Raw genomic sequence first — 461,373 nt, forward strand, 5'->3', positions numbered from 1 at the left:
AGGATTATTGTTGTTTACTTCAGAATTTAAACCCGTAGTAACGGTATAAAGCTGTAAATTTAGAATCCCTTTAATTCCCAGCTTATTATCGGCAGCAGAAAACAGTAAGCGATCGCCCTGGGGATAAGGTTCAAAATCAAATACAGTTAGATCGTTAGGAGTCAGAATTGTTTTTTTTTGCTGCGTCCAGTTAAATAGAACCAATTTACCTTTCTCTATCCCTTGCGTACCAATATAGGCAGAAGCGCGATCGCGACTGCGAAATTTGGCAGCAAAAGGTCTGATCTTGTTACCCACTTTTTCTTGGTTAGAAAATCTTTCTGTTGCCTCTGCCAGAGATACCTGATAATTTTCTCCATAGGGTGCGGGGGATTTTAAGGTATAAGCCAGTCTTAATCCCGACCAGCTAATTTTACCTGGTAGAGCAGGACTAATGGTTAAATTTTGCTCGACGCTGGTGCGATCTAGGGGACGATTGAAGTTTAAGATAAAAGCCCGATCTTCGCTGCCGATAGTTTTATTTTCCCAGTTAAAACCGTTGACTCTTGCCCCTGCATAAAATATACAGGTATCATCACAAACATTACCAACCCAAACTAACAAGCCGATAATTAATGCCAGCAAGATAACTAAGGCGATCGCTAGTCTGTCAATTGGTTGTAATAGCTTATTTGCGTTCATGCTTTTATTTGTAACTATAGGGATCTGCTGGAGTAGGAATTGATTTAATTGATTTGGCAGCCAAAACCAAGGAACGTTTTTCGGTAACGGCTTTGGAGTCTAGCTTATCTTTGCTGGGTAAAGTTGCGGTGATCATTGCCCCCTGAATGTCTAACCAGGTATCGGCAGGATAATTGCTGCTGCTAGTTTTTAGTTTGACTGGAATACCGATGGGATAAGCATCCACTGCACAACAGGTAATTACAAACCGAGACAGCATGAGGTAATTATCGGGAAGTTCTGGTAAGTGCAGCACAAAACCACTGACGTTGGCTGGTTGTCCACTATAAGCATCAGGTTCAGGATAGGCATTAATTGTCCTAATCCAGTCAATGAGCGATCGCTCTTCTGGCTTAGTTGCGGTACGGAAAGCTTGAGGCTGGTAACTAGTAAAAGAAATATCTCCAACTCCCCTGGCAATGGCAGTTTGGCTGGTTAAAACCGTGGGCGGAATCAGTAATCCAGCGATCGCAACTATTAATAATAGGCTACTGCCAACCCCAGGAGGGAAAAGACTAATATGTTCCCTAGAATTGTTAGATCTACGCGTAAAAATTAATTTAACTTTGACTATGCCTAAACCCAGCAAAAGTATGCCGCTGCCTAATACCAATCCATAATAGTTGGGGTGAATTAACAGTTTATACTGTCCTGTTAAGGCATATTTTAGTAGTAAATTGCCCCAAGCCAATAAAGCTAATGCCTCGATCCAGGTTAATAAGTAACTATTTGGTTGAGGAGAACTTGAACGTAAGGGTTGATTAGGAATCATTATCTCGATTAGAAAAAATAACTGTAAGCTAAGGTAAAAATAAAAGTCAACTGAGCAATTAATGTAAAAATATAAATAATTATTTTTGGTTTAAAAATTGATGCCATCAAGCCAATACTTTTAATATCTATCGTCGGTCCAAAGACTAAAAAAGCTAATAAAGAACCCCCTGTAAAAGTAGAAGCAAAAGACAGAGCAAAAAAAGAATCAACCGTGGAACAAATTGAGACAATTGCTGCCAATAGCATCATCGCCAAAATTGAAGTTACAGTATCTTGACCAAGACTCAAAATTAGTTCGCGGGGGACAAAAACTTGAATAGCTGCTGCGATCGCACTACCAAAAACTAGCATTGCTCCTAATTCACTAAATTCTTGTAGTACGTTGTCAATAAAAAGCTGCAATGATGATGCTTGCTTCTTAACTACGGCTGAGGAGAACGAACTATCCAAAGCCAAAGATTGACCTTGTTCAATTAAAAAGCTCCCTGACTGTAGCAATGGCGATATTGATTCAGCTTCTTCTAGCTGATAATAATTAACAGGTTTTAATCTTTTGGAAAATGATTCTTGTAACAAAAAGCGAACATCTTTTTGCACGCTAAAAATACAGCCAATTATGGTAGCAATTGCCAAAGAAAACAAGACTCGAAAGAATACGATACTTGGGCGATCGCCAAAAGCAACCCAGGTAGACCAAATCACAATTGGATTAATTGTTGGTGCTGCTAAAAGGAAAGATATGGCAACTGAAGGAGATACTCCTGTTAATAATAACCTTCTAGCTACGGGAACATTACCACATTCACATACAGGAAATAAAAAGCCAATACAACTACCAACAACTGCCCCTAAAAAGGGATTTTTGGGTAATCTAGCAATTAATTGTTTTTCATTAATTAAAAATAATAAAAAACTAGAAAGTAATACCCCTAATAATAGAAAAGGCATCGCTTCAACTAATAAACTCAAAAACAAAGTGAAGGCGTTGTGTAATTGATTCATTGAGAATGTTTTTGCTTTACTTAACTTTCGATCGATTTTTTATCTGGGAAAATTCAAAATTTCTCCTTGTTCTCCCAACTCAGGATAAGATTTGCCCTGACGCTGACACATAGCAGCCAGATCGGGATAAGCCCATTCAAAGATAACTTGCCTATAAGTTTTTGGATTTAAGCGAATCTGATTATATAAGCCAGCCTCTAAACGTTGACGTTGCGCCTCAAATAAAATTACGCCATTGGCGACAGATACATTGAGAGACTGCACCATCCCCTGCATAGGAATAACAATATGTCCGTCTACCAAATCCGCAGCTTCATCAGTAACGCCCCATTTTTCTGTACCCAGAAGAATAGCTGTTGGCTGAGTATAATCCACTTGACGATAATCGATGGCTGTATCGCTTAAATGAGCAGCATACACTTTATGATTCTTTTCTTGTAGAAGTTTAATAGCGGTTTTAATATCAGGATGGGAATGTAGTTTAACCCATTTTTCACTTCCTTGAGCAACTTGTGAATACGTTGGGGTATTGTTGTCAAAGTTTACTGTGTGTACAGCAAAAACTCCGACCGCATCGCAGGTACGAATAATAGCCGAAAGATTATGGGGCTTATGGACATCTTCAGTTAAAACCGTTAGATCTGGCTGTCTTTTGTCAAGAACTTGCCTTAATTTTTTATATCGTCTGAGAATCATCTTTAAGGAAATGCTGAATTAGTGGGGACTTACGCAAAAATCATCTATATATCTTCAATAAAATATTAATTCTGAAACATCCCATACAGTATACAAAATCATTTCCCAGCAAGATAAACAAATACGTACAAAACGCGAGTCGCTCATTTTATGGATTTGTATAGCGTCGAAACCTATCTGCGACCGAAATCAGTAACTGAAGTATCAGATTGGCAACCAGACTGGAATTGGTTGGCTGGCGGAACCTGGATTTTTAACGAAGTCCAACCCCAGGTAAAAACCCTGGTAGATATGCAGCAGTTTGACTGGTCAGAAATAGAAGTTACCCCCCAAGGCTTATCTATTGGGACAACCTGTATTCAAAACGATTTGCTAGACTTTTCTTTTCCCAAACCTTGGTCAGCAACAGAAGCACTTAAAGATGCAGTCAGAGAACTAGCCTCGTTCAAGTTATCTCATGCTGCTACAGTGGGAGGTAATATTTGTTTGGCCTTAAGTGCCAGTACCTTCGCCCCTGCTATGGTGGCATTGAACGCTAGCTATGAGATTTGGCGACCGCATAACGAACCTTATTTTGTTGATGCAGTTGATTTCCAAACCGCACCTCAACAAACGATCTTGCAGCCTGGGGAAGTATTACGCTCAATTAAAATTCCCATTTGGAATTTGGCGCAGTGGCAAACTAGCTTTAAACGGATGGCGGTGTGTACGGCGGGATATGCGATCGCCATTGTCGTAACGGCATATCATCCTCAAACTCAGCAAGTAAGATTTGGCATTGGCGGTAGTGTTAAAGCACCGCGTTTAATTGAATTTGATACTGTACCAACCCTCGAACAAATCGTCGGGGCAATTCGCGAATCACCTTTACAGTTATACATTGACGACGAACGAGGTAGTGCGGCATATCGCCAACACATTACCCAGGTATTAATGCAGCGGGGAATTGACGAATTAACCGCAGGAATAAACGGAAAACGCCGTTATTAATCGTCGGGGCGGGTCGTTCGCCCTTACAATAATCGATTTAAAATTATGCCAGATTCATTAAATTTCCAGGTTAACAACCAATCCCATAACAGCAAATGTAACCCAGGAACGAGTTTATTAAGCTTACTGCGTTCTCTAGGATATGCGGGAGTGCATCGCGTTTGCGAGTCGGGAGACTGCGGTAGCTGTACGGTATGGCTGGATGATAAGCCCATTCATAGCTGCATTTGCCCTGCAATGCGGGCGGATAGTCATCAGATAACTACTATTGAGGGATTAGAAAACGGTAGACTGTCGCCGATGCAGCAAGCTTTTTTAGATAAGCAGGGTTTCCAGTGTGGTTACTGTACTCCTGGCATGATTATGACGGCTAGCAAGCTAGAGTATGAATCAGAAGCCGAATTAAAAGCAGAACTGGAAGGTAATCTCTGTCGCTGTACTGGTTATGAGGCAATTATTGACAGCGTTCTTGAATGTGGTAACGAGAGTTCAGCTAAAACCATAGCTGCATCAGAAGGACAGGTGGGTAAAGACGTTCCCAAACAAGATGGTCCCGATCTAGTTACAGGAAAACCAGTATACACCGCCGACTGGTCGCCCCCTGGGTTATTACATCTTAAAGTATTGCGATCGCCCTATCCCCATGCCCGTATTCGCGATATTGATACTACAAAAGCCCAAGCCCTATCAGGAGTTGAGGCAGTTTTTACCTATAAAGATATTACTCGTAAAGCCTACAGTACCGCAGGACATGGCGCACCAGTACCCGATCCTTTAGATCATTACCTATTGGATAATAAAGTACGCTTTATTGGCGATCGCGTGGCAGCAGTAGTGGCGGAATCAGAAGCGACCGCAGCGATCGCCTGTGAATTAATTGAAGTTGATTATGAAATATTACCTCACGTAATTAATCCCCTAGAAGCAATGCAGGGAGAAACAATAATTCATGACGAACCAGAATCGAGTCAAATACACGATGCGGCACATAATATTGCGGGAGAAGTCAATCTAGACAAAGGCGATTTAGATGCGGGATTTGCCCAAGCGGATTTAATTGTCGAAAATACTTATATTTTACCTGCCGTTCAACACGTCCATTTAGAACCCCACGTTAGTATTACTTGGTTTGATGGAGATGGTACTCTAGTGGTTCGTACCAGTACCCAAGTACCATTTCACTGCCAAAGATTGCTATCCGAACTGTTTGATATACCTAAAGAAAAGCTGAGAGTATATAAACCCCAGTTAGGGGGTGGTTTTGGTAACAAGCAAGATATATTAACCGAAGACTTGTGTGTCTTTGCCACAATAAAAACAGGCAAACCTATACAATGGCGATTTACCAGAGAAGAAGAATTTACCGCTACCAATAGTCGCCATGCCATGAACATCCGCCTTAAAACGGGCGTTAAAAAAGATGGTACTCTGGTAGCACAGGAAATGAAGGCTATTTCTAACACGGGTGCTTATGGCAATCACGGAGAGGCAGTAACTTTCTTGACAGGTTGTTTTCCTCTAGGCTTATATCGCTGTGAAAATCAATCCTATAAAGGAACGGTAGTTTATACCAACACAATGCCCGCAGGCGCTTTCCGAGGTTATGGGGCAACTCAAGGCACGTTTGCAATGGAATCCCAACTCGATGAAATTGCTAAGAAATTAAACATCGATCCAATCGCGCTGCGCCAGCATAATCTAATTACTGCCAAAGATGAAATATTAATCGGCACAGAAGAACACTTTCATATTATTGGTAGCTATGCCCTCGATGAGTGTATTGAAAAAGTTACCCAGGCGTTAGATTACCAGCCAGATAAACAAACAGAAGAAGGACACATTAAGCGCGGTATTGGTTTCGCTGCGACGATGCAAGCCAGTGGTTTAGCTAAAATTCACTTAGCCAGGGTCAAATTATCTCTACTGCCAGATGGATACGAACTGCGGACAGGTTCGGTTGATGTGGGTACGGGTTCGGATACGTCTTTGCGTCAGATAGCGGCACAGGTATTAGGCACGGTGGTAGAGAAAATTAAGATAGTTACCGCCGATACTCATCACACTCCCTTTGATGCTGGTTCTTATGCTTCTGCTACGGCATTTATCACTGGACAGGCGGTAAATTTGGCGGCACAAAAACTGCGATCGCACCTGCTTAAAACCGCAGCCGAAATTAGAGAAGTTGACATAGAAACATTAGAACTAGACGAAGCTAAAATATATAGTCCTGCTACAAAAATAACTCTCCAGCAATTAGCAAAAACAGCCGAAACAGGATCTTTATCAGTAGAGTTGGAACATACAAGCGATCGCGCTTCTCTTACCTTTGCCTTTTTAGGGGCAGAAGTAGAAGTAGACACCGAAACAGGAAGGATTACGGTGTTGCGCTGCGCCGAGGCGATCGATGTTGGTCAGGCAATCAATCCTCGCATTTGTCACGGACAGGCTACAGGCGGACTGGTAATGGGCTTAGGCTATGCCTTGAATGAAGAACTGCGCTTTAACGAACAGGGTAAAATACTCAACCCTAGCCTGCGTACCTATCGTATTCCTGCTGCTACTGACGTTCCACCAATAGAAGTATTTTTAATCGAAAAACCCGATCCCTATGGTCCTTTTGGAGCAAAAGGTATTGGCGAAATTGGTACTAATTGCGCTGCCCCAGCGATCGCTAATGCCGTAGCCAATGCAACAGGAGTTAGGCTGCGACAGTTACCGATGATTCCCGAACGAGTATGGGAAGCAATGAACAATGAACAATTATCAATGAACAATTATCAATGAGTTGTAGGGTGGGCAAGGAACTAACTATGCTACTCATCAACAATATTGTTTTTGCCCACCGAAATTACCAAAGTCGCAGTGTATACATCAATTAACAATTATCAATGAGCGATCGCAATTTTCATCAACAACTGAGAAGTATCTTAGAAACTGAGCCAGTAGTTATTGCAACTATAGTCAAGGTAATTGGTTCTGCGCCTAGAGAAGTTGGGGCAAAGATGGCTATATGCGCTGATGGTAGCATTATCGGTACTATCGGCGGTGGTGCGGGGGAAGGGAAGGTAATTAAACAAGCGTTGAAGGTATTGACAACAGGAGAAAAGCAGCTTGTTGAGATAAATCTTACTGGTACGCCAGGAAAAGATATTCAGGGTGTTTGTGGCGGAAAAGTACAGGTCTGGTTAGAAACCTGGGCAGGAGTAGAAACAATCGCCTTAATTGACCGAATTATGGAATTATTTCAGACAGGACAATCAGGAAAACTAGTCACGCCTTTTACTCAAGATACTCAACCTTATTTGATTTGCGAGTACGGACGGTTCGCGAACCGTCCCTACATATTTATCGAAACAATCCAACCACCCCCCTGCTTACTTATCATTGGCGGTGGTCATGTAGCCGTATCTTTAGCTGAAGTTGCCAGCTTCGCAGGGTTTGAAATTGCCGTACAGGATGATCGCCCTGAATTTGTTACCCCCCAGAGATTTCCCCAAGCAGGGTTTCTTTTTGAATCTATGGGCGAGACTTTAAATAAATTTGCTACTTATCAGCAGCTTTATATTGCTTTAGTTACCAGAGGTTTGACCCAAGACATTGCAGCATTGCAGGCTATTTTACAGAGTTCTTTAGCCTTTCAATATATTGGCGCGATCGGTAGTCACAAACGTATCCGTATGATTCATCAAACAATACAGCAGCAAGGTATATCCTTGGAAGAATTACCCAATTTTTACGCGCCTATTGGTTTAGATATTGGGGCATTAACTCCCCAAGAAATTGCCGTTAGTATCTGCGCTGAACTAATTAAAGTGCGTCGTGGCGGTACAGGCTTATCCCTTCGCGAGCCAGCGCGTTGCGGGTCCATGACCCGTTGAAGCGACTGGCGAGGGTGCGATCGCCTAGAGCATTCAAAAGCAGCGAAAGTTCACATAGGAGAACTACTTTATGCAAAACTGCTCTGATCGAGATTTCGCCATAATTTTAGCAGCAGGTTACTCTACCCGTATGGGAACTTGTAAAACTGCTTTACCCTGGCGTAACAATCAAACTCTGCTACGCTATCAAGCCGAACAATTTTTACAGGCTGGCATTACACCAATTATTGTACTTGGTTCTCATAATGCCCACAGGAGATCGGATTGTCCGAAAGGTAGCCAAGTTGTAATTAATTTAGATTGCGATCGCGGTAAAACAAGTTCTATCTTAGCTGGCTTAGACTGTCTCCCTCTAGAATTTTCAACCATTACCATTTCTGCCGTCGATCAACCTCGTTCTCTTTATATTTATCAAACTTTATTACAGACTTTTTATCAAGAAAAGGCTTTGATTACTGCACCTTTTTATCAGGGTAAATTAGGGCATCCACTATTATTTTCTGAGCAATTATTCCCCGAACTCAAAAAGATAAGTGAGTCGAGTTTAGGATTACGAAAAATTGTTAAAGAGTTTTATGATCACATCAAAAAAATAGCATTCGATCATCCTGAAGTTTTAAGCGATCTTAATCATAAGGTTACCTATAACAATGGTTTGGACAAAATTAAGAGGCAATAGTTCCATATTGTCCGAACTATTGTTATACCAAATTACAACGATAAATAATTTTTTTTACTACCTGTTAAAAGTGACAGGTGTTTATAGTTTTTATACTTTAACTATCTTTTACTCCTGTACCTATCGCTAGTATCAACTATTCTGTAGCAAAATACACAGGCTGATTAAGGACATAACTTCTAATCTATTGGTAACTCAGTCGCGAGATATACATCAGCAATGTTGGTGCGATCGCGATCAATATTTGAGATAGCTAATGATAAAAAAGCACTATTCCGTAATAGTTGTGGGTGGTGGTCAAGCTGGGCTTTCAATCAGTTATTGTTTGAAGGGAAAAGGCATCGACCACATTGTCTTAGAAAAAAATCACCTTGGTTATTCTTGGCAACATAAACGCTGGGATACTTTTTGTCTAGTTACTCCTAACTGGCAATGTACTCTGCCTGGTTATCATTATCCAGGGGATAATCCTGACGGTTTTATGGAAAGAGATGCGATCGTTGAATATATCAAAGATTATGCCAAATCTTTCAACCCACCAATTAAGCAAGGAGTAGAAGTATTTTCAGTTAAGAAAAATAATTCACAAGGGTTATTTGAACTAGCGTCTTCTATTGGCAACTATACGGCGGATCAGGTTGTTGTAGCCACAGGAAGCTATCATCAGGCAAAAGTGCCAAGAATGGCTGAAAAATTTGCGGTCGAGGTAATACAACTGCATTCTTCTGAGTACAAAAACCCCAAATCATTGCCAGAAGGAGAAGTGTTAGTAGTCGGTAGTGGACAATCTGGTTGTCAGATAGCAGAAGACTTACACTTGGCAGGAAGAAAAACTCATCTCTGCGTTGGTGGCGCACCGCGATCGCCTCGCAAATATCGGGGCAAAGATGTTGTAGACTGGTTGGATAAACTAGGGTATTACAATCTGAGTATAGATAAGCACGCCGATCCTGAAAGTGTAAGAAACAAAACTAACCATTATCTTACAGGTCGCGATGGTGGTCATGAAATAGATTTAAGACAGTTTGCCTTGGAGGGAATGCAGCTATATGGTTCACTCAAAGATATTCAGGGCGATCGCTTAAAATTTAAACCTAACCTAAAGCATAATCTCGATCACGCTGATGATGTAGCCGAAAGCATCAAAAGAACTATTGATGATTACATTGTCAGAAAAGAAATAGACGCGCCTACCGAAGCAGCCTATCAACCAGTTTGGCAACCAGAAGAAGTTGCACAACTTGACTATAAAAAAAGCAACATCACTTCTGTAATTTGGTGTATTGGCTATCAAACTAACTTTAGCTGGGTTAAAATTCCCGTATTTGATGGCAAAGGTTATCCCAGTCATGATCGCGGTGTCACAAGTGCCAGAGGCTTATATTTCGTAGGTCTTCCTTGGCTATATACCTGGGGTTCGGGAAGATTTTCGGGCATAGCCAGAGATGCAGAATATCTGTCTGACTATATTGCTAATAGGATGAAATATGCCTATCCAGGTACATTGCTGGCTGTTAATGAAGCTGCGATCGGCTCTTAATCAATGAATGTAAGGGCGAATGGTAAGGCAGTTGCGGTGGGCGGGTTTCCCGACATAAGCAAACTGAGGAAAGACCCCGCGTCGCCGAAGGGCGCAAGGGAATGCTTTCCGATGCCGAACCCGAAGGGCCATTCGCCCCTACCAAGAAATCGTTAATTAAAAAAATTAAAGGAATATAAATTATGCCTGAAGTTACTACCCCCGCACACAAAGCTGGTGATTTCTTTGTCGATTACGAAGAAAAAGTATTTCCCGATGTTAAAGCTGAACCAGGAGAGAAAGCACTAGTTACCTTTCATACCGTGGCTTTTGAAGGATCGATTGGTTTAGTAAATTTATTACAGGCTACTCGTCTAATTCGTAAAGGCTTTGATACCTCGGTGTTGCTTTATGGTCCTGGAGTAACGTTAGGAATACAGCGAGGCTTTCCAAAGATTGGCGATGAATCTTTTCCTGGACATCAGGCGATGAACAACCAGCTAATCAAAATTATGGAAGAGGGTGCAAAAGTCTATGCCTGTCGCTTTGCCTTGCAAGCACTATATGGACATGGTGAACCTTCCCTAATTCCTGGAATCACCCCCATTAATCCTCTAGATGTGCTGGATATAGTCTTAATGCACCGTAGAGATGGCTCATTTATCCTTGATACTTGGACGATGTAAATCATTGAACATTAAGCATTAAACATTTATCAAAGATTTTGAGATAAAAAACTGTGTTCTTAATAAGAAATTATCGAAAAAATATTCCATGATAAATGTCTAGTGTTTGACCATGAATGTTAAACGGTAAATGCTAAATGATAAATGTTAAAGCTGCTGCTGTACAGATATCTCCTGTGCTGTATAGCCGAGAAGGAACTACCGAGAAAGTATTAAAGGCGATCGCCAGTGCAGCTAAACAAGGGGTGCAGTTAATTGTTTTCCCTGAAACCTTTATTCCCTATTATCCTTATTTTTCTTTTATACAGCCACCAGTGTTGATGGGAAAGGAACACATGAGGCTATATGAGGAAGCGGTAGAAGTTCCTAGTCCTGTCACCGAGGCGGTGAGTAAGGCAGCTAAAGCTAACTCGATGGTAGTAGTTTTGGGAGTTAACGAACGGGACGGGGGTTCTTTATATAACACTCAATTAATCTTTGATGCAGATGGTAGTTTATTACTCAAACGCCGTAAAATCACTCCTACCTACCATGAACGAATGGTTTGGGGACAAGGAGACGGATCGGGATTGCAGGTATTAGATACGGCTGTGGGGAAAGTGGGTGCTTTAGCCTGTTGGGAACACTATAACCCCCTAGCTAGATATAGCCTGATGGCACAGCAGGAACAAATACATTGCGCGCAATTTCCTGGTTCGATGGTGGGGCAAATCTTTGCCGATCAAACCGAGGTGACGATTAAACATCATGCTTTAGAAGCTGGTTGTTTTGTGGTTAATTCTACTGGCTGGCTAAGTCCCGAACAAGTTGCTAAGATCTGTCCCGATGAGAATCTGCAACGGGTTTTAACTGGTGGCTGCTACACCACTATTATTTCTCCCGAAGGTGTTTCCCTGTGTGAACCCATAACAGAAGGAGAAGGAATGGCGATCGCCGATCTGGATTTTTCTTTAATTACCAAACGTAAGCGGATGATGGATTCTGTCGGACATTATTCCCGTCCCGATCTATTGCAACTCCAGGTGAATCGAGACTCTCGTAGTGTATGGCAACAAACACCCGCAGATTATGCGATCGCCTCAGAAAACGAACCAAATATTAATGGCAAATTACCTACCCCAGAATTACCAAAAATCAACGAACAAAAACCTATAACTAATAATTAACAATTTTACGCGCCTTAATCAGCAGCGATCGCAATGAAAAATGAGCAAAAACGCAAATTAATTACAGATCTACAGTCCCAAGGATTAAAACTAGTTGAAGACAGTACAGGTGCAGCAGGAAGAAAAGGTGGCGCGGGTCCATCAGATCACAAAGCTGTAACAATAGACGGCACAACAGTAATGATACCCATTCACACTAGTGTTGCTGCTAAATCTAACTATACACTTGCAGATTTTCACAAACGGTCGGTCTATAAGAAATCTTATATTTTAGAAAAGAATGGAGGGGGTATTGCATCGATCCAATTTCCCAACCAGCCAAAATTTTATAGCCTCAAAACTGCCGAGGGGATACCCTACAGTCACATTGCTTTATTGCATAGTCACAACGTCTTAGCCACAACGGTTTTACAAACCTGCATTCGCTATAGTAACCGCAATACGGCCTGTCAATTTTGTGCCATCGAACAATCTTTAGCAGCAGGAAAGACGATCGCCCAAAAAACTCCCGAACAATTAGCAGAAGTGGCAGCAGCAGCAGTTGGGCTTGACGGTATAGAACAGTTAGTAATGACTACAGGTACACCCAATACGACAGATCGAGGGGCAGCTTATTTAATAGAATGCGCCAAAGCAGTTAAAGCGAGAGTTAATTTACCTATTCAGGCACAGTGCGAACCTCCCGATGATTTTATTTGGTTTAAACGAATGAAAGCCTGGGAAATAGATAGCCTGGGAATGCACATTGAGGTAATTGAACCAGAAGTGCGCGATCACATTATGCCAGGAAAAGCTAAGGTATCTCTAGATTATTACTTTCAAGCATTTGAGGCAGCAGTAAAAGTCTTTGGTTGGGGACAGGTAAGCACCTATATTCTGGCAGGTTTAGGAGACAGCCTGGAAACCATTACTGATACTTGCGATCGCTTAATAAAACTAGGAGTCTATCCCTTTGTTGTTCCTTTTGTTCCCATAACAGGTACGCCATTAGCCAACCATCAACCCCCCAGCAGCAAATTTATGTATGGGATCTACGAACACGTAGGTGCAATGTTGAATCATGCTGGTATGTCCTCCCAAAATATTAAAGCAGGCTGTGCCAAGTGTGGTGCTTGTTCTGCACTTTCTACCTTTGAAAATATCAGTTCGTGAGGGCGATTCGTTTCCAAAAGTTTATTTATATTATTTTTATTTTTTATCAATGAAACAAGACTATCAATTTAAACTAGCTTTATCTCCAAGTCATATAGAAGCTTACTTTCTACTGAGACAACAAATATTCTGTCAAGAACAAAATATCTTTCAAATGAGCGATCGCGATGACTATGACTCAATCGCTTATCCTATCGTGGCAATTAACCACGACAATAAAGTTGTCGGAGTTGTCAGGATCTATGAAACCAAACCTGGACTTTGGTACGGTGGCAGACTTGGGGTACATCCAAATTATCGACGAGGTTGGAAGATTGGTAAAGGACTAATTAATAAGGCTGTGACTACGGCTAATGGTTGGGGATGCGATCGCTTTTTAGCTACAGTTCAATTATCTAACGTGCGTTTTTTTCAACGTTTGCACTGGAACTCAGTTGATGAAATTAATATCTGCGATCGACCCCATCATCTGATGGAGGCTGAACTAGATTTTTATCCGCCTACAAATCAAACTCGTCCTAGTTTACCAATGCAGCTACAACAATTATCCGTTAGCTGACATCAACTCCTTATCAAATTCAGCTAACTAATAAAAATTTCAATTAAACTCAAAAGTTTTGGAAGCTTATTTTGAACTACATCCCAAACGACATCAAGATCGATTTGATCGTATTTATGCACAATTACATCTCGCATCCCTGCGATTTCTCGCCACATGATTTCTGGATGACTTTGACGAAACGACTCAGATAATCTTTTAGTTGCCTCGCCAATAATTGTAATTTGATAGAGGATTGCCGAGATTTTTTCATCGTTAGCTTCTAGCTCTAAAAAGCTGATGCCATCTGAGTAATGTAAAATACGTTTAATAGCATTAACTATATCAATCAGAGATTCTCTGTCACGCAGCATAAATAACTTGTGCAGAGTCTAGAATATTGTTTTTTCTAAGCCAATTATCGCTGCGCTCGATCGCTGCTTTAACAATCAAGTCCACCTTTCTATCAAAAATAGCTTCAAGTTCATCTTGCATTTGCAAAGTTTCAGTTAGCCCTCTTTTTGTATTAGGATCGAAGCTTACCAATACGTCAATATCGCTGGAAACATTGAAATCGTCACGCAAAACAGAGCCAAATAAAGCAAATTCAATAATCTGCCATTGATTGCAAAATCTTTTAATTTTATCTGAATGTATGTCTATATTTTGAAACTCCATAAACAACCAAATTCTTAAACATCAGTTCAGTATCATTAGTATTATAGGCGATTAAAAGACCGCTTTTTAGCTACAGTTCAATTACCCAACGTGCGCTTTTTTCAAAGATTGCACTGGAACTCAATTGAAGAAATTTCTATTTGCGATCAACCCCATCATTTAATGGAGGCTGAACTAGATTTTTATCCGCCTACAAATCAAACTCGTCCTAGTTTACCAATGCAGCTACAAAAATTATCAGTTAGTTAACAGCTTCAAGCAACAAGAATTAGTTTAATGCGATCGCTTTTTTTTAGATCGACCCAAATTAAATGCTATCTCTTAAGACTTCGCGGATATACTCATAAGCTTTTCTACTCCAATCATTACGAAGATCTCCAAAAGCTTTTTCTGGATCGTGATGTCTATTTTCAGCCGAAGCATAAGCCATAAATAAAACTTCTAAACCTAATTGTGCTTTCAGTGCCAAATTGATAGCTTCTTGCGGTTCAATATCTTCAGGGTCTACTTTAGTAAGCTCTTTTAACGGATCGTATATTTCTCTAATAAAAAGATGGCGATGATTAATTTTGATAATAGCTTTACCGTTAAGATGCTCGATATCAAAAAGGTCTTTACCTGGATAACCACTATCAACAAAAGTAACTGGTAAATTATCTAGTTTTTGTCTTACTTCTTGAGCAGCTTTTTTATCTTTTTTGGGATCGATACCCAAATCTTCTAGCAAGTCTAAAACTATTTGTTCTTGCTCTTGAGGAAGAAGATTCATTCCTCCTTTGCCTGGAGGTGAATTTATCTCTGCTCTTTGAACGGCATTTTCTGATTCTTCATGAGACTGTAATCCTTTTTGTTTCTCTTCATCTTGTTTTATTTGTGTCCAGAAAGCTCGAATATCTTTACGTAAATTTTGAAGAATTGATAGAAACCCTTTCAATTGTTCACGAAGTTTAGATACAGGTTCAGCACCACGCTTGACATGACGAACTTGAAAATATTCGTCTAAGGCAGCAGGAAAACTAACTTCGACTCCAATAAAACGATCGAGAGACTGTACGCCCTCTGGAAAAAGCTTAGGTATTAGGTTGTAGTAAATCTCTCTACCATTACGGAGAATGCTAACACGTCCTTCGTTTTCATCAATATATAAGCCTTGAAATTCTTTACCTACATTTTTCTGAGGTTTTCCTCCAGCACCAGATTTAGAACGAAATTCTTGAGGATACAGAGTTACAGTAATATGAACGTCTTGACCTTCAATATTAATGTTCCCTTCGTCTCTAATAGTTGCTTTTAAATCTTGACCAAAGTTTTCAACAACGCGAGGATTGTAAAGTAAAAACAGGGGATCGTGTAGTGTAATTTCTTTTTTGTTTAACTCTATGAAAAAGCCATTGTCTATATACTGACGATATGCGCGACTTAAAAACTTATATAAGTTTTGCATTCGTTGTTGAATCGCCGAACCATACTTACCACCATCAACAAGACGATCTACTTTAGACCATACAACTAGTGTTCCTGATTCAAAAGTTTTATCGGTCTTTGGATGCTTCATCAAGTCGATGTATTCAGATGGATAACCTTGAATTTTTTCTGCTTCAATCTGAGTCTGTTTACCTTCACTAATCAAATCTAAATCTAGATACGAGTGATAAAATTCTTCGCTTCCCAAAGGTTGAGTATATACATCAATTCTTTTCGCTTGACTTATTGCAGCAAGCTTCATTCCTACTCCAAAACGTCCTAAGCCTTCTCGCTGATTGTAACGAGTAGAAAATCCAAGTTTTAAAACCTTGGGTAGTGTTTCGTATTCAATTCCAATACCATTATCTGCAAAAGCGATTCGGTCTATTATTTTGGTTGCTTTAGCTTTTTTGCTTCTACTAGTAGTGGTTAATGTTTCATCTTCAAAAGTACAAATGCGAACCATAGTAGATCTAGCTTCATAAGAATTATCGACTACTTCGCCTACAGCAGTTGCCAGATCGAATCCCGAATCGCGCATACTTTGAATTGCTTTATCAACTTCAATTAGTTCAGAGGTTGGATTGGTAACAGTTTTTTGTCGATTCATTATCTTTTTTGATTGATAAGTAATAGGAAATAAAAGTTCGGTGCAAATATAAGCATTAGTATGGAGATTACACCGAACTAATTTTTTAAGTTTCTAACAGTAGTAACTCATATTTTTATGAGTTGGAATCGGTTTGCCAACGTCGAAAAATTCGCTTTCTAGTACGACAAATGCGAACGCGAGCTTGTTGTAGTGAAATATTCCAATGTTCGGCAAGATTACGCTCTGTTTTGCCACGCATCAGAAAATCAATTACCAATTTATCTTTGTTGGTTAACTCTACTCGCTCAAACCAGTCTTTGAATGCCCAAAATTCTTCTACAGCTAGATTCCTACTGTGTCGATTGGGAATATTTTCCGTAGAGAAAGATTGTAAAATTCCTGGAAGACAAATACGCTGTCGCTTATAAATAGTTTTCTTGGCATTAGCGATCGCATTTCTGACTAGATATTCAGGACGCTTATTAAGATGAAGGTTCCGCAGTAAATAATCTATCGCTCTATCTATAACTTCAGTATAGTAAAGACCACTATAAAAAGTCTTTTCACTTCAGCGAAGAAGTATCAATATTGCATCTGCAACATTTCTACTCATTATTTGACTTGTGTTCATTATATTTTTAGCTATGATAACTTTTGGTCATGGCATAATGTTTAACTTTTATGGTCAGGCTTTAAAGTCTAGCATCCTGTTGGTATAGTCGCCATTTGGTCGATTATGCCTGTGCTGCCTGTAAATAAATACAGCTTTTAATTACCTGCTTACTATTATAAGGGGTCTAAGTGAGATAGATATTTCACCTAATTAATGTTTAATTGACCTAAGATGAGTTTTTATACCGATCAAAATCTTAAAATTTCAAGATTCTAACTTTTTATTCAGTGTCGAAGAACTATAATTTGACTATTCTAAGATTAGTCAAAGCAATATTAATATGACTTCGGCATTATTAAGTGATTATTTCCAACTTCAACTTGAAAATAGCGATCGCAAAAAAAATTTATAACTTCTGGCGTTAGCTGGCAAGCTTATGAATCGCTTATTGCATCATTGGGAAATAGTTCTAGACATCGTGTATCTTACTTGTCAGAAACTTTAGAAATCATGTCCCCTAGTCGCAGTCATAAGCTGGCTTAAAAAGATCTGCTGCTGCTTGAATGTCTTCGATAACGATCTTCTCGTATAAAGCCATTGCCTCAAAATCTTGTCCTTTTTCTAGAGCTTCTAGAGTGCTGTCATAATCACTCGATCCGGCGATCTCTTCTTGAAAAATCGACGGGTTAGAAGTTAGTCCCTTAACGCCGTCTTCAGAAATTAAACGCTCTAGTTCTCCATTAGAGATTAGGCTACGTCTAATATAGTCTAGCCAAACTGATTATCCGTAATTTTCGAGTTCTTTTAATGGATTCATTTTTTTCTCGACGATATACAAAAATTCATGAGTAACAAGATTAAGAAACTGCTTTTGGACAAGTATTTGGTTGTTTTTAACTAAGAGAAAATCTTTATTTTTGGATCATTAATTGCTTGGATAACAAGCTACAATCTCTTAATTGCCAACTTTTTTAATCTTGCTCGTTAGGAGCGATCGCCATGCTTGAGACTGCTCAATATTCACAATATACAAGATACGGCTAAGCAATTACTTCTCTTTTGTTGCTTTAATTTGTCTAATCTTGTCTTTTTAAAATTTAATTTGCTCACAATCTGGCGCTCAAATATTCTCAGCTTGATAATTCGATAAAAGCGCAAATAGCCTAATTGATGACACACCCTAGTACCTATAGAAAAATACAGCTAACTAAGTTAGCAGTAAAAGAAATGTCAGGTTCGGGTGCGCCAGAAGAGATGCTTCGTGCTGCCAAAATTGATGCAGATGCGATCGCCGAAGCTGCTCGCTCGTTGGTCAAGCAAACAGTAGAAGTGTAGATTAGATGAAATACTTTAAATTTATTTATGCCATAGCTGCTTTTCTTTTAACTAGCGGTATCTTATTCAAAACCCCTGTCCTATCCGCTACTAATTCCTTGGCTTTAATCTATCCCAGCGATAGTTTTCCAGGAGAATTTAAAAGTTTAGTTTTATTAATTTTTCGAGCTGATCATGATGATAATTGCAGTATTTAGACCAGGACTATATTCTCTTGATGCGGTGATTTTACCAAATTTAGCTTTTTGAGCGCAAATCAACAACTTTTATTAAATTAAACGAGGTTAATTATGAAACTAGAAGAAAAAGTCGCAATTGTCACTGGTGGTAGCGGTGGTATTGGGCAAAGTATCTGTCAGCGTTTGGCACAAGAGGGAGCAAAGATCGTAATTGACTATCACACTCATTCTGAAGCAGCCGAAAAAGTTAAACAAAAGATTGAACAAGCTGGCTCTGAAGGTCTAATCGTCCAGGCAGATCTGAGTAAAGTTGACCAGATTGATAATTTAGTTGAGCAAAGTATCGATCGCTTTGGCAAAGTAGATATTTTAGTTAATAATGCAGGTTTAGAAAAACGTGCCGACTTTTGGGATGTAACTGAAGCAGATTATGACTTGGTATTAAACCTCAACCTCAAAGCAGTCTTTTTTGCCACCCAGGCCGTAGTTAAGCATTTTCGAGCTACAAATAATCAAGGAAAGATTATTAATATTAGTTCTGTACACGAAGAACTACCTTTTCCTCACTTTACTTCTTACTGTGCCAGCAAAGGTGGGGTTAAGATGATAACTCGCAATCTCTCAGTAGAACTAGGCCCGCTGGGCATTACCATTAATAATGTTGCTCCTGGTGCGATCGCAACTCCCATCAATCACGACTTGCTTAACAATGCCGAACTGCTCAAAAAAGTTACCAATAATATACCTTTAGGACGTATGGGAGAACCTGAAGATGTTTCTGGACTCGTAGCATTTTTGGCTTCTGATGAAGCTAGATACATTACAGGTTCGACTTTTTATGTTGATGGAGGCTTGCTGTGGAACTATCAAGAACAGTAATTGACTTTTATAGGTCAAGATAATTTATTTGTTGAGGTAGCTTTTAGCTTTTAGCTTTTAGCTCTTAGCCTTCACGCTTTTAGTGAACTCCACAAAGTCAGTATAAAAAATAGAATATTAGGTTTCTTATTACCTATTCCCCATTACATACTGCGATAAAATGTTATGCCCGAACTCCAACATGATGCTTACTTTTTTAATCCTCAAGCAAACAGACCTAATCTCCCCCTGCTAATTTTCTTACCTGGATTAGATGAAACGGGGAAATACTTGATGTCTTTGCAGACAGATAGTTTGGAAGCTGGTTTTGACGTGCGTTGTTTTGTTATTCCTCCTGAAGATATCGATGACTTCGATCTTTTGGCGGAGTCGGCATTGGCTTTGATCGAGGCTGAATTAGCACAAACTGGCGATCGCACTATATATCTTTGTGGGGAATCTTTTGGCGGGTGCATAGCACTTAAAATGCTGTTGCAAGCTCCTAAATTATTTGAGAAAATTATTTTAGTTAATCCCGCTTCTTCATTTCATCGAGTTCCCTGGCTTAACTTAGGTTCGCTGTTATTTCCTTTGACACCCGACTTTTTTTATAATCATTCTGCCTATCTTACTTTACCTTTTTTAGCTCCAATTAATCGGCTTACATCTCAAGCACGTGAAGGCTTATCAGAAACAATTAAATCTGCTCCCAAACAGACCGCTCAACAGCGTTTGGCAATGATGCGAGAGTTTACCATTGATGAAGCTAAACTACGGCAGATAACTCAACCTGTTTTATTGATTGGTAGCGAAAAAGACTTGATTTTGCCTTCGGTTGAGGAAGTAAAACACTTAGCGAAAATCTTTCCTCAAGCAACAGTAGTCACTCTATCCCATAGTGGTCATGCTTGCTTAGTTGAATCAGATATTAATCTCTATCAAATCATGGAAGCTAATAATTTTGTTACCCATACACGATAACTGTAGATAGCTGAAAAAAATCGGCGATCGCTCGGCTACGGGTCGCGTAATCGCTCTTTGTCTAACTCGGATGCTAAAACAACGGTTTGACCAAAACTCGCGTATTACCTAGCAAAATAGAGTAGAAACGTTCGAGTAAATCCATTCTTTCGTCACTATGGGAATTTCCTTTCTTCTCAAGCATTTCCCAAACTAGATAAGCAATATCATTATGTATCACTTCCATAAGCTACAGGTCTTTAAGCCAATTGCGCAAATCAGTATAATAGAGATAAAAGACATTTTTATGTTTGCCTTGCAGTGTGGATTTTAGCTTCAATATGAACTTACGTTAATTTAGAAATCTTCATACTTATAACCAATTTTGAGACTACCATCCATAGGATAATAGAAAGTTATTGAGCAAATGGTTACAGTAAAGATCTTGCCTATTCCATCAGAAGGAACAAAAACAATCAGGTTTTTGTTTGAGGGCGGAGTAATCTCTGACTAAAAAATCAGATCTTTAAAATAAAGATACTCACTTACACACTTATTTTAATTAAAGGAGAAAATATTGGTTTCTACAACTTCCTTTAAAACGGCTAAATCAGAAGAAATTTTTAGTGCTGCTCAAAAGTTAATGCCTGGTGGAGTTAGCTCCCCAGTACGAGCCTTTAAATCTGTTGGTGGTCAACCAATTGTATTTGACCATGTTAAAGGTGCTTATATTTGGGATGTGGATGGTAATCAATATATTGATTATGTTGGTACTTGGGGTCCGGCAATTTGTGGTCATGCTCATCCTGTAGTTATTAAAGCTCTCCACGAAGCTTTAGAAAAAGGTACGAGCTTTGGCGCACCCTGCGCTTTGGAAAATGTCTTGGCAGAAATGGTAATTGATGCTGTTCCTAGTATAGATGTAGTGCGTTTTGTCAACTCAGGAACAGAAGCCTGTATGTCTGTTTTGCGTTTGATGCGTGCCTTTACTGGTAAAGACAAGATTATTAAATTTGAAGGCTGCTATCATGGTCACGCGGATATGTTTTTAGTTAAGGCTGGTTCTGGGGTAGCGACCCTTGGCTTACCAGATTCTCCTGGAGTACCAAAATCCGCCACCAATAACACTTTAAATGCTCCTTATAACGACTTAGAAGCAGTCAAGAAATTATTTGCCGAAAATCCTGATGAAATTGCAGGGGTGATTTTAGAGCCTGTAGTTGGTAACTCTGGCTTTGTCACGCCTGATGCTGGTTTTCTAGAAGGCTTGAGAGAGATAACCCAAGAGCATGGCGCACTATTAATTTTTGACGAGGTAATGACTGGCTTCCGTATAGCTTATGGTGGCGCACAGGAAAAATTTGGCGTAACACCTGACCTTACTACCTTGGGCAAAGTTATTGGCGGCGGTTTACCTGTAGGTGCTTATGGTGGACGCGCGGACATTATGTCTATGGTTGCACCAGCAGGGCCAATGTATCAAGCAGGAACTTTATCTGGTAATCCTTTGGCAATGACTGCGGGCATTAAAACTTTAGAGTTACTTAGAAAACCTGGTACTTACGAACAGTTAGAGCGCATTACTAAGAAATTAGCCGATGGTTTGTTAGCTGTAGCTAGAGAAGCTGGTCATGAAGTTACTGGAGGTAGCATTAGTGCTATGTTTGGGATGTTCTTTACCGGTAAAGAAGTTCACAATTACGATGATGCCCAAACCTCAGACATGAAGAAATTTGGTCGTTTTCATCGTGGTATGTTGGAAAGAGGCATTTATCTTGCTCCTTCTCAGTTTGAAGCTGGTTTTACTTCCCTGGCTCATACTGATGAGGATATTGACAAGACTTTGGCAGTAGCAAAAGAAGTTTTAGCTGAAATTTAGTTGATTAGTTTTTAGCCTTTAGCTTTTAGCTTCTGAATATTTAACCCAAATTGCTAAATATTAATAATCTGTCTTAACTGAAAAGTAAAACAATATAAAAGATTATTGCTAATAACTTATACCAAAAAGAAAAAAGAATGCGTTACATCTCGTAAGGGCGAATCGCAATTCGCCCCTACCCAAAAACTATCTGTTGCCAACATTATTTGATTTAGCATCAACTTAAACTGAATAAAGAAAAGACGGGATAATACACCGTCTTTTTTATTTACATGATTTCAGATTTTATCCAGCAGCTTCAGTTAAATTAACTTTAACTACTCTATTTTTTTCTGCTTCGGTTTTAGGTAAAGTTAAGTGCAAAATACCGTTGTTGTATTGGGCAGTAACTTTAGTATTTTGAATAGTTTTTGGTAAAGCGATCGCTCTTTGGAACTTGCCATAGCGAAACTCAGAGCGGGCGTTTTGCTCTGGTACTTGGCGATCGCCACTAACAATCACTTTATTTGCCATTGCTTGAACATCTATATCTGATTTGTTCATTCCAGGCAATTCTAATTTTAATTCAAAAGTTTCTTTGGTTTCAGTTAGTTCTGCTGCGGGAAAATATCTGCCGTTTTCAGAAGCTACGTTGTTAAAAATGCTTTCTAACTGACTTTGCAAAGTTGTCATTTCTTGCCAGGGATTATAACGAATAATAGTCATACTTTTATTTTCTTCTTGTTTAATAATCAGCTAATTTGTTTCGCTGTTATTTGTTTACTTGATTCTTATTGTAGAGAGAATAAAAACATCTTGTAAGTGTGGTTCACTTCATTTATAAGTGGTATTTTCTGCCCGAACAATTATGTATAGTTAACCGTATTAATAGGGGACGGGGCTTACAAGCATTTGATGAAACCTCAAATGACAGCCCCTCCGCTTCGCGAATCGCCCCTACTGATCATTTTGGTAGAATTGAATAGCCACAGCGATGTTCACCGTCATTAATCCAGTGAGTTCTTTGGACAATACAGTCTGGCAAAACCGCAGCAAACATCTCTAACTCATGTCCACAAATGCTGGGATAAGATTCAGCAACTTCAGAAATAGCGCAGTTGTGTTCTACTAAAATAAACTGTTTCTTTTTGGGCGCGCTTTGATGTAATTCCGCCATATAGCCTTCATCCTTACGTAGCTGGACTAATTTGCTAATGCGCTGTTTTAAAGTTCCTTTGCCTAAGCGATCGCGATACTCTGCTGCTTTACGTTGCCACTGCTTTTCTAAAACTAGGCTGACCTGTTCTTTGCCTGCGGTTTCTGCTAGGGTATCTAAAAAAGAAACGGCGAAATCATTATATTTTTGAGGACTAAGGCGATCGCGTCCTTGGCTACTAAGCTGGTACAAATGTTGTGGTCTGCCCATACCCTGCTGCACTGATTGATAAGCAATTAATTCATCTGCCTCCAATTCATTTAAATGGCGACGAATTGCCTGCGCACTAAGATTAAGGTCATGCGCTAGCTGTTGTGCGGTTGCTTGACCTTGCTTGAGCAAATATTGCAGAATATTTTGTTTAGTAGACGGTAAACCAGTGGTTGTCATCGTCTTAAAGACTATAAATTGGGCTTATATAGAAAAATAATAGCAAAAAGAATTTTTTTGACTTAAAACAATATCATTTGTTGGTAATGTAACTTACAATATACTTAAACAACAAATTTGTTGTTAAACTCAAAGTGAACTTTCTTCAACTTTGTCTATACAAATTAATTTTAGCGAAGTAGTAACAAATCATCCCGTCACTGCTCCATAAAATTTAAAACAACTATTGAAGATATATTTTATTTAAGCCCCTACCATGAGTGCCAACGTTAAAACTTTAGTTAATCAACCCTACAAGTATGGTTTTGTTACTGATATTGAAACCGAATCAATTCCTCGCGGATTAAGCGAAGATGTTGTTCGTTTAATTTCGAATAAGAAAAACGAGCCAGAATTTATGCTAGAGTTTCGTCTCAAAGCCTATCGTCAATGGCTGAAGATGAGCGAACCAGATTGGCCTCATGTAGAATATCCAGAGATCGACTATCAGAACATTGTTTATTATTCTGCACCCAAGAAAAAACGTGAAAAGCTAGGTAGCTTAGATGATGTCGATCCTGCCTTGTTAGAAACTTTTGACAAGCTAGGTATTCCTCTTTCAGAACAAAAAAGATTAGGTAATGTGGCGGTTGATGCCATTTTTGACAGCGTTTCTATTGGTACTACCTTTAAGGAAAAACTAGCAGAGGATGGCGTAATATTTTGCTCTATCTCTGAAGCTTTAGAAGAACATCCCGAACTCGTAAAGAAATATTTGGGTAGCGTTGTTCCTGTAGGCGATAATTACTTTGCTGCTTTAAATTCTGCCGTGTTTAGTGATGGCTCGTTTGTCTTTATCCCCAAAGGCGTAACCTGTCCGATGGAACTATCAACCTATTTCCGTATTAATGACGGAGATACAGGGCAATTTGAACGTACTTTGATTGTGGCAGAAGAAGGAGCATCTGTAAGCTACCTAGAAGGATGTACTGCGCCGATGTTTGACACCAATCAGCTTCATGCTGCGGTGGTAGAGTTAGTAGTCTTAGATAACGCTAGTATTAAGTATTCAACCGTTCAAAACTGGTTTGCAGGAGATGAAAACGGCAAAGGCGGAATTTATAATTTTGTGACCAAACGTGGTTTATGTAAAGGAGTTAATTCCAAAATTTCCTGGACACAGGTAGAAACTGGTTCAGCAATTACCTGGAAATATCCTAGCTGTGTCTTAATAGGGGACAACTCTATAGGCGAATTTTATTCCATTGCCTTAACTAACAACAAACAGCAAGCAGATACGGGTACAAAAATGATTCACGTGGGCAAGAATACCCGCAGTACGATTATTTCCAAAGGTATCTCCGCTGGTGACTCTAAAGGTAGCTATCGTGGTTTAGTTAAAATTGGCAATAAAGCCGATGGTGCGCGCAACTATTCCCAGTGTGATTCGATGCTAATTGGCGACAACGCTGAGGCTAATACCTTCCCTTATATCCAGGTAAATAACAGCACTGCCAAACTAGAACACGAAGCATCTACTGCCAAAATTGGCGAAGAACAGCTATTTTACTTTGCTCAACGGGGCATCTCCGAAGAAGATGCAGTAACCATGTTGGTCAGTGGTTTTTGCAAAGACGTATTGAATGAATTACCAATGGAATTTGCAGCCGAAGCAGACAAACTATTGAGCCTAAAATTAGAAGGAACAGTCGGTTAAATATTTTCTAGCTAATTATAAAGTGAGGTCGTGCTGACAGTGCGTCCTCATATTTTTTAGGAATAATTATACGCCGAGCATTTTAACGGCAAATATTAACTTTATTAATGGCGATCGCAATTCTGAGTTCGGTTACTAACTTAATTCAACGCGATCGTAAAGTTCATCTAGACTAATTTCTAATTCAAATGAATCAAAGGTAATTATACTTTCCTTAGTCGCATATTCAGAAAGTACCCATTGATCGGAGTCATTTTTAGTAAACTTCTCTACCTGCATTGCTGTCTGGCTGATTAACAAATATTCTCTAAAGTCAGGAATAGTGCGATACATCCGAAACTTATTCCCCCTATCATATTTTTCGGTGGAGTCAGATAAAATTTCAGCAATCATAATTGGATTGACGATTGTATCACTGCGATTTTCAGCAAACACCAGGGGAGTATTAACGACCATCACATCAGGATAGGTATACAAACGGTAATTAGGTATCCAAAGGCGTAAATCGCTCATGAAAATGTCATAAGCAGTACCTCTCAAAGCAAAATTCAATGTACTACTTAGATTTAGTGCAATTTTATTGTGATTTGGTTTGCCTCCAGCCATAGGTATTATTTGACCATCCAAATATTCGCTTCTTTGTTCAGCCTGGGTTTCTAATTCTAAATATTCTGCGGGAGAGTAATAAGTTTTAGTAGGGACTTGCATAGCTATAGTTTTCATTCATGAATTTATTATAAACAGGCTGAAATTTTTAATTAAAAATTTCAGCCTGATCGGCAGTGCGAAGTTTTCTAATAGCGATCGCACCAGCAATTATACACATCACAAGATTAAGAGTGAAAAGTGAGCCACTTTACACTTCGTATAGCTCCATTACCTTGGAAATAGCCATACGTGACTGAACATTTAAATTTAATCTAGATCTGTGTCCCAGATTAAAATGCTCTGCTGCTGCACAACCAATCATTGCTGCATTATCTGTACAAAATTTTAAGGGAGGAAAATATACTTTTAACTGATGCTTGGCTGCTGCTTCTGTTAAATACTTTCTCAAACCACTATTTGCAGCCACACCACCGCCAATGGTAATAGTATCTAGATTGTGATCTAGGGCGCATTGTACGCTGCGTTTGGTCAAAACTTGAGCGACAGTATGCTGAAAACTAGCTGCAATATCTGCTACAGGAACTTCCCCTTCGGCTTTTAATTTTTCTACTAGCCTCAAAACTGCTGTCTTTAATCCGCTAAAGCTAAAGTCATAGGGATGATAACCCCCTTCTGGTAAAGAAATTCTGCCTTCTGGTAATTTGAATGCTTTCGGGTTGCCTTTTTTTGCCAAGCGATCGATTATTGGTCCACCTGGATATCCTAGGTCTAATAACCTCGCTACCTTATCAAATGCTTCTCCTGCTGCATCATCTCTGCTTGAACCAAGGAGCTTATATTCTCCATAATCTTTGACGTGAATACTGCTGGTATGTCCCCCAGAAACTAACAGGCACAAAAAAGGTGGCTCTAATTCTGGTTGAGCTAGGTAAGAGGCATAAATATGCCCTTCCAAGTGATGTACCCCTAAAAAAGGCTTATTGTGAATCATTGACAAGGTTTTTGCTGCTGCTACTCCTACCAGCAACGCTCCCACTAGACCAGGGGTACAGGTAGATGCGATCGCATCTATATCTTGCCAATCTAATCTCGCTTCTGACATTGCCTGAGCAATACAGGGGTTAATAATCTCAAGGTGTTGCCGAGAAGCTAATTCAGGTACAACACCACCATAAGTTCGGTGTAATTCGATCTGAGAAGAAACAATACTACTTAAAACTTGACGATTCTTGACGATAGCCACCGCAGTTTCGTCACAACTTGTTTCGATCGCTAAAATTGTTGCCATCCTTTGATAAGTTGATTTACAAGAACAAATTTGTTCGCCTAATCTTTAACGTTCGTAATCAGGAAAAACCTATCTAAGCGTTAATCAACGTTTAGGTAAATTACAGTCTGTTACCGAAAGTAAGATTAGTTAGCGTATAAGAGATATCTTTACGCTCATACACATACACAATTATTATCTGTCACAAAAGGAAACATATTCATGAGAAGGTTGTTTGCTTTAATATTAGTATTTACGCTTTGGTTTGGTTTTGCACCTACGGCGAATGCTGATGAAGTAGCAAATTTGACTCCCTGTGGAGAAAATGCTGCTTACATAAAAAAAGCTAAAAATTTCCGCAACACTACCGCTGATCCTAATTCTGGTCAAATTAGAGCCGAGCGTTATGCTGAAGCTCTTTGTGGACCCGAAGGCTATCCCCATTTAATCGTAGATGGTCGCTGGTCACACATGGGAGATTTCTTTATCCCTAGTGTTTTATTTTTGTATATCGCTGGTTGGATTGGTTGGGCTGGTCGCTCTTACGTAATCGCTGTTAGAGAAGAAAAGAACTCAGAAATGCAAGAAATTGTAATTAACGTTCCCTTAGCTATCAGCAAAATGTTAGCAGCAGCCACCTGGCCTTTACTGGCATTTGGTGAAATTACCAGTGGCAAAATGTTTGCCGACAAATCGGAAATTACCGTTTCGCCCCGCTAGATCACACTTTATTTACTGTTTGAATGGAGGATATTATGGGAAACTTACAAAAGTTTCTTTCCACTGCCCCAGTTTTAATTATGGCTTTGCTAACTGTTACAGCAGGGCTTTTAATCGAATTTAATCGTTTTTTTCCAGACTTATTGTTCCATCCCTTAAGCTGATTTGAAATCGAATCAAAATTCAGCTTAAACATTGCTACTTTCAGCTATTTGCTGAAAATTTGAACTTTATTAACTGCGATTGATTTATTTTTCAGTCGCGGTTTTTCTTTTGATTAAATCAAGCTCCAAAAGCGAATCTATCAAGCCAGCAAAGACGGCACGCTCTTTTTTTCTGGAGTAAGGCTCATGTTTAAAAAGCGTGAAATTACGCAACTATTGATGCTCTGTCTAAATTTTTAGTTTAATAATTGCTAAAACAGGAACTTATCTCCCAGAAATTAACTCCAGTTAAATAGCAATCTTTTTGGTACTAGTATTTGTTCTTGATTATGCTAAATATTGACTTTAGTTTATCTAAATTAAATAAAATATATATTCGTATTGTTAGCAGTAGTTTACTAGCCACTATTAGCCTAATAAGTGGCGTTGCTCCTGAAATATCTGGGAGTTATAAAAACGATAACGGATGGCGATCGCCTTCTATCTCTTTTTCTAATCAGGCTTATGCTCAAGAGTTTACCCCTGAAGAAACAACAAACTATGCCAAAGCAGGATATCAGGTGGAGTTACTTAGAAGACAAGTCTACAAAGAAATTAAAACTAAAATTAACCAGCCACCGCCAAACATAGCTTGTGACCAAGAAGAAACCTTGACAAATTTGAATTCGACTATACGCCAAATTGCCGATCGCTATTGCAGTCAATCTCAGCAAATTGTGCAACAGAACAATCTCAGCATTAATCGTTTTAATGAGTTAAAAACTTATTACGATAGTCAAGGAGATTTTTATCAACAGGTGCAAAACATTTTGCTGAAGCTGCAAAACTAAGTTTACCCTCCCAATTCATAATGCTAATTACTAGTTTTAAAAGGTAGTTTAAAGGCTTAGAGCATATAGCTTAAAGCCTAGAGCTACCCCAACTTTTAATCAACTCAGCCAAAACCGATTTTAGAGTAGAGCGGTTGCTCTCTCTGCCAAACTCGATCGCTCTCCTTTGGTTAAAGTAATGTGACCAGCTAGAGGTTCATATTTAAATCTTTCGACAACATAGGTTAGCCCATTACTAGCAGCATCAACATAGGGATTATCTATCTGATCGGGGTCGCCAGTCAGGACTACCTTAGTTCCTTCTCCTGCACGAGTAATAATAGTTTTCACCTCATGAGGAGTCAGGTTTTGAGCTTCGTCAATGATTAAAAACTGCTGGGGAATAGTGCGTCCACGAATATAGGTTAAAGGTTCAATCTGCAATATGCCCATTTCAATTAATTCTTCGTGTCCTCTGCGCCAGTGTCCAGCCTTGACAGCAGTTTCTTGTGTACCAAATATGAGGTCAAAATTATCGTAAAGAGGCTGCATCCAGGGAGTAAGCTTTTCGTTGATGTCTCCAGGCAGAAAGCCAATATCTTTTCCCATGGGTACGACTGGACGCGAGATCAGCAAACGGGTATAGAGTTTTTCGTCGGCGACCTTTTGTAGACCTGCTGCGATCGCCAATAAAGTTTTTCCCGTTCCTGCCCTGCCTACTAGAGTAACTAGTTTAATCGAATCCTGTAAGAGTAAATTTAGGGCAAATCTTTGTTCTCGGTTGCGGGGTTGAATCCGCGATACCCCTAACTTAGGTAAAGCAGCTAGATGAATAATCTTATTACTTTTGCCTTCTACCATTCCTAATGCTGTGTGGGAAGGATTGGTATTATCTACTAGCGTAATGTCTTGATTGGGCAAAAATTCTCCTTTCAAAGTAATTGAGCCAGCTTGAAAAAATTCACCAATTTGTTCTGAATTTACTAGTACTTCAGTACTACCAGTATAAAGCTCATCTACATCTACTTTGTCGGTTTCATAGTCTTCCGCATTTAGCCCTAGAGCATCGGCTTTAATCCGCAGATTTGTATCTTTGCTAACTACTATCACAGGACACTGACAACGCTGTTTACACTGCATCCCCACTGCCAGAATCGAATTATCTGCAACACCACCATCCAATTCAGGGGGTAATTCTTTAAGGGTATGGCGATCGCTTAAAGCCACTCGTAAAGTCCCCCCGTTGCTTAATTTTACCCCTGTAGTTAGATGACCCTGCTGGCGCAAATCATCTAAAGTACGAGACACCTCTCTAGCATTACGACCAGTCATTTCTGGCTGTTTTTTAAAGCGATCTAGTTCTTCGATAACGGCGATCGGTAATACTACTTCGTTATCTTCAAAACGTAAAATAGCCGTGGGATCGTGAAGTATGACATTAGTATCTACAACAAAAATTTTTTTCATTCATTACATGAACTTATTTAATAATCCTCAAATGTTCATCATTAGTACATTAATAGAGGAAGCAGATTTATTAGTGCAAAAGTCAATCTACTAGTTTATTTTTCCACTTATTTATCATCCTATCAAGTTACAGTCTGGATTATTTTTTGGCTATTTTATTTATTAATCAGTTTGAATAACTGAATTTTTTCCAAATAGTTATTAGCTTGATTGACATAGTTTGTTACTTAAGGTGATAATTTGGCTAAACTATTAGATAGGTTTTTTCTTTGCTTTTAAAGATAGTTTTTGCTCAGATTGAGATTACTGTAATCTCTTCAGATAGCTACCTGAATACTAGTCTATTTTTAATAAAAAACTTATTTACCTGTTGATGTAATTCTTGTTCTATGTAGGCTTCAGTTTTTTTTTAAATTTCAGACAAAAAAGTATCGTTTGACAAATTAATTTGATCGATTATTTCTTAAACCGATACTGTATGATAGTCTTTTTTTATTAGAGTCATCATGTTTTGGTATTCTTCCCTTAGTTTAGTAACCAGTCTAATGAACCGTTTTCTGAATATTGTCTTTGTGCCACTGTAAACCAATTAGCATGGCAGTAAACAGCATATAGAACCCATTTGAGATCTCTGTCCGTAACCATAAGCCTCTTGGAAAAACTGTCACATGAAATATTTCTAAATAGCTGGTTTAAACCTCATTTTATCGTTCAACAAATCAAAATAAGGAACTCTGAAACAACTGATTTTTCCTAAAAAAAGATACCAAATGGGTTCTGTATAAAGGGTGTGACCCCCCAAATTGTAAATAAATTTATTTATCAAGTATTTCAAAGAGCCTATTACAATGCTTTGATACGAACACCTAGACTTGAACTTCTTTATCAGGGTTATAGAGGCAGAGGTATTAGTGGACTGGTTCAATGCAAAGGAGAATCACAATCTCAAGTTTGATCGATTCCTTCAAATACTGAAGTAGTAATTCTAAGATTAGATTATCATTAAGAAAAAGAAAGATGAACAATATCTGGTTGAATATCGTTAGCTAGTTGCAGTAAACTCCAGAAAAACCATTTATTTCAGGCATTAGAAGTATTTTTAATGTTGACGCTAATTAATTTAATTTTCTCAGAGGTTAAAGAAAAAGCAGTTTTAAAATAATGTTGTTGCCAAGATCCAATAACTAAGCTAATTTGGCTAATGTTCTGGCTATTCTGCTAAACAAAGACCTAGATTTACCGCATGTCGGCAGACTCAAGTTGGATGAATTGGTTGACGTAAAGCTGCAATTAAAACGTGCATATTTCTTATCGATACCTGCCTTCACCTTCAATGGTATACTCTATATCCGAACCTGATTTCCAGACTGGTTTACCTCTTTCATAAGCACCTATATCAGGAGCATCACCAGCAAAATCATCTGTAATGCCAGGAATGACAATTCCTGCATCAACTGCTGGAGAATCTGGCTTTAAGCTGAAGTCTGGAATCGATTTTGACTCTTCTGTAGGCGGTCGAGCGAACAAGGGGTCGGTATTCATAAACAGGTTATTGGATTGCTTACCAGCAGACACATTTTCAGAATCTGCAAAAATATTGTTAATAGCTTCAATAGAACTGTCCATCTGTACTGAACCTAAAAATGTATTATTAAAAACGCGATTATAACCCCTGGGGCTACCAGCTACATAATTAAAGTTATCTTTACCCCAGATTAAATTCCAGACTACATTATGGTGAATTATACTATTAAAACTTTCTAAATCTAAATAAATACCACGAGTACCCCAAGCGTTACTAAAGGCTTTAGTATCTCGAATCCAATTATGGTGAATCGATCCTCCTTCAAGGTTGACACGGCAACAAACTCCAATCGCTCCTAAATCGGTGCTGCGCAAACCAAAGTGAGAAATATCATTGTAAGCTATTTCGACATTATTGACTTCAAAACCAGAGGTATGCCAATCTACTTGAATCCCAGCAGCACTAGTCCTTTTAATTGTGTTATGGGTAATTTTATGATCATTTCCATTTATTCGTACAGGGGCAGCTTGACTAACCATATAATTACTGTTGGCAATAACATTGTTAGTCACAGTATGGTTGGTTCCCTCTAGTAGTACACCATTGCCAGAACTCCATTCCACAATTGAGTTTTTCAATGTATGTCCGCGTCCTCGCAACTGGATACCAGTATCATGGGCATGAGAAGCAACGATCAATGCACTATCTGAACCAGGTGCTTGTTCTGACTCGGGTAGTGGTGGCAGGGTTATATGATGAGATACATATTTAGCTTTTATTCCGTCAATAACTATACCCTGACTTTTATCGCTGGTAGTAATAGTATTGGCGAATAATTCCAAATTCTTTAAGGTTATATAAGATTGATCGCTTAAATCGAAGGCAAAGTTGCGTTGTTTAACTTCCACTTCTTTAGGGCTAAGTCCTCCTGGTGCCCAAAGATAAAGAGTTTGATCTGCACCATGATAAAACCATTCGTTTTCAGTATCGAGTAATCCCAAACGTCCAATTAAATAAAAATAATAACCCCCTCGTTCCCAGGGAGCAGTCATTTTTGCAGTTAGTTTTCCTGGAGTACCACCAGTAACAGTTCCTGTTCGAGTAACATACCACTCATTAGTCCAGACGGTTGCACCCTTCCATTCTTCACCCAAATTGGGAATTTCACTGTTTTCGATGATGGCATCAGTGCCAACTTCACTTTGAAGACAACATTCAGCAAGTGTAGGCAACATTGGATCCAAATACTTGTTGTTGGGCCACCGAGCTTCGGGCATCATTTTGCCATTAACAAAAACTTGATTGGCTAAAAAACCCGTATCGCTATAACCATCAACTGGTAAAGTTACATTGGTGCGAAAAATTGAGTCATGGTGGCGATTCCAATTTTCGACGGGATTTGTTCCTGAAATTGTTGCAGACTCATTTTTGTATGCTTGGAAGGTTATGGGTTCTGTGGATGTTCCTGAAATTTTAGGTTTTACAGTTTCGCGATAAATCCCCTCTCTTAGCAAGCAGGTTGTGCCTGGTTGAGCTGCATCGGCACATTTTTGAACTGTTTTAAAAGGACTTTTTAAAGTTCCAGGATTATCGTCTGAGCCATCTGGAGCGACAACGTAAACACTTCCACAAGCGGAAGTAGTTAAACCAATAAAAATACAGAAGACAGAAAAAAGGCTGGTTTTAAGATTCATTGCTGTATAAATAATATTGATCAATCTTGGGCATTAATCCGCTTTGCCATATAACTTCCCACAGTTGCTTCGGAACACTTTTCTTGCCACCATTGTAATGATGCTTCATGCTTTGATTTTATTAGCTCCAAGTCTTGAATTAGTTGTTTAATTTTTGATTCCAATTCACTCCAACTTAATAAGCTGATTGCAGGAGAATTCTTATAATAAGAACAATCAGGTAAGGCTTCAACAACTATAATACAACCATATCGTAAACCTTCAAAAAAACGAAAAGTTTCAAATGAGCTGCCACGAGGTGCAAGGCATATTTTGGAATCCATTAACTTCTCAGAATAGCTTCTATTATCTTTGCTAGTTTTTGCTTCCAATCCAAAATGATGAGATGTTCCTACGGCAATCTTAAGTTGAGGGTATCTTTTTTGCAGGTTTTCAATAGAAGATAACATTTCTTTTCGTGCAATATCTTTTGAATTTCTGAACCATTTTCGTCGCGACCAAAAAGAATAAGAATCTAAAACCAAACTTCCTGCAAAAAAAAGATCGTAACGACGCTTTTCGATAGGTTTGATCGGTAAATTCTCTTGGTTGTAATACCCCATAGGGATTTCGTAAATTGGTGCTACCTTTACACCTTTGAGTTTGTAAAAGTAATATTTTAAAAAGCCTGGAGTACGAATAATCAACATCCTCAGGAACTGCGTAAACGTCATGATGTTGAGATAAGAAGGTTTGAAGAGAAGATTACAGCCTATTATTGGAGACATACTATAGGTTTTGAATACGGCTCGTACTCGATGGCTATAAGATGGAAAGCGACAAAACTCATCTCCCAAAACGATTGCAATCACATTATCTCCATAAGACGGTAATTGTTCGGTGTTCCAGGTCAGGTAAAAAGTCATTCTTTTAACAGTTAGCTGCCGTTCCATTGTCTCAAAGACTTTACCAAAATAGATCTGATCGACTGCAAAATGGGCTTCACCAAAATCATCCCAAGAAATTGGATCTAGTGGAGCATGCGATAAACAAACGAAATATCGATTAGCAAAAGTCTGCATCGTATTTATAGTCATTGCAACTTAATTTCCTTTCCAGTGTAAAAGTCTACCAATACTAATAAACTTGATTGGCAAATCGCTGGGAAGTTGATATTTTATTAACTCAATTGTTTCTACTTCTGATAGACCTAATTGCGATAAAATTTTTACTTTGTCAGGACTAGCTCCAAGTTTGTAAAGACGCTCTGCTGTATCTTTAGTAGTAGCTCGAATTGCCGAACTTTTTTTAGTCGCATAACGAACAAATGGATCTTGTTCTCCTATCCAACGAACTATATTTCTAACTACTTCGTAAATTTTGGCTTTGGAACTAAACTTTTGCCAAAAAGCTCTAGGAGCAAATTCTCCACCCCCTAATGGTTTCCAAATAAAAGGTATCGGTAGCAGTGCCAAAAAGCTAGGACTTGAATATTTAACAAAAGTAACATGATGAATTAAATCGAATCCAATTTGATGATGAAGCCTGCGTGCTACAAAATACGCTTGAATTTGCCATAGGTAGTAATGAAGTTGCATTCCCCCAGATTGTCCCCATTTACGGCTATCTTGCCAAAAGGGTAAGGTGAAATAAACAAATTTGAGATTAGCAATAGGGTTACGCGCTAGTTCTGCGGCGATCGCTTCTTGGCTTTCATCTGGTCTAGTCAGAACCCAAACTTCCTGATATCTAGCCACCTCGCGAACAATATTCCAGCCGACACCAGGTTCGCAAGAGTAAGCGGATAAAAGAACTTTCATAAATTAAAGCATAGGAAAAAAACGAATAAAAGACGATGTTAATAATGTTAAATTTTTGGCAAAATTATTTTAATTTTATAAAAATGGTCTGCAAAAACTTATGGTTTATTTAAAAGCAGCAAATCATTGCTCGGACTTTCTTTTAATATAAAAAGAATATCCCATCAAACTAAAATCTTTATAAGTACAAATTGTACTACATTTTTGCTTAATAGTTTTCGATTTTTTTAGGAGATAGTAAACGGGAATCAAAATCTCAAATTCTTGATTAAAACGTAAAAGGTTTTCTAAATAGTACTGCTCGTTCCAAAATCTTTTTTCTTCAGTCAACCAATTCAATGGGTAATGATAGGGCGAACAAATGTCATGTATTTGTATAGATACTCCTTTGCCGATATTAGGATATATTTGCTCAAACAAATACTCAACATCACTGCCAAACTTGTAGATATGACTAGAATCAATAAAAAGTAGATCTGACTTATTAAGATCAGAAAAAAGGCTCAAAGGAACTTTTTGTAAGGGAATTCGCATCAATTCTACTTCAACACCAACTACTTCTTTATCTTCTAATATAAAACGACTATAAGGATCGATTGAAACAAATTTAGGCTTTATCTGGGTTTCTTGATAATTGTCCTCTAAAGCAGCTAAGATTATCTTAGTAGAAATTCCTTGTCCAACTTCTATGATAGAGTGCGGCTTTGTTTCGCGAATATAACAATATAGTAAGATAGCATCTAAGCCTCTGTAATAATAATTAGCTTCATCATAGCCATATCTACTAACCGCATTGTAAAAGTGATTTCCCCATTGCTCTAAAAGCTCGATCGCTTCTTGTTCTGCTTGCTCGAATTTGAAATCAATATGATGGCAAAGGCGAGGTCGATCGCTATACTGGGCTTGAATTAATTTGGTATTAGGAATTGGTTCATAAAAATGATCCCCTACAACATGAAATCCGAGCTTTTCTAAAAATACAAATAGTTTGCGACTAAAGTAACGTTGAACAGCATTTTTTTCATTAAATGCTTTGTATAGTTTTTCTCTTGTGGATTGTTCAAGCATGATTTTATCTATTTATAGCAAAACCCAGGAGTTGTATTAATAAGTTTTATTTTAGATGATTAAATCATTTATTACCTTATTTTTTTAGGATTATATTTGTTGTTTAAAGTTTAAATTTAAACTGGAATTAATATTAGATTATTTTAATATTTTTTTTAAGTAGCATTTACCTGCTCGTATACTGCGACTATTTTTTCTACAGCTTTTTACCAGGTAAATCTTTTTGCTGTTCTTAATCCTTAGTTGACTAACTCTTGACGATACTTATAATCTTTTTGAATACGCAATATTGCTCGAACAATGGCTTCAACATCGGTTGGATTGACTAAAATCGCGCTATCATCAGCTATTTCAGGTAAAGATGGGACATTGGAAGCAATTACGGGTAAACCGCAAGCCATACCTTCTAATATGGTTAGACCAAAACCTTCGTAAAGTGAAGGTGCTAACAACACATTAGCAGCATTATAAAAGCAAATCAACGCCTCGCGATTGGGCTTGGCGAGAAAAGTTACATGTTTATCTAAGGAGCGATCGCGGATAAACTGTTTTTGCTCAATGGTAAAGTCATCACCAATTTTCCATAGGCGAACAGGTATTTCGCGTTCGGCGATCGCTTTTACTACTTTTAATACAGTGATAATATTTTTACGCTGATGGGTTGAACCAACATTTAAGATACAAATTTCTTCTGGAGAACTAACATATTGCTGTCGCCAACTTTTTACTGTTTCAGGAGATAATAGATAATTGACGAAATTGCGATTCAACTCCATTGGGAACAACAGTTACTTTTATGGGGTTTATATTTAAATAATTAGTAATATCTCGAGCAGTATTAGTTGAAACGGCAATAGTGCGATCGGCGACAATAATTCCCTCAACTGAATATTCCTATGCAGCTATACTAAAGGCTGGAAAACGGGACTGATTTTTTAATATTTCTGGATACACATATTGAAATAGATCGTGAGTAATAATAATTGGTTTACCTAATCTTTTTAACCAATATGCAACCTGACCATTAGTATGATCGATGATATGAAATATATCTGCTTCTAGGTTACTCACTGTACGGGGATGATTTAAAAACCGTTTGTAATATTTGCGTAAAGGATTACCAGAATGCCAGAGGTTTTCTAAATCTTTACTCCAAGGTTGTGGTGCTATTTGAATAATTTACCATTCAGGATGAAGTGCTTTTAATTCTGATACTAAATTATCTGCATAAACATCCATACTAAAAGCAACTTTTGCTTCCCTGCGTACAATTGCTACGTGCATTTATTTACTCCATAAACTATGATTAAAAGTTGCCTAATAAAATTGCCAAAAATTGTTACATATATTGAGAAAATACTTTGTTTTTTAGCAAAACTGCAACCAAGACCCAACTAATTAAAAAACTAGATACAGAGTAAACCAATATTGAAGTTAGAGAAACACTTTGGGTAAGCGGAGGTATTAGCTTAATAATTATGATTTCTACTACGCTTTTAACCAGGGGATGAATTAAATAAATACCAAAGGAGCATAAGCCTAAATTAGTTATTACAGCATTATTTTTATTATCTTTAAAATAGTGAGAAATTGAAATTCCCCATAATAGTAATAAAAAAGCGATCGCTATTTCATTTACTGCACTAGGGATAAAGTTTTCTCCCATAATATTAATAGACAAAAAGCCAAAAAATAGTAATACAGCAGTTTGTTGTTTATAAAGCCATTTATAATTGTTTTGCAATAAAAATCGATTAAGGAGTATAGAAATCAAGAAATATGGTAAACATCTTAAAATCCAGGATAAATTTACTAAAAGAATTCTTAAAATAGAATAATTCCAGCTAGTTGCAGATGTTGAATCCAATACTTTGTCAAAGGCTGTATAAGTATCTAGATCAAAAGAATTATTAGATGTTAATAACAATTGATAGACCACAATACTTAATACAGAAAATAAAGATAATAGTGCTAGAGAATTTTGCTTTTGACTAAAATAGTTAGCCAGGCATAATAATAAAGTTCTATTAGCTAGCAGAGGTAAGAAATATAAATGATAAGAAGCAGCACCAAATAAAATAATTGCCAAGGGAGCGAAAAATAACTTCTGAATTTTACTGGTGTGATCGTTCATCAAAAAAATAATTGATTTGGATATTAAATAAAAACCACTCCAAAACAAATATGGGACAATAATCCGCTGCATTTTTTTTGCCAAAAAGAAATTGAAAGATTTAGAGGTAGTTTTTTAGTCGAAAAATAAAAAGATGCTGCTAAAAAAAACGGAACAGCGAAATAAAATAAATATCTAAATTGTCTTGCTTGTTCTGTTATGGGAATCCCCCAAGTCTCATCTCCTGAATGTAGCAAAATTACGGCAAATGCTGCTAAACCTCGGCAAAGATCGATACCAACAAATCTACTTGCTTTATTCATAAGTTAATTTGAATTTGAGATTATCTTTTGCCACAAATCAATTAATCTTTGAGCAATTCGTTCGTGAGAATAGTATTTTTGCACTCGTTCGATGCCATATTTACCCATTTCCTGTCGCCAATCTAGATCGGCGATCGCTCGCTTCAAAATTACGGCTAAGGCTGTAGCATCTTCTTCAGGAAATATCAGATTGCGATTGGCGATCACATTAGGAATTTCACCACAGTCAGAACCGACTACAGGAATACCCATTGCCATTGCCTCAATAATGACGTGACCAAACTGTTCTTTCCAAGTATCAACAGTACGGGAAGGAAGCACCAAAACATCAAATTGACCAATTTCTTGAGGGGCTTCTTCATGACGAACTGCCCCCTTCCAGGTAACAACATCCGCTATCTTTCGCTGGGCTGCCATTTGTCGCAAGTCAGTTTCACTAGAACCAGAACCACAAATAGTTATTCGGCAATTCAAACCTTGTTGACGTAATTGGCTGACAGCAGTGAATAAAATATCAATTCCTTTTTCTGGAACTAATCTGCCCAGAAAACCAATATTTAGTTGATTTTGGTTATTGTTGACGATTTTAGGAGCAAATAAATCGGTATCTACTCCCATTTGAGGCATGACTTCAATTTTTCCTTTGTAACCCCAGTTACTAATTACTGTCGCACCGTCTTGATTTCCTGCAAGATAAAGATTGGTTGCGCCCATGACATAATTACGTATCCATTGTCTGGGCAAAAGAAGAGAGCGCTGTTGATTTTCCCAACCAAAAATTACCATAGGCTTTTGATAAAGTTTTGCCAAAACGGCTACCTCTAAAGCACACAGAGAAAAAATTTCTTCTTCGACTTGAATTAAGTCTGGCTGAAAATCATTGATGACTTGCCAGATTTTCCAGGGTGCATATAAATGTGCGCCAACTCTACCTGTAAACAAAACTGGTGCTGAGTAAATACGAATTTGAGGACAAGGTGTTTCTAAATTTAGAAAGCGATTCCATTCCAAAGCTTTCCAGTTATTAGGAGCCAGCAAAGCTAATTCTACCTCTTTTGTATTGGCGATCGCCTCAAGTTTCCCCTGATTTACTCCCACCACGTAGGTATGACTGACAAACAAAACTCGCAATTTAGGCTTTAATAAACTTGAATTACTCATATCAGTAATTATTGGCGATTTTATTAAATTAACTCACTTATCTGTTGTGACCTTGCAGATATACTCTTTGCTTGTTCAATCTTTGATCGTGCCATGCTAGTCCGAGTATTAAAGAGACGGAAAGCATATAGCCAGGCTCTTCCATTTGAGTAAAAATAAACCCTAAAACTAACGTAGAAAGTAAAGTAATTTTTAAAGAATTATCCAAGCCAAAATTCTGCCAAACTAGATAAGCTAAAAACAAATATGTCCCTAAACCGAATAAACCCAAGTCTCCCCAAATTCCTGCCCAACCGAAAATAGGACTAAACAAACTAGAACTATACGTGAGCCAATAACTACCTACAAACCTAAGTGCATCTTTCCCAATTGAGCTGTCCGTTGCACCTAAAGGACCTAATATAGACCAGTAATCATTTATAAACCACGCACCTAAGCGACTTACTGTAGTACCCGGACCGAGACCAAAAAGCCAATTTAAGGGCGACTTAAAGTTGTCTAATATCGAACGTACACCATAAAATTTGGCATACCAAGCCTCGCCATCTGTTTTATATAGTTCAGGTCTCGCCCAAGCTGTAAAGGAGCTAAATTCTTCTAAATTTTGGGTGCACCAAAAAAATATTAATCCGAAAATTAATAAGCCGATAATTAATCTAATAGTCTTACTCAGATCTTGAGAATTGAGCAAAATCAAAAGTATCCAGGCAACTACGTAAGCTAAGATGAGCTGCTTAGAATCAGAAAACAATAGCTGCCAAAAAGCTGCTATCAATGCTGCTAAACGAATCAAAAGAGGATTTTTTTTGTCGTTAAAGAAGTATAAAGCAAATGCAAAAGATACTGAAGCTGATACATAGTTACCTGCCCCAGAGACAAAAAAAACGCCACCACAGCCATCAGTGCCGTTAAATCCTTCTGCATAAAGTTTGTCTGCATCGATTAGGGGTTTTTGCACCGCAGCAAGAACAAAATTTATTAGAGCCGACCACATTAACCACTTTTTGAGTCTCAAACACGAGCTAGCTGACATAGGAATACTAACAATGGCAATTAAAAATATTATTGGCTCTCCCAACATCATGAAACTAACGACTGCATTGATAAAACCAGTTTCATTCCAGAATGCGCTTGTCACAATCGCCAATAAAAATAAAAATAGTCCTGACAAAAGAGAATAAACTAGTTTAATTTGCTGGACATCTCTAGTGGGTGCGGTTGTCAGGATAATCCAAAAAACCACAGGAATAAACAAAAAGTGAGCCTGAGTGACAATTGAAGGAACACCAAAAGTCGAGCAGACAATTCTCGCATAAAAAACTGTAGAAAAAGCAAAAATGATTAAATTAGTATTATTAGTCCAGGTAATTTTACTTTTTGCCTTTTTTATAATTAATTGTGAATTATTTGAATTCATTAATTTATCTGTTTGGCTAAATAAATAATTATATTTTCTGTTTTTTCTTGCCTTCAATTTTAACTCGCTAGCTGACGAAACTTATTCACAGTCCAATCAATTAGCTTCGGACGTTGGTGAGGTGCGTATAACCAGGCGATCGCTAGTTTTGCTAAAGGTAAAGGCATTAAGCCAACCCAAATAAACCAAATACTATAAACTAGACGTTTTGGAACATTAAAATCAGAATACTTCCAGAGACTGCGAATTCCTTGATAGATTAACTTGGTAGGGCGATCGCTTTTTACAGGGTGGGTTTGACCATTGAGTCTTAATGAGATAATTCGCGACCAAAGACGACCAACACCACGTTGCTCTAAATCTGTTGGGATCTCATATCCCAATTCTCGCGCCTTTTTGACGAGCAAAGCGAAATTTTGCAGGTCATGAAGAACGAAACGCTTAAAGCGATCGCCTGTAACCGTTGCTAATGCCCATTGATTACTATCGTGGATTCGATACACTCCTAAAGGCTCTTCAATAGCTGCAATTTCTCCATAGAAAGGTACTTGAAAGGATAAATAATCATCTGCTGTCAGCTTATATTCATCAGGAATGGGCAATAATTTACTTAGAACTTGACGATTAAGAGCATTACCACTGGTTGGAGTGCTGACATATCCTGCTTTTTCTAGCAGAGTTTGACAGACCTTTCCCTGAGATAACGGTGAACTTCCTTGAGGACAAGAATACCCTAAAGATTTTCCTACACCATCAACAACATTCAAACGGTAATGTACCTTTGCTAAATTCGGTTTCCAGATAGCAACGATTTTTGCTACTGCTTCAGTAAGTAAATAATCATCAGAATCGAGAAAGATGATAATATCCCCTTTACTATTGGCAAATCCATTATTAAATGCGGATGCTTGTTTGCCATTAGGTTGCAGAATAGGAATAATGCGATCGCCATACTGAGCTATAATCTGACGAGAATTATCGGTTGAGCCATCATCAACCACAATTATTTCTGTTTGGGTATAAGTTTGATTCAAAGCACTATCAATTGCTTCAGCCAAAAAGCGAGCATAATTATAATTGTTGATAACTATACTTACTAAATGTTCTTTGGTCATGTAATTTTCTTTCTATAGTATTTTTGTAACAGCACAGTATTTTGGATAAAAAATACTGTATTTTTCATTTACTTATTAAATGTGTTTAACTGTGAATTGTACTGCTCCAAATGTCTATACAAATTACTGAAGAAACCTTCAGGAGATATCAATTGTTCCCACAATTCTCGACATCTATGTTGTAAATTAACAAACTCTTCTGCTGAAAGGTTGTTGTGAAAATCAACTATTTTTTCTGCGATTGAGGAAAGCTCACTTTGATCCACCCAAACACAATACTTTTTCCAGTCAATAGCAAAATCATAGGGCAGAACACAATCTGTATTGATAAAAACTGGAATCCGCCCACAACTTAAGGTTTCATATAGCCGAATGGAATAATTCTCATACCCACTACAACAAACAACATAATCGCTATCAATCATATTCTGAAAGTATTCCATTCGTAGTTTCTGTGCCATTTTTATTTTTTCAGCTTCCAAAGAAGATCCTTGCAATGCCTTGCTAGCAAACGCAAAATGTTGCCTGGTGATAAACTTAGTTTCTATTAAAGAACTTTTAGCTAAATTGGATAAAGCTATCACCCGATTAGTATGACCAGTTTTGGCATAGAATTTTTCTGATAGCCCGACCATATCTCCAGTTAGACGCACAAAAGCCTTGATTTTTTTAAATCCAAACGGAAGTCCCAGAGGTGGTGCATAACCACAAAAACCTACTTTAGGCTTGGTTTGTTTATCACGAATAGAAATTCGACCCTCGAATTTTTGGTCAATAAAATCTGTGGTCCACTCTGGCATCGCAAATTCATTTTGCTTTCTTCTACTTTGAAAAGATGACGTGTAAAAAACAATAGTATTTTCTATGTTTTCATCGTACTTCCAATCTCCATGGAAAAATATAGCTACTGGCTTCCCTAATTGTTGTGCCTTTTTTATAAACTGTCTAGCCAGGTTATACACTTCTTCATTTGATCCGAGCAAATGCCAGTGGTAAGGAAAAATAGCTAGATCGCATTCTTCTAAAGAAGTCATTTCTAGGAAAGAATGACCTTTTTCTGTCAGCTTTTGAAAGCGCCCCTTTTTAAAGTGTTTCGGGTCTTCTGAAAGTTCTCCCCAGAAAGGTGCAAAAATTGGTACATATTTAAGAGTGGCAGGAAGAGTTTTTTCTAGAAGATAATTTCGGTTCGAGAATATTTTTAGTTTCATTAGATTTTTTGGTGCAACAACAGTTGAGCCATCATTAACTATACTTCTGTATGAGGATAGGTTTGATTTAAAGCACTATCAATTGCTTTAGCTAGAAAGTGATCGTAGTTATAATTATTGATAATAATAATGACGAAAGGTTGAAAATTAATTTTTTTTGATTAAACAACAAATAAGCTTTTAACTTTTTTTCCCTAAATCACTCCTAACTTATTCAAAATTGAATTTGGTGTTTCCGAGGGGGCAAGTATGATATGTTCAAGATCAGGCTTAAATTGTTTTATCTCAATAAAATGACCAGATTTTTTTTGCTGAAAAAAGCGGTAATTCCAAGATGAAACAATATCAACTACATCCATAAATGAAGCCCCAAACTTCGGCAAAAAATAATTATTAAATTCACCATAGATAATGGGACGAGTTTGACTAAGAAAAGAAGCTCCACCACGCAAAAACATAACTTCTGCCCCTTCAACATCAATCTTAATTAGATGACAGTTTTTAATATTTGCTTTTTTGACGAAGGTATCGAGTCTCGTCAAATGGGCTTTTGAAGTTATACCAAAATAGCTTGTTGGTATTTCTCCTTTGCTTATTACAGCATTACCTGTACTGGAATTGTTTTCATTTTCCATGGATATTTCGATAATGCCTTCATCATCTCCTAGAGCAATATCATGTGCTATGACAGTCTTTTCAAGATTATTCAATAAGATATTAGTCTCAAGACAGTCGAAATTAGATTTAACTGGCTCAAAAGCATACAATTTACCATTTAATGTTTGTAATTTGCGACCCAATGGGACTGAATAAAACCCAATATTCGCACCAACATCAAATACAACACATTTTTCTTTCAGACAACTAGACAATCTTGAAATTATGTCATTATCATAAAGCCCTGTCCAATAAGACCACTGCTCTGTTCTACTTCGCACATCCAATTGCATTGAAGTTCCATCTTGCATTCTAACTTTTGTAATACATTGCTGGTCGTTATTCAAGTTAGTTAAGAAACGGCTGAGCGTATTTCCGAGACGACGCTTTCCACGAAAATATGGTGTTGAGCGGGATAAATAAGCAATTGAATTACGTAATTTATGCATCATTTTAACTTATTATTATATTTTGTAATGTTAAATGTTTTCTAAGAAATTTTTGACCATTTTGCCAGCTACTTTCCAATTAAGTCGCGATTGATATTCGTTGAAAGAAGATAATGCTAACCTCTGATAATCTGAATAATTATCAAACAAGTGAGTAATATAATCACAATATTCGGTAATCTTGGTATTTTCATCGAATAACTGACCGTTAAGTCCGTTACGGACTATTGTTGGTATTCCACCAACGGTAGTGGATAAACAAGGAACTCCCAAAGCATTAGCTTCGCATAAAACAATTGGACTACAATCTGCTAATGTCGGCAGAATTAAAAAATGAGAATCCATAATTAATTCTTGAATTTTTTGTTTTCCCTCCTTAGTAGACTTACTAATAAAGCCCAAAGCTTTTACAAAATCTGGTAAAGGTTCTTTGATTGATGGTTGACAACCAACAACAGTCAGCTCTGTTTGTAATCCAGATTGGTTTAATTTTTTTGCTACCTGAAAAGCAACATCTCCGCCTTTTCTCTCCCAATCAATTGTTAAAAATAACAGTTTACAGCGATCGCTAGTTCGGGATGCAATTACGTCCTTAATTGTTTCAGAAGAAAATGGACTGTCTGTATTAGAACCAAAGGGAACAACTTTAACTCGCTCAGGATCTGCTCCATAATCATTGACAGCCGAGCGCGCAGCCCAATCAGACGAATAGATTGCCAGCTTACTTTTTTGTAAAGCCAGTCTTTCCATTTGATGCCAATCCCGAATTACTTCTTCGGGTAAATTACTATACTGGGGATAAAAATTTTGAATATTTGCAAAAGTTCCATCTGCCCAAAAGGCGATTGGGCAATCGCATTCTAAATAGGCAATGGGATTTACCGTGGCACTAAAAACGAGATCGGCTTGAGTGCTGTTTAGTTTTTGAGCGACCTGACTGGCATAATGTTTTAAAGTCAAAGGATCGGCATTTTTTTGATAATTCTTGTGTCGAACAAATTCATAGTAATGACGTTTGAGTTTGCCAATTGCTCTTAAAGTGACAGAATCTTCTAAAGGACCAATATATTCCAAAGAAATTAATTGCTTCTTCAAACATTGGGCAATATGGTAACCTGTTCCAGACCATTCGTTTTTACCCTTTAAAGTTCTTGAATCAAAAGTACTTACGTAAGCTAATTTCATGTTTGTTTATTTAAAACAACTTCTTGATAACTGCCTGATTTAACAATTCGGCCTCGATCGAGTTGATAAATGCGATCGCAATGTTCAATTGTGGAAAGGCGATGAGCAATAATAATAATAGTTTTCTCACCACTCAAAGCTTTGGTTGCGTCTGTAACCAGCTTTTCTGTTTCGCTATCTAAAGCAGCAGTAGCTTCATCAAACACTAAAATTTCTCGTTCATGATACAGTACCCGCGCAATGCCAATTCGTTGTCTTTGTCCTCCAGACAACAGCACTCCGCGTTCGCCAACCATAGTTTTAATACCATTGGGTAATTGTTCGATTACTTCGGTCAGTTGTGCCATTTCAATCGCTTTTTTTAATCGCTCAAGATCGATTAGGTTATCGGGGACTCCAAAGGCAATATTGCGCTCAACAGTATCGTCAATTAAAAAGATTGTTTGAGGAACATATCCCAATTTATCTTGCCAACTACGTAAATTGTTGTATACAGAAATGCCATCAACTTTAATATCCCCAGACTGCGGGATAAAAAGACCTAGTAGAACATCTACCAAAGTAGTTTTTCCCGAGCCAGATTTACCAATTAAACCAATGGATTGACCTTTATTAATAGTCAAATAAATTTCTTTTAAGGCTTGGTTATTAGCTTTGGGATATTGATAAATAAGATTATCTAAAGTAATTTGTTGTTCAAAAATTACAGATGGTAAATCTTGACTTGATAGAATATCCACAGAGCGATGTTGAAGTTTGACATTAGATATAGACTGTTTTTTTTCTAGCTCTTTTAAGTCAAAAAATAGACTGTCGAGAGCATGAGTATTAGTGCGGATGACGTTAATACCAGAAATTAAATTGCCAGTTGCTGGCAATAAACGAATCGATGCTAAAGCAAAAATACCTAAAACAGCAGTTAGATTTTCTTCATTGCCACGATTTAAATTGACAAATAACAGCGTAAACCCAATTAAAAAGCTAATCATAAACGCTTCGATAACAAAGCGAGGTAGATTGCCATAACCTGAAGCCTGGCTTAAATTTCTGGCGTATTTTTGGGTTTGAACTGCCATTTGTTGTTGAAAATATGACTCGCAACCCAGTACGCGAGTTTCTTTAAAACCTCCCATGCCATGATTCATAATGCGAATCATCTCACCATTCGCTTTCCAACCTTCCCTACCCCAACGAGCTAAGCGATCTTTCATGGGATACAATAATCCCAAGCTGACTAACATAATTATGGCAATTAGAATTAAAGCCATTGAATTAGTATTTACCAACAGTATTACTAATGCCAGGATGATCACCCCATTAGAAATAGATGTTAATAGTGACATGACTAAACCGATACAAACCATGTCAGTTGAAGTGACAATGTTTTGAATTAAGGTTGCCGAATTAGTTCTAAGATGAAAGCTATAAGGTGCTTCTATATATGCCTTCATCAATTTGTAGGCTAGTTTTCCCTTCAAACCATAGCCAAATTCAAATACTGATTTTTGAGCATTGAAACTAAAAAAAGCTTTGACATAAAAAGCCGCAATTACTAATAAGCCTAATGCAATTAAAAATTGCTGTTGAGAATTAAAATTTAATTGTTGATAAATAGAGTGTAGCCAGTAATTACTGGTAATTGTATCTGGATTTGTCGCGATCGCAATAAAAGGTCCAATCGCTCCAGTGCCAAAAACTTCTAAGCTAGAAATAAAAATAAATAATAAAATCATCTTTACAATTTGTTTATGATTTCCTTTACTTACATATAGAAGCTTTGATATAAACTGAGTCATAAAATAGTATTGCTGATTAGTAACGATCTAAAGGAACGCACGAAGAGTTTTAAATTTGAGATATGGATATGGCTTCTCACAATTTAGCAATTAACCAGAACCAGAATCGCCTTCTGAAAGTAAATCTCCAACCTGACCAGGCTGTCATATCTACATATTCAAAGAAGTACTGTTTGAGTAGAGTATGACGAGATGTCCAGGGTTTTGCAGCTGATACGTAGTGGATAATATAAGGATCGCGAATTAAACTGTTGTAGATTTCTTCTGAGAAAGGGCTTTCTTGCCAAGATAAATAGCCATAAACGCTAATAGGTGACATATTCCATCTGGGATCTAGTTCCTGCCATTTACCTATAAAGAGTGCATTTAAAACATCTTGGTCATACCAACCAAGATGTTTTATATTTTGAGCGAAGTACTTTATAGCTTTATCGCTAAGTCTATCTTCTCGCCACTTTTTGAGATTGATAACGAGTACTCCTGCATTGAAATATTTAGCATTTGACTCAATTCCAAGCTCCTGATAGTTTAACTTTCCAGTAGAACTTGATACATAAGGTATCCATGTATCCTGCGCTGCTAATAAATAATTATTGCCTATGTTAGTTTGCCATAGCTCTCCTAAGTTCCCTTTTACAACTAAATCACAATCTAGATAGATAGCTTTTTCAAATTTACTAGACAAGAGTTCGGGAATGATTAACCTATAAAATGAAGCAATTGAAACATAACTAGCTTTTATTTTTTTTTCGTCTAATTGTGTCGATTTGTGTGCTTCTTCAATATCTCTCAGCAAAGAATTAGATATCGATACAAACTCAACTTCACACTTTTCTAAATTCAAAGATTTAAGCAGCTTCTGTTTGTTGGGGTTTGTAATGCCTCCATCAATAACAAAGAAGCTTATTTTGAAGTTACCTTTAAGGTTTTCAGTTGCAGAACGCATCGTTACGGCTAGGGGCATAGCATAATTGTTATCGGCAGCACAAACAACGATAATAGGATCGTTTTCGCTTTTTATAAAGGGTTCTAGTTTTTTTCCAGAGCTTAAATTTCTAATATGCATAACATTTTGTATATTGCAGTAATTTATAAGTGTTCAAAACTTTAATTGCTTTCCAGTAATAATTAAAGATTTGCTCAAGTTAATTATTCATACCAGGGTAAGCGCAAGAAAAAAATGGTCAAAATATGCTGGTAGAGAAAAACTACAATTCACAAAGCACAATTGTCGTCAGTGCAAGGTAATTCTCAATATTATTTAAAGTAATATGGTCTTGTTGATTCTTGCGCTTACCCTGTTATTCATACGAGCTTTAATTATAGATACAGCCTTTCGGAATTTATAAACCAATTTCTGCCAAAGTTCCTGCCAAAAGGTAAATCGCCAGCCTGACCATGAAGTCATATCTACATAGTGAAAGAAATGTTCTTTTAATGGAACATCGCGAGAATTCCAAGGCTTTTCACCTGAAATGAAATGAATGATATAAAAATCGTTGTGAATGAGATTGTTGTAGACATGCTCTTGATATGGACTCTCTTTCCAAGAAGAGTATTCATAAATCCGAGAAGTAGCATTCCAGCGAGGATCAAGCTCGCCCCATTGACCCGTAAATAATGCATTCAAAATATCCTGATCGCCATAAATCATATGTTCTTTATTATGGTTAAGATAATCAATAGCCCTAGCAGAAACTTTTTCAGCTCGCCATTTTTCAACATTGATTACAAGAACACCCGAATTAAAGTATTTAGCATCAGAAGCAATGCCTAGCTCTTGATAGTTTAAAAGCCCATTATGAGCAGATACAGAGTGTACCCATGTATCTTGTGCTGCAAATACGTAATTTTCCCCTAAATCGATTTGCCAAAGCTGACTTAAATCTTCTTTCACTATTAAATCGCAATCCAGGTAAATTGCCTTTTTAGCCTGGTCAGGCAAGAGTTCGGCAATAAACAGTCTATAATACTGTGCAATAGAAATATAATTTTTGGCTTGACCTTCTGTTACAGTGTATCTGTATGCTTCCTCAAGACTTTTGGCAAAATTATCAGGTTTAGGGATAAATTGGACTTCACAGTTGTCTATACTCAGCGTTTTTAATATCCTCCGCTTATTTCTCTTCTTAATTCCTCCATCAATAATAAATAGAAGAATTTTCCAATTTTTTTTAAGATTTGCAAGTGCAGAACGAACTGTTACTGCTAATGGCATAGCATATTTGTCATCAGCCGCACAAACTACGACTATGGGTTCACTCTCAATTTTTAGAAAAGGTTCTTCTTTTCCTTTGTAGCTCAAATTTTCAATGTGCATATTTTTTATATTCTAGTGATTTATAGATTTTTACAACCTTTATTGCTTTTTAACGTATTAAGGTTAATCTTGGCGATAAATTTTTAATTGTTAATAGTTTTTCTTGAAAACAAATCTTTAGGAGAAAACTCTTTAAATGTTTGCAGATAGTAGTTTAATAGTGCAATTAAATAAAATTTGATATTTCCCAGTTTGGGATTTAACTTTAAAGCCCAGACAGCATGAACCAAACTACCATAGGGATATTTATTACGCAATTTTTCTGAGTAAAGTCTTGCTAAGTCTGAAAGGTCAAAGTATTTACCATAGTTTAATTCACGCTGTACTTCAACTGGTAGGCGATCAAAGCAAAAGTTTAGAGTCAGCAATGCTTGTTTTATAGCATTTCCAGTGATTATAGACGTATTCATATCGCTATCTTCATGAATCCGATAGTAACTGTATGGTGTAATTGTCGATACGGCTTGACCATAAGCAGTAGCACGAAAATACATTTCCCAATCGTCGCAAGGATAATACTTTTCACTGTAACCACCAATATTCTCGTAAACAGTTCTGGGAATGACAACGGAAGGGGCTTGAATTAGGCATTTTGAAGCCATTTTCTTCAGAAAATCCCGAACGACACCTTCTTCGGTGGTTATTGGATCGCTCCATCCAAACTTACAACCGTTCTCATCAATATAATCAACTGGACCAGTCAGTAAGGTAGAGTCGGGGAAACGCTCGATCAAATCCTCATATTTTGAGTAAAAACCAGGCAAAACAAGATCGTCGTCATGCAAGATGTGTATCCACCTCCCGACTGAACGAGCAATACAAGTATTTGAGTTTTTAACAGGACCAACGTTCTTATCTTGTCGATAGAAGGCTACTCGTCCTTTTCCGATTGCTGCAACCAAAGATTCTAGATCGCTTTGAGTGGAGCAATTATCAATAACTTCAATCTGCATATGTTCCAACCCAGGATCTTGAGCCAAAACACTTTCGAGAGTTTGAGTAAGACAATCTTGCTTAGAATTGTATGTGGGAATCATTACTGACCAAAAAGGTCGAGCTACGCCTTCTGGAATAGGAGAAAACTGGGGATAGTCATTTTGTTTGTAGTTTGCTGTTTTCATGACGCATATGAATGTTTGACTTGTTTAAAACAATTATTTATTTTTTAAGATTTGGAGTTAGTATATAATCAAAAATTTTCTTCGACTATATAAAATAAATTGCGTTATTTCTCGATTGATGTTTTCAAGTTATGACATTTTTAAATAGATATTCATATTGCTGATTTAGGTCGATTTTGTATTCCTGAGTCCGTTTGTAAAGCTGTTGTTTGACACTTTCATAATTTGCCTGTAAATCGACAAATTTTCTCTTTAAAACCTCAACTTCAAAGTCATCGATACCAAGACAATATTCTGACTGTCCTGTATCTTTCATAAGCATATCTATTTTAGGATGATAAGAAATAGCGATAGTTGGCTTACAACTCAGCAATGGCAATAAAACTCCATGAAATCGTGATGCTACTACCATATTTATGGTAGATAGATGTAAGATCAGCTCGTCAACTGAATTGATTGGCTCTTCAATAATTTGCTCTTTAGAATAGGAGACACCATTACTTTCCAGCATATTTTTTAACTGTTTTATTGCTGGGATGTCTTGTCCAATACAACCTGGGTAAAAACTAACTCTATATTTTTTTTCTAAAAGCCAAGATGTAAAAATAAATAGTTTATTCAAGTAGTTCATATGGGATAGCTCATCATACCCTTTGCTAGGGTCAAAAGGAGGCATAGGATTTATTCCGACTATAGGCTGACCGGTGCTTTGGTGGGAGGACTTAAAATATTTTCCAAGCTGAAGACTATGGGCAAGATCGGGATAAACAGGATCGTCTTTCTTAAATCCAACTACTCTTTCTATGTACTTTTTTGAATCTTCATCTCTATATGAGCGATAAAATGCTTTTGACAGCGCATTCTTGATAAAGTATTTGCTTAAATTGGATTTAATCGGACCTGCTCCTACGCTTACAAATGCAAGCTTTACTCGGCGAAGTCGTGCCAAACTAGCCCAAAGAAACAGTGTGTAAGGATGTGCTCTTGCTCCCCCCCAATAGTCATCAAGCTGTCCGCCACCTGAAATAATTAAGATGTCTAATAACCCTACATTTTTATAAGCCTTAATAACAGCAAAAAACTCGAATACTAATGCCCAAAGAAACAATATAGGGCGCAAGAATACTCTAAGTAGTGGATTATCAACATTCATCAACTTGCAGTAAAACTTGTATAACTTAAGGCTAAGGTAGTTTGGGTTTCTTCCCAATTTCCACTCGTCAGTTTCAGCAATTCTACTAATTGGAAAACTTGGAATATTAAATCTCTTTTCTGTATCTTCTGGATGGAGTGAAAATCCGTATATTTTTGCTTCGGGATGAAACTTACGTAAATTTTGAATCATGGCTTGCTGAGTTGCAAGATCTCCCAGGTTGGTAGCACCAAAACTATCAAATATGCCAATACTTAATGTTTTGCTTAATTTCTCAGACTCTTTCATGTTTTTAAATTCCTTCATGTAAAATTTTGAGTTTTGGAAATTTTTTTGGTAAACATCATATATTTAGTTTGACCAAGCTTTATTTTCTTTGCAGTTTTGTAGATTTCAAAGTAATAATTATTCCAATTAGTTTGCGTATGATGGTAGAGCGATTTAAAACACATATTACTCGTAAAGGAGATTCGCTAATCTCCTTTACATAATCGTATATTTTTTACATAACTATATCAGGTTGCGTATTTGAAAACTTCTTCTCAAACTTCTTCTTATTGTTACTTTATCTAACTACTTTTAAGGTATAGAATTGCATCACCTTCAAAAGGAGCAATAAATGAACGATTATCACCACCCTTCGTTGTAATTCCTGTTGTTATCAAACCGTTGTCAGGATTTAACCATTCTCCTGTTATCTCTCCTTGAACAGCGGAAAAGTCTACCGTGACTTTTCCGCCTGATGGTACATATACTAGATATTCTGCATGGCTATTGACTAGGTTTGCCAAACAGTAGCCACTAGAAGCTAAATCAGGATAAGGCTTCATTGCTGATAGATTCATTCGATTGGCATAAGTTAAGGTATAACCAAGATTTTTACGAAGGCTAACCCAAGTTGAATCTTTAGGATTAGAATCAACAGCACCTTGACCGTAAGCAGCCCCATTGTAGACATCCATAAAAATTGGATTTTCTCCTCTGAGAAAACTTTGCCAGACCCAAGAGCGATCGCCACAAATGCCACAGAGATGATCGGTATCTGCCAAAATTACTTTACTACCATCGGCTACAGGTCGATTATTAACATCTCCTAATGGAGATATCCAATCTGCCGGACTATCAAATAGCATGGAGTTATCCCCACCAGGAAATTCGGCTGTCATTCCCACAGGATGTTGCTTGGGTTTGCTATGCTCATAGTTTTTAATGTAGTCAATCAGGTGATACTGCCAGTCATGTGAACCTGCTTGACTTTCATTGCTGATTTCATATAGTACGTTGTCAAAATCGTTAACTGTGTCGATAACCCTGCGAATATAAGCCTCCTGTATAGTTGTAATTTTTGAAATTGCTAAGGTATGAGTTTCTTCACCGCTGTTATCATGATTTAAATCCCCATTAATTGCGTTGATGTTATTTGCTGCATTGAAAGGGTGACTTCTCCAAGGATTATTTTTATTTAAACCGCCTTTTTCTTTACTAACGCTCCACCCATCAAATAACATTACCGAGACATAAAATCCCTGGGATGCTGCTTCAGCAACTCTATCTCGCAATCGGTCGAAATAGGCTTGGTTATATTTAGTTAAGTCATACTTTGGCTTTCCATCATTAGCGAAACCAAAATCTGTTCGTAGGTAGGGGGATGGCTCGATCCAGTAATTATTATCAGTAGTTTCTAAAGTCCATCGTGATTGTTCCCACGTCCACAACCGAAAGAAGTTGTGGTTGTTAGCCTCTAGAAAATTGAGATGGGCTGGGTAATCAAATTTAGGCGGTGGGTCAGAATTTCCTGCATCTTGTAGATTCGTCCAAGTATGAGAACCTGTCAAGTAAACTATCTTACCAGTACTACTATCTACAAAGTAACGTGGATTATCAATACTAACTTGTAAAGGTCCTGTAGCTAAATTAGAGCGAAGTTTTGGTAACTGTGATGTCTTGGTTTCCCGATCGACGGCAACAGTTTCTCCAGGGTTGAGATCCCATCTAATAAATTTTTCCACTCTTTGTGCGACTTGCGATAATTTATGGGGAATGCGAGGGGCTTTTTGGATGAAAATTGGCAGACACACTACCGCGATCGCTAAAATAAAAATAAGAATATATTTTCGATATTTTGTACTGATACTCTCAGCCACGATTACCTTCCAATAACATTTAAACGGTCGGTTTTCTTTAAATTCAAATACATTTAAAATAATATTTTATGGCAATAAAAACCTTCAGCATATTGTTCGGTAGCATTCGATTCAATACCTCTTATTCTTAAAATTGAAGTAAAGGTTTCTTCGGTAAACCACTGTTTATTACTTTGAGTTTGAAAGTGAGCCATAAGATGTTGAATTTTTTTTTGACAGATAGATTTGCTCAAGTGAACGAATAAATTAGGCGAACTAAAATCGCCATCGTATTTAGGAATTTCATATTCCCAAATTAAATGATCTCGAAAAGTATTTCTGGTTAATTCCGAAATCAAACGATGGTCTTGATGCAAATCTTGTCGGTAATGAGTCAAAATTAAATTAGGATTTACTTCGTGTTTGAGTTGTTCAAAATAAAGTTTTATTTCCGCTCCAATATACGGAAAAAAACCATCCTTAAATCCTTTAACAACAATTTTTGACCGATTAGCGGCAGAACCAAGAAAATTTTTAGCACTTTCAAATGCTTCTTTTTCCCTTTCTCCTGTTGCACCAAAGATAACCCAAAAAATACTCAAATCGGGATACATTTCTATTAGTTTTAAGATAGTACCACCACAGCCAATTTCGATGTCATCACTATGAGCGCCAAGACATAAAACTTGTTGGAATGAATTGTCAAAATTGAGTTTAAGCATTTTAGAGTAATTTATAAAATTGTTGAGTAACAAGCAAGCCAAAAAACTCTTTTATCTAATCTCGCGATTAAAATTACTTTTTACGAAACGCCATACACTAAGTTTTCCAGGCTTCATCGGAACAAAAAAACTACCGACAAAAGCACAATCTCGCCTACTTAGCAAGTCGAGCGCCAACTGTTTTGACATCAAGCAAGGGTAATGTTGGTAACCAGCACCTGCGATAAACCAATTTTTAAGCATAACATCGTTAAGACAGCCTTCTGTTACCATGTCAAAGACAATTTTTCCATCCGTTCGCACCATCCGTGCCATCTCTTCAAAGTAGCGGCACATGACCAGTGAAGGCTGTCCTGGCATGACTTTGTGAGCGTGAACGAGGTCAATTGAGTTTGAAGGAGTAGAGGCAAGCGACTTGCCATCTGTCGAATGAGCGATGACTTAATAGGTTTGCTCTAGATATTTTTCCCATTTACTTGCCGTTTCGTAGATTTCATAGTATGTAAGAGTACAAATATTGACGATCTTTTCCAGATAGCGTCCCGATTTAGGGCCAATTTCGCAGATGCGATCGACTTTCCCTTCAAATACTCCTAGTGCGCTCATCTGGTCAATAGTATCTTGAGTTGCACCAGGCTTATTGTGTTTGGCATCAATGTAATCCCCAACCGATAAATCTGCTTCTTTCGCGCCTGCAATCGTTTCCTCAAAAGGAATATAATCTCTATATTCTGTGTAAGGTTGACTTAATCGTGTTATTTTAAAATCTAGCGATTTGAGAAAAACATTAATACTCTTGCCGATAGTGGTTTTAAGGCTTTTATTCATAACTTATTCAGCTCCGCTTGCCCTAATTTATAATTGCTGCGATTTTCTAAAGATAGATTGAGATTAAATCGCGCGATTAATTTCTCAACCCTACAGAAGAAGAACCATTAGGAGTAGTGTAAAAACTTGGAGGCGATAATAACCTATTATCTTTTTGAGCTTTAGAACGATCCCAAACAGCCCAAGGCATTTGTCCTTTGGTGTACATTTGGTCGAAGATCATTTTTTCTTTGAGAGTATCCATACACGCCCAGAAACCTGGATTTCTATAGCCAATGAGTTCTTTTTTAGCGATCAAGCGTTGAAAAGGTTCTACAACCAACTCCTCTCCAGGTTCGATATAGTCAAAAATTTCTTTTTTAAAGACAAAAAAGCCGCCATTGATCCATAAATCGGATTTGCTCACAGGTTCAATCTTTTCTACTATAGCCTCATCTTCTAAGGACACAACGTGAAAAGATTGGGAAGGCTGTACGCACAAGAAACTGGCTGTTTTATTAGCTCTGTAAAAGCGATCGAGGTATAGATTGAGATCTAGATCGCTAAGTCCATCGCCATAGTTAGCCATGAATACTTCTTCACCTTCTAAGTAGGGCTTCACCGCCAACAATCTCTGCCCGATATTATTTTGCAATCCCGTATCGATAAAGGAAATTCGCCAATCTTCCATGTCGTTATCGTAAAGATGTACGGTTCTGCCACCATTTGAGAGAACAAAGTTATTTGATAGACATTCGTTGTAATTGAGAAAATAGTTTTTGATATAGTCACCCCGATAACCGAGACACAAAATAAAGTCTTTGTGTCCAAAATGAGCGTAATAACGCATCAAATGCCAAATCATCGGTCTGTAGCCTATCTCTACCATAGGTTTGGGAACAGTTTGAGAATGCTCTCTCAAACGCGTTCCAAAACCACCACAAAATAGAACGACTTTCATATAATTCTCCTAATTATTAGTTATTAATTGAATTTCCGAAACACTGGTTGCACTGTTCGTCCGACCAAATATTTTTCTACACCTTCTTCTAGTGCCTGATGATAAACATCTAAGGCTTCGGCAATTGCTTCTATGGTTCTTTGAATATCTTCGTCTCGATGAGAAAAACTTACGACCAAAGAAGGCGCAATGATGCCTCGTTTGATAATCTCCTGTAGGAACAAAGTCCGAAACGCTTGCGATCGCTCTTTATCGCCATCTTTAGTTACATAAATTAGATTACAGGGTTTACCAGCAACGCTAAAATATTCTTCTAGTTGCCGAGTGGCGATCACCTGATTGATTCCCTCAATTAATTTTTTTCCTTGGCGATCAAGATATTCGACTACATTTTCTTCTTGATATATTCTCATTACTTCCATAGCTGCTGCTAGTGAATGAGTTTCTGCCCCAAAAGTGGTAGAAAGAAGAAAAACTCGTTCGCGATCATGCTGTATTCCTCCTAATTCCATAATTTCCCTTTTACCTGCTAAAGCGGCAATGGAAAAACCGTTGCCCATTCCTTTACCAAAGGTAGAAAGATCGGGAACGATCTGATGTACCTTCTGTGCGCCTCCAAGATCCCAACGAAATCCAGTAATGATTTCATCGAGGATAAATAAAGCACCGTTTTCATGGCAAATTCTTTTGGCTTCGTGAAGAAAATTATGGGTGGGAGTTATGAGTGTTTCCGCTTCCATAATCAGACAGGCAAAACGATTGGGATATTTGGTAAAGAGTGCTTTAATACTCTCTAAATCGTTATATTTAAACTTGACAGTCAAATTTTGAATTGCTTCTGGGATACCTGCATTCATGTCTCTAGAGCCAATAAACCAATCATCGGTAGAAAAGAAAGGATGATCGGCGCAAACGGCTACCATATCTTTGCCTGTATAGGCACGAGCTAGTTTTATGGCTGCTGTGGTCGCATCAGAACCATTTTTGGCAAATTTGACCATTTCTGCTCCCTCAATTAGACTGAGGAACTGCTCTGCACACTCTATTTCTATGGGTGCGGGGCGAGTAAAGTTGATCCCCAAAAGCATTTGTCTGTAGGCAGCTTTTACTACAGATTCGTAACCATGCCCCAAGGTAACCGCCCGCAAACCCATGCCATACTCAATATATTCGTTATCGTCAACATCCCATACATGGCAGCCTTTTCCTTTGACTAGAAATCCTGGTGCTAATTCGGGATACTGATCGTCACCTTTGGCATAGGTATGTGCGCCACCAGGAATAAGCTGATGACTTTTCTGTTTTAGCTCTTCGGAACGGCTAAAATTACTGATGTATTTTTCTTTTTGATTTATCATTATCATTTTTAGTTGATGGTTAATTCCAATAAACCGCCTTTGAATAAAGCATTGGCAGCATCTCGAATCACTGAAAATTCCAATCTGGAGCGATCGCTTATATCTAAAAGACTATGATTGCCATCCGCTAAATTCAGCACCCACAAAGTTGCCATTTCTTTAGTTTTTTTATTTTGTGTGCCGCCAAAAGTGCCATACAGTCCTCGTTTCCCTAATTGAGGTTCGCATTTAGGATTGGTATTGAGATATTTTCGATTGTTTTCTAAAATATCGACTACTGCTAAATACTTTTCCAAGGAGTCTGCTAATTTATCGGCTCGAACAAAGTCTAAATTATCTGCTGAGGTATGATACTCAGGATATTGACCAAAGGGAGTTCTAGTTAAACTACCTACTGCCAAATTAAATCCAGGTGAGCAAAATTGACGCTCATCATAGCCGTAAGGAGAAAAATCATTTATTTGATAATCTTGTCCAGAATGTTGCAAAACATGAATAACTGCCTTATCTATTTCGGCATTGCCACGACGACTTTTTTTGTAATTTAATTTTCCCAAATCTCCTAATCCAGCCGCGATCAAACCATGTTTGATTTGAGAGGTTTTGCTTTCGTTTAAGCTCAGCCAGGTAATCGAACCAATTGTGCCAGGAATAAATAGAAAGCGATAGGAATATCTCAAAGATAGAGAACTGAGATGTTTGGCTAAGAAAGTTACTATAGAAATTCCCGATAAATTGTCATTACATAGAGAAGGATGGCAGATATGACAGGAAAATAATACTTCTTCCTTGCTTTCTCCTGGTAGATAATACTCTCCGTAGGTTAAGTGTCCTGGTTCTAGTGAAGAATCTATGTAGACTTCGTATTCACCATCTTCTAGTGCCTCCAGTTGACGATGAGTTAAGCAAAATCCCCAATTTTCACTGTAATATGAAGTCCGATAGGGTATCCAGTCGGGATGTTCTGGCAGCGAAAAAAGATGTTTTTTTAACTCTGATAGAGGCATCTTTTTCTGAATGGGAATGCTGTAGTTGAGCAGGTGTAAATTCGATTTTTGAAAATCAATAACCTTTTCCCCTTTGGCATTTTTCACATAAGCATCCTTAATGTTCCACTCTTTAGGAACTGTCCAGTCGAACACTTTTGTACCCGTCGGTACTTGGTTAATTTTTAAGGGAATATTTTGCTGTAGAATTGCTAGGGTTTTTCTCACTCCATCGCCAGTAATACTTCGGCAAATGAGGTACAAATCTGAGATTAACTGGTACATTGTCGTACCTGATTGAGAAGCAACGATTTTGGAATCGACGCTCAGATTGTTTTTCTCAGTCGGCTCTGTGGTTCTAGGTAAATCGTTCTGCTGTATAGTCTTCATATTCTCGATCTCTTAAAGAAATTATGCTAACTTGCTCAGGCCAATTAATCTTGAAAGTGGAATCGTTCCAACGAAATCCTCTAGCGCATTCTGGAGCATAGAATTCTGACATCTGATAAAAGACTTCAGTATCATCTTTTAGAGTTTGAAAGCCGTGAGCGAATCCTTCAGGAACGTACAAAGCCTTGTGATTCTCTGCCGTCAGTTCGACTCCAATCCATTGCTGAAATGTTTCCGAATTAGAACGTAAATCGACGATGGCATCATAAATAGCTCCTTTGGTACAGCGCACTAATTTCGCTTCGGCATGAGGAGAAATCTGGAGATGCATTCCCCTAATAGTCCCCTTTTTTTTGTTGAAAGAAATATTGCACTGTACGAGGTTGGGATTGAGTCCGCGATCGCTAAATTCTTTTTCGCACCAAGTACGGGCAAAAAAGCCTCTTTCATCTTCAAATCTTTCTGGTTCGACGATATAAACATTTTTTAGCTTAGTTGGCATAAAACGCATTTTTAGGAATATACCCTCACTTCAGGAATAGGTACGACAAACTGTCCGTTCCAGTCGCGAATAAAGCTCATTTGTTCGATAATTTCATCTTTGAAGTTCCATGGCAAAATTAGGACATAATCGGGCTTGGTTTCCTGAATTTTGTCGGGATGGTAAATCGGAATATGAGTGCCTGGTAAAAATTTTCCTTGTTTGTAAGGATTGCGATCTACTGTATAGTCTAAAAAATCTGTACGGATGCCACAATAGTTGAGCAATGTATTACCTTTACCTGGTGCGCCATAACCGACAACGGTTTTTCCTTCTCGTTTGAGCTTAATTAAGAAATCTAAGAGTTTACGTTTCGTTTCTTTAACTTGTTCTGTAAAGTTTTGGTAACGTTCAAGAGAGGTAAACCCATCTTTTTCTTCGCGGTTTCTTAGCTCGATGCAGCGATCGCTTACTACTTTACTTGAGTCTTCTTGGTGACAAGCATAAATCCGCAGCGATCCTCCATGAGTTGGCAATTCTTCGACATCAAACAGGGTCATGCCATGAGCTGCAAATACTTTTTCAATGGTGATAAAGCTATGGTAACAGAAGTGTTCGTGATAAATCGTATCGAACTGATTTTCTGCCATTAAACGCATCAAATGCTGAAATTCACCCGTAGCTACTCCTTGCGGCTTAAGCAAAATTTTAATCCCCGCTACAAAGTCGTTTAAATCTGGAACGTGGGCTAAAACATTATTGGCAACAACTAAGTCGGCTTGCTTTCCTTGCCCAACTAGCTTGTTAGCACATTCTCGTCCAAAAAATTCAACAACGGTAGAAACATTTTTTTCCATTGCCACTTTAGCGATATTGGCAGCAGGTTCGACCCCAAGTACGGGAATATTTTTTTCAACAAAATATTGCAGTAAATAACCATCATTACTAGCAAGTTCTACAATCTGACTTTGCTCGTTAAAACCAAATCGCTTTACCATCAAATCCGTATAGGCTTTAGCGTGCTTTAACCAGGTATCTGCATAAGAAGAAAAGTAGGCATATTCCGTGAAAATATTCCCTGGACTGACGTAAGACTCTAATTGCACTAAGAAACAGTTATGACAAATGTGAACGTGGAGTGGATAAAAAGGTTCCATCTCGTTAATCTGTTCTGAACTTAAGTAGCTCTCGCACAGTGGAGACATACCTAGATCGACAAAAGTATGTCTTAATGAGGTTTTACAAAATCGGCAGGTAGCATTTGTAGTCGTGCCGCCAATCTCTATTGTTTTTGTTGTTTGAACCATATTATTCTAAAATACGTATATAAATTGAATAAATGAGTGAGTCATAGCTTATTTACTATGTTTTTTTACGATTAAATAAAAATAAATAAAAAGACAAAAATTAAAAGTAAAAATACATACAAATGTAATTGTACAACATAAATGTAATAATACAACTTTAATGTCTATTTGTAATTATCAAGCTGAATCATAGCCTGATAATACATTTGTTTTCATAAATAAAATTATTAAATTAATTGGGCATAAAAATCAACATACTGTTCGGCTATTTTTGATTTACTAAAACGATAATTATGCAAATCACAATCGGCACGAGATTGATTTAAAGTACTAGCGATCGCATTTGATAAATTTGATACAGAATCTCCTTCTAACTGAAAATATGTGCAATTATTAGCACCAATTTCACGAAAAACAGAAATGTCAGTACAAACCACTTTGGAAGCAAAATAAATAGCTTCGGCTAAGGGCAAACAAAATCCTTCAGTAGATGATGCAATAATAAACAGTTCGCAGTTTTGATATAGCCAAGTCAAGTTACTGTCGTTAATTGATGATTCTAATAATACTAATTCTTGTAAGGCAAAATAATCTATCAAACTATGGAGTTTTTCAGTTTCTGGCCCTGTAGCACCAATAATAATTAGTTTAGTTTGGGCTGTTATCTGATTACTGTTTCTGAGCTTGACATAGGCTTTAATCAGCAGATCTAAATTTTTGTTTTGTCGATGCTGTCCTACGCACAGTAAAAAAGACTCAGTATATTTTGAATCAATATTTGTAGGTATGGCTGGCGTAATTTGAGAAAAATCTACGCAATTGTAAATTACAGTCGTAAGTTTTTGCGAACTAATTTTCGGCAGGTATCGATTTAGATTTTTCAAAGTAATTTGCGAAACACAACTTAGACCACTGCTATTCTCAACACATTGCTTAAGAAACCAACGATTAAACCAGACATTGGGATAGCCAAAGTTTTCTGGACATTCGTAGGGATAAAAATCATGAATAGTAGTCACTACAGGACAGGAAAATAAAGATCGCCAAAAGGGAATCGGAAATGACAAATGAACCAAATCGGGACATAGTTGATTTGTTAGTTTGGCTAATCCCCAAACAAACCAAATATTTCGGGATAAAGAACTATTTTTAAGCTCGATGCTGACTAGATCGATCTTTGGTGAATCCAATACAAAAGATGTTTTAAAATAATTTAGTTGCCATGCTCCAATTACAAGCGTTACCTTATCTACTTCGTTGGTACTGGCAAGACACTGTGCCAAATTAACGGCGTGTCTGCAAACTCCTGTCGGCTTAATTGGTCTATGTAAGGCAGCAATCAAAACGTGCATGATAATTATCGGCTGCTAATTTTTTTCTGGATGCTACGCATTAGTTTTAAGAGAATGGGAGAATCATAAACTGAGGTTTTTAGTTTAAATTTAAAGTTGTTAAGTAAAGAGTAATCTGGTTGATTACGATAAAAATTTACGCCTTGATAGTTTTTGTAGGTAATATAATTTTTGGTCGTAAAAAGATTACCAAATTCATAAACAGAAGGAATATAATGGGCGGTAAGCGATTTCCTCGAAAAACTAGGATTTATAGTCGGTAAAGCACCATGAATAGTTTTCGAGTTCCAAAATAAAACATCTCCTTGATTTAGAGCAGGAGCAGTAATTTCATCTTTATGCTTTTCTGTATATTGGCTAATTCGTTGTAACCATTGACTGTGAGATAAATTAGCATCGTCGCTATGAAAATCGGGATTGTGATTAGACTTTGGTAAGACATAAAATCTACCTGCTCTTTCGTCAATATTCTCCAAAGCAATCCAAGCAGCAGTTAAGTTTCCGTTGGGAATAGAATCTAAATACCACCAGTCTTGATGGGATTGTGTCTCTGTATTTTTATCAAAAAGCATGGTTTGCATCAAATTAAAAGCATCAAACCCAGTTATTTGCTTGAGTGCATTTTGAATCGATTCATGACAATAAATTTCTTTAGCAAGGTTGCTAAACTTTGGATATTTTTGGTAATCATGAATATCTAAAAAAGACTGTTTGACGTGACCATATTCATTAAGCTGATTTGGTTCATATTTGTTAGTACTTTGTCGAAAAAAAGGTTGTTTAGAGGGGACTATTTGTTGAGCATAAAATTCTAATAATTGATTGATAAGTTGAGCAGGAATTAAATTGCGCAGGACAACATATCCGTGTTCTTGATAATAAATATTTGGTTGCATTTACTTAATGTCCTAAAAAGTTATATGTATTATATTCTCACAAGTCTTAGTTGCAGAAAATAAAATCTGATTATTGAATTACTATTTGTTCGTAAAGCTTTGCTAAAGAGCGTCCTTTTACTTCCCAAGAAAAGCATTCAAGAACTCTTTTACGTCCCGCTTCGCCTAGAGCGATCGCCAATTGTGGATTTTGCGATAGTTTAATCATAGCCTCCGCCAGATCTTCTACTGCTTGTTGGGGATTATCAGCAAGAATTTTAAAACCAGTTTGTTCGGTCACCTGAACTGCGGGTCCTCCTATATTTAAGCAGAGAACGGGTAAACCTGCTGCCATAGCTTCTAGACAAACTCCTGCTCCTGAATCGTGTAAGCTGGGGTGAACTAATGCCGTACATTTGCTTAATTGCAACAATGTCTCTTCTCGTGGTAATTCTTTCCAGAATTTTACTTGTCGAGCAATTCCTAAATTTTCAGCTAGTTGCTCTAGTTTGTTTATTTCTGGACCATCGCCAATGATCCAGTATTCACCATCAGTCAAATTTGCTCTAGCAAATGCTCGTAACCCCAAATAAAAACCTTTCCAATGCAGCAGTCTGCCAACAGAGAGAAATCTAATCTCAGAACTAGGTGCTGGAAGGTTTTTAGCCAATAAGGCAATTTCTTGACTAGACAAACCGATCGCTAGTTCGATATCCACTTTGGAAGCTTGCAAGTTACGAACTTTTGTAGCCGTATCCTCAGTAGTTGCTTTAGCCAGCACGCTACGTCTAGCAGTCATCCGTACAAAGGGATCGAGTTCAAAAAACCAACAGGCAAACAGGCGTGCGAGTTCGTGAATTTTATTGCTTAAACTAAAATCTTGCCAAAAAGCTTTTGGTGCAAATTCACCACCACCAACGGGTCCCCAGACAAAGGGAATGGGCAGCAAAGATAAAAAACTAGGTCTTGAATATTTAACAAAAGTGACATGATGTGCTAGGTCGAAGCCAATCTGACGGTGAAGATTACGCGCTACAAAATAAGCTTGAATTTGCCAGAGATAATAGTGAAGCTGCATCGAACCAAATTTCCATTTCCAACCCCCGCCCCAAATTGGCAGAGTAAAATAGACAAAATGCAATTTGAGATCTGGGTTACCAGCAAGCTCTGCTTCGATCGCTTCTTTTCCTTCATCAGGTCTAGTCAACACCCAAACATCGTGGTATTTAGCCACTGCCTGTGCCACATTCCAACCTACTCCTTGTTCTGAACCTTGTCCAGGTTGGCAAGAATATGCCGATATAAGAATTTTCATGAGTAATAGTTAATCTATATATAGATATAGTCAGAATAAAAGCTGCTCGTAGACAGAAGCTGTATTCTCAGCAGTTTGTTTCCAAGTAAATTGTTTTGCTCTTGCCAAACCTTTTTGTACTAGGTCTTGGCGATAATTATTATTTTGAAGCTGCAAGATTGACTCAGTTATGGCTTTTATATCCATAGGATCGAGGGAGATAGCTGCATCGCCAACTACTTCTGGCACAGAAGAAACATTGGAAGTAACTACGGGCGTTCCACAAGCCATCGCTTCTAAAATAGTTAGCCCAAATCCCTCGTATAGTGAAGGAGCTAACAATAAATCGGCAGCATTATATAATTCGACCAGAGTTTCTCGATCGGGATATCCGAAGCAAGTTATCTGTGATTCGAGTTGACGATCGCAGATATAAGCCTGTTGCTCGGCGGTAAAATTACTGCCAACTTTCCATAAACGAACGGGTAGTCCCTTTTGGATTAAAGTTTCTAAGACCTTTAAAATAGTAAAAATATTTTTACGTTGATGAGTTGAACCGACATTAAGCAAACAGATTTCCTCTGAGGATGTTGTGTGTTGATGTTTTTGCTTCCAGATGCGATCGCTTTTTATGACTCGAAATTGAGCATCAACTCCGTTAGGTATTGTCGTTATTTTGTCGCTACTGATATCTAACATAGATATAACATCTTTTTTTGTATTACTTGATACAGCAATAATACAGTCTGCTAATTTCATTCCCCCTACTGAATAACGCCAAGATGCCATACTCAAGGCTGGCAAACGAGATTGATCTTTCAAAATTTCAGGATAGACGTATTGAACTAAGTCATGACAAGTGATCGCAATGGGTTTACCTAGTTTGGTCAACCAACGAGCAATATGTCCATCTGTATGGTCGATGATGTGGAATAAGTCTACTTTTGTGCGGCTAACAGCCAGAGGATGTCGCCAAAAACGTTCGTAGTATTTCTGTACAGGATTGCCAGAATGCCATGAATCTTCAGGATCGCTACTCCAGGGTTGAGGCGCGACTTCTATAATCTCCCAATGGGGACGAATGGTTCTCAACCCAGCGATCAAATTATCAGCATAAACATCCATGCTCAAAGCGTTGCCTCTTTCTCTACGAGCGATCGCAATTCGCTTGACTAACTTTTTTTCTTGATGCAAAGATTTTTTCCTTAATTTTTTTTAAATGATGTTTTATACTGCTCACTAAAACTATCTATAATACTATTAGACATATTTATTATATAGAAATAGGTCAAGTGATACGATTGTCTTAAGTTTACTTCAAAATAAACCTCTATCCTAAAATACTTAATATGCAATGTTTAATTAATGTTTAATTTATGTTCATTTTTAGTAACAAAATGGAATGACAAGCCGCTCGGCAATTAACATATCATTATCAGCCCAAACACTCTATAAACAGAGTAATTGTTAATATATTTTCTGATAACTATTGTTTGGTTCTCAAACTTTTAGGGGCAGAATCTACTGCCAAAAAACTTTTAATAGCTAATGTTATACACTCATTAATCTGTTAGGATAAAGTAAAGACTTGTATTCAAATTCTATCTACGTGGCTTGCCCTGTATGCAGCTAAATCATTGGTTGCCATGCTCTGAGGCTTGCGCTTGTTATCTCACCCGACGCAACAAATGGGAAAACAATGTAAGATTAACATCCGTAACTAAGAATTAAAAAGCAAAAAATATCAAAAAAATGATTACTTCTGCATATATTTCTGACGAGCAAACGTAATACTATTTGGCAACGTCAAAATTATAGATTACCTCTAATTTATAAATACTTCATATATTTTTATTTTATATTTTCTAAATTTGTCTTATAATAACTAGGTTACATAAATATTACTTTTCAACTATTAAATTTAAGTATAAGCAAAATCTTTGTTTATAAAAAACAATTTAAAATATTAGGATCCTTCGTATGAATACAAATTATTCTTCTAAAATCGCTAATATTGCTCCAAATGCTCAATTACATGAGCTATATGAAGCAGAAGAGGGAGGGCTGAACTTAAGTGCTCTTAAAGAAATCCTGTGGCGGAGATTACCCTTAATTACGTGTGTTACAGCAGTTGTATCGTCTTTGGCTTTTGTGCAAGCCATGAATCGGACTCCTATTTACCAATCTAGTTTTGAAATTCTCTCCGAACCAGTAACCATTGAAACTACAGTAACTTCTTCTTCAAGAGAAACAACTGAAGCAGTGACGTCAGTAAAATTAGATGACGTACAAATAAAAACTCTCAAAAGTCCTGGGATAATTGATTCTGTCATCAAGCAATTACAACCAGCCTATCCCGAAATTAATTATGCTTCGATTATTAGTACTTTAGATCTTGAATCTGCCAACGAAGAAGAAACTGTTTTAGAAGTTACTTACAAGCATCCTGACAGTAAACTTGTTAAAGATGTCTTAGATACCTTGGCAACAGTTTATCTGGATTATAGTTTGCAAAAAAGACAATCTGGATTGAGTCGAGGTCTAGAATTTTTGGATCAGCAAATTCCCATATTACAAGCAAAAGTCGATCGGCTCAATTTGCAAATACAACAAATAAGACAAAAACATAACTTTATCAAACCAGAAATTCAAGGAGAGAACTTATCAGTTAGACTTGAAGATCTCACGAAAGAACAACTACTCAATAAATCACAATTAAATCAAGCAAAATGGAATGACAGTGTTGTTCAAAAAGAAGTAGCACAAGAACCAACTAAAGCAACTACAGCAATGCAGTTTGGTACCGATCGTTACAACAAACTATTAGAGGATTTGCGAGGAGTAGATCGTCAAATAGCTAACAAATCGGCAATTTTTACCAATGGTAGCGCAGAATTACAGGTGTTATTTGCGGAAAAAAAAGAAATTCTCTCTTTAATCGATCAAGAAGGAAAAGTTGTCGAACAAAAACTAGCTAATCAAATTTCTTCTTTAGAAGAGCAAAATAAAGATATTGATCAAGACATCATAGATCTTAAACAAGAAATTAAGGACTGGTCGGGAGTTACTCAAGACTACGAAGAAATTCAGCGACAAATAACTATTACCGTCAGACAGCTTAATGAACTCCTAGTTCAAAGAGAATCCTTAAAAATCGAGTCCGCTCAAAAAGAAGCTCCCTGGAGATTGTTGACCGCCGTAGGAGATCCGCAAACTGATTCTGCAAGTACAGTTAATTTCGTTGTTTTAGGTACACTTTTCGGTTTATTAGTAGGTGTAGGTCTGGCGCTCGCTTTGGATAAATATCAAAATATTGTTCATACCTCATCTCAACTTAAACGAGTTACCGATCTGCCAATACTAGGAATGATTCCCTTTGATCGATCCTCGACAAAATCATCTCTTGAACAAGAGATGAGCTTATTAATGAAACCAGATAGCATAGCAGATAAATCGGCAATGCAAGTATACAAGCGAAATTCGGCTTTATCTGATATTTTAACTCTATCAATCGAACCTTTTCGGTTTTTTGGTGCTAATTTAGGTTTATTTGCAGCAAATAGTACTCTTCGTTCTTTCATAATTACCTCTGCTATGCCTGGAGAAGGAAAATCCACCGTAGCGCTCAATCTAGCTAAAACTGCCGCCATTATGGGTAAGCGAGTCTTGCTTGTAGATACGGATATGCGGAGTATTAGCAGAATTAGTAAGAGTATCCCTTTAGCTAACAACTTTGGTTTAACAGATCTCGTCTTGAAACCAAACTTAGATTTGCGTGATGTCGTTCAAAAATCTTTTTTAGAAGAAAATTTATTTATTCTTTCTAGTGGTAGTCAAGCTATGACTACCGATCCAGGAAAATTATTTGTATCAAAAAAAATTACAGAGGTGATGAAAACAGCCGAACAAAATTTCGATTTAGTTATTTACGATGTATCTTCAATTGTTAACTATGCAGATGTCAGTTTGTTAGCTACAAAAACTGACGGTGTTGTTTTAGTGACGGGATTAGGTAAGTTGCAAAACGTAAATTTAAAAGAAGCTATGAACCGATTAAATGTATCTAACATTCCTGTTCTTGGCATAGTCGTCAATGAATTAATGAAACGCAACTAGCAAAAGTGTAGTTTAAATACGTAACAGCTTAGTAATTTTCTTAATAGTGCGATCACAAAAAGAATTAACTTTGATTGAGAAAAGCAGAATTAATAATTCTCAAATGGACATAGATTTAGCAATAAAAATGGTAACAATAGAATACATTTTTTTCAAATGCGCGCATTTTGGCTATTTAAATTTGCTGAATTTATTGACAGTAGTAACTCATTTATGTAATATGATTATATTAATGGGATTTTTTTTGTTTTTACACAAAAAAATACGACTAATAAAAATCCATAGATTTAAGAAATATTTAAAAAAGAATACTGGCTTAACTATTACTGGCGATTGCCCTAGTTTTTTACCAAGTTGATATTACTATCAAAAGAATTAAAAAGCAGAATGCGATCGATAAACACTCTTTATCTAAATAAAAAAAACATAATCTCAAACTATCTTTAAAACGATTTATTTTTGTAAACCGTCTCGAGATTATTTTCAGACAGCTTTTTATTTGGAGAATACATTTAACTTAAGTTGATTTGAATTATATCTACGTAAAATGCAATTTTCCATACCAACTAAATACTTATTGAATACCCCAATAACTTGTCTTACTTTTGAAGAACAAATTATATTAATGCTTCGATGGGCAAGAACAAAAGAAAGTAAGACTATTTGTTTGGCTAATGTTCATATGCTAATGGAAGCGTACTGGGATAAAAGTTTTGCTGAGGTTCTAGAAGAAGCGGACATGGTAACTCCCGATGGAATGCCTTTAGTTTGGATGTTGCAAAAACTAGGAATATACAACCAGAATCGTGTAGCAGGATTAGATGTCTTTGTTAACCTCTGTGAACTAGCTCAACAATGTCAAATTCGAGTTTATTGTGTTGGTTCACAACCTGAAGTTTTAGGCAAAATGAAGCACAGGCTGGAAGAGGAATATCCAGTATTACAAATCGCTGGGATGGAAACTTTACCGCAGATCACCATTGAAGAAATTGTCAAAAATGTAGACGATTTTTTAATTGATCGCATTAATGAAAGCGGGGCGGGAATAGTTTTTGTTTGTCTTGGATGTCCCAAACAAGAAATTTGGATGAGGCAACACCAAGGAAAAATTAAGGCGGTCATGGTTGGTGTTGGTGCGGTTTTTTCCATGTATGCAGGTTTAAATCCACGAGCCCCCTATTTGCTTCAAAAAGCAGGGCTAGAATGGCTGTATCGCTTGCTTCAAGAACCTCAAAGGCTTTGGTATCGCTACGGTAAAACCATTCCTCCTTTTTTATACTTGGCAATCAAACAATTGCTAATTCCTTGTCAAGATAATCTTGAACAAGTTTGTCGAAGTTTTGTCGATGGCAATATGGTAGTAGATGTAGTAGATATTAGTGATTTGAATAGTTCGCCAATTTTACTTGGTGAAATTTTGGTAAGACAGAGTTTGTTGACTCAAGAAATATTAGAAAAAGCTTTATTAGAGCAAACTCAAACCCCCTCTTTAAAACTTGGCGAAATTTTGGTTAAAAAAGACTTAATTTCTGTCACTCAACTTCGGTACTATCTCAAAAATCAAAGAATCAAGCTGGGAGAAATTTTGGTCGAACAAAAAGTAATTACTTTAGCAAAAATCAATGCAATTGTTAGGCTTCAAAAACAAAAAAACAAAAAACTTGGCGAAATTCTAGTCGAGCTAAACATAGTGTCTAAAAAGCAAATAAAAATGGCTCTTATGGAACAATACTGGCGACGCAAAGGTTTATGGCTTATGTAAAGCAAATAAAAAGTTTTGATGAAAACGTTTAGATTTTTATACTAATAACTTACGATTTAATTTAAGTTTTAAGAATAAAAAAATAGCTACCTCTAATAATCAGCAAAATTTACTAAATTTACTACCAGAGACAGAGCAAGATCGTCTGTTATTAGAGTGGTCAAAAAATGAAGTTGATTATCCTCAATAAGAATCTATTCATCAGTTAATGAAAAAAGCTTGTCCTGTCTGTTCATTGCCACACCTTAAAGTGTTTTTTGAGTTGCCAAAGATGCCAGTTTTCTGCAATCTTCTTTGGCAAGAGCAACAAGCAGCTCAAAACTGTCCCAAGGGAGATATAAAATTGGCTTTTTGCCAAAATTGTGGATTTGTTGAAAATGTTGTTTTTGACCTAACTAAACTCGAATACACCGAAGCCTACCAATGCTCTTTAGAATTTTCTCCGCACTTTCAAAATTATGCCCGATCTTTAGCAATGCAATTAATTGAGCGACACGAGCTTCAACACAAGAAAATTATTGAAATTGGCTGCGGAAAAGGAGACTTTTTATTATTATTGTGCGAACTAGGTAATAACTATGGCATAGGCTTCGATCAGACTTATGTTTATCGAGAGTATGAAAAATTCAACCTGATGCTTGAATTTATTCAAGACTACTACTCAGAAAATTATGCAAACTATCAAGGAGATTTTATTGTTTGCCGACACACATTAGAGCATATACAGAATCCTGCAAGTTTTCTAACAACTCTAAGACAAACTATAGGAGAAAACCTTGATACCAAGATTTTTTTTGAAGTGCCAAATGCTGTAGATACCTTTCAAAATTTAGCTTTACGTGCGGGAAGCCCCGCGCTGTAGTGCGAAGGTTATAATCTAGAGTTTTCTTACGCTTCTCCTAGTGTTATCGGGCATCTAATTAAATTTAAACCAGACGTTATTTTTGCAAATGCTTTTACTGTCTGGGCGGCAATGGCGATCGCACTGAAGTTTTTATTTGGCTGGAAAGTAATTATTATTTATGAAGGAGGATCTCCAGGTATAGACTACCGCAATTCCTCTTTACGTTTGCGATCGCGTCGTTGGCTGGTGAAATTGGCAGATGCTTTAGTAGTTAATGGTCGCTCGGCAAAAGAATATATAGTAGACATATTAAACGCTCAAGAAAACCGAGTATTCGATCGACCCTTTCTAGTACCAAGTGTTAAAGCTTTACTGCAATATAGCGAAAATGAAGAGCCTTAAATCGATTTTGTAACTAATAAGCCGATCTTTCTTTATGTCGGACAAATCGTTTCCAGAAAAGGATTGAAAGTCCTTTTAGAAGCTTGCCTAATTTTACAAGAATGGGGATATTGCGATTATACTTTGCTGATGGTAGGTGATGAAGAACAGCGTCAGGAATTAGAAGCTTTTGCCTCTAGCAAAAACCTGGACAAACATATTAAGTGGGTAGGACAAATTCCCTATAAATATTTAGGTGCTTATTTTCAGGCAGCAGATATTTTTGTTTTTCCGACTTATGAAGATATTTGGGGAATGGTATAGCCGTACCAAGTTAAATTAGCGGTGCGACCCCCTAAAGGGTTCGACAGTTTGACGGGCGGCATAAACGCCTGGGAAACCACAAAGCTTCGATTGGGTATGGCGAGGAAACCTCGCCACCCCTCTCGCTCAGGCGACGCGCCCTCCTTATGCCAGGAAACCTTTTCGACACTTTGCTCAACGGGTCACAGACCCGCAACGCAAGTGTCTCACCACCGCAACTGTCTCACCGCGTCGACGTAAGAGGGCAGACCCCGCGTCGTCCGAAGGCGCAAGGGAATGCTGCCCTAGCAAGGGAACGCGCACCAAGACAGAACATATTTAAAGTTATTTGCTCGCAAGTAACAAGTAGATTCGAGAAAGGGGTACCCCCCGCATCTGCCCGCGTCGCCGACAGAGCGGGTGGAAACGGCTCCGTCCATGAGCCTGTCTTGAGACAGTTGTTCATGGGGGAAACCCCCAAGACCACACTGTCTCGCTGTTCCACACCCGAAGTTCAAGGGAACGCTCGAATCAGAGTAACGAGTAACGAGTTTTAAGAAATGTCTATCACGTTTACACGTAATGCTGTATTAACTGAAGCAATGGCTTTTGGCAAGCCAGTTATCTGTTCTCAAGGTGCTAAAGCGGTAGAAATGATTGTTAATGGTGAAAATGGCTTTGTCTTCGATCCAGGGCGATCGTCAAAACTAGCTGAGTATATGGGTCAGTTTTTAGAAAATCCTCACTTAATTGAGGCTATGGGGAAAAAATCTGAAGAGATAATGATCGCTCACACACCAGCAAAAGCAACTCAATCTTTTATTCAAGCATTAAAATTTGTTATTAATTAAAGAGTAATCCGCTTCCAACTCTTTGACCCAGTAACCAAAACTATGAGGCTTTTGATTGATTGTCAATTGTCAAGGGTATACGGACTTGAAAGTTAGTTTTCCCTGGTTGTGACTCGAAACGCAAATTACCTTGATGTTTTTGGATAATAATACGGCGAGAAATATCTAAACCCAAACCGCTTCCCTTGCCTACTTCTTTACTGGTAAAAAAAGGTTCAAAGATGCGGGACTGGATTTCGGAGGGAATTCCTGCACCATTATCAATAATTTCGATCAGCACACAGTTGTTTTCTAAGCCAGTGCGAATAGTTAGTTCACCTTTACCATCCATGCCATCGATCGCATTATCAATTAGGTTTGTCCATACTTGATTGAGTTCACTACCGTAAGCTGAAATCTTGGGAATCTTGGTACTGTATTCTTTATTAACCTTAACGCCATACTTAATCTTGTGATGCAGAATCTTGAGGGTATTGTCCAACCCTTCATGGAGATCTATCTCTTGTACGGCAGCGCGATCCATATAGGAATAGTTTTTAATTGCCCCTACCAAGTCAGAGATGCGACTGGTGCTTTGTTCTACTTCATTTACTAAGCCATTCATTGTCAAAGTCGCTTCTAGCCAGACTAACGCCTCACTAAAAGCCTCAGACTCCATGTCTTTAGCCAGGGTTTCTAATTGAGATGGCTGTATCCCAGCACTTACCAAGCTAGGTGACAACTCCCAGGCATTCTTTACTCCTTTATTTGCTAGCCAGTCTGTTAATTCATCTTCGAGATCGCTTTGTTCTAGAGGAGATAAAGTTGATTTGCTGTTTGCTTGAGCGATCGCCTGCTGCTGTAATTCCCCCATTAGCTGACGATGATGGGCGGAAAAATGTTTACCCCGAAGCGAGAGCATATTCTGCTGTAGAGATGCGATCGCGATGTTAAGTTGTTTTGCTGCCCTTCTGCCTGCTGCTGCGGGATTATTTAACTCATGAGCCAATCCTGCCGATAATTTGCCCAAAGCTGCTAATTTCTCTTGCTGACGCAGCCTTACTTCTAAATCCTTAGAACGTTCTGCCAAAGCTGGGACAAATAGATCGATACTGCGAGGACAGCCTTTAAGTAGTTCTTTAAAATCTTGAAACTGAATTACTCGACTAACATCAACACTACTAGCAGTTGCTTGGGCAACTCCTCCAGTCAACATACTTAAATCACCCGTAAACTCACCTCTATGGTGTAGAGTAACCACAATTTCTGATGCGCCTAACTGTTTGGTTACTTTTACTTGTCCTTTTAAAACTACATAGAAACAATAGGCGGCATCACCTTCACGATATAAAATTTCCCCTGGCTTGAGATCTAAAGCTGTGCCACAAACTTCTAAATCTTGTAAATATTTTTCTTCTAAAATTGGGAAGAGAACTGAATCAGACAGCATGGTATTCATAGTAATAATTACAATCTCTAAAAAATATTAGCTAAATCTAAAATAAAGCCAGGCAAGATATGATCACCAGATAATGTCTTTGGTGATTTTAATAACTGTACATCTTGTCCCAAAAGATAAATTTCTACTTGTTTAGCTTCAGGATTAATTAACCAACCCAGCTTGACTCCATTATCAAGATATTCTCTCATCTTGGCGCGTATATGCGGACAAAGGATCTATATGCGTGCAAGCCCTTTGTTCGCATTTCCTCGCTTCAAAGTAGATGCGGTTTAAATTAGTAGTTCAGGTCAGGCGTATAATATACTTACTCAAACAGTTTGTAACATTCCTTGGAAAGTGTTAACCTCTGGCAAAGCTATACCTTCCTCAATAGAAGAAGCAATCATTAACTGCAAGACCTCTTTACCATTACTAAGTGCTTCTTCGTAACTATCTCCATAGGTTTGACATTGTTCTCCCCACTCTGGAAAAGTAACCACGAAACAACTATCTTTTTTAGACCACTGAATAACTATGCTGTAATTTAACATTTTGATTTTGCCCCTCGATATTTTAGAAAGTCATAGATTATCTCAATTGGGTATAGCGAGAAAAAAATGCGGGCAAGCTTTTTGTCGCCACTCTTCTCGCTCAGGCAACGCGAACTTCTAAAATGTTTACTCAATCATAAATAAAGATTCTGAGAACGTCATCTTTTAAAAATTCTGAGACTACTTTGAGATCCTGATATTAATTGTTTTGCGATCGCTTATCACAAGAAAAGCTATCAGATTCATCCAGACGTACGTATATTAGTGCCTTGACTTACTATCTTAAACATCGAATAATACCTATTTTCTGAACTATCATTTATTCATTGTGCAACGCCTGCAGATTAATATCCTCTATCTCTTTCTAAATCTCTAATTACTTTCTCATAATACCAAAGATAAGTTTGACCAGGATTTTTTTGACGAGCGTGTCTTAACAATCTTAAAGCAGCTTTTTTGTCGCCATTCAACATGATTAATAATTGCTTATCTAAACTCTTATCTAATTTGTGTTTAGGTTTTGCTTTTTTCTGCTTTTTAATTTCTCTTAATAAGATGAAAATCAGCAAAGACAAGGTTATGAATATGACAACGATAAAAATATTGTCCACAGCTTAATCTAATTTTGGAAACTAACTATCGATCTAATAATTCCCTCGTTTTAAGTAATAATTTCATTTTTTCTTTTATTTGACTTATTTGTTATTTGCCTAAAATAAATTTTCCCGTTTACTCAAAGAACTTCATATAATGGGACTTAATGTAATTTAACCTGTTGATCAGCAGTCGCTAGCAATGAACAGTATTTTTTTAGAACGTCTCCACAGTCCCAACCGTCCTGTTTTAGTTTTAGATGGCGCGATGGGAACCAACCTGCAAGTACAAAATCTCACTGCCGAAGATTTCGGTGGCGAAGCTTATGAAGGGTGCAATGAATATTTAGTCCATACCAAACCAGAAGCAGTAGCAAAAGTGCATCGAGGTTTCCTAGAAGCTGGTGCAGATGTTATTGAAACCGATACCTTTGGCGGAACTAAGTTAGTTTTGGCTGAATATGATTTAGCAGATCAAGCTTACTATCTGAATAAAACCGCAGCGGAGTTAGCTAAAAAAGTTGCAGCCGAATTTTCCACTCCTGAAAAGCCACGTTTTGTTGCGGGTTCAATCGGTCCTGGTACTAAGTTACCTACTTTAGGACATATTGATTTTGATAGTTTAAAAGATGCTTACGTCGAACAAGCAGAAGCATTGTATGACGGTGGGGTAGATTTACTATTGGTAGAAACTTGCCAAGATGTATTGCAGATCAAGGCAGCTTTAAACGCCATTGAAGAAGTATTTAAGAAAAAAGGCGCAAGACTTCCCCTAATGGTTTCAGTGACTATGGAACAGATGGGGACAATGCTAGTCGGCACAGAAATTGATGCAGCCTTAGCCATTTTAGAAAGATATCCTATAGACATTCTTGGTCTGAACTGCGCTACAGGGCCCGATTTGATGAAGGAACACATCAAATATCTTTCAGAACACTCTCCTTTTGTAGTCTCTTGTGTTCCTAATGCTGGTTTGCCTGAAAACGTCGGCGGACAGGCACATTATAAGCTGACTCCAATGGAACTGCGCATGGCGTTGATGCACTTTGTTGAAGACTTGGGCGTACAGATAATTGGTGGTTGTTGTGGCACCAGGTTCGATCATATTCAAGCTTTAGCTGAGATGACAAGCGACTTAACCCCAAAAGAACGTCATCCTCATTACGAACCTTCCGCTGCTTCTATATATAGTACTCAACCCTATATTCAAGATAATTCTTTCCTAATTGTAGGCGAGAGACTCAACGCCAGTGGTTCTAAGCAATGTCGTACTTTACTCAATGACGAAGACTGGGATAGTTTAGTCTCTTTGGCTAAGTCTCAGGTAAAGGAAGGGGCGCATATTCTCGATGTCAATGTAGACTACGTGGGACGAGACGGGGAGAAAGATATGCACGAACTAGCATCTCGTCTGGTTAACAACGTGACATTACCTCTGATGCTTGACTCCACTGAGTACACGAAGATGGAGGCAGGGTTAAAGGTTGCAGGTGGTAAATGTATTCTTAACTCCACCAACTACGAAGATGGAGAAGAAAGATTTTATCAGGTATTAGATTTAGCTAAAAGATATGGCGCAGGAATAGTAATTGGTACTATCGATGAAGATGGTATGGGTCGTACCGCAGACAAAAAGTTTGAGATTGCCAAACGTGCTTATGATGCAGCAATAGCCTATGGTATCCCTGCCCAAGAAATCTTTTTTGACCCTTTAGCTTTGCCTGTTTCTACAGGTATTGAAGAAGATCGAGAAAATGGTAAAGCTACCGTCCTAGCAACCAAAAGAATTCGAGAAGAGTTACCTGGTTGTCATGTTCTTCTAGGGGTATCTAATGTTTCCTTTGGTTTAAACCTTGCTTCTAGACAAGTATTAAATTCAGTTTTCTTGCATGAATGTATGCAGGTAGGATTAGACTCAGCGATTGTTAATCCCAGTAAAATTTTACCTCTAGCTAAAATCGATCCCAAACATCAAAAAATCTGTTACGACTTAATTTATGACAAGCGAGAGTTTGATGGCGATATCTGTACCTACGATCCTTTAGGTGAATTAACTACTCTATTTGCAGGCAAGAAAATTAAAAAGTCCGAAGCAGTAGATAAGAACCTTCCTATAGAAGAACGTCTCAAACAACACATTATCGATGGAGAACGTATTGGTTTAGACGAGGCTTTAGATGAGGCTTTGCAACAGTATCCACCGTTAGATATTGTCAACATCTTTCTGCTAGATGGCATGAAAGTTGTTGGTGAGTTATTTGGTTCAGGACAGATGCAGCTACCGTTTGTACTTCAGTCGGCGCAAACCATGAAAGCAGCAGTGGCGCATCTCGAACCTCATATGGACAAAGAGGCCGACGACAGCGGTAAGGGTAAATTCGTCATTGCCACGGTAAAAGGTGATGTTCACGATATTGGTAAAAATCTAGTTGATATTATTCTCTCTAATAATGGTTATAAAGTAATCAACCTGGGTATTAAACAGCCTATAGAGAATATTATCCAAGCTTACAAAGAACACCAGCCCGACTGCATCGCCATGAGTGGCTTACTGGTGAAATCAACGGCATTTATGAAAGATAATCTAGAAACTTTTAATCAAAAAGGTATTAGTGTTCCCGTTATCTTGGGTGGTGCAGCTTTAACTCCTAAGTTTGTTTATCAGGATTGTCAAAATGTCTATAAAGGTAAGGTTATCTATGGCAAGGATGCTTTTGCGGATTTACACTTTATGGATAAGTTGATGCCCGCTAAAGTAGAGCATAACTGGGATGATCTCAAAGGGTTCTTAAATGAAGAGGATTTGTCAGCCATAGAAGAAGGTGAGGCAAAACCATTTGAGGGAGAAAACCAAGATAAAATCTTTGTCGATGAGGTTAGTAGAAAAGAAGAACCAAAAGTAATAGATACAAAGCGTTCTGAAGACGTGGCTTTAGATATCGATCGCCCTACTCCTCCTTTTTGGGGTACAAAGATCTTAAGATCTGAAGATATTCCCTTAAATGAAATCTTTCCTTATTTAGATTTACAGGCTTTATATGTAGGACAGTGGCAGTTCCGTAAGCCCAAAGAACAGTCACGAGAAGATTATAATGAGTTTTTAGCTAGAAAAGTTGAGCCAGTTTTAGAAGAGTGGAAACAAAGAATTATTGCCGATAATTTATTACAACCCACCATAATTTACGGTTATTTTCCTTGTAACGCTGAAGGAAATACACTGCATATTTATAAACCTACCGATAAGGGATTCGTCAAACCTGCAACCTCGTTTGAATTTCCGCGTCAACGTTCTGGCAAACGTCTTTGTATCGCGGATTTCTTTGCTACTAAAGAATCTGGACACATAGATGTCTTTCCTATGCAGGCGGTAACTGTAGGAGAAGTCGCCACCGAATATGCCCAAAAGCTATTTAAAGCTGATAATTATACCGACTATCTCTATTATCACGGCATGGCAGTACAGATGGCAGAAGCCTTGGCAGAATGGACACACGCTAGAATCCGCAACGAACTAGGTTTTGCAGCCGAAGAATCAGACAATATTCGCGACATCCTGCAACAGCGTTATCGAGGTTCACGCTATAGTTTTGGCTATCCTGCTTGTCCTAATATTGAGGATCAATACAAGCAACTGGATTTACTGGATACGAAGCGAATTAATATGTTCATGGATGAAAGCGAACAGCTATATCCTGAACAATCTACCACGGCAATTATTACTTATCATCCCTCTGCTAGATACTTTAGTACTTAATTGATTTTATTAATTGTTTATTTGGGTGGGTTTTATGCCCATCTTTTTTTTGTCTCGCGCAAAGGGTAGTGTAGTCAAAGTGTTGATAAACTATAGATAGATATGTAAAAGTAGTTGCTCCCTAAAACATTAATAAAGGATGTTGATTGAATGACGGTTTTGATTAATTCAACATCTTTGCTACACCACCAATCGATCTTGATGTCAGCTTATGATTGCTAGAGATTTAGGCTATATTGAGTTTAATCAGTATCATACTAAATCCTGTTCATAATATATAGATGAGTTATCTATTTCCCAAAGGCGCATAGTTGAGATAACGAATGGGCGAAGTCTCCTCAATCATGGTGTGATGACCGTCGCCGCATCTAGTCGCAAATTCACATTGAGCGTATAAAAAATGTTTGCTTTAACCAAAAACACCTCCCGTCAAAGAGAAATTGCTGAAGTAGTCTTGCGTAATGGTTGGGATTATGCCAGGGGTTTATTAACTGGTAATAAGTCAGATGAACCTCGTCTGCCTTCTCCAGAGGTTCTACGCAACATTCTGATTGAATTAGGACCGGTATATGTCAAGCTTGGTCAACTGCTTTCGACTCGCCCAGATCTTTTGCCTGGACGCTACGTAGACACTTTAACCGATCTTCAAACTAACGTCCCTCCTGTACCTTGGTCACAGGTAGAAGCTTTAATTAGAAGAGAATTATCTCAACCATTAGAAACTATATTTAATGATATTGACCACAATGCGATCGCAGCAGGTTCAATTGGTCAAGTGTATCGCGCCGTATTAGTCGATGGTCAGCAGGTAGCTCTCAAGGTACAGCGTCCTGGCATTGAGGCAGTAGTTGCTAGAGATATTTCTCTAATCAAAAGCCTGGCGGAATTGGCTTCGCTGACGGAATTTGGCAAGAACTTTGATATTGTCGGTTTAGCAGAAGAATTTAGCAATGCTATAACGGCTGAATTGGACTTCACCACCGAGGCTAAATATACGAATCAGCTACGGCAAAATCTGACTGACAGCAAATGGTTTGATTCGAGCCAGCTAGTTATTCCCCAGGTATATGAAGATTTGACCAGCACGAGGTTATTGACTATCGAATGGTTGGATGGCGTGCCAATTCTAGAAGCTCGTTTACCTCAAGTAAAAGATGGCAAAGACGAAGATAGCCAGCGCAGCGAAATAACCACTCTTTTGTTTCGAGCTTTTTTTAAACAGGTATATGTAGACGGATTTTTCCATGCCGATCCTCACCCAGGCAATATATTTTATCTTCAGGATGGTCGCTTGGCGATTCTTGACTGTGGCATGGTTGGTCGCTTAGATCCGCGAACTCAGCAGATTTTGACAGAAATGTTGTTGGCAATTGTCGATCTCGATGGTCGTCGCTGTAGTCAATTAACCTTAGAACTAGCCGAGGGTGGTCAGCAGGTAAATTTAAAGAATTTAACTAATGACTACGACAAGATGCTGCGCAAGTACTACAATCGCAGCATTTCCGAGATCAATTTTAGCGAGGTAATTTATGAGGTTTTACAGGTATCGCGTAACAACAAAATTCGTCTTCCTAGCAACATGGGGTTGTATGCCAAAAGTCTAGCTAACTTAGAGGGAGTAGCCAGAGGTTTTTATCCCCAAATAAACCTGCTCGATCAAATTAGACCTTTAGTAGCAGATGTGTTTCGTCGTCAGCTATTAGGACAAAGACCCGTTGAAACATTGTTGCGTATTGGCTTAGATTTTAAGAGTCTTTCATTGCGATCGCCACGAATGGTAGAGTTATTGTTGGATCGAATCACCTCAGAAACTCTGCAATGGAATATTAATCTTCGTCAGCTAGACACTTTATCTCTAAGCATTAAAGATTCGGCTAATCGTCTTTCCTTTAGTATTTTGGTTGGCTCTCTAATTATGGGCGCAGCCATTATCTCTACAGGCTCATCTACAACTCAAGTCTCTATTTTGAGTAATGTTCTGTTTGCAGTAGCTAGTTTTCTGGGACTATGGTTAATTGCGAGTATCATCCGTTCAGGAAGACTTAAATAATGAACTATTTTCGTCCTGCGATCGCCTCAATGCAAGGTTATACCCCTGGAGAACAGCCCAAACCAGGCACGCCAATCATCAAGCTGAATACTAATGAAAATCCCTATCCTCCTTCACCAAAAGCTATAGAAGTATTACGCAATCTAAATAGTGAATGGTTGCGTCGTTACCCCGATCCTTACTCTCAAGATTTTTGCCATGCAGTTAGCACCGCTTTAGAAGTACCCGAAGACTGGATTATTGTGACCAATGGCAGCGACGATCTTTTGAACATTCTGATCCGCGCCTGTGCTGAGGGGAAAGAACGCAAGGTAGTATATCCTATGCCTTCCTATGTACTTTATCGCACGTTGGCAGCAATCCAACCCGCAGATGTAGTAGAAGTGCCTTATGCCGAAGACTATAAATTACCAATTGAAGAACTAGCTGCTGCCGCTGGTGCGCTCACTCTCATTGCAACTCCTAATAGCCCCTCTGGTCATCTTGTCCCGTTAGCCGATCTACGCCAACTGGCTAGTAGACTAACAGGTATATTAGCCATAGATGAAGCCTATGTAGATTTTGCTGACTGTTCCGCCCTATCTTTGGTTCAAGAATTTGCTAACGTAATTATCCTACGCACCCTTTCTAAAGGTTATTCCCTAGCGGGTTTACGCCTTGGTTTTGGCATTGCCAACCCTCAGTTATTATCAGGCTTATTTAAAGTTAAAGATAGCTATAACGTTGATGCTGTTGCTATTTTAGTTGGTGCAGCAGCAATGGAAGATCAGGAATATAAAAATGCTTGTGTAGCCAAAGTAAAGCGATCGCGTTCCTTATTAGCCACAAATCTCAAACAAATTGGTTTTGAAGTAAGAGATTCTCAAGGCAACTTCTTATTAGTTACCCCCCCAGATAATCAAGCCGAAGCAATCTATCAATCTTTAAAGCAACAAGATATTCTAGTTCGTTATTTCAACTTGCCTGGATTAGATAACAAGCTGCGTATCACTGTTGGCACCGAGGCTCAAAATCAAAAGCTTTTACAAATACTTAAGCAATTGACGTTGAAAATCCACCACTAAACTTAAGTTCTTTTGAATTTACAAATTTTTTGGATTCACATTAGACGCAAACAGTAGTTAACTATTTTTAGCCTGGGGATCGAGCTTTAGCTTGCTAACAAATATAGTCGCTCAAGCAAACTAGCTTTTTTATTTATAACTTCCCATATTTTATTTCTGGGAAAGTTAGATAGACAATTATTGGTTTACACTATGGCGTTTTTGATGCCATTGCCAAGCATGGGTAATGAGATCTTCCAAATTAGAATACTCTGGCTGCCAACCTAATATCTTCTGGGCTTTTGCACCACTACCGACTAGAGCAGGGGGATCTCCTGCACGGCGATCGCATCCTACTGCTTTTATTTCTTTTCCTGTTATTTTACGAGCAGCATCGATTACTTCTTTGACCGAAAAACCACTACCGTTGCCTAAGTTAAACACATCTGTTTTGCCATTGTTTAAAAGATATTTTAAAGCCAATATATGAGCCTGAGCAATATCTAAAACATGAATATAGTCTCTGACACAGCTTCCGTCTGGGGTGTCATAATCTGTGCCAAAAATTGAAATCGATTCTCTTTGACCCAAGGCAGTCTGCAAAACTAAAGGAATGAGGTGGGTTTCAGGGTTATGATCTTCTCCTAAATTACCGTCAGGATCTGCTCCTGCGGCGTTAAAATAGCGCAGACATACCGAACGAAAATCGTAGGCATGACTAAAATCTTGTAAAATCCTTTCTACCATGAGCTTAGTAGCTCCATAGGGATTAATTGGATTTTGAGGCTGCTCTTCCTTGATGGGTACAGATTCAGGTACACCGTAGGTAGCACAGGTAGAAGAAAAGACAAAATTATTGATGTTTGCCTCTAGCATCGCTTCTAAAAGCGTAAAAGTGCCGACAAGGTTATTATGATAATATTTTGCTGGATTTGTAACCGATTCCCCTACATAAGCATATGCTGCAAAGTGCATTACTGCATCAATTTGGTAATCTGAAAATATTTGCTGTAATAAAGCGCGATCGCAAGTATCACCCACAATTAGTTTTGTTCCTAATGCAGTCTCTACTAAATCTTGGTGACCGTACACCAGGTTATCGAGTATGATTACTTCGTAACCTGCTTTTTGCAATGTCAGGACAGAATGAGAGCCAATGTATCCTGCTCCTCCTGTTACAAGGATAGTCATAGAAAAAATTCAGCCGATTTACTTTAAAGTTAAATATAGAATAGCAATAAATTGACACTTAAAAGTAGGCTGGGCAAATTCCAGAAACTGGCTAGCAATATTCAATTAAATAATTATTGCCCACTTTTAAAGCGATCGCTAAGAATTACAGTTGGAATAATTTATAGAGATACTTATTTTGGAAATTCTTAGACATCATAGTTTTTCTACCAGAAATATTGCAAAATATTTTAAGTTTGTAAAAAGTTATACAAAATAGCTGCTCTACGTGATATTTTTGACTACAAGTGATAGGAATTGTAAGTAAAACAGGAGTTCAGCATTTTGGATATTCAACCTCAAAACGTAGAACAGGATGTATTTCGTGAAGATATTGGAGAATATGTAGCACAGCTACAGCTACATATGGCACTTCAAGCTCGCAACCTAATTCCTAACCTAACAGATAGAGTTGGTAGCATAAATAACAGCAGACAGCAAATGTTGCAAGAAACCCAGGCAATTATTGAAAAGTTCGCATCTCGCCAATCTTTTTAATTTAATTAATAATGACAGAATCAAAATATATATTTACCGATACTCAATTTGATTCTGAATTAAGACGACTACAGATACTAGAACAAGTCTGGGATCCCGCTAGCCGTCGCCGAATTTTAGCTACAGGCATAGCTACAGGCTGGCAATGCCTGGAAGTTGGCGCAGGTGCAGGCTCGATCATGAAGTGGATGTCAAAAATAGTTGGCGAATCGGGTAAGGTTGTCGCGGTAGATGTGGATACTCGCTTTGTAGAAGATACATCATTACGGAATGTGGAAATGATCAAAGGAGATATCAACAGAATTTCTTTAGACAGCAATTCCTTTAATTTGATTCATATTCGTAATGTTTTAATTCACATAGTAGATTGCCAGACTACTTTAGCTAAAATGATTGATTTACTAAAGCCTAACGGCTGGTTAGTAATCGAAGAACCTGATTTTTCTGCTGCTAAGTTTATTTCTGGAACTACAGAAGAACAGCAATCAGTAGACAAAGTCAACCGAGCTATTTGGCAAATGTTTAGGGATCAAGGAAAAGATTATGCTTTGGGAATTAAGCTGCCCGCGATTTTACAACGACTAGGCTTGAAACAATTACAGATAGAGAATGATGTCCCCATATCACCAGGAGATTCAGACATTGCCAAAGTCATGAGGCTATCTGCCCTTCAGCTTTCAGCTAGATATATCGCTACAGGAATAGCAAGTAAAGACGATATTCAAAACTATTGTCAGTTTGCCCAAAAGCCTACTTCCTGGGGAATTTATTTGGCAACAGTAGGAGTTAGTGGTCAAAATAACTAAAGCAAAACAATCTTTGGCTGGCAAAGCTTGCAGCTTATAGCTTCAAGAGACTGCTTGGAAAAAAAGCCACCAACAATTGAAAATTGATAGTATATTGTATCGAGATAGGATTGGTAAATCTCTGTGTCCAAAGCAAAGTCTAGCTGGCAAGAAATCTTTAATATATTTGTTTTGCTAGTTAAGGATAAAAGGCTACGCAAAGTTAACGGCTGGGCATTTTGCCTTTTAGTATTTGCTCTTTTATGGCTGCTTAACTGGAAATTGTTTCTTGCTACCTCAGTCGGCATAGGCTTGATGTCTGGCTGTTATCTGCTACAAAATCCTCATTGGCAACGTTACTGTCAGAAGTGGCAAAGATTTTTAGTTGGTTCTAATCGTCAATTAATTTTGTCTGTAAGTGGCGGTGCAACAGGAGCATTTTGCACTTACTTGGCTGCTTCTATCTGGGCAGATGCAGATAATCAATGGTTAGCAACAGGGGCAATTGTGCAAGGATTTGCTAGCTTGATGACTCTAGCTTTATTAGTCTGGTCTTTGTGGGGTAAAAAAGCCCATAGCTTAGAGACTAAATTAGAAAGATTGCTGGCAGATTTGAGCCATAGCAGCCATCTCAAGCGTTTAGTAGCGATTCGGCAATTAACTCGCTTGGTCAAAACTAATCGCCTGGACTCAGAATATTATTGGCAGGCGATCGAATATTATCGCTTAATGTTATCTGAGCCTCAGATACCAATGGTTAAAAATGCTCTTTTAGAAAGCTTGAATATTTTAGGCGGAGAAAAAGTATTAAAACATCGTCCGACCGTTAAGATACCTTTGAAATTGCAGAAAGTAAAAAAGATTTCTAATCCTGAGAGACATCTAATCTAGCTACATAATTTTATACTACTTAAATAGCGATCGCTCTCTTAAACTCAAACTTTGTTCCATTATTTTTAATGCTGTATACAGATTAGCTTGCGTCCATAAAAGTGGTGTAGCATCATTGGGAATATATTTATCCTGGTTGAGAAAATACAGTTCAGGACATTTAAATCCGCCAACCTGACTGTCTGTTGCTGTTAATTGTCCTAAGGAACGATTTAGATAAAAAGTTTGTTTTTCCAAATACTTTGTTTGCTGAGTTTTCTGAAATCTAACTCCATATATAGCTGAAATAATCGGCTCAAAGATACACCATTGAGCCTCTTCTCCCTGTTTTAATCCTCGTCCTTTTTCCTCCAGCCATTGTTCTCGATCTGTGGAGATACTGGTACGGATATTTTCGGGAAGATCGCTATAGTTGCGACACCAAAAAGAATCATCGAGATAGCGAGAAATACCATACTTACCCTGTAGGTTTTTGATTACGTCAGCGATAATATCATTGCTGATGGCATCATCTAAAATGTCTAAGGGATAAATCAAGAACAGTAACGCAGCATCGTAACGCCTTTGCTTTTCAGGCTGAATAGACTCAGAAGGCAAAATTGTTGCTAGTACATCAATGCCTTTTTGAATTAAATTATCTAAAAATTCAAGTGTAATTGTTCGATCTTGATACTGACAGTCAGCGCATACTAATAAGTTTTCTCTAAATAACTTTCTTAAACTTTTAAGACTGGCAACTACAACCCCAATACTAGAAGCCGCAATCTTACGATCTTCTTCCCAATGACCACTATCTTCGTCTTGCCAATAGGCGATCGCCTTAAAGTATAAAGGAAACAGCGTCAAAATTGCTAGTTCTGCTAAACTTGGCTGCAAAGCTTTGTCAGCAATTAATCGACAGTAAAACCATAAAAAATAACCCAAAGCATCATTTTGAGCGTGTTGCCAATCTTGGTTTATTTCCGCCAAATCTGCGCCATTAAAGCGAATGTGAGGGCGCTGCATGACATTATCTGGATTTATCTCACCATCAATAATCCTGGTAAAACGCTGTTGATGCTGGCTAAAATATTGCATCAAACAGCGAAGGCATTTGAGAGCAACATCAGTTTTCCCTGCAAGATAATGAGAGTGAGCAACATAAATATTGTCTCGCACCCATACCGCAGCATATCCAGTGTATTGTGTAGAGTCTGAGACTTGCGCAGCAGGGAATAAACCATTATCTAAGCTAGAAAATGTCAAAGTCCCTCGATCTTGCAATAGCAAAATCAAATTCTGTAGATCTGATAATTTGTAGTCTGTTTTGACTAATCGAGCAACTTCATTGTTATGGATATAAGGCATAAAATTGCTCCAGAGGCGATCGCATTTTTAATTAAAATTAAATTAGCAGTATATTTTTACTAAAGGCGATCGCACCCATACGCCTTTAGCAGCAAGCGCAGTTAAACTAACCGTCTTCTCCACCTTCTCCACCTTCATCAGGTGAAGCTGGTTGTTCTGTTGGTGCATCACCACCTTCTCCGCCTTCCTCTTGATCACCAGTTTCACAGGCTACTAAAGAGGACATTAAACCTAGTGAAAGAAATAAAGCAATTGTTTTCGAGGCATTTTTATGAGTATTGTTCATAATCTCCAAAAAGTCCAAAATTTATTTTAAACAAAGTCTAACAGTTTATTAGTATGAATTGAATCGCTTTCTCTCTGCCTTGCCCTATCTTCTTTGTTGTCAGTACAAACAACAGTTACAAGATACTTAAATCGCTTCTCCAGTCAGACTAAAAGAGCGAATTTCAGTAATTTTTACTTTTACGGTTTTGCCTTTTAATTGTTCAATATTGCCAGGGAAAAATGTCAGGCGATTACCTCTGGTTCGACCCATAACCTGATCGGGATCTTTAGTATTTTGAGCTTCGACTAAGATCTCTTCAACTCGTCCCAAATAACGGTGAGAACGAGCTTCAGCACAGACAGAAACTAGACGATTTAAACGCTGAAGGCGATCGCTTTTTACCTCTTCGCTTAACTGATTAGACCACAAAGCAGCAGGAGTACCAGGACGAGGAGAATAGGCAGCAGTGTTAATTAGATCGAATTCAATATCTTCTACTAGCTTGAGAGTATGCTCAAACTGTGCTTCTGTTTCCCCAGGAAAACCCACAATAGCATCGGCGGTAATCGAAGCATCGGGCATATATTCGCGAATAGTTTTAATGATGCGACGATATTTCTCGTGGGTATAACCCCGCTTCATTGCCTTGAGAATATCATTGTCTCCTGACTGAAAAGGAATATGAAAGTGTTCGCAGACATTAGGCAATTCTTTACAAGCCTCGATTAATCTTTCGGTGAAGTAACGAGGATGGCTAGTGGCAAATCTCAGGCGATCGACCCCAGGAAGATCGTGAACATAGTAAAGTAAATCTGTCAGAGTATGCTTATGTCTACCTTCGGGAGTGCTGCCTGGTAAATCTCTGCCGTAAGCATCAATATTTTGTCCTAATAAAGTAATCTCTTTATATCCTTGTAGGCTCAATTGCTCCATTTCGGCTCTAATAGCTTCAGGGGTGCGAGATTGCTCTGTACCCCTTACGTTAGGCACAACGCAGTAGCTACACCGTTCGTTACAGCCATAAATTATATTTACCCAAGCAGTAACATCACTATCGCGACGGGGTTTAGTAATATCTTCGACAATCTGAATCGGCTCGGTGGCAACTACCTGACTACCATCAAAAACCTGTTGCAGCAAATCTTCTAAGCGATTGGCGTGCTGAGGTCCCATGACTAAATCTAATTCTGGAACACGGCGCAGAAGCTTTTCCCCTTCCTGTTGTGCCACACATCCTGCCACAACTAAAGTCAATTCTGGTTGTTTATGCTTGCGTTTTGCCTGTTTGCCTAAGTAAGAATAAACCTTTTGTTCAGCATTGTCTCTAATAGTACAGGTATTGTAGAGAACCAAGTCTGCCAGATTAGGATCTTCTGAAGCTTCAAAACCCATATTTTCCAATACGCCAGCCATGCGCTCAGAATCAGCTTTATTCATCTGGCAACCGAAGGTGACGATGTTATATTTTTTGCTGGCGTTATTCATAGATTAACAGTAACAAGAAAACGGAATAGGACTACTATACTAGTTTTAAACTGTCAGCAACAAGCTATTTCTTTCTTTTCATAACTAGTAACTTAGATTACTAGGATAAATTTATAGCTAAACATGGTTCATCTTGGTGCTAAACGCAGTAAAGTTTAGCTAATAACAAATCTTTAAATAACTCGAATTTTATAAATGTGGAACGTAAAAACATCAGCACAGGCTCCCATTGGGAAAAGATAGTCGGTTATTCAAGAGCGGTTAAAATTGGCAATCATGTTCATATCTCTGGGACTACCGCAATCAACGACCAGGGCAGAATAGTCGGTTTAGGCGATCCTTATACCCAAACTAAACAAACGAGCAAAAATATTGAGTCTGCTTTATTAATGGCTGGAGGTACTTTAGAAAACGTAGTACGGACAAGAATTTATGCAGTTAATAGCGCTCACTGGAAAAGTATTGGTCAAGCACATTGCGAATATTTTGCCAAGATTCGTCCTGTTACCAGTATGGTTGAGGTACGCCGTTTGATTGCACCAGAAATACTAATTGAAATAGAAGCTGATGCGGTTATTGATGATGATTAATCATTTCTTTCGCGGTGGGGGTTTCCCTCAATAAGCAACTGCTGACCCCTTCTTATGACTAATCCTAATAACCAATCTCAGATACTTTTACCGCCTAAGCCAACGCCTTTTTCAATTACAGAGTATTTGACGAGGCTACTTAACCGCTTGCAACCTTCTCCCGAAACTTTGGTTTTAATGGTGGCTTTAATCATCGGGGGCAGTTCGGGACTGGCGATGATTTTGTTTCATCATCTGATTGACCTGTTCCAAGCTTTAAGTTTTGAAAAACTATTGGGCAAAATCTCAGTCTGGGGTGGTTGGACTTTAATTTTAATTCCTACTCTGGGAGGATTAATTGTCGGCATAATTAAATGGTTGTTTCCCCAGGTGCTAGGTCAAGATTTTTATACCTTAATTAGCAGTACCAGAGAACAAAAAATCTCTCCTTGGCGACCCGCGATTAAAATGTTAGCAGCCTCAGTTTCTCTGGGAACGGGAGCATCTTTAGGACCAGAAAGCCCTAGCGTCGAGATTGGTTCTAATATCGGTATTTTACTGGGTCAACTGTTTCAAGTATCTAAGGATCGCTATCGACTATTGTTAGGTGCGGGGGCAGCAGCGGGTTTGGCAGCAGGCTTGAATGCCCCCATAGCTGGCGTTTTTTTCGCCTTAGAGGTGGTACTGGGAACTGCATTTACTACTCCAGCAGCTAGTTTAATACTATTGTCGGCATTTTTAAGTGCAGCGATCGCTCGTGCTTTTCTAGGCGTACATCCTGCTTTTGAACTACCAGGCTACGAGGTTCTTAGCTATTGGGAATGGCTATTCTATCTAGGGTTGGGTATACTTGCCAGTTTGATATCTTTTGTCTACACTCAGGGGATTAAATTAGCTCAAGCTAGCTTTCGCGGGGAAGTTACTGGCTTCGGTTGGTTAGGGCAACTTCCCATCTGGATTAAACCAGCTTTGGGAGGAGCGATTTTAGGTGTTGTTGCCCTACAGTTGCCCCAAATCTTAGGGGTAGATTTCGCCACTATCGAACAAATTTTGGCAGGAGGACAATTTAGCGTTTCTCTTTTGTGTTGGCTGTTGGCAGTTAAGCTAATTGTTACTGCTATTAGTTTGGGTAGCGGTTTTGTCGGCGGCGTATTTGCTCCAGCGATGTTTTTAGGTGCTTGTTTGGGGGCTGCTTACGGTAATTTTTTAACACTGGTTATTGGCTCAAACGTAGCCATTGCCCCACCTCCTGCCTACGCAATTGTGGGCATGGCAGCAGTCTTGGCTGGTAGCGTTAAAGCTCCTCTAACGGCGATCGCTTTATTATTTGAGCTATCCCAAAACTATCTAATTATCTTACCTTCAATGGCTGCTGTTGGTGTCTGTGTCTGGGTCATCGGCTTAATTCAATCAAAACAAGATATCCAGGGTTTAAATCTCCAGCAAATGGGAATGAATTTAGCCAGACAAAATGATAGTGAGATTTTACAACAAGTCTCTGTAGCCGAGATGATGCTAACCTCCTATCTAGCATTACCAGATTCCCTATCTTTGCTCGAAGCTGGTTGTGAAATATTAACCTATAAGTGTCATACGGCTTTGGTATTAGATGAAGCTCAACAATTAGTAGGAGTTGTTAGCACCACCGATATCAAAAGAAATATTGAGTTACAACGATCGTCAGAATCGTTAGCAATCGAGCAAAAACTAGGAGACATTTGCACAAAAGAAATACTTTACGCCTACCCCGATGAGCTTTTAATTACAGCTTGGGAAAGAATGGGAGTTAGAGGTCTGTATCTGTTGCCAGTAGTAGATAGAAATAACCCGCGTCAAATTCTGGGGATAATTAACAAAGAGCAAATTAATCTGGCTGAAGACCTAATTTCTACCCAGGCAGTACTTGAGCCTTACTTGTCACCAGAGAATTTTTAATGTTGTTTAATTTTTTAACTTTTGTTTTCGACCTTGCCGAACAATGGCATCGGGATGCGTTGGAACTTAAAAACCGCTTCAATAAAGATTTTTGGCTGAACGACCTCGATTATTGTGCCTTAGCATTCTTAAGAATTGTAGCTCTTTAAATTAAGGAAGCATAAGACAATCCAGAATTAAATACAGTCGTGATAACATTCTTCTCAATCATTAGATTGGAGTAAAAACAGAGAGTGAGTAGATTACTAATACGTTTAGCTATTGGCGCAATCTTCGCTGTCTTTGGGATGTTTAACTATTTTACCAATGTTAGTGAAAACCCGATCACGGGAGAAAAACAAAGAGTTCAGCTTTCACCACAGCAAGAAGTAGTCATCGGTCGTCAGTCTGCCCAGCAAATGGCTGCCCAGTACGGCAATTTGTATCCCGATCGAGTTTTACAAGACTATGTAGATCGGGTAGGAAATCGGGTAGTAGAAGATTCAACAGCCAAAAATTCAGTCTATCCTTTTGAGTTTCATTTACTAAGCGATCGCCGAACAATTAACGCCTTTGCACTCCCAGGAGGACAGGTATTTCTGACCGCAGCTTTATTAAGTAAACTAGATTCTGAGGCACAGCTTGCAGGAGTTTTAGGTCATGAAGTAGGTCATGTAATTGGTAGACATGGTGCAGAACATTTAGCCAAACAACAGTTAGGTAGTGCCTTGGTCAATGCCGTGGGCATTGCTGCCAGCGATCGCCCTGGAGATGGTAGACAGGCAGCTATTTTGGCACAAGCGGTTAATCAAATGGTCAATCTTAAGTATGGCAGAGAAGATGAGCTTGAAAGCGATCGCCTAGGATTGGAATTTATGACCGAGGCTGGCTACAGTCCTATCGGTATGCTGGAGTTAATGAAAATCCTTAATTCTGCCAGAGGTGATGTAGGAGGACAACCAGAGTTCATGAGTACTCACCCGAATCCTGGTAATCGTATTGCACAGCTACAAACCATTATCAACCAAGAATATCCTAATGGTATTCCAGGTGGTTTGGAAGAAGATAAAGATCGCTTTGCTCAAGTAGTAGCACCTCGAATTTAGAGCTTAATATTTTCTATATTTTTTACTAATAACTAATAACTAATAACTAACTTATGGATATAACTACTATTTATTGGATTGTCTTAGCAGTAATGGCAATAGGAGTGATTGGGGCAATTATTCCTGGGCTTCCTGGCAGCAGCATTATTTTAGTTGCTATTTTGGTTTGGAGTATCGTCACTAATTTTGCGGGTATTGGCTTACCTATGATTTTAATCTTTACTGTCCTGATTCTTAGTGCAGTAGTCGAATATTTAGCACTGTATTTTGGAGCAAAACAGTCTGGGGCTAGCAAATGGAGTCAGTATGGTGCAATTATCGGTATGGTTATGGGTTTTGTAGGCTTATTACCCGCCTTACCCCTTGGAGGTCCTTTAATTGGTGTTTTAGTCGGTGCAGTATTAGGGGCGTTTATTGGCGAGTATCTCTATCGCAGCAACCTTGAATCAAATCAGCGCATCAAGCAGGCTTTTAAAGCTAGTACAGGAATTGTTGTCGCTTCAATTATTGGTAATGTGATTGAAGCTTTATTGGCAGCATTGGCAGTAGCGATTTTTGTTTACTCTACTTGGTCTTACGTTTTTCCAGCAGTTAATCAATACTAAATTAAATGGTGTTTACTACAAATATTTCGTAAGGGCTAACGACCGTTTGCCCCTACAAATAATTATTTAACTTATGGAAAACAATCTGGCAATAGTCTTTTCTGTTTTGTTTTGGCTAACTCCAGTTGCCTTAACAATTCATCTGGCACTAAAAAAAACTGAGTCTGATGCTTATAAAAAAAGACTTGGTTATATCTATGGAGGACTGTGGGCGATCGCTTTTCTTAGTTACGGCTGGCTGTTTATTCAATAACCAAGCTTTGAGACAATTCTTGTAACTCTGGCATCAACTGAGCAAAAGCTACTCCACGATGACTAACTTGTCCTTTAGTTGCAGCAGGCATTTCAGCAAAAGTTTGCTGTCTTGTGGGTACATAAAAAATAGGATCGTAGCCAAAGCCACCTTTACCGCGAGGGGAATGTAATATTTCCCCTGGACAGATACCTTCTGTTTCTAAAACTATCTTGCCATCAGGACTGGCGATCGCAATTGCACAGATAAACTTTGCCTGTCTATTCTTTGTAGCCCCTAATTCCCTTAGCAAACGATTAATTCTGTCTGCGTCTGTCTTGCCATAGCGCGATGAATAAATTCCTGGCGCACCATCAAGAGCGTCTACCGCCAATCCAGAATCATCGGCGATCGCCCATTCGCCCAAAGCTTTTGCCACCTCTGAGGCTTTGAGGTGAGCATTAGCAATAAATGTAGTACCTGTTTCTTCTACATCTATTGACTCAGGTTTTAACTGCAATTCCCAAGGCAAGCCAGTTAAATATTCCTGCATCTCCTGCACTTTACCAGGATTTCCCGTAGCGACTATTAGCTTCTTCATTGCTTATGGTTTATTGATTAAGAGTTTGCCCAATCTCTTGCCCATTCTAAAACTTGACGCACTTCAGGCATAGTAGGAGCTTGACAATAAAGGCGTAGCACTGGCTCTGTACCACTAAAGCGGATTAGCAACCAAGTCATGTCGCTCATTCTAAATTTATAGCCATCTACATCCAGGCAATCTATTACAGGCATTCCTGCAACTTTTTGAGGCGTTTCGTTTTGCAAACGCTCTAGCAGTTTAGCTCGTACCTCCATACTTGCCAGAGGTAAATCAATGCGGTCATACACAGCCGTAAAGTTGGTTTTTTGCTGTAGTCGAGCGTAAATAGTACCTAAATCTTCTCCCGACTCTACTACGGCTTCTAAAACATAGAGAGCCGACAATAAAGCATCTCGCTCTGGTATGTGCGTACCATAGCCAATGCCTCCAGACTCTTCTCCACCGATCATCACTTCAGCGTGCATCATTCTGTCGCCGATATATTTATAGCCGATGGGGGTTTCGTATACAGAGCGTCCATAGGATGCAGCTAGACGGGGAATTAAGTCTGAACCGCTAACGGTTTTGACAATCTCCCCTGTAAAGCCTTTGCGTTCGGCTAGATGTTCGATCAAAATGGGGATTAACACTTGTGAACTAAGAAAGTTACCTTCCCCATCGGCACCAGCAATGCGATCGCTATCTCCGTCAAATACCAAGCCAACCCTGAGACTATCAGGGTATTGTTTTGCTCCTTCTTTGATGGCGCGAAAAAAATCAGGCAGATATTTTGGTAAAGGTTCGGGTGCGCCACCACCAAATAAAGGATCGCGATCGCTATTTATTTCTTCTACAGGGCAACCTAATAAACGTTCTAATCCTGTTGCTGCTGCACCGTGCATTACGTCTACATATACTTTTAATTTTCCCGAAGCGATCGCCTCTTTTATCTTAGGGATATCTACTTTCTGCTGTAATCCCTGACAATAGCTAGCCCAAGGATCGAACATTTCTAGTTTTCCTGGATCCGCTTGAGGGACAGGTCGATCCAGCCTAGCTTCTATTTGCTCGGTAATTTCTGGCGGCACAGAACCACCAAAAGCACTTTTAACTTTCAATCCCAAGTAGGCAGCAGGGTTATGGGATGCGGTCATTACAATTGCACCCAGAGCATTATGTGCTTTTGCTGCCCAACTAAAGGCAGGAGTAGGGGCAAAACATTCAGATAACAGTACGTCAAATCCCGCTGCTTGGATTGATTCTGCGGTTAATTTTGCAAAATCTTCCGCCATAAAGCGGCGATCGTATCCAACAATAACCGTTTTATTATTTGCCGTATCACCATAATTATCTGCCAAAACTTGAGCTGCGATCGGTGCTAAGGTAGCTACTCGCTCAAAGGTAAAGTCAGCAGCAATTACCCCACGCCAGCCGTCTGTCCCAAATTTAATTGGATTAATCTTATAAACCATAAAATTTAAAATTTAGTGACCAAAAATAACACTTTTAAGATTAACTGTTTCTCTATAGTTTGGAAACCTGAAAAGGAACAAAACTAAGTTCAATCTTATCTCGTACCTACTTAGACTTCTTTTGATGAGTTGTCCTGGTTTTGCTCTATATTCTGCAATAAATCTTTTAATCTCATTCTTTCGATATAAGGCCAGCCACCCTTTTCTTCAATATCCTTGACAAACTGATACAGATCGTTGCGAGTCTGAGGCAGAGCTTTTTCAAAAAAACTTACTCTGATTTGACGATGAATTTGTTCTAAATCTCGTAACAAAGACAATAAAAACAGACTATCATTTTGATTTTCTGCTGCTAAGGCACAAATATCTTTGGCTGCGTCTTGCAATATATTATCCGAACTCATATCAATATTTTGCTCTTGAGTCATCTGTCAAACACAGTAAAAATAAACCTTGTCTACTTTATAAACAATTCACTTCGATATTAAACCGATTTTACTGCCCTTGTCTGCAAAATAAATTTAGTATTGTGAATTGTGAGATTTTTGGGCGATCGGATTATTTGGTAGTCCTTATTTGGTAGAGTAGAAAGCATCTATAAAAATGGCTAAATTATTAACAACAGCCTATTTGCGACATCTTTCGCGCTCGATGTCATCGCCAGATCTGCTTTTAAAAGCAGATCTGGCGATGACTGCCTTCCGCAGTTAAATCTAAAATTGACAAAATGAAGTTGACTATGAGATACCGTACAATTATTGCTAGCCTCCTGGCACTATGCTTGGGAGTGCTAACAGCCTGTAGTAATTCTAGTAAAGTAAGCAGAAACGAATTAACTTACGACGATATTGTTAACACTGGAATAGCTAACACCTGTTTAGAGTTGCCCAATAGCAGTCGTGGGTCTATCGCTATTGAATCAGGTAAAAACTATACTATTCGCGATTTGTGCCTAGAACCTAGAGAATATTTCGTTAGAGAAGAACCCGTTAATAAACGTCAAAAAGCTGAATATATCCAAGGCAAATTATTAACTAGATATACTTCTAGTCTCGATCAAATTCAAGGCAAAATTGACCCCAACTCTGATGGAACTTTAACTTTCACCGAGATCGATGGTCTTGATTTCCAACCAGCTACGGTTTTGCTACCTGGCGGGAAAGAAGTTCCTTTCTTGTTTACTATGAAGCAATTTGTTGGCACTACTCTAGGTAGTGCTAATTCTATCAATACTTCAACCGACTTTGAGGGCGAATTTAATGTGCCTTCCTATCGTGGTCAAGTTTTCTTAGATCCAAAAGGACGTAGCCTTGCTAGTGGTTATGATAATGCCGTTGCTTTACCTGGGTTAGCAGATGACTCTAGATTTTCTAACGCCAACGTCAAAGAGTTTGTTTCTCGTAAGGGCAAAATGTCTCTTAACGTCACCAAAATAGACGGTGAGACTGGAGAGATTGCTGGCGTATTTGAAAGCGAGCAACCTTCTGCTACTGATTTAGGTGCAGAAGAACCAGAAGAAGTTAAAGTTCGTGGTATTTTCTATGGCAGAATTGAATCTAATGTTTGAGCTTTTAAATAACATTAATTTAGCTATTTAATTTACTAGTTATTTTCAAATAAGCTAATACTATACAGGGGCGAAAGCCCCATTTTTTTGCTCAAAAACATATCTTTAGTTAATAGCTTTAAATGAGATTATTTGCTAGTTTTATTGGTGGAAACACCTAATAAACAAGTATTTACATAGAATAAAAGCTCAAATATTAAGTGTAAATCGGGTCTTTATTTAAAATTGATAAAACAATAATAGTGTAAATGCTGTTGTCCTGGATAGAGAATAAATAATAAGCTGAAATTGTTCGAGTACAGATTTTATTCAATCGAGTAAATATTAACTTTTAAATTAAATATTCTCTCTATCTAGGAATAAGTTAATGACGGCTTGTATTAGCAAAGATATTAAAATAGACAGTCTTTTTCTATTTCAGGAATACCAACAAAAACCAAACACAAATATCCGTAATCAGATTATGGAGCTAAACTTTGGTTTAGTAAAAAAAGAAGCTTATCATTGGATGAATCAATGCAATGAGAGTTACGAGGATTTATTACAGGTTGGTTCTATTGGCTTGATTAGATCGATTGAACGTTTTAGTGTTGAAAAAGGCAATGCTTTTAGTTCTTTTGCAATTCCTTATATTAGAGGTGAAATTCAACACTATCTTCGAGACAAAAGTAGTACTCTAAGGATTCCTAGACGCTGGTTAGAATTAAGGCAACAATCGGTAGCCTTTGTACATAATTTTCGAGAAGAATATCATCGTCAGCCAACCAATTTAGAAATTGCCAACTATCTGAGCGTGTCAGTTAAGGAGTGGCAAGATATTAAGCTGGCATATCAAAATCGTAAACCTTTAAGTCTAGATATTTCTGTTAATAATGACGTAGAAAACCAAACTAGTCTTGGTGATATGGTTGCCGATCCAAAAAATCGTAGTTTTCAGTTGGCTCATGAAGATAGAATACGTTTACAGCAGGCTTTATCAGAATTAGAAGAACGAACTAGAGATGTTTTAGAGTTCGTTTTTCTGCATGACTTAACTCAAAAAGAGACAGCGAAAATGCTAGGAATTAGCGTCGTAACTGTTTCTCGTCAAATGAAAAAAGGTTTAAATTTACTAAAAAAATCAATGACTCAAGAAAACCCATAGTTTCTAATCTCTGGCTAATCTGAAAATCAACTGTTATCTTGGAGCTTGAACTATTTGGCTGCACATTAAATAAGGTAATTTTAATTAAACCTTAGACTAATTTTTATGAATAAAGTCGTATTCTTGACATTAATTGGAATGATGGCTTTGCTAACCCAAAGCTGTTCTCTTTTCTCCAATTTTGCTGATTCTAAAAAGGAGCAAGAAGAAAATGCTGCTCAACCTATTCCTGTTCAAATAGATCCTGCTTTAACTCAAACAGAAGAAGCAGAAGAATTTGCTGATTTAAAAAGAGAAACTGAACCCAATCAAGAAGTTGCTGGTTTGATTCCTGCAACTAATCCTGATATCAGAGCTAGAACTAGTGTTCGTGGCAGACAAGATCCCTTTTCAGTAGTTAATTTAACGCCACGTATTGCCATCAAAGAACAAGAAAAGACAAAGCAAGCAAAAAACAGCAATCAAAATCAAAATCAAAATCAAAACAATAATGGTTTGAGCAGTAATGCCAATTTGAACGGAGGCTCAAATCAGGATAGTAATGGCTCAATTAATGCCAATTTGAACGGAGACTCAAATCAGAATAGTAATGACTCAATCAATGACAATTCAAGCAACTTTATTCCTCCACCCCCCGACTCCACTTTGGCGGAAAGTGTAATCGTCTCAGGGTTATATCAAGGTAATGGTAAAGCAAAATTAATTGTGAAAGCACCAGAAGAAGATACTAGCCGCTATGTAGAGGTGGGTCAATATTTATCTAATGGTCAGATATTGGTCAAAAGTATCGATCTCAATTCTTCTCCTACCCCAAGGGTGATTTTAGAACAGTCTGGGGTTGAAGTTACTAAAGAAATTGGCGAAAGTCCTGAAAATTCTAACGGTAACAATATTAGCTCTTTGCCAACTGATAATTCTCGCAATGGCACTTTGTTATCTAATGCTTCTTTAGGCTTAAAATAAGCCAAGCAAAAGTAAATTTACTTGTTTATGGGCGATCGCATAATTAAATTTCGCGATCGCTTTTAGGATAATTATTCATCAAATTGAGATAAGCCGATAAAATAGTTAAGTAGGTTTAAGGATATTGGTCTGAGCTAGAAACATGAGTAAGAAAGCAGAATTGTTAGAAGCGATCGCTGGTAAAAATCGGGGCTTGCTGGCTAACGAAATTGATAATGTTAAAGTCCTCTCGGCAATCCAACAGTTAGAAGATACTAATCCTACCAAAAATCCTTTAGAAGCCAAAGATTTGCTTAATGGTGACTGGCGTTTATTGTATACCACTAGCAAAAGTCTTCTTGGTTTAGATCGTTTTCCTCTGTTAAAGCTAGGACAAATTTATCAGTGTATTCGCGTACCCCAAGCCAAAGTTTATAATATTGCCGAGATTATCGGCTTACCTATGCTAGAAGGCTTAGTTAGCGTTGCTGCTAGCTTTGAACCAGTTTCCGAACGCCGAGTTAACGTTATGTTTGAACGCTCCATCGTCGGCTTGCAGCGTCTACTCAGTTACAATACCCCCGCAAAACTTATTCAGCAGATTGAATCGGGCAAAAAATTCCTGCCTCTAGATTTTAAAATTGATCGTGGCGATCAAAAAGGCTGGTTGGATATTACCTATTTGGATGAAGATATACGCATTGGTCGAGGAAATGAAGGCAGTGTCTTTGTCTTAACTAAGGAAGTTGCCTGAAATTAGATTTTGCTAAGTATAGCAGCCAAGCACAGATAATCAGGTCACATACAAGATATTTTAAAATATATATCTTAAGCAATAATCTAAGCCGAGCATAAATATGATTTATTTAAAGTAATTAAAGATACTTTAGATAATTATTTATATATTATGGTTACAGCTAAAAATCAAGATCGTGACAACTCCGAATTTGAGGATTATGCTCAAAAGTCCTCAACAGGACAGTTAATAATTATTGGTGGTGCTGAAGACAAAGAGGGAGAATGCACAATTTTAAGAGAATTTGTCCGACGCGCAGGGGGTAGAGAAGCCAAAATCGTCATCATGACTGTAGCAACAGGTTTGCCAGGAGAAGTTGGCAATGACTATCGACGTATTTTTAGCGATATGGGCGTAGACGTGATAGACGTTGTTGACACTGAAAGACAAGAGGATGTTGATAGCCCTAGAGATTTAGAAGTTATTGAAAACTCTACGGGAGTGTTTTTTACTGGTGGAGATCAATCTCGCATTACAGGTTTGCTCAAAGACACTGAAATTGATAATTTGTTACATCGGAAATTTACTCAAGGTTTGGTGATTGGCGGTACAAGTGCAGGGGCAGCTATGATGCCTGATATTATGATCGTCGAGGGAGAAGGCGAAACTAATCCCCGTGTCGATAGTGTTACTTTAGAGCCTGGAATAGGCTTTCTCTCACAGGTAGCGATCAATCAACACTTTGCACAAAGAGGAAGGTTAGGTAGATTTATCTCGGCTCTAATTCAACAACCTGCTGTATTAGGGTTTGGGATTGATGAGAATACAGCGATCGCCGTCAACGGTGACGAGGTAGAAGTTATCGGTGAAGGCGCAGTGACCATTATTGATGTTTCAGATATTGAATATACTAATCTCAAAAAATCTCTGCACGATGAGTCTTTAGCAATTTGTGGAGCAAAGTTACATATCTTGCCTTGTGGCTATCGGTTTAATCTTCAGCAAAGAAAATGTATTTACTAAAAGAAAAATTAGGCGATCGCGATCTCAAATTGACAAGTTAGGTTTAGAGCCTACTTTGATTAAATCCCATCCTAACTACTCAAACCTTTATAACTATGGAACTATTGCCTCTTAATTTTGTCCGAACCATTGCTCTCAATAACAGAAGTTAATAATCCTTGTGAATAGGCTCGATGAACGGCTTGAATACGAGTTTTAGCATTTAATTTGGTTACTGCATTATTGATGTGAAATTTGACGGTGCGATCGCTAATAAAAAGTTTTTGAGCAATTTCGCGATCGCGCATTCCCTCTGCTAAAAGTTGAATTATTTCTTGTTCTCTATGGGAAAGATCGATATTTTGTTTTGGGTTATGTTGATCAAGAAGGGATAATTTAATTTTAATTATATTGTTGTCTAAAACATCGGTATTGAATTTACCTCCTATATTACTAATAACAAAACTAATATCCCTAAAAAGAGCTTCTATTTTTAAATTTGAATTTAGGACTAACATTGATTCTAAATCGAGGCGATCGCTTTGGTAAGTAAGACGACAATAATTACAGTTATTTGCTTTAAGAATTTCTGCGGTTTTTAATAATATATAGTTGCCAGAAATATTTAAGGGTTTTTCCGTCCCGACTAAAATTAAACGAACGTTAGTCAAAATATTGGCTATTTGCTCAGAAAGAGGCGTATTAGTTGATAAGTTTGAATTATGATGCTGTAGTCGTGCTTTAGATTCTTGCTGATATAGTTGAGCATTGTTTAAAGCTACCGCTACCGAACTACAGAGTATTCTCAATGCTTCTAAAAACTCGGCTGGCATTGGCTGATGACTAAAAACTACTAGCACTCCAATTGCTTGACCAGCAATAGCTAGAGGCAAACCTGCAAAGCCACAAATATGGTTATTAATTGCCCATTGACGATCCTTTACCCAAGACTCTTCTGCTAACTGATTACTTAAAAAAGGAATACCGTGCTGGGCAATTTTTCCTACTTTGTAAGCACCCATGGGTACACTGGCAAAATCGCCATCTAGACGCGTATACAATCCCGAAGAAGCAACCAAAGTTAAGGCAATGCGATCGCTTTCTACTAGCCAAAGACGTACAAAAGCACAGTTGAACTTATCTACCAAACCCTCTGTTATTTTAGTTGCGATCGCTTTTGGTTCGATGCAACCAGATAAACTTTGATTCAGGTAATTAATATTTTGTAGCTCAAATAACAGCCGAGTCGGGTTGATTAAGTCATTATTGTCATCAGACACAATACGAGAAATAAATAAGCTAATACATCTATTGAGATGCAAGTTACAAATTTCTCCTGTATTTAAAGTTACAGATATAGTTTACAGCAGCTTTCAATTGTATGGACTACGTTTTTAATTAACTGGTTTTAGCTATCAGCTATTAGCTTTTAGCTATTAGCTTCTTGACACAATAGCTCTATGAGACAAAGGCGCACTTCCGCATGTGACCCTCACCGCGAGAGTGGAATAGCGGTGAGAGCCCGCGTCGACGCAAGGCGCAAGGGAATGCTGACCTAGCAAGGGAATGCTCACCAAGACAGCCCTTTAACTCAGGGCGTCAGTTGCGGCTAAAGCCTTACTTCTCGCAAAGACCGCTTTATGTCGCTTTTGAGATAAAGTTAATGTGTTCTACTCAAATAAAAAGCGTAGTAAGTTCTAATCTTGTAATTCTACTTTGAAAGTAAAATATTATAATCCTTCAGGTATGCTTGGCGATCGCCATACTTTTGGCAATCTGACTGCGTTTGCCGTTTAAAATTAAAGGAACACCATTATCAGGAGCAATTGTAGCACCGCGACGCTTAGGAAGAATAGAGCGATCGCTGGTTAAGCTCAAATCCCATCCTGTTAGGATTTTGGCTAGGACTAATTTCATTTCCAGTAAAGCCAGAGCATAGCCGATACAACGACGATTACCGCCACCAAAAGGCAAAAATTCATAGGTTGAATAGCGGTGAGACCCCGCGCCGCCGACAGGCGCAAGGGAACGCTCACCAAGACATTGACGCTCTAAAAACCGTTCTGGCTTGAATTGCTTGGGTTCAGGATATAAATCTTGCCGATGATGAGTTAAGTAAATAGTTGGTGCGAGCATTTCTTCTGGGTTAAACTGATGCCCCATAACTTTAATCGGCGATTTGGCAAACCGTAAAAAAGCAATAAATGCCACGGGATAAATCCTTAGAGTTTCATTGCATACAGCAGTTAAATAGGGCAGGCGAGAGATTGTCAAAAGATCGGCATCAGAATCCAAACTATCCAATTCTGCTAGTAACTTTTGTTTGACTTCTGGTAGCTTATGAACCCAATACAAAGCCCATGACAAAGCTGTAGCAGTAGTTTCATGTCCTGCTACCAAAAGAGTCATCATCTGATCCTTTAGCTCAATGTTATTTAAGCCTTCTCCTTGTTCATCGCGGGCAGACATCAATAAACTGAGAACGTCGTTACCTAATAATTCTGGATTAGCTCGTCTCTCGTCAATTTCAGCTTGTAATAACTCGTAAATTTTGCGCTTGCGTCTTACAACCTTACCCCAAGGACTCCACTCACCCAAATCCCGCTGTAAAAAAGGTAAAAAGATGACGCTAGCTTTAATTGGAGAACCTGTTAAGTCTAATAACTCAATTAACGGGGGTTTAATTTGCTTGTAGCGATGCGACCCCGCGTCGCCGTCAGGCGCAAGGGAACGCGCATCAAGACAGCGTTCTCCTTCACTTAACCCAAAAACAACGTGCATAATTGTCTCTAAGGTAATATCCTGCATTGCCTTTTGAGCCACAAAAGTTGATTTTTCTTGCCATTGATTTGCTACTTTTTCAGTAATTTGACCAATAGTTTCGGCGTAAGACTTGACCTTTTCGCCATGAAAAGGAGGCATCATTAACTTGCGCTGTCGGCGATGCTGTAAACCGTCTAGCAAAACTAACGAGTTGTCGCCCAGCAAACTGGCAGCTAAATTGTTAGTACGTCCTACATCAAATTGTTTAGCATCTACGCTCAAGATTTCTTCAATTCCTTGAGGATCGCTGACTACGGTAAAAGGCGGTAAGCCCATTAAATTTAAACTAAATGTATCTCCATACTTTCTGGCACATTCTTCCAAAAAATCAAGGGGACGAAAAATCCAGTTCATTAACTGCACAAATGGCGAACTTTGAGGCCCGTTTAAGGATTTCATGGTTAAATTTAAAGACTAATAATTTGCTTCTTTGTCAGATTTAGTTGTAGTTTAAATGCGATCGCGGTGGAAATCAAAAATCCTACTTAAATAATTATGAAAATTGCCTTATTCACCTATTCTACCAAACCTAGAGGTAGTGTAATTCATACTTTAGAATTAGGAGAGGCACTGCAAGCAGAAGGTCATCAAGTTTGCATATATGCTTTAGACAAAGATAATCTTGGCTTTCATCGTTCTGTGAACTGTTCCAGTAAATTAGTCCCAACTAAACCCGTAGCCGAGAAGCTATTGTTGCAGAGAAAACAAAAATATTTCCAAGGTAAAAGAGAAGACAGGGACTTAGATCCTGTAGACGAACTAATTAAACAGAGAATACAAGAGTTTATTAATTATTTAACTCAAGAATCTGAAAAATACGATATTTATCACTCTCAAGACTGTATTAGTGCCAATGCTTTGAAGGTCTTGCGAGACAAAGGAACGATTTCTCATTTTATTCGTACCGTACACCATATTGATGAGTTTAATAGTCCATATTTACAAGCGTGTCACGATCGCTCTATTTTAGAACCAGATTTGCGTTTGTGTGTCTCAAACTATTGGCAGCAGCAATTACAACAACAGTATCAAGTAAACGCACCAGTAATCATAAACGGTGTTGATACCAAAAGATTTTCTAACAAGGTTAATGGTGAAGAAGCTAAGTTAAGACAGCAATTAAATATTCAAGGTAATCCTGTTTACTTAACTATCGGAGGAATTGAACCTCGTAAAAATTCCTTGAAACTATTACAAGCTTTTATTGAGATATTAAAAACTCATCCTCAAGCACAGCTAATTATCGCTGGTGGAGAAACTCTATTTGATTATGAACCTTATCGCCTTGAGTTTTTCAACCTAGCAAAACAAAATAAGATTAAGATTGGAGAATCTCTAATTCTACCTGGAGTGATGGCAGATAAAGACATCTCAGTTTTATATCGCTGTGCTGATGCCTTTGTCTTTCCCTCAATTAAAGAAGGCTGGGGACTGGTATTATTAGAAGCGATCGCTTCAGGATTGCCCATAATTACCTCTAATATTCCTCCCTTCACCGAATTTCTAGACGATAAATCAGCTTTACTTGTAGATCCTAATTCAAGTAAAGATATTGCGCTCGCCATACTTGATATATTAAATAAAAACCTGACTCAAAAACTAATCAGCAACAGCGCAAATATCCCCTCTCGATACTCCTGGCAAAAATCGGCACAAATGCACCTAAAACATTACACCAAACTATTACAAAATCATTAACCTTCTTACTCCCCGCGAGAAAGGTGTAATCGCCGCATCTAGTACCCCTTGGCTACTTCTTTAAACTATGCCTGAAATCAACTTTCAAATACAATGGCCAGACGGCACACAGCAAAGCTGTTATTCTCCTTCTTTGGTGGTAAAACAATACTTTACTCCTGGAGAAGAATACCAATTAACAGAGTTTGTGGAAAAATCCCGTACTGCCCTTAATATTGCCAGCGATCGCGTCCAAAAAGCTTATGGTTTTCCCTGTAGCCGCGCCTTGGGACAACTAAAACAAATAGAATCTAAAGCGTCTGAATATCAAAAGCTATCCGCACCAAAAGTGCTGTTTATAGACTTTGAGGAATAGTGGCGATAAATTTCGCTCAAGGCAGATATTGAATATAATTGACTTCTTCTTGCCAATGCCCAAAATGGTAATATTTGCCTGTTTTAAATCTTTCCCGCAAATTTTTGTGCCGTTACTCCTTCTTTTCGCCCTCGCAGCAATATTATTTAAGTTAGGCAGAAAAGCGTTAGAAGGGAATTAGGTTTTTATCAAAAAAATCCTGGTTGGTCTTGGAAATGCTGGAAATATTGGAGGCTGTATTCAAACAATTCAAGCTTAAATTAGTCCACTGCTGGGGGGTTTAAAAGATTCTCCAGGACTTTTATTCTCAGAAGGATTAAATTTGGCAGACTTGGAAGAAAAAATGTTCTTCTGTCTAACAATATTTTGATAAGAACTGGAAACAGACTTTAGCCAAGATATACGAGAAGGAATAGGAGCGCGAGCGGGTTTTAATCCCTGAAGCACGTCTGATAGCTGCAACCCTTCTAAAGGCTTGGCTTCCTTGATTTTGTGCCACACAGAGCGAGACATTAACAAAGTATGCTCGGCAGAAATTGCGCCTATTTTATTAAAGTATTCTTCTCTTTCTGGTTGATAGTCAGCAGAAACTATTTCTAACGGTTGAGCATAAAATTGGTTTTCAGGAGCCAAACCCTGTTTTCGCTCCACAGATTTCTGAACTATCTGCGCCATCTGCGCCGTCAGCTTCGGATACAGCCATGTATAGGCAGGGTTGACGGTTAATTGCGCCCGATGAGGACGAGAACCATCTTTAGAGGATTCTAGTCGAAAATAGCCAATTGCTGCTTTTCTTTGTGGTTCAAAAACATACCCGCTAACTACATCCGTGCCGTTAAGCCAATGTCGAATCTGACTAACTGCATTTTGAACTATGCTGCTTTTAAAATCTTCTGCGTGGCGGTCAAAAACTTGCCGTAGTAGCGGAGGCATAGAAACACAATCTAGCTGATAAAGTAATGGTGCATCCGCATTACTTATAGGCAGAAAATTGGGTAAGTCTGGATTTTGCTGTGCCAATTGAGTGATTAGTTCAGCTGATATTTGCCAGTACGTCATTTGAGCTAAAGGCTGAAAACCATTTTCTCGATAAAGAGCCAAATGATTTTTTTCATTCACGTTTACCTCTAGCATCCATGTCCTTGCTTCCCAAATGTTTTGCAAACAATGACGTAATAACTGCGAACCAATTTCTTTTTGGGTTTTGAGTAACTCCACTTCAGAAGAGTTGCTATTGAGCAATACCCTTTCTACTCTCCAAGTGCTACGAGTGCTGTTAAGAGAAGCAACCTGGATCAAACCTAGAACTTCTTCTAAATATTGAGCTACATATACTCGCCAACCATGATAATAAGAACGAGGTAAAAGACTCAAAAACCTTTTTAGTCCGTACCAAGAACCTACTTGTTCTAGTTCCCTATCGATAGTTATAAGACGCTTTGAAGTTTCTTTGGCAACACATTCGCTCACCAAAGCATTAATTGCATCCACATCACGATATTGAAGAGGACGAACTATAAGCTGTTCATTATTAGGTATGGATGAAGTCATGATTTTTTGTTAATCAACCCTTTCTAACTGCCACAAAATTTGATTTCCTTCTCGTCTGACTCTAGATACAACCCAATTGCGCCATGACCAATGATCGCCTCTGCTAGTTACAGCACTGGCATTAATATCCATTAAGTCTGCAAGCTCGGAACTGCTGATGAGATAACCTTTACTAGCTATTTCTTCAGCGATTCTGAGAGTGTCAATTAAATCTCTTAATTGAGGTACTCTTTCCTCGCTTGATGTTCTGGTTTCTTCCATTGTACTGTTTGATAATTCAGTCATAGCTAGCTAGATTTCAAATATCTAATGATTAGTTCTGAAGATGAAAGTACATCTTACGGATAATAAAGTGTATCTCATAACTTGATTACCGTCATCTTAGCTAATTTGAACGAGAGTTATCTGCTACTAGGTTAATATATCTTGAACGTGCTGGTTGAAAATCAGGCTTGATTTCTAAAGATTTTTCATAGCTGACAATTGCTTCTGACCAATATTCTAGTTGTTCTAATCCGCAACCGCGATTGTACCAAAACAAATGATTGGCTGGCATGAGCTTGAGAGCATTGTTCCAGCTAATAATTGCTTCTGACCAATATTCTAGTTGATATAAAGCATGAGCGCGATCGTTCCAAGCTTGATAATTATTAGGATCGATAGTCAGAGCGTTTTGGAAAGACGCGATCGCAGACTCATAATCACCTAAACGTCCCAAGGCACTGCCGCGATTGTGCCAGGCTTCTGACAAATTGGGGTTAATTTGTAAAGCCTTTTCCCAAGAAGCGATCGCTTTAGTGAATTCTCCTGCACTAACCTGCTTTAGCCCCAAATCAAACCAGCTTTCAATTAGCTCTATACTAGCAGAATCTAAATTATTGGTTTGTATCGTCTGGGATTGCTCTTGCGTTGAGTTGTCTAACTTTACCAGAGAAATATTTAGTTTTTGAGATATTTGCTGTGCCAATTCTTTGTCTTTTTGAATTAAGCTGATTAGTTGCTGTATATCAATAGCTTCAGCCTCGTCCTCTTTTTGAGGCTCGACAATTGATGATAAATCTGCTGCTGATAAATTGGAATCTGCTGTTAAGCTTAAATCTAAAGGTTTGTTTTCAGATGTATTGGATTTTGCCTCTGGGGATAAATTTAATTTTCGCTCATCAGTAAAAGTTTCCAAGGCTTGAGAGACTGGCAATGTTTCACTTACCAGAGAGGCTGTCTTGGCAAAGAAATCCTCAGCAGTAGATACTGCTTGCTCATCTTTAACTGTGGGATTAAAAGCTAAATTAGTTTCAGCATCATTAGGAATAGATAAACCTAGTGCCGTAAAATCAGTAGGTAATCGGTTAGACAGATCTTGCTCTGTTTCTACTTCAGAGTCGTCATCTGTTATATCAGAACCAACATATTCCCAAATAAGATCTTCTATATTGCCAAATAATAATTCTCTGCCAATGTGGTTAGAGATCGCGCCAATCTGCTTGACTTCTGGGGCAGATTGAGTCAGTTCGCCAAGACGAATCATCATTGTTCCTAATTGACGCTTAGACTCGATTGGCAGAGCCAATACTTTAGTTCGTAGACGCTCTAGCCAAACAACCCAATCTTCTTGGTTACCGCGATCGCCTAACTGGTTAAAAAATTTAACAATTCTGTGATCGTGCCAGCCATGGGCAATTCCTTCTAATAGTTGATTAAATAAAAATTCGTAATCAGCATCCGCCAGAGAAGAGATAGGTGTCTTATCTTCAGGCTTGGGCGAGTCTTGGCTAGTCTCCGAAGCCTTAGAGTTTGGCTGTTGATTGTTTTGTTGGAGTTGTCCGATCGTATGACTCATTACCTTAGATCAAATATACTGATTTTAAGAGTTAACACCACCCTGCGGTGAAGCCAAACTAATTTCATTTAAAGTTAACAGTTCTTTAACAGAACGGCATTGCTTTGAGCCAGCTAAATATTGCTCAATTGCACAGAGATAATTTTCTAGTAATTAGTGGAAAGCCAAAAAATCCACATATAATATGCCTTACGAACCTCTTCATCACAAGTACCGACCACAAACTTTTAAAGATTTAGTAGGTCAAGAGACGATCTCCTTGACCCTCAGCAATGCTTTAAAACAGGAAAAAATTGCTCCAGCATATTTATTTACCGGGCCTAGAGGAACGGGTAAAACCTCTAGTGCTAGAATTTTAGCGAAATCTTTAAATTGTTTAAATAGCAATCAGCCAACTCCTGAACCCTGTGGGGAGTGTGAAGCCTGTTTGGCGATCGCCAAAGGTTCGGCGTTAGACGTGATGGAAATTGATGCTGCTAGTAACACAGGAGTTGATAACATTCGCGAAATTATCGAGCGATCGCGCTTTGCGCCCGTGCAGTGTCGTTATAAAATTTATGCGATCGATGAATGCCATATGCTCAGTACGGCAGCGTTCAATGCTTTACTCAAGACCTTAGAAGAACCACCTCCAAAGGTAGTTTTTATCTTAGCTACCACCGATCCTCAGCGAGTTCTCTCGACGATTATTTCTCGTTGTCAGAGGTTTGATTATCGCCGTATTCCCTTGCCAGAAATGATTAGACATTTAAAGTATATTGCTGGGGAAGAAGATATTGCGATCGCCGATGATGCGATCGCTTTAATTGCCCAAATTGCTAATGGTGGCTTAAGAGATGCTGAAAGTCTTTTGGATCAGCTAAGTCTATTACCAGAAGAAATTTCTGTAGCCAAAGTATGGGATCTTGTCGGGGCTGTACCCGAACAAGATTTATTAAAATTACTTCAGGTAATTAAGGGTAATGATTCTTTGGCAGTATTACAGCAGTGTCGTAGTCTCTTAGATCGAGGACGAGAACCCATAATCGTCTTGCAGAATCTAGCTAGTTTTTATCTCAACTTACTAATTGCCAAAACTGCCCCGCAGCGTCCAGATATGGTGGCAGTTACCGAAACCTGTTGGCAACAATTGTGTACTGAAGCGACAAATTGGAACACCCCTGTAATTTTAGTTGGGCAACAACACTTAAAAGAAGCAGAAACCCAGCTAAAGCATACTACTCAGCCTCGTTTATGGTTAGAAGTAACCTTATTAGGACTATTACCGAGTGCCAATCAAATTGTTAGTCAGCCTCTAGACGTAATTAAAGTCCCAGTTAATCCTCCTGCAAACATCCAATCTCAGTCAACACCTACTCAAAAGAACACTACTAGCTCTGATACCGCTGCGTCGCCAGAAGTTACAGAAACAAAACCTTCAGCTACAGAACCTACAGAGATAAGCAAACAAATACCAAGTGAAGTTGCATCTTCTTCACCTTATCCTGAATCAAATAAGGTTGTCGATCCGCCACCTGCTATTGTTGAACCCACACCAAAGCCATCATCATCAAGTCCTGAATTAATCACCAATGATCTTGCCAAAAATAAAGAAATCTGGAGCAAGGTTGTGAGTTGTTTGCAACCACCTACAACTCAGGCACTTTTAAAACAACAGTGTTATTTAGTTGACTTTGATGATTCAAGTGCCATCGTGGGCATTAGTTCTGCAAAATTACAAAAACTTAATCAAGGTAAAGTTCCTAATATTGAAGCTGCTTTTGCTCAGGTTTGCCAACGTAAGATTAAGGTTCAGTTAGAAGTTGCTACCCCTAAAGATAGCCTCGCACAAAATTCGGCTACACCAAAAGATAATAAGCCACTTCAAACATCTCAACCCGCTCCAGATTTAGCTAATTCTCGCTCAGAAAAAAAATCCATCGCACCGCAGCCTGAAGTAAATTTAACGGTAGCTAAAAATTTTCCCAATCATAAGCCAGAATTTCCCAAGTCCGAAGCAAACATTGCTGTAGTAACACCTTCTTCATCAACGAGTGATTTACAGTCTGCTAAGAAAGATTCTGTTTCGTCATCTCCTCTAGCTAAATTGGAAGAAACAATAGCTGCAAATCCTTTACTTGAGCAAAATTTAAACAGTGATTATACGGACGATCATTTACAGCAGGCAATAGATAGTCTGACTCAAAGTTTTGAAGGTGAATTAGTGAAAATGGATAATGCTCAGGAGGAATTTTTAGACGATGAAGAAATATCAGAATTACCAGAAGCAGGTAGACCAAATGTAGAAGATTATGACGACGAATGGTAAATAGTTTCTTGGCTGATTAAAGTTTTTAGCTTAATTGGTAAAAAGGCGTTGCTGATTTAAAGTATGAAACTGATAGTAATACTGTTCGTAGTAAAGCAGTTGCGGTGGACAGGTTTCCTGGCATAAGCAAACTGAGGAAAGACCCCGCGTCGCCTGAAGGCGCAAGGGAATGCTTTCCGATGCTGAACCCGAAGGGTTTTAAGCTTTAAGCTCTAAGCTTTTAAATACAGCCCAGAAAACTTATAAATGCGATTCTCATACCTCGATCCAGCAACGCCGCTCAAAAATAAATTATTCAAAAATAAAGTGTAAAGAACAAAAACAATGAATAAACCTGTATGTGTAATAGTTGGTGTTGGTTCGGGAAATGGTGCAGCTTTTTCGCGTAAGTTTGCAGCAAAAGGTTATCGCGTCGCTATGTTGTCGCGTAACCTTGATTATCTTGAGAGTTTAGCAGTCCAAATCCCAGATTCTCAAGCTTACCAGTATGATGTTACTGAAATTGACAAAGCAGCCGAGATATTTAAACAGATTGAGTCAGAAATGGGAACAATATCCGTTGTCGTTTACAATGCTGGTGCTGGTGCTTTTGCCAATATTGATGATGCTACGGTGGAATCTTTTCAGCGTGCTTGGGAGGTTAACGCTAGAGGTTTATTTATTGTTGCCCAACAAGTTATTCCCCAGATGAGAAAAATTAATGGGGGCAATATTGTAATTATTGGCGCGACTGCATCTGTTAAAGGCGGTGCTAATTTTACTCCCTTTGCTTCTGCCAAAGCAGCCCAACGTGGTCTGGCTCAATCATTAGCACGATATTTAGATCCTGAAAAGATTCATGTTGCTTATATTATTCTTGATGGGGTAGTTGATTTAGAGCGTACCCGCAAAGCAATGTCTGATAAACCTGATGATTACTTTATGAGTCCTGACGATATTGCCGAGTCAGTATTCTTCTTAACTCAGCAACCACAATCTGCCTGGACGTTTGAATTAGATTTAAGACCATTTGGTGAAAAGTGGTAAGTGATTGAAAAAAATCAATTTTATGGCTGGTTTATATAGTTATAAACTGAGCGATCGCGATCGCACCCACTCTAACCGCTAGCGTTAGCCCGCGTGCTAGTACGCTAACGCTAAGTTCGACATTAATATCTCACGGTTTTTCAGTATTTCTGACCTCTGACCCTCATAATTTAAGATTAAGCGAAATGAATTCTTCAATACAGTCTGGCTTGATATAGATTGTCGCCAATAGTGTGAACATCTGCTGATTCATAATTTCTTCGGATTGTAAGTTTAATAAAGTTCTGATCACTAATCGCTTAAGAACATATTTCGTCAAAGTCCTAACTACAAAACACCTCCAGCGAAACGCATTATATTAAGGAACTGAGAAAATGTCGACAGCGATCGCCGCGTCATTTATCATCTGCCGTATCTAACAGCGTTACGCCAAGATTGACGTGGTGAATTGTGGCGATCGCTTCAGTATCATTATATTTGCCATCAAACTGTGATATACCCATGCAGCCAAGTTTGATGGCTGAAACTTCAAGTCCTTGGTTTCCTAGTTTGCCTGTTTTCAGATTGGTTCTCCGATTTGATTTAAATAGACCTCCTGCATAAAGGATGCGATCGCGATCGCACTCGAGCGGGTTTTTCTTTTTGTTTCATTTACTAGTTGATTGTACAAACCAAATCAAGAAGTTCTACTTGTCGCCAGCCTCAACACCTCTAGTTATTTCGCCCTCGAACATAATCAATAGCCGCGATCGCCAGCAGCCCCAGACTAAAAACGCAAACCCCACTCCAACCGAAGTTGCTCCAAGCATAATTGCTTAAAAAAGATCCCAATGCGCCGCCCACAAAGTAAAGCATGATATAAACGGCATTCAAACGGCTGTGAATTTCTGTCGGCAGTTGATAAATACTGGTTTGATTGGAAATCTGGGTCGCTTGTACCCCCAAATCCATTACAATCACGCCTATTATTAATCCCCATAGCTGATAGCCAAATGCCCAAAATACAGCAAAAGAAAAAGCAGTCGTCACAAGTCCCAGTCCAACCGCGAGCCGGGGGCTGCGATAGTCCGCAACTTTGCCTGCAATGGGAGCAATGACTGCCCCAACAACACCGACTAACCCAAACAGCCCAACAATATTGCTGCCGTAATGGTAGGGTGGCTGTTCTAACAAAAAGGCAAGCGTACTCCAAAAGGCACTAAAGGCTCCAAACGTCATCGCGCCTATTAAAGAAGCGTGCTGGAGTCGAGGCTCGGTTCGGAGCAGGTGGATAAGCGATCGCATCAACCCTCCATAAGAACTTGTTAACGCGGGCTGGCTGCGTGGCAACACTTTTGCCATCACCACCGCCAGTGCTAGCATCAGCCCGCTAGCGATCCAATACATCGCCCGCCACCCCAGGCTCTCACCCACAAATCCGCTCACCGTTCGCGCCAGCAAAATGCCGATAAACACTCCGCTCATCACTATACCCACCGCTTTACCCCGATCCTGAGACTTTACTAGCTGAGTCGAAAAGGGAATAATAATTTGTGCGGCAATCGTGGTCACGCCAATCATAAAGCTAGCGATAATTAGCCAGGTCAAATTAGGCGAGTTGGCTGCAATAGCTAGGGCTAAGGACGTTAGTATCATCATCACCACGATTAGTCTGCGTCGTTCCCATAGGTCGCCCAAGGGTACAAGCAACAGAATACCTAGTGCATAGCCAATTTGAGTCAAAGTAGGGATTAGACCTACTGCATGAACTGGGGCGTTAAAGTCTTTTGCCAGTAGCGCGAGTAAGGGTTGGTTGTAGTAAAGGTTGGCGATGGTAATACCACAGGCGATCGCCATAATCAAAATTAAAGGCGTTTTCTTGTCAGATGAACGCTCTGTTTTCTTAGTCATGGGGATCTTCTTGCGTTATAAAAGTTTCGTAGCATAACAACAACTTTGTTTTTTATTGCAGTCATAGAGAGTAAAGGAGCGAAAAGTCAGAAAAGAAAAGCCTGCTTGTAATTGGTAATTATTTGTTTGTTTGCAAAAATTGACCAATTTTTGCTGCTGCTTGACGGAGAGTTTCAGGATCTTTAACCAAGGCAAAGCGCACATATCCTTCTCCTGCTTGCCCAAAGCCTGCACCAGGAGATGCTGCCACGCCAGTTTGAGCCACTAATTTAGTACAGAAGTCAACGGATCTATGTTGCCAAAACTGAGGAAGTTTTGCCCAAATATACATGGTGGCTTTTGGTAATTCTACCTGCCAACCAATTTCATTGAGAGCTTGAACAAAAACATCTCGACGCTGTTGAAAAGTTTGGACGGTTTCGCCTACAGACTCTTGTGAACCAGATAAAGCTGCGATCGCACCATTAAGAATTCCCTTATATTGGTTAAAATCGACAACGGCTTTGATTTGTCTCAAAGCCTGAATCAACGAACTATTGCCAATGGCATAACCAATCCGAAATCCGCCCATATTATAGGATTTAGACAAGGTAAAAAATTCTATACTTAGTTCTTTATCAGGATCGGCTTGCAAAATTGAGGGTGCAAGGGAATTAGGATCGGTAGAATCGCTAAATACCAGATCGACATAGGGAAAATCGTGAACGAGAACTAGGTTGTGCTGACGACAAAAGCTAACTGCTTGTTCAAAAAAAGCTAGAGGTGCGATCGCTGCTGTGGGATTATGGGGATAACTTAGCACCATCATTTTCGATTTAGCTAACGTGGCAGCAGAAATATCTTCTAAAATGGGTAAAAAATTATTGGCTGCTAAAAGAGGCATTGGATAAATCTCTCCTCCTGCTAAATAGACTCCTCCAGCATGGGAAGGATAACCAGGATCTTGTAATAAAGCGATATCTCCAGGATTAAGAATTGCCAAGGGTAAGTGTGCAGTGCCTTCTTGAGAACCAATTAGCTGTAATACCTCAGTTTCAGGATCGACAGCCAGACCAAAACGATGGCTATACCAGTTAGCTACCGCAACCCGAAAGTCTTTGGTGCCAGCATGAAGCAGGTAGCCATGAGTATCAGGATCTTTTAAAGAGGCTTCAATCACCTTGATTGTTGAATCAGCTACAGGTAAATCTGATGAACCCAAGGATAAATCAATAATTTCCCTGCCTGAATTTTTAGCTTCAGTTTTGGCTCGATCCATATCTGCAAATACATTGCGAGTAAGATTTTGGAGGCGATTGGCAAATTGCATTTAATCTCAAAATAAAATTTTAACTACGAAAACCTATTATTTTCAGCATATACAATTATCTTCAGGCTAATAATACTTTTTACTTTTTACTTGCGTATCGAAGCATTGTCAGATTAGTACTTTAGATTTGCTACGACCTAAAAATATGGCGATTAAAAATTTCCTGAGATAAAATTGACCAGCTTTCTTAGCCGAATTCTTTATATGCGCGAGTTCGATGAACACAAATTCTAGTACTTCAACCCTGTCTTCAAAAGACAGTCTTGATTATCACAATTTAGACACTCAATCTTTGACGATAACTCAACCAAATCAATTGGACCGGCCAACTCAACAGCAGAAAAAGTCAATTGCGCGGATTTACTCAGAACAAGCGTGGATGTATTTCCAGGAGCAAAATTGGCATAAAGCCATAATTGCCTGTAAAAATGCTTTAGAAATTGCTCCTGATACTGTAGATGCCTATAAAATTTTGGGCAACATCTTGCAACGTCAGGGTAAACAAGCTGAAGCTTTAGGAGCATACGCTAAAGCACTAGCCTATAATCCTAATTCAGCAGCCATATACGCTAATTTGGGCAGTTTGTATGCCGAACAAAAAAACTGGCAGAATGCTTTGGACTACTTTCAACAGGCTGTAATTTTAGATCCTAATCTAGCTGGAGCATATCGTAACTTGGCTCAAATTTGGGAGGAATTAGGGGATATAAACCAAGCTTTAGAATGTCTTTGTCAAGCCGTAAATTTAGAACCTGAAATCTTAACTGCCGAAGAATATTTTAATTTTGCCCAAGAACTATATCAGCACAGAAAAACTAAAGAAGCAAGTATTTTTTACATCCAGGGAATCAAGCTAAATCCCCGGGCAAAACAAGAACTAATACAGCTAGTAAAAATTTTAGAAGAGCTAGAAGAATGGAAAAAAGCTGTATTTTACTATCATCAGCTAATTTCCTTAGCCAGTCCGAATAGCGATCGCCAAAGCTCAATTAAAAAAGATAAGCCAATTAAAAATCTGTTGTCTCAGTCTAAATTTAAAGCCAAACGCAGAAATGTTCCACAAACTCACATAATTTCGCCATCACCAAAAAGTACTGTACCGCGATTATTACCTAAAGCAGAATCTAGTTCTTCAGCCTTAGCAGCTATACCAGCTAAAAATCCTGCATCAGAGCAACATCCTGATTCTGCTGTTGCCTGGAATAATCTGGGTAGTTTGTATGCTCAAAAACAGCAGTGGGTCAAAGCAATTAGCTGTTATCAAGAAGCGTTACAGCTTGATGCTAAATATAGTAAAAGCTATCGTAATTTGGCAAGAGTTTATCAAAAATTGGGAGAACAACAAAAAGCTACTCTTTCTTGGTACGAGGCATTTACTTTAGAACCCAATCGCGTTAAACCTGAAGAGTATTTTAGTTTGGCAAAGAATTTACTCGAACAACGCCAAGTTGAAGAAGCGATCGCCTGTCTGCGTCGTACAATTGAGCTTAAACCAAACTTCGATCAGGCTCATTTAATTCTTGGTAAATTGCTTGAAAGCCAAGAAAAGTGATTTTGGATTCTAGTGTAGGGGCGATTCACGAATCACCCCTACTAGGCTGTTTGCTATTTACTTGTCGAGTTGAGAACGTAACTCATCTAATTCTGCATCAATTACCGCATCTTGGGGTGCAGGTGTGTCGGCTGGCTCCAATTTTGGGGTTTCTACAGAAGTTCCAGACAATTGGGCTTTCATCGCTGCCAATTCATCATCAACCCCACTACCTGCTTCTAAAGCTGCAAACTGCTGTTCTAGACCAGTTCCACCTAATGAGACTGCGGCTTCAGATTCTGCCTCTACCTGCATCACCTTTTCTTCCATGCGCTCAAATGCGCCCATCGCCGTGCTAGTACCAATGTTGTTCACTGAGTCCTGTAGCTGCTTGTTGGCTTTGGCAGCATTTGCCCTTGCCTTGAGCATATCTTTTTTAGTTTTTGCTTCAGAAATTTTGCTTTCCAAGGCAATTAGATTGCGTTTGAGAGTACCAACAGTACCACTTTGCTGATCGAGCTGCGCTTTTAGAGTAGCAGCGGTGTCGGCAAAAGATTTTTTGCGGACTAATGCTTCGCGAGCTAAATTCTCATCTCCTTTGGATAAAGCTAACTGCGCCCTTTGCTGCCAGCTATCAGACTCTGTCCGATTTTTATGGTACTGTTGTTCGGTGCGTTTTTGAGTTGCGATCGCTCTGGCAACAGCTTGACGTAGCTGCACCAAATCTTCCTGCATATCAATTACCGCCTGTTCCAGTACCTTTTCTGGATCTTCGGCTTTACTGACTAGATCGTTAATATTGGATCGAACAACTCTGCTAAGGCGATCGAATAATCCCATGACTTTGTATATCCTTTAATCGTTTACAAAAAATTATAGGCTTGGCAGACTCCAGGATACTAAGCCCACCATCAACTATTTATTAAGAACGTGATTTTACTTTTCACGTTTCTAGTGTGACATATTATCCTAGTGTACTGTCGATCTTCGAGAAAATGTACTATTACCTGAAAAACAACAAATTTTGCAGGTTGAAATTGTCCAAATTGAAGCAGTTACTATCAACCTGTAATCTATAGCAACTCTCAGAGTCATGAGGTACAGTATTTTTCCCTTTTCCCTTTGTCCTTCTTACGAAGTTTGCTCAACGGAGGGAACCTCCGCAACGCACGGCGGCTTTTGAGTAAGAGTATTCTTTCTCAAAACGCGCCTTAACTTCGCGCTTTTCCCAAACACAACCATGGTGTATCTCACCAGTACGAGAGACGCTATATTTGCAGTCTTATATATAATTTAAAATAAAAAATTCAGCCGATTTATAGTAGAAATGACATTCCCTGCTAATTCAAAAATTGAAGCAATCATAAAATATTTTTTACACAAATATAATTTATTTTTATTGTCTCAAAATAAGTTAATTAGCGAGAAAATAAAGCTAAATAATCATATAATCGCTATCAACAAAATTAGTTAAAGGGATATATATAAGCAGCAAAATTTTCTTTTTCTAGTTGAGCTACAAACTTACCAGCTTGTTCTCTGTCGGTAAAAGCTCCTAAATAAATAAACACCCCTTGAGGCAAATTAACTAAAGAAATTTGTTTGACTTTTTGTCTAGCTTTAGACAAAGATTTATCTCCTGTATATTCAGTTAATATGTAGTAATATTTAGTATTAACTGCTGAAAGATTTGTAACGTCATTTAAAGGTGCAAGAGCAGGACTAATAGGCGTAATATCGGGTTTGGATTCTTTGATTAAAGTATCTTCAATCGGCTTCATTTTGCTCAATGTACTCAAATTTAAAGGCATAAATTCTTGGGCAGATAAGTCGGCATCTCCTACCGTAGATACCGCTGAATTTGTCTTTTTAGGATTGACGGCTACAGAAGCATCGCGCCAGATAACCGCAGCCGAAATCAAATTGGCAAAGAAGAGAATTGCGATCGCGCTAATTCCCCACGGACTAAGTAAGCTATCTAGCCAGTTTCTATCCTGATATTCTCCTTTAGGTAATTCTAGTGCAGATGGCTCGAAGATAGAGTTTATTCCTGTCTCCTCTGTCTTCTTCTCTAATTCGTCATTTAAAAATAACTTAGGCTTGTTTATTTCTCCCTTTTTTTTACTTCGATAAGGGTTGAAAATATTAATTGTTCCCGTAGCAAATGGTTTATGAACAATACCAGATTTTAGCTGAGTATTAACCGTCGGCTTTTGCTCTTTGTTATCCAAGCTTTTAGAAGACATAATTCCTAGACGATTTAAATATAAAATTAAGTCTAATTTAACTAGCGAAATGTCTAGCTTAACCCCATATTTAAAAAATCGCTGCTGCTATGTAAATAATAAAATATTAATTTCCTAAGATTAGTTTTTTTAGACGCTCAACTAAAGAAATTAATTCCTGAAGAATCTGCTCAGAACTTATATTAAAAACAATTTGTAATAGAATAATAATGGCAGCGATCGCCAAGAAAGTTGTAATACTGGCTTTAAAAACTTTAATTGACCAGGTAAGCAACAACCACAAAATTAAAACCGCAGCGATGGGAATAATTATTTCCATAATTCTTAACCTTTGTACGGGCAAACTGTCGAACCCAAAGGGCTGTTCGCCTCTAATTACTAATTACTGAATTTAGTTTTCCACTACGGTAGCCTTCTAGATCGAGGGTGACGTAAACAAATCCCAAATCTTGAAAAGCCTTGACTAGCTGAGGTAAATCAACCCGTTGTATAAACTGGGTAATTTCTGCTGCGGGTAGTTCAATTTTGGCAGTGTCTTCAAGCGATCGCACTCGCAAATTCTGATAGCCCAACTGGCGGAGATAGATTTCGGCTCTTCCCACCCGTTGCAGCTTAGTAACGGTAATAGCTTCACCATAGGGAAAACGAGAGCTAAGACAGGGTTGAGCGGGTTTGTCCCACCAGGCTAACCCCAGACTACGAGAAATTTCTCTCACTTCGGGTTTGCTAACGCCGACTTCAGCCAAAGGCGATCGCGCTCCTCTTTCTGTTGCTGCTTGAATTCCTGGGCGATAGTCTTGCAAATCGTCGGCATTAACTCCATCCACAACATAAGGATAGCCACGCTTAAGAGCCAGAGGTTTTAAAGTGTCGTGAAGTTCACTTTTACAAAAATAACAGCGGTTAATGGGGTTAGAAGTATAGTCAGGATTATCCATTTCATGAGTTTCCACTAGCTCATGTTTGATGCCAATCTGTGCTGCTTGGGTTTGAGCATCAATCAATTCTTCAGGAAGTAATGAAGGGGATACGGCAGTTACAGCCAAAGCGCGATCGCCTAAAACATCGTAAGCCAATTTAGCAACTAGAGTACTATCAACTCCTCCAGAATAGGCTATCAAAGCCTTTTCCATGCCCTGAAATAAACTTTTCAACTGTTCTAATTTCTGCTCGCTCATTAAAACTAACTATCCATTGCTTACTACTTTTATGGTAGCTAATCTCGATCGCAGAAGTTATATAAGCAAAAAAAATTTCTGTATTCATTGTTTATTGTTCACTGATACTGAGGTATGCAAAGCGTAAAACAACTACCTTTACCCAAGCTAGAAGTTACTGTAATATCCCCTTGGTGAAGCTGGGCTATTTTTTTCGAGACTGTCAAGCCTAAGCCAGTGCTTTCATGGTTATTAGTAATTTGCGGAAAAGGTTGAAATAGTTTGCTCAGGTTTTGAGGCGAAATACCCATTCCTGTATCAATTACTGAAAAATGCAGCCAATCTGCTTTCAGCTTAACTTCTAGAGTTACTGAACCGCGATCGGTAAATTTGATGGCATTATTAAGCAAGTTGACCAAAATTTGCTTGAGACGAACAGAATCGGCGGTACAAAAGTCAATATTATCTTCTAAATTAAAGATTAAATTTAATCCTTTTTGTCGAGCTTTTTCTGTAACTATGAATAAAGATGCCTGACAAATTTCTGCTACAGCAAGCCTCTCTATCTCTAATATCTGCTTATTGGCATCAATCTTAACTAGGTCAAGATAATTGTTAACCAGATCTAGCATATATCCGCTTACACTAAGTAAGGCACTAACATACTGCATCTGCTTGCAATTTAGAGTGCCATAATATTGTTCTTTGAGCATTCCTGCAAAACCCAACATAGAGGAAATAGGATTACGCAACTCATGATTTAGATGGGCAATATGCTCTTGGTTTAGCTGTTCTCGATCCAGCCAGCTTTGCCTCTCTATTTCTAGCTGCTGGATCTTCTTTTGCTGCTGTTTAATTAGATTTTGTTGATTAGCAATATTTTGTTGCTTGGCAAAATTAGATAAAGTTTTTGCCAGGATATCAGGTAATTGATACAGCTTTTGTTTTAGTACATAACCACTAACACCAGCCTGAATTAATTCTACTGCTCGTTCATCACCTAAATAATTAGTAATCAAAATCAAAGGTGCATCTGGATATAAATGACGCCACCACTGAAGATTCTCGACTAAAGTATCAGCAACATCCTCATTTGTAGCTTGGACATAATTATAAATAACGGCACTATATTGCTCATAAGCATAAAGTAGATTAGTATCCAATTCATTTATAGTGACAATATCATAGGTAAAATCAATTTCGGCTGCATACAGAGAAGCTGTAATATCGTGAAAATCAGCAGGGTTAGCAGTAGCAATAAGAAGATTCACGTTGCTGAGTGCTGTTATTTTTGTTTGTAGCTGTAAAATAGACCCAGAACTATCGGACATATTAATTAATGCTTGGTAAGGTCTTAATGTGTATTAGGTGGTTTTGCTCTTATAATACCGACAAACTTCTAATTTTGATCGGAATTTCAGATAAACTTTTGCTCAATATTTCTCGATAAAATTCTGAGTATTATTGTTGCATCAAATTTTATAGTAGTCAAAAGCTTGGTTATCTTTCAGCCTCAGAAGCAAAAGCGATTGTGTTAGTTACTCAATTCAATAGTGCCGAGGAATTTGCATAATTAAAGCATTAAAGATAATTTACCCATGAACAAAAATTGAATTAAAGCAAAAGTCGTTAAAATTCTTTTTGAGCAAAAATCATCATCGAAATAGTCAATAGTAAGGCTGTATAGAGCAAACCATATAAAGCATGACTTAAAAGATCGGTAGAACTGGGGAGCAAACCATAGACTGCTTCATTTTTTAAATCTAGCAGTGAAAGATTAGGTAACACTAGATACAGACTGGTAGTTAAACTTTCGATGCTGGCATTTTTGCTAAGTTTACCTAGCTCTACTAGTTTTTCGCTAAAGTGTCCCATTAAATAGACACCAAAACTGAGCAGGGTAGCCAAGATTGAACTAGTGAATACGCCAAACAAGATGGCTACAGCCACCATTAAAGCTAATTCTAAAAGCAGATAAGCCCCTGCTGTAAGCAATGCACCTGTAGGGTAGCTAATATCTGAAAAACTGAGCATGGCTAAATAAATACCCATCATAATTGTAATCATCACAGCGAGTACCGCGGTCAGCCCTAAATGCTTGCCTAATATAAGTTCAGCGCGACTAATTGGCTTGGGTATTAACATTAACAAAGTACGCTTTTCTATTTCCTTGTTAATTAAAGCCGTACCGACAAAAATTGCCACAATCACGCTTAAAATGGCGATCGCACCAATACCAAAGTCTAAAAGAATTTTCTCATGAGTCCCCGCAGCAATCTCTGGAATTATTCTTTGAGCCAGGAGCAATAGTAAAGTAAAGAAACCAATAAAATAGAGAATGCGATCGCGCATGACTTCTTGAAAACCATTGTTAGCGATAGTAAAAACTCTGACTACGTTCATCGGCTTAAAAAAAATATTTCAGGGTTTACACTGCTATTATTCCCAAATCGATCTCAAAAATTAACGTCACTTATTAAATTTGTCAGTGATCTCTTTGACTGAAAGAGAAATCAAGACGGAGAATACTTAAAAATTAAGCTAAAAGTCAAACTTGTAGGGGTTTTTATTTAAGCAAGATACGGTTAGAAGTCAGAAGTTATCGCAGTACGTTAACTGGTTGGGGCAGAAAAATGAACTGCTCGTAAGTAACAAGTAGCAGATGTCCTAATATAAGTACGTAGTGCTATATAGCATTTCTCGAAAGTAATAAGAGACTTAGTTTGAAGTCAAAAGTCGAAAGTATTGCTTTTTCTCATCTGACAATTGAATAGCTTAGAGCTTAGAGCTATTTAATTGAGTCTGATTCCGCTGTGGATCGCCTAGATACCAGTGGTTTTCTTGAGCCAAACTAAGACTATTGGGTATTAATTCCCGCGTCTGAACTAGCTCGTTTAACAACTTGTCCTGCTGTTGGCGAAAATATTCTATCTGATGACCATAGTTAATGATAGTGAAATAAACTTTACCGCGTTGCGATCGCCCAGCAAGTCCTTCGGTAGGAATAACACCAGCTAAGGCACTCACATTATCTAGTGTCCCCGTTTTGATAGTTGTGCCAGTGGGTAAACCTCGATTCTTCACCGTGCCGACAATATCTCTACCTGCGGTGGGAAATAAGTCTGTGGCACTAAAAGAATATTTCTCAAGTAATCTATCAATAGTCATTAACATCTTGCAGATGGCGCGGGGCGAAATACGATTTTCTTCCCCTAACCCTGAACCATTAACTAAGTAAATTTCTGTGCTTGGAAAGCTAGCTATATCGGCGGCAGCTTGAGCAACTTTATTCGCCCCACCAGCTAAATCGGCTAATATCTGTGCCATCTGATTATTACTGTAGATGTTCATTTGTCTGAGAATCTCTGCTAGAGGCAAAGACTGGTGAGTAATTAGTAACTCAGCATCTGATGGCACTTTTTTAATTGCCTTAACCTTACCTGCGATCGCAATTTCTGGCTGTTTTGTTCCTGGTGGCATTTGCAGATATTGCTCAGTAGCTTCCCCTTGCCATAACTTTTGATTTAGTGCTTGTTTTAATAATTCTCCTGCCATTTCTGGCTTGTTTTCAAAATTCATATAGAACTTGTTTACCACTAAGATATTGCCTTGTACCTGACGAATACCTAGTTGATTTAAGGTGTTGCCCAAAGCGATCGCTTCTTCCCAAACAAACAAAGGATCGCCACTTCCTTCAACAATTAAATCTCCAGTGAGAATACCGTTTTCAACTCCACCTCTACCATAGATATTAGTCATAAACTGATGTTTTGCGCCCCATTTATGCAGTGCAGTAAGAGTAGTGGCAATTTTGGTCAACGAAGCCGCAGGAAGTGGCATTTTTCCCTGATTACTAGCTAATGTTGTCCAGTCTGATTGCACCCATACTCCCTGTTGTTCAGGTTTAATTCCTTGGGTAGTTAAATTTTGGAGATAAGTTTTAACAATGCTTTGAGTCAATGGATCTTGAGTAATAGTAGGCAGACTAAAAATAACTGAATTTTGCCAAGGAAACTCTTGCAAAGGCTGCAAGTTTTGCTTAGGTTGCCCAAAGATATTTAGCCAAGCAGCAATCATACTTGAAGTAATTAAATCTAGCATAAATGTGATTATCAATAGATAAAAAATGAGCAACCAACCTTGTTGACTAATGGCTTCGCTGTACAACTATGACCAATTACCAAAAATCAAAATCATTCCTTCTCCCATCAAAAATAAGAACTTTTACAGTTGTAAAGTTAAAATGGCATAAACACAACGTCAACATTTTTTATAATTGTTGGTTAAGTTCTTTAGTTATTTCTCGTAGATATTAAAAAGATCTAACCTCAGACTGTTAAAATTTGTGAGGCTTCTATAAAATTGGCTAAATGGTATTAAAGCGCGCAAGAATCGCAGTAGACGCTATGGGGGGAGATTTCGCCCCTGAAGAAATTGTGGCGGGGGCAGTTCAAGCTTCAGCAGAGCTAGGTTTAGATGTCTTACTAGTGGGAGATGAACAACAAATAAGCCCGTTACTGAAAAAGTATAACGGCAAGGGAATAGCCCAAGTTGAAGTTGTTCACGCAGAAGATGTGATTGCTATGAAGGAAGAACCCCTAAAAGCGATTCGCCGTAAGCCCAAAGCATCGATCAATGTGGCAATGAAATTAGTTAAGCAAAAAAAAGCTGATGCTGTGGTTTCTGCTGGTCATTCAGGGGCAGCAATGGCATCGGCTCATCTAAAATTAGGTCGCCTACAAGGTATCGAACGTCCTGCTATTGGTGCAGTATTACCTACTATTATTCCTGGTCAATCGGTCATCGTTTTAGACGTGGGGGCAAACGTAGACAGCAAAGCTAAATATCTAGACCAGTTTGCCTTGATGGGTACAATCTACAGTAGATATGTTTTGGGCAAGGAAGAGCCGAAAGTAGGATTGCTCAATATTGGCGAAGAGTCTTCTAAGGGCAATGAGTTGGCACTCTCTACCTATAAGTTGCTGTCGAATAATTCCCAGATTCTTTTCGTGGGAAATGCCGAAGGCAGAGATGTTTTGTCTGGAAATTTTGATATTATCGTTTGCGATGGTTTTGTGGGCAATATTGTTCTCAAGTTTGCTGAAGCAATAGGCGAAGTGATGCTGCAAATTATGAAGGAAGAATTACCCCAAGGATTGCACGGTAAGATGGGAACAGCTTTACTCAAGCCCAATCTAAAAAATATTAAACGTCGAATAGATCGCGCCGAACATGGTGGAGGGTTACTGTTTGGCGTAGCGGGAATCTGCATTATCAGTCACGGTAGCTCTCGTCGAGGGTCAATGTTTAGTGCGATTCGCTTGGCAAAAGAGGCAATAGATAATGATGTATTAGCCAAGATAAAAGCTTACAATAACCAAAGAATTGAAGAAGAGACAAATTATACAGAAGCAGCTTCTGCTAAATAAATGTATAAATCAATCAATAAGCCCTAATAAATAACGGAGTGGGACATTGAACAATATGGGTGCAGGGATAGCGATTACTGGATGTGGTTCGGCTGCACCAGAGGCAGTTTTGACTAACGATCATTTGGCGCAGATGGTTGCCACCTCTGACGAATGGATTAATACCAGAACGGGTATGAGCAATCGTCATATCGCCTCAGCTACCGAATCTCTTAGTCAGCTATCTGCTGTGGCTGCTCAAAATGCGATCGCTATGGCAGGAATTACCGCCACCGATATTGATTTGATTATTCTGGCTACCTCCACTCCTGATGATCTGTTTGGTAGTGCCTGTAAAATTCAGGGGTTGATTGGGGCAACTAACGCGGTTGCTTTCGATCTGGGTGCTGCTTGTTCTGGATTTATTTTTGCTTTGATTACAGCTTCTGGGTTTATTCGCGCTGGAGTGTACAAAAATGTTCTGATTATCGGCGCAGATATATTATCTCGTTGGGTAGATTGGTCAGACCGCTCTAGCTGTGTCTTGTTTGGCGATGGTGCGGGGGCAATGGTATGTCAAGGAACTAGTCAAGACGATCGCCTATTAAGCTTTGGAATGTATAGTAACGGCAGTCAAAATGATTCTCTAAATTTAAATTACTATAGTCAATCTAAACCACTGGTAGAGAATATAACTGCCCAATACGGTTCATATAAGCCAATAACCATGAATGGTAAAGAAGTTTATCGCTTTGCTGTGGCAAAAGTCCCCGAAGCAATTAGCAAAGCTATGTTTCAAGCTAACTTAACGGCAGATGATATTGATTGGCTGTTGTTGCATCAGGCAAATCAGCGCATTATGGATGCAGTAGCAAAAAGGCTCAAAATCCCTACAGAAAAGATTTTAAGTAATATAGCTGAATATGGTAATACTTCTGCTGCTTCTATTCCTCTTGCATTAGATGCTGCGGTTAGAGATGGTCGAGTTCAGCCAGGACATACCATTGCTGCTTCTGGCTTTGGTGCGGGTTTAACCTGGGGTGCTGCTATTTTTAAATGGGGCTAATTGAGTAAAAAGAGGCTGTGGAAAAAATTATCCTTTCAATAATTATTTAAGTATTTTTTCTGAAGTTTTTTATAAAACAAAGGATTACTATTAAAAGTATAACAATCAAGTTTTAATAGGAAAAATAAATTATGTTTATGTTAGCCTTTGCATCATTATTTAGCTTTGTGGGAATAATCGCCATGCTTGAAACTATAGGAAATGAAACAAATTTTTAAATTAATATTCTAAATTAAAATATTATCTAAACTTTGATAAGAAGTCTTTTTTTTAAATTGGGCTTCTTTTTTTTTGTATAATATTGATTAAAATGTCAGCTAAAAATACTTATATAGTCATTCTAAATAATTTGCGTATGATTTAAGGATGTCATCCAAAGAAGTACCAGGAGCGGAATAAATACGTCTTTTTTTGAGGATGGCAAAGTCTTGTTCGATACGATTAAAATCGGCTGAATAGGGCGGTAAAAACAAAACTTTATGACCCGCTTGTTCGGCAATACGAAATACATCATTTTGCCGATGAAATGCTGCATTATCAAGAATAAGAGTAGAGTTCGGATTCAATTCGGGAATGAGATGCTCTTCAAGCCACTGATTAAACCATAAAGCGTTAGTACTTCCTTTAAAAAGAACTGGTGCTAATAATTCTTTGCCTCTTTTTCCTGCTATTAAGCTTGTTCTCGTTCCTCTTTTGCCATTGCGCTCGCCATAGGTTTTTTGTCCTCGTTTTGACCATCCATATGGGCGATAAACATATTCTTCAAAGCCCGATTCATCCAAGTAAACTAAGTTATTTGAACCATCTAAAACAACAATCTCACGCAAATTTCTCAGAAAAGCGATTCGTTGACCATGCTTACGTTCACTATATTTCAGAGTTTTTTTTACGAGTCAATTTCATTTGTTTTTGAGCAGATCCAATCGCACTCGTATGGACTCCAAAATGTTGCGCCCGCTCTCTCAAAAGAGCGTCTGGATTTTCTTGAATATGTTGGATAAGTGCTTTCCAATCTAGTTTTCGCTTTCTTCCTAGTTGTGGTGTTGGAGTTAAATTCTTTCTTTGACACCAATCATTCACACACCACAAACTTACCTCATATCTTCTTGATGCTTCTGCCTTTGAGCCTCCCGTCGCTACAAAGTCAACTACTCGTTTTCGTAAATCTACACTATAAGTCATCTAATAGGATTGATTTTTCAACTCAATCCTATTATTCCATATGTTTCCTATTTAGAATGACTATACCTACAAATGAGCTTTTTAAACGGGTTAATTAAGTCTGTAGTAATTAGCTTACTTGTCTTTTTGTTTTCCAGTTGCTTAATTGTCGATCCTGCTAATGCCAAAAGTATTACTGGCAGCTTTGGTGCAGGTACTATGATTGCAACACCTGATGGGAATGTTGTAATTGAAGACTTACAGCTAGGCGATCGCGTTATTGGCTACAATTTTAAAACACATCAAAATGAAGAAAATATAGTTGAGCAAATTAAGCAAAAATCTTCTCTAAGTTATTACTTAATCGACAATAAAACTAAAATTACCTGCGGGAATTTACTGTATATTGCAACTGACACTAATCCTAAAATTATTGGACTACAACAATTAAAACTCGGTAATAAATTATTTTCTCAAAATCACTCTTTAATAGCCATACAATCAGTAGAGCAAGTTATTAAACCTGTTGATGTTTATCAAGTTATTTTAGATAATCCAGAAGGTGATCTATATGCAGATAATTTCTTAGTTCATGTCGGCAACAAAATTCCAGCTTTGTTCAAAAGGCAATATATCAATTGTGATCCAGGAACTAAATATTTTAGAAGTTGTACAAATATCAACTCTGATACGTTTCCAGGATTTGCTAAAGCTGTAGTCATTTTAATGCTAGGGATAACTGCAATTGGAACGCTGATATCTAAATTAACAATAGATGATGGCAAATAGGGAATTGTTACTTCGAGTTGTGCTAAATAATGGTCGATTCTGGTTATTTCGGGTTGTTCAGTTTTTTCTGAAGATAAGTTATTTGGGGGTGTCTTAACTCATAACTAGAGTAGAAAACAAGCAAAGCGAGAAATTTCTTTTGAGGCTGTGCTAAATTGCCCTCTGAACCTAATAAGGTTTGTATAATTATTTTAACGCTATCGATTGCACGGTAATATTTCAACGCTTTTACCTTAATTGAATGGATAGCTTTTTTCTTAGTTTCTCAAAATTGTCCGAACTATTGCTATTAATCTGTACTAAACAAGTAGTGTTTAACTAGTGTCATTTCGCTTAAGTAGCAAGTAGTGAGTCAAGAGTCCTAAAGAATTGTTAAATGATACTTCTTCGTATATAGCAAGTTATACTAAATCCGATTAACATAGTTATCAACTTCCTGCCCTCTTAGCTCTGACTTGCTTGCATCATAGTTAACTTTAATTGTTCCTACTTACTTAAAGTGGAGGGTGATGTTTGAGCCAATGTTGAGCCAGATCCAAACGACGGCAAATCCAAACTCGCTCATGGCTTTGAACGTAATCAATAAACCGAGCTAGGGCTGCGATACGTCCTGGTTTTCCTGCTAGCCTAGCATGAAGCCCAACTGACATCATTTTAGGTGCGGTTTCGCCTTCAGTGTATAAAACATCAAAGGCATCTTTGAGATAGGTATAGAAATCATTACCACTATTAAAACCAGGGGCAACGCAGTACTTCATGTCGTTGTTGTCTAAGGTGTAGGGAATTACTAAATGAGGTTTATCTGCTACTTGTACCCAGTAAGGTAAATCGTCATTATAAGCATCAGAGTCATATAAAAATCCACCTTCTTCAACTATTAAACGGCGAGTATTTAAACTAGGTGCATAACGACAGTACCATCCTACAGGGCGATCGCCTGTAAGTTTTTTAAGAGAAGCTACTGCTTTTTTTATATGTTCTCTTTCTTCGACTTCATCTAATAAATGATAGCCAATCCACCGCCAACCATGACAGCAAATATCATATCCCGCCTCGACAATTGCCTTTGCTGCTGTGGGATTTCTTTCTAATGCCAAAGCCGCGCCAAAAATAGTTACCTGAATATCTTTAGCTTTAAACAAGCGCATTAATCGCCAAAATCCTGCCCGACTGCCATACTCATAGACAGACTCCACCTGTAAGTCTCGCATTCCCTTGCCCATGCTCGAACCAGGAACTTCTCGAAGATATATTTCTGAAGTATCATCCCCGTCAGGAATTGAATATTCTGAACCTTCTTCATAGTTGAGAACTATTTGCAAAGCTATCCTGGCATCTCCTGGCCATTTTGGATGGGGTGGATTTGCACCATAACCAATCAAATCTCTGGGATATGACATTTATCATTCAACATTTTATCATTTAACATTTAAGCTAATCATTGATCGCTCTTTAATTTAGAGTACCTGTATACAGTATTCAACAAAATAAGGCTGTGGTGTTGCAAAGATGTTGAATTAATCAAATATTTTTGCCCAACTCATACTTATTAATATACAAACCAATCACTAAATCGTGCATCTGAGTAATCTTAGAAAAGCAGATTGTTTTTCTCTGTAATATGAGTAATTCTAGTCCTCAAAGTCAGATGCTTTCTTCTCGATCAAGATGACGCTTGTATGTCTTTAATTTGTCGGTGTAAAATTTGCTGATTCCAAATGGTTGAAGTAGCTTTTTCAACTTGAGAAACATTCGAGCTTGTATTCTTGCCAACACAAAAGCGTGCGTTTGTTCCTGTTTGGTGCTCAATCCCATGCCAAGGCCATCTTTGGTAAATTTTCTCGCCGACATAGCTTTCTATTTCATCCACTTCTACTTTTTGGATTATTACTGTCTATTTTTGTGCTTTTGCCTGCTTCAACCATTTAAGATTAACTTTTTCTAGTTTTGGCTCTTTTTCTTGGTGCCCGCATGTACGCGCACCGCTTTTTTAAGCTCTTTGATCACTGTATGAGTAGTAATTGAAAGGACTCTGGCAGTATTTCTAATTCCACTGCCATTAACTGCCATTTCCATAATCTTTGGTTTTACTTCAGGTTTATAGCCATGATTCGTACAATCAGCTATGAAAGTGCCACGAAGACATTATTAATTTTGGCAACGAAGCGCGTTGCTTTCCTTGACCTGTTTTTCCATTTCTTAGCACATCCGTAGTATTTACAACTAGGACAAGTCACCGCCATCTAAACCGTCATTCAACCAACATCCTCAATTAATATTTTAGGGAGCAACTACTTTTACATATCTATCTATAGTTGATCAACACTTTGACTACACTACCCCTCTTCTGAGGCAATGTTTTTGGCGATCGCCTAATTCTTTACGCAGCACTCGTGAAATTTGTTCTGCTGACCTTTAATCATAAGCAAAGTGGCAACTTCGGAAACGGAAGTTGCCACTACTGAAATTATAAACATTTAATTTGTTGATTAATGTTCTTTATCCAACTTTGCTTAAACTATAAATAGTTTGTCTTAAAGCAGATATATTATCTAAAAGTGCAGTATAAATATTAAATTGTAGCAATTGAAAATTTGTGAACACCTATTTTATGCAACTAGCATACAGTAATAACGACAGGTGTTTCCTTCTATCAATTATCAACATTAGCTCTAGTTTCTTCCAGTTCTTACCTCGTTAATTCTTACTGGCACAGGAATAGATTGAGTTTGAACGCTAGCAACCGCTATTAAACTTACTAGCAATAGACAGATTAAAAACATAATGATTATTCTCTTAGTTTAGTATTGGTTTGGGATCGAGATTGGAGTGATATCTTAATTAAAAAGCGTCTCTTGTAAATAACAGAGACGCTTTTTTCAAACCCTAAATCAGGGCTTATTTAATGTTTAACCGTTGATAGCAGGAGCAGTTAATGCTACAGGAGCAATATCGCCACTAGCAAGATCAAGCGGGAAGTTGTGAGCGTTACGTTCGTGCATTACTTCAAAACCTAGGTTGGCTCGGTTTAAGATGTCTGCCCAAGTGTTGACTACACGTCCTTGTGAATCCATTACCGACTGGTTGAAGTTGAATCCATTTAGGTTGAACGCCATGGTGGATATTCCCATTGCTGTTAACCAGATTCCAATCACTGGCCATGCTCCTAAGAAGAAGTGCAAAGCTCTGGAGTTGTTAAAGGACGCATATTGGAAGATTAGACGACCGAAGTAGCCGTGGGCTGCGACGATGTTGTATGTTTCTTCTTCTTGTCCGAATTTGTATCCGTAGTTTTGTGATTCGGTTTCGGTTGTTTCACGTACTAAGGACGATGTTACTAGTGAACCGTGCATGGCAGAGAATAATGCTCCACCGAATACTCCTGCTACTCCTAACATATGGAAGGGGTGCATCAGAATATTGTGTTCTGCTTGGAAGACCAACATGAAGTTGAATGTTCCAGAGATACCAAGAGGCATTCCATCACTGAAGCTTCCTTGTCCTAGTGGATAGATTAGAAATACTGCTGTGGCTGCTGATACTGGTGCTGAGTAGGCTACACATATCCAAGGACGCATTCCTAAACGGAATGATAGTTCCCACTGACGACCGAGGTATGAGAATACGCCGATTAGGAAGTGAAAGACAATCAGTTGGTATGGTCCACCGTTATACAGCCACTCGTCAAGTGAGGCTGCTTCCCAAATTGGGTAGAAGTGAAGTCCAATGGCGTTAGAACTAGGTACTACTGCACCAGAAATTATGTTGTTTCCGTATAGCAATGAACCTGCTACAGGCTCTCTGATACCATCGATGTCTACTGGTGGTGCTGCGACGAAGGCGATTAGGAAACAGGTTGTTGCTGCTAGGAGTGTAGGAATCATCAGGACGCCGAACCAACCGACATAAATGCGGTTGTTGGTGCTGGTGATCCACTGACAGAACCTTTCCCAGCTATTCTGGGTTTGGGTTTGTTGTAGAGTGGTTGTCATTTGTTTTATGATTGCTGTATTTATTTTTGAAGGTTTTTTTGAACCGACACTAATCAGTATAGGATACTTTTGAGTTTTGTAAACTATTTTAATAAAATATTATCTTATATAAAGAATAAGCTATCTTTATCTTTTATAATATGAAGTCTGAAATAACTTATAGTCCCGCATACACGGTAGTTCCCACATACGAGTGTTTTAATAGATGTAGTTACTGTAATTTTCGAGTTGACCTGGGGACAGAAGATTTTTTCTCTTTAGAAAATATTGCCAAACAGCTACGAAGCTTAGAGAAACATTTGGTAATAGAGATACTTGTTGTCAGCGGAGAAGTCCCTTTACTATCACAAAACAGAGCCACTTGGTTTGCCAAAATCTATAAAATATGTGAGTTGGCTTTAGCTATGGGTTTTTTGCCTCATACAAACGCTGGTATTTTAAGCTGGCAAGAAATGAAACAGTTGAGACTGGTTAATGTTTCTATGGGTTTAATGCTAGAACAGTTAAATCCTAAATTTATGCAAACTGTGCATCAGTATGCACCCAGCAAAGAGCCAGAATTACGTTTACAGCAGTTAGAATGGGCAGGAAAGCTCAAAATCCCTTTTACAACAGGATTGCTTTTAGGTATTGGCGAAACAAAGTTAGATATTGAAGAATCATTAAAAGCGATCGCCATATTACAAAATAAATGGGGACACATTCAAGAAGTAATATTGCAGCCTCACAGCATAGGTAGTCAGCAGCAGTCAGATATTCCCAGTTTTGAGTTAACTCATTTACCAGAGATTATTGCTCAAGCCAGGAAAATTCTCCCAGAAAGTATTTCTATTCAGATCCCACCTAATTTAGTACCAGATCCTGCTTTTTTACTGGAGTGTCTAGCAGCAGGAGCAACAGACTTAGGAGGAATTAGTCCCAAAGATGAAGTTAATCCAGACTATCCTCATCCTACTTATCAATCTTTATCAGAAATTCTACAGCCTGCTGGTTGGAATCTCAAACCTAGACTGCCAGTGTATCCTCAGTACTATTCTTGGCTATCTCCAAGCTTACAAAAAGCAATGTCAGCGAAAAAAAAAGCTTTGATTGCTCAAATTTGATAAACTCATGCTATGATTGAAATTCGTGGAAATAAGTGACGTTTATTTCTGCACGGGTCGCTAGCTCAATGGTAGAGTACTCGGCTTTTAACCGATTTGCTCTGGGTTCGAATCCCAGGCGACCCATTTTTAGAAAAGCTGCTCTTGTTATTGGGGTGTTTGTACTGTCACTTTTTAAGCGATCGCTATGTTTAGCGTACTAGCTCAATGTAGTTGGGTTAATCTATCTATAGGCGTTTGACCCCTAACCCAACTACAAAACCGAGGAAAAATTAAATTCCTAAACGTTGATAAATTTCATCTAGGTTTTTCAAGTGGTGATTCGGATCGAAACAGGCATCAATTTCCTCAGTAGATAGAGTTTTAGTTACTGTTTCGTCTTGAGAAATTAGTTTACGAAAATCGCCATCAATTTTGTTCCAAGCCTCATGAGCGCATCCTTGCACCAGACCATAGGCTGCTTCTCGGTTCATGCCTTTCTCTACCAGAGTTAGCATTACTCGTTGGCTAAAGATTACACCACCATAGACATTCATATTGCGCTTCATGTTTTCAGGATATACCAGCAGGTTTTTAATTAAGCCTGTGATTTCCTTGAGCATAAAGTGAGTCAGGATACAGCTATCGGGTAAGATAACTCGTTCTACGGAACTGTGAGAGATATCTCGTTCATGCCATAGAGCAACGTTTTCCAAGGCTGCTACGGCGTTACCACGGACAATACGCGCCATTCCTGTCAATCTTTCCGAACGAATGGGGTTGCGTTTGTGAGGCATAGCCGAAGAACCTTTTTGCTTTTTGGAGAAAAATTCTTCTACCTCTAAAACATCTGTACGCTGAAGGTTACGAATTTCTACGGCAAAGCGTTCAATAGATGCTGTTAAAAGAGCCAACTGCTGAACATAGTCGGCATGACGATCGCGAGAGATTACTTGAGTTGAGGCGCAATCTGGTTCTAAGCCTAACTTTTGGCAGGCGATCGCTTCTATTTTGGGATCGACATTGGCATAAGTACCTACCGCTCCAGAAATCTTACCGACGGCAATTTCTTTACGCAATCTTACCAGGCGATCGCGATTACGAAATACTTCAGCTAGCCATCCAGCCAGCTTAAAGCCAAAGGTAATTGGTTCAGCGTGAATTCCGTGAGATCTTCCTACCATTACCGTGTAGCGGTGTTGCTGTGCTTGATAGCGAATTGCCTGGGTCAATTCTTCCAATTTTTCTAAAATCAGGTTCAGACTAATAACCATCTGGAGAGCAAGTCCAGTATCCAAAACATCAGAACTGGTCAATCCTAAATGAATATATCTTCCTGCATCACCTACATATTCATTAACGTTAGTCAGAAAAGCAATAACGTCATGGCGAACTTCAGCCTCAATTTCTAATACGCGTTGCGGATCGAAGTTAGCTTTGGCTTTGATTTCATCAACGGCTGCTTGAGGAGTATAACCTAGTTCTGCTTGTGCCTCGCAGACTGCTATTTCTACCTGTAGCCATGTCTTGAGTTTATAGTTATCAGTCCAAATTTCGCCCATTTCGGGCAGGGTATAGCGTTCAATCACAGTCTGTTTAGCAGAATACAACTGTTAATTGTACAGCTATGAGTATGCAGATTATGGTTAATCTGTTATTTTTTAAAGCTGGCAACACAAAAAGACGTTATAGCAATCCTATTTCATTTGTGAACAGTTAATCTTGGTATCGGGAATAGGGAATAGGAAATAGGCAATAGGGAACAAAAATTTTATGATTTATTTAAGATTGCTATATGTATCATACAAACGTCTTTTCTTAAAATCTATTCTTTAGTTTTGAAATCCATTTTACTAATTGATACATACAATATATAAGTATTGTAATTGGAATTAAATAAGCTACAATCACAATAATAGTTATGCAAAAATATCCCCAAGAATCGCTTTGTTTTATATAAGAATTTAGCTCTTGTTCCAATTGAGTATTTCCATCACATTTGTATTCTTCAAATGAAAACCCGATACCAATATTAGGATAATCGACCTCAAGTATGTATTGATTTTGTTCTGCTATGTATTGGCTTTGTCGTATATTCTTGTAGACATAATATATGGGAATATTACAGTAATTGCCATAACAATGGCGATACTAACTAAAATTGCAATTATTTTTTCTCTTTGGTTCATATAAACTCAGTTTTTATAGATATTATATTCTCGATACTTAAATAGTTATAATTGCCTAAACTACTAATAGTTATTAATACTATTTTGATTAGTTTTTACCTCATAAATTTTAATAAATAAACATAAAAAAAGACGCTGTGTTAAACATCAACGCCTCTAAAACAAATTGATAACAAAATGATTAAATCCGATCTTCCATCATTTTTTGCACCGCTTCGGCAATTTGCGCGGGTTGCACTATAGTTAAACTTTCCAATTTGCCATTATAAGGAGTAGGAATGTCCTGAGAAGATAAACGCAATATGGGTGCATCTAATTCATCAAATAGCTGCTCGCTGATTAGTGCTACTAACTCAGCACCAATACCACCAGTTTTCATACATTCTTCGACAATGATTACTTTATGAGTTTTACGTACAGACTTGCTGATAGTTTCCATGTCAAAAGGCTTGAGAGAAATTAGATCGATAATTTCGGGGTCATAACCCTGTTTTTCAATCTCTTTGAGTGCTTGAGTACAGTGGTGACGCATTCTCGAATAGGTAAGAATAGTTACATCCTTTCCTTTACGTACCATTTCTGCTTTATCTAACGGTAAAATATACTCATCATCAGGCAGATCGTCTTTCAAGTTGTAGAGTAAGACGTGTTCAAAAAATAGTACAGGGTTGTCGTCTCGGATAGCTGCTTTTAGCAAACCTTTAGCATTATATGCTGTAGAGCAAGCAACAATTTTCAAGCCAGGGACAGCATGGAAATAAGCTTCTAGTCTTTGGGAGTGTTCTGCACCTAACTGTCTGCCTACACCACCAGGCCCCCGAATTACCATCGGAATTTTGAAGTTACCGCCAGAAGTGTATCTGAGCATTCCTGCATTATTGGCAATCTGGTTAAATGCCAAAAGCAAAAAGCCCATGTTCATCCCTTCAATTATGGGGCGTAAGCCAGTCATGGCAGCACCGATAGCCATTCCACAAAAGCTATTTTCAGCAATAGGAGTATCTAGTAAACGAAGATCGCCGTACTTTTTGTATAGATCTTTGGTGACTTTATATGAACCACCGTAATGTCCAACATCTTCACCTAAGACGAAGACAGTCTTATCTCTCGCCATTTCTTCGTCTGTCGCCTCTTTCAAAGCGTTAAACATTAAAGTTTCAGCCATAACAATATTTATCCTAAATAACCAAAAATTAATACTATCATTCCCAGATTGCTACTATGTAACTTTACATAGTTTAGGCTTTTACGGCAAAAGCTTCTAGCCTTTTACCTACTAATTGTTAGTTAAATATGACTTTAACCACTATTAATACATTTGTTACACAAAAAGAAGCTCTAGCTTTGATTGACTTTGCGATCGCCCAATCTCAAGCCGACGGTATTTTTGTTAGTCTTAGTGCAAGTGAAACCGCCCTAAGTCGCTTCTCCGAAAATCAAATTAGTCAAAACGTCCGCAAGAATACCTTTAGCCTCACCGTAACCAGCTATTTTGGTAAACGTAGTGCTTCGGCTTCGACTACAGAATTAGACCAAGATGCGATCGCCCTAACGGTAAAACGATCAGAAGACTTAGCTAGTATTGCTCCTGAAGATCCTGAATGGGTTGAATTATTACCAAAGCAAACTTATAGCGATCGCACTCCCGCATTCGATCGGGCTACAGCCACTTTATCGCCTTTGAGAAAAGGCGAAATTATTCAGCAGGTATGTTCTCTGAGTAAAGATGCAGGGGTTAACGGATCGGGAACGCTTAGTTTCCAAGTATCTTTAAATGCCATTGGTAATTCTGCTGGTTTGCGGGGTTGCGATCGCACTACCGAAGCCGACTTTAGCTTTACCGCCCGTATTGATAATGGTTCTAGCTGGAATCGCTGTACCGCGTGGAGTATTGAACAGTTACCAATTGTTGAATTGACCGAAAAAGTTATCGAAAGAGCGATCGCCTCGCGTAATTCTCAAGCTGTTGAACCAGGAGACTACACAGTTATTTTTGAGCCTTCCGCATTTGCGAGTCTTCTTCCTTGGGTAATTTGGAACTTGGATGCTCGTGCAGCAGATGAAGGGCGATCTTTTATGTCTCTCAGTGACGATTCGGGTAAGCCTATCGGTAATAAAGTTGGCGAACAGCTATTTAATCCTATTATCCAAGTTCAGCGCAATGCAGCCCATCCTCTCTTGCAGGGAGGCAGGTTTTTTGGCGGCGGTTTAAGTAACGAAAATTTGGATATTGTTAAAGATGGTATCCCCCAAACTCTAGCCTATAGTCGCTACTGGGCAAGAGAACAAGGTAAAGAACCAACTGGCTCAATGTATCCTCTGGTGATGACTGGTTCAGATAAAACTGTTGCAGACTTAATTGCCAGTACGGAACGAGGCATCTTTGTAAGTCGTGCTTGGTATGTGCGCTATGTCAACCCCCGCACCCTAGAAGTTACGGGTATGACTAGAGACGGTACTTTTTTAATCGAAAACGGCAAAATATCTCACCCTATAAAAAACCTCCGCTTTAATCAATGCTTACCCGAAATGCTGAAAAATGTAGTGGCATTAAGTCAAGCAAAACGCTGTGGCGGTAGCGTAATTCCTGGCTGCAAAGTAGAGAATTTTCACTTTAGCAGTATTACCGATAGTATTTAAGAGAAATTATGCGATACATCATACGTAAAAATGAGATAGAGAGCATGGAAGGTTTACCGAAGACTCATTATCTCAATCAGAATGCCAAAAGAACTAATAAGTCACTTGGGGACGTTGCTGGCTTGAGCAATTTAGGTTTTCACATTATTGAAGTGATGCCAGGACATGAATCGACAGAATATCACGCACATCATTTTGAAGACGAATGTGTATATGTTCTCTCTGGCAAAGCTACTGTAACTATTAACGAAATCGACTATGAGATAAGTGAAGGAGATTTTGTTGGCTATCCTGCTGGTGGTTTGCCACACACGATGAAAAATATAGGCTTAGAGGTTCTACGTTGCATAGTTACAGGTCAAAGGCTTACCCGTGATGTAGTTGATTATCCCAGACTTGGCAAAAGATTGTATCGTTATGGTCAGTCAAATGATCTAGTAAATACAAGCGGTATTTCCAACCCAAGTTTTGGCAGGAAGATTTGACATCAGGTAATGATACTAAATCCTGTTCGTATAGGTGAGTTATTGATTTGAGAGGTCAGAGGTCAGAGGTCAGAGGTCAGGAAGTTGATAACTAGCTTTGTCAATCGGATTTGGTATGAGTGTCTATCGCGTAGGTGCGTATTGCTATATATCTTCCAACAAAAAGCGATCGCAATATACTGCGATCACTACTCAATTGCAGAATTTCAACTAATCAACGAATTTGCGAAGAGGCAGCATCAGAAAGAAGAGGAAGTTCGGCATACTGTCCTTGAATTGAACGAAAAATACAAAAGAAACAGGCAACAACAGAACCCATAAAAATAGTGTTAGTTAAAGTTTCGCTAATCAGACTTTGCCCCCCAAAAGCAGGAATTAAAACTCCCATAATTAAGCTAAACAAAATCTGCAAAATATTGAGCAAAATAGCCTGCATAGCGTTAAAGCGCAGAAAATTGCTCACATTTTCATTTCTGACTACAGCAAACCATAGACCAAAGAAAATAAGCAAACTGGCAAAAGGTAGGCTATTGGTAATGCCATAAATAGCCACTAAAGGAGCAAAAAACTGATACAGCCAGGGAAACTGAGATAATAGAAGTATGCCAAAGGGCAAAGAATAAACTAGCGGGAATAAATAGATCAAAGCTCCAAGGCTACGGTCTTTTGTGTCTATTTCGGGAGTGTTCATAAATAATATCGTTGAGTATTGTGCTTGATAAATGACAATTGCAGTTATACTCTTCATTCTAAATCTACATTCAGCATTTCTCTAGATAAGCAAATTTAGCGTTGCCGATGATGAGGCTCTTGTAAATCACTAATATCTGGTCCAATGGGAATAATACCGCCTGGATTTAAAGGAAACAAATTACCATAATAATCTCGTTTGACGCTTTCTAAATCGCAGGTTTTGGCAACTCCTGGCAACTGATAAATATCTCGTAGATAAGCTCCTAAATAGTCGTAGTCGCGGATACGACGAAGATTGCATTTAAACAGCCCATAATAAACAATATCAAAACGAAACAAAGTAGTAAATAAGCGTATGTCTGCTAAAGTTAGGCGATCGCCACAAAGATAGCGGTTAGTTTTTAGAACAGCATCTATCTGATCGAGGGTGGCAAATAATTCTTGGCTTGCTTGTTCATAAGCCGATTGAGTTTGGGCAAAACCACAACGATAAACCCCATTATTAACGGTATGATAAATTTTCTCATTCCAGCTATCAATGGTAGTTTTTAGAGATTCTGGATAAAGTTCCAAGTCAGAACGATCGGCATATTGATTAAACTCTGAATTGAGTATGGCAATAATTTCAGCACTTTCATTATTAACAATGGTATTAGTTTGGTCATCCCATAAAATTGGCACGGTAGAACGCCCTTGATAGCCTAATTGCGATCGCTGATAAAGTTCAGGTACGGTATTGCAGCCCAATTCTGGCTGGGACAAAACCCAAATTCCTGCATCAGGTGAAGGATAAACAATCGACACGGCGATCGCATCTTCTAGCCTTTTCAAAGCCCTAGTAACTAAAGTACGATGCGCCCACGGGCAACCCATGCCAACATACAGACGATAACGATTAGCTTCAGGCTGATAAATATTATCTGGCTTGGTATTAATAAAATTTCTTAACTGGCTTTCGGGGCGAACATAAGCCCCAGACTTATTGCCCGGAGCAAGTTGAGACATCATAATTTGCCACATTGTTGTCCAGACAAACTTGCCAGATTTAACAATCAGTTTACCTGGAAGAGATTTATTTGCCATTAGCTGAGTTTCTCCATTCAAAAACGAGGGACGGTTTGATAACCTAAAATCAATTGATAAATGCTAAATGTTAAATGTTCATTGCTTAACCGCATAAAAACTTAAGGTGGTATTGCCATAAGATTTAGTACGATATATCTCTAAACCTGATACTTCTTTAGCTTGCCAGAATTTAGGGTTGTGTTCAACTGCGATCGCACCTTCGAGGGTAACTAATTCAAGAGTCGCGATCGCTTTTAAAACTGGCAGATATAAATAACTATGATCGTAGGGTGGATCGAAATATATCCAGTCAAACTGCTGTCCTTCTAGGCTATTAATTTTAACCAGTATGTCCCCTTTGATTACTTTATAAGACTGTTCTGGGGAGGCTAGTTGCTGCCAGTTTTGCTCAATGACGTTACAGGCTTTGCCGTACTGTTCAATCGCTACTACTTTGCTAGCACCGCGACAGAGGGCTTCAGCCCCCATCGAACCATTACCAGCACACAAGTCTAGCCAACGACTATCGGTAAGGCGATCGCGCCAAATATTAAATAAAGCTTCTCTTACCCTAGCTGAAGTGGGACGGGTTCTTTGTCCTGGAACTGTTTTTAGCTGTCGATTTCCATAAATTCTCATATTTTTAAAGCTAGCAGCTATTAGCCAAAAACTTCTAATTTTAAAAGGCTATCAATATTTTTTTAAGGTACCATCCACTTAGGAGAAGTAAGCAAAAATAGAGTGCTGCGAGAAATTGGTGTCCCAATGCCAGGCAACTTCAAGCCAACAATACCTGATTTTTTGACTATTATCTGACCTTTGACAGTACCCCAAATCAGCATTTCTGCCCAGTTACCCAAATCTGGCTGATGTCCCACTAAAGCTAGTTTTCCTTCAGGATGCTCGGCTTGCCATTGCTGTAGCCAGCTTAACCACTGCTCAATTCCGCCATGAGGTTTAAGAGGAGAAAAAGTATCCATTTTTTTCGATAAACCAACCTGTTGAAGAATTTCTGCGGTTTGATAAGCTCGTACTAAAGGACTAGCCAAAATTAGGTCAAACCTTAATTTAGTTGACAGCAGATGTTCTGCTACTTTCTTGGTCTTATAACGACCTTGCTCAACTAAGGGACGTTTTTCATCATCAGTATAAGTTCCTCGTTCAGCAGCGATACCATGACGAATTAGATAAACTTCCATATGATAAACAACCTCAGAGTTTTTAAAATATTTAATTTTTTATGATAATCACGCAAAAATCTGGCTCTATTACTGTTACTGTAGTAATTTTATTGAAGTAGCATAAAAAACTACAGCCAATACTGTATATCTCCTTCAAGTTCGCCAGGATAAATACCTTGTAAATTCCGATAAGCAATGCGATCTGCGCCAAACAACGGTACAGGTAAACGAGGATCTTTCAATGAGCCGTGATGTAGTAAGGTGAGCTTTAGAGTAATATCTACTATGGTTTCAATATCGGCAGATAGTCCCCCTTCTATAACTTTCAAACGTAGAGGTCGAGGAACACCCACTTTTTCACTAACTTCTGTCGTGACTAGAATTGCCTCACGAGAAGATAATTTCAATGCCAGACATCTTGTTGGTGCTTGTAGTTGAGAAATTTTTTCAATTTTATTGTTTCGCTGTATCTCTTGAATAGACAGGTCATATAAGCGTGGAATTTGTGATTTAGCACACTCGACTAGAATAAAGCGAGAGCCAATTGCTTTACCCCATGCAGTAATTGTTTCTACTTCCTTACCCCGAAACACACCATCTCGATAAATTAATATTGTTTTGTTTTTTAATTTTTCCGACGATAAAAAGTCTTGCAATATCTTGGCAGGTATTTCTTCACCTTCTGTTGCCGAGTCACTAGCTATTTGATACTTAATAAATTCTCCCTGCTTGCCATATAAACGAACACAAGCACAGGCATTTATACTTCCCTGACCATTTTTCTTAGGTCTTCTGGAGATATCTAAGCCAATGAAATAATCAGCAATCGGCAAGGGTTCTGCTAAGACAAACGGTAGATTACCCAGTTTAGCTAGAATGCCAGGAACAACTTGATTAAAAATATGTTTGAGTTGCCCTCTCATCGTCTTCTCGTAGATTATCTGACTGGCAATCTTGCGACGTAGTAAACGGCTATAAACCCAAGCATAGATACTTTCTCCATCACTATCATCCTTTCCGCGATCGCTTTCTGGTAAAAACACTAAAACTAGATCGGGTGGTACTACAACTACTTCATCAATTAGAGTTAGTACTTTAGCTCTCGCTTCTGCTTCAGATAGTCCCTCTAAAGATGCCGATTTAATGTTTTCAAGAGTTAAATGTAGTCCGAATTTATATTGTTTTAGCTGTTGCTCCAATCCATCATAAAAAGGCTTGTCTGGTAACGACATAAAATTAAGTATTGCCAAACGTATTGGTCTATTTGTATCCTCAAAGTTTTTATGTCGAGAATAAACGCCTCCTTGAGATAGTCCTCCTAATGTTTTACCTTTTGGACATTTAACATTGTTACCAAATAGCATCAGAGTATCTTCTAATTTTGTCTCAGGAGTCCAAAACAGATCGGAATAGGTTTTGCTATTAATACACCGAGAGGCAATTTTCAAGTCATAACCAGCTAATATTTGATCTGCTTCTTGCTTATATTGAGATAGCAATTTTTGTCTTTCTTGATATCTTATTTTTGTGTGTCCTAACAAAGTGCCATATTCAATATTAAATCTCTTCGCAGTGTAAGACGTAACACATGGACGTAAAGCAGCCAAGGCATAATCATAAAGATGAGAATTTTTACCAAACTGGATGCTAACGACGGGTTGATCATCTGGTGCTATCTGTAATTGTTCTTTGCTAACCGAACCAGATGCCTGTTTTAATAATTTCTCTCTCTGTTCTTTTATTGTTCCGTTAAGCTCGATAATGGTTGCACTACTGCCACTATCTATATCTCTTACTAACAAGCCAGTTAGCAGTTTTTCTGGCTCGTTGCGCTCAGGATGGTTATTAAAAAAATGCTCTAAAGTTTCTCTATATAAAAAAGTGGTTTTGGAAGTTAAACTAATTGCCGATGTTATTTCATTGTTTATTTCAATAGTTTCAGACCAGAATTTACATTCTCTTTTGACTTGTACTTTATCTCTATTAAAAACCACTTCCGAACTGAAACGACAGTTAATCTGCAAAATACGTATTGCTAATTGAGCAATAACTGATGCCGTAACTTTAGGTTCTTCTACCCACTGAATAAAGTAAGTACGATCTCCCAATTTGTCTTGGAGCTTTTCTTGGATGTATTCTGAAGCTATTTTCCAGTCTTCTCTTGAAGGTATTTCTATATTAGATTGACCCAATACCCAGAAAGATCCTTTATCCCAAATAACAACAACATCAGGAAATTGTTTACTAAAGTGCCAGCCTATACTATTCCCCAATTCTCGACTAATTTTGGGACTGAAGCGAAAACTTTTTATATTTAATAAGGAATAAGTCAGAGGAAAAATTTCACTGAGATGAGTATTAGACATTAGTAACCTCAAAATTCGTTGATATTTAGTTGGCTTCAAATTTGCTTATAATGCAGCGTATTCACACACAGAATTGAAAGCACAGTATTTGCAGGAAAAGCCAGGGTTAGCAGGAAAGATGCGATCAAATAAATCAGGATTACGTTTATAGCGTTGTAAGTCCTGTTGCAGTTTCTTTGCTACTGAAGATAGTTCGATATACATTGATTTAATAGCTTGAGGAGAAGCGGAGCGAGGCTCTGAAGCAACTTGTTTTTCCAAATTGTAAAATGAGGCGATCGCTTTATGATTCGGATAAAGATGCTTGGCTGCTAGCAGATACACATAAGCTTGACGTAAATCGAAATCGCTTTTACCAGTTTTAAAATCCAAGATATGAATAGTGTTATCTGGTTCTAGCAAAACACAGTCAAAAGCTGCATACAAAGCAAAAGTCAAATTACCGTATTTAATTGGTATTGGTTTGGGATAAGATCCATCTCCTCTAGAGAGTTCTGCAACATTTCTATCGAGCAAAATTGGTTTTTGATAGTAGTTGTCTAAAATTGATTCAACTCTTTCTCTAACTTCGTCTGATTCTTGAGATAATCTCAACATCTCAGCAACTTTCCGTACCCCATCAGGTTCAGAGAGTAACTGAATATTTTGATGAAATTCGTAAACTCCTCTTTGCGCTAAATGACCAATTTTTTGAGCAGTATTGTCTACATTTACTAACTCTTTAATCAGAGGCTCTTTTTTTCTGGCTCTGCTGTAGCCTCGCTTGCGATCGCAATGCCAGTGTTCCTTTCCTATTGGGGGTGAAATTTGTGACCAGCTAGTATAGCTAACGTTGTATCTCCAATACTTACCCATAGATAAATTTTACTTTGCTAAACGTTGGACAAAATGTGTCAAAACTATAGCTTGATTGAGTTAATCGTGATTTATTCACACTAATTTATTTAATAATTGTTGGTTTGACTAAAACAATCAACATAACCGATCAAAAGATAGCATTAGTTGACTAAATTAATCAACATCTTCTACTATTCTTTTAAGAAGCGTAATAAAAATAGTGAGTAGCAAAACTTTCGGCAAGTTAATTCGACAAGCTCGTAAAGACCAAGAATACAGTCAAAGAGAATTGGCAAAATTAATTGGCGTTAATTTTACCTATCTCTCTAAACTGGAAAACGACCATGCAGATTATCCTCCAAGTTCAGGGGTCATTCAATCATTAGCCAAGCATTTAGATCTTGACAAGACAGAATTAACTTATCTTGCAGGGAGAATTAATCCTGAAGACACGGAAATTTTTCAAGACTTATTCAAACAATACAAAGAAAATATGCCCGTATTGCTTCGTCGTTTGCGAGATAACCCTGAATTTGCCAAGAAAGTTTTCTCAGAAGTAGATCGAGACAAAACAGAGGAAGAATAAGACAATTGAACGTAATCAAACCTTTTCGTTTTCATTCCAAAGCTGAACTAGAGACTATAGCTGCCAAACTTCGCTCACAAGTTGAACAAAGTCGTCGTCGCCGTTTGAACGCTGATTCTGTAGCTGAAGGAATAGCCGATTACTTGGACTTATGTATTGTTAGAAAAAGTATTCCTGCTGACCGACAGGGCAAAATTGCTGCCATGATTATTCCAGTAAAAAAACTTGTTTATATCAATGAAGATATTTCAGCGTTAGAAGGTGGATTTGGACAATCTACTATTGCTCATGAAATTGGGCATTGGATATTGCATATAGATAAACAAGCAGTAGGAGAATATATTGATCGCCAAGAAAAGGGTCTTGAAATAGAAGTTCAACCTTTCTTATGCCGTAGTCAACAATCTGCTAAAAACATAGAATGGCAAGCTGAGTACTTTGCGGGTTGTTTATTAATGCCTGAGTATAAGTTGATCGAGGCAAAACAAGGACGCGATTTGACTAACTGGAAACATTTATATGCGATCGCCGATGAATTTGGTGTAACAATATCTAATCTTCTTTGTCGTCTTAAATCTCTAGGCTGGATTGTCAAGAACAATAATTCAAAGCAAATTTATCTAGGTAAAAAAATACCTTCTTTGGAAGTGCGACGAGAAAGACATTAAATCGAATAAATAATTAATCTGCTTGGTACATTACATCTCTAGCACCACTAAACTAATTATCAAAAATATGCTTTGCTAGATGCTGGTGCTATTAAGATTAGGTTGAAGTTGAATGTCTACACTGCCAAAAATCGCCATCAACGGGACTTATATTCAAAAACAGGCTAGCGGTTTGGGAGTATTTACCAATAATTTAATTTCTGAGTTGATGAATTTTGACGAGTTTGATTATGCTCTTTATTCGCACTCTGATTTATTTCAGACTAAATACCCAGACAAGTCTATTACTGTGGCAGATACTTTATCTCCTGACTGCGGTTTTCCTGGACATATCAAGCGTCTTTGGTGGTATCAAACTAAGTTACGCCAGCAGCTAACTAAACAAAATGCAGCCTTGTTTTATTCTCCCGTGATCGAGGGAATGCTGTTTCCTGTTGTTCCTCAGATAGTTACCGTTCATGATTTGATCCCCCTCAAATACCCTGAATTGAGTCCTAAATGGCAATATTATTATCGCTATGTTGTACCTTTCATTCTTAAGCGATCGCAAAAAATTATTTGTATTTCTCAACACACAAAAAAAGACCTAATTGAGAATTATCAGCTAAATCCAGAATCAATAGAGGTGGTTTATCTGGGGTTTGACCGAGAATTATTTTCTCCCAAACCAAATCCAGACATTCTCCAAAAATATAGCTTGGATAAATATTTTCTCTATGTGGGAGATATGCGATTTTACAAAAACCTTGGTCGTTGCTTAGAGGCTTTTGATCGCTTACCTTGCAAAGATTGTCAATTTGTCATTACTGGTCAAAAAGATGACTTTTTTTATCCCGAAATTAAGCGTCAAACTGAACTATTATCAGCCAAAGATAGAATTATCTTTTTAGACTATGTACCCGCCGCTGATTTACCTGGCTTGTATTCGATGGCGCAATGCTTAGTATTCGCCTCTCTTTACGAAGGGTTTGGTTTGCCAGTATTAGAAGCAATGGCTTGTGGTTGTCCTGTAATTGCAAGCGATAGCACCTCTATCCCAGAGGTTGGAGGAGATAGCGTGCTGTATGTCGATCCCTATGATGTAGAAAATATTACTCAGGGAATGAATGATATTTTAACTAACCCTAATCTTCGTCACAATCTCAGCCACAAAGGATTAGAACGTGCTAAGTCATTTAGTTGGGACAAGACAGCTAAAGATGTGCAGCAGATATTTAGAGAATGTCTTCTTTAGGAATGAATTATTTTACAGAAATGAGGGATTAAGGAATTAAAAGTTGAATTTGGTTTTTTAGAACTAGTGTACTAAAATACTTTCATCTATCAACAATTAATAGGCAACTAATTGCAAATTTTTCGATTATGTCTTATTGATTAAAGAAACGATCTGTTGAATAAATGCTTCATGGTCAACTACTGGTTTAGAGATGTAGCCATCTGCACCACTTTGATTGAGAAAATTTTCGCGATCGCCTTCCATAGCGTGAGCAGTCACCAAGATCACTGGTAAATTTGAGGTTGCGGGATCTGCCTTTAACATTTGGGTGATTTCAATTCCATCTACTGGTTTTCCCTGATAAATACTATTAGCAAGAGCTACATCCATCAAAATGGCATCAATATCGCCAGATTGAGCAAATTGTAGGACTTCTTCGACAATTTCTGTCCCTTTGACCTGCAAATTGCCTTTTTTTGTTAGTATCTTGGAAAAAACCCGCAAATTGATGGGGTCATCTTCTACAATCAAAACCGTTGTCATGGATGTTACTCAGAAAAGTTTTATAGGATTAAAAAAAACTTGATGTTAAAAATGAGGAGCGATCGCCTAAAAGGTAAGATAGTTGGCTCAACGGGAACAAAGGGATTAGCCGCACGTACTCCCCTTCGGATTCAGCATCGGAAATAAAAGTTACTTAGATTACAGTTACTTATCTGTATTGTGGCTTAAAAAAGTCAGATAGAAAAGTTTAATACCCGTAAGGCTTAACATACGTTATGTTTTTATACTCTCAGCATTTATTTTCCCAAGTCTCGATTATCTTTTTGGCATATTTCCTTTAACTCTTGGAGATCTTTTGAATGGCACAGCAGCTTAACTTACTAGGAAGTGGTCAAATCATTCCTACTCCTCTTCACCAAGAAATGGAGAGATCGTATCTCGAATACGCCATGAGCGTCATTGTCGGCAGAGCCTTACCTGACGTGAGAGATGGACTAAAACCCGTACATAGGCGCATTCTGTATGCGATGTATGAGTTGGGATTAACTCCAGACCGTCCCTTTCGTAAGTGCGCTCGCGTGGTGGGAGATGTTTTGGGAAAATATCATCCCCACGGCGATCAGTCGGTTTATGATGCCTTGGTGCGTTTGGTACAAAGCTTTTCTACTCGTTATCCTCTGCTAGATGGTCATGGTAACTTTGGCTCAGTGGATAATGATCCGCCTGCTGCCATGCGCTACACCGAAACCAGACTTGCGCCTGTGGCTTTTGAGGCAATGCTGACCGAGATTGGCGAAGCTACGGTTAACTTTAGCAATAACTTTGACAATTCCCAAACCGAACCTGTCGTTTTACCTGTTCAACTACCAATTTTACTTCTCAATGGTTGCTCAGGTATTGCGGTAGGGATGGCGACTAATATTCCTCCTCATAACCTGGGAGAAATAGTCGATGGTTTGATTGCTTTAATCGATCGCCCGACTATAACTGACGAAAAGCTTTGGGAGTTAATACCTGGTCCTGATTTCCCCACAGGAGGAGAAATTGTTGAAGTCCAAGGGATTCAGGATGCTTATCGCACAGGTAGAGGCATCATTAAGATGCGGGGAATTGCTCAAATTGAAAAGATAGCTACAGGCAAGAAACGGCGTAGAGAAAAGAAAGCTCTGGTAATTACAGAGTTGCCCTATCAGGTAAATAAAGCAGGCTGGATCGAAAAAGTTGCCGATCTGGTTAACCAGGGAAGAATTGAGGGGATTTCTGATATTCGCGATGAAAGCGATCGCAGTGGAATGCGAGTAGTCATTGAAATCAAAAAAGATATTACCGCCCCCAAAGTTCTGCATCAACTTTATCGCCAAACGGCTTTGCAGAGCAATTTTGGGACAATTATGCTGGCATTGGTGGATAATAAGCCAATTCAGCTACCTTTACGCAGTGTTTTAGAGGAGTTCTTGAAATTTCGCGAACAGACTCTGAGAAGACAGTATGGACACGAATTAGAAGAGGCTGAACAACGGCTGCATTTGGTAGAGGGTTTATTACTAGCTTTAAACCAGATTGATGCGGTAATTGAGATTCTACGTCACGCTCCTGACGGCACGACAGCGAAAATACGTCTCCAGGAAGAGTTAGACCTTTCTCCAACCCAAGGAGATTCAATTTTAGCAATGCCCATGCGTCGTCTGACAGGTTTAGAAAAACAAAAGCTAGAAACTGAACTAGAAGATTTACAAGAGCGTATTGGCAATTTAAATACGGTACTAGGCGATCGCAATGAGTTGATGAAGTCGCTTAAAAAGGAATTACGTTCTCTCAAGCGAAAGTTTAGCGATGAACGTCGTACCCGCATTGTAAACGTAGCTGTCAATGAAGAAGTTAAGCCAGCAGCTACTCCCAAAAAAACTACCGAAAAGAAAAAGACAACCAAAGATCCTGCTTTAAGCGTATCTCCTACCCTGACTTTTGAACGCTCTGTCAAAGCAAAACTGAAGGTAACTAATTCTGGGTGTATCTATTGGGAAAATCCGACCAAAGATAGCGAAGCAAGTATTTTTAAGCAAGATGAAGATTTTATTTTGTATGAAGAACCAATTGGCGATCGCGATAAGTTAATCGTAGTTACCGATAGTGGCAAAATATATCCTGTCCCTACAGGCGAAATTCCGTCTAGTTTGGAAACTACCGAATTACCCGCAGTCGAACTGCTTTCCTCCGCAGCCCAAAGAGATGCTAAGCATACGGTAGCTCATTTTTTCTTGCCCGAAAAACACAATAATCTCGATTTAGTATTACTAACGGAAACCGGGATAATCAAACGCTTGGATGCCAGTGAATTGGATGCTTTGGGCAATCGGGGCTTAGTCTTAGTCAAGCTGAAAGAAAAAGATATTCTCAAATATTTCTTTTTTACCGAAGCAGAACAAGAGGTTGTGATTGCCACTACAGGAGGCCGTATTTTACGGTTACCCGTTGACGATGTGCAAATTCCCATTATGGGACGAAATGCTCAGGGAAATCGGGTGATGCGTCTCAGACTCAAAGAAAGCTTGGCTGGTTCTTGTGCGGTTAGATCTAACGATCAAATCGCCGTAATTTCTCAGCTAGGATTTGGTAAACGCATTCAGATTAATACTCTTAGGTTAGGTAATCGCGGCGATATTGGAACTCAGGCAATTCAATTTACGACCAAAGAGGATATGCTAGCAGGGATTATCTCCACTAAAGGCAGGAAAAATATTACCTTGACCACCAATATTAATCGCCGATTAGTTTTACCTGTTAATAGTCTCAAACTAGCTGATAAAAGTAGTACGGGAGAAAAAATTGGCAAACTGAAAGCAGATGAAATTATCACGGGGATTTATCCGTATGTTTAGAACAACAGTTTTGTAGGGTGGGCAAATACTAGAAATTAGATAGTAGTATTCAATAAAATAATTTTTGCCCACCGATTTAAGGTTTTTTATTAAAAAAATATTTATGCAAGAGGTTTATTGATGACATTACTTCGGTCGAATCCAATACCCACCCTGGAGGAGTTTTTAAATTTACCAGAAACTAAACCAGCAAGTGAATATATTGATGGAAAAATTTATCAAAAACCGATGCCCCAGGGAAAACATAGCCGATTACAAACTTGCTTATCTACTTCTATTAATCAAGCAGGAGAACCTCAAAAGTTAGCATTAGCATTAACAGAGTTGCGCTGTACTTTTGCTGGTCGGTCTATAGTTCCAGACATAGCTGTGTTTGAATGGCAAAAAATTCCTGTAGATGAAAAGGGTCGGATTGCTAATAGATTTGAAATAGCCCCCGATTGGATAATTGAAATTCTTTCCCTCGAACAATCGGCAAACCAAGTTATCCGCAAAATTATATTTTCTCTTAAAAATGGCTCAAAATTAGGCTATCTCATCGATCCTGATGATGAATCAATTACAGTTTTTCAACCAAACCAATTGCCAGATGTAAAGGAAAAGCAAGATATGCTACCTGTTTTAGATGTTCTACAAAACTGGCAAACAAAAGTTGAAGATGTATTTAGCTGGTTGAATTTTGTGTAATTTAACTCTTAAAATTTCTTTTATTAATTAAATATAACTACTTACAAATTATGAATCAAGTTATCGGTAGAACAGCTACCTTTAAAGGAATAAGTGAATAGCTCGAAGATAGTATTTATAGCTTTGTTGTTGGGAATTTTGAATATTTTTTCGGTTCAAGAAAGAATGTTGGCTCAACAACAAACTAATCCTTTAGAAGTGAAAATTAATCCTAATGATCCTTTAATTCCTGCTGGTTATGGTCAGCGAGAATTGACTTCCTTTGAAAAATATCGAATTAAAGAAGCCATAGCCAAACTCGATCAAACTGCAAAAGCAGAATTGTCACAAGGCAATGGGAATAAAGCTTTTAAACTTTGGTATCGCCAGCTAAAATTAGCTCGTGCAGTCGATTCAAAGACAGAAATCAAAGCATTGGGAGATGTAGGCGCGATCGCCTGGCAAGAAACTCGTGGCACTGATGTACGTAATATTGCTGAACGTTTAATTGCTATTCAAGAGGAATTAACTACAGAAAAATTATTATCTCCTAGTCTATTAGATAATTTTGCTACTGCTTATCAACAGGTGCGATATATAGATCAAGAAATAGCTATTTACCAGCAAATTTTAACTAATAGTAGAAAGGCAGATAATTTAGTTGCTGAACAAAATAACTTAAAGACATTAGGTAAATTATATTTAGCGAGATTTGATTATCTTAATGCTGCTGATGTTTACCAAGAATTATTAGTCTTAGCCGATCAAGGATCTAAACCTACTCAGAAAGTTGATTTTTATTTGAATACTTTAATGTATATCTATGATCGCACTGAGCAAGCAAATAAAGCGATCGCCATTAAAGAACGTCTGATTAAACAATATACTGCTGCTCAAAAACTTGATAAAATACCTGCTTTGACAATGGCGATCGCCGATGACTATAAAACCTTAAAAAAACGAGATAAGGCAATAAATGCTTACGAGCGGGCATTTGAAACGGCATCTAAACTTCAGCAGTTTGCCATAGCTAATGATGCTTTAACAAAATTGGCACAGACATACCAACAAAGCAAAAATACAGATAAGGCGATCGCAACTTATACTAAATTACTTAAAGTTCAACAACAAACCTACAGTTACTATGGCTTAATTAATACTTACGATACTTTAGGTAAAATATATCTTCAGTTAAATCAAAAATCTCAAGCTAAACAATATTTTCAACAAGGTTTAGAGTTGGCGAAATCTCTAAACTATAAGATCAAATATTTTGATAATCGAGTTAAACTATTATAGTTAGACCTCTTTTGTAACCCTTTAATTATAAGAATTAAAAAGCAATTATAAGGGTTTATGACTTAATCAATTCGTGATATATAACTAAAACTTTTTCCTAAGCGCGAATAATAGCAACATGGAGCAAACAGCGATCGCCTTAGATTTTATGTTGCCAGATTAAAACTTAGCTAAAATATTTGTGACTAGCCAGAAATAACCATACAATGACCAACACCATTCCCCAAACAGCCAATAGTCCATACAACACCGAAGAATGGAAACGGGGTTACGACTCTCAGCCAAATGAATATGAGTATGAAATTACCGATGTAGAAGGCAATATTCCCCCAGACTTGATGGGAACACTGTTTCGCAATGGACCTGGATTATTAGACATTGGTGGTTCGGCGATTCATCATCCTTTTGATGGAGACGGAATGATCAGCGCCTTCTCTTTCAAAGATGGAAAGGTATATTATCGTAACCGTTTTATCAGAACTGAAGCTTATGTAAAGGAACAAGAAGCAGGTAAAATTCTTTATCGAGGTGTGTTTGGCACACCAAAACCTGGAGGATTTTTTAATAATCTCTTCGACATTAAGTTAAAAAATATTGCCAACACTGGAGTAATTTACTGGGGTGGTAAACTTCTTGCTCTTTGGGAAGCAGCAGAACCTCACCGCCTAAATCCAAAAACCTTAGAAACTATAGGATTAGAATATCTGGATGGTGTGCTAGAACCAGGAGATGCTTTTGCGGCACATCCTTGGGTAGATCCTAGCTGCGATTTAGATGACGGCGCACCCTGTTTGGTCAATTTTCGAGTCGATCCAGGGCTTTCTAGTAAGATTACTTTGTTTGAATTTGCTCCTAGCGGGAAGCTATTACGTCGTCATTCCCATAGCATTGCAGGCTTCTCTTTTATTCACGACTTTATGATCACGCCCCAGTATGCCATCTTTTTCCAAAACCCTGTCAGCTTTAATCCTCTGCCCTTCCTATTAGGAATGCGTGGTGCAGGAGAATGTGTTCAGTTTCAGCCAGATAAGCCAACTAACGTCATTTTGATTGCTCGCGATCCTAGTAATAAAGAAGTTAAAACCTTTAGCGTTGAATCTGGTTTTGTTTTCCATCACGCCAATGCTTTTGAACAAGACAGCAAAGTTTATGTTGATTCTATTACCTATCAAACCTTGCCTCAGGTACAGCCCAATTCTGACTATAAAGCAGTAGACTTTGAGGGTTTAGATCCAGGACAGCTATGGCGATTTACCTTAAACCTAGAAGACGGTTCGGTTGAGCGTCAGATGTTAGAAAGTCGCTGTTGCGAATTTCCTACCCACAACCCAGATAAGGTTGGTCGAAACTATCAGTATTTGTATATTGGTGCTGCACCTAGCGATACAGGGCGTAATGCACCCCTACAGGCAATTCTTAAGTTGGATTTACATACAAAAGAGCGTCAGCTACATTCTTTTGCTCCTAGTGGTTTTGTCAGTGAACCAATTTTTGTGCCTAAACCCAATGCCGAAAAGGAAGATGCTGGCTGGGTATTAACTTTAGTTTATGACGGCAGCAAACACCGTTCGACTTTGGCAATTTTAGATGGAGAAAATTTAGCACAAGAGCCTGTGGCATTATTACACCTTAAACATCATGTTCCTTATGGTTTACATGGTAGCTGGTGTGATGAAGTGTTTATTTAGGTGAAAACCTGACTAAATCTAACCAATATTAAGTCCTCGATCAATATATGAAACTGGACAAGAGATATAATACTCATAACAACTGTTGCTAAAAGTATTCCATGCCCCCTCAACTCCAGACAGAAATCGAACAGGCTGTATCCAGTCGTCGTAATTTTGCCATTATTTCCCACCCTGACGCGGGAAAAACTACCTTGACTGAAAAACTCCTGCTTTACGGGGGTGCAATTCATGAGGCAGGGGCGGTAAAAGCCCGACGAGAACAGCGTAAGGTTACTTCTGACTGGATGGAAATGGAACAGCAAAGGGGTATTTCGATTACCTCGACAGTGTTGCAGTTTATCTACGATAACTTTCAAATAAATTTGTTAGATACTCCTGGACACCAAGACTTTAGTGAAGATACCTATCGTACTCTGGCTGCTGCGGATAATTCCGTAATGCTGATTGATGCTGCTAAAGGTCTTGAGCCACAAACTCGTAAGCTGTTTGAAGTTTGTCAGTTGCGATCGCTCCCCATCTTTACTTTTATCAATAAGCTAGATCGTCCAGGCAGAGATGCTTTTGAGCTTATTGATGAGATTGAGCAAGAATTAGGTCTAAAGACTTATGCGGTAAATTGGCCCATTGGCATGGGCGATCGCTTTCAGGGAGTATTTGACCGTCGTGAGCGCAAAATTCACCTGTTTGAACGTCGCTCTCACGGTAGCAAAGCAGCACAGGATACGGTAATCGAGCTAGGAGATCCGCGCATTGAAGAATACCTAGACCAAGAGCTTTATTATCAGCTAAAAGAAGAACTTGAAATACTAGACGAAGTTGGTGCAGACTTTGATCTAGAAAAAGTTCATGCAGGAAAAATGACCCCGATCTTTTTTGGTAGTGCCATGACCAACTTTGGGGTAGAGCTATTTCTGAAGGCATTTTTGGAATATGCTCAACAGCCTGAGTCCCACAAGTCATCTATTGGCGTAGTTGAGCCTACCTACGAAGAATTTACGGGGTTTGTCTTTAAGCTTCAGGCAAACATGGATCCCAAACATCGCGATCGCGTGGCGTTTGTGCGTGTCTGTACGGGAAAATTTGAAAAAGACATGACCGTGCAGCACGCTCGTACAGGCAAAACTGTGCGCCTGTCCCGTCCGCAAAAGCTATTTGCCCAAGACAGAGAATCTTTAGATGAGGCTTTTCCAGGGGATATTATTGGTCTTAATAATCCAGGGGTATTTGCGATCGGCGACACGATTTATAATGGCAAGAAGATAGAATACGAGGGTATTCCCTGTTTTTCGCCTGAGATCTTTGCCTATCTTAAAAATCCTAACCCCTCCAAGTTTAAACAGTTCCAAAAAGGCATCAAGGAATTACAGGAAGAAGGTGCAGTACAGATTATGTATTCCACTGATGAATTTAAACGCGACCCCATCTTAGCTGCGGTGGGACAGTTGCAGATTGAAGTAGTTCAGTTTCGGATGCAAAATGAGTACAATGTCGAAACTACTACTGAACCTTTGCCCTATAGCGTGGCTCGTTGGGTATATGGTGGCTGGGATGCGCTGGAAAAAGCTGGCAGAATCTTTAATGCTATTTCTGTTAAAGATAACTGGGATAGACCAGTATTGCTGTTCAAAAATGAATGGAATCTGCGCCAAATAGAACAAGATACACCAGAGCTTAAGTTAAATTCTATCGCCCCTGTAGGTGCAGGTCTACAACCAGATTCTGAGGCATAAGCCCTATTACCCACTTTAGATGAATCAGAAACTAGTTTTAATAGGTGGTGGTCATTCTCATGCGATCGCCTTAAAACAATGGGGACTAAATCCTTTGCCAGATATAGATTTAACCTTGATTAGTGATGTCAAAAAAACGCCCTATTCAGGGATGCTTCCTGGTCATGTAGCGGGTTTTTATAGCTACGATCAAACCCATATTGACTTGGGTCGTCTAGCTAAATTTGCTGGTGCAAAGTTGATTATAGATCGGGCAATTGGTTTGGATGTAGATAACCATAAAGTTATTTGTGAAGATCATCAGCTTAAATTTGATTATTTGTCCTTGGATATTGGCAGCACTCCCCAAACTATAACCATCCCTGGTGCCAAGGATTACGCTATTCCCGCCAAACCTGTCCCTATATTCCTTGATTGTTGGAACAAACTGAAACAAGAAGCTTTATCTCACCCCGAAAAATCTTTGTCAATTGTGATCGTCGGCGGTGGCGCGGGAGGTGTGGAGTTGGCTTTAAATATGCAGACTTGTTTACAAGACGGGGGACAAAATAATCTAGCCATTCATTTGGTTCATCGTGGTAAGCAATTATTGACTGGTCATAGTGATTGGGTAAGCAATAAGCTAGCCAAAATTATTCGCCAACGGAATATTAGGCTGCATCTAGAAGAAAGCGTTGTCGAAGTTTTACCAGATGAGGTTATTTGCAAATCAGGATTAAGCATCAAGTACACTCATGTATTTTGGATAACTCAAGCTACTGCACCTAACTGGATCGAAGAATCAAACCTGACTACCGATGAGCAAGGCTTTATTTTAGTCACAGATACTCTTCAGTCTATATCTCATCCTCAAGTTTTTGCTGCGGGAGATATTGCTACCATGATTAACTACAAACGTCCAAAAGCAGGAGTCTTTGCGGTGCGTCAAGGACAACCTCTGGTAGATAACTGGCGTAATATACTTACAGGTAAATCCCTACAGACTTATGTTCCTCAAGAAAAATACTTGGCTTTGATTGGCACAGGAGATCATCAGGCGATCGCATCTTGGTCTGATTTTGGTTGGCGATCTACTTTGTTTTGGTGGCTTAAAGACTATATTGACCGCAAATTTATGAATCAGTTTGTTGATTTAAGCAAAACAACAGTAAAAAATTAGGGCGTGTCATCATTTGGAGGGAAGAATACTTTTGAACGAGGAAGTGCGCGGGGGCAACGCAGGCAAGCACAACAGATGCGGCAACCTCGACAACCAAGGGGTACCCCCGCAGGTACCTCACCCTCGACAGTTCCTTCAACGCGGGGAACCCGCGCAACGGACTGTCTCGCAACGGGGTGAAACCCCCTTCGGGTTCGTGCCTTTGCTCAAGTCGGGGAACCTTTTCGACACTTTGCTCGCCCTCGACAACCAAGGGGTACCCCCCTTCGGGTTCGTGCCTTTGCTCAAGTCGGGGAACCCGCCCAACGCAACTGCCTCACTGCAACGGTTTTGCGAAACAGCCTCTGCGGAGGGTTTCCCTCCGCAGAGGACTGTTGAGGGTGTCTCGCAACGGGTCATAGACGAGGCGTGTTTTGCGAGACAGTCCGTTGGCGGGGTTCCCCCGCTTAAAGGAACTGTCGAGGTTGGGTCAGAGTATTCTGTCCCAAAAACTGCCGTCCGCAACGGTTTTGTCTTGCAAACTTAGGCCTTTCTCGTTGTTGAAGGGATTTTAGCGAGATATAAGGAGAAAAATGTTCTGTATAGTAGGGCTACGGAAGAGAGGGCGCGTGTCTTGAAATAAATTCAAGACCTTGTGTCGCCCATTATTTTTCGACGATGTATGTCGTTAAAAGGACAAGCGACCCCCGCGCATGGTTCGACATCAAACCTTCATTAGAGATAATGGAGTCGACAATAGACAAGCCGACAATATCGTTTAACTTCTTTAGCTGCCACAAAATAACTGTGCGGTGCGCCCAAGGACAGTCTAAAGATATATAGTGATATTGATTTGGTTCAGCTTTAAAACTACTGGAGCCATTAGCTGTAATATAATGATGAAACTTTGTAGACATTCGCTTGAACTGTCCTGTTTCATCTTGTTCAGTCCAATCTTTGACCCATTTTCCATTAAATAATTGACCGAGTGCCATATATTCTTCTGCGTAAATAAATTTAATTGAAAGCGTATGCAGCCATACTCACAACACCATAGGTATAACTAGAGTGAAGCTCACTCGTATCAGTTTCATTCCCCGCGCCCAAAGCAACAAATAACGGTAGCAAGTGTTCTTCTGTCGGATGATTTTTACGAGCATGGGGAGCAAGTTGACGGTAACGAAGCAGAGCGTCCAAATCTCCCTGAGAGATGGTTTTAGATAACCAATCACTAAATTCTATTACCCAGTCCAGAGGAGGTTCATCAATAGGATATTTGCCAAACTCCCTCAAATTATGAGTAACTGAACCGCTGGCTATAATTAATATCCCTGATTCTCTCAGATGAGATAGAGCCTTTCCTATTTGAAAATGGTGTTCGGGTGTTAAACGAGGCTGGATTGATAGTTGGGTTACGGGAATATCTGCATTGGGATACATCAGCATTAAAGGATTCCAGGCTCCGTGATCTAGTCCACGACTTGCGCTAACTCCACTCTTAATACCTGCTTGGTTTAGTAATTGATTAACTCTTTGAGCTAAATCGGGTGCGCCTGAAGCATGATACTTTAAAGAATTTAGTCTAGGATCAAATCCCCAGAAGTCGTGAATAGTATCAGGCTGATCCACTTTACTAACCATTGGCTGTGATGTACCCCAATGAGCAGAAATCATCAGGATAGCTTGGGGTTTGCCTAACTTATCACCAAGCCCTGAAAGAAAGGCGCGCCCAGGAGATGGATACAATGACAGATCGGGCGCACCGTGAGAAACAAATACGGCAGGAAATTTTGACATTTAAATTACCTCTATGTTCATAATTTTGCCAATACCCGACCAAATAAAGATCGTAGACATTAAAATGCGGGCGAGGAGAGGAAATTGATTTCTAGTAGCGAATAAGCTATTACGATTGTTTGGTGCTTCTAGATTATGAATGTCATTAATTCTTGGTTTCATAATTGTTGCGTAATTTACTTTGTAATTAAACTATTTGAATACAAACAAAAAGGCGAAAAATTAGCGTCTTTTAGTGACAGTAAGATTTAGAAGAATTCGTTCATCAACAAGAGCAGCTTTGAGTTGCTAAGGACAAATAAGGCGATCGCGGCTTGTTCATTGATGAAATAATCCCCAGTCCAATCGATCAAAACTATCTCTATCAGAATATTTGCATTTATTTTTAGCTGCTTGTATATCAGAAAATCCTGCGTCGAATAATTACGACTTTTGGTTTCACAATTATTAGCTTGTTGGTGAGTCAGAAACTTCGATCTCTTTTGGCTGTTATAGCTCCAATACCAAAGGTTGAATATTTGTTTTGACATGAGAGCCATCGCAAAATGGTTTATTTCTCCGTCCACAGGCGCATATATAATGAGTTTTTGCTTCCAAACGTACTTTTACAAATTGATTGTTCATAATTTTATTTTGTTTGATGTCATATTGTACTAATGCAAACTAAATAAAAGATAACATCAACATTGTTTGGATGCAAACAATTGAGTTTAAAACAATCGACGTAAAGCCTCTAATCCTTGTCTAGTCTGTTCTAGCTCTTCGGTCGATAGATGGTCAAATCTTTCTTTAAGGTGAGCAATATGAGCAGGAAATACGGTATCAAAGGTTGCTTTACCTTCAGGAGTAAGGACGATAATAAAGCTGCGTCGATTATCAGGAGGAACTTCTCTGGTTACGAAACCTTTCTTTTCCAGGCGATCGATAATTCCTGTAAGAGTACCCTTTGTAACTAAAGTTTTTGAGGCAATGTCAGTCATATTCATACCATCGGTATTCCCTAAAGTGGCGATTACATCAAATTGACAGGTGGTTAAACCTAGAGTTCTAAGATGTTTAGCGGAATAATCAGTAAACGCTTGATAAGCACGAGCCAACTCGCGCATAGTAGGAATAAAAGTTTCATTTGCTGCTAATACTGCTTTTTTCTTCTCGATTGCTTTTTTTCGCACAGCTTATTTGTTAAATAGTTTTACTTTATAACTCTAAAAATCAATGGTTTAGACAAAATTTAATAGGCAACACAAAGTAAGTATTTTAGCCTTACTCTCGACTGAAATAATCAACGATAAATTAAGCTTTCCGAGCTTTTGTCAAAAACTGCCCAAACTATTATAAAGATATTACGTTATTTAATTTTAAAAATAACATCGAAAAGTAGATTAATATTCAGAGAAAGCAGAGTGCAATTAAGTTCTGGGAGCTTAAGCAGGCTATAGACGAGAAGGTTGCCCGTTTAGGCTGGTCTACTTTTACCCATAGTTACTTTTTAGCGAATATTCAGGTGTGCTTACACTATTCAAAAGTGAGGGCGAACGATGGGACTTGAACCCACGAATGGTGGAATCACAATCCACTGCCTTAACCACTTGGCTACGCCCGCCATTCATACAGTTATTTTATTATATCATCACCAATCAACATTTAAATACCATAGTTTAAAATTAGAGGGTTTAAAATTAGAGAGAAATCACGTTTAAATTACATGGCAAGCTCTAGAATTAGTGGTGTTGTGGGAATTATTATCATAGGATTGAGTGCGATCGCTTTTATAACTAATCCAGGAGAGAAAGGCTATCAGAAATATGCTGAGGCTACATTTAAAACACGTTTTAAAGACAAAGTTTGCGCTCAGGTGATGGAAGATTGGGGAGTATGGCTAGAAGGTCAATGTCATGTAGTAGTTAATACCGCTAGTCCTTATTTAACTCAAATTGTTAGTCAACAAACAAAACGTCAGAATTTTTTACTTTTTAGTATTTATCAAGCAGATTTACCTTTACCTTCTCCTTTTCCTACTTATCATCTTGAAACAGTTGGCATTTTGGGTAATTTTTATACTTATCAGGCTAAAAAACTTTAGCTGTTAATCGCCTTGTGTTTAATAATGGTTCGGACAAAATTTAATAGGTAACGAAAAATAGGTATTTTAGTCTTACTCTCGACTAAAATAATCAACGATAAATTAGGCTTTGCGAGCTTTTGTTAAAAACTGTCGGAACTATTGATTTAAAAAATTAACTTAAACTATTAGATAAAGAGTGAAATCTAAAATTTACTATGAGCGACACAAACAGTAATAGCAGTAGCAAAGATACTTTACCGCCATCGGACAATGAAACCCGTACTCCTCCTTATGGTTCAGTTGAGCCTTTAGATGCAGGGGAAAGGTATTGTATTAATCGCATTGAAATTAAACCTGGAGAACACATGAGTACCCAAATGCACTATCATCGAAGTGAGCATTGGATTGTAGTTTCAGGTACGGCTAAAGTGATTTGTGATGGCAAAGAAACTTTAGTAATGCAGAATCAATCTACCTATGTACCCATGAATACTGCCCATCGAGTCGAAAACCCTGGAGTAATTCCTTTAGTAATGATTGAAGTGCAAAACGGCGAATACCTAGGAGATGATGATATTATTCGTTTTGATGATTAACTTCGCTATTAAACGTCTGATGTGAATTAAATTTTAGTAAAGAGCTACAGATTGGAATGTTTGAACATCAATTTCAAACTGAAGTCGTAGAAGAAGACGCAAGGTATAAGAGGCAATCTTAGCTGCCATATGAGTCGTGAAACTAGCAACGGTTTCACATTAAGCATCTTTGATACTAAATCCTGTTCGCATAGAATACTTTAAGGTTAGATAGGTCAGAGCGGGCGAAAAGGCAACGGCGTAATGAAAACTCGGCTAAACTAATCTGGGACTTACCTTACGTAAGCAAGACTTGCCTAAGCTGGCTAAACGCCAGCAGGCTTCCTTGCTCAAAACTGCCCCACCGAGGGAAAAGATGCCCGCTCTCTAATCTTTGATTGACAGTCGGGTTAGTTCAATACGCACTCTACCAAAGGCTTGAAGGTGGGGATTAGTTCCCTGCGGGATAGCCCTAAGCTAGGGATAGAAACTTTGCCATAGTTCTGACCAGCCTGGAGAGGAAAGATTGAACTATCTCCTAAAAATACAAAATCTCCGCCAGCAGCTTTGATAATTGTCCACACCGCAGCAATATCCCAAATTTTCGGGGTGGCTTCTACCCCACCAATTGCCACCCCTGAAGCTACTAAAAGTAAGTTATAGCTGGCGACACCGAGCATTCGGATTTTGCAGGGAAAAGGATTTTTAAAAATAGCTTTACTACGGGCGCAAAGATTAAATAGTTGGCTGCCACTAGGGTCATCGGTGCGAGTATATATGGGCTGATTATTTAGGTATGCACCTGTATAACCAGTTAATCCTGAATCACCATACCAATAGCCATGAAACGTTTGTTTTAAGGGTGGTACATAGACAAAGCCAAATACAGGGTTTCCTTGATAAAATAGCCCTAGAGAAATTGCCCAAATAGGCAAACCGCGAGTAAAGTTAGTTGTGCCGTCAATTGGGTCAACTATCCAGCACCAATCGTTTTCAGGAAATATGTGCATGGTTTCTTCAGTTAAAACTCCATGTTCGGGAAAAGTAAGCGCGATCGCATCTCTAATTTGCTGATCTGACCACCGATCGGCTTGGGTAACTAAACTACCATCTTCTTTTTGACTTGCCTGGATTTTACCAAAATCTTTCATCAGGCGATCGCCGATCGTAGCAGTAGTTTGAACGCAAAAGTCAAGTACCCGATCCCAAAATTCATTCATTAGCTATTGTTGATGATTAACTTATTAATTGTCTATTGTTTTAAGGCAATTGAGTAGTTGATTTAGATAGTAGACAGTAGATTGTTGTTGATTTGCCCAACTTACTACAATTTAAAATAATACTGTGGATCTTGAAATCAATTATGGTTGCTACCGTTGAACAACTCATAACCGATAGTTGGATAACTGCCACTTGGGATGAATACATTGAAAATATTGAACATCCTGCTGGCGAAAAAGCCAAAGGCTATTATCACAATGGTCAATATAGAATTGAAATAACGCCTATCGGTAACGAACATTCTCAAGATCACTGCATCATTAATCATGCAGTTTATCTTTATGCTACTCTTCGAGGCATTCCTTTAACAGGGAAAGACAATTGTAGTTATCGTCAAGCTGGCTTAAGACAATTTCAACCCGATTTATCCTATTACCTAAAAGATAAAGCTAGTGCTGTTCCTTGGGGGTAGGAATAGTTAATTTAGATGAGTATCCTGTACCAGATTTAGTCATTGAAGTTTCTAATACATCTTTGTCTGATGACTTGGGAAGGAAAAGGTTGTTGTATGAAGATTTGCAGGTTGCTGAATACTGGGTAATAGATATACAAAATATCAAAGTAATTGCTTTTGCTATAGAAAATGGCGGTAGCAAAAGAATTGCTGAGTCTCAGGTTTTGACAGGATTAAAATTAGATATTTTAACTGAAGCACTACAACGAAGTAGAAACACTAACCATACAGAAGTAGGCAGATGGTTGATGCAGCAATTCAAAAGAAAATTAAGAGGAGTGAGCAGCTTTAACAAGTAGAAGCGATTGTATAAATTACGAGATCGCTTTATTCTTCTATTTGCTACCACTCCGTTAGCATTAGCGCGGAGGTTGACTAATTTATCCAAAAATTATTAAACGACAAAATTTATCTGTGGAATGTGAGTTTTTAACTAGCTTGAAGAGTAAGTGCATCAAAGTCTTTATTTACTTGGTGGCAATTCAGTGTAAATGCCTAATTTCAAATTTGCTTTTTCTACCTGATTTCTTACTTGCCCCCAAAGTTTTTGATTAGTTTGAATATTTTTAGGATAATTAAGATGATTGTATTTGATTCCTTGTGCATGATTACAGCGATTTGCATCTAAATAGGGGACAATAAAGTGTTATAAAAATAGGTAACAAATGAAGCCTTATTCTGTAGATTTACGAGAGAAGATAGTTAGTGCGATCGAGAAAGGTGATAGCTCGGTGAGAAAAGTTGCGCTACGCTTCGGTGTGAGCAAAAACTGTGTCCAAAGATTGATTACTCAGAAGCGGACAAAAGGGCATATCCTGCCAGGGAAGCAGGGCGGGTCGATGGTAAGTCCTGTTCGGAAATATAAAGCCGAGCTGATAGCCATCTTTAAAAAACAGACTGATGCGACTTTAGCAGAATACTGTGAGCTACTTTTTGATGAGACGGGACTATGGGTAAGTCAAAGTACGATGTGTCGGACATTTCAGAGATTAAAATTACCACTCAAAAAAAACACTTCGCTCCAGCCAAGCAATTCGTGAGCGCGTCCAGCTTCTAAGAGCAGAGTATTGGGCAAAAGTTAAAAATGTAGATCCCCAAAACCTCGTGTTTTTAGATGAAATGGGTGTTTTACTCGGATTGATGAGAACTCATGCTCGCGCTGCACGGGCGTGAGAGAGCCTATGACTACAAACCGTTTGCTCGAGGTAGCAAGGTAAGTGTTATCGGCGCAATCAGCGAGTCTAAAATACTAGCAGTAATGACGCTTAATGATTCAATGGCTGCGGCTGCGTTTGAGGTTTATGTTTCTAGGTGTTTAGTGCCTCAGCTATGGAAAGGAGCAGTGGTGGTGATGGACAATTTGCCTGCACATAAAGTAGAAGCTATTGCACCTTTAATTGAAGCAGTGGTCGCGAAGATTTTGTACCTGTCTCCATACTCTCCCGAATTTAATCCAATTGAACATTGGTGGTCACAACTCAAGGCTTTCCTGAGACAATTTTCTCCCAGGACTTCCAAAAGGGTCGATATGCTGATTAAAATAGCGATGGATTTAATTAATCCTAAACATTTGCGTAACTGGTTCGCTCACTGCTGCTACTGTCCCTCTTAAACCTGCAAACCGCTGTATCTGTAATTACATCCTCAATTTCAATCACAGGACGAGGAAATCCAGCGGTCATATTTTTTTGATAGGGTAAACAAGGAAAAAAAAAAACATTCCATTGACAGGTTTATCATAAGTTGCTCCGAAATATAAACGGTTAGATATAGTCTGAGTGCAACTAGATATGGTCTGAGTGCAACTGTTTTGAGATTTTATGTTACAGATATTATTAAAAATTCTAGAAATAGTTACATCTTGATATGTAGGAGAAACCAGCTTTTTTACTTGCGATAATGATTTAATATCGTGATAACTATCTACTACAAAGACAGTATCTAATACAAACTGCTTATTGATACAGGAGCCAAATAAAATAACAGATCCTCTGTCAAGAAACCTTAAACTTTTTCTAATTTGTTGACAACAAACATAATGAAATTGATCGCCAAAAACAAACGGATCTGTATTTTGTAAACCTTGTTCATTTGAGAGAATTGAGTAGTAAGGTTGATAAAGATATTTAGGATAGGTATTATCAATCTGAGTTAAGTTTTGAAGAACATTAGATTGTGGTTCCCATTCTCCCCAAAAAACTAAATCGCTATCTTTACAGATGTTGTTTTCTAAATATTGCCCAGGGTCTTTAATAAATTTACGCTTATGGTTTTTAGTATTCCAAGAGATTGAATTACTATTTTTGGGCGTTGGATCGTGTTCTGCCCCAGGATGAAGAAACTGAAGAAATAAAGTTTGATTATTCATAGTGTATTTGGAGTATATTAAGATTGACTTACTTAAATATTAATTTTTTTTATAAATTCTTCTTTGATTTGATTTTTGTTTTTTAGCTTTACCATTTAAATATTGATTTAACTGTATAAGTTTTTTATATTGTAAAATTAATATGATTCCTACAAAAATAAAAGCTACTAAAAATTCTTTATATTGTAATAATAAAAAACATTGCCAACCAATAACGATAGAAACAACGTTTGTGAAAAAAGAGATATTTCTTTTTTCAATTGCCAGTAAAAAGTAACCTAAAACACTTATAATAGTAACGGCGACTGTATCTTCCATTGAAAAGAAGAAATCGCCACTTATCAGGTCAGATATCTTATCGAATAAGGCGCTAATAGAACAAACAAGTAATATATAAGCAAGACCATTACGTATAGACTTAATTATTTTTTCTTGTGTATTTTTCTTGTGTTGTCGATATGCTGCTGAAAGTATTAATTACTGCCAATTGCAATTACAGCTATTCCCCATTGAGGTTGAATATTAGTTTCTAAGATATTTAAAATTTTAATAGTAACTAAAGTAATTAAAGTAAGAGAAGTGGTAGTCCTGCAGAAGTAATGATCTAGAATGAGCCTTGACATTTAAAAAGCTAGACCAATGCCAACTTGCCCAAATTGTTCTTCTGAGGAAACTGTTAAAAACGGTCACATTCACAACGGAAAACAAAGATTTAAATGTAATGAGTGCGAGCGCCAATTTATTGAAAATCCTCAGAAAATCATGATTAGCCAAGACAAGCGCGAGCTAATTGACAGGCTCTTATTAGAAAGAATTTCCTTGGCTGGTATTGCACGTGTGGCAATGGTTTCTGAGAGATGGCTACAAACATACGTCAATAATAAATATGCTCTGGTAGCAAGAACAATACAAGTAACACAAAAAAAAAGGAAAGTTGACTATTCAAGGTGATGAACTCTGGTCATTTGTAGATAATAAAGGCAACAAACAATGGGTCTGGTTAGGGTTAGATGCAGATACTAAGGAAATTGTGGGAGTTTATGAGGCGCGATCGCGATGAATTAGCAGCTAGAAAACTCTGGGATTCGTTACCTTCGGTCTATCGTCAATGTGCAGTTGCTTACACTGACTTCTGGTCATCTTATGGGGCAGTATTTCCCCGTCAACGACATAGATCAGTAGGAAAAGAGACTGGTCAAACGAGTTATATTGAACGATTTAACAACACACTTAGACAACGGGTATCTCGGCTAGTTAGGAAAACCTTATCCTTTTCTAAATCCCTAGAGAATCACATAGGTGCTATCTGGTATTTCGTACATCACTACAACTCATCATTACATCTTTAGCACTACCAGAGAAGTGATTCCTGTAACCCAAAGCACCTTATATTTTTTTGTTATGCTACAAATTAAAGAAGCTGTGATTAAAACAATAAAAAGAAAACTATAGTCTGTATTAGATAAATTCGTATTTCATGCTATAGGAACAGATACTATGGGAGCAAAGATTCCTAAAAATAAAATAGTTGAACCACTAATTCCTAATATTTGGTTCAGATCATAGTTAGGTATTGTTTGTGTTTGTGTGGATTGATTTAATATACTTTTCTTTAATTCCTGGTATTCCTCTTGTGAAATAAGGTTCTCTTCTAAAGCTTGATTTAGTTCTTTAAGCCTATTGATATTCAGCATAGTTAATAAAAATAACAGAATTTTTCCTAATTATTAATTAAGCATTCATCAATGTGTGTGATTTAATCCCAACTCAAAGCGCGATCGCATTTTAAAGGCATATTAAAAGATAAAATAGAATACAAAGTTTAAAAAACCTATATCCATGAAAATAAAAGCCATTGTTTATCAAGCCGAGGAAGGAGGTTACTGGGCAGAAGTTCCAGCTTTACCAGGCTGTATTACTGAAGGGGATACCATGGAAGAACTAGAAAGCAATCTTAAAGATGCAATTCAGGCATGGCTTGAGGTGGCAAATGATAGTCATACTCTTGAAAACAATGCTCAAATTGTTGAAGTTGCAGTGTGAAGTCGGTTTCTGGTAAAAAGCTTTGCAAAATAATTGAGAAAAAAGGCTGGGTTTTGAGAAAAGTTACAGGTAGTCATCATGTTTATGAAAAAACTGGGGCAGACAAAATTTTATCAATTCCTGTTCACGGAAATAAAGATTTGATGAAAATTGCTGAGTTAACCGAAAATGATTTGTAGCAAGATCTTGACCAGATCGCCAATCTTGTAAGTTAAATAAAAAAAGGAAACCCAATAAAAATCTACAATGATTTTTTCATAAAGCGATCGCCGATGATAGCAGTAGTTTGAACACAAAACTCAAGTACCCGATTCCAAAATTTGTTAATTGTCTGTTGTTTTAAGGCGATTAAGTAATTGATTTAATTGTTCGCTGCCTAAGATAACTTTAATCTCCAATTTTTGTGTTGCATCCCGCAGCAGTATGATTCCGCCATCATCTTTGGTTGTTGCTGCGATTTGAGGATTTACTAAATCAAGCTTTTGATAAATCAATTTTGGTACATTAATCTTGATCGCTACCTGAGATTGAGATTGGGGAAAAATGTAAAGCTGTTGCTGGGTTAAATCTAGCTGTAGTTTACTAGGAGTTATATTGCGTTCGTCTGCAATTTTTTCATTACGCCAAAAAAGCGTAATTCCCCTCAGTTGTGGTGTCTGCAAAACAAACGTTTCATCAAACTTCTGTGGCTGCCAATCAACTCCTTGTAAATCATTACTAGCAGGGATTAATCGCTGCTGCCAATTAATCTCTTTGCCTGCCAAATTAGACCACCAATTAGCGATAGCTTTTAGATTGTCTCCGTTGCTGCGATCGCTGCTATTCTGTTGCCAAATCAAGTTGTTGCTCATGCTAAAGCTCCCTTTTTTAACCAATAGGGGTAGAAGAATGTTCTAGAATAGTAAATCGAACCGAAACACTTAATAAAAGTAATATTTTTTAAATATGTCAGTATTGGCAGCAATTTCAGTAGTGCTTCTACTCATCGTAGTTCACGAATTTGGTCACTTTGCAGCAGCACGATTACAAAAAATTAGAGTTAACCGCTTCTCAATCGGATTTGGACCTACTCTTTTAAAATACCAAGGTTCAGAAACAGAATATGCCATCAGAGCTATTCCACTTGGCGGTTATGTAGGATTTCCTGATGATGATCCAGACAGCACTATCCCTCTAGATGATCCTAATTTACTACGTAATCGCCCTGTTTTAGATAGAGCAATTGTAATTAGTGCTGGTGTAATTGCTAACTTGATTTTTGCCTATTTTCTATTGGTCGCTCAAGCGACAACTATTGGCTTTCAAGACATTAACTATAGACCAGGGGTACTAGTACCACAATTGTTGAGCGAAGCCGAATCCGCTGCTGCTCAAGCAGGGGTTAAACCAGGGGATATTATTCTCAAAATAGATAATCTGGAACTAGACGATTCGGGAAAGGCTTTAGAAAATTTAAGAACCGCAATTCAAAATTCTCCTGATAAATCTCTACGGCTTTCGATCAAAAGAGATGTTGAAACTGTTACGGTGGATGTCAAGCCAAATATTGGTCAAGATGGCAAAGGTAGAATTGGTGTAATGCTTGCTCCTAACGGAGATATTGTGCGTCGTCGTGCTAAAAATATCGTTGAAGCCTTTACCGCTGGTGCTAATGAGTTTCAAAGAATCATTCAGCTTACAGTCCAGGGTTTTTGGCAATTAATTAGTAACTTTAGTGAAAATGCTCAACAGGTAGCAGGTCCAGTAGCTATTGTGGCAGTGGGTGCAGAACTTGCCCGCAATGACTTGGGAAACTTACTTCAGTTTGGAGCGTTGATTAGCATTAACTTAGCGATTATTAATATTCTGCCTCTACCTGCCTTAGATGGAGGTCAGCTAGCATTTTTGACCGTTGAAGGAGTTACAGGAAAACCTCTACCCAGTAAGCTGCAAAATGGCATTATGCAAACTGGTTTAGTTTTGCTACTTAGCCTAGGTATTTTTATTATTGTTAGAGATACTATGAATCTGGCATTCTTCCAAAATCTGTTTCAATAAAATACGCTGCGGGTTGATATTTGAAACTCGATAGTAATACTGTTCGTTGCTATAAGCCTTAAGCTCATAAGCTTTTGTTAGTCAGTAGTTAGTTGTTAGTCATAACGCTTGCTGCTGACTTTGTTATATTCTGGTATTACGCAAGCTTTTAATCGATTTAAATCTGGGCAAAGCGATTGACTTAAATGTCAAGTTAAATTTAGAAATTTTCCTTTTTCAAGCGATGCCGACCGCTAGCAAAGCAGGGTTAGCGATATATGTTGCTCAACTAAATAAACATAATAAGACCCAAAAACAGACACCTTAAAAGGGCTGATTCTAATATTTTTCCCTCGTTACTTAAATTCAATGTCCATTGATAAAGCTTCTACTAACACAGAGAACAAAAAAACCACCAAAATCAGGCGTAAATCGCCTAGTAAAGCTCTTAAACAGCGATCGCACTCTATCTTTTCTCTGTTAACAGAACTGTATCCCGATGCCACCTGTAGCCTAAATTATGAAACTCCTCTAGAGCTTTTGGTAGCAACTATTCTTTCGGCACAATGCACAGATAAACGGGTAAACAAAGTAACTCCTGCCTTATTTGCAACCTTTCCTGATGCGATTGCCATAGCGAATGGCGATCGCGATCGATTAGAAGCTTTGATTCGTTCTACAGGCTTTTATCGTCATAAAGCCAAAAACATTCAGGGTGCTTGTCAAATGATTGTCTCCGACTTTGATGGCAAAGTTCCTAGTGATATGGAGCAGCTATTAAAACTGCCAGGAGTAGCCCGCAAAACCGCCAATGTTGTCTCTGCTCACGCCTTTAGCAATATTCAAGGGGTAACGGTAGATACCCATGTTAAACGCCTCAGTAATCGCTGGGAATTAACTAAATCTGATAAACCAATTCAGATCGAAAAGGATCTTATGGCTTTGCTCCCCCAATCAGAATGGGAAAACTATTCTATTCGCACTATTTATCACGGTAGAGCAGTTTGTAAAGCTCGTAAGCCTGTGTGTGAAGTTTGTAAACTAGCTCATCTTTGTCCATCAGCAAAAGAATATTTAAACTGAATATAGCCATCTCTCTGTATTATGCGTCAGGCTTATTTCATCAATGTGCCTAATTCTCAATAAGCAGAGCTTTTTTGGTATTTTTTGGGGGGTTTAAAGCTAAAATTGCTAGAAGATTGGTAGACAGATTTTAGCCCCTGAACCCTTGATAGCTTAAAGCAAACGAGATATTATTGGTAGGCAAAGTGATAGACACAAGAAGGCAAAAAGAACAGTCAATTGAATCAAATAATTTAAAGTTCAAGTATCTGCTTGCAAGTTACTAAACAATTTTTTCCAATCAGTAACACCCTGCTGTTCTTCTCTAACTTCAAAAGTCTTGTTAACTGCTGCGGGGAGATTTAGTGCTTGAATACACAACTGGGCGATCGCATCTCGGCTGACTTGTCCCCTGATATTGTCTCCTTGTTCAGCAACTAAAACCTTATCTCCTGGTTGTTCGGTTAAAGCACAGGGACGAATAATTGTATAGGTCAAACCACTGGCTTTAATAGCTTCTTCGCCTCTTAGTTTCCAGGTTAAAATACCTCCTAATTGCTCATTCATGCGTACTGCAGGCGGTTCTTCTTCTAAGTTAATTCCTGGACGATTAGGGCGAGTAACACCGGCTGAACTTATCTGAACGAATTGGGGTTTTGCTTGACCACCATAAGCTTTGATATATTCAATCTCTAAGCTAAACGAACCCGCTTCAAATTTAGGATTTAGTTCACCATCATATTCAAACTTACTCAACATCAACTGCATGGAGTAAACTTTGGCAGCATCAAATTGACTTGCTTCAGTTACGGTTTTAGCGCGAAAGACAGGGATTAAATCTTGAAAGGGAATACGAATAGTCGTAGGGAAGTTATAAACTGTGTCAAAAGAATGACAATAGCCCACTCCATCCCATTTACCTTCACAGCGAGTAATAAACTTATAGCGTTTACCATCACCAATCACTTTTAACTCTATGCCTTCATAATCAGATAAATCCAGAGGTGGCTCGAAATTACGAGTACGCACCGAAGCAAAACCGCCGTTATTATCTGTGGAGACAATACCGGAAAAGATGGCTTTATTCTCCGCCAGTCGAATATTGCTCTGGCTGACTCCTCCCATAACCACATCATCTATTGCACCCCAAGCTTCTTTGATATCAGCGTTGGGATTAGCAAAGTCAAACAGCACTTTATCAGTAGCAGGTGAAATATGCTGCCAGACAACTTTGACCAGATTTTTAATCCCTGCGTATTCGACTAACTCTGGAGTATCAACTACTTCAGGCAGGTAAAACTTAATTCCCTGGTAGTATTTCTCTCGCGTTGGGGTATCCCCTTCCACTGGCTGAACTTTTGTGCCTGTGCAGCAAATAACTGCGCTTACTCCCTGCATCATTTCTGGCTTGAGAGTTTCTGGGATAGTAATGTCGGCTGCAAATAGTTCTACCCGATCTCCTAGCATATTTTGGGCTTTGGCTGTATCTCTAACTAAAGCTCTAACACGATAATTTTGCTCAAGTAAATTTTTGACTACACGTTTACCTACTCCACCCGTTGCTCCAGCTACTAGAATTGTCATAGTTGTTTGTTGATTATAATTTTTGGATTGATTAGACTGGAAAATGTTTCGCCAAGAACTAATTAGAGGAATAACTTCAAAGTAAGTAAGAGTCTGCCAAAGTCTATTTAATTTCCAACGAGCCACAATAAATAGTTAATAAACTACAGTATATAAAGAAGGGAAGCAGAGAAAAGTTATCTACCAATCTCAACACTCTCCTTTACAAAATACTGCAATTACTACAAGATCTTAAGTTTTTGTCGCAAAATATATAGAGAAATTAGAGATGGAGTCAGAAAAATGCTGTCATATGCCTTGGCGATCGCGGTAACCTTAAGTAGTTTAGTTCTATTCTCAACAGCTTTTTTAATTTCTGATATTCATCGCCGAGATGACTTCCTCTGGAGTGGAGTAGGATTGTTTTATGCGTTGGTGCTATGGTTTTGTGCTAGAAACATTACTGGTGCTGTACTATTAGGACAAGCAGCAGCCACAGTATTAATCGTTTCATACAGTTGGCAAACTCTCAAGTTGAGAAAAGCAGTCGCCAATCCTACTAAGGCATCTGCCATCAATAATTTTTCTGTGCTACAAAAAGTCAACGGTTTACTAAAGCGCAGCGAACCAAAATATCAGCCAGTCGAACCTTATAATACTGCAACTCCAGCTAAAGTTACAGAACAAGAAATAGCTATTCCTGAGACAACTTCCCCAGAAAGCAGATCCCAGAAATCTAATAATAAAATCTCTAGCAGTAATAAAAGTAAATCAGGAGTATTGGGCAGATTGTTTGGTAGCAAGCAAAAAGCTGCTATTACTAATACCAAACTAGACGACATTTTAGAAGAAGCACAAAATACCACAGTAACTAATCCTACTAACGAACCTGTTGCAGAAGTACAGCCAATTACCGAACAAAAAGCTGCTCCAGATAGCGTCCCTCAGCCAAAAATAGCTAAAACTGAGGCAAACAGGCAGATAAAAGTTCCTCAACAAATAGCCGCTCTTGAAGGCGATCAACCCCAAGAGAAAGCAGAAACTAGTATCCCAAATACCCAACCCGAAGCATCAGTAGTTGATGTCAATCGAGACAAAATAGCAGATACCGCAGAAAGCTCAGAAAAAGCTTCTACATCAGAGCCAGAGACTACTCTACTAAAGCTTGAGCAACCTGAAGTTAGCTCTGAAGATAAATCTGCTACTCTTAATAAGATTGAAGCAGAAACTGTTCCTGACGCAAAAGAAGTTCCAGAGATTAAAGCCGTAACCGAAAAAAAACCATCTCCCTTAGATTCTTTAGAAACGGTAGAAGTTGCTGAAGTATTAGAAGCAGCGTCTGAAGATATGTCTAGTAATCGATCAGATCAGTCTAATATTATTGAAGTGACTACTACGGAAATTAATATCACCACTGAAGTTCAAAAAATAGAGCAAAATGAAGATAAAACTTCAGACTCTGAAGATGTTTAAGAACCAATATAGCTATTTTCATTTTAATAAGATACGGTCTTTACACTCTGATTTTTGCTAATTGTTATTTAACATAGGTTGGGTTAGCGGTCCAACTCTAATCCCAACCTGCACTAACATTTAATTTTTGTCTAACAAACAGTCTCTAAAACTTAGTCATCGTTTCTGCGCTTAGTTTCACCCAATGAGTAATATCGTCTTTAGTAATTTTTTCTTTGTGATTTTCTTCTATTTGAAATTCATGTCGAAATTCTTGATTTTCTCTTGAGTGTGTAATTAATTGCGATGGAAATAAGTTTTGGATGAAAAAATTGACCGTATTAGGCTTGATCAAACCTTGTTGAACAGCGGTATCTCCAAAACGAAGCGAAAGTTTATTTTGTTCAACTAAAATGACTTTGATTTCTTCTTCACTCAATAATCCTGCCTTTTGAAAATAAAAGCCGATGGGATGTTCTATTCGTCTATTAACTAGCTTAAACCACTCCTGCACAAAGAAATCGGCAGTATCTTGTTTAATCCAACCTCTTAAAGCCAATATTTCCCCTAAGCGCATATCTTCATAGTATGTTTGATCTCGAAGAGCAACTTCCAATTGTGGAGTAGTAATTAAACCTGCTTCCTGTAAGATTTCTCCTATGGGCTTAAACGTAATAAATTTAGACATAGCAAGTATCAGAAAAATTAAACAAATATGTAAATTGGTATTTGATTTGCCGATTGCCATCTCGCCAGCACGCTCTTAGCTAGAAAAAATTATTTTGTTTAAAATAATTTGTCTCAATAAACCTATTAGCTTCAATTGATATTATCAGCTATTTATTTAAATACACAGCATGATGCTGCATATGATCCTTTATAAACGTACTAATCGTAAAATAGCTGTGATCGTATCCCGTTTGCCAGCGTAAATTTAAATATTGTAGTTTCTTAACTTTTGCCGATCCTTTATTAGCTAACTGTAAGACAGTAAACTTATTTGGTTAAACGATAGTTGCTAACTAATATGGATTCAAGTCTAATTCTTGACAATATTTTAAATCCGCCAGTTTTATTTTTCTTTATTGGCATGACGGCGGTTTTTCTCAAATCAGATCTAGAAATTCCTCAGCCTTTACCTAAATTATTTTCTCTTTACCTTTTATTTGCAATTGGCTTTAAAGGAAAACACGAAATTCATGAAAGCGGAATCAACAGCGAAATTGCCATAACTCTTATCGCAGCAATTCTTGCAGCTATCATTGTGCCGATTTATTCCTTTTTTATTCTCCAGATAAAATTAGATGCTTATAACGCAGCAGCGATCGCCGCCACCTATGGTTCAATTAGTGCTGTAACTTTTGTTACCGCTAGTTCATTTTTAGAACAACAATCAATTACCTATGGCGGTCACATGATAGCAGCCTTGGCACTTATGGAATCTCCGGCAATTATCGTCGGGCTAATTTTAGTTAGGCTGTTTACTCAAACTAAAGAAAGAGCCATACAAGAAGGGGAAGAAGAGTTTTCCTGGACTGAAGTTTTACGAGAAGCCTTCTTAAATGGTTCAGTTGTTTTGCTGTTGGGTAGTTTACTAGTAGGAATGGTTACTAGTGCAAAAGGCTGGGAAAGATTAGAGGTCTTCACAGGGGACATATTTTATGGAATGCTGACTTTTTTCTGGTTAGATATGGGGCTAGTGGCAGCAAGAAGAATCGATGATCTTAGGAAAAGTGGTTCTTTTGTAATCGGTTTTTCCATTCTCATGCCTGTGTTTAATGCTTTAATCGGCATTTTGATCGCTAGGCTAATCGGGATGTCTGTGGGCAACGCTCTTTTGTTCGCAGTACTATCTGCCAGTGCTTCCTATATAGCTGTACCAGCAGCCATGCGTATGACCGTCCCAGAAGCCAATCCTAGTCTATATATATCAATGGCTTTGGCATTAACTTTTCCCTTCAATATTATTATTGGCATTCCTGTTTATTTAGCAATTATTGAGCGTTTTTGGACATAGAAAAATAACGGTAGCATTTTTAAATTTAAGCGATGTACCAATGATTGAATTAAATCACCTGATATCAAGGTTAACCACAAGAATATAATAAATAAAGCAAAATCGAATACTAATTTATATAGTTTATTAATCAAAAATTTTAGGACTTCGCTAAAGTGCATCCAGTTAGTCGATTTGAAATAATTGTGGCTTCTAAAGAAGTAGAAAAAATAACCAAGGTGCTAGACGCAGTGAAAGTTTCAAGCTACAGCATTATTAGAGACGTGATTGGTAAAAGTCATTTAGGCACTGTATCCGACGATGTTAATTTAGGCAGCAGTAAATTAAGCAACGTATTTATCATCTGCTATTGCTCTTCAGACAAAGTTGAACCTATTGTCACTAAAGTCAAACCTATCCTCAATAAATATGGTGGGGTTTGTTATCTATTTGAGGCGATGGAAATTAGTTCTATCCATTATGTAGCTTCTAATTAACACTAAAGGTTAGTATTTAGCATTTATTTTTCAATGTTTAATGTTTAATAATTGGTTATTGTTAAGATGATCGTTAATGATCTAATTCTCAATTGTGATCGGAAAAACCAAAGATAAAACCCTGTGGAAATAACTTTTTTAGGTACAAGTTCTGGAGTACCAACGCGATCGCGCAACGTCTCAAGCGTAGCCCTACGTCTGCCACAACGGTCAGAGGTGTGGCTGTTTGACTGTGGTGAAGGCACACAGCATCAGCTTCAGCGCAGTGAGATCAAAAGCTCACAAATTCGACGCATTTTTGTAACACATATGCACGGCGATCATACCTTTGGCTTAATGGGTTTGATTGCTAGCTGTGGTCTAGCTGGTACTGGTCAACCGATTGATATTTATGGACCAAAAGGGTTAAAAGAATATCTTCAGGCTGCTGCCAAGTATTCCTATATGAACTTTGGCTCTCGTCTTAAGATTCATACCGTTAAGACAGGCTTACTGTACGAAGACGATGAATTTAGCGTTAGCTGTAGATTATTAAAACATCGCATACCTGCCCACGGCTATCGAATTGTCGAGAAAGATCGCTCTGGGACATTTAATCTTGAAAAAGCAAAATCTTTGGGAATTCCCCCTGGACCAATTTATGGCAAGCTCAAACAGGGAGAAGTTGTGACTTTAGATGATGGTCGTAAAATTAACGGCAAAGATCTTTGCGGACAGCCAGAAACAGGACGCAAGGTAGTTTACTGTACGGATACAGTATTTTGTGATGCAGCAGTAAAACTAGCTCAAGATGCCGATGTTTTGATTCATGAGGCGACATTTGCCCACCAGGATGCAGATATGGCATTTGAAAAGATGCACTCTACAACGACGATGGCAGCACAGGTAGCTTTGTTGGCTGGAGTCAAGCAATTGATTATGACTCACTTTAGCCCTCGTTATGCCCCTGGAAATCCGATTCAGCTAAATGATCTAAAACAAGAAGCCAGAGCTATTTTTCCGCAGACAAAGCTAGCTTATGACTTTTATTCTTACGAGGTGCCAAGACGCAGAGAAGCGAAACTAAAAGAGACAGTAGCGGGTGAGAGGTAAGTAGCTGGACAAAATTAAATTCAACGTTGATGGTTAAAGTCAGAGGTCAGTAATAATTGACTGTGGTTACTTCTGTCCATGTATTTAAGAGGTAATTGCTTATTGTTTCTCCGTTATTGAACTGCTTTGGCACTTAAAACAATGAACGCCAGAAAAACTTGGGTAGAAGTAGCATTCGTCGCCAACGCCAAGGCTCTTTGTAAAGTCGATAAGACCATTCTAAATTATTATTTTTCAACCACTCTGGCGCACGGGATTTGTTTCCAGCCCAAATATCAAGGCTACCACCAACTCCTATCCAAATAGATTGGGGACACAAATGACGATTATCTCTAATCCAAAATTCTTGTCGTGGTACGCCAATGGCAACAAAGATGACTTTAGGCTGTTGAGCTTTAAGAGTTTGCTTCCATTTCTCTGCTTCTTGCCCAGAAATATATCCATGCTGCGTCATAATTGACAGCTTTGGCAGCTTCTGTTGCCAAGCTATAGCAGCTTGCTCGGCAGTTCCAGGCGCACCACCAAAAAAGCAAATAGCTGGAGGCTCATCAGACTGTCCAATTTCTTTAATTACAGATTCTGCTAGCTCGATACCAGGACAACGCTGATATTTAATGCCTCGCAGACGCATATAGACAATAATACCTGCTCCATCGGGAATCACTAACTCTGCTGCTTTGATCGTTTGACCTAAAACACGATCTTCTTTAGCCATCATGCTCATTTCAGCGTTTAAAGTCACAACATGAGTGCTAATTCCCTGAGATAGCCTAGCTAATAGCCAATTTGTATAGTTATCAATTAAATGAATATGCAGATTAAAGACGGGAAAAGTTGTTGGTGAATATAAGTCACTGTTACTATCTGTAGGCAACATAATTGTTTACTCAGCCTGCAAAGAAAAAATCATCAAAAAACTTTAGCTATAACCCTCAAAGCAAATAAATATTTTAACAACAGCTAAGGCAATGTCCTAACTGTTGCTTAACCTACCCCAGTTTTACTGCTGTTCCTGTAGCGGTAATTAAAAGCAAAACTCCTTTATCGTCAACGCTAATTGTACCTGTATCGATTTCAATACCGATTACCGCATCGGCATTTAATTTTTGGGCGCGCTGCTTTAGTTCCTCAATTGCTTTTTGTTGACCTTTTTCAAAGACTCTTTCGTAACTTCCTGTACGTCCGCCAATAGTGTCTCTAATGCCTGCAAAAAAGTCTCGCAAAACATTAGTACCATAAACAACTTCGGCGGTGACAATGCCAAGATATGTGGCGATGGGTTGATTTTGTAGGGTATCAGTAGTAGAAACTAACATTTAGACGAAGATAATAATAGTTAGACTTTGAGTATATTACTAAACTCTCTTAATTACTAATATATAGCTAGGCGATTAGCGACCCCAAGGCTAGGATCGCTTGAGAAAGCAAATTGATTAAATAACTATGAACCTTACTATTGATAGATTTCAAGGAACTTATCTTGGTGGCATAATCGGCGCGGCGATCGCTTCTCCGACAAAAGGCAGCGATCGGGCTAAAATAATTAATTATCAGGGGCAACATTGGCTTACGGCTAGGAATGCTTTAGCAGAAACCATAATTGAAGTCCCTAGATTGGAGATCGATGATTTAATCACTTTATTAGATCGCTTACTGGGAAATGATAATCTGGATTGTTTTGGGCAAGCTTTTATCAAAGACAATCAGAACAATAGCTTGAGGAAAAAATCTCTGCCTGAAGATATTATCCCCAAAAATAAAAAATCAACATTATTAAAATGCCACAATAATATTCTGGTACTGTTACCTTTAATTATATTTTTAAGCGATAATCAAGACCTATTTAAAAAAGTAATTACTCAATGTAATTTAAAATCAGTTATTGATCGAGAAACTCAGGAAGACATATTAATATGGAGCCACTTGTTAAATTTAAATAGCAAGTTGGAACTACAAAACAAAAATCTCAGTCAAATAATAAAACTGGTCTTAACTGATGTACAGTTAAAAACAACTAATTTAATTGAAAAGTTAGAGCTAGTAATTTGGGTGTGGGAGAACGGTTTAAGCTTGCACGAATTAACAGAGAAATTGTTTACTTTGGGTAATCCCAGCCAAATAGCAATTGCCTTATCTTGTTATTGCTTTGCTAGTACACCGCAAGATTTTAAATTTTGTGTCAAACGCGCTGCAAGTCTTAATCAGAACATAGCTTGGTTGACAACTTCGCTTACAGGTACTTTATCTGGAGCATATAATGGTGTGACAGATATACCTTGGAATTGGAGAGCGATCGCTGATAAAAATCAAACTTATCAACAAGCACAGCATACAGCAATGAATTTATACAAGACTTGGCTAGGAATATATTCACCCGAAACTAGTCAAGCTTTATATAATCATGAACTTGATGCCGTTGCCTCGATCAATATAATTCAACCTCGTAAATCTTTAAAAATTATTTCTCAAAAATCATATTTAAATTAAATTTTTGAAGCTGCTTTTGCCAAAGTTCCTGTATGAATTGACCGTAATGCAGCTAGGCATTTGCAAGAGCTTATATAAATCTTCACCTATGATGAAAAGCTGGCAATCACTAATTCAAAAGTTTGCGGGATGGCGATACAAGTATCTACATCATAGTGACTTTTGGGAGAAAAGTAACTCCAAAAGACAAAAACTTAAATCATCTCATAATTATAGTTTTAGTCATCAGCGCAAAAATAGAACAATAAAATCAAGAGATTTATTGGTCATGTTGGTTTTGAGCATCATAGCTTTAACTAGTGTCGTTGGTTATCGCTTTTATAATCAGCCACAACTGACCGTGGGCAAAATCTCACCTTTGACGATTAAAGCTCCCTTTTCGGCAAAGTTTGAAGACACAAAAACTACCTTAGAAAAACGCAAAGAAGTTCAAACAGGTATCATTCCTATCCTTAAGCAGAATCAGGAATCAACCGCAGAAATTAAAAGTAAGCTAGGGGGATATTTAGTTAGTATCGATGAGCTAAGAAAGTTAACCGAACCCTTTCCCTTCTTTAACTCTGAAGCCTTATCCTTAGCAAGCCAAAAATACATCCGTTTTTGCGATGATGCAGAGTTTAAGGCAGCCTTAGCCTCGGTTGCTCAAAATCGCCAAAAAGCAACAAACGGTGAAACCAACTTATCTCTAGAAAAAAGACCAGACTTTAACGTTGGGCTACAAAAAATTGCCTCAGAGCTACAGGCATATCGAGAGAAAACATCAGAAACAGAATTTAATACGTTAATAGCTCAAATAACCTTAACTCGCTATCGATATTCTCAGGCTTGGAAAAAGCTAGAGCAGAAAAATAACATTCAATTAGACGACAAAGATCTAGTAGTACTGCTTGATTTGACTGAGAAGGACTGGCAAGCGACAAAAAATACAGTTTCTCTAGCCGTCAATCGTATATTGGCTCAGGGAATATCTTCGGGAATGCCCTCTAATTTATTAGAGCAGACAGTCGTAGAGCAAATTAATCCAGATATACCCCAGGCAACAGAAAATATAGCCAGTAATCTGCTGCTAGAAATTCTTAAACCTAATCTAGAAGAAGATAAAGATGCTACTAGAAATATTGCCGAAAAAGCAGCGATGGCAATTAATTCGGTAGTAGTAGAGGTAGAGCAAGGTGATGTCATTGTCAAACAAGGAGCAAGAATCACTCAAGCAGATTTTGTTTTGCTAGATGGTTTCAAACTAAGCCAAAGAAGCATTAACTGGTCAGGACTGAGATTATCGGCAATTTTTGTCAGCTTTATGGTTGGTTTATTTTTGCTTATCCAAAGAAAAATTTTCACCTCCATTCGTCATCGAGATTATTTATTACTCTGTTTATTAGGTTTGAGCGCACCATTATTAAGCGTGTTTAACTTACCCTATACCAGTTTGCCAGCTATAGGTCTTTTAGTTAGTAGCTTTTATGCTCCTAGTTTGGCTGTGTGGGAGGTAATTCTGGTAACAGGATTGGTTATGTTTAGTAATCAAAACTTAGGCTCTCCCTACCTACTAGCAGGATGTTGTGGGGGACTAGTTGCCGCTATCTTTGCGGGAAGATTGCGATCGCGCGAAGGTATAGCTAGATTAGGTATTATGGTGGGTCTGACTCAAGCAGCAGTTTATTTAATTGTCAATTTAATCTTGAGTGCCAGTCCGTCTTCAATCTGGTCAGCAATTTTACCCGATGCCTCAATTTGTGGTCTGTTTGGAGTTGCCTGGAGCGTAGTGGCAATTGGCATATCACCTTATCTAGAGAGATTTTTTGACCTTGTTACCCCCATTCGTTTAGCAGAGCTATCTAATCCCAATCTGCCGTTGCTAAAACGTTTGGTAACCGAAGCTCCAGGAACATTTCAGCATACAATGTTTGTGGCTTCTCTAGCCGAGGCTGCTGCTAGAGAACTTAACTGCAATGTAGAGCTAATTAGAGCAGGAACTCTTTATCACGATATAGGTAAGATGCACGATCCTCTGGGCTTTATTGAAAATCAGATGGGCGATCCTAACAAGCACGACGAGATTAATGATCCCTGGGTAAGTGCCAAAATAATTAAAAAGCACGTCAGCGAAGGAATAGCAATGGCTCGCAAATACGGTTTGCCCAAAGCAATTCGCGATTTTATTCCCGAACACCAGGGAACTTTACTGATCGCCTATTTTTACTATCAGGCAAAACAAAAGGCAGAGGCCGAAGGAACAACCGTATTAGAGTCAGATTTTCGTTATGCAGGCCCAATTCCTCAGTCAAGAGAAGCAGGGATTATGATGTTAGCCGATGGCAGTGAGGCTGCATTGCGATCGCTAAAAGACGTAACTCATAAACAGGCTTTATCTACAGTGCAGAAAATCTTTAAATCTCGCTGGCAAGACGGTCAACTGCTTGATAGTGGACTAAGTTATGATGAATTGCCAAGAATTGCCGAGGTTTTTATTCGCGTTTGGCAGCAGTTTAATCATAAGCGCATTGTCTATCCTCAAGGAGCTTTGGATTTTAAATCTCAGAAATAGATTATTTAATAGCTCTAAGCTCTAGGCTATAAGCTATAAGCTTGGATTTAAAAGCTCTAGGCTAAAGGCTAAAAGCTTCAAACAGTTATATTATGAGCAAGGATAATATTACATTCAGCGCAACATATTACCGTGGGCAAAAAAACTTCGAGACAAGAAAACCATTTCAATCAGGCTCGTGCTAGTCTACAGCAGGCGATTTCTTGGTATTCTGGTTTTCGTCGTCATGGTAATTCTCCTCCAAATGAACGTCTACAGGCTTCTGTCAGAAAAGATTTACAGTCTTTACAAAACGCCCTGGACAAATTAGATCGCAATGCAGTTCGCATCAGTACCTTTGGTTTAGTTAGCTGTGGAAAATCTTCTTTGATTAATGCCTTATTAGAAGAAGAGGTAGTTGCTACAGGACCTTTGCATGGTGTAACCCAATCATTGACTGTTTTACATTGGAATCCATTACCAAATAAAGGAGTCAACGTCGAGTTGATTGATACTCCTGGTTTGGACGAAGTGGCAGGAGAAGCACGGGCAGCTATGGCGCGAGAAATCGCCCAAAAGTCTGACTTGATTTTGTTTGTAGTGGCAGGGGATATAACCCGCACCGAGTATCAGGCTTTGTGTGAGTTAAGAAGTACTCAAAAACCCCTAATTTTGGTTTTTAATAAAGTCGATCTCTATCCAGATCGCGATCGCCAAAAAATTTACCAGCAATTACAGCAGCTAAATGCAGCACACAGCCTCGGCAGTTTAGCAGATATTATTGCCCCTCATGAAATTGTCATGGTGGCTGCCAAACCTCAAGCAATCAAAATTAGAGTGGAATCTGCTGACGGCAATATTGAAACTAGTTGGGAAACCCCCGAACCTGAGATTGTAGAATTACAAATAGCTTTGCAGCAGATCTTACGACAGGAAGGAAAATCTTTACTCTCGTTAAATGCTTTGGTGCAGGCGAGGGATGCAGAGGTTAATATTGCCCACAAAACTATTGAACTACGCCAAGAAGAAGCAGAAAAAATAATTGCCAAATATGCCCGCTATAAGGCGATCGCCGTAGCGATTAACCCAATTATCTTTGTTGACTTGATTGGCGGTTTTATTGCTGATTTGGCTCTGGTTCGTTCTCTATCAAAGCTGTACGGACTACCCATTACTACCTACGAAGCAGGAAACCTGTTAAAACGTATTTTAGCTAGTTCTGGCGGTTTACTATTTGGTGAAATTGGCAGTAGTTTAATTCTGGGAGTAGGTAAAAGTGGCGCGGTTTTGACCAGTGGCTTCGAGAGTTCGGGAGCGATCGCGGCTTATCTAGGTACAGCTAGTTTCCAAGGTGCGATCGCTGGTTATGGAACTTATGTGGTAGGCAGAGTCGCTCAAGTATACTTAGAACAAGGCTGTACCTGGGGAGAAATGGGAGCTTCTACCCTAATTAAAGAAATTTTATCTCAGGTAGAACCAAATACAATTATTTATCGTCTACGCCAAGAATTGCTGCAACAATAAACATTGCTAATTTTTTGGTATGAATTTGTTAATAAGATGGTTTTTAGCTTTTAGCTTCTTGGCGCAGTCGCTCTAAGAAGGAAACCTTCACCGCAAGCGTGGAATAGCGGTTCAGTCTGTTGCGGGGGTTCCCCCCGTTGAAGAACTGAACCAAGACAGCCCTTTAACTCAAGGCATTTCCGCTTGCAAAGACCGCGCTGCAACGCTTTTAGCTCTCAAATACCTTTAATACTCTAATCAGCAATCAATGAATCAAGTTACCGTCAGTGTTCCTGCTACCACCGCTAATTTAGGAGTTGGTTTTGACTGTATTGGCGCGGCTTTAAGCATGGCTAATGAGTTTACCTTTACTAAGGTTAATACGAACAGTAAGCTCAAAATAAATGTCACAGGCGATGAAGCTTATAAGGTAAGTAGGAAGGAAAATAATTTAATCTATCAAGCTTTTTTAAGGCTTTATCAACAAATCGGTAAAACGCCTCCCAACCTAGAGCTAGATATTAAGCTAGAAGTGCCTTTATCAAGAGGTTTGGGTAGTTCGGCAACGGCAATTGTCGGCGGTTTATTAGGAGCAAATGCTTTAGCAGGAAACCCTTTAGAACGAGCTAAAATCATCGAGATGGCGATCGCAATTGAAGGTCATCCTGATAATGTTGTTCCCGCTTTGTTGGGTAACTGTCAATTATCTGTAGGCTCACAAAGCAATTGGCAAATATGCTCTATTCCTTGGCATCAGGATATTATTCCTGTAGTAGCTATTCCTAATTTTGAACTGTCTACGAAAGAGGCTCGTTCTGTACTGCCAAATAGATACACTCGTAGCGATGCAATTTTTAATATCTCGCGCATGGGTTTACTATTAAGAGCTTTAGAAACCCATAATCAGTCATGGCTGAAAACGGCTTTAGCAGACAAAATACATCAACCCTATCGGCAGCAACTAATTACTGGTTATTTTGAGGTGCAGCAGGCTGCTATTGCTGCTGGTGCTTATGGTATGGTAATTAGCGGTGCAGGACCGACTTTATTAGCGTTAACCAATGCCGATCGAGTAGATCGGGTAGTTAAATCAATGGCTGAAGCCTGGAAACAAATTGACGTTGAGGCTCAAGTGCGATCGCTTTCTTTAGATACAATAGGGGCAAAGGTTCAGTATGCAGATTCTTGAAACTCCTCGACTGAGCCTGAGATACTTAACTATTCGTGATACCAAGGCTTTGATACCAATTTTAGGCGATCCTCAAGTAATGGAATTTTCGCTGATTGGAGTTCACGATCGCCAGCAAATTCGGCAATTTATCGAACAGAGGTTGCTGTCTTACCTAGAGCATGGTTTTGGGCTATATGCTTTAATTCACAAGCAAAACCAAAATTTAATTGGCTACTGTGGCTTTTTTGTACAGAAAGTCGATGAGCAAAAAGAAGTTGAAATTGGCTATCGTTTAGCTAGTCAATATTGGGGACAGGGGTTAGCCACCGAAGCAGCCACAGCAGTTTTAGAATATGGTCGATCCAGATTCAAGTTTAAACGCTTTGTCTGTCTGATTGAACCAGCTAACATTCGCTCTATTCGCGTCGCTCAAAAACTAGGTATGGAATTAGAAAAAAAGATTATTTATCACGGCATCGATGTAGAAATGTACAGTATTACTTGTGAATAACATCTCTCTACTAAGAAACAAGATCGGTCACAATAGGTTGAGACGAACTGGAGGATAAGATCGATCTGTGATTTTTGATCCATCGAACTTGACCGTTAGGCATGGTTTTTGGTCGTACGAACCCTATATTGCCTACAATAAGCAGCATCAAAAATAATGCCGCCGATTTCTAAAACTACGCTGGAAATAGCACAATTATAGAAGCCAAACGACAAGATTTCTAGTCTAGATAAATATCGGTAAATACCGCCATTTATAATTAGATTTTGTTTTAGTAAGCCAGACCCATACTGCGAGTAGTTTCTGCGCCCAAATAGACGCGAATACTCAAGAAATCTGTAGGGCAAGCTGTTTCACAACGCTTACAACCTACGCAATCTTCTGTACGGGGAGATGAGGCAATTTGACCAGCTTTACAGCCATCCCAAGGTACCATCTCCAATACGTCAGTTGGACAAGCTCTTACACACTGGGTACACCCAATGCAGGTATCATAAATTTTGACGCTATGGGACATTAGAATATAAGCTCCAAATGCGAATGTTCACTAAATCGTATTCTGAATAGAATCAAGGGTTAGTTTACCCTATGCTCCTATTCTCACTTGGCGAAAGACTCGATAACTTTAAATTCTGTAACAACAAGCTTGAAATATCGATTAATTCGTTAAGCAAGCTTAACATTTCTTAAGCTAACATCTTGATTTGCTGACCAAAATTAGGTAAATAATTAAGAAAGAATCAGTTTTTGTTAGTATGGTCAATCCTAATTCTCAGCACAGCCAGCCAAAATCAGCAATACCGTCTCAAACTAAGCTGATTAAAACTTACTACGATCTCATGAATTTACATCCTTCTGCTTCTACCATTGTCATTCGTCGTACCTATCGCCAACTAAGCAAAGAATATCACCCCGACACTACCAAACTGCCCGCTAATATTGCCACCGCCAAATTTCAAAAGCTTAATGAGGCTTACGCAACCTTGAGTAGCCCTGAAAAGCGATCGCTTTACGACCTCAAAATAGGCTATTCTCGCTTTAATGTGATTCAAGCACCCAGTTGGTCTGAACCCGATCAAGAAAAATGGTCTAGGACTGCCTATCTCGATCCTACCGATCGCCCCTTGTCTTCGGGAGAAATATTTGTTTTAGTTCTGTTGGGATTAACTTTTATTGGCTGTATAGTTTTAGTAATGGCGATCGCCTATTTTCGTAGGTGATAGATACGACCGCGCGAATATACTGCTTTGCGAGACAGCGCGGTGGGCGGTTTCACCGACAGAAAGGACTTGTCCGCATCTAAGCGACTGTCGAGGGTGTAAACCGCTGTATCTGCCCACTAAGTTTATATATCTCTATCCACTAGAAGGGGTTCTTTGCTATTATAAATTAGCTACCCTGGGAGAGGTGGCAGAGTGGTCGAACGCGCTCGACTTGAAATCGAGTAAAACGAAAGTTTTCGTGGGTTCAAATCCCACCCTCTCCGTAATTCAAAAAGGCTATGATTCGCTAGTTGAGGTAGATGCTTCCTCTACTGGTTCAGATTGATTCAAATCTTTACTAGCTTCCAATTTCGCATTCATGCTAATAGATTTCTCAATATTTTCAGCTTCTTTCTTAAATTCATTTTCAAATTCTTTAGAAGCATCTTGAAAACTACGAAGAGTTTTGGCAACGCTGCGACCAATTTCGGGTAGTTTTTTAGGTCCAAATACTAATAGAGCAACTATTGTAATCAAAGCCATTTCTGGTAAACCAACGCCAAAAATGTTCATTATCTCAGACTTCCTAATAAGTTTAATAGATTAAATAAGTAGTTTGACCTTCAAAATAGATTGAGGATCAAACTATAGTATTAGCTAGTTCAATAGTTAATAAATCTGTGGCTAAATTGTCTATCGACTTAGAGTTCTCCAGTCAACATCAATTCCTTCTAGAATTAAAGAAGAATTATAAAGTTGCAGAATAATTAACAAGAAAACAAGAAATAAAGCCATAAAGACTCCCATCAAGATGGTTGTTCCCCAACCAGGAGCAACTTTACCATATTCAGAATTTAAAGGTTTGAGAATATTTCCCAAACGAGTTTGCTGTGACATAGTTCACTAATTATGTAAAATCAGGTTTTTCGTAATCTTCTGTAATATTATAAAGGAAGAGTAATCATAATTTATATATACTTATGGAACCTGCAATAGTTCTTAGCATCAGTATAGGGACTGTATTAGTCGCTATTACTGGATTTTCAATTTATATGGCTTTTGGTCCACCGTCTATTGATCTAGGCGATCCTTTTGAAGATCATGAGGATTAGCGACCGATGATCGATGACCAATAATCGATGATATTGACTACCTTGGGGTTTTCATCGTCGGGGCAATGCTCCTTTACTAGTTCGTCTGTTACTGTGTTGCGATCGCCATATACTTGCTAAAAAGTACGACGCATTTGGCTTTGACGACGGATATTATCAACCTTTTTACTTAATCTCTCAAGGGGAGTAGTAGCGAAAACAGCTATTACTCCTTTTTTATGTTTTTACAAAGGTTATCCTGAAATTTTCTCAAACAAATATTTATAATTGGTCAATTAAAGACTAAGGATAATGTCGCTCATCGCCATGACAGCAGATACAGCTATAAGTAAGTTTTGGACTTTAATTTCTGGGGTAATGCTCTTAAATAAGGAAACTTTTGAACTAATTAATAGTTTACCTTTAGGCTTGATTGCCAGTATTTTAGTAGTTTTGTTAGCTGGACTGTCTCAAACTTCTGGTCAAAGCGTGATGCTGTTTATTAATCGAGTGCGTCCACTGCGGTTTTTGCTCTCAATAGCGATCGCAGCAGTTTTATTTGTCTTTAACTACAATTTTTGGGTTTTAAGCACTTGGTTAGTTGCGGGCTGGTTATTTGGGGCTAATTTGTCTCTAGTAGAAATTGTCAAAACTTTAGGGTTTAGCTACGCGCCTTTATTGTTAGGTTTTTTAATAATTATTCCCTATTTTGGGATGCCAATTTTTATTGTGCTGTCAATTTGGACATTAATGGCGATCGCCATTGGTTTAGGCGCAATTTCTGATTTAGGTATATGGCAGGCTTTTGAATGCTGTCTTGGAGGCTGGTTGGTACTGCAACTTTCTCAGCGCGTTTTTGGTAAGGCGATCGCTCGTATTACGAGTAGAATAGTTGATTGGGTTGCAGGAGTTAAGCTTATTACCGAAGCCGATTATTTAGAGCAAATGCTTTACAGTGGATTACCTATTCCTCCCGATCCGACCAATATTCCTAATTTACTTGGGGAGAAATCAGAAGAATCGTGAGTAAACAATTTTTAACCAGAAGTGCGTTAGTTGTATTAGCATTAGCCATAGTTATTTTCTTGTCTCCTGCAAATGCTTGGTGGGTGCAGTGGTATGTTTTTCTGCACGCTGAGTTATTAAATTTGCTTTTGGACGGGGGCAGAATTATTGGTATTGCCCTAGTGTTGGCAGGTTTAATGGCACCCTTTGAAGCTTTGGGTTGGTGGGCTGGATGGTACGGTGGCGATCGCGATACGCTTACTTTACCTACTAAAAGTACTCAATTCCCAATTATAAAAGTAGCTTCTACAAGAATACAGTATGTAGTTTATCTTGATGGCATTGGCAAAAGCTCGTTCAAATATTCCTTTCGGGTAAAAAAATTTTTGCAACAGCTAGAGGAATCTTTACCAGAAGAAAATTATGTTCTGATCAAAAACATTATTCCCTATTCAGTAATCAATCTCCCCTTAACTATTGGTAGACCTTTAGGTTCAGTTTGGCAATGGATCGAACGCACCACTACGTTTGGAGTACTAAGAGTGCTAATCTTGTTACGCAATATGTTTCAAGTGGCGGTATCCGTAGATAGTCGCTATGGTCCGATATACAATCGCGGTACAGCACAAATAATTATCGATCGCCTGTTGGCAAGAGGTTATCAACCAGGTAGCGGGGCTTTAATTACTCTTATTGGCTATAGTGGTGGCGGACAAATATCTTTGGGCGCAGTCCCTTATATCAAAAAGGTCTTAGCTGCGCCGATTGACGTGATTTCTTTAGCGGGGGTAATTAGTGGTAACAATGAAGTGGCACAGGTAGAACATCTCTATCATTTAGTGGGCGAAAAAGATCGAGTAGCCCGCTTTACTTCTTATCTGTTTCCTCGAAGATGGTCAATCTTTACTTGGTCGAATTGGAATCTGGCTAAAAGTCGCGGTGAAATTAGCTTTATCTCTTTAGGGAAAGTGGGGCATGATTCTACCAAGGGTCCATTGAGCGAAACAGCTATATTTGCCGATGGTAGCAATCATTTAGCCAAAACCCTAGAAATTATTTTACGTATTTTAACTCGTACTGATGGTCAAGAACCCTATCCTGCTGCCGTTGCCGATTATAAATCATTTGCCTCAAAGGTGGTTAGTGACTATGCCAACTACGTTAAAGCAGATTTTAATCAGCCTGATTATTATCCTCTTAAGCAATCTTATTCTCAAGAATATTTGCCCGTGGGTGAATGGCTAGGACGTTTAATTTTACCAGATGTTAGCGAACGATCTCGTGTTGGTGGAGTGTACTTAGAAGTACACCACGCACCAGAATCCGATCGCGATTTAATCGGCAAAAAGATATACTTGCGTTGGAGCGATCGCCCTGACATTCAGGCTTATGTTAATCAGGTCAAAATTAGAATTGGCTTTTCTGAACAGGCTTATAAAAGTATCAATCAGGGTATAGTTCTGCCTATACGCTTAAACCACTGGCGACAGGTACAAACTTTAGAATCTTTGGCTGGTGCAAGACCAAATGATGATGTGATGGTTGCGTTGAGTTCGGTCGAAGTAGTTAGAGACTCTGACATTAGCTTATATGTTACTCGTGAACCGATTCTAATTACGGGGAAGTATTATGCTTTAGTAACTATTACTAAGTTATTTCCTAATAATTACGCTGTCGTCCGTCATTACAATTCTGCATCTAAGCAGTTTGATGGAAAAGAAGACACTGTTTATTTCCCCCAGGTAGTAAAGGATCGCCAGGGAGTTTTACCCGCTACCGCTAACCAGATTACCGAATCTCCTTTAAATAAGACAGGATGGTATATCTATGGCGCAAAAAACCACCAGGGAATATTTACCGTCCAGGCGATCGCACCCCGTAGCTTGTTTCAACTACAGCCAGCTAAAGTTATTTCTGGACTGCACAAAACCACTGACTATATCCACAATCAATATTGGCAAGGAGTAAAAGAAAAAAAAGGTCAGATCGATTCAATTCTTTTAAATCCTCGCAACTTACCAGACACAGAATTAATTAACTCTTTTTCTGAAGGCGATCGCCTGTTAGTCTTACATACCTACGGCGGTATTGGCGGTAACAAGCGAGAATTTGCCCCATTGGGCATCTTTTTTGGACATTTTGCCTTTGGTTTAGCCAGAGTAATCCGTGAACCTCTTACCCAAGAACTTCGTTTCAAAATCGGCTATGCACAGGTTTATACCCAGAACACAACGGGGATTATTGCAGGGAGTTTAGACTGGACAAACTTTGTAGGCGATCGCCAGTTTGGTTGGTTAGGCAGTCGTCCCATCACCGATATTATAGTTAAGCTAGATGTTCTAGAAGAATACAATTTTGATGGCCTGCGTCGCTTTCCCCTCAACGCCTTAGCATATCAACTAGATCGTATGATGGCGCGTTATCGTACTGGAGACGGTACGGGGGCAACCTTTGTCGGACCTGCTAACTCCTGTGTCCAAGATTCCTGTCAGGCTTTTTATCAGGCGATTAATATGACCCTAACTGAAATTGATAACAATGCCCAAATCAAAGACTGGATTGCAGCTAACCCCAACCATTCCCAAACTCAAAGACTAAAGCGTTTAGTCGTCCTCAATAAAGCTATCGAAGCCAAACTAGTTTCTTGGCAAACCCGCGCTGATTGGGTCGATCCGTATCAATCATTAATTGGTACTCGCCTAGAAGATCGTCCCGTAACTACCGTAGTTAATGCTTTAACAAGCTGGCGATCGCTTTTACCCCGTTTAGCAAACGATGTTTTAGCCGAAATCTTCTTAAAACATGGTGCAAGTTTGTGGCTACTGCAAACCTATCAAATAGGCGGTTGGGATGAAGATATCGAACCCATTGCGCCAACAAAATTATGGATCTAAAGCGATTACGTCATACATTAAATCACCAACGCCTAGTTAATTAAGCATAAAGTAAACGACCTTTGGGAATAGGAATATTGCGACCTAATTCTTGTGCTGTTTCGATCCATTCTTGAATTACAATCTCTGCATTTGTCACTGCTTCAATATAAGTCTGACCAACATGCGGACAAGTCCTTTGTGCCATACATCCTGGTAATTCTGGAACTTCTACAATAAATGCTTCATCGGATTCACTCCAATAAATGATTAATTCGTATTTAATTAACATCACTATCTCCTAAACGATATTTAATAATGAGATTTCTAATTTGCTTAATCTGATAGCTTTTAGCCTTGCTATTTTTGGGCTGGATGTTTATTATTTCTTCTATATTATTCTCAGTGAAAATATAATGATCGCCTTTAATTCTTTCGGCAAATCCCAACTTTTTAATAGCTGGCACAATTCAGTAAATTTAATATTGTTATCAGATGTTCCTGAAAGAATTCTTTGTAGCAATTTTTCATATTTTCCCATAATCCAATTAGATCGACGATTGCCCTAATGAATAATGATTTCTAATAACTTAGGATGATACCTGTTATTGTAGATTATCTCAAAATAAAAAGCGATCGCTTTTACCCCGTTTAGCAAACGATATATTGGCTGAAATTTTCTTAAAACATGGCGCAAGTTTATGGCTACTGCAAACCTATCAAGTAGGTGGTTGGGATGAAGAGATTAAACCCATTGCGCCTACGAAGTTATGGATTTGAAAAAGTCTAAAAATAATTTTATGATTAGGCATAATAACCAAGAGACTGATATGAGCTTAATAAGATCGCCTTCTAGTTAAAAATATATAATTTTATGAATAATGATCACCATAATATCTCTGTTTTGGAGTCAAACTGGGATGGTATTAAAGTAAGATATTGCCACATGAAGGCTACAGGGGATTTTGCTTGGGCAATGCCCCAAAATGGTATTAGTATTATTTTTGCACCACATGATCGCGCTACTTGGTCGGTGGACGGTGGAGAGAGTCAAACAACTCCTGTAACATCAGGTAGTGTTTTGATTCATTCTAATCGTAATTTCGTTTGGCATTATCGAGAAAAGAAGAGTGAATGGATTTATCTTGAGTTAGAACCGCAAATTTTGACGCGCATAGCTAAAGAGAGCAATTTATCAACCGATTTAGAAATCGAATATTGTGTATTGTTTGGCGATCCGACAATTTTACATTTAGCTCAATTGTTTAAAGCTGAAGTAGTAAAAAGCGGTGTCGCCGAGAAAATATACATAGAGTCGTTAAGAAATTTGTTAGCAGTTCATCTGGTTCGCAACTATAGCAGCATAGAGCGATCGCCAATAACCAAACAAATAACTGAAATAATTCGTCCTCTTAACCCTTGGCAGGTTAAGCAACTTCAAGACTTTATTGAAGATAATATAGACCAAAAGCTAAGTATTGAAAAATTAGCGGCAATAGTTCATCTGAGTCAGTTTCATTTTGTTCGTGTTTTTAAAGAAGCTGTCGGCACAACTCCTCATCGCTATCTAATACAGCGTCGCATCGAACGAGCCAAAACTTTATTGACCGTGACAAGGCTTTCAGTACAGGAAATTGCTATTAGAGTAGGATACGTTAATATAAGTCATTTTACAAAGCAGTTTCGTAACTATGTAGGGGCAACTCCCGCAGTATATCGCCATAGTGTTTGAAGCGATGAGCAATATTAGAACATAAACCCGCAAGAAAAGAGTATCTTCTGGGCGATCATTTTCTATAAGCTAAGAGTAGCGGTACTAAATTGCTCAACTGCTCAGATTGAGAACATCAGTTTTATCAAAGAGCAAAAAATATTAGTAGATAGTTTCAGTATCAAATAATCGTAGTTACATATTAAGGAGCAAATAACAACATGAAATACAAACTACTTGGTAAAAGCGGACTAAGAGTGTCAGAATTATGTTTAGGCACAATGACCTTTGGAGAAGACTGGGGTTGGGGTGCATCAAAAGAGGAAAGTAAAAAGATTTACGATGTTTTCCGTGAAGCTGGCGGTAATTTTATTGATACTGCCAATGTTTATACCAACGGTACTAGTGAAAAGTTTGTAGGCGAGTTTATTGCCAATGAGAGAGATGCCATAGTTTTAGCAACTAAATATACAAATGGTTTAGGTGATGGTAATCCTAATGGTGCGGGAAATCAGCGTAAAAACATGGTACAGTCCGTTGAAGGCAGTCTCAAACGCTTAAATACTGACTATGTAGATGTTTTATGGCTACACATTTGGGACTTTATGACTCCTGCCGAAGAGGTTATGCGAGCCTTTGATGATTTGGTTCGAGCAGGAAAAGTATTGTATATCGGTATTTCTGACGCTCCTGCTTGGGTGGTTTCTCGTTGCAATACCTTGGCGGAGTTAAGAGGCTGGACGCAGTTTATCGGTTTACAGATTGAATATAGCTTAATTCAACGCACCTCAGAACGAGATTTATTACCAATGGCTCATACATTAGACATTGGCGTTACAGCTTGGTCGCCTTTAGCTAACGGTTGGTTGACGGGTAAATATACTAACGGTAAAAATGATGGTGGTGATAAGCGATTAGAAAATGAAATGATGGAGGGGTTTGTTGATAAAAGCGATCGCAATACTGCCATCGCTCAAGAAGTTGACAAAGTAGCAGCACAAATAGACAAGAGTTCTTCTCAAGTGGCTTTAAGCTGGTTATTGAGCAAAGGCGTAATTCCCATGGTCGGCGCGAGAAAAGTTTCTCATGTGGAGGACAATCTTCGATGTGTCGATCTTAAATTATCTCCAGAACAAATAAAACAGTTAGACGAAATAAGCCAAATCGAACTTGGTTTCCCTCACGATTTCTATAAAGCTGATCTAATCAGAAACTTTGTTTACAATGGCACGTTCGATAAAATCTATAATCATCGCTATTCTCAGTTAACTAATTAGTCCTAAATGCGATCGGTTTTAACTTCTGACTTCATTCTTATCTATTACTCTAGCTAGATGTATTAAAATCACTAGTTAATATCTAATGCACATAAGTATCTGGTTAAATAACAAGATTTGACCCGTATAATTTTCCAATAAATTTAAGCGAATTTCTTATGTGGGCAACAATTCAATCTGTTCTCTGGTGGCTGTTTATTGCTTTTTTAGTCCTCAGCCTAGCTCTTTTCATTGGTTTTTATCTGCGGGGGGCATTTCGCGATCGCATTAACTACAAAGTAAAACACGCACCCCGCCCAGACGAGCCACAATTTCCTTTTACCCTTGCCAGTATTACCAATTCTTTTATGACCGATGGTGTTATTACAGATTTTTGGAATGAGCCTGATAAAATTCAACAAGCTCGTATAGATGCAATTAGCAAGGCACAACATACAATCGACTTTGAGACTTTCTTTATGACTCCAGGAAAACGGGCAGATAATTTTGCCGTTGCCTTAGCAGAAAGAGCTTCTGCGGGGGTTGAAATTCGTCTGGTTGTCGATCATTATGGAACAAAAGACATATCAGACAATTATTGGCGACGTTTGCGGGGTGCGGGAGTAAAAGTCTCCTTTTTTAATCCTCCCAATTGGAAAGCTCCTTTAGATTATGCTGGACGGACTCACCGCAAGCTACTATTGATTGATAGCCAATTTGGCTTAGTAGGTGGAGCGGGAATTTCCGATCTTTGGGACGGTATCGAAAAAAAAGATGATACTCAGCCATGGTTAGATGTGGAGATGCGTATCGAAGGAGAAATAATTAGTATTTTAGAAGGAGTGTTTTGTCAACACTGGACGTTTGATGATGGCACAGCGGATTTGGGTAGGAATAAATTCCCGAATTTTAGTAATGGCAGGGAAAAAGATACAAGCGAAAAGCAAGACTCCAACCTAATGTTAGTTGTCCCAGGAGCAAATCCTCGAATCCGTTTCTCACCAATTCAGTCATTTAAATGCAACAGTATTCTCTGCGCTAGAAAAAGAATTTGGTTAGCTAGTCCTTATTTTCTTCCTGATAACAACTCCATAGATATATTAGTTGCAGCCAAGCAAGATGGAGTAGATGTTCGCATTCTTACCACCAGCCAACGTAGCGATAAAAAACCTGTTTACTATGCTTCATTTGAACACTACGGCAATTTATTGCGAGGCGGTGTAGAAATCTATGAATTTCAGCCTAGTATGACTCATGCTAAATTACTCTTGATTGATGATATTTGGGCGACTACGGGTAGTGCCAATTTTGACCCGCGCAGTTTTTGCCATAATGAAGAGCTAGACATTTGTAGCGCGCAACCTGAATTAGTACAAGGCATTAAAGACACTTTTGAAAAAGGCTTTGCCCAAAGCAAACGTATAACTCTTGAGCATTGGCAAAAGCGATCGCTAATTAAACACCGTATTATTGGTAATACAGTAGATTTTTTCCAATGGCAACTATAGTCGTACAAGATTAGATTAGCGGTGCGACCCCGCGTCGCCGTTAGGCGCAAGACAAAGGCTTTAGCCGCATGTACGCGCACCAAGACAGGACAGTGAGGGTGATTGGCTTGAAAGTAACAAGTAATAAGTAGCAAGTAACAGTTGAAAAAATGTCAAACACGTTTTTGCGTAATGCTACATAAGCTATTAAACACTCATAATTAAATAATTGAAGGATTGTAATTAGTGCAGGTGAGATTAGAAAACGATATATTATTTGTTGCCCACCAAGATTTGCCACCCTACAAAAAAGGTGGCTCTGTGGTACGCAATAGTTACTTCTGGGCGTTAAAATCTATTGCCTGTTTTACGTCTAGAAACAAAGATTGGGAATACGATGCAGAAGTTTGGGTAGCTCTTGCCAGAATGTTAATCTCTTTCACCGAATCTGGATATTTAGGAGAAAAAGAAACCTGTTTAGAATTTCCTGAAACTACACCTATTCCTAATCAATTACGTTCCGTTTCTAGCTATTTATAATATTGACCAACGGTCACAGCAGCGGATAGACTCCCTAAAATACAACTATCTGTAAGATTATTTTTTCTGATTTCGGGAAATCTGTTGGTTTTTTAGGCGATCGCGCAGCACCTCAGCTTCTTCTAGATCGCGCTGTGCTTGAAGCTGACGTAAAGCTTCTTGGGTTGTCCCGACAATCAGCCCTCCAGTGCCACAGATTAACATATAAGTCTGTTCTAAGTTTTGATAGTTTTTACTGGTGTAGGGAGTTTTTACAATCTTTGCCAGCACTAAGCCAATGCCGACACCAAGTGCTGCTGTCACTACACCAGCAAACCAGATTTTACGTTGGTTCATAATTTTCGCTTTGTGTGAAATGGTTATGTTCAAATAAACTAAGTGGGTAGACAAGAAAAAGCTTAGTTATGTAACAGAATGTTTAGCTAGAATTAAATCGAAAACGTTCTATCGAGTATTCTCCAGTTATTCCTCTGGCTTCTATTCCAGACATAACTGCATAAGCAAGGTCTAATTCATCTTCAAACATTTGCCCTACTAGCTCATGAGTTTTTATTTGATGCCACTCTACTTCAATCGGATTCATCTGTGAACAATATGGTGGCAAGAAAAACAGGTATAATCCCATTGCCTCCCATTGTGACCATTTCTGCTGTACTTTTTGGCTTTTGTGGATTGAACCATTGTCTTGTACGATGACTCTAATTTTTCCCGTGCGCTTCAATTGTGACTGTGCAAGCTTTGCTTGCTCATCCATCATTTTTATATAGCTTTTGCTATTGAAGCTACCAATAGCCAGACCATAAGTAAACTTAACTGATGGTTGCCAAAGCCCCAAGATGCTTAAGCGTCTTCCTCTTCTCTTAGTCTGTTCGAGTCTTTTCTGTTTTCCGCGAAAAAAGTAGCTGTAACTTACGGGTGTCCACATACAAAATCCCGATTCATCGAGATAAAATAGGTCAACCTCTTCTGCTGCTGCACTTAATTCCAACATATCTAAGTCAGCTTGCTTAATTGCGGTAGTGTTTCTGGTCTTGGCGTTGACTATGAGACTGGCGAGTTCGTTTCCAAATTATCCCCTTTTTTTGAGTACCCTTCGTAGATGCTCAGGACTCAATTGAATTTGTCTTTCTCTGGCTAGTTTTTGTGACAGTTGTTTGCTGTTGTAGGTTCGCTGTTCATTTTCTAAACTCTGTTCGAGATGTTCTAAATCTTCTTCTGAATAACGTTTTTTCCCTCCTCTTCCTCTAGCTTCCCATAACCCTGCTAACCCCAATTTTTGCCATCTTTTGATTGCTTCTCGGACAGTCTGTCGATGACAATCAAAATGAACTGCAATGTCTTCGATGTACCATCCTCGATTATTGAGTCGTAGCATTGAGCCTCTGTCTTTGACTCTTTGAGGAACAGTTGTCGCCGTTCTTAACTCTAGTAATGTTCTATCTTCTTCTCTGTTCAAGAAGATTCTCAGCCTTGCTCCCATCTCGATTTTCCTTAATTTGTCTAATCTTCGACTTTAATTATCTTTACATACTTTATCTTTTTCATCCCTCCCTACTTAGTACGTAGCTTTTAGCTCTTAGCCCTTAGCTTTCAGCTACGAGCGATCGCTCGTTTAAACTGGATTATCACCTTCTTGAAAGCGAGTTGAGGCGGGAGTATCGGCGCGATCGCTCCTTTCTAGATTTTTTGCATCTTTTACACGACCGTTAGAATCGTCTGCATCATCTTTTGGCGGTTTCTTATTAAGAAATTTCGCTTCTAAGCTTTTGATAACCACATAGAGGACTGGTACGACCAAAAAGCTCAGTATCGTAGATACCAGTAGTCCGCCAACCAGAGCCGTTCCAATTGACCGACGGGAAGCCGAACCCGCTCCAGAAGCAATAACCAAGGGGAAGAAACCAACTAAAGAAGATACCGCAGTCATCAGGATCGGACGGAAACGTTCTTGGGCAGCTTCTTGTGCTGATTTGACAATAGAAACTCCTGTCTCTCGCGTTTGGTTGGCAAGTTCCACAATCAAAATCGCGTTTTTACTGGCAAGACCAATCAACATTACTAGTGCCACCTGGACATAGACGTTGTTGTCTAATCCTGCCAAGCCAATAAAAGATAAAGCACCTAAGATCGCCAAAGGAACAGTTAACAGAATGATTAGGGGATCGATATAGCTTTCGTACTGAGCCGAGAGAGTCAGAAAGACCATGATGATCCCAAAGAGAAATACTAATGCTCCTAAACTACCAGCAGCCAGTTCTTCTTTAGCCAAACCAATCCAATCTCCAGTGACTCCAGGTAAAGACGATTTTGCTACTGCTTCATCAATTGCTGCGATCGCTTGACCAGTAGAAGAATCTTCGGCTGCCTCTGCCTGAATTTTGATCGAGCGATCGCCGTTGTAGTGATAAATAATCTGGGGGCCAATAATACGAGAAATTGTGGCTATTTCTCCCAGAAGAATCATTTGTCCTCCCCGCGATCGCACGTAAAGATTCTCTAGATCGTCAGGAGAATTACGAGCTTCGCCCTCAGCCTGTAAAAATACCCGATAGCTGCGTCCCTCTAGAGTAAAGTCGTTGACATATTGAGAACCTACCAAAGCGCCAATGGTTTGTAGTGCCGACTCAAAATCAACATCTAGAGCTTCGAGGCGATCGCGATTGATGTCTACCTGTAGTTGAGGGGTACTGGCTGAGAACTGGGTAAAAGCCGAGCCAACCGCAGGTGACTTATTGGCTTGAGCAATAATTTCTTGAGCATTGGCTAGAAAATTATCGATATCCAGGCTTCCGCCACTTTGGTTTTGTAGCTGTAGTTCAATCCCTCCAGTGGAGCTAAACCCAGGAATGGGCGGTAGGTTAAAAGCAGCAATGGTCGCATTTTGATTTACATAGAATTGTTGGTTAAGTCGTTGGATAACGCTTTCTGCGGTTTGATCCGATCCAGTTCGCTCATCCCAAGACTTGAGTTTGGCAAAGAACACCCCTTTATTGGGGCCTGCACCTTCCAAACCAATACCGCTAGCGACAAAATAATCTTCTACTTCGGGAGTATTTTCAAAAGTCTCGGAGACAAACTTGGTAACTCGATCCGTATAGCTCAAGGATACTCCATCAGGAGCTTGGATGATTCCCAAGAAAACCCCCTGATCCTCTGGGGGAACAAAGCCTCCAGGCACTGCTTTAAACACCATATAGGTGGCAAATAGACCCAGGACAAACAAGCCAATTACAATGTAGCGAAGGCGAATGAGAAACTTAACGAAGGCCGTGTATCGGTCTATAACCCAGCTTAAAAACCGATTAAATGGCGTAAATATCTTGTCCAAAAATCCTTTTTTGCCATTACCTGACTGCTTTTGTTCTTGCGATCGCAACAAGATTGCAGACATAGCGGGGGTAAAAGTCAGGGCGTTAAAGGTTGACACAAGCACGGAAAAGGCAATAATTAAGGCAAACTGCTGGTAAAGTATCCCAGTTGTTCCTGGGAAAAACGCCACGGGAATAAATACTGCCATCAGTACTACAGAGGTGGAAAGAACTGCCCCAGCAATCTCGTCCATCGCTTCAAAAGATGCCTTTTTCGGTGTCATTCCTGCTTCGATCTTGGCGGTAATTGCTTCGACAATAACGATCGCATCATCTACAACTAACCCTGTAGCTAGAATTAAGCCAAACAAAGTCAAACTGTTAAGTGAAAATCCGAAAGCAAAAGCAAATCCCAATGCACCTATAAGTGAGACTGGAATTGCCACTGCCGGAATAACGGTGGTGCGCCAATCTTGCAGAAAGATAAAAATGATGATGATTACCAGAGCGATCGCCTGGAGCAAGGTTATAAAAACCTCTTTGATCGATACTTGAATAAACTCAGTGGTATCGTAAACTAGAGATTTAACCAATCCTGGAGGAAAATTCTGACTCAATTCATCCATGGCATCTTTGACGTTATTACCGACATCTAGGGCATTACTTCCAGGAAGTTGAGAGATAGCAATACCAATGCCTTCTTGTCCATTAACGCGAGCATTGGCAGTATAGTTTTCTGCACCAATTTCTGCATAGCCCACATCCCGCAGATGCACCACCGCGCCACTTTCTAAAGTTTTGACTACCAAATTTTCAAACTCAGCTTTACCTTGAAGGCGACCTTGAATCCGAACTGGTAGCTCATAATCTTGATCTCCAGGGTTAGGCTCTTGACCAATAGAACCCGCGCCCACCACTACGTTTTGCGAACTAACAGCTTGAGATACATCCAATACGGTTAATCCTCTAGCAGCTAGAGCTTGAGGATCGAGCCAGAGTCGCATCGCATTTTGTTTGGCCCCAAATACGGTAACGTCTCCTACGCCCTCAATCCGCTTTAAAACATTAGTGACATTGGCATCGACATAGTTACTAACGAAAATGTCATTGTAGACTCCTTTTTCGCTATAAATACCAAAGATCAAGAGGATGCTACTAGATGCTGCTTTGGTAGTAACCCCCCTTTGTTGGACTGGACTGGGCAACTGTGGTAAAGCCTGGGCTACGCGGTTTTGGACGTTAACCTGAGCAATATCCTTATCCGTTCCCGTAGGGAAATAAATTGAGATATTACTACTACCAGCATAGCTCTCAGAAGTTGAGTAATCCATTCCTGGGACACCGTTAATTTCCTCTTCCAAAATTGTGGTAACGGTATCTTCGATAGTTTCTACATCAGCCCCTGTGTAGGTACTTGACACCTGAATTTGAACGGGGGAAACATCGGGCAGATAGTTAATTGGTAGCAGAGGAATACAGACTCCTCCCACCAGGACAATGACAATGGTACAAACCGTAGTTAGTACGGGACGTTTAATAAAGTTTCCAGCGATGGAGAATAAAGCCATAATTAATTAAACATTTGAAGGTTGGCGATCGATAATTTAAAAGTTGCGTCTGAGGTGGAATATGATTCCGCCCCCCTGCCCCCAATCCTGGGGGAGTCAAGATAACTTCAAGTCCCCCACTCGCGCGTACGTGCGGGCAAGCCCTTCGGCGACGCGGTGAGACAGTTGCGGTGGACTGGTTCCCCGGCATAAGGAGGGCGCGTCGCCTGTGGTTTCCCAGGCGTTTATGTCGCCCGTCAAACTGTTGAACCCTTTAGGGGGTCGCTCGTCTTGGGGGATTTAGGGTGGGCGGAAATGCCCTGAGTTAAAGGGCATATTCCACGCCCACCCAAAGGGGGCATTTTAAAATCAGCAACGTTAAAGCAGTCAACCTAGAACCTGCTTAAGATTCTGGTTGATTAGATTCTGGTTTAACGGGCGCACCATCTCGCAGCTTGAGGATGTTCGAGACGGCAATGCGATCGCCTGTTTCTAGTCCAGAAGTGACCTGATAACTATTGTCCTGAATCGGTCCCAACTCTACGGGGGTCATGTTAACTACCTGTTTATCGTTTTTGTTAGGTTCATTGTTTAACTGATAGACAAATTCCTTTCCTCCCGTGCGAGAAATCGCCCCAGTCGGAACTAAAATTCCGCGCTCGGTGTCCCAAGTAAGACGTGCCTGCACATATTGTCCATTTCGCAATTCACCTTCGTTCTTAAAACGTGCTCTTGCTAAAATAGTTTGGTTTTCTGGGTCAACCGTTGGCGAGATAAAGGTAAGCTTACCTGTAGATAATTTTTCTTTGCTGGTAGGATCGATTAAATCTAACGGTAAACCTAGCTTAAGCTGGTTTGCTCGACTCGAAGGGACTTGAATATTTAAGAATAGCTCATCTGATTGGGTTATTCTCGCCACCACAGATTGACCAGCACTTACATAAGCTCCCTCCTTCACAGGAAAATTATCTATAACTCCAGCTATAGGAGCTTTAATTGTCTTAAAACCCGTACTTACCGAAGAAGCATCCGCCTTTGCCTGTGCCTGACGAATATTAGTTTTTGCTTGGTTTATTTGAACTTCGGCGGTAGAAACATCTTGTTCTGCGCTAATTAAATCGTTTTTTGCTGCTTCGGCTTTCTGTAATGTTTCGTCTAAGCGGACTTGTGCCACTCCACCTTCTTCAAACAGCTTCTGCACGCGCGGTACATACTTACTAACTAAATCGTAGTTAGTTTTTGCACTATTGCGTTTAGCTTTAGCAATGTCGAGTTGCTTAAGAGCATTTTGATAATCGTCTTTGGCTACATTGACCCCTTCTAAAGCTGCTTGATAGTTGGGTGCGCTTTCTCCAGGCTCTAGCTCCATGATGGTTTGCCCTGCCTCGACTCGTTCCCCAGCCTCAACTAAAATCTTTTTAATGCGTCCTTGAATTTCGGGATTAACCTCAACGATTTTAACCGCTTCTAAGTTACCGACAAATTCCGAGCGATCGCCAATTGTAGCGGACTGTAATTTTGCTATTTTAACGGGTATAGCACTTGCCTCAGTATTTTCCTTGGCATCAGTGGCATCTGAGCTAGAATTGCAGGCAGTACTCAAAAATGAAATCGATAGGGTTGCTCCCAATAGGACAGGAGATAAACGCCTTTTAATAGTCGTTCTAACTTTCATGTAAACTAAAATATTTTAAACGTTAATACTTCTCTCTAGATATTTTCTACCGTCTATGTTCTATATTCGCGGAGATAGGGCGAGCGACGATCGTGCTATTGATAAAAATTATTCTTTTTAGGCTTGAGTTAAACAGAGGCTCATTCTCAAGCCAGAACAAACGAACTGCACCCATGCAGTAGAAGATAAGTTTGGCATTGCCGAATTGAGATTTGATTCCCCGGCATCGCGTCGCGCCCCCCTACCCTTAGAATTGCCTGTAAGGGGGCATTTGAGAACTAAAAAATATATAGATTCATGTTTGAATTCAACAATGACGATTAACGATAATAAGTAACGCCACGGTATTTCAATTTGGTTTTCTGTTGAGATTTAAGAGCTTTGTCTTTTTCAATTTGTAAAGTTAAATCCCCATAGCGATCGCGTTTGCTATTATCCAAACACCGACAATCTTCTAAAAATTCTTTTTTATGGTCATACCAAAATGCGAGCGGCTCGAATACAGTTTTCGCGCTAGATTTACTTAATATATTTTATCCAGGGAAATTTAGGATTGATACCCACTGACAAAGAATTCCCTCGATAGACAATCTCTAAGTTATAAGGCTTAATAGCAGTTTTTCTTTCTACTGCTTTTTTCAAAAAGACAACAATACCAGAATAAGAGTTAAATTCCTGCAAATCTTTTTTCAAAATCAAAATACAGGGTATTCTATTACAATTAATAAAAGTTAGCCAGTGATAGTCACAGATTACTCCGCCACCTCCGACATGAACGGACAGACATATGTGGAGGTGCGCCTTGGTACTGCGATCGTTGGTTAAAACATACACAATTTACTAGGGAGTAATAAATCAAAATTGTTTGTTCTCAATGGCTATGAATATTTCTTGGGTTTCTTACTTATCTGTAGTGCAGTTCCAGCCCTAGCTCTAACTGCTTCTAAACTACTAAGACCCAGTAACGGCGGTCCTGAACGTCAAACAACTTACGAATCTGGAATGGAACCTATTGGGGGAGCCTGGATTCAATTTAATATCCGTTATTATATGTTCGCTTTGGTTTTCGTTGTCTTTGATGTAGAAACAGTATTTTTATATCCCTGGGCAGTAGCTTTCAGCCGCTTAGGATTGTTAGCATTTGTAGAAGCATTAATATTTATTGCCATCTTGGTAGTTGCTTTAGTATACGCGTGGAGAAAAGGAGCTTTGGAATGGTCATGAATTCCCAAACATTTGAACAACAGCAAGCAGAAAAAATTCTTAATCCGATTAACCCGACCAAGGTCACTCAGGATTTATCAGAAAATGTCATTTTAACTACGGTAGACGATCTTTATAATTGGGCAAAACTCTCTAGCCTGTGGCCCATGCTATATGGTACAGCCTGTTGCTTTATTGAATTTGCAGCTTTAATTGGCTCTAGATTTGATTTTGACCGCTATGGTTTAGTCCCTCGTTCAAGTCCTCGCCAATCGGATTTGATTATTACCGCAGGTACAATCACTATGAAAATGGCTCCTGCTTTAGTCCGACTTTATGAGGGAATGCCTGAACCCAAGTATGTAATTGCTATGGGTGCTTGTACTATCACAGGAGGAATGTTTAGTACCGACTCTACTACCGCAGTCAGAGGAGTAGATAAATTAATTCCCGTGGATGTATATATTCCTGGCTGTCCTCCTCGTCCAGAGGCTATTTTTGATGCCATCATCAAGCTACGCAAGAAGATTTCTAATCAATCTTTACAGGAGCGAGCCGAAGTTTTAGAGCAGACCCATCGTTACTACAGCACTGCACACAACATGAAGGCTGTAGAGCCAATTTTAACTGGTAAATACGTGCAGTCTCAAACTCGTCAAGCACCACCTAGGAAGCTCGCCGAAGCAATGGGAATGCCCTTACCTGCAATAGAGTCAGCAGAAAAAGAAGAGGTAGAACGTGGTTGAAGAAAAGAAAGAGAATCAAAATCCTGATAAAGAGGTGGCAGCCTCAGAAATAGTTACTGCAGGTCAGACTTCTAGCTGGCTAACTGAAAATGGTTTTGATAACGAGGCTTTAAATCCTGACACCTCTAATATTGAAATGATTAAGGTAGATGCAGATTTATTGTTGCCTATTGCCACTGCTTTATATGCTTATGGTTATAACTACCTCCAGTGTCAAGGGGCTTATGATTTAGGACCAGGCAAAGAACTAGTTAGCTTTTATCATTTAATTAAAGTTGACGATGATGTAGAGCAAGCCGAAGAAGTTCGTCTAAAAGTCTTTTTGCCGAGAGATAATCCTCAAGTTCCTTCAGTTTACTGGATTTGGAAGGCAGCAGACTGGCAAGAGCGGGAAAGCTATGATATGTTCGGTATTGTCTACGAAGGTCATCCTAATCTCAAGCGTATTTTGATGAACGAAGATTGGGTTGGTTGGCCTTTGAGAAAAGACTATATATCCCCTGAATTTTTTGAGTTACAGGATGCTTATTAATTTAATAAATAGTTGATAACTATTGAGATAGTAGCTATTAATTGCCATATTTTTGATTCAAATCACTGGATGTAGAAACACAATTTTTAAGTTTCTACATCTTTTTATTTCTAAACTTGTTCAAAACTTATCCAAATCAGAGTAATTTTAAGGCTTTCTCAAATTATTTAAATTGTTAAAATATTTAAATATCAAATTATTTTGTAAGAAATAAAGCGATCGCCTTACAGCAAATTCCTGAGCGGCAATTAGCAAACTGCGATCGATAATCAAGCAAAATATCAAGCTCAAAAGCGATTATATATTCAAGAACTAGATTTGCCTCTGGTTGTCTGCGTCGATCATAACCCCCATGTCGGTCAAAATATTACGCAAATTTAAAATCCTGCTGGCTATTGTGTTATTGCCGTAAATGATGCAGCAAAAACTTTAATGGTACTATTGAAAACTCAGCCAACTCTAGTTTTTTTGAATGCAGCAATGTCAGACTAATTATTTATTTACAGTATTTTAATATTTTTAAACTCAATACTGGATGTAAATTCATCGCTATATTCTTTGTAATAGACTTAATCCATGAGTATCAGTGCCACAGGTACTATAGAGATTGTGTTTTTTAGCTAATTCTTGCACGTTTTTAGTTTTATTGGGGCTAGGTCTCCAGATTTTAGGATTATCATAAGCATAGTAAGTTTCTACACCATCAATTTCTAATTCGGCAACTGCTGGAATTAATCGGTTTCCAGAACGGCGATAGCGTTCTGGATGAGCTAGTACCACTAAGCCTCCAGCTTGGTGAAGACAATCAATTACCTGTTTAGCTGCTGCATCTTTGCCTAAAGGCTTTTCTCCTTGAAGATATAGCTCTAAAGAAGGATGTTCGGGATCGAAGCCATAACCCAATATATGTACTTCTACCTCTAACAGCTTGGATGTAATTTCTACCCCTGTCCATAAATGAGGCAGGTTTTCTACTTTACTTTTAAAGCCTAGATCTGAAAGATATTGTTCGGCTTGTCGATAGCCGCTAACCGAATGATGGTCTGTAATCGCAAAACCTTGAAGTCCAATAGCGATCGCCTGTTGCACCAGGGATAATGGTGTTAGTCTACCATCTGAAGCAGTGGTGTGCATATGAAAGTTAAAAGCATAGGGACAACTAACATAGCTAATAGTTTCCCAGACACTCTTGAGGTAAACAGTGTCCTGTGTTTTTGGTTTGAAAGGATACATAGCAACCATGCACATCAAAGGGGAGAAAATGTTTCTATTGGTTACAAATACCATAACAAAATAAAATACCTACTGGGAAGCATAACTAGGAACGAGCAATGATAAAAAAAAGATTAAAACCATTGACAATTATACCTAATATGGATTTCCAAGCCTACAGTTTAATAATTAAAAATAGATATAAAGTTATCTAATAATTTATATATGACGACCTTATTACCTGCTGTTTTACCTGTAGGCTTGATTATTTTAATTGGTTTTATCGTCGGTCGTACTTTACCATTACAGCGTTCAACTCTCTCCCAGTTAACTTTATATACTTTATCTCCAGCATTAGTAGTTGATGGACTTTATCGTACTAAGTTGTCTTTAGCAAGCTCAAGCAAACTATTGCTAGGATTTGCCCTAACCTCCATAACTATATACAGTCTTGTTTGGCTGGTTAGTAGAGTATTTGGCTTGAATCCAACCCTAAGCCGAGCAATTACCGCTATCATTATGTTTCCTAACAACGGCAATATGGGATTGCCTGTGGCGACTTTTGCTTTGGGTGCAGCAGGACTAGACAGGGCAATTATCTATATGCTGGGGTCTAGTTTTCTCATGTTTTGTTTTGGTCCTGCTATTATTCGCGGGAATGGCGTAATTGAAGGTTTTAAGTTAACTTTACGATTACCGTTGCTTTGGGCAATTTTATTTGGCATTAGCCTGAGATTATTTTCAGTTAAACTACCCTGGGAATTGGATAAAGGTATTCAGCAGTTAGGTGCAGCAGCAATTCCTATTGCCTTGATTTTACTAGGAATGCAATTATCTCAGACTCGTTTCCAACCAAGAATTAAAGAAATTGTACTTGCTATTGCCCGCTTAGCCATTGCTCCTCTGATTGCTTATTGTTTTGGCAGGTTACTACAGCTAGATAGTTTAAATTTACAGGTACTAATTTTGCAAAGTGCCATGCCTACGGCAGTTAATTCTTTTGTGCTGGTAAGCGAGTTTGGTGGCGATAAAGATTTGGTTGCTAGGGCAATTGTTACATCCACCCTGATGAGTTTTGTTACCTTACCTATAGTCTTGACAGTGTTGATGAAAATACCTCAGACATAAAAACAAGTGCCTATAAGAATTTAACGCCAATGCTGATGGGAAATATCCAGTTATTTTCTTACAATGATATTATAGACAGCTTCCGAGATTGAAATTTTTTACTGACAAAATTTAAACCTCAAAAAGTGAATAAGAAATTAAGATTAAGCAAATTATGTTAGGAAATTTTCAGCAAAGCAATTTGCGAATTGAAGTAAACGCCTCGGAAAAAAACATTAGAGAAAGCTTACTCGAAAGCGATCGCCTTAAGCAATGGATGTGGCCACAAAACTTTACTTCTCTATCGGGTCAATTAACTAAAGGAGATACTTTTATTAGTTCTTTGGGATTAATAAAAGTTGAACATCAAGTAGAGATGGTTGAAGATAACTGTCTACGCTTAATACTAAGCAAAGGCATAGATGGATATCATCAATGGCACTGGGGTGATGGCTGGCTACAGTCTCGCTTGGAAGGTATTTCGGCTTTGCCCCTTAATTTGGGACAAACTCTTAGCTTATTTCGTTTACGTCAATACCTCAGTACTAATTATCAATAACCTGAGTTCGGGATAAGCTCAAATTCTTGTTATTTCGTTGGCTGAAAATGCTATTCCTTGGTAAAATAACTGTCGAAATTGTCTTAACCCGAACTAAACGTTACTCAATATTTTCAACTTGAGCAAACGCTGGTTTCCAACTGTCTAAACTCTTCTTGCAAAATAGATACTAGCTGGTTGTTTCCCTGATTTTTTGCTACCCGCAGACGATGCTGCAAGTTACAGCGTAAGTTTTCTAGATGTTTTTTTTGTGCTTGGCGATCGCTTAACTGATATTTCAAAATATCATAAGCAAAACTAACTTCTTCAGCTTGAGATGGCTTAACTAGACACGTCCTAGAAACATAGTTAATCTGCTCGATGTTGCTTTGTCTTCTATGGGACTGGCTTTCTACTGATAATATGTGGCGAGGTAGCTTAGATCTATGATGACAAGCAGTAATTTCTGTTTCAATTAGTAGCTGGTACTCTCTCCTGCTACTAGTTGAATAAGATAGATTTTTCATTATTTTCTTTACAGTCAAAAATATTCATAGTAATAGCAAAAGTTAACAGTTAATTTATTTAGTCTGAATTGATGGAAGTATTGCAGGTAGAGAAGATAGAGAGGTGGTGGAGTGGAGAAATAGAGAGGATGGAGTAAAAACGACTCTACACCAAATACCCCAAATACTTCACTACCCCAATTACTCCTCAAAACAATTTTGACGGACTACTAGCCTTTAGTGTAATGGACTCCTCGATAGGTTAATCCTGTTGGTTTGTTGCTATGACGGTGCTTTTCTGTTAAATGATGAACTTTCCAAGGCTTACCACGATAGAGTCCACCAACTTCACCTTCACTTACATCCCATTCTAAATGGGGAGCTTCATAAGTTTTTCCTCTAAATTGTAGCTTCATTTTTTATACCTCTAACATGAACTATAGATATTTTTTTTACTTTTAAATTTTAAATATTGGCGACTACGAGATTTTCAACTCGATCTGGTTCACATTCTTCCTAACAAATAGGTAAGTATGCTACTTCTTTTTTAAGACAAAGTTAATTCGCCTCTATTACAGTGAGCAATAAAAACTTTTCATCTAAAACATCGAGAAAATTTATTGCCTTGTCATTTTATTATAGTACATTTTTCTGTAACTATTGTTACCGTTTTATCCAGAAAATAGATTTGTTATAAAACTTTACTGAAAAGAATCCTTTTTATTAATTGCAGTATCTACTTGAGCATATAAATCAGCTAGATCGGCATTATTATGTAAAACAACGTCTGCTGCTGCAACCTTTTCTACCAGAGGAAGTTGGTTGTCAATTCTCGATTGAGCTTGCTCTAGAGTTAAATGATTGCGCTGCTGTAGGCGGGTAATTTGTAAAGCGCGATCGCAACTAACTACCCAGATTTCTGTCACCGTATCTGTGAGCTTGGCTTCAAACAACAAAGGTATAGCTAACACGATTGTATTATTTAAAGTATAGTGCAATTCTTGCTGAAAGCGATCGCGAACATAGGGATGGATTTGGCTTTCTAGCCACTGCTTTTCTTGAAGATCATTGAAAACAATTTCTCCTAAACTAGAGCGATCGAGATCGTCATCAGCTAACTTTACCCTCTCACCATAATGAGCAAAAATAGTCTGTAAAATAGGTGAATTTTTTGCTACGGCTTCCCTTGCATAAATATCTGCATCCAATACAGGCAAATTATATTTCTCTGCCAAGTAATTCGATACAGTAGTTTTTCCTGTGGCAATTCCTCCTGTTAGTCCAATAAGTCTGCTGGCTGAATTTTTCATGTGTAACGAATGCTTAAAGTTAATATTTCTAACTAAAGGAAGTTTTTCTAATTACAGTTGCTTGATAAACTAATGCGAGGTAATTTTAAATTAAGGAGCAAGACTTTTGTTAGACCAACAGGCAAAAAAAACAATGTTACGCAAAATCCCTCATGGATTATACATCTGTGGCGTTAAAGAAGGGGATGAAATGAATGGTTTTACAGTTAGCTGGTTGATGCAATCATCCTTTGAACCGCCTTTGGTAGTTAATTGCGTCAAGAAAGGCACTGTTTCCCATAAAATGATCGAAAATACCCAAGTATTCAGCATCAGCTTTTTAGAAGCAGGACAAAAAGACTTAGCGGCATCTTTCTTTAAACCCAAATCCCGCGTGGGTAACAAATTTGAGGATGTGGAATTTTATGAAGGAGAAGAAACAGGCTGTCCGATTATTAAAGACTCTCTGGGTTACATTGAATGTAAAGTAGTCGGCACAGTCGAACAAGGAGATCACACCGTATATGTCGGCGAGGTAATTGCTTCTGGTATTCATCGCCAAGGCGATCAATTGTTGTTATCTAGTACTGGTTGGGAATATGGTGGTTAAAGTAAGAAGTAAGAAGTAATAGGTAAGAAGTAGCAAGTCAGAATGTTTTTAAAAGCGCATCGGTCTTGATAAAGCAGCTAGTTTTATCAAGACTCTTGTAGCTTGCTACTTTTTTTCTGTTGTTTAATCAAATTAACCAACTGCATTAGAATAGCTTTCCGATTCAGACTGGGGTTTAGCAAAAATCATTCTACCTGCGGAGGTTTGTAAAGAAGATGTCACTACTGCCTGTATCTCTCCACCGACGAAATCACTCCCTTCTTCTACCACAACCATAGTGCCGTCTTCTAAATAGCCAATACCCTGTTCTGGTTCTTTCCCTTGCTTAAGTATTTTAAGCTCTAGATTATCCCCAGGAAGATAAACAGGACGTAATGAACGAGCAAGATCGTTAATGTTGAGAATTTGTACCTTTTGTAGATTAGCAACTTTACTAAGGTTATAGTCGTTGGTCAAAAGAGTGCCGCTAATTTCTTGAGTCAATTTAACTAGCTTGGCATCAACCGTATCGATATCCTCATAATCAGCTTGATTAATCACAATGCGATTGGGGTAGTCTTCCTGCATCTGATTAAGAATATCTAAACCTCGTCTACCACGAATCCGCTTTTGGGAGTTGCTAGAATCAGCCAGATTTTGTAATTCTTGCAGCACAAACTGAGGAATAAGTATCTGCCCTTCTAAAAAACCAGTTTTAAGCAGTTCTTCCACCCTGCCGTCGATGATACAGCTAGTATCGAGAACTTTGGCAGGCATAGCTTCTAAAGTTCCTTCAGCTACCAGCATTGATTCAATACTATTAGGATTAATCAAGCGTAAAAAGGTACGTCCATGAGTATCCGCTAAACTAATACCTAAATAAGAGAACATGACGCTACCTAATACCGCTACAGTAGGTTTAAAGAAGCTTAGTTCTTTGGGTATGGGTAACAAGAACATCGGTGCCAGCATTAAGTTGGCTACCAGCAAACCCATAACTAGCCCGATCGCTCTGGTAATGATAATCTCAATTCTAGTGCTGCGAATCTGCTGCTCTAGACGGCGATAGGTAGTCTGTACGGCAACTCCAATGCCTAAACCAATTATGGCAGCAAAGCCAGCAATCACGAAGCGCAAGGCTTCGATATTTGATACCCCTTGCAAGATATCAGGAGGAAGCAACTGTAACCCATCAAACCCGATGTTTACAGCAGCGATAATGCAAATGATAATTATGATGGCATCAACCATTGTCTTAGTTGAATATTATGATAAAGATGTATTTCTTCTTTACTGTAATAAATTCTCGGTAATAGTGTAATAAATCTAAGGGAGTTCTTAATGTTGCAAAATTAATCTAAGCGACGGAATTTATCTCTTAAATCTAGATATATATACGTTTTTAATTTGAAATAGAAATATCCATAATTTTTTTAGAACTATACTCAACATAATTATTCAGGTGTTGAAATATTTAATAATGGCTAAAAATATATCTTTAACCAGACTTAGTTTAAATTCTAATTTAGTAGCCACTGTATTAGATCTAGTTCCTACTGCTGCTTATATTCATATTCCTTTTTGTCGTCGTCGCTGCTTTTACTGCGATTTTCCAATTTCAGTGGTGGGAAATTCGGGGGGGAAATCCGCATCTATTATGCTAGAAGAATATATTGCTGCCTTAATCAAAGATATTCAATCAACACCATCAACCGAAGAACCTCTACAAACAGTTTTTTTTGGTGGTGGCACGCCTTCTTTATTATCTCCACAGCAGCTAACACAAATTATACAGGCGATCGCATCCCATTTTGGTATTGCTGATAACGCCGAAATATCAATGGAAATCGATCCAGGTACTTTTGATCGCCATAGATTATTAGGATATTTAGAAGCAGGGCTAAATCGCTTTAGTTTGGGAGTGCAGACTTTTGATGAGGAGTTGCTCAAAGTTTGTGGGCGTTCTCATACTTTAGCTGATGCAATGCAGGCTGTAGAAATAATTAAACAGCTAGAAATTGATAACTTCAGCTTAGATTTAATTTCAGGTTTACCCCATCAAACCTTAGAACATTGCCTGAAATCTTTAGAAACGGCAATTGCGATCGCGCCTAAGCATCTTTCCTGTTACGATCTAGTACTTGAACCAGTTACTGCCTTCGGCAAACAATATCAGCCAGGAGAAACCCCCTTACCTAATGATGATGACGCTGCCCAGATGTATCGGCTGACTCAAGCGACTTTAACCAAGGCAGGATACCAGCACTACGAGATATCCAATTATGCTCAACCTGGTTATCAGTGTCGTCATAATCGAGTGTATTGGGAAAATAAACCTTATTATGGCTTTGGTATGGGTGCAGCTAGCTACGTTGCAGGGAAAAGATTTTCTCGCCCTCGAACTCGCCGAGAATACTATGCTTGGTTGGAAACAGGATCAATTGTAGATGCACCAGAAATATCTGCCACAGACTATATACTTGAAACTTTAATGCTAGGTTTGCGTTTAGCAGAAGGTATTGATTTAGAACAATTTGAACCAGATATCTTAAAAAAAATCTGGTCTTGCATTAAGCCATATTATCGTCAGGGATGGATAGAAATATTAGATAATCAAGAACAATTGATTGATTTAAAAGATCGAAATTCACTGTTTCCGTTGCCAGGAAGAGTTCGCCTTAGCGATCCTGAAGGATTTCTCTTTTCCAATACTGTTCTTGCTAGCCTATTTGAGAAATTAGCATAATTAATTTTTGTCGGGGCGAATAATCATTGATGTCTTAGCTGAAATGAAAGATGAAATTCGTAGTTAAACTAATAATTATCATTGGTTTGAAAATTCTTGGTTTTAGTATTTTTTATAAATCGGATTTAGTGTCAATTGGCTTTACCTTGCGTTTACCATTGTCTTTATGCTTTTGTTTGGTGACTTGACTATCGAGGCTTAGAAACCAACCTAAGTCTCGCATCGATCGCTTCATTATACGATTCTGTAGCGATCGCCTAAAGAAATTCCATTAACATTACCACGAAACCTTACCATTGCTTCGCTAGAGTTAAATTGCAAAGCAATTTGAAATACGGTCATCTTTTTTTGTACTGCCCACAATAAACCATGTCTGGGAATCTGCAAACATCCACCTAGATATGTTGCCTCATCTTCGTCTTGTTGACGGCGTTGAAAAAGTCCTGTTTTTGGATCTCTGTCTACCATTTTGTGTTTGAGTATTATGTGAGCGAATTCGTGCATAAGATTGGATTGCTGACGTACAGGCACATGACGAGAATTGTGAACGATCCATAATGGATTTTGACGAATAATTCCTGCTGACCAGTTTTTATCAGGATCGCTGAGTAACTTAATAGATTCTGAGTCGGCATTAGGAAATGTTTCAGCAGTAAAAACTTCTGCTTCAAAATGCTTGGCTAAAATTGTGGCTGGTAACGTCTCAAAAGCTTTGAAACCCAACATACTGCGCTTTTTAGATGCGATCGCTTCTAATCTTTGTCGGTTTTCAGTCGTTAAACTTTTAATTAATCCCACTTGTAATTATTCCTTTTCATCTTTATTTTGGGATAAGTCTTTGTATGCTGCTTTAACTAAAGACGCTAAAGCATTAGCGATCGCAGGATCGAGGTTTTTATCGGCACGTAGTTGAATTGAAATAGCTTCAGCAGTTTCTATGTTCTCTTCCTCTGTATCCTTGATTAGCTCATTCAATGGCACTTCTAGCCAGTCACAAATAGCTAAAAATGTATCCATGTCAGGAGTTTTGCCATTTTCTACCCGCGAAATAGTTGAAGGGCTAACATTGCCAATTTCTTTTGCTGTTTCTCGTAAACCGCGAGAACCACGCTTACTACGCACTAGGCTAGCTAATCTTTCGATATCTAGATAACTTCCCATAATGCTATTTTGTTTTACAGAAATATTTTTGTTTCTTAGTTGATACGGCAAAAACAAAGAGTGTATATTTTATGAAACGATTGTATCGCTTGTGAGAAATAGAGAAGGTAAGTACGAACAGTCTGATATTGTGGTGTTCGATGAAGCAGATACGATTATTGAATGGTTTGATAAAGTATATGCAGAACAAGTAACCCTAACTAATAGAAGCAGAGACGGCGTTTTTGATATTACTGGGGTTAAAACCGAACAATCCAACCGAATTGAAACTTTGCGATCGCCTTTAAAGGCTAGATGGAGTGCAGTACAAAGAAATGCCCAAACAGCAATTGAAGCCACTCTTACATTACTCGGCGAAGATTTAGGGCAAAAAATTCTACAAGACTGGGTACAACAAGGTTATTTTACGCCGCACGTGCTTTTTTACAAGTTAGCACGTCGTTTAGCGGGATTAGAAGAATACGATTCTTATGCCAAATCGTCACAGCAACTAATGGCAGATGAGGGAAGAATACAACCCATGATGGAAATTGTGGATTATTTTCTCAAAGACGATCCCGTAATGAGACGTAGAAGTTCCAATTCTGCAACAACTGGACTGTTAGAAATCGTGCAACTTATCAACAACAGGGGCGAAAGTGCTACCGATGAAGAGATTTATAATGATTGTCATAATTGGATAACTACTTTTTTTCCCAACACTCGAAGCAATTTAGATCTTTTAAAAACAGAATTAAATAACCTAAGAAATCAGCCAAACTCGGAGGATTTATATCCTTATCTAACTAAAGAAGAAGATCTCGACACTATTCAAACTCTTGCTTATCGTTTGCAGTTTACCCTAACAGTTACATTATTAGATCGCCATACCAAAATTGTCTTCTATGAATGGCAAAATCGACCTAATAATATTCGTGAACCTTCTCCCCATCGCCGAATGCCAATGGGAATGATTGATATTTTGCCGTTACCAGTTACGGGAAGACAATTCGGGACATATTATTCTAGCAAAGACAGTAATACTCTGAGTCTGTTTGCCTATTCTAATATTGGGCGAGATTACGTACTTAATTTCCATCGCTTATTAACCGATTTTGACGGCTTGAAAGGGGCAAATGTCTTGGCACTTTCAGGAACATCTTATTTACCCGACTCTACTACTTTTCATGTGGGCGATCCTCAAGGGGTATTGATGCCAGAAACAACGGCGCAAGAAGCGATCGCTCAAAGTGAATTTGAATTTCTACCTCAGTTTAATGAGAAGAATAAACCAATTCGCGTCTCTGGTAATTTAAGTAACAAAATACAAGCCCGTACCAAACTCACGCAGGTTGCTAAATCTCTAGTTACTCAAAATGGCAGCAATCATCTTGTTTCGGAACTACAGATACTAAAAGATTTAGGAGAAAGTAATCCCGAACTCTGGGCAGATCGCGATCGCATTTTAATTTTAGTCAACTCTTACGATCAATCTAAATGGGTAGCAGATGAATTGCGAACTTACTTACCCGATATTCGCGAACAAATCTATCATTTAGTTAATGACAACCTAGAACCAGAAAAAAACGGCAAATTCAAGCCAGGAGAGCTAAAAAGAGCAGATATCGAAACATTTGGGCAAAATGGGGGCAAAATACTAGTTGCGTCTACAAGCTCTATCGGACGTGGATTCAATATCCTTAACAGTAACGGTAAAGCAGCTTTTGGCGCAGTGTACTTTCTAACTCGTCCTTATCCTCATCCCAATGATACAGCAGCGATCGTCCAGGAATTAAATCGACGTGCCTATGAATGGCGAGATAAAGAAGATTTTATTGTTTGGCAACAAGCAGATGGAATTGCCCAAAGTGCAGAATTACTGAGAAAAACAGCAAATAATTACTGGCGTTCAGTTGAACAGCGTTCTTACTATCGAACTCTGCGAGATAATCCTGATTTATGTGCTTTTCCCCGTCATGATTTAGCAGCCACAACACTAGGCAGAATTATTCAAGCAGTAGGGCGTTTGATTCGCGGTGGTGTTCCCTTTCATGGTTATTTTGTTGACTCTGCTTGGGCAGATAATAGTGCTAAAAAGCTTGCTGCTGAAAAAGCTGGTGACGATCCAAATCAAATTGATAATGATAGCGAAGAAAATAGCTTGTTAGTCGCCACGATACTCAGAGTTTGTGATTATGCAGCAGAAGATGACTCAGTTGGGAATGCTTTATATAGACCACTTGCTGATGCTTTAGAAAATATCGAAAATGTCTTCTTCTAAAAAAATTTGTGTAATTAGATAAACCCTGTAGGGGCGAACGGCCGTTCGCCCTTACCCATAACGTAATGTAATTATTTTCAATAAATATTATGCAAAAAAAAACAATTCTAATGTAGCTTTACCCTCCCGTATGAATTTAGCGGAAAACCCATTTGCTGATTTAAAAATTGCCGTGTTAATGTTTCCTTATTCTAGGGAGGTTCGAGATTTTTGTAACGATATCCAAAGAGTACTACGTAAAAAAGAGAAAGAACCTTTTCCTTATCGACAATTAAATAATGGTTTACTTGCCTGTAGTTCAACTTTGACTTATGGTTTTGAATGGTTAGAAACCATAGATTATGTTCGTCAATATCGCGCATTAGCTGTTGGTAAATCTGAAAATATTTTAGACAATATACCCACACCACAACAGATACACGATCTGATTTTTACTTGGGCGCAAACTTGGACAAGACAATTTTTAAATAGGCGAGGTAATAAAGATGAGATCGAATCAGTATGCGATCGCTTTTTAGATGCTGTTGATATTTTCCCCGAAGATTGGCAATGGGAATATATTCAACCAGCAACTTTAATCGAAGATATTAATTCTAATAACGGTTTGGGATATCAGGCGATTCCCAGTTTACTTGCGACTTTATTACACGAAAAAACTATTACTATCAAGTTAGAAAATATAGAGCAAAAAATTATTTGGCGTAAAGTACAAAACGGTTGTTCGGGTAAAACGGGATTACATTTAGTCAGTCAGCCTTTTAAAGTTAACTATATCGAAAAAAATGATCGGGATGGAACGGTTAAAGAACAAGAAGGTTATTATGCCTATACCCTAAATTTATATTTACATACTCAAGCAGGAAGATTTAATGATCGAGGTAATTTAAAGCCTTGGATATTTTTACACCTCGGTTGTCAAAGATACGCCGATGAACCTTTAGTAAAACATAATTTTGGGCGAAATATTTCTGTCTTAATAGGAATGAATACCGCCCGTATAGATAACTATCCTACTGATTCAATTTTAGTTAAGTTGACTACCGATCGCGATAATGTTAAACAATGGCAAGAACAGTTACCAGATTTGCTAGCTGCATTCAAAGCACGTCCTCTTATTAAGCCACAGGAAATATTCAACAATCCTAAAAAATATGGCAATTTAGATAATGCTAAAAAGTGGAGTAATGATGAATATTATCTTATTCATACTGAAGGCTACAAATACAGGGAAGAAGGGCAAAAAAGCGGCGGACACGGGCATCATATCGATACTGGTTTTAGTTTAAAAGAACGTGCAGATATTACTAGTAAAGTCTTGCAATTATTAAATTGCACATTAATTGCAGACAAACCAATGGAATGCGATATTAAAGCACCAACTGGTAAAAAAATGCCTTTGGCAATGCGCGATTATGATTATCTAGGTAAATCTTTATTGCCTTCTGCGCTATCAAAACATAGTGAAGAGGAACAACAAGAAAAAGTAAAGGAAAAACAGACTATTATCGTAAATGCTATTAAACGAGCCTCTAATAATAATCCAATTTATTTATTTGTAATTTATCGCGAAGAACACACTAAAAGATTAGTCAATCAGCAATTACGATAATCTTTATTGTTACGAGAGGGCGATTGCTTTCCAGAACATATTACCGTTACAGATGTTTTGATTGAAGACTCCACTCTTTTAGAAAGAATATCTGTAAGTGGCTTGTCTTCAGTCAACAGAAACTTCGATCAAGAAATAAGAAAAGGGCATACCAAAAAACGTCAGGCTTGGCAGAATTTTTTAAAGAATAATGTTCTCAACAAAGTAAAAAGTAAAAACGACTCAAGTATTTTTGCAATTATTGAAATAGGAACAATTCAAAAAATAAAAGGAGTAGACCCCAAACAAAACATTAGAGGTGCAGTACGAGAAGCTTGTGTCTTAGAAAATATCAATTCTCAGATGCTACAAACAGTAAAGCCAACCAAGAAAGATGATAAAGTTTATAGTCCACAAACAAAAGGAAGAACATTAAACGCTGTATTAGATGTAACTTTGCGCCATACAGGTACATTGTACGGTTTACCTTCAGAAGTTTACCAACTAGCAAAAATACCAGAAAATATTGCTCACAAATTAGATATAATTGCCTTTTGTCGAGTGCAAAAAAACAATTTTATCGGTAGAAATCAGTTTCAATATGCGATCGCAGTACGTCTTAGTGCTACAGGAACAGTAGACGTTTTGCTTCCTAACCATAAACAATGGATTCCTTATACACAAGCAGGAATAGAAATAGGAAAATTATTTCATGAAGTAAGAAAAGCGAGAAATACTCAAGGCAGCGATCGCAAAATATTAGAACAGGTTCAAATGAAGGGCGGAGATTTAGTAAAGTTTGTCGCCGATACATTGGTAAATCATTTAAAAAATCCTACTGTTGTTTTAATTGAAGCTGATGTTTGGCGTAACGAACGTAGCAAAAATGGAAGCGGTAATCAGGCTTGGTTTCAATTAAAAAATGAATATTTATTAGAGCAACGAGATATTTTAAACTTTAGTCATGTAATTGGTCACAACTGCCAATATAAAAGAGACGACGAAAAACTGAACAATTTGTTAACTGTAATTCGCCTTCGTAGCGGAAAGGAGACACCTCAGTATGTTACTAATAGACAGGAATGGAATGAAGATTCTGAAACCAAAGACTTTACTCAATTAAGTGGATTTATAGATAAAACAGCCCCAGAATTATTACATTATTTTTCAATAGGTAGAATACCTAGCACTCAAAAAGGGCAAAATGAACCCCAAGCTAGAAATTTGTCCAAAATAGAACATCAAGATGATATCTACGCAGCCAACATTGCTTACAAACATCAGCAAATGATTGAAATATTGCCCTTTTTTGTTCGCGCCGATCTTCAGACAGAAAAAAGCCTAAAAGCACTTTGTCGAGTACCACACTATTTAAGAACATCTCCCGCATTTACAAAAGGAAATATTCATCAACCATACCCAATGCACCTAGGAATTGATCTAATCCAAGATCTTCTATGTATTTTAGATTTGGATTTTTAGAGCCTAAAAAGTTTTGTTTTTGGAGATCTCTATTTAATATTACTTTAAAACTTTAGCTATGCGGTCTGCTAAATTAAATGGATCGTAGGGTTTAGTAATTACATCGGACACCTGAAGCTGAGTAAAGGATCTTAGTTCGGCTGGTTGAGCTTTTGCCGTTAATAAAATGACGGGAATAGAGCGAGTGACAAAATTAGCCTGTAGTTCAGAAAAAGTTTGCAAACCATCCATAACTGGCATCATCACATCCAATAAAATTAAATTTGGCTGCTTGGCGATCGCTTTAATTAAGCTTTCTTGACCCGAACTTGCCGTGATAATTTCCCAATTCCTAGTTACTTCCAATCAAATTTGAGTAGCTTCCCGCACGTCGTCATAGTCATCAATTATTAAAATTCTTTGATTCATTATTAGTACGGGCGAACAGCCAGCCGTTCGCCCTTAACTGATTACCAATTGCTTATTACCAATTGCGTCCCTATTACGTCACTGAAGAAGGATTGGTGGGCATTACTCAAATAATTGATTCTGTTGTTATTAATTGGGATGCCCACCCTACAATCTTATCTAATAGGAAAATGACGATAGTTGCGATCGGCAAGATTAAAATTCCTACCTGCCAAGGTTTAATGGATTTTATTGCTTTTCCTCTGCCTTAGAGTCTTATGATCTGTTTTTATCCTAGCGAGATTTTTAATAAAGCAGATTAATTTGGTAATAGACCTGTTTCAAGATTTTGCCCGATTGCCTTTCTGTAGCCAACCTGGAGGATTAGAAATTATTCTAATCCCCGCCACCAGAATTACAACCAAAACGATCGCAGCAGTCCAAAGCGGGAAAGTAATACCCAGAATCGATAAAGAAACTGAGCCGACAAGTTCGGTAGTTGCCACAATAAAGTTACCTAATCCAGCAGTAACGCCTGTAGAAGCTAATCTAGTAAAACTAGCCAAAGTTCCCATCAATCCTGCTGTTCCACCTCCTGCGATCGCAGCTAACGTCCATTGTAAGACAGGATCGGTATGTCCCAAAGTAGCAGCAGTTAAGACTGTACCAATACCTACGGCAATTGGCACTTGAACCGTATCTAATAGGTTATCGACTACGGGAACGTAATAAGCCAAAACTTCTAAAACAGTAGCAATGGCAAAAGCGATCGCTGCCTCGGTAGTTCCCAGCCATTCAAATCCTGACGAGAGGGGAATATGACCATACATAGCCCCCAAACTCAATACTAAAGGTGGTAAAAAAACTCGCAGACCACAGGCTGCACTGAGGGTTATACCTAAACAGAGGGCAACAATAATTTCCATAATTTAGTTTGATCTACCTATCTATCTTCCGCCGACAACTACGTTTTTGATGCGAATATGAGGACCTCCAACACTTACAGGCAAAGGCATTTGTCCCCCTTTTCCGCATCCTCCATTGGTATAGAGAGTGTCGCTACTAATTGCATCTATATCTTGCAGAGTTTGAAAAACATTCCCTGATAAGGTTACATCACTAACAGGCTCGGCAACTTTACCATCGCGAATCATATATCCTTCTGCTGCTGCAAAAGTAAACATTTCGCCGTTAGTTTGTCCACCTAGCATTCTGACGGCATATACTCCTTCTTTTATACCTTCAAACATCTTTTCTAAGGGAGTATCTCCAGGTTCAATAGCCGTATTAGTCATCCGCACAATAGGAGGATAGTTAGCGCGAATTGCTCTAGCGTTACCTGTGGGTTTTTCCTGCATTTTTCCTGCTGTCTCGCGAGAGTGGAGACGCTCTGTTAAAACACCGTTTTTAATCAAATACTTACGTTGTCCTGGCACACCTTCATCATCGTACTTCATCGAGCCTGGTAGGTTCTCCATGGTTGCATCATCAACAACATTTAGCTGTTCAATGCCCATAGGTTTACCCAAAGTAAGCAATTCCTGCATTTTAGGATTCTCGTAGACAAAATCTGCTTCTGAAAGATGCCCAAAAGCCTCGTGAATAAACACCCCAGCTAGATAAGGATCGAGAATTACCGTATATTGACCACCTTTAACCGATTTCGCTTCTAATTGTCTAACTGCTCGTTCTGCTGCTCCTTTAACTTTGTCTTCAATACCCACCAAAACATCAAAATCATTGCGGGAATGAACAGACTCAAAGCCTTGACGTACTATTCCGTCTTCTCCTTTAGCGATCGCTGCAAATCGTCCATTAACGTCTAGTCTTTCTTGGACAATACAGCTACCAGTAGAATTGACAAAAGTTTTAGTCGCAAAGCGATCGCTAATACTTGCCATTGTCGTTTGAATGCGAGGATCGAAATTCAAAAGAATTTGATTATAAGCCTCTAGCAGCTTACGTTTATCTTGCAGGGATACACTACGAGGATCTCGTTTAATCTTCTCTTGGACGAAATCTTCAATTGGTTCGGCAGTTGCTAGCTGAGTTTTATCTTTACCTACAAGTTTAGCTTGAGAAATAGCTTCTTCAATTCGTTCATGCAACTCTTTCAAGCCATTAAAGGTAACAAAACTCCAGCCACCATCATGACAGGCGCGTATTCCTCCACCAAGAGAAAAACTACGATCTACAGAGTCTAGCTGTTCACCACGAAAAGAAAGCCCTGTAGACTCACTCTGTTCAACTCTAATCTCTAAATAATCTATTTGGTTTTTATAGGCTGCGATCGCACTTTTGATCTGTTCTGTTGTCGCTGTAGCTGCTGTTGCTGTACTCATCGGCGTTATTCTTAAATATACTTACTCAATTATTAATATTTTGACATTAAATTTCCCAGAGGGACGAAGATCGCCACTAATATCCTAAGTCAGAGCAAACTAATAACTACTATTTAAGCGATCGCTACTTGTTAGCATAGACTAAAGCAAGCGAATATTTGTCGTTATGGATTTGATCAAATGAGTATTTATATACTGATACACGGTTCGTGGCACGGTAGCTGGTGCTGGAACAAAGTAGCAACTCTGTTGGAGCAGGCTGGACACAAAGCAATTGCACCTGACTTACCCAGTCACGGTGATGATCGGACACCCATCTTTGAAGTTACTTTGCAAAGCTATGAGGATCGTGTCTGCGAAGTAGTAAAAGCGCAAACAGAGCCAGTTATTTTAGTGGGGCATAGCATGGCTGGAATAGTCATTACCCAAGCTGCCGAACAATGCCCAGCTAAGATCGAGAAGGGTAGAGTCGAGGGGAGCTATTACGCTCCGCCCCTCTCTTTTAGATCTGTACGTGCGACTTTCACCGCATACGGCTCCCGAATATCTTTAGTCTTTCCGACCTTTGCCCATGTGTGTATAGTGGTGACAGCTTCTGTGATTGGCGATTAGATTCTCCCTGTCCCAGTTGTTGTGATTACCATCAATATGATGTAATTCTACTTTTTCTCCGTAGAGAAATTTCAATCCACAATATCCACATGAATGATTTTGTTTTCTAAGCGTGCTTGCTATTGCTCCGTCGTAATATTTACTGTTTCTCTTTGCCCAGTAGTTTATGTCTCCATCAAAAGGAGTCTTTTCTCCTTTGACGTTGACAAATTTGTTCTCTGAGTAACTAACAGTTGGGAAGGCGTTTTTGACCATTTTGACTGCTTTATAGCGGTTTATAGATTTTTGTTTTAAGAACACTTTGAATGTTCTTTGGGATAATCTCCCTAAATTGAATCTTGAACCGTCCATCTTGCAGAATTTATGGTAATTGCGCCATCCCCTAACGACAGGCGCTAGCTTTGACACTTTTGTTTCCGCATCATAGTTAGAGTTGTTGACGATGTATTTAACTTTGTTACGAAAAGCTTTGAAGTTGTCCACTGATGGGATGCTCCTAAACTTGCCGTTTTTTTGGACGTAAAATTTCCATCCAAGAAAGTCAAAACCATCTGTCGAAGCCGTTACTTTGGTCTTCTTTTGGTTAACTTCCATTCCTCGTTTGGCAAGAAATTCTTCAACTTTGGCAAGTATTTGTTCTGCACTATCTTCTGGTTTTAGTATGAAAACCATGTCATCCGCATAACGAGTACACTTAGATGTCCTTTGTTCCCCAATTAGTTCTATGCCGTTCAAAGCAATGTTAGCCAATAATGGGCTTACAACTCCACCTTGCGGTGTACCTTGATTGGGAAACTGTGGGTTAACTCCGATTTTAAGACATCGACGTATTCCGTCTATAATAAAATCGGGAGCAATAACTATGTCTAAGATGGATTTATGACTTATGCGGTCAAAGCATTTAGAGATGTCTATTTCTAGAACTCTCTTTTTAATTCCGTTGCTTTTGCTTCTTAGATTGTTGAACAGGTTTTTTTGGGCGTCATGTGTGCCTCGTCCTGGTCTAAACCCGTAGCTTCGAGCATGGAACGTTGCTTCGTGTGCTGGTTCTAGAGCATATTTCAGTAAACATTGATATGCTCTATCGGCTATTGTTGGTATTTTCAGTATTCGCTTGCTGCCATCCTTTTTAGGAATGGGTATCTCGCGAAGTCCCTGGTGTACCCAAGTTTTGTAGTTCTTTCTTAGAGTTTCCTCTAAGTCAAACCTTTCCTTGAATGACAATAATTTCTTGCCATCAATTCCAGCCGTTTTCTTTCCTGTGTTTAGTTGAGTTACTTGTCTAATTGCTAGCATCCTTGCTGAACGAGAAGATAGAATCAACTTCTGTAGACTTTTAGCCTTAGCTTTGTCTCCTTCTCTAGTTGCTTTGTATATTCTCCTTTGGAGGCGAAATAATACTTTCTGAAATCCCTTCCAGTCGGCAAATTTCCAGTTATCGCTATAACTTATGCTATGCGTCATAATTATTACCTTCTTAGTTGAACATTGTTCTGATATCCTTGAGGCGCGGAAAGCAAAGCTTTCCCAGTCGTCGAAGACGACGATCTGAGTGCTTCGCACTCTGCACGCCTCATCCTACCCTCTGCTTGGTTTTCCGCTACTCGTCTAGCCTATTCAGGTTTTCGATTCCTGAAACCAAGTATCAGAGTTTTTATTCGTTCCGATGGTTAGATTGACTGATGTTTTAGGGCGGTTCAATTTGTCTATTACCTTCTCAGAGAAGTAGCTTGTCAACCACAAACGCTACGAGAATAGGCGGTAATAAAGTCCATATTTGTTGTTCAGATTATGGCTCCAAATTAAGACATTTTCCTAGAACCTGTTTACCCATGACATCTCCCTATTAGCGGTAGTGTGGCTATCTGTTTTGCCTCTAATTCCGCCCTGCTGCACGCTTTACCCTGTAGGATTCCGAGCCTACTCAGTAGTGCCAGATAAGGAGTCATCTATCTCTTAGATGGGGGGACTTTAACCTCCATCCAACTATCAGTTCAGGTTACATACAGTTTTCTCCCTGTCATCACCTGGAAGCTTCTATTTCTCTAATTTCTAGAGTTTCGCGGCTTCAACGAATCGCACTTGGTCTACTTGTGCGCTTTGTTGCTGGAAAATGGCGAATCTGCACAGGAGAGAGATCCAGATCCAGATTCTTTGTTGTCGCCAAAGATCATCATGTCTGAAGATCACAGCTATATCACGGTTGAAGATGAATTTGTGAAGGATATCTTCTATGGGGATTGCTCTGATGAAGACGCAAGGAAGTTTAAAACGCAATTGGTACCAGAAGCTTTAGCTCCTTTTAATACGCCAGTACGCACAACCGCAGAAAACTTTGGACGATTGCATCGGGTTTATATTGAGTCTCTTCAAGATCGGGCTATTTCGCTCTCAGCGCAGCGAAAAATGCAGGCTGCACTACCATGCCAGCAGGTGATTACAATGAATACCAGCCACTCGCCGTTCCTTTCTAATCCTGAAGCATTAGTAACTCATTTAATTTCGCTTTAGATAAATCGATATTGATAGCTGCCCTAAAGAACGACACGTATTTATTTTCCAACAATAATAACTAAATTATTATGAATCGAGTTTTTGCCTTTATTATTTCTCTATCGATTTTATTAATTTTTGCCAAACCAATGAATTCAAAGACAGCTACTTTGTCTATGGTTGAAAGACAAGCAACTGCTTGGGAAACACAGGATGTACCAACCCTTATTGGAGATTTTGCTCCCGATGCTATTTTTATAGCTGGAGGCTTCACCTTTAAAGGAGTAGACGCAATTGAGAAGGCAGCCAAAGATTATTTTCAGCAATTTACCGATACTAAAGTAAAAATTAAGCGAACAATCTTTAAAGATCGCCAGGGCGCAGTAGAATGGGACTGGAGCGATCGCAACCAGAAAACAGGAAAGCGATCGGCAGCAGAAGATGCCATCATTTTTGAGCTACGGGATGACGGCAAGATTACTTACTGGCGTGAGTATATTGAAAAGAAAAAGGTATAGTTATTCCAATTCATTTCCACTGATTTATCTATAATAAAACTTTTCAAAGCGTACTGTTGCCTACCTACTAACTACTAACTGCGGGTGTGGAACAAGCTCCCTAAACGGGAGCGTTTCCACCCGCCCTAACTACTAACTACTAACTACCCAATGCTGAATTGAACTATCAATGTTTAGTAACTCAGACTTTACTTTAAAAGTAGTATCAGAATGTTCGGGTTTGGGACGAATTCTCAGCAGAAAGTAACCTTTATTATCTTGAGGTGATAGTAAATATTTAGGTTCGGTGATTATGCACCAACTTAAAGGTAAACTAGAGCGATCGTAAAGAGTAAAATAAATATCAAATTGCTCAATAATTTCAGGCTCGATAGCTATTTGCAAAGCCTGTTGTGAATCTAAATAATTATAGGCAAAGTGTGTATCTGGCGCGCCGACGGGTAAATATTCTCTACGGACAAAAGATTCTGGTAAATAATCGCGCAGCTTAAGAATAGTAAAAATATAGTAGTGCAGACTGGAGTAGAACCAGTTTTTGGCTTTAATTAAATCGTAGTAATAATCATTAATATTGCTAGGAACGCTATAAGAATCTACAAATAAACTATCATCAAGTTTAATAGCGGGGTAATTAATGGCTTCAGAACGATTATAATAACGAACGCCAAGTGAATATTTACCAGAAGGTAATTTTACTGTATGCCAGTCATTATCTTGGTTAATTTTATCGGACTCTATGCTGGTAACTGTTTTATAAGCAGGAAAGCTATATATTACTGCAATCCAAGAACGGGCAGAATTATTAGCAGTTTTGATGTTGATTGCAATTGATTCATTTACAGTAAATGGTCCTAAAGTTCCAATCACCGCATGAGTATTCCAACGCGGTCCTTTAGTCATTAAAACTGGCAGGATCAGTGGCGCATTGATCATTTTTTTAGATAATACGCGCCACTGTGAAGCTTTCTTTTTATTGAGCGTCAGGTAAACAGTAAATAAATTGCCGATGAGCAATTTCATGACTTTGTAAAAGACAAAAGATAACAAAGCCAAGGGAATTTCCCACAGTAAAAATATTTTTTTCATCACAAAATAATTATTTGTTTTGCTTAACTTGCTACTAATGCCCCTTTTTAATGTAAAAAATGACGAGTCCCGCTTAAAACCATGACTATGCCTAACTCATTAGCAGCAGCAATAGATTCTCGATCGCGAATTGAACCTCCTGGCTGGATAATGGCACTAATTCCCGCAGCGGCAGCAGTCCGTACAGAGTCGTCAAAGGGAAAAAAGCCATCACTAGCCATCACTCCTCCTTGAGCTTTATCTCCCGCTTGTTCTAAAGCAATTTGGACTGAACCGACACGATTCATTTGTCCTGCACCAATACCAATAGTAGCGCGATCGCGACTAATTAAAATAGCATTTGACTTGACGTGCTTAACTAGCTTTTGGGCAAAGAGCATTTCCTCTATTTGTTCAGGGGTAGGCTTTTTCTCCGTTACCATTTGCCAATCATTAGGGTTTTCAATTTTGTCATCGCTAGCCTGGACTAAAAATCCTCCAGCGATCGCTTTAATAGTTTCCTTTTGCCCTGTTGCTAAATCTGGCAAGATTAAAATTCTTAGTTTCGACTTAGCTTGCAAGATAGCTTTGGCTTCGCGATCGCAACCAGGAGCCACCACACATTCTAAAAAGGTTTTAGTCAAAGCCTCTGCCGTTGCTGCATCGATAGGCTGGTTTAACGCCACAATTCCCCCAAAAGCCGACACTGAATCAGCATTAAAGGCTTTTTCGTAAGCTTCAGCCAAAGTATTGCCCATGGCTGCACCACAGGGATTGGTGTGTTTTAAAACTGCTGCTGCTGGCTCTGAAGGCTTAAATTCGGTAATAATTCTTCTTGCTGCTTCTAAATCAACTAAATTGTTATAGCTTAGTTCTTTTCCCTGTAATTTGCTTGCTGCTGCCCAGCCTGATGCTGCACTTTGATACCAAGCAGCGGGTTGATGGGGGTTTTCGCCATAACGCAGAGATTGAACCTTGTTTCCCCTAATGCTATAGCTGTCTTCCATATCCTCTGAGCGATTAAGCTTGGCAAAATAATCAGCGATCGCGCGATCGTAACTATTAGTATGGGCAAAAGCCTGACCAGCCATTTGTTGACGAAAAGCTAAGGAGACTTCCCCTTGAGACTGCTGATACTCGGATAGGTATTGGTCGTATTGACTAGGATTACATAAAACAGTCAGGTACTTAAAATTCTTCGCTGCTGCGCGAATCAAAGTTGGACCGCCGATGTCGATCTTTTCGATCGCTTCTGGTATAGTGACATTGGGTTGGGCTATTGTTTGCTCAAATGGATATAGATTCACCACAACTAAATCCAGAGGACGAATATTATTAGCCTCTAAATCTTGTCGATCTTCTGCCAAATCTCTACGGGCTAAAATTCCTCCGTGAATACGAGGATGTAAAGTTTTTACTCTACCCCCCAATATCTCTGGTGAACCTGTGTAGTCACTAACTTTAGTTACGGTGATGCCAGCATCCTGTAGAGCCTTGGCTGTGCCACCACTACTGATAATCTCGAATCCGAATGTTTCTACTAACTGTTGAGCTAACTCAACAAGACCAGTTTTATCCCAAACGCTGAAAAGTGCTAAACGGCTCATAATTGCTCTTACTTTAAAAAACAGGCAATATTTTATCTAACCAGTTCTTTGACTAACTCGCAATATAAAAGCCTAGTTGCTTTAAATAATATTCTAATCAAGGCATCTTTTCCCTTTACAGTTTTTCGCAATTCCTGATAGCGATCGCTTAATTGTCTACCAACGTCAGAGCTAATACGATTGCTACTCGGTGCGACCATACAAACCGCCCAGGCATATAGATGTGAGCGTATCATTGAGCTACCGTGAAACTTTTTCATTGATTTTTTGCCAGAATCAGAAAAGCTGTAGCTCATGCCCAAAAATGCTTGAAACTTTCTCAAAGAGCGATCGCGTTTTTGTAACCTATCATTATCGTTATACTCTCTCTCAATTAATGGTTTGCCTTGAAATAAGAATTTCTCGAACGGATAGATATTAAATAGCAATAATGCTCTAACTGAGATTCCAAAGTTAAAACGGTCAAATACTCGATTGTAAGCATCAAAATTAGAATTAGATATAGCATCTTTGAGTAATTCTAGATAATTAAAGTAACGTAATTCAATATCATAAATTAAGCGAGCATGATTGCGCGTGTAATTGGATATTTTTATATTTAACTCTTGTCCTATTGAAGATGAGTGTATCTTGTCATATCTAGTATTTGCTCTATCTGTAGCCAGCCAATAAATTAACGGGGTATACCCTTTGACTTCACTTATTTTCATGGCAGATGTAGCGATCTCAGGTAGTTCATAGCTCAATCTTTGCCGTAGTTGAGCAATGAGATTAGTTCTTAATTTTTGTAATTGTTCCTTGGCTAAAAATAGTTCTCTCAAGTTAACTACTAATTCATTTTGATAGTAATTAAGATACCTTTTTTGTCCTTGATCATTTATAAATGATGAATCAAAGTAGGTAGCAGCTAGGCTTAAGGCATCTTCAGTGTCACGCTTGTTTTTAAATCCGTATTCACCTCTAGCACAATATAAATCGGTATGGGATACCCAATAAATTGCTATACCGTGATGTTTGGCTAGAGTTACCCAAAACTGAGAATACCAATGTCCACTAGGTTCTAATACGATGCCGTTTGGTTGTAGCGATAGCAGTTTGTCTGCTCCTAAGCGATCGCATAATACCTTATAAAATTGTTTTTGCTTTCGCAATACTTTGTAATGCTGAAGTATGTTGGCGGGAAACTCATCAAGGCAGCACAAAACAGCCGATCCACAACCGACATCTAAACCAATTATTCTCATGTAATATAGAGGAGTGTAAATAAATAAATCGCAAAAGGGGCATCTTACTAAACTCCCAAAAGCCCTATCCTGGCTTATTTTTATCTGTAAGATCGTCTGTCCAATTGCTTCGTGTATTTGGGCTTATTAATATTGAAAGCAGTTGAATTGCTTAATTTACCTTGAAAGCCCAACCAATACACGATACGGGACTATCCCGCGACATCAAATTGCTTTAATGTTTCGATCGCCTGTCCTAGACAATCTCATCAGGCGGGTATTCTATCTCTATTCGCTCGTCATAGTCTGATTCATTAATGACTAACGTACTGTCGGTATTGCCAACTTGAAGATAATAGCGAGTTTCACCTTGGCTGGTGGTCATTACACCACGAACAAATAAGTTGGTGTTCCCTAGGCGATCGCCGATCTTATATCTAGGAGCATAAAATTCTGAGTGATCTTGACCGCTCCAAGTTTGTTTATTCATAGCCGTTTGCACTCTCTTTCTAAATATTCTTCCTGAAACCAAATATCCGACCACAGATAATTAATTCCTAGATGAAACCCGTATTTCCAGCCTGTTGAATCATGATTTTCCATTACTCCTCTAATTGTTGACAAAACGGTTTGACCATTAATATTTAAATAAATGCGATCGCCAATCTTATATTTTGGTTTATTCATCTTCAAATTTCGCCGTCCATCTAATTCGACACCTGGTTCTGTCTAATTCCTCAAGCAAGTCTTGTTTAGTCTCAAACGACGCTACATTAAAATATCCATCAGTAATCACAAATCGCTCAAACGAGTTACCCATACCAATTTGTAAGATATAATACTGCTGCCAGCCCACTTTGTCGTATGGTTCGCCATATTGATCCAATACTGTTTGTGTAACTTGATAACCATAATTGCCAAGCACGTATTCTCTAACTTTTGTCATCTTTCATATTTTGGTTTATTCATAATCTTTAAAGTTGTCTTTTTGATAATCGTTCCATTCACGAGTACTTTGAATTTCTTGTAGAATAAACTTTTCAATTTCTCTTAACAAGCACTCTTTGGAACGGCAACCACTAAAACGGTTAATGTCTTGGATAGCACCCCATATACCTTGCAAATTATCTATATCAAAATAGTCTTCTTGATTATCTCCAAACATAGCGATCGCCTATCTGGTATTTTGACTTATTCATAGCTTGAGTAATGCCCTATCTAGAATAAGCATCACGTTAAGGTTTATTGTTTATTTTTGGTTAACACCGACATGAGCGTATAGTTAGACTCAGATAAAAGTTCTGTCAATACGCTGATTACTCTTTTCGCTCCATAGCGAGAAATTTCGTCTTTCAGTCTTGAACTCAGCAATCGGTCTTCAAAGCGATCGTGCTGCTTCTGGTTTTGATTCATAGTTTTAATTTTCAATGGTTCGGTTAATGATTGCTAGTAATCTTAGGCTTGTGGTCACTAACCACTAGCTGATATGTTTACTACTACCTTGTGGGACTGGATAAACCAGTCCCACAAGGTAGGATTTACACCTACAGGACTCACGCCGATTACGTCGGGCATCATGAGAGACAATTAGAGCATCAAGTGTTCCAAAATTACCGTTCTGAGCCACTTGGTGTTTTTTGTTGTCTTTCTATATGTACTTTAGTGCAAGTCAATATAATTTGTCAAGCACTTAAGTGCATAGAACTTTAGTGCTATCATGAATAAAAATTTAGATTCGAGAGAACCAACGTTGAGAACCTTAAGAGAGTCTGCTGGGCTTACTCAAGAGCAACTAGCAAAAGAGCTAAATTTGGGGATTAGAATTATCAGCGATTGGGAAAATGGAAAAAAAGTACCCAAATTTGATAATGCTGTTTCTCTTGCCTCTGCTCTAAAAGTTTCTCTCAAGACGTTAGCGAGTTCAATGAGAATGAATGTATCGAAAATTCCCAATGACTAAAAATAATGGCAAGCAGTCTTAACCTGCCTGCCATTTTTCCAATCCATTATTAACTAAATCCTAGCAATGACCTGTCATAAAAAAAACGATCAATTTGCGCCATCGCGCGGTTTTGAAGCATCGAGCAACGATATAACCGACCAAATACTAGCCGAAAGTTATGATCCGCATTACCAGCCTTTAGCTCCCAGTTATGAAGAATTAGCCGAATACTCAGACGACCTGGAACACTGGGGGAATCAAATAACCTATGAATGGGCAACTGAAGAAATACTTTCTTCCCGCATGGGTTGGGTACGGGCTGGATTAGTAGCCGATCGCGTCCGACGCTACCGACTTTATCAAGGCAAATTCTCAGACTGGAGAACTTATTGTAAAGAAGTTTTAGGTAAGCAAAATTGGCAGGTAAATAAAATGATTGATGCAGCTAAGGCTTTGATGGAATTAACCGAACACGGTTTTAAGATTTTGCCTAACTGTACATCCCAGATGGAAAAATTAATCTCCTGCTGCAAAAAAGGACAAATGCTCTTAACTGAAGCTTGGCAAGAAGTGATAGATTATCTACCTGCTGCTCATCTGATTACTGCTACCCGCATCTGTGAAATTCTTGGTTTTCCGATTGAGTCAGGTTATAACTTGCCTAAAGGTTATCTGAAAAAAATCAGACATCTAGCAGAACGCGACGGCGTGAGCATAGGAGAAAAGCTTGATGAGCTAATCTATCTCGACACCGAACCAGAAGAAGAAGAATCCTATGAAGAGACAGAAGCCGAACAGTTTACTAAAGAGCAACTCTGGCATCAAGATATGCGGAAGCTGGTTGAACAACATGACCGCGAAATCTGGTTACTGAGCGTCATTGCCAAGTTGGTTAAACCGATAAAGAAGACGTTTAGTCAATATAGCTATCTTAAACAACTGAAGTATCAAACTTGATTACCATGTATTACTAGCGGTCATATTCTGGCTGCGTCTTGGTGCGCGTTCCCTTGCGTCTTACGCCGACGCGGGGTCGCACCGCTAGTAATTTGGAGCAAGAAAATGTCTAAGCAATTGTCACTCTTCAATGCTGATATCGAAACACAATCAGTTTCGATATCAGAAATTGATAGCGACGACCAAACCGTTGCCAAACAAGAAGCCATACAAAGATATTTAGATTCAAAGGAGAAAGATTATCAATGCTGTGTGACTAAATATAGTTCTGGTAGTAGCTCAAGAGAATACTATCGTTTGTCCTACCGCATCTCAAAACGACGGATGAAACATATACATATCTGTGGAGGGAGCATTATTTCTGAACTAGCAACCTACCGAGCTAAGAAACTCGAGGCAATGATCGATCACGGTGCAGAATTAGAAGAGGTAATCGCAGCAGTTAGGACTTTTAACAGTGGTCAAAAATAAAAATTAAACTGTAAGGGTCGCGATCGCGCGTTTACATTCTGATGGATCGTCATCAAGATAAAGCCTGACTGTAGCGATATTCATGCCCATGGTTTCGGCAATGGTAACAATGCTGATGCCTGACTTTCTAAGCTGATTGATTACCCAACGCCTAGAACTGTGTGTCGAGTATCCAGATAAACCAAAATCAGCAAAAATAGACCGCCAATATTTATCCACGGCACTTGTTGTAATGTGACCAGAAACAGAACCAGATTTTAAGCGAGTAGGGAAAAGATAGCCCGCTTGTGGTGGCGTATATCTTTCCAGGTGATATCTAAGATCTGGGTGAACTGCTACTTGACGAGTAGCAGCCTCACCGTGTTTTGTGGATTTCCTCGTGGAACTGGCAAAGGTTATTGCATCAAGTACTCTACCGTTTTTGTAGCAGTCATTTACTTTTAATTGGGTAATTGCCCCCACGCGTTCACCAGTAAACAGCGAGATCTCAAAAATCAGTCTTTGTTGGGGTGAAATTAAGCGCGATCGCATTTTTTTGATGACGTTGCTATCCCAGATTGCAGCTTTACCTTTTCTAGCGTTCTTCATGAATTATTTAACTCCCTATTTTGTATTCATATATCTACAAAAGTGGGAGTAAGTATCAAATAAAAATAAATATAATTGGCTACATCCTAATATTTACGGCTGTTTAGCGCATCCGTATAACTCTCTATTCTAGGTAGAATAGGGAGTTCTTTTTATTAGTAAGAACTGGGAAAAATATAAATACAATTACAATTTTTAAGTCATGACTCAAATTAATATTGCCACTGATATCCCCTCACAAATTAATACCCTGGAGCGTCTGGCTATGTGGTCATGTATGGCATTGAGAAGAGTTAACCCAACTCTAGCCGTGACTGAGATTGCCAATCAAACGGCTGAGAAAGTAGCCCAAACAGCTTTGGTACAGGCTGACGATGGCAAAATCAGATTTATCGGTAGGCTAAGCATTGAAGTTGCTGCTGACTACGCAGAAGACAATCAATACAAGCTTTGGACAAAAGCACTTGAATTCGGTAATACTCAACTGCCCGCAGCATACAAAACAAACTAATGCCTATTTTTACTAAATTTGTCAAAACTCCTGGGGGTCAAGTCAGGTTCGAGGCAACCACTAGACCCCCAGGGATGATCGAAGGCTTTAGAAATCCCGTCCCTCCTCCTCCTCCTGGAGGTGGGGGAAAAATTCTAAGTAAGCTGATTAAATACGGTGGGAAATTCTTATCAATCCCCCTGTATGTAATTTTTGACTTCTTTGGTAATCTTGCTCCATTAGAATCTGGCGACATTCCCGATTGGGTAAAAGACCCTGGGGAAAAGCAAAATTTTACAATAGGCAGAACTAGACAGTTTTCAGGCACGCCTGGGGTTCACTACGATATCAAATATCGTTATCGGGAAGGAGCAAATCAGCCTTGGAAGGAAGCTATTATTGTTCTTCCCTATTACACAGTTGCGCCGTTCGCATTAATAGATTGGACTTTTAGAGGAGGAAACGTTGACGAAATATATACAGGTAGCATTAAGTTGGAGGCCTGGTCATACGGAACGGGCTATCAAGGCTCATGGTCTTTAGGCGTAAATTGTGGTGATGGTAGTGGAGGCTTGTATAGAAACTCGTTTGAAGCGCGAGGTACTAATTACGGTAGTCCTCCTGCAACATATGAGGTAATTGAATTAATACCTGGGGATAGTACCGCTTCAGTTCCTCCTGTAACTGAAGTTGACGTTACAGATTCAACCGAATCAAGTAACGATCTGTCGAGGGCTTCTAGTGACGTAACAGGTGCAGAAGAATGGAGTTTTTCGCAATTTGTAAAATTATCGGGTATAGGACAAAGCAATCAGAAGCCTCAAATTAATTCTATTCCCCAGCCAAAGATAACAGATAAGCCTGGGATAGTTCCCACACCCACCCCGCAGCCAATACCAGAGCCTGAGCCAAAGCCAGAGGTAAAGCCAGAGTTCGACAGCGACACAAAAGAGATAATTAAGCAAAAACCAGAGTTCGATAGTGACACTAAAAAAACAGTTGAGCAACAAGAAGGCAGATATCCAAATCTTGAACCTGGGAAGGAATATATCAAGCGGATTACGACAAGAGATAGTGAGGGAAGAACTATTAAGATTACGGAAAGTCCCGCAGAGGTTTTAAATCCTAAGCCTCAACCTATTCCTGACCCAAAACCAGCAAAAATTACTACTAAAAAGCCAGTAGCAGAAAAGCCTAAAGTTACTTTTCTCAAACCTCCTTCTAAAATCAATCTAGAAAAAACTCCTACTCCTACTCCTACTCCACAGCCTGAACCAGTTAAACAACCGACTCAAACCAAGGTAGATAAATGCGCTGATGCCTGTATCCCAACAGTGAACTTTAATTTACCCGACAATTCGGAATTAGCGGAATGTCTGGCAAGAATAAAGCAACAGTTAGATGAAATTGAAGATGCGGTTAACGTCAAGCTAGAGGGAGAAATTAAACTGGGAAGCTGTGAAACTCCTGATAATTCAAATACTTCTAATGACGAGTCTACTAAATCAAAATATGTTGCAGACGCAGCTAAAACAATTAAATATTCAGACAAGGGATTGACAGCAATTAACTCAGGTTTACTAGCAATAGCTGATAAGTTGACCTCTCTGCATGAAGCACTTTGTGAACCATGTGATGCAATAGCAACTATTCCTGAAGGTTGGCAGCTAAAAAAAGAGCAGTTAACACCCCAACTAGCAATTATTTTTAGACCTGAAGATAGTCAAGTAAGGTCAGGGAACTATCCGCTATACATTCCACACTACAATGGCAATCCTAAGCCTAAAATCACAGGCTACAAAAAAGGTGATTATTGGGCTAGATGGATCTTATCTGATAACAGTCAAATACACGTTAACGCATCATCTAAGGCTGAATCTTTAAGAGTCATTCGGATGTTAGAAAAATAATATGTAATTAACAAATATCGTACTAATCCTATTCCCTGGTTAGTTACAGGCGAGACAACCCCAGGTACTTTTAAACAGATAAAAGTAGCTCCTATTAGGTGCGATTATTATCCATCTGGTAAGGCTAATAACATTCCCACATGGCGTTATTACTTTAAAAAAGATTAGCTATGGATATATCTCTTTGGATGTGCGAAGACTAGTGTTCGCACACGGCTTACTGTTGATTATCTATTTTTTTGATGCCATGTTGGAAATGACAAATTTATTCCTAACTAATTTTTTAAAAACATGGCTGCACCCATTGATTTAAGCGGATCTGCATCATTAGAACAACAGGCATACTCTGTAGCCTTAGAATTACAGCGACTAGAGTTAGCGGTTGCCCCTGAAAGTAGACCAGATCAGATACAAGTTGCTTTTGATACTGAAGGGTCTACAGTGGGCATTGCTATGTCGCTAAATACAACTTTGACAGTAACTAACGGTAATGCCGTAATAGCTGTAATCCCTTATTTGTAAAGCGATTAATAGGTAACGTTCAACAGTTATCAAAATGATTCTAAAAATTTATTAACATGAGAATTTAGTTATGGCAACAGCACCCGTTAGAGGTATAAGAGTGCCTATAAAGCTCCCATTTAAAGGAGCAACCGACGGTACAGATCAGTTTGTAGCAATGAAAGAACCAGTAGCCAAGGCTCTTAAATTCGATGTTGCAACAATATCAGACCTTAACTATCAGGTTAAGGTTACCAAGAAAAAAAATAAAAAAAGCAATTTACCAATACTTAAAAATGAAAAGGTTGATGTAACTCGCCGTCGCCGTCCTGGATATAGACAGAGATCCGTAAGAATAATATTTCAAACAGGCGGAGGATCTGGGATAGGTTTAAACAAAAATCCTACGGTTGGAGCAAAGATCAAAGTTGGTTCTAACTCCTATAAATCCCTTCAATTTCCTATAACTAACTCTATTCCAATTGAAAAAGTTTTGGAATACTTTGAGAAAGGAAACGGAAAAGATCTTAAGGCTCTGAAAGTAGTTGAAGTTAATACGGGTCAAAGCTATCCTCTCTTGAAACCAAAAAGTGCAATATCATTGAAAAAATGATGAGTAATGCCTGGCGTTTGCGAACAACGCTTTACAAAAAGGCAGTTACTAGTAATGACGAGCGGATTTTTATTCCTGCTTTTGATACAGGAAAAACCTATAGCTCTGAACTTATTGCTATAGGTATTTCTGTAATTAATTCCTATGATAATTGGCGTTATGGTGGCTATGTTTGCCAAGAATTAAATTTATCTTGCTTTGGATACCTTAATAATAATAAAGCCTTTTATCGTAGCGGTAATTTGTTAATTAATAATGTTTCAATCCTTAAGCTTAATTTGTTGTCAGGCAATAGCTACAAATTAAGATACTTTCCCCCTACCTATTTTGCTGACGTGAGAATTCAAGTCTGGGAATATCAAGGCGAAAAATTTGATTTGCTAGACGAACAGCTAAAAAGAATTGAGAGCAAAATAGAGCAACTATATTAATGGCTTTACAGGTAACTGATAACGACTGGATTTTAAAGGTAGATCGACAAATTGACTTCAACTTAAACGGTCAATTATTGGGCAGTTTTACAGGCAAGTTTGTGGCTACTTCAGTTACTTCTGATGTGGCTGGTGATATTTGGAATAAGGGGGGAGTTTTACGCCAAGGGATAAATACACTAGCTGGTTTAGCTTTGGGTGAACCTAAAGAACTTTTGCTTAGAGATTTAAATTTACTAACCTTTGAACCTTTATCAGGTCTTAGCTACGAGCTATTTTACTTCTCACTCAATCGACTAGAAAAAACCAATATAAAAATCTGGGAATATCAAGGAATGCCACTATACACTCAAGACGTATCAAGTCCTGTAGCTACTACAGCTACGACAACAACTCCTGCACTAACTAGTGCTACTGCTGCTACTTCAATATTGGCAGCAAATATCAACCGCAAAAGCTTTTCAATCAAAAACAAGGGCAATAAACCCGTATATATAGGCTTCTCGTCTAGCTTTACTGGAAGCAATGCCTACCTAACTCTTAACGCTGGAGCTATTTATTTATCTGACGTTAGCTACACGGGGGAAATCTGGGGTTTGCTCGTCAAGCAAAATGAGAATACGGATTTAATAGTAACGGACTTTGTGTAATGCTTCTACCTTCAGGCAAAGTTGTCTACGTCTCAACTCCTATATACGCTAATTCTCATTTTTCCTGGGGAGAAGTTACCTGTAACTGTACTCGTCACATTGAGAATCTAATTTTAAATAAAAAGCTAGTTATTAGCGCGATCGCTATCGAGAAAAACATTGTCAAAACAGCGATCGCCCTCGATGAAATTCGGGCTAACCTGTCAAATCGCCCAATCAAGGTAAATAGCTGGTATCGTCCTGCATTAGTTAATCGCGCTGTCGGCGGTAAAGAAGATAGCAGACATCAGTTTGGCGATGCGGTAGATATTTGCAGCGATTATTATCTGCCAAGCAAAATTTACACTTTTTTAAGCATGACGCATAATGGCGGGTTGGGACTATATCCGTCCTTTCTTCACGTTGACTGGCGGGGGTATAAAGCAAGATGGTGAGGACTAACAACAACAATTCCCCGACAGGTATATTCTGGAACTTTGCAGAAGCCGCACTTTTGACCATTTCTCTAGGCACATCTTTATCAATTATTAGGGCAAATCAATTTGAGATTGAAGCTGCCCAATACAAGCTAAAGACAACTAATGCCCTCGTCAAGGTACAGAAAGCTTCAAATAAGCTTGCAGAGAATGCTGAGAAGCTACCAATTACCAAAGCCAAACGTCAAGAAATCAAAAAATTAACGGACGAATCTTCAGCAATAATTGATGAAGCTAAAGATGAAATAAGCCAGAAGGTAGATCGCTTAGTTGAATGAGCGATCGCGCTTTTTACAAATTAATGTCTGTGGGGTTTTACCTTATGATATTTTCAGAAACTAAATATTTAATAATATTTAATTTTTTATTGATTGGGAAGCGCGATCGCATTTCAAGGCTTGATATATAATTGTCACACTAGCTTGAAGTATTTTTTCTGTATCGTTATTACATTGACTATATTTAAGTTTAAATAATTAGTAATCAATCTTTAATCGATGCTTTGTATAAAAGACTTTATCAATTGAACAAACTCTAAAGTCTGTTCAAAATGAACATTATGACCACTGTTTTTGACAATTTCTAATTTAGAAAAGCGACATAAGAGGTCAATTTGTTGATTAATAGCTATAAACTTTTGGTCAAGCTCACCCACTACAAGCAGCATCGGTACGTGGGCTTCTGGTAAATGATTCCAAAGAGACGGTTGCTGACCCAAACCCCCATGAAGTAGAGACTTAGCCAGTTTGAGAGGATTATTATCCAATCTTTTGGCGATCGCCTGTTGATAATTCGGATGCAAAGTAAAAGAAGTAAATAAAGAATTGCTATACCATTGCTGTAAAAATAAAGCAAAGTCTTGATATTTAAGTTTTTCTATTAATTTAGAATCTTGTTTAATGCGCAATTCTCGCTCTGCTTGTGTTCGCAATCCTGGAGAAGCAGATTCTAAAATAACTCCTTTAAAATAATGAGAAAAATGAATAGCTAAATATAAGGCAATTCTGCCTCCCATTGAATAGCCTACTAAAAAACAAGACTTTATTTTTAGAGTTTTTATGAGTTGAATTAATGCTCGGCAAATATTAGGTATTTGATAGTTATCATCTTGCCTAACTTTAGTTTTACCATGACCAGGTAAATCAACTACAAGACAGCAAAATTGTGGACAAATTAAATCAATTAATTCTAAAAAGTCATTACTATTTCCCATAAAACCATGAAAAAATAAAATAATTGGCTTTTGACGATCACCAATCAAAGAATAGTTGAACTGATAATCCTGCTCGTATTTACTGTTAATGATGCAATTTTATTTTTATACTCTAGTAAACTTTATGCAGCTATTTAAACATATTATAAATGTCTATCAGAACAAAACTCACTCAACATTGCAAATTAATATTTCATTTACTGATTAATTTAAAGTCTTTAGATTATAATTTATCTGAATATCATCAATAACAAGTCAAAAATTATGGGTAGAAAAGCTAAACTAAAAAAAATGCGGAAACAGAAAACTACCGCCAAGTCTAATCAAGAATACAATCAAACTCAGTTTGTTCAGCAGTTTGCCAAAATGGGTTATCAATTAAGAATCGATCCTAAGTCACAACCAGAAACCAATAGAGGAAATATATCTCCAGAAATTCCTCAAGCAAAAATTGAACCCAAACTATAGCCAATATTATCTAAAGCTAAAGTAAAATATTATTAAGAGCTTTACGACTCAATTCCCAACTAGATATAGGCAAGACAATTGGCCAGAAAAAAGGTGTAATTAATAAAAAAGCCCAGGATGTCAAATCATTTTTTGGAGTACTTTGGTCATAGAAGAAAAGCATTAACCAATAAACAAAAACCATAAGTGTAATTGTCCAGTACCAAGCAAAGATATTATCTGACATTCTTCAATAAAGCTCAAGTAACTACTTTATACTTATTGTTATTGATAAGAATCAAAGCTGTAAGCCGTAAGAATACTTAAATAAAATTAAGAATAATCAAGGAGTTAAGTGATTTTGGCACACGAGTTGTATACCTTGAAAAACTAAATTGCGATCAACTATTATCTGTTGAGCAACTTGAGGAGATTGCAGATGCAAATATCGCCAGAGTAACTCAGCATCTCCTCCAGTAAAAATTACTTGATGATTGGAAAATTGTCGCTGCCAATCAGCAATATAGCTAAAAATACCAGAGATGGTTGTATAAATAATCCCACTGGCGATCGCTTCATCGGTATTTAATGCCCAACGTTGAGGTAAGGTATGAGGAAGTTCTATCTCTGGTAATGCGGTTTTTTGCTTGAGGCTGGTAAGCTGCGATCGCAATCCAGGCGAGATTGCGCCTCCTACAAGTCTTTTTTGTCGATCCACTCCTGTAAAGGTTAAGGCTGTGCCTCCATCTATTACCAAACAGGCTTGACTATAAGTTTCTACTGCACCCCAAGCTGCTAAAGCGCGATCGATTCCCATGGTGGGATAAATATTTTCTAATTCAATATCTTCTAGAGTTATTATTTTTAAATCAGCATAATTTTGCCAAAGTTTTGTTTGTTCTGGGACAACTGAAGCTAAATAAACTGGTATTTGCGTAAGCTGTTTTTCAAGTAGTTGGTTAGCTAAAAACTGCTGAGGTAACTGATTGGGTTTGATTGCGACTGATAAATGTTGGGTATCCCAGGTTTCAATCAAAGTATACTGCTCAAACCATGCCCAATGGAGTCTGGAGTTGCCAATTGCTAACCCTAACCAATTATCAAAGCTTGTATTATTACTCACTTATAGCGGTTCTCAGACTCATGAGGTACAGAATTTATTGACTTTAGGGATTAGGAATCGGGGATTAGGGATTAGGGATTGCTTTCCCTTGCCCAGGAGTTTCGTTTTCACTCACCAGTCACCAGTTCGGTGACAGAACCAAAGTGTACCTCGTTAATACGAGAAACGCTATATTTTCAAAACTAGCCGTAGATTTACTGAGAATTAATTTTCTGCCATTTTTGGATCCAGGTAATTAACTTTGCATCGCTGATTTTCTGATTATTTCTAGTTTGCAATAATTGGCTCAAGTCTGCTGCTGATTCTTGTTTCTGTTGTTGACAAGCAGCAATTAAAGTCTTGTCGTCAACTAGAGATTTTCCCAAACCGAGAGATGTTTGTAGTTTTCTTTGTTCATCTTTAGCAATAGTATCTATAATAAAATCTGTACTGTTAGCTTTTTCTAATACTCCTGCTAGAGCATCAATATAAGCTGTACTATTATCTATGACTGCGGTTTTAGAGACAATAGGTACACCAAAGCGACGAAAAGCAGCAGCACTAGCGACACTACCAATAACTATCATTTGTATAAACAATAAATATAAAGGAGTTTTGGCAAGATAGCTTAGAACGTCTTCTCTTTGCTCTTTAACAATGGTTTCTTGGTCTTTATAGCCGTGAATATATTCGTCTACCCAGATAGCTTGATTTTGGCTAACTAACTCTGCTAGGAATTCATAATTATCAGGGGAATCTTGATAGGCATTAGCTGCTAAATAGGGAGTGGTGCTGTAGATAACTTTGCCTTGACCGAGTTTTTCTGACCAAACAATAGTGCCATAGCGATCGCTGAGTAAGCTGGGATTTTGGCTAGGAAATATGTAACGGCGAGTAGTTTCAATTTTGATTTGACTGCTTGATAAAGGTCGATTTCGATAGGGTATAAAGCTTTGAAAAGGTGCTGCGGTGGCTGGTAGATTAACTCCCAGAATTACCAGAGTATTGCCTTTTTCTACCCAGCTAGACTCATCTTTAGATAAGTCTAGGGTGCTAGACAAAAAATCAGCTTTACTGTGGATTTTAATATAGGTAACTCCCTGATGATTATCTTTAACAAATTGGGCAAAAGGCTTTTGCCAACGTTTGATTGGTATTTCCTTTTTCGACATATATTCATACCATGCACCATAACCATCAGGAGCGCGTCCATAGCTTGAGCCACTGTTGTTTTTACTGCCGTCACCGTTAGGTGCAGCAATTAAAGTTAGAATAAGAATTACAGCGATCGCAATTATTGCAAACAGCCATTGACGTTGACGAAGGTTTGGCATTATGATCCCTTGGGATTAACTTCAATTTGCTTATATGCCTGCTGACATTGCTCAAACAAAGAGCGATCTGCTTGCGCCCTACCAAAACATAATCTTTGATGACTAGACAGCAATAGCTCGTAGGCTTGGAGGCTAGATAGATCCTGCTTTGAAAGCGATCGCCGATATTCTTCATCGGTAAGACTAGATCTCGCTGCAATAATTCCCCGCTCATCTAGTAGCTGCAACATCGCCTGATATAAACAAAAAATTGCTTGACGATAGTTACCTTCAATTCTGGCTGCTTGCGATCGCTCTAACCAGTCTGCTTGAGAAAATTTTGGTGTATTGGTAGGTTTATCGATGATTGAAGAGTGGTTATTTTTTCTTTGCCAGCGTTTCCAGTAAGGACGCAAGCCAAGCCATAGTTGCCATGTCAGCCAAACTAATAAAATAGCCAGAAGCGACCAGATACAGAATTTGACAATTTGCCAGAGTAGCTTAGATTTGAGCCATCCTAGCTCCCAGGAGTCTGTATTTAATTGAGAGGTTTTATATTCGATCCATTCACCAATTCTGCGTTTAATTAAATCTATGCGCCAGCCTAAACCGTCTTGTTTGAATGACCCTGCGGACATAACAGTCTTGCATTAAACATTGAACACTAATCATTAAACATTGATATTTCCAAATTGGGTAGTAGTTAGGGCAGACAAAATCTTGGTAAAATACTAATCGAGTATTAATTGGATGTAACTATAACTATATCTATGCTTGGAATCACAGTTGCCTCTGCTAGATCGAGCTAGACTCAAAGCCTAAATTAATTATTGTTTTCTAGGCTCGATATATATGCGTTTTTTTAATCAAATTAATTTACAAACTCCAGAAAGCGTCGAACTTGAATTTACTTTAGCAGGGATTGGCAATCGCGCATTTGCTTTAATCATAGACTACATAATTATCAGCTTGACTGCTTTACTAACTTGGGGAGTTAGCTATTTCTTTGCTTATCAAATCGATCCAGGGTTTATTTTTGGTTCAAATCCAGACCTACTTGCACAGTGGATTATAGCAATTCAATCTCTCGTTGCTTTTGCCATTTATGCTGGCTATTTTGTAATTTTAGAAACCCTCTGGCAGGGACAAACTCCAGGCAAAAAATGGACAAAAATTAGAGTTATTCGCGATAACGGTAAGCCAGAAAGGTTGCCTCAAGCTATTTTACGAGCATTACTTAGACCAGTAGATGATATCTTGTTCATCGGCGTATTTTTTATATTCTTTTCTCAAAAAGAGAAACGTATCGGTGATTTAGTTGCAGGGACACTTGTAGTTCAAGATGAACAGGCATCTAAATCTGCTAATTTTGATATTTCCCCAGAAGCTCAAGATTTAGCGGTTCAACTAAAAATTGAGTCTGAGATAACTAATTTACTGCCAGAAGATTTTGCCACCATTCGCGATTTTCTCCAGCGTCGTCAAAATATTATGTTGGAATATCAGCATCAATTAAGCCGTAAATTAGCCGAACAGGTTAAAGAAATTATTTTGTTAGAAAAAGTTCCCGAAAACTATAGTAACAGCCAATTTTTAGAGGCGATCTATCTAGCTTATCAACAAAACAATGATTATTAATCAGTGCTAATTTATTGGTGACAAGTTAAGGCTGTGTATTGTTTGTCAACTGATTTTAGCTATCAGCCATCAGCTATTAGTTTTAATACAAACACACTACTTTTTAAGTTTAAAATAAGCTTCCATTACCTGTCTTACCAAAGGTGCAGCTACCGAACCACCGCCACCACCAGAATGTTCAGCAAAAGCCACCACCACAATTTCTGGTTTATCAAAAGGGGCATAAGCTCCAAACCAAGTATGAGCTTCTCCTGGAGGTGCTTCTGCCGTACCGCTTTTTCCTGCCCCTGGGGGAATATCAGGAGAATTTAATTTTGTCCCTGTTCCTCCGTTGACTACGGCTCTAAGTCCTTGTTGAATAGTAGATAAGGTAGTGGGCTTGAGGTTTAGGTTTACTCTTTGAGCTTGTTTGGTTTGATTATCTGTTTCTCGTAAATGAGGCTTTACTCGATATCCATTATTCGCGATCGCACTAAACATAACGGCTATTTGTAAAGGCGTGGCGGTGGTAAACCCTTGACCGATCGACATATTAACCGTATCCCCTACAGTCCAGCCCCAATTGTCAAAATTACGGCGTTTCCAAGCATCGTCGGCAATCAGTCCTGCTGTTTCTCCTTGTAATTCGATGCCTGTTAATTTCCCTAAACCATAAGCTCTTGCCCATTTGATTAACTCTTCGCCGCCAACTCCCTGTCCAATTTGACCATGAAAAGTATTACTACTCCAAGCCAAGGCAGATACATATCCTAATGGTCCAAAACCGCTTTTATTCCATTCTCCAAATCTTGTCCCCCCGACAGATAAATAGGGATATGTACCCAAAATAGTGTTAGGAGGATACTTTCCCGATTCCATTCCTGCTGTATCGGTAACTATTTTAAATGTAGAAGCGGGAGGAAAAGCCCGTAAAGCCATATTGAGGAAAGGATTACCCTGCGCCTGTAATTCCTTCCAGGTTTCTGTCGTCACAGAAGTAGAAAAAATATTGGGATCGAAGCTAGGATAACTCGCCATCGCCAACACCGCGCCATTATTAGGATCTAAAGCAACAATTGCGCCTTTTCTTGTTCCTAAAGCAGCTTCGGCAGCTTTTTGCACATCAGCATCAATGGTTAATTTAATATCTTTGCCTAATTTGGCGGGATTTTCACCCAAATATCGAATAATGCGTCCTCCACCATCAACTTCGAGCTTTAATCCACCCCATTTGCCTCTAAGTTCAGATTCATAGCCAGACTCTACGCCCATTTTGCCGATTACGTCCCCAAGACGATAACCTTTTGATTTTTTTTGCTCTAATTGCTCTTGGTCTAATTCCCCTGTATAGCCGAGAATATGAGCAGCAAAGTTTCCTTGGGGGTAGTATCTTACTTTGCCAATATCTATTTCCACCCACTGAAACTGAGAATGATATTCTTCTAGTGCCGTAATTTGCGCTGGAGTTAGATGACGAGCAATGGGAATTAAGCTCGGATAGTTATATCCTGCTTCTTCTACTCTTTTTTGTAAATCTTGGGCATCAATATTTAAGATTGCAGCAATAATATCGCGGTTTTTTACCCAGTTTTTTTGTTTGTATGCCTTGGGCCACAAGTAAGCAGAATAAGATGAACGATTGGTGGCTAAAACTTTTCCCTGACGATCTAGAATGCTGCCTCTAACTGGTGGTTTGGGAACAATACGAGTTCGGTTTTGATCGGCTTTTAATTGGTTTAAGTCTCCCCGTTGTATTTGTAAATAACTCAAACGCCAGCCAATTCCTCCAAAAAGAATCAAACTAATTACCATGGCAAGAGGAATTGTTTGCAACTGTCTGCCTACACTACGATTAATTGGCTCTTGAGACTTGGTTTGTAACATATATAAGTTATTTATTATCAGTCCTAAACTTTTAGAGACGTTTAATATTTCACGATCGAGATAAGTTTAGTTGGGCAAAGATACATTTAAGCAGCGAACTATATCTTTTAGTTTTCCCAATCTAGATAATAATTACATCATCAAGGAATTTGTTTCTTCAATCCGCTAATTTTATTTTTGTTTGGGTATTTTAGAAAAGTTTTCAAACCAACCTCGCCGCCAAAAGAAATAAATCAAAGAAGCTGCGATCGCTATCATGACTAGCCAACAAAAAGGATATCCCCAATACCAGTCTAACTCTGGCATATTCCAAGGAGACTTGTCGGGATTAAAGTTCATGCCATAGATACCAACGATAAAAGTCAGAGGAATAAAAATACTGGAAATTACCGTTAATAGTTTCATAACTTCATTCATTTTATTGTTAATAGCAGACAGATAAATATCGGTTAAACTAGAGGCTAATTCACGGTATGTTTCAATAATGTCAATAATTTGTACAGCGTGGTCATAACAGTCTCTCAAAAAGATTAAAATCTCTGGATCTACAAAGCTACTACCGTCTCTGATCAATTTATTTAAGGCATTTCTTTGAGGCCAAATTGCTCTACGTAAAGCTAATAGTTCTCTTTTTATTTGATAAACTTTAGCCAAACTTTGGTTAGTAGGATTAAAAAGAACTTCGTCTTCTAGGTCTTCTATCTTTTCGCCATAAATTTCTAAAACGGGGAAAAAACCATCTATAATTGCATCCCAAAGAGCATAAGCTAGATAATCTGCTCCCATGGTGGTAATGTTTCCTTTTTTAAATTTAATTCGCCTTCTCACTGGTCGAAAACAGTCTTTTTCTGGTTTTTCTTGTACGGTCAATACATAGTTCTTGCCGACTACCAAACTCACTTGTTCTAACCAAAACCCCTCTCCTGAAGTTTTGGGGATAACCATTTGAGTAATAATTACTAACTGTTGCGGATAATCTTCAACCTTTGGTCTTTGGGGAACATTAACCACGTCTTCTAATACCAAAGGATGTAAGCCAAATACTTTGCCTAGTCTTTGCAAAATGTTTTCGCTACCCAAACCCTTAACATCAAGCCATGATACTGATTCTGTATCGAGATGTTCGGCACAGGCTTCAGGGGTTAGGTTGTTAATTCTTTTGACGCGATCGCGATTGTAGTCAATTAAAATTATCTCAGGTAAGTCTGCATCATCTTCAATATTGAGCGTACCTGGCATACTGCCTGGCTGCTCATAAGCATAATCAAATAAATCTTCTTCCTCTTCTGTGGCTGTCTTTGAATTCTGGTTTACTTGATTTACGTAACTCATGAGAAGGTAGATGTCCACTTAAAGATATCGATCGACGATCGTCGATTACTCCGCTCTAAACGGGCGGAGTAATCTCTGATTTTATTATTACCTAAAAAAAATACCAGCGATCGCGATCGCTGGCTAAGTAAAATGTTGTTGTTATTTAAGCCTGGAAAAATCTTTTGTTGCGCGTTCCCGAAAAAGCAACTTTCAATCTTTGACTTAACTAAGAATTGTAACAGAAGATACGCTATTTTTGTAAAAAAATAATAACCGTATTGTCTGTTACACCAATTTTACGCTAGCAGGTTATGAAATGATGTGATTTAGATCTCTCAACTAAAGTTTATGTTCTTTGAGAAAGATATTTTTTGGCTACTTGAGGTTTACCCCAAATAACTGTTTCTTGTTTATAAATTACCATTCCAGGCTTTGCACCTTTGGGTTTGTAAACATATTTAGGCTTGGTATACGTCACTGGGACTTGTTCACTTTCGCGAGCTTGACTGTAATAGGCTGTCAGATCGGCAGTAAACTGAAGATCTGCCTCACTGGGAACTGTACCTGGATTTAAACGCAGCAATACATGACTACCAGGTATTTCTTGGGTATGAAACCAGAGGTCATATTCTACGGCAGTACGGAAAGTTAAAATATCGTTTTGACGATTATTGCGTCCAATCCAAATTTCACATCCAGATGGAGCAGTATAGCGATAGGGTTGGGTATCTCGGTCTACTTTTCTGTCATCTGCCTGACGTTCGACAGCAAAATAATTTTGTTGAACTAGCTCTTCTTTAATTTCTTCTAGAGCGTGGAGATTTTCCGAGCTACCAATTACTTTTTCTCCCTGTAGCTGATTTAAGGCTGTTTGCACCTGAGATAAATAATTAATTTCACTATCTACTTCTGCCAGCAAAGGGACAACTGCCCCTTTGGCTCTTTTTAGCTTCTGGCTATTTTTATAGAGAGCCTGAGCATTCTGCACCGCGTTTTTTTCAGGATTAAGCTTGATTTTAACTGGCTTGCCTGTTTCAAAATCATTCAAAGTTATTGACTTCATGCCTGGCTGCCATTCATGAAGATGTGCCATTAACAAATCTGCTGAGGAGCGATCGCTATCCGCATCGGCAGACTGTTGTAAACGTTGACGGAATTTATTGGCTTTGACGTTTAGCTTTTTGAGCAGATTAGTTAATTTCTGATTTAGCTGATGGTGCAGTTGCTTAAACTGCTGTTGATTAACCTCGTCGGTGTAGTAGTGATGAAGTAAAGTTTGCACTCGCTCTGCTGATTCAATTTTATTCCAGCCCAAGACTGTATAACCATTGGCTAACCAGCCAGGATCGAACTGACGATTATTTAAAACCATCAGCCACTTTTGCCAGTAGCTAAATAACTCCTGCCAATGTTCAGCTTCTAAAGTATCTGTATTCTGCTGGGGTGATAAACCTGCTGCAATAATAATTTCTTCTGCTACTCTAGGGCTTAAACCACGATATGACTTAAGTAACTGACGTTGCAGATTACCAGGAATTAGGCTTACTCTTTCTTGCCAGCGTGCAGAAGATTCTTCTAGCTTAGGAGTTGTACCAGTCAGGGGTGGGGGCATCTCGTAACCTTGACCAGTTTGGATCGGACGCACACTAGATTGAGCAGCACTAATTTGACGGGCAGGGGTAATAATTTGTTGGTCGGCATCGGTAAGAATGACGTTACTATATTTGCCCATAATCTCTACGTATAAATGCCAAAGAGGGGCTTCTCCTGGACGGTTGGCGAACTGGAGATCCAAGACTCTTTCCCAAGCTGCGATCGCCTTAATATCAATTAAAGCTAAACCATTAAGCTGATGGCGAAGCTGATCGCTAAAGGTAAAAGTGTCCTTAACCCTGGGTGGGGGATCGCCAATATTGATTCTGGCTGCTTCAGGATGCCAGCAAATAGTCAGCCAAGGCTTGGCTTTGAGGGTGCGTAAAGCTAAAGAGATGGTAAAGCGATCGCGTTGATATATCTGCTCAATACGAGCAGGAATCCAGTCTCGATTAAGTTCATTGCAGCTTGCCATCAAGGTCGTGTAGTCAACTGGTTGCATAATAGTAAATATAATAAAAGTTCAAATAAATAATTAAATTACTGTAATTCTGGCTACAAAGCGTTTAGATTGGTGCTAAAAGCTAAAATTTCCGAAAATAACCTCGTCTATATGCCATTTTGCTTGTAAATCAAAGTTTTTAACTATAATATTAAAATTATATTTTCTAAACTTGGCGATAAATCACTCTAAAAGTCGCAATTCACAAATAATTATGGATATTCAATTAATTAATATTGGTTTTGGTAATATAGTTTCCGCTAATCGTATTATTGCTATTGTTAGCCCAGAATCCGCACCTATCAAAAGGATTATTACCGAAGCAAGAGAGAAAAGCTTATTAATAGATGCAACTTATGGTCGCCGTACTCGCGCTGTCATTATTACAGATTCATCTCATGTAGTATTGTCCGCAATACAGCCTGAGACTGTGGCTCATCGATTTGTAGTTAATAAAGAATAGAATCCTAACTAGATTAGATTATCATCAATGTCAGTAGAACAGCTAGGTAAACTCATCGTCATCACAGGACCAAGTGGTGTAGGAAAGGGTACGATTGTCAGTCTACTATTGCAACGCTATCCTCAACTACGGGTGTCTGTTTCTGCTACTACTAGACAACCTCGTTCAGGAGAAACCGAAGGCATAAATTATTATTTTCTGAGTCAAAAAGACTTTGAAACGGCAATTCTTAATCATGAACTTTTAGAATGGGCAGAATACGCGGGAAATTATTATGGCACGCCCAAAGCTCAGGTATTAGAACAAATCGAGCAGGGAAACTACGTCATTTTAGAAATAGAGTTAAGAGGAGCTAGAGCGATCGCCAATATGTTTCCTGCCGCTTGCCGTATTTTTATTATGCCTCCTTCTATTGAGGAACTAGAACAGAGAATTAGAAGCAGAGGCAAAAACTCAGAAGAGTCAATCGTCCAACGGTTAAAGATTGCTAGAGAAGAAATGGCAGCCAAAGATGAATTTGAAGTTCAAATTGTCAATGATGATTTAGAAAAGGCGATCTCTAAGTTAGAAAAGGCTATTTTTTCTGAGAATACTGAGTAAGCTGGCGTTGGTGAATCAGGGTATGATTTTTAAACGTTTTACCAAAATCCTCGTTTTCCTGAAGGCATAATAGTCATCCAGTTTGTTTTGACTTCTTCTAGCTGTTTTTTAGTTAAATTAGTATTGCTTAGATTAGCACCACAGAGATTTGCCCCCTTGAGCTTAGTGTCTCTAAAATTGACATAGCTCAAATTTGCACCACGAAGATCTACATCTTCCAAATTGGCAGCATTAAACAGAGCGCGAGTTAAGTCAGCATTACGCAACATAGCCTGACGCATATCACAACTTGTAAAGCTGGTTTTATTTAAATCTGCTCCCTGAAAGTTGACTCTGATTAATTTAGAATCGTGAAACTTAGATTCGGATAAATCGGCTTTTTGTAGATCTTGCATGGTCATATCTTTTAAGCCAAAGTCTTTTCTACCAGAACTATAGGCTTTTAAAACCTCTTCAGCCGAAATTTTTGCAGGCTTAGGAGGGTTTTTAGCAGCTTGACTGAAAGAAGCGGAACTAGCACTAGTTTGAGCAGCATTTCTCGAATATCTGGAGGTATAAGCCATTCTGCCTGTCTGACGGGACATCCTGATGTCACCTTTAGAACTAGATGTAGTATCCCGTCGAGAGTACGCCATTCTTGAGCGATTAGCAAGAGTACTAGGAGGCTCATTAGCGGTAGGAAAACTAAGCATACTGTTAGATAGGCTATCTACATGATTTTCTAAGTCTAGTACCTGCAATACTTCTTCGGCACTTTTATAACGGCTTTTGACCGCTACCTCTAGCATCTTGGTCAAAATTTCCGCAAAACTATCGCTGACATCAACATATTTAAACCAATCAATATCTCCAGTAATGGGATCGCAATCCATATTTTTAGGTGCTTTTCCCGTCATTAAATACATACAGGTAACACCAAGGGCATAGACATCGCTAGCATAAACAGGACGCATAGCTAACTGTTCAGGAGGAGCAAAGCCAGGAGTACCGACTGCAAAAGCAGTAAATGCCGTTTGATTAGAACCTGCTGCACTAATATTGTCAACTTGATTTTTAACTACTCCAAAGTCAATTAAAACTAACTGATCGTCTATTTCGCGGCGAATAATGTTAGCAGGTTTGATATCTCGGTGAATAACTTTTTGAGCGTGAATATCTCGCAGAATCACCAAAAGTTCTTTGAGTACCTGTCTTGCCTTTGCCTCATTCAAAACGCCAATTTTTTTGACTTCCTGCTGAAGATTGTTGCCCTCAACAAACTCTTGAATTAAATAAAATTGATTGCGATCCTCAAAATAATCTAGCAGTCTAGGTATCTTAGGATGATTACCAATTCTGCCTAATGTTCTGGCTTCTCTTTCAAATAATTCCCTTGCCATGGACAAGAAGTTAGGATTGTCTGTATTGGGACGTAGTTGCTTAATTACACACAAAGGTCTTCCTGGAAGAGCGAGATCGGCAGCTAGAAAAGTTGCGCCAAAACCCCCTTTACCTAAACCTTTAACTAAGTGATAGCGACCATGTAACAGCAATTTTGCTCCGCACGCTTGACAGAGTTTAGACTTAGGATGATTAACTGGTTTGGGACAGGATGGATTTAGGCAATAGCTCATTCAAAATACCTACAAGGCTCTGTCTGACAAATATGTTTTTTGAGAGAGCGAATTCGCTCAATAGCTAACTTCTTGGTTTAAAACAATTAGTTCCCAGCTATTTCCTCACCAGCATATCCTAAAATTTTTAAAATCAGTTGAGTTAAACAGTTTATTGATAGTTAAGTGTGTAAGGTAAAAGCATTAGTTGCTTACTCTGATTGTTATCTACAAACAATATAGCGGTTCTCAAATTAGTCAGGTACAAAGTAAATCGTTTTAAGGCAGAGGGCAGCAAGGTGTACCCACCGCAGCTAGGCAGCAAGGCTTGTTCGCCGCAGCTAGGCAGAAGTTAGATGTACTTCAGTAAACTGAGAAATGCTATATTGTCTGGTTTTTGATAATTATCAATTATGATTTTTACGGAAGGTCATACTCTATAGCTTATCCTTCGTCTTTTGAGTCAATACCTATATCCTTGACGTTTCTAGCAATTCTTGATAGCTCGCTTTTTTCGTTTAAAGATACACGAGATGGTGAACCACTAATAATGCCTTCGTAGTTACGAAAAGATTCTTTAATAAAGGGGATTTCTGGTGCATCAGAGCTAATCACATATTCTCTAATACCTTTGTCATGCCATGAACCACGCATCTTAAAGACGTTCATGGCACGAGACATTTCACCGCGAATTTCTACATATTGTAAAAGAATAATCGTATCGGTAATAGTAGAAATATGGGACTCGGTAATTGAATTAGCCCCCAAAAATCGATCGGTAGTGTTGGTAAAAAAGCCTGTGATCTCTTCTTGTTTGGCATAACCAGTAACGCCAATGACAAACTGACGGAAGGCATTATTACTAACTCCCCTAGCTAACGCCGAAAGGGAATCGATCGCGATGCGAGCAGGCTTAAAATTAGTAATCTCAGACTTAATCATCTGTAAATGATCTTCTAAACCCGCTGATTCTGGATAACAGCAAAGTAATTTAAGTAAGCCTTTACGCTCCATCTCCTCAAAATCTACCCCCCAAGAGGAGGCATTACGAGATAGCTGCGCTCTAGATTCTTCATAGGCAAACAGTACGGCTCTTTCACCTTGACGACACCCCTCTTCTAGGAACTTGCTTACTAATAGAGTTTTGCCTGTTCCTGTTGCTCCCGTAACCAAAATAATCGAGTCTTTGAAAAAGCCACCGCCACAGAGCTTGTCGAGAGTTTTAACTCCTGAAGAACGTCGTACGTTAGATGAACGTTGAGTAAGACGCATAGCACCAAGGGGAAAGATATTAATCCCGTCATTGGTAATCGTGAAAGGATATTCTCCTTTCATGTGGGTAGTACCCCGCAGCTTGAGAATTTCAATGGTACGTCGCCGACGTTCTCCTTCTAAGACATTGCGGATAATAATTACGTTGTCCGAAACAAATTCTTCTACTCCAAAACGGGCAACAGAGCCGTATTCTTCCACCCTTTCAGTAGTTAGGATAGAAGTAACTTCTAGCTGCTTGAGACGGGCTACTAAACGAAAAATTTCTCGCCTTACTACTGAAGCTGCATCATACTGTTGAAATACTGCCGTAACCGAGTCAATTGAGACTAGCTGCGCCTTATATTTACGTATTGCATACTGAATACGTTCGATCAATGCCGATAGGTCAAAATTCCCTACTACTTCTTGCCCTTCAGGATCGGGGGAAGCATCTAAAATAAATAATTTGCCGCGATCGATTAAGCTTTGTAAATCCCAGCCAAAACTACAGGCATTTTCAATAATATCTTTTGGGGATTCTTCAAAGGTAACAAAAACACCAGGACAATCAAAAAATTCAATTCCTAGATAAAGAAACTGAATGGCTAACAGGGTTTTACCTGTACCAGATGTTCCACTAACTAAAGTTGTTCTATTAGCGGGCAAACCGCCATGGGTGATTTCGTCAAATCCTTCAATCATGGTGCGGATTTTGCGAACTCCTTTGGTAGATAGTTCTGTTGCTGGTTGATTAGGATTTGGTTCGTTCATCTAAGCTAAGAATGATGGTTCTTATTTGCTTATTTAAAGCAATCGCCGTTTAACTTTGGTCACGGCAGTATAATATTTTACATCCAATGCGATGAATATGACGTTACCTTTCTCGCTCACGGATTTCTTCGTAAAGCAAATCTAAGCCAATCAAAACCTTTTCGCGATCGCTCAAATCGCCAATTATTTTACGAACAGGAGGCGGTAAAACCTTAGATAGGGTTGGAGTTGCCAAGATTTTGTCTTCTTCAGCTAACTGAGGACTCTTTAAGACATCAATCACTTTAAGAGCATAAACTCCCTGAAAATCTTTCTCTAAAATGTCCTTTAAAGTCTTCAAAGCTCTAACTGAGTTTGGTGTGTTTCCCGCTACGTATAGCTTGAGTACATAGGTTTTTCTAAATTGATCCATAATGTTGAATAATTTATGCGTTGAGATGAGGCGATCGCGCTCATAATTTTACTTGACTTAATATAGTTGGGCATTGTTGTTATAAATTTGAGCTTGAAGCAGGCTTTGTTTCCAATACCAAATTACCCTTTAGCAGCAAAGCAATTAACCATTTATACTAAATTTGATTTATAAAACACTCTTTTTATGGATCTAGCCAAAGTCTTCTGACTATATGCAGGCAAGCGCGAAAATTGAAGCGAAGCACCATGTATAATTGCGCTTTTGGAACTTGCACAACATTAAAGTATTTTATCCCAAGATTTAATATTATTCTACTGCAAACAATAATTCTAGGGAGAAGTCTCCTCCAGGAATAGAGCGACGATACATTTCACAAAGGTGAGCGGTAATATCAATCAGTGGCAAACGATAGTCAAGCAAAATGTCATCATTTCTGCCTTCTATTTGTAACTGATAAGAAAATTCATCAATTAATTTCATGTGTATTTCGAGAATTTGCGAAGTAGAAATATCAGCAAAAAAAGCTTGATCGACAAACTCATCAATTAGCTTATTTATTTCTGAGTTCTCATTAAAGTATTCCAGCAAAATTTGACAGTAGCTTTGGCTTAATTTTTGGTCTAATTTTTCTTGCTCTTGTTTAGATAGATTGCGGTAAAAAAGGCTGGATTGGCGTTTGTAATAAATCCCTAAATATTCTTCCAGTCTTGCTTGGATTTTTTCCGTTAGCCGACGCTGTTGTAATACAAGCGATCTATGCACTTTTTCTGTTTCTGGTTCATTTATAGTCTTGTGAATATTAAGATTAGAACTAGGAGAGAGGCTCAAAAATGTAGTAATAGCCAGGTTAATATAAGTATTGATTTCTGCTAGCTGAGTTGGATACAGATGTATTTCTGCTTGATGATAAATAATGCAAGCTTGAGTAATATCGTCAAGAAAGTTGCAATCATCTGCTAATTCAAGCTTAGGATTAGCAGGCTGTTCAGTCTCGACTATTACCATAGGCAGTAAAATTCTTGATTGCCATAACTCCTCCAAGGCTGAACTTGATTGACTATCTTTGACTAAAACAATGCAGTCTATCTGTTCATTGTCGGTCAAAAAACCAACTAGATTACTACTTAAACTAAGATCTTTAACTTTAAAGCGATCGCTATTTAATCGCTCAATAACTAATTTAGCCAACTGCTGTTGGGTATAAAACAAACAAATATGCAGTTTGCTTCTAATCTTTTCAGTTGAACAAAAATTGTCTTGATAATCTGACATTGCTGAGTAAATTCTACGTTATGGTTGTCAGAGTTACATTTGAATCTGAAATAAAATAAGGCACCGCTATCAAGACTAGAGCAGCCCATAGAAGCCTATATGATGCTCAGAGAACGCAAGCACCATGAACTGACGATGTTTTAATAACGTCAATAAATATTAAATATTTAATATTTATAAAAATTTAACATTTATTGTTCGACTTTGCGAATTGTAATAAAACACAATTTAAAGCAATAGTGAACCAACTCACCAAAGGTAATAAGATGTATAAATATATAGAGATAGCATCTTGCTAAATTAGACTGGCTAAATTGCAAGATAAAATTTCTTTTTAATTGAGCATAATGTCAACTGTTTTCCGCCTTGTAAAGGCGGAGTGATCTCTAAGGGTTGGTCAAATCAATAGTTGCTAATAAGTCTAAAATTGCTTTGCTCGAGAATGGTAGAACCTAGTCTGCTGTAGACGTTAGCCAATTTCTCTTCTGGAAGACAAAAAAACGAGAATTTATGTTTAGTCACGCTCTTACTCTGAACGATTTTGCCTATTCAATTCCCATCTGTCAACCAGAAGCAGATTTGGGGAGTATCTTAAATATTTTTAAGCATGGTAATTGCCAAATAATTGCACTTCCCTTAAAAAATAATGCCTGGGGAACACTTAGCTCTCAAGATTTGCTATCGTTGATGGCTCAACTATGGCAAAGAGATTGTGTAGCCATGATTAGTCATCCGAGAATAGCTCGTCAAGAAGATATTTCTCACCTAAAATACAAAAATTTTGAACATTTAATCAAGTCAGCGATCGCTCTTTCGGGCAAGATTAAACTGCAAGAGTTTTTAAATAATTTAGAAGATGTTTCATTGAGAGATCGCGAATATTTAATAATTGATGAGTTGGGTAAGCTACAAAGAAGGCTATAAACCTCACGAATACTTAGATATTTAGCAGCAAACTTTGAGCGAACTATCGCTAATACGCTCCAAATTTCATCCCAGCCAATGATGGCAGATTCTCTGAATACTGATAAATTTTTGGACAATGATACTTCTGAGTGTTGGCTTACTTTGGCAACTAAGGCATCTATTGCTGATTCAGTTGCCATACAGCTTGCAGATGGTGCATCAGCAACTACTGAAACATTAGTAGACAAACTGCTGGAAACAATTAGTCATGAACTAAAATCCCCTTTAACTGGCATTGTTGGCTTATCTAGCCTATTTAAAGACCAACAATTAGGAAAACTTAATCAGCGTCAACTGCGTTATGCACAGTTAATTTATCATGGTGGACAAAAGCTGATGAGTATTGTTAATGATCTAATAGAATTAACTAGTTTCACTGTCGAGAAGTTTCAGCCCCAGCCAGAAGCAATCGATCTGAGGTTTTTTTGTCTTCAGCTTTTTCAACAGGCTATGAGCAAATATAAATTAGCCAGCGCAGCAGAATCAAATTTTTTTCTAGAGACTCAATTAAAATTAGATATAGAGCCTGGAGCAGAAAAGGCGATCGCTGATAAAGTACAATTATCGACTATACTTTCTCACCTAATTTTGGAAACTCTCCAGTTTTGTGAACCAGTCCGTAATATCTTGACCATTGAGGTCAAAAGTTGGCAAGAATGCACGGCAATCATAGTTAGCAATGGTCTGATGAGTGATTTTGAGTTGGCATCATCCACTGACAATTTTGACAATTTTGGTTATCCTCAGCAAAGTTCTGGTTTAAATTTAGTTATTGCCCAATATTTGGCACAGATTGCTCAGGTAAAAATACAAAGTGACTATTCAACAGATGGTTGTCAGCTTACTTTACTGCTACCTCAAGCCAAAACTGAGATGAGCAACTATTGTTCAGATAATTTAGCTTTTAATACTCAAGACAAAGTAAAGAAAAATTTGACTGTGCTTTGCCTTTATCCTGAACCAGAAATGGTTGACCCAATTATCAATAGCGATAATGGTTTGAATTTTAATCTGAAAAATTGGGCAGAACAAGATTGGACGAACATCAGCCAACAACATCATTATCAACATCGTATTATTGAAGCTGATGGTTTGGAGCAGGCACACACTTTAGCCCGTATTTGGAAGTTAGATGTGATTGTGCTGGATGGACATCAAATTGCCGATCCTATTCAATATTGGCGATCTCTCCAAGCTTCTGAATATTTGACTGCCCTACCTATAGTAACTTTAGACACTAGAACCACCGAAGCTGCAAACCAAATTGAAGGACTAAAAGTTTATCCTTGTCTGCTTCGGGCCGACTGTCGCAGCATTAAAGATTTGATGCAGGTAATTCAAATTGCTACAGGGTTGGAACAATTTAGCTCAAGCTATGAAGAGTGAAGACAGTAATTTCTGGGCGACTATTAATACGCAGCGGTAAACCCGTCATGCCTAAACCGCGATTGGTATACTCTAAAGTATCTTCAATTTGATTTAAACCAGCAAAATATTTTTTCCCGCCATAAGGTAGTATAAAAGGATTAAGAAAAGGAATTTTAATTTGTCCTCCATGGGAATGACCAGACAACTGGAGCGCAAATTTATGAGTTGCAGCACTTTTGGCGATGTAGTCTGGTTCGTGAACCAATAATATGGCAGCACTATCATCGGGTAGAAGCTTAATTACTCGATCTAAGTCTGGTTTTCCCCAGTAAGGATCGTCAACTCCAGCAAAAGTTAGTTTTTTTGTACCTCGCTCAATCACATATACTTGATTATCTAAGTTAGTTACATTACTGTTTACCAAGGCTTGTTTTAGGTTATCAGTAGCATTTGCATTTCCCTTATGGTCATGATTGCCCAAAACTGATAAAGTGCTTATTTGAGATACTAATTTGCTTAATTTTTCCTCTAGTTCCTGACTATTAAAATTTTCGTGTTTAGTAATAAAGTCTCCTGTAATCGCGATCACATCTGGCTTTTGTTGATTAACCAGCTTGATGATTCTATCTAATCTTTTTGTAGGCATAAAGCGATTGCTGTGAAGATCGCTAATCTGTACAATTTTAAACTCATTAAAGGCTGGACTTAAGTTAGGAATTGTGAGTTGAATTGGCACTACTTCAATCCAATTTGGCTCTATTTTTGAACCATAAATATAACAAGAGATAAATAACGCGATCGCAATTATAGTAAAGTTATATAGCAATTTTTTTATGGTCTTAAATGGAAAATAATAACGCTTGGCTAACATATATGAGCAACTTTGAGAGATAGCGTTTGCTTTTCCATATTAATCTTTGTTTACATGAAATATTTAAATCAACACGTAATTATTACAGGTGGCTCTAGCGGTATTGGGAAAGCTACGGCAAAGTTATTAGCTCAACAGGGCGCAAATATTTCCCTAATTGCTCGCGATCGCCAAAAGTTAGCCACTGCTCAACGGGAAATAGCTACGTTAGCTCGAACTTCCCAACAAGTGCTTATTTTTCCAGCCGATGTATCTGATTCGGCTGCTATTAAAATCGCTATCAAGGGCGCGATAGCCCAACAAGGAATACCAGAGATGCTGATTACTTCGGCGGGAATAACTCATCCTGGTTACTTTTCAGAAATTCCCCTAGAAGTTTTTGAACGGATTATGGCGGTAAATTATTTTGGTTCTCTTTACGCCCTTAGAGCCGTTTTACCAGCTATGGAACAGCAAAAAAGGGGAAATATAGTCTTAATTTCATCTGGTGCGGGATTAATCGGTATTTATGGTTATACAGCTTACTGCCCTTCTAAGTTTGCTCTAAGAGGATTAGCAGAATCTCTTAGGGGCGAACTAAAGCCAAAGGGTATCAAAGTCACAATTGTATATCCCCCTGATACTGACACTCCTCAGCTAGAGGCAGAAAATAAAATAAAACCTGTCGAAACTAAAAAGATTACCGCTACAGCCAAAATTTTGACTGCCGAGGCAGTAGCAAAACAGATTGTTCAAGGCGTGGAAAAAGGGAATTTTGCGATCGCTCCTGGAACCGAGTTAACGATTCTGAATCGATTTCATAGTCTTTTAAGCCCTATATTAAACTGGTATTTTGATAGTATAGTCAGGAGAATAAATAATACGGTTAAACGATAAAGCGATCGCAATAATATATCAGAAGTTATTTTCCCAGTAATTTGACTGCACCAATACCGCCAAAATATAGTCCTAGCACTGCACCAGCCAATAAAGATTGAGTTAAAGGATCGGTAGAAGGAGTTAAAATTGCCCCCATAACTACCGAGCCAAGTACTACATAACGCCAACCTGCAAACATTTGCGCTGCCGAAACAATCCCTAAAAAACCCAAAATCAACTGAATTACAGGAATTTGAAACGCTAAACCCGTACTAAATAGTAAAAGTAATACGAACTCGAAATATTTATCAATTGACCAAGATTGTTCAACTACATCACTGCCGTAGTTAATAAAGAAATTAAGCGCAGCAGGAATTAAAGCAATATAAGCAAAAAACAAACCTGCAAAAAACAAAATACTAGAGCCAAAAATTACAGGAGCAAGTAGACGACGTTCTTTTCTAGTCAATCCTGGCAAGACAAATTGAACAATCTGATAAAGAATAAACGGACTTGCCAGCACCATCCCACTATAGCCAGCTACCTTGATAGATACAAAGAAAAACTCTCCTGGGGCTAGCTGTAAGAATTTTACACCTTGAGCAGGAACTTCCAAAATCCGAACTAAAGGTTTGACAAAAACAAAGCAGCCTAAAGCTGCGATCGCTACTGCAATTAAAGCATAGAAAATACGCAAGCGTAGTTCTTCTAGATGATCGAACAGTGACATCTCCACTTCATCTGGAAGTTCATTTAGATATTTTTCTTTCTCTTTGTCTTTGACGGAAGTTTCTAAGTTAGATGGTGGCATAAATTGATAGACAGAAATTAATCGTTCTACAGATTGAGTAAAATCGCTAAACTTGTTTTAATAATTATATCTTTCGCCGATCCTGTTTTTTTATTTATACCGAGATGTATATAAGGATCGCTCTTATATTTAAATTTGAAAGCTAATAAATTGAGCATATTCAATTTACTATTGATATTAACTAAGGTCTTAGCTTTCCCGTGAGAGATTTATTGAAATTCAGATGTTAAAAAGTGACTTACTTATCTATAGGCGTAGTGGCGAAACAATCATACCTAAGAAGTTAGAAATTAATGGTCATAATTTAGGTATAGCAGAGAATATAATCAATTGTTTTCAAGATTGCATAGGTAAAAATCAAGGGGATCTAGATCGGCGACTTTTAGACCTAGAAGGAAACAGCCCGAATTATCGATTGATAAGAGGTCTAGCTCATATATTACGTAATACCTTTTCTACTTTGGAAATTATTAGTCCTCTTGAGCCACCAATGCTTCGGCAAAGAGTTTTCTCACAAGCAGCTAAAACAGCAACTATACCTAATAATCGCAGCGATACTTTAGAAGCAATTTCTCTCTGTCTGTCTGATGAATTAAAATATGCTGTATCTCGTACTGAAATTGAAGCAGGATTATACGCAGACCTGCAAGAAAATCGTATACTAACTCAGTTTGAAGCACCAATTTCTGAGTCATTGCTTCATCGTTACAATCTTTCTCAAGTACAGGGCATTTTTTACCATGCCACCAACGTTGTTATCAATGCGCACCGTAATGATCCTGGAGAATACAAATTACTGTTTCGCTATATCAAATTATTTCAGTTAATGGCATATATAGAAGGAGATGCTGATACTGGATTTACGTTGACTATGGATGGTCCAGCTAGTCTTTTCAAAGCAAGCACCAGATATGGTTTAGCTTTGGCAAAAATGATTCCAGCTTTGCTTCATGTAACAGAATGGAGTCTCCAGGCTAAATTACAAAACCGCGATCAATACTCTGGAAATATTAAGACAGGTAAGTTTAACCTGGCAAGCGGTCGTTGTGATTTAGTTTCTCACTATCCCCCAGGAAAACCATATGATAGTATGCTAGAGGCTTCTTTTGCTAAAAGTTGGGCGAAAACAAAAACTGAATGGCGATTAGAAAGAGAGGTCGACTTAATTCCTCTTCCAGGCAGCGTAATGATTCCTGACTTTCGTCTAGTTCATCCAGACGGCAGAGAATTTCTTCTAGAAATTGTGGGCTACTGGCGACCACAATATTTGCAGAAAAAATTCTATCAGGTGCGTAGTGGTGACACTGAAAACTTAATTCTTGCTGTTTCTGAAAGATTAAACTTAGAAAAGGCTGGGGTAAAGTTTACTGATTTACCAAATAGGTTAATCTGGTTTAAAAATAAGCTACAGTCCAAAGCGGTATTAGATTTATTGGAAAATTAGATCGCGGTTGACTGCTTATACAAATAAATAAAAATATTCCTGTAAATCTTAAAGAAGAAGCTGTAAATGAGCAGACTTCACCCAAGAGGTTAGAATTTCTAGCTAGTGTAAATGAAGAGTTACTCCCATCCCACTATAAGATTATTTAAAATAGAGAAGTTGAAATAAAGCGGTAGAAATAGGAAGTCGGACACAAAAACTTAAAAAACAGCAATTGAGTGGCAAAAGCTATACTACCAGAATCAACAGAGCTATTTAAGAGCAAGATTATTAGCAATCAAATTTTTAGTTGAAGGTAAAACGAGAAGAGAAGTCTCGCAGTCGTTAGATTGTACTTACAAAACCTTGACTAATTGGATTGATAAATACCTCGACGGCAGATTAGAAAAATTAACCGAATCAATCAGACATCGAGTTCCACAAAAATTAGGCCCAGCTCAAAAGCTACAGTTTAAACAAATGCTTCTGCAACAAACTCCAATTGACTACGGTATCGATAGGAATTTGTGGACAGCTAAAATTATGACTCAAGTCATTGAACAAAACTGGAATGTTCAGTTAAAAAATAGTCGTATTTATGAAATTATTCAAGAGCTGAATCTTTCATATTAAAAAGGTCATCAAGATTATGTTAATGCAAATAAAGCCAAACAAAGACAGTTTGTCGAGTTACTAAATAAAAGCTTAAAGTTAGAGGTGAAGATAAAAAAATCCTCTTTTTTGACGAATTTGCTGTATATGACCGCCAAGCGTATTTTTTATGGATGAGCAGAGAAAAATACCCGACCCAAGATTCCTAGCAATGAAAAGAGAAAACGCCATGAGGTTAGCGGACTGTTGAGTGTGGATGCTTTAACAGGAGAAGAATATCTACAACTAAAGTCCAAATCGAAGAGTGAAGATATTGCCAGCTATTTTGGTTTGCTATGTGATGATTTATTAAATAAAAGCTATCGTAAGGTCACAATTATTTTCGACAACAATTCGACTTATAAAGACAAAATGAAGTCTCAATTGAAAACTCTCATGTCTACCTTAGAAATTGACCAGAAAATTCAAGTCGAGTTTTTTCGTACCCCTTCTTACTCTCCTGATTTTAATTTAGCTGAATATATAGCAATACGTTATAAGGTTAGGACGCTATACTGAATAAATCAAGAAACGAAAGAGAATAGGATTAATGGCATCCCCTTACAGTTACGATTTGCGAGCGAAGGCAATTAAAGCAGTAAAAAGTGGCGAGAAGAAAGTCAATGTATGCCGAATGTTCGCTATCAGTCGTAACACACTGAACTTGTGGCTCAAAAGAGAACAAGTTCAGGGTGACTTCAAAGCGATCGCTCTTCATCAAAAAGGAAAAAAGCCCAAGATTAAAAACCTCCTGCGTTTTCAAGAATTTGTGTTGCAACACAACAACAAAACACAGCAACGAATAGCTCAATTATGGGGGAAGAATCTAACTCAGCAAAATGTCAGCGATGCGATAAGAAAGCTGGGCATAACTAGAAAAAAAGCGGTCAGACCCCGCGTCGCCGACAGGCGCAAGACAAAGGGCTTGCCCGCATGTACGCTGACCAAGACAAACTTATGGGTATCGAGAGAGAAATGAAGAAAAAAGGCAACAATTTCTTGAACGTATCGGTCAAATAGATCGAAGCAAAATCGTCTATGTAGATGAAGCAGGATTCGACAATCGAGACGATTATCCATACGGATATAGCCCGAAAGGAACAAGATGTTATGGATTAAAATCGGGTCGAAGAGTAGACAGGGTTAGTTGGATTGCAGCGTTAAAATCAGGAAAAGTTTTTGCACCGTTGACATATGAGGGATGTTGTAATCGTCAAGTATTTGAGACTTGGTTAGAAAAAAGTTTGCTTCCTCAATTGAAGTCTGGCGACATTATCGTGATTGACAATGCAACCTTTCACAAAGGACAAAGCATTCTTGAAATCGTTCATCATGCAGGATGTGAAATTTGGTATTTGCCCCCGTATTCCCCTGATTTAAACAAAATAGAGCGTTGGTGGTCGGTTCTCAAAACTTGGATGAAACAAAGAATTTACGATTTTGAAACTATCCGAGAGTGTGTTGATTCTGCTTTCGCGCAATGTCCTAATGTCTTCGCGTAATGCTATATTATTCACTTATTAAGACTATGATTTTTGCATCACTTACCGTTAAACGTAACTATTGAGCAAATAGAACAAAAACTAAGTAATTATTTTCTACCTCACCGACTTCAAACACCACAACAAATCAAAAATACAATTCGTCATATTTGTCATTTAATTCGGTATTTTTCGGGCGGGATGGGAGTAACACGTTTGGTTGTTAGAAATCCTAATTGTATATCTTAGCTAATTTAGTTTTAAAGCTATCTGATGTTGAAATTCTGATTGTGATCGCTGAAAATAATAATACTTCAGAAGATGTCAAAGGAAAAATACTTGAAAAACTGTTAGGCTGTTCTCGTTATCTAGATAGCAAATAGCAAAAAGACCACTTCACTTTCGGAAAGATGGTCTTTTTGCTTGTAATATAGAACCTGGCACTGAGCTATTTTTCCAGGGGGCTACCCCCCAAGTATCTTCGCCGCTACAGAGTTTAACTATCGAGTTCGGGATGGGGTCGAAGTGGTTCCACTGCGCTAAAAGCACCAGGAATTCTTTTTGGAATCTACATTCCCTCAAGACTGCATAAATCTAGAATTGTGTGAGTTGAGCCAAAATACTAAGTAAACTAGACAAGTCTTTTAGCTGTTTTTTTGCTTGAATTAAGGTCAAGCCCTCGGTCTGTTAGCACGCCTTGGCTACAAACATTGCTGCTCTTCCACCTAGCGCCTATCAACGGGTGTTCTTCCCGTGACCTTACTGGCTATTGCCATGAGAGTACTCATCTTGAGGTGGGCTTCCCACTTAGATGCTTTCAGCGGTTATCCTCTCCGCACTTGGCTACCCAGCGTTTACCGTTGGCACGATAACTGGTACACCAGCGGTGCGTTCTTCCCGGTCCTCTCGTACTAAGGAAGACTCCTCTCAATACTCTTGCGCCTACACCGGATATGGACCGAACTGTCTCACGACGTTCTGAACCCAGCTCACGTACCGCTTTAATGGGCGAACAGCCCAACCCTTGGGACCTACTTCAGCCCCAGGTTGCGATGAGCCGACATCGAGGTGCCAAACCTCCCCGTCGATGTGAACTCTTGGGGGAGATCAGCCTGTTATCCCTAGAGTAACTTTTATCCGTTGAGCGACGGCCTTTCCACGCAGCACCGTCGGATCACTAAGACCATGTTTCCATCCTGCTTGAGTTGTCTCTCTCGCAGTCAAGCTCCCTTCTGCCTTTGCACTCTTGGGCTGATTTCCATCCAGCCTGAGGGAACCTTTGTGCGCCTCCGTTACTTTTTTGGAGGCGACCGCCCCAGTCAAACTACCCACCTGAAACTGTTCTTCTCCCGGATTACGGGAGCAAGTTAGAATTCTAGCCTCCCTAGAGTGGTATCTCACATTTCGACTCCAGCAATCCCACAAGACTGCTCTCAACGTCTCCCACCTATTCTGCGCAAGGGAAGCCCGAACCCAATTCCAGGCTATAGTAAAGCTTCATAGGGTCTTTCTGTCCAAGTGTAGGTAGTCCGTATCTTCACAGACATTCCTATTTCGCCGAGCCTCTCTCCGAGACAGCGCCCAGATCGTTACGCCTTTCGTGCGGGTCGGAACTTACCCGACAAGGAATTTCGCTACCTTAGGACCGTTATAGTTACGGCCGCCGTTCACTGGGGCTTCAGTCGTTAGCTTTACCTCCTAAGAGGCTGACCAACTTCCTTAACCTTCCAGCACTGGGCAGGCGTCAGCCCCTATACATCCTCTTTCGAGTTAGCAGAGACCTATGTTTTTGGTAAACAGTCGCCTGGGCCTCTTTATTGCAACCACCTCTCGATGGCACCCCTTCTCCCGAAGTTACGGGGTCATTTTGCCGAGTTCCTTAGAGAGAGTTATCTCGCGCCCCTTAGTATTCTCTACCTGCCCACCTGTGTCGGTTTCGGGTACGGGTACTATATCTTCAACGTTTAGATAGCTTTTCTTGGCACTAGCTTTACCACACGTTCTCCGTAGAAAACTCCCAATCCATTCAGGGCGTGGTTATTTTTCATGCGTCCCTATCTAAACTCCCATATAATAGTCAAGGAATATTCACCTTGTGTCCATCGACTACGCCTTTCGGCCTCGCCTTAGGTCCCGACTAACTCTTCGCGGACGAGCCTTCCGAAGAAACCCTTGGGCTTTCGGGGTATATGATTCTCACATATATTTTCGCTACTTAAGCCGACATTCTCACTTCTGTACTGTCCACATCTGCTTGCCGCTAATGCTTCTCCCTATACAGAACGCTCCTCTACCACTTACATAAATGCAAGTCCACAGCTTCGGTGACACACTTAGCCCCGTTCATTTTCGGCGCAGGAGCGCTAGACCAGTGAGCTATTACGCACTCTTTCAAGGGTTGCTGCTTCTAAGCAAACCTCCTGGTTGTCTATGCACTCCCACCTCCTTTCTCACTTAGTGTGTACTTGGGGACCTTAGCTGGTGGTCTGGGCTGTTTCCCTTTCGACGATGAAGCTTATCCCCCACCGTCTCACTGGCTAAATTTGATTGGGTATTCTGAGTTTGTCTCACTTTGGTACCGCTCTCGCAGCCCGCAGCGAAACAGTGCTTTACCCCCCAATCAATTCTTTAACCGCTGCGCCTAAACGCATTTCGAGGAGAACCAGCTAGCTCCGGGTTCGATTGGCATTTCACCCCTAACCACACCTCATCCGCTGGCTTTTCAACGCCAGTCGGTTCGGACCTCCACTTAGCTTTACCCAAGCTTCATCCTGGACATGGTTAGATCACCCGGGTTCGGGTCTACAAATTGTGACATCACTTTGCCCTAATTCAGGCTCGCTTTCACTTTGGCTTCGGGTATTACCCCTTAACCTGCCACAACCTGTAAGTCGCCGGCTCATTCTTCAACAGGCACACTATCACACGTTCAATCGTGCTCTAATTGCTTGTAGGCTAACGGTTTCATATTCTATTTCACTCCCCTCGCCGGGGTTCTTTTCACCTTTCCCTCGCGGTACTGTTCTCTATCGGTTACACAGGAGTATTTAGCCTTACGAGGTGGTCCTCGTTGATTCACACGGAATTCCACGGGCTCCGTGCTACTCGGGATTCAGTCTGGTTACTTCCAATTTCGACTACAGGACTTTCACCCCCTCTGGTGCAGCTTTCAACTGCTTCGTCTATCTTTCATAATCCGTTGTGACTGTCCCACAACCCCACCAACCTTAGTCGATGGTTTGGGCTGTTTCCGCTTCGCTCGCCGCTACTAGGGAAATCGCTTTTGCTTTCTCTTCCTTCAGCTACTAAGATGTTTCAGTTCGCTGAGTTCGCTCGCTCCTGCCTATATATTCAGCAGGTCGTTCATTTGGGTTGCCCCATTCGGACACCCTCGGATCAATGCTTGTTTCCAACTCCCCGAGGCATTTCGTCGGTCACCACGTCCTTCTTCGCCTTTGTGTACCTAGGTATCCACCGTTAGCCCTTTGTAGCTTGACCTTTTTGACTGTTGGTTGTTTGTACCTAAGTACTTACTTCCAACACTCTGTTTGTTCTTCGCTCAATAGGTTTTATTGACGAGCATTCCTTTTCGCCTTGCGGCGACGCAGGGTCTCGTCCCTACTTGGACTAATTTTTGATAGTTCTTACACTATCGCCTTAGTTTTTATGACCTAAATTGTTACTTAGTTCTTTTATTGGCTCTATCACCAGTAAACTTTCCTTCCTATCTCTCGATAATCGGGTTCATTTACTAATTCTAGATATTATGCAGTTTTCAAGGTTCGCTTGCTAGAGTTTAAAACTCCAGCATCCTCATTCTACCTTTTTGCTTGGTAGCCATGACAGTGCTGAATTTATTCTCTTTATTTTTTTATGGCTTTTATTTCTTTGGTCTTTTGGTGGAGATAAGCGGACTCGAACCGCTGACATCCTGCTTGCAAAGCAGGCGCTCTACCAACTGAGCTATACCCCCATTTCTCTTGTTCATTGAACATTGTAAGAGTGGTGGGCCATCCTGGACTTGAACCAGGGACCTCACCCTTATCAGGGGTGCGCTCTAACCACCTGAGCTAATAGCCCGCATCTTGGTTAGACTCATTTGACTGAGTTGAAACCAGAACACAATTAGTTTGACAGTTGCTTAATTCACCAATTTGTTGTTTCTTAGACCGACCTTGGTTTGACCTGTGATGTACGAGACATAATTGTTTGTCTTCGACTCACGGTTAGGTCTCCCTTTAAGGAGGTGATCCAGCCACACCTTCCGGTACGGCTACCTTGTTACGACTTCACCCTAGTCACCAGCCCTGCCTTCGGCATCCCCCTCCTGTAAACAGGTTAGGGTAATGACTTCGGGCGTGGCCAACTTCCATGGTGTGACGGGCGGTGTGTACAAGGCCCGGGAACGAATTCACCGCAGTATGCTGACCTGCGATTACTAGCGATTCCTCCTTCATGCAGGCGAGTTGCAGCCTGCAATCTGAACTGAGGCTGGGTTTGATGAGATTCGCTTACTTTTGCAAGTTTGCTGCCCTTTGTCCCAACCATTGTAGTACGTGTGTAGCCCAGAACGTAAGGGGCATGCTGACTTGACGTCATCCCCACCTTCCTCCGGTTTGTCACCGGCAGTCTTCCTAAAGTGCCCAACTTAATGCTGGCAACTAAGAACGAGGGTTGCGCTCGTTGCGGGACTTAACCCAACATCTCACGACACGAGCTGACGACAGCCATGCACCACCTGTGTTCGAGTCCCCGAAGGTACATTCGCTATGAAGCGAACTTCTCGACATGTCAAGTCCTGGTAAGGTTCTTCGCGTTGCATCGAATTAAACCACATACTCCACCGCTTGTGCGGGCCCCCGTCAATTCCTTTGAGTTTCACACTTGCGTGCGTACTCCCCAGGCGGAACACTTAACGCGTTGGCTACGGCACTGCTCGGGTCGATACAAGCAACGCCTAGTGTTCATCGTTTACAGCTAGGACTACAGGGGTATCTAATCCCTTTCGCTACCCTAGCTTTCGTCCCTGAGTGTCAGTTATGGCCCAGTTGAGCGCCTTCGCCACTGGTGTTCTTCCCAATATCTACGCATTTCACCGCTACACTGGGAATTCCCTCAACCCCTACCATACTCTAGCTATCCAGTTTCCACTGCCTATCAGAAGTTGAGCTTCTGTCTTTAACAGCAGACTTGAATCGCCACCTGCGGACGCTTTACGCCCAATGATTCCGGATAACGCTTGCATCCTCCGTATTACCGCGGCTGCTGGCACGGAGTTAGCCGATGCTTATTCTTTAAGTACCGTCACTTTCTTCTTCCTTAATAAAAGAGGTTTACAACCCAAGAGCCTTCCTCCCTCACGCGGTATTGCTCCGTCAGGCTTTCGCCCATTGCGGAAAATTCCCCACTGCTGCCTCCCGTAGGAGTCTGGGCCGTGTCTCAGTCCCAGTGTGGCTGCTCATCCTCTCAGACCAGCTACCGATCGCTGCCTTGGTAGGCTTTTACCCCACCAACTAACTAATCGGACGCGAGCTCCTCTTCTGGCTATAAATATTTCACCTTGCGGCATATTGGGTTTTAGCAGCGATTTCTCACTGTTGTCCCCATCCAGAAGGCAGATTCTCACGCGTTACTCACCCGTCCGCCACTAAGTACCGAAGTACTCCGTTCGACTTGCATGTGTTAGGCATACCGCCAGCGTTCATCCTGAGCCAGGATCAAACTCTCCATGATGAACATTCATTCATCAAGAGTTAACTTGATTTTCTGCTCTTTATCTTTGTTTATCCTTAATAATTGACTTCTAAGATGTATATCTCGAAGTCACTAAATTTGGGGATGGAATTTAATGTTTTTAATCCAAAAAACTTGGTGTTTTTAAAACTGTCAAACTATTGCTTTGTCTAGGTTCTGGGCGTTGTCTCCAGGCGTTTGCCTTTCAACCGCGCATTTACCAATATAGGTAATCTCATTCTATAAGTCAACCCCTTTGGGAAAGTTTTTTTCTTTTGAGAGCTAATTTTTACATCAAAGCTTTGCTAGCTATAGTGTTATAACATCTTGAATTATTTTTTTTTAGAGCGAAAAAATTTTATGACTAGTTTACCTTCCTTAATAATTGTTGATCGCCTGCTAGAAAACTGGTTGTTAGAAGACATCGGTAGAGGAGACTTCACCACTCAGGAATTATTTGCAGGAGAAGTCAAAGATAATCAAGCAATATGGATAGCAAAAGAAGATGGGGTAGTTGCAGGATTACCGATCGCGGCTAGAGTTTTCAAACTATTAGATGGAGAGGCAATGTTTACTCTTGATGTAGAAGAAGGAGATTTTTGTAAGTTTGGAACAAAAATCGCCAGCATTAAAGGAAGTAGAGAGGCTTTATTAACTGGAGAGAGAGTAGCATTAAATTTGGCGATGCGTTTAAGTGGGATTGCCACAACAACTCGTAGCTATGTAGAAAAGATTAATGATTTGCCAGCTAGATTAGTTGATACTAGGAAAACTACCCCAGGTTTGAGAGTGTTGGAGAAATATGCCACGCGGGTAGGTGGTGCAGTTAATCATCGAATGGGATTAGATGATGCAGTGATGATTAAGGACAATCACATAAAGGCAGCAGGGGGAATTGAACAGGCGATCGCACTTCTTAGAAACAATATTCCTTATCCTTTAAACATAGAAGTGGAGACAACAAATATAGAAGAAGTAGAACAAGCATTAGAACATGGTGCGGATATTATCATGCTAGATAATATGCCAACTGAGTTGATGACTCAAGCAGTAAAGACAATTCGCGAGACAAATCCTAGAATCAGAATAGAAGCGTCAGGCAATATCACTTTAAAAACTATTCATGCTGTAGCGGAAACTGGAGTTGATTATATTTCTAGTAGCGCACCCATAACGCGATCGCACTGGCTAGATATAAGCATGAGGATGCTTTGAGACATTATTTACTAGAATTGCAAATCCAAATAAAACACAAATAGTTTAACCAATTAATGAATCTCTCAGTTAACTTTAAGGTGTAGCTCTCTGATTCAATAACTATGTTGACATTACAAGTAGACTGGAATCAATTAGCGGAGATTGAAGAATTACAAGCTTATTTTCAGACAGATTTTCAGGGATTTCAAAATCTTGTTGAGGAATATATTGCCAAGTTTGAACAATTTGGACAAGAAGAATTAAATAAACTTGCATATTTAAGAGTATTGGAAGTGACTAACGGCTGTACTCAATGGGGATTTCGCAGGCAGGATGAAGAAAGCTTGTCCGTGGAAGATACTCGGCAATGTATGAAGCTGGTCATGGGATTTATCAAAAACAAAAAAGTTTACTTTCCCAGTAAGGGAACAATTGTTTTTGCTCCTGAAGTTGAAGATTTCATCGAAAATGGTCGTGAAATGTATTGCAATGCCTTCAAGAAAAATGTTCCTGGTATGAAACGAGAGTATTATGCTTCGTCAACAGCACAATTTATTGTTTATGGTGCTAAAAATTTAAAACTAGCAATGGATTGCGTGAAACAAGACTATGAATACCTTTTCTCTACCTATTATATTCAAAGAGGACGTAATTATATTGCTCCATATCTGGCTAGTATTTTTTAATAGGAATAGATTTTTTAATTTAGGCGATCGAGCGATCGCAATACGACTATTTTAATATCTTTAATTAGTTGCGATCGCTTGAAGTCTGAAAGAATGTGATTAAAAACTTGTTATTTGCATAGTTATTCTGGGAACAATAATTCTATTAGCTTGCTCACACTACAAGATATAGGATTACAATTTTATGGACTTTACAGATCGCGTTAAAGCATTTGCAGCTACAATTCCTCAAAAATTAGATGGAATCAAAACTGAAGCAGCCACGCAACAGTTTTTAGTAATGCTTTTTATTCAAAATATATTAGGTTATGACGTTTTTGATCCAAATGAAGTAATACCAGAATATGATGCCAACGTAGGAGCTAGTACGAACTATAAATTAGATTATGCAATATTTCAAAATGGACAGCCATTAATCTTAATTGAATGCAAATGTTATGGCAGCGATTTGGGAAATTATCGCGAATATAATCAGCTATTTGCTTATTTTATGGCAACCGAGGCTCGAATTGGCATTTTGACAAATGGTGTAATTTATAAATTCTACACAGATTTAGAAAGACCAAATAAAATGGATAAAACTCCTTTTTTAGAGCTTAATTTACTTAAATTAAATGAGTCAACACTTAAAAAACTTTCCAATTTAACTAAATCTACATTTAATCTCAAAGATGCAATTAGCTCCGCTTCAGAACTCAAATATGTAGGTGGAATCAAAGCCTTGCTCAGAAAACAGATGAAGTCACCTGATGAAGACTTTCTCAAATATTTTTTTAGAGAATTATGTCCTGAAAACGATTTCTCTGGACAATTAAAAGAAGATTTTTTTGGATATACTCTTAGGGGTATTAAGGAATTTATCACAGAAGAAATGAAACATCTTCTAGATAATGCCGTTAATCCACCAGAACCAAAATTAGAGACAGAGGAAGAAGCACAAGAATTAGAGGAAAAAGAAAAAAATACGGAATTTACAGAAGACGAACGTGAAGGATATTACATAATTAGAGCAATTTTAAGTTCATTGGTATTACCTTCTCGCATAACTTATAGAGATACGGCTAGCTATTGTAATATTCTTCTAGATAATAATGGTCGTAGACAAATTGCTCGCTTTTATTTCAACAATCCAGAGAAAAAAAAGCTGGAAATATTTTCTCTAAATGACGATGGCAGTAAAGAGTCGGAAACATTTGCAATTAATAATCTTAATGAAATTCACGAATATGCGGATCAATATAAGAAAATCGTCATGTATTATGAGCAACCCAAGGTAGTTTAATAATCAAAATTTCGGTAATCCCAACCTGCTTGCCACTGCAATACATACAGATAAAGCGTTAGGGTAAATAAATATAACTATTAATCTGCAAGCATTTATTTACATGACAGACGCAACTATTACCAAAAATCCTTTATTAATTGGCAAAGGATTACCACCCTTTGACGAAATCAAAGCAGAACAGGTTGTTCCTGCAATAACACAGCTATTAAAAGAGTTAGATGAGGAAATTAGCAAACTAGAAAAGAATGTAACTCCTACTTGGTCTGGCTTGGTTATACCTCTAACAGAATTGGAAGAGCGTTTAGGCTGGAGTTGGGGAATTGTCGGACATTTGATGAGTGTGAAGAATAGTCCTGAGTTGCGCGAAGCTTATGAGACTATGCAGCCAGAGATAGTCAAGTTCTACAACAAGTTAAGTCAAAGTAAGCCTTTGTACCAAGCTTTTAAAGGGATAAAAGATGGTGCAGAGTGGGATCGATTAGAACCCGCACAGCAACGTATTGTGGAGTCTTCTCTTCGTGATTTTGAACTGTCTGGTGTTGGTTTGGAAGGGGAAGCTAAAGACAGATTTAATGAGATTCAGTTAGAGTCCGCCGAACTTTCGACTAAGTTTTCTAACAATGTCCTTGATGCAACTAAAGCTTTTAAATTGAAGCTAACTGACAAGAAAGACGTAGAAGGTCTACCGCCTAGTGCTTTAGGCTTGATGGCGCAAACGGCTAAAGCGGAAGGAGATGAAGACGCTACTCCTGAAAATGGTCCTTGGGTGGTGACTTTAGACTATCCTAGCTATATTCCTTATATGAAATACGCTACTAATAGGGAATTGCGAGAAAAGCTATACAAAGCCTTTCTTTCTCGCGCTTCTAGTAGTGAATTGGATAATCGCGGTAATATCGATCGCATCTTGGAATTAAGAAAGGAAAAAGCAAATATTCTCGGCTTTGATAACTTTGCAGAGTTGAGTTTGGCACGTAAAATGGCACCCGATGTAGCAGCAGTACAGAAGCTACAGGATGATCTTCGTGGTGCAAGTTATGATGCAGCAGTCAAAGAATTTAAAGAGTTAAAAGCTTTTGCAGGACAAGAAGATCTTAAGCATTGGGATGTCGGTTATTGGGCAGAAAAACAGCGTGAAGCTAAATTTGATTTTAATGAAGAAGAATTACGTCCTTACTTCTCGTTACCTAGAGTATTAGATGGCTTGTTTGATTTAGCTAACCGTATCTTTGGCGTAACAATTACTGCTGCGGATGGACAAGCCTCTGTATGGCATGAAGATGTAAGGTATTTTCAAATTGTAGATGAAAGTGGAGATGCGATCGCTTTCTTCTATCTCGATCCTTATTCTCGTCCCGCTGAAAAGCGCGGTGGTGCATGGATGAACGACTGCATCGGCAGAGCAAAAATGACCGTAGAAGGTAAAACGGTTACTCGTCTTCCTGTAGCTTATCTTATCTGTAACCAAACTCCACCTGTAGATGATAAACCAAGCCTAATGACCTTTGGAGAAGTAACTACACTCTTCCATGAGTTTGGTCATGGTTTACAGCATATGTTAACTACCATCGATCATGTGGGTGCATCGGGAATTAACAATGTGGAATGGGATGCGGTAGAATTACCAAGTCAGTTTATGGAAAACTGGTGTTACGATCGCCCTACTCTTTTTGGTATGGCAAAACACTACGAAACAGGCGAAACGCTTCCTGAAGAATATTATCAAAAGCTAGTTGCAGCCAAAAACTACATGAGTGGTTCGGCTATGCTGCGTCAGCTACACTTTGGAATGTTAGATATGGAACTCCATTCCAACTATCAACCAGGAGGCGAAGAAACTCCTAATGATGTGCGCGATCGCTTGGCAAAAACCACTAGCGTCTTGCAACCTATTTCTGAAGATAACTTCCTCTGTGCTTTTGGGCATATTTTTGCTGGAGGATACGCAGCAGGATATTACAGCTATAAGTGGGCAGAAGTACTTAGTGCCGATGCTTTTGCAGCTTTTGAAGAGGCTGGCTTAGAGGACGAACAAGCAGTTAAGTCTGTGGGTAAGAAATTTAAAGATACTGTACTTTCTCTTGGCGGTAGTTTGCACCCCATGGAAGTATTCCAGTCATTCCGTGGCAGAGAACCACAAACCGAACCATTATTAAGACATAGTGGTTTATTAGAAGCTGCTTAAATGGCTTTTTGAAACAATTTTTTAATTAATTACGAATCCATTCCTGACACACTTTTTTACTTGTTGGGGATGGGTTTTCCTTTGAAAGTTGTAAATTAATCGATATTAAAATATCTCAGATAAATCTACAGTTAAATTAGATAATATTTTATCTCCAAACAAACTAGTTGGATTGCTCAGAATTTCTTTTTCTACATTAGGACGATAAATTTCCACCTCTTTATCATCAGGGTTAATCAACCACCCCAATTTAACCCCACACGATTTATATTCGAGCATTTTCTGTTGCAGTTCTACTAGATCGTCAGTGGGGGACATTAGTTCGATAACAAAATTGGGATCTAGAGGCGCAAATTTCCTTTGCTGCTGCTTACTTAGACTATCCCATTTAGCATTTTCTACCCAACTGACATCAGGCGATCTTGTTGCACCATTTGACAATTTAAACCCAGTAGAAGAGTCAAAAGTAACTCCTAATTTGTAACGACGATTCCACAATTCAACTTGGAAGAACAAATCTCCATTCCGCTTTCCGCTTTCGCTTCCTGTTGGCGACATGACAATTAATCTTCCTTTAGGGGTAGTTTCAAATTTGCTTTCAGGGTTATCCGAACATAATTTTTCCAGATGGCGATCGCTTATTTTATCTACAAATGCAGAAATATTAATAGCAGTCATAATTAAGTTGATTTCAACATTATCCGCAATTATACAATGCCTCAAATAAACCGCATCCAGTTTGAGCGTGGGGTACGGCGAATTTAGTTCGCCTTGTACAACCACGCTGTTGAAACCAGGAGTTTTTAAGTTGACTGTTCGTAAGTAGCAAGTAGCAAGTAGCAAGTAGCAAGTAGCAAGTAGAAATCATATCCTGCTGTTTGACTAGCTAAATCTCCGATTCAAAAACTACGGTTTTCGTTTGACAGACGGGGTTTAACTCTAATACTCAAAATATCCAAGCTTTATCCCAAGGTGCGCCACCAACTTCTAAACCCGCTAAATTACTATCTGCTTCAATAATTACCTTGCCATTATCACGCAATTCCAAATTTAACTTCCCTTTAGTTGTATCGCGACAGTTAAAAACCAAACCTTTAGCCGTGGGGGTACGCACATACGTACCAAGTAAATCTGTTTCTCCTGTAAGTGTTACTCTGAATTGAGAAGATGTTGCCTGCATTTGCCATTTACCCCAAGGTTCTATTTGCCAATTAACTTGAGAATTCCAGGGAGCAAATTCATAAAATTTTCCCTGATGGTGGATGCCAACCAGAGCGACTTCTTCTTGCCACCATAACACCTGTCTAATACCGCCTCCCGCAGTTAAAGCCAAGTCTGGCTGCTTATTAAAGCTATTACAGTTAAGCCAAAACCACTTTTGAGGAAAAGAGCTACCCCAGTTTTTTTCGCTGTAGGCTGGTGCATTAGTAAACTGATATCGCTTACCCTGCCATTCTAGCCAACCTGTTGCCAAACCATGAGCCATAGTGATTTGCCATCCTGGTTCAAATATAGGCAGGTAAGATAACAAGCCTGCGGTTGATTGCTGGAGTTGCTGCGAGTTTCCCCAACCATAAATAGGTTTGATTTGATATTCCCAGCGACAATATTCATTTCTTACAGGATCGTAAATGCTTCCCTGGTTTAAAGTAGCCGTTGCCTGATATCCTTCCTTGATAAAGCGATCAAATTCTGTAGTAGTTAGAAGCCGTGGTTTTATAGTTAAATTTGTTTTTCCCCAATGCCCAATCTTCAAGCTATTTCTATCTGCAAAAAATTGCTCTACATTAGAAAAAGTACGACATAGATAGGCTTCGTCAATGCCTAATATTTGGATTGCGCCACCACTATTTGGCTGGTTTCCCAGAGGATCTTCAATGGAATACATCAAGGCAAAGGTTTGTTTAACGTCAGGCAGAGTTAGACGAAAATACCAGCCTTCAAAGTATTGAGAATTGATTTGATGACCATGATAACCACTGTGTGGGGTTTGTAGTGGTTCATTATGTGGTCTAAAGCACAACTCGATCATATTATTTAAAATAAACTTGTGATAATGATCTTCTCTAATTGAAAAAGAATAGCTTGTAAGAATTTAAAAGCCAGTTAAAAGCTTTTTTGAGCATTATATTTAAAATCGTCGCCTTAAAGTTAGAATGTCAGACTCAAGCATTAAATCTTCTATTTCCCAAGATAATTCTCAACCAACACTTACGGAAAAACTAGAAAATGCTCTTAAAAATATCTACTGTATTAGTGGTTTAGGTGCAGATCAAAGGGTTTTTCAAAAGCTAAAGTTTCAAGGTTATCAGCCTATTCATATTTATTGGTTAGAGCCCAAAAAAGGAGAAAGTATTGCTGATTATGCTAAACGTTTGACCACTCAAATTAAATCAGATAATCCAATTTTAATCGGCTTATCTTTTGGGGGCATAATTGCCGTAGAAATAGCCAAACAGATTGATGCAGAAAAGGTTATTTTGATTTCTAGTACGAAAAATAGACAGGAAGTACCTTTTTATTTTAAGATATTTCGTTGGCTACCAATTCATCGCCTATTACCTGCCAAGCTTATACTTTGGATTAGTCGATTTTTAGCAAGCTGGTTTTTTAGCCTCAGAACTATTGATGAACGAAAGTTGTTTAACGCAATTTTGTTTGACACTAATGCTAATTTTATGAAATGGGCAATAGATCAAGTTGTTACCTGGAAAAATGAGCTAATTCCTAATAATATTTATCATATTCATGGTGAAGGCGATCGCATTTTTCCCTATAGATTTATCCACGAAGATTTTAGCGTCAAAAAAGGTGGTCATTTTATGATTATGAGTCAGGCTGATTATATTTCTAGCCTGATTCATAAAATTGTTGACTTACGCTCAGATGAAACAGGCGATGGGAAACAGTAAATACTCTAAGAAAAAGAGTTTCCAAATAAACTGATAAAAATCAGCAATCGCACTTTTTTCTGATAAATCTACATCACGACTACGCCACCACAGTAATCCTAATAAGACTAAATGGCTAGCAATAAAAAAGCGAACGTTTAAAGAAGTCAACCAAAACAAACCCGCCCCAATCATGCCCAAATAACACACGCTAATTACTCCACGGGAAAGGTTGAATACCGCTAGCTTGCCGATAACTAAGGTGAAGGTATTAATATTAAACTGTTTATCACCTTCTAAGTCTGGCACATCTTTAAAGATGGCGATCGCTACTGTAAACAGTAAGATAAATAAAGTCAACGTCCATACATAGGGATTTAAAGCTTCTCTACCGTTTAACTTATCCCCATAATGTAGAAACAGACCAATATTGACAATAACTCCCCGTACAGTGAGTATACAAAAAGCTGCCCAAAAAGGAAACTGTTTTAAACGTACTGGCGGTGATGAATAAGCTGTACCAATAATTAAACTAGTAGCTACAGTGGCAAATAACCATATTCCTGATAAGCTAGCAGTTAGTAAAGCCAAAATACCTGCAATGCTTACAATTAACTTACCTTGCTTGATAGTAAACTTTCCCGATGCCAGAGGAAGTTCAGGTTTGTTAATACGATCTATTTCTACATCGTAAAGTTGATTCAAACCAACAATATAGACGTTGCCACACAGACAGGCTAACCAAACTGCCAACATCTGTTCTAAATTTGTTGTTGTTACAGAATTACCCGTAGTGGCTAACGAGATAAAGTACAACGCCAGCACACTAAGACTTGTCCCAATAATAGTGTGAGGGCGAGAGAATTGCCAAAAGCTTTTTACCCAAGTCATATTGTTATAGATTCACGCTAAATCTTTAAAAAGCCTACATACTGCTGTTTTAATAGGTGCATAGGTTCTAATTGGAATATAGCGTGAATCATAAGAGTAAAATACATTTTTGTATTTGACTTAAATAATCGTGTTGTTTTGAAGATAATTCTTGTTACTTCTTTACATGAAAAGTTAAAACAATTGAGATTGTTACACAAACAATTTTTAAAGATAATGGGTGACTGTCTGTTGGACAAAGATTAAATGCCACACACCTACCTATAAAAGAGAAGCTTGCCTTTGGGGTTCTGTCCGTGTTTCGATCCCAAAAACAAGCTTCTTAGATAGTTCACTCCTCACACTCTTTGTATTTTTGCCTATCTATCTCAAAAACACGCTTGAATGTGTAACAGTTTAACGATTGTCACCTCGGATTATAGTTATTAGTCTTTAGAAAGCACAAACATAGATAGAAAATGCTCTATTGGAACATGATTATCCTAAGCTTCTGGCTTCACCAAAGAAACATAGGGTTGACTTAAGTAACGGTTTGCCACCTCTTTCGCCCTCTCAGGAGTAATAGGAGGAATAGTAGCTTGAAAAGTCTGGTCAAATTCAACTCCTAAACCAAGAGTTTCATACCAGCCGAATGTTTGAGCAATTTCGCCGTTTGTTTGTTTGCCCAAAGCATACTGTCCTAAGAGCTTGTTTTTTGCTCCCTGTAACTCTTCCTCTGTTAGTGTTTCTTTAGTTAATCGTTCTACTTCCTTGCTCAATCCTTCAATAGCTATCTCAGTATTAGTAGGTGCTGTCCCCATGTAGGTAATAAATGGTGCTGTATCTAAACGAGTAGGGAAAAATGCCGACACATCATAAGCTAGTCCGCGTTTTTCTCGCAATTCCACAAATAAACGGCTAGATAATCCATTACCCAAATAGGTACTAATAAGCTTCAAGACGGGATAATCTTGCAGATTTACCTTTGTGCCTAAATAGCCCAGCATGACGATAGACTGTTGGGTATCTTGGATAATTTCTGCTTGAGAAGGATTGGGGATAGGAGAAGTTATCTGGACAGGAGGACAAGGCTGATTGGGCTTCTGCCAATCACCAAAGACTTGGGAAATGAGATCTGTTGCCTGTTCTTTGGTGATCCTTCCAGACAGACTAATGACTAAATTATCGGGACGGAAATAGGTTTGATGATACTGCTGTAGATCTGCGCGAGATAAGTTAGCAACGCTAGTTTCTGTCCCCAAAACTGAAACGCCATAGGGATGATTCGGATACATCTGTTGACGTAATTGATCGAATGCCACGTTAAATGGCTGTTCTTTTTGTGAACGAATTCCCTGAAGAGTTAACTTGCGCTCTAATTCTACCTCTGATTCGGGAAAAGTAGGCGATCGCATGATCTCACCTAAAAGCTTGAGCATAGGCGGAAAATCTGCCGATACGGTTTTTAAACTCAAGGAAAAATAATCAGTAGAGGTATCTGCGCCTAATCCCGCACCAATAGACTCAATTTTATCGGCAATTTCTAACGCCGATAAATTTTTTGTCCCCTTGGTAATCACCGCCGAAACTAATTGAGAGACTCCTGCTTGCTCTGGTTTTTCAACAATTGTGCCAGCATTTTTAAGGAAAAAGCGACCTGAAATGATATCAGCAGCTTGGTTTTCAACGATTATTAACGTGATGCCATTCTCAAAAACTAAGCGATGCAGGTTAGGAATGGCTATAGTGGAAATGGAATTAGAAGACATTTAGATATTTAATTTATGAAATTTGTTAATTAACTGACTTGACTGCCTGTATATATCTAAGCAGTTTTTCCGTCAGTGTGCTGAATAGCTTGTACTCCTTACTCCTTACTCCTCATCCCTCATCCTTTAGCAGAATGTCTTCTTGGCGCGATCTGGTTAACTATTTCCGTAAGTATAGAGCGATCGCAATTTTTAGTATCGCTGCTTCTAGCCTATTTGAAATTATTGATTTAATTGTTCCTTATGGTATTGGACAGATTCTTAATGTCTTGTCTAATCAGCCATTGGATCGACCTTTAGCCAATTTAATCAGCGTAGTTCAAAAAGTTGGCAACTTCCCTGACTCTCAATGGTTATCTTTGGGTGTATTGCTAGGAATAATTTTTATAGTTACCGTAGTGCGATCGCCAATCCAGCCTTGGATTGGGGTATGGTATCATTGGGCGATCGCCTTAGAAGCTAGACGGGATCACTTTAGTAAAGTGGTAGGCAAGATTCTAACTTTACCCTTGGGTTACTACGATGAAAATAATCCTGGACGCATTGCGGGTAGAATAGCCAGGGGCATTGAAAATCATACCTGGACATATCCTGAGATTGCAGGGCAGTTAATACCTAAGCTGGCGCGTATCCTGGGTATATTTGTAATGATTTTGTTTATTGCACCAGGAATTGCGATCGCTTTTTTGCTTTCTTTTATTGTAATTTTGGGATATAGCCTCAAACACCTGCAAGTCCTAGTTGGTAAAGAAGAATTATTAGCAAAGCATCAGGAAAATACCGAAAGCCGTACCTCAGAAATTATTACCAATATTAAAACCGTCAAATCTTTTGCCACCGAAGCTCAAGAATATTCTAGGCAACAACAGCGGTTTGAAAGAGAATTTAAATACGTCAACTATCGTATTCATCGCGGCTACGTAAATTTAATCACCTGGTCGCGGACTGTAATTCAAACCTGTGTCTTTTTAGTTTTGTTATTTACCTTAATTTCCACCGTTAGGGGTAATATTACTTTGGGTCATTTTGTGACTACTCTGACAGTTTCTAGCATGGCTTATGCCGAATTAGAACCAATCAGCCAACTAGCCGAAATCTTTGCCCGTCGGTATGCTTCTATGAGACGTTTTCACGACTTTATGAAGCTAGAGTCTGGAGTGGATGCAGCCAGTTTAGTAAAAGAAGATGTAAGAAACAATCCCTATAAATTTCAGGGTGAATTAAAATTTAATCATCTTAGCTTTGGATACGATCGCGATCGCCTAATTTTGCAAGATATTAACCTGCACATAAAACCCTATCAGACTGTTGCTTTAGTTGGTCGTTCTGGTTCGGGAAAGTCTACTTTAGTTAAGTTGCTATTTCGCTATTTTGAACCCGCTCAAGGGTCAATTTTAATCGATGGGGAGGATATTCGCACTTTAGATGTGGCACACTATCGTCGCCGACTGGCGATCGTCCATCAGGATGTAGATATATTTAATGGTACAGTCTGGGATAACCTGATCTACGGTAATCCTCAAGCAGACAGAGAAAAAGTCAAACAAGCCTGTCGCATCGCCAGAGTTGATGAATTTATTGATGAATTACCCCAAGGATATTCAACTGTAGTCGGCGAAAGAGGTGTAAGGCTTTCTGGCGGACAAAAACAACGTTTAGGCATTGCACGGGCATTGATTGTCAATCCCGATGTCCTAATTTTTGATGAGGCAACGTCTAGTTTAGATTATGAGTCAGAACGCTCGATTCAGCTAGCCATGAGGTCTATCCTAGGTACTCGCACTACTCTTATTATTGCTCACCGCCTTAGCACTATTCGCGAGGCTGACAAGATTGTAGTGTTAGACGCAGGGAAAATAATTGAAGTAGGAAATCACTCAGAGTTATTAAACCAAGGAGGTATTTATCACCGCCTCCATTCTTTACAGGAAACAGGAGAGGTTTTTAATTAAACTGCACCCGATGCTAATTCCTTACTCACGAAAGAGAATAGCGTCGCGCTTTCGATTATTTAGCCTGTATCGATTGTGGTGCTTGTTTTAATGCTTCTGCTTCCACTGTCTTGCTCTAATTTTTGGTAATTTCTGAATGCGCCTTAGCTAATCTTGAATAATTCTTGGGTTTGGTTGAGTTGCTTGCCAAGTTGGGCGTTGCATTAATTGATTAGACCATAACTCGACCTTGGGGTAGCTTGATAGAGTAACGTTTAGATAAGGCAACCAAATAATGAGCGAGCCTGCAACAATTTCGGCTAGGCTAATCTCATCCCCCGCAACATATAAATTATTGCTAAGAAGCTTCTCTAAAAAATTAAGCATTTTGACGCTCCTCTGCCTGAAGGCGAGAGAATTCCTAGTTCACAGACAAAACTTACCCAAGCAGGTTTTCACCAGCTTAGATAGAGGTTTTGTCTCCCCAGGCTGACACCGCACGCCCTGCGGTGTTTAGTCCTAATGAAAGGATGTTACGGGCTGCGTTCTCATCTCGATCTAAGACGCAGCCACACTTGCATTTGTGAGTTCTGGTACTGAGAGCTTTCTTTACCTTTGCTCCACAATCAGAGCAATTTTGAGAAGTATATTGTGGTGGTACGGCAATAGTTATCTTGCCAAACTTGTACCCAAAATACTCTAGCCAAACTCTAAATTGATACCAGCCAGCATCGGTGATTGATTTAGATAGGTTGTGATTTTTTACCATGTTCGCAATTCTTAAATCTTCGTATGCTACTACATCGTTAGATGTGACTACGCATCGTGCCAACTTTACGGCATGATCTTTACGTTGCCTACTTATTTTAAGGTGCTTCAAAGCGTATCTTTTTCTAGCCTTGTGATAGTTCTTTGACTGAGGTTTAACTCCCTTGACATACTTTTTAGATTTACTTTTATTTAAGCGATTAAGTGCTTTTTCACCTGTACGATAAAAGCGAGGATTTTCTATTTGATTTCCTTTATCGTCGGTATAAAAATGGTTTAAGCCAACGTCTAAACCTATCTCAGAATAAGCTGGTTCTATCTTTTCTCGGTTGTCTGTATCTACCAAAAACTGACAATAAAAACCATCAGCACGTCTAACTATTCTGATTCTTTTGATTTGTTTGATGTCATACCAATTAAGATCGCGAGTACCTTTTAGCTTGACTTGTCCAATATTATTCTTATCAGTAAAGGTTATCTTTTTTCTGTTTTCAGATAACTTCCAGCCCGTAGTTTTATACTCAACCGAACGAGAATGTTTCTTGAACTTAGGAAATCCTTTTTTTCCCGCTATTTTCTTTTTGCAGTTGTCGTAGAAGCGAGATATTGCAGCCCAAGCTCGGTCGGCACTAGACTGTCTTGCCATTGAATTTAACTTCTCGGCAAAAGGGAACTCGGCAGCCAGTACTTTACAGTACGCGCTTAGTTCATATTTCCCCGTGCCTTTGTTATTCATCCAATAGCGTAGTGCTTTGTTGCGTATGAATTGACCCGTTCTGATGGCTTCATCCATCGCAGCGTATTGAACTTGTTTTCCGTATATCTTTGCTTCTAATACTAACATGAAATTATGCTATCATATACGCATAAACAATGCAAAAAATATAATATAAAGCGACGCACTCTGGTCTTGGCGGTTTCCGTCGAGGAAGAAGTGCGTCAAGAAGCCGTACTTCAGGACGGGGCTTTAAACCCACTATTTTGGTAATTATCTGCAGGTTAGCTTGCTTAATCTCATTTTCGTCATTTTTTACACGAATCAGAGTGAGCATAGCTGGAATCAACTCATGTAGTGTGAGCATTTACTATCATTCGTACAACAGTTAATGTCTTAATGTCCGTAGGTAAAAAGCAAGGAGATGGATACTGGAGTTCGAGATAATCCAAAATACTTAAGGATTCAAAGATCACAAAGTCATTGTCTACTAGTACAGGAACACGCCCAAAAGGGTTTATGGCTAAAAATTCAGGTTGCAATTGATCTCCATTAAGGTTTAATTCAATCAACTCAAAAGGAAGTTTTTTCTCTAGTAGCGCAATCCACACAGGTCGAGAATATAGAGAAAGTGTTTTATAGTAAAATTTCAACATAGATTTGTAGAGTAACTAAAAGATAAATTAAATAGCTGTAGCTGCTACCTATTCGACTGCTGATTTGAGCATGGCGGATATCTGTGTACTAAGAAGCAAATATTTCTATTGAGCAATTAACAGCTTCAGGCGATCGCTCTATGATCATCAAAAGCTTCTAAAATGATTTATAAGCTTTAAATAAAAAATAATATGATTTCCAATTCAGACAAAATTTTAGTTGCTGGTGCTACTGGTGGGGTGGGGCAACTTGTGGTAGCAAAATTATTGGCAAAAGACTTAAGCATTCAAGCTTTAACTAGAAACAGATCTAAAGCCGAATCTATGTTTGAAGGGAGAGTAGAAATAGTTGAGGGAGATATTCGTTATCCAAATACTCTACTTGAGGCGACTAACGGCATCAACTACATTATTTGCTGTACGGGAACAACTGCTTTTCCATCTTTAAGATGGGACTTTGCCAGTTTATTTCAGCCTGCTAATAGCCCTGAAGCGGTAGATGGAGAAGGTGTAAAAAATTTATTAGCTGCTGCACCACAAGACTTAAAAAGGTTTGTTTTCGTTTCTTCCTGTGGCGTATTACGTAAAGATGAGCTTCCTTACAATATCCTTAACGCTTTTGGAGTTTTGGATGCCAAACTCATGGGAGAAAAAGCCATAATTGCTTCTGGCTTACCTTACACTATTATCCGCCCTGGAAGATTGATTGATGGTCCATATACTTCTTATGACTTAAACACTTTATTACGTGCTAAAACCGATGGCAAAAAAGCTGTAAAGATTAAACTTGGCGACGATCTTAACGGTGAAGCAAGTCGGGTTGACGTAGCTAATGTCTGCGTTGAGTCATTGTTTTATGACACTACTGTCAATAAAGCTTTTTCGATTGCCAACGAAGGAGAAAGACCTGCTCTTACTAACTGGTCACAGCTTTTTACAACGATGTAATAATTACTCTATATCTTTTGAGGTGGGCAAATAATAAGAACTAAATTTAAAGATGCACTTCAAAACTAAATTTGCCCACCCTACTTTATTAACTTTGGCTAAATCGTAGATAGGTATTATTTTTTGTTCAAATCAAATTCTTCAAGATAATATAATTCATCAACTTCCACCAACCGCTTCTTACCTTTTTGCTTTAAGGTTTTTCCTGGTTCAGGTGGTTGAGGAGCATCGGGATCACCTTGGCTAAAGTCATCACCACCGTTATCCCCATTGAACAGCGAAAACAACAAAGCTACTAGCAGACCAAATAAATAAGAGATTGCTAAAAGGGCAACAAGTCTTATGGCTATTACAAACATATTTTTTTTAATATCCCTAGAGATTTTAGAGAAGTTTTTCTATTTCAATCATAGGGTAGTTTTAAGGTAATATTGCGATCGCCATAAAAAAACCGCCCCTCCATAGTACGGTGATTAATAGAAACTATTGCTATATATAGTTAAACTTACAATTTCCAAAAGTAGGAAACATCTTCACTCTTATTTGTGATCGAATAAGAGCTAACTGTTGAAGAGAGCGAGTATACTCTCCTCAACACAGTTAATGCTAATTATTGTTCAATTTCTATATTTTCTTCCCCTGTCATCTCAAGTTCCTCTTTTCGTAATGTTTCCGAGGCATTAACCACTTCTTTGTCTACCACTTTTTTTGCCTCTACTTCTTCACGAACAAATGCTTTTTTCTCAATATCTGCGGTTTCTTCATAAACTTTAAATTTAGCTACCGCACCTTCTTCAAATGTAGCTTCTCCTGGCTCGACAGGAACATCCCCTTCGGCAACCTCGTGTATTTTGACGACTACTTTCTCTTTCTCAATAGGTACTTCTACTTCTGCTGTTTCTGTTTCTACCCGTTTGCCTATGGTGACTTCTCCTACTTCATGGCGTTCTTTGTGGGTAACTAATTTTTCTTCGTAAAGTTTGAAAGTTTGGTTTTCTTCTGGCGGTACTTGATAAAGTTCGGGTTCGTTGTCGTAGCTGTAACTGTCGCGGTCATAATTAGCTATTGTTGAATCGTCATTTGCTAAAAGTTGACGATATATGCCTCGCACATCTTCTTCATAGTCATAATCGATTTGGCGATCGCTTTCGTAGGGAGGTAGCTGTTCGAGATCTTGTTTACCATTAATACCTGTCAAGGCGATCGAGTTGTTATTTTGAGCAGCACGACACTTACCGATAGGCAGTAAAAATTTTCTATCAGATAGCCATGAATCTGCATTGAGGACTAAATAACGGAAACGTCCAGACTCATCTACAAGAATATCGTCGACAGTGCCTATTTCTTCATCTGTTTGAGCAATAAAGACTGGACGTGAAACAAGATCGCTGGAGAGAGAACTTTCTTGATAATATTCGGGGCTGAACTCGGCAATTGATTGTAAACTCATGAGTCGAACTATATTTAAGTAATTTCTCTGAGCTTAAATAAGTTTTGATCGAGTTTCTTCTTGCTAAGGATGTATGCTGACGATCGTTCTTTTGGGCGTTGCTGATTCTTGTAATAGCGTACAGGGACGCTTTACTAGTATTTGAGTTCTTAATAGGTAAGCACAATACTGGTATAGCACTACAATTGGGCAACGCCATAATTTCTAGTAGTACCACTTTGAATTGAGAATACATCAGATAATTTCTGTAGGGGCGAATGGTGAGGAAAGCTATTTAATTTGGTATAAGTGATTTTGAAGATACGAAGGCGATCGCTTTAAAAAGAAAATTACATTAATGATTTGGCATCGATGCGATCGCTAACGTTAGCGCGTTGTTGAATGAGTTATCCAAGACTAAGAAATAATTAGTTGCTGCTTAATTATTTTGGTGGATTTTTTGTTTTGCGCTAAGACGCAAAGGTATTTGATACAGTTTTGAAGGAAAAAGGGAATCATTTTAATATGGATAATTTCCTGGGAATTTTTTTATGAGTGTTGAAAATCAAAACTATAAACTCGAAATTTTAGAATATGCTGTTAATCAATGTATTGATAGCCTTTTACCCAAAAGTAGTGAAGATACTTTAAGTACAATTCTGTATCAAAGTAATGAGGTCGTTTGGAGAGTAGCGACAGATATATATACTAAAAGTGGATATCAAATAGATTTTTTATTTATTAGAGGTATTCTGAATTTACGAATTGAACCATTACGAAACAAGATTGCCGAAGAAGCAAGAGTCAGAGCAAAATTAGAAGCTCAAAGGTTAGCCAGAGAAATTAAAGAAGAAAGAATTAGAAAAGCAGAAAAATTAGCAAAGATTGCAGAAGAGGAAAAAATTGAGAAAGAGCGAAAAGAAGAAGAGCAAAGGCAATTTAAAGAATTTAAACAAGCTAATCCTGATTTTGATGCTTTTATAAGAATTAAAAATATAATTATTGAAGAATTAGAAATAGAAGAGGAGAGAATAACGTCAAATGCTATTTTCAATAAAGATTTAGGTATAGGTAGAATCTATAGTTTTAATTGGGGTAGCTCTAGTTCTAGTTATGATGAGGTCAGAGACTCGGACGGTATTAATTTTATAATGAGCATTGAAGAAGAATTTCACATCGAAATATCAGATGAAGAAAGTGAAATTCTTTTATCGGAAAACATTAGTCAATTAGCCAGTTTTGTTGTGCAAAAAATCATTCAACCCTAGCACGAAAACATTTTCTCCGCGCCTCTGCGCCTTTGCGCGAGATTAAAACTAAATAACTCTCTTGCTTTAAAATGCGATCGCCCTTCTACCTCCACATATCAGAAATCAATTATCATTAAATATGTGTTAACTTGCCTAAAAGCAAACTAATTCTCTTCATCAATCATCAAATTTACAGGCGTAATGTGTAGCGTCTCAACAGAATATGAAATTACCTATTGTAGCTGTTATTGGTAGACCCAATGTTGGGAAATCTACCTTCGTTAATCGTTTGGCTGGAGATCAACAGGCGATCGTTCATGATGAACCAGGAATCACTCGCGATCGCACTTACCGTCCCGCATTTTGGCTAGACCGAGACTTCCAAATTGTCGATACAGGCGGACTTGTCTTTGATGATGATACTGAATTTTTACCCATGATTCGCCAGCAGGCTATGGCTGCACTAGTAGATGCTTCTGCTGCAATTTTTGTCGTCGATGGTCAATTGGGCTTAACGGCTGGCGATCGCGAAATTGCTGAATGGTTACGTCGTCAATCTGTCCCCGTACTCTTGGCAGTTAATAAATGTGAGTCTATCGAACAAGGTTTGGCTCAGGCTGCGGAATTCTGGGAATTAGGCTTAGGTGAACCTTATGCCATTTCTGCCATTCACGGTAGCGGGACAGGAGAATTATTAGATGAACTACTAACTCATTTACCTCCACCAGATGAGTTAGTAGAAGATAACGAGATCAAAGTAGCTATAATTGGTCGCCCGAATGTAGGTAAATCAAGTTTGCTGAATGCTTTAACAGGAGAAGAACGCTCGATTGTTAGTCCTGTGTCTGGTACAACTCGTGATGCGATCGATATGATTGTGCAACGAGGAGAACAAACCTATCGTTTGATTGATACGGCAGGTATTAGACGTAAAAAGAATGTTGACTATGGTGCAGAATTCTTTGGTATCAACCGTGCTTTTAAAGCTATTCGGCGCTCAGACGTGGTGCTATTCGTAATTGATGTTCTTGATGGCGTTACCGAACAAGATCTCAAATTGGCAGGACGCATTATTGACGAAGGTAGAGCAGTTATCTTGGTCGTCAATAAATGGGATGCGGTTGAAAAAGACACTGGCACAATCAACGAATATAAGAAAGAAATCATGGGTCGTCTCTACTTTATGGAGTGGGCGCAAACGATTTTTATTAGTGCTATGACTGGTCAACGAGTCAATAAAATACTCGATTTGGTAGATATTGCAGCCGAGGCACATCGCCGTCGCGTCAGCACTTCTGTAATTAACGAAGTCTTAGGAGAAGCCGTTAGCTGGCATTCGCCCCCAACTACTCGCCAGGGAAAACAGGGCAGAATTTATTACGGTACACAGGTAAGCGCACAACCGCCCACAATTGCTTTATTTGTAAATGAGCCTAAACGTTTTAACGATAACTATCGTCGTTATATTGATCGCCAGTTTCGCGATCAGCTAGGCTTTACGGGTACGCCAGTAAGACTTATTTGGCGTGGCAAGAAGATGCGTGAATTGGAAAGAGGCGCGAATAAGGCAACTAAGGTTAAGTAGGTTTAAGGTGATGCGATCGCTATTGCTCAAACAACCAATTCTCATTAATACATGGTAACTTATGACAAATAACTGATAATATAAGCGATGCTTCCTGTGGGATAGAAAGAAAAGATTATGGCTTTAGTTGTTCAGAAATACGGCGGAACATCTGTTGGTTCAATAGAGCGCATCCAAGCTGTTGCCAATAGGGTGCAAAAAACCGTAAAGCAAGGAAACAGCTTAGTAGTAGTGGTTTCAGCGATGGGAAAAACCACAGATACTTTAGTCAAGCTTGCTAAGGGTGTATCAAATAATCCTTCCCGTCGGGAAATGGATATGCTCTTATCTACAGGAGAACAGGTTACTATTGCTCTTTTGAGTATGGCATTACAGGAGTTGGGACAGCCAGCTATTTCCTTGACAGGAGCGCAGGTAGGAATTGTCACCGAAGCTGAACATAATCGTGCCAGAATTTTGCAGGTATCTACAGATCGCCTACAAAGACACCTTGATAAAGGAGAAGTAGTTGTAGTTGCGGGTTTTCAGGGAGTTAGCAGTATCAAAGATTTTGAAATTACAACCTTAGGTAGAGGTGGCTCAGATACTTCAGCCGTGGCTTTAGCAGCTTCACTCAAAGCAGATCGTTGCGAAATATATACTGATGTACCTGGAATCTTGACTACAGATCCCCGTCTTGTTCCCTCTGCACAACTGATGTCAGAAATTACTGCTGATGAGATGTTAGAGTTAGCCAGTTTAGGAGCAAAGGTATTACATCCCCGCGCCGTGGAAATTGCTCGTAATTATGGAATGCCTCTGGTAGTTTTATCTAGCTGGAGCAATCAGCCTGGAACTAAAGTAGTATCCCGTTTACCTCAACCTCGTTCTTTACAGGGAATGGAAATTGCCAAGGCGGTTGACGGTGTAGAAGTAGACCGCGATCAGGCAAAAATTGCCTTATTAAGAGTACCAGATTTTCCTGGGGTGGCAGCTAGTCTGTTTGGGGAAATATCCCAGCGTAATATTGACGTAGATTTAATCATTCAGTCAATTCATGAGGGAAACAGTAACGACATTGCTTTTACAGTCGTTAATCGAGTACTGCAACAAGCAGAAGCAGTAGCAGAAGCGATCGCACCTTCTTTACGTACCCATCCCGCTGCTACCACAGAAGCGGAAGTGATGGTTGACCGCAAGATTGCTAAAGTTGCTATTTCTGGTGCGGGGATGATTGGTCGTCCTGGTATTGCTGCCAAGATGTTTAAGACTCTAGCTGATGCCAAGATTAATATTCAGATGATTTCCACTTCTGAAGTTAAAGTTAGCTGCGTCATTAATGAATCAGAATGCGATCGCGCTTTACATTTACTTTCTCAGGCTTTTGATATCGATCTAAGCTCTCAAAAAGAAATAGCTGTTAATAAGTATCCAGGAAAACATCCCCCCGTAAGGGGAATAGCTATAGACACCAAACAAGCTCAAATTGGCATACGCCACGTCCCAGACACTCCAGGAATGGCAGCGCAAATATTTTCCCTACTGGCGAAAAAGAATATTAGCGTTGATGCTATTATTCAATCTCAGCGTTGTCATATTGTGAATGATGTGCCGACTCGCGACATTGCTTTTACCGTCGAGCAAGCAGATGCAGAACAAGCCTGTAAATTAATTAGCGAATTAAATCAACAAATTGGCTGTGGCAGCGTTACAGGGGATACGGCGATCGCCAAATTAAGCGTAGTTGGTGCAGGAATGATCGGGCATCCAGGGGTAGCTGCTAAATTTTTTGCTGCTTTAGCTCAAGAAAAAATCAATATTCAAATGATTACTACCTCGGAGATTAAAATTAGCTGTGTGATTGCCGAATCTGAAGGAATCAAAGCTTTAAATGCAGTTCACGAGGCTTTTGGTTTAGGAGGAGAAGAACGAGTAAATATTTCAGCTTAATGTCGGTTCGTTACTGTATTGTGCGTTTCCTTTCACCTTCGACAGCATCAAAAAGATTTAATGTTATGAAACGGTTAAAAAATTTTATTAAATAAGGTACAGATTTGCTAATCTTGTTGCATAATGATCCGTGGCACTATAGGTAGAGTTTGAAGTAAAAAAAAGCATCTTTAACCGCTACATATAGTATACATTCCCTAAATTATCAATTTGACTAGTACCTGCAATGAAATTATCTTCTGTCGAACAAGCAAAACAAGCAAGAAGCCTACTATTAACTCAATTAAAGTCACAGCAAACGCCCATGAGTCTACAGGATTTGGGGCTTAACTTAGGCGGTCAATCAAAACTGTCTCATCGTACTCTCAAGGAAGCTGCATGGCGATTGGTTGAAGAAGGAAAAGCTAAATTTAATTCTACTTGGGATTTAGAGATTTTGTAGTTTTTTACCAGAAATGCAGCTAAAAAGTTTGTTAAGGCGTACTATCTAGATGAAAGTACGCTTTTTGATGGTAGGGATTATTCATGTTGGATAGACATCAAAGACAACATAATCCTTTTGGAAATCAAGGCGATAAACCAGGAGATAGTCGCAAGTCTTTTCAGATCGATCGCGATCGCATTTTGTATTCTTCAGCATTTCGACGTTTGGCACACATTACCCAGGTAGTAACTTCTCAAGAGGGTCATGTATTCCATAATCGTCTTACCCACTCTCTGAAAGTAGCCCAGGTAGCACGTAGATTAGCAGAAAGACTAGTTGCAGAACAGCCAGATGTAGCCGAAAAGATTGGCGGAGTTGACCCTGATGTAGTCGAATCTGCTGCCTTAGCTCATGATTTAGGACATCCTCCCTTTGGACACACTGCCGAAGAACAATTAGATGCTTGCGCTGTAGAGGCAGGTTTAGCAGATGGTTTTGAAGGCAATGCTCAATCATTTCGGATCTTGACCAGATTGGCAATCCATCGGATCGACTATTATGGTTTAAATCTGACTAAGGCTACCTTGAATGCAGTCTTAAAATATCCTTGGTTGCGATCGCCCGATCCTACTTCTAAAAAACATCGCAAGTATTCTATCTATACTTTAGACCAGCCAGCCTTTGATTTTGCTCGTTCACAAGCTAATGATGCTCAATCAATTGAAGCTAGCATTATGGATTTTGCTGACGATATTACCTACAGCGTTCATGATTTGGAGGATTTTTATTTGGCTGGTTTAATTCCTCTGGAGTTGTTGGCAACAGATGGAGATGAGCTAGATCGTTTTATCTTAGAATGGCTTCGGGAGTTACCTAACAATCGCGTAGCAAAGGTAGTTAAAGCTGACACTCTGCGATTTCAACGCTTTCTTAATGCTACCTATAATCTTAAGGGACAATATCGTCCTGGTTCTTTTGAACAAAAAGCTCAGATTAAACGGATTAGCTCTCAATTAATTCAAACCTATGTCCAGTCAGTTAAGTTAAGCCGTAAATATGGCGATCGCGGTTATTTGAGATACAATCGTCAACGAGAAGAAGAACTAAAGTTTCTTCAACGTATTGTTTGGGCTTACGTTATTTCTAATCCCCGCATGGCTACTCAAAGATATGGACAAAAAAGAATTATCAAAACCCTGTTTGACATTTATTTAGGAGCAATTGGCGATCGCGATTTAAGCTTCATTCCTGCTCGTTTTGTGCGCGAATTTCTAGAAATTGAAGAAAATATAGCCAACCCCACCGAAATGAATCAAGAAAAAACCCGCATGGCGGTAGACATTGTGGCAGGATTGAGCGAAGCTGAAGCGGTAATTCAATATCGTCGTCTGACAGGAATTAGTCAAGACTCTTTTTTTGATAGCTGGAACAATTAATCAATTATCAATTCCTACTCGATCTTGATTATCATTTAATAAATGGGTCTGAAGTTCCGCCGTTTACGGCGACTGTTATTTAGTATTTAGTTTGAAATAACTAATAATTAATAACTAGAATCACCTAATTGATCCTGGTTTGTCTTTTTAGTATTAATGTTTAATAATGATAACGACATTGAACGATGATAATGTATTCGTCTTTAACTTGGTAAATTAGACGATGTTCTTGATTGATTCGACGTGACAAAAGCCCCGACAGATCAAACTTAAGAGGTTCGGGTTTGCCGATTCCTTCAAAGGGAGTTCTTAGTGTATCTTTGATTAATTGATTGATGCGTTTAAATATTTTTTTATCTGTCCTCTGCCAATACAAATAATCTTGCCAAGCATCATCTAAAAACATGATGTCCATAGAGAATTAAGCGGACTCTATTTCATCTTTTTCAATCAATTCTCGTTGTTGATACTTATCCTCTTTTAATTGTTCGAGTGCCTTATAGAGGCGTTGGGCATTCTTAAGACTTCTTAGTAAGTACATTGTTTCCTCAATGGCACTATAGTCTTCTAAAGAAATCATGACTACAGGACTTTCTGACTGGCGAGTAATAATGATTGGGGTGTGATCGTCACAAACTTGATTCATTACCGTAGTAAAGTTTTTACGAGCTTGAGTATATGTGATTGCGTCCATAGCTATAATTCCAGTATTTTTTTATTCTAACCACTCAAGTACTTAAATGGTCGAACATCAATACTACTTAGTATTTAGAGCGATCGCTTTTTGTTTTAGGAATGGCGAAATTAGTTGTTTAATATCCCAAGCTGATTTGTCCTGGGGCGAGATTAATTTCTGTGGTTGCTCCAGGCGATCGCAATTTTACTTTTAACCTACCATCTGTAGTTACTCCCATTACCTCCCCAGGACAGTTATTCACTGTTACTTGTTTGCCTAAACTATCGAGTATTGCTAGGTAATTAGCTAATAGTTGCTCAATTCCTACTGCTAAATAATATTGATATCCGAAAACAATTCCGTAAGCAGTAATTGCTGCTAATTCTTCTAGAGATGCAATGTTTGGCTGGGGTTTGTTTCGATAATAAGACTCAAGACTAATACCAACATCAGGAACAGAATTACGCCAATTAATTCCCACTCCCACAACTGCTTTAGCTATTTTATTCTGCACATTACGAGCTTCAATTTTTATCCCTCCTAACTTACGCTGATTTAAAATCAAATCATTCGACCATTTAATAGTTACTGGTAGCTCATGATGTCGTAAAACTGTAGCAATTCCCCAGGCTGTCGCCATTACTAAATGAGAATTGTCTTGAAAATCTAAATCTAGATCTAGAGCAATAGATAAATATAGTCCACCATCTGCTGAAACCCAATTTTTCCCCCATTGTCCTTTACCTGCGGTTTGCTGAAGGGCAATTACCCCTACAGGAACTTTTTCTCCCCGATCGATCAATTCCCAGAGTTTTATATTGGTAGAGTTAATGCTATCGAAGACAAATATGGGAATAAACGAGATATTGTCTATTTCAGTAATAATTTGACTCTGGTTAAGTTTTTGCCAAACTTGTTTGTGTATTTCTGGGTTAAAAGCCAATGTTATTTATCTATGGTGTGAGTGATTAGAAAAAGATAACAAAGTATAATTGCATTAAAGCCGATCGCTTGCTGGAGAGGACTAACATTGTTGAATCAATTAACTATTGGAACACAAAATAGCGATCGCACTTTGGTAATTACGGATGCCTCTTGGGAGGAATACGAAAATCTAGAACTTCCTCATCATTTAGTCTCCTTTCGTAATCGAGTTATAACTATTGAACATTGACTAACGGTTTTAAGCCTACTTCCAAACCAATGATAAATGTTAAATGATCGATGCTAAATGAAATGACCGTAACGCCTGAAACAAAGAAAAAAGTTGTTCTGTTGAGAGAACAACTTCAAAAAGCGGGTTATGCCTATTACGTTTTGGATGAACCCATTATGGAGGATACAGTATATGACAAGCTGTATCGTCAGCTACAGGATTTAGAGGCAGAATATCCTGAATTAGTTACCGCTGATAGTCCTACGCAAAGGGTAGGGGACAAGCCAGCATCGCGGTTTACTGCCGTAAGACATAATATTCCTCTATATAGTTTAGAAAATGCCTTTAACTCGGCAGAATTGGCTAAATGGCAAACTCGCTGGCAAAAGCAGATTGAAAATATGCCTGAGTTTAACTATGTATGTGAGTTAAAAATAGACGGTAGCGCGATCGCTTTAACTTACGAAGACGGTATTTTAGTTAGGGGTGCAACTCGTGGAGATGGAGTTACGGGGGAAGAAGTTACTCAAAACATTAGAACTATTCGCACCATTCCCCTGAAGTTAAGTTTAAATAATCCTCCTGCAAAAGTAGAGGTAAGAGGAGAGGCATTTTTACCTTTAGATGTATTTGCAGCAATCAATCAAGCCAGAAGCAAGTCAGGAGAGGCTTTATTTGCTAATCCTCGTAACGCTGCTGCGGGTACACTGCGTCAGCTAGATTCTAAAATCGTTGCCCAACGTAAGCTAAATTTCTTTGCCTATACTTTGCATACTGATGGTACGCAGCAGAAAATTGATTCCCAGTGGGAATCTTTAGAGATACTACAGCAAATGGGTTTTTTGGTTAACCCTAATCGTAAACTGTGTGCATCTTTAGCAGAAGTAGAGGCATACTTTCAGGAGTGGGATACGGGCAGAAAAAACTTACCCTATCTGACTGATGGTGTAGTGGTAAAAGTAAACGACTATCAACTGCAACAACGGTTAGGGTTTACGCAAAAATTTCCTCGCTGGGCGATCGCTCTTAAATATCCTGCCGAGGAATCTCCCACCGTAGTCAAAGATATTATTGTCAACGTCGGTCGTACTGGGGCAGTAACGCCCATGGCTGTGATGCAGCCTGTGCAGCTAGCGGGAACAACGGTACAAAGAGCAACTCTACACAATAGCGATCGCGTTACGGAATTAGACATCCGCGTTGGTGATACGGTGATTGTTCGCAAAGCGGGAGAAATTATCCCCGAAGTTGTCCGTGTTCTCAAGGATTTACGCCCTGATGGTACCGTCCCTTATCAGATGCCAACTAGCTGCCCTGAATGTAATTCGGCTTTAGTTCGCCCCCAAGATGAAGCCGTTACTCGCTGCATCAATAGTTCTTGTCCAGCCATTCTCCGAGGCAGTATTATTCACTGGGCTTCCCGTAATGCTTTAGATATTCGCGGTTTAGGCGAAAGAATAGCCATACTACTGATAAAAAACAGTTTAGTACATTCTGTTGCCGATTTATACACTTTGACTGTAGAACAAATTGCCAGCTTGGAAAGAATGGGAACAAAATCAGCCGAGAATCTGATTCAGGCGATCGCTGAATCAAAAAATCAAGACTATGACAGAATTTTATATGGCTTGGGTATTCGTTACGTAGGCAGCGTTAACGCCAAGATCTTGACTGAAAACTTTCCCACCATTGAGGAGTTATCTCAGGCATCTTTTGAGTCAATCGAAGCAGTTTATGGTATTGGCGAGGAAATAGCCCAGTCAGTTTTTGAATGGGTAAGAATAGCGGACAATCGAACTTTAATTAAACAGTTACAAGCAGCAGGATTAAAGTTTGTTTCTAGTCAATCTACCTTAGATAGTGTCGCTCAATCTCAGCAAGTATTAGCAGGTAAAACTTTTGTGATCACAGGAACTTTACTTAGTTTAAAACGCAGTGAAGCTCAACAACTTATAGAACAAGCGGGAGGAAAAGTAACGGGTTCGATCAGCAAAAAAACTGACTATCTATTATTAGGAGAAGACGCTGGTTCTAAATTAGCTAAAGCCGAAAAACTAGGCATTCCTCAACTAAACGAAGCCCAACTATTAGAATTGCTCAACAACTAACAATATGCGTTTGACCCAAAACGACAGGAATCAGACTCAGCGGTATCCTTTCGAACTAACAATTAACAACTAACAACTAACTCTAATCAAACCACTCCACCTTATCTTTAATTGGTTGACGATGGCTTTTTGTGCAGGGATTATCGCTATATCCCAGATATAAATAACCCAGGCACTTATCTTTTTCTGCCAAACCCAGAAAACTTTTTAATTCTTCAGTGTAGGTAATACCGCCCGATCCCCAAAAGCTGCAAATTTCGTAGGCTGCTGCGGTTAATGCCATGTTTTGTACACTACAGGCAACAGCTTCTACCTCTTCGATCTCTGGTATTTTTTCTGTTGTTTGCCGTTGCATACAGATAACAATTACATGAGAAGACTTAAGCACGTTAGACTTCAGGCGATCGCATTTTTCGGGTTGAAATTTATCGGAGGGGGTAAGTTTTTGATATAGATCTGCTTGAAAATTAGCTAACTTTTGTAATCCAGAATCAGCAAATACTTTATATCTCCAGGGTTGAGTTAAGCCATGATTAGGAGCCCAATTGGCATTTTCTAGTATCTTCCAGATGATCTCATCTTTTATTTTTTGACCATTGAAAAGACGCGGTTTAGTAGAACGACGGGATCTTATTATTTGAGTTAGCTGTTCAGTAAACATAACCATAAGTAAAAAAGTAGCGCATTCTTTGTTAGTAAAACTTCTTAAATGTTATTTTTTTCTGGTAATTATACCTGGAGTAAAAAGAGATCTTACCTAAGTATTAAATATTTTCTAGCCCTGAATTTTAAATAATACTATTTGAGGTCATGGACAACCAAAACTTTAACTAAAGCTAAGTTTCCCATAATTTAACAGTAAAAGGGTGTCGAAAAATTAGATCGAGGTTAGATTGTATATTGTGTAATTCCACAGTTGTGACAGACAACATTAAGTTACTGCCGTCTAGTTGAATTAACATATTCTTAAATTTATCGCTCAGTAATCTCTCTCATACTTTATATATTAAATAGAGAGAGATAACAAAAAGTGAATTTGATTCGCGCCTAAGCTAAAAGCTAAAGACTATTACCTATGAAAGACACTTCCTCCAAAGATAATAAAAAACTGCTGCTCATAGATGATGACCCAAATTTAATTTTGCTGGTTAAAGATTATTTAGAATTTAGAGGATATAACGTAGACACAGCAGAAAATGGTAGAGAAGCTCTAGAAGTTCTAGATCAAAATGTTCCTGACATGATTATTTGTGATGTCATGATGCCAGAAATGGATGGTTACGCTTTAGTAAAACATATCCGTGAAGAACCAGTTACCAATCGAATTCCTGTATTGTTTCTTTCGGCTAAAGGTCAAAGTCAAGACCGAGTTAAAGGGTTAAATGAAGGTGCAGATGTATACATGGTCAAACCTTTTGAACCTGAAGAATTAGTCGCTCAGGTAGAATCTTCTCTGAGTCAGCTTAAACGTTGGGAGCAAGGTCGTCCTAAAGGTTTAGATGGTGTGCCTACTATTGTTGTGCCTCACAATGTAGAATTAACTCCTACAGAACTAAAAGTAGTACAGCTAGTAGCTAAGGGAATGGCAAATCGCGAAATTGCTCAACAGTTAAACGTCAGCCAGAGGACTATTGAGAGTCATGTATCAAATATGCTCAATAAAACTAGTCTTAACAATCGTACTGAACTGGCTCGCTGGGCAATTGAAAGCAGCATGGCATAAGGATTTGGGGTTAAAATTTACTAACCCCAAGAAAAACTTGCTCATGTACTAAATAGTCTGTTATTATATATTTCGATGTGCTGGCGTAGCTCAGTTGGTAGAGCAGCTGATTTGTAATCAGCCGGTCGCAGGTTCGAGTCCTGTTGCCAGCTTTGATAAAATAAGCGATGCAGCGACTTTATAGCCTATTAGAAGACCTCGAAAAACCCTCAAAAACCTCCAGAAACCTGTAAAATTTAGATCGAAATTAGATCGGATCTAGATTGATGACTGAAGGGAAAATAGAGCGGCTTCTCACGCAGGCTAACGATCGCTTGAGGCAATCGCATAGCGGAGTGGTCATTTTTAGAAGAGGTCAAAAGCTATCTCTCAGAGGAGTGTTGCCGCCAAAACCAGGAAAAGGCGATCGTCGCAGCCAACAAACTATCGCCCTCGGAGTTTACTTAAATTCGGCGGGAATCAAAATGGCGGAGATTAAGGCGCAGGAGTTAGCAGCGGATTTGGCTTTAGAGCGTTTTAGCTGGGACAAGTGGCTCAATTCGGAAGTAGAAGGCCCCACCCAAACAGTAAGTTACTGGCTAGATTTATTTGAAAAAGACTACTTCAATCGCCGCGAGCGCAATCCTTCTACATTAATCACTTGGAGGAATGAATACGAAGCGATGTTTCGCCGTTTGTCTCCAGGTGAACTTTTAAGCGACGACATTCTTAAAGAATTGGTTCTAACCACCGAACCCGATACCCGACAGCGAATCCGCGCTTGTATGGTGGCACAAGCTCTGGCTAATTTTGCCAAGATCGACATCGATCTAAAAAATTATCGGGGAAACTACAATTCGGCTAATTCCTTCAAAGCTATTCCCAGCGATCGCACTATTGTCGAGTGGTACCATAGTATTCCCAACTCCGAATGGCAGTATGCTTTTGGAATTATGGCGGCATACGGCATCAGCAATCACGAACTATTCTATGTTGATTTAAAAAGCCTTAGAAAAGCTCCAGGGCACCTAATCTCTAGCTACCGCAAAGCACATTACGGCGTTCGCAAAATCTGGTGTCTTTATCCCGAATGGTGGCAGGAGTGGGAGCTTTACAAACCAAGATCTCTTCCCAAAGTATCAGGTAAGGACAATCGCGATCTGGGCAGTAGGGTTACTCGCGCTTTCAAACGCTACGGTATTTGCAAACCTACTTGGATTCGTCATGCCTGGGCAATTCGTGCTATGGGATTTATGCCTAACCCTATGGCGTCAAGGATGATGGCGCACTCAAATCTGGTTCACAACCAAACCTACCAAAGGTGGATTAACGAAGAGCAGGAGAGGAAGATGTATGAGATACTAATGTCGAGGCGCGACCGACCATTACCACCTTCTGTGCATTGATATGTTCGATAGATATACATAGAATGAATGGTAGGAGGCGGATTTGAACCGCCGACATGAGGATTTTCAGTCCTCAAACAAATCCTTTTGTAGCAATATTTCTAGGGTTTACAAAACGCAATTACACCCAATTTACACCCAAAGTTCAAAAGCTGTTTAATATCAGGAGTTGCTGACATTAATTTGTATTCATTGATTATCAGTTCTTCTTAAAGAAAATTTATCTCACGATTACATTTGGTCAGAGTGAGTTTAATTAAAATTGAATTCTCGACTTTCACTACCCCAAAGTGTCGAATAAAGTCTTGTATCTCTTTCGTAATCTTAATTTTGCTTGTTGAAAATAATACTGTCTACCGATTTTCTACCATTTTATAGTTTAATTAAGTTTTTAGAAGCAGAAAAATTGTTTAGATCTAAATGTTCCAATTTCAAACTAATTTGATTTAACCTTCTGAAAAATCTTGGGACTCAAACCTAAGTGTATGGCAATTTTCTCTAATTGTGCGGATCACATTTTCTGGTATACCGCTTTCTACTTCAGCCTCTATTTCTAAAGTAACTTTTACTTTTGCGCCGACCAGACTAGTTAGATGTTGTAAGATTTCATCAGCTATTTGCGAAGCATCTCTGTTGATTCGTTCCGAATCTAATGCTACAGAGCCATAAAAACGTTTTTTAGGCTGTTGTGGTTCAACGATAATATTTGTTGAAGAATTAGATTTTAGCAAGCTACTGTTATTAGAGGAATGAGCATTAGTTTTATAATTATCTCTAGCACTTTGAACTGCATTGCCATTTCCAATATTTTTATTAGAAGTATACTCTGATTTTTGTCTTTCTTCTTCTTCAAATTTGAATTGGGCTAATGCTACTTCTGGTTTAACTAAAAAATCAGAACTGCTGAAATTGGGAACAATTGGCTGACCAGCTGTCAATCCTAAATATTTTCCTGTGGCTTCATCAAAACCATTGGCATAAGCAAAGTTTTCTTGCCAAGAACATAAATCTTTTCCCACTCCATCTGCGATCGCATCTAATAAAACCTGTTCGTTTTTGAGTCGCGGTAAATAGAGGTAATTAGTTAGATATTTCCAGAGGGTTTTAAGGTCGATATGATTGTCATTTTTCCAGACATAATCATTGAGAATTTCTAGGGTCAGACGAGCAGGAGCATAGGTAGTAATTAGGTGTTCTTCATGACCTAATTTACGACTAGCCTGTAGGATAGGGGAATCTTTGACTGAAAGACGATATTCTTCCCATTCAAGGTCGCCTGTAGGTTCTGGTTGATCTGGAACTAGTAACCATTGATAGGTATCTTGCAATGACATTTTAACTGTCTTATCTGCGTCTTTTAATTTCTTCTCAGCCTGATTTTTCTGTGAGCCATTAAGGTTAAGATTTTTTTTGCCTGAATCGGCGACTATTGATTCCCAGGCTAAATATTGATTTACCAATCTCACCAAGTTTTCTTGTTTACCTTGATCGGGGGCTAGGAAAACTAGAAGGTTTTTACAATAGCGAGGCGCAGTACCTTTAGTATCGAGTATTTGTTTGGCGGACTTTAGGGCATCACTATCTTTGGCCTTGCTGCTATGGGTTAGGTTAGGCTGGAGTAACACCAATCTAACTCCCATTGTTGATTCATCGGGGATATCAGAAGATGAATTAGGTGCAATGTGAACACCAGAAAAATCTCCCATCTCTCTATCTAGCTTGAGCCGTCTAATAATTTCATCCCAAGTTTGGTCTTCTCTATACTGGGTAGCGCGGTCAACAGCAGTACGGGTAACGTTGGGTTGAGTATCAATCCAGTATCTCTCACTACTATCGACATAAAGATAGGTCGCTTGGTTAGTCAGTCTGCGTAGAGCATCACCAAAGGTCGCAACGTTTTCTCCTGGTTGGGTGCAACCCAATTTAATTCGGCGGATATCTAAGCCTTTGTTGGCAGCTTTTTGTAGTGGTGCTGAACCCATATAAATAGTTCGAGTTACCCGACGGCAAGCAGAATAGCGTCCTAAATTAGAATGTTGACGGTCGAGATCGACAGGCAGAGAGTTAGTACCGTCTACATCTTTATCGATGATCGGTCGCCATTGGTCGTCTAGATAACGAGTTAATTCTGACTGTACTTGAGAATCAGCCATCGGTATATTGGCAGGAAGAATCATCAGATTTTTGTCGTTTTCTTGCCAGAGATAACTAATGACCTTAGCCATTAAGCGCAATACTCCACGAGTGCGTTGGAATTTGTCTAAACTAGACCAATCTTCGTATAGACGTTCAAATAGTTCGGGATGAATCGGATAGGCATCTGTAATTCTTCTTTCGTAATCTTTCTCACGACATTCTGCGGGGAATTCAGTTTTTTGGTCGCGATACATCTGACTAAATGCTCGAATTACAGTATCACGGGCAGTAAATAAACTAGGATCGATAATATCTTTGAATAGACGACGGCGGACAATATGAAAACTTTCTTCGGCGGAGGCAGGCTGCCAAGGAGACTCTACCCGACCAATAGCATTTTTGAGACGGTTCAAAGCTTCAAAACCTTTATCACCACCAATCTCAATATCTGAAGCGGGAATACTAACTACCAGTAAAGTTTTGTCAGCATTTTTAGCTGATTCACTTATGGTTTGAGCAAAGGTAAAGTGGGTATCAAAATCTCCAGCGGGAAGATCCTTTTCATAATGTAGTTGACGGGCATAAGCGACCCATTCATCAATGAGGATTAGACAAGGTGAATATCGGTTGAATAGGTCTTTGAGCTTATCACCAGGATTGGTAGAGTTTTCATCTGCCTCTGCTAGCATTTCATAGCCTTCTTTGCCCCCAAGTTGCCAAGCAATTTCTCCCCAGAGAGTTTTAACTACCGTGCCATCTTTTTTGCGATCGGGAGTACCAGGATCGATTTTATTTCCTACCAGAACAGCAGTGTTAACATCTTTGGGCGGATTATCAATTCCAGTTTCCGTGAAAATAGTTTCACATCCAGGTAAATCTTTGGCAGAAACTCCAAAACACAAATGGTACAGAGCTAACATGGCGTGGGTTTTACCACCACCAAAGTTAGTTTGTAGTTCAATTACGGGGTCGCCCCCTTTGCCACTGAGACGAATTAAAGCGTTAGCGAGTAAATCTTTAAGTCCTTCAGTAAGATAGGTGCGGTGAAAGAACTCTGTAGGATCGCGATATTCATCGGCGCAGTTTTTATCATCTAGATATACCTGCCATAAATCGGCTGCGAATTCGGCTTGTTGAAAGCGTCCAGAAGCTACATCATCGTGAGGGGTTACAATTTCTCGCCAGGGTTTTAAACCGCCTTGAGGATCGCTTTCAATTACCACATTAGTAGCCTTACGTTTTTCATGGCGGGCTTGTTCTTCAAAGCGCAGACGTAATAGTTCTTGTTTCTGTTTTTCAACCGTATCCGCTTGGGGTGCAGAAATGGAAGAGAGTAATCTAGCAGTACTATCTAAAGCGCGGTAGGCATCATCTGTAGAGAAATTTTTACCGTGCGCCCAATCGTTACGAACTGTTTTAAGTTCCCCAACCAAATTTCTTTCGGCGTGTCCTAAAGTTTTTTTGAAGACATTATGCCATTCACCAAAAAATACGTTAATTAGATCGGTTACATCCTGTTGTAAGCGTTCGGCAGTAGTGCGCTTGAGATTGCGGTCTTCATATAAATGACTGAGAGCATGGTTTTCCCAATGTTCGTTATAAGCAGAACGCATTTCCCTTTCTACGAAGGGGTATAAGCCTTCTTTTAATATGTCTAATGCTCTGCCTACTCTTTCTTTATTGGTAATAGCCATGTTGGGAAGCCTTAACGTTACTGGTGCTGTACCTTAGAGTTCCCAAAAATCAAACAAAAGTTAAATTACATCAATGAGATAATAAATAAATACCCAGATAGTTCGGACATCGATCGCAGTAAAACAATGAATCAAATTCACAAAGATACTTCTGCATCAAATAGCCAGGAGTTTGAACAGGCAATTAGCGCATTATCGAAGATAACTTCCCGTTCTCCAGAAGAGATTAAGCCACATTTAGAAAGGTTTTTATCAGAATTGAGTTCTAAACCTGACGTTAGCAAAAACCATTTCTTCGATTTGGCTACTGATGATGAATGGATGTCCGCGTTTCGCGACTGGTCGGAAAGCCATAAAGCCAAAAAGTTACCTGTATTGAGTGAAGCAGCAATGAGTAGAGAAAGTATGTATTCCGATCGCTGGTAATGTCCTACCTTTTAGATACTAATATTCTCCTCAGAACCATAGTAACCGACGATCCAAATTATCACATTACTATGGAAGCGATCGCATCTTTGAGAAGATCGGGAGAACGTTTATTTGTTGCTCCACAAAATTTGATTGAATTATGGAATGTAGCGACTCGTCCCGCAGCTAAAAATGGATTAGGGATTTCTCCTTTAGAAGCAGCAGCAGAAATAGCACGTTTAAAAGAGTTATTTATTTTGCTACCCGATACAGAGCAAATTTATCCTGAGTGGGAACGGTTGGTAAAAACTTATGAAGTCAAAGGAGTAAATGTTCACGATACTCGTTTGGTGGCATTCATGCTAGTTCATCGGCTGAGTCATATTCTTACTTTTAACGTTAAAGATTTTCGACGGTTCAGCACGGAAATCACTTCAGTTAGTCCAAAGGAGGTCGGATCGATAGATGAATCTGAATAATCGTGTCTTCTAGATCGTTAATCTTCGTCTTGAGGACAACAAGCTTGCATCAGTTGTTCATCTCTTTCTTCCCGCATTTGATGGATAATTTTAGTTACAGATGGTGATAGAGGTTTGCCTTGATTGCGATCGCTAATTATTTTTCCTCTTTTAATAATTCGGCTTCGCTGTTCTTCCCAACCTGACTGTGGTTTTAGCTTTTCTTCCAGTAATTTCTTTTCTTCTTCTGAAAGAGAATTAATAACTTGAACCAGAGATTCAACTAGCTTAGTATTCATTGTTTTGGAACATCGAGTTTACTTATTTATACTACTAATTCTCCCTGTACGACTGTTTCTAGCTGTTGTTCCATTGCAGCTAGACGAGATATTTCTGACCAGGAAGTCACTAAGCTGTTATAGGAAATTGCCTCCTGTGTCCAACCTTGGCGATCGCAAATTACATATAGGCGATAAGCTAAATCTCGACAGACTTCCCCTTTGTCTCCTAATTGAGCCAATAGTATTGCTGCACCAGTTTCTCCTTGTTTATCGAGGGTTTGAATTAGGTGTTGGGTAGCTTCCCAGTCGGGAGTGCGGTTATCTTTTGCTGGATTCCAGTTTTCGGGTAATTCTTCTCGTTGTAGCAGTCTGACTTTACCGTTTTTAGCTAGCAGAATTCCTGCTTCTTCTAAGCCTTTGATACTGGTATTTTTAGCTTTAGAAAGGGTTTCCGCATCGCCGTATTGTCCTTCTTCAAATTGATATTGTTCAAACCAAGTCAAAGCCCAACGGGTATCGGGGTCAAATTCTCCTTCCTGTTCGTTCAAGAATTCATCGATATAGGAGTTGATTATTTGTAAGGCGGTACGGACGCGCATGGGATTACCATCTGCTTCTAATACCTTGCTGTAGCGAGAGAAGACAGACATTCCCAATCCGATACTTGCTTGAGCCAAATCTACAGGAGCGATATTACCTTGTTGTAGGGTTGCTAAATCGGTGGGAAATTCTTTTTGGAGTTGTTTGAGGAATTGACGACGGGTAGCGGAAGGAGCATCATCTGGGCGGAGACGACAAATTAATACTATTGAAGAAGCTAGAGCATTAGAACCTTGACCTCTCATTCTATTGGCTAGTTCTGTACGCATTGGTAATGTACCAGTAATCGAAAAACCAGCCCTCATCAAACCTTCAAGCATGGTTTCCCAACCAGTTGAGGCTATATTTTGACTAGTACCGTTTTGTATTGCTTCACTTTCGGTTTGTTTAAAAGCGTAATAGACAGAAAAAGGGTAGCGATTGTGAGCCGTTTCTCTTACTTGAGTAAAAACCTTTTCTAATCCATCTTCAAAAAACTTTTGTGCCTTTTTGCGACTGCCATGACGATATTGATCTGCTACTAATTCTGCTTCTTTGGGAGTAGCCAATGTAGTAAAAAGTTCGGGATGAATTTTATTTAACGAACGTCGCATCCAAACATAGAAAAAGTCGGACAAATCTGAATAAGGAACAGCATCATAGTATGGTGGGTCTGTGGAGACTATTATTGGCTTTAAGTGATTACTAGAAATATTTGTCGCATCTGCCTGTCGAACTAATCCCTTAGAATTGCAGGATGCAATTTCAGTAACTTTGGCAATCCAATTAGTCGCTCCGTTAAAGTTACCAGAAGAATTACTAAATGGATTTGCTTCTACAAAATCCCAAACCATAGGAATTGATTGTCTGGTAAAAACATGGCTAACATTATCTCTGCTGTTATCCCAAGCTACAATATCAGCCCATTTATCGGCACATTTACTGTTAGCAAGTCCTAAATAAGTTGCTACGGTATCACTATAAGCCGTTGCGTTTGTTCCTCCTCCACTAAGCGATAAACCATCATTAGCTATTCCAGCAGCGATCGCATCTTGTTTGATTTTCTTTCTAACTTCACTAACTAAATTACTGAAAGTATTTAGAGCAACCAATTGCCGCTCGGTAAAAAGATCGCAATGTCTAATCATTCCATAACGAGGTGTCCCCATATACTGAGGATGGGTAGATAATTCTGTTTCAGGCTTCCATTCTGGCTTTGCTGAAGCAGCAATCTTCTCATGTTCGTCATTAGGAGGTAGATAAATTCTTCCTCTGTCGCCTTCAGCTACAATTGCCATCAATTGAGCATCCATTCGTCCTGCTTTTCCTTCGCTACGGATATAGTCGAGATTGTTAGGAGTAGCACAAGCAAGACATACAGTACCCTTGCGGCTAGTTGTTCCTTCAATTGGTTCACCTTCACCAGTTTTAACTTCAAACTTAATTACTGGCGGACTTTGACTGTTATCAATAATTGGTTCTACCCAAGCCTCTTTACCTTTTTTCTTAGAAAGCTGAAAAGAACGAACTAAAGGCATTTGACAACCACAAGCAGGATTGGGGCATTTAACCGTTCTCGCCCACAACCAAGCAATTACGGTAGCTTCTTCTGACCTCACCCTAGCCCTCTCCTGGGAGGAGAGGGAACAATTTTCAGGGGATGAGGACAAAGCACTCCGTATAGTATCTAATGCTGATAAAAGATCGTTTTCTACCTGTTTGGCTGTTAAACGAACAAAACGCAAACCCAATGATTCAAGTAAAACCTGACGCTGCCGATCTAATTCTTGCTGTTCTGGCAATTCGTGAACACTACCATCAACTTCTACAATTAAACCCTCAACATCACAATAAAAATCAACTACAAACTGACCAATAGGGTGCTGACGACGAAATTTTCTTCCTTCCAACTTACGATTTCTCAAAGCTTCCCAGAGAATAGCCTCACTTGCTGTTTGTTCTCTGCGTAACTTGCGAGCAATTTCCGTCATCTTTTTCTGCAACTCAGGGGAAACCTCACATTTTTTCTTCTCCCCCTCTCTTAATAGGAGAGGGGGCTGGGGGGTGAGGTAAACCTTCGGATAAAGATGACCGATACGTTTTTCAGCCTCATCTCGCATCCACTTACCGTAATAGCGCACATCTTCCGCTAGTCCCTGCGCTCCTCGCCATTGATTAATGTCTTTGGTTTTACGCGCTTCTGGATTGACTGGTGGTTTATCTTTAAACTTAGGGGGAATTTCTATCAAAGCTTTGGTAATCAATACAGCCACAGGGTTCAAATCGCTACCATGAGCCTCAATGCCCAATCTTTGAGCTTCCAAAGGTATCGAACCGCCACCACAGAAAGGATCGTAAACTGGTGGAGCGTATTCTTGTAAATAGTTTCTGACTGCTTCGGGTTCGGTAGGTGGTTCGTGATTATTATCCCATGCCAAACAACGAGCAATCTCTTTCTGTGCTGCTTCAATGATGGGCGAGATGCCCCTTTCATTGGTTTTAATATCATCCCAGGAAACCAAGCCTCGTACTACCTGCTTGGACTTTCCACTTTTTTCTTCTATCTCGATCTTCCCAATCAGATCATGTAGTCGCTGTCTTTCTACTTGTTGTTCCTCTTCGGTGGGGAACTTGTCTGGATGTGCTGAAGGATCGTCTACCAATGAAGCAAATAATACCGCCCGACAAGCTGCTAGAGGTCGTCTTGCCCACCACAAATGAAGCGTAGAAGGATGTCCGTGCCGAATCGATTTTTCCCTGGCTGACTCTTGGTTTATTGCCTCAAGAGGCATGGAAACTTCGATTAGTTTTTTGCGGTAGGTCATGAAGTTGGCAGATAGAACAACCAACTGTCCTAGCATTAAGATTGCTGAAAATGCCTCAGTTTATACTAGGAAGATACACTTTGGTAGCGCATTTGTATCTCACTAAAATCCTCATAAAAACACATTCAGGTGACACAGGTTGTGCTGCCTAATTTTCAGACATAGCAATGGGTTCAAAAGGATTATCATAGCCAATAACTGTTCCCCTTAATGGATGAGAATCAGAGATAGTTTTTAATGAACTACATTCCAAAATAATTATTTCTACTTCATCACCTTTTTTGAAAGGCAAGTTTTGTAGTTATAGCTTACCGTTTTCAGTAAGAGCAGTTTTAATACGATGTGCGTTCATTTTTCTGACCATAGATAATTTAATTAATTTTCGCTCTCCAAATTAAATAATTGCTGAAGCGATTTTTGGACGCGATCGCGATCGCCTGTTGCTAATTTACCAATCTTTTTGATTACTAAAGCATCATCTAAGGTGAATAATTTCATTCTGACAATCGATTTGGCTTTTAGTCCTGCACTTTTTAAATCTGAAATCGGCACATCTAAAGCCCAGGGAGAATGAGAAGCCGTAGTAATCATTGCCATGACACTTTTCTTTATTGATTTATTAAATGCCGTAGCATCGGAAATCACTAAAGCAGGACGTTTTTTAGTAGCCGTACCGTCTGTAAAAGGAAAAGGTACAACTACTACATAGTATTGTTTATAAGTCACGATAAGCTTTCTCATCAGCCTCAGACGACCATTCACCCAGAGTAGCGGACACTGACTCTAGGTATTCCCAATCTAGAGGAGATAGTTTTTTCAGAACTACCTTGTCATCTTCTATTTCAAAGATAATGCGATCGCCTTGTTCGATTTCTAGTTTTTTTCTTACTGCTTGTGGAATAGTCGCTTGATACTTTTGAGTTAGTTTAGAGGTTAATTTGCTTTTTGCGATCGACATATAAACGTTCGTTTACTAAAATATCTATATTTAGTTATACCGTAATACCGTATTACTTAAAAACCAAATTGAGAACTATCACTAAGGAAGGGGAGAAGCAAAAATGAGCAATACTTTAACACCAGCTAGGGCAATATCACCAAAACGCATTTTACAACGAGAATTAGATGCTCGTGCTTGGACACAAAAAGATTTAGCCGAAATGACCAATCGTCCAGCACAAACAATTAACGAAATTATCAAAGGAACAAAACAAATTACTCCAGAGACAGCTAGAGAATTATCGGCAGCGTTGGAAACTACTGTGGAATTTTGGATTAATTTGGAAACTAATTATCGTTTAAATCTTGCAAAGAACGTTAACAGACTCTAAAACTACAGTAAATGATTGACTCCTGCTATCATTTTAGAGAAAGATAACAGAATTTGTATTTAGATAGACAAAGCTAGTATTGGAGCGAAAGAGCATGGCGACTAGAAAAAAATCTCGTTTAATTAAAGGGAGTCTAGCAGCAACTCTTCAAGCCTCTCAAGCTGTCGATGGTCTACAAGCAGCCAAGCTACAAAATGGCAACGATTCTAACTTTTGCTATTTCAGCAATGTTGAAGAAAATTGGAATGAGCTTGTAGAGCAAGAAAAATTAGGTAAAAAACTTGCTTCAAGATGTTAAGCCAATAAAAACTTAGAATTATTCTCAAAGAGAGATTTAAGGCAGTTTACTTAATAGTCGGCTGCCTAATTTATTAGCAAGGTTTTTGACTTCGTTCTTTTAATTCTTTCAAATTATAATTAACGCTCGTCACGCCAAAATCAGGCTCTTTTTGAAATGGTTGTCGGAGATAATAAACGTTAGAAGCATCTCCTTCAGTAAATTCTTCAGAAGACGAAACTTCCACCACTGCCAGAATATAGTTTTCAGGTTTATTCAAAGCAGTAATAATTTCATTCTTGGTAACTGTAACTGTCTCTGCACCTTCAATCCTGCCCTTGACCTCGATAAATCTCAACGCTTCTGTTTCGGAAATGCGTGACTCAATATCGTAACCACATTTAAGGCTGCTTACATCTTTAGGTTCATAACCTAGTTTTTTCTCTGCTGCTATAACTGCATTCATAGCAAACATTTCTACCCGTTTGGTTTCTTTAGCAAACATTTGAGCTTTAGGTTGGCTTTTACCCTGTAGTTTGTGTAGCAAGCCCATTGGTATAACTAATGCTCCTCCTACTACCACAGGAGGTAAGGGAGATAAGCGTCTTTCTTGGTTTAATTCATAGATACGTCGGGCTAATCTAGCTTGTAGTTCATCTGCTCTGACTCTAGCTTTAGCCGAGTTGATTTTAGCGTTGGTTTTACCCGCTTCTTCCTGATATTTTAATTCGGCTGCACGATAATCCCAGTAGTTTATTTCCTTAGTAAGTCTATCTTTTACTGCTACTAAAGTTTTATCAATTAGTTCTTCTTTGTGCTGCTTGACCTCTTGTAGATGTTGGGGAACTATCTGGGAAATGGCATATTTGGTTGCTTCGGCTTCAATATCGGTTGGTAGATTAGATTCTTCTAAGAAGGTTTCTATAACTGTTTGTTCGTCTTCAAGTAAAGGTCGATAGTCGAGATAGGGAGCATAACCAGCATTACGAATGGTTGTTTCTTTATCGTCAGTCGAGGACATTAAATCGTCCAAGATAATTTCTACATACTGCATTCGGCGAGAAACAATCCTTCGTTTCCCCGATAGATCGGTTTTAGCATCTTGGATTGAATGCTGGAGCGTAATTAAGATTCTTACTTCTTCACTGGGGTCATTTTCATCTATTAAAATACTTCCCCGCTTCAGCACATCCCGATGACGCTCTGAGACTAGATCGATGGTGGCATCTAATAAAGGATGACCAGGACAGATAAAGGCAGCTAAAGGTTTACCTAGAACACTAATTAACTCCTTATCAAAACAAATCCGTTCGTAGCAGGTTAAAATCGGCTCTCTCGTGCCAATTTGACGACCGCGATTGCGAATAATGGCAGGAACGTTAGTAATTTGATAGCGTTTGGGTTCTCTTTGACGAATTACTCCTCCTAAATGTTGGAAGGCTTCAATAAAGAAAGAGCCGATAAAATGGGGTTGCAGCTTTCTAGCTTCGGCTCGTTCTATCTCCTCGCGAATACGCTGAATTTTGGTAATATCCATCGCATTCCTTGCTAAAACCTTTTCGGAAAGCAGGTCTTGAAGGCGATCGCGATTTAAACGATTAGTGACTATTTGTTCTAGTTTGGCTCTAGTTTCTGGTAAATCTCCATAGCGAATGGCTTCAATTAGTAATTGTCGTAACTCCACACCATCAATCGCTTGACCTAGAACATCAAACACTTTACCTCCCAATGCTTTTTGTTCTACTTCTAGTTTCTTGAGTAGCTTGAGATATACGTCCCCTTCCCTAGTTTCTGCTGCTAGAAGATTCCAGAGGTGACAGACTTCGGTTTGTCCGATACGATGAATCCGTCCAAACCTTTGCTCTAAGCGGTTGGGATTCCAGGGGAGGTCATAATTGACCATCAGGTGCGCCCGTTGTAGGTTAATCCCTTCCCCCGCAGCATCGGTGGCAATTAACACCTGAATGTCTGGGTCTTGAGTAAAGGCTTCTTGTGCTTTACGCCGTTCTTCTCTCCCCGAACCGCCACTGATGGTAACTACTGTTTCTTGTTTGCCAATCAAATTACGAATGCGAGCGGCTAAATAGTTGAGAGTGTCACGATGTTCGGTAAAGATAACCAGTTTGCGCCGATGTCCCCTAACATCGAATAATTCGGCTTCATTTTGCAGGATGCGACTCAGTTCTTCCCACTTACGATCCATGCCACTAAGCTTGACCTGTAGGGCTATTTTTTCTAGTTTTTGTAGTAATTCTATTTCTACCTTGAGTTCTGCTATGGTTCGCGCAGCAGTGGCTCGGTCAACTAATTCTTCCTCAGTAGTTTCTCGTTCATCATTGAATAGGTCATCTTCAAAGTCTGACCAATCTTCTTCTTTGACTCCTGGTAAGTTTTGCCAGTCTAACTCTACTTCTTGTCCTCTCTTGACTAATTCTTCTTCTTTGAGCCGTTTTTGCAGTCTTTCGTGCCTTCTCTTCAAAGATTGATAAATAGCTTCGGGAGAAGAGGCTAATCGACGTTGGAGAATAGTTAGGGCAAATCCTACCGTGCCTTTTCTACCATTGTTACTCAAGGCATCGGCGCGGTTAAATTCTTCCCGCACATATTCGGTGACTGCTGAATATAACTTCGCTTCTAAATCTGACAGATGATACTCGACGGTATAAGCTCGGCGTTCGGGGAATAGAGGTTTGCCATCGAACTTGAGCAAGTCCTCTTTTACCAATCTCCGCATCAGGTCAGAGGTATCTACGGTATGTACTCCATCGCGGAATTTACCCTCAAAGCGCGCCATCCAGTAATGCCATAAATAGCTGGAAGTCGGCTTCTTTGCCATTGTGAGGCGTAGCAGTTAGCAACAGAAAATGGCGAGTCAAACTGGATAACAGTTTGCCTAACTTGTAGCGTTTGGTTTCTCTCCTTTCACCACCATAAAAAGAAGCAGACATCTTATGTGCTTCATCACAAACAATGACATCCCAATCAGTCTGTTGTAGTTTTGCTTGGAGGTCTTCATTACGACTCAGTTTATCCAAACGAGCAATACACAAAGGCATCTCAGTAAAAGCATTTCCGCTACGGGCTGCTTCAATGCGATCGTTCGTGAGAATATCAAAAGGTAGATGAAATCGTCGATCTAGTTCATCTTGCCATTGGGTAGCCAGAGAACCTGGACAGACAATCAGACAGCGATTTAAGTCTCCCCGAATGCGTAATTCAGAAATTAGCAGTCCTGTCATAATAGTTTTTCCCGCCCCAGGATCGTCTGCTAGTAAGAAGCGCAGTGGTTGTCGGGGTAACATATCGCCGTAAACTGCTGTAATTTGGTGCGGCAAAGGCTCGACTAAAGAAGTATGCACCGCCAGCATGGGGTCAAAAAGATGAGCTAACTGAATGCGGTGAGCTTCGCTGACTAAACGTAATAATCTGCCATCGCCATTAAAACTCCAAGGCAAAGATGAAGTGACAATTTCTAGTTCATGCTCGCGATCGCGGTAGATTAATTCACTATCAATACTGCCATTAGCTTCTTTATAAATTAGTTCAATAACATCTGAACCATACCATTTTGCCTCAATGACAGTAATCAATTGATTTGGCAATACTCCATTGACCGTTGCGCCTTTAGTTAAATCCTCTAACCTCATTTCTTGACTACCACATACTCTAAATCTTTTCTAAATTAGCCCATTATTTCTAAAATTGAATGGCAGTAGTGACGAAGTGTGACTCTATTGCAAATTGATTTTAATCAGTTTTGAACAAACAAATATACTAAGCCAAATCCCAGTAAACTTGTTATTAAAACAATCCAAGCAAGCATTACCGTTTGATGGGCATACCTTCTTGCTGTTTCCGTTTCCACCACCAATTGATTCTGCTTCTTCAACAACACCGAAGCCGAGTTAACCAAGCCAGTTGAAACAATCTGTAGATTCCGATGCTCTATAGTCAATCCTTCTAATACCTCAACCAGCTTTGTATTTAGTTTCTGCTGATTAGACTGAACGCTCTGTAACTGGCTCTCCAATTTCTCCTGCATCCAATTAGATATATTAACTACCTGAGTTGCATAAGCTTCTGCAAACTCCTCCAACTCTTTTTTTGCCTTAACTATCTTCTCTCCTGAAGCACCTAGCACCTCAACAGCAGCAATATTCTGAGCCACACATAAATAAAAATCAAACAGCTCATTATCAACAAAATACTGATTGTCATTTAGCCATCGATATACTCGCTGTCTAATCCTTGACTCTTCATTCTTGAGCCGTTCATCTATCAATTCTCGTAGCTCATTCTGCTGCTGAGATAAAGTTGGCTTCTTCAAATAACTCACTGATTCACCTTTAAACTTTCAACATTAAAACCAGCACCTTCCAAGACAGAATATACTCGTCGCATATATCCTCTCAATCCTGCCAACTGAGCCGTACTAAACTCCGAATGTCTTCTGGCTTCAGTAAAACTAAGAGCATTCTTATACACCGTCGTCGCTGTATCAAACCTCAACTTTGGCAAGTCAACCACCTTCAACTGATATTCAGCGATTAACTGGGGAGTAATAAATTGGTCAAAGCTGTCCCAGTCTTCGCACCTACCCAAATTCCTCACCAATATATGAGTCGCATTATCCTTAACAAACTCTAAGGTTCTCAAAAACCCTTCATAACATTCCGTCGAATCATCCAGCACATACCAATTCTGAATCTCTACATTTAAGTCCCTTGAAGCCTCTAAAATATCGCTAGCCGTTAGCCAATAATTAAACGCCTCTTCCACATTCCCAGGCAAATCTACCAACACTAATTTCTCTAAAGCCAAATCCAAAATGCGGTCTGGTATCTTCAGATTTTTATCTAATTCACTAAAGCGAGTTGGTAGGGCAAACTGCGGATAGGCTTTCAAAAAACTCTCCTGTCTATCGGCATCAACCGCATAGAAATCCAGTTCTGATTCCAAACAGTAAGCAGCCTTTAATTTAGAGAGTAGTGTTTTGCCTACACCACCTTTCTTACAGTTAGATATTTGAATACCAGGACGAGTCGGAATGATTGTAGTTGTCGATTCTGTCTTGTCTATTTTGACCTTGACCATGATGGTTTATTTGCTCGCAAATAACTTATCTATTGCTGATTGTTTTTGATTTGGTTTATTGACTCTCTCACTTATCTCTTCGATTTCCTCTGGCTGTTCGGTCGGCAATATTGACTTAACAGTGTTAGATGTGTCTTGTGCCTCTTCATTCAAGGAACGACGATACTCAGTGTGATATTGCTTTAACGTAGCAGCACTAATCTTGACTCCACTTTCTGCTATCGATTCAGCCAAGTCATCATATTCACATCCTCTAGCTAAAGCTGCCTCAATCCTCAAGTGCAACTTAGCCACTAGCGTTCTTAAATATCCTGGTTTTGATGCCTTGTCTTTAGTTTTGTCTATCTTACGAGCGATCGCTTTCTCTATTGGACTTAGTTCCGACTGATTCATTGATTATTTTTTAGACTCATTTTTATTTATTGTGCCAGTTTTTTTGTCAAACAAACAACTTTTTGAACCAGTAAAAATTTACCTTCAGTAGATAAATTTGCAATTTACCCAGCTAAATTTATACTGATTAAATTTCCACCCCTGATGCACCCTTGGTGAGAATAAAATAAATTACCTTCGTTTTTTAAATAAATATAGATTGGATATTTTTGGGTATTTTTAAATATCAACAATAAGAAATGTAAATTACTCTTTAAACAGTAGTTTTAAATAATTAAAAATGTCACTATCAAAAAAGATTAAACAAGCAAAATAAATCTTCATGGTTTGCTCAATTGGTAGACTTTACGCCAAAGTAAATGACTATGCGACCTGGTTGACTGACAAAAGATGAAGAGAAAAACCTGAGAATAGAGATTCAGTAAAGAGTTGAGGGATTGACACAAAGCAAGGGGAGTCAGCACTCTGAGATTAGATACCACTCATAATTTCAGAATACTGTGAATCAAAACTCCCGTCTCTACAATGCCTTGAATCAATGGATGAGTCAATAGAAGTTTGAAGACAGAAGTATGAAGGCGCGAAGTTTCAAGTTTGTTCGAGGGCTTGTACCTCATACGAAGGAAGAAGTTTGAAGTTTGAAGGAAGAAGGAATTCGGAATTCGGGAAGGATTTTTTGTAGCTCATACCTCACACCTCATACTTCGCGCCTTCATACCTCATACACAGGGCTATCGCCCAGATCGTCCGTCCTTCGGACGACTTCGATGCTTCGCATCGTGTAGGGCGAAGCCCTGGTACCTCTACCAAACTAAGAGCGATCGTGAACGACGGGGCTTGCAACTATAGTGGAACAAAGGACTTGTCCGCATGTAGGAGGAAGTAGCTGTTTACGAAGTTTGAAGGAAGAAGTTTGAAGGAAGAAGGAAGAAAGATTTTTTGTACCTCATACGAAGGAAGAAGTAGCTGTTTTACTTCATACTTCATACCTCATACTTCATACTTCATGCAGCTGTTTTACTTCATACACGGACTCTCTGTCCGTCGCCGTTCCCAAGGAGACGTCGGAACGCAGAGAGCGTTCACCTCACACTTCGCGCCACAGGGCTATCGCCCAGATCGTCCGTCCTTCGGACGACTTCGATGCTTCGCATCGTGTAGGGCGAAGCCCTGGTACCTCTACCAAACTAAGAGCGATCGTGAACGACGGGGCTTGCAACTATAGTGGAACAAAGGACTTGTCCGCATGTAGGAGGAAGTAGCTGTTTACGAAGTTTGAAGGAAGAAGTTTGAAGGAAGAAGGAAGAAAGATTTTTTGTACCTCATACGAAGGAAGAAGTAGCTGTTTTACTTCATACTTCATACCTCATACTTCATACTTCATGCAGCTGTTTTACTTCATACACGGACTCTCTGTCCGTCGCCGTTCCCAAGGAGACGAGCGTTCACCTCACACTTCGCGCCACAGGGCTATCGCCCAGATCGTCCGTCCTTCGGACGACTTCGATGCTTCGCATCGTGTAGGGCGAAGCCCTGGTCAAGCTACTGACTGGTTACATTTATGTCATCTTCAAACTTGTATTTGGATGATAATTGCTTTAATACACACGGGCAATGTCAACCTGACAAAATGGTCGATGTACATCCCTGGTCGAGGGAAGTTGGCTGGGGGTAGACAGAGACGTATTCAGCGTTGGCTAAACAATCCTCGAATCAATGTCCATCGAATCAGAAAGTCCTTGGTCAAAGCAGCACTTGATGATTGGTCAGAATCAAAAATATTTTTGGCATTAGACACTTCACTGTTCTGGGATGAGTATTGCCTTGTGCGGCTTTGGGTTATTCATCGAGGGAGAGCTTTACCGTTGGTGTGGAGAGTGATGAACCATGAAAGTGCTAGTATTTCAGTTACCGATTATCGAGAGATGATTAAGCAGGCACAAGTTAGGCTACGAGAATCAGTTAAGGTAATTTTACTCGCGGAGCGAGGATTTATACATACCGAATTGATGACCATGCTGACAACTCAACTAGGATGGCATTATCGTCTCCGAATTAAGAGTAATACCTGGATTTGGCGTGGAAGTTGGTGTCAACAGAAGTTTGAAGACAGAAGTATGAAGGCGCGAAGTTTCAAGTTTGTTCGAGGGCTTGTACCTCATACGAAGGAAGAAGTTTGAAGTTTGAAGGAAGAAGGAATTCGGAATTCGGGAAGGATTTTTTGTAGCTCATACCTCACACCTCATACTTCGCGCCTTCATACCTCATACACAGGGCTATCGCCCAGATCGTCCGTCCTTCGGACGACTTCGATGCTTCGCATCGTGTAGGGCGAAGCCCTGGTACCTCTACCAAACTAAGAGCGATCGTGAACGACGGGGCTTGCAACTATAGTGGAACAAAGGACTTGTCCGCATGTAGGAGGAAGTAGCTGTTTACGAAGTTTGAAGGAAGAAGTTTGAAGGAAGAAGGAAGAAAGATTTTTTGTACCTCATACGAAGGAAGAAGTAGCTGTTTTACTTCATACTTCATACCTCATACTTCATACTTCATGCAGCTGTTTTACTTCATACACGGACTCTCTGTCCGTCGCCGTTCCCAAGGAGACGTCGGAACGCAGAGAGCGTTCACCTCACACTTCGCGCCACAGGGCTATCGCCCAGATCGTCCGTCCTTCGGACGACTTCGATGCTTCGCATCGTGTAGGGCGAAGCCCTGGTCAACCTAAAAACTTTCACTTTCATTTAGCAGAGGCAATTTGCTTACACAACGTACAGATTCACAAAGGTGAATTTTCTGGCAAAGTTCATGTGATTCTTGGTCGCAACAACGTTAACGGCGAACTATGGGCAATTGTCAGTAATGAAAAAACTACTCTACAAACCTTTGCTGAATATGGATTACGTTTTGATATCGAAGCGAATTTTTTAGATGACCAATCTGGTGGTTGGAATGTTCAACGCTCGATGATTCGAGATGTATGCGCTTTGTCCCGTTTGTGGTTTATCTTATCTGTGGCTACTCTCTACGTTAGTGCCCAAGGTGTTGAGGTAGTTCGTATTGGCAAACGAAGATGGGTTGATACTCATTGGTTTCGTGGTAATAGCTATTTTAGGATTGGTTGGGATTGGGTCAAAGCTGCACTCATTAATGGTTGGAATTTACTTCATTGCGTGACTTTCTCTAGTAATCAAGATCCCTCACCTGCAATGGCATCACGATCGCAATATCAAAAACGAGCAGATCAGTTGGAGTTCAAAGTTTTAACTTATTCCTACAATATTTCTTGAAAGTTTTGTCAGTCAATCAGGTATAGATGAGTTGTTACTACTACATTCCCATTATCTGTTTTGCCGATTTCTCCTATATACTGACGACCTACTCCTGCCGTAACCGTTCATTCCCCCCCTACAAAAACGCCAGAAAAATTTGGGACATAAAGCAGCGAAGCCCTATGTCCATCAATTAATTTCCAAGAGGAAATTGTGGTGGAGCAAGACCTCGTCGAGCATTAGCTAAAACCGAAGCTATATAAATCCAAGGATTAAGCTCTCTCAGACAACAGGTTTCAATCACACTGAGCAGCGAACTGTATGCCAAACTTCCTTCGCCAGTACGAGTACCAAATCCAATATTGCGGGCAATTACAGCATGACGTAAAGCCCTTTCTGCTTCATTATTAATGGGCGGTAACTCAGGATTTTTGACAAAAGCGACCACTGCATCCCAGTCGTTGAGTATTTCTTTAGCTAAAGCTTGTAACTTAGCATGGTCGGCTTTTTTTCCTAGATGACAAACCCGCCTCAAGCCAGCTATCCGTTTTCTCGAAAGACGATTATCTTCACTGGCATCGGCAATCAGGGCAATTAATTCTCTTAAGTCATTCAAAATCCATTGTCCGATTTGGGCTGCTTCTTGCTCAATATCCTCAACGGGGGGAACCCCCGCAACGGATTTTCGCGCTTTTTGGTTAATCGCACCGGTAATAGCGATCGCTTTACGAATCAGATGAGCTAAACATCTCTGTCTTTTGGGGTGAGAACGATATGTAGCATAACCATCCGTTACTAACCAACCCATAAAAGCTTCTCGAACCAAATAAGATAATTCTTCTTTTCGACCAGAGCCAATATGAAATACAGCAGTTTTAGTATTGATTGCCACCCATAACCAATGAAGCTTTCCCCTCTCGTACCAATGGGTTTCACGCCATTTGTAGAATATCTGATTTTTGTAGTTGTTCCACTAATTCTTCAACCACAGGCACACAAGCAATTCCCGCCTCTCTAACACACCTATCTATAGTTCCGATACTTAATTCGGTGTTAGTCCAATCCTTTAAAAACTCTTGAATTTTTCGACGACTCATTCGGTAGCGAACGCCAAGACTCGCGATGAAAGTTGCCAGGAATACTCCTACTAAAACATATTCGGTTAGTTGTAAATCTTTGTTTCTTCCTTCTATAACAGAAACAAATCTTGTTCCTGGTTTCTCATCAGTGCAATGACCACAACTGCAAGTTGTCCGATAGTAATGATGTAATTGAGTTACGATTCTTAACCCGAATAATTTTGGTTCTAGTTCCAAGACATAATATCCCATATACCTTTGAGATTCAGATTCCTTTAAATCGTAATTACAAGCAGCACATATAAGGGGATAGTGTCGAATGATTACCTCTGCTTTTAAAGTTTGCTGACGACCAAAACCTTTTCCTCCTAATTGTTTGCCTGATTTCCTCTTGGATTTTTGCTTTTTTTCTTTGACTCTCGACTCATTTATTTGCTTCTCTTCTGTTTTGACTGTGGCGGATTCAGATTTTGAACTAGGGTGTTCTGGTTCTTGTGTCTTTTTGAGATGATAAGGATTATCGAGTGATGGAGGCTGGGAGCTATTTTCTGAATTCTGCTGCTGCTTTTCCCATAAGTCCGTAGCTAAGATATGTAAATTATCTGCTAGTTCCACCAATCTCTCTTGAGACAACAATTGGAAGTAACTTCGATTCATTTGTGCTAAATCATCTTTGTTTAGTCTAGCCATGGTTCATAGCATACATCAATTTACTCGAATGAGAATTATTTAGCTTCGAGTTCTGCTTTTTTCGCAGGGGGGGGAATGAACGGTTACACTCCTGCCGTGAAATTTCCACTTCTTGCTCCGTCTTTACGCTGAGGAGACCTCAGCCCTAAAGGATTAGCTTCGCGTCACGCAGGCGGTGCGCTTTTTCGATGTCCCGAATCATCCACAATTAGACTAAAACCTCGACTAATTCTGGTCTAACTGCACTTATTCATCACTTCTAAACGACGTTCATTTATCTCCTCTGCCGACCAAGTAGCTTCTGCTAAGAAATGATGTAATTTGTGGTAAGTTACTCCTACAGAGTCTGAAGCCATCTGATATAAATTTTTTCGCTCACTTTCTCCCAATAATCCTCCTAAATAGTTTCTAAACTCTCGTTTTTGTGCCTTTGTTCTTAACAAATCATCGAAGCGTTTACACCATTTATCGAAACAAGGTGGCATGGCTGCGGGAGTGGTTTCTCTCATGATGGCGATCGCCTTAAAGAATAATGCTCAAGTCCTTTCACTAAAGCATTTTACCTTATTTTGAACATCAAAATTGTTTAAGTCCCGTTAGGAGTAGTTTCTTTTATCGAAGCGCGATCGCTATCTAGGATAATGTTAAACTCAATCAGTAAAAGCATTATATCTCATTTTGACTTCTAAAATTGTTTAAGTACCGTTAGAGAAAACTCTAAAACAAAACACAAAGACCTGGAAACATCAAGGATTACGGGAAATACCTATCCCTAAAGATGTTCTTGAATATGGCGCGACAAGGCTTCCCAATCCAGCTTGCGCTTTCAGGCATTAGTTGGAAGAAAACGCAAAAGTGCAACCCAAAAAAAGATCCAGAGTTAGTGCAAAAAAAAACTAGAAATTCTTGCCCAGCTAAGTCAATGGCTACCGGAGATAGGAACAGGAAAAATGAGTGTGTTTTTCCGAGCAGGAGTGGGTCACCTACTGTGGGGAGATGTCTGCGGTTATATCTAGGGTAAGAGTAATCGCCGAATTGAAGTGCCTATAGTCAACGAGCGCCAGAAGCAAACCTATTATGGGGTATTAGATTACTTCAATCACGAGTTTTTGACTCAAGCCTATCCTATAGCTAACTCCGAACATATTATCAGTTTTCTAGACTATTTACAAACCCAGCGTCCCAATCAACGGATTGCCATTATTTGGGACGATGCCAGTTATCATCGTTCCCAAGAAGTGAAAGATTACTTGCAATCACTCAATGTTGCACATGAACAACAGTTTTGGCAACTGGTTTGTATTCGGTTCGCACCCAATGCTCTCGAACAAAATCCCGTAGAAGATGTTTGGTTGCAGGCTAAACGCTTCTTACGAGAGTTTTACCACCTGTGTAATTCATTCTCTCTTGTCAAACTACTGTTTGAACTTGTAACTCACGGTCGAACCTTTAATTTCCCAAAGTTATTTGAGTATGCTGTCTTTCCACAACCCACCTAGGATTGCTATAGGAAATATCTCTTTTGCCAAGATCTGGCTTGAGAGGATTAGGCAATCATCTGCGAGGTTTGTGCATTTAAGTCCCCGATTTTTGCTCATATAATGAAGCTACTCGAGTACAACATCAAGAGGATAAGGTTATGACAAACGACAAGAAAATCTGGTTGATCACAGGTGTTTCCCGTGGCTTGGGCAAAGCACTTGCCCAAGCGGTGCTGAATCAAGGTGATATTGTGATTGGTACCACACGCAGCGGAAAAGCCGATCTCAGTGGAGATGCTAACTCCCTTAAACTTTTTGAGCTTGAATTAACAGATCCGGCACAGATTAAACAGACAGTAGAAGCGGCTTATCAGCTACATGGGCGCTTGGATGTGATCGTTAACAATGCTGGCTATGGCTTGCTGGGCGCACTCGAAGAGACCAGTGACGAAGACATTCAACGGGTGTTTGATGTGAACTTCTTTGGAGTCGTTCACCTGGTCCAGGCGGTACTGCCGTATCTCAGACGACAGCGGAGCGGACATCTTGTGAACCTCTCGTCGATCGCAGGCTTGGCACCGATGGCGGGTTCAAGTCTGTATGCGGCAGCTAAAAGCGCTATAGAAGGGGTTTCACAAGCGCTAGCACAAGAAGTTGAACCGCTGGGGATTAAAGTGACTCTGGTTGAACCGGGTGCCTTTAAAACGGATTTTTTGAGCGCCCACTCCATTGTCAATAGCCACACCAAGATTGCAGACTATCAACCGACCAGCGGCAAGGCGGTGCAGCATCTAGCTGACATTGCCGGAAAACAGCTTGGCGATCCGAACTTGGGCGCACAGGCAATCATCAAAGCCGTTGAGTCGGAAGATCCGCCCTTACACCTGGTGCTGGGATCGGATGCCCTAAAACGAACCCGCGCAAAACTCGAAGCAATGACCAAAAATCTAGATGCTTGGGAAGCAGTCTCTAAAAGTACAGATTTCCTAGATTTGGCAACGGTTTTATAGCGAAGTCTGGTCGCGTAGAGGACTAGATGATCGTACTCGTCAGCTTGCGACCGTTGCCGCCTTTGCTGCCCAGGGTAATCTGCCACAGATGAAGATCCATGCGGGCTATGCGCTCAGGTTAGGCGCGACACAGGATGAACTCAAAGAAATCGTTTACCTGACTACAGTCACGGCTGGATTTCCCCGCTCCATTGATGCAGCGCAAGCATTGCGGGAAGTATTTACTGCGTCTTTGCGAAGGTCTAGTACTGCTCAGTAATCCAGTCCCACCCAAGACTCTACAACTCAACAGAAAAAACATGAGCAACACAACTCATCGACCCCCTAAACGCTTTAAGATTACTCCCCTTTGTTTCAGTGTCGTTTTACTGATGATTGGCTGTTCACCCCGATCCTACTTAAATCCGGAAAACATATCCCCTTCACAAACTATGAAAGAAGCTCAAAACTCTCAAACCGAAGTAGTCACACAAACTACTGGTCAGCAGTCCTATGTAGGTATGTGGGTGACCAAGGACGGCTATATCCGCCACGAACTTCTACCCAATGGGCGTTACGACGAAGCACGCGGTCAGAAGCAAAGTGCCTATCAGGGTAGCTACACCCTCACCGGCAACCACATCGATTACGTTGATGACACTGGCTTTACCGCCGACGGCGAATTTCGCGATGGCGTACTCTATCACGGCGGCATGATTCTGTACCGCGAAGAGAACAAGTAACCGCGCGATCGCAGAAGTCACAGCACTACATGGTGATTCAGACCCACAACTATAAAACAACTATGAATTATGAGATACACTCTCATGAAGATTAACGAAAACACACGGAAAGTCGTGCTGATCGCTGACGCAAGCAGCGGCATCGGTGAAGCCACATCTCACTAAACAGCTCAACAAGGAATGAAACAGATGAACATGAATACACCCGATTTCGCACAACTCGCGCAGCGGCTACAGGTGCTGGAGGACAAAGAGGCGATCCGCAGCACACTCATTCGCGGCTGGCGTGCGCTCGACTTCAAAGACTGGGACGGCTGGATCGCACACTGGGCTGAGGACGCGGAATTCGAGTTTGGTCCGTGGGGCGTCCTCAAGGGCCGGCAGGCGATCCGCAAAAAGGTTGTGGCAGCAGAGACACCCTACGCGGCGATGGAACACCAACTGCTTAACATGGACTTTGAGGTCTCCGGCGACCAAGCTACCGGTATCGGATTCATGTGGTTTATCGGAATTGCCGATAGCCAAAAGCCCGATGAGCTCATTTCGATGGGCGGACCATACGACTGGGAGTTTGTGCGCGAAGCAGAAGGCTGGAAGATACGACGAATTAAGCTCGGTGTCTGGTGGTCGCAGGGAGAAGACTCGATTAGCGCCTTTAAATGAAGTGTGCCTTTGCGATCGAGCAGCCTGCCGATGTGGATGTGAATGAAATCATCGTTCGATCGATTGGACAGAGTGGTTAAACATCAATCTGACGTGAGAAAAATCATTTGGTTATCCCACTGCTAGCCTTTGCCAACCCTCAGCAACGCCCGCAATACATTAGTTTTTATCATTGAACCCAAAATAGGAAAGCATCATGCAAAATACTCCCGACTACTTTGACCGCTATTCGACCCTGCATTTAAGCCGCAGTCCATCTGGTGTGTTAACGCTGCAATTTCACACCAACGGTGGAGCCGCTGCGTTCAGTGGTCCGATGCAGATCGAGTTCCCGCAAGCGCTCTATGAAATTGGCGAAGACCGGAATAACCGCGTGCTAATTCTCACTGGCACTGGCGATCGCTTCATGACTGATATCGATCGTACAAGCCTCGGTGATCTCACCAAGCCAGCAGTTTGGGATGAAATCTTCTCGCGGGGACGCATTACGATGCAGCGCTTGGTAGACCTGGAAATGCCCATTATTACAGCAGCAAATGGTCCAGCTAGTATCCACAGCGAATGGGTAATGATGGGGGATATTGCCATTGTGTCTGATACAACCGTATTCTCAGACTACTCGCATCCCAAGTTCGGTACAGTGCCCGGTGATGGTGTGGCGCTAATCTGGGAAGAAGTGCTAGGTCTCAATCGGGCACGCCATCTCACGCTCACAGGCGGCTCGTTTACTGCACAAGAAGCTAAAGAATGGGGTGTCGTCGCCGAGGTTGTCCCGCTCGATCAAGTCTTGCCCCGCGCTCAAGCGATCGCGGAATCGCTCTCGAAAAAGCCGCAGATGCTAACCCGATTTATGTCTGTAACGCTCCGTCAACGCCTCAGCAGGCGGGTTGCGGAGGGCGTTCAGCTTGGCATGGCGCTCGAAGGCTTGGCAGCTTCTGACAAAGCCTATCAATCAACTCACTAGCTACCCCTCAGCACTTTGAAATCTCAGGAGAATTATTTATGAAAACTCGAACACTTGGAACTCAAGGCTTGACCGTCTCAGCACTTGGTCTTGGCTGCATGGGCATGAGCTATGCCTATGGCAGCGCTGATGAACAGGAGTCAATCGCTGTCATTCATCGCGCTATTGAACTCGGCATCACTTTGCTTGATACCGCTGAGGCCTATGGCCCGTTCACCAACGAGCAGTTAATTGGTCGTGCCCTACAAGGCAAACGCGATCGAGTTGTGATCGCTACCAAATTTGGTCATGCCATCTCCGGTGATGTGCGGCAAGGACTCAACAGTAGACCTGAACACGTTCGCGAAGTTTGTGATGCGTCGCTGAAGCGGTTAGGCACTGATTACATTGATTTGTTCTACCAGCATCGAGTCGATCCAGCCGTGCCGATCGAGGAGACCGTGGGCGCAATGGCTGAACTAGTTCAGCAAGGCAAAGTCCGCTATTTGGGACTCTCGGAGGCGAGTCCGAACACTATCCGCCGTGCTCATGCGGTGCATCCGATCAGTGCCCTTCAGAGCGAATACTCACTCTGGGAACGGGGAGCCGAAGCCCAAGTCTTACCTACAGTTCGGGAGCTTGGCATCGGGTTTGTTCCCTACAGCCCCATTGGACGAGGCTTTTTGACAGGTCAGATCGAGCGCGTTGAAGACTTTGCTGAGGACGACTACCGTCGCACCGATCCCCGCTTTCAAGGCGAAAACTTCAATCAAAACCTGAAGCTGGTCGATCGCGTTAAACAGATTGCTCAGGAAAAGAACGCAACACCTAGTCAGATCGCCCTAGCCTGGTTGCTACATCAAGGAGATGACATTGTGCCGATTCCAGGAACCAAGCGCAGAGCCTACCTGGAAGAGAACGCGGCGGCGGCTGAGATTGAGTTGAGCCATGAGGTACTCGATAGGCTCAGTCAAGCGGCACCTGTCGGCGCAGCATCGGGCGATCGCTACAACCAGAAAATGATGAGTATGCTCGATCGATCGTAGGTTAAGCGTCATCGTGGTCGCCATTCGTCACTCCTTTTCTTGAATTTAGTACTAACCCTTGTGTTTTCCTACCTGGTTTGGATCATGGCGATCGCTGCTGACGGCAGATGATGTCTGCGATCGATGCTAGCTTAAAACTTTTAAAAGTTTAAAAGTTTTAAAGGTGTAATGATGCGTCATTTAATTTGAGTTTCAATCGGGTCGATCGCTATTCTAGGAACGATCTACAGCTTATGCTACGAAAGCAACTGTTCGGGCGCAGGTCGTGTCAATTTTCGATCGAGCCACACTGAATCAACAACAATCGCTAGATCGATCTCCAGAGATCGCTAAGTTCACTCAGGTAACTCAATTCCATGCAGCAAACTTATCGGATACCGAGACAATTGAACAGCGCAACAAACAAATCGTCCAGCAATATTTCGACAATTGGCGCAACAAAACTGGCAGTGTCTTTGACCTACTCACTCCTGATGCAACCTGGACAGTGTCTGGAACGGGTGCAGGTGTAGGTACTTTTCGTAAGCAGGAACTGCTCGATCAAGTCGTCGCAATGCTTAAAGAATCGAAATTTCTGGCAGTATATTTCTTTAAGTCCAATCAAATGCTTTAATAAGATCTTAATTGCTTTAATAAGATGGTGGCATTATGAACCGTAATTTTTCGTCGACGCGCGTTACAATGGCCGCGCTGGGCTTGGGAATCTCGCTGTGGTCAGTGGCTTGCGCCGATTTTCGGTCGACAGGGGCGCAAGTTCCGAACGAGGTCGTGGGAACGTGGCGTCCGGTTTCGGCGACGTTGGAGAAGAATGGCGAGAGGTCGTACCCCTACGGGACCGAGCCACATGGCATGCTCACATTCACGCGCGATCTGCACTTCGTGGAGCTCCTGAACGATCCGCGCGTTCCGCGCTTTGAATCGAACGAGCGCAGCGATGGCACGGACCAGGAGAACGCCGCGGCGATGGCGGGCGCGTTCGCCATCTATGGCCGGTACACGGTCGACGCCAATGGTAACTTCAGCGGCAACACCGTCGAGGGTTCCAACTTTCCCAACGTGATCGGGGACGTCCGAACCACGAAGGAGCTGACGCTGGATGTCCAGGGCAATCGGATGATCGAAAATTTTCAGAGGCCTGGCGGGGCAAAGGTGACGATCGTCTGGGAGCGGATCGGCCGTTAAGCCAGTCAAATGCTTACGCTCAATCCGCTGAGTGTTGGTCTGGCTAACCGTATGCTTCTGGGAATCTAACAGTCGCAAGTATGCACCCCAACTATCAGTGTAGAATCGCTCGATTGAAAACGGGGCAAGCAGTTGCTGAAGTTGCTTGAGGGCTGCATCCTCATGTGGAGCAAGGACATAAGCGAGAACTGCTCCTGTGCGATGTCACGGTTATTAGTTATTAGTAGCTAATAACTAATAATATGAAATACAAAAAAGAATGTTACAAATAAAGGAGAGAGAAAAATAAATTGAGAACTTAATGAGTGGTGTAATCAAAATAGAAATTTTGGAAACAGTTGACGAATTAAGACAACTGCTCCAGTCAACTGCGACGAAGGAGGTTAAAGAAAGAGTACAAGCATTGTATTGGCTCAAAAGTGGTCAAGTACAAACAACAAAAGCGATCGCCAACTTAATTGGAAAACATAGAGTCACAGTATCGAGATGGCTAAGTAGCTACAAAGTACAAGGCATCAACGCTTTGCTGACAAAAGGTAAAAGTAGCGGGAGAAAAAACAAACTCAATCCATTGGTCGAAGCAAGTCTCAGGCGAGAATTAATAGATGAACAGGGATTTTCTAGCTATAAAGAGGTTCAAACTTGGCTGCGAGTGGTTCATGATGTAGAAATGAGCTATACAGGGGTTCATCAGTTGGTCAGGTATCGATTAAAAGCTAAGTTAAAAGTTCCTCGTCCAGTTCACATCAAACAAGAGGCAGGAATAGTCGAAGACTTTAAAAAAAACTAGGAAAACGTCTTAAGCAAATTCTTCACCAGAATCAAGATAAAGTAGCTCGATATAAGCAAGTTCGATATTGGTGTCGTAGCGTGAATCGAGAATTGGACTAATCACACTTTGGGCCAGGAAACTAACTGCTAGAGGAATTCAACCAGTTGGTATTGAGCAATGGTGCTTCGATTATCTTTGGTTATATGGCTTGATTGAACCTCGTTCAGGAGCGAGTTTTTTTGCTGAATTTTCTCATGTCGATGGTGTTTGTTTTCAACAATACCTTAATTGGTTTTCTCAGGCTTATCCCAAGCAATTACACATTATTCAGCTAGATAATGGTCGCTGGCACATTTGGTCAGAGCTTGAGATTCCTGACAATGTAATTTTGTTTTTTCAGCCTCCTTACTGTCCCCAAGTCAATCCCCCACACGCGACTGTGGAAAGAAATCAAGAAGCATCTTAAATGGTCGCTATTCGATAACCTCGACCGCTTAAGAGAAAAGCTATCTGATGTCTTATCAAAATTAACTTCATCTACGATCGCATCAGTTACAGGATGGGATTTGATTTTAGATGCCTTATTTGTAGCAAACATTTAAGTATTTCATATATAGCAATACGTGGCTAGGTTAGGACAAAATTAGCTAAAATAAAAGCGCTCGCCAAAACCGAAAAATAATGCCTGCTCCCTATAGCTACGATTTAAGAAAAAAAGCCGTAGATGCCTGTTCTAGAGGTGAAAAGAAGAGAACTATTTGTCGATTGATGAAAATAAGCCGTAACACCTTAGACCTATGGCTGAAAAGAGAACAAGAAACAGGAGACTTTAAAGCGGTCGCCGAGCGTCTTACCAGAGAAGAGCGAAAAATTCAGGATTTAGAGAGATTCAAACAGTTTGTTAAACAACATAAAGATAAGACACAACAGCAAATGGCAGATTTGTGGGGAGAGAATCTTACCCAGCAAAATATTAGTGATGGAATTAAAAAGTTAGGCATAACCAGAAAAAAAGCGGTCAGACCCCGCGTCGCCGACAGGCGCAAGACAAAGGGCTTGCCCGCATGTACGCTGACCAAGACAAACTTACGGGTATCAAGAAACAGATGAAGAGAAAAGAAAAGAATTTCAAGAGCAACTAAAACATCAACAGGCAAATAACCTAGTTTATGTGGATGAAGCAGGATTCGATAACCGAGACGATTATCCCTATGGTTATAGCCCCAAAGGAGAAAGATGTTAGGCACTCAAATCTGGTAAAAGAAATGAGAGAGTAAGTTGGATTGCTGCATTCAAAGAAGGAAAAGTGTTTGCTCCGTTAACTTTTGAAGGGTCATGTAATCGAGATTTATTTGAGACATGGCTTAAAGAAAGTTTGATTCCTCAACTTCAACCTGGAAATATCATTATTATTGATAATGCTACTTTTCATAAAGGACAAAGTATTCAAGAAATAGTAGAAGAAGCAGGGTGCCAGATTTGGTATTTGCCCTCTTATTCTGCCGATCTAAACAAGATAGAGCGTTGGTGGTCGGTTCTCAAAACTTGGATGAAGCAGAGAGTTAAAGAATTTGAGACTGTTAGAGAATGTGTTGATACAGCTTTCAAAAAATGTCCTAACGTATATGCGTAATGCTATATCGAAGGGCAAGTACCCTGCGATGGGGTAGGCTTTAAACCCAGAGCGACGGTAATACCTTGAGGTTTGATACCTTGAAGAGTGATAATTTTGCCAGTCAATGTTTTAAGTCCCAAACGGCTCTCATCTTGACACCAGTAGCGAACTTGCTGTCCCGTACCTAAATGGTCAATTAATACTTTGATGATGTCTTTGAGTTTTTTTTAAAGGCATCTTGAACTTGAGGTTTGGTTTTCTGGCTTTGTGAACGTGGTATTTTTAGTTTAGCTTTTAGTTTGTAGCGAATAATTTTGTGTACGCTTTTATAAGCAAGATCTATGCTAAATTCTTGATTTAGCCACTCTTGAATTTCTCTATAACTTTTAAATCCTTGAGGTTGACTCAAACGTTTTTTTTACTGATTCATTTCTCTTACAGAAATTTGGCTTTTCCTACCTGGAGGGGTTTTGACATCAAGCAAATTTTTCAGACCTCCTTGACGGTATTTCTTTAGCCATCGATATATTGTCGATTCATCGATCGCCCAATTTTTGAGATAGTTCTTTTCTGCTGGCGATCCCTTCGGGGTACGCGGAGCGTAATCGCGTCTTGTTTGAGCCAATACAGCATCTGCAATCTCTCTTTGCTACTTGCAGTAACTGCGTAATGCAATCGATGTTTTAATTCTTCTTGGCTTTCGTTAACTTCTACCTCAAACTTATTGCCCATTTTTTCATACCGTATCATTATTATTAATTTAGTGCATCTTCATGGAGAATTGGTATGAGCGCACGAATAAACATTCTGCGCCAGCATCGCCAATTAGTGCAGCCGTTTTTTCTCCTTCTTCCTTGCGTCTGCCTGAAAAAACAACTTTTGCGCCAGCAGTACCAAGAGCGATCGCAGTTACTCGCCCAATTCCCGATGTTCCACCAGTGACTAAAGGCCACTTTATTTTCAAGTATCATCATATTTTTTTGCTAGTTTTTAGTTGAGGTTATTTAATGCGAACTCAAGCTTGCGATCCAACCTACTTAAACTTTATCGATCACCCAATTTTCATCACTGAGAAAAAGATGGGATATAAACTCGACGATAGTGGTGGAATCGTCTCTGTTTTAGAATGAGCGTCAAACTTAAGTACTTTCTTCTAATAATTAATATGCACTCGCCGTTGGACGAACAATCACTTCATTAACATCCACATCATCTGACTGAGACACGGCATATAAGACAGCACAGGCGATCGCGTCGGTCGTTAGTGCAGTTTTGCGTAACTCTTGCAAAAAGCCTTTGGCTGAATCGTCCGTAATATCTGAGCCAAGTTCGGTTTCTACCGCACCTGAAGAAAGTGCGATCGCCAATATACTTAAAGAGATGGTCACCGAAGAACAGTTAATTAGAGAAATAGATGATGAAATATTTTATTACAAGCCCAGTTTCTTCCACAGTGAACGGCATTTAGCTAAACTACTACAACAGAAGCTAGAAACCAAAATCGATGTAGATAGCGCTCGCGTAAAAAGCTGGATTAATCGCTTTACCGCCTCCAATCAAATTCAATTATCACCCCAGCAATTGCAGGCTGTAGAAACGGCAGCATTAGAAAAGGTAGTGATTCTCACTGGAGGACCAGGAACGGGAAAAACTTTTGTGACTCGCACTATCGTTACTCTCTGGAAAGCGATGGGTAAAAAGATTGCTTGTGCTGCACCGACAGGTAGAGCAGCTAAAAGACTATCTGAAATGACGGGCTTAGAGGCAAAAACCCTACATCGGCTGTTGGAATTTGACCCCAGTAAGATGGGTTTTAAACGCGACTTGGATAATCAACTCAATTGCAGTGCGATTGTAGTAGATGAATCGAGTATGGTGGATTTATTTATGTCTCATTCTCTACTTAAAGCCATACCTAAAGATTGTTTACTTTTAATGGTGGGAGATATAGATCAGTTGCCATCCGTAGGACCTGGAAATATCCTCAAAGATTTGATTAGTTCGGAGAAGATTCCCGTCGTGCGTCTGACTCAGGTATTCAGACAGGCAGCCGAGAGTGCCATTATCCGTACTGCTCACCAAATCAATCACGGTCACATACCCAAACTCGAACCAATCAGTATGAAGGCTACCTCCGACTGTCTCTGGCATTCAGGGGGAACAGAAGCAGAACACGGCGTACAGACTATCTGTGAACTTATCGAGCATTACATCCCTCAAGCTGGTTTTAATCCCGCTACTGATGTTCAGGTATTGTGTCCCATGACTCGCGGTTTAATTGGAACTCGCAACTTAAACAAAGTACTGCAACAGTTAATCAATCCTCCATCTGAAGATAAAGAAAAATTAGTTAGAGGCGATAGTATTCTACGGATAGGCGATCGCGTAATGCAGCTAAAGAATGACTACAATAAGGAAGTCTTTAATGGTGATTTGGGAATAGTCAGGGCGATCGATCATACTGAAAAGGAAGTGACTATCGACTTCGATGGTCGAGATGTAACTTACGACTATGCAGACTTGAATGAAATTACCTTAGCTTGGGCAACCTCAATACATAAAAGCCAAGGTTCTGAATATCCCGTGGTTATTCTACCTCTCTATACTCAACACTACGTTATGCTGTCACGCAATCTGTTTTACACTGGATTGACTAGAGCTAAGAAGCTGGCGTTAATTGTCGGTTCGTCAAAAGCTATTGCGATCGCTGTGAAGCAGGTTAAGCAGCAGCAAAGGTATACAAGGTTAAAGGAGAGACTAGAAGGTAAAAATTAACCAGCTATCTATTTTGGGGTAGAATTAGCGAGATTGCCCTTCATAACACTCTCGCTAGTTTTGCCTCAAGAAGCCAAGACTAGTCATTCTTAGCTTATGTACTAGTTCGATAATCAATTTTAAGTATGCTTAAAAAGCTATTGGTTCGGGGGTCAAACCCGCTTTAATACCGTTTTGCCCTTTCGGTTCAGTCGATTGGCTTACCTCATTCTCATCATGCTCGTGTTCTACTGTTTCTGTCTTTAACCAGGGTTTAGTAGTCTGGGTAAATTCTTTAATTTGGTTGCTAGCATTAGAACCATTTTTAATAATTAGTGAAGCAAAATTATCTTTAGTTGGTTCGATAAAGCTATCGGTCATCACGGCAAAACTAGATTGACCGTTAACGCTAGAAGTTGCTTTCTGTCTAATAAGTGTTGGCTGGTAAACGCCATGAGCATAGAAGACATCATTCTTGTTAATTGCGCGATCGCAACTCAGCGTTTTGTAAGTAGTAAGAAATTTTTGGCAAAAAGAATCGGGATTGTTGTAATAGCTGTAGTTTTTTAGAAAAGTATAGCCTGAGTAGCCCGAACACTTTAATCGGAATGGTAGTTTTGACAACGGCTTGTTGAAGTTATCTAAAAACCAAACTACGAGATAAGAAAAGGCTTTATAGTTCCCCGAATGAAACTTAGCTTTACTGTAGGCTATAGTCTCAAATTCATTACTCATTAAAGGCATAGAGCGATTTAAGATTAGCAGTCTTGGCTGCTGAGTTACTAAAAGCGTCTCTGTCGTACCGTCGCTAAATTCATGCTCTAGCGGTTGCCAAGTATCTATTAGTTCAAACTCAGCTAACTGGACATTAGCTGGCGTAATTGCTATGCCGTAATTTTTACTCCCAGCATTAAGAAACTGACAATAAGGAGGGGTAGTTAACTCGCCATTGTACTCATTACTAGCGAAGCCAAAGTCTTGATAGTTGCTCACGATTATTGATGGTTATTGATAATTGGTAACTAGTATAATTATACTATTTTTTACTTTTATATTGACATTTTATTCAACAAAAATATCTTTCTACTTGGAGAAAACTATCGAAGCTATTGGGACTAAGCTGATACAGCTTGAAACGCCTATTTCGTAAAGCAAACGTTTCAAAACAGTTAAAGAGCGATCTCTCTCGAAGCAGCAGTAGAGATATACAAGACTGAGGGAGAAATTAGGGTTTGTGATTGGGATTAGCATTTTGAGCAGGTATAATTAGGCGTTAGACTAAGCCAGGTTGTCACCAACCCGACTCGTCAAATGAACGCAGCATGAGACTTTAACCTCACTGCGCTCCTCTCTTTTCAGACTCATACGTGAGTACCCAATTACAGTAAGGTAGGAATATCGTTGACCCATAGCCAGTCCAAGTTATTGAACCATTTTTGAGTCTTCTCTCCTGACTTTTTCGCTTGATGGAGCTTTATAACCAATTGGTCACTGTACGTTTTGGCATCATGGCAATGTTTGTGTAGTAGCTGGAGATTATCTCTACTATTGCTACCACCCGCCTTTTTGGGGATGATATGGTCAGTTTCTATCAAATCTCCATCAAGGAAGTTAAGATTACACCAATTACATAAACCCATTTGTTTTTTCAACAATTTAGCTGTTGAAGGCTTCAATTCAGGATGCGAACCCTTTCTTTTTGCCCAGTAAATGGTGTCTCCGTCATAGGGGGTTTTATTTCCTCTAACTTTGACATGGCGTACAATTGCTGTTTTAGTATGTCTTTCTAAGGTAATAAAATCATCCTTATATTCCTTACCAAAAACCCAATTATCTTCTCCTATAGTTACCCAGTATTTATCTCCCACCCAGTATTTACTTTTGTTGGGATGTCTTCTATCCGCCCATCTACGTAGCCTTTTGTGAGTTAAATGACCAACTTTTGAGTAAGTTTCTTGACTACACACTGTTCTGTAATAGTTACACCATCCTCTAATAATCGGATTCAACTCACTGATGATTTTTTCTTGGGGTGCAGCTTTTAACCTTCCGATTTTAAGGGAAAGTTTTTCATAGTGCCTCCTAACACTATCGGATGATGGTCTTATAATTGTTTTGAACCCCAATAATTTACCCTGTCCGTTCTTCCCTGACTGGTATTTGCCAACTTTATATTGGCGTATATTGAATCCCAGAAAATCGAATCCTGGTTGATGTTTATCCAGTTCAAGTTGAGTGTGAACAACTTTGGTTTTGCTAAATTTTAATTCAAGGTCGTAGTGGGATAACCATTCACTTATGACATTTTGACAAACCTTGAGAGTATCCAAATTTTTATAAAAGATTACGAAATCGTCAGCATATCTGATTAAAGATGCACCCTTAATTTGTTTAATCCTATTTTCCATTCCGTGTAGGGCTATATTGCTTAAAAGCGGGGAAATTACGCCTCCCTGTGGCGTTCCCTGACGGTTTGGAGTCTTTTGATTCTTCTCAAAGTCATAAATGTCGGCTCTCAACCAGGCTCGGATTTGTCTCCTAATGGTAGGAAATGTATTGAGCTTGGCTAGGAGGTGATGGTGGTTAATTCGGTCAAAACATTTCGCTATATCTGCATCCAACACAAATTTTGATTTATATCTAATCTGGTTGAAGATGGCTTCCACAGCGTCATGTGCGCTTCTTCCAGGTCGAAAGCCATAAGAATTATTTTCAAATCTTGACTCCCATTCTGGTTCTAGAGCAGCTTTAACTAAAGCTTGTGTTGCTCTGTCGCGCATCACAGGAATACCTAGAGGTCGCTTTTCGTTTCTTCCAGGCTTGGGAATCCAAACTCTTCTAATGGGTTGGGATTTATCCTCTAGTTTTAAACCGTTTGCGAGTTGAAATCGCTGCTTTGGGGTCAAGGATTTCACCTGATCCACTCCCGCAGTTTTCTTTCCTGAATTATCCTGTGTGACCAGTCTTACGGATAAAAGTCGGTTGTAATAGGATTTGATGAGGGTTTTTTGTAGCCTTCTTCCTTGTTTGACATCACCATTGATGTAGGCTCGGTAGATTCTCTTTTGCAACTTCCAAACAGCCTTCTGGATTTTACGCCAATCAAGCTGTTTCCATTCCACAGTATTCTGATTTGAATCTGTTTTAGACATATCTATTGCTACTTAATCACTACTTGACTGAAAACAGTGAGGACGTGGGCATATCTTATTCATTACAAATAAGCCTTAGCTTTTTCCTCAATCCTTCGCCCTCTATAGCCTCCTGATATCGGAGAGTTTACGTCTTGGTTGATTACTCAGGTATTTCGACCAATAGCCTGAGAGCTATAGAGGGATTTCCTCGTTCCGAATATTTCGTTGGTATGAATCTTTAGGATGTGTCTGTCCACCGAGCGCGGTTAGTGTTGTGATTGTCATATTCACACTGACAATTAACCAGATGCGCTGATGCCTTTTGGCACAGGGCGAATGCCCAGATCGTCGTCTAACGACGACTGGCGACGCTACCGCGTCGCGTGCCTGTCAGACCTGATTTGGCTGTTTACCCTTAACGATGGTTATGACGGGAAGATTATTCCTTTTACTTCAGAATTAATCTTATCCATAGACTTCTTGCTAGCAGAGAACCAGTCCAGACTACCAGTTAGAGCTACATTTAACCCCGCTTTACGGATTGATGACCAGTCGCTACCGTAGGGGTTATGCTTTTACTCCCAACACCGAGAGAGTAGGACTTGATGATTTGAGCTTTTGTTAATATTTAGCACCTTATTACAGGCTCTCTCACCTACACGAAATATTCAGTTGTCATGGTTCAGATACTCATGATTGAGTCTTATCCAAGCTAGTCATACCAAGGGTTTTTACTCCTTGTTTCAACTAAACGAGTCGCACTTAAATATAGGGTTCGTGCGACCGAGTGCAGTCTGTCTCTGAAACCTTTGTTATACAAAAGATACAGAGTTCGATCTTTAAAATTTAAGCGGTCGCCAGAATATAAGTTACATAAATGTTTTCCTGAACGCACCTATCGAAAAAAACGCTCCTTAAAATAGAAGTTAAGACACATCAAAACAACGATGCTAAAGTATTGTAATCCTGTATTGAATTTCAAAAATATTGCCTAAAAGAAGACAAACTGGGCAATGTAATAATTTGTATTACTTATTATTCAAGCCTCATACGTTACTTAGTGCTGATTGCGTTATCGAAGCACCTAGTAGAGGTTTCTTCTCTCAGCTTTTTTTATTATAAGGGGTGACTCCAAACGTCAAGGGAGTCTTTGTGAAGCTCTAACTTTCTGTAGCGAAATATGCTTTTTAAAGAGTTTATAGGACTCGCTTTGCTGCTTTTAAATCTTTAATTTCTGCTTATAGGTTGGTTCGCTTCGTCCACAAACTCTAAGTTAAAAACCGTATTCCGAACAGAAAATAACTCGCTAACAAAAACTAAACCCATTGACTTTTGAAGCCTCCACCCCTTGCCCCAGAGATAGCTGGGATAAGAAAAATCAGCATATAAAATAACACGAGGAAAATCAAATCATGACGATCGATCACAACGCTCCATCATCCAAATTTCAGGTTCCCACACTCAAAGAACAAGAAAAAAAGGCTGCTTTTCGTAAATGGCAGGCAGTGTTTTACACCTTGCGTCAAAAGAAGGCAGAAGACGCTGCGCTACAAGGGCAGATGGCAGAAGGTAACTTGTTTGGAAGAGGCTTGTACCTCTACCAAACCCTTTTCGTCGTAAACGACGAGGCTTGTATCCTGACGGAAGAAGGAGGAAGTAGCTGCTTTTCCTTCTGCCATCTGCCATCTGCCTTCTGCCTTCAAGGGCGAAGCCCTGGTCAAAAGAAGGCAGAAGAGTTAAAGTTATTTGATGCTCAACACCAAGTTTATGCTGCAAGGATGAACGAGCGACAGGTAGAACTCCCAGAACTTCCAACCGCCAAACCAGTTTACGAAGAAGAAGAAGTCGAAGTTGACTTTTAAGTAAAAAAACATGACAGGTAAGTAACTATTACCTGCCTGCCATGTTTTCCAATTCCTCGATTGTGGGAATATTCACAATTTTGAGCTTAGTTAAGTCTCCATTGATAAAGTAGCCTTTAAAAGAAAAGCTGGTTAGATCCCAACACCAGTAGAGTTTACAGTTCTCGCCAATGGCAAGAACTGTCCGCTCGATACCAAGACCATGCAAAAGTTGACCGAAATTACCTGACAGCAAACGTTCGCGTAACTGCTTTTCAGTCCAAATATTTGGACAACGAATCATTAACGCTGACTTCTCTTGCACTACAACCAACTGTAACTGGCAAAACTTTAGCAACTCTGTTTCTGTCTTTCCGCAGTGTTTTGTTACACGGTCGCCTATTAATTGATTTAAACTTTCCATGATTAATATTTTTGCCTCGTTAATAACAAGGATATCAAATAAATTAAAAGTTAAAAAACAATAATAAGTCCTTCGGGGCAAATGAAATCTACATAACAAAGAAAATACAAATCATGAACAATAATCTTTGGAACAAAACTCAAGATTTAATCGAACTAGAAGATGCGATCGCCGAAATTGCCAACAGCGAAGAATTAACTGAAGCCGAAAAAGACGAACGTTCCCAAGAGCTTTTTCAACAATGGTTAGGTCAAGAGGAGGACTGGAAAGCAAAGCTAGAGTCTGCTGCCTATGCTGCTAAATGCCTTGAAAAAGAAGCCGAGGCAATTAAATCGATGATTGATGATTTAAAAGTCAGATACGCCAGCCAACTTAACTCTGCCAGTAAGCTAAAGCAGTACATTTTGCTAGCAATGCAGGAACGAGGAATTAACAAAGTCAAGGGTAAATACTCAACTATTTATCAGCAAACCAGACAGCCAGTAGTTCTCAAAGTAGCACCAGAAGAACTGCCAGAAGAATATCAGCGAGTCAAAGTAGAAGCCAAGCTAAACGATCTAAAACAAGCTTTGAAGACTAGCAAAGATGACTTTCCTTGGGCTGATTGGGGAGAAACCGAAACCAGTTTGGTAATTAGGATTAAATAGAAAACAAGTTAGATAAAAAATAAATAATTACTGTCTCGTGCTGAGGAGTGAATGAAGTTTATTAGATAACAATTACTATGAACTATTCACAACTTAGTTCGAGAGATGAAGATGCTCTATTTGAGTACATCAATGGTGAAAATGATGCTTTAACTTTAGAAACTCCAGCCTCAGATAATTGTTACTATCTTTCAGGCTGGCATGAAACCAAAGCCAAACTCGCTAGTGGCGAATTGACTAATGAGATGACAAAAAGAGATTTAGGCGAAGAAAAATATAATCTAGAGATTTTCTGATGTAATAAAAGTCCTACAGCAACTTGTGAAGTTAATTCTGAATCGAACTATGAACGTTATTACTTTGCAAAAAGCCGTAGCTAACCTCAATTGGCACATTAATTTTTATGAATTCTGTCGAGAAATTCTTCAAAAACATAACTGGACTGACCGACGGTTAGAAAAAGATGCTTACTGTCTGGAAAAATGGCGCGATTGGCAGAAGTTAAATAAGGCGTTACATCTATTCGACGATGAAACTTTAGAGCGCATCGTCACCGTATACGAACGAAGACATAAAAACAAATAAACAATAGTATGTCTGAAATTTTAAATAAACTTTCAATTTCAGCCATGAATAACTGTATACAAGCAGTGTTGAATGTTGAGGTAGCGATTGCCTGCGGCAAGAAATTAATGAAGCCATTCCCCTTCGCCAACAAATCGCAGCTAAACCCGTCAACTTTCTCAAGACCAAAACGAAGAAGCTCATCTCTTAGTCCAAGCCAACGCCAAAATCAAAGACTTGCGCGATTGCACCGATACTCGTTTCTAGCTATTTTACCCCAATTACATACTTTCCATTGGGAATTGGAATTTCCAGAGGTGTTTCTTCGCAATGATAAAAGCGAAACGATGAAAAAGGTAGAGACAGTTCATCCTTCATCCCTCATCATTCATCCTTACAACGTGGCTTCCATGAAACAGTGACTCCGTTACACCATCAGCGAAGTAGCCAGACGCGAAATCCTAGACCGTTTGCTGCAATTAAACCATCATCGCTACGCCGAGGAAGTTGAACAGGGATTACACAGCAAAAAGAAAGGTAAATCGAAGAAAAAAGCAAGCAATCATAAAATCAAGCAAAAAAGTTTGTTTTAGTTGCTAAAGCTCCCGTATACTTAGCTAAAATGGTATCGGACATATATGTCCTCTCATTAACCATGACAGGTAATGAATTTATCAAGAGAGTGAAAAAACTGGCTAAAGCTAAAGGTAAGACAATTTCTATAGATAAAAGTCGTGGCAAAGGTAGCCATATTACACTTTACTATGGCGAAAAATTTACAGTAGTTCGGAATCTCAAAGATGAGTTCTAGCAAGACTTGCGCTTGCCGAACTAAATTCGGCGCGCTTCCTTGCTCAAAATTGGCACTTACAAAGCACGCTTGCTCAATTGGGAATCAAAGAAGATGAATTTTAAAACCAATCAAACAGAGAGTCGCTTTTCTTTTCCTGTAACCTTAACAACCGATGAAGTAGACGGTGGTTTTACAGTTACCTTTCGTGACCTACCGTGACCGCTATTACTCAAGGAGAAAGTATTGAGGATGCTCTCAGTGAAGCTGCTGATTGTTTGGAAGAAGCGATCGCTAACAGAGTTATTCGCCGTTCAGAAATTCCCGTTCCTTCCGAACCAGATGAAAACGAATATACGGTAACAACACCACTACAGACCTCCTTTAAAGCTTCAATTTGGCTAGCAATGCAGGAGAAAAACATTAATCAAACCCAACTTGCTAATGTTTTGAGTGTGGATGAGAAAGAGGTTAGAAGAATACTTGACCCCAGCCATAATACTAAGCTGGAAACTTTGGAGCGATCGCTCTGTAAGATAATACTTTAGATCTTTAGTGCCTTTTCGTACGCCCGATCCGCTTTGCCGAGTGACCCAGTATAAAACAACAACATTAGTTTTTGCGTTTTTGGTCATATAGGTAACGAAAACTAAGTTAATCTTAAGAAGTTTTGAAATAAAGTCAAAAGTTTTGTAGCTTCTTCAGCTATGCAAGATGAGACTGTAGAGTAAAAGTGGCAAAAATTTGTTTCACAGCGCGTTCAAAGATTGTCTCTAACCCACTTTTTAAAAGCCCTAATTGCTTTACCTCTGCCTTCAGTTTGAGCTTGTTTAACGTATTTTTCAATAAGTTTGACGATAGGAATGTCAGGAAAATTGGAGCTTATTTGAGATTTTGTGTAATGATTTTCCTCTAACAAATAAATTTGTAACCCTTTTCTAGTGTATCGCCACAATTCAGGAACTTTTAACAACAGATAGTTATCTAACTGTGTTCTATTAGTTATGTCTATTTCGATAGCTAAATCTGGGGGAGAGTCGATTTCTAAGTCTAATCTATTCTTGCCAATGACAACTTGATAATTCTGGATGTAAAAACAAGAATCTGGTTCGACAGCCTGTATCATCTGTTTATTCTTAAATGTTGTCGAACCTAGAGGTTCAAAATCAATTTCTAATTCGTCAAGCAAGATTTTGACGATTTCGTTAATTATTTCTTTGTCTTTTTCATGTTCTGGTAGGGGAACCATAATTTCCAATACTCCGTTGCTGTATGAAATTTTGGAACTGCGATGTTCTCCTAGTTCTTCTAAGATTTCTTCAAAATCCTGCCAGTTAATATCTTGTAGTAATAATTGCTGACCTGGTTTTACAACAATTTTTTCTAAAGCTACTTGCATAGTACTAATTTATTTGTAAATAAATTAAATAGTCGGTCGATATAAGTAATTCAGTTCTATTTTGCTAATATATAAATTTCTACTAAATAAACATACATTAAAATAGTAGAAAATAATCTAGCTTATTATGCATAATGTTCGACAAAATTAGGTCAAAAATTCAAAGCCGATTATTTCATATTTTAAGAAGATTTTTCTAATTTTTCTATAATGTTTTGAATATCTTTGCAGTTATCTTTACTCAAACTAGAATTAATAATCTGCCACTGATTTCCTTCAGGTTTAACTCTCATCAATTCGATTTTTGCTTCCCAATTAGTCACCACAGCAACTTCTCCTTTATTTTTTGTTAAAGTATAATTTTCGTCAATAAATTCATCACTATTCGTTACATCGAGAATTCTTATAACTATTGGTGCTATTAGCTCAATTCGCTCTTTCTGAGTCTTTTCTTCATATTCAACCATTCCTTTTAGCATTTCAATATCATCTGGATTGAGATTACTCTCTACAATCCCATCATCTATTGTCAAGATTATACGAGGTTCATGTATCTCTTTTTTTAAAAAACCACCTTGCAATAAATGAACAATCTTCACAAATAAATACGTATTGTCAGTTTCTCTAATTTCACAATAAGGTATTATACTATTGCTTCTTCTTTGCTCAATATTGCTGCAAATACGAAATCCATAAGTCTGGCTGTATTCACAATATTTTTTGATGATAATATTTGATAACTTGACTGCTTCTTCCTCCATCTGGCATAATTGAATGAATTTTTTAGTAAGCGAAGGATTTTCGCGATGCAAATAGATGGTTTGTGCTAACTTCAAGTTATTTATTGTAAGAGATTCCTTGATTTTAGGAGAAATATATACATTGTTTAACTTTATTTCTTCAGCTTTAGTTCCCCATAATGAAACTCCATAAATAGAACAATCATCAAGAGTTGCTTTTTCAAGAGTTGCCTCATTTAAATTAGCATCATCAAAAAAAGAATTTACCAAATTTATTTTTTTTAAGTTGGCTTTTTTTAAAAATGCTTTTTTTAAAGTTACTCTAACACCTTCGACTCCACTTAAATTTGCCATATACATATTGGCATTTTCAAAATTAGTAAAACTCAAACAAGCTTCTTTAAAATTCGCTTGGGTTAAATCTGCTTGTCCGAACCATATATTTTTAAGCCGAGCATTTTCTAAGTTTGCCTCAACAAGAGATGCTTTTGAAAAATCACTCTCATTAAACTCTACATTCTTCAAATTAGCTTTATTTAAGCTTGCATTCCTAAAAGAAATAGCCGTGCCACAAACATCGCTTAAATCAGCATAATCTAAATTGGGTAGTCCTAAAGATGTAAGGATATAAAATAGGAAATTGTAGATCATTTGATTTCCATGCCAGTAGATTTGCCATCTTGTCCATCATGTAATTCAGAACAAATTGTTAAAAACGGTCACATTCACAATGGCAAGCAAAATTATAAATGTCGCGACTGTGGTAGACAATATGTGGAAAATCCACAGAATAAAATGATCGACCAACCAACCAAAAACTTGATTGACAAATTACTCTTAGAGAAGATTCCTTTAGCTGGAATTGCCCGAGTTACAGAAGTTTCAGAACCTTGGTTACAGAGTTATGTCAATGCTAAATACGAATCAGTTTCTCAGCAAGTTAAAGTGAGAACAAAAAAAAAGGAAAATTAACGATTCAGTGTGATGAAATGTGGTCATTTGTCGGTAATAAAGCCAATAAACAATGGATTTGGTTGGCTTTGGCTGCAAAAACTAAAGAAATAGTCGGGGTTCATATCGGCGATCGCCGTCGTCATGGAGCGAGAAAGCTATGGCAATCTTTGCCCTCAGTCTATCGACAGTGTGCCGTTTGTTATAGTGACTTCTGGGAAGCCTATGAACAGGTAATTCCTTCAAAACGCCATCAAGCGGTGGGGAAAGAGAGAAAAACCAATTACATAGAACGATTTAATTGCACAATGCGACAAAGAGTTTCTCGATTAGTCAGGAAGACTCTATCGTTCTCTAAGAAAATCGAAAATCAGATCGGGGCAATCTGGTATTTTGTCCATCATTACAACACGTCCTTACATCTTTAGGACTACCATTTTAACTAATTTCGTTTCAAGTCGAAAGACCTTTATTTTGAAAGAATACTTTCAGCTTTATCGGATATTTCAATTACGGATCGGGGGGTAGTATGAAAAACTTATCCACTATAGTCTCAAAAGTTGAAAATCCAGAAGATGGTCTTTGGCTCAGTAAACGCAAAATTGCCGAGAAATTAGATATCTCGGTACATACCTTAAAGTCGTATCGTAAACTTTACTGGTGTGAAGGAATACACTTTCAATACATAAGTACACGAACAATTAAGTACAACAGTCTACTAATCATAAATTGGTTGGTAAATATTTTTTGCCCGGAAGCACACCAAAGAGGCTGGTTGACTGACAAAAGATGAAGAGAAAAACCTGAGAATAGAGATTCAGTAAAGAGTTGAGGGATTGACACAAAGCAAGGGGAGTCAGCACTCTGAGATTAGATACCACTCATAATTTCAGAATACTGTGAATCAAAACTCCCGTCTCTACAATGCCTTGAATCAATGAATGAGTCAATAGAAGTTTGAAGACAGAAGTATGAAGGCGCGAAGTTTCAAGTTTGTTCGAGGGCTTGTACCTCATACGAAGTTTGAAGTTTGAAGGCGCGAAGTTTGAAGGAATTCGGAATTCGGGAAGGATTTTTTGTAGCTCATACCTCACACCTCATACTTCGCGCCTTCATACCTCATACACAGGGCTATCGCCCAGATCGTCCGTCCTTCGGACGACTTCGATGCTTCGCATCGTGTAGGGCGAAGCCCTGGTACCTCTACCAAACCTCTTTCGTCGTGAACGACGGGGCTTGCAACTATAGTGGAACAAAGGACTTGTCCGCATGTAGGAGGAAGTAGCTGTTTACGAAGTTTGAAGGAAGAAGTTTGAAGGAAGAAGGAAGAAAGATTTTTTGTACCTCATACGAAGGAAGAAGTAGCTGTTTTACTTCATACTTCATACCTCATACTTCATACTTCATGTAGCTGTTTTACTTCATACACGGACTCTCTGTCCGTCGCCGTTCCCGAGGAGACGTCGGAACGCAGAGAGCGTTCACCTCACACTTCGCGCCACAGGGCTATCGCCCAGATCGTCCGTCCTTCGGACGACTTCGATGCTTCGCATCGTGTAGGGCGAAGCCCTGGTCAAGCTACTGACTGGTTACATTTATGTCATCTTCAAACTTGTATTTGGATGATAATTGCTTTAATACACACGGGCAATGTCAACCTGACAAAATGGTCGATGTACATCCCTGGTCGAGGGAAGTTGGCTGGGGGTAGACAGAGACGTATTCAGCGTTGGCTAAACAATCCTCGAATCAATGTCCATCGAATCAGAAAGTCCTTGGTCAAAGCAGCACTTGATGATTGGTCAGAATCAAAAATATTTTTGGCATTAGACACTTCACTGTTCTGGGATGAGTATTGCCTTGTGCGGCTTTGGGTTATTCATCGAGGGAGAGCTTTACCGTTGGTGTGGAGAGTGATGAACCATGAAAGTGCTAGTATTTCAGTTACCGATTATCGAGAGATGATTAAGCAGGCACAAGTTAGGCTACGAGAATCAGTTAAGGTAATTTTACTCGCGGAGCGAGGATTTATACATACCGAATTGATGACCATGCTGACAACTCAACTAGGATGGCATTATCGTCTCCGAATTAAGAGTAATACCTGGATTTGGCGTGGAAGTTGGTGTCAACAGAAGTTTGAAGACAGAAGTATGAAGGCGCGAAGTTTCAAGTTTGTTCGAGGGCTTGTACCTCATACGAAGGAAGAAGTTTGAAGTTTGAAGGAAGAAGGAATTCGGAATTCGGGAAGGATTTTTTGTAGCTCATACCTCACACCTCATACTTCGCGCCTTCATACCTCATACACAGGGCTATCGCCCAGATCGTCCGTCCTTCGGACGACTTCGATGCTTCGCATCGTGTAGGGCGAAGCCCTGGTACCTCTACCAAACTAAGAGCGATCGTGAACGACGGGGCTTGCAACTATAGTGGAACAAAGGACTTGTCCGCATGTAGGAGGAAGTAGCTGTTTACGAAGTTTGAAGGAAGAAGTTTGAAGGAAGAAGGAAGAAAGATTTTTTGTACCTCATACGAAGGAAGAAGTAGCTGTTTTACTTCATACTTCATACCTCATACTTCATACTTCATGCAGCTGTTTTACTTCATACACGGACTCTCTGTCCGTCGCCGTTCCCAAGGAGACGTCGGAACGCAGAGAGCGTTCACCTCACACTTCGCGCCACAGGGCTATCGCCCAGATCGTCCGTCCTTCGGACGACTTCGATGCTTCGCATCGTGTAGGGCGAAGCCCTGGTCAACCTAAAAACTTTCACTTTCATTTAGCAGAGGCAATTTGCTTACACAACGTACAGATTCACAAAGGTGAATTTTCTGGCAAAGTTCATGTGATTCTTGGTCGCAACAACGTTAACGGCGAACTATGGGCAATTGTCAGTAATGAAAAAACTACTCTACAAACCTTTGCTGAATATGGATTACGTTTTGATATCGAAGCGAATTTTTTAGATGACCAATCTGGTGGTTGGAATGTTCAACGCTCGATGATTCGAGATGTATGCGCTTTGTCCCGTTTGTGGTTTATCTTATCTGTGGCTACTCTCTACGTTAGTGCCCAAGGTGTTGAGGTAGTTCGTATTGGCAAACGAAGATGGGTTGATACTCATTGGTTTCGTGGTAATAGCTATTTTAGGATTGGTTGGGATTGGGTCAAAGCTGCACTCATTAATGGTTGGAATTTACTTCATTGCGTGACTTTCTCTAGTAATCAAGATCCCTCACCTGCAATGGCATCACGATCGCAATATCAAAAACGAGCAGATCAGTTGGAGTTCAAAGTTTTAACTTATTCCTACAATATTTCTTGAAAGTTTTGTCAGTCAATCAGCCAAAGAGGTATTGAAGTTTACTTATCCTTTTTGCCTTCTAATCAAAAGAAAAAACGCGGTCGTAAGACTCAATAGATTAATTTTAGCTTTGACATTCTAAAACATAAGTGCCTCTTAAGAGGCACAGATTCGCTACACCTTGTTTTTCACTAATCATGACGACTCAAACCAAAATTAGAGGAAAATTCTATCCCATCCAAATTGAAGAATGGCTGGAAAGTATTAAGCAGCTAACTTTTTCAGAAATTAAAATTCTCTACTATTTGAGGATTACCGATCCATATAACAAAGGTATCAATATAACACCAGCACAGATTGCGAAAGATTTATCTACAGAAGAAGCTGGTATGCACCGTTCTACTGTTAGTAGAGCATTAAAGTCTTTAGAGAGCAAAGGTTTTCTGGAAACGGAGTTGCTCCAGGTCTATATCAAAGTTAATCCTAAAGGATTTCTCTCGAAAGAAAAAACAGCAGATGTTGCTACTACAAAACTAAATTGCAACCAGACAACACCAGTTGTGCCATCACAACCAGATGTGCTTCCACGCAACATTGAGTGTGGTCAGACAACAGAATGTGCGACTAGACAACAAGCATCGCCTGAAACCAAGACTAAGCATGGCTTTCAAAAGTCTAAGACTTATATAGACTTTAAAGACTCTCTCTCAGAAAGCGAGCGAGAGTCTTTTTTTATATTTGTTCGGAAGCAAATTCAAAACTTTAATCAGCCCATCAACGATCTTGAAGCTTGGTTAGCCAGTCAAACAAAAGCACGGCAGAATCGCTGGGAGGTGTATTACCAGAAATTTCGAGAAGAAAAAAACAGTAGCTTCGCAAACTCCGACCGAAGTTCTACTATCTCTGAAGCCAAACAAAAAGCGATCGCTAGATATCAAGAATTTTTAAAGCGACAAAATAAACAATTAGAGCAGCATTTAGAACCGAATACAGACGTAAAAATCGAACGAGAAATAGATCGATCGAGGCACGATCACCAGCGTAGTATTAATAGTTTAGAAAGCCAATCAAAACCAGTTGCCAAACCTCTCAGTCAAAAAACTGCCCAAGGTTGCGAAACCTTACGTAATTGGAGCATAGATCGAGATTTTGCTGGCAAAACAGTTCGTGGAGGTCTAGTATGAACGAACCAAATCTCCCTCCAGCCAATATCGAAGCCGAAAAGAGATTTTAGGTGGAATCTTACTCGACCCACAGGCAATGTATCGGATCGAAGCACAATTAAAACCCGAAGCCTTCTATGTCCTAGCTCATCGTGAAATTTATCAAACAGCCTTAAAACTCCATCATCGAGGCGAACCTACCGATCTCATGGCAATCAGCAGTTATTTGAGCGATCGCGACCGATTAGACCGTGTAGGCGGTACGACTAAACTAGCTCAACTACTAAATCGTACTGTTTCGGCAGTCAATATTGATCGCTACGCCAACTTGATTGTGGATAAGTATTTGCGACGTAAGGTTATTGAAGCGGGAAATAAAATAGTTGACTTGGGCTATGATTCTACTATCGAACTCGAACGGGTTTTAAATGATTCGCAGAGAGCCATCTTTAGTGTTTCTCAACAAAAGCTAAAATCTGATACTGAAGATAATAGCGAAATTGCCATGTCAGCATTTAACCTGCTAGAAGCTGATAATCCTATCTATCCTACTGGAATTGAGGAGTTAGATGCTCTGATGATCGGATTTGAACCAGGAACCTTAACTATTCTGGCTGGTAGACCGTCTATGGGCAAAAGCGCGATCGCTCTATTTATGGCTCTTCAAGAGTTGATTATCCACAAGCTACCTGTAATTATCTTTTCTTTGGAAATGTATAAGTATCAGTTAGAGTATCGACTTTGGAGTTTGATGAGTCGTATGGATTGCTATCAGGAATTAAATCTAACTCCAATTTCTGTCGAACGTCTTCGCGGTTATCGCGCTAAACTTTCTTCTCTAAGCGTAGCTGAAATGGATAGCATTGCCAAGATTGTCAAAATTGCGATGGAGTTACCCCTCTACATGAATGAGAATCGCGGCATCAATGTAACTGGGATTGCTTCTGAGTGTCGTCGGGTCAAAGCTAGAGAAGGTAGGTTAGGTTTGGTAATAGTAGATTATCTACAAATGATGGCTACCGATAGTGGTGGCAATCGTAGTTACGATCTTGGTGATGTCGCTAGAGAACTATACAAACTGGCGGGAGAGCTAGATGTGCCAATTTTAGCTCTTTCCCAAGTCAGTCGAGGTGTAGAAAGCAGACAGAATAAACGTCCGTTGATGTCAGATCTTTCTCAGTCGGGAATTCTAGAGATGGTAGCGGATAATATTATCTTTGCTTATCGGGATGAATATTATGACCGAAAGACTTCACAACCAGGAATTTTAGAATTGATTTTGGCTAAGGCGAGACATGGCAAGACGGGAACGGCAGAGGTGCTATTCGACGACTCTTCTGGAATAATTCGTTTTCTTAAAGAATTTGTTTGAACAGCTAAAATCTCAAATTAAGAATTTAGCAAGACTAATTATTTTAAGTGATCTTCAGCACAATGAGCGGCTATTAACTTGAGTATTTCTATTAATGGAGTTTTTTAATGAACAAAGCTGAAATAGAAGCTATTGTAGAAGCCAAGATTGAAGCTATATTTTCTCGTTTATTTAACTACGAAATACGGAGCGATGTTGAATTTCTGCCAACAAAAGATGCCTATCGTAAGCTTGGCTATAGTTCTGGCAAAAACTTAAGAACCACCGTCGAAAATGGAACTTTTAGATTGGGAATTGAAGTGCAAGACAGGCGATCGCCTGATAGTGTCTATGCTAACTATTATTTCAACATACCAGCCTGTATAAAACGACTAAACACACCACCTGAAAAAAGAGCCTAATGTTAATTTACAGAGTCAGGAAACGAATGCTACGCTGTTTCATAATTCGATACGATCGCTGTAATTGGTCTGATAGCGCAGGCAAAAAACGAGAAAAACAAAAAATTAGTCTCTAATAATAAAAGAGTGTCTACCAATGTAATTTTCGATTTCTTTCACAATTATTGGGGCGATCGCTTTTTTGTTAACTACTATTTCGCTCTTTAAAATCTAGATCGTATTTAGATCGCTTTTCAAAAACTATCGATTAGGAAATAGCAAGTAAAAGCCAAAAGCCTGTATGGGTATAGCTTTCATCTTATACTTTCTATTTCATGCTCATTGCCTTTTACTGATTTGTAATCAGCCGGTCGCAGGTTCAAGTCCTGTTGCCAGCTTTATTCGTCCTGTAAGGAAGAAGCAGGAAGGCTTTTGTTAACCAACGGTCAGAGTAATCTCTGACCAGTTTGGAATTGTCAAAAAGGGTAAAATAGGGGAGTTAGAGTAACTGTAATCAGCCAAAATAAAATATTTAGGGGAATACCGACGCGCATAAAATCGGTAAACTTATAGCCTCCTGGTCCATATACCATCAGATTTGTTTGATAGCCGATAGGAGTAGAAAAGCTGGCGGAGGCAGCGATCATAATAGCGATCGCAAAAGGCATAAAGCTAACGTCCAAGCTTTTAGACAAAGCTAGGGCAATAGGAAAGATCAATGCTGCTGCTGCGTTGTTGGTAATTGCTTCGGTGAGAATATTGGTAACACCATAAATTATCGCTAAAGCTAGCCAGGGATTATCTCCTGCAAAATGAGTCAGGCTAGATGCGATCGCTCCTGCTGCCCCCGTAGACTCTAATGCCTTGCCGATACTCAAAGCTGCGCCAATTACTAATAGTACCGACCATTCAATATTACGCAATGCCCTAATTGAGGAACAGCAGCCTGTTAAAATCATAACGATTGAAGCCAAAATTGCTGCCTTGAGCATACTCATCAAGCCAAAAGCAGTTAGAAAAACCATAACTGCCAAAATTGCGATCGCCAGAGTCGCTTTTTCGTGACGTAGAGGCTCAGTATCAGGAATACCGTTAACTAGATAAAAGTCATTGGATATACGCTGTTGAGCTAAAAAATTGGCGTTGGCTTCTAATAATAGAGTATCTCCAGGTCGCAGACAGATACTACCTATTTTGCCTCGTAAACGTTCGCCGTTACGGGCTACAGCTAAGACCACAGCATTGTACTGAGTCCTAAATTTACCTTCGCGAATGGTTAGACCCACCATCGGACAAGTATTAGATACCACTGCTTCAATTAAACACCTCTCAGAGCGCGGAGTATCGAGCTTGAACACTTCATCAGTATCAGGCTGTAGTCCTCTGAGGCGATGCAAATCCACAATTGAATCAATCATGCCAATAAATGCCAGGCGATCGCCATCTCGCAAAATTTCTTTGGGGCTAACCGCAGGTATAACGAGCCGATCGCGCATAATTTCAACTAAATATAATCCTGGTAGGTGTCTTAAGCCCGCATCTTCAATACTCTTGCCAGCTAGGGGACTATTCTTAGAAACCATCATTTCTACGGTGTACTGGCGCACATCATCGTTTTCGCTAATTACAGGCTGACGATTTGGTAAGACCCAAGGATGAGCAACAAACAAATAAATCATCCCAGCGATCGCGCAGGGCAATCCGACTACCGCTAAATCAAATAACTTCAAGCCAGGTAAATCTGTCGCCGATATCAATAAGCCATTAACAACTAAATTGGTACTAGTACCAATTAAAGTACAAATGCCCCCAAATATAGCTGCATAACTCAGGGGAATCATTAATTTAGAAGGACTGATTCGCAGCTTTCTAGACCAATTACTCACCACAGGAATAAACATCGCCACTACGGGAGTATTATTGAGAAAAGCACTCATGCCCATTACAGGAGTCATCAAACGTAATAGAGCAGCATTTTGTCCTTTGGGCAAGCCTAAAACTCTTTGGGAAATCCAGTTTAAACCTCCCGTTTGCGATAAACCAGTAACTACAATATAAAGTACGGCTACAGTAATCATGCCTGGATTGCTAAACCCAGCCAAAGCATCTGACTCGCTCAAAATGCCGCTAACATACAAAACTCCCGTACCACCTAAAAAAATAATTTCTGCGGGTAAAGTCGCGATCGCGTTAAGCACAAAAACACCGAGAGTAACGGCAATTGTTGCCCATCCTTGCCAAGAAAGCTCGAAACCAGAATCAGCAACCAACGAAAATAAACCAATGGCGCAGGAGGCAATAAGACCTACCAATGCTAATAAAAATAGTTGTTTACGAGTCCTAAAAGCGAAAATACGGCTAGAAAATCGTCGCGTCTCCATGCTTAATCCCCTAGAGATATTAATTTCTAAGTCAGTGTATCACGAATAAATCTTAAGCGTTTTAAAATGCAATTGAATATTAATCCTACTTAATTTTAAAATTTACTGCACCTGAAAAATCCTTAATTTAGCTAGAGCATATAGCAATTAAACATGAGCAAATTAACTGTAGAATCTCAAAAATCAGAGATAATTAAATATCTGACTCAAAATAACTTTTTGTTTAAGGATTTGGATCGATCGTGGCTAGCCAAACAAATCGCTTCACAGCAGTTTATTGAGGAAAAGTTATACTCTAGTCGCCCTGTATATACGGCATTTCGCCCCGATACATCTTTAGAATATTTATATGTAGTAATTCAGGGTGGACCAATTGTTGTTCGCACCACTCCTTTAGACCGTATTATTGCCCTAACCTATGCCAATAGCTGTTTTGGAATGCAAAATTTGGCTTTGAGCTATGGTAATTTCTCCAGTGGTTTTCCTAGTTTGGTAGAAGCTTATAAAACGGCAGACGTAGTTAAAATTCCGCTTGAGGTGATTAAATCAATACATCAAGAATGTGAAATATTTCGTCAGCGTTATGGGCTGATGTTTGAATTGCAGGAAAAATTTCAATATCATCTGCTCAATTGCAGCACTTACCCTCCTCAAGCCGTGGCAGCCTTATTAAGAGCTTTGATTTATCAAGAAAGAGGACTAGGTAATCAACCTCAAGCTGATGGAGTATTTGTCTTCGATTTGCCCGTAGATGTGATTGCCAAAGCTTGCCAACTAAATAATCGCACGGTCGAACAAGTTTTAAAGGGAATGACAAAGGTTGGGTTGCTTAAATCCCAAAAAGGTTCTCAAAATGATTTGCTGAGTGTAGTTAATCCAGAAGAATTGAAGGTAGTTTATGGAGCAACTCGCGATAAAGTTGCTTGGTGGCCTTTACGTTAACTATAGTTTCTTTAATTGACTAATTTGTTTTATAACAACAACTAATCAAAAGATAATTATTGATAAAATTACGCTGATAATTGCCGTAAACAACAACATAATCTTGTGCCAGAATTTCCTGGAATTGCCAATAGTTTTAAATGGTTTAGAGGCTTGATTTAAGAAATTGGCTGACATAGAATAGTCTACAGCTTGAATTCGATCCCGATTGAGCGATTTAAAAATCGGCACTGGACTGGCTTTACTAAGACCAGACTTGTATTTATTATTTCTAGCTTTAGTGTTAATATCCCCTAAAGCTTGACTTTTATAGTCATTCTAAATAGGAAACATATGGAATAATAGGATTGAGTTGAAAAATCAATCCTATTAGATGACTTATAGTGTAGATTTACGAAAACGAGTAGTTGACTTTGTAGCGACGGGAGGCTCAAAGGCAGAAGCATCAAGAAGATATGAGGTAAGTTTGTGGTGTGTGAATGATTGGTGTCAAAGAAAGAATTTAACTCCAACACCACAACTAGGAAGAAAGCGAAAACTAGATTGGAAAGCACTTATCCAACATATTCAAGAAAATCCAGACGCTCTTTTGAGAGAGCGGGCGCAACATTTTGGAGTCCATACGAGTGCGATTGGATCTGCTCAAAAACAAATGAAATTGACTCGTAAAAAAAACTCTGAAATATAGTGAACGTAAGCATGGTCAACGAATCGCTTTTCTGAGAAATTTGCGTGAGATTGTTGTTTTAGATGGTTCAAATAACTTAGTTTACTTGGATGAATCGGGCTTTGAAGAATATGTTTATCGCCCATATGGATGGTCAAAACGAGGACAAAAAACCTATGGCGAGCGCAATGGCAAAAGAGGAACGAGAACAAGCTTAATAGCAGGAAAAAGAGGCAAAGAATTATTAGCACCAGTTCTTTTTAAAGGAAGTACTAACGCTTTATGGTTTAATCCTGATTGACTGACAAAACTTTCAAGAAATATTGTAGGAATAAGTTAAAACTTTGAACTCCAACTGATCTGCTCGTTTTTGATATTGCGATCGTGATGCCATTGCAGGTGAGGGATCTTGATTACTAGAGAAAGTCACGCAATGAAGTAAATTCCAACCATTAATGAGTGCAGCTTTGACCCAATCCCAACCAATCCTAAAATAGCTATTACCACGAAACCAATGAGTATCAACCCATCTTCGTTTGCCAATACGAACTACCTCAACACCTTGGGCACTAACGTAGAGAGTAGCCACAGATAAGATAAACCACAAACGGGACAAAGCGCATACATCTCGAATCATCGAGCGTTGAACATTCCAACCACCAGATTGGTCATCTAAAAAATTCGCTTCGATATCAAAACGTAATCCATATTCAGCAAAGGTTTGTAGAGTAGTTTTTTCATTACTGACAATTGCCCATAGTTCGCCGTTAACGTTGTTGCGACCAAGAATCACATGAACTTTGCCAGAAAATTCACCTTTGTGAATCTGTACGTTGTGTAAGCAAATTGCCTCTGCTAAATGAAAGTGAAAGTTTTTAGGTTGACCAGGGCTTCGCCCTACACGATGCGAAGCATCGAAGTCGTCCGAAGGACGGACGATCTGGGCGATAGCCCTGTGGCGCGAAGTGTGAGGTGAACGCTCTCTGCGTTCCGACGTCTCCTTGGGAACGGCGACGGACAGAGAGTCCGTGTATGAAGTAAAACAGCTGCATGAAGTATGAAGTATGAGGTATGAAGTATGAAGTAAAACAGCTACTTCTTCCTTCGTATGAGGTACAAAAAATCTTTCTTCCTTCTTCCTTCAAACTTCTTCCTTCAAACTTCGTAAACAGCTACTTCCTCCTACATGCGGACAAGTCCTTTGTTCCACTATAGTTGCAAGCCCCGTCGTTCACGATCGCTCTTAGTTTGGTAGAGGTACCAGGGCTTCGCCCTACACGATGCGAAGCATCGAAGTCGTCCGAAGGACGGACGATCTGGGCGATAGCCCTGTGTATGAGGTATGAAGGCGCGAAGTATGAGGTGTGAGGTATGAGCTACAAAAAATCCTTCCCGAATTCCGAATTCCTTCTTCCTTCAAACTTCAAACTTCTTCCTTCGTATGAGGTACAAGCCCTCGAACAAACTTGAAACTTCGCGCCTTCATACTTCTGTCTTCAAACTTCTGTTGACACCAACTTCCACGCCAAATCCAGGTATTACTCTTAATTCGGAGACGATAATGCCATCCTAGTTGAGTTGTCAGCATGGTCATCAATTCGGTATGTATAAATCCTCGCTCCGCGAGTAAAATTACCTTAACTGATTCTCGTAGCCTAACTTGTGCCTGCTTAATCATCTCTCGATAATCGGTAACTGAAATACTAGCACTTTCATGGTTCATCACTCTCCACACCAACGGTAAAGCTCTCCCTCGATGAATAACCCAAAGCCGCACAAGGCAATACTCATCCCAGAACAGTGAAGTGTCTAATGCCAAAAATATTTTTGATTCTGACCAATCATCAAGTGCTGCTTTGACCAAGGACTTTCTGATTCGATGGACATTGATTCGAGGATTGTTTAGCCAACGCTGAATACGTCTCTGTCTACCCCCAGCCAACTTCCCTCGACCAGGGATGTACATCGACCATTTTGTCAGGTTGACATTGCCCGTGTGTATTAAAGCAATTATCATCCAAATACAAGTTTGAAGATGACATAAATGTAACCAGTCAGTAGCTTGACCAGGGCTTCGCCCTACACGATGCGAAGCATCGAAGTCGTCCGAAGGACGGACGATCTGGGCGATAGCCCTGTGGCGCGAAGTGTGAGGTGAACGCTCTCTGCGTTCCGACGTCTCCTTGGGAACGGCGACGGACAGAGAGTCCGTGTATGAAGTAAAACAGCTGCATGAAGTATGAAGTATGAGGTATGAAGTATGAAGTAAAACAGCTACTTCTTCCTTCGTATGAGGTACAAAAAATCTTTCTTCCTTCTTCCTTCAAACTTCTTCCTTCAAACTTCGTAAACAGCTACTTCCTCCTACATGCGGACAAGTCCTTTGTTCCACTATAGTTGCAAGCCCCGTCGTTCACGATCGCTCTTAGTTTGGTAGAGGTACCAGGGCTTCGCCCTACACGATGCGAAGCATCGAAGTCGTCCGAAGGACGGACGATCTGGGCGATAGCCCTGTGTATGAGGTATGAAGGCGCGAAGTATGAGGTGTGAGGTATGAGCTACAAAAAATCCTTCCCGAATTCCGAATTCCTTCAAACTTCGCGCCTTCAAACTTCTTCCTTCGTATGAGGTACAAGCCCTCGAACAAACTTGAAACTTCGCGCCTTCATACTTCTGTCTTCAAACTTCTATTGACTCATCCATTGATTCAAGGCATTGTAGAGACGGGAGTTTTGATTCACAGTATTCTGAAATTATGAGTGGTATCTAATCTCAGAGTGCTGACTCCCCTTGCTTTGTGTCAATCCCTCAACTCTTTACTGAATCTCTATTCTCAGGTTTTTCTCTTCATCTTTTGTCAGTCAACCAGCCTCTTTGGTGTGCTTCCAAGATTAGGCATTGATCGTCTACAAGAAAAATTTTGATCATTATCGAATTTAGTTAATTCATCAATTTGTAACTTAGGGACTTAAAATAACAAACATATTACTGGCGAGGATCTTAATGACTTGTTGAAGTTTTATAAAATTGATTGACGATTGCTTTGAGTAGCAGGATCATATTGTCTAGCATTCATTATTTATAAGCCAAATGAAAAAAGTTAGAGATTAGTCACAGATTATAACAATTCGCCAAACAAAGGCTATCAATGGTAAGACTATATTGTGAGGTCAAATTGAGTTAAATTATCAAACTTAGGACTTACGCAGTTAAACCTAAAATAAGGCTCTTGGCAGGGGTAAAGGGGAAAGGACAATGGAGATAGAGCAAAAAAAATGGCGGAAAATCTAGCACGATTAAACTGGTGTGCGATCGCGCTTTTTGGCAGCTACCAAAAACTTTAGAACGATCAAGCAATGGCGATCGCACTATACTCATTTTCGCGATCGCTCATAAATCTCGATAATTTTTCAACTTTAGATTATTACGTAACCTAATATATTGTATAGCATTACCTTTTTAGGTTATGACATCAGGTTTGTGTAAGGGGGAACGACCGTTTACACTTAAAATTCGTATTATTCTAAGCAGAGATAATATTGCGAGCAAATGTCATTTGACCAGTAAATTTAACTAGAACAAAGAGAGATAAAAATAATTTATTTATTCTGTAACTTTTAATTATTGTTACTACATTTAATTAAAGCTGGATATAGCCTTATAGCCTTTATGTATACAAAAACTATAGCTAGATAAATTAATTAGATTACAATGCCAGAGGCTCAAACTCTACTAGATAATCGCTATTCCATTTTACATATAGAACGTACCAGTAATTTTAGTAAGGTTTTTTTCGCTTTAGACACTTACCAAAATCCACCACGTAGTTGTGTAATTAAAATACTCCAACCGTTTGTCCAAAAACCAGAGGTTGCTCAATGGATACAAGAAGAATTCCAAAAAGAGGCAAACCATCTTAAACAATTAAGCTTGTGTAATCCTTATCTTCCTCAAATTTATACTTATTCAAAAGATTCTTTAGGCTATTATCTAGTTCGGGAATTAATTGAAGGCACAACTTTAAAAGAAAAAGTTGAGACTAAGGGTAAGCTATTTGCCATAGAGGTTAAACAGATATTAGTCAAACTTCTAAAAGTGTTGAACTATCTGCACAAAAGAAAAGTAATTCACCAAAACATTAAACCCAAAAATATCATTTTACGCGACAACGATCATCTGCCGATGCTGATCAACTTTGGCAGTATTAGGCAGATAGTCACAACCTTTGATTTTTGTAGAGACAAGCGAATATTCTCTTGCAACAATGTTTATGGTTATATTCCCTCAGAACAAGCTTTAGGTCAGCCTGTACCTGCTAGTGATTTGTACAGCTTAGGATTGACGGCAGTTTATTTACTGACGGCTAAAAATCCCAAGGATTTGCATATTGATTTAAATCATGGCAACTTTAAAATGCCTTTAGAAATAAGTCATACAGATCCTGAGTTAGCAGCGATTCTTGCTCGTGCTATCAGTTTAAACTCAAGCGATCGCTATAGTTCGGCTCAAGAAATGCTCGATGCTTTACTACGAATAAAATCTCAGCCATATTTAGACAAGCACAAGCCAGAAAATTCCTACCTTAATCTTGATACACCGTCATCAAAGTCTAAAGGCTTATTTATTTCGACTTCCAAAGCTGTAGCCGCCGATCGACAAAGCAAATATGACCGACGCTCACAGCAGCGGAGTAATTCCGCATTGGTCGAAGGCGACGCGGAGTCTCGCCTCTTTTACGGCGCAGTAATCTATGACTTCAATTGGTGGAAAATCATCATTTACATTCTGAGTAGCTTTTATTTTTTAGGTGCAGGCATAATTGCTCTATACGACTGGAATTCAAGCCAAAATACTTTTATTCCTCAATTGCCTGAACCATCAACACCATTCCCTTCTACCTTACCCCATTCAATCAAAGCAGTCAGTAAAAAGCCATATATGCTTAATATTCAATCAAAAGATTTAGTTGAAGTACCTATTTTTGCTACGGGGACTCAAAAAAAGCAGTTAAGAAAAGTTCTGGGAGAACCTAACGCCATTCAAAAAGGATACTGGGTCAACAGTAGTGCCTGGATTTATAAAGGCAGGGGTAATGGCTTAATAGATATAGGTTATTTGTTCGATCTTAATACCAATAAATTGCGACAAACCGAAATGGCGATTGCACCCTCTGTAGGTTTAGGAACAACCACCGAAATTTTAGGCAGTTTGCTTCAGGGTAATATTACTCCATCGGTAAACCAAGGGTTAAAAAAAATATACCAGCGTCAGGCAAATGAATATTCGTTTAGGCTGGGAGATTTGTCAGGAAGTATCGAAAGGGATAAAAATGACAATATTTATTTGGGAGTATGGCAGTCAGATTTCCACTAAACTAGATCTCAAATCAAAATTATAAAAATAAATATATAGAAATGAGGTTGATTTCAAAATTATTCAATCGGCAATATTTTAATCAGTTAGCGATTTTTACTATGTTGATGGCTGTTACACCTATGGCGATCGCCCAGCAGGTATCTGTATCTACTAAAAAAACCGCTAGTAAATACTTAAATAGCATCTTACCAGAGGCAGAAAGAATTCAAAAACAATACGGTATTCCTCTCGATCTGACTCTGGCGATCGCCCGTCAAGAGAGTGGTAACTGAGAGTATATAATTGGCAAGGGCAACCACTTTGGTCTAAGGTGCGATAGTGATGACTGTATAACCTTAGAAAAAAATGGACAGATGATTAGCTATGAAACTTGTCCTGATGTTTCTGAGTGCTTTAATATTTTCGCCGAAAGTATCAAAGCTTTGAGTGATGGATCTATTACTCCCGCCGAACTGTATGAGAGGGGTTATGCTACCAGTTTTACCTGGGTAAAAAAAGTAAATACAATTCAAAAAGAAGTGCAGCAAACTTTATCAGCAGCAGGTATTAAATACTAACTGATGTTACGCACTAATTAATCTGTGAAAAACAGGTAGTAGGTAATAGGTAGTGGATAGTGGGTAGTAGATTTTATTTCTCTGCTGACCTACGCTTGATGAAAGTATTGATTTTTTGCTATTCTGCGTAACGTCAGATACTAAGCAATAGCTCAGATTATTTATTCACTAGGTTTCTATCTTGTGATGTTTGATCTTCTAAAATAGCAATTCCAAATTAATTCCAGCACGATTATCGTTGTTTTCTATGGAGTTTTGCCATTCTAAATCCGTAGATAAGCGCAGTTTAGAAGTAACGGCATAGCCAACAGATAATGAAGTTATACCCACTTCTGTTTCACTTCCTGGAGAAATAAAGCTTTGTGATAGAGAAATATCTCCTGCACCAGTGCGAGAAAGAGCCAGCATCAACCTTAAACCAATGTGCAAACCATCGGTATTAAAGTCATTGCTCTGCACATAACGATAGCCAACCAGCGGCGCAAAATTAATATAGCTACCTAAAGGGAATAAAAAATAATCTAAGTCTGCACCAAAAGCATTGCGATCGCCATTAAATGCTGATTGGTAGTCGGCACTAAGGGTTAAGCCAGTACGACCAATAAATATATCTTCAATACCAATATTAATTCCTCCTGCATTATTATTAGAAGGAAAAGTAGTAAAACCTAAACGAAAGCGAGTGTCAAAACTCGGATCGTGGCGAATATCCTCTAGTACATCAGGAACTTCTATGAGCCAGCGTTGTAGAGTCGGACTTTCTTTGATGACCTTTTCGGGAATATCTAGCTTGTCGCTAACAGTATTAGTGGGAATTTTAGACTCTTGAGCTAAAAGAGGAAGGTTGACAATGCCAACTAAAGCAACTTGCCAACCAATCTGAATAGATAACAGCTTTAAGAAATAATTGACGTTCAAAGATATACCTTGAGTTTTTTTACGCCAATCCATCTTAAATCACTAGATAAGGCATGATGCCACTATTTTTCTGGAGTAAATTCTAGAGATACACCATTCATACAGTAACGTAAACCAGTAGGTTTAGGACCATCATTAAATACATGACCCAAATGACCGCCACAACGACTACAGTGGACTTCTGTTCTAGTCATAAATAAAGAGCGATCGCTCTTTGTATCAATCCCATCTTTTAATGGCTGATAAAAACTGGGCCATCCTGTACCGCTATCAAACTTGGCATCAGCATTAAATAGAGGTTGACCACAACCAGCACACACATAAGTCCCCTGATCATAAACTTTATCTAAAGGACTTGTTCCTGCTCTTTCTGTACCATGTTTGCGTAATACTTTAAACTGCTCTGGAGTCAGGGTTTCTTTCCACTCCTGCTCGGTTTTTTCAATTTCGTATTTATTTTCGGATGTTGTCATAATCAGTAAATTAATAATTGTGAAGAATCTTTAACTATATTTTAATGGGAAATATAGCTTTTCAAGCAAATTACGATATTGGAAACTGTAATAGCTAATTTGTCATCTAGCATCAGGCATCTAATAGCAACAGCCTACGGCACAGCTTTGGCTAATCGAGATAATCTGTGACTTAGCCAGTAACGTAAATTGTTATGTTTCGTAAGAATTTATGGCTAGGTAGGTTTGATAAACTGGACAGTGAAGTTGAATAGCTAGTATTTTTTTATCTAGCCATAGACTAACTATATAAGAAAATTGCCTTTGGTATTTTCTTATCGAAAACAAAATAAAATTTATTTTCAGGAGACTAATCAATTATGGTTCAACGAGGGTCTACAGTCAGAATTCTTCGTCCAGAATCCTATTGGTATAATGAAGTTGGCTCAGTAGCATCGGTAGATACAAGCGGTATTCGTTACCCTGTAGTCGTACGCTTTGAGAAAGTTAACTATGCTGGCGTGAATACCAATAACTTTGGAGAAGCAGAAGTCAAGGAAGTATCTCCTCCTCCCAAAAAAGCTGCTAAAAAAGCACCTGCTGGGAAGAAAGCACCCGCTGAGAAGAAAATACCCCCTGAGGAGAAAGCACCCTCTGCTAAACAAGATCCAGCACCAGCTAAAGAAAAAGAACCTGAGTCAGGTGCAGGCTAATTTAAAATTAGCGAGTTAAGCATCTTCAACATAGATATATTTCTAGAAATACTTTTCCTAGAAATATATTTGCTCAATTAAGTGTCGTTATTATACTTTGTCCTAATCTAATCCCTCAGTCCTAAATTGTTCTGAGGGATTGTTTTTTAGCTAACGATCTTGATCGCTTATAGATAGAGATTTCCAAACTGAAAAACATTATCTATAATTGATTTTCATAATTTATATCCTCTCATTGGGAACAATCTAGCAGGGTAATAGCTTTATTTTGCTAATATTCTAATTGCGGGAAGTGCGATCGCATATTTTTTATTCTTACAACAACGCTGCTTTAAATTAGAATCTCATTTATTTCTTATTCGTGCAACAATGCCGTCTTAGCCTATACATTGACTACTATATATATGAGTAATCGAGATTTATTTGCTCGCGAGGCATTGGCGCAGATTCCCAAAATTTTGACTCTATTGGATCGCAATCGTCACAGCCCTACCTATGGTTGTTTTGATCGTACTTTTTGGCAGTATAAAGTAATTGATTTTCCTGCGGGGATGTCACAGGAATTCGTTTACCCTTTGGCTTTGGCATATCACTGTAACCTAAACAACAATATTTTTTATCAACAGCCAGCTATTAAAGAGTGGGTGGAAGCAGGTATTGTTTATGCAGCCAGAAGTAGTCATCTTAACGGTTCATGTGATGATTATTTTCCCTACGAAAGAGCAGCGGGGGCAGCAGCTTTTTCTTTGCTTGCCTGTATTGAAAGCTATAAACTAATGGGTTTAGACAACTCTGAAGTACTTAAGTTTTTTTGTAGACGAGCAGACTGGTTAGCAAAACATCAAGAAAGTGGACGTTTAACTAATCATCAGGCTTTAATTGTCTTGAGCCTAGAGTCTTTGGGTAATCTGCTTAAAATAGATCGCTGGGATGTCTATAAACAAGAGCGTTTAGAACAGGTGCTAGCTTGGCAAAACTCCGAAGGCTGGTTTATTGAATATGAGGGTTGCGATCCTGGATATCATACTTTGACTATTTCCTGTTTAGCGCGCATATATGAGCTTAATCCAAGTGACAAACTTAAAAGAGCGATCGCCTTAGCAGTCAAACTTGCAGCCCAATTTGTCCATCCTGATGGTTCTTATGGGGGAGAATATACTAGTCGCAACACCTACAATTTTTTTCCTCATGGCTTTGAGTTGGTAGGTAAATGGCTACCAGAAGCATTAAATGTCAACGATCGCTTTTTACAGGGACTTGCTCATGGTTTAGGCTCTTGTTATGCTGACGATCGCATTATTGGTCATCATACCTGGAACTATCTTTTAGCCTGGAGCGACTTTATTCCCATCCGTCCGACTTTGCAGCCTCGTCCCCAGGGACGTGTTTATCTAGAGCAAGGTGGTATTTTGATCGAGCGTCGTGGCACAACTGAATTATATTTGGCTTTGAATAAAGGTGGTGTGTTTAAGCTATTTCGTGATGGTCAGTTAGTTGCTTCAGATACTCAGTTTTCTCTATTAGTCCAAGAAGGTAATAAGCTCAAAAATGCAGTGGCGCATTTGGTAGGCAATTACGAAATTGAGCTAGAAGCAAATCAAATTGCGATCGCTGGAAACTTGGGCTGGGCAAAACAAAAGCAGATGAATTCTCTCAATTTAATTATTCTGCGTCTAGTTATGTTATCTCTTGGGCGGTTTTTTCCTAATCTAATTCGTCGAATATTACAAAAAATCTTAATTACGGGTAAGACAGACGCACCTTTTAAATTCTGCCGACGTTTATCTTGGCAAAACGGTTGCTGGTGCGTTGAGGATCGATTAACGGCGGAATCCTGGGCTAATGTAGTAGCAGCAGATATTGGCTGCGATCGCACTTCTATTTATGTGGTGATGAGCCGTACTTTTCAATCAGGACAACTTCAACCCGCTTTAGATTTAAGCGATCGGATTAATAGATTAAATCCAAACGAACCACTTAATCTATCTAGAAATATCTAAAACAAATAATCAGACTAATGGCTGAATTTTGGTTGGCCGTAAATAAATGCAATCTAATTTACCAAAATATACAAATATAATTTCTCATTTAAATTGCATAGCTATTATTAGTTATATTCAAGCATAATTTTTCTGATTTTATGCTGCTTTTTGTATCTATTTTCTATATCAAAAACAATATTAAATACTTTGGTATTTGCTTTTATAAGTTATTTAATAATGAGTATTAAAAGAAAAATATAACTTACTAATGAATTTAGCTAAATAGCTGATGCTTCCTGATTATTATGTTAACTATAGTCTATTCATAGGAACAAAAAAAGGTTGTGTATTCAACTACAGTTTAAATCAGAATTTAAGTAAAAATACAGTTGAAAAAACTTTTATCTTTTTATAAATCTATTTAAACCCAAAAGTTGCTAAACTAAGCTGAAATAGATAGAACATTATGGCAATGATTGACCAAACTAAATCTACTCTCACTTTAAGTTGGCTCAAAACCAAGCTAATCCATTGCGAAAGCGGCGTGATCATTGAAAATACCTGTTCTTGTAGTTTTGAAGGTATTCAAAGTTTTATTGAAAGTATCGATCATAGTTCTAAGACTCCAGCTATTTACTATCAGGCTTTTCCCGAAGAAAGTGCAGATCAATTCTTAGATACTTTGAGAGAGGAATTAGCCTCTAAATTAGGAAATATTGAATTTAAATCCAATCAATCTTTATTAGATATCGTCAAAGCAGCAGCCTTGAAAATGGTAATTATAGATCGAAGCTATCTTCATCCTTTAAACACCATCAATCAGCTTTTAAATTTCCTTGGTTACTGCAATGTTTCTTTAATTTTGGTTGGTTCTCGCAATAAATTGAAAATAGCTCAAGTTTTAAGTCATCCTGCTATTTCTCAGTGGGAACAATTTACCATTTGTGACAAATCTGAGGCGTAATCAAAATTGCCCTAAAACAAGCTTATAAATTTCTTCTATTTGTTTTAATTTTATCTGCCTCGTCTTTTACAATTAAAATTATCGGGACATTAGAATCTGAAGCTTAAATTCGTTGACGATTAAATGTTAAACTGCATCTACTTTAAAGCGAGGAAATGCTGACAAAGGGCTTGCACGTATATTTTCCTCGGCTAGTTGAACCATTATCACTCGAAACTAGAAGAAGGTATTATTGAGCTAGACATAGCGATCGCCGATTATTTAGACTATTTGATGTTCAACAGCCTTGAGTAAATTATCTGCGATCGCATAAACAACTATAGTTTTTAGAACGCATTTTAGTCCCTCTAAGCTTTTTAGTTTTTAGAAAGATTTTTTTACTTTCTGTTCCTCTATTTTAATAATTAGCAATTTGTGTTATTGATTAACCAAAACTATTTTTTGCTTTTGATACTCTTTGATATGTTTACGAAATTTAGTCTAGTAAAACATATTTATTGCCAATTAGCTTTAACTTTTTTTATTGTTAGTTTTAATAATTCAGACATATTTATTCAAATCAAGCTTTTGAAAATGCTAAGTATAAATACTTATTTTTAGTAATTTACTTACAATTTATATATTTTATAAAACATAAATAAAACTTTTATATCTATAGGATTAGCTGCAATATTAGTTATTAAGGTCAACAAATAACTAGGGATCAATAGTCATCAGTACCAAAAACCTATACTTGAGTTACATTTTGCCTTTAGGCAAATTGTAAAATTATATTTAAAAAATGAATTTTATTTATTAAAGTTTTTTATACTTATTCTTAACGAGTAAAGAGAGCTAGCAGTAGTTCATAATTATCGCCATAAGTTGTTGTTGTTTAGCCTTAAAAAAATGGAATTAGTACGAAAGAATAGTTATTTTGGTTTAGTAAAGAGCTTCTTGATTTGGAGCTTTACCTTAACGGTATGCTTGTTAGTAGTTGGATTTCCTGTAGGAGCTTTAATCGTTACGATTGGTATTTTAGCTACCATTATCTTGCAAACTGTTATCCCTGCCAGTGCGGTTTTGGTCGTTACGGCTGGTATTTTTAGCTTAAATATTGCTGTAGTTTTAGTTAGTGCAGCAGTTCTTTCTTTTAAAGGAATTCATCCTGAAGAAGTAAGCTGGTTGAGTTGGCTACACGGACAAAAAGATTTAGTTAATCTGCCAGTCTATGCGTCTTGTCCTTTGACTTGCCAGTTTGATAACAATCATTAAATTTAAAACAATGAATTATAGATGACGAGGATTAGAGCCTATTCTAGTCCTCGTCTTTTTTATAGTTGCTTACATCTGAAAGATAGCTAAAGTATCAACAAGAAACATCAGCTTTAGCTAACTAGAATAAATGCTCAAGAATAAAGCCCAGTGTATACTGGGTTTTTCTGTGTTCATAGTCGACACTGTTTCTGATTGTTCCCAATCTAGTTTTTGCTTTTTATTGAATAAATATGACTACACCAACTATTTCTGTCGGGGTAATTTTAGGAACTCGTCCCGAAGCAATCAAACTAGCTCCAGTTATCAAGCAGCTTAATTCTGTTGCTCAAATTAAAACTCATCTTATTCTTACGGGACAACACAGAGAAATGGTAGATCGAGTCATGGAGTTATTTAACTTGAGTGCAGACCATGATTTAGCAATCATGAAGCCAAAACAAACATTAACTAGTATTACCTGTGATAGTTTGCTGGGATTAGAAAAAATTTTTGCGACAGTCCAACCTAAACTAATTTTTGTACAAGGGGATACAACTACTGCTTTTTCTGCTGCATTGGCAGCATTCTACCATCAGATTCCTGTAGGTCATGTTGAGGCTGGTTTGCGGACTAATAATCTGTATAATCCATATCCAGAAGAAGCTAATCGCCGTTTAATCTCGCAAATTGCTCAATTTCACTTTGCGCCAACAGAATTAGCTGTTAAAAATTTACAAAAATCTGGGGTTACAGGAGAAATTCACCATACGGGGAACACCGTAATAGATACTCTTTTGACTGTGGCGAATAATAAACCTGAATGCCGAATACCTAATCTAGACTGGTCTAAATACCGAGTCTTACTAGCAACGGTACACCGTCGAGAAAATTGGGGCAAACCTTTACAAGACATTTTGCAGGGATTTAACGCTATCTTAGATCGTTTTCCCGATACAGCATTACTTCTGCCTTTGCATCGTAATCCTACAGTGCGAGAGCCAATTAAAGCTGCATTAGGCGATCGCCCTAGAGTATTTTTGACCGAACCTTTAGACTATACAGAATTAGTGGGAGCAATTTCTGGTTGCTATATGCTACTGACAGATTCAGGAGGATTACAAGAAGAAGCTCCGAGTTTAGGCAAGCCTGTATTAGTTTTACGAGAAACTACAGAAAGACCAGAAGCTGTTGAAGCTGGTACTGCAAAGCTAATTGGTACAGATCCCCAAGCAATTTTAGATTACACTGCCGAATTGCTAGAAAACCAAGCTATTTATCAACAAATGGCAACAGCAATTAATCCTTTCGGTGATGGTCAGGCTTCAGAGAGAATTGTTAAAATCATCCAAGATTATCTATTAAAGAACGTCTAAAAAATCAAGCATTATTGCGCTGGTTCATTATAAAAACTAAAGGATCGGTAACACCGATCCTTTAGTACATAGGCTAAGTTACCTGTTTTTAGTTAAGAGCAAATTTTAAAAGCTGAAGTACTGTCAATCGCTAGTTTAAGACGACTTAGTTATTTTAAGACAGAGTAATTAACTATCCGCAACAGCTTTAGAGAAAATTATTTTATGATTTCTTATTGATTTATAAGTCTAGCTAACATTAGCTATCAAACTAAGATAGGTAAGGTCGTAAAGTAAACAAGATTACTTAATGACGCTATTAAATTATGAGCTTCTTTAGTAGCAAAAGTATTTACTAAATAAAATAGTAGTTCAAATTTAGCCTGGCTTTGCTAATTTTTTCAGAAAGACGGTTGACTGTAGCTATTTTTTGCTCAATTTGTCCAGATAGCTGAGAATTTTGGTTGTATTTTTTTTGATGACTTTGTAGTTTAGCTAAAGTTGCTTTTACGGTAGCCAATTCTTTTTCAATTTTGATTAATAAAATAATTAGTCTGGCTATTTTTACGGTTTTTTCCTCAGCCACAACTTCTTGTTGGATCGAGGTGATGTACTTACTAATATCTTCCATGGATTTACTGATATATATTATTGATATGACAGAATAACTGGCGTTTTTTGTTCTTTAAACTCAGTATATCCGTGAATATGTGGACATGGTATAAAGTTTCGGTAATTGTTGAAGTATTTTTGTAAATAATGTATGAATTTACCTAAATACCTCTCAAAAGCGAACAATTGCAGGAGTTTCTGGCTTATAGCATCTGCACTTTTTAACGCCTTAATTAATATTTTACAGGTTTGGATACAGCATTTTCGTGATTATTTCGTAGATAAATATACTTAAGGAAATATTTCAAGCTACGAATGGTAGTAATTATCGATTGGTTGTATGTTCAGCTAAAAATTTCGTTATTTACCGTCAAGAATGTTAAAACATATGTCTATATATGTTTATGAGTAGATAAGGTATGACTGAGATTATCAATACTATTGTCAGAGCTCTGCTGAAATTACTAGATCAGGGTATCGCAGCTTTGCCAGGTGTAATGTCGGCTTTGATCGTTTTGTTTTTGACTAAATATGCAGTGCAGGTAGTCCTAAAACTTGCCGACGAAACGGGTAGACGCACGATTAAAAGTACTTCTTTACAGTTGTTACTCAGAAAAATTTGTCGTATTGGCGTGTGGACAATTGGTATTTTGCTTGCCTGCATCTTAGCTGTTCCTGGATTTAGCTTGGGAGATATTGTCGCTACTTTAGGTATAGGTTCAGTAGCTGTTGGTTTTGCCTTCCAAGATATATTTAAAAACTTTTTGGCAGGGATTATTTTATTGGTCGAAGAGCCATTTAGGATTGGAGATGAAGTAGAGATTAATGACTACCAAGGAAAAGTAGAAAACATTAGTATTCGCACTACTAAAATTCGCACCTATACTGGAGAAAAAATTTTACTGCCCAACTCTACCGTGTTTACTGATGCGGTAAAAGTAGTTACAGCCTATCCTTTTCGGAGAACGGATTTGGCTGTGGGGGTGGACTACAATTCTTCTTTGCCAGAGGCTGCTAGAATCTTAGAACAAACTATCAAAAGTGTTTCTGGAGTAATAGAAGACCCTGCACCTGAGATTGATATAGTCAATTTTAATGACAGTTCTATTGATTTTATGGTGCATTACTGGACAGGTTCTTCCAAAAAGCAGCTACGCAACGTGCAAACTATAGCAATGATCGCCATTAAAAAAGCTTTGGATGATGCTGACATCAATATTCCTTACCCTATTCGCACCGTCTATCATTACGACCAGGAAAAATATAATGATTATTTTCCCGATCGCCATGTTCAACAAAATAATTAGATTGAGAAAAGTTAACTTTGTCCTAGTCGAGGAATAGTAACATCTACCAGATTTATTTCTTGTTCTAGGCTACTTAAAGGTGGTTTCATTGCCTGACGATTACCTACTACTAAAGTAACTATCTGATTTGGTTGAAGATATTTTTGAGCCACCTTTAAAATATCTTCTTCATTTGTATTTTGCACCTTGTCCTGATATTCAAAGATAAAATCTTCTGGATAATCAAAGTATTCGTAACGAATCAGACGAGAAAGGGTCTGACTAGGATTCTCAAAGTTAAACACAAAAGAGTTAAGAATTGATTCTTTGGCATTTGCTAATTCTTTTTCTGTAACTAAACTATTACGTAGCTTTTTGATCTCACTGACAATAGCTTTAATAAAAGGAACAGTATTATTGGTTTGAGTTTGTCCTCCTGCAATAAATAAACCGTCATAGTCATAGCTAGGACTCCAAGATCCGTATACGCTGTATGCCAAACCCTGACGCGATCGCACTTCGTTAAATAAGCGTCCTCCAAAACCGTTTAAAACGCCATTTAAAACGCTTAATGCTGGATAATCTGGGCTGTTAAACTGCCCTCCAATATGACCCATTAAAACATTGCTCTGAGTTGCCTTGGGGCGATCTACCACAAAAATACCCCGATCTTCTTCTTGGGTTGCTGCGGGTGCTTCTAAAGCTGGTAGAGAAGTATCAACCTGCCAATCACCAAAAGCAGACTGCACTCTTTCGATCATCCGAGCGGAATCAAAGTCCCCGACTATACCTAAAATTATGCTCTGGGGACGAACATAGTTTTGATAAAAGTTAACTACATCTGGGCGAGAAATATTTGCCAAAATAGCATATTCTTCAGTTCGAGCATAGGGGCTAGTTGCACCATAAATTAGCTTGTCAAATTCACGACTGGCGATACTTTGAGGATCGTCATTGCGGCGGGCAATTCCTCCTTCTTCCTGTTTTTTGGCGATCGCAAATTGCTCGGCAGCAAAAGCTGGTTGACGCAATACTTCGGCAAATAGAGAGAAAACTGTGTCTAAATCTTCAGTGAGGGTATTAAAGCTGGCACTACCTGAAGTATCGCCAATACTAGTTTCGACGCTAGCTGCTTTTTGTTCTAAGATTAGATTTAACTCGGCTGCGAGATGATTTTCTGTACCGCCACTACGCATTACAGTCCCTGTTAGGCTTGCCAAACCGACTTTATTGGCAGGTTCAAAGCGAGATCCAGTGCGAATTAAAGCCGTACCATTAATTAGGGGTAAATCTCGATCTTCCATAAGATAAACCACCATGCCATTATCTAATTCATAACGTTCATAATCGGGAATCTGAATTTCTGGCGGGGTTGAAAATTTTAATTCTGTATAGTGTTTAGGAGTATCGGCGATCGCTGGAAGCCGAATCGCAAATGATAAAAAAATTGTCACTAACCCTAAACTTAACCAAGAAATTAGTCTTCTGCTCATACATAATTTAATTTAAAAAGCCTTTCTATTGTATCGAGCTAGGATTGAGTGCGGGAAAAGCTTGCCAAGTCAAACAGCTTTTCCAATTAGTAAATTTCTTAAAAGACTCCCTATATCTAAAAAAATTGAGCATAAACTATTTTTGTTTATGCTCAGTATATTAAGGAAGTAATTTAGATGGATTTACATTAATTCAAAATCACCATCATCATTTTTCTCCATGTCCATGTCCGTAGAATCACCAATAGTATTGAGATTAATTGCAACTTCGCCGTCAATAGATATTAAGCCATTTTTAGAATCGAAAGATATTTCATCAGCATCACTTGTACCTTTGATAACTAGGCTATCTTCATCTAAAGTAAAGTCTCCAACTCTATTAATAAAGGTGCCATCAAAGTTTTGAGCATCAAATTCAAATAGATCATCTCCAGCATTACCAAAGATCAGATCATTGCCAAGACCACCATTAATAGTATCTTGACCGTCACCACCTAAAATGGTGTCATCACCGAAACTGCCATAGAGATAATCGTCGCCACCTTCACCAAAGATAACGTCGTTGCCTTCACCACCATCAACTAAATCATTTTCTCCACCAGTAAAAATAACATCACTTCCACCTTGACCAAGAACAATATCGTTCCCCTCACCCGCCTCAACAAAATCTCCACCAAGTCCGCCATCAATTAAGTCGTTTCCAGCAGCACCACGTAAAAAATCAGGTGCGCTAAGTCCTTTAATTAAATCGCCTTTATTTGAACCTACTAATGCATCAAATCCCTTTGTTCCAATTAACTCTAAACCATCAGCTACAAAATCAGCGACGGCTGAGTCTATAGAACTAATAACTGAGGACATAATCTAAAACACTCCCTATTGAATAAACCTTCTCATTTATAAGTTCTTTCTTTCAAAATGACAACAGCAAATTGTAAGTTTGAGAACAATAAGCTATTTTTATTCCAAAAGACCCATAAGTAAAAAGTAATTTTAAACACATTATTTTGCATATAAAGTAACAGGTAATACTTTTATTGGCAAATTTAAAGGACTATAAATAAAAGCTCGCTATTACTTTTTGTCTAGGGTGCTGATATTTAGATAACATAAATATTAAGTATGTTTAATTACGCTATTAAGCATATTTAACTAGACTAAAAATACAAAAGATTATTGCTCAAAATCCTGAATAGTAACAAAGTAGTGCAGGCGTGGTTGCGGTCATCAATTAGTGCGATCGCACCTTTACCTAATAGTATAAAACCGATATCTAGCAGCAATTAACATATATATTCCGTAGGCAATAAATCCACTGCCAATTAATCCTAACCATAACCAGCCTAAAGGTTGTGCTGCTAAAAGCCGAAAAGCGTGTTGCAGCCCTCCTGCCAAGTCGGAATTAGATGCAACCGAAGCGAGAATCAAACAACCACCAGTAACTATAAAAGCAATACCTCTGGCTGCTATGCCAATTTTTCCCATCAGCCTGGCACAGTATTCTAATCGATGATCCATATTAGCTGAGGTGAATTTACTAATATACGAACCAGTATAAGCACCCTGACAATAGGCAATTCCCACGCCAGTTACGGCAATTCCTGCCATCAAAACTATAGCTTCTCCTATAATTGGCTGCTCAAATAACTTTTCTACCGAGTGCTTAATTTTATCGTCATATTTTCCCAATCTAAAGACTACGTTCAACGCTGAATAAGCTATCCCAGCATAACTCAGGCTACTTATGATATAGCCCGTTCTTTGTAATATGCCTTTATAACTAAAATTTGCAGCGTGTCCAGGATAAATTATTGCCTGAAGTAATCGACGTATTACGTAGCCAAGCAAGGCAACTGACAAGAGGCACAAAAGTACGCTGCCTAAAGGCTGTCTGGATAGGTGTTCTAAAGCATTGTAGGTTCCTGCTGCCTTTTTTTCTGGTAAGATTGCAGCTTCAATCGCTAGGATGCCAATCAAAAAGTAAACAACTCCTTTGGCAGCAAATCCTAATAAAATGTACTGTCTTAAGAAAGGATTAGAGACTATTTCTGAATTTGATCTTTTTGATGTTGAGGCAGAATGATACTGAGATAATTTTGCTTCTACTTGAGATAATATACTTTCTCGCTCTTCTTTATTCACTGCCTCAGACTGCTCCATTTAACCAAAATTTTTCTTTAATCTTTTCTTAATTAAAGCAGCGATCGCGTTACTAAAGCAGAAACTTTGTTAATTTAACTAAATTTATCGGCGACAGTTACCACAATTACCACATCTAAACCCTTGCGCTTCTCGCTCAAATCCAAAAGCCTGTAACAAATAGCGCCAAAGACATTGCTTAGTTTTTAGATATTGCTGCATCTGACTTTGGTGATGTTTTTGATTGGCAGCCAAGCTTTCGATGGCTAAATTAGATGAGCGTTTACAGTAATGAAATGGGTCTTGCCAAATTATTAAACCCAAGCTGTGTAAAATGCCCAGAGCAATTTCTCCTTGGGGAAACTGTTCTTTAATTTTGGCAACCTCCCCTTTACTGGGTAGGTGTTTAATTAGCTGCTGTGAGGCGCGATACTGTTGTTCTAATTTACGGTTGAAAAACTGACTTCGCTGCTTATCTTCAGGATTTAATAAGCTAGTAGGTTCACTGATTAGGGTCAAAGCCTCGGCTGGTTGACCGTTTCTACCACCTCTGCCGACTTCTTGGATATATTCAGCTAATAATTCAGGTGCATGATGATGAACCACAAAAGCTACGTCGGGTTTATCGATCCCCATGCCAAAAGCCGAGGTGCAAATTACAAACTGAATTTTGCCTGAGATCCAGTCTTGTTCAATTTTTCTTCTTTCTGTCGTAATTAACCCTGCATGGTATGCAGCAACAGAATAACTCAAAGATTGAAACCATGTTGCCAAAGCTTGGCTATCTTGACGAGAGCGAACATATACTAAACCCGATCGCTTTTGTTTAGCTTGAATAAACTGCAACATCTTTTGCTTTCTGCCTTTGGGTGTCCAAACCGTTTTAATGTTCAAACTGAGATTAGATCGGTAAGGACTAACTAAAAAAGTCTCAGGCTGCTTTAACTCCAAAGCTTTAATAATCTCTTGCTGTGCTTGAGGATCGGCTGTAGCGGTAAAAGCTGCGATCGCAATTTTTGTGCCAGTCGGTTTAGATTTTAATAGGCTACGGCGCACCGCCCCCAAACGACGATAAGCAGGGCGAAAAGTAGTTCCCCACTGGGTCAAGCAATGTACCTCATCTAAGATTATCCCCGTAATTTTAACTTTTGGTTGGGAGATAATTTTCCAAACTGGAATACTCAATAAAGTTTCAGGAGATAAATACAAAAGGCTTAGTTTTTGCTGTTCGATTGCTTGTAAAGTTCTTTGCTTTTCACTTCTAGACAACTCACTGTGTAACAATGCCCCAGATAGTCCCAGATGTTTTAACTGGTTAACCTGATTTTCCATTAAGGCAACTAAAGGAGAAACTACTAGGGTTAAACCTGTTTGCAACAGCGCAGGTAACTGAAAGCAAACTGATTTGCCTCCACCAGTGGGCAAAATAACTAGAGCATCTCGACCAGCCAAAAGAGTATGTATAATCTCTCCTTGAGGCGATCTAAAGTCATCATATCCCCAAACTTGTTTAAACTTCTCTTTAATAGCCTCGTGATTAATATCTCTGTTTATTTTCTCTTCCTCTTTCATCCCTTATCCCTCATTCCTTCTCTGCCGATTGCCGAATTTTAAGCCATAAATCTCGATATTGTTGTTCTGTTTTTGCCGACAAAGGTAATAAAAACTCGCTCTTTGGCGAATTTAAGACTTGAGAATTTGACAGCAGATTATCTCTCAAATCTGAAGGTAGTTCTTCTGGTTTGATTGTCGACAAAATTGGTGAAATTCCATCAGTAAATAAAGATATTTGTTCTGCTGCTTTTGGTTGCCAACAAAAGTCAATCCATTCGGCAATGGTTTTAAAAGAATTGTTATTATTTATTAGTTTTGATACTTGAGGTTTTATCCAAATATCTGTCCATAAAGAAGCTCCAGAGGCGGGAATCACTAACTTGATATCGGGATAACGTTTAAGCAAAGGAAGTATATCCGTAGACCAAGCAACAGCTACCCAGGTATCACCTAATATTAATGGTTCTAAATAATGATCTGAACTGTATAATTTTGTTTGTTTGTGTAATGCTAATAACTCTGTTTCTAGTTCGGGTATAGAGTCTATATTTTCGGTATTGTAAGAATGCCCTAGTTTTTTCAAAGTCAAACCAATAGTTTCTCTGGGAGAGTCCAAGAGAGAAAGGCGATCGCCTAATTCTGGTTGCCACAGATCGCTCCAATTTTTAATTGTTACACCCATTTTGTCTAGCTTTTTACTTTGATAGGCAATTACCGTGCTTCCCCAACGATAAGGTGCGCCCCAAATTTGACCATCAGCAGCTAAGTTTCCCTGGTCATTGCGTTGAACTATTTTTTGCCAAATAGCGGGTAATTTTTGCCAGCTAGCTAAGTCCTTGGTTGTTAAAGGTTGAATCAGATTTTGCTTGATTGCTGAAGATAGCCAGAAATCTCCCAGAGTAGTCAAACTAGGATAGATTACAGGTTTGCTGAGAATTTGATCGAATAGCTTTCTTTTGTCTGCATCTGACTCTTTGCCCTGATGCAAATTTAAAAGTGAATCAAAAATTTGTTCTAGTTGAGCTTGAGGTTGAAAATTTATTTTTGCCTGGTTATTAATTGCCTGATGAAAGTCTTTAATTAACTGTGGCGGAATAGAATTTTCGAGAAAAAATATTTTGAAATCTGCTTTGGAATTGCTACATCCTGATATTGCCTGAGTTAAAGCTATAAAAGTAGTAGCGTGGATAAAAGAACGTCGAGATAGCTGATAATTCATCAAGATTCAAAACTAAAAATAAAAGAGTACAAATACTTAGCTGAAACCAACTGTTTTTCCTAAACCATAAATATATTAATCAACGGTTTTTAGGTAATTTTGGCGTTTTTGAGTAGTTTCAATATTTTTACCAACACAATTGAGCAATTATTAAATGAATCAGGAATAGTGGTATTTTTTTCAAACAATTCTTTTAGCATATAAAACATAATCTTAATAAATGCCAGAAATTATATGGATACATTGCAAGTACAAATCAGCGAACTACGAGCAAAAATAGATACATTACACCAGTTGATTGAGCAAATTGGCACCCAGGTTCAAGAATTAAGTTCTCAGCAGCCAAAGCGCACAGAGCATGATTCTTATTCTTTACCAAACTTTGCTTCAGGCGCAGCTGGTTTTGCGAATCGGCAAGGCAAATTAGACTATCAGCTTACTCATAAAGATGTTTTGGTAGACGATAATAGCAGTACTAGTAGTGCTAATTCTAACAGCGAAAATTTAGCCCCTGATACTCAAATTCGTCGTCTAACAGCGCAGCTTACCGCAGCTTACAACCGTATTGCAGCTTTAGAAGAACAGTTATTGACCTACAGAATTCATTCTTGAGTAGCGATAACGAGCAAATAAGGTTTCAATAATGGTAAGCAACTGAGTAGAAGTCCAGTTTTGTGAGAGGTGAGCAGCGATCGCGCAACCACCAGCCCCAACACCTTCTTTGACATATCCTTGTTCATAAGCACGAAAACTAGGGTAACCAGAAGTGGCAAAATTTAACCCAGTAGCTAATAGGGGGACTCCACCGATAGTTTTAGCCAACTCGACTGTATTGCCTGTGGGATCTTCTGCTACCCAGCGAGTTGTACCCACTACAATTTGAGACAGTCGAGTTGATATGTTATTTTGTTTAGCGATCGCTTTAATTAGAGCATATACCGCTAACATTTGTGTTCCACCTGCCAGCATCACTCCCACTCGACGACTAGCCGAAAGTGCCATTCCTGCTGCCACAATCTGCATGGGATCGCCCACTGCTGCTACGACTGTAAAAGGATCGTTAAACTGATTTAATAAACCTGCTCTATCCAAGCCAGTTTGCACTACAGACCATTTTTGAGCATGATTACAGTGAGGATGACTACTATTAACCATTCCCTTTGCCTCTATTCCTAAAGCCGTTAATAGAGCCAGTGCCGTGGTTGTGCCACCGACAACACATTCACCAATAATCAAATAATCAGTTGTATTAGCTAGTTTTTCGCCCCACTCCTGACCCTTTTTAAATAGGTGATCGACCTTTTCAAGAGGTAAAGCTTGACCAGAAGCAACGCAAGCAGCAGGAACTCCGTGAAGATCAATCGTATTTACCGTCGGCTGATGGGGCAAACCAGCATTAAAAATATAGGTTGGTATGTTTAATGCTTCTACTACTGCACGAGAAATAAAGGTCGGAGACGCTCCTGCCGTTAGTATAGGTAAAGGATGTTGATAATTCTTTTGTACTCCTTTAGCCAAAAATTCAGCATCAGCGATCGCTGTATACTCCCGCTCTTGTGGCGTTGCACCCGCAGCGGAAATACCAGGAATTAGTCCCGTGGCGGTAAAGCCTAAAATACAGGCGAAACAAGGCTTTTTGTGCTGATATTGTCTTAACCAATTAATTCCTGAGCGTAGCTGAGAATAAACATGAATCATTTTTGCGAAGCTTCAAGCTCTAAGCCGTAAGCTTTCTAATTAATAATCTAGTAACACTCTAACCCATTCAGGAGGGCGAGAAATAGGATTATCAAGACGATCTAGCAGCATTAAGGCTACCAAATGAACGGCAAACAAATAAACCAGATTGTTAACTATAATTAAGCCAAAAGCTAACGCTTGAATCAAAACAAAATTAGGCTCAGCCAAAATCCCTAGTTTTAAAAATAGCCAGTCCGCTATTTGTGTAATTTGGGTAATTACATATATCCAAAGATTTTCTCCTACAAGTATTGAAGTCAGCCAAAAGCGAAAAAATATCCCCAATGAGCCAATAGCTGCACCAAAAACAATCGAGACTAACCAACTTACCTGACGCTGCCAACAAGCTCCTAATAGCACACCCATCAAACCATAAGGCATTAAAAAAATAATGCTACGAGTAGGGCCCATCAAGACTAAGAGTAATAACCCTGAAACAACTGCTGCCATCCAAGAAGCGCGATTACCCCGTCTTAAATAAATCAAAGCAATAGGAATAGGAAAGAAAACTTTTAAAACAGGTCCAACAGGAAAATAAAAATTAATTAACCACACTAAACTAGCTGCGCTAGCTAAGAAGGCAGTTTCTACCATGACGATAGTGTTGGTCGGAGTTTTTACCTGCTTAGTTTTTGACTGGGAAGATTTTAATCTCTCAGATTGAGGTAGCGCAGAATCCTCTTGATCGACCCAGTTAATCTCATCATCAGCTTGTTTGGCAGCATCAAATGATGAGTTTTTATGGTCTTCTGTAGACATAAGGTTATCTAGTTGATTTAACCAACAAAAATTATAGATAAATAAATATTAGGAGATCTGAGTATCTTAGCAGATAGTGTCTTCTAGAGCAGGCAAATCGGGAATACGCATCGAGTCAGCATCTCTTTGAATCAAGCCTTTTTTTTCTAGCTTAGTCAAGACTCTAGTGACGGTTTCCCTAGCTAATCCGCTTAGACTGCTAATTTCTCGATGAGGTAAGTTAGGTATTTCTGTGCCTTTTTCCCCTTCTGTACCCTGTCCTTCAACCAAAAACAAAATTGCGTCGGCAACTCTAGAAATGCTGTTTGCCTCTCTTAGTTGAAGTCTGCGGTTAACTTGGCGTAGACGCTTTGCCATTAACTGAACTAAGCGAACTCCAGCCATAGGCTCGTTGTTGATTAAACTGACAAAATCTTCTGCTGGTATTCTACCAATCAGAGTCTTGGTCAAGGTAATAGCATCAGTCGAGCGCGGCATTTTATCCATGGCAGCCATTTCTCCAAAAATTTCGCCTCTGCCAATGATATTAAGGGTCACTTCTTTGCCGTCAAGATTGTAGGTACGAATTTTCACCCATCCCTCCAAAATAAAATAGACTGAGCCACCCCAATCATTTTCGAGTAAGAGTACCTGATTAGCTGGATGAGATATGGTCACAAAATGACCAGCAATTTTTTGTATGCTGTCTTCTGGCAAATCAGACATAAAAGGAACTAAAGCCATTAGTTCTTCAAGATTGATATTAGATTCTAGATAACGGGATTGGTCTTCCATAAAGAAATCTATTATTTACTATAAGTTCGTTATAAATATCTCCTTTGTATCATCAAAAAAAGGAAAATAATTAAATATGCACTAGATACCTAAACAAACTTGAGTCAATGAAATCTTTCAAACTTTTGAAAATGTAAACTATTAATATTAAAAATCATGATAAAAAGCTATGTTTTGGCTACTAAAGCCACTTTATATTATCAATATACGCCTATTTTGAAACTACACAATATTGACATATTTTTTTAGGGCTTTTGAAATTTGTTTATTTAATTAATCCAATTTGCTAGTTCTTTAGCACAAATAATTGGGCTAAAAACTAAAAAAACATGAAACCTTTAAAATTATCAATGATTTTTTAAAGATTTGGTGAAGAACCCCTTAATTCCTGGCAATATATACTGCTAAACACATAAGATTGCATAAAGATAATAATTAAAAGCTATTAATTCTTAGACTTAACCCAATTTTATAAATTATTTTTTTCATGACTTCACCTACTAATTTTCAGCTTAGAAACATAAAAGTTCTGCCGTTACCTATAGAACGTAGAGTTCATCCCTCCGTAACAAGCAAATCTAAACGAATACTAGACATATTTGGAGCAATTATAGGGCTAACTTTTACAGCTATTATTGCCATGCCAATAATGATTGCCATGCAGTTTACCGACCCTGGCGCGCTTCTTTATAGCCAAATTCGCTGTGGTTTTGAAGGCAAACCTTTTAGAATTTGGAAATTTCGCTCGATGATTGCCGATGCAGATCTTAAAAAGCATCTGGTAGAAAATCAGGCAAAAGGACACATTTTCAAAAACGATAATGATCCCCGTATTACTGCAATCGGTCATTTTCTACGTCGTACTAGCTTAGATGAGTTTCCTCAATTTTGGAACGTGCTTAAGGGTGAAATGAGCCTAGTCGGGACTCGTCCTCCCACTACTGAAGAAGTTGCTATGTACCAGGCGCACCATCTTCAACGTTTAAAAGTCAAGCCTGGTATCACAGGGGAATGGCAAGCTAAAGGTCGTTCCCAAATTCAAGATTTTGAAGATGTGGTTCGTATGGATCTTGACTATCAAAAAAGATGGTCTTTTATGTACGATATTAACTTAATTATCAAAACCATTGCGGTGGTTGTGGCTCGTAAAGGAGCGTGTTAAAAATTGAATATAGAAAACACTATGATTAATCTTAGCTTCCACGCTCAATTATTTTGTAGCTTATGAATCTTCCCACTTGGATTACTCTATCTCGTCTTCTAGGACTTCCTTTTATTCTTTACCTACTCAATGACCCCACACCAGACAACCGTTGGCTCTGTGTGGGGATTTTTGTAGTTGCGGCAGGGACAGATTGGGTAGATGGCTATTTAGCTCGCAAACTAGATTTGGTAACGGAATTAGGCAAGTTTCTCGATCCTTTGGTAGATAAGCTTTTGGTCTTAGGCTCACTACTAGCTTTAATTGAGCTACAGCTTGTTCCTGCCTGGGGAGTATTTTTAATTTTAGCTAGAGAATTAGCGATCGCAGGTTGGCGCGTCAATCCCAACTTAACAGGCAACAGCAGCATTTCAGGCGCAAATATCTGGGGCAAACTTAAAACCGTAGTTCAAATTATGGCGATCGCTTTTTTAATTGCTCCCCTATCTCCTCAATGGGATACCCTAAGCATAGTCTTGTTTTGGTTAGCAGTAGCAGTTAGCTTAATCTCTGGCTGGATTTATATTTTGCCTAATATCTCTTCATCTAAAGAAAAATCAATCTCTGAGTGATCTCTGCCTGAATTTAAATAATCATTTTGGAAAGAATCTTTTAAACCTGATACCAAGTCATACTTAGGTTGCCAATTTAAATCAGTTTTTGCTTGATGTATATCCGCAAAAAAGTGTTGCTGACGAATGGGAAAAGCCTTACGTTTACCAAAGTCAAATTGAGCCAGGTCATAATGTATTAGCTTAATATCTTCTGGTGATTTCCCCGCAGCTTCTGCACAGGCGTAGGCTAAACCGTCAAAAGTAACATAGCGATCGCCTGAAACATTATAGATTTTGCCAATAGCAGTTTCGTTACCTAAAATACTAGCCATTGCCATAGCTAAATCTTGAACATGACCAAACTGGGTAATAAACATTCCATTACCTGGAATTGGTATAGGGCGATCGCCTACAATGCGATCAAAGAACCAGGCTTCTAAATCATTGTAGTTTTGAGGCCCATAAATATAAACTGGACGAATAGAAGTCCAGGGAATACCCGACTCGGCTAAATAAGCTTCGGTGTGATGTTTACCCTTATGGCGACTTTTGGGATCTACAGGATCTCCTTCTAGATGGGGCATTTGAGAGGATTTAAGATATACGCCAGCCGAACTTACATATACAAAATGTTCTACCTTGCCGTTAAAAATTTCTACTAAAGGTTGAGTATCGCTTAATTCTCTGCCATTGTTATCAAAAATGGCATCAAAACTTTCACCTGACAGCTTTTCTTTAAGTTGCTCTGCATTTTTGCGATCGCCTTGAATCTGAGTTACTCCTTCTGGTGCAGGATGATTACCTCGATTGAACAATACAACTTCATGTCCTTGCTCAACCAAAACTTTAGTCAGGTAAACCCCAATAAAGCGAGTTCCCCCCATCATTAAAATTCGCATTATCTACCTCTTAAACAACTTAATAATTTGTGTCGTATTTTTTACTAACTTTCAACTTATCAGCTATTTGTGTTCACTTATGAGGATTTCAATAAAAGACTTTTGAGACTGGGGAAAAAAATTAAAAATTGCTTGATGAGCAATTTTGGTTAAATATAATAACTGAATCTAACCACCTGCTCGCGTAAACGCGATCGCTTTTTTAAACATCTTAAGTTAAATGTATAGGTACTTTGGTAATTTATTCTCAAGCTTTTAGACTTAAAACTGCTGTATCTTACAGGTAAACAAATTAAGATCTCGATTATGAGTAACCCACCTTTAAAGCCAGAACAAGTATTGGAACAACTTCACTGGCGTTATGCAACCAAAAAATTTGACCCAAGTAAAAAAATTCCTGAAGCCATTTGGAAAAGTTTAGAACAAAGTTTAGTATTATCTCCTTCTTCATTTGGCTTACAGCCTTGGCAATTTTTTGTAGTTCGCAATCCTGAAATACGTCAAAAGTTGCTAGAACCTGGCTGGGGACAAAAAAAAATAGTTGAAGCTTCCCATTTAGTTGTCTTCGCTATCAAAAAAGATATTGACAATGATTATGTCGATCATTACATTGAAAGAATGGCAGAAGTACAGCAAGTTAGCTCAGACAATCTTCAGGGATTTGCCAACATGGTCAAAGGCTATCTTCAAGATCCACCTTTTCCTTTAGAGGTTAATAAGTGGGCAGCCAAACAAGCATATATTGCCTTGGGCTTTTTTATGAATTGTGCTGCCATGATGGAGGTTGATACTGCACCGATGGAAGGTTTTATTCCTGGTAAATACGATGAAATCTTAGATTTAAACAGCAAAGGATATAGTGCAGTTGTTTTATGTGCTGCGGGATATCGCGCTGAAGATGACAAACATTCTAGCGATCCTAAAGTTCGCTTTCCTACCAATGATGTAGTTCAGTACGTGGATTAACTGACGCTACATTGGAAGATCTTTTTTTTAGCAATTAAATTACCAGTTGCTTTTTTTGTGTCTAGGTTTATTTTCCAAATGCCAGTTGACTATACTTAATATATATCGGTGCGACCTGCAAAGGCGCATCCTAGAGTGAGTCCCTAAGAAAGACTCCAGCTTAATAGTCAAAGCTGTACCCGCCCGAAGGAGCATTTCTGGTAACGGAAATGTTTCAAAGCTAGAGGGTTAATTGTCCCGACTAATTCCAAAACATCTGGATAGGAAAGGGCTAGGGTAAGACACATAAGATTAACAAAGCGTGAATCTGTGATGAGGCTTCTAAACTATAAGACTACACCAAATAAACGATGTTTAGGTGTAGAGAGATTAAGGCTATCCCTCTCTCTTAGGGATGGCTTGTTATTAGTTACCGATATAACAAATAACTAGACTATCAACAATCTCGAAACAACAGGAGTATAGCAGGAATCTAAGTGTGTCGCATCTCAAAGATGTGCAACAGGGAAACCCCTAATAAGTCTCATTTCAATGAGTAAGTTAACCGCAAGGAAAACCTAATTCTTATTAGGGACAGGAAAGTTTAAAAAGCGAATGTCGTCATATCGAAAGATAACAGAAATAAATAACTGGACGAATAGGGCAATACCCAATCTGAAAAGATGCTGACGTAGACAGGTGATATCTGCTGAATATCATGCAATCAATATTTTGAACTCGAAAGGAAAAGTTAGATGCAAAATAATGCAAACGTAACTTCGAGAATATCAAATTGGCACTATATCAATTGGTATAAAGTCAATTTAAATATTAGAAATCTTAGAAGACGTATATTCAAAGCAACTCAAGAAAATAACTGGAGGAAAGTCAGAAATCTCCAAAAGTTAATGTTCCGAAGTTGGTCAAACATTGTCCATTCCATCAGGAAGACAACACAAATCAATCAAGGAAAAAAGACGGCTGGAGTTGACAAGATTGTGGTAAATACTCCGCAACAAAGGTTAGCCATGTCTTACGACTTGGTATTCGACCGCCGTTGCAGACCCAAGCCAGTTAAAAGAGTAAACATTCCTAAAAAGAATGGCAAATTAAGACCATTAGGCATACCAACAATTAGGGATAGAGCAATACAAGCAATTGTTAAAAATGCTCTAGAACCATGTTGGGAAGCTCAATTTGAAGGAATTAGCTACGGTTTTCGACCTGGCAGAAGCACCCACGACGCTATAGGAAAAATATATCTTATAGCACGTCCTAACAAGACAAAAAAGTGGATTGTAGATGCCGATATAAAAGGATGTTTCGACAAGATAAGCCACATTAAACTATTAGAAATCATTGGGAATTTTCCCTATCGAAATCATGTAGAAAAATGGCTTAAAGCTGGGTATGTAGAAAAGAACACTTTTCATCCCCAGATTGCTGGAACTCCCCAAGGCGGAATAATAAGCCCTCTCTTAGCCAATATTGCCTTACACGGCATGGAAAAAGCATTAGGTGTCAAATAATATGACAGCCGAGGAACTTTAACCAGAAGCAAAAGAGCAATGGTAAATATATCACAAAATTTGCCTGGGTAAAAATCAAAAGACATTCAATAGTTCCAAAAAAATCATCTCCCGATGATCCTTCTTTAAAAGAATATTGGAAAAAGAGAAGTCAAAAGATTAATAAATCCGAGGCAGAAAAGCTAAACAAAAGACAAGAGTACATAGCACATAAACAAAAATATAAATGTTCTGTATGTGGTCAATCATTATTTAATGATGAAGCACTACATCTTCACCATATTATTCCAAGAAGTAAAGGTGGTAAAGACAACATTAATAATTTAGTTTTATTGCATTTATTCTGTGATCACAAAACTCACCATCAAAAATGAGTGATATTGCTTGAGCCGAATGCTTGGAAATCTTGCACGTTCGGTTCTTAGGGGGGAAAGGGGCAGCAATGCCCCTGACCTACCCGACACAAAACAAAATAAAACTTAAGTCAAACTGCTATTATTGCCATCTACATTCATGCAATCAACTCCTAACCTAGACCAACTTATCCCTGAACCTTTAACCAAGTTAGCCTATCAAGGCTTCCAAGAAAGCAAAAAAGTATTTGGCTTTGTTCATAAGCTTGTAAGCGATCGCCTAACTAATACAGTTATTCCCGAACAAAAAAGTAAAAGCCAGCCTCTTTCTCCTGAAGTATTTGAAAAACTTCAGGTAAAACTAAAAAAACTCGAAGAACAAGATTGGCAAGATGCTCAAGCAGGAGTTTATCCTCGTAGCTTACTATTTGATAATCCTTGGTCTGACTTTTTCCGCTATTATCCCGAAGTATGGCTAGATATGTTCAAAATTTGGGAACGCTTAGGGTTGAAAGATTTCCAAAGATTTGATGCCTCTATCGATAAAGCTGGCTATCCTGACTACTATTTACAAAACTTTCATTATCAGACAGATGGTTATCTAAGCGATATGTCTGCCAATCTCTATGACTTACAGGTAGAGATTTTATTTAATGGTGCTGCTGATGCTATGCGTCGTCGTATCCTCGCGCCCTTAAAAGCAGGACTACAGGCTTTTTCTACTGTACCAGCTCAACAGCTAAAGGTATTAGATGTGGCTTGTGGTACGGGGCGTACATTACGTATGATTCGTGGTGCTTTACCTAAAGCATCTTTGTTTGGGACAGATTTATCTCCCGCATATTTGCGTAAAGCCAATCAGCTACTTTCTGAAATTTCAGGTGAGTTACCCCAACTGCTTCAGGCTAATAGCGAAGAATTGCCTTATTTAGATAACTATTTTCATGGTTTGACTTCTGTATTTCTGTTTCATGAACTTCCAGCAGCAGCCAGACAGCAGGTAATTAATGAAGCGTTTCGTGTCTTACAGCCAGGAGGCGTATTCGTCATTTGTGATTCCATGCAGGCGATCGATTCTCCAGATTTTCAACCCATGATGAATAATTTCCCTGCTATATTTCACGAACCCTATTACCGACACTATACAACTGATAATCTTGAAGAGCGTTTGACAACGGCAGGATTTACCAACATCAAGGTAGAAAATCACTTTGTCAGTAAATATTGGACTGCATACAAACCAGCGTAATAAATTTAGAGTTTTGCTTTTTAAACGTAAATAAATTAATTGCAGTTATGCTTTTTTACAAAGAAGTGTAGCTGCAATTGCCTTTTTAGCAGAAAGATAAACTAAAATTGGAAAACAAAAATACAACAGGCGAGTAACTAAAACAGTGAACGATCGCTATAATAAATTACTGCAATACAATATATCTGGTCTTGGTTGCTGGGGTAGCCTAATCTTAATCGCAGTTGTCTGGGCTAGTCTTGGCTTCAAATGGATAGTCAGCAGCTTTTTGATTGTAACTGCCCTCTTATTTATCCTTCCAGTCATAGCTGTTTGGGGATTTCAGTGGTGGCTAAAACGCAAATTAACCCAGGCTCAATGTCCAGTATGTAACTATGAGTTTACTGGATTTAAAAATACTGAGTTTAACTGTCCTAACTGTGGCGAAGCGTTACAAGTAGAAGGAGATAGCTTTAGCCGCATGACCCTTCCAGGGACGATAGATGTTGATGCAGTAGAAGTGCCATCGGCTAATGTTCTCGAAGAAGGTAATTAAGCAGATCGAGAATTAGTTATCCGTAGAAATATCTAGGGTAAACTGATGTTGACCACCAAGGCGATCGCCAATATATACTTGATAGCTACCTGATTCCCATACTCCAGAAATTTCAGGCTTTAATCCTGATGTCTCATCACCTAAAACACAAAAGCGATCGCCTGCATTAGGTCCTAACACTAACAAAGTTGGCTGCCCCCCATTTGCCTGAACCGTCAATCTCATGTAGTCCGTTCTTTGCTCTAGGTTCATTTTATAATTGGGAGTATTACTAATAAAGCCACAGCCTTGACTATCATTAGAACCACCAGATTCACCTGTAATAACTTGATTTATTTGAGTTGTTTTAAGTTGCTTTAAGTTGTTCTCTGCCATGATAGTCTTGCTATTACCTAGTACTACAGCAATAGTCAATACTAAAATATTGATAACATTGGATTTGAATAAATTAATCATTTCTAATGCAGAAAAATAAATTATTTCTATAATCACCAGATAATCAAACTTGATTTTTTCTAGTGAACTTTTAATTAGTTTTAAATTTAAGAATACGTATAGTTAAATTCTATTAGATATAAAGACGTAATTATACTGCTATTGTTCCACTTCAATGATAGGCATATTTCAGTATTTTCCACTAATATCTGCAATTTTAATTAGAAAGAATAACTTTAGTCACTATTTTAAAATTTTTATCGATATATAATAGCAGTTTTATTCTGGTTATATCTCTTATTAAAAGATAGAATCAAATAGACTACCTTTTTGTTTGATTTAAGGCGTTTTGAATAAGACTTTTTTTTAGACAATCAATATGTTTACCCCAAATGAGTTGATTTTTGATTAAGTGATTTAAATCAATTCAACCTCAAAATATAAAGGTTATATTAATAAACAATAGTCAGCGATTATGGCTATTCATACTTTTTGACAGCACTTATAATTTTTATGCGAAGTGTTACAAAATTAATATAAGTCAGTTACAAATAACTTTAAATAGCAAACGCAATTTTAAGTTAGTAAACTAAATTAAATAGTCAAAAAAAATAATCTTGAAAAATTGGCTAGACATTTACTGTGAACTCCCATTTGCAATAAATATAATGATAGAGGCTAAATATTTGACAAAAACTAATAATTTAGTTGCTTTTTAATATTTTTATATTAATTAACCCTAACTTTACTAAAACTTTAAGATACCCACCTGTCTAATCGCCTATAAATTTTTTATAACAGTAAATACTAAGAGATTATTTTAGACAAATACGCAGCGTTAAAATTACCTTTAAGGAAAACACTATGACTAACTTGCAAAAAAATAATGGTTCTTATCCTAGCCAGCGAGAAGGACTTGATATTAATGTAGGAGAATATTTTCTCAAGCTCAAACGCCGTTGGCTTCCAGCCTTAGCCGTTTTTGTTTTTACTGTTGGTACCACTGCCTTCTTGAGCAGCTTTTTAGAAAAAACATATAAATCCGAAGGCAAAATACTATTTAAGAAAAATTCTATAGGTTCAATAAGTGATATTAAAGGCAGTACTAATGAGTTTCGGTCTTTATTAGACAATCAAACTCCTCTGAGTACAGAAAAGCTGCGTGTAACTTCAGAACCAGTTTTACAGCAAACTATAGATCAGTTAAAACTAGAGGATGAAGAAGGCAAACCTTTAAAAGTCAAGGCACTACAAAAAAAACTGGTAGTAGATATCGTTGGCGGAACTGATGTTATTGAAGTGCAATACAATGATCCAGACCCCGTAATAGCTTCTAAGGTAGTAAATACCTTGATGGATGTCTACATCAAAGAACAAGTTCGTAGTAATAAATCTGCAACCGCTAGTGCAAATAGCTTTGTTACCAAAGAAATTCCCCAAATTGAGAATAAACTTCAAAGTTTAGAATCAAGGTTACAGAATTTTTACGAAAAAAATCAGGTCGTAGATTTACAGGAAGAGAAGAAAACTTTAGTAGCCGATCTGGGTAATCTCAATCGCCAAATTTCTACTACAGGTGCAGAGCTTCAAGGTAAGAAAGCTCAAGCTCAAAGTATCCAAAATCAGTTGGGTCTAAACTTAAATCAAGCGATCAGTGCTAATCAATTAGCTAACACGCCTCAAGTGCAAAGCATTCTTGCTCAACAACAAGCAACAGAAACAGAGTTATCCCAAGAACGTCAGCGTTTTAACGATAACCATCCCACAGTTGTTAGCTTAAATGAAAAGAAACAAGCTTTAAATTCTCAACTACAGCAGCTTATTACTCAATATGTTGGTGGAAAAGTTTCGGCTGGATTATTGCAGGGTGGAAATAGTGTCAAAGATAACCAATTAGAAAGATTTATTAATCTTAAAATAGATGAATTAAACTTAGAAACACAATTATCATCTTTATACCAATTTCAGAAAGTTTATTTAGCTCGTTCTCAAGCAATTCCGAGTCTAGAAAAACAGGAACAATCCTTACTTCGTGAAGTTGATAGTTCTCGATCTACCTACAACACGCTATTAGATAGTAAAGGAGATCTAGGATTACTGCTCAACAAAGATACGGGTAATGCTGAGGTTATAGAGCAGGGTCAAATTCCTCAACAAGGCAGCACAGGCAGAGTAATGTTATTAGCTTTGGGTGTTTTGATGGGATTATTCCTTGCCAACCTAACTGCAATTTTGCTAGAAATGCAGGACCGCACCTTGAAAACTATTCCTGAAATAAAACAAAAGTTTGCTTATCAAGTACTGGGTATTATTCCTTTGGATACTCTACAAGAACATCAAAGTGGAATTATTGTCCAAAGAGAACCTGATTCTTTTGCCAGCGAAATCTATCGCATGATTCAAACTAACCTTAAGTTTTTAGCTGTTAAGCGACAACCAAAAGTTATTTTAATGACTAGTTCAGTTCCAGGAGAGGGTAAATCTACCGTTGCTGCCAACTTAGCTGCTGCGATGTCTCAACTAGGTCGCAAAGTCTTATTAATTGACGGTGACTTAAGAAAGGGTTCTCAACATGAGCTGTGGCAAGTAAGTAACAAAGCTGGGGTCAAGGATGTTGTAACTCATAAAACACCATTAGCTCAGGTTGTTTCTCAGCCAATGCAGCAGTTAGATCTGCTAACTACTGGAATAGTTGCTCCTAATCCACTTGCTTTATTAGATTCAACAGAAATGAGCGAACTAGTAGCCAAAGCCAGAAAAGAATATGAGTTAATTATTATTGACGCTCCACCTTTAGCTGTGACTGCTGATGTTTTGACCTTGACTAAACTTGCTGATGGTATTGTTTTTGTAAGTAGACCAGGGGTAGTGGAAAACGAGAGTGCTGAATTAGCGCAAGAAACTATAGCCAATGCTAACCTTTCTCAAAAAGTATTGGGAATGGTCATTAATGGAGTCAAGCCTAACGAATTTGACCGCTATTCCTATCATGCTAAATACAGTAAAAGCTACTTTTCAAGTTCTCCTGAGAGCAGCAGTTCCAAAACTGCTCCTGCCTAGACATACATAACCAAAGCATTTGATTCGTAAATGTAATTTAAGAACTTAAAGTAACTATTTTCTCTAAAAAAATGAAAAAATCAACTATTGTTATAGGCTTGGATGCAGCAGAACCCAGGCTAATTGAAGAATGGATGGCTGCTGGACATCTTCCCAATCTAAGCAAAATTCGTCAATCAGGAATTTACGGTCGTTTGGACAACACGGTGAATTATTGTGGTGTGCCTACCGAATATTCGACTACTGAACCTTTGTGGGCAACCTTTTCGACTGGATGTCGCGCTGATACCCTGGGTTATTGGGATACAGTTAGCTACAACCCAGAAAACTATGAAATTGTCTGCGATGTAGTCACTAGCGGTTATGACTATCAGGAGTATTCTCCTTTCTATGCCCTAGGAAAAGATTATAAAGTTGCAGTTCTAGATGTTCCAGTAACTACTCTTTCTGATGATGTCAATGGGGCGCAGATTTTGGGTTGGGGTGGACATTATCCTTATACTGTTAGTGCTTCTAATCCTCCTGAGCTTTTTGCGGCTATTACGGAAAAATATGGCAAAAACCCTGTTTTACATAATGATAATGGGCTGTGGTGGAACCCAGAATATGTTACCTGGATTCAAGAAGCAGCAGGAAAAAGTATTGATGGGCATTCGGCGATCGCTCGTGATTTGCTCAAGCAAGATGATTGGGATTTATTCTTGATGGTATTTGGTGAAACTCATACTATTGGTCACGATCTATATAACCATAGTCAAGCCGATCATCCCACCTATAACTACCTTACGGATAATGGTACTAAACCCGATCCTTTATTAAAAACCTATAAGCACGTCGATCGCGCAATTGGCGAAATTTTAGCAGAAGCTCCTAAAGATGCAAATATAGTCTGCTTTTCGGCTCACGGTATGGCTGCTAACTTTACTGATTTATTAAGTATGGCTGTATTGCCAGAACTATTGTATCGTTTTCATTATGGCAAAGCGGCGATCGCTCCAGGAAAAGTTGGTTCTATTCCCTCGCCTATGGTTACAAAACCAATCAGGAATTCTTGGCCAGGAGAAATTTGGAGTCAGGTTTATGAACCCAATCCGCTTAAAAAATTTTTTCGTACTTGGACTCATAAAAAGCTTTTGCGAGGTAAAAAACATGGTTTACTCTCACCCTATAGCCTCTTGGATGAGCCAATTGAACAGGAATTAGCTATGGGCTGGATGCCTGGTATGTGGTACTCGCCTTTGTGGCCAGAAATGAAAGCATTTGCTTTGCCTGCCTTTACCAATGGACATATCCGCATCAATCTCAAAGGCAGAGATAGAAATGGAGTAGTCGAACCTTCGGAGTACGATGCTTTGTGTGCAGAATTGACTGAAATTCTTTATGACCTTCAAGATGGCAGAACAGGTAAAAAAATTGTTAAACAAGTAGTTAAAACCCGTACTATTCCTTTGGACGACGATCCTAAGCTACCTGATGCAGACTTAGTAGTATTGTGGCAAGAACCAGTTACAGATGTTGTTGATAGTCCAAGATTAGGTCGTGTTGGGCCTTTAACTCACTGTCGTGCAGGAGGTCATATAGGTCAAGGTTTTCTATTAGCCAAAGGAGATCATATTCCTGCTGGGTCTAACTTATCTGCTGGTGAAGCTGTAGATTTAGCTCCAACAATTTTGAGCTTGATGAATGCAAAAATACCAGAACATTTGGATGGAAAAGCTTTGATATCACAAGTATCATATTCTACCTAAATCATGAATATAACAGAGATAAAATCCAAAGCAACAAATCTATTCCATAGTAATCTGGCACGGGATACTTTCTGGATGCTGTCATCTAAATTGTTTAACGTGGTCATGCAAACTGGATACTTTGTTATCGTTGCCCGTATATTGGGAAAAGAAAATTATGGTTCTTTTATTGTTGTTACTGCTTGCGCATCAATTATTTTTCCCTTTGTTGCTTTGGGTAGTGAACACATCCTAGTCAAAAATGTTTCGACTAATAAAGCTAGCTTTAGTACCTATTGGGGCAATGCGCTGGTTCTCTTGACTGCTAACGGTTCTTTTTTAACTTTAGCTTTGTTATTAATATCTCCCTTGATATTTCCCAAAAACATTGTATGGGGAACAATCCTGCTGATTTTAATATCAGATCTCATTTGCCTAGCCTTGTACGATCTTGGGTCTAAAGCTTTAATAGCTAATGACATGGTCAAAAAGACAGCACAGTTGGGAATATTGAATACTTGTGGCAAACTGCTAGCTGCTCTGTGTTTGGCTGCCTTTTTTGAGAATCCAGGTATTGCCACCTGGAGTTATTTATACCTCACCAGTTCGGTAGTTACTTCTGTTATTACTGTCTTAATAGTTCATAAAATGGTAGGTTTACCAAAACCTATTTTATCAGAACTTAAATCTAATATTGGTCAGGGATTATACTTCGCTATTAGTGCTTCAGCTAGTAACATCAATGCAGGCTTAGATAAATCGATGCTGGGTAAATTAGCTGGTGTTGGTGCTGCTGGAATATATGGTTCAGCTTATCGCTTTATTGATGTTGGTAACGTTCCCCTTTTGGCATTATCTGGTGCTACCTATACTAGGTTTTTTCAGCGTGGCGCATCGGGAATTAAAGGTAGCTTAAGCCTTGCCAAACGTCTGCTGCCTTTTATAGCATTTTATGCGATCGCTAGCGTCATTGGCTATTTCTTTATTGCTCCTTATATTCCCAATATTTTAGGTGAAGAATACAAAGATGCTATTGACGCATTGTTACTATTATCACCTTTACCAGCGATCGCAGCTTTCACCTATTTAGCAGCAGATTCTCTTACGGGTTCAGGAAATCAAAAGGCTCGAAGCATAGTCCAAGTAGGTGCTGCAATTCTCAATATCTGTTTAAATATATTGCTTATTCCCAAGTTTTCTTGGCAGGGTGCTGCTTGGGCTACCTTAATTTCTGACTCATTAAGAATGGTTTTTTTGTGGTTAATTGCTTTTTACTTATATCGGCAAACAACAAAATAAAACTTATATATCTATATCTAATAAAATTATGAATTTGCTTATTGATTTAGAGATTCAACACTAATAAAATCGTCGTCAGATCACAGATACTAAAAAAATGAACAGTAATAATTCAATAAATAGCCTGTATTTTTCAATTTAAGATTTCTCATGAATCTATAGATAGTATGCTAAATTAGCAGTTTATAAAAACTATTTTGACTATCTATGTTTAAATACATTCGCTACCAATATTAAATAAAAAATTTGAAAATCTTTGGCGTTGAATAATTACCCATAATTCTTGCTCTAAAATTATGCTTTTCAATTCATTCGAATTTATTTTTCTGTTTTTGCCGATTACTCTATTGGGTTTCTTTTTAATTAGTAGAAAACCAGAGTATATCAAACAGCAAATGCCCATATATTGGCTAGTTGCTGCCTCACTATTTTTCTATGCTAAGTATAAGGTTCTAAATCTTCCCTTAATCTTGATATCTATCGCAGTTAACTATGGGTTAGGTTATCTACTGGGAAATGTATTAAAGAAAACAAAAACCAAGAAAACAACACTTTTGCTCGGTATTATATTCAACTTGGGGTTGATTTGCTACTTTAAGTATTCAGGCTTTTTAGTTAGCAATATAAATTATTTTGTCAAAACTGATTTTATTATTCCGACTATAGTAATTCCTTTAGGAATTTCCTTTTTTACATTTCAACAAATAGCATACTTAGTTGATGCCTATAAAGGTGAAACTAAAGAATACAGTATTTTGAAGTATATGCTGTTTGTCTGCTTTTTTCCGCAATTGATTGCAGGACCAATAGTTCATCATAAAGAAATTCTACCGCAATTTGAAACAACGTTTATCTATAAGTTTAATCAGACTAATCTAGCCATAGGTTTGACGTTTTTTATGGCTGGTTTATTCAAAAAAGTTGTTTTTGCCGATCGCATTGCCGAATTTTCTAATTTAGCTTTTGCAGCAGCATCTCAAGGAATAAATTTGACCTTCTCTGAAGCTTGGGTAGGAGCATTAGGCTATACTTTACAGCTTTATTTTGATTTTTCTGGTTATTGTGACATGGCAATTGGTGCAGCCTATATGTTCGGAATCAGTTTGCCGATAAATTTCAATTCACCTTACAAGTCAATTAGTATTGTTGATTTTTGGCGTAGATGGCATATTACTCTCTCTCATTTCTTGCGCGATTATTTATATATACCTTTGGGAGGAAGCCGCAAAGGGGAGTTTAGACGTTACTTTAACCTGTTAATTACTATGTTGCTAGGGGGATTATGGCATGGTGCAGGCTGGACTTTTATCTTGTGGGGTGGATTACAAGGATTCTATTTAGTTATTAATCATTTATATCGTTCTTGGCGCAAAAGTCTAGGGCATAATTTGAAAAACGATGGTTGGCTACTTCGTGGTATAGGATGGATAACAACCTTTATGGCTGTAGTTGTTTCTTGGGTCTTTTTTCGTGCTAATAGTTTTGCCACCGCTATTTTGATGCTTAAGTCTATGTTTGGCTTTGATGGTATTGAATTAGCACCTTTTCTAGAGCCTTATTTAGGGTTTTTAAGAAATTTGGGGGTAGGATTTTTAGGTTTTAGCGTTAATGTCGGTATCAGTCAAAAATATGCTACTTTTGGCATTATTATTCTCTTGCTCATTGCTTGGTTGACTCCTAATACCCAACAATGGATGGGGAATTATAGTCCAACACTTACTGAGCCTATCGAACAGAATCAATCTCAATGGCAACAAAAATTTTGGCAATCTTTATCTTGGAGACCAAACAAAATTTGGACAGTTATTGTAGCAGGATTAACATCACTCTCTTTGCTATGTTTTAGTAGAGTTAGCGAGTTTCTATATTTCCAATTCTAATTTTTAAAATATATACTAAAGATACTAAAAATGAATTTCAAAAGTGCAGCCAACGAGTTTTTAAAATTAGGTAAACGCGGAACTTCAGAAATGTCTAAATCCAACGTTGCCAAAAAAAATACAGATTCAAAATTCAGTTTTGGGCTTTACGGACTAATTACTTTTATAATATTGGGTTCTGTGGCTGGTCTTAATTGGCTAATCGATCCTTTATGGTACAATCATGGCAATATTATAACTGGCAAAAATTTTGCTTTTAATGAAAGAATAACCAAAACAAACTTATTTTTTAGAACCGAAAATAAAGAAAACTACAATTGCATTATTCTTGGTAGTTCTAGAGTTATTGCCTTAAGACCAGACAATTTTCGCCAAGATCGCTGTTTTAACTACTCTATTAAAGGAGGCGAAATACCTGATTTTATCAATTATGCTGAATCTTTAAAAGAAGAAGGTATAAAGCCTAAAATAGTCTATGTCGGCGTAGATGGTCTAAATTTTGTGGAAAAGGATAGAACACAACAAGAGCCTGTATCTCTACGAAATTTAACTACTAAATCGCCTTTGCAAGCTTATTTATCAGCTGATGTTTTATTGTTTTCAGTTATGACTCTATTGGGGGTTAGTCCCGATCCTGGAAATTATTACGATCGAAACTTTGAACCAGTAGATTTTGCCAGCGCTCCTGAGTATAAGCCAGATTTTTATAAACCTGCTTCCCCGCAAAGATGCGATCTTTCACCAGTAAAAGCTTTTGTACAACTGAGGGCAATTTTTCCTCAAGCTAAGTTTATTGGTTATGTACCCCCCAGATCTGCTTGGAGTATAGTCAATGATACTTACGGCAGAAATTTAACCGACTGTGAGTTATTAAGTTATTATAAAATAGCTCAAAGTTATGATGCAATGTATGATTTTTCTGCACCCTCAGAAATTACCAAAAATCCTGATGATACTTTTGATGGCAGTCATTATTCAGTTATAACAAATAATAAAGTTGCCAAGATTTTACAAGGCGAAGAAAATAAAGATTTTGGTATTAGGGTAGATAAATATGACTTTGATGAATACAGAAATATTTATCGCCAAAAAATACGAGATTTCTTGGCTGAAAACAATGAGTTGCAGCTTTGGGACAAGTCTGATGAAATATCAGTTGACATGGTTAAGTAGGAAACCAACAAAAAACCCGATAATGGCTGAAATCGGGTTTTTTATTGTGTTGTAAATTATTTCTAGGAAAATCAATTAGTTATTGTGCTTTCTTGCTTTCTTACCCATTCTTAATTGCGATCGCCTCATATTGGGAGGAATAGCCAAGTTTTGAATTACCTGATATTTTCTCTCGCGCTCCATCTGCTTGAGTTCGGTATAATCAAGCCAATGAATACAATTTACTGGACAAGTATCTATAGCTTCGTTGATTAGCTCTTCTGTGTCGCTATTTTGGTTGAACACTCTGGCTCTACCATAGTCTGGTTCAATGTAAAAAGTATTAGCCGCGACGTGAGTACAGTTTTTACAACCTATGCAAATGTTTTCATCAACATAGACTCCTTTTTGTCGCCATGCTCCCCCTAATTCTGGTTCAAAACCGCTTCTTTGAGAGTTATCACGGATAACACCTCCTAATTCTGGCTCAAAACCGCTTTTTTCTAGAGGAGAAAAATTAGACATCACGCACTCCAACGTTGAACGACTAAACGAATTGAACCATCCTGATTTTTAGCTTGCTCTGTAATGGAAAAACCTTGATTGCTAGTTTCGTTAATAACTGTATGATAGGCATAGCGTTGAGTAACCTGACGCAGAAAGCCATCTACAGTCAATGGCTGTTGCCAATACTGTAAATCTGCCACTAGTTCGTATTCCTTGCCATTCCAGCAAAAGCCAAAATCATAGTTGTTTAACTGTTCAACAACAATATCAGCCTTGTGGGTTTTTCCTTGATAACCTCTGACAATTCCTGGACCATTTTTCCAATCTACATCTAAGTCTTTAAGCGCTGCTTTTAAAGAATCTAGATTGCGAATTTTAGTTTTAATATTGCTGAAATGTGACATAAATTTCCTCTATGAAAATGAATTAGATATTAAACAAGCTATTGGGCTAGTTTTGTTAAATTACCAATCACTATAGTTGTTTTGGGTAGCTACAGTAGCTGTTTGAGTAACATTCTGAGCATAGTAGTCAGAAGAAGGTTTTTGGTCAATAACCACCCCTAACTGTTCTTCAATTGCTGCTGTCACCTCTTGGCAAGATGAGCCAACAATACCAGTTACTGTCTCTTTAACCCGACCATCGGGATAAATAATGAATTCAAGTGTTTCCATGTATTTGCGATCGCCTACTTAGCATCAAGCTGTAACTGTTGAAAACTAACAAATAGTTTACAGAGCCACTATTTTTTGTTATATCGCTCTTTATATAGATATTTTGAGCAATTAACTAAATACTATGGGAATCTTATCAAAACTTAATAATAATTAGTTTAACTACTATTGCCTATTTTAAGTTTTCCGCAAACCACGTCCTGAGTCAAGAGCAAGAGGCGGAAAAAAAATATTTTATTAACAAAAAGATACAATAATCCTTTAGAATCAACAAACTAGTCTGTAACTATTGGTAGAGATAATTTTTAATTTATTTATTTAATTTGAGCAATTTGAGCAATAAGCTCGGATAATAAAATCTATTATGTGTAGACCTTAGAGCTAAAAATGATTATCGACAAAGCAGCTAATCCAATCAAAGTTGGCGTTATGGGTTTTGGAGGTTTAGGACAGGCAGCAGCCAGGATTTTAGATCCTAAAGGAGAGATGACCCTAGTAGCAGCAGCAGATCAAAAAGGCTATGCCTACAACCCTACGGGATTAAATTTGAATACAGCAATCTCCACCTATAACAACCGATATTCGGTGGGTTACTTAGATGAATGGGGGACTCTAAGCAACAACAGTATTGAAGATCTAATCACCCATAATAGGGCAGTAGATGGCTACTTTTTGGCTTTGCCCAATCTACCTAATACTTTTATGGCAGATGTTGCCAGGAAGTTTATCAATTCAGGATGGCAAGGAGTTTTGGTAGATGCCCTTAAACGCACTAGCGCGGTTGAACAATTATTAGAATTGCAATCTGATTTACAACAGGCGGGAATTACATATTTAACAGGGTGTGGTGCAACTCCTGGATTATTAACAGCAGCAGCAGCAGTAGCAGCACAAAGCTATGCCGAAATTCATAGCGTTAAGATTACCTTTGGTGTAGGTATTGCTAATTGGGAGGCTTATCGGGCAACTATCAGAGAAGATATTGCTCATATGCCAGAATACGATGTCGAAACAGCCAGAGCAATGAGCGATCGCGAAGTTGCCCAGTTGTTAGATAAAACTGACGGTATTATTTCCCTAGAAAACATGGAACACGCCGACGATATCATGTTGGAGTTAGCAGGAATATGCGATCGCAGTCGAGTTACCGTTGGTGGGGTGGTAGATACTCGTAACCCGAAAAAACCCCTCAGTACTAATGTCAAAGTTACAGGACGTACTTTTGAAGGAAAAATATCTACCCATACTTTCAGCTTGGGAGATGAAACTAGTATGGCAGCTAACGTGTGTGGTCCAGCTTTTGGTTATCTCAAAGCTGGTATAGCTTTAAACCGTCGTGGTATTACTGGCTTATTTACCGCAGCCGAAATTATGCCTCAGTTTGTAAGATAGCTAGTAAGCAATTCAACTCTCGCGGTGGGGGTCACACGCGGGCAAGCCCTTTGTGCTCCGCAGACGATGGCGCGGATGCGCTGTACTCAACGCGAAGCGTTGTGCAGCCATCGCTTCAACAAAGGCGCACTTCCGCATGTAGCCGTTGCGGGTCTGCGACCCGTTGCGAGTCAGCGCGTTGCGGTGAAGCAGTTGCCTTGGGCGGGTTTCCCGACTTGAGCAAAGGCACGAACCCGAAGGGGGGTTCCCCCCGTCTTCTGCGACTGACGAGGGCGAGGCATCTCGGCAAGAAAGGGGTACTAGATGCGGACAAGTCCTTTCTCGCATCTAGCCCTTTGTCTCATGAGCGAGTGAATCAAAAAAGGCTTAAAGCCTTTGTATTCAAAAAGCTTGTCTTGAGACAGTTGTTCATGGGGGAAACCCCGCCGTGAGAGTGGAACAAGCCCCCTAAACGGGGGCGTTTCCTCTCACGAAGACCACACTGTCTCGCTGTTCCACACCCGCGCTTTAGACGTCGCTTTTTGTATAATTACCTTTAATTATCAAAATTGTTTGAATGGCGATCGCAGCAGGAATTAGCTTGACCCCCTTTTTCTTAGCATTTCGCTGCTAGAGCCAACTGTTTGTCTACCCTTTAAATTCTTTGTCACCCCGTGAAGCAAAAATGTATATAAATAGACACTATAGTAATAGTAGTCAAAAAAAATAGTATAGATCGGTGTCTTGGATTACACTAAAGACGACTAAAGCTCGCTGGGAGGCAGAGTTGATGCAGCAAATATTGACTGCTTATGATATTCCTAGTCGCGTCCTTAATATTGGCGCGGGTATTTATTTTGGAGAGGGAAGTCAAGCAGCATTACAGGTAAGATCTAAAGATCAGTGGACAGCTTTATTGCTTTTAAGTCCTCCAGAAGATAATCCAGAAAGCTGAAACTTTATAAAAAAACTTAAATTATGTCTTCTTTATTTGATTGGTTCGCCAACCTCAGAAAAACAGAACTACCGATGCAAAAGCTGCAAGAGAGAGAAATTGCTGATGGACTATGGACAAAATGTACTGCTTGTGCTTCTGTGGCATATACAAAAGATTTACAGGCTAACCAATTAGTTTGTCCTGAATGCGATTATCATAATCAAGTTGATAGTGACGAAAGAATCAGGCAATTGATCGATGCTAATACATGGAAACCTCTAAACGAAAATATTAGACCAATTGATCCCCTGATATTTCGCGATCGCAAAGATTATCAGGCAAGATTACAGGACTATCAGGCAAAAACAGGTCTAACTGATGCGGTGACAACAGGTACGGGTTTAACTGATGGTCTACCTATTTCTTTGGGGGTGATGGATTTTCGCTTTATGGGTGGCAGCATGGGATCCGTAGTCGGAGAAAAGCTTTGTCGTCTAATTGAACACGCTACTGCCGAAGGATTTCCCGTAGTAATTATTTGTGCTTCTGGTGGAGCAAGAATGCAGGAAGGTATGTTTAGCCTAATGCAAATGGCAAAAATTTCAGGAGCTTTGCAACGTCACCAAGAAGCAAAATTACTATATATTCCTGTGTTAGCTCATCCTACTATGGGAGGAGTTACCGCTAGCTTTGCTATGTTAGGAGATATTATTATAGCTGAACCTAAAGCTACTATTGGTTTTGCAGGTAGACGGGTAATAGAACAAACTTTGAGAGAAAAGTTACCCGAAGGATTCCAAACCTCTGAATATTTATTAGAACATGGTTTTATTGATTCAATTGTGCCCCGCACTCAGCTAAAAAAGACTTTGGCGCAGTTGATTAGTCTGCATCAGCCTTTTTATGCTCTAATGTCTCCTATAGAACAAAAATATCATTCAGAAGTGAGTGAAACCGTCTAAATAGCACAATTAAAGTAATGTTTATCAGCTTAAAACGATCGTTACCGAGAATCTTTTTGGTAATGGCGATCGCCTTAATTTCATGTCCTCAATCTCTTACCGCCAAGACTATGACTTTGAATCAAACTGAAATTGACCAGAAAATTCAAACCTTACCCCAATGGCAGCAACAAGACCAAACCATTACTCGTACCTTTAAATTTAAAAACTTTGTCCAGGCGATCGATTTTGTCGATAAACTAGTTAAACCAGCAGAAGCAGCACAACATCATCCCGACTTAGAAATTTCCTATAACAAAGTAAAAGTTTCTCTCACTTCCCATGATGCAGGAGGACTAACCCAAAAAGATTTTGACATGGCTCAAACCATTTCTAAATTAGCTAATTAAAAGTTAATGAGGACTAAAAATTTTTCCTTGTCCTTCATTCCTTCAGATAAATCAGTATTAAGTTTGCATTACCTCATTTTTTGAATACGTCTGCTTTTGTTTTCTATGCAGCAGTTTTTTACCAAAAAATCAAAATTCCTGGTTAGCTTATGCTTCACGTTAATCTTCAGCTTGTGTATAGCTTATTTTTTTTCTGGTACAACTTCTGCTAGCACAGTAGTCAAGCAAGCGGAAATTTATAAAATACGTAATTAAGTAGACATAAATCATCAAGATAAACCAAACTGGAATCAGGCTAAAATAGGTGATGTAATTGTACCCAGAGATTCTATACGTACTAATGCCGACTCCCGTGCTGATATCCTATTTAACGAAGGTACGATAGTAAGAACAGGTGCAGAAACTACCTTTCGCTTTCCTCAAGGTAAACGTAATTTTGAATTGACTAGTGGTGCTGCGCTGGTCATGATCCGTCCAGAACAGGGACAAAGCACTATTAATACTCCTCAAGCTAAAGTGGTTTCTAAGGGAACAGCCTTATTTGTCCAGCATGATTCTCAGGTCAATGCTTCTTTGATCGGAGTTTTGACCTGAGAATCATGCGGGTTTAGTGAAAGTGTCTAATGCTAATGGAGAAATTACTATTCGGTTACAGGCTGGTCAGTTTGTTTCTATAATTCAGGGAGTAGTTGGTTTGGTAGAGCAATTTGTCCTGCCTATGTTCTATGAAACTATAGAATTGGCTGCGGGATTAGGATTAAATCCCCAGGAAACTGAAGCAACAATTGCTAAAGAACTGCCAGAGGTTCAGACCACTATTAGAGAAGTCCAGGCAGAAGCTATTGAACCCCTAAAAAATCATCTAGCATTGCTTGAGGGTTTTTGTCAACTCGGCGTAGAAGCAAAGAATTTATCGCCATTGCTTCAGCTTTTTGGCATTGGAGTTTCTGGAGTAAAAGTGAATTTGGAAATACCGAAAACAGATTTGTTTATAGTTCCCTTTCGTTCCCTAAGCGGTATAACTTGGTTAGGGCAATACTGTAAAGCAAATCAAACACTTCCAGGATTTGAATCAAATAAATAGTTGCCAAAAAATTAAGCTATAAAAGATTTATTTGAATGTTGATTAAAAGCTGAAATATAAGGCTTTTGATCGACATAACTATTATTTATAGACGTTAATTAATAATCACCGTTTGAAAACTTCTCTACACAGCGGACAAATATCTCTACACCCATTCCTAAAGCTGTTTCATCAAAGTCAAAGCGAGGATGATGATGGGGATAGGCTAAACCCTTATCGGGATTGGCTGAACCCAAAAAGAAATAGCATCCAGGCACTTCCTGCAAAAAGAAAGACATATCTTCTCCTCCCATAGTTTGGCACTCTGGCACAACTCCCATGGGGGTTTCTACTACTTCTGCTGCCACTGAGCGCACCAATTCGGCGATCGCACTATCGTTAACTGTAGGTGGATATAGCTGCCAGTGATTTAGTTCATAGTTTGCGCCGTGCATTTGACAGATACCGGCAATGATAGCTTCTAGCCTTTTACCAATAAGAGTTTCTAATTCAGGATTAAAATAGCGAATCGTGCCACTCATCCTGGCGGTATCGGCGATCACGTTCAATGCTGTACCTGCGTGTAACTCACCTACGGTTACTACCGCAGCGTCTAAAGGCTTGACATTACGCGAAACAATAGTTTGCAAAGCATTAACAATTTGACTAGCAACCACAATTGAGTCTACGGTTTGATCGGGCATTGCCCCATGACCACCTTTACCTAAAATCGACACACGAAAACACTCTACGGCTGCCATTAATGCACCACTACGAACTCCTATAGTGCCTAGAGGCAAATTATTCCACAGATGTAAGCCGATAATTGCATCCACTTCAGGATTGTGTAACACTCCCGCTTCAATCATCGGTTTTGCTCCCCCTGGACCTTCTTCGGCGGGTTGGAAGATAATTTTTACTGTCCCCTGCCAGCTATCTTTGTGGTTCGAGAGATAGTAAGCTGTACCAAGAGCGATCGCCGTATGTCCATCATGTCCGCAAGCGTGCATCCTGCCTTCATGTTGCGATCTATAGGAAACCTCGTTTGCTTCTTGGATTGGTAAAGCATCCATATCGGCACGAATAGCCAAGACTTTGCCAGGAAAATTACTGATAATAGTGGCGACAATACCAGTTTTGGCAATACCTATTTCATGGGGAATATTCCACGACTGAAGTTTTTCTTGGATAAATTTTGCCGTAATCTGTTCTTGGAAAGCTAATTCTGGTTTCTGATGTAGGCTACGTCGCCACTCAACTAAATTTAGCTGCAAGTTGCGTATTTCAGAGCGAATTTGGCTTAAATCAACGGATTTGGCTTCTTTTACCGTGAAGATCATATTTTAACATCCAGAAATTATCTTAGTTTTTAATAGAACTATGAGATAGGTATATTTTAATAGCCTTTATCAAAGGCAGTTTAGAAAATAATAGCAATTTAAATTAAAGACATAACATAGATTATCTCACCAATTTTTTCTGGCACTATCATTTTATCTATTACATCTACAGATGATTTATATTCGTATTTTAAATCGTGGTGGAGGATTGAATAAAGCGATCGCTCTTATTAAAGACAATCTTCTCTTCTTGAAATGGCTTTTCGATCGTTTATCCCATATCAAAATATATTCTTATGTTACTATAACGATATATCGCGATATATCAAATAAACAATAATTCAAAAACGACAACTATGAGGTCAACTATGTTTGAATACTTCGATTCGCGCTTTTCGCCAGCATGGGCTGGAGAAAATTTTGACATTCAGTTTTTCGCCAGTGAGAAATTTGCAGGAAGACGAAGAGGATTTGGTGGCAGGTGGAGGGATGAGCCTCGTACCCGTCGTGGTGAAATAAAGTTTATTTTGCTTAGCTTGCTATCTGAGCGACCCCAGCACGGTTATGAACTGATAAAAGAGTTAGAAAATCGTCGCGGTGGTTTTCGTCGCCTTAGTCCAGGATCGGTGTATCCAAAGCTGCAAATGCTAGAAGAAAAGGGTTATTTAACTAGCGAGCAAATCGATGACAAACGTGTCTACACCATTACAGACAGTGGTAGACAGCTATTGGATGAGCGCGAACAACAGCTTGGTTCAGAAAAAGTTTACGGTAACTCTACAGCGAAGGAGTCTTCTGAATTAATCGAGTTGCGGCGTACTTTGACAGAGTTGAATGATGCTGTTACACACGCTGCTCGAAGTGGTAACCCCGAACAGACAAATCAAGTGCGCGATCTTTTGGTTCAGGTTAAGCGTGAAATTTACAAGCTCTTGTCACAGATGTAGAGGAGTAGAGGAAACAATAGTAATCTTTCAACTCAACCACAGGATTACTGTAGCTACTTTATTTTTGGCAAGGGAGGCAAGGGATCGGCTTCCAAGGAAACCTCATAACGGCTTTTAACCGCACCAGTATTGTTCCAAGGAGGATGCCAGTAACTTTCTTGAATAACTGTTTTAGTAGTTGACCAGCGAAACTTGACCAAACTGAGGTTATTTCTGCCGATAACTTCTGAACCCTCCTGTAACCAAGAATTGCGCCACAGCCAAAAAATCAAGCTAGCAATAAACTTCTGCCAAAGACTAAGAGCAACAGGACTACGAGAACTATATCCTTTAGGGGTAAGTTTTTCCTGGGACTGCTGCCAAGATAATGATTGGGCTGGCTGTCTTTTGCACCATTCAATACGATATTGCCAATCAGGAAGTGAATTTGAGTCATCTAAATACTGTTGCTTTTGTTTCGAGCCAGAGGGGGAAATTTCTTTCAGCTTTAAAGGGTTATTCCATCCCAACCAGCTTTCAGTTTTTTCGGGAAACAAAGATTTAAGTTTGGTATGCGCCACGCGAGTAGCCATCTCGGAATTTTTAATCGCGCTGGAGGTAAGCTGGACTAATACAGAACCTTCAGGTGCATCATAAAACCAATGAGAAAAACGTACTGCACAACTGTAGTGAATATCTCCTGAGAGAATAATTACTCGCTGACGTTGTTGACAAAGAGTAAGTAATAGCTGGGCAAAAGCGTCGGCGTGAAAATTCCAAGAATCTCCCACATCACTATGAAATACACGACCGCGACTTAATTCAAATTGCTGAATGCGATCGATAATGCCTAAGGCAACTAAGTTTGTCGGTAAAATAATTATAGTGGCTTCAATTTCTGCTTTACTTTGGCTCAAAGGGCTTTCTAGCTGTTGTTCAAAAGCTCTAGGGCATAGTAACATAGGCGGTTCTAGACCTTTATCTTCTTCAGGAGGGTAACCGCGCCAAGTACGGGTGTCTAGCACAATAACTTCATGTTTATAGCTGCTGACGCTGTAGTGCCAGGGAATAGCTTCACTGTCTCGCGCCAGGATAACTACGTCTGCGTCGGTTTCTAATCGAGGTAATCCTGTTGACGGGTCAGTAGCAGGAATGCCCAAATAGCGATCGCATTTTTGTTTTGCCCACACATCTTGACCTTTTGAAGCTAACCACTTAGAGGCTAGTTGCAGTAGCTTTTCTCCTCCTGTTGCCTCTGCAAACTTTTGGGGTGTGTTACCCCAGGCTTGAAACAAACCATAAGCCAATAAACCATTCTGAACAATTCTTTTGCCTAAAGGCTTCCCTAAAACGCGATCGCACCATTGCCGATTCAGATACCAATCATCGCTAATGTCATGGTCATCGCAAATAGTATACACGGGAATATTAGCTAATGCTCGCCTGACGCAGTTTGAATCCTTGACAAAGCTATTTATATCTTCAAGTTCTTGTTGCCAATGATGTGACTTCTTGCTGTCTTTGAATAAACTTTTGCCAGAGGGAAAATCTACAGGCATCAATACTGGCGACCAAGCCAACAAGTAAGCAGCAGCATATTCACCAAAGCTAAATAAATGGCTTTTAGCTTTTTGGGGGGTTTTTTCTAGCATGGCAGTCAATCCCCCTTCAATACGGGCAATCTCTGCGCGTTTACCTGGAATTATCTCGTTAGCCAAGATTGTTCCTTCTATTAGAGGTAACTCTTCCGACCAACCAAACAAAAGTTGATTAATACCTTGAGCTAGCCAAAGAATAGGATCGGCAACATCATCACCGTATATCTGATCTCCTGTGAGAAATAGCTGATGAGGTCTTTCGGTTGCTAAATGTGCTGATTCTAGAATTAAATTGTCTAAATAAGATAGAGTGTCTTTACCACCACCATGAGGCTTACGACAAGAGCCATGAACGATTTTTAGCTGGTTTAAATCAGCGGGTGGTAGAGAAAAAGTAGGAAGCTGATGGGAAAAATAACTCAGGCTATAGCTGCTGGTTTGGATATCGTCGAGTAGGCTGTAACCATTGCCATCGCAGTAAACATTATAAGCATAAATTTCGCCTGATTGAAGGGATTTACCGCCCGTGGCTTTGGCGGTGATGGCAACTATATGAAGATGTTCACCTAATTGGATTGTGTCGCGCTGACCTTGGAATATTAGTTCACTAATGGCTTGACCTTCGTTTTCTGTCTCATATACTTGCAGCAAAAGCGATTGCGCTTTTTTTAATGCCAACCAAACAGTAATGCTGTCTGCTTCTGTACGTCGTAAAATTGGACCAGCTAAAATTAGAGGCAGATCTTTAATATCTGGTAAATATTCAAAAACAATCTGTGAATTCAATGTTTCAATATTTAAAAATTATATTTTAATTTAAAAAGTCTTGATGTTTTCTTTAATTATTACATCAAACACTTTACTAAAAAATGCTTAAAATGCTTACCCATCAACAAAAAAGGCTTAGCTACTCCAAACCTTTGCATAAATTAAATAAGCTATAAGTAAAAATTACTAATTAACTTAATCAATCGCTTTTTTGATGTTATCTTTAACGTTTTCTACACTATGCTGGACTTGAGCTTCTGCTTGTTTATCTCGTCCTTCAACTTTGTCTTGAGGATTACCCGTAACTTCGCCCACTGCCTCTTGGACTTTACCTTCAACGTTTTTGGCAGTAGCTTTAACTCTATCTTCAATACTCATTATTATAGTCCTCTTCGTATTAAAATTATTACAATAATATCACATATTAAATTATTGAGCCAACTTAACAATTTCTGATTATTTACTCAAAGATTGATTCTAAAGATATACCAAATAATGCGATCGCTGTTGGTAATTCCTGTTGAGTTTATCGAAGAGTTTAGACTTGTTTGATTGTAAATTATGCACATTAATATTTGCTGATTTGTTGGTTAGTTTTTCCCAGCAATATCTTATTGTTTCTTCAGATCTTCCTCATCATTATCTAAGTGACCTAGCTCAATATAGTAATTGAATCAAGCAAAGAATGATTCAAAACTAAAATTAATTTATAGGAACAAGATCATGAAACTATCTTCAATTATCACTTTATCAGTATTAACAACTATCGGTTTTTCTTCCCCCTTATTGGCTCAAGAGAAAGTTACTACCAACAGTCAAGAAGCACATAATATCGTCGAAGTTAGTCCGTCTAATTTAGTATCAGCAGCCTATCAAGGTCGTTTTACAGATCAAGGAATTCCTTCTGGTGGCAGATTTATTAGCGCAATTAAAACTAACAAATTACAACCTAGAGATTTAGTTAAAACTGCCATCTCAGCAGGTAGGCTATCAGAAGCTACTCTCAACGATCAAAGTTATTTACATAGTGTAAGAACTCTCGCTGACCATCTGGATACAAACTAGCTATTTTGTTAATACTTTCTAACTTTCAGTTGAGATTGACATTCTGAACAAAAACAATAGTAGTAGTTAGTCAAGGCTGAACGTTCTTCTTAAAATTAAATCTTAAGCTAAAAGCCCCAAACTTATTTTTTAGGGCTTTTAGCTTGGATGCAGTTCCAAGTTTTTAGGTAAATGGCAAATAAATAGTTTGATAAGGGGTAGTTTATAATCCATCGATTCAAATACTACAGTGTGGTGTGGACAGAAATATAGTCAACGATCTTTAATTCTGATGCCATATTATCGATCCACACTAGGTAGTTTTAAAATTATCCACCGCAGGTAAACACCATGCCTATTAACTGATGAGTTAGAGGCAAGGTATCAATAATCATCGCCACGCACAATAACATCATATAGAAGATGGAATACTTAAACATCCCCCGCGCTAACTGATTGCTAGTTGGATCTTGCTTTAATTCCCAAGCCTTGTAGATAAACTTATAGCCGAGATAAGTTGCGATCGCACCATAAACAATACCCAAATTCCCTACAGGATACATTAACAATAGGCTACAGGGAACTACTAACAGAGTATAAACCCAGATTTGCTTAACAGTTTCTGCTTCTCCTTTAACTACAGGCAACATTGGTATTCCCACTTCGGCATAGTCTTCTTTGATCATCAGTGCCAAAGCCCAAAAATGAGGAGGAGTCCACAGAAAGATGATGCCAAACAATAACCAGGGGATTAAGCCTAGACTGCCTGTTACCGCAGCCCAACCAACCAAAGGTGGAATTGACCCCGCAGCACCACCAATCACAATGTTTTGGGTCGTGTGTCGCTTTAGCCAATGAGTATAAATGAGCATATAAAAAATAATGCCAGACATTGCCAATAATGCTGCCAATAAATTAGCAAACAAAGTTAGCAACGAAAATGAAAGTATGCCTAACACGGCAGCAAAAATTAGAGCGTGACGAGGCTGCACCTTACCTGAAGGGATTGGACGCTTGCGTGTCCGAGTCATGGTGTAGTCAATATCTTGGTCGTAGATGCAGTTGAGTACTTGAGCCGAAGCTGCTGCTAATGTACCCCCTAATAAAGTAACTAATAGTAAAATTGGGTCTACTCTGCCCTCAGAAGCAATCCACATTGATGCAGCCGTGGTGATTAGCAGCAAGGGAATGATACGGGGTTTGGTTAGCTGATAATAGCTTTTAACCACTTCAGCTAAATTTTGATTTTGGCGGGCTAGACTTGTCCCTGTCATTATGATTTTCCCTTTAATTTATGGTGATTATATGTAAAGTAGTGTAAAGTATTTTTGATTTTATTGAGCGATCGCCTGTTGTTTCTGATCTCGTATAGCTAACACCGTAAAAGCAACTAATACTCCTAACAAACTCGCACCTACCGCCTGATGAGTAACTGTTAAAGGCTCAACCTGAAGGTGCAGTTTGAACGTAGCAAACCCCAGTAAAATTTGGATGCTAACTAATACTGCTGCTGCGTTAGCTAAAATACGCAGATTTTTATGTAAGCCAGGAGTTTTCTTAGCAAACCAAACCAAGGCAATGGTTGCCAAAGTAGGGGGAACAACTCCTAAAATATGGGCATTCATGATGTTACACAGTTGAGAACCTCCAAAACACTGATGCAATGCCCAACGGGAGCCAACTAAACCTCCTAAAATACTTTGCAGATAAACTAAAGCTGCTGCGCTCAAGCCTAACCAACTTAGTTTTGCTGCGGTTTTTGTTCCCTGATAAGGCAGCAGGGCAGTTCCCATAATGATTAAGGTTGTAAAAAATAGTAATGCTGTGCCTAGATGTGCTGTAACAATATCAAAACGCAATAGCTGAGTAACTGTAAGTCCGCCTAAAATACCCTGAAAAACAATGAGAAATAGGGCAAAGGTAGCAGCCCAAGGCAGCCATTTTGGCAATAGGCGACGATACCACCAGGATAAACCAGATAAGGCGATCGCACTAATTCCTATCAAAGCAGCATCTAAACGATGAAACCATTCTAAAAACACCTGGAGGTTCATCTGTCGGGTTGGTACAAGCTGACCATAACATAAAGGCCAGTCTGGACAGGCTAACCCCGCGTTCATAACCCTAGTGGCACTGCCTACAGCCATCAAAAGTAGTGTGGCGATCGCCATTTTCCAAACTAAACGGCGAATCCAAACTTGGGGTCGGGGAAGTTCTTCTCTGTTGCTGGTTTGTGGTTGAAAAGTTGATTCTGTCATTGCACACTTGACTAATTAAATGGAAAAAAACTTTACCAAACTTATAATAGTATTCGCTTGAAATTCAAACTATAAACTATTATTTTTTCTTAGGTCTTGTCTTACTTTCCTCTACTAATACTTTAACGACCTTTTTCTGATAGGTTGATCATTTTAGATATTCTTCAGATTAGATTGGTGAAGCCTTTGACAAAACTCCAAACTTTATAAAGAAAAAATTAAATTTTGCGAACAGAAGCAAACTTATAGACTAGGGCAATAGTTGTGGTTTTATAGATCCCAAACAAATAATAAAGAATTAAACTTAGCAGTTAGAACTTGAGCATCAAACCTACCTATCTTCTGGAAATTTGCTTTACCCTAATAAATAGACAACAAAATATTTTTAGCTGAAATTTTAGTATTATTTATCTCAAAAATTTCCATTCACAAGTAATAAACTGTAGATAAAGCCAATAAATCAGATCCTAAAAGAAGATCCGCTAACACCAATTTTTGTAAACATTATCCAACATCTATCAACGTGAATATTCCTGGTAACATAATTACTCTCATCGCTGGAATTGCGATGACCTTAATAAGTCTGTGGTATGGACAAAATCATGGGCTTCTTCCTGTAGCAGCATCTAGTGATGCAGGAGATGTGGATGAACTCTTTAACTTTATGATGACCATTGCCACTGGTTTATTTCTTTTAGTAGAAGGGGTATTAGTTTACTCCCTATTTAAATTTCGTCGCCAAAAAGGTGATACCACTGATGGGCCTCCAATAGAGGGGAATGTTCCTCTAGAGATTGTCTGGACTGCCATACCTACAGTAATTGTTTTTATTCTCTCCATTTATAGTTTTGAAATATACAACCGTATGGGGGGATTAGATCCAATGGCAGCAGGAGATTCTGGTCCTCAGTTAGCCCATGCCCATCATCACTCAGAATTAGTGGCTTTAGATCCGAGTAGGCAGAATATTGCTTTAGGTTTAGGCGTTTCTCCAGACTCCGATCAAGGTATAAACCCTCTAGAAGTAAAGGTTAATGGTATTCAATACGCCTGGATATTTACCTATCCAGAAAGTGGCGTAATTTCAGGAGAAATACACGTTCCCGTTGATCGCCCTGTAGCATTGAACATGACGGCGGGCGACGTAATTCATGCCTTCTGGCTGCCTGAATTTAGGATCAAGCAGGACGTAATTCCTGGTAGGGAAACTAAGTTGGTCTTTACACCTAATAAAGTCGGGGAATATCCTGTGGTGTGTGCCGAACTTTGTGGCGCATATCATGGCGGAATGAAAACTCGGCTTTATGTAGATAGCGAGGAAGACTATCAAAAGTGGATTCAGGAAAATACTTTTGCTATGAATAGTGATAATGAATCCGTAGCCATGAATCCTGCACCCAATGCTGATGCCGAATTTTTAGCACCATATGCTAAAGATATTGGAGTAGATGCAAATGCTTTAGCACAATTGAAGCCTTAGTTTTGTTGGGTTACGCTACAAAAAGAACAAACTTATTTATCTTTGATACTTAAAAGTTAGTCGCTGACCCAACCTAAGAGAAATAGGTAGATAAAAAAGCTAAAAGCTAAAAGCTTCCAAAATAGATAAATCAGGTTTTATAAATTACATACAGAATGAGTACAACACTAGAAAGAAATGTCCCGACTACAATAGACGGACATGATGAACATCCCCAAAGAAAGTGGCAAGATTACTTTGGCTTTAGTACCGATCATAAAGTAATAGGTATTCAATATTTAACTACTGCTTTCCTTTTCTACTTTATCGGTGGCGCATTAGCCGAAGTAATGCGGACTGAACTTTCTACCCCCGATCCTGATTTTGTGCAACCTGAATTTTATAATCAGCTTTTGACTATGCACGGAACAATTATGTTGTTTCTGTGGATTATCCCTGCGGGGGCAGCATTTGCTAATTATTTGATTCCCTTGATGATTGGGGCAGAAGATATGGCATTTCCCCGTCTTAATGCCGTGGCATTTTGGATGATCCCCCCAGGCGGTATTTTATTGCTGAGTAGCTTCTTTAACGGTGCGCCTCAAGCTGGCTGGACTTCTTATCCACCTTTGAGTCTGGTAAGTGGTAAATCGGGAGAAGAGATTTGGATCCTCAGTATTTTGATCTTGGGAACATCTTCGATGTTGGGGGCAATTAACTTTGTCACTACTATCCTGCTAATGCGGATTCCCGATATGGACATTCACAGTATGCCTTTGTTTTGCTGGTCAATGTTAGCAACTTCAGGCTTGATCTTAATTGGTACTCCCGTATTAGGAGCAGCTTTAATCTTGCTTTCCTTCGATCTGCTTGCAGGCACGGCATTTTTCAATCCTGCGGGGGGTGGCGATCCAATAGTTTACCAGCATATGTTCTGGTTTTATTCTCATCCTGCTGTATATATTATGATTTTGCCCTTTTTTGGGGCAATTTCCGAGATTTTGCCAGTTCATGCTCGTAAACCAGTCTTTGGATATAGAGCGATCGCCTATTCTAGTTTGGCAATTAGTTTCTTAGGCTTAATTGTCTGGGCGCACCATATGTTCTCTAGTGGTACTCCTGGCTGGTTGCGGATGTTCTTTATGGCAACCACCATGATTATTGCCGTGCCTACAGGGATTAAGGTATTTAGCTGGTGTGCGACTATTTGGGGTGGAAAACTCAGCCTCAACAGTGCCTTTATTTTTGCAGTTGGTTTTCTTTCGTCCTTTTTAATTGGCGGTTTAAGTGGAGTTATGTTGGCTGCTGTGCCGTTTGACATCCACGTCCACGACACATACTTTATTGTGGCTCACTTCCACTATGTTCTCTTTGGCGGTTCGGTGTTTGGCTTATTTGCAGCGGTCTATCATTGGTTTCCTAAAATGACTGGGCGGATGGTTAATGAAACCCTGGGTCAGATTCACTTTATTATGACTTTTGTAGGCTTCAACATTACCTTTCTACCCATGCACCAATTGGGCTTACAGGGTATGAACCGTCGTATTGCCCTTTACGATCCTCAGTTTCAGACTCTCAACATAGTCTGTACTATTGGATCATATATTCTGGCACTATCTACCTTCCCCTTCATAATTAATATTGTTTGGAGTTTGTATAAAGGCAAAAAAGCTGGTCGCAACCCTTGGCGCGCATTAACTTTAGAATGGCAAACTGCTTCCCCACCAATTATTGAAAACTTTGAAGAAGAGCCTGTATTATGGGCGGGACCTTATGATTATGGTGTAGATAGCGAAAGTATCGATGGGGATGAAGACGTAGAAGATATGTTGGCAGCCGTAACGGCAGAAGGGCGATAGAAAGGGATAGCGGTCAGACCCCGCGTCGTCCGAAGGCGCAAGGGAATGCTGACCAAGACAGGGATGAAGAAAGAAACAGTTTTACTTCAACCTGATTTCCTCATCTCCTGACTAATAACTAACAACTAATAACTGTCTTAACCAATCAATTAGAACAAAATCAGTTAATTTAATATGCAAGGTTCAACAGTAGATAATAAATCACAAATAGCGAATGCGAAGCTAGCCGTAGGCATCGCCTCCGAACAAGAAGCGGATCATGGACATCATGGACATCCCGATTATCGAATGTTTGGTCTGTATATCTTTCTTGTTTCCGATAGTATGACCTTTATCGGTTTTTTTGCTGCGTTGCTCATCTATCGAGCGATTATGCCAGTCTGGCCTCCTGAAGGTATGCCAGAATTAGAGTTGCTGATCCCAATTATCAATACCTCGATCCTCGTAGCTAGTAGTTTTGTGATGCATCGAGGACAAACTGCTCTTAAAAATAACGACGTTAAAGGTTTACAAACTTGGTTTGGCATCACTGCCGCTATGGGCGCAGTGTTCTTAGCTGGACAAATATATGAGTATTCTCATGCCGAGTTTGGTTTAACTACTAATCTTTTTGCTAGTTGCTTTTATGTCTTGACTGGATTCCACGGTCTACACGTAATGACAGGAGTATTATTAATTCTCTGTGTCTTGTGGCGATCGCGCGAAGAAGGACACTATTCTAGCAGCAGCCATTTTGGCGTAGAGGCAGCAGAGATATACTGGCACTTTGTTGATGTAATTTGGTTAGTGTTATTTGTCTTGGTATATCTGATTAATTAACACTAACAAGTTTGTTTTTGATCGCTCAAATTACTAATTATTCAGCAACGCCAAAACAAAAAATACTAAATCATTTTGTCCAAAATGATTTAGTATTAGGTTGCCTAGCTAACGCTAGGAAAATTTTGAGATATATACAAATTGTCCTCACCAAATTTAAGCAAGCCAGTCAATCGGCTATTAGCTACTCTACCAACCGAAGATTATCAACACCTTTTCCCCTATTTAGAACCAGTAAAGCTGACTCAAAATGAAATTCTTTATAATGCTGGAGAAGACTACAAATATGCTTACTTTCCCTCTCACTCAATTGTTTCTACCGTGGCGATTATGGAAAACGGTTCAACAATGGAGATTGGAATCATTGGCAATGAAGGCATGGTGGGACTGCCAATTATCTTGAATACTGGTTATACAAACTCTACCGCTATGGTTCAGGTGGGTGGCAATGGTTATCGAATTCCTGCCCTACGACTAAAAGCAGAGTTTAATCGCCAAGGAGCATTAAACTGTCTGCTGATGCGCTACATTCAAGCTCGAATAATCGAGGTTGGTCAAATTGCTGCCTGTAATCGCTATCACAACCTCGAGCAGCGATTTGCTTGTTGGTTGCTCATGCTACGAGACAGTCTTCAACAAGATGAATTCGGGTTAACTCAAAAATTTATCTCGCAAATGTTGGGAGTGCGCCGTACTGGTGTAACCGAAGTAGCTAACAAATTTAAAAAAGCAGACATTATTCACTATCAACGTGGCTTGATACGTATTGTCTCTCAAGAAAAGCTAGAAGCTCATGCCTGCGAATGTTACTGGCTAATTGCTAAAGAGTTTTCTCGGTTGCTCGATTGATTCACTATCGATAATTCGATTGCTATATTTAAAGGCGATCGCTTTTAAATATTATCGGGTAAGCTTTTCGACTCACCCGTCTTGCTCACGGTAAATAAAAAAATTGGCGTTGCTGATCAAGTAATGTCGTACAAAGGATGACTGTTGGTAGCTCTAAGCTCTAAGCTCTAAGCTTTTAAGAAACCATCACTACTTAATAAATAAGCTAAATATACTTTTAGCATTACACATTCAGCAACGCCAAAAAATTAATTTAAGACAAAACTTTTGGCTCTAAATCTTTGAGTGCAGGAGCTTGAATTACCTTCCCTTGGCAGGTGAAACGTCCCCCATGACAAGGACAGTCCCAACTTTTTTCAGCACTGTTCCAGTTAACAATACAGCCAAGATGAGGACAAGTAGCATTGACCGCTGTTACTTTACCTGCTTCATCTTTATAAACCCCGACTTTTTCGCCTTGGAGAGTAATTATTTTTCCCTCACCTGGTTTGACATCATCGGTAGACCAGTTTTGGATGCCTTTAAGCCTATCTCCTACCCAGTGCATTCCCACATCTAAATTATTGTTTTTAATCGATTCTTTGGTTACAAAAGGCGTAGCTCGAAGTGAATCGTATAAATCAGCCCAAGGGTTTTCTTTTCCCTGTACTAAATCAGCTAAAATCATGCCCGCCATGGTGCCTTTACTCATACCCCAAAGACTAAAGCCTGTGGCTACATAAATATGTTCGTTTACAGGAGTCAACTTGCCAATATAGGGAAGTTGGTCAAAAGATTTGTAATCTTGACTTGACCAACGATAGTCGATTTTATCGATGCCAAAATGAGAATGGGCGTAGCTTTCTAATTGTTGATAGGATTCCTCTGTTTCGCTTTTCTCTCCGACTTTATGACTACCACCACCAATTAGCAGTAGCAAGCCTCCATCCTCAGTGGGAGTAGTACGAATTGAGTGATAGTTTTTACCTACGCCAATATACATTCCTTCAGGTGCTTTTTCTGGATTAATCTTGGCACCAATAATGTAAGAACGTTGAGGAAAAGTTTTCGCAAAAAGTTTCTCTACTTTGATAAAACACCGTACAGATAAAGGTTTAAGCGATTTAAGGAATTAGAGAAGTGCTATTTTCCTTTGCTTTTCCTTAGAACGAAGCCTAGACTTGACAATATACCTACTTTAGCATCCACTTTCGCTCCTTAGCTTTTCCTTAGAAAGTAATACAAATAAACTAAGTACATTTATACCTAATAAGCAATTAGAAAATAAAATCTAATTTTGTCTCTATATAGGCGGTTTTTTTAACTTAAGCGTCTGTTTGACAGACCCTATAGTGGACTATAGATGTTTCAGATAAAAACGTACTTTTTAGTATGTTTATATTCCTGAAACGTAATATGAATCGCAATACGATTCTCAGGTACGTCTACGCTTCTTGCGTTTTGACTTCTAGCTTTACTCAAGCAGGATTATTGAAAGCTGCTGTAGCAGATGTGAAACTAGGTCGCTGTAGATGTTGAGGTAAGAGTAAGAATTAAAGCTTGAGTACGTATCTGAGAATCATAGTACGATTCGTACTACGATTTAGGAAGGTGCAGATACTTAGCAGTATTTTGGTTAGTTTAAATCTAAAGAATCGATGTTATTTCGTAGGTATTCATTTCGCTTCTTATCTGAAGAGATAGACCTAGTTTATCTGTGTCTAATTTGGCTATTTAGACAGTAGAAAGCTTGATTAGTTACCAATGGTTAGTAGACACCAATCAAGCCTTATTTTGATGTATTTATGTGTGATCGAAACTATCAGCTAGATTATCTATTTTCAGCCTGATTACTGATAGATTAATTCTCAATTAATGAGTATACGGTATTCAAAAATTTACTCCAGAAAAGTAGCTGTTTAGTTCTTTCTATGGTATTGTTTTTTGGAGACACACCTGCAATTTTAAGTCTAAAATCTATTTTGCCAAGAGCAGCGTTAAGTAAAGCCTTTTGGATATCTTTTGTAGGTAGACTACCGCTATCATTTTCTTTGCTTAAGTCAGCTAACTTATTAAATAACTTTTGTGCTTTATTCTGCTTTAATTCTGCTTCCCATCTGTATGTATTTTTGTTTTTTTTGTAGACTCTGACGTATGTTGAGAACGTCTAGAACCTATTCCTAAAGTACCTGACCAACCTTGATTAGTTAGCTTTAGATATTGTTTGTCTGGCTTATCGAAGCCAAAGTGATTACCTTCTTGACGGGCTTCTACTATCTGAGGTACTGGGAATAGTTCTTTAGAAGAAGTAGAGGTAGCTACGTCTATACGGTGGCATTTAAGCTTCCAATTACTGTTTAGGTAGTTTATTAACTTCGTCTGTTCTAGTAGGCTTAAATTGGCGAAATAAGAGCCTGAAAGTTGAATCATGATGTCATAGACGTATCTGGTATTTATACCCCTGTATTTGGCTTTTTTAGTGTAGCCTAAGATTATTCCTGATTTGGATTCTATTGTGTAATTGTATTTTTTACTTCTAGGCATACCGTCGTCAAGATGCCAAGGCTTATTAATAGTTTTAGAATCTCTTTCTGAGAAGAAAAGATGTTTAAGTCTATTGAAAGATTTCTTTGTTAATTCGTTACTAGAAACACGAAGATAATCTAAGTGAATTAGAAATACTTTTAGAGGAAAAGGGGAGTCTAGTAGAAGAGGTAAAAGAGAGTTAAAGCTATTAGTAGAAAGAGGTAGAGTATTACGAAGGGATAGCGGGGTATTACTAAAGCTTTTTTGAGTAGCAGAAAATTGATGGTTGCTATTTTCGTTATTTGGATTTATCATTTTGCTTAAGAGAGAAAGTTAGTCTTGTTTGACAAGGCTTCTTTTTTTTTGCCTGTCGATACCTGTTTAGTATCTTTGTTCTGTTTTATCCTAAGCTTCAAAAATAGTGCAAAAGAAATATAGCTAGTTACAAGTTGCCTACTTAGCTGTTGAAAAGTTTGTGAGTAGGTACGCTGGTTGACTGACAAAAGATGAAGAGAAAAACCTGAGAATAGAGATTCAGTAAAGAGTTGAGGGATTGACACAAAGCAAGGGGAGTCAGCACTCTGAGATTAGATACCACTCATAATTTCAGAATACTGTGAATCAAAACTCCCGTCTCTACAATGCCTTGAATCAATGAATGAGTCAATAGAAGTTTGAAGACAGAAGTATGAAGGCGCGAAGTTTCAAGTTTGTTCGAGGGCTTGTACCTCATACGAAGGAAGAAGTTTGAAGGCGAACGAAGTTTGAAGTTTGAAGTTTGAAGTTTGAAGGAAGAAGGAATTCGGAATTCGGGAAGGATTTTTTGTAGCTCATACCTCACACCTCATACTTCGCGCCTTCATACCTCATACACAGGGCTATCGCCCAGATCGTCCGTCCTTCGGACGACTTCGATGCTTCGCATCGTGTAGGGCGAAGCCCTGGTACCTCTACCAAACTAAGAGCGATCGTGAACGACGGGGCTTGCAACTATAGTGGAACAAAGGACTTGTCCGCATGTAGGAGGAAGTAGCTGTTTACGAAGTTTGAAGGAAGAAGTTTGAAGGAAGAAGGAAGAAAGATTTTTTGTACCTCATACGAAGGAAGAAGTAGCTGTTTTACTTCATACTTCATACCTCATACTTCATACTTCATGCAGCTGTTTTACTTCATACACGGACTCTCTGTCCGTCGCCGTTCCCAAGGAGACGTCGGAACGCAGAGAGCGTTCACCTCACACTTCGCGCCACAGGGCTATCGCCCAGATCGTCCGTCCTTCGGACGACTTCGATGCTTCGCATCGTGTAGGGCGAAGCCCTGGTCAAGCTACTGACTGGTTACATTTATGTCATCTTCAAACTTGTATTTGGATGATAATTGCTTTAATACACACGGGCAATGTCAACCTGACAAAATGGTCGATGTACATCCCTGGTCGAGGGAAGTTGGCTGGGGGTAGACAGAGACGTATTCAGCGTTGGCTAAACAATCCTCGAATCAATGTCCATCGAATCAGAAAGTCCTTGGTCAAAGCAGCACTTGATGATTGGTCAGAATCAAAAATATTTTTGGCATTAGACACTTCACTGTTCTGGGATGAGTATTGCCTTGTGCGGCTTTGGGTTATTCATCGAGGGAGAGCTTTACCGTTGGTGTGGAGAGTGATGAACCATGAAAGTGCTAGTATTTCAGTTACCGATTATCGAGAGATGATTAAGCAGGCACAAGTTAGGCTACGAGAATCAGTTAAGGTAATTTTACTCGCGGAGCGAGGATTTATACATACCGAATTGATGACCATGCTGACAACTCAACTAGGATGGCATTATCGTCTCCGAATTAAGAGTAATACCTGGATTTGGCGTGGAAGTTGGTGTCAACAGAAGTTTGAAGACAGAAGTATGAAGGCGCGAAGTTTCAAGTTTGTTCGAGGGCTTGTACCTCATACGAAGGAAGAAGTTTGAAGTTTGAAGGAAGAAGGAATTCGGAATTCGGGAAGGATTTTTTGTAGCTCATACCTCACACCTCATACTTCGCGCCTTCATACCTCATACACAGGGCTATCGCCCAGATCGTCCGTCCTTCGGACGACTTCGATGCTTCGCATCGTGTAGGGCGAAGCCCTGGTACCTCTACCAAACTAAGAGCGATCGTGAACGACGGGGCTTGCAACTATAGTGGAACAAAGGACTTGTCCGCATGTAGGAGGAAGTAGCTGTTTACGAAGTTTGAAGGAAGAAGTTTGAAGGAAGAAGGAAGAAAGATTTTTTGTACCTCATACGAAGGAAGAAGTAGCTGTTTTACTTCATACTTCATACCTCATACTTCATACTTCATGCAGCTGTTTTACTTCATACACGGACTCTCTGTCCGTCGCCGTTCCCAAGGAGACGTCGGAACGCAGAGAGCGTTCACCTCACACTTCGCGCCACAGGGCTATCGCCCAGATCGTCCGTCCTTCGGACGACTTCGATGCTTCGCATCGTGTAGGGCGAAGCCCTGGTCAACCTAAAAACTTTCACTTTCATTTAGCAGAGGCAATTTGCTTACACAACGTACAGATTCACAAAGGTGAATTTTCTGGCAAAGTTCATGTGATTCTTGGTCGCAACAACGTTAACGGCGAACTATGGGCAATTGTCAGTAATGAAAAAACTACTCTACAAACCTTTGCTGAATATGGATTACGTTTTGATATCGAAGCGAATTTTTTAGATGACCAATCTGGTGGTTGGAATGTTCAACGCTCGATGATTCGAGATGTATGCGCTTTGTCCCGTTTGTGGTTTATCTTATCTGTGGCTACTCTCTACGTTAGTGCCCAAGGTGTTGAGGTAGTTCGTATTGGCAAACGAAGATGGGTTGATACTCATTGGTTTCGTGGTAATAGCTATTTTAGGATTGGTTGGGATTGGGTCAAAGCTGCACTCATTAATGGTTGGAATTTACTTCATTGCGTGACTTTCTCTAGTAATCAAGATCCCTCACCTGCAATGGCATCACGATCGCAATATCAAAAACGAGCAGATCAGTTGGAGTTCAAAGTTTTAACTTATTCCTACAATATTTCTTGAAAGTTTTGTCAGTCAATCAGGATTCAAACAGTTTGTTAAACAACATAAAGATAAGACACAACAGCAAATGGCAGATTTGTGGGGAGAGAATCTTACCCAGCAAAATATTAGTGATGGAATTAAAAAGTTAGGCATAACCAGAAAAAAAGCGGTCAGACCCCGCGTCGCCGACAGGCGCAAGACAAAGGGCTTGCCCGCATGTACGCTGACCAAGACAAACTTACGGGTATCAAGAAACAGATGAAGAGAAAAGAAAAGAATTTCAAGAGCAACTAAAACATCAACAGGCAAATAACCTAGTTTATGTGGATGAAGTAGGATTCGATAACCGAGACGATTATCCCTATGGTTATAGCCCCAAAGGAGAAAGATGTTAGGCACTCAAATCTGGTAAAAGAAATGAGAGAGTAAGTTGGATTGCTGCATTCAAAGAAGGAAAAGTGTTTGCTCCGTTAACTTTTGAAGGGTCATGTAATCGAGATTTATTTGAGACATGGCTTAAAGAAAGTTTGATTCCTCAACTTCAACCTGGAAATATCATTATTATTGATAATGCTACTTTTCATAAAGGACAAAGTATTCAAGAAATAGTAGAAGAAGCAGGGTGCCAGATTTGGTATTTGCCCTCTTATTCTGCCGATCTAAACAAGATAGAGCGTTGGTGGTCGGTTCTCAAAACTTGGATGAAGCAGAGAGTTAAAGAATTTGAGACTGTTAGAGAATGTGTTGATACAGCTTTCAAAAAATGTCCTAACGTATATGCGTAATGCTATAAGTATGAGTAAGTAGCTATGATTTATGTTTAGTTGGCTAATATTGGCAAATAGCGTTAGCTGATAGTTAGAACAATAAAAAACGCCTCACCAAGGTGCGAGACGTTCAGGAACTATGACTAGTCTATTTTAACTGAAGCCCAGTCAAAAGATTGACTGTTAGTTATTATTTTCGATTCTTATTTTCGGCGATAGCTTCGTACATTTTGAGCTTGGTTCGCAGTAGTTCAATTTCATTATCTTTAGATAGTAATTGAGCTTTCAGAGAGGCGTTTTCTGTTTTAAATACTTTTAACTGAGAGCGGTTTTCTTGTTGTTGGTTTGATGCTTTGAGAAGATTGGCAAGCTTAGTTTCAAGCTTCATGTATTGCACATAGTTATTGCCACTCATCCTTAAAGAGTGTCCACTACTATCAGCCAAAGCTTTAGGATTGTAACCAAGTACATGACCACGTATAGAGTAAGCGTGGCGCAAGTCATGGGCTTTGAAGCCATACCCTTTTTTGTTAAACCATTTAGCCGTTTTACTAGTGCCTTTGCTGCAAGACTGATTTTCCCCCATTCTCTTCATAGGATTTTCGATATCAGGTAGATTTAGAGGCTGTAAAAGGTTAAACTCTTTTATCCAGTCATGACCTTCAGGGGATATAGGTAAGGTCATTCTAAAGCCAGTTTTAGTATCGTGCTTAATGCACAAAATGTGGTTTTTGTTGCTGAGGTCGAGAATAGCGGGAATTACTTCATTTTTGCCCTCGTGCTGTACTGATATTTCTTCATCAATGCCTACATCTACTGTTACCCAGTCACCATCTTTTAGAGTTACTGGTTTATCCCAGTTAGCTATGTGCCAAGCTTCATGTATTCTCAATCCATAGGTAGCTAGCAAGCCGAATAAGAACTGCCATTGTGAATAGCGATGAAGCCATTTTTTTTGAGCATTATAAGCTGGTGCAAACCCTTTTGAGTATACTTCCATGATTCGCCTATCTGTAGGCACATTAAGCGGTTTGGGCTTGACCTTATTATTTCTCCTGTAGTCTTCAATGAGTGCCTTGTGTCCTTCAATTTCAAAAAATCCTAAAAGATTTGTCAACCCGTTCAGTACCTCCTTTCTGCTGGCTGAATTGCTCTTTGTTGATTCAATAGTTTGTTTGATTAGAGATGAAGATAGAGGCTTATTGTCAACAGCAGCAGCCTTTTCTAACCTGCTGTACATTTTATACCATCCATTCTCAGGCGTTTTGTTGTCTTTCCTTTGCTTGAAGTAATGCTTCTTGTACTGCTCTAGCATCTCTTTGCAGGTTAGCTGCTTAGTCTGTTCAGAGGTATCCTTACCTATCTGCTGATTGAACCAAGTCAAGTCGAACCTACCTGCCATTAGTTGACCTGTTACCAACCCAGCTATCCTCTCAGCTTCGAGTATACCTTTGGGACTAGCACCAATAGCTCCTAAGCCTAAGTTCTTTTGCGAGTTATCTTTGCCGTCATGATAAGTGAACCGAATTGTTAAAGAGCCGTTCTTAGCAGCAATCGTTGCTCTCTTGCCTTGTCTGCCTATCTGCTTGAGCCTAGCGTTAGCTGCCTCTACTAATTGAGGTATATGGTATCCACCGTCGTTAGGTAGTTGCTCAGATACTAGTTTAGCCATTCCTTAGTTTTTCCCTAAAACGTACTGCGTATTATGTTTATAGAAGGCTCAAAGCCTATGAATAGTAGGATAGCATAGTAAAGGTAGTTTTTTCAAAAAACAGCCCTTGATCCATAATCGGCAAATGAGTTGTCAACAGTACCTCAGTAGCCTGCAAAATAGTATTGTTGGCGGATACTGTACAGGGTGTTCCTTCTTCTACGCTTTGCACTCGACTATCTTCAAAGATATAGCTGCCATCACCAGGAATAGTATTAGCTAGGTGTAAAAGATACTTGCGAACATGAAATTGAGCCTGATTGGTAAACCTAACTGCACCTGCAATCCTGGCTGCCTGACACATTTATTTGAGGACAGTTAAACTCTTAAGCACTTTAATTCCGAAATTCTGATAAACGAAATGGCATCATAGTATTTTCTTCTAGCCTTTGAAGATGCAAAACAGGGCAAAGTATTTTGAGAAAATAAAGGTGTAGGGTCAAACAAACTACGACCTTTATGTAAAACTCCTTTGAGCCATCTGATCCCAATTTTGAGATAACTTAAACCTCTCTCCCAATGCCGATCTACTTGACTTCTAAGTCCCTTCAATTGAACTGTCATGCCATGAGTAGTCGCAAATAAAAGTGCTAAGGCTACCACCAAATATAAACGTTCCAATGCCTTGCGATCGCGACCTCGACAGTCCCTTCAACGCGGGAAACCCGCGCAACGGGCTGTCTGGCAATTTTAGATTCTTCCAATTGAAAAGCTCCAGATTTAGAATCTAAAAATAATTCTTCAATACGAAATCTTAGAGCCTACTGCCATAAAGCTTGTAGAGTCGGGTCTTCATCAGTAATAACAGCCCAAGGTTCTTTTGTCCCCTTGACATTGGCTAAGACAAAGTTGCTTCGGCATTCTCCATCGAGCCATAGTCCAACATTGTGATACAAAATCGCCTCTGACTTTGGCGGATAAAGATATTTCAGTTCAATAGGATGTCTCCTTGCCCCCTGAATAGTTACGTCACAGGGTAAGCGTAGACAATAGTGCCATTGACTAGTGGTGAGCCAATTCATCAACTGATGGTTGGCAAAACCTCGGTCAGCTAGAAGCATCTCATCAGGATACTTGCGGAGTAATCTACGTGAAAATTTCAGCATGGTTTTGTATTCTTTGAATGCTACTGTTGAACTTTTATGTTCCATTACTTTCCATAAGAAAGGAATTGCCCTACCACCACAAATCACAGAAAGATGAATCATGCAGTATCGATTCCATAAAACTGTTGTATCCAGTGCCAGATAGAGGCGTTGTCCACTCCAGTTACTAATTGCCGCCATTACTAGAGGTACATACAAAGATTTGACTTTAATTCGACTGTTATGAACGAATCTTTGCCATCTTCGCTCAATACTCTGTGCTTGGTTCGCCCTACTTATCACGTAAGATTCCCACTCACTAAGGTTAATTTTGCTGCTACATATCAGCGCGTTGATCATCCAAGCTAACGCTTTGATCTGCCTGAAATCTCTGTATGTGGAATCTTGACTCAGTAGACTCAGCAGTTGATGATAAAGAGGGGTAGATCTTGACATGGAATATAAGGCTAAAACTATTCATTTTCAGCTTCCCATAATTGCTCTACCTTTTCTTTTTTCTGACCGCATTTCGACTCTTTTAGCTACTTGTGTCAGGCAGCCAGCCTGCAATCTCAAAAGGCAAAGTAGTGTCACTGACAAAATGAGCAGGAAGACCTAACTTAACTGCTGCATCATATTCTTTTTGAACCTTGTCTAGATTGTCTTTCTTCTCAGCAAAGCTATAAGTATCGTTGCGTTGAAAATCGCAGTCTATTCCCTCTTCTTGTAGCGTTGAGGCAACAAACTCCACTCCCGCCTGATTTGATTCACCATAGAGTCTGGCTTTATCTTCACCGATTTTATCAATCAGATCTGCATAAATAAGCTGATGTAGAGAGGTAACTTTAGCAGTAGTATGTCCGCTAGCGCTGGCTGCTATGTGTTCTGCTTCAATTAGGGCGACGGTTTTTCCTGCTTTTTTAAGTAAATATGCTGCGGTAATACCTGTAATACCTGCGCCAATAATAGCAACATCAACGGTTACATTTTCAATTTTGGGAAAGCTTGTTTTGGCAGTAGAATCTAACCAAAAAGAAATAGGTTTCCCTGATAAAGTTGTCATAATATTCAAGAAATAAAGAGTATTTGATTATTTTAAGTTTAGATAATTCATTTATTCTATCTCTATCTATCATGAGGTTGATTTGTATTTAATTAGCCTAAATCTTAAGCTGCATTTTTCTAAAAAAAATGCAGCTTAAAAAACATAAATAGAGGCGATCGCCTCTATTTATGTTGATGCAATAAATCTAAGTATTGACAGCATCACTTTTGCGAACGAAAAGCACAACAGCACCAATAATTAGAAATCCGATTCCCCACCAGAGAGAGTTGCCAGGAAGAACCTTAAGTAAAAGTGTGGTCAATCCCGAAGTAATAAGCGACCAGCCTGCGGTTGTTTGATATTGCATTGTGTAAATAGCTAAAGCCTAATTAGTTTTTTGTTTAAGGATGATTAATCCTTTTCATACTGTTTATATTAGTAAGAAGAAAAAGTGAAGACATCTATCCATAGATGCAATGAATAGTATTTGTAGTTAACAACTACAAATACTATTGTTTTTAAGTTTCTCCTATTAGTTAATAAGGACTTTTATTAGTTAAAAGAACTATCCATAGAATCGCAAAGATCTTGAAAAGTTTGTTGAGATTGAGAATTATCGGTAATTATCTCTAGGCGCACTTTAACATTTTTAGAATTAGAACGATCCGTAGGCTGGATGTTAGCCCCAGCGCCCGATTCATTCTGATAAAGGTTATCAATCTTAGCTAATAGCTGTTTGACCGCCTCTAGAGAAATAAAACCACTTTGTACTTGATAAATATCATTCGTATTGCCCAACTCACTAAACTTAACGCCGTTGATTTCCCCCTCTCCTAAATCAACCTCTGTTAGGTGTTCATTAGTTGCACCTACTTTTTCTATAATTAACTTTTCACGGCGAATGGGCAAATGTACCATTCGCGTTTCCACTTCTTTGCGAACAACCACTTCCCCAACTTTGAGCTTGCTACGTTTGACGACTAATTTCTCTTCTAGCAAGGAAATTTGATAAGTTTCTGGTATTCCTGCCTGTATTTTGTCTACATCGTTGTTGTAAAGGTCAGTCTGTACAGCTTCATCCTTAGAAAAATTATCCATTGTTCTAAATGTCCTCAGATTGTATTAAATAAAAAATTTATTCGCTTTAGTTAGTACCCAGCAAGCGATCCCAAAAGGTAAAATAAAGCCCATAATGTTGAGCGTAATGGCGATGATGAAAAGAATGATGATCCGAACTAATCAACCATTTGCCTAGCCAATGCTGAGGAAATTTAGGGAATAGCTCAAAACCAAGATGATTAACCAATGCCCAAATAGTCATAGTGATTAGCAGCAAAGCCAAAACACCAAAATGGAGTGGAATTATAAAAACCACCGCCACTAAAAACAGTCCTTGAATTAACGCTTCAGGAAAATCAAGGGCAAAAGATGTCCAGGGTGTTGGATGCTTGGAGTGATGATGTCCACGATGCAGCCAGTTAAATAATCGGGGATGATGAAATCCGCGATGAAAAAAGTAGAAACAGGTATCCTGTAGCAAAATCACGCCTAAAAAACTAGCAATCAAATACCATACCCCATGTTTATCAACTGACCAATACAAACGAGTAGCGCCAGAATCATAAATAGTCATTACTATCGCAGCACAAATAGATAGCGCGATCGTCGTAATAATAGATAGGGTGATGTCTTGTTTGATTAACTTGCGACTTGGAAACTTGAGATTTACAGGACTTTTGACCAAAGATTTGTGGTCAGAGGAATAGAACAGCCAGTAAGTTCCTCCTGCAACCAAAAAGTAACGCAAAAGAATAATACTAAAAAAGCAAAAAAGGTAATGTAGCCAAAGTTTCATTATTTTAAGCAAACAACAGTTATGAGCAGCATTTTCAAATTTTTAATTAGCACGAGCCATTCTAGTACGATCGAACTCCCGAACATCTTTCAAAGCAGAAGCAGAACTGTCGTTAAGATTTTGAATAACACTAAAGCTTCCATCTGTTTCTAAGATTACGGCATCAGCGTCTTCTATTGCCGATAAACCATTACTGCGTAAAGCTGCCAATATTTCCCCTTCGGCAACGCGCTCTCGCTTCATAATGTCTTGCTGCATTTTTCCTCGATAAAGAAGCATCGCTGGTTCTGCTTTAATCAATTTTTGAATTATTGAAGAGCGCACCGAAATCCAGGTAATAACGTATTGAAATAATATTAGCAGGGCAAATGCCAAAATTCCTTTACCAAAAGCATCCTTAGTTGATAAAAGTATGCTGGCTAAAACTGAACCGAGGGCAATGGTAACCACAAAGTCAAAAGAATTCCATTTTGCTAGAGTTCGCTTACCTGATACTCGTAGCAGAATGATGATTGCTACGTATCCTATGGGGGCTGTTATTAGTATTTCTAAAAATGGATTAAAATCGCTAAACATGATCAGTTATTTAAAAGCAAATTAAGTAAAAAACTCGTCAGAGACTAGTGCCAACTCATTTTATTTGCTAAACATAAATAGTTATGTTCTTACATAGAAAGTTACTTGTATAACTTTCAAGCTTGGCTATCGTATCTGACGAGTCGGGAATTAACTAAAGGCTAAATCTATGATTCAGGCCCAGGTACTACTTTTACATTGTCTATATTTACATTGTTAACTCCAGTAATTTCTTTAGCTAAAGGTTCAATGGTTGAATATTCTTTATCACCAGGAACAGTTCCCGCGATCGCTACATTACCATCTTTTGCTTGTATAGTTAGTTTAGAACGAGGTATATTAGCCTCTAATTTTGCTCTAATTTCACTCTCGAGATCAGAATCGTCTCTTTTTTCCTGGTTGCCTGCAATATCGTTACGTTGCTCTCTGGCGCGAATATCAGAATTTAGCTGCTTTTGGCGAATTTCGTTGGTAGCATCTTCTTTGGTATCTTGTACCTGTCCAGGGTTTTCTACTTTTCCATCGTCCGAGGTAGGGGCATCAGCACTAGTTCTGGCTACATCACAGCCGACTGCGCCAAAAAGTAAAATACCACCTAGTAAAAATGTTGTTAGTTTATTCATTGTGTTGTCTCGCTTATGGATAATTGATTTTATTGACTAACTGTGGCGAAAGTATCACCATCAACTCGATAAATTGCCAAGGCAATCAAGCTGAAGGACTAAAAATACAGACATATAAATTATTTTCAAAAATGTGACAACTAAATAGAAAATTACATAGCTGCACATTTAATTTTGTGTACTTAATCTTTGACAGATTTGTGATTGCCTATGAAACTTACGAAGTAAAAAATTTGCTATCAGGTCTTGAACATTAATTGCCTTTGTTTTCTTGCTAATTAATGCTCAATGCCTGATGCGGTTAACGTTCAATAACATCGCCGTCTGAGTCTATCTCTAATTCTTCACGACGAATAGTTTCTCTGGCTTGGACGGTTTCTGTATCTACTTCTTTGCGAACACTGACCTCTTCACGAACAAAAGCTTGCTTTTGAATGTCAGCGGTTTCTTCATAAAGATCTACTTTTGCTACTTCGTTGCCAGTGAAGTTAGCAGTACCAGGAGCAACAGCAGTGCCAGAGGTAGCGTTTGTACGTTCAATGACGATACGCTCTTTCTCTACGGGAACAGAAACGTTAGCAGTTTCAGTTTCTACTCGTTTGCCAATAGAAACTTCGCCAGCTTTAGCACGCTGCTTATTGACCATCAAGCGTTCTTCGTATAGTCTGATCTTATCGTGATCGGCTACATCGGCTCTAGTTCGGATATCTTCATCTACTTCAGTAACAGCCGTAGCTGCTGCACCTGGGACATCGTAAATGCCAAATTCTTCTACACCATTATGCTCCATGATTGGTTTTGCACGGGCAATTTCTGCTGCTGTGCCATTGACTATGACTAGGTAGCTTCCTCCTTTAACACGATCATTGTATATTTTTGCCTTTTCTTCAGGAATACCCAGACCAATTAAACCTCCAATCAGTCCACCCGCAACAGCACCAATACCCGCACCAGCCAATGTAGTTGCCAGAGTTGTCGCTCCTGCGCCTGCTAGCAAGATTGGTCCAATACCAGGAATTGCTAGTGTTCCTAGACCAACCAATAGTCCACCTAGACCACCTAAAGCACCACCTGTTACTATACCAGTAGCAGCACCATCATCAGCTTTATTACCAGCATCTTCGGTAGTTTCGTGTCCGCCTATTTGATCGGCATCTCTAGCAATGACAGATACATGATCCATGTCATAACCATCATCTTTGAGAGCGCGAACTGCTGCTTCTGCTTCGTCGCGACTATAAAATAGTCCAGAAGCACGTTTATAGAATCTCTTATGATTATCCGTGTTCATGCTATTGTAATTATCCATATTATTGTAATTGTCCATATTATTGTAATTGTCCATATTTTTCTCCTTAGTTTATTTGTATCTTTAGCTAGTTTGAATCGTTGAATTGATTCAAGTTAAAATTAGCGAAATATGATTAGAGTTTTTACACAAATCGTTGTTAATTATCTAAACAAGAGATAAAAAAGTGAATAGTTTATTCGTGCAAGAGAGCTATTTTTATTCACGCTCCTAATATTTGCATTCTTCTGGATAAAAAACATCTATCTAAGGTTCATCTATCTAAAGGTCTATCAATTAGATAAATTTTCAGCAATAAGATAGCTGATTTCATCAGCTTATAAATATCAGTAAAATATTTTTGTATTCTATTTTTTAGCTCTAGTGTAAATTTATAAAAAAAGGCATTTCTACCTCAATTTTCTAAAAGAGTCTATAAATTTAAAAAACATTGAGAGAGATGAATTGATTATGGAGAGAGATTTGAGCAACTTAGAAGTTGGCGATCGCATTAACGATATCTTTTTGGTCATCAATCGTCAAGTAAACATGAGCAACAATATCTCATAATCCCGCTATTTTTCGTAACTCTACTTGAAAATGCGCGATCGCGCATTTCCAGGAAAATATATTTAACGCAATCTTCTTTTCTCAAGCAAATGTATACTAAAGCTCTCGCACATCAGCTACCTGACCTTTGACCGCTGCTGCTACTACCATTGCCGGACTCATGAGTAATGTTCTGCCTGTAGATGAACCTTGGCGACCTTTGAAGTTACGATTAGAAGAGGACGCACTAATTTGCGTTCCTTCTAGTTTGTCTGGATTCATTGCCAAACACATTGAACAGCCTGGTTCACGCCATTCAAACCCCGCTTGCTTAAAAATTGTATTTAAGCCTTCTGCTTCTGCCTCTTGTTTTACCCTTTCTGAACCAGGAACAACAAAGGCTTTGACTCCCGATGCCACATGATGCCCCTGAGCAACTTTTGCAGCTTCCCTTAGATCGCTAATTCTACCGTTGGTGCAGCTACCAATAAAACAAACGTCAATTTTTGTACCTTTAATCGGTTTTCCTGGAGTTAATTTCATGTAGCTATATGCCTCTTGGGCGATCGCTCGCTCTCCTGGAGGTAAACCATCAGCCATAGGGATATTTTCATTGATACCCAATCCCTGTCCTGGAGTAATGCCCCAGGTTATGGTTGGTTCAATCTCAGCAGCTTCAAAGGTAACTACATCATCGTAAACTGCATTATCATCGCTACGAATACTGCGCCACCAAGTAACCGCATTATCCCAGGCTTCTGCTTGAGGCGCAAAATCCCGACCTTTGAGATAGGTAAAAGTGGTTTCATCGGGATTTATATATCCGCAACGCGCCCCACCTTCGATAGACATATTACAGACAGTCATTCGTTCTTCCATACTCATACCTTCAAAAGTAGTGCCTGCAAATTCGTAGGCATAACCTACTCCACCCTTGACTCCAAGTTGACGAATGATATGCAGAATCACATCTTTAGCAAATACCCCATGAGGTAATTTACCATTTATCTCAATTTTGCGAACTTTTAGTTTAGCTAGGGCAAGGGTTTGGGAAGCTAAGATATCCCTGACTTGGGAGGTACCAATGCCAAAAGCGATCGCGCCAAATGCTCCATGAGTCGAGGTATGAGAATCACCACAGGCAACGGTCATTCCTGGCTGAGTTAGACCTTGTTCGGGGGCTATTACGTGGACTATGCCCTGATTACCAGAACCAACATTATAAAATTTAATGCCATAGTCTTGAGTATTTTTTTCTAGTGCCTGCATCATCTCTTCTGCTAATTGATCGGCAAAAGGACGAGCCTGGTTTTTTGTCGGCACAATATGATCGACTGTGGCAACTGTTCTCTCAGGAAACAATACTTTGAGGTTTCTGGCTCGCAGCATCGCAAAAGCCTGGGGACTGGTTACTTCGTGGATTAGATGTAGACCAATAAATAGCTGAGTTTGACCAGAAGGCAATGTGCCAACGGTATGTAAATCCCAAACTTTATCAAATAGTGTTCCCTGACTCATATAACCAATTGCTGCTGACAGTTTGTCTAAAGTATCTGTCGTCTATTTTACATTTTTTGTCTAAAGCAAAGCGTAAGTTTTGAGTTTTCTTGGAGAATGTCCAAAATAAAAGTTAGAGAAGTTAAGATAATCAATCTAGTAAACTTCTGCTCATTGCTGAAATCCACTTTCCCAGACGGAAATATTGATTCTATCTTTAGAATCTCGCTGAACCTTGCCCTCTAGATTATTCAACTTGAAGAAACTAAAGTTAGTTTGACGATTATAAACGCTGCGTAATTTTTCTTTAATATCAGCAGGAGCATCTTCTCCCAACAGTTTAGCCAGGGTTTGCTGCATTGCCCCCAAGCTTACCGATTGATTAAGAGCTATGTCTGTTTGACGTATTTTACCTGTGTTATCTGATTGATAGCTAAGATTAACTCGATCGGGAATTACATTGTAGTAATCAAGAACTTTGCTGTTTGGCTGCCAGCCTTTTCTTTCAGAATTTGGTTGTCCTAGAGTGCTGACTAGCTCGCTTTCCGACGTTCCTGTAGTCAAAATTGGTATATTTATTTCTGACGCTGGATCTGGATCGACCTTGGCTAAGGTCTTGGATGGTTTGCTGTCTGTTGCTGCTGAATCATTTGCCTTTATTTCTGTTGCCGATTGCTCTTCTTTTTTAATATTTGAGGCAATTTTTTCTAGCTTTTCTTGCTGAATTTCGTCTCTATTTTTTTTCTTTTTTGCTGTGGGTAATTCTTGTGCCTTTTCTTTGGTGGGTTGAAATATATCTGGTTTGCGGGTCTGTTGCTCAACCTGAGCTTGTTGTTGGGCTGGTTCAGAAGATTTGAATAAATTAGAAATGACGATAAAACCTGTAGCCAAAGTTCCTGCTGCAACTCCCGTAGCAATTAGAGCAAATAAACCCACTGTTGCTAATAGGCTGCGTTTTTTGGGTTTTTTACTGTTTTTGGAGGCTATAGCAACAGTATTACTGCTATTTTTGGGGAATGTATGGTTGTTAGCAAGGGAATTTATCCCTGGGGCAAGATTTAAGGTTGCTCCTGTAAGATTGCTAGATTGAGCAGTATTAAATCCGCTATTAAGAGCATTTAGCATTTCTTGAGCAGTGCTAAAGCGATCGCGGGGATGAAATTTAATTGCTCGATCAAGTATGGCAACTAACTCAGAATCCAGGTTAAAGGCGTGTTCTATCCAAACAATTTCGCCATTTTGGGGATCAGTTTCTAGTTCATTAGGAGATTTCCCCGTAAGTAAGAAAATTGCGGTCAAGCCCAAGCTATAAAGATCGCTAGAGTATATAGGACGACCTGCTGCTTGCTCTGAAGACATATAGCCAGGAGTACCAATAGAAGCGGAAAAGGTACTACCAGATTGATTTACTTCTGTAGCGATCGCTTCTTTTACCGCCCCAAAGTCAATCAAAAATGGTTGCTTATCTCCCTGGCGGAGAATAATATTTTCAGGCTTGATATCTCGATGAATAATACGACGGCTGTGAACATAATCTAATACAGGTAAAAGCTTTACCAGAATTTGCCTAACCTCATCACGGTGCAAATTTCCGAATTGTTGCCAATATTGCTCTAGGGTTAGCCCTTCAATCCACTCCTGTACTAAGTAAAACTTGTCGTCTTCGGAAAAATAAGCATAAAGCCGAGGAATTTGGCTGCTGCCTTCCCCTAACTCTTCTAAGATTGCTGCTTCTCGCTGAAACCTTTCCTTCATCCACAAAGGAGTTTTTGGCTGCTTGACGATTGGTTTAAGCTGCTTTAACACACATTTACGCCCTGAAGGCATATGAGTATCTTCAGTTAAATATGTCTCACCAAAACCTCCCCTCCCCAGAGTTTTGATAATGCGATAGCGGTTGTTTAGCAGTACAGCTTTCATACTTTAGGTGTATCGAGTGATAATTAATTTAGAACTTGGTTTGTAGTTAAAGACGATTATGAATTAATTAGTACAGCCGATGACAACTTTAAATAAAGATTATTTACTTTAAGTCTAATAGACCTTTTTCCTTTAGTTTAGGATTGAAGCGAATATTCATTTTAACTCCGCGATCGCTTAATTGCTGTTGAATCTTAGCTTCTACGCGTCTGGCTACCTTCTTTCGTATTTTAGTTTGTCCTAATTCATCGTTTTGCTGATATTGTGCCTTTTCTTCCTCTGTCATAGTCGGATTGGCATCAATAGGTTCGCTCCAAAGAGACTGGTTGATGTCATTACCTACAGGAGTTTGTCCATTTTCAGCTATCCAAGCCGAGGCAATATCGTCTAATATTTTGCGACTGGGGCGAGTAATAGTTTGTAGCTTTACCCAGTAACAGTTTTCAGGCTGGCGAATTAGATGCTGCTTGAGGCTGAGATAAACGTCGCGGGAATAGCCTACATACTGCAATTCTTGAACTCGATCAAAAATTGCATAGACTCCTATTTTTCCTTGAATATCTTCATCAATGCACCCATCATTGTTTAAATACGCCAAATATTTCAAACTTGAAAGAGACGGGATTTCGACCTGGATAGACATATGCTATAAATTAATTGTTCAAATTTTAGTTAAATCAATCAAGAAATAAGCCAAGGGGAATATTCCCCCCAACTAAAACTTCATTATTTATTCTGCTCAATCAAATCGGGCTAGTTAGAGCTTGCGATAGATGGCACACAAACGACTAGGCTTAAAAATTTTGGCTTGGAACATAAAATTTGGCGGCACATTAATAATAACGTAGTCATCAGAACCATGATATCTCTCGAACTCTGGAGGCATTCCCTTGGGTGTATGTTGGCTATAGGGAACAGGTTGAAAAACTTGGTTAGTAAAATGAATCTCGTTTTCGTGAAGTCTTTGGCTAATCTGGTCGGTAAAAGTCTTATTTGTCAACAAGCCAAATAAAATATCTTTAGCTGTCGAATCAAGAGCGAAGCTTGTATCATAATTCTTGACTATTTTTAAACTCATTTTTAAGTGTTGAACATATCAACAATATAGAAGCACTACAGCAAATGTTATCAGAAATATCCTATTAAGAAAATAGCAGTTAATGTTTTGTATTCCACAATTAAAAAAAGGTTAAAAACCAAAAATTGTTAAGAATTATTTTGATAAAAAAGGAAATAACTCAAAGAGATTTTAAACCTGCCAATAGTTCTGCTTGGGCAGTAAAAGCAAGATGGCAGATTGATTCTTGCCAATCAGGATCGTGACTATAAAAAGCATCGATCATTCCTTGTCTAATTATTCGGGCTTGGGTACTATTTACATCCCCGTGATAATATAGCCAGCGATCGGCGCGCAGCGCGTCAAATACTTCAGTTTCTGGTATTGTGCCAAATTCATAAGCAGCAGCAAGACATATTGATCGATCTAAGTTGTTTTGAAGTGCAGCAATTAATGTTCCGTGAGGTTTATAAACAGCAACCGAATTAGCCGAACCAGTCATAACTAATTTATCGCCCCAAATCATTGCAGCCAAATTTGTGGTGTGAAGATCGCTGTCAATGCCCATAAGTTGACCAGTGCCGTACTGTCCTAATCCCGTATGATAATCAAGTAAGCCAACTGCTTGCTTATCCTGAAGATATTGAGCAACTATTCTCTGAAAAATACGATTTGACCAAGCAGGAACTTCTCCACCATAAAAAGGTGCATACCAATGGCTGTATTGTCCCTGAGCTATTGCTTCGGCTGAAAATTCATGACTATACAGATACTCAAATAATTGCTGGAGAGTTTGCCTTTGAGTTTCCACCGTCCATTCTGAAGGAACAATGATATCTGCTAAATCATAATAAATATTATTTTTGGGAAGTGGTTGCTTAAAATCGAGAAAATTACGGTTTAGATCTACTCCATCTTCGTTAACGCGCCGACAATAACTCATTCCCCACGGGTTAAGTCCATGAATCATAACTATGGCTACATCATTGTCAGCCTGTTTATGCCAATTAGTTTTGAGCGAACCCACCTGAATACCAGAACCTGAAAATCCTTCTACTCCATGAGTTGCCGATAATAATATTAAGACTTTTTGGGCAGCAAGACTGCCAAACCAAGCCAAATCGACATATAGTTTCTCTCCTGTCATACCCCTTAAAGGATGCTGCCACGACTTAATTAAAGTTGCGTCATCTAAACAAGAAATTAGAAAATTTTGACGCGCCTCTAAATAAGAATTAGCAAAATATGTATGAAAACCCATCTAATTAGAAGCCCGTAGTTTTTGAAGATAGCAAAGATATAAAAACACAAATTGTTCATTGATATAGCCATTTCACCCTTAGCAGCGCGATCTTTGCGAGTGGAAACCATACGAAAAGGGAAAACTTTTACAAATACCTTAAACTCCTCTGACCTCTGAACAGCTAATCATGAGGAAATTAATGGGAATGACTATAATTGTTCATTGTTTAGTACTCGATAGTGAAGGAAAATTTCTTCATTAATCTGCTTGGCTTTTAGCAGCTTTAGCTTTTTTCCTTGAGACTGCAAAAACCCAACTCCGTCAACGGGAGAAGGAGAACTGTTACCCCCAAAAATTACGGGACAAACAGTTAACCAAAGCTCATCGATTAAATCTACGGCGAAAAGAGATGCTACCAATTCTCCTCCACCGAGGATGGCTAGTTTTTTTAACCCTAATCCCTCTAACTGTACTAAAGTTGATGCCCAATTGATTGTCGAGTTGTTTTCTTTAGTATCGTGAATAATCAAAATACGTTCAAATTCTTTTTTACCTCGCCATAATTCTGCGCCACTAGGTACAGTTAGTAACCATCGCGGTATTGACTGCTGAAAAAAACGCCAGTGAGGATCAAAATTTGCTGATGCTGAGACCACAATTTGTACTGGCTGTAATGATTGCGATCGCTCTATTCGTCCCTGGATCAGCTTAAAATTGGACACGGACATGGTTGTACCGTAAGCTCTTAAAGTATCAGCACCAAATAGTACTCCATCTACTAAAGAAACCTGTTTTTCTAGGTGTATTTTATCGTTAGCAGAACCAAAACGAGCAGGAGATCTTTGATAGTCAGCAATTTTACCATCGGCAGTCATTGCTAGAATAGCTGTAATTTGCGGTCTATTGTTCATTAAAAATAAAAATAAATTCTACCGTGTCGTTTAGTTAAAGGCTTTTAAAGACCATGCTTACTTCATTTTTTACCTATAAGCAGGGCAAATGATATTTGAATGGATATCATTAAAAATACAATAATAGAGATATAGTTTAAGCGTGAGCCTAAACCTTTTCCTATGGCACTTGGTCAATCTTCCTTTCGACGTATATTACTCTCGCGCATTCTTTTAGTTAGCGTTCCAGTCTTGCTAGTAGGAGTGTACGTTACCTATCAAAAAGCTAGATCGGCTTTTTTAGAAACCGCTAGACAAAACTTGACAGAAAGTGCCGTCAGAAAAGGAGAAATTATTCAACAATCAACCAAAGCTCTCCGTAATAATTTGGCTACTGCAAGTGATGCAGCAATCAAAGGTTCAAATACATTTGACCCTAAAATATATATCGCGCAGTTAAAACAAGTATTACCCGCAGATATCTTATGCGCTCAAATTACAGATCTTAATACTAATGAAATAGCCGCCAGCAACTGCAAAGAACCAGTAGAACTAGAGAGTACTACTTGGCAAAAGAAAAAACAACAGGTTTTAACTACTCCTGCACAAATAAATGTCAAGTTATTAGTTCCCTCAACTTCTTTGGTGCAAAATTCAGAAGATGTTGATGAAAATCCATTACGACGACAGCTTAAACTCTGGTTAACTGCTCCAGTTTACGATCAAAATGGCAACCTTCGTTATGCTCTTAGCGTCAAGTCGGCTATTTTAGCTCAAGAAATTATTGAACCAGGCTCTTTGGAGGGTTATCCCGTCGTCATCAATGAAGACGGCACTATTTTGGCTCATCCTTTTGAGCAGCGGGTAGGAAGAAATATCAAGCAGATGCCTGATTTTCCAAGATTAAATGACTTGATGAAAAATGCGATCGCCAACAAGCCTGATTTTCTCCATTTATTTTATCTTGAAACAGATGGTGTAGAGTTAGTAGCAGGATATAGCTCTATTCCTTCTCCTGTGACCGCAAGCAGCAAGGAAAAGTGGGTAATTTTGGCGGTTAGTCCGATTGATGCAGCTTTAGAACCCCTAAAAGATATTCGCCAAGCTTTAGTGGGTATGACTTTAGGGTTAATTGCAGCCTGCTCCTTAGCTACTTTATATGTTTCGAGGGAGTTGGCTCGTCCTCTAGAGCGCATTAGAGACTATTCTCTTAAAGAAGATCATTTTCAGTCTACTAGCGATCGCCTTCCAGAAAATTTCAAAATCCGTGAGTTTAATCAGCTTTCTCTAGCTCTCAATGATATGGTTAGTCGATTACGAGCCTGGGGAGAAGAAATTGTTTCGGCTTGGCAAGAAGCTCAAACTGCTAATAAACTCAAGAGCGAATTTTTAGCAACTACCTCCCATGAATTGCGAACCCCCCTCAACGGGATTATTAACTGTGTTCGCATTGTGCGAGATGGCTACTGTGATAGTAAAGAAGAAGAGCGAGAATTTTTGCAGCAGGCAGATGATGCGGCGATCCATTTATTAGGAATTATTAATGATGTGCTAGATATTTCTAAAATTGAGGCGGGTAAACTTTCTGTGGTGATTGAAAAAGTTGACCTGCAAAAGATACTGGATGAAGTAGTTGATTTGCATTTAGTCTCAATTCAGCATAAAAATCTGACCTTAGATCGACCAAGTTGGTTAGAGAATATCTATGTTTTGGCAGATCCAGCCAAGCTTAAGCAGGTATTAATTAATGTGGTCAGCAATGCCGTCAAATTTACCGAACAAGGCACCATTGCTATTAAAGTCGAGATTATCGAAGAGATTATTGGTGAGGCAGAGAATCATCAATATCTGTTAGCTTCTGGAGACTATCATGACCCTTCACAGGAATATGAGCCAAGGCTGTTTAAAACCAAAAGTCAGATCCCGCGTCGGCGTAAGACGCAAACGCCAGTTTCTTCAAGTTGGGAAACTCGCCCAACGGACTGGCCCCAGAATGCTGACTTAAAACCTAATTTGTCGAGCGCGCAAAATTATCACAGCACCAATTCTAGCGATGGGGAATTAGAACCCTCCCAGCAAATTCTACTGACTATAGAAGATTCGGGAATTGGGATTGAGAAAAGTCAGCAGGATAAATTATTTAGTCCCTTTGTCATGGCAGATGGCTCAACTACTCGCAAATTTGGTGGTACTGGCTTGGGTTTAGCAATCTCTCGCAATTTGATCGAATTAATGCAGGGTCATATATCCTTGTACAGTGGAGGAGAAGGACAAGGGACAACAGTACAAATTTCTTTGCCTTTAGCTGAAGTTACTGCCAAGTTTAAATTATTACCCCAATCTGGCGATTAGTTGCATCAGTGCTAAGTCTAATGCTTTTGGCTTCTAGCTGTGGGTAAAATTAGCATCCCATCGCCGAAGGAATAAAAACGGTAATTTAAGGCGATCGCCTGCTGATATAGATCTAGTAAACGTTCCCTACCAATTAAAGCACTTACCAGCATCAACAAGCTAGAGCCTGGTAAATGGAAATTAGTAATCAAACCATCTACTATCTGCCATTGATAACCTGGATAGATAAATAAATCAGTCTTGCCTCGAAAAGGCTTGAGGATATTTCCCGACTCGGCAGCCATTTTTGCTGCTCCCTCTAATGCTCTAGTTGCGGTTGTTCCCACGGCAAATACTCTCCCGCCTCTGGCTTTGGTCGCTAAAACTTGCTCGACCGTAGCTTGGCTAACCTCAATCCATTCTTGGTGCATGGAGTGCTGGAGAATATTTTCCGACTCTACAGGACGAAAAGTACCAATTCCTACGTGGAGGGTAATAGAAGTTTGTTCGATACCCTGCTGTTGTAATTTGTTTAATAATTCTGGAGTAAAATGCAGTCCTGCGGTAGGTGCAGCGATCGCTCCTGACTTTTGAGCATATACTGTTTGGTAGCGATCGCGCTCGGCTTCTTGATTGGTAATATAGGGCGGTAAGGGTAACTCTCCGTAGTCCTCTAAAAAATGCCACAATGATTTATTTTCAGGTAGCTCAAATTGCAAAATTCTCCCCCCTGTTGCTTCATCTCTGGCAACTACAGTAGCTTTTAGCTGAAAACCTGCTATTGCCTGAGTATTATTCTGTGGCTCAAACAGAAATTTTGCCCCAGGGGTAAAGCGTTTACCTGGCTTGACTAAAGCCAGCCAACAGTTATCTAATCTTTCTTCGATTAGTAAAATTTCAGCTTTAGAACCACTAGTTTTATGACCGTGTAGACGAGCAGGAATCACACGGGTGTTGTTGAGAACCAATAAATCCCCTGATTTAAGCCAATGGGGCAAATCATGAAAAACCCTATGAACACAAGATGTAGGTGAATCTACTATCAGTAAACGCGAACTGTCTCTGGGAATTGCAGGCGTTTGCGCAATAAGCTTTTGAGGTAGATAATAAGTATAATTAGACAGTAAAAAATCCTGGTTCATGCTCATTTATTATTTTATTTCAAGCGATCCCTATTGGGTAATATCCCCTATAAGAAGTTCAAAAAATCGGGTGCTTTTCCCCTAGCGCAACTGACCTGTTCATTGTCAGACTATAAGTAAGCCTCAGTGAAAATGGTATTTATGGATTATCTTTTTTTTCTGGCAAATGCCAGCGTAACTCTCAGAACAATCGATTATCTCCTCAATATGGAGCATACATCAAACGCTTGTTTAACTGTAATTCATCAAATAGACGGTTGGATTGTCAAAATTCGTTTCCCCCAAGCTCTTAAACCTAGACTGCATGGAGACTTTAAAGCCTTTATGTCCGAACTAGGTATTGCTTATGAACCGCAGATGCGACTTAGAATGGTGTTTTGGAGCTTAGAAACAGGTCAATCTCCTGTAGAAGTAATGCGTCGCTATCAGGTAGCAGTGGTTTCTCACGGCAAACCCGATACTAAAGATATCGAGGCATTCCGCCAGCAGTTTACCAAGGGATTGGGCTACTGCCCAGAAACTTTAGCTTAGTTAAAGTTTCTGGGCAGCTAAAAGCAGCTACTTCTTTAATTAATATAATGCTCGAAAGCATAAGTTGCTGGTAGCTGAGATGTAGATAGGGAATTGGATATCGAACCCTTTAGGCAGTCTTCTCTCATTTCCTCGCCTCAAACATTTAAAGCGATCGCCTCACCGACATTTTCGATAATAGGAAGAATACTTTAAACAACCTTCATTTAACTATTCAACCGAATGTTTTGTTGTGGATGATTGTTCCTTGACTAGACATTTTTCCGAACCGTTTTTTGTTACTTGGTTTTCATCATAGTTACAGTAACTATAAAACAGCACTAAAAGCGATCGCACTGATGATTTGTCAGAATTTTGTCAATACTGACATAACAATGACATAGCTATGAAAGAAGTGCTTGCTAGCTTAGGACAACAAATCATTTGTTGTTAAGCTTTTTATTTTTTGGGGTAAAAACCATGAATACTTGCATTTGCTGTTCCCATAATTTACTGCTTCATCTTCGTTCTCAAAACTTCTACTGGTATTGTCAACACTGTCGTTCAGAATTTAATAGCTTTTCAAGTATTTGTCAGCCATCAAAACCATCTAAGTTAGAGCAAATTCAATCTTATAGCTCATGTTTAATTCCTGCACAATAATTATTAATATTTATAACGATGAATCCATCTCAAACAATTGCTTTAATTTCAGTTTATAGCGATCCTGCTACGGAAGTTGGAAGTCAAAATGTATATGTGCGTTCCTTAGCAGAATCTTTATCTCGTTTAGGATGGCAGGTAGATATATTTACTCGCAAAACCAATGCTGTCCAAGCAAATATAGTACAGCATAATCCTAATTGTCGAACTATTCGCCTCAATGCTGGGGTAATGCAATATATCTCCCAACAACAATTAATTGGTTACTTACCAGAATTTCTCAAACAACTACGTCAGTTTCAAATAATTAATAGAATTCAGTATGGTTTAATTCATACTAATTATTGGCTGTCAGCTTGGGTAGGTATGGAACTTAAGAAAACGCAGCCTCTCAAACACGTCCATACTTATCATTCTCTTGGTGCTGTAAAATATGCTCATACTAACAATCTTACCAATATTGCCAAGACTCGTTTAGCAATAGAAAAAGCTTGTTTAGAAACAGCCGATTTAAGTATTGCCACTTGCCCTCAGCAAAAAGAATACCTACAAGAATTAGTTTCTACTAAAGGTAACATCGAGATTGTCCCCTGCGCTACGGATACTAGAATATTTGGCTCGGTTGCCCATGAAACAGCCAGACAAAAACTAGGAATTAAGCCTGATATATTCAATATTCTTTATGTTGGCAGGTTCGATCATCGTCACGGATTAGAAACTCTATTAAAAGCAGTTAGCAAACCCTATTTGCACAGCGCAGGTAATATTCGTCTGACCTTAGTTAGCAATTCTCATCGCTATTCACATAATCGGCTAGAAAGAAAACGAATTGAGAAACGGGTGCGGGATTTAGGCATTGAGAACATTACTACTTTTGATGAACGACTCAGCCGAGAAAAATTAGCGGTATGCTATGCTGCTGCGGATGTCTGTGTAGTGCCTAATCATTATAGTCCTTTGGGAATGGTGGCAATTGAAGCTATGGCAAGTGGGACATCTGTAATTGCTGCTAATGCAGATAGTTTAAAATACATAGTTCAACATGAACAAACAGGTTTACTATTTCCTGCTCGAAATTCGTTTGTCTTGACTAAAGCAATTTTTCGCTTGATGAACGAACCTGAATGGAGATTAAAGTTGAGCGTTTCTGCCAGAGAAAGAGTTTATGAGTTATTTGACTGGGATGGCGTGGCTAATCAACTAGGAAAATTTTATCTAGAATTAATCGTTTCACAAGATATAAAGATGCCAAACAAATTATTAAAATATTCAGTTCAACCTGTAGGAGTTTAAGTCTATTAGACTTCTGGCAAACTTGCTAACCTAAAACGATTTTGTTAAGCATTACTGCATTCATCAATATCAAGTGTAGTTTATCTTTAACGAGGAATTTATGATCGTAGCTCATCTTATTTTGTTTCTTTTTCTTGGCTTTAATATTTTAGCTCTCACTTGGCTATTTCCGATTAAACATAGTTACAAAAAAACTTCAAAAACTAAAAAGATTTAGATCTTGTTTATAAGGTAATTTATTTTATGGCGATCGCATTATATTTACGCTCGATGAGTCAGGTTTCAGTTTTAAAACCGCAAGAAGTTGTGCAAATTTTGAGAAATCTTATTTTCACTAATAGCTAATAATAACAAACAAATCAAATAAACAATAAAGGCTTGTCTTTTAAAGGTGCAAAAGCTTTTGACTCAAACTTGTACAGACTTGCAGGACGACCAGCACCACGAGATACTTTTACTCCTGTATCTAATAAAATACCCAACTTTAATAAACGCGAACGAAAATTAGAATAGTCAGAAAAGTTTCCACCCAAAATTGTGCAGTAAAGCTGATAAACTTCATTTAAAGTAAATTCTAGTGGCAAGACATCAAAAGCAATAGGGCTGTATTGTAGCTTGTTTTTAAGACGATTCCAGCCATAGCTGAGGATTTGATCGTGATCGAAAGCCAACTCAGGAATCTCGTTTACCTTGTACCAAGAAATACTATTATCTGATTTAGCAATTATTTTGGCATTATCATATCTAAGCAGAGCAAAATAGCTTACCGATAAATATCTGACCCCAAAGCTATCAGGATCTTCTCGAGGATCTCTACCAGGATTACCAAAGGAATATAGTTGTTCTAAATATAAATTATCTACCTGAATTTTTTCGGCTAAAGTACGATAAGCAGCATCGGTTAGAGATTCTCCTTGACGTACTAATGTACCTGGTAAATTCCAGTGGCTTTTAAAAGGTTCTTCTTTTCTTTTACGTAGCAAAACTAAAACGCGGTTATAGGTAGTATCAACCGAAAAAATAACGTTATCTACACCGACTTTAAAATCAGCTAAACTCTCTGATTTGATTTTAGTTTTGGGTTTAATTTGAGAATTAGTTTTCATACTATTTTTTCTTGTCTATGCTGATTTGTTTTTATTTCATATAAATTATGTTGAATAATATAATCATTAACGGTAGGAGTAATTAAGTTTCGATCTTTTTGCAGACGATAAGTGCTAGAAGCTACTTTTGGGGCATTTAAACTGGCGATCGCAACTTTTCCCCCAACTCCTTTTAATGTTTCTAATTCTTGTTCTTGAATATCATATTCTACACGAGGAATAATTAAAACTTTCACTTCTTTTAATAAATCTTCGATACGATACCAGCTACTTATCTGTTGCAAGATATCTGAACCAATTATTAAAGTAAACTCTGCTTTTTGTCCCCATTTTTTCCTGGCTTTTTTGACCGTAATTAAAGTACGGCGATCGCTTAATTCGGGATGCAGGCTAATATTATTATTAGTTAAGCTAATATCTTTGATTGCCGTATGCAACATCTGTGTACGATGTTTTAAAGAAGTTTGATGCTGTTTAAAAGGATTATCTGATGCCCAAACTACCACAAGCTCAAAGTGTTGGGACAACCAAGATAAAATAGTTTGATGTCCTATAGTTGGTGGATCTGCACTTGTACCAAAAAGAGCAATTTTTTTCATTAGTTAATGATCGAGTTACTAAATACAGCTTCAAACTTATTATTTATTATCTGCCCAAACCAGTTTCTAATTAACTGAGGTTACACATTTAATCTAACTGCTGTGATGAAGTAACGGGGAGACAAGAAGCAACTATATGTGTAGCGCGAGAAGCCGTTGCGGGGGGAATCCGCGTTGAGGCGGCTCCATCCGCAAGAAGCGGTATCCGTAATAGACGCAGGTAGTAACTCTATTCCCAAGTCCCCAAGTCCCCAAGCAAAACAGATCGATGAGTGCGTAACATTAGTAATCAATTGTACCTACCTACTTGTATCACTTTAAAATGTTCTGTTCAAATCGGATTTAGTATCAGATTTATTTTTGAAACTTGTCTCCCAGATAATATTGTTTAACTAAGGGATTGCTATACAGTTCTTCGGCTGCGCCAGAGGCTAAAATTTGACCGTCTCGCATTACATAGGCGCGGTCAGTGATGGCTAAGGTTTCGCGAAAATTATGGTCTGTAATTAAGATACCAATTTGGCGATCGCGTAATTGAGCAATAATTTCCTGTATCTCCGCCACCGCAATCGGATCGATCCCTGCAAATGGTTCATCTAATAATAAATATTTAGGACCGTCTAGCCCTGCTGCTAAAGCTCTGGCTAATTCTGTTCGTCTTCTCTCTCCACCCGAAATTAGAGAGCCTAAAGTGTTGGCTACTCTTTCTAAGCGAAACTCCCTCATTAATTGTGCAAGACGAATTGGGCGGGCGGGACGAGGAATTCCTGTTTGCTCTAAAACCAGTAAAATATTATCCTGAACGCTGAGATTGCGGAAAATACTTGCCTGTTGAGTTAAATATCCTATGCCCAAACGCGCCCGTTTGTGGAGTGCCAAGGTGGTTATATGACGCTCATTTAACTTGACTGTTCCATCGTCGGGCTTGACTAAACCTGTAGCTATGTAAAAAGTGGTGGTTTTTCCTGCACCGTTAGGGCCTAGTAGTCCGACAACTTCTCCTGGGGACACCCGAAGATTAACGCGCTTAACTATACATCTTTTGCCATAAGACTTATGGATATTCTCTAAAATTAATGCCACAGGTTTTTTGTTAATCAGTAATCATTGCGGGTTGGTAATAATATAGGTTGATTCTACTTGGCGATTGCTTTTGGGGGTAGCAACAAAGCGACCTTCATCGATTAAATAGGTCATGCTTTCGGCTCGCATACTGTTCCCATCTTGAATCACATAAACATTTCCCGTCAAAATCAAGCGACGTTCACGACTAAAATATTGTGCCTGAGCAGCAGTAGCCTGAATTTGGCGGGCTGGATAATCAATTTGAACATTACCTCGAGCGGTAATGATACCCGTTTGGGAATCAGATTCTTGAACATCTGACTTGAGGGTAATTTCTCCTGGCTTAGGAGATTGCGCCTGTAATGATGAAGGGATAAAAGTAAAAGCTATAACGGTAAACAACGTCGCACTTATTAATCTTTGCCATCGACTACGCAGAAACAGAATAGGAAACATAAATAGAAATATAAGCTAAATCTGAATAACTTTGGTTAAGTTCTGATATTAACAATTTCTCAGACGCTACTTATTCTAAAGAAGTTGCATCCTAACCAGTAAAGATTGAATTCTCGACCAGATTTTGTATTCCTGCGTAGACAAAAGATTAGAGAGCCTGATTTTATAGTTCTTGCTTGGTAGGACGGATAATCATCTCGTTAACATCTACATCCCCTGGTTGTTCAATAGCGTAGGCAATGGCACGAGCGATCGCATCGGCATCGATAGCTACTCCATATAGTTGATTGACGTTTTTTGCTGTTTCCTCGTGGGAAATAGTGTTGGTTAACTCTGTATCTACCGCCCCAGGAGAGATATTGGTTGAACGAATTTCACCATTAGATTCTAGTCGGATTCCTTCTGAGATAGCTTTAACAGCAAACTTAGTGGCACAATAGACTGTTCCTCCAGGAAATACTTTGTGTCCTGCTACAGAAGAGAGGTTGATTATATGACCAGATTTTTGCTGCTGCATGATCGGCATTACCGCAGCAATAGCATACAGGACTCCTTTGATATTTACATCTACCATCTTGTCCCATTCATCTACCTTGCTTGCAGCTAAAGGTGATAGGGGCATCAAACCTGCATTATTGACTAAAACGTCAATACGTTCATAAGCTTGGTGGGTAGCTTTGGCTAAAGCTTCTACCTGATTGCGATCGCTAACGTCTGTGACCTGATATTTTGCTGTACCACCATCTTTTTGAATCTCAGCAACTAACTCTTTAAGGCGATCTTCTCGTCTGGCAGCTAGCATCAATTTAGCTCCACTTTTGGCTAGTCTACGGGCAGTAGCTTCCCCTAGTCCACTACTTGCTCCTGTGATGATAACTATTTTGTTTTGAATCTCAGACATAATTGCTCTTTATTTTGTTAACTTAAAATTAATTGCTCTGTTTTTCTAGTCTGCTTATTGCCTAACTGATGGGAATATCTAAAGTCGCTAGTAGACCAGTCGCCTAGACTAGATACTACTGAATTAAGCAGAGGTATTAAATCTTACTGGAGGTAGATATAGTTAAAACCCGCTCCGATGCAAACTTTGTCAAAGTTTGCATCGGCTTAAAGCGCAATTCAAATCGATGACGATGATTACGGTAAGGCTGTGCCAGAATCGGAAAAATCTTCAGGCAACGAAAACAGGTTAGGGATGTTTCACCAATACTTTATCTCTCTTGCCAATGCACGAGAATTGATATTAGCTCCATGAATTTTTGTCGAATCCTTCTGTAACGAAATCACTTTGATTGATCGAGTCAGGTTTAGCACCGTATAAGGTGTCTAAAAGCTCTCCATTTTTTAGTATTTCTGTTCCGTTAACGTTTCCCATAGAGACAAAAGTCAAGTCAGTAAAGCTTAATCCTTCAGATAAACCCAGAAAATCTACGCCATCTTGGAAATCCAGTACAAGATCTTTACCGCTATTCTGCTCTAATACATAAATATCAGAGCCTGAACCTCCATTTAACGTGTCTTGACCATTTCCACCAATGAGAATGTCATTACCGTCTGCACCGAGCAGATTGTCATTACCGTCGTCTCCTGACATTCTATCGTTGCCTTCGTTACCCCAGAATCGATCGCTATCAGCACCTCCAAATATAAGATCGTCTCCTACACCACCGTAAAGACTATCCATACCTGTATCACCAAATAGCGTATCATCTCCTGAAGTTCCCCCCAATCTATCGTCACCAGATCCACCATAAAGTAAATCTTCTTCGGCTCCACCAGATAAGGTATCATTGCCTGCACCACCATCTAAGACATCTTTATCAGGACCCCAATCTTTGCTAAACTCCCAAGCGACATCTTCACCACCCATCAGTAAATCGTCGCCATTCCCACCAATTAGTGTATCGTTTCCTATGTAAGCATCTAACCTATCATTACCGTTACCACCATCTAAGACATCATCTCCAATACCATCCCATATAGAGTCATTTCCCTCGCCACCAACCATACTATCGTCGCCTTCACCGCCAAAGATACTATCGTTACCTTCACCGCCAAAGATACTATCGTTGCCCATGTTTCCTGACATTCTATCGTTGCCTGCATAACCATACAAAAGGTCATCGCCTTCACCGCCATAGATAGCATCTATCATTACCAAAACTTCCAAGTATAATATTTGTTGATATGCCTTATTCAATCATCGCCAGGTGACGATGTCAAAAAGCTAAGTTTAAGCGCGAGATTCGGCGAACCTGAGTCGCCATGAATAATCGCGCTGTTGGGCGTTGGTAAGCTTACCTAAAACTCTAGAAACCGAATAATCTAATTTTTATTGATGAATCAGGAATTAATTTAGGCATGACACGGTTAAGAGGTCGCGCAATTCGTGGCGAAAGATTACACGAGCGCTGTCCTCGCAATCGAGGTTCAAACATTTCTGTAATTGGAGCATTAAGCATGGATGGCTTGATTGCGACGATGAGTTTGCGCCCGAAGTGTCAACACAGATGTTTTTAGCACCTATCTATATTGAAGAGATTTTAGTCCCTCAACTATGGGTAGGAGCTTATGTCGTGATGGACAATCTTTCTGTTCACAAAGCTACTAAGATTCGGGAAATTATCAACCAAGCTGGAGCAAAATTAGTTTTTTCACCTCCTTACTCACCCGATCTTTCTCCCATAGAATTGTGTTGGTCTAAATTAAAACAATGCCTGCGTCGTGCGCAGATCGTCGAAGACGACGACTGAGAGGCAAAAGCCTCTGCGCAAGAACAACCGACGCAATCAACCAAGCTTTAACTGAGATCGTTAATCAGCAAATTTCTGATGATGATCTTGTTGGTTGGTTTGAACACTGTGGTCTATTCATTTGAAAACCGCTGTAATTGATTTTGCAACCTTAGCCTGTAAGATAGCCCCTTCCCAGCAGAGAGAATAAACCGAGCTAAATCATCAGCCAAATACTGTTCTTAAGTGATTTTTTCTACTACATAAGCTGCTTCTAAGCACCGACTAAAATACTTTTCTAGTAATCGACAAGTCGTCTATCTGTAATGAGCAATTTCTATATCTTATTAAAAACTTATCAATCAGTAAGTTAAATTTGTTAGGGTTAAATGCAAGTAAAATTACCCAGTAAATTATTTGGTTGTAAGAGGCGATTTTGAATAATGGCAGAGGTGAAACCAGTAAATCGAAACAATCAAGAAACCCCAGTCAAAAATTATTCTGGTTTTCGTCGTCAACAACTTTTGTTGTTTATTTTAGCTTCTGTGCTAATTCATAGTTTGGGCTTAGTCATCTTTGGCGTATATCAACGCTTTCATCCTATTGCTAAAGATAAACCTGAAGATAGTAAACCCATTGAATTTGTGGTTGTTCCTCCCGAAGAATCTAGCAAAGAACCACCACCAGAAACGCAAAAAAGAGCAGCAGAAAATTCTGTTGCCGAAAAAAAAGTTGAGCCAAAGAAAACTTCTACCGATCGAGAAATCGGCGATGATACAGCCCCTCCCCCAGCATCAACTCCCTTGGAAGAATCGGCTCCTGCCCCCCAGGTAGCCTCACCTGAACCTGAACCTGAACCCGAACCAGTCGAACCTGAACCCGAACCTGAACCCGAACCCGAACCGAATTTAACTAAATTACCTAAAAACAGTCAGCCACTACTATCAAATCCAGATACTGTTTCAACCTCAAAAATAGACCCGAAACCTACATCTGAATCAGCCAAACCTGAAGCCAAATCAGAACCAGAATCATCTGTCGCCACCACTTTACCACCAAAAGAACCATCCCAAACCGTTCCCAAATCAGGTTCAGAGGCAGTTCCAAGTAATAGTGCCTCTAGTTTATTAGGTGGAGATTATAAAAAAACTCTTGCTAATGGTGGAGGAGATGCGTTTTTTAGCCCAGAAGCTTTAGCTTATAAAGATGTTCTCAATCCTTCTCAGTTAAATGCTCTCAAGGATATCGACTTGAGCGATTATTTTGCCGAGGTTAAACGGCGAGTCAAGAGCAATTGGAATCCCTCTTATGGAGCGGAAGAATATACTACCTATCTAAGCTTTAATATTGAAAAAAATGGTCAAATTACAGGACTCAGGGTAACCCAAACTTCAGGCTCAGAAAAAGTAGATCGAGAATCTTTAGATGCAGTCCAAAATTCTGCTCCTTTTGCTCCTTTGCCTCCTGAGTTTCCTTTAAAGGCGTTAGAAGTTCAATTTAGCTTTAACATTTATATCTATTAAAACGGGATTTAATTTATGGAAAATATACTACAGCTTTTAAAAAGTGGTGGGGTGGTTATGATTCCCTTATTAGGGCTATCAATTTACTCTGTGGCAATAATTTTAGAGCGATCGCTTTTTTGGCTGAAGATATCCCGTGGGCAAAACAGTGTAGTAAAACAACTGCTCAACCAATATCGAGAAGATTCTCAAGCAGCTAGCATCATGCTCAAACGTCACCTCAATTTACCCATTGCCCGCATTTTTTCTGTCGCCCTGTCATTAGAGCGCTCGACACCAGAAAAATTCAAGCTGGCATTAGAAAGTGCTGCTCAAGCAGAAATACCAATCTTGAAGCGATTTAACAATTCTTTGGAAACAGTAATCGGTGTTGCGCCATTATTAGGCTTGCTGGGTACGGTTTTAGGTCTAATCACTGCTTTATCTTCTTTAAAATTAGGTGATATAGAATCATCTCAGGCAGCAGGAGTTACAGGAGGTATTGGTACAGCTTTGATTTCTACCGCAGCAGGATTAATTGTGGCGATCGCCACTCTCTTTTTTGCCAGTATTTTTCGAGGGCTATACCTACAGCAAATCGCCCTAATTCAAGAAGTTGGGGGACAATTGGAACTATTTCACCTTGATAAATACGAACAGCAAGAAATTTATCGAAAATAGAGGCTAAAAGCTACGTGCAATGTCACTCTGAATTTTATTGTCAAATTAACAACAATCTAAATCATGCGCTTACCTGAAGAACCAGATTTACCACCCCAAATTAATATTTTGCCGATGATCGATGTGATCTTCGCAATTTTAGTATTTTTTATTGTTTCTAGCCTCTATTTGACTCGCTCTGAAGGTTTACCCGTCAATCTGCCTGGTGCTAAAACTGCCGTAGTTCAAAAGGCTAAACAGATTACCGTAAGTTTAGACAAAGAAGGCAAGTTAACTATAGATAGTAAACCCGCTCAACTGAATCAGTTAAAAACCGAGATTGAAAAACTTATTAAAACCGAGTCAAATGCTACGGTAATAATCAATGCTGATAAAACCGTAGAGCATGGTCAGGTAGTAGACGTAATCGATCAGCTACGGCAAATTCCTCAAGTGCAACTGGCGATCGCTGCTAAAAAAGAATCTATAGAGAATTAAAGGCTAATAGTTATGGGTTTACTAAATATGATAGATAGTCTTAAAAAGTTATCAAGTAAATAGTTATTAACAACAAACTTTTTGCATGAATATATTTTTTCGATACTAGTTTTAAATTCCTGACTTCTGACTAGCTGCGATGGGTACACCATTCTGACCTCTGACCTCTGACCTCTGACCTCTGAACAGCTAATCATGAGGAAATTAAATGGAATGACTATAAAACTGGCTTACCTGTAGAAACCACCTGTTCGATAATATCGGCAGCTTTACTTGCTCCCCCAGCTTGCTTAATTGCCTCTTGTAGCTTTAGAGCATTCTCTTGATAAGAATCGTCTGTTAAGACTTGCTCGATCGCTTTGCGTAGCCTCTCAACGCTTACTTTTTTCAATGGTACTACTTCTCCTGTACCCGTCCAGGCAATCCGTGCTGCTATTCCTGGTTGGTCATTGGTGATGGGAATAGCTATCATTGGTACACCGTTACTTAAAGATTCGAGGGTTGTATTCATGCCTGCGTGAGTTATGGTCAAAGCTGCTTTTTGTAATAGTTCTAATTGAGGTGCATAGCCAACAGCGATCGCATTTCCAGGTAATTCTGGCAGAGAGTCGGGACTAGTTCCACCGCCTAAAGCAACAACTAATTGAACATCTAAATCAACGCAGGCTTCGGCAATCATTTGAAAAATCCAGAGCAGACGATTTTGGACAGTACCCAGCGAAGCATAAATTAGTGGTTGTCCCGTTAGTTGGTCATAGGGAAAAGAAACAGGCTCTCGACTTGCTGGGTTGCTAAAAGAGCCTGTGAAATGAAAGCAAGTTGGTAGTGTCTTTCTCGGAAATTCAAATTTCCGTGGCTGTTGGCAAATTTGAGCCAATGAGGAATAAGATTCATTAAAATTGTTATAGGGAGATAGATTCCACTGCTGGCGGTAACCATTAATAACCTTGCGTAGAGACTTTGCTAAACTATTACGCAGTACTTTACCCAATTGATTGCGAAGAAGTCCTCGCCAAGAAGGATCGTAATCCCAAGAAGTAAAGTAGGGAGGCACATTTAAGTCTTGATTTAGCATCATGGCACTACACACACTTATAAAAGGTATACCTAGATATTCGGCAACCGAACCTCCTTCGGGAGAAACCTGATCTACCAACAATGCTTCAATATCTGCTTTCTGAATCACTTCTGGGGCATCTCGCAAAACGGTATCTGCATAATCGGCAATCCATTGAAGTGTGTGCTTGACTGCCTTCAATCCACTGAGATTGCCTAAGTGAGTAAAAAAATCTTTGCTTGCTCCTTTGGGAAAATTAGACTTGCCAATTACCTGAAATCCCAATCCCGCTGCCTGAACCTTTGAGTGAGCATCTTCAATGCCGATTACGGTAACGCGATGTCCTCGTTGTTTGAGTTCATAACCGAGAGTCGTCATCGGGTTAAGATGACCTGTTGCTGCTGGGCAAATAATACCAAAATGAGTCACGTTATTTTTTCATGTAAAAAAATCTATTTAATTTAGTTTAAAGCTACAGTGCAAATCAATTTGTATCATAATTAAATTAGCTGTTTTCATATCTATGTATTGGATTAGATATGAGGAAATGCGATCGCCTATCAAAATTGGAGACCAATTGCGATTACGCTGCCCATAGCCCAATCGCCTTTTTATAGATATTAATTAAACTTGAAGTCTTCTAGGTTATTTTTATTCTGTGCTTGTTTTACTGTATCAATCCATTCTTTTTTGAGTAGAGAACTAGCGTTTACTGATTCAAATTTCTCCTGCCAAATTTGAGATGCAAATTCCTGCAAGAAAATCTCCCATTCTTCTCTCATTCCTTCTGCTCTAACAACACGATCAACAAATTCTTCGACAATTGCAAAACCTGCTTGACTAGGTTCAACTAGTATATTTTTTAGTTCTTTCTCACAATTACTAACCGCTTCTATCTGAGCCTGACAAAGATGGTGGTATATTTTTTTTGCTTTTTCTTCATTAGAATTAGGTTGACCAAAGAAATTACTAAACAAGTCATTAAACTTATATCTAGTTCTGTCTGGAGTTAAAACATCCAAGTGCTTTCTGATACGATGCTGAATTAAGCCATGATATTGCAAGTCGAAAGTTGCTAATGTTGAAAATCCCAATTTTAAATCAGCCAAATCTTCTGGTATTTTGCTTTCTATATCGAGTAAAAAATCAGTTCCTTCCCCTTTTGCTACGTACTTTAATTTGGCATATTCTGCTAATACATTAGACACTTGAGATTTTGATTTATCAAGAGACTCCCTCAAAGCAATATTGAGATTTAAAAAGCGTTTTGATAATCGAGTTCTAACTTCATGTTGACATTCTGAGTAGGCACTTTCAAATGAACCATGGCGATCGCGTTTTTTAAGAATCTGCTCGACACTGGGAACACCAGGATGATTACGACAATGTTTAATAGCTTGTATTACTGCTAACTTGAAATTAATATCTTCGGCATCTCTATGTCGAATCATAGATCTTGTCAGCCCCTCTAGATTCTCCCTTAGTTCATTCCAAAGTTTATGAAATAGGCGAACTGAATAACGTGACCAGTCATAGCTTGTAGCTTGTCCAAATGCAACATCAGCTTTGTCTAATTCCTCTTTAATTTGTCGCTGAAGTTCTAATAATCTATACTGGCAAGCTGAAGCATACTTATTGTCTAAAATATCAATTCTATGAGTCAAATAATCAATAACTCGATCTAAAATTGCTGTTTGTGCTTCTGTTTTGTTTGCACAGTCGCAAATGATAACGTCTTGAACATCTATATGCTGATTGGTAATATCATTTTTTAAACTAATACAGTTCTTATAATTGTCAATTGTAGCAACGTGATTGAGAACCATAAAAGACCATTCATTAATCGGCAAATCTGTCAAAGCACTGTTGGCTAAATCATAAAGATCGACATCTACTTCTGCCCAAACATCTCCCATAGATTTGGGCATACGCATAAATAAAACTATATCAATATCCTGTCCTAAAGTTTTAATCAAACGCTCTGCGTCGCCAATCCCTGTATCTCCCAAGCCTGGCATATCTACTAAAGAAATTTGTCCAATATCTTGGTTGGGAAATGAGCAGTAAATATCTACTTTTTTGACAGCTAAATAAGCAAAGTAAGTGCGATCGCCTTCAACAGTGTCTTGAGCAACATATTCTCGAATTTGCTCTTTGCTAATTCGCTTAGGAACAGTTTGTGAAAAAAACTGACGATATTGATTAATATGCTGATGATATTGACCAAGATGTTTATATTTAGCTTTGTCCAAAGCCGCTTTTACTGTGTCTATTTCTGGTAGTGGAAAATTGGCAAACGTTTCTAATGATAAAGGAACAACACCTAAACTTAGCTGATGATAATAAGGTGCTATAACTTCATTTAAAAAAGAGTGTTCTGAATGAAAATAAACTTCAGCGTAAGTTTCTATTCCTGCATGATGATAAATATTACTTCTTACCCCTGTACAATGTTGATCGTCACCATCAGGAATTTCGGCTTTAGACAATCCAGTCAAGCTTTGTAGCAAACGGCTTTTTCCTTGTCTAGCTCTCCCAACAACTCCAATGTTTAAAGTACGACGGGAAAAACGAGACTTTAGTTTTTCTAAAGCGTTTAATTCTGTACTGATTTGATTAACAATTGATCTACAGTCAATATGTTCTAGTTTAGTGACAATCGTAACATCATCAACTTGTTCTAGTAACCTATCTCGTTTATCTCCAATTTCACTCACCAAATTAGACATAAAATTGAGATTATTTTGAACTGTTTCAATTTGATTGACTAATGGTTGACGCTTGGCAACAATTTGTTCAATTTGAATAGATCTTGAAAACTTATTATTATCTGTAATCGTCTGAATCATTTTAGGTATCTTATTTTTTGATCAATCCTCAACCTAAGTGTTCCCAGATTAAATAAATAAATAATTAAATTAGCCATTTTCATATCTATGTATTGGATTAGATATGAGGAAATGCGATCGCCTATCAAAATCGGGGACTAATTGCGATTATGCTGTATTGAATGCGAGTTGTTAGCAGAAGAGCGTTAAAAAAATTTTGGGAGCAACATTCAAATGCTCAACCTAGTCTATTGTTGTGGTATCAGTGCCTATAGCTTTATCTAGTTTTGAATAAAAAAATACGACCAAATATTACGTTGCTCGTATTGATAATCAAGTTGATTTGTTAATTAGCTAAGAATGTTGGTTTCCTCCTAAGCTTAAATATTAATCACGAAAATACGCCGTTTAAGCACATCAAATTTACCCAAACTATTTAGCCATAAGATTCTAGTTTTTCATCGCCATTGGGCATTTTAGGCGCAAATTTTCTCAAACCTAAATACTGCTGAAATACGTTCCAAAGATATAGAGGATTAAGAATTGCGTAACGCTGCCACAATCTTTTTGGCTCTTGAATTAGACGAAAAAACCATTCTAAACCCGCATCTTGCATCCATTTGGGAGCTTGAGGTAATGTTCCTGCATGGAAGTCAAAAGCAGCACCAACTGCCAAAATTGGTATACCTAAGAGGTTTCGATACTCATAAGCCCAGGTTTCTTGTCGGGGACAACCAAGACCTAAAAAGACGGCATTAGCTCCAGATGCTTTGATACGTTCAACCAACTCTAAACGCTCTTCTTCGGTAAGTCTTCTGAATTTAGAAGCTTCCATTCCCGCAATTTTTAATCCAGGATAAAGTTGAGCTAAATTATGAGCAAACTTGTTTAGAGTTTCTTTTTCGCTGCCATATAGATATATGCTCAAGCCTTCTTTTGTCAAAGATTCGGCTACTTTGAGAGTCAGGTTAGGACCATAAACACGGTCTGGTAGCTGCTGCTTGTATAGCCAGGACAATGCCCAACGCACAGGTTGACCGTCGGGCAGAACTAAATCTAAGCCATTTAAACGTCTGGCGTGGGTACGATCCATAAATCCAGTCATTACGCCATGTACGGCTAAGGCACTAACGGCGCAAGGCTGTTTGTTTTTAGCCGCGGAGGTAATTTTGCAGACGGCAAACTCATAGTCTACAGCACAGACATTGATTCCTAATACTGAGTATTTTCCTTGATTAAGCATTTAATTCCACCTCTCGACACCACTTTCGTAAATTTCCGCTAAAATCTGATTGATATTGTATTTGAGTGACCAGTCTGGATAATGAGATTTAAATTTGGAAAGGTCGCTCACATACCAGATATGATCGCCACTACGATTATCTTCAGTATATGAATAATCAAGTTTTTTGCCCGAAAGCTCTTGGGCAATGGCGATCGCCTCTAGCATTGAACAATTGCTTTCTCGTCCACCACCAATGTTGTAAACTTCCCCAACGCGAGGATTTTTGTAAAATTCGTGGAAAGCTGCAATTAAATCAGAAGAATGAATATTGTCTCTGACCTGCTTTCCCTTATAGCCATAGATTGTGTAGGGTTTGCCAATAGCCGTACATTTTACCAAGTATGCCAGAAAGCCATGTAGCTCAGTTCCAGAATGATTTGGTCCTGTTAAACAACCGCCTCTAAAGGAAGCTGTACGAATGCCAAAGTAGCGTCCATATTCCTGAACTAGAACATCTGCTGCAACTTTAGAAGCTCCAAATAAAGAGTGTTTACACTGGTCAATACTCATGTCCTCCGATATTCCATCATAATATTTATGAGCAGAATCTATTTCCCAGCGTTTTTCTAGCTCTTTTAAAGGCAGGGCATTGGGTAGATCTCCATATACTTTATTAGTAGATGTAAAGATAAATACTGCTTCAGGACAATATTCACGAGTTGCCTGTAAAAGATTTAACGTTCCGTTGGCATTAACCGTAAAGTCGGAAAAGGGATCGCTAGCAGCCCAGTCGTGAGAAGGTTGAGCAGCAGTATGAATTATTAAAGCAATATCTTGACCAAAATGTTGAAAGATTTCTTCGATCTTTTCGTAATCTCTTATATCTACTTCACGGTGCTGATAACTATCAATTTCTTTTTCTAACTTTTGGCGATTCCACTTCGTCGAAGCTTCTTCTCCAAAAAAGAACTTTCTCATGTCGTTGTCAATACCAACAACGTCCATTCCTAGACTGCTAAAGAATCTTACAGCTTCAGAGCCAATTAAACCCGCCGATCCAGTGACAATTGCTACACCCATATTTAACTTTAGTTTTTAACCGTTTATTTAGATTAACTACCCGACCTTTGCATAAACTTTATAATCCCCAAAGATTTATGAAGGTTTTGCGTACTTACTATTAAGTATATTTACTATCAAGGCTTTATTATGATACATGAAATTTTCTGATGTGTCGATACATAATCAGTAAAAAAACTGGCACAAAAGTTTCAAACTGAAAATACAATAGTGATATGATTGCTAGGCTTAAAAATCTAAGTTTTTAGTTGGAAAATAGACACTTTTAGTAGTAATTTACACAGCCCTTGTAGATTGATGTTGGTATTAATAGTAGACTTTAAACAGAGATCATGTTTGCATCTAGACAGATTAAGTAATTTAAGATATCTAGTTGTTTTTACGTAAGTATTTATAGTTAAAATAGGGTCAATTCGTAATTTTATGCTTATTGGAATAATTGAAGTTAGTGAACCAAACCATTATTCGGCAGTTAATGGTCTGCTCAAAACTTATGCCAGCAATCCCCACAACGAGATCATCGTTTACACTTTGCCATCAATTAAAAAAGCTTTAGAAGAAAATGGTTTACCAGAAAATTCTAGTTTAGTAGTCTTAAACGTAAGCGAAAATCAGTCTCTAAAAAATCTGCTAAAGGATATAGAAAATACTGCTTTTGATCGGATACATATTTGTACTATGTTCGACAACTATTCTGAGTTTGCTGGGTTCAAGCCTCAAACTAAAGAAATCTGGCTTCACGTACATCAATGTGAAGAATGGTATAACGATGACTTTAATAGAGCTATTAATACTTTAATTCCCAGCCTTAAAAACAAGGATCAAAACAGAGAATATTCACGCATAATTGCCAGGACGGTTAGGGATTATTTAGTTTACAAACCTCTGAGAAAAAAAATATTGACCCAGTTTGATAAAAATTATCAGCTACGAATCATAGTCCATAGTCAAGGACAAAAGGAAGTTTTATTAAAGTATTCATGCCAGTCACCAATTACCGTATTTCCTTTTGCTATTTATGAGGGAATGGAAGACTTATCTGAGTCGAACCAAGTTTTAAGAATATGTATCCCTGGTGTAATTACTCAGGCAAAAAGGGATTATCTAGGGGTGTTTAAAGTTTTACAAGAAAATGCAGCAGCCTTAAGCGATCGCCTGGAACTTTATTTGTTAGGATACGTTACCGAGCGTGAACAGCCAGAAATGACAGATGCCATAGCAGACTTGCAAAACTCTGGCTACAAGGTTCTCTATCATGACTCTTTTGTTTATGGCGAAGAGTTTGATAGGGCGATCGCCAGTTCTGATTTATTGCTTAATAACCAGTTTATTAGTAAAAA

438 protein-coding genes, 6 tRNA genes, 3 rRNA genes and 23 pseudogenes (2 of these 470 only partly in view) are annotated in these 461,373 nt (G+C 38.9%); 228 read left to right on the top strand and 242 right to left on the bottom strand.

Going from position 1 to position 461,373, the window contains the following annotated elements; all coding sequences use genetic code 11:
- The 4 genes in view from SLP02_RS16545 to trmH are tightly spaced (at most 39 nt apart) and all read right to left on the bottom strand, a layout consistent with a single transcriptional unit that may run on beyond the window.
- Positions 1 to 681, bottom strand: partial view of a hypothetical protein gene (locus tag SLP02_RS16545; protein ID WP_319421825.1) — the start only. It extends 792 nt beyond the left edge of the window; 681 of the gene's 1,473 nt are visible here — the first part of the coding sequence; its start codon is at positions 679 to 681; its stop codon lies off the left edge, out of view.
- A gap of 4 nt (positions 682 to 685) precedes the next feature.
- Positions 686 to 1,492, bottom strand: a complete 807-nt coding sequence (locus SLP02_RS16550) for a TIGR03943 family putative permease subunit (protein ID WP_319421826.1) — start codon at positions 1,490 to 1,492, stop codon at positions 686 to 688.
- An 8-nt stretch (positions 1,493 to 1,500) separates the two neighbouring features.
- Positions 1,501 to 2,496, bottom strand: a complete 996-nt coding sequence (locus SLP02_RS16555) for a permease (protein ID WP_319421827.1) — start codon at positions 2,494 to 2,496, stop codon at positions 1,501 to 1,503.
- Between the two features lie 39 nt (positions 2,497 to 2,535).
- Complete coding sequence (trmH, locus tag SLP02_RS16560; RefSeq protein ID WP_319421828.1) at positions 2,536 to 3,192, bottom strand: tRNA (guanosine(18)-2'-O)-methyltransferase TrmH; 657 nt, start codon at positions 3,190 to 3,192, stop codon at positions 2,536 to 2,538.
- Between the two features lie 150 nt (positions 3,193 to 3,342).
- Between trmH and SLP02_RS16565 the strand changes: the two genes are divergently transcribed.
- The 9 genes from SLP02_RS16565 (at position 3,343) to SLP02_RS16605 (ending at position 13,821) form a co-directional block, all read left to right on the top strand.
- Complete coding sequence (locus tag SLP02_RS16565) at positions 3,343 to 4,182, top strand: FAD binding domain-containing protein (RefSeq protein ID WP_319421829.1); 840 nt, start codon at positions 3,343 to 3,345, stop codon at positions 4,180 to 4,182.
- A gap of 45 nt (positions 4,183 to 4,227) precedes the next feature.
- Entirely contained in the window at positions 4,228 to 6,966 is a 2,739-nt protein-coding gene (locus tag SLP02_RS16570) for a molybdopterin-dependent oxidoreductase (RefSeq protein ID WP_319421830.1), read from the top strand.
- A gap of 104 nt (positions 6,967 to 7,070) precedes the next feature.
- Complete coding sequence (locus SLP02_RS16575; protein ID WP_319421832.1) at positions 7,071 to 8,060, top strand: XdhC family protein; 990 nt, start codon at positions 7,071 to 7,073, stop codon at positions 8,058 to 8,060.
- 70 nt (positions 8,061 to 8,130) lie between these two features.
- The gene (locus SLP02_RS16580) at positions 8,131 to 8,739 is read left to right on the top strand and encodes a nucleotidyltransferase family protein (protein WP_319421834.1); all 609 of its coding nucleotides are present in this window, start codon (positions 8,131 to 8,133) and stop codon (positions 8,737 to 8,739) included.
- 259 nt (positions 8,740 to 8,998) lie between these two features.
- Positions 8,999 to 10,279, top strand: a complete 1,281-nt coding sequence (locus SLP02_RS16585; protein WP_413467392.1) for an MSMEG_0569 family flavin-dependent oxidoreductase — start codon at positions 8,999 to 9,001, stop codon at positions 10,277 to 10,279.
- 182 nt (positions 10,280 to 10,461) lie between these two features.
- Complete coding sequence (locus SLP02_RS16590; protein WP_319421837.1) at positions 10,462 to 10,944, top strand: MSMEG_0572/Sll0783 family nitrogen starvation response protein; 483 nt, start codon at positions 10,462 to 10,464, stop codon at positions 10,942 to 10,944.
- Positions 10,945 to 11,081: 137 nt separating this feature from the next.
- Positions 11,082 to 12,110: a Nit6803 family nitrilase gene (locus SLP02_RS16595; protein WP_319421838.1), complete on the top strand. Its 1,029-nt coding sequence runs from the start codon at positions 11,082 to 11,084 to the stop codon at positions 12,108 to 12,110.
- A 33-nt stretch (positions 12,111 to 12,143) separates the two neighbouring features.
- Positions 12,144 to 13,262: an MSMEG_0568 family radical SAM protein gene (locus tag SLP02_RS16600; RefSeq protein ID WP_319421840.1), complete on the top strand. Its 1,119-nt coding sequence runs from the start codon at positions 12,144 to 12,146 to the stop codon at positions 13,260 to 13,262.
- Between the two features lie 49 nt (positions 13,263 to 13,311).
- Positions 13,312 to 13,821, top strand: a complete 510-nt coding sequence (locus SLP02_RS16605; RefSeq protein ID WP_319421841.1) for an MSMEG_0567/Sll0786 family nitrogen starvation N-acetyltransferase — start codon at positions 13,312 to 13,314, stop codon at positions 13,819 to 13,821.
- 23 nt (positions 13,822 to 13,844) lie between these two features.
- Here the strand turns inward: SLP02_RS16605 and SLP02_RS16610 are convergent, their stop codons facing one another.
- Positions 13,845 to 14,174 carry a HepT-like ribonuclease domain-containing protein gene (locus SLP02_RS16610; protein WP_319421842.1) on the bottom strand — a complete coding sequence of 110 codons (330 nt, stop codon included), beginning with the start codon at positions 14,172 to 14,174 and terminating at the stop codon, positions 13,845 to 13,847.
- Positions 14,164 to 14,478, bottom strand: a complete 315-nt coding sequence (locus tag SLP02_RS16615; protein WP_319421843.1) for a nucleotidyltransferase family protein — start codon at positions 14,476 to 14,478, stop codon at positions 14,164 to 14,166. Before SLP02_RS16615 ends, SLP02_RS16610 begins: the two co-directional genes overlap by 11 nt.
- Positions 14,479 to 14,535: 57 nt before the next feature.
- Here SLP02_RS16615 and SLP02_RS16620 point away from each other — a divergent pair.
- Positions 14,536 to 14,727: pseudogene (locus SLP02_RS16620) on the top strand (GNAT family N-acetyltransferase); the annotation flags it as partial.
- Between the two features lie 58 nt (positions 14,728 to 14,785).
- On the opposite strand, the gene SLP02_RS16625 reads toward SLP02_RS16620, so the two are convergent.
- The 3 genes and pseudogenes from SLP02_RS16625 to SLP02_RS26750 form a co-directional block, all read right to left on the bottom strand.
- Entirely contained in the window at positions 14,786 to 16,552 is a 1,767-nt protein-coding gene (locus SLP02_RS16625; protein ID WP_319421846.1) for an ATP-binding protein, read from the bottom strand.
- A gap of 115 nt (positions 16,553 to 16,667) precedes the next feature.
- Entirely contained in the window at positions 16,668 to 16,811 is a 144-nt protein-coding gene (locus SLP02_RS16630) for a hypothetical protein (protein WP_319421851.1), read from the bottom strand.
- Between the two features lie 853 nt (positions 16,812 to 17,664).
- Positions 17,665 to 17,913: pseudogene (locus SLP02_RS26750) on the bottom strand (transaldolase family protein); the annotation flags it as partial.
- Between the two features lie 404 nt (positions 17,914 to 18,317).
- Here SLP02_RS26750 and SLP02_RS16635 point away from each other — a divergent pair.
- From SLP02_RS16635 to SLP02_RS16645, 3 genes are all read left to right on the top strand, one after another.
- Positions 18,318 to 18,482 (top strand): hypothetical protein, encoded by a 165-nt coding sequence (locus SLP02_RS16635; RefSeq protein WP_319421852.1) that lies wholly within the window; start codon positions 18,318 to 18,320, stop codon positions 18,480 to 18,482.
- 290 nt (positions 18,483 to 18,772) lie between these two features.
- The gene (locus SLP02_RS16640) at positions 18,773 to 19,540 is read left to right on the top strand and encodes a glucose 1-dehydrogenase (protein ID WP_319421853.1); all 768 of its coding nucleotides are present in this window, start codon (positions 18,773 to 18,775) and stop codon (positions 19,538 to 19,540) included.
- Between the two features lie 165 nt (positions 19,541 to 19,705).
- Positions 19,706 to 20,500 (top strand): alpha/beta fold hydrolase, encoded by a 795-nt coding sequence (locus tag SLP02_RS16645; RefSeq protein ID WP_319421855.1) that lies wholly within the window; start codon positions 19,706 to 19,708, stop codon positions 20,498 to 20,500.
- A 73-nt stretch (positions 20,501 to 20,573) separates the two neighbouring features.
- On the opposite strand, the gene SLP02_RS16650 is transcribed toward SLP02_RS16645, so the two are convergent.
- Positions 20,574 to 20,726, bottom strand: coding sequence for a hypothetical protein (locus SLP02_RS16650; RefSeq protein ID WP_319421856.1), 153 nt, complete (start codon positions 20,724 to 20,726; stop codon positions 20,574 to 20,576).
- A gap of 330 nt (positions 20,727 to 21,056) precedes the next feature.
- Here SLP02_RS16650 and hemL point away from each other — a divergent pair, with 330 nt between their 5' ends.
- Positions 21,057 to 22,358: a glutamate-1-semialdehyde 2,1-aminomutase gene (gene hemL / locus SLP02_RS16655; RefSeq protein WP_319421857.1), complete on the top strand. Its 1,302-nt coding sequence runs from the start codon at positions 21,057 to 21,059 to the stop codon at positions 22,356 to 22,358.
- A 285-nt stretch (positions 22,359 to 22,643) separates the two neighbouring features.
- On the opposite strand, the gene SLP02_RS16660 is transcribed toward hemL, so the two are convergent.
- Together SLP02_RS16660 and sufR are read right to left on the bottom strand one after the other, a co-directional pair.
- A complete protein-coding gene (locus SLP02_RS16660) occupies positions 22,644 to 23,063 on the bottom strand; it encodes an Hsp20/alpha crystallin family protein (RefSeq protein WP_319421858.1) in 420 nt (139 codons plus the stop codon).
- Positions 23,064 to 23,301: 238 nt separating this feature from the next.
- Positions 23,302 to 23,943 carry an iron-sulfur cluster biosynthesis transcriptional regulator SufR gene (sufR, locus tag SLP02_RS16665; protein ID WP_319421859.1) on the bottom strand — a complete coding sequence of 214 codons (642 nt, stop codon included), beginning with the start codon at positions 23,941 to 23,943 and terminating at the stop codon, positions 23,302 to 23,304.
- A 256-nt stretch (positions 23,944 to 24,199) separates the two neighbouring features.
- Here sufR and sufB point away from each other — a divergent pair, with 256 nt between their 5' ends.
- Complete coding sequence (gene sufB / locus SLP02_RS16670) at positions 24,200 to 25,639, top strand: Fe-S cluster assembly protein SufB (protein WP_319421860.1); 1,440 nt, start codon at positions 24,200 to 24,202, stop codon at positions 25,637 to 25,639.
- A gap of 135 nt (positions 25,640 to 25,774) precedes the next feature.
- Here sufB and SLP02_RS16675 read toward each other — a convergent pair whose 3' ends face one another.
- Together SLP02_RS16675 and tsaD are read right to left on the bottom strand one after the other, a co-directional pair.
- Positions 25,775 to 26,362: a Uma2 family endonuclease gene (locus tag SLP02_RS16675; protein ID WP_319421862.1), complete on the bottom strand. Its 588-nt coding sequence runs from the start codon at positions 26,360 to 26,362 to the stop codon at positions 25,775 to 25,777.
- Between the two features lie 133 nt (positions 26,363 to 26,495).
- Positions 26,496 to 27,536: a tRNA (adenosine(37)-N6)-threonylcarbamoyltransferase complex transferase subunit TsaD gene (gene tsaD / locus SLP02_RS16680; protein ID WP_319421863.1), complete on the bottom strand. Its 1,041-nt coding sequence runs from the start codon at positions 27,534 to 27,536 to the stop codon at positions 26,496 to 26,498.
- A 201-nt stretch (positions 27,537 to 27,737) separates the two neighbouring features.
- Here tsaD and SLP02_RS16685 point away from each other — a divergent pair, with 201 nt between their 5' ends.
- From SLP02_RS16685 to SLP02_RS16695, 3 genes are all read left to right on the top strand, one after another.
- Positions 27,738 to 28,235 carry a Photosystem I reaction center subunit III gene (locus SLP02_RS16685; RefSeq protein WP_319421865.1) on the top strand — a complete coding sequence of 166 codons (498 nt, stop codon included), beginning with the start codon at positions 27,738 to 27,740 and terminating at the stop codon, positions 28,233 to 28,235.
- Between the two features lie 35 nt (positions 28,236 to 28,270).
- The gene (psaJ, locus tag SLP02_RS16690) at positions 28,271 to 28,399 is read left to right on the top strand and encodes a photosystem I reaction center subunit IX (protein WP_319421866.1); all 129 of its coding nucleotides are present in this window, start codon (positions 28,271 to 28,273) and stop codon (positions 28,397 to 28,399) included.
- A gap of 329 nt (positions 28,400 to 28,728) precedes the next feature.
- The gene (locus SLP02_RS16695) at positions 28,729 to 29,229 is read left to right on the top strand and encodes a DUF4168 domain-containing protein (RefSeq protein WP_319421868.1); all 501 of its coding nucleotides are present in this window, start codon (positions 28,729 to 28,731) and stop codon (positions 29,227 to 29,229) included.
- Positions 29,230 to 29,349: 120 nt separating this feature from the next.
- On the opposite strand, the gene SLP02_RS16700 is transcribed toward SLP02_RS16695, so the two are convergent.
- The 35 genes and pseudogenes from SLP02_RS16700 to SLP02_RS16865 all read right to left on the bottom strand — a co-directional run bounded on the left by SLP02_RS16700 (position 29,350) and on the right by SLP02_RS16865 (position 66,629).
- Entirely contained in the window at positions 29,350 to 30,675 is a 1,326-nt protein-coding gene (locus SLP02_RS16700; protein ID WP_319421870.1) for a PhoH family protein, read from the bottom strand.
- Positions 30,676 to 31,217: 542 nt separating this feature from the next.
- Entirely contained in the window at positions 31,218 to 31,343 is a 126-nt protein-coding gene (locus SLP02_RS16705) for a hypothetical protein (protein WP_319421871.1), read from the bottom strand.
- Between the two features lie 640 nt (positions 31,344 to 31,983).
- The gene (locus tag SLP02_RS16710) at positions 31,984 to 33,894 is read right to left on the bottom strand and encodes a right-handed parallel beta-helix repeat-containing protein (protein WP_319421873.1); all 1,911 of its coding nucleotides are present in this window, start codon (positions 33,892 to 33,894) and stop codon (positions 31,984 to 31,986) included.
- A 20-nt stretch (positions 33,895 to 33,914) separates the two neighbouring features.
- On the bottom strand, positions 33,915 to 34,970 hold the full coding sequence (locus tag SLP02_RS16715) for a glycosyltransferase family 47 protein (RefSeq protein ID WP_319421874.1): 1,056 nt from the start codon (positions 34,968 to 34,970) through the stop codon (positions 33,915 to 33,917).
- Positions 34,971 to 34,982: 12 nt separating this feature from the next.
- A pseudogene (locus tag SLP02_RS16720) lies at positions 34,983 to 35,693 on the bottom strand (glycosyltransferase family 1 protein); the annotation flags it as partial.
- Positions 35,694 to 35,816: 123 nt separating this feature from the next.
- On the bottom strand, positions 35,817 to 36,761 hold the full coding sequence (locus SLP02_RS16725) for a class I SAM-dependent methyltransferase (protein WP_319421876.1): 945 nt from the start codon (positions 36,759 to 36,761) through the stop codon (positions 35,817 to 35,819).
- A gap of 239 nt (positions 36,762 to 37,000) precedes the next feature.
- Positions 37,001 to 37,537, bottom strand: a complete 537-nt coding sequence (locus SLP02_RS16730; RefSeq protein ID WP_319421877.1) for a glycosyltransferase — start codon at positions 37,535 to 37,537, stop codon at positions 37,001 to 37,003.
- Positions 37,494 to 37,637, bottom strand: a complete 144-nt coding sequence (locus SLP02_RS26755; RefSeq protein ID WP_413467393.1) for a glycosyltransferase family 4 protein — start codon at positions 37,635 to 37,637, stop codon at positions 37,494 to 37,496. The genes SLP02_RS16730 and SLP02_RS26755 overlap by 44 nt, the downstream gene beginning before the upstream one ends.
- A gap of 18 nt (positions 37,638 to 37,655) precedes the next feature.
- On the bottom strand, positions 37,656 to 37,832 hold the full coding sequence (locus SLP02_RS16735) for a hypothetical protein (protein WP_319421878.1): 177 nt from the start codon (positions 37,830 to 37,832) through the stop codon (positions 37,656 to 37,658).
- A gap of 268 nt (positions 37,833 to 38,100) precedes the next feature.
- Positions 38,101 to 38,967, bottom strand: coding sequence for an acyltransferase family protein (locus SLP02_RS16740; protein WP_319421879.1), 867 nt, complete (start codon positions 38,965 to 38,967; stop codon positions 38,101 to 38,103).
- Complete coding sequence (locus SLP02_RS16745) at positions 38,919 to 39,197, bottom strand: hypothetical protein (protein WP_319421880.1); 279 nt, start codon at positions 39,195 to 39,197, stop codon at positions 38,919 to 38,921. The genes SLP02_RS16740 and SLP02_RS16745 overlap by 49 nt, the downstream gene beginning before the upstream one ends.
- Before the next feature lie 3 nt (positions 39,198 to 39,200).
- A complete protein-coding gene (locus SLP02_RS16750; RefSeq protein ID WP_319421881.1) occupies positions 39,201 to 40,358 on the bottom strand; it encodes a glycosyltransferase in 1,158 nt (385 codons plus the stop codon).
- Positions 40,359 to 40,395: 37 nt separating this feature from the next.
- Entirely contained in the window at positions 40,396 to 41,775 is a 1,380-nt protein-coding gene (locus SLP02_RS16755; RefSeq protein WP_319421883.1) for a hypothetical protein, read from the bottom strand.
- A gap of 59 nt (positions 41,776 to 41,834) precedes the next feature.
- Positions 41,835 to 42,890, bottom strand: coding sequence for a glycosyltransferase (locus tag SLP02_RS16760; RefSeq protein ID WP_319421885.1), 1,056 nt, complete (start codon positions 42,888 to 42,890; stop codon positions 41,835 to 41,837).
- Positions 42,891 to 42,958: 68 nt separating this feature from the next.
- Positions 42,959 to 44,098: an exostosin domain-containing protein gene (locus SLP02_RS16765; RefSeq protein WP_319421887.1), complete on the bottom strand. Its 1,140-nt coding sequence runs from the start codon at positions 44,096 to 44,098 to the stop codon at positions 42,959 to 42,961.
- Positions 44,099 to 44,292: 194 nt separating this feature from the next.
- On the bottom strand, positions 44,293 to 45,207 hold the full coding sequence (locus SLP02_RS16770; protein ID WP_319421888.1) for an FkbM family methyltransferase: 915 nt from the start codon (positions 45,205 to 45,207) through the stop codon (positions 44,293 to 44,295).
- 27 nt (positions 45,208 to 45,234) lie between these two features.
- On the bottom strand, positions 45,235 to 46,389 hold the full coding sequence (locus tag SLP02_RS16775; RefSeq protein WP_319421889.1) for a glycosyltransferase family 4 protein: 1,155 nt from the start codon (positions 46,387 to 46,389) through the stop codon (positions 45,235 to 45,237).
- Entirely contained in the window at positions 46,386 to 48,122 is a 1,737-nt protein-coding gene (locus tag SLP02_RS16780; protein ID WP_319421890.1) for an ABC transporter ATP-binding protein, read from the bottom strand. The genes SLP02_RS16775 and SLP02_RS16780 overlap by 4 nt, the downstream gene beginning before the upstream one ends.
- Positions 48,123 to 48,261: 139 nt before the next feature.
- Positions 48,262 to 49,251 (bottom strand): glycosyltransferase family 8 protein, encoded by a 990-nt coding sequence (locus SLP02_RS16785; RefSeq protein WP_319421892.1) that lies wholly within the window; start codon positions 49,249 to 49,251, stop codon positions 48,262 to 48,264.
- Between the two features lie 195 nt (positions 49,252 to 49,446).
- Entirely contained in the window at positions 49,447 to 50,505 is a 1,059-nt protein-coding gene (locus tag SLP02_RS16790) for a glycosyltransferase family 8 protein (protein WP_319421893.1), read from the bottom strand.
- A gap of 83 nt (positions 50,506 to 50,588) precedes the next feature.
- Positions 50,589 to 51,626: a glycosyltransferase gene (locus tag SLP02_RS16795; protein WP_319421894.1), complete on the bottom strand. Its 1,038-nt coding sequence runs from the start codon at positions 51,624 to 51,626 to the stop codon at positions 50,589 to 50,591.
- Between the two features lie 124 nt (positions 51,627 to 51,750).
- Positions 51,751 to 53,085, bottom strand: a complete 1,335-nt coding sequence (locus SLP02_RS16800; protein ID WP_319421896.1) for a polysaccharide pyruvyl transferase family protein — start codon at positions 53,083 to 53,085, stop codon at positions 51,751 to 51,753.
- A gap of 263 nt (positions 53,086 to 53,348) precedes the next feature.
- The gene (locus SLP02_RS16805; protein WP_319421897.1) at positions 53,349 to 54,923 is read right to left on the bottom strand and encodes a DUF6298 domain-containing protein; all 1,575 of its coding nucleotides are present in this window, start codon (positions 54,921 to 54,923) and stop codon (positions 53,349 to 53,351) included.
- Between the two features lie 53 nt (positions 54,924 to 54,976).
- The gene (locus tag SLP02_RS16810; RefSeq protein ID WP_319421899.1) at positions 54,977 to 55,624 is read right to left on the bottom strand and encodes a PIG-L deacetylase family protein; all 648 of its coding nucleotides are present in this window, start codon (positions 55,622 to 55,624) and stop codon (positions 54,977 to 54,979) included.
- A gap of 51 nt (positions 55,625 to 55,675) precedes the next feature.
- On the bottom strand, positions 55,676 to 55,984 hold the full coding sequence (locus SLP02_RS16815) for a hypothetical protein (protein ID WP_319421900.1): 309 nt from the start codon (positions 55,982 to 55,984) through the stop codon (positions 55,676 to 55,678).
- 81 nt (positions 55,985 to 56,065) lie between these two features.
- A complete protein-coding gene (locus SLP02_RS16820) occupies positions 56,066 to 56,452 on the bottom strand; it encodes a hypothetical protein (RefSeq protein WP_319421901.1) in 387 nt (128 codons plus the stop codon).
- 76 nt (positions 56,453 to 56,528) lie between these two features.
- Positions 56,529 to 57,392 carry a glucose-1-phosphate cytidylyltransferase gene (locus SLP02_RS16825; RefSeq protein ID WP_319421902.1) on the bottom strand — a complete coding sequence of 288 codons (864 nt, stop codon included), beginning with the start codon at positions 57,390 to 57,392 and terminating at the stop codon, positions 56,529 to 56,531.
- Between the two features lie 23 nt (positions 57,393 to 57,415).
- Positions 57,416 to 58,750, bottom strand: a complete 1,335-nt coding sequence (locus SLP02_RS16830; protein ID WP_319421903.1) for a glutamate-1-semialdehyde 2,1-aminomutase — start codon at positions 58,748 to 58,750, stop codon at positions 57,416 to 57,418.
- 8 nt (positions 58,751 to 58,758) lie between these two features.
- Complete coding sequence (locus SLP02_RS16835) at positions 58,759 to 60,021, bottom strand: DUF4910 domain-containing protein (RefSeq protein WP_413467394.1); 1,263 nt, start codon at positions 60,019 to 60,021, stop codon at positions 58,759 to 58,761.
- Positions 60,022 to 60,094: 73 nt separating this feature from the next.
- Complete coding sequence (gene rfbC / locus SLP02_RS16840) at positions 60,095 to 60,637, bottom strand: dTDP-4-dehydrorhamnose 3,5-epimerase (RefSeq protein WP_413467221.1); 543 nt, start codon at positions 60,635 to 60,637, stop codon at positions 60,095 to 60,097.
- Between the two features lie 2 nt (positions 60,638 to 60,639).
- Positions 60,640 to 61,914 carry a class I SAM-dependent methyltransferase gene (locus SLP02_RS16845; RefSeq protein ID WP_319421906.1) on the bottom strand — a complete coding sequence of 425 codons (1,275 nt, stop codon included), beginning with the start codon at positions 61,912 to 61,914 and terminating at the stop codon, positions 60,640 to 60,642.
- Between the two features lie 227 nt (positions 61,915 to 62,141).
- Positions 62,142 to 63,266, bottom strand: a complete 1,125-nt coding sequence (locus SLP02_RS16850; protein WP_319421907.1) for a glycosyltransferase family 4 protein — start codon at positions 63,264 to 63,266, stop codon at positions 62,142 to 62,144.
- 5 nt (positions 63,267 to 63,271) lie between these two features.
- Positions 63,272 to 64,162 carry a phytanoyl-CoA dioxygenase family protein gene (locus SLP02_RS16855; RefSeq protein WP_319421908.1) on the bottom strand — a complete coding sequence of 297 codons (891 nt, stop codon included), beginning with the start codon at positions 64,160 to 64,162 and terminating at the stop codon, positions 63,272 to 63,274.
- A 70-nt stretch (positions 64,163 to 64,232) separates the two neighbouring features.
- Positions 64,233 to 65,456, bottom strand: a complete 1,224-nt coding sequence (locus tag SLP02_RS16860) for a glycosyltransferase family 4 protein (RefSeq protein ID WP_319421909.1) — start codon at positions 65,454 to 65,456, stop codon at positions 64,233 to 64,235.
- 30 nt (positions 65,457 to 65,486) lie between these two features.
- A complete protein-coding gene (locus tag SLP02_RS16865) occupies positions 65,487 to 66,629 on the bottom strand; it encodes a glycosyltransferase family 4 protein (protein ID WP_319421910.1) in 1,143 nt (380 codons plus the stop codon).
- Positions 66,630 to 67,415: 786 nt separating this feature from the next.
- Between SLP02_RS16865 and SLP02_RS16870 the strand changes: the two genes are divergently transcribed.
- The 6 genes from SLP02_RS16870 (at position 67,416) to SLP02_RS16895 (ending at position 73,692) form a co-directional block, all read left to right on the top strand.
- On the top strand, positions 67,416 to 69,551 hold the full coding sequence (locus SLP02_RS16870; protein ID WP_319421911.1) for a GumC family protein: 2,136 nt from the start codon (positions 67,416 to 67,418) through the stop codon (positions 69,549 to 69,551).
- Positions 69,552 to 70,176: 625 nt separating this feature from the next.
- Positions 70,177 to 71,313 (top strand): WecB/TagA/CpsF family glycosyltransferase, encoded by a 1,137-nt coding sequence (locus SLP02_RS16875; RefSeq protein ID WP_319421912.1) that lies wholly within the window; start codon positions 70,177 to 70,179, stop codon positions 71,311 to 71,313.
- Between the two features lie 271 nt (positions 71,314 to 71,584).
- The gene (locus tag SLP02_RS16880) at positions 71,585 to 72,175 is read left to right on the top strand and encodes a class I SAM-dependent methyltransferase (protein ID WP_319421913.1); all 591 of its coding nucleotides are present in this window, start codon (positions 71,585 to 71,587) and stop codon (positions 72,173 to 72,175) included.
- Between the two features lie 45 nt (positions 72,176 to 72,220).
- Positions 72,221 to 72,559 (top strand): glycosyltransferase family 4 protein, encoded by a 339-nt coding sequence (locus SLP02_RS16885; protein ID WP_319423697.1) that lies wholly within the window; start codon positions 72,221 to 72,223, stop codon positions 72,557 to 72,559.
- Positions 72,560 to 72,862, top strand: a complete 303-nt coding sequence (locus tag SLP02_RS16890) for a glycosyltransferase (protein ID WP_319423698.1) — start codon at positions 72,560 to 72,562, stop codon at positions 72,860 to 72,862.
- A 539-nt stretch (positions 72,863 to 73,401) separates the two neighbouring features.
- Positions 73,402 to 73,692 (top strand): glycosyltransferase, encoded by a 291-nt coding sequence (locus SLP02_RS16895; protein WP_319421914.1) that lies wholly within the window; start codon positions 73,402 to 73,404, stop codon positions 73,690 to 73,692.
- 40 nt (positions 73,693 to 73,732) lie between these two features.
- On the opposite strand, the gene SLP02_RS16900 is transcribed toward SLP02_RS16895, so the two are convergent.
- From SLP02_RS16900 to SLP02_RS16915, 4 genes and pseudogenes are all read right to left on the bottom strand, one after another.
- Positions 73,733 to 75,130: a sensor histidine kinase gene (locus SLP02_RS16900; RefSeq protein ID WP_319421915.1), complete on the bottom strand. Its 1,398-nt coding sequence runs from the start codon at positions 75,128 to 75,130 to the stop codon at positions 73,733 to 73,735.
- Between the two features lie 17 nt (positions 75,131 to 75,147).
- A pseudogene (locus SLP02_RS16905) lies at positions 75,148 to 75,333 on the bottom strand (Uma2 family endonuclease); the annotation flags it as partial.
- A gap of 108 nt (positions 75,334 to 75,441) precedes the next feature.
- The gene (locus tag SLP02_RS16910; RefSeq protein ID WP_319421917.1) at positions 75,442 to 75,663 is read right to left on the bottom strand and encodes a type II toxin-antitoxin system HicB family antitoxin; all 222 of its coding nucleotides are present in this window, start codon (positions 75,661 to 75,663) and stop codon (positions 75,442 to 75,444) included.
- Positions 75,664 to 76,007: 344 nt separating this feature from the next.
- Entirely contained in the window at positions 76,008 to 76,274 is a 267-nt protein-coding gene (locus SLP02_RS16915; RefSeq protein WP_319421918.1) for a hypothetical protein, read from the bottom strand.
- A gap of 184 nt (positions 76,275 to 76,458) precedes the next feature.
- Here SLP02_RS16915 and metH point away from each other — a divergent pair, with 184 nt between their 5' ends.
- From metH to hisC, 3 genes are all read left to right on the top strand, one after another.
- The gene (metH, locus tag SLP02_RS16920) at positions 76,459 to 80,010 is read left to right on the top strand and encodes a methionine synthase (RefSeq protein ID WP_319421919.1); all 3,552 of its coding nucleotides are present in this window, start codon (positions 76,459 to 76,461) and stop codon (positions 80,008 to 80,010) included.
- Positions 80,011 to 80,410: 400 nt separating this feature from the next.
- Complete coding sequence (locus SLP02_RS16925) at positions 80,411 to 82,060, top strand: ABC1 kinase family protein (RefSeq protein WP_319421920.1); 1,650 nt, start codon at positions 80,411 to 80,413, stop codon at positions 82,058 to 82,060.
- Complete coding sequence (hisC, locus tag SLP02_RS16930) at positions 82,060 to 83,124, top strand: histidinol-phosphate transaminase (RefSeq protein WP_319421921.1); 1,065 nt, start codon at positions 82,060 to 82,062, stop codon at positions 83,122 to 83,124. Before SLP02_RS16925 ends, hisC begins: the two co-directional genes overlap by 1 nt.
- Before the next feature lie 177 nt (positions 83,125 to 83,301).
- Here hisC and galE read toward each other — a convergent pair whose 3' ends face one another.
- Complete coding sequence (gene galE / locus SLP02_RS16935) at positions 83,302 to 84,294, bottom strand: UDP-glucose 4-epimerase GalE (RefSeq protein ID WP_319421922.1); 993 nt, start codon at positions 84,292 to 84,294, stop codon at positions 83,302 to 83,304.
- Positions 84,295 to 84,615: 321 nt separating this feature from the next.
- Here galE and SLP02_RS16940 point away from each other — a divergent pair, with 321 nt between their 5' ends.
- The 3 genes from SLP02_RS16940 (at position 84,616) to SLP02_RS16950 (ending at position 86,507) form a co-directional block, all read left to right on the top strand.
- Positions 84,616 to 84,831, top strand: coding sequence for a hypothetical protein (locus tag SLP02_RS16940; RefSeq protein ID WP_413467395.1), 216 nt, complete (start codon positions 84,616 to 84,618; stop codon positions 84,829 to 84,831).
- A gap of 11 nt (positions 84,832 to 84,842) precedes the next feature.
- Positions 84,843 to 85,637, top strand: a complete 795-nt coding sequence (locus tag SLP02_RS16945; protein WP_319421924.1) for a class I SAM-dependent methyltransferase — start codon at positions 84,843 to 84,845, stop codon at positions 85,635 to 85,637.
- A 123-nt stretch (positions 85,638 to 85,760) separates the two neighbouring features.
- Positions 85,761 to 86,507, top strand: coding sequence for an ATP synthase subunit I (locus SLP02_RS16950; RefSeq protein ID WP_319421925.1), 747 nt, complete (start codon positions 85,761 to 85,763; stop codon positions 86,505 to 86,507).
- Positions 86,508 to 86,522: 15 nt separating this feature from the next.
- Here SLP02_RS16950 and SLP02_RS16955 read toward each other — a convergent pair whose 3' ends face one another.
- From SLP02_RS16955 to miaB, 3 genes are all read right to left on the bottom strand, one after another.
- A complete protein-coding gene (locus SLP02_RS16955) occupies positions 86,523 to 87,854 on the bottom strand; it encodes a glycoside hydrolase family 15 protein (RefSeq protein ID WP_319421926.1) in 1,332 nt (443 codons plus the stop codon).
- A gap of 106 nt (positions 87,855 to 87,960) precedes the next feature.
- Positions 87,961 to 88,140 (bottom strand): hypothetical protein, encoded by a 180-nt coding sequence (locus SLP02_RS16960; RefSeq protein WP_319421927.1) that lies wholly within the window; start codon positions 88,138 to 88,140, stop codon positions 87,961 to 87,963.
- Positions 88,141 to 88,266: 126 nt separating this feature from the next.
- A complete protein-coding gene (miaB, locus tag SLP02_RS16965) occupies positions 88,267 to 89,607 on the bottom strand; it encodes a tRNA (N6-isopentenyl adenosine(37)-C2)-methylthiotransferase MiaB (RefSeq protein WP_319421928.1) in 1,341 nt (446 codons plus the stop codon).
- A gap of 197 nt (positions 89,608 to 89,804) precedes the next feature.
- On the opposite strand from miaB, the gene SLP02_RS16970 reads away from it, so the two are divergent.
- From SLP02_RS16970 to SLP02_RS16990, 5 genes are all read left to right on the top strand, one after another.
- Positions 89,805 to 90,197, top strand: a complete 393-nt coding sequence (locus SLP02_RS16970) for a RidA family protein (protein ID WP_319421929.1) — start codon at positions 89,805 to 89,807, stop codon at positions 90,195 to 90,197.
- Between the two features lie 54 nt (positions 90,198 to 90,251).
- Positions 90,252 to 92,111: a chloride channel protein gene (locus SLP02_RS16975; RefSeq protein ID WP_319421930.1), complete on the top strand. Its 1,860-nt coding sequence runs from the start codon at positions 90,252 to 90,254 to the stop codon at positions 92,109 to 92,111.
- A 233-nt stretch (positions 92,112 to 92,344) separates the two neighbouring features.
- Positions 92,345 to 93,196 carry a M48 family metallopeptidase gene (locus tag SLP02_RS16980; RefSeq protein WP_319421931.1) on the top strand — a complete coding sequence of 284 codons (852 nt, stop codon included), beginning with the start codon at positions 92,345 to 92,347 and terminating at the stop codon, positions 93,194 to 93,196.
- Between the two features lie 53 nt (positions 93,197 to 93,249).
- Positions 93,250 to 93,801, top strand: a complete 552-nt coding sequence (locus SLP02_RS16985) for a DUF456 domain-containing protein (RefSeq protein WP_319421932.1) — start codon at positions 93,250 to 93,252, stop codon at positions 93,799 to 93,801.
- A 73-nt stretch (positions 93,802 to 93,874) separates the two neighbouring features.
- Positions 93,875 to 94,054, top strand: coding sequence for a hypothetical protein (locus SLP02_RS16990; protein ID WP_319421933.1), 180 nt, complete (start codon positions 93,875 to 93,877; stop codon positions 94,052 to 94,054).
- Here the strand turns inward: SLP02_RS16990 and rdgB are convergent.
- The 3 genes from rdgB to SLP02_RS17005 form a co-directional block, all read right to left on the bottom strand.
- Positions 94,044 to 94,634, bottom strand: coding sequence for an RdgB/HAM1 family non-canonical purine NTP pyrophosphatase (gene rdgB, locus SLP02_RS16995; RefSeq protein ID WP_319421934.1), 591 nt, complete (start codon positions 94,632 to 94,634; stop codon positions 94,044 to 94,046). The genes SLP02_RS16990 and rdgB overlap by 11 nt on opposite strands.
- Before the next feature lie 17 nt (positions 94,635 to 94,651).
- Positions 94,652 to 96,088, bottom strand: a complete 1,437-nt coding sequence (locus SLP02_RS17000; protein WP_319421935.1) for a phosphoglucomutase/phosphomannomutase family protein — start codon at positions 96,086 to 96,088, stop codon at positions 94,652 to 94,654.
- A gap of 110 nt (positions 96,089 to 96,198) precedes the next feature.
- On the bottom strand, positions 96,199 to 96,516 hold the full coding sequence (locus SLP02_RS17005; protein WP_319421936.1) for a hypothetical protein: 318 nt from the start codon (positions 96,514 to 96,516) through the stop codon (positions 96,199 to 96,201).
- 311 nt (positions 96,517 to 96,827) lie between these two features.
- On the opposite strand from SLP02_RS17005, the gene SLP02_RS17010 reads away from it, so the two are divergent.
- From SLP02_RS17010 to SLP02_RS17030, 5 genes are all read left to right on the top strand, one after another.
- Complete coding sequence (locus tag SLP02_RS17010; protein ID WP_319423699.1) at positions 96,828 to 97,655, top strand: photosystem II manganese-stabilizing polypeptide; 828 nt, start codon at positions 96,828 to 96,830, stop codon at positions 97,653 to 97,655.
- A gap of 367 nt (positions 97,656 to 98,022) precedes the next feature.
- Positions 98,023 to 98,799: an RNA polymerase sigma factor SigF gene (locus tag SLP02_RS17015; protein WP_319421937.1), complete on the top strand. Its 777-nt coding sequence runs from the start codon at positions 98,023 to 98,025 to the stop codon at positions 98,797 to 98,799.
- 105 nt (positions 98,800 to 98,904) lie between these two features.
- Entirely contained in the window at positions 98,905 to 99,762 is an 858-nt protein-coding gene (locus SLP02_RS17020; protein ID WP_319421938.1) for a hypothetical protein, read from the top strand.
- Between the two features lie 142 nt (positions 99,763 to 99,904).
- Positions 99,905 to 100,495: a PAP/fibrillin family protein gene (locus tag SLP02_RS17025; RefSeq protein ID WP_319421939.1), complete on the top strand. Its 591-nt coding sequence runs from the start codon at positions 99,905 to 99,907 to the stop codon at positions 100,493 to 100,495.
- Between the two features lie 153 nt (positions 100,496 to 100,648).
- A complete protein-coding gene (locus SLP02_RS17030; protein ID WP_319421940.1) occupies positions 100,649 to 101,500 on the top strand; it encodes a cyanophycinase in 852 nt (283 codons plus the stop codon).
- Positions 101,501 to 101,601: 101 nt separating this feature from the next.
- Here SLP02_RS17030 and SLP02_RS17035 read toward each other — a convergent pair whose 3' ends face one another.
- Both SLP02_RS17035 and SLP02_RS17040 read right to left on the bottom strand, forming a co-directional pair.
- Positions 101,602 to 102,759: a LuxR C-terminal-related transcriptional regulator gene (locus tag SLP02_RS17035; protein WP_319421941.1), complete on the bottom strand. Its 1,158-nt coding sequence runs from the start codon at positions 102,757 to 102,759 to the stop codon at positions 101,602 to 101,604.
- Between the two features lie 460 nt (positions 102,760 to 103,219).
- On the bottom strand, positions 103,220 to 104,701 hold the full coding sequence (locus SLP02_RS17040) for a cytochrome P450 (protein ID WP_319421942.1): 1,482 nt from the start codon (positions 104,699 to 104,701) through the stop codon (positions 103,220 to 103,222).
- Positions 104,702 to 104,797: 96 nt separating this feature from the next.
- On the opposite strand from SLP02_RS17040, the gene SLP02_RS17045 reads away from it, so the two are divergent.
- Together SLP02_RS17045 and SLP02_RS17050 are read left to right on the top strand one after the other, a co-directional pair.
- Complete coding sequence (locus tag SLP02_RS17045; protein WP_319421943.1) at positions 104,798 to 106,000, top strand: MSMEG_0565 family glycosyltransferase; 1,203 nt, start codon at positions 104,798 to 104,800, stop codon at positions 105,998 to 106,000.
- Positions 106,001 to 106,067: 67 nt separating this feature from the next.
- On the top strand, positions 106,068 to 106,355 hold the full coding sequence (locus tag SLP02_RS17050; RefSeq protein WP_319421944.1) for an MSMEG_0570 family nitrogen starvation response protein: 288 nt from the start codon (positions 106,068 to 106,070) through the stop codon (positions 106,353 to 106,355).
- Between the two features lie 255 nt (positions 106,356 to 106,610).
- Here the strand turns inward: SLP02_RS17050 and SLP02_RS17055 are convergent, their stop codons facing one another.
- The 3 genes from SLP02_RS17055 to SLP02_RS17065 all read right to left on the bottom strand — a co-directional run bounded on the left by SLP02_RS17055 (position 106,611) and on the right by SLP02_RS17065 (position 109,743).
- Entirely contained in the window at positions 106,611 to 107,906 is a 1,296-nt protein-coding gene (locus tag SLP02_RS17055) for a GNAT family N-acetyltransferase (RefSeq protein ID WP_319421945.1), read from the bottom strand.
- 9 nt (positions 107,907 to 107,915) lie between these two features.
- Entirely contained in the window at positions 107,916 to 108,191 is a 276-nt protein-coding gene (locus tag SLP02_RS17060; protein WP_319421946.1) for a hypothetical protein, read from the bottom strand.
- Between the two features lie 100 nt (positions 108,192 to 108,291).
- Positions 108,292 to 109,743 (bottom strand): tetratricopeptide repeat protein, encoded by a 1,452-nt coding sequence (locus SLP02_RS17065; RefSeq protein ID WP_319421947.1) that lies wholly within the window; start codon positions 109,741 to 109,743, stop codon positions 108,292 to 108,294.
- A gap of 184 nt (positions 109,744 to 109,927) precedes the next feature.
- Between SLP02_RS17065 and SLP02_RS17070 the strand changes: the two genes are divergently transcribed.
- Positions 109,928 to 112,051, top strand: a complete 2,124-nt coding sequence (locus tag SLP02_RS17070) for a DNA polymerase III subunit gamma/tau (RefSeq protein ID WP_319421948.1) — start codon at positions 109,928 to 109,930, stop codon at positions 112,049 to 112,051.
- A gap of 324 nt (positions 112,052 to 112,375) precedes the next feature.
- A complete protein-coding gene (locus SLP02_RS17075) occupies positions 112,376 to 113,077 on the top strand; it encodes an SDR family NAD(P)-dependent oxidoreductase (protein ID WP_319421949.1) in 702 nt (233 codons plus the stop codon).
- Between the two features lie 711 nt (positions 113,078 to 113,788).
- Here the strand turns inward: SLP02_RS17075 and SLP02_RS17080 are convergent.
- On the bottom strand, positions 113,789 to 114,967 hold the full coding sequence (locus SLP02_RS17080; RefSeq protein ID WP_319421950.1) for an MFS transporter: 1,179 nt from the start codon (positions 114,965 to 114,967) through the stop codon (positions 113,789 to 113,791).
- Between the two features lie 118 nt (positions 114,968 to 115,085).
- Positions 115,086 to 116,276, bottom strand: coding sequence for an LL-diaminopimelate aminotransferase (locus tag SLP02_RS17085; RefSeq protein WP_319421951.1), 1,191 nt, complete (start codon positions 116,274 to 116,276; stop codon positions 115,086 to 115,088).
- A gap of 316 nt (positions 116,277 to 116,592) precedes the next feature.
- On the opposite strand from SLP02_RS17085, the gene SLP02_RS17090 reads away from it, so the two are divergent.
- Positions 116,593 to 117,828 carry a tetratricopeptide repeat protein gene (locus SLP02_RS17090; RefSeq protein WP_319421952.1) on the top strand — a complete coding sequence of 412 codons (1,236 nt, stop codon included), beginning with the start codon at positions 116,593 to 116,595 and terminating at the stop codon, positions 117,826 to 117,828.
- 57 nt (positions 117,829 to 117,885) lie between these two features.
- Here SLP02_RS17090 and SLP02_RS17095 read toward each other — a convergent pair whose 3' ends face one another.
- The 7 genes from SLP02_RS17095 to SLP02_RS17125 all read right to left on the bottom strand — a co-directional run bounded on the left by SLP02_RS17095 (position 117,886) and on the right by SLP02_RS17125 (position 125,311).
- Positions 117,886 to 118,647, bottom strand: a complete 762-nt coding sequence (locus tag SLP02_RS17095) for a PspA/IM30 family protein (protein ID WP_319421953.1) — start codon at positions 118,645 to 118,647, stop codon at positions 117,886 to 117,888.
- A gap of 626 nt (positions 118,648 to 119,273) precedes the next feature.
- Positions 119,274 to 120,053 (bottom strand): SPOR domain-containing protein, encoded by a 780-nt coding sequence (locus SLP02_RS17100; RefSeq protein WP_319421954.1) that lies wholly within the window; start codon positions 120,051 to 120,053, stop codon positions 119,274 to 119,276.
- Between the two features lie 106 nt (positions 120,054 to 120,159).
- Positions 120,160 to 120,372, bottom strand: a complete 213-nt coding sequence (locus tag SLP02_RS17105) for a hypothetical protein (RefSeq protein WP_319421955.1) — start codon at positions 120,370 to 120,372, stop codon at positions 120,160 to 120,162.
- Positions 120,373 to 120,424: 52 nt separating this feature from the next.
- Positions 120,425 to 121,231, bottom strand: coding sequence for an ATP-dependent sacrificial sulfur transferase LarE (gene larE / locus SLP02_RS17110; RefSeq protein ID WP_319421956.1), 807 nt, complete (start codon positions 121,229 to 121,231; stop codon positions 120,425 to 120,427).
- Positions 121,232 to 121,329: 98 nt separating this feature from the next.
- On the bottom strand, positions 121,330 to 122,541 hold the full coding sequence (locus SLP02_RS17115; RefSeq protein WP_319421957.1) for a sensor histidine kinase: 1,212 nt from the start codon (positions 122,539 to 122,541) through the stop codon (positions 121,330 to 121,332).
- Between the two features lie 298 nt (positions 122,542 to 122,839).
- The gene (locus SLP02_RS17120) at positions 122,840 to 123,613 is read right to left on the bottom strand and encodes an ABC transporter permease (RefSeq protein ID WP_319421958.1); all 774 of its coding nucleotides are present in this window, start codon (positions 123,611 to 123,613) and stop codon (positions 122,840 to 122,842) included.
- A gap of 372 nt (positions 123,614 to 123,985) precedes the next feature.
- Positions 123,986 to 125,311: a D-alanyl-D-alanine carboxypeptidase gene (locus SLP02_RS17125; RefSeq protein WP_319421959.1), complete on the bottom strand. Its 1,326-nt coding sequence runs from the start codon at positions 125,309 to 125,311 to the stop codon at positions 123,986 to 123,988.
- 269 nt (positions 125,312 to 125,580) lie between these two features.
- Here SLP02_RS17125 and plsX point away from each other — a divergent pair, with 269 nt between their 5' ends.
- Together plsX and SLP02_RS17135 are read left to right on the top strand one after the other, a co-directional pair.
- Positions 125,581 to 126,639 carry a phosphate acyltransferase PlsX gene (plsX, locus tag SLP02_RS17130; RefSeq protein WP_319421960.1) on the top strand — a complete coding sequence of 353 codons (1,059 nt, stop codon included), beginning with the start codon at positions 125,581 to 125,583 and terminating at the stop codon, positions 126,637 to 126,639.
- 46 nt (positions 126,640 to 126,685) lie between these two features.
- Complete coding sequence (locus tag SLP02_RS17135) at positions 126,686 to 127,684, top strand: beta-ketoacyl-ACP synthase III (protein WP_413467225.1); 999 nt, start codon at positions 126,686 to 126,688, stop codon at positions 127,682 to 127,684.
- Positions 127,685 to 128,019: 335 nt separating this feature from the next.
- Here SLP02_RS17135 and SLP02_RS26760 read toward each other — a convergent pair.
- Positions 128,020 to 128,866: pseudogene (locus SLP02_RS26760) on the bottom strand (IS630 family transposase).
- Between the two features lie 198 nt (positions 128,867 to 129,064).
- Between SLP02_RS26760 and SLP02_RS17150 the strand changes: the two are divergent.
- Positions 129,065 to 129,634, top strand: a complete 570-nt coding sequence (locus SLP02_RS17150; RefSeq protein WP_319421961.1) for a hypothetical protein — start codon at positions 129,065 to 129,067, stop codon at positions 129,632 to 129,634.
- Positions 129,635 to 130,128: 494 nt separating this feature from the next.
- Here SLP02_RS17150 and puuE read toward each other — a convergent pair whose 3' ends face one another.
- From puuE to psbA, 3 genes and pseudogenes are all read right to left on the bottom strand, one after another.
- A complete protein-coding gene (gene puuE, locus SLP02_RS17155) occupies positions 130,129 to 131,034 on the bottom strand; it encodes an allantoinase PuuE (RefSeq protein WP_319421962.1) in 906 nt (301 codons plus the stop codon).
- Positions 131,035 to 131,155: 121 nt separating this feature from the next.
- Positions 131,156 to 131,877 (bottom strand): annotated as a pseudogene (locus SLP02_RS26765) (IS1 family transposase).
- 666 nt (positions 131,878 to 132,543) lie between these two features.
- Positions 132,544 to 133,626: a photosystem II q(b) protein gene (gene psbA, locus SLP02_RS17160; protein WP_319420297.1), complete on the bottom strand. Its 1,083-nt coding sequence runs from the start codon at positions 133,624 to 133,626 to the stop codon at positions 132,544 to 132,546.
- A gap of 140 nt (positions 133,627 to 133,766) precedes the next feature.
- On the opposite strand from psbA, the gene cofG reads away from it, so the two are divergent.
- Both cofG and SLP02_RS17170 read left to right on the top strand, forming a co-directional pair.
- Complete coding sequence (cofG, locus tag SLP02_RS17165) at positions 133,767 to 134,729, top strand: 7,8-didemethyl-8-hydroxy-5-deazariboflavin synthase subunit CofG (RefSeq protein WP_319421963.1); 963 nt, start codon at positions 133,767 to 133,769, stop codon at positions 134,727 to 134,729.
- Between the two features lie 54 nt (positions 134,730 to 134,783).
- A tRNA-Lys gene (locus SLP02_RS17170) sits at positions 134,784 to 134,855 on the top strand.
- 146 nt (positions 134,856 to 135,001) lie between these two features.
- Here the strand turns inward: SLP02_RS17170 and purB are convergent.
- Both purB and SLP02_RS17180 read right to left on the bottom strand, forming a co-directional pair.
- Positions 135,002 to 136,297 carry an adenylosuccinate lyase gene (purB, locus tag SLP02_RS17175; RefSeq protein ID WP_319421964.1) on the bottom strand — a complete coding sequence of 432 codons (1,296 nt, stop codon included), beginning with the start codon at positions 136,295 to 136,297 and terminating at the stop codon, positions 135,002 to 135,004.
- Positions 136,298 to 137,078: 781 nt separating this feature from the next.
- Positions 137,079 to 138,062 carry an alpha-ketoacid dehydrogenase subunit beta gene (locus tag SLP02_RS17180; protein ID WP_319421965.1) on the bottom strand — a complete coding sequence of 328 codons (984 nt, stop codon included), beginning with the start codon at positions 138,060 to 138,062 and terminating at the stop codon, positions 137,079 to 137,081.
- A gap of 128 nt (positions 138,063 to 138,190) precedes the next feature.
- Here SLP02_RS17180 and SLP02_RS17185 point away from each other — a divergent pair, with 128 nt between their 5' ends.
- Both SLP02_RS17185 and SLP02_RS17190 read left to right on the top strand, forming a co-directional pair.
- Positions 138,191 to 139,537 carry a TldD/PmbA family protein gene (locus SLP02_RS17185; RefSeq protein WP_319421966.1) on the top strand — a complete coding sequence of 449 codons (1,347 nt, stop codon included), beginning with the start codon at positions 138,191 to 138,193 and terminating at the stop codon, positions 139,535 to 139,537.
- A gap of 8 nt (positions 139,538 to 139,545) precedes the next feature.
- Positions 139,546 to 140,022 carry a cupin domain-containing protein gene (locus SLP02_RS17190; protein ID WP_319421967.1) on the top strand — a complete coding sequence of 159 codons (477 nt, stop codon included), beginning with the start codon at positions 139,546 to 139,548 and terminating at the stop codon, positions 140,020 to 140,022.
- A 214-nt stretch (positions 140,023 to 140,236) separates the two neighbouring features.
- Here the strand turns inward: SLP02_RS17190 and SLP02_RS17195 are convergent, their stop codons facing one another.
- The 6 genes from SLP02_RS17195 to SLP02_RS17220 form a co-directional block, all read right to left on the bottom strand.
- On the bottom strand, positions 140,237 to 140,770 hold the full coding sequence (locus SLP02_RS17195) for a Tic20 family protein (RefSeq protein ID WP_319421968.1): 534 nt from the start codon (positions 140,768 to 140,770) through the stop codon (positions 140,237 to 140,239).
- A 38-nt stretch (positions 140,771 to 140,808) separates the two neighbouring features.
- Entirely contained in the window at positions 140,809 to 141,798 is a 990-nt protein-coding gene (locus SLP02_RS17200) for a glutathione S-transferase family protein (protein WP_319421969.1), read from the bottom strand.
- A gap of 78 nt (positions 141,799 to 141,876) precedes the next feature.
- A complete protein-coding gene (rsmD, locus tag SLP02_RS17205) occupies positions 141,877 to 142,419 on the bottom strand; it encodes a 16S rRNA (guanine(966)-N(2))-methyltransferase RsmD (RefSeq protein WP_319421970.1) in 543 nt (180 codons plus the stop codon).
- A 62-nt stretch (positions 142,420 to 142,481) separates the two neighbouring features.
- Positions 142,482 to 142,979, bottom strand: coding sequence for a phosphohistidine phosphatase SixA (sixA, locus tag SLP02_RS17210; protein WP_319421971.1), 498 nt, complete (start codon positions 142,977 to 142,979; stop codon positions 142,482 to 142,484).
- Positions 142,980 to 143,089: 110 nt separating this feature from the next.
- Complete coding sequence (locus SLP02_RS17215) at positions 143,090 to 145,327, bottom strand: Piwi domain-containing protein (RefSeq protein ID WP_319421972.1); 2,238 nt, start codon at positions 145,325 to 145,327, stop codon at positions 143,090 to 143,092.
- Positions 145,328 to 145,372: 45 nt separating this feature from the next.
- Positions 145,373 to 146,182, bottom strand: a complete 810-nt coding sequence (locus SLP02_RS17220) for a PD-(D/E)XK nuclease family protein (RefSeq protein WP_319421973.1) — start codon at positions 146,180 to 146,182, stop codon at positions 145,373 to 145,375.
- Positions 146,183 to 146,384: 202 nt separating this feature from the next.
- On the opposite strand from SLP02_RS17220, the gene SLP02_RS17225 reads away from it, so the two are divergent.
- The 3 genes from SLP02_RS17225 (at position 146,385) to SLP02_RS17235 (ending at position 148,652) form a co-directional block, all read left to right on the top strand.
- Positions 146,385 to 146,750, top strand: a complete 366-nt coding sequence (locus SLP02_RS17225) for a helix-turn-helix domain-containing protein (protein ID WP_319421974.1) — start codon at positions 146,385 to 146,387, stop codon at positions 146,748 to 146,750.
- A 5-nt stretch (positions 146,751 to 146,755) separates the two neighbouring features.
- A complete protein-coding gene (locus SLP02_RS17230; protein WP_319421975.1) occupies positions 146,756 to 147,418 on the top strand; it encodes an ImmA/IrrE family metallo-endopeptidase in 663 nt (220 codons plus the stop codon).
- Between the two features lie 112 nt (positions 147,419 to 147,530).
- Positions 147,531 to 148,652 carry a glycosyltransferase family 4 protein gene (locus SLP02_RS17235; protein ID WP_319421976.1) on the top strand — a complete coding sequence of 374 codons (1,122 nt, stop codon included), beginning with the start codon at positions 147,531 to 147,533 and terminating at the stop codon, positions 148,650 to 148,652.
- 126 nt (positions 148,653 to 148,778) lie between these two features.
- Here the strand turns inward: SLP02_RS17235 and SLP02_RS17240 are convergent, their stop codons facing one another.
- Positions 148,779 to 149,177, bottom strand: coding sequence for a response regulator (locus SLP02_RS17240; protein WP_319421977.1), 399 nt, complete (start codon positions 149,175 to 149,177; stop codon positions 148,779 to 148,781).
- A 320-nt stretch (positions 149,178 to 149,497) separates the two neighbouring features.
- Here SLP02_RS17240 and SLP02_RS17245 point away from each other — a divergent pair, with 320 nt between their 5' ends.
- The 6 genes from SLP02_RS17245 (at position 149,498) to SLP02_RS17270 (ending at position 158,562) form a co-directional block, all read left to right on the top strand.
- Positions 149,498 to 152,017 carry a DNA gyrase/topoisomerase IV subunit A gene (locus SLP02_RS17245; protein WP_319421978.1) on the top strand — a complete coding sequence of 840 codons (2,520 nt, stop codon included), beginning with the start codon at positions 149,498 to 149,500 and terminating at the stop codon, positions 152,015 to 152,017.
- A gap of 120 nt (positions 152,018 to 152,137) precedes the next feature.
- On the top strand, positions 152,138 to 152,704 hold the full coding sequence (locus SLP02_RS17250) for a Uma2 family endonuclease (RefSeq protein ID WP_319421979.1): 567 nt from the start codon (positions 152,138 to 152,140) through the stop codon (positions 152,702 to 152,704).
- A gap of 138 nt (positions 152,705 to 152,842) precedes the next feature.
- Positions 152,843 to 153,982: a tetratricopeptide repeat protein gene (locus tag SLP02_RS17255; RefSeq protein WP_319421980.1), complete on the top strand. Its 1,140-nt coding sequence runs from the start codon at positions 152,843 to 152,845 to the stop codon at positions 153,980 to 153,982.
- Between the two features lie 206 nt (positions 153,983 to 154,188).
- Positions 154,189 to 155,670: a carotenoid oxygenase family protein gene (locus SLP02_RS17260; protein WP_319421981.1), complete on the top strand. Its 1,482-nt coding sequence runs from the start codon at positions 154,189 to 154,191 to the stop codon at positions 155,668 to 155,670.
- A 101-nt stretch (positions 155,671 to 155,771) separates the two neighbouring features.
- Positions 155,772 to 157,403 (top strand): peptide chain release factor 3, encoded by a 1,632-nt coding sequence (gene prfC, locus SLP02_RS17265; protein ID WP_319421982.1) that lies wholly within the window; start codon positions 155,772 to 155,774, stop codon positions 157,401 to 157,403.
- 19 nt (positions 157,404 to 157,422) lie between these two features.
- The gene (locus SLP02_RS17270) at positions 157,423 to 158,562 is read left to right on the top strand and encodes an FAD-dependent oxidoreductase (RefSeq protein WP_319421983.1); all 1,140 of its coding nucleotides are present in this window, start codon (positions 157,423 to 157,425) and stop codon (positions 158,560 to 158,562) included.
- A 644-nt stretch (positions 158,563 to 159,206) separates the two neighbouring features.
- Here SLP02_RS17270 and SLP02_RS17275 read toward each other — a convergent pair.
- The 6 genes from SLP02_RS17275 to SLP02_RS17300 all read right to left on the bottom strand — a co-directional run bounded on the left by SLP02_RS17275 (position 159,207) and on the right by SLP02_RS17300 (position 161,941).
- Positions 159,207 to 159,536: a glutathione S-transferase family protein gene (locus SLP02_RS17275; RefSeq protein ID WP_319421984.1), complete on the bottom strand. Its 330-nt coding sequence runs from the start codon at positions 159,534 to 159,536 to the stop codon at positions 159,207 to 159,209.
- Positions 159,537 to 159,558: 22 nt separating this feature from the next.
- Entirely contained in the window at positions 159,559 to 160,338 is a 780-nt protein-coding gene (locus SLP02_RS17280) for a DODA-type extradiol aromatic ring-opening family dioxygenase (protein WP_319421985.1), read from the bottom strand.
- Positions 160,339 to 160,500, bottom strand: coding sequence for a hypothetical protein (locus SLP02_RS17285; RefSeq protein ID WP_319421986.1), 162 nt, complete (start codon positions 160,498 to 160,500; stop codon positions 160,339 to 160,341).
- A gap of 327 nt (positions 160,501 to 160,827) precedes the next feature.
- The gene (locus tag SLP02_RS17290; protein WP_319421987.1) at positions 160,828 to 160,962 is read right to left on the bottom strand and encodes a CDGSH iron-sulfur domain-containing protein; all 135 of its coding nucleotides are present in this window, start codon (positions 160,960 to 160,962) and stop codon (positions 160,828 to 160,830) included.
- Between the two features lie 86 nt (positions 160,963 to 161,048).
- Positions 161,049 to 161,510: a MarR family winged helix-turn-helix transcriptional regulator gene (locus SLP02_RS17295; RefSeq protein ID WP_319421988.1), complete on the bottom strand. Its 462-nt coding sequence runs from the start codon at positions 161,508 to 161,510 to the stop codon at positions 161,049 to 161,051.
- Positions 161,511 to 161,868: 358 nt separating this feature from the next.
- A tRNA-His gene (locus SLP02_RS17300) sits at positions 161,869 to 161,941 on the bottom strand.
- Between the two features lie 102 nt (positions 161,942 to 162,043).
- Between SLP02_RS17300 and SLP02_RS17305 the strand changes: the two genes are divergently transcribed.
- Both SLP02_RS17305 and SLP02_RS17310 read left to right on the top strand, forming a co-directional pair.
- On the top strand, positions 162,044 to 162,421 hold the full coding sequence (locus SLP02_RS17305; protein WP_319421989.1) for a DUF4359 domain-containing protein: 378 nt from the start codon (positions 162,044 to 162,046) through the stop codon (positions 162,419 to 162,421).
- 197 nt (positions 162,422 to 162,618) lie between these two features.
- Entirely contained in the window at positions 162,619 to 162,999 is a 381-nt protein-coding gene (locus SLP02_RS17310) for a cupin domain-containing protein (RefSeq protein WP_319421990.1), read from the top strand.
- 389 nt (positions 163,000 to 163,388) lie between these two features.
- Here the strand turns inward: SLP02_RS17310 and SLP02_RS17315 are convergent, their stop codons facing one another.
- Positions 163,389 to 164,198: an inositol monophosphatase family protein gene (locus SLP02_RS17315; RefSeq protein WP_319421991.1), complete on the bottom strand. Its 810-nt coding sequence runs from the start codon at positions 164,196 to 164,198 to the stop codon at positions 163,389 to 163,391.
- Between the two features lie 143 nt (positions 164,199 to 164,341).
- Here SLP02_RS17315 and SLP02_RS17320 point away from each other — a divergent pair, with 143 nt between their 5' ends.
- The 4 genes from SLP02_RS17320 to SLP02_RS17335 all read left to right on the top strand — a co-directional run bounded on the left by SLP02_RS17320 (position 164,342) and on the right by SLP02_RS17335 (position 166,325).
- Entirely contained in the window at positions 164,342 to 164,671 is a 330-nt protein-coding gene (locus SLP02_RS17320) for a Uma2 family endonuclease (RefSeq protein ID WP_319421992.1), read from the top strand.
- The gene (locus tag SLP02_RS17325) at positions 164,662 to 165,012 is read left to right on the top strand and encodes a Uma2 family endonuclease (protein WP_319421993.1); all 351 of its coding nucleotides are present in this window, start codon (positions 164,662 to 164,664) and stop codon (positions 165,010 to 165,012) included. The genes SLP02_RS17320 and SLP02_RS17325 overlap by 10 nt, the downstream gene beginning before the upstream one ends.
- Before the next feature lie 366 nt (positions 165,013 to 165,378).
- Positions 165,379 to 165,753 carry a helix-turn-helix domain-containing protein gene (locus tag SLP02_RS17330; protein WP_319419761.1) on the top strand — a complete coding sequence of 125 codons (375 nt, stop codon included), beginning with the start codon at positions 165,379 to 165,381 and terminating at the stop codon, positions 165,751 to 165,753.
- 110 nt (positions 165,754 to 165,863) lie between these two features.
- Positions 165,864 to 166,325: a transposase gene (locus SLP02_RS17335; protein ID WP_319419762.1), complete on the top strand. Its 462-nt coding sequence runs from the start codon at positions 165,864 to 165,866 to the stop codon at positions 166,323 to 166,325.
- Positions 166,326 to 166,391: 66 nt separating this feature from the next.
- On the opposite strand, the gene SLP02_RS17340 is transcribed toward SLP02_RS17335, so the two are convergent.
- A complete protein-coding gene (locus SLP02_RS17340) occupies positions 166,392 to 167,081 on the bottom strand; it encodes a hypothetical protein (protein WP_319421994.1) in 690 nt (229 codons plus the stop codon).
- 39 nt (positions 167,082 to 167,120) lie between these two features.
- Entirely contained in the window at positions 167,121 to 167,399 is a 279-nt protein-coding gene (locus SLP02_RS17345; protein ID WP_319421995.1) for a hypothetical protein, read from the bottom strand.
- A 321-nt stretch (positions 167,400 to 167,720) separates the two neighbouring features.
- Between SLP02_RS17345 and SLP02_RS17350 the strand changes: the two are divergent.
- A pseudogene (locus SLP02_RS17350) lies at positions 167,721 to 168,430 on the top strand (IS1 family transposase).
- Between the two features lie 126 nt (positions 168,431 to 168,556).
- On the opposite strand, the gene SLP02_RS17355 reads toward SLP02_RS17350, so the two are convergent.
- Positions 168,557 to 168,775 (bottom strand): SHOCT domain-containing protein, encoded by a 219-nt coding sequence (locus SLP02_RS17355; protein WP_319421996.1) that lies wholly within the window; start codon positions 168,773 to 168,775, stop codon positions 168,557 to 168,559.
- A gap of 145 nt (positions 168,776 to 168,920) precedes the next feature.
- On the opposite strand from SLP02_RS17355, the gene SLP02_RS17360 reads away from it, so the two are divergent.
- Together SLP02_RS17360 and SLP02_RS17365 are read left to right on the top strand one after the other, a co-directional pair.
- A complete protein-coding gene (locus tag SLP02_RS17360; protein ID WP_319421997.1) occupies positions 168,921 to 169,124 on the top strand; it encodes a type II toxin-antitoxin system HicB family antitoxin in 204 nt (67 codons plus the stop codon).
- Positions 169,121 to 169,303, top strand: coding sequence for a type II toxin-antitoxin system HicA family toxin (locus SLP02_RS17365; protein WP_319421998.1), 183 nt, complete (start codon positions 169,121 to 169,123; stop codon positions 169,301 to 169,303). Before SLP02_RS17360 ends, SLP02_RS17365 begins: the two co-directional genes overlap by 4 nt.
- A gap of 144 nt (positions 169,304 to 169,447) precedes the next feature.
- Here the strand turns inward: SLP02_RS17365 and SLP02_RS17370 are convergent, their stop codons facing one another.
- Positions 169,448 to 169,975 (bottom strand): hypothetical protein, encoded by a 528-nt coding sequence (locus tag SLP02_RS17370; protein ID WP_319421999.1) that lies wholly within the window; start codon positions 169,973 to 169,975, stop codon positions 169,448 to 169,450.
- Between the two features lie 94 nt (positions 169,976 to 170,069).
- Between SLP02_RS17370 and rseP the strand changes: the two genes are divergently transcribed.
- Both rseP and nth read left to right on the top strand, forming a co-directional pair.
- Positions 170,070 to 171,161, top strand: coding sequence for an RIP metalloprotease RseP (rseP, locus tag SLP02_RS17375; RefSeq protein WP_319422000.1), 1,092 nt, complete (start codon positions 170,070 to 170,072; stop codon positions 171,159 to 171,161).
- Positions 171,162 to 171,509: 348 nt separating this feature from the next.
- The gene (nth, locus tag SLP02_RS17380) at positions 171,510 to 172,223 is read left to right on the top strand and encodes an endonuclease III (RefSeq protein ID WP_319422001.1); all 714 of its coding nucleotides are present in this window, start codon (positions 171,510 to 171,512) and stop codon (positions 172,221 to 172,223) included.
- 240 nt (positions 172,224 to 172,463) lie between these two features.
- Here nth and SLP02_RS17385 read toward each other — a convergent pair whose 3' ends face one another.
- A complete protein-coding gene (locus tag SLP02_RS17385; protein WP_319422002.1) occupies positions 172,464 to 173,786 on the bottom strand; it encodes a CIA30 family protein in 1,323 nt (440 codons plus the stop codon).
- Positions 173,787 to 174,068: 282 nt separating this feature from the next.
- On the opposite strand from SLP02_RS17385, the gene SLP02_RS17390 reads away from it, so the two are divergent.
- Entirely contained in the window at positions 174,069 to 175,238 is a 1,170-nt protein-coding gene (locus tag SLP02_RS17390; RefSeq protein ID WP_319422003.1) for a Ycf66 family protein, read from the top strand.
- Positions 175,239 to 175,383: 145 nt separating this feature from the next.
- Here the strand turns inward: SLP02_RS17390 and SLP02_RS17395 are convergent, their stop codons facing one another.
- Positions 175,384 to 175,905 (bottom strand): hypothetical protein, encoded by a 522-nt coding sequence (locus SLP02_RS17395; RefSeq protein ID WP_319422004.1) that lies wholly within the window; start codon positions 175,903 to 175,905, stop codon positions 175,384 to 175,386.
- 339 nt (positions 175,906 to 176,244) lie between these two features.
- Between SLP02_RS17395 and SLP02_RS17400 the strand changes: the two genes are divergently transcribed.
- The 3 genes from SLP02_RS17400 (at position 176,245) to SLP02_RS17410 (ending at position 178,802) form a co-directional block, all read left to right on the top strand.
- Positions 176,245 to 177,234, top strand: coding sequence for a sodium-dependent bicarbonate transport family permease (locus SLP02_RS17400; RefSeq protein WP_319422005.1), 990 nt, complete (start codon positions 176,245 to 176,247; stop codon positions 177,232 to 177,234).
- A 185-nt stretch (positions 177,235 to 177,419) separates the two neighbouring features.
- The gene (locus tag SLP02_RS17405; protein WP_319422006.1) at positions 177,420 to 177,710 is read left to right on the top strand and encodes a P-II family nitrogen regulator; all 291 of its coding nucleotides are present in this window, start codon (positions 177,420 to 177,422) and stop codon (positions 177,708 to 177,710) included.
- Positions 177,711 to 177,833: 123 nt separating this feature from the next.
- Positions 177,834 to 178,802, top strand: coding sequence for a ribonuclease Z (locus tag SLP02_RS17410; RefSeq protein WP_319422007.1), 969 nt, complete (start codon positions 177,834 to 177,836; stop codon positions 178,800 to 178,802).
- A 133-nt stretch (positions 178,803 to 178,935) separates the two neighbouring features.
- Here SLP02_RS17410 and SLP02_RS17415 read toward each other — a convergent pair whose 3' ends face one another.
- Complete coding sequence (locus tag SLP02_RS17415) at positions 178,936 to 179,679, bottom strand: WecB/TagA/CpsF family glycosyltransferase (protein WP_319422008.1); 744 nt, start codon at positions 179,677 to 179,679, stop codon at positions 178,936 to 178,938.
- A gap of 112 nt (positions 179,680 to 179,791) precedes the next feature.
- The gene (locus SLP02_RS17420) at positions 179,792 to 180,118 is read right to left on the bottom strand and encodes a YbjQ family protein (protein ID WP_319422009.1); all 327 of its coding nucleotides are present in this window, start codon (positions 180,116 to 180,118) and stop codon (positions 179,792 to 179,794) included.
- A 127-nt stretch (positions 180,119 to 180,245) separates the two neighbouring features.
- Here SLP02_RS17420 and SLP02_RS17425 point away from each other — a divergent pair, with 127 nt between their 5' ends.
- From SLP02_RS17425 to SLP02_RS17445, 5 genes are all read left to right on the top strand, one after another.
- A complete protein-coding gene (locus SLP02_RS17425) occupies positions 180,246 to 181,289 on the top strand; it encodes a hypothetical protein (RefSeq protein ID WP_319422010.1) in 1,044 nt (347 codons plus the stop codon).
- An 88-nt stretch (positions 181,290 to 181,377) separates the two neighbouring features.
- Positions 181,378 to 183,837, top strand: a complete 2,460-nt coding sequence (locus SLP02_RS17430; protein WP_319422011.1) for an HD family phosphohydrolase — start codon at positions 181,378 to 181,380, stop codon at positions 183,835 to 183,837.
- 132 nt (positions 183,838 to 183,969) lie between these two features.
- Positions 183,970 to 185,340 carry a GTP-binding protein gene (locus SLP02_RS17435; RefSeq protein WP_319422012.1) on the top strand — a complete coding sequence of 457 codons (1,371 nt, stop codon included), beginning with the start codon at positions 183,970 to 183,972 and terminating at the stop codon, positions 185,338 to 185,340.
- Positions 185,341 to 185,587: 247 nt separating this feature from the next.
- Positions 185,588 to 186,508: a homoserine kinase gene (gene thrB, locus SLP02_RS17440; RefSeq protein ID WP_319422013.1), complete on the top strand. Its 921-nt coding sequence runs from the start codon at positions 185,588 to 185,590 to the stop codon at positions 186,506 to 186,508.
- Positions 186,495 to 187,001 carry a GNAT family N-acetyltransferase gene (locus SLP02_RS17445; RefSeq protein WP_319422014.1) on the top strand — a complete coding sequence of 169 codons (507 nt, stop codon included), beginning with the start codon at positions 186,495 to 186,497 and terminating at the stop codon, positions 186,999 to 187,001. Before thrB ends, SLP02_RS17445 begins: the two co-directional genes overlap by 14 nt.
- 271 nt (positions 187,002 to 187,272) lie before the next feature.
- On the opposite strand, the gene psaC is transcribed toward SLP02_RS17445, so the two are convergent.
- Positions 187,273 to 187,518, bottom strand: a complete 246-nt coding sequence (psaC, locus tag SLP02_RS17450; protein WP_006515950.1) for a photosystem I iron-sulfur center protein PsaC — start codon at positions 187,516 to 187,518, stop codon at positions 187,273 to 187,275.
- Between the two features lie 238 nt (positions 187,519 to 187,756).
- Between psaC and SLP02_RS17455 the strand changes: the two genes are divergently transcribed.
- Positions 187,757 to 188,221 (top strand): J domain-containing protein, encoded by a 465-nt coding sequence (locus tag SLP02_RS17455; protein ID WP_319422015.1) that lies wholly within the window; start codon positions 187,757 to 187,759, stop codon positions 188,219 to 188,221.
- A gap of 181 nt (positions 188,222 to 188,402) precedes the next feature.
- Positions 188,403 to 188,487: transfer RNA gene (locus SLP02_RS17460), tRNA-Ser, on the top strand.
- A gap of 13 nt (positions 188,488 to 188,500) precedes the next feature.
- Here SLP02_RS17460 and SLP02_RS17465 read toward each other — a convergent pair.
- Together SLP02_RS17465 and psbH are read right to left on the bottom strand one after the other, a co-directional pair.
- Positions 188,501 to 188,776: a TatA/E family twin arginine-targeting protein translocase gene (locus SLP02_RS17465; RefSeq protein ID WP_319422016.1), complete on the bottom strand. Its 276-nt coding sequence runs from the start codon at positions 188,774 to 188,776 to the stop codon at positions 188,501 to 188,503.
- Between the two features lie 120 nt (positions 188,777 to 188,896).
- Positions 188,897 to 189,100 (bottom strand): photosystem II reaction center phosphoprotein PsbH, encoded by a 204-nt coding sequence (psbH, locus tag SLP02_RS17470; RefSeq protein WP_319422017.1) that lies wholly within the window; start codon positions 189,098 to 189,100, stop codon positions 188,897 to 188,899.
- Between the two features lie 83 nt (positions 189,101 to 189,183).
- On the opposite strand from psbH, the gene psbN reads away from it, so the two are divergent.
- The 3 genes from psbN (at position 189,184) to SLP02_RS17485 (ending at position 193,193) form a co-directional block, all read left to right on the top strand.
- Positions 189,184 to 189,315, top strand: a complete 132-nt coding sequence (gene psbN, locus SLP02_RS17475; protein ID WP_319422018.1) for a photosystem II reaction center protein PsbN — start codon at positions 189,184 to 189,186, stop codon at positions 189,313 to 189,315.
- 291 nt (positions 189,316 to 189,606) lie between these two features.
- Positions 189,607 to 190,320 carry a hypothetical protein gene (locus SLP02_RS17480; RefSeq protein WP_319422019.1) on the top strand — a complete coding sequence of 238 codons (714 nt, stop codon included), beginning with the start codon at positions 189,607 to 189,609 and terminating at the stop codon, positions 190,318 to 190,320.
- A complete protein-coding gene (locus SLP02_RS17485) occupies positions 190,317 to 193,193 on the top strand; it encodes a hypothetical protein (protein ID WP_319422020.1) in 2,877 nt (958 codons plus the stop codon). Before SLP02_RS17480 ends, SLP02_RS17485 begins: the two co-directional genes overlap by 4 nt.
- Before the next feature lie 40 nt (positions 193,194 to 193,233).
- On the opposite strand, the gene SLP02_RS17490 is transcribed toward SLP02_RS17485, so the two are convergent.
- On the bottom strand, positions 193,234 to 193,464 hold the full coding sequence (locus SLP02_RS17490; protein WP_319422021.1) for a type II toxin-antitoxin system HicB family antitoxin: 231 nt from the start codon (positions 193,462 to 193,464) through the stop codon (positions 193,234 to 193,236).
- A pseudogene (locus SLP02_RS17495) lies at positions 193,454 to 193,713 on the bottom strand (type II toxin-antitoxin system HicA family toxin). Before SLP02_RS17495 ends, SLP02_RS17490 begins: the two are co-directional and overlap by 11 nt.
- Positions 193,714 to 194,046: 333 nt before the next feature.
- Here SLP02_RS17495 and SLP02_RS17500 point away from each other — a divergent pair.
- The 4 genes from SLP02_RS17500 (at position 194,047) to SLP02_RS17515 (ending at position 198,166) form a co-directional block, all read left to right on the top strand.
- Entirely contained in the window at positions 194,047 to 194,904 is an 858-nt protein-coding gene (locus SLP02_RS17500; protein ID WP_319422023.1) for a helix-turn-helix domain-containing protein, read from the top strand.
- 200 nt (positions 194,905 to 195,104) lie between these two features.
- A complete protein-coding gene (locus SLP02_RS17505; RefSeq protein WP_319422024.1) occupies positions 195,105 to 196,160 on the top strand; it encodes an aldo/keto reductase in 1,056 nt (351 codons plus the stop codon).
- A gap of 158 nt (positions 196,161 to 196,318) precedes the next feature.
- Positions 196,319 to 197,647, top strand: a complete 1,329-nt coding sequence (locus SLP02_RS17510) for a phospholipase D-like domain-containing protein (RefSeq protein ID WP_319422025.1) — start codon at positions 196,319 to 196,321, stop codon at positions 197,645 to 197,647.
- 225 nt (positions 197,648 to 197,872) lie between these two features.
- On the top strand, positions 197,873 to 198,166 hold the full coding sequence (locus SLP02_RS17515) for a hypothetical protein (RefSeq protein ID WP_319422026.1): 294 nt from the start codon (positions 197,873 to 197,875) through the stop codon (positions 198,164 to 198,166).
- Positions 198,167 to 198,223: 57 nt separating this feature from the next.
- Here SLP02_RS17515 and SLP02_RS17520 read toward each other — a convergent pair whose 3' ends face one another.
- From SLP02_RS17520 to SLP02_RS17540, 5 genes and pseudogenes are all read right to left on the bottom strand, one after another.
- Positions 198,224 to 198,502 (bottom strand): hypothetical protein, encoded by a 279-nt coding sequence (locus SLP02_RS17520; RefSeq protein ID WP_319422027.1) that lies wholly within the window; start codon positions 198,500 to 198,502, stop codon positions 198,224 to 198,226.
- 82 nt (positions 198,503 to 198,584) lie between these two features.
- A pseudogene (locus SLP02_RS17525) lies at positions 198,585 to 199,646 on the bottom strand (IS630 family transposase).
- Positions 199,647 to 199,778: 132 nt separating this feature from the next.
- Positions 199,779 to 203,042 carry an efflux RND transporter permease subunit gene (locus SLP02_RS17530; RefSeq protein ID WP_319422028.1) on the bottom strand — a complete coding sequence of 1,088 codons (3,264 nt, stop codon included), beginning with the start codon at positions 203,040 to 203,042 and terminating at the stop codon, positions 199,779 to 199,781.
- Between the two features lie 382 nt (positions 203,043 to 203,424).
- The gene (locus SLP02_RS17535; RefSeq protein WP_319422029.1) at positions 203,425 to 204,696 is read right to left on the bottom strand and encodes an efflux RND transporter periplasmic adaptor subunit; all 1,272 of its coding nucleotides are present in this window, start codon (positions 204,694 to 204,696) and stop codon (positions 203,425 to 203,427) included.
- Between the two features lie 519 nt (positions 204,697 to 205,215).
- Positions 205,216 to 205,530 carry a hypothetical protein gene (locus SLP02_RS17540; RefSeq protein WP_319422030.1) on the bottom strand — a complete coding sequence of 105 codons (315 nt, stop codon included), beginning with the start codon at positions 205,528 to 205,530 and terminating at the stop codon, positions 205,216 to 205,218.
- 27 nt (positions 205,531 to 205,557) lie between these two features.
- Between SLP02_RS17540 and ndhC the strand changes: the two genes are divergently transcribed.
- Genes ndhC through SLP02_RS17555 form a run of 3 tightly spaced genes read left to right on the top strand, consistent with a single transcriptional unit; the run spans position 205,558 to position 207,177 of the window.
- Positions 205,558 to 205,920: a photosynthetic/respiratory NAD(P)H-quinone oxidoreductase subunit C gene (gene ndhC / locus SLP02_RS17545; RefSeq protein ID WP_096723038.1), complete on the top strand. Its 363-nt coding sequence runs from the start codon at positions 205,558 to 205,560 to the stop codon at positions 205,918 to 205,920.
- The gene (locus SLP02_RS17550) at positions 205,911 to 206,645 is read left to right on the top strand and encodes an NADH dehydrogenase subunit K (protein WP_319422031.1); all 735 of its coding nucleotides are present in this window, start codon (positions 205,911 to 205,913) and stop codon (positions 206,643 to 206,645) included. Before ndhC ends, SLP02_RS17550 begins: the two co-directional genes overlap by 10 nt.
- On the top strand, positions 206,638 to 207,177 hold the full coding sequence (locus SLP02_RS17555; protein WP_319422032.1) for an NAD(P)H-quinone oxidoreductase subunit J: 540 nt from the start codon (positions 206,638 to 206,640) through the stop codon (positions 207,175 to 207,177). Before SLP02_RS17550 ends, SLP02_RS17555 begins: the two co-directional genes overlap by 8 nt.
- Positions 207,178 to 207,726: 549 nt before the next feature.
- Here SLP02_RS17555 and SLP02_RS17560 read toward each other — a convergent pair.
- A complete protein-coding gene (locus SLP02_RS17560) occupies positions 207,727 to 208,419 on the bottom strand; it encodes a PHP domain-containing protein (RefSeq protein WP_413467396.1) in 693 nt (230 codons plus the stop codon).
- Positions 208,420 to 208,614: 195 nt separating this feature from the next.
- Here SLP02_RS17560 and SLP02_RS17565 point away from each other — a divergent pair, with 195 nt between their 5' ends.
- A complete protein-coding gene (locus SLP02_RS17565) occupies positions 208,615 to 209,517 on the top strand; it encodes an AEC family transporter (protein WP_319422034.1) in 903 nt (300 codons plus the stop codon).
- 154 nt (positions 209,518 to 209,671) lie between these two features.
- On the top strand, positions 209,672 to 210,055 hold the full coding sequence (locus SLP02_RS17570; RefSeq protein ID WP_319422035.1) for a hypothetical protein: 384 nt from the start codon (positions 209,672 to 209,674) through the stop codon (positions 210,053 to 210,055).
- Positions 210,056 to 210,168: 113 nt separating this feature from the next.
- Here SLP02_RS17570 and SLP02_RS17575 read toward each other — a convergent pair whose 3' ends face one another.
- From SLP02_RS17575 to coaE, 3 genes are all read right to left on the bottom strand, one after another.
- Entirely contained in the window at positions 210,169 to 210,561 is a 393-nt protein-coding gene (locus SLP02_RS17575) for a hypothetical protein (RefSeq protein WP_319422036.1), read from the bottom strand.
- A gap of 209 nt (positions 210,562 to 210,770) precedes the next feature.
- Entirely contained in the window at positions 210,771 to 210,956 is a 186-nt protein-coding gene (locus SLP02_RS17580) for a DUF4278 domain-containing protein (protein ID WP_319422037.1), read from the bottom strand.
- Between the two features lie 285 nt (positions 210,957 to 211,241).
- Positions 211,242 to 211,850 carry a dephospho-CoA kinase gene (gene coaE / locus SLP02_RS17585; RefSeq protein WP_319422038.1) on the bottom strand — a complete coding sequence of 203 codons (609 nt, stop codon included), beginning with the start codon at positions 211,848 to 211,850 and terminating at the stop codon, positions 211,242 to 211,244.
- A 106-nt stretch (positions 211,851 to 211,956) separates the two neighbouring features.
- On the opposite strand from coaE, the gene SLP02_RS17590 reads away from it, so the two are divergent.
- On the top strand, positions 211,957 to 212,439 hold the full coding sequence (locus SLP02_RS17590; protein WP_413467228.1) for a flavin reductase family protein: 483 nt from the start codon (positions 211,957 to 211,959) through the stop codon (positions 212,437 to 212,439).
- 132 nt (positions 212,440 to 212,571) lie between these two features.
- Here SLP02_RS17590 and SLP02_RS17595 read toward each other — a convergent pair whose 3' ends face one another.
- Positions 212,572 to 213,669, bottom strand: coding sequence for a PIN/TRAM domain-containing protein (locus tag SLP02_RS17595; RefSeq protein WP_319422040.1), 1,098 nt, complete (start codon positions 213,667 to 213,669; stop codon positions 212,572 to 212,574).
- 229 nt (positions 213,670 to 213,898) lie between these two features.
- Between SLP02_RS17595 and hemW the strand changes: the two genes are divergently transcribed.
- Positions 213,899 to 215,164 carry a radical SAM family heme chaperone HemW gene (gene hemW / locus SLP02_RS17600; RefSeq protein ID WP_319422041.1) on the top strand — a complete coding sequence of 422 codons (1,266 nt, stop codon included), beginning with the start codon at positions 213,899 to 213,901 and terminating at the stop codon, positions 215,162 to 215,164.
- A 234-nt stretch (positions 215,165 to 215,398) separates the two neighbouring features.
- On the opposite strand, the gene SLP02_RS17605 is transcribed toward hemW, so the two are convergent.
- Together SLP02_RS17605 and SLP02_RS17610 are read right to left on the bottom strand one after the other, a co-directional pair.
- A complete protein-coding gene (locus SLP02_RS17605) occupies positions 215,399 to 215,962 on the bottom strand; it encodes an ImmA/IrrE family metallo-endopeptidase (protein ID WP_319422042.1) in 564 nt (187 codons plus the stop codon).
- 6 nt (positions 215,963 to 215,968) lie between these two features.
- Positions 215,969 to 216,325, bottom strand: coding sequence for a helix-turn-helix domain-containing protein (locus tag SLP02_RS17610; protein ID WP_319422043.1), 357 nt, complete (start codon positions 216,323 to 216,325; stop codon positions 215,969 to 215,971).
- 91 nt (positions 216,326 to 216,416) lie between these two features.
- Here SLP02_RS17610 and SLP02_RS17615 point away from each other — a divergent pair, with 91 nt between their 5' ends.
- From SLP02_RS17615 to SLP02_RS17625, 3 genes are all read left to right on the top strand, one after another.
- On the top strand, positions 216,417 to 218,585 hold the full coding sequence (locus SLP02_RS17615) for a hypothetical protein (protein WP_319422044.1): 2,169 nt from the start codon (positions 216,417 to 216,419) through the stop codon (positions 218,583 to 218,585).
- 130 nt (positions 218,586 to 218,715) lie between these two features.
- Complete coding sequence (locus SLP02_RS17620) at positions 218,716 to 220,194, top strand: pPIWI_RE module domain-containing protein (protein WP_319422045.1); 1,479 nt, start codon at positions 218,716 to 218,718, stop codon at positions 220,192 to 220,194.
- A gap of 6 nt (positions 220,195 to 220,200) precedes the next feature.
- The gene (locus SLP02_RS17625; protein ID WP_319422046.1) at positions 220,201 to 221,655 is read left to right on the top strand and encodes an RNaseH domain-containing protein; all 1,455 of its coding nucleotides are present in this window, start codon (positions 220,201 to 220,203) and stop codon (positions 221,653 to 221,655) included.
- 39 nt (positions 221,656 to 221,694) lie between these two features.
- On the opposite strand, the gene SLP02_RS17630 is transcribed toward SLP02_RS17625, so the two are convergent.
- Positions 221,695 to 222,000 carry a response regulator gene (locus tag SLP02_RS17630; protein ID WP_319422047.1) on the bottom strand — a complete coding sequence of 102 codons (306 nt, stop codon included), beginning with the start codon at positions 221,998 to 222,000 and terminating at the stop codon, positions 221,695 to 221,697.
- Between the two features lie 125 nt (positions 222,001 to 222,125).
- Here SLP02_RS17630 and SLP02_RS17635 point away from each other — a divergent pair, with 125 nt between their 5' ends.
- Positions 222,126 to 222,314, top strand: a complete 189-nt coding sequence (locus SLP02_RS17635) for a hypothetical protein (protein ID WP_319422048.1) — start codon at positions 222,126 to 222,128, stop codon at positions 222,312 to 222,314.
- A gap of 69 nt (positions 222,315 to 222,383) precedes the next feature.
- Here SLP02_RS17635 and SLP02_RS17640 read toward each other — a convergent pair whose 3' ends face one another.
- The gene (locus tag SLP02_RS17640; protein WP_319422049.1) at positions 222,384 to 222,968 is read right to left on the bottom strand and encodes a DUF4126 domain-containing protein; all 585 of its coding nucleotides are present in this window, start codon (positions 222,966 to 222,968) and stop codon (positions 222,384 to 222,386) included.
- 21 nt (positions 222,969 to 222,989) lie between these two features.
- Positions 222,990 to 224,384: a TldD/PmbA family protein gene (locus SLP02_RS17645; protein ID WP_319422050.1), complete on the bottom strand. Its 1,395-nt coding sequence runs from the start codon at positions 224,382 to 224,384 to the stop codon at positions 222,990 to 222,992.
- A gap of 180 nt (positions 224,385 to 224,564) precedes the next feature.
- On the opposite strand from SLP02_RS17645, the gene SLP02_RS26770 reads away from it, so the two are divergent.
- A complete protein-coding gene (locus tag SLP02_RS26770; RefSeq protein WP_413467230.1) occupies positions 224,565 to 224,996 on the top strand; it encodes an alpha/beta fold hydrolase in 432 nt (143 codons plus the stop codon).
- Here the strand turns inward: SLP02_RS26770 and SLP02_RS17650 are convergent.
- Positions 224,934 to 226,463: a group II intron reverse transcriptase/maturase gene (locus SLP02_RS17650; protein WP_413467320.1), complete on the bottom strand. Its 1,530-nt coding sequence runs from the start codon at positions 226,461 to 226,463 to the stop codon at positions 224,934 to 224,936. The two genes, SLP02_RS26770 and SLP02_RS17650, sit on opposite strands and share 63 nt — an antisense overlap.
- Before the next feature lie 633 nt (positions 226,464 to 227,096).
- Between SLP02_RS17650 and SLP02_RS17655 the strand changes: the two genes are divergently transcribed.
- Together SLP02_RS17655 and SLP02_RS17660 are read left to right on the top strand one after the other, a co-directional pair.
- Positions 227,097 to 227,507, top strand: a complete 411-nt coding sequence (locus SLP02_RS17655) for a hypothetical protein (protein ID WP_319422051.1) — start codon at positions 227,097 to 227,099, stop codon at positions 227,505 to 227,507.
- 131 nt (positions 227,508 to 227,638) lie between these two features.
- Entirely contained in the window at positions 227,639 to 228,007 is a 369-nt protein-coding gene (locus tag SLP02_RS17660; protein ID WP_319422052.1) for a nuclear transport factor 2 family protein, read from the top strand.
- A 132-nt stretch (positions 228,008 to 228,139) separates the two neighbouring features.
- Here the strand turns inward: SLP02_RS17660 and SLP02_RS17665 are convergent, their stop codons facing one another.
- The 8 genes from SLP02_RS17665 to SLP02_RS17700 all read right to left on the bottom strand — a co-directional run bounded on the left by SLP02_RS17665 (position 228,140) and on the right by SLP02_RS17700 (position 233,315).
- Entirely contained in the window at positions 228,140 to 229,093 is a 954-nt protein-coding gene (locus SLP02_RS17665; protein WP_319422053.1) for a DUF6208 family protein, read from the bottom strand.
- Between the two features lie 47 nt (positions 229,094 to 229,140).
- Positions 229,141 to 230,679, bottom strand: a complete 1,539-nt coding sequence (purH, locus tag SLP02_RS17670) for a bifunctional phosphoribosylaminoimidazolecarboxamide formyltransferase/IMP cyclohydrolase (protein WP_319422054.1) — start codon at positions 230,677 to 230,679, stop codon at positions 229,141 to 229,143.
- 32 nt (positions 230,680 to 230,711) lie between these two features.
- Positions 230,712 to 231,923 carry an IS110 family transposase gene (locus SLP02_RS17675; protein ID WP_319422055.1) on the bottom strand — a complete coding sequence of 404 codons (1,212 nt, stop codon included), beginning with the start codon at positions 231,921 to 231,923 and terminating at the stop codon, positions 230,712 to 230,714.
- A gap of 235 nt (positions 231,924 to 232,158) precedes the next feature.
- On the bottom strand, positions 232,159 to 232,392 hold the full coding sequence (locus tag SLP02_RS17680) for a hypothetical protein (RefSeq protein WP_319422056.1): 234 nt from the start codon (positions 232,390 to 232,392) through the stop codon (positions 232,159 to 232,161).
- Positions 232,389 to 232,589, bottom strand: coding sequence for a hypothetical protein (locus SLP02_RS17685; protein ID WP_319422057.1), 201 nt, complete (start codon positions 232,587 to 232,589; stop codon positions 232,389 to 232,391). Before SLP02_RS17685 ends, SLP02_RS17680 begins: the two co-directional genes overlap by 4 nt.
- Complete coding sequence (locus tag SLP02_RS17690; protein WP_319422058.1) at positions 232,582 to 232,848, bottom strand: hypothetical protein; 267 nt, start codon at positions 232,846 to 232,848, stop codon at positions 232,582 to 232,584. Before SLP02_RS17690 ends, SLP02_RS17685 begins: the two co-directional genes overlap by 8 nt.
- A 15-nt stretch (positions 232,849 to 232,863) precedes the next feature.
- Complete coding sequence (locus SLP02_RS17695; RefSeq protein WP_319422059.1) at positions 232,864 to 233,067, bottom strand: hypothetical protein; 204 nt, start codon at positions 233,065 to 233,067, stop codon at positions 232,864 to 232,866.
- Positions 233,068 to 233,144: 77 nt separating this feature from the next.
- Positions 233,145 to 233,315, bottom strand: a complete 171-nt coding sequence (locus SLP02_RS17700) for a hypothetical protein (protein WP_319422060.1) — start codon at positions 233,313 to 233,315, stop codon at positions 233,145 to 233,147.
- Between the two features lie 304 nt (positions 233,316 to 233,619).
- Between SLP02_RS17700 and SLP02_RS17705 the strand changes: the two genes are divergently transcribed.
- The 3 genes from SLP02_RS17705 (at position 233,620) to SLP02_RS17715 (ending at position 235,272) form a co-directional block, all read left to right on the top strand.
- Positions 233,620 to 233,862 (top strand): helix-turn-helix domain-containing protein, encoded by a 243-nt coding sequence (locus tag SLP02_RS17705; RefSeq protein WP_319422061.1) that lies wholly within the window; start codon positions 233,620 to 233,622, stop codon positions 233,860 to 233,862.
- Positions 233,863 to 233,928: 66 nt separating this feature from the next.
- Positions 233,929 to 234,801: a hypothetical protein gene (locus SLP02_RS17710; RefSeq protein WP_319422062.1), complete on the top strand. Its 873-nt coding sequence runs from the start codon at positions 233,929 to 233,931 to the stop codon at positions 234,799 to 234,801.
- 105 nt (positions 234,802 to 234,906) lie between these two features.
- On the top strand, positions 234,907 to 235,272 hold the full coding sequence (locus tag SLP02_RS17715; protein ID WP_319422063.1) for a hypothetical protein: 366 nt from the start codon (positions 234,907 to 234,909) through the stop codon (positions 235,270 to 235,272).
- A 3-nt stretch (positions 235,273 to 235,275) separates the two neighbouring features.
- On the opposite strand, the gene SLP02_RS17720 is transcribed toward SLP02_RS17715, so the two are convergent.
- Positions 235,276 to 235,860, bottom strand: a complete 585-nt coding sequence (locus SLP02_RS17720; protein ID WP_319422064.1) for a tyrosine-type recombinase/integrase — start codon at positions 235,858 to 235,860, stop codon at positions 235,276 to 235,278.
- 202 nt (positions 235,861 to 236,062) lie between these two features.
- Between SLP02_RS17720 and SLP02_RS17725 the strand changes: the two genes are divergently transcribed.
- From SLP02_RS17725 to SLP02_RS17760, 8 genes are all read left to right on the top strand, one after another.
- Complete coding sequence (locus SLP02_RS17725; RefSeq protein WP_319422065.1) at positions 236,063 to 236,371, top strand: hypothetical protein; 309 nt, start codon at positions 236,063 to 236,065, stop codon at positions 236,369 to 236,371.
- Positions 236,371 to 238,260 (top strand): hypothetical protein, encoded by a 1,890-nt coding sequence (locus SLP02_RS17730; protein WP_319422066.1) that lies wholly within the window; start codon positions 236,371 to 236,373, stop codon positions 238,258 to 238,260. Before SLP02_RS17725 ends, SLP02_RS17730 begins: the two co-directional genes overlap by 1 nt.
- Before the next feature lie 291 nt (positions 238,261 to 238,551).
- Complete coding sequence (locus tag SLP02_RS17735; RefSeq protein ID WP_319422067.1) at positions 238,552 to 238,782, top strand: hypothetical protein; 231 nt, start codon at positions 238,552 to 238,554, stop codon at positions 238,780 to 238,782.
- A 70-nt stretch (positions 238,783 to 238,852) separates the two neighbouring features.
- Positions 238,853 to 239,374, top strand: coding sequence for a hypothetical protein (locus SLP02_RS17740; RefSeq protein ID WP_319422068.1), 522 nt, complete (start codon positions 238,853 to 238,855; stop codon positions 239,372 to 239,374).
- On the top strand, positions 239,371 to 239,805 hold the full coding sequence (locus SLP02_RS17745; RefSeq protein WP_319422069.1) for a hypothetical protein: 435 nt from the start codon (positions 239,371 to 239,373) through the stop codon (positions 239,803 to 239,805). Before SLP02_RS17740 ends, SLP02_RS17745 begins: the two co-directional genes overlap by 4 nt.
- Complete coding sequence (locus SLP02_RS17750) at positions 239,805 to 240,455, top strand: hypothetical protein (protein WP_319422070.1); 651 nt, start codon at positions 239,805 to 239,807, stop codon at positions 240,453 to 240,455. Before SLP02_RS17745 ends, SLP02_RS17750 begins: the two co-directional genes overlap by 1 nt.
- Positions 240,455 to 240,889: a D-Ala-D-Ala carboxypeptidase family metallohydrolase gene (locus tag SLP02_RS17755; protein ID WP_319422071.1), complete on the top strand. Its 435-nt coding sequence runs from the start codon at positions 240,455 to 240,457 to the stop codon at positions 240,887 to 240,889. Before SLP02_RS17750 ends, SLP02_RS17755 begins: the two co-directional genes overlap by 1 nt.
- Complete coding sequence (locus tag SLP02_RS17760; RefSeq protein ID WP_319422072.1) at positions 240,883 to 241,209, top strand: hypothetical protein; 327 nt, start codon at positions 240,883 to 240,885, stop codon at positions 241,207 to 241,209. The genes SLP02_RS17755 and SLP02_RS17760 overlap by 7 nt, the downstream gene beginning before the upstream one ends.
- A 212-nt stretch (positions 241,210 to 241,421) precedes the next feature.
- Here SLP02_RS17760 and menH read toward each other — a convergent pair whose 3' ends face one another.
- Positions 241,422 to 242,192 (bottom strand): 2-succinyl-6-hydroxy-2,4-cyclohexadiene-1-carboxylate synthase, encoded by a 771-nt coding sequence (menH, locus tag SLP02_RS17765; RefSeq protein WP_319422073.1) that lies wholly within the window; start codon positions 242,190 to 242,192, stop codon positions 241,422 to 241,424.
- 243 nt (positions 242,193 to 242,435) lie between these two features.
- Here menH and SLP02_RS17770 point away from each other — a divergent pair, with 243 nt between their 5' ends.
- Positions 242,436 to 242,612 carry a hypothetical protein gene (locus SLP02_RS17770; RefSeq protein WP_319422074.1) on the top strand — a complete coding sequence of 59 codons (177 nt, stop codon included), beginning with the start codon at positions 242,436 to 242,438 and terminating at the stop codon, positions 242,610 to 242,612.
- A 16-nt stretch (positions 242,613 to 242,628) separates the two neighbouring features.
- On the opposite strand, the gene SLP02_RS17775 is transcribed toward SLP02_RS17770, so the two are convergent.
- From SLP02_RS17775 to SLP02_RS17790, 4 genes are all read right to left on the bottom strand, one after another.
- Positions 242,629 to 242,838, bottom strand: coding sequence for a hypothetical protein (locus SLP02_RS17775; protein ID WP_319422075.1), 210 nt, complete (start codon positions 242,836 to 242,838; stop codon positions 242,629 to 242,631).
- Positions 242,839 to 242,934: 96 nt separating this feature from the next.
- A complete protein-coding gene (locus SLP02_RS17780; RefSeq protein WP_319422076.1) occupies positions 242,935 to 243,714 on the bottom strand; it encodes a pantothenate kinase in 780 nt (259 codons plus the stop codon).
- A 194-nt stretch (positions 243,715 to 243,908) separates the two neighbouring features.
- Entirely contained in the window at positions 243,909 to 245,027 is a 1,119-nt protein-coding gene (locus tag SLP02_RS17785) for a DUF4350 domain-containing protein (protein WP_319422077.1), read from the bottom strand.
- Positions 245,027 to 245,644, bottom strand: coding sequence for a DUF4129 domain-containing protein (locus tag SLP02_RS17790; protein WP_319422078.1), 618 nt, complete (start codon positions 245,642 to 245,644; stop codon positions 245,027 to 245,029). Before SLP02_RS17790 ends, SLP02_RS17785 begins: the two co-directional genes overlap by 1 nt.
- Positions 245,645 to 245,858: 214 nt before the next feature.
- Between SLP02_RS17790 and SLP02_RS17795 the strand changes: the two genes are divergently transcribed.
- The gene (locus SLP02_RS17795; protein WP_319422079.1) at positions 245,859 to 246,644 is read left to right on the top strand and encodes an RDD family protein; all 786 of its coding nucleotides are present in this window, start codon (positions 245,859 to 245,861) and stop codon (positions 246,642 to 246,644) included.
- Between the two features lie 96 nt (positions 246,645 to 246,740).
- Here SLP02_RS17795 and mrdA read toward each other — a convergent pair whose 3' ends face one another.
- The 3 genes from mrdA to SLP02_RS17810 form a co-directional block, all read right to left on the bottom strand.
- Positions 246,741 to 248,507 (bottom strand): penicillin-binding protein 2, encoded by a 1,767-nt coding sequence (gene mrdA, locus SLP02_RS17800; RefSeq protein ID WP_319422080.1) that lies wholly within the window; start codon positions 248,505 to 248,507, stop codon positions 246,741 to 246,743.
- Positions 248,508 to 248,678: 171 nt separating this feature from the next.
- On the bottom strand, positions 248,679 to 249,839 hold the full coding sequence (gene corA / locus SLP02_RS17805) for a magnesium/cobalt transporter CorA (RefSeq protein WP_319422081.1): 1,161 nt from the start codon (positions 249,837 to 249,839) through the stop codon (positions 248,679 to 248,681).
- A 328-nt stretch (positions 249,840 to 250,167) separates the two neighbouring features.
- On the bottom strand, positions 250,168 to 251,916 hold the full coding sequence (locus SLP02_RS17810; protein ID WP_319422082.1) for an Rqc2 family fibronectin-binding protein: 1,749 nt from the start codon (positions 251,914 to 251,916) through the stop codon (positions 250,168 to 250,170).
- A gap of 214 nt (positions 251,917 to 252,130) precedes the next feature.
- Here SLP02_RS17810 and remA point away from each other — a divergent pair, with 214 nt between their 5' ends.
- Both remA and gmk read left to right on the top strand, forming a co-directional pair.
- A complete protein-coding gene (gene remA / locus SLP02_RS17815; RefSeq protein ID WP_319422083.1) occupies positions 252,131 to 252,379 on the top strand; it encodes an extracellular matrix/biofilm regulator RemA in 249 nt (82 codons plus the stop codon).
- A gap of 27 nt (positions 252,380 to 252,406) precedes the next feature.
- Positions 252,407 to 252,979 (top strand): guanylate kinase, encoded by a 573-nt coding sequence (gene gmk / locus SLP02_RS17820; RefSeq protein WP_319422084.1) that lies wholly within the window; start codon positions 252,407 to 252,409, stop codon positions 252,977 to 252,979.
- A gap of 38 nt (positions 252,980 to 253,017) precedes the next feature.
- Here gmk and SLP02_RS17825 read toward each other — a convergent pair whose 3' ends face one another.
- The 4 genes from SLP02_RS17825 to SLP02_RS17840 form a co-directional block, all read right to left on the bottom strand.
- Positions 253,018 to 254,592 (bottom strand): serine/threonine-protein kinase, encoded by a 1,575-nt coding sequence (locus tag SLP02_RS17825; protein WP_319422085.1) that lies wholly within the window; start codon positions 254,590 to 254,592, stop codon positions 253,018 to 253,020.
- Positions 254,593 to 255,015: 423 nt separating this feature from the next.
- Positions 255,016 to 256,596: a circadian clock protein KaiC gene (gene kaiC, locus SLP02_RS17830; protein WP_319422086.1), complete on the bottom strand. Its 1,581-nt coding sequence runs from the start codon at positions 256,594 to 256,596 to the stop codon at positions 255,016 to 255,018.
- A gap of 103 nt (positions 256,597 to 256,699) precedes the next feature.
- A complete protein-coding gene (kaiB, locus tag SLP02_RS17835) occupies positions 256,700 to 257,008 on the bottom strand; it encodes a circadian clock protein KaiB (RefSeq protein WP_319422087.1) in 309 nt (102 codons plus the stop codon).
- Positions 257,009 to 257,317: 309 nt separating this feature from the next.
- Positions 257,318 to 258,283 (bottom strand): circadian clock protein KaiA, encoded by a 966-nt coding sequence (locus tag SLP02_RS17840; RefSeq protein ID WP_319422088.1) that lies wholly within the window; start codon positions 258,281 to 258,283, stop codon positions 257,318 to 257,320.
- Between the two features lie 510 nt (positions 258,284 to 258,793).
- Between SLP02_RS17840 and SLP02_RS17845 the strand changes: the two genes are divergently transcribed.
- Positions 258,794 to 259,207: a hypothetical protein gene (locus tag SLP02_RS17845; RefSeq protein ID WP_319422089.1), complete on the top strand. Its 414-nt coding sequence runs from the start codon at positions 258,794 to 258,796 to the stop codon at positions 259,205 to 259,207.
- Between the two features lie 78 nt (positions 259,208 to 259,285).
- Positions 259,286 to 260,635 carry a sensor histidine kinase gene (locus SLP02_RS17850; protein WP_319422090.1) on the top strand — a complete coding sequence of 450 codons (1,350 nt, stop codon included), beginning with the start codon at positions 259,286 to 259,288 and terminating at the stop codon, positions 260,633 to 260,635.
- Here the strand turns inward: SLP02_RS17850 and SLP02_RS17855 are convergent.
- A complete protein-coding gene (locus tag SLP02_RS17855; RefSeq protein WP_319422091.1) occupies positions 260,613 to 261,443 on the bottom strand; it encodes a metallophosphoesterase in 831 nt (276 codons plus the stop codon). The genes SLP02_RS17850 and SLP02_RS17855 overlap by 23 nt on opposite strands.
- A 99-nt stretch (positions 261,444 to 261,542) precedes the next feature.
- Between SLP02_RS17855 and SLP02_RS17860 the strand changes: the two genes are divergently transcribed.
- Complete coding sequence (locus SLP02_RS17860) at positions 261,543 to 262,364, top strand: SDR family oxidoreductase (protein WP_319422092.1); 822 nt, start codon at positions 261,543 to 261,545, stop codon at positions 262,362 to 262,364.
- Between the two features lie 25 nt (positions 262,365 to 262,389).
- Here the strand turns inward: SLP02_RS17860 and tatC are convergent, their stop codons facing one another.
- Entirely contained in the window at positions 262,390 to 263,157 is a 768-nt protein-coding gene (gene tatC / locus SLP02_RS17865; RefSeq protein ID WP_319422093.1) for a twin-arginine translocase subunit TatC, read from the bottom strand.
- A 223-nt stretch (positions 263,158 to 263,380) separates the two neighbouring features.
- Between tatC and SLP02_RS17870 the strand changes: the two genes are divergently transcribed.
- The 5 genes and pseudogenes from SLP02_RS17870 to SLP02_RS17890 all read left to right on the top strand — a co-directional run bounded on the left by SLP02_RS17870 (position 263,381) and on the right by SLP02_RS17890 (position 267,095).
- A complete protein-coding gene (locus SLP02_RS17870) occupies positions 263,381 to 264,601 on the top strand; it encodes a DUF790 family protein (protein WP_319422094.1) in 1,221 nt (406 codons plus the stop codon).
- 213 nt (positions 264,602 to 264,814) lie between these two features.
- Entirely contained in the window at positions 264,815 to 265,213 is a 399-nt protein-coding gene (locus tag SLP02_RS17875; RefSeq protein ID WP_319423702.1) for a helix-turn-helix domain-containing protein, read from the top strand.
- A 177-nt stretch (positions 265,214 to 265,390) separates the two neighbouring features.
- Positions 265,391 to 265,750 (top strand): annotated as a pseudogene (locus SLP02_RS17880) (transposase); the annotation flags it as partial.
- A gap of 31 nt (positions 265,751 to 265,781) precedes the next feature.
- Positions 265,782 to 266,733, top strand: a pseudogene (locus SLP02_RS17885) (IS630 family transposase).
- 215 nt (positions 266,734 to 266,948) lie between these two features.
- Positions 266,949 to 267,095 (top strand): hypothetical protein, encoded by a 147-nt coding sequence (locus tag SLP02_RS17890; protein WP_319422095.1) that lies wholly within the window; start codon positions 266,949 to 266,951, stop codon positions 267,093 to 267,095.
- A 52-nt stretch (positions 267,096 to 267,147) separates the two neighbouring features.
- On the opposite strand, the gene rrf is transcribed toward SLP02_RS17890, so the two are convergent.
- From rrf to SLP02_RS17915, 5 genes are all read right to left on the bottom strand, one after another.
- Positions 267,148 to 267,265 (bottom strand): 5S ribosomal RNA (rrf, locus tag SLP02_RS17895).
- Positions 267,266 to 267,379: 114 nt separating this feature from the next.
- A 23S ribosomal RNA gene (locus tag SLP02_RS17900) occupies positions 267,380 to 270,210 on the bottom strand.
- Positions 270,211 to 270,609: 399 nt separating this feature from the next.
- Positions 270,610 to 270,685: transfer RNA gene (locus SLP02_RS17905), tRNA-Ala, on the bottom strand.
- Between the two features lie 30 nt (positions 270,686 to 270,715).
- Positions 270,716 to 270,792: transfer RNA gene (locus SLP02_RS17910), tRNA-Ile, on the bottom strand.
- A gap of 159 nt (positions 270,793 to 270,951) precedes the next feature.
- Positions 270,952 to 272,445, bottom strand: a 16S ribosomal RNA gene (locus SLP02_RS17915).
- The 16S, 23S and 5S rRNA genes sit together here with 2 tRNA genes alongside, the layout of an rRNA operon.
- Positions 272,446 to 272,805: 360 nt before the next feature.
- On the opposite strand from SLP02_RS17915, the gene nadC reads away from it, so the two are divergent.
- The 4 genes from nadC to SLP02_RS17935 all read left to right on the top strand — a co-directional run bounded on the left by nadC (position 272,806) and on the right by SLP02_RS17935 (position 277,798).
- The gene (gene nadC, locus SLP02_RS17920) at positions 272,806 to 273,660 is read left to right on the top strand and encodes a carboxylating nicotinate-nucleotide diphosphorylase (protein WP_319422096.1); all 855 of its coding nucleotides are present in this window, start codon (positions 272,806 to 272,808) and stop codon (positions 273,658 to 273,660) included.
- 104 nt (positions 273,661 to 273,764) lie between these two features.
- Positions 273,765 to 274,328 (top strand): hypothetical protein, encoded by a 564-nt coding sequence (locus SLP02_RS17925; RefSeq protein WP_319422097.1) that lies wholly within the window; start codon positions 273,765 to 273,767, stop codon positions 274,326 to 274,328.
- A gap of 184 nt (positions 274,329 to 274,512) precedes the next feature.
- Positions 274,513 to 275,610 (top strand): type I restriction endonuclease, encoded by a 1,098-nt coding sequence (locus SLP02_RS17930; protein ID WP_319422098.1) that lies wholly within the window; start codon positions 274,513 to 274,515, stop codon positions 275,608 to 275,610.
- Positions 275,611 to 275,713: 103 nt separating this feature from the next.
- Complete coding sequence (locus tag SLP02_RS17935) at positions 275,714 to 277,798, top strand: M3 family metallopeptidase (protein ID WP_319422099.1); 2,085 nt, start codon at positions 275,714 to 275,716, stop codon at positions 277,796 to 277,798.
- A 105-nt stretch (positions 277,799 to 277,903) separates the two neighbouring features.
- On the opposite strand, the gene SLP02_RS17940 is transcribed toward SLP02_RS17935, so the two are convergent.
- Both SLP02_RS17940 and SLP02_RS17945 read right to left on the bottom strand, forming a co-directional pair.
- Complete coding sequence (locus SLP02_RS17940) at positions 277,904 to 278,476, bottom strand: Uma2 family endonuclease (RefSeq protein ID WP_319422100.1); 573 nt, start codon at positions 278,474 to 278,476, stop codon at positions 277,904 to 277,906.
- A 268-nt stretch (positions 278,477 to 278,744) separates the two neighbouring features.
- On the bottom strand, positions 278,745 to 279,830 hold the full coding sequence (locus SLP02_RS17945) for a tocopherol cyclase family protein (protein ID WP_319422101.1): 1,086 nt from the start codon (positions 279,828 to 279,830) through the stop codon (positions 278,745 to 278,747).
- A gap of 124 nt (positions 279,831 to 279,954) precedes the next feature.
- On the opposite strand from SLP02_RS17945, the gene SLP02_RS17950 reads away from it, so the two are divergent.
- Positions 279,955 to 280,710, top strand: coding sequence for an alpha/beta hydrolase (locus SLP02_RS17950; protein ID WP_319422102.1), 756 nt, complete (start codon positions 279,955 to 279,957; stop codon positions 280,708 to 280,710).
- On the opposite strand, the gene SLP02_RS17955 is transcribed toward SLP02_RS17950, so the two are convergent.
- The gene (locus SLP02_RS17955; RefSeq protein ID WP_319422103.1) at positions 280,681 to 281,580 is read right to left on the bottom strand and encodes a homogentisate phytyltransferase; all 900 of its coding nucleotides are present in this window, start codon (positions 281,578 to 281,580) and stop codon (positions 280,681 to 280,683) included. The genes SLP02_RS17950 and SLP02_RS17955 overlap by 30 nt on opposite strands.
- Positions 281,581 to 282,062: 482 nt before the next feature.
- Positions 282,063 to 283,328, bottom strand: coding sequence for a M16 family metallopeptidase (locus tag SLP02_RS17960; RefSeq protein ID WP_319422104.1), 1,266 nt, complete (start codon positions 283,326 to 283,328; stop codon positions 282,063 to 282,065).
- A gap of 134 nt (positions 283,329 to 283,462) precedes the next feature.
- Between SLP02_RS17960 and SLP02_RS17965 the strand changes: the two genes are divergently transcribed.
- Complete coding sequence (locus SLP02_RS17965; protein ID WP_319422105.1) at positions 283,463 to 285,280, top strand: ABC transporter ATP-binding protein; 1,818 nt, start codon at positions 283,463 to 283,465, stop codon at positions 285,278 to 285,280.
- Positions 285,281 to 285,427: 147 nt separating this feature from the next.
- Here SLP02_RS17965 and SLP02_RS17970 read toward each other — a convergent pair whose 3' ends face one another.
- Positions 285,428 to 285,646 (bottom strand): glutathione S-transferase family protein, encoded by a 219-nt coding sequence (locus tag SLP02_RS17970; protein ID WP_319422106.1) that lies wholly within the window; start codon positions 285,644 to 285,646, stop codon positions 285,428 to 285,430.
- A gap of 76 nt (positions 285,647 to 285,722) precedes the next feature.
- On the bottom strand, positions 285,723 to 286,871 hold the full coding sequence (locus tag SLP02_RS17975; RefSeq protein WP_319422107.1) for an RNA-guided endonuclease InsQ/TnpB family protein: 1,149 nt from the start codon (positions 286,869 to 286,871) through the stop codon (positions 285,723 to 285,725).
- A 6-nt stretch (positions 286,872 to 286,877) separates the two neighbouring features.
- Here SLP02_RS17975 and SLP02_RS17980 point away from each other — a divergent pair, with 6 nt between their 5' ends.
- Positions 286,878 to 287,015: a hypothetical protein gene (locus SLP02_RS17980; RefSeq protein WP_319422108.1), complete on the top strand. Its 138-nt coding sequence runs from the start codon at positions 286,878 to 286,880 to the stop codon at positions 287,013 to 287,015.
- Positions 287,016 to 287,092: 77 nt separating this feature from the next.
- On the opposite strand, the gene SLP02_RS17985 is transcribed toward SLP02_RS17980, so the two are convergent.
- Positions 287,093 to 287,398, bottom strand: coding sequence for a glutathione S-transferase family protein (locus SLP02_RS17985; RefSeq protein ID WP_319422109.1), 306 nt, complete (start codon positions 287,396 to 287,398; stop codon positions 287,093 to 287,095).
- Between the two features lie 192 nt (positions 287,399 to 287,590).
- Between SLP02_RS17985 and SLP02_RS17990 the strand changes: the two genes are divergently transcribed.
- Entirely contained in the window at positions 287,591 to 288,346 is a 756-nt protein-coding gene (locus SLP02_RS17990) for an SDR family oxidoreductase (RefSeq protein WP_319422110.1), read from the top strand.
- Between the two features lie 116 nt (positions 288,347 to 288,462).
- Here SLP02_RS17990 and SLP02_RS17995 read toward each other — a convergent pair whose 3' ends face one another.
- Both SLP02_RS17995 and SLP02_RS18000 read right to left on the bottom strand, forming a co-directional pair.
- Complete coding sequence (locus tag SLP02_RS17995) at positions 288,463 to 288,705, bottom strand: LapA family protein (protein WP_319422111.1); 243 nt, start codon at positions 288,703 to 288,705, stop codon at positions 288,463 to 288,465.
- 251 nt (positions 288,706 to 288,956) lie between these two features.
- Positions 288,957 to 289,796 carry a DUF2382 domain-containing protein gene (locus SLP02_RS18000; RefSeq protein WP_319422112.1) on the bottom strand — a complete coding sequence of 280 codons (840 nt, stop codon included), beginning with the start codon at positions 289,794 to 289,796 and terminating at the stop codon, positions 288,957 to 288,959.
- A gap of 530 nt (positions 289,797 to 290,326) precedes the next feature.
- On the opposite strand from SLP02_RS18000, the gene SLP02_RS18005 reads away from it, so the two are divergent.
- The 5 genes from SLP02_RS18005 (at position 290,327) to SLP02_RS18025 (ending at position 296,399) form a co-directional block, all read left to right on the top strand.
- Positions 290,327 to 291,043, top strand: coding sequence for a hypothetical protein (locus tag SLP02_RS18005; RefSeq protein ID WP_319422113.1), 717 nt, complete (start codon positions 290,327 to 290,329; stop codon positions 291,041 to 291,043).
- Positions 291,044 to 291,248: 205 nt separating this feature from the next.
- Entirely contained in the window at positions 291,249 to 292,610 is a 1,362-nt protein-coding gene (gene der / locus SLP02_RS18010; protein WP_319422114.1) for a ribosome biogenesis GTPase Der, read from the top strand.
- Positions 292,611 to 292,727: 117 nt separating this feature from the next.
- Positions 292,728 to 294,539, top strand: a complete 1,812-nt coding sequence (locus tag SLP02_RS18015; protein WP_319422115.1) for an aspartate kinase — start codon at positions 292,728 to 292,730, stop codon at positions 294,537 to 294,539.
- 226 nt (positions 294,540 to 294,765) lie between these two features.
- Positions 294,766 to 294,981, top strand: coding sequence for a hypothetical protein (locus SLP02_RS18020; protein ID WP_319422116.1), 216 nt, complete (start codon positions 294,766 to 294,768; stop codon positions 294,979 to 294,981).
- 83 nt (positions 294,982 to 295,064) lie between these two features.
- Entirely contained in the window at positions 295,065 to 296,399 is a 1,335-nt protein-coding gene (locus SLP02_RS18025) for a deoxyguanosinetriphosphate triphosphohydrolase family protein (RefSeq protein WP_319422117.1), read from the top strand.
- 160 nt (positions 296,400 to 296,559) lie between these two features.
- On the opposite strand, the gene SLP02_RS18030 is transcribed toward SLP02_RS18025, so the two are convergent.
- The 3 genes from SLP02_RS18030 to SLP02_RS18040 all read right to left on the bottom strand — a co-directional run bounded on the left by SLP02_RS18030 (position 296,560) and on the right by SLP02_RS18040 (position 298,018).
- A complete protein-coding gene (locus SLP02_RS18030) occupies positions 296,560 to 296,814 on the bottom strand; it encodes a Txe/YoeB family addiction module toxin (RefSeq protein ID WP_319422118.1) in 255 nt (84 codons plus the stop codon).
- A gap of 6 nt (positions 296,815 to 296,820) precedes the next feature.
- On the bottom strand, positions 296,821 to 297,093 hold the full coding sequence (locus tag SLP02_RS18035; protein WP_319422119.1) for a type II toxin-antitoxin system Phd/YefM family antitoxin: 273 nt from the start codon (positions 297,091 to 297,093) through the stop codon (positions 296,821 to 296,823).
- A 118-nt stretch (positions 297,094 to 297,211) separates the two neighbouring features.
- On the bottom strand, positions 297,212 to 298,018 hold the full coding sequence (locus SLP02_RS18040; RefSeq protein ID WP_319422120.1) for a biotin--[acetyl-CoA-carboxylase] ligase: 807 nt from the start codon (positions 298,016 to 298,018) through the stop codon (positions 297,212 to 297,214).
- Between the two features lie 90 nt (positions 298,019 to 298,108).
- On the opposite strand from SLP02_RS18040, the gene SLP02_RS18045 reads away from it, so the two are divergent.
- Both SLP02_RS18045 and ligA read left to right on the top strand, forming a co-directional pair.
- Positions 298,109 to 298,249: a hypothetical protein gene (locus SLP02_RS18045; RefSeq protein ID WP_319422121.1), complete on the top strand. Its 141-nt coding sequence runs from the start codon at positions 298,109 to 298,111 to the stop codon at positions 298,247 to 298,249.
- A gap of 62 nt (positions 298,250 to 298,311) precedes the next feature.
- Positions 298,312 to 300,339, top strand: coding sequence for an NAD-dependent DNA ligase LigA (gene ligA / locus SLP02_RS18050; protein ID WP_413467397.1), 2,028 nt, complete (start codon positions 298,312 to 298,314; stop codon positions 300,337 to 300,339).
- Between the two features lie 82 nt (positions 300,340 to 300,421).
- Here ligA and SLP02_RS18055 read toward each other — a convergent pair whose 3' ends face one another.
- Positions 300,422 to 301,006 carry a nitroreductase family protein gene (locus SLP02_RS18055; RefSeq protein ID WP_319422123.1) on the bottom strand — a complete coding sequence of 195 codons (585 nt, stop codon included), beginning with the start codon at positions 301,004 to 301,006 and terminating at the stop codon, positions 300,422 to 300,424.
- A gap of 408 nt (positions 301,007 to 301,414) precedes the next feature.
- Between SLP02_RS18055 and SLP02_RS18060 the strand changes: the two genes are divergently transcribed.
- The 3 genes from SLP02_RS18060 to SLP02_RS18070 all read left to right on the top strand — a co-directional run bounded on the left by SLP02_RS18060 (position 301,415) and on the right by SLP02_RS18070 (position 303,447).
- On the top strand, positions 301,415 to 302,062 hold the full coding sequence (locus tag SLP02_RS18060) for a response regulator transcription factor (RefSeq protein WP_319422124.1): 648 nt from the start codon (positions 301,415 to 301,417) through the stop codon (positions 302,060 to 302,062).
- A gap of 79 nt (positions 302,063 to 302,141) precedes the next feature.
- Positions 302,142 to 302,214 (top strand) — tRNA-Thr (locus SLP02_RS18065).
- Positions 302,215 to 302,328: 114 nt separating this feature from the next.
- Positions 302,329 to 303,447 (top strand): hypothetical protein, encoded by a 1,119-nt coding sequence (locus SLP02_RS18070; RefSeq protein WP_319422125.1) that lies wholly within the window; start codon positions 302,329 to 302,331, stop codon positions 303,445 to 303,447.
- 446 nt (positions 303,448 to 303,893) lie between these two features.
- On the opposite strand, the gene SLP02_RS18075 is transcribed toward SLP02_RS18070, so the two are convergent.
- Entirely contained in the window at positions 303,894 to 307,277 is a 3,384-nt protein-coding gene (locus SLP02_RS18075) for a Swt1 family HEPN domain-containing protein (RefSeq protein WP_319422126.1), read from the bottom strand.
- Positions 307,278 to 307,403: 126 nt separating this feature from the next.
- Between SLP02_RS18075 and SLP02_RS18080 the strand changes: the two genes are divergently transcribed.
- Positions 307,404 to 307,703, top strand: a complete 300-nt coding sequence (locus tag SLP02_RS18080) for a hypothetical protein (RefSeq protein WP_319422127.1) — start codon at positions 307,404 to 307,406, stop codon at positions 307,701 to 307,703.
- Entirely contained in the window at positions 307,703 to 308,164 is a 462-nt protein-coding gene (locus SLP02_RS18085) for a type II toxin-antitoxin system VapC family toxin (protein ID WP_319422128.1), read from the top strand. Before SLP02_RS18080 ends, SLP02_RS18085 begins: the two co-directional genes overlap by 1 nt.
- Before the next feature lie 17 nt (positions 308,165 to 308,181).
- On the opposite strand, the gene SLP02_RS18090 is transcribed toward SLP02_RS18085, so the two are convergent.
- The 5 genes from SLP02_RS18090 to SLP02_RS18110 form a co-directional block, all read right to left on the bottom strand.
- The gene (locus tag SLP02_RS18090) at positions 308,182 to 308,442 is read right to left on the bottom strand and encodes a hypothetical protein (RefSeq protein WP_319422129.1); all 261 of its coding nucleotides are present in this window, start codon (positions 308,440 to 308,442) and stop codon (positions 308,182 to 308,184) included.
- Positions 308,443 to 308,468: 26 nt separating this feature from the next.
- Positions 308,469 to 311,828, bottom strand: a complete 3,360-nt coding sequence (locus SLP02_RS18095) for a DUF1156 domain-containing protein (RefSeq protein WP_413467398.1) — start codon at positions 311,826 to 311,828, stop codon at positions 308,469 to 308,471.
- Between the two features lie 148 nt (positions 311,829 to 311,976).
- Complete coding sequence (locus SLP02_RS18100) at positions 311,977 to 312,120, bottom strand: hypothetical protein (protein WP_319422131.1); 144 nt, start codon at positions 312,118 to 312,120, stop codon at positions 311,977 to 311,979.
- 83 nt (positions 312,121 to 312,203) lie between these two features.
- A complete protein-coding gene (locus SLP02_RS18105; RefSeq protein WP_319422132.1) occupies positions 312,204 to 312,554 on the bottom strand; it encodes a type II toxin-antitoxin system PemK/MazF family toxin in 351 nt (116 codons plus the stop codon).
- Positions 312,544 to 312,786: an AbrB/MazE/SpoVT family DNA-binding domain-containing protein gene (locus SLP02_RS18110; RefSeq protein ID WP_319422133.1), complete on the bottom strand. Its 243-nt coding sequence runs from the start codon at positions 312,784 to 312,786 to the stop codon at positions 312,544 to 312,546. The genes SLP02_RS18105 and SLP02_RS18110 overlap by 11 nt, the downstream gene beginning before the upstream one ends.
- Before the next feature lie 103 nt (positions 312,787 to 312,889).
- On the opposite strand from SLP02_RS18110, the gene SLP02_RS18115 reads away from it, so the two are divergent.
- A complete protein-coding gene (locus SLP02_RS18115) occupies positions 312,890 to 313,159 on the top strand; it encodes a helix-turn-helix transcriptional regulator (protein ID WP_319422134.1) in 270 nt (89 codons plus the stop codon).
- A 94-nt stretch (positions 313,160 to 313,253) separates the two neighbouring features.
- Positions 313,254 to 313,457: a hypothetical protein gene (locus SLP02_RS18120; RefSeq protein ID WP_319422135.1), complete on the top strand. Its 204-nt coding sequence runs from the start codon at positions 313,254 to 313,256 to the stop codon at positions 313,455 to 313,457.
- Positions 313,458 to 313,530: 73 nt separating this feature from the next.
- Here SLP02_RS18120 and SLP02_RS18125 read toward each other — a convergent pair.
- From SLP02_RS18125 to SLP02_RS18145, 4 genes and pseudogenes are all read right to left on the bottom strand, one after another.
- A pseudogene (locus SLP02_RS18125) lies at positions 313,531 to 317,083 on the bottom strand (protein NO VEIN domain-containing protein).
- Between the two features lie 104 nt (positions 317,084 to 317,187).
- Positions 317,188 to 317,772 carry a hypothetical protein gene (locus SLP02_RS18135; protein WP_319422138.1) on the bottom strand — a complete coding sequence of 195 codons (585 nt, stop codon included), beginning with the start codon at positions 317,770 to 317,772 and terminating at the stop codon, positions 317,188 to 317,190.
- Positions 317,769 to 318,530 (bottom strand): P-loop NTPase family protein, encoded by a 762-nt coding sequence (locus SLP02_RS18140; protein WP_319422139.1) that lies wholly within the window; start codon positions 318,528 to 318,530, stop codon positions 317,769 to 317,771. Before SLP02_RS18140 ends, SLP02_RS18135 begins: the two co-directional genes overlap by 4 nt.
- 6 nt (positions 318,531 to 318,536) lie before the next feature.
- Positions 318,537 to 318,923 carry a hypothetical protein gene (locus SLP02_RS18145; RefSeq protein ID WP_319422140.1) on the bottom strand — a complete coding sequence of 129 codons (387 nt, stop codon included), beginning with the start codon at positions 318,921 to 318,923 and terminating at the stop codon, positions 318,537 to 318,539.
- Positions 318,924 to 320,305: 1,382 nt separating this feature from the next.
- Here SLP02_RS18145 and SLP02_RS18150 point away from each other — a divergent pair.
- Complete coding sequence (locus tag SLP02_RS18150; RefSeq protein WP_319422141.1) at positions 320,306 to 321,103, top strand: hypothetical protein; 798 nt, start codon at positions 320,306 to 320,308, stop codon at positions 321,101 to 321,103.
- Between the two features lie 630 nt (positions 321,104 to 321,733).
- Entirely contained in the window at positions 321,734 to 322,213 is a 480-nt protein-coding gene (locus SLP02_RS18155) for a hypothetical protein (RefSeq protein ID WP_319418707.1), read from the top strand.
- Between the two features lie 175 nt (positions 322,214 to 322,388).
- Here SLP02_RS18155 and SLP02_RS18160 read toward each other — a convergent pair whose 3' ends face one another.
- The 3 genes and pseudogenes from SLP02_RS18160 to SLP02_RS18170 form a co-directional block, all read right to left on the bottom strand.
- Complete coding sequence (locus SLP02_RS18160; RefSeq protein ID WP_319422142.1) at positions 322,389 to 323,087, bottom strand: IS66 family transposase; 699 nt, start codon at positions 323,085 to 323,087, stop codon at positions 322,389 to 322,391.
- A 40-nt stretch (positions 323,088 to 323,127) separates the two neighbouring features.
- Entirely contained in the window at positions 323,128 to 323,964 is an 837-nt protein-coding gene (locus SLP02_RS18165) for a hypothetical protein (protein ID WP_319422143.1), read from the bottom strand.
- Between the two features lie 239 nt (positions 323,965 to 324,203).
- Positions 324,204 to 324,473: pseudogene (locus SLP02_RS18170) on the bottom strand (transposase); the annotation flags it as partial.
- A gap of 531 nt (positions 324,474 to 325,004) precedes the next feature.
- Here SLP02_RS18170 and SLP02_RS18175 point away from each other — a divergent pair.
- From SLP02_RS18175 to SLP02_RS18215, 9 genes and pseudogenes are all read left to right on the top strand, one after another.
- Entirely contained in the window at positions 325,005 to 325,463 is a 459-nt protein-coding gene (locus SLP02_RS18175) for a transposase (protein ID WP_319422144.1), read from the top strand.
- Between the two features lie 140 nt (positions 325,464 to 325,603).
- Entirely contained in the window at positions 325,604 to 326,455 is an 852-nt protein-coding gene (locus SLP02_RS18180) for an oxidoreductase (RefSeq protein ID WP_319422145.1), read from the top strand.
- Between the two features lies 1 nt (position 326,456).
- Positions 326,457 to 326,714, top strand: a pseudogene (locus SLP02_RS18185) (carboxymuconolactone decarboxylase family protein); the annotation flags it as partial.
- A 172-nt stretch (positions 326,715 to 326,886) separates the two neighbouring features.
- A complete protein-coding gene (locus tag SLP02_RS18190) occupies positions 326,887 to 327,177 on the top strand; it encodes an Atu4866 domain-containing protein (RefSeq protein WP_319422146.1) in 291 nt (96 codons plus the stop codon).
- 180 nt (positions 327,178 to 327,357) lie between these two features.
- Positions 327,358 to 327,840 (top strand): nuclear transport factor 2 family protein, encoded by a 483-nt coding sequence (locus SLP02_RS18195; protein WP_319422147.1) that lies wholly within the window; start codon positions 327,358 to 327,360, stop codon positions 327,838 to 327,840.
- A 196-nt stretch (positions 327,841 to 328,036) separates the two neighbouring features.
- Positions 328,037 to 328,804, top strand: coding sequence for an enoyl-CoA hydratase/isomerase family protein (locus SLP02_RS18200; RefSeq protein ID WP_319422148.1), 768 nt, complete (start codon positions 328,037 to 328,039; stop codon positions 328,802 to 328,804).
- 38 nt (positions 328,805 to 328,842) lie between these two features.
- Entirely contained in the window at positions 328,843 to 329,829 is a 987-nt protein-coding gene (locus SLP02_RS18205) for an aldo/keto reductase (RefSeq protein ID WP_319422149.1), read from the top strand.
- A gap of 265 nt (positions 329,830 to 330,094) precedes the next feature.
- On the top strand, positions 330,095 to 330,442 hold the full coding sequence (locus SLP02_RS18210) for a nuclear transport factor 2-like protein (protein WP_319422150.1): 348 nt from the start codon (positions 330,095 to 330,097) through the stop codon (positions 330,440 to 330,442).
- A 35-nt stretch (positions 330,443 to 330,477) separates the two neighbouring features.
- Positions 330,478 to 331,011 (top strand): lipocalin-like domain-containing protein, encoded by a 534-nt coding sequence (locus SLP02_RS18215; RefSeq protein ID WP_319422151.1) that lies wholly within the window; start codon positions 330,478 to 330,480, stop codon positions 331,009 to 331,011.
- Here the strand turns inward: SLP02_RS18215 and SLP02_RS26775 are convergent.
- Positions 331,005 to 331,215: pseudogene (locus SLP02_RS26775) on the bottom strand (IS1 family transposase); the annotation flags it as partial. The gene SLP02_RS18215 and the pseudogene SLP02_RS26775 sit on opposite strands and share 7 nt — an antisense overlap.
- Positions 331,216 to 331,312: 97 nt before the next feature.
- On the opposite strand from SLP02_RS26775, the gene SLP02_RS18220 reads away from it, so the two are divergent.
- The 3 genes and pseudogenes from SLP02_RS18220 (at position 331,313) to SLP02_RS18230 (ending at position 333,416) form a co-directional block, all read left to right on the top strand.
- Positions 331,313 to 331,801, top strand: coding sequence for a helix-turn-helix domain-containing protein (locus SLP02_RS18220; protein WP_319422152.1), 489 nt, complete (start codon positions 331,313 to 331,315; stop codon positions 331,799 to 331,801).
- Between the two features lie 190 nt (positions 331,802 to 331,991).
- On the top strand, positions 331,992 to 332,249 hold the full coding sequence (locus SLP02_RS18225; RefSeq protein ID WP_319422153.1) for a hypothetical protein: 258 nt from the start codon (positions 331,992 to 331,994) through the stop codon (positions 332,247 to 332,249).
- 215 nt (positions 332,250 to 332,464) lie between these two features.
- Positions 332,465 to 333,416, top strand: a pseudogene (locus SLP02_RS18230) (IS630 family transposase).
- Positions 333,417 to 333,594: 178 nt separating this feature from the next.
- Here SLP02_RS18230 and SLP02_RS18235 read toward each other — a convergent pair.
- The 4 genes and pseudogenes from SLP02_RS18235 to SLP02_RS18245 all read right to left on the bottom strand — a co-directional run.
- On the bottom strand, positions 333,595 to 333,807 hold the full coding sequence (locus tag SLP02_RS18235) for a hypothetical protein (RefSeq protein ID WP_319422154.1): 213 nt from the start codon (positions 333,805 to 333,807) through the stop codon (positions 333,595 to 333,597).
- Positions 333,808 to 333,816: 9 nt separating this feature from the next.
- Complete coding sequence (locus SLP02_RS26780; protein WP_413467399.1) at positions 333,817 to 333,942, bottom strand: helix-turn-helix domain-containing protein; 126 nt, start codon at positions 333,940 to 333,942, stop codon at positions 333,817 to 333,819.
- Positions 333,912 to 334,130, bottom strand: coding sequence for a hypothetical protein (locus SLP02_RS18240; protein WP_319422155.1), 219 nt, complete (start codon positions 334,128 to 334,130; stop codon positions 333,912 to 333,914). Before SLP02_RS18240 ends, SLP02_RS26780 begins: the two co-directional genes overlap by 31 nt.
- A 55-nt stretch (positions 334,131 to 334,185) precedes the next feature.
- Positions 334,186 to 334,372, bottom strand: a pseudogene (locus tag SLP02_RS18245) (SDR family NAD(P)-dependent oxidoreductase); the annotation flags it as partial.
- Positions 334,373 to 334,405: 33 nt separating this feature from the next.
- Between SLP02_RS18245 and SLP02_RS18250 the strand changes: the two are divergent.
- A complete protein-coding gene (locus tag SLP02_RS18250; RefSeq protein WP_319422157.1) occupies positions 334,406 to 334,528 on the top strand; it encodes a hypothetical protein in 123 nt (40 codons plus the stop codon).
- Between the two features lie 30 nt (positions 334,529 to 334,558).
- Here the strand turns inward: SLP02_RS18250 and SLP02_RS18255 are convergent.
- Positions 334,559 to 334,750: pseudogene (locus tag SLP02_RS18255) on the bottom strand (oxidoreductase); the annotation flags it as partial.
- A 28-nt stretch (positions 334,751 to 334,778) separates the two neighbouring features.
- On the opposite strand from SLP02_RS18255, the gene SLP02_RS18260 reads away from it, so the two are divergent.
- Positions 334,779 to 336,173, top strand: coding sequence for an SF1B family DNA helicase RecD2 (locus SLP02_RS18260; RefSeq protein WP_319422159.1), 1,395 nt, complete (start codon positions 334,779 to 334,781; stop codon positions 336,171 to 336,173).
- Between the two features lie 129 nt (positions 336,174 to 336,302).
- On the opposite strand, the gene SLP02_RS18265 is transcribed toward SLP02_RS18260, so the two are convergent.
- Positions 336,303 to 337,145 (bottom strand): DUF5895 domain-containing protein, encoded by an 843-nt coding sequence (locus SLP02_RS18265; protein WP_319422160.1) that lies wholly within the window; start codon positions 337,143 to 337,145, stop codon positions 336,303 to 336,305.
- Positions 337,146 to 337,531: 386 nt separating this feature from the next.
- Positions 337,532 to 339,304: a group II intron reverse transcriptase/maturase gene (gene ltrA, locus SLP02_RS18270; protein WP_319422161.1), complete on the bottom strand. Its 1,773-nt coding sequence runs from the start codon at positions 339,302 to 339,304 to the stop codon at positions 337,532 to 337,534.
- Between the two features lie 318 nt (positions 339,305 to 339,622).
- Between ltrA and SLP02_RS18275 the strand changes: the two genes are divergently transcribed.
- Both SLP02_RS18275 and SLP02_RS18280 read left to right on the top strand, forming a co-directional pair.
- A complete protein-coding gene (locus SLP02_RS18275) occupies positions 339,623 to 339,850 on the top strand; it encodes a hypothetical protein (protein ID WP_319422162.1) in 228 nt (75 codons plus the stop codon).
- Positions 339,851 to 340,698: 848 nt separating this feature from the next.
- The gene (locus SLP02_RS18280; RefSeq protein ID WP_319422163.1) at positions 340,699 to 341,148 is read left to right on the top strand and encodes a hypothetical protein; all 450 of its coding nucleotides are present in this window, start codon (positions 340,699 to 340,701) and stop codon (positions 341,146 to 341,148) included.
- Between the two features lie 28 nt (positions 341,149 to 341,176).
- Here the strand turns inward: SLP02_RS18280 and SLP02_RS18285 are convergent, their stop codons facing one another.
- Entirely contained in the window at positions 341,177 to 341,551 is a 375-nt protein-coding gene (locus SLP02_RS18285) for a hypothetical protein (protein ID WP_319422164.1), read from the bottom strand.
- A 113-nt stretch (positions 341,552 to 341,664) separates the two neighbouring features.
- Here SLP02_RS18285 and SLP02_RS18290 point away from each other — a divergent pair, with 113 nt between their 5' ends.
- The 6 genes from SLP02_RS18290 (at position 341,665) to SLP02_RS18315 (ending at position 344,100) form a co-directional block, all read left to right on the top strand.
- Positions 341,665 to 342,198 carry a siphovirus Gp157 family protein gene (locus SLP02_RS18290; protein ID WP_319422165.1) on the top strand — a complete coding sequence of 178 codons (534 nt, stop codon included), beginning with the start codon at positions 341,665 to 341,667 and terminating at the stop codon, positions 342,196 to 342,198.
- Between the two features lie 77 nt (positions 342,199 to 342,275).
- Positions 342,276 to 342,494: a hypothetical protein gene (locus SLP02_RS18295; protein WP_319422166.1), complete on the top strand. Its 219-nt coding sequence runs from the start codon at positions 342,276 to 342,278 to the stop codon at positions 342,492 to 342,494.
- 49 nt (positions 342,495 to 342,543) lie between these two features.
- Entirely contained in the window at positions 342,544 to 342,783 is a 240-nt protein-coding gene (locus SLP02_RS18300) for a hypothetical protein (RefSeq protein WP_319422167.1), read from the top strand.
- Between the two features lie 8 nt (positions 342,784 to 342,791).
- Positions 342,792 to 343,184 (top strand): hypothetical protein, encoded by a 393-nt coding sequence (locus tag SLP02_RS18305; protein ID WP_319422168.1) that lies wholly within the window; start codon positions 342,792 to 342,794, stop codon positions 343,182 to 343,184.
- A 200-nt stretch (positions 343,185 to 343,384) separates the two neighbouring features.
- On the top strand, positions 343,385 to 343,573 hold the full coding sequence (locus tag SLP02_RS18310; RefSeq protein WP_319422169.1) for a hypothetical protein: 189 nt from the start codon (positions 343,385 to 343,387) through the stop codon (positions 343,571 to 343,573).
- A gap of 197 nt (positions 343,574 to 343,770) precedes the next feature.
- On the top strand, positions 343,771 to 344,100 hold the full coding sequence (locus SLP02_RS18315) for a type II toxin-antitoxin system HicB family antitoxin (protein ID WP_319422170.1): 330 nt from the start codon (positions 343,771 to 343,773) through the stop codon (positions 344,098 to 344,100).
- A gap of 212 nt (positions 344,101 to 344,312) precedes the next feature.
- Here the strand turns inward: SLP02_RS18315 and SLP02_RS18320 are convergent, their stop codons facing one another.
- Together SLP02_RS18320 and SLP02_RS18325 are read right to left on the bottom strand one after the other, a co-directional pair.
- Positions 344,313 to 344,951, bottom strand: a complete 639-nt coding sequence (locus SLP02_RS18320) for a Uma2 family endonuclease (protein ID WP_319422171.1) — start codon at positions 344,949 to 344,951, stop codon at positions 344,313 to 344,315.
- A 182-nt stretch (positions 344,952 to 345,133) separates the two neighbouring features.
- Complete coding sequence (locus SLP02_RS18325) at positions 345,134 to 346,342, bottom strand: pentapeptide repeat-containing protein (RefSeq protein ID WP_319422172.1); 1,209 nt, start codon at positions 346,340 to 346,342, stop codon at positions 345,134 to 345,136.
- Between the two features lie 9 nt (positions 346,343 to 346,351).
- On the opposite strand from SLP02_RS18325, the gene SLP02_RS18330 reads away from it, so the two are divergent.
- The 6 genes and pseudogenes from SLP02_RS18330 (at position 346,352) to SLP02_RS18355 (ending at position 352,883) form a co-directional block, all read left to right on the top strand.
- Positions 346,352 to 347,070 (top strand): IS1 family transposase gene (locus SLP02_RS18330; RefSeq protein WP_319418853.1). Its coding sequence is split into 2 segments (ribosomal slippage): positions 346,352 to 346,640 and positions 346,640 to 347,070, totalling 720 coding nucleotides; the frame shifts between segments, so codons are not numbered across the junction.
- 1,194 nt (positions 347,071 to 348,264) lie between these two features.
- Positions 348,265 to 348,858 (top strand): hypothetical protein, encoded by a 594-nt coding sequence (locus SLP02_RS18335; RefSeq protein WP_319418706.1) that lies wholly within the window; start codon positions 348,265 to 348,267, stop codon positions 348,856 to 348,858.
- A gap of 630 nt (positions 348,859 to 349,488) precedes the next feature.
- Complete coding sequence (locus SLP02_RS18340; protein WP_319418707.1) at positions 349,489 to 349,968, top strand: hypothetical protein; 480 nt, start codon at positions 349,489 to 349,491, stop codon at positions 349,966 to 349,968.
- Positions 349,969 to 350,144: 176 nt separating this feature from the next.
- A complete protein-coding gene (locus SLP02_RS18345; RefSeq protein WP_319422173.1) occupies positions 350,145 to 351,131 on the top strand; it encodes a MarR family transcriptional regulator in 987 nt (328 codons plus the stop codon).
- Positions 351,128 to 352,482 (top strand): annotated as a pseudogene (dnaB, locus tag SLP02_RS18350) (replicative DNA helicase). The gene SLP02_RS18345 and the pseudogene dnaB overlap by 4 nt, the downstream one beginning before the upstream one ends.
- A 107-nt stretch (positions 352,483 to 352,589) precedes the next feature.
- Entirely contained in the window at positions 352,590 to 352,883 is a 294-nt protein-coding gene (locus tag SLP02_RS18355; RefSeq protein WP_319422175.1) for a hypothetical protein, read from the top strand.
- Positions 352,884 to 353,338: 455 nt separating this feature from the next.
- On the opposite strand, the gene SLP02_RS18360 is transcribed toward SLP02_RS18355, so the two are convergent.
- Positions 353,339 to 355,243, bottom strand: a complete 1,905-nt coding sequence (locus SLP02_RS18360) for an SLC13 family permease (RefSeq protein ID WP_319422176.1) — start codon at positions 355,241 to 355,243, stop codon at positions 353,339 to 353,341.
- Between the two features lie 153 nt (positions 355,244 to 355,396).
- Here SLP02_RS18360 and SLP02_RS18365 point away from each other — a divergent pair, with 153 nt between their 5' ends.
- The 3 genes from SLP02_RS18365 to SLP02_RS18375 all read left to right on the top strand — a co-directional run bounded on the left by SLP02_RS18365 (position 355,397) and on the right by SLP02_RS18375 (position 357,153).
- Complete coding sequence (locus SLP02_RS18365; protein ID WP_319422177.1) at positions 355,397 to 356,185, top strand: cyclic nucleotide-binding domain-containing protein; 789 nt, start codon at positions 355,397 to 355,399, stop codon at positions 356,183 to 356,185.
- Between the two features lie 373 nt (positions 356,186 to 356,558).
- Positions 356,559 to 356,873 (top strand): IS630 transposase-related protein, encoded by a 315-nt coding sequence (locus SLP02_RS18370; RefSeq protein ID WP_319419364.1) that lies wholly within the window; start codon positions 356,559 to 356,561, stop codon positions 356,871 to 356,873.
- A 40-nt stretch (positions 356,874 to 356,913) separates the two neighbouring features.
- Complete coding sequence (locus SLP02_RS18375) at positions 356,914 to 357,153, top strand: transposase (protein ID WP_319422178.1); 240 nt, start codon at positions 356,914 to 356,916, stop codon at positions 357,151 to 357,153.
- 12 nt (positions 357,154 to 357,165) lie between these two features.
- Here the strand turns inward: SLP02_RS18375 and SLP02_RS18380 are convergent, their stop codons facing one another.
- Positions 357,166 to 357,645: a hypothetical protein gene (locus SLP02_RS18380; protein ID WP_319418707.1), complete on the bottom strand. Its 480-nt coding sequence runs from the start codon at positions 357,643 to 357,645 to the stop codon at positions 357,166 to 357,168.
- A gap of 630 nt (positions 357,646 to 358,275) precedes the next feature.
- Positions 358,276 to 358,869, bottom strand: coding sequence for a hypothetical protein (locus SLP02_RS18385; protein WP_319418706.1), 594 nt, complete (start codon positions 358,867 to 358,869; stop codon positions 358,276 to 358,278).
- Positions 358,870 to 360,563: 1,694 nt separating this feature from the next.
- On the opposite strand from SLP02_RS18385, the gene SLP02_RS18390 reads away from it, so the two are divergent.
- The 3 genes from SLP02_RS18390 to SLP02_RS18400 all read left to right on the top strand — a co-directional run bounded on the left by SLP02_RS18390 (position 360,564) and on the right by SLP02_RS18400 (position 362,785).
- On the top strand, positions 360,564 to 362,225 hold the full coding sequence (locus SLP02_RS18390; RefSeq protein WP_319422179.1) for a serine/threonine-protein kinase: 1,662 nt from the start codon (positions 360,564 to 360,566) through the stop codon (positions 362,223 to 362,225).
- 41 nt (positions 362,226 to 362,266) lie between these two features.
- Positions 362,267 to 362,500, top strand: a complete 234-nt coding sequence (locus SLP02_RS18395; protein WP_319422180.1) for a hypothetical protein — start codon at positions 362,267 to 362,269, stop codon at positions 362,498 to 362,500.
- Positions 362,501 to 362,581: 81 nt separating this feature from the next.
- Positions 362,582 to 362,785, top strand: coding sequence for a hypothetical protein (locus SLP02_RS18400; RefSeq protein ID WP_319422181.1), 204 nt, complete (start codon positions 362,582 to 362,584; stop codon positions 362,783 to 362,785).
- Positions 362,786 to 362,983: 198 nt separating this feature from the next.
- Here SLP02_RS18400 and SLP02_RS18405 read toward each other — a convergent pair whose 3' ends face one another.
- Positions 362,984 to 363,736, bottom strand: a complete 753-nt coding sequence (locus SLP02_RS18405; protein ID WP_319422182.1) for a hypothetical protein — start codon at positions 363,734 to 363,736, stop codon at positions 362,984 to 362,986.
- A 29-nt stretch (positions 363,737 to 363,765) separates the two neighbouring features.
- Positions 363,766 to 364,176, bottom strand: a complete 411-nt coding sequence (msrB, locus tag SLP02_RS18410; RefSeq protein WP_319422183.1) for a peptide-methionine (R)-S-oxide reductase MsrB — start codon at positions 364,174 to 364,176, stop codon at positions 363,766 to 363,768.
- Between the two features lie 359 nt (positions 364,177 to 364,535).
- Here msrB and SLP02_RS18415 point away from each other — a divergent pair, with 359 nt between their 5' ends.
- The 5 genes from SLP02_RS18415 to wecB all read left to right on the top strand — a co-directional run bounded on the left by SLP02_RS18415 (position 364,536) and on the right by wecB (position 370,423).
- Positions 364,536 to 364,868, top strand: coding sequence for a photosystem I reaction center subunit IV (locus tag SLP02_RS18415; protein WP_319422184.1), 333 nt, complete (start codon positions 364,536 to 364,538; stop codon positions 364,866 to 364,868).
- A gap of 404 nt (positions 364,869 to 365,272) precedes the next feature.
- On the top strand, positions 365,273 to 366,868 hold the full coding sequence (locus tag SLP02_RS18420) for a hypothetical protein (protein ID WP_319422185.1): 1,596 nt from the start codon (positions 365,273 to 365,275) through the stop codon (positions 366,866 to 366,868).
- 448 nt (positions 366,869 to 367,316) lie between these two features.
- A complete protein-coding gene (locus SLP02_RS18425) occupies positions 367,317 to 367,814 on the top strand; it encodes an ATP-binding protein (protein ID WP_319422186.1) in 498 nt (165 codons plus the stop codon).
- An 888-nt stretch (positions 367,815 to 368,702) separates the two neighbouring features.
- Positions 368,703 to 369,068: a hypothetical protein gene (locus SLP02_RS18430; RefSeq protein WP_319422187.1), complete on the top strand. Its 366-nt coding sequence runs from the start codon at positions 368,703 to 368,705 to the stop codon at positions 369,066 to 369,068.
- A 233-nt stretch (positions 369,069 to 369,301) separates the two neighbouring features.
- A complete protein-coding gene (gene wecB / locus SLP02_RS18435) occupies positions 369,302 to 370,423 on the top strand; it encodes a non-hydrolyzing UDP-N-acetylglucosamine 2-epimerase (RefSeq protein ID WP_319422188.1) in 1,122 nt (373 codons plus the stop codon).
- 334 nt (positions 370,424 to 370,757) lie between these two features.
- Here the strand turns inward: wecB and SLP02_RS18440 are convergent, their stop codons facing one another.
- A complete protein-coding gene (locus SLP02_RS18440) occupies positions 370,758 to 371,033 on the bottom strand; it encodes a chromosome segregation protein SMC (protein WP_319422189.1) in 276 nt (91 codons plus the stop codon).
- 400 nt (positions 371,034 to 371,433) lie between these two features.
- Here SLP02_RS18440 and SLP02_RS18445 point away from each other — a divergent pair, with 400 nt between their 5' ends.
- Entirely contained in the window at positions 371,434 to 372,321 is an 888-nt protein-coding gene (locus SLP02_RS18445; protein ID WP_319422190.1) for a mechanosensitive ion channel family protein, read from the top strand.
- 11 nt (positions 372,322 to 372,332) lie between these two features.
- On the opposite strand, the gene SLP02_RS18450 is transcribed toward SLP02_RS18445, so the two are convergent.
- The 5 genes from SLP02_RS18450 to SLP02_RS18470 all read right to left on the bottom strand — a co-directional run bounded on the left by SLP02_RS18450 (position 372,333) and on the right by SLP02_RS18470 (position 378,705).
- On the bottom strand, positions 372,333 to 373,793 hold the full coding sequence (locus SLP02_RS18450; protein WP_319422191.1) for a M16 family metallopeptidase: 1,461 nt from the start codon (positions 373,791 to 373,793) through the stop codon (positions 372,333 to 372,335).
- 183 nt (positions 373,794 to 373,976) lie between these two features.
- Positions 373,977 to 374,654 carry a calcium-binding protein gene (locus SLP02_RS18455; protein ID WP_319422192.1) on the bottom strand — a complete coding sequence of 226 codons (678 nt, stop codon included), beginning with the start codon at positions 374,652 to 374,654 and terminating at the stop codon, positions 373,977 to 373,979.
- A gap of 387 nt (positions 374,655 to 375,041) precedes the next feature.
- Positions 375,042 to 375,953 carry a DUF1206 domain-containing protein gene (locus SLP02_RS18460; protein ID WP_319422193.1) on the bottom strand — a complete coding sequence of 304 codons (912 nt, stop codon included), beginning with the start codon at positions 375,951 to 375,953 and terminating at the stop codon, positions 375,042 to 375,044.
- An 84-nt stretch (positions 375,954 to 376,037) separates the two neighbouring features.
- The gene (locus SLP02_RS18465) at positions 376,038 to 377,504 is read right to left on the bottom strand and encodes a RecQ family ATP-dependent DNA helicase (RefSeq protein ID WP_319422194.1); all 1,467 of its coding nucleotides are present in this window, start codon (positions 377,502 to 377,504) and stop codon (positions 376,038 to 376,040) included.
- 10 nt (positions 377,505 to 377,514) lie between these two features.
- Complete coding sequence (locus SLP02_RS18470) at positions 377,515 to 378,705, bottom strand: extracellular solute-binding protein (protein ID WP_319422195.1); 1,191 nt, start codon at positions 378,703 to 378,705, stop codon at positions 377,515 to 377,517.
- Positions 378,706 to 378,939: 234 nt separating this feature from the next.
- Between SLP02_RS18470 and SLP02_RS18475 the strand changes: the two genes are divergently transcribed.
- Positions 378,940 to 379,317, top strand: a complete 378-nt coding sequence (locus SLP02_RS18475; protein ID WP_319422196.1) for a hypothetical protein — start codon at positions 378,940 to 378,942, stop codon at positions 379,315 to 379,317.
- On the opposite strand, the gene cobT is transcribed toward SLP02_RS18475, so the two are convergent.
- From cobT to SLP02_RS18490, 3 genes are all read right to left on the bottom strand, one after another.
- Positions 379,291 to 380,403: a nicotinate mononucleotide-dependent phosphoribosyltransferase CobT gene (gene cobT / locus SLP02_RS18480; protein WP_319422197.1), complete on the bottom strand. Its 1,113-nt coding sequence runs from the start codon at positions 380,401 to 380,403 to the stop codon at positions 379,291 to 379,293. The genes SLP02_RS18475 and cobT overlap by 27 nt on opposite strands.
- Positions 380,404 to 380,442: 39 nt before the next feature.
- The gene (locus SLP02_RS18485) at positions 380,443 to 381,204 is read right to left on the bottom strand and encodes a DUF2232 domain-containing protein (protein WP_319422198.1); all 762 of its coding nucleotides are present in this window, start codon (positions 381,202 to 381,204) and stop codon (positions 380,443 to 380,445) included.
- Between the two features lie 66 nt (positions 381,205 to 381,270).
- Complete coding sequence (locus SLP02_RS18490) at positions 381,271 to 381,978, bottom strand: Crp/Fnr family transcriptional regulator (protein WP_319422199.1); 708 nt, start codon at positions 381,976 to 381,978, stop codon at positions 381,271 to 381,273.
- Positions 381,979 to 382,465: 487 nt separating this feature from the next.
- Between SLP02_RS18490 and SLP02_RS18495 the strand changes: the two genes are divergently transcribed.
- Both SLP02_RS18495 and pgsA read left to right on the top strand, forming a co-directional pair.
- The gene (locus SLP02_RS18495; RefSeq protein ID WP_319422200.1) at positions 382,466 to 383,140 is read left to right on the top strand and encodes a sugar transferase; all 675 of its coding nucleotides are present in this window, start codon (positions 382,466 to 382,468) and stop codon (positions 383,138 to 383,140) included.
- Positions 383,141 to 383,202: 62 nt separating this feature from the next.
- Positions 383,203 to 383,751, top strand: a complete 549-nt coding sequence (gene pgsA, locus SLP02_RS18500) for a CDP-diacylglycerol--glycerol-3-phosphate 3-phosphatidyltransferase (protein WP_319422201.1) — start codon at positions 383,203 to 383,205, stop codon at positions 383,749 to 383,751.
- Here pgsA and SLP02_RS18505 read toward each other — a convergent pair.
- Positions 383,700 to 384,632 (bottom strand): NAD-dependent epimerase/dehydratase family protein, encoded by a 933-nt coding sequence (locus SLP02_RS18505; protein WP_319422202.1) that lies wholly within the window; start codon positions 384,630 to 384,632, stop codon positions 383,700 to 383,702. The two genes, pgsA and SLP02_RS18505, sit on opposite strands and share 52 nt — an antisense overlap.
- Positions 384,633 to 384,938: 306 nt before the next feature.
- On the opposite strand from SLP02_RS18505, the gene SLP02_RS18510 reads away from it, so the two are divergent.
- The 5 genes from SLP02_RS18510 to SLP02_RS18525 all read left to right on the top strand — a co-directional run bounded on the left by SLP02_RS18510 (position 384,939) and on the right by SLP02_RS18525 (position 389,243).
- A complete protein-coding gene (locus SLP02_RS18510; RefSeq protein ID WP_319422203.1) occupies positions 384,939 to 385,598 on the top strand; it encodes an NAD(P)H-dependent oxidoreductase in 660 nt (219 codons plus the stop codon).
- Positions 385,599 to 386,332: 734 nt separating this feature from the next.
- Complete coding sequence (locus tag SLP02_RS18515) at positions 386,333 to 387,106, top strand: reverse transcriptase domain-containing protein (RefSeq protein WP_319422204.1); 774 nt, start codon at positions 386,333 to 386,335, stop codon at positions 387,104 to 387,106.
- A 203-nt stretch (positions 387,107 to 387,309) separates the two neighbouring features.
- Positions 387,310 to 387,480, top strand: a complete 171-nt coding sequence (locus tag SLP02_RS26785; RefSeq protein ID WP_413467310.1) for an HNH endonuclease — start codon at positions 387,310 to 387,312, stop codon at positions 387,478 to 387,480.
- 139 nt (positions 387,481 to 387,619) lie between these two features.
- Complete coding sequence (locus SLP02_RS18520) at positions 387,620 to 388,708, top strand: class I SAM-dependent methyltransferase (RefSeq protein WP_319422205.1); 1,089 nt, start codon at positions 387,620 to 387,622, stop codon at positions 388,706 to 388,708.
- A 145-nt stretch (positions 388,709 to 388,853) separates the two neighbouring features.
- Positions 388,854 to 389,243, top strand: a complete 390-nt coding sequence (locus SLP02_RS18525) for a hypothetical protein (protein WP_319422206.1) — start codon at positions 388,854 to 388,856, stop codon at positions 389,241 to 389,243.
- A gap of 12 nt (positions 389,244 to 389,255) precedes the next feature.
- Here SLP02_RS18525 and SLP02_RS18530 read toward each other — a convergent pair whose 3' ends face one another.
- Positions 389,256 to 389,699, bottom strand: a complete 444-nt coding sequence (locus SLP02_RS18530; protein ID WP_319422207.1) for a hypothetical protein — start codon at positions 389,697 to 389,699, stop codon at positions 389,256 to 389,258.
- Between the two features lie 843 nt (positions 389,700 to 390,542).
- Here SLP02_RS18530 and SLP02_RS18535 point away from each other — a divergent pair.
- The 5 genes from SLP02_RS18535 (at position 390,543) to SLP02_RS18555 (ending at position 398,817) form a co-directional block, all read left to right on the top strand.
- A complete protein-coding gene (locus tag SLP02_RS18535; RefSeq protein ID WP_319422208.1) occupies positions 390,543 to 392,738 on the top strand; it encodes a GumC family protein in 2,196 nt (731 codons plus the stop codon).
- Positions 392,739 to 392,809: 71 nt separating this feature from the next.
- Positions 392,810 to 394,486 (top strand): alkaline phosphatase family protein, encoded by a 1,677-nt coding sequence (locus SLP02_RS18540; RefSeq protein WP_319422209.1) that lies wholly within the window; start codon positions 392,810 to 392,812, stop codon positions 394,484 to 394,486.
- Positions 394,487 to 394,489: 3 nt separating this feature from the next.
- Positions 394,490 to 395,764 (top strand): oligosaccharide flippase family protein, encoded by a 1,275-nt coding sequence (locus tag SLP02_RS18545; RefSeq protein WP_319422210.1) that lies wholly within the window; start codon positions 394,490 to 394,492, stop codon positions 395,762 to 395,764.
- 296 nt (positions 395,765 to 396,060) lie between these two features.
- Positions 396,061 to 397,644 (top strand): MBOAT family O-acyltransferase, encoded by a 1,584-nt coding sequence (locus SLP02_RS18550; RefSeq protein ID WP_413467238.1) that lies wholly within the window; start codon positions 396,061 to 396,063, stop codon positions 397,642 to 397,644.
- 30 nt (positions 397,645 to 397,674) lie between these two features.
- Positions 397,675 to 398,817 carry a hypothetical protein gene (locus SLP02_RS18555; RefSeq protein WP_319422212.1) on the top strand — a complete coding sequence of 381 codons (1,143 nt, stop codon included), beginning with the start codon at positions 397,675 to 397,677 and terminating at the stop codon, positions 398,815 to 398,817.
- A 75-nt stretch (positions 398,818 to 398,892) separates the two neighbouring features.
- On the opposite strand, the gene SLP02_RS18560 is transcribed toward SLP02_RS18555, so the two are convergent.
- The 3 genes from SLP02_RS18560 to SLP02_RS18570 are packed head-to-tail and all read right to left on the bottom strand — an operon-like array spanning position 398,893 to position 399,977.
- On the bottom strand, positions 398,893 to 399,321 hold the full coding sequence (locus SLP02_RS18560) for a ferredoxin (protein ID WP_319422213.1): 429 nt from the start codon (positions 399,319 to 399,321) through the stop codon (positions 398,893 to 398,895).
- Positions 399,321 to 399,707: a DUF1257 domain-containing protein gene (locus SLP02_RS18565; protein WP_319422214.1), complete on the bottom strand. Its 387-nt coding sequence runs from the start codon at positions 399,705 to 399,707 to the stop codon at positions 399,321 to 399,323. Before SLP02_RS18565 ends, SLP02_RS18560 begins: the two co-directional genes overlap by 1 nt.
- 60 nt (positions 399,708 to 399,767) lie before the next feature.
- Complete coding sequence (locus tag SLP02_RS18570; protein ID WP_319422215.1) at positions 399,768 to 399,977, bottom strand: DUF2997 domain-containing protein; 210 nt, start codon at positions 399,975 to 399,977, stop codon at positions 399,768 to 399,770.
- Between the two features lie 387 nt (positions 399,978 to 400,364).
- Between SLP02_RS18570 and bioU the strand changes: the two genes are divergently transcribed.
- From bioU to SLP02_RS18600, 6 genes are all read left to right on the top strand, one after another.
- Entirely contained in the window at positions 400,365 to 401,369 is a 1,005-nt protein-coding gene (bioU, locus tag SLP02_RS18575; protein ID WP_319422216.1) for a (S)-8-amino-7-oxononanoate synthase BioU, read from the top strand.
- A 718-nt stretch (positions 401,370 to 402,087) separates the two neighbouring features.
- A complete protein-coding gene (locus SLP02_RS18580) occupies positions 402,088 to 402,303 on the top strand; it encodes a hypothetical protein (RefSeq protein ID WP_319422217.1) in 216 nt (71 codons plus the stop codon).
- 23 nt (positions 402,304 to 402,326) lie between these two features.
- Positions 402,327 to 403,247 carry an acetyl-CoA carboxylase, carboxyltransferase subunit beta gene (gene accD, locus SLP02_RS18585; protein ID WP_319422218.1) on the top strand — a complete coding sequence of 307 codons (921 nt, stop codon included), beginning with the start codon at positions 402,327 to 402,329 and terminating at the stop codon, positions 403,245 to 403,247.
- Between the two features lie 110 nt (positions 403,248 to 403,357).
- Entirely contained in the window at positions 403,358 to 403,636 is a 279-nt protein-coding gene (locus SLP02_RS18590; RefSeq protein WP_413467400.1) for a 4a-hydroxytetrahydrobiopterin dehydratase, read from the top strand.
- A 381-nt stretch (positions 403,637 to 404,017) separates the two neighbouring features.
- The gene (locus SLP02_RS18595) at positions 404,018 to 404,230 is read left to right on the top strand and encodes a hypothetical protein (RefSeq protein ID WP_319423704.1); all 213 of its coding nucleotides are present in this window, start codon (positions 404,018 to 404,020) and stop codon (positions 404,228 to 404,230) included.
- 22 nt (positions 404,231 to 404,252) lie between these two features.
- Positions 404,253 to 404,720, top strand: coding sequence for a hypothetical protein (locus SLP02_RS18600; protein ID WP_319422220.1), 468 nt, complete (start codon positions 404,253 to 404,255; stop codon positions 404,718 to 404,720).
- A 98-nt stretch (positions 404,721 to 404,818) separates the two neighbouring features.
- Here the strand turns inward: SLP02_RS18600 and SLP02_RS18605 are convergent, their stop codons facing one another.
- Entirely contained in the window at positions 404,819 to 406,039 is a 1,221-nt protein-coding gene (locus SLP02_RS18605; protein ID WP_319422221.1) for a M20 metallopeptidase family protein, read from the bottom strand.
- Positions 406,040 to 406,395: 356 nt separating this feature from the next.
- Between SLP02_RS18605 and SLP02_RS18610 the strand changes: the two genes are divergently transcribed.
- Positions 406,396 to 406,986, top strand: coding sequence for a PadR family transcriptional regulator (locus tag SLP02_RS18610; protein WP_319422222.1), 591 nt, complete (start codon positions 406,396 to 406,398; stop codon positions 406,984 to 406,986).
- Positions 406,987 to 407,039: 53 nt separating this feature from the next.
- Here the strand turns inward: SLP02_RS18610 and SLP02_RS18615 are convergent, their stop codons facing one another.
- Both SLP02_RS18615 and SLP02_RS18620 read right to left on the bottom strand, forming a co-directional pair.
- Positions 407,040 to 409,349, bottom strand: a complete 2,310-nt coding sequence (locus SLP02_RS18615; RefSeq protein WP_319422223.1) for a metallophosphoesterase family protein — start codon at positions 409,347 to 409,349, stop codon at positions 407,040 to 407,042.
- A gap of 177 nt (positions 409,350 to 409,526) precedes the next feature.
- Complete coding sequence (locus tag SLP02_RS18620; protein WP_319422224.1) at positions 409,527 to 409,709, bottom strand: CsbD family protein; 183 nt, start codon at positions 409,707 to 409,709, stop codon at positions 409,527 to 409,529.
- Between the two features lie 345 nt (positions 409,710 to 410,054).
- On the opposite strand from SLP02_RS18620, the gene SLP02_RS18625 reads away from it, so the two are divergent.
- Complete coding sequence (locus tag SLP02_RS18625) at positions 410,055 to 410,396, top strand: hypothetical protein (protein ID WP_319422225.1); 342 nt, start codon at positions 410,055 to 410,057, stop codon at positions 410,394 to 410,396.
- Positions 410,397 to 410,704: 308 nt separating this feature from the next.
- Here SLP02_RS18625 and SLP02_RS18630 read toward each other — a convergent pair whose 3' ends face one another.
- Together SLP02_RS18630 and SLP02_RS18635 are read right to left on the bottom strand one after the other, a co-directional pair.
- Complete coding sequence (locus SLP02_RS18630; RefSeq protein ID WP_319422226.1) at positions 410,705 to 411,649, bottom strand: heme o synthase; 945 nt, start codon at positions 411,647 to 411,649, stop codon at positions 410,705 to 410,707.
- Between the two features lie 60 nt (positions 411,650 to 411,709).
- Positions 411,710 to 412,633 carry a COX15/CtaA family protein gene (locus SLP02_RS18635; protein WP_319422227.1) on the bottom strand — a complete coding sequence of 308 codons (924 nt, stop codon included), beginning with the start codon at positions 412,631 to 412,633 and terminating at the stop codon, positions 411,710 to 411,712.
- 523 nt (positions 412,634 to 413,156) lie between these two features.
- On the opposite strand from SLP02_RS18635, the gene SLP02_RS18640 reads away from it, so the two are divergent.
- The 4 genes from SLP02_RS18640 (at position 413,157) to SLP02_RS18655 (ending at position 417,619) form a co-directional block, all read left to right on the top strand.
- Entirely contained in the window at positions 413,157 to 414,113 is a 957-nt protein-coding gene (locus tag SLP02_RS18640) for a cytochrome c oxidase subunit II (protein WP_319422228.1), read from the top strand.
- A 155-nt stretch (positions 414,114 to 414,268) separates the two neighbouring features.
- Complete coding sequence (ctaD, locus tag SLP02_RS18645) at positions 414,269 to 415,951, top strand: cytochrome c oxidase subunit I (protein WP_319422229.1); 1,683 nt, start codon at positions 414,269 to 414,271, stop codon at positions 415,949 to 415,951.
- A gap of 174 nt (positions 415,952 to 416,125) precedes the next feature.
- The gene (locus SLP02_RS18650) at positions 416,126 to 416,770 is read left to right on the top strand and encodes a cytochrome c oxidase subunit 3 (RefSeq protein ID WP_413467242.1); all 645 of its coding nucleotides are present in this window, start codon (positions 416,126 to 416,128) and stop codon (positions 416,768 to 416,770) included.
- Between the two features lie 141 nt (positions 416,771 to 416,911).
- Positions 416,912 to 417,619 (top strand): Crp/Fnr family transcriptional regulator, encoded by a 708-nt coding sequence (locus SLP02_RS18655; protein WP_319422230.1) that lies wholly within the window; start codon positions 416,912 to 416,914, stop codon positions 417,617 to 417,619.
- 253 nt (positions 417,620 to 417,872) lie between these two features.
- Here the strand turns inward: SLP02_RS18655 and SLP02_RS18660 are convergent.
- Positions 417,873 to 418,673: pseudogene (locus SLP02_RS18660) on the bottom strand (FAD-dependent oxidoreductase); the annotation flags it as partial.
- A 1,025-nt stretch (positions 418,674 to 419,698) separates the two neighbouring features.
- Entirely contained in the window at positions 419,699 to 420,439 is a 741-nt protein-coding gene (locus tag SLP02_RS18665) for a hypothetical protein (protein WP_319422232.1), read from the bottom strand.
- 1,055 nt (positions 420,440 to 421,494) lie between these two features.
- On the opposite strand from SLP02_RS18665, the gene SLP02_RS18670 reads away from it, so the two are divergent.
- The 3 genes and pseudogenes from SLP02_RS18670 to SLP02_RS18680 form a co-directional block, all read left to right on the top strand.
- On the top strand, positions 421,495 to 422,088 hold the full coding sequence (locus tag SLP02_RS18670) for a hypothetical protein (protein WP_319418706.1): 594 nt from the start codon (positions 421,495 to 421,497) through the stop codon (positions 422,086 to 422,088).
- A gap of 630 nt (positions 422,089 to 422,718) precedes the next feature.
- Positions 422,719 to 423,198 (top strand): hypothetical protein, encoded by a 480-nt coding sequence (locus tag SLP02_RS18675; RefSeq protein WP_319418707.1) that lies wholly within the window; start codon positions 422,719 to 422,721, stop codon positions 423,196 to 423,198.
- A 22-nt stretch (positions 423,199 to 423,220) separates the two neighbouring features.
- Positions 423,221 to 423,965, top strand: a pseudogene (locus SLP02_RS18680) (IS630 family transposase); the annotation flags it as partial.
- A gap of 172 nt (positions 423,966 to 424,137) precedes the next feature.
- Here the strand turns inward: SLP02_RS18680 and SLP02_RS18685 are convergent.
- From SLP02_RS18685 to SLP02_RS18765, 17 genes and pseudogenes are all read right to left on the bottom strand, one after another.
- On the bottom strand, positions 424,138 to 425,619 hold the full coding sequence (locus SLP02_RS18685) for a hypothetical protein (protein ID WP_319422233.1): 1,482 nt from the start codon (positions 425,617 to 425,619) through the stop codon (positions 424,138 to 424,140).
- Between the two features lie 55 nt (positions 425,620 to 425,674).
- Positions 425,675 to 425,962: a hypothetical protein gene (locus SLP02_RS18690; RefSeq protein WP_319422234.1), complete on the bottom strand. Its 288-nt coding sequence runs from the start codon at positions 425,960 to 425,962 to the stop codon at positions 425,675 to 425,677.
- A 14-nt stretch (positions 425,963 to 425,976) separates the two neighbouring features.
- Positions 425,977 to 426,261 carry a hypothetical protein gene (locus SLP02_RS18695; protein ID WP_319418699.1) on the bottom strand — a complete coding sequence of 95 codons (285 nt, stop codon included), beginning with the start codon at positions 426,259 to 426,261 and terminating at the stop codon, positions 425,977 to 425,979.
- Between the two features lie 158 nt (positions 426,262 to 426,419).
- Positions 426,420 to 427,199: a hypothetical protein gene (locus SLP02_RS18700; RefSeq protein ID WP_319420078.1), complete on the bottom strand. Its 780-nt coding sequence runs from the start codon at positions 427,197 to 427,199 to the stop codon at positions 426,420 to 426,422.
- Between the two features lie 106 nt (positions 427,200 to 427,305).
- A pseudogene (locus SLP02_RS18705) lies at positions 427,306 to 427,806 on the bottom strand (NAD(P)/FAD-dependent oxidoreductase); the annotation flags it as partial.
- Positions 427,807 to 427,993: 187 nt separating this feature from the next.
- Positions 427,994 to 428,155, bottom strand: a complete 162-nt coding sequence (locus SLP02_RS18710) for a hypothetical protein (RefSeq protein WP_319422236.1) — start codon at positions 428,153 to 428,155, stop codon at positions 427,994 to 427,996.
- A 185-nt stretch (positions 428,156 to 428,340) separates the two neighbouring features.
- A complete protein-coding gene (locus SLP02_RS18715) occupies positions 428,341 to 428,886 on the bottom strand; it encodes a DUF2382 domain-containing protein (protein WP_319422237.1) in 546 nt (181 codons plus the stop codon).
- A 46-nt stretch (positions 428,887 to 428,932) separates the two neighbouring features.
- The gene (locus SLP02_RS18720; protein ID WP_319422238.1) at positions 428,933 to 429,643 is read right to left on the bottom strand and encodes a sterol desaturase family protein; all 711 of its coding nucleotides are present in this window, start codon (positions 429,641 to 429,643) and stop codon (positions 428,933 to 428,935) included.
- A 42-nt stretch (positions 429,644 to 429,685) separates the two neighbouring features.
- Positions 429,686 to 430,219, bottom strand: coding sequence for a DUF421 domain-containing protein (locus SLP02_RS18725; protein WP_319422239.1), 534 nt, complete (start codon positions 430,217 to 430,219; stop codon positions 429,686 to 429,688).
- Positions 430,220 to 430,386: 167 nt separating this feature from the next.
- Positions 430,387 to 430,842 carry a BON domain-containing protein gene (locus SLP02_RS18730; protein WP_319422240.1) on the bottom strand — a complete coding sequence of 152 codons (456 nt, stop codon included), beginning with the start codon at positions 430,840 to 430,842 and terminating at the stop codon, positions 430,387 to 430,389.
- A 301-nt stretch (positions 430,843 to 431,143) separates the two neighbouring features.
- Positions 431,144 to 432,187 carry a YsnF/AvaK domain-containing protein gene (locus tag SLP02_RS18735; RefSeq protein WP_319422241.1) on the bottom strand — a complete coding sequence of 348 codons (1,044 nt, stop codon included), beginning with the start codon at positions 432,185 to 432,187 and terminating at the stop codon, positions 431,144 to 431,146.
- A 609-nt stretch (positions 432,188 to 432,796) separates the two neighbouring features.
- Positions 432,797 to 434,197 (bottom strand): 3-isopropylmalate dehydratase large subunit, encoded by a 1,401-nt coding sequence (gene leuC, locus SLP02_RS18740; protein WP_319422242.1) that lies wholly within the window; start codon positions 434,195 to 434,197, stop codon positions 432,797 to 432,799.
- 150 nt (positions 434,198 to 434,347) lie between these two features.
- The gene (locus tag SLP02_RS18745) at positions 434,348 to 436,096 is read right to left on the bottom strand and encodes a serine/threonine-protein kinase (protein ID WP_319422243.1); all 1,749 of its coding nucleotides are present in this window, start codon (positions 436,094 to 436,096) and stop codon (positions 434,348 to 434,350) included.
- 103 nt (positions 436,097 to 436,199) lie between these two features.
- The gene (locus tag SLP02_RS18750) at positions 436,200 to 436,739 is read right to left on the bottom strand and encodes a GIY-YIG nuclease family protein (protein ID WP_319422244.1); all 540 of its coding nucleotides are present in this window, start codon (positions 436,737 to 436,739) and stop codon (positions 436,200 to 436,202) included.
- A gap of 114 nt (positions 436,740 to 436,853) precedes the next feature.
- Positions 436,854 to 437,174 (bottom strand): hypothetical protein, encoded by a 321-nt coding sequence (locus SLP02_RS18755; protein WP_319422245.1) that lies wholly within the window; start codon positions 437,172 to 437,174, stop codon positions 436,854 to 436,856.
- Positions 437,175 to 437,334: 160 nt separating this feature from the next.
- A complete protein-coding gene (locus tag SLP02_RS18760) occupies positions 437,335 to 438,414 on the bottom strand; it encodes a DUF2817 domain-containing protein (RefSeq protein WP_319422246.1) in 1,080 nt (359 codons plus the stop codon).
- A gap of 191 nt (positions 438,415 to 438,605) precedes the next feature.
- On the bottom strand, positions 438,606 to 439,307 hold the full coding sequence (locus SLP02_RS18765; RefSeq protein ID WP_319422247.1) for a RibD family protein: 702 nt from the start codon (positions 439,305 to 439,307) through the stop codon (positions 438,606 to 438,608).
- A 162-nt stretch (positions 439,308 to 439,469) separates the two neighbouring features.
- Here SLP02_RS18765 and SLP02_RS18770 point away from each other — a divergent pair, with 162 nt between their 5' ends.
- A complete protein-coding gene (locus SLP02_RS18770) occupies positions 439,470 to 441,638 on the top strand; it encodes a sensor histidine kinase (RefSeq protein ID WP_319422248.1) in 2,169 nt (722 codons plus the stop codon).
- 17 nt (positions 441,639 to 441,655) lie between these two features.
- Here the strand turns inward: SLP02_RS18770 and queA are convergent, their stop codons facing one another.
- Positions 441,656 to 442,759, bottom strand: a complete 1,104-nt coding sequence (queA, locus tag SLP02_RS18775; protein WP_319422249.1) for a tRNA preQ1(34) S-adenosylmethionine ribosyltransferase-isomerase QueA — start codon at positions 442,757 to 442,759, stop codon at positions 441,656 to 441,658.
- 141 nt (positions 442,760 to 442,900) lie between these two features.
- On the opposite strand from queA, the gene SLP02_RS18780 reads away from it, so the two are divergent.
- The 3 genes from SLP02_RS18780 to SLP02_RS18790 all read left to right on the top strand — a co-directional run bounded on the left by SLP02_RS18780 (position 442,901) and on the right by SLP02_RS18790 (position 445,225).
- Positions 442,901 to 443,290, top strand: coding sequence for a hypothetical protein (locus SLP02_RS18780; RefSeq protein ID WP_319422250.1), 390 nt, complete (start codon positions 442,901 to 442,903; stop codon positions 443,288 to 443,290).
- 459 nt (positions 443,291 to 443,749) lie between these two features.
- Complete coding sequence (locus tag SLP02_RS18785; protein WP_319422251.1) at positions 443,750 to 443,932, top strand: hypothetical protein; 183 nt, start codon at positions 443,750 to 443,752, stop codon at positions 443,930 to 443,932.
- A gap of 18 nt (positions 443,933 to 443,950) precedes the next feature.
- Positions 443,951 to 445,225 (top strand): glycosyltransferase, encoded by a 1,275-nt coding sequence (locus SLP02_RS18790; protein ID WP_319422252.1) that lies wholly within the window; start codon positions 443,951 to 443,953, stop codon positions 445,223 to 445,225.
- A gap of 359 nt (positions 445,226 to 445,584) precedes the next feature.
- Here the strand turns inward: SLP02_RS18790 and SLP02_RS18795 are convergent, their stop codons facing one another.
- The 6 genes from SLP02_RS18795 to SLP02_RS18820 all read right to left on the bottom strand — a co-directional run bounded on the left by SLP02_RS18795 (position 445,585) and on the right by SLP02_RS18820 (position 450,621).
- The gene (locus SLP02_RS18795; RefSeq protein WP_319422253.1) at positions 445,585 to 446,331 is read right to left on the bottom strand and encodes an NUDIX hydrolase; all 747 of its coding nucleotides are present in this window, start codon (positions 446,329 to 446,331) and stop codon (positions 445,585 to 445,587) included.
- The gene (locus tag SLP02_RS18800) at positions 446,328 to 446,930 is read right to left on the bottom strand and encodes a nicotinate-nucleotide adenylyltransferase (protein ID WP_319422254.1); all 603 of its coding nucleotides are present in this window, start codon (positions 446,928 to 446,930) and stop codon (positions 446,328 to 446,330) included. The genes SLP02_RS18795 and SLP02_RS18800 overlap by 4 nt, the downstream gene beginning before the upstream one ends.
- Before the next feature lie 354 nt (positions 446,931 to 447,284).
- The gene (gene lptB, locus SLP02_RS18805; RefSeq protein ID WP_319422255.1) at positions 447,285 to 448,013 is read right to left on the bottom strand and encodes an LPS export ABC transporter ATP-binding protein; all 729 of its coding nucleotides are present in this window, start codon (positions 448,011 to 448,013) and stop codon (positions 447,285 to 447,287) included.
- 21 nt (positions 448,014 to 448,034) lie between these two features.
- A complete protein-coding gene (locus SLP02_RS18810) occupies positions 448,035 to 448,451 on the bottom strand; it encodes an LptA/OstA family protein (RefSeq protein ID WP_319422256.1) in 417 nt (138 codons plus the stop codon).
- 163 nt (positions 448,452 to 448,614) lie between these two features.
- Positions 448,615 to 449,352: an SDR family oxidoreductase gene (locus SLP02_RS18815; protein ID WP_319422257.1), complete on the bottom strand. Its 738-nt coding sequence runs from the start codon at positions 449,350 to 449,352 to the stop codon at positions 448,615 to 448,617.
- Between the two features lie 342 nt (positions 449,353 to 449,694).
- Entirely contained in the window at positions 449,695 to 450,621 is a 927-nt protein-coding gene (locus SLP02_RS18820; RefSeq protein ID WP_319422258.1) for a calcium-binding protein, read from the bottom strand.
- 191 nt (positions 450,622 to 450,812) lie between these two features.
- Between SLP02_RS18820 and SLP02_RS18825 the strand changes: the two are divergent.
- The 4 genes and pseudogenes from SLP02_RS18825 (at position 450,813) to SLP02_RS18840 (ending at position 453,843) form a co-directional block, all read left to right on the top strand.
- Positions 450,813 to 451,204: pseudogene (locus SLP02_RS18825) on the top strand (IS630 family transposase).
- 422 nt (positions 451,205 to 451,626) lie between these two features.
- Positions 451,627 to 452,706, top strand: a complete 1,080-nt coding sequence (locus SLP02_RS18830; protein WP_319422259.1) for a TonB family protein — start codon at positions 451,627 to 451,629, stop codon at positions 452,704 to 452,706.
- A gap of 15 nt (positions 452,707 to 452,721) precedes the next feature.
- A complete protein-coding gene (locus tag SLP02_RS18835) occupies positions 452,722 to 453,366 on the top strand; it encodes a MotA/TolQ/ExbB proton channel family protein (RefSeq protein ID WP_319422260.1) in 645 nt (214 codons plus the stop codon).
- Between the two features lie 63 nt (positions 453,367 to 453,429).
- The gene (locus tag SLP02_RS18840) at positions 453,430 to 453,843 is read left to right on the top strand and encodes an ExbD/TolR family protein (protein WP_319422261.1); all 414 of its coding nucleotides are present in this window, start codon (positions 453,430 to 453,432) and stop codon (positions 453,841 to 453,843) included.
- A gap of 217 nt (positions 453,844 to 454,060) precedes the next feature.
- Here the strand turns inward: SLP02_RS18840 and SLP02_RS18845 are convergent, their stop codons facing one another.
- The 4 genes from SLP02_RS18845 to SLP02_RS18860 all read right to left on the bottom strand — a co-directional run bounded on the left by SLP02_RS18845 (position 454,061) and on the right by SLP02_RS18860 (position 460,033).
- Positions 454,061 to 455,329, bottom strand: coding sequence for a glycosyltransferase (locus SLP02_RS18845; RefSeq protein WP_319422262.1), 1,269 nt, complete (start codon positions 455,327 to 455,329; stop codon positions 454,061 to 454,063).
- Positions 455,330 to 455,520: 191 nt separating this feature from the next.
- On the bottom strand, positions 455,521 to 457,749 hold the full coding sequence (locus tag SLP02_RS18850) for a hypothetical protein (RefSeq protein WP_319422263.1): 2,229 nt from the start codon (positions 457,747 to 457,749) through the stop codon (positions 455,521 to 455,523).
- A gap of 415 nt (positions 457,750 to 458,164) precedes the next feature.
- The gene (locus SLP02_RS18855) at positions 458,165 to 458,971 is read right to left on the bottom strand and encodes a WecB/TagA/CpsF family glycosyltransferase (RefSeq protein WP_319422264.1); all 807 of its coding nucleotides are present in this window, start codon (positions 458,969 to 458,971) and stop codon (positions 458,165 to 458,167) included.
- Entirely contained in the window at positions 458,972 to 460,033 is a 1,062-nt protein-coding gene (locus SLP02_RS18860; protein ID WP_319422265.1) for an NAD-dependent epimerase/dehydratase family protein, read from the bottom strand.
- 423 nt (positions 460,034 to 460,456) lie between these two features.
- On the opposite strand from SLP02_RS18860, the gene SLP02_RS18865 reads away from it, so the two are divergent.
- Positions 460,457 to 461,373, top strand: partial view of a hypothetical protein gene (locus tag SLP02_RS18865; RefSeq protein ID WP_319422266.1) — the 5' portion only. Its footprint extends 274 nt past the window's final position; only the first 917 of its 1,191 coding nucleotides appear in the window; it begins with the start codon at positions 460,457 to 460,459; the stop codon falls past the right edge of the window.

The sequence above is a fragment of the Pleurocapsa sp. FMAR1 genome (genome assembly GCF_963665995.1).
GTDB lineage: Bacteria > Cyanobacteriota > Cyanobacteriia > Cyanobacteriales > Xenococcaceae > Waterburya.

Excerpts from the sequence above, each read along its gene's own strand:
- SLP02_RS16550 (WP_319421826.1), bottom strand. The coding sequence starts at position 1,492 with ATGATTCCTAATCAACCCTTACGTTCAAGTTCTCCTCAACCAAATAGT.
- SLP02_RS16555 (WP_319421827.1), bottom strand. The coding sequence starts at position 2,496 with ATGAATCAATTACACAACGCCTTCACTTTGTTTTTGAGTTTATTAGTT.
- trmH (WP_319421828.1), bottom strand. The coding sequence starts at position 3,192 with ATGATTCTCAGACGATATAAAAAATTAAGGCAAGTTCTTGACAAAAGA.
- SLP02_RS16565 (WP_319421829.1), top strand. The coding sequence starts at position 3,343 with ATGGATTTGTATAGCGTCGAAACCTATCTGCGACCGAAATCAGTAACT.
- SLP02_RS16570 (WP_319421830.1), top strand. The coding sequence starts at position 4,228 with ATGCCAGATTCATTAAATTTCCAGGTTAACAACCAATCCCATAACAGC.
- SLP02_RS16575 (WP_319421832.1), top strand. The coding sequence starts at position 7,071 with ATGAGCGATCGCAATTTTCATCAACAACTGAGAAGTATCTTAGAAACT.
- SLP02_RS16580 (WP_319421834.1), top strand. The coding sequence starts at position 8,131 with ATGCAAAACTGCTCTGATCGAGATTTCGCCATAATTTTAGCAGCAGGT.
- SLP02_RS16590 (WP_319421837.1), top strand. The coding sequence starts at position 10,462 with ATGCCTGAAGTTACTACCCCCGCACACAAAGCTGGTGATTTCTTTGTC.
- SLP02_RS16595 (WP_319421838.1), top strand. The coding sequence starts at position 11,082 with ATGATAAATGTTAAAGCTGCTGCTGTACAGATATCTCCTGTGCTGTAT.
- SLP02_RS16600 (WP_319421840.1), top strand. The coding sequence starts at position 12,144 with ATGAAAAATGAGCAAAAACGCAAATTAATTACAGATCTACAGTCCCAA.
- SLP02_RS16605 (WP_319421841.1), top strand. The coding sequence starts at position 13,312 with ATGAAACAAGACTATCAATTTAAACTAGCTTTATCTCCAAGTCATATA.
- SLP02_RS16610 (WP_319421842.1), bottom strand. The coding sequence starts at position 14,174 with ATGCTGCGTGACAGAGAATCTCTGATTGATATAGTTAATGCTATTAAA.
- SLP02_RS16615 (WP_319421843.1), bottom strand. The coding sequence starts at position 14,478 with ATGGAGTTTCAAAATATAGACATACATTCAGATAAAATTAAAAGATTT.
- SLP02_RS16625 (WP_319421846.1), bottom strand. The coding sequence starts at position 16,552 with ATGAATCGACAAAAAACTGTTACCAATCCAACCTCTGAACTAATTGAA.
- SLP02_RS16635 (WP_319421852.1), top strand. The coding sequence starts at position 18,318 with ATGACACACCCTAGTACCTATAGAAAAATACAGCTAACTAAGTTAGCA.
- SLP02_RS16640 (WP_319421853.1), top strand. The coding sequence starts at position 18,773 with ATGAAACTAGAAGAAAAAGTCGCAATTGTCACTGGTGGTAGCGGTGGT.
- SLP02_RS16645 (WP_319421855.1), top strand. The coding sequence starts at position 19,706 with ATGCCCGAACTCCAACATGATGCTTACTTTTTTAATCCTCAAGCAAAC.
- SLP02_RS16650 (WP_319421856.1), bottom strand. The coding sequence starts at position 20,726 with ATGGAAGTGATACATAATGATATTGCTTATCTAGTTTGGGAAATGCTT.
- SLP02_RS16660 (WP_319421858.1), bottom strand. The coding sequence starts at position 23,063 with ATGACTATTATTCGTTATAATCCCTGGCAAGAAATGACAACTTTGCAA.
- sufR (WP_319421859.1), bottom strand. The coding sequence starts at position 23,943 with ATGACAACCACTGGTTTACCGTCTACTAAACAAAATATTCTGCAATAT.
- sufB (WP_319421860.1), top strand. The coding sequence starts at position 24,200 with ATGAGTGCCAACGTTAAAACTTTAGTTAATCAACCCTACAAGTATGGT.
- SLP02_RS16675 (WP_319421862.1), bottom strand. The coding sequence starts at position 26,362 with ATGAAAACTATAGCTATGCAAGTCCCTACTAAAACTTATTACTCTCCC.
- tsaD (WP_319421863.1), bottom strand. The coding sequence starts at position 27,536 with ATGGCAACAATTTTAGCGATCGAAACAAGTTGTGACGAAACTGCGGTG.
- SLP02_RS16685 (WP_319421865.1), top strand. The coding sequence starts at position 27,738 with ATGAGAAGGTTGTTTGCTTTAATATTAGTATTTACGCTTTGGTTTGGT.
- psaJ (WP_319421866.1), top strand. The coding sequence starts at position 28,271 with ATGGGAAACTTACAAAAGTTTCTTTCCACTGCCCCAGTTTTAATTATG.
- SLP02_RS16695 (WP_319421868.1), top strand. The coding sequence starts at position 28,729 with ATGCTAAATATTGACTTTAGTTTATCTAAATTAAATAAAATATATATT.
- SLP02_RS16700 (WP_319421870.1), bottom strand. The coding sequence starts at position 30,675 with ATGAAAAAAATTTTTGTTGTAGATACTAATGTCATACTTCACGATCCC.
- SLP02_RS16710 (WP_319421873.1), bottom strand. The coding sequence starts at position 33,894 with ATGAATCTTAAAACCAGCCTTTTTTCTGTCTTCTGTATTTTTATTGGT.
- SLP02_RS16715 (WP_319421874.1), bottom strand. The coding sequence starts at position 34,970 with ATGACTATAAATACGATGCAGACTTTTGCTAATCGATATTTCGTTTGT.
- SLP02_RS16725 (WP_319421876.1), bottom strand. The coding sequence starts at position 36,761 with ATGCTTGAACAATCCACAAGAGAAAAACTATACAAAGCATTTAATGAA.
- SLP02_RS16730 (WP_319421877.1), bottom strand. The coding sequence starts at position 37,537 with ATGGAGTTGAATCGCAATTTCGTCAATTATCTATTATCTCCTGAAACA.
- SLP02_RS16740 (WP_319421879.1), bottom strand. The coding sequence starts at position 38,967 with ATGCAGCGGATTATTGTCCCATATTTGTTTTGGAGTGGTTTTTATTTA.
- SLP02_RS16745 (WP_319421880.1), bottom strand. The coding sequence starts at position 39,197 with ATGAATAAAGCAAGTAGATTTGTTGGTATCGATCTTTGCCGAGGTTTA.
- SLP02_RS16750 (WP_319421881.1), bottom strand. The coding sequence starts at position 40,358 with ATGAGTAATTCAAGTTTATTAAAGCCTAAATTGCGAGTTTTGTTTGTC.
- SLP02_RS16755 (WP_319421883.1), bottom strand. The coding sequence starts at position 41,775 with ATGAATTCAAATAATTCACAATTAATTATAAAAAAGGCAAAAAGTAAA.
- SLP02_RS16760 (WP_319421885.1), bottom strand. The coding sequence starts at position 42,890 with ATGACCAAAGAACATTTAGTAAGTATAGTTATCAACAATTATAATTAT.
- SLP02_RS16765 (WP_319421887.1), bottom strand. The coding sequence starts at position 44,098 with ATGAAACTAAAAATATTCTCGAACCGAAATTATCTTCTAGAAAAAACT.
- SLP02_RS16770 (WP_319421888.1), bottom strand. The coding sequence starts at position 45,207 with ATGATGCATAAATTACGTAATTCAATTGCTTATTTATCCCGCTCAACA.
- SLP02_RS16775 (WP_319421889.1), bottom strand. The coding sequence starts at position 46,389 with ATGAAATTAGCTTACGTAAGTACTTTTGATTCAAGAACTTTAAAGGGT.
- SLP02_RS16780 (WP_319421890.1), bottom strand. The coding sequence starts at position 48,122 with ATGATTTTATTATTTATTTTTATTTCTAGCTTAGAAGTTTTTGGCACT.
- SLP02_RS16785 (WP_319421892.1), bottom strand. The coding sequence starts at position 49,251 with ATGCATATTAGAAATTTAAGCTCTGGAAAAAAACTAGAACCCTTTATA.
- SLP02_RS16790 (WP_319421893.1), bottom strand. The coding sequence starts at position 50,505 with ATGCACATTGAAAATTTGAGCTACAAAGGAAAAGAAGAACCTTTTCTA.
- SLP02_RS16795 (WP_319421894.1), bottom strand. The coding sequence starts at position 51,626 with ATGAAAACAGCAAACTACAAACAAAATGACTATCCCCAGTTTTCTCCT.
- SLP02_RS16800 (WP_319421896.1), bottom strand. The coding sequence starts at position 53,085 with ATGAAGGAATTTAAAAACATGAAAGAGTCTGAGAAATTAAGCAAAACA.
- SLP02_RS16810 (WP_319421899.1), bottom strand. The coding sequence starts at position 55,624 with ATGCTTAAACTCAATTTTGACAATTCATTCCAACAAGTTTTATGTCTT.
- SLP02_RS16815 (WP_319421900.1), bottom strand. The coding sequence starts at position 55,984 with ATGCCAGGACAGCCTTCACTGGTCATGTGCCGCTACTTTGAAGAGATG.
- SLP02_RS16820 (WP_319421901.1), bottom strand. The coding sequence starts at position 56,452 with ATGAATAAAAGCCTTAAAACCACTATCGGCAAGAGTATTAATGTTTTT.
- SLP02_RS16825 (WP_319421902.1), bottom strand. The coding sequence starts at position 57,392 with ATGAAAGTCGTTCTATTTTGTGGTGGTTTTGGAACGCGTTTGAGAGAG.
- SLP02_RS16830 (WP_319421903.1), bottom strand. The coding sequence starts at position 58,750 with ATGATAAATCAAAAAGAAAAATACATCAGTAATTTTAGCCGTTCCGAA.
- SLP02_RS16835 (WP_413467394.1), bottom strand. The coding sequence starts at position 60,021 with ATGTACCAGTTAATCTCAGATTTGTACCTCATTTGCCGAAGTATTACT.
- rfbC (WP_413467221.1), bottom strand. The coding sequence starts at position 60,637 with ATGCGTTTTATGCCAACTAAGCTAAAAAATGTTTATATCGTCGAACCA.
- SLP02_RS16845 (WP_319421906.1), bottom strand. The coding sequence starts at position 61,914 with ATGGTTCAAACAACAAAAACAATAGAGATTGGCGGCACGACTACAAAT.
- SLP02_RS16850 (WP_319421907.1), bottom strand. The coding sequence starts at position 63,266 with ATGCACGTTTTGATTGCTGCCTTACATAGACCAATTAAGCCGACAGGA.
- SLP02_RS16855 (WP_319421908.1), bottom strand. The coding sequence starts at position 64,162 with ATGCAACCAAATATTTATTATCAAGAACACGGATATGTTGTCCTGCGC.
- SLP02_RS16860 (WP_319421909.1), bottom strand. The coding sequence starts at position 65,456 with ATGAAAATTCTTATATCGGCATATTCTTGCCAACCTGGACAAGGTTCA.
- SLP02_RS16870 (WP_319421911.1), top strand. The coding sequence starts at position 67,416 with ATGAATACAAATTATTCTTCTAAAATCGCTAATATTGCTCCAAATGCT.
- SLP02_RS16875 (WP_319421912.1), top strand. The coding sequence starts at position 70,177 with ATGCTTCGATGGGCAAGAACAAAAGAAAGTAAGACTATTTGTTTGGCT.
- SLP02_RS16880 (WP_319421913.1), top strand. The coding sequence starts at position 71,585 with ATGCCAGTTTTCTGCAATCTTCTTTGGCAAGAGCAACAAGCAGCTCAA.
- SLP02_RS16895 (WP_319421914.1), top strand. The coding sequence starts at position 73,402 with ATGTCTATCACGTTTACACGTAATGCTGTATTAACTGAAGCAATGGCT.
- SLP02_RS16900 (WP_319421915.1), bottom strand. The coding sequence starts at position 75,130 with ATGAATACCATGCTGTCTGATTCAGTTCTCTTCCCAATTTTAGAAGAA.
- SLP02_RS16910 (WP_319421917.1), bottom strand. The coding sequence starts at position 75,663 with ATGTTAAATTACAGCATAGTTATTCAGTGGTCTAAAAAAGATAGTTGT.
- metH (WP_319421919.1), top strand. The coding sequence starts at position 76,459 with ATGAACAGTATTTTTTTAGAACGTCTCCACAGTCCCAACCGTCCTGTT.
- SLP02_RS16925 (WP_319421920.1), top strand. The coding sequence starts at position 80,411 with ATGTTTGCTTTAACCAAAAACACCTCCCGTCAAAGAGAAATTGCTGAA.
- hisC (WP_319421921.1), top strand. The coding sequence starts at position 82,060 with ATGAACTATTTTCGTCCTGCGATCGCCTCAATGCAAGGTTATACCCCT.
- galE (WP_319421922.1), bottom strand. The coding sequence starts at position 84,294 with ATGACTATCCTTGTAACAGGAGGAGCAGGATACATTGGCTCTCATTCT.
- SLP02_RS16945 (WP_319421924.1), top strand. The coding sequence starts at position 84,843 with ATGACAGAATCAAAATATATATTTACCGATACTCAATTTGATTCTGAA.
- SLP02_RS16955 (WP_319421926.1), bottom strand. The coding sequence starts at position 87,854 with ATGCCTTATATCCATAACAATGAAGTTGCTCGATTAGTCAAAACAGAC.
- SLP02_RS16960 (WP_319421927.1), bottom strand. The coding sequence starts at position 88,140 with ATGAACAATACTCATAAAAATGCCTCGAAAACAATTGCTTTATTTCTT.
- miaB (WP_319421928.1), bottom strand. The coding sequence starts at position 89,607 with ATGAATAACGCCAGCAAAAAATATAACATCGTCACCTTCGGTTGCCAG.
- SLP02_RS16975 (WP_319421930.1), top strand. The coding sequence starts at position 90,252 with ATGACTAATCCTAATAACCAATCTCAGATACTTTTACCGCCTAAGCCA.
- SLP02_RS16985 (WP_319421932.1), top strand. The coding sequence starts at position 93,250 with ATGGATATAACTACTATTTATTGGATTGTCTTAGCAGTAATGGCAATA.
- SLP02_RS16990 (WP_319421933.1), top strand. The coding sequence starts at position 93,875 with ATGGAAAACAATCTGGCAATAGTCTTTTCTGTTTTGTTTTGGCTAACT.
- rdgB (WP_319421934.1), bottom strand. The coding sequence starts at position 94,634 with ATGAAGAAGCTAATAGTCGCTACGGGAAATCCTGGTAAAGTGCAGGAG.
- SLP02_RS17000 (WP_319421935.1), bottom strand. The coding sequence starts at position 96,088 with ATGGTTTATAAGATTAATCCAATTAAATTTGGGACAGACGGCTGGCGT.
- SLP02_RS17005 (WP_319421936.1), bottom strand. The coding sequence starts at position 96,516 with ATGACTCAAGAGCAAAATATTGATATGAGTTCGGATAATATATTGCAA.
- SLP02_RS17010 (WP_319423699.1), top strand. The coding sequence starts at position 96,828 with ATGAGATACCGTACAATTATTGCTAGCCTCCTGGCACTATGCTTGGGA.
- SLP02_RS17015 (WP_319421937.1), top strand. The coding sequence starts at position 98,023 with ATGACGGCTTGTATTAGCAAAGATATTAAAATAGACAGTCTTTTTCTA.
- SLP02_RS17020 (WP_319421938.1), top strand. The coding sequence starts at position 98,905 with ATGAATAAAGTCGTATTCTTGACATTAATTGGAATGATGGCTTTGCTA.
- SLP02_RS17025 (WP_319421939.1), top strand. The coding sequence starts at position 99,905 with ATGAGTAAGAAAGCAGAATTGTTAGAAGCGATCGCTGGTAAAAATCGG.
- SLP02_RS17030 (WP_319421940.1), top strand. The coding sequence starts at position 100,649 with ATGGTTACAGCTAAAAATCAAGATCGTGACAACTCCGAATTTGAGGAT.
- SLP02_RS17040 (WP_319421942.1), bottom strand. The coding sequence starts at position 104,701 with ATGAAATCCTTAAACGGGCCTCAAAGTTCGCCATTTGTGCAGTTAATG.
- SLP02_RS17045 (WP_319421943.1), top strand. The coding sequence starts at position 104,798 with ATGAAAATTGCCTTATTCACCTATTCTACCAAACCTAGAGGTAGTGTA.
- SLP02_RS17050 (WP_319421944.1), top strand. The coding sequence starts at position 106,068 with ATGCCTGAAATCAACTTTCAAATACAATGGCCAGACGGCACACAGCAA.
- SLP02_RS17055 (WP_319421945.1), bottom strand. The coding sequence starts at position 107,906 with ATGACTTCATCCATACCTAATAATGAACAGCTTATAGTTCGTCCTCTT.
- SLP02_RS17060 (WP_319421946.1), bottom strand. The coding sequence starts at position 108,191 with ATGACTGAATTATCAAACAGTACAATGGAAGAAACCAGAACATCAAGC.
- SLP02_RS17065 (WP_319421947.1), bottom strand. The coding sequence starts at position 109,743 with ATGAGTCATACGATCGGACAACTCCAACAAAACAATCAACAGCCAAAC.
- SLP02_RS17070 (WP_319421948.1), top strand. The coding sequence starts at position 109,928 with ATGCCTTACGAACCTCTTCATCACAAGTACCGACCACAAACTTTTAAA.
- SLP02_RS17075 (WP_319421949.1), top strand. The coding sequence starts at position 112,376 with ATGAATAAACCTGTATGTGTAATAGTTGGTGTTGGTTCGGGAAATGGT.
- SLP02_RS17080 (WP_319421950.1), bottom strand. The coding sequence starts at position 114,967 with ATGACTAAGAAAACAGAGCGTTCATCTGACAAGAAAACGCCTTTAATT.
- SLP02_RS17085 (WP_319421951.1), bottom strand. The coding sequence starts at position 116,276 with ATGCAATTTGCCAATCGCCTCCAAAATCTTACTCGCAATGTATTTGCA.
- SLP02_RS17095 (WP_319421953.1), bottom strand. The coding sequence starts at position 118,647 with ATGGGATTATTCGATCGCCTTAGCAGAGTTGTTCGATCCAATATTAAC.
- SLP02_RS17100 (WP_319421954.1), bottom strand. The coding sequence starts at position 120,053 with ATGTCTTCTAAAAGCTTGGATAACAAAGAGCAAAAGCCGACGGTTAAT.
- SLP02_RS17105 (WP_319421955.1), bottom strand. The coding sequence starts at position 120,372 with ATGGAAATAATTATTCCCATCGCTGCGGTTTTAATTTTGTGGTTGTTG.
- larE (WP_319421956.1), bottom strand. The coding sequence starts at position 121,231 with ATGAGCGAGCAGAAATTAGAACAGTTGAAAAGTTTATTTCAGGGCATG.
- SLP02_RS17115 (WP_319421957.1), bottom strand. The coding sequence starts at position 122,541 with ATGTCCGATAGTTCTGGGTCTATTTTACAGCTACAAACAAAAATAACA.
- SLP02_RS17120 (WP_319421958.1), bottom strand. The coding sequence starts at position 123,613 with ATGAACGTAGTCAGAGTTTTTACTATCGCTAACAATGGTTTTCAAGAA.
- SLP02_RS17125 (WP_319421959.1), bottom strand. The coding sequence starts at position 125,311 with ATGCTAGATTTAATTACTTCAAGTATGATTGCTGCTTGGCTAAATATC.
- plsX (WP_319421960.1), top strand. The coding sequence starts at position 125,581 with ATGGTATTAAAGCGCGCAAGAATCGCAGTAGACGCTATGGGGGGAGAT.
- SLP02_RS17150 (WP_319421961.1), top strand. The coding sequence starts at position 129,065 with ATGATTGCAACACCTGATGGGAATGTTGTAATTGAAGACTTACAGCTA.
- puuE (WP_319421962.1), bottom strand. The coding sequence starts at position 131,034 with ATGTCATATCCCAGAGATTTGATTGGTTATGGTGCAAATCCACCCCAT.
- psbA (WP_319420297.1), bottom strand. The coding sequence starts at position 133,626 with ATGACAACCACTCTACAACAAACCCAAACCCAGAATAGCTGGGAAAGG.
- cofG (WP_319421963.1), top strand. The coding sequence starts at position 133,767 with ATGAAGTCTGAAATAACTTATAGTCCCGCATACACGGTAGTTCCCACA.
- SLP02_RS17180 (WP_319421965.1), bottom strand. The coding sequence starts at position 138,062 with ATGGCTGAAACTTTAATGTTTAACGCTTTGAAAGAGGCGACAGACGAA.
- SLP02_RS17185 (WP_319421966.1), top strand. The coding sequence starts at position 138,191 with ATGACTTTAACCACTATTAATACATTTGTTACACAAAAAGAAGCTCTA.
- SLP02_RS17190 (WP_319421967.1), top strand. The coding sequence starts at position 139,546 with ATGCGATACATCATACGTAAAAATGAGATAGAGAGCATGGAAGGTTTA.
- SLP02_RS17195 (WP_319421968.1), bottom strand. The coding sequence starts at position 140,770 with ATGAAGAGTATAACTGCAATTGTCATTTATCAAGCACAATACTCAACG.
- SLP02_RS17200 (WP_319421969.1), bottom strand. The coding sequence starts at position 141,798 with ATGGCAAATAAATCTCTTCCAGGTAAACTGATTGTTAAATCTGGCAAG.
- rsmD (WP_319421970.1), bottom strand. The coding sequence starts at position 142,419 with ATGAGAATTTATGGAAATCGACAGCTAAAAACAGTTCCAGGACAAAGA.
- sixA (WP_319421971.1), bottom strand. The coding sequence starts at position 142,979 with ATGGAAGTTTATCTAATTCGTCATGGTATCGCTGCTGAACGAGGAACT.
- SLP02_RS17215 (WP_319421972.1), bottom strand. The coding sequence starts at position 145,327 with ATGTCTAATACTCATCTCAGTGAAATTTTTCCTCTGACTTATTCCTTA.
- SLP02_RS17220 (WP_319421973.1), bottom strand. The coding sequence starts at position 146,182 with ATGGGTAAGTATTGGAGATACAACGTTAGCTATACTAGCTGGTCACAA.
- SLP02_RS17235 (WP_319421976.1), top strand. The coding sequence starts at position 147,531 with ATGTCTACACTGCCAAAAATCGCCATCAACGGGACTTATATTCAAAAA.
- SLP02_RS17240 (WP_319421977.1), bottom strand. The coding sequence starts at position 149,177 with ATGACAACGGTTTTGATTGTAGAAGATGACCCCATCAATTTGCGGGTT.
- SLP02_RS17245 (WP_319421978.1), top strand. The coding sequence starts at position 149,498 with ATGGCACAGCAGCTTAACTTACTAGGAAGTGGTCAAATCATTCCTACT.
- SLP02_RS17250 (WP_319421979.1), top strand. The coding sequence starts at position 152,138 with ATGACATTACTTCGGTCGAATCCAATACCCACCCTGGAGGAGTTTTTA.
- SLP02_RS17260 (WP_319421981.1), top strand. The coding sequence starts at position 154,189 with ATGACCAACACCATTCCCCAAACAGCCAATAGTCCATACAACACCGAA.
- prfC (WP_319421982.1), top strand. The coding sequence starts at position 155,772 with ATGCCCCCTCAACTCCAGACAGAAATCGAACAGGCTGTATCCAGTCGT.
- SLP02_RS17270 (WP_319421983.1), top strand. The coding sequence starts at position 157,423 with ATGAATCAGAAACTAGTTTTAATAGGTGGTGGTCATTCTCATGCGATC.
- SLP02_RS17275 (WP_319421984.1), bottom strand. The coding sequence starts at position 159,536 with ATGGCACTCGGTCAATTATTTAATGGAAAATGGGTCAAAGATTGGACT.
- SLP02_RS17280 (WP_319421985.1), bottom strand. The coding sequence starts at position 160,338 with ATGTCAAAATTTCCTGCCGTATTTGTTTCTCACGGTGCGCCCGATCTG.
- SLP02_RS17285 (WP_319421986.1), bottom strand. The coding sequence starts at position 160,500 with ATGAAACCAAGAATTAATGACATTCATAATCTAGAAGCACCAAACAAT.
- SLP02_RS17290 (WP_319421987.1), bottom strand. The coding sequence starts at position 160,962 with ATGAACAATCAATTTGTAAAAGTACGTTTGGAAGCAAAAACTCATTAT.
- SLP02_RS17305 (WP_319421989.1), top strand. The coding sequence starts at position 162,044 with ATGGCAAGCTCTAGAATTAGTGGTGTTGTGGGAATTATTATCATAGGA.
- SLP02_RS17310 (WP_319421990.1), top strand. The coding sequence starts at position 162,619 with ATGAGCGACACAAACAGTAATAGCAGTAGCAAAGATACTTTACCGCCA.
- SLP02_RS17315 (WP_319421991.1), bottom strand. The coding sequence starts at position 164,198 with ATGAATGAATTTTGGGATCGGGTACTTGACTTTTGCGTTCAAACTACT.
- SLP02_RS17320 (WP_319421992.1), top strand. The coding sequence starts at position 164,342 with ATGGTTGCTACCGTTGAACAACTCATAACCGATAGTTGGATAACTGCC.
- SLP02_RS17330 (WP_319419761.1), top strand. The coding sequence starts at position 165,379 with ATGAAGCCTTATTCTGTAGATTTACGAGAGAAGATAGTTAGTGCGATC.
- SLP02_RS17335 (WP_319419762.1), top strand. The coding sequence starts at position 165,864 with ATGCTCGCGCTGCACGGGCGTGAGAGAGCCTATGACTACAAACCGTTT.
- SLP02_RS17340 (WP_319421994.1), bottom strand. The coding sequence starts at position 167,081 with ATGAATAATCAAACTTTATTTCTTCAGTTTCTTCATCCTGGGGCAGAA.
- SLP02_RS17345 (WP_319421995.1), bottom strand. The coding sequence starts at position 167,399 with ATGGAAGATACAGTCGCCGTTACTATTATAAGTGTTTTAGGTTACTTT.
- SLP02_RS17355 (WP_319421996.1), bottom strand. The coding sequence starts at position 168,775 with ATGCTGAATATCAATAGGCTTAAAGAACTAAATCAAGCTTTAGAAGAG.
- SLP02_RS17360 (WP_319421997.1), top strand. The coding sequence starts at position 168,921 with ATGAAAATAAAAGCCATTGTTTATCAAGCCGAGGAAGGAGGTTACTGG.
- SLP02_RS17370 (WP_319421999.1), bottom strand. The coding sequence starts at position 169,975 with ATGAGCAACAACTTGATTTGGCAACAGAATAGCAGCGATCGCAGCAAC.
- rseP (WP_319422000.1), top strand. The coding sequence starts at position 170,070 with ATGTCAGTATTGGCAGCAATTTCAGTAGTGCTTCTACTCATCGTAGTT.
- nth (WP_319422001.1), top strand. The coding sequence starts at position 171,510 with ATGTCCATTGATAAAGCTTCTACTAACACAGAGAACAAAAAAACCACC.
- SLP02_RS17385 (WP_319422002.1), bottom strand. The coding sequence starts at position 173,786 with ATGACAATTCTAGTAGCTGGAGCAACGGGTGGAGTAGGTAAACGTGTA.
- SLP02_RS17390 (WP_319422003.1), top strand. The coding sequence starts at position 174,069 with ATGCTGTCATATGCCTTGGCGATCGCGGTAACCTTAAGTAGTTTAGTT.
- SLP02_RS17395 (WP_319422004.1), bottom strand. The coding sequence starts at position 175,905 with ATGTCTAAATTTATTACGTTTAAGCCCATAGGAGAAATCTTACAGGAA.
- SLP02_RS17400 (WP_319422005.1), top strand. The coding sequence starts at position 176,245 with ATGGATTCAAGTCTAATTCTTGACAATATTTTAAATCCGCCAGTTTTA.
- SLP02_RS17415 (WP_319422008.1), bottom strand. The coding sequence starts at position 179,679 with ATGTTGCCTACAGATAGTAACAGTGACTTATATTCACCAACAACTTTT.
- SLP02_RS17420 (WP_319422009.1), bottom strand. The coding sequence starts at position 180,118 with ATGTTAGTTTCTACTACTGATACCCTACAAAATCAACCCATCGCCACA.
- SLP02_RS17425 (WP_319422010.1), top strand. The coding sequence starts at position 180,246 with ATGAACCTTACTATTGATAGATTTCAAGGAACTTATCTTGGTGGCATA.
- SLP02_RS17430 (WP_319422011.1), top strand. The coding sequence starts at position 181,378 with ATGATGAAAAGCTGGCAATCACTAATTCAAAAGTTTGCGGGATGGCGA.
- thrB (WP_319422013.1), top strand. The coding sequence starts at position 185,588 with ATGAATCAAGTTACCGTCAGTGTTCCTGCTACCACCGCTAATTTAGGA.
- SLP02_RS17445 (WP_319422014.1), top strand. The coding sequence starts at position 186,495 with ATGCAGATTCTTGAAACTCCTCGACTGAGCCTGAGATACTTAACTATT.
- psaC (WP_006515950.1), bottom strand. The coding sequence starts at position 187,518 with ATGTCCCATAGCGTCAAAATTTATGATACCTGCATTGGGTGTACCCAG.
- SLP02_RS17455 (WP_319422015.1), top strand. The coding sequence starts at position 187,757 with ATGGTCAATCCTAATTCTCAGCACAGCCAGCCAAAATCAGCAATACCG.
- SLP02_RS17465 (WP_319422016.1), bottom strand. The coding sequence starts at position 188,776 with ATGAACATTTTTGGCGTTGGTTTACCAGAAATGGCTTTGATTACAATA.
- psbH (WP_319422017.1), bottom strand. The coding sequence starts at position 189,100 with ATGTCACAGCAAACTCGTTTGGGAAATATTCTCAAACCTTTAAATTCT.
- psbN (WP_319422018.1), top strand. The coding sequence starts at position 189,184 with ATGGAACCTGCAATAGTTCTTAGCATCAGTATAGGGACTGTATTAGTC.
- SLP02_RS17480 (WP_319422019.1), top strand. The coding sequence starts at position 189,607 with ATGTCGCTCATCGCCATGACAGCAGATACAGCTATAAGTAAGTTTTGG.
- SLP02_RS17490 (WP_319422021.1), bottom strand. The coding sequence starts at position 193,464 with ATGTTAATTAAATACGAATTAATCATTTATTGGAGTGAATCCGATGAA.
- SLP02_RS17500 (WP_319422023.1), top strand. The coding sequence starts at position 194,047 with ATGAATAATGATCACCATAATATCTCTGTTTTGGAGTCAAACTGGGAT.
- SLP02_RS17505 (WP_319422024.1), top strand. The coding sequence starts at position 195,105 with ATGAAATACAAACTACTTGGTAAAAGCGGACTAAGAGTGTCAGAATTA.
- SLP02_RS17510 (WP_319422025.1), top strand. The coding sequence starts at position 196,319 with ATGTGGGCAACAATTCAATCTGTTCTCTGGTGGCTGTTTATTGCTTTT.
- SLP02_RS17520 (WP_319422027.1), bottom strand. The coding sequence starts at position 198,502 with ATGAACCAACGTAAAATCTGGTTTGCTGGTGTAGTGACAGCAGCACTT.
- SLP02_RS17530 (WP_319422028.1), bottom strand. The coding sequence starts at position 203,042 with ATGGCTTTATTCTCCATCGCTGGAAACTTTATTAAACGTCCCGTACTA.
- SLP02_RS17535 (WP_319422029.1), bottom strand. The coding sequence starts at position 204,696 with ATGAAAGTTAGAACGACTATTAAAAGGCGTTTATCTCCTGTCCTATTG.
- SLP02_RS17550 (WP_319422031.1), top strand. The coding sequence starts at position 205,911 with ATGGTCATGAATTCCCAAACATTTGAACAACAGCAAGCAGAAAAAATT.
- SLP02_RS17560 (WP_413467396.1), bottom strand. The coding sequence starts at position 208,419 with ATGGTTGCTATGTATCCTTTCAAACCAAAAACACAGGACACTGTTTAC.
- SLP02_RS17565 (WP_319422034.1), top strand. The coding sequence starts at position 208,615 with ATGACGACCTTATTACCTGCTGTTTTACCTGTAGGCTTGATTATTTTA.
- SLP02_RS17570 (WP_319422035.1), top strand. The coding sequence starts at position 209,672 with ATGTTAGGAAATTTTCAGCAAAGCAATTTGCGAATTGAAGTAAACGCC.
- SLP02_RS17575 (WP_319422036.1), bottom strand. The coding sequence starts at position 210,561 with ATGAAAAATCTATCTTATTCAACTAGTAGCAGGAGAGAGTACCAGCTA.
- SLP02_RS17580 (WP_319422037.1), bottom strand. The coding sequence starts at position 210,956 with ATGAAGCTACAATTTAGAGGAAAAACTTATGAAGCTCCCCATTTAGAA.
- coaE (WP_319422038.1), bottom strand. The coding sequence starts at position 211,850 with ATGAAAAATTCAGCCAGCAGACTTATTGGACTAACAGGAGGAATTGCC.
- SLP02_RS17595 (WP_319422040.1), bottom strand. The coding sequence starts at position 213,669 with ATGGTTGATGCCATCATAATTATCATTTGCATTATCGCTGCTGTAAAC.
- hemW (WP_319422041.1), top strand. The coding sequence starts at position 213,899 with ATGGCTAAAAATATATCTTTAACCAGACTTAGTTTAAATTCTAATTTA.
- SLP02_RS17610 (WP_319422043.1), bottom strand. The coding sequence starts at position 216,325 with ATGGGAAGTTATCTAGATATCGAAAGATTAGCTAGCCTAGTGCGTAGT.
- SLP02_RS17620 (WP_319422045.1), top strand. The coding sequence starts at position 218,716 with ATGAATTTAGCGGAAAACCCATTTGCTGATTTAAAAATTGCCGTGTTA.
- SLP02_RS17640 (WP_319422049.1), bottom strand. The coding sequence starts at position 222,968 with ATGGAAATTATTGTTGCCCTCTGTTTAGGTATAACCCTCAGTGCAGCC.
- SLP02_RS17645 (WP_319422050.1), bottom strand. The coding sequence starts at position 224,384 with ATGAGTACAGCAACAGCAGCTACAGCGACAACAGAACAGATCAAAAGT.
- SLP02_RS26770 (WP_413467230.1), top strand. The coding sequence starts at position 224,565 with ATGAGTATTTATATACTGATACACGGTTCGTGGCACGGTAGCTGGTGC.
- SLP02_RS17660 (WP_319422052.1), top strand. The coding sequence starts at position 227,639 with ATGAATTCAAAGACAGCTACTTTGTCTATGGTTGAAAGACAAGCAACT.
- SLP02_RS17665 (WP_319422053.1), bottom strand. The coding sequence starts at position 229,093 with ATGAAAAAAATATTTTTACTGTGGGAAATTCCCTTGGCTTTGTTATCT.
- purH (WP_319422054.1), bottom strand. The coding sequence starts at position 230,679 with ATGAGCCGTTTAGCACTTTTCAGCGTTTGGGATAAAACTGGTCTTGTT.
- SLP02_RS17675 (WP_319422055.1), bottom strand. The coding sequence starts at position 231,923 with ATGAGAATAATTGGTTTAGATGTCGGTTGTGGATCGGCTGTTTTGTGC.
- SLP02_RS17680 (WP_319422056.1), bottom strand. The coding sequence starts at position 232,392 with ATGAATAAACAAACTTGGAGCGGTCAAGATCACTCAGAATTTTATGCT.
- SLP02_RS17685 (WP_319422057.1), bottom strand. The coding sequence starts at position 232,589 with ATGAATAAACCAAAATATAAGATTGGCGATCGCATTTATTTAAATATT.
- SLP02_RS17690 (WP_319422058.1), bottom strand. The coding sequence starts at position 232,848 with ATGACAAAAGTTAGAGAATACGTGCTTGGCAATTATGGTTATCAAGTT.
- SLP02_RS17695 (WP_319422059.1), bottom strand. The coding sequence starts at position 233,067 with ATGTTTGGAGATAATCAAGAAGACTATTTTGATATAGATAATTTGCAA.
- SLP02_RS17700 (WP_319422060.1), bottom strand. The coding sequence starts at position 233,315 with ATGAATCAAAACCAGAAGCAGCACGATCGCTTTGAAGACCGATTGCTG.
- SLP02_RS17705 (WP_319422061.1), top strand. The coding sequence starts at position 233,620 with ATGAATAAAAATTTAGATTCGAGAGAACCAACGTTGAGAACCTTAAGA.
- SLP02_RS17710 (WP_319422062.1), top strand. The coding sequence starts at position 233,929 with ATGACCTGTCATAAAAAAAACGATCAATTTGCGCCATCGCGCGGTTTT.
- SLP02_RS17715 (WP_319422063.1), top strand. The coding sequence starts at position 234,907 with ATGTCTAAGCAATTGTCACTCTTCAATGCTGATATCGAAACACAATCA.
- SLP02_RS17720 (WP_319422064.1), bottom strand. The coding sequence starts at position 235,860 with ATGAAGAACGCTAGAAAAGGTAAAGCTGCAATCTGGGATAGCAACGTC.
- SLP02_RS17725 (WP_319422065.1), top strand. The coding sequence starts at position 236,063 with ATGACTCAAATTAATATTGCCACTGATATCCCCTCACAAATTAATACC.
- SLP02_RS17730 (WP_319422066.1), top strand. The coding sequence starts at position 236,371 with ATGCCTATTTTTACTAAATTTGTCAAAACTCCTGGGGGTCAAGTCAGG.
- SLP02_RS17735 (WP_319422067.1), top strand. The coding sequence starts at position 238,552 with ATGGCTGCACCCATTGATTTAAGCGGATCTGCATCATTAGAACAACAG.
- SLP02_RS17740 (WP_319422068.1), top strand. The coding sequence starts at position 238,853 with ATGGCAACAGCACCCGTTAGAGGTATAAGAGTGCCTATAAAGCTCCCA.
- SLP02_RS17745 (WP_319422069.1), top strand. The coding sequence starts at position 239,371 with ATGATGAGTAATGCCTGGCGTTTGCGAACAACGCTTTACAAAAAGGCA.
- SLP02_RS17750 (WP_319422070.1), top strand. The coding sequence starts at position 239,805 with ATGGCTTTACAGGTAACTGATAACGACTGGATTTTAAAGGTAGATCGA.
- SLP02_RS17755 (WP_319422071.1), top strand. The coding sequence starts at position 240,455 with ATGCTTCTACCTTCAGGCAAAGTTGTCTACGTCTCAACTCCTATATAC.
- SLP02_RS17760 (WP_319422072.1), top strand. The coding sequence starts at position 240,883 with ATGGTGAGGACTAACAACAACAATTCCCCGACAGGTATATTCTGGAAC.
- SLP02_RS17770 (WP_319422074.1), top strand. The coding sequence starts at position 242,436 with ATGCGGAAACAGAAAACTACCGCCAAGTCTAATCAAGAATACAATCAA.
- SLP02_RS17775 (WP_319422075.1), bottom strand. The coding sequence starts at position 242,838 with ATGTCAGATAATATCTTTGCTTGGTACTGGACAATTACACTTATGGTT.
- SLP02_RS17785 (WP_319422077.1), bottom strand. The coding sequence starts at position 245,027 with ATGCCAAACCTTCGTCAACGTCAATGGCTGTTTGCAATAATTGCGATC.
- SLP02_RS17790 (WP_319422078.1), bottom strand. The coding sequence starts at position 245,644 with ATGTCCGCAGGGTCATTCAAACAAGACGGTTTAGGCTGGCGCATAGAT.
- SLP02_RS17795 (WP_319422079.1), top strand. The coding sequence starts at position 245,859 with ATGCGTTTTTTTAATCAAATTAATTTACAAACTCCAGAAAGCGTCGAA.
- mrdA (WP_319422080.1), bottom strand. The coding sequence starts at position 248,507 with ATGTTACAAACCAAGTCTCAAGAGCCAATTAATCGTAGTGTAGGCAGA.
- corA (WP_319422081.1), bottom strand. The coding sequence starts at position 249,839 with ATGAGTTACGTAAATCAAGTAAACCAGAATTCAAAGACAGCCACAGAA.
- SLP02_RS17810 (WP_319422082.1), bottom strand. The coding sequence starts at position 251,916 with ATGCAACCAGTTGACTACACGACCTTGATGGCAAGCTGCAATGAACTT.
- remA (WP_319422083.1), top strand. The coding sequence starts at position 252,131 with ATGGATATTCAATTAATTAATATTGGTTTTGGTAATATAGTTTCCGCT.
- gmk (WP_319422084.1), top strand. The coding sequence starts at position 252,407 with ATGTCAGTAGAACAGCTAGGTAAACTCATCGTCATCACAGGACCAAGT.
- SLP02_RS17825 (WP_319422085.1), bottom strand. The coding sequence starts at position 254,592 with ATGAGCTATTGCCTAAATCCATCCTGTCCCAAACCAGTTAATCATCCT.
- kaiC (WP_319422086.1), bottom strand. The coding sequence starts at position 256,596 with ATGAACGAACCAAATCCTAATCAACCAGCAACAGAACTATCTACCAAA.
- kaiB (WP_319422087.1), bottom strand. The coding sequence starts at position 257,008 with ATGGATCAATTTAGAAAAACCTATGTACTCAAGCTATACGTAGCGGGA.
- SLP02_RS17840 (WP_319422088.1), bottom strand. The coding sequence starts at position 258,283 with ATGTCAGATTATCAAGACAATTTTTGTTCAACTGAAAAGATTAGAAGC.
- SLP02_RS17845 (WP_319422089.1), top strand. The coding sequence starts at position 258,794 with ATGTTTAGTCACGCTCTTACTCTGAACGATTTTGCCTATTCAATTCCC.
- SLP02_RS17850 (WP_319422090.1), top strand. The coding sequence starts at position 259,286 with ATGATGGCAGATTCTCTGAATACTGATAAATTTTTGGACAATGATACT.
- SLP02_RS17860 (WP_319422092.1), top strand. The coding sequence starts at position 261,543 with ATGAAATATTTAAATCAACACGTAATTATTACAGGTGGCTCTAGCGGT.
- tatC (WP_319422093.1), bottom strand. The coding sequence starts at position 263,157 with ATGCCACCATCTAACTTAGAAACTTCCGTCAAAGACAAAGAGAAAGAA.
- SLP02_RS17870 (WP_319422094.1), top strand. The coding sequence starts at position 263,381 with ATGTTAAAAAGTGACTTACTTATCTATAGGCGTAGTGGCGAAACAATC.
- nadC (WP_319422096.1), top strand. The coding sequence starts at position 272,806 with ATGACTAGTTTACCTTCCTTAATAATTGTTGATCGCCTGCTAGAAAAC.
- SLP02_RS17925 (WP_319422097.1), top strand. The coding sequence starts at position 273,765 with ATGTTGACATTACAAGTAGACTGGAATCAATTAGCGGAGATTGAAGAA.
- SLP02_RS17930 (WP_319422098.1), top strand. The coding sequence starts at position 274,513 with ATGGACTTTACAGATCGCGTTAAAGCATTTGCAGCTACAATTCCTCAA.
- SLP02_RS17935 (WP_319422099.1), top strand. The coding sequence starts at position 275,714 with ATGACAGACGCAACTATTACCAAAAATCCTTTATTAATTGGCAAAGGA.
- SLP02_RS17940 (WP_319422100.1), bottom strand. The coding sequence starts at position 278,476 with ATGACTGCTATTAATATTTCTGCATTTGTAGATAAAATAAGCGATCGC.
- SLP02_RS17945 (WP_319422101.1), bottom strand. The coding sequence starts at position 279,830 with ATGATCGAGTTGTGCTTTAGACCACATAATGAACCACTACAAACCCCA.
- SLP02_RS17950 (WP_319422102.1), top strand. The coding sequence starts at position 279,955 with ATGTCAGACTCAAGCATTAAATCTTCTATTTCCCAAGATAATTCTCAA.
- SLP02_RS17955 (WP_319422103.1), bottom strand. The coding sequence starts at position 281,580 with ATGACTTGGGTAAAAAGCTTTTGGCAATTCTCTCGCCCTCACACTATT.
- SLP02_RS17960 (WP_319422104.1), bottom strand. The coding sequence starts at position 283,328 with ATGTCTTCTAATTCCATTTCCACTATAGCCATTCCTAACCTGCATCGC.
- SLP02_RS17965 (WP_319422105.1), top strand. The coding sequence starts at position 283,463 with ATGTCTTCTTGGCGCGATCTGGTTAACTATTTCCGTAAGTATAGAGCG.
- SLP02_RS17970 (WP_319422106.1), bottom strand. The coding sequence starts at position 285,646 with ATGCTTAATTTTTTAGAGAAGCTTCTTAGCAATAATTTATATGTTGCG.
- SLP02_RS17975 (WP_319422107.1), bottom strand. The coding sequence starts at position 286,871 with ATGTTAGTATTAGAAGCAAAGATATACGGAAAACAAGTTCAATACGCT.
- SLP02_RS17980 (WP_319422108.1), top strand. The coding sequence starts at position 286,878 with ATGCTATCATATACGCATAAACAATGCAAAAAATATAATATAAAGCGA.
- SLP02_RS17985 (WP_319422109.1), bottom strand. The coding sequence starts at position 287,398 with ATGTTGAAATTTTACTATAAAACACTTTCTCTATATTCTCGACCTGTG.
- SLP02_RS17990 (WP_319422110.1), top strand. The coding sequence starts at position 287,591 with ATGATTTCCAATTCAGACAAAATTTTAGTTGCTGGTGCTACTGGTGGG.
- SLP02_RS17995 (WP_319422111.1), bottom strand. The coding sequence starts at position 288,705 with ATGTTTGTAATAGCCATAAGACTTGTTGCCCTTTTAGCAATCTCTTAT.
- SLP02_RS18000 (WP_319422112.1), bottom strand. The coding sequence starts at position 289,796 with ATGAGTTTACAATCAATTGCCGAGTTCAGCCCCGAATATTATCAAGAA.
- SLP02_RS18005 (WP_319422113.1), top strand. The coding sequence starts at position 290,327 with ATGAGTGTTGAAAATCAAAACTATAAACTCGAAATTTTAGAATATGCT.
- der (WP_319422114.1), top strand. The coding sequence starts at position 291,249 with ATGAAATTACCTATTGTAGCTGTTATTGGTAGACCCAATGTTGGGAAA.
- SLP02_RS18015 (WP_319422115.1), top strand. The coding sequence starts at position 292,728 with ATGGCTTTAGTTGTTCAGAAATACGGCGGAACATCTGTTGGTTCAATA.
- SLP02_RS18020 (WP_319422116.1), top strand. The coding sequence starts at position 294,766 with ATGAAATTATCTTCTGTCGAACAAGCAAAACAAGCAAGAAGCCTACTA.
- SLP02_RS18025 (WP_319422117.1), top strand. The coding sequence starts at position 295,065 with ATGTTGGATAGACATCAAAGACAACATAATCCTTTTGGAAATCAAGGC.
- SLP02_RS18030 (WP_319422118.1), bottom strand. The coding sequence starts at position 296,814 with ATGGACATCATGTTTTTAGATGATGCTTGGCAAGATTATTTGTATTGG.
- SLP02_RS18035 (WP_319422119.1), bottom strand. The coding sequence starts at position 297,093 with ATGGACGCAATCACATATACTCAAGCTCGTAAAAACTTTACTACGGTA.
- ligA (WP_413467397.1), top strand. The coding sequence starts at position 298,312 with ATGACCGTAACGCCTGAAACAAAGAAAAAAGTTGTTCTGTTGAGAGAA.
- SLP02_RS18055 (WP_319422123.1), bottom strand. The coding sequence starts at position 301,006 with ATGGTTATGTTTACTGAACAGCTAACTCAAATAATAAGATCCCGTCGT.
- SLP02_RS18060 (WP_319422124.1), top strand. The coding sequence starts at position 301,415 with ATGAAAGACACTTCCTCCAAAGATAATAAAAAACTGCTGCTCATAGAT.
- SLP02_RS18070 (WP_319422125.1), top strand. The coding sequence starts at position 302,329 with ATGACTGAAGGGAAAATAGAGCGGCTTCTCACGCAGGCTAACGATCGC.
- SLP02_RS18075 (WP_319422126.1), bottom strand. The coding sequence starts at position 307,277 with ATGGCTATTACCAATAAAGAAAGAGTAGGCAGAGCATTAGACATATTA.
- SLP02_RS18080 (WP_319422127.1), top strand. The coding sequence starts at position 307,404 with ATGAATCAAATTCACAAAGATACTTCTGCATCAAATAGCCAGGAGTTT.
- SLP02_RS18085 (WP_319422128.1), top strand. The coding sequence starts at position 307,703 with ATGTCCTACCTTTTAGATACTAATATTCTCCTCAGAACCATAGTAACC.
- SLP02_RS18090 (WP_319422129.1), bottom strand. The coding sequence starts at position 308,442 with ATGAATACTAAGCTAGTTGAATCTCTGGTTCAAGTTATTAATTCTCTT.
- SLP02_RS18095 (WP_413467398.1), bottom strand. The coding sequence starts at position 311,828 with ATGACCTACCGCAAAAAACTAATCGAAGTTTCCATGCCTCTTGAGGCA.
- SLP02_RS18110 (WP_319422133.1), bottom strand. The coding sequence starts at position 312,786 with ATGTCGATCGCAAAAAGCAAATTAACCTCTAAACTAACTCAAAAGTAT.
- SLP02_RS18115 (WP_319422134.1), top strand. The coding sequence starts at position 312,890 with ATGAGCAATACTTTAACACCAGCTAGGGCAATATCACCAAAACGCATT.
- SLP02_RS18120 (WP_319422135.1), top strand. The coding sequence starts at position 313,254 with ATGGCGACTAGAAAAAAATCTCGTTTAATTAAAGGGAGTCTAGCAGCA.
- SLP02_RS18140 (WP_319422139.1), bottom strand. The coding sequence starts at position 318,530 with ATGGTCAAGGTCAAAATAGACAAGACAGAATCGACAACTACAATCATT.
- SLP02_RS18145 (WP_319422140.1), bottom strand. The coding sequence starts at position 318,923 with ATGAATCAGTCGGAACTAAGTCCAATAGAGAAAGCGATCGCTCGTAAG.
- SLP02_RS18150 (WP_319422141.1), top strand. The coding sequence starts at position 320,306 with ATGCAGCTGTTTTACTTCATACACGGACTCTCTGTCCGTCGCCGTTCC.
- SLP02_RS18165 (WP_319422143.1), bottom strand. The coding sequence starts at position 323,964 with ATGGCTAGACTAAACAAAGATGATTTAGCACAAATGAATCGAAGTTAC.
- SLP02_RS18180 (WP_319422145.1), top strand. The coding sequence starts at position 325,604 with ATGACAAACGACAAGAAAATCTGGTTGATCACAGGTGTTTCCCGTGGC.
- SLP02_RS18190 (WP_319422146.1), top strand. The coding sequence starts at position 326,887 with ATGAAAGAAGCTCAAAACTCTCAAACCGAAGTAGTCACACAAACTACT.
- SLP02_RS18195 (WP_319422147.1), top strand. The coding sequence starts at position 327,358 with ATGAAACAGATGAACATGAATACACCCGATTTCGCACAACTCGCGCAG.
- SLP02_RS18200 (WP_319422148.1), top strand. The coding sequence starts at position 328,037 with ATGCAAAATACTCCCGACTACTTTGACCGCTATTCGACCCTGCATTTA.
- SLP02_RS18205 (WP_319422149.1), top strand. The coding sequence starts at position 328,843 with ATGAAAACTCGAACACTTGGAACTCAAGGCTTGACCGTCTCAGCACTT.
- SLP02_RS18215 (WP_319422151.1), top strand. The coding sequence starts at position 330,478 with ATGAACCGTAATTTTTCGTCGACGCGCGTTACAATGGCCGCGCTGGGC.
- SLP02_RS18220 (WP_319422152.1), top strand. The coding sequence starts at position 331,313 with ATGAGTGGTGTAATCAAAATAGAAATTTTGGAAACAGTTGACGAATTA.
- SLP02_RS18240 (WP_319422155.1), bottom strand. The coding sequence starts at position 334,130 with ATGGGCAATAAGTTTGAGGTAGAAGTTAACGAAAGCCAAGAAGAATTA.
- SLP02_RS18250 (WP_319422157.1), top strand. The coding sequence starts at position 334,406 with ATGCGAACTCAAGCTTGCGATCCAACCTACTTAAACTTTATCGATCAC.
- SLP02_RS18260 (WP_319422159.1), top strand. The coding sequence starts at position 334,779 with ATGGTCACCGAAGAACAGTTAATTAGAGAAATAGATGATGAAATATTT.
- ltrA (WP_319422161.1), bottom strand. The coding sequence starts at position 339,304 with ATGTCTAAAACAGATTCAAATCAGAATACTGTGGAATGGAAACAGCTT.
- SLP02_RS18275 (WP_319422162.1), top strand. The coding sequence starts at position 339,623 with ATGCCCAGATCGTCGTCTAACGACGACTGGCGACGCTACCGCGTCGCG.
- SLP02_RS18280 (WP_319422163.1), top strand. The coding sequence starts at position 340,699 with ATGACGATCGATCACAACGCTCCATCATCCAAATTTCAGGTTCCCACA.
- SLP02_RS18285 (WP_319422164.1), bottom strand. The coding sequence starts at position 341,551 with ATGGAAAGTTTAAATCAATTAATAGGCGACCGTGTAACAAAACACTGC.
- SLP02_RS18290 (WP_319422165.1), top strand. The coding sequence starts at position 341,665 with ATGAACAATAATCTTTGGAACAAAACTCAAGATTTAATCGAACTAGAA.
- SLP02_RS18295 (WP_319422166.1), top strand. The coding sequence starts at position 342,276 with ATGAACTATTCACAACTTAGTTCGAGAGATGAAGATGCTCTATTTGAG.
- SLP02_RS18300 (WP_319422167.1), top strand. The coding sequence starts at position 342,544 with ATGAACGTTATTACTTTGCAAAAAGCCGTAGCTAACCTCAATTGGCAC.
- SLP02_RS18305 (WP_319422168.1), top strand. The coding sequence starts at position 342,792 with ATGTCTGAAATTTTAAATAAACTTTCAATTTCAGCCATGAATAACTGT.
- SLP02_RS18310 (WP_319422169.1), top strand. The coding sequence starts at position 343,385 with ATGGTATCGGACATATATGTCCTCTCATTAACCATGACAGGTAATGAA.
- SLP02_RS18320 (WP_319422171.1), bottom strand. The coding sequence starts at position 344,951 with ATGCAAGTAGCTTTAGAAAAAATTGTTGTAAAACCAGGTCAGCAATTA.
- SLP02_RS18325 (WP_319422172.1), bottom strand. The coding sequence starts at position 346,342 with ATGATCTACAATTTCCTATTTTATATCCTTACATCTTTAGGACTACCC.
- SLP02_RS18335 (WP_319418706.1), top strand. The coding sequence starts at position 348,265 with ATGATAATTGCTTTAATACACACGGGCAATGTCAACCTGACAAAATGG.
- SLP02_RS18345 (WP_319422173.1), top strand. The coding sequence starts at position 350,145 with ATGACGACTCAAACCAAAATTAGAGGAAAATTCTATCCCATCCAAATT.
- SLP02_RS18355 (WP_319422175.1), top strand. The coding sequence starts at position 352,590 with ATGAACAAAGCTGAAATAGAAGCTATTGTAGAAGCCAAGATTGAAGCT.
- SLP02_RS18360 (WP_319422176.1), bottom strand. The coding sequence starts at position 355,243 with ATGGAGACGCGACGATTTTCTAGCCGTATTTTCGCTTTTAGGACTCGT.
- SLP02_RS18365 (WP_319422177.1), top strand. The coding sequence starts at position 355,397 with ATGAGCAAATTAACTGTAGAATCTCAAAAATCAGAGATAATTAAATAT.
- SLP02_RS18370 (WP_319419364.1), top strand. The coding sequence starts at position 356,559 with ATGACTTATAGTGTAGATTTACGAAAACGAGTAGTTGACTTTGTAGCG.
- SLP02_RS18385 (WP_319418706.1), bottom strand. The coding sequence starts at position 358,869 with ATGATAATTGCTTTAATACACACGGGCAATGTCAACCTGACAAAATGG.
- SLP02_RS18390 (WP_319422179.1), top strand. The coding sequence starts at position 360,564 with ATGCCAGAGGCTCAAACTCTACTAGATAATCGCTATTCCATTTTACAT.
- SLP02_RS18395 (WP_319422180.1), top strand. The coding sequence starts at position 362,267 with ATGAGGTTGATTTCAAAATTATTCAATCGGCAATATTTTAATCAGTTA.
- SLP02_RS18400 (WP_319422181.1), top strand. The coding sequence starts at position 362,582 with ATGATTAGCTATGAAACTTGTCCTGATGTTTCTGAGTGCTTTAATATT.
- SLP02_RS18405 (WP_319422182.1), bottom strand. The coding sequence starts at position 363,736 with ATGGATTGGCGTAAAAAAACTCAAGGTATATCTTTGAACGTCAATTAT.
- msrB (WP_319422183.1), bottom strand. The coding sequence starts at position 364,176 with ATGACAACATCCGAAAATAAATACGAAATTGAAAAAACCGAGCAGGAG.
- SLP02_RS18415 (WP_319422184.1), top strand. The coding sequence starts at position 364,536 with ATGGTTCAACGAGGGTCTACAGTCAGAATTCTTCGTCCAGAATCCTAT.
- SLP02_RS18420 (WP_319422185.1), top strand. The coding sequence starts at position 365,273 with ATGAGTAATCGAGATTTATTTGCTCGCGAGGCATTGGCGCAGATTCCC.
- SLP02_RS18425 (WP_319422186.1), top strand. The coding sequence starts at position 367,317 with ATGGCAATGATTGACCAAACTAAATCTACTCTCACTTTAAGTTGGCTC.
- SLP02_RS18430 (WP_319422187.1), top strand. The coding sequence starts at position 368,703 with ATGGAATTAGTACGAAAGAATAGTTATTTTGGTTTAGTAAAGAGCTTC.
- wecB (WP_319422188.1), top strand. The coding sequence starts at position 369,302 with ATGACTACACCAACTATTTCTGTCGGGGTAATTTTAGGAACTCGTCCC.
- SLP02_RS18440 (WP_319422189.1), bottom strand. The coding sequence starts at position 371,033 with ATGGAAGATATTAGTAAGTACATCACCTCGATCCAACAAGAAGTTGTG.
- SLP02_RS18445 (WP_319422190.1), top strand. The coding sequence starts at position 371,434 with ATGACTGAGATTATCAATACTATTGTCAGAGCTCTGCTGAAATTACTA.
- SLP02_RS18450 (WP_319422191.1), bottom strand. The coding sequence starts at position 373,793 with ATGAGCAGAAGACTAATTTCTTGGTTAAGTTTAGGGTTAGTGACAATT.
- SLP02_RS18455 (WP_319422192.1), bottom strand. The coding sequence starts at position 374,654 with ATGTCCTCAGTTATTAGTTCTATAGACTCAGCCGTCGCTGATTTTGTA.
- SLP02_RS18460 (WP_319422193.1), bottom strand. The coding sequence starts at position 375,953 with ATGGAGCAGTCTGAGGCAGTGAATAAAGAAGAGCGAGAAAGTATATTA.
- SLP02_RS18465 (WP_319422194.1), bottom strand. The coding sequence starts at position 377,504 with ATGAAAGAGGAAGAGAAAATAAACAGAGATATTAATCACGAGGCTATT.
- SLP02_RS18470 (WP_319422195.1), bottom strand. The coding sequence starts at position 378,705 with ATGAATTATCAGCTATCTCGACGTTCTTTTATCCACGCTACTACTTTT.
- SLP02_RS18475 (WP_319422196.1), top strand. The coding sequence starts at position 378,940 with ATGGATACATTGCAAGTACAAATCAGCGAACTACGAGCAAAAATAGAT.
- cobT (WP_319422197.1), bottom strand. The coding sequence starts at position 380,403 with ATGATTCATGTTTATTCTCAGCTACGCTCAGGAATTAATTGGTTAAGA.
- SLP02_RS18485 (WP_319422198.1), bottom strand. The coding sequence starts at position 381,204 with ATGTCTACAGAAGACCATAAAAACTCATCATTTGATGCTGCCAAACAA.
- SLP02_RS18490 (WP_319422199.1), bottom strand. The coding sequence starts at position 381,978 with ATGGAAGACCAATCCCGTTATCTAGAATCTAATATCAATCTTGAAGAA.
- SLP02_RS18495 (WP_319422200.1), top strand. The coding sequence starts at position 382,466 with ATGACTTCACCTACTAATTTTCAGCTTAGAAACATAAAAGTTCTGCCG.
- pgsA (WP_319422201.1), top strand. The coding sequence starts at position 383,203 with ATGAATCTTCCCACTTGGATTACTCTATCTCGTCTTCTAGGACTTCCT.
- SLP02_RS18505 (WP_319422202.1), bottom strand. The coding sequence starts at position 384,632 with ATGCGAATTTTAATGATGGGGGGAACTCGCTTTATTGGGGTTTACCTG.
- SLP02_RS18510 (WP_319422203.1), top strand. The coding sequence starts at position 384,939 with ATGAGTAACCCACCTTTAAAGCCAGAACAAGTATTGGAACAACTTCAC.
- SLP02_RS18515 (WP_319422204.1), top strand. The coding sequence starts at position 386,333 with ATGCAAAATAATGCAAACGTAACTTCGAGAATATCAAATTGGCACTAT.
- SLP02_RS18520 (WP_319422205.1), top strand. The coding sequence starts at position 387,620 with ATGCAATCAACTCCTAACCTAGACCAACTTATCCCTGAACCTTTAACC.
- SLP02_RS18530 (WP_319422207.1), bottom strand. The coding sequence starts at position 389,699 with ATGATTAATTTATTCAAATCCAATGTTATCAATATTTTAGTATTGACT.
- SLP02_RS18535 (WP_319422208.1), top strand. The coding sequence starts at position 390,543 with ATGACTAACTTGCAAAAAAATAATGGTTCTTATCCTAGCCAGCGAGAA.
- SLP02_RS18540 (WP_319422209.1), top strand. The coding sequence starts at position 392,810 with ATGAAAAAATCAACTATTGTTATAGGCTTGGATGCAGCAGAACCCAGG.
- SLP02_RS18545 (WP_319422210.1), top strand. The coding sequence starts at position 394,490 with ATGAATATAACAGAGATAAAATCCAAAGCAACAAATCTATTCCATAGT.
- SLP02_RS18550 (WP_413467238.1), top strand. The coding sequence starts at position 396,061 with ATGCTTTTCAATTCATTCGAATTTATTTTTCTGTTTTTGCCGATTACT.
- SLP02_RS18555 (WP_319422212.1), top strand. The coding sequence starts at position 397,675 with ATGAATTTCAAAAGTGCAGCCAACGAGTTTTTAAAATTAGGTAAACGC.
- SLP02_RS18560 (WP_319422213.1), bottom strand. The coding sequence starts at position 399,321 with ATGTCTAATTTTTCTCCTCTAGAAAAAAGCGGTTTTGAGCCAGAATTA.
- SLP02_RS18565 (WP_319422214.1), bottom strand. The coding sequence starts at position 399,707 with ATGTCACATTTCAGCAATATTAAAACTAAAATTCGCAATCTAGATTCT.
- SLP02_RS18570 (WP_319422215.1), bottom strand. The coding sequence starts at position 399,977 with ATGGAAACACTTGAATTCATTATTTATCCCGATGGTCGGGTTAAAGAG.
- bioU (WP_319422216.1), top strand. The coding sequence starts at position 400,365 with ATGATTATCGACAAAGCAGCTAATCCAATCAAAGTTGGCGTTATGGGT.
- accD (WP_319422218.1), top strand. The coding sequence starts at position 402,327 with ATGTCTTCTTTATTTGATTGGTTCGCCAACCTCAGAAAAACAGAACTA.
- SLP02_RS18590 (WP_413467400.1), top strand. The coding sequence starts at position 403,358 with ATGACTTTGAATCAAACTGAAATTGACCAGAAAATTCAAACCTTACCC.
- SLP02_RS18605 (WP_319422221.1), bottom strand. The coding sequence starts at position 406,039 with ATGATCTTCACGGTAAAAGAAGCCAAATCCGTTGATTTAAGCCAAATT.
- SLP02_RS18610 (WP_319422222.1), top strand. The coding sequence starts at position 406,396 with ATGAGGTCAACTATGTTTGAATACTTCGATTCGCGCTTTTCGCCAGCA.
- SLP02_RS18620 (WP_319422224.1), bottom strand. The coding sequence starts at position 409,709 with ATGAGTATTGAAGATAGAGTTAAAGCTACTGCCAAAAACGTTGAAGGT.
- SLP02_RS18625 (WP_319422225.1), top strand. The coding sequence starts at position 410,055 with ATGAAACTATCTTCAATTATCACTTTATCAGTATTAACAACTATCGGT.
- SLP02_RS18630 (WP_319422226.1), bottom strand. The coding sequence starts at position 411,649 with ATGACAGGGACAAGTCTAGCCCGCCAAAATCAAAATTTAGCTGAAGTG.
- SLP02_RS18635 (WP_319422227.1), bottom strand. The coding sequence starts at position 412,633 with ATGACAGAATCAACTTTTCAACCACAAACCAGCAACAGAGAAGAACTT.
- ctaD (WP_319422229.1), top strand. The coding sequence starts at position 414,269 with ATGAGTACAACACTAGAAAGAAATGTCCCGACTACAATAGACGGACAT.
- SLP02_RS18650 (WP_413467242.1), top strand. The coding sequence starts at position 416,126 with ATGCAAGGTTCAACAGTAGATAATAAATCACAAATAGCGAATGCGAAG.
- SLP02_RS18665 (WP_319422232.1), bottom strand. The coding sequence starts at position 420,439 with ATGATAAATCCAAATAACGAAAATAGCAACCATCAATTTTCTGCTACT.
- SLP02_RS18670 (WP_319418706.1), top strand. The coding sequence starts at position 421,495 with ATGATAATTGCTTTAATACACACGGGCAATGTCAACCTGACAAAATGG.
- SLP02_RS18685 (WP_319422233.1), bottom strand. The coding sequence starts at position 425,619 with ATGGCTAAACTAGTATCTGAGCAACTACCTAACGACGGTGGATACCAT.
- SLP02_RS18690 (WP_319422234.1), bottom strand. The coding sequence starts at position 425,962 with ATGTGTCAGGCAGCCAGGATTGCAGGTGCAGTTAGGTTTACCAATCAG.
- SLP02_RS18700 (WP_319420078.1), bottom strand. The coding sequence starts at position 427,199 with ATGTCAAGATCTACCCCTCTTTATCATCAACTGCTGAGTCTACTGAGT.
- SLP02_RS18710 (WP_319422236.1), bottom strand. The coding sequence starts at position 428,155 with ATGCAATATCAAACAACCGCAGGCTGGTCGCTTATTACTTCGGGATTG.
- SLP02_RS18715 (WP_319422237.1), bottom strand. The coding sequence starts at position 428,886 with ATGGATAATTTTTCTAAGGATGAAGCTGTACAGACTGACCTTTACAAC.
- SLP02_RS18720 (WP_319422238.1), bottom strand. The coding sequence starts at position 429,643 with ATGAAACTTTGGCTACATTACCTTTTTTGCTTTTTTAGTATTATTCTT.
- SLP02_RS18725 (WP_319422239.1), bottom strand. The coding sequence starts at position 430,219 with ATGTTTAGCGATTTTAATCCATTTTTAGAAATACTAATAACAGCCCCC.
- SLP02_RS18730 (WP_319422240.1), bottom strand. The coding sequence starts at position 430,842 with ATGAATAAACTAACAACATTTTTACTAGGTGGTATTTTACTTTTTGGC.
- SLP02_RS18735 (WP_319422241.1), bottom strand. The coding sequence starts at position 432,187 with ATGGACAATTACAATAATATGGACAATTACAATAATATGGATAATTAC.
- leuC (WP_319422242.1), bottom strand. The coding sequence starts at position 434,197 with ATGAGTCAGGGAACACTATTTGATAAAGTTTGGGATTTACATACCGTT.
- SLP02_RS18745 (WP_319422243.1), bottom strand. The coding sequence starts at position 436,096 with ATGAAAGCTGTACTGCTAAACAACCGCTATCGCATTATCAAAACTCTG.
- SLP02_RS18750 (WP_319422244.1), bottom strand. The coding sequence starts at position 436,739 with ATGTCTATCCAGGTCGAAATCCCGTCTCTTTCAAGTTTGAAATATTTG.
- SLP02_RS18755 (WP_319422245.1), bottom strand. The coding sequence starts at position 437,174 with ATGAGTTTAAAAATAGTCAAGAATTATGATACAAGCTTCGCTCTTGAT.
- SLP02_RS18760 (WP_319422246.1), bottom strand. The coding sequence starts at position 438,414 with ATGGGTTTTCATACATATTTTGCTAATTCTTATTTAGAGGCGCGTCAA.
- SLP02_RS18765 (WP_319422247.1), bottom strand. The coding sequence starts at position 439,307 with ATGAACAATAGACCGCAAATTACAGCTATTCTAGCAATGACTGCCGAT.
- SLP02_RS18770 (WP_319422248.1), top strand. The coding sequence starts at position 439,470 with ATGGCACTTGGTCAATCTTCCTTTCGACGTATATTACTCTCGCGCATT.
- queA (WP_319422249.1), bottom strand. The coding sequence starts at position 442,759 with ATGAACCAGGATTTTTTACTGTCTAATTATACTTATTATCTACCTCAA.
- SLP02_RS18780 (WP_319422250.1), top strand. The coding sequence starts at position 442,901 with ATGGATTATCTTTTTTTTCTGGCAAATGCCAGCGTAACTCTCAGAACA.
- SLP02_RS18785 (WP_319422251.1), top strand. The coding sequence starts at position 443,750 with ATGAATACTTGCATTTGCTGTTCCCATAATTTACTGCTTCATCTTCGT.
- SLP02_RS18790 (WP_319422252.1), top strand. The coding sequence starts at position 443,951 with ATGAATCCATCTCAAACAATTGCTTTAATTTCAGTTTATAGCGATCCT.
- SLP02_RS18795 (WP_319422253.1), bottom strand. The coding sequence starts at position 446,331 with ATGAAAACTAATTCTCAAATTAAACCCAAAACTAAAATCAAATCAGAG.
- SLP02_RS18800 (WP_319422254.1), bottom strand. The coding sequence starts at position 446,930 with ATGAAAAAAATTGCTCTTTTTGGTACAAGTGCAGATCCACCAACTATA.
- SLP02_RS18810 (WP_319422256.1), bottom strand. The coding sequence starts at position 448,451 with ATGTTTCCTATTCTGTTTCTGCGTAGTCGATGGCAAAGATTAATAAGT.
- SLP02_RS18815 (WP_319422257.1), bottom strand. The coding sequence starts at position 449,352 with ATGTCTGAGATTCAAAACAAAATAGTTATCATCACAGGAGCAAGTAGT.
- SLP02_RS18830 (WP_319422259.1), top strand. The coding sequence starts at position 451,627 with ATGGCAGAGGTGAAACCAGTAAATCGAAACAATCAAGAAACCCCAGTC.
- SLP02_RS18835 (WP_319422260.1), top strand. The coding sequence starts at position 452,722 with ATGGAAAATATACTACAGCTTTTAAAAAGTGGTGGGGTGGTTATGATT.
- SLP02_RS18840 (WP_319422261.1), top strand. The coding sequence starts at position 453,430 with ATGCGCTTACCTGAAGAACCAGATTTACCACCCCAAATTAATATTTTG.
- SLP02_RS18850 (WP_319422263.1), bottom strand. The coding sequence starts at position 457,749 with ATGATTCAGACGATTACAGATAATAATAAGTTTTCAAGATCTATTCAA.
- SLP02_RS18855 (WP_319422264.1), bottom strand. The coding sequence starts at position 458,971 with ATGCTTAATCAAGGAAAATACTCAGTATTAGGAATCAATGTCTGTGCT.
- SLP02_RS18860 (WP_319422265.1), bottom strand. The coding sequence starts at position 460,033 with ATGGGTGTAGCAATTGTCACTGGATCGGCGGGTTTAATTGGCTCTGAA.